Origin of the sequence: Pseudomaricurvus alkylphenolicus, from assembly GCF_011683955.1 — a bacterium.
GTDB classification, from domain to species: Bacteria; Pseudomonadota; Gammaproteobacteria; order Pseudomonadales; family Cellvibrionaceae; genus Pseudomaricurvus; species Pseudomaricurvus alkylphenolicus.
This window is the reverse complement of record NZ_JAAQPI010000001.1, coordinates 576,712-1,038,084: the sequence shown is the minus strand read 5'-3', so window position 1 is coordinate 1,038,084 and position 461,373 is coordinate 576,712. Positions and strand designations below refer to the sequence as shown.

Below are 461,373 nucleotides of genomic sequence, written 5' to 3'. Positions count from 1 at the left end.
TGATGCCCGTAACGCTCAGCTGACGGTGAGTTATGAGTTTTAGGAAACAGTAGCTCTTCAACAAATTCCGTAAAGAGCTCATTGGGAAACTCCAATGGTAGAGCGGCCCGGAGATTCTTGACCCGGGTCGCTCTGCTCTTTTTGTATGAAGAATTTTTTGAAATACGACGACTTTCTTGTACGTGATGACCATGTCTTATCCCATACACCGAAAAATAAACACTATTCCCAGCGATCTTGTTTCCCTGGACGACTATGAAAGACTGGCCATCGATTTTATGCCTTCGCCGGTTTATGAATACATCCGCAGCGGCGGCGGCGATGAAACCACACTGAAACAAAACCGTTCTGCTTTCTCCAAAATCAGCCTATATGGTCGTATTTTGGTTGATTTTGAGCAGGCTACGACCAAGACCGAACTCTTGGGTCAGAAATTCAGACACCCGGTTCTGTTGGCGCCAGTTGCCCATCAAGGATTGGTTCACTGCGAAGGCGAAATCGCTACCTCAGAAGCCGCTCACGCAATGGAGACCGGCTTGATAACCAGCACGCTGGCATCAAAGGAGCTGGAACACATAGCCGAAAAAACTGACTCACCAAAATGGTTTCAGCTATATTTTCAGTCCAATCGTGCTGAAACGCTCGCTCTGGTAAGACGTGCCGAAACGGCTGGCTATAGTGCTTTGATAGTGACCCTAGACGTCCCGATTAATGGCCTGCGCAATCACATACAGCGCTCTGGCTTTCAATTACCAGCCAACCTGCAATCAATCCAGCCCAGCAGTCGAAACCTGCCGCCTAAAGAGTTAACTCCCGAACAGAGTATTATCTTTCAAGGTATTATGAGCGAAGCCCCAGGCTGGCAGGATATTCACTGGCTGCAGGAGCAAACTCAACTGCCACTGGTGATTAAAGGTATCACCCATCCCCAGGATGCACGTATGGCCATCGATGCGGGGGTTAAAGGCATCGTTGTCTCCAATCATGGTGGCCGCGGCCTGGACTCATTACCAGCAACCATTGAGCTGCTGCCGATCATACGCAAAGCAGTTGGCGATGATTTTACGCTGCTGCTCGACGGTGGTATTCGCCGCGGTACCGATGTGTTTAAAGCACTGGCACTGGGGGCAGATGCCGTTCTTGTTGGTCGACCACAGGTTTATGCGCTCGCCATAGCGGGAGCCCTGGGTGTGGCCCATATGCTTAAAGTTCTGCGGCATGAACTGGAAGTAACTATGGCGCTTTGTGGCTGTCCCACCCTCGCAGACATTAATAGCGACTGCCTGTTTTCCGGAGTATAGATAAGAAGATGCTTATAGTTATTGAAAAGGTGTTTACTCAAGAAGAGGTGAACTTATTTCGACAGCACCTGGATGTCGGCCAGTGGCAAGACGGGAAGCTAACGGCTGGTTCTCAAGCCATTCAGGCCAAAACCAACTTGCAACTGGATGATCACTGTCAATCCGTTCAAGCATTGGGTCACGAAATACTCAAGCGCCTGGGGCAAAATTCAAAGTTTATTACAGCTGCGCTGGCTGACAAAATCTATCCACCCAAATTCAACAAATACCAGAATGGAGGCCAATACGGTACTCATGTAGACAGTGCCGTAATGACGATACCCGGCTCCAATGAATTGATCCGAACAGACTTATCCGCCACACTGTTCTTTTCAAGGCCAGAAGAATACGAAGGAGGGGTTCTTACCATTGAAACCGATTTTGGTGCGCAGGAAGTCAAGCTTAATGCTGGAGATCTGGTGCTCTATCCTTCCAGCAGTCTGCATCAGGTGACACCTGTAACCAGTGGACAACGTGTATCCGCTTTTTTCTGGATACAGAGTATGATTCGCGATCACAACCTGCGAGCCATGCTGTATGACCTGGATCAAACCATCCAATCACTCACCGCTAAACTTGGCGCAGACGCGCCGGAAGTGCTGAAGCTTTCATCGGTGTATCACAATCTGCTACGGAATAAGGCCCTTTGACTAACGCGAAAGCGCTGTTCGGCATCAGTTACCGATTTATCAAAGGGCTTCAGGGCTCCATCTGCACGTCCAATTAACAACACTTCTTACCTGCTCAACGCCGAGACCTTTCTCAGGCAATCCCTGCCGGAATCGAAACAAGGGTATCACTCCAAACTTTATTTGAACGACGAGATTGCCAAGTGCGGTTTTTCTGAGGATGAGAGCCAGGTTAGCATTTTGGATGGAACTGGCGAACAGTTAAAATACCCCATTTGAATTGCGGATATTGCCACCACTGAGCAGTGAGTAGAATCGCATAAAGCCATCAAGGGCTTGAATAGAGTCCCAATGCTCGACAATCCTTCCATTTTCAAGGCGCCAAGTATCGACAATGTTCATGCCTTTTTGGTCATTTCCTCTGTCTTCTTTATTCAAAGTAGCATGGGAATGGAAGATAACATGATCCCCGTCAACGTAGAATCCGGAAAAGCGGGTATTTGAAAACAATGACGAATGTCCCATTCGGGATGTTGTGGCACAGATCGGTGACAAATGGTCGGTGCTTATTAGCTGTGCAGAAAGCCCATATTCGGATCCGTAATTTATGGAATCCTAGATGCGCATTGCGGGGAAGGATGCAGCAGTGAGATGCCTCACTGATCGGAATCCACAGTATTTTTGCGAAGCTGCTTTGGCGTCTCGCCATACCTGGACACACAGGTGCGGGTAAAGTTGGAGGCATCCTGATAACCCATAATCGAAACGCGTTTTTTGCAACTCTACAGCGCAGATTCCCAAATGTCCTCCACATAAAACTTAGACACCGCGTCGCAAAATTCGGCAGGAATAAGGATACTTTAATGGTTTTGATGGTCGTGAATGTCGCCGGGAACTGTTGCTGAATGCGCTCACTGTAGCTTGGCTCGCCGCCGCGATAAAGCAGCGATACTCGGGGTTGTGATTAAGGCCCAACCCCGCTTCGCTGACGGCATAGCCATTGCGATTGCTTAAGATAACCTCCGTCATATCGCAGCAGTGGGCTTAACCCACCATACTATAACCGCCACTGACGCTGACCACCTGACCGGTCACCCAGCTGGTGGCATCAGAGGTAAGAAACACCACGGTTGGTGCCACATCCTGCGGAAAGCCCATGCGACGCAGTGGATACTGGCGCTCGATCTTGGCGCGGTTTTGCTCCAGCCACTCCTTATCGCTGTGAGAGGTTTCCAACATGCCAAAGGCCACCACATTGGCGCGGACGTTAAAACGCCCCAGCTCTTTGGCCAGCGACTTGGTAAAAGCCATGGCAGAGCCGCCGGTGGCAGCCTTAACGGACAGGTAAGCCTCGCCGACTCTGGCGGAGTCACCGACGATATTCACAATGCGACCGTCTTTCTGCGCCTGCATCACCTGGGAGGCGGCGTGGCAGGCGTTGATGATGCCGTAATGGCAGACGTCCGTCTGTTTCTTCCATTGATCCGGATCACTTTCGGTAAAGCGTTTTTGGATCACCAAACCGGCGTTATTGACCAGAATGTTCAGCGCACCGTGATCGGCAACCACCTGGTCCACCATGGCCTTGACCTGCTCGTAGTCAGTCACGTCTGCCTGATAAGCAAACGCTTTGCCGCCTTTGTTGGTGATTTCATCCACCAGCGCATTGGCTTCGTCCGCGCTGCCTCGATAGTTGATGGCTACCGTGGCGCCCTCGGCCGCCAGCGTACGGGAAATTTCTCCGCCCACATCGCGGGCACCACCGGTGACCAGAGCCACCTTACCTTCCAGACCTAATTGCATAGTTGTCTCCAAAAGTATCTGTACAAATGTTTTAGGGATTTTATTGGTTGGCTTTTGCCGCCTGTACCAGTTCAAAGATTCGCTGTGGGGTTACCGGCAGAGTAGTGACCTGTTGGCCCAGGGGCGCCAGTGCATCGGCGACCGCATTGGCAATGGCTGCGGGGGCTCCGATAGTACCGCCCTCACCCATGCCGCGAACACCACCCAGCGTCTTGGGCTTTTCCAGATCCAGATGGACAACGTCCATTCGCGGAATTTCCGTGGCCGATGGCACCACATAGTCCACCAGACTGGCGGTCAGGTTCTGGCCCTGCTCGTCGTAGATCATTTCTTCGTACAGCGCCGCACCAATGCCCTGGGCAACACCGCCGTGTACCTGTCCGTCCACAATCATGGGGTTCAGCATCTGCCCGCAGTCCTCGGCGACCACGTATTTATCCACCTTGACCTTGAAGGTGTCCGGGTCGATTTCCACCAACGCTATGTGAGTCGCCGACGAGGTGGTCCCCCATTCCGGGTCGTACATTTGGGTGGCGGACAGCTCGCCAATCTCGTTGCGGATAGGTGCGGGGATAAGACCCATTTGGGAGTAGTAGGCCTTCGCCAGGTCCTTGAACGTGAGTTTCTCGTCCGAACCCGGTCCTGAGAAAACCCCGTCGCGGATCAAGATATCCTCGGCACTGGAGCTGAGCAAAATGGCCGCTACCGCCTTCAACTTCTGGTCCAATGCCCGACAGGCCAGTATGGCCGCGCCGGCTCCCAACACAGCACCCCGGCTGGCGTAGGAGCCCGTGCTGTGACTGACCGCGGCACTGTCGCCCTGCAGAATACGTATCTGGCTGATTTCAACGTTAAGTTCATCCGCGACTACCTGTGCCAGCGAAGTTTCCAGGCCCTGGCCGTAGGAGGTCACACCAAAGCGGGCTGTAATGCCACCGGTTGAGTCAACGCTGATGCTGGCGGTTTCTGTACCGGTATTGATAGGCATGCCGGGGGAGGCGGACAGCCGCGAGCCAATGCCCGTTAACTCCGCAAAACTGGCGATACCTATACCTACCATGCGCCCCTGGGCTCTGGCCTGCGCCTGCGTTCGTCGCAGCCCATCGTAGCCAATCGCCTCACAGGCACCGTTCAAGCCCTGAGTGAAACCGGATTGGTCCCAGACAATGCCGGAGGCCGCTTTATAGGGAAACTCATGAGGCTGCACCAGGTTGCGTTGTCTTATCTCGCGGGGGTCCATCTGCAATTCCCGCGCCGCCATATCCACCAGGCGCTCCATCACAAAGGTAGACACCGGTCGGCCCACACCACGATAAGGACCCGTGGGTGGTTTGGAGGTTGCCACACCCCGCACCCGGCCATGGTAATTTTCAATCTTGTAGGGACCGGGTAAAAAGCTCACTACCTGTACCGGCTCGATGCCGGCCGTCCAGGGGTAAATGGAATAGGCGCCGACATCACCGATGACGTCGGCCCGCAACCCCAGTATCCGACCCTCACGGTCGACAGCAATCTCGGCATCAATGATTTCGTCGAAACCCTGGCTGGTGGAAATCAGGTCTTCAATACGGTCCCCCGTCCACTTAACCGGGCGTTCGAGTTTTTTCGCCAGAATCGGCGCCAACACCTCTTCCGGATAGAGAGAGGTTTTGCCGCCAAATCCACCGCCAACGTCCGGTGCAACCACTCGCAGGTGACTGCCGGGAATGTCGAGCGCATCAACCAGGATGTCTCGAATAATGCCGGGCACCTGGCTGGTGGTATGTAGCGTTAACGCCTGCTCCGCGCTGTTGTACTCCGCCAGATAGGTGCGATTTTCCATCGCCAGCGACGTTTTGCGGGTGAAGCGAAAGCGTTCTTTGATATAAACACTAGCACCGTAAAACGCTTCGTCGACATCACCGCGATTAAACTCCCGCTGTAGAAGCACGTTGGAATCCATCTGCTCGTGCAGCTTTGCCGAGCTGTTTATCAGAGCTTGCTCAGGGTCGGTCACCAACGGCAATTCGTCGTACTCGATCTCCACCAGTGCGGCGGCGTCTTCGGCCAGATAGCGGCTCTCCGCCACCACCGCCACCACCGCTTCGCCCACAAACCGAACCTTGTCAGCGGCCAGAATCTGCATAATGGTGGGTTGATAGTCGCGCATGCGCGATTGGGCCAGTACCGGATTAAATTCGCCTTCGATGTCTTTGGCGGTAAACACCTCTACCACACCGGGACTCGCTTTCGCCGCGCTGGTATCGATGCTGAGGATACGAGCGTGGGAATAGTCGCTGCGCCGAAAGGCGATGTGCAGCATGCCGGCGACCTTGATGTCGTCCACATAACGGCCGCGGCCGGTGAGCAAGCGGGGATCTTCTCGCCGCTTGACTCTGGAACCCACGTATTGGGAAGAATTCGATTCAGGCATTCTTTCGCCCCCCAATTCAGTCGTAAAACTCGACGCCTTTTTTCAGCGCCAGCCACTGCTGCGGGTCATGCCCACAAATCACGGTGGCGCCAGAGCGCTCCACACGTTTGATTTCCAAAAGCGAATCCATCAGTACATCAGGGTTCCAAGTGGTTTTGGGAATGATTTCCCGATCCAGATTTTCCCGCACGCTGACAGCGTCAGAGGCCAACAGGAATGAGCCACTTTTGTCCAGATTGGCAATGGCGCCGGTCATGCCCGGCGTATGTCCCGGCAAAGGCAGGAGCAGGATGCGGTCATCCCCGAAGATATCGGTCTGACTGTCGATCGTGTTTAACGGCATGGGGTGCTGCCAATCGGCCGGAATATAGCCCTGCTGAACAGAGTCTGCCTCGCTGACCTTGGCGAACTCCGCTGCGTGGACAAAAAATGTGGCTTTTTTAAAATACTCGTTACAGCCGCAGTGATCCGAGTGGTAGTGGGAGTTAATCACCACATCAATATCGTCGGGCGCCAACTGCAAACGATCCAATTCCGCCATCAGATGATCACTGGTATCCATAATCGGTGTCATGGCGCGGGCCATTTTGCCCCAGCGGCCCTCGGCGTCATCCACCACGCTGGGGTGACAACCGGTATCAAAGAGCACATTGCCCTGAGCGTGTCGAAACAAAACGCAGTTGACGGGCAAATCAATCTTTTCGCCTTTTTGCGCATCCGGATAATAAACGCCGCGATTCATGCGCAGTTTGCCGCCGGATAAGATGTGCATTTTCATTGAGAGCGTACCTCGTCTCTTGCCGCTGCCACGGCGTCCACTATGTTTTGATAACCGGTGCAACGGCAGATATTGCCGGACAAACCTTCGCGAATGTCTTCTTCCGTTACCAAGGGGTACTTGTTTAACAGGTCTTCGGCGGTTGCCAACATGCCGGGTGTGCAAAAACCGCATTGAAGACCGTGGCATTGCTGAAATTTTTCCTGCACTACGCTCATTGAATCCGGTTTGCCATGGGCCTCTACTGTGGTCACCTCGGCGCCGTCCACCTGTATCGCCAGGGTGAGGCACGAACGCACGCTGTCACCGTTGACCAGCAAGGTGCAGGCACCACAAATACCGTGTTCGCAGCCGATATGAGTACCGGTCAGATTCAACTCGTTGCGCAGAAAGTCTGCCAACAGCAGTCGCGGTTCAACTTGGCGCACCACTTTCTCGCCATTCACGGTGAGAGAGATGGTTTTAAGGTTGCTCATTGCTCAGTCCTCATCGGTCTGCCCCTGTAATCGTTGCCAGGCGGTCTTTAGTGTTTGCTGACTCATGGTATAAGCCAGATGACGGCGATAGTCGGCCGAGGCATGCAGGTCGCCGTTGGGCTGGATCGTATCTCGAATAACGCTTGCCACCTGCTCCAACAAGGGGTCGTCGATATGTTTGGCACCGCTGAGGAGTTGCTCGGCGACTTCAATGCGTACCGGTGTTTCATCCACCCCCATCAGCGCTATGCGGACATCCCCAATTTTTTTTCCTCCGGTAAGGAAGTTACCACTCCAGCTCAGGATTACGGCGACGGAACACAGGGCGAAGTCGCCACTGCGCTGGGCAAATTCATCAAAGGCGTAAGCGCTGCGTTTGGGTAAACCGGGAAACTCCACCTGGACCAGAATTTCGTTTTCTTCAAGATCTGTTGTTAGTGCCCCGAGAAAAAAATCTCTGGCGGCAACCTGGCGTAAACCATTGGGGCCGGCGACGTGTAAGTGAGCATCCAGTAACACCGCCATCATCGGCAGCTCTGCCGCCGGGTCTGCGTGAGACAAACTGCCCCCGATGGTGCCACGGTTACGAATGGCGAGGTGGGCCACATACTGCATGGCTTCGTGAATGACCGGAAAACGCTCCTCCACCAGCTTGGAGGTTTCCATCTCGTGATGTCGGGTTAAGGCGCCGACACTCAGGCCGCGCCCCTTGGTTTCGCGGATACCACGCAGCTCGTCTATGCGGCTGATATCCACCAGCAGCTCCGGTGCCAGCAGGCGAAAGTTCAGCATCGGCATAAGACTTTGGCCACCGGCGATAATTTTAGCGTTATCACTGCTGGCCAATAGCTTCAGCGCATCGTCCAGGGTTTGGGGTCTCTCGTAGTCGAAAGCGGCGGGTTTCATAATTACTTCTCTGTCGCTAGCGGCCAATAAAACGAGGGGTGCGCTTTTCGGCAAAAGCCTGGCGGCCTTCATGGTAGTCCTGGCTTTCGCCGGCGGCTTTAATCAGTGCTTCGGCGGCCTCGACCACCTGCTCATTGGCGGTAATTTCGAGGCTATTGAGGATGGCTTTGCTACCGGCGATCGTGAGAGGCGCAGACTCTGTCAAACGCACCGCGAGCACCTGTAGCGCAGACTCGAATCCGTTTTCTTCTGTGAGTTCGTCTATTAACCCGACTTGATAAGCAAGGTTGGCATTGAGACGCTCGCCGGTGTAGAGAATACGCTTGGCCCAGGTCAGTCCCACCAGGGCCAGAAGATTCTGCGTCTCGCGCAACCCATAAACAATGGACATGCGCGCGGCAGGAATAAAAAGGCAGGCGCCGGGAGCGGCGACCCGAAAGTCGCACGCCATGGCCAGCCCCAGGCCGCCACCGACACAATAGCCCTCCACAGCGGCGATTACCGGTTTGGGGCACTCCATAATGGCGTCACTGGCGGCGTCCACCGCCTGCTCATAGTGGTGTACCTGTTGCTCGGTACTGCGAACCTCACCAAATTCGGATATATCCGCGCCGGAACAGAAATTACCGCCGGCACCGGCCAATGTAACAACTCTGACCGTGTCGTCGCTTCCCAGCTCTTCCATCACGGATTTGATTTGCCGCCACATAGAGAGCGTGACACAGTTTTTTTGTTGCGGTCGATTGAGCGTTACCCGGGCAATACCCTCAGCTACGGAAATCAGAATCTCATTCATATCAATCAGCTACCTTGGTTTGGATACCCAGCAGGCGTTTGATCAAGATCAACAGGCGCTCCCAGAGGCCCGGGCCTGATGGTGCCGCCTCCGTCTGGGGCAGAACACCGCCGTTACTGATAACCTCGGTAAACTGATGGAAGAATCGTTCAGCCCATTTGCGAGCGGTTGATTCCACCAGGCGTGTGCCCAGTTGTGCGAGTTTGCCGCCCAGATTGGCCTCGACCCGATAATCCAAGCGAGTGGCGTCGCCCTGCTCTGTGAGCTTGACCTTGATAACCGCGCTGGCAAACCCGGCCACACCTCCCTTGCCACTGGCAGTGAGAGTGTAACTCTCTGGTGCGACGCTTTCCGAAATGACCGCATCGCCCTTGAATACGGCTTTGATGGGCCCCACCTTGGCCGCTACCGTGGCTTCCAGTTCGGTCGGGGATTTGGCTTCCAGGGACTGACAGTCCGGCACCGCCTGGCCCAGAATCGCGGGGTCGTTCAAATGCTCCCAGACTTTCTCTCGGGAGAATGGCAACAGCGTATCACCAGTGATTTCCATAGTTTGCCCTCGCTTGTTTCTACAACTCAATATTCTTGCGAACTTGAACTTATATTGAGCCATTTAGTTCGGCTTTGCAAGATATTTTTCGGAGCATCAGTCTGTTTTGATGATGTGTGACCCCTGTCCGGAGTACAGTGCCTCTACCGTGGTATTACGGTTTTGCAGTATCGAGCGCTGGTTCAGATAGCCCTTATCGGTAATCTCACCCTGTTCAAAGGAGGGAATATCCGGCAATAGCGCAGCGCGCCGAATACGGGTAGAGCTCGCGGGGTGCTGTAGGTTGTACTGCTGAAGCCGCTCTTGGATGATGTCTTGCAATGCCTCGTTGTCTGCCAGCATTGAGAGATCCAGGTGATGTTCTGATGTGATAGCGGCCTGGCAGGCTTCCTGATTAAGAAAGATCAACACACCGATATAATCCCGGTCATGGCCCGTCACCACCACATCCTGTGCCAGTGGAGACAGTACGGATAGTACATTCACTCGCAAAGCCCCGGTGGCCACCCAGGTGCCCGAAGTGAGTTTGAATTCCTCCGCCAGGCGTCCGTCAAAAACGATTCCCTTATCCAGTGCGTTATCGTCGTATAGCCGACAGGCGTCACCCATGATCCAGAATTGTTCGCTGTCGAGACTGGCGTCGGTTTTCTCGGAATGGTTAAGGTAACCGGGTGTGACGTTGGGGCCCCTTACACGGATTTCAAATCGGTCGCCCCTGGGAATAAATTTGAGTTCGACACCCGGCAAGGGAACGCCAATCATCCGCGGCGTATCAATGGGGTAATGTACGATGGACGCCATCGGTGAGGTTTCCGTCGATCCCCAGCCACCAATCACCGGGATTTCCCGGTCTCCTGTGTCTTGCAGTGTCGATTTAAATCGTTTCCACATCGCCTCGGGCATAGCGGCTCCAGCTGAAAATACCAGCTTCAGACGGTGGCAAAACGCCGCCTTGAGTTCGTCGTCTGCCTCTAAACGTGGTATCAGTTCGCCAAAGCCCTTGGGCACTCCCATATAGATTGTGGGTGAAATATCCTTGATGTTTCGTGTCGTGTATTCCAGTTCGGAAGGCAGAGGCTTTCCTTCGTCAATGTAAAAACTGCCGCCATTGAACAACGCCATATTAAAATTGAGGCTGCCGCCGAAGGTATGGCTCCAGGGTAACCAATCCAGCAGTACCGGTGCCTCTTCTGTTAGAAACGGCCAGACCTGCCCAATGGCTTGCTGATTGGACAGCATCATGTTCTGTGTGGTGATCACGCCCTTTGGGTCACCGGTGGATCCAGAGGTGAACATGATTTTTGCCACGCTATCGTGGCCCACACGCTCGTAGCTACTCTGAACCAGAGAACCCGGGGGCGTATCCTGCATGGCATCGATTGATACCGCCTCAATGTCGGCGGTTCCCGTGCTGGAGGAAACCACGGTAACCCCGGACAAATCCAGCGCCCTCAATGCTCTTTGATATCTTTCAAGGTCGCCTGCGTAAACCAGTCCCGGTCGAACCTGGGCATAAACGCTTTTTAGTTTCAGAAAGTCCTTGGACATCAGGGAATAGGCCGATGAAATCGGCGCGACCGGAATACCCACATACATGGCTGCCAAAGACAAGAGCGCATTGTCGATTGAATTTTCTGAAAGAATCATGACGGGTTTGTGCTGAGACAGACCGATATTCAAGTAGTACTGCGCTATGGATTCCACCTTTGTCAGGACTTGGCTGTAGTTGAGCGTTCGCCATCGCTCAGCATCGCTTCGTTCCCCCAGAAAGATATGATGTGGTTTGTCTGTCGCCCACCGGCGCAGATAGGCGCCCAGGCTTTTTTCATAGGTGCCCAGTTGAAGTGATTGCGTCAGGGTAAAAGAACCATCATTGTTATCCGTTCTACGCACCTCTACCGGTGCAAATACACTGCTTTTGAGTTTTGTTGTCATCGTTACCATGCCCTAAGGAGCTGATCGCTCACAAATACAAATTTTCAGTCATGCGCCGTCCCTGGCGTTTATGTGTCAGAACAGGTATTCCATTGACAAGCTCCACTCGCGTCCTCTGGCGTAGGTCGATTCGGAATAGGACGAGGCAGACGCTATGGCTGAGTTTCCAGACACTCGATAAAGCTCATCGGTCAAATTGGATATAGCCAGTGAAACGTTGATGTTCTCATCCGGAGAGTTCCAGATCACAGCGGCATTAACGATACTGTAGCCTTCCTGCGCGGTATCTTCAGAGTTGAGGGCATCGAAGTAGACATCATCACGATAAGCCCAATCCACTCTCGGTGTGAAGACGCCCCAATCGCCGAGATTCAAGCTGTAAGCCACCCCGAGGCTGGCAGAAAGCTTGGGCGTGTGCGGCAGATCGTTGTCCAGCAAAACGCCACTGGCAATAAGATCATCGCTAAGCTGCTCATACTGGGCATCGATATAACCCAAACCACCGACGATTTGAATTTCGGGAGTGGGCACCCAAGTCCATTCCAGCTCCATACCTTCGATCTTGGCCTCACCCGCGTTGAAGGTCAGCGGTGCAAAATCTTCCCGGATCACAAACTGCAAGTCGGTGTAGTCGGTGGAGAAAAAGGCGCCGTTGAGGCGCAGAGACTCATCAAATAAAGTTGCCTTGAATCCCAGTTCGATGGTTTCTGCTTTCTCAGGACCAAAGGGGCGGCTGGCATTGCCGGGCTTAATCACACGGGCACTGTAACCTCCGCTTTTAAAACCCTCCGAAAAAGTCAGATAAGTCATAACTTCAGGGGTCCAGCGATAGGCGATGTTAAGCATTGGCGTGGTGTCAGAGAAGGTTTGATCCTGCCAGACTTCGGGGTAGAACTGGGTACCTGCGGGAACAATGGCAACTGTACCCCCACCTCCCAACGTTGGGTAAACCCGGTCATTGAAAGGATGGACATAACCACCGGCGCCGTCGCCCTCGTCCGCAGTGATCGGGAAAAGGTAAGCGTCAGAGATAGTAAATTGCAGCGGTTTGAACGCCTTGGTTTCCTCGGTCCATCTTAGACCGGCCGTCAGGCTAAGTTGATCGGTCAGGTCATAGGTGATTTGCCCGAATACCGCCTGGGAGTCGTTTTCCACATCACCACCGGTATTAAAATCCCCCACCGCTGTGGCAACAAAGTAGTCATCGGTTGCGGTTTCTTCAAAGTAATACAAACCAAACAACCAGGTCATTTGATCCTCAAATGCGGTCCCGGAAAATTGCAATTCCTGACTGAATTGATCCTGAGTATCATCGTTGACGGAGTGCAGTATCTTCAGAGGTGTATTGTCTGCATCGCGCGAGCCCGTCCATTCCATTTCCCGAAAGGCGGTAATGGACTTCACGGAAAACGCCCCCAGGTCCCAGCTGACAGTGACATTTGAGCCCACACTCTCGAACGTGGATAACGCAGGAAAGGTCCCGTAGTTGGCATAGGGGCCGGCACTCCAATCCCCGCTGGTACAGCGTTCGCTCAGGGACGAATCGATGGTTGGACAAACCCGACCGATCTCCAGCGCCGCGAACAGGCCACTGGTGTTGAGCCCGTTAAAAACAATGGGACTGCCGCTCTCCGCCTCCTTGGTATAATCGAGACTCCAGAACACCTCAATATCGCCGGACGCTGACCATTCAACGGCGATGCGCCCGCCCAGGCTCTCATCGTCCCCCAACTGCTCGCCCGTTAACACACGGTCCACATAGCCGTCGCGTTTGCGGGAACCCATAGCGATATTGGTCAGCAAGGTGTCACTGATGGGTACGTCGACACTGATTTGTGCGTCGCGGCGAGAGTCTGTACCCACTTTCACCGATGCGCTGCCACCAAACTCCTGCGATGGTCTGCGCGTGGTAATATTGATGGCGCCACCAATGGTATTGCGACCAAACAGTGTTCCCTGAGGCCCCCTCAGTACCTCGATGCGATCCAGATCGACAAAGTCCAATGTTGCCCCCACCGACCTTGCGTAGTAAACATCATCAATATAAAGACCCACCGCCGGATCATTGGTAGGCAAATATTCGGTTTGGCCAATGCCCCGAATAAAGATTTGCGAAGAGGCGTTACTGCCTCCGCCGGGTGCCTGGGAAGAAAAAGAGAGATTTGGCGTAATCTGAGTCAGCTGATCCGAAGAGTCGATTTGCCGGGTTTTCATGTCACTGGCGGTAAAGGCGGCCACTGAAATGGGCGTATCCTGCAGACTCTCCTCCCGTTTTCGTGCGGTAACGACCACCTCCTCAATTTGAAAGCCTGCCGATTGTGACATTACCTGAGGGGAAGCCATCGCCAAGGCCCCGGTCATCATCAATAGGTGCAGAAGCTTCTCTTTATTAAAAAAGGGTTCTTTATTTATCATTTATCTAACTCCTCTATCTTTTATCTTTGAAGAACATCCAAAGTTAATATTCTTTCATACCTGAACTAATGGAGAGTGGATATTAGTTCATATTTGAAAGAAAAAGAAGCGTCATTTGCAGTGATGGAATAATTAATTCGAATAAAATGAAGAAGTGGAAAGACACAGCTGTTATAAAACTCGGAGGCACGCCATTTTCTTGCATAGGTGAACTTATTGGATTATATTAAGTTCATCTCTGCAAGATTTAATAATAATAGCCTCAACTTGGGAGTCGTGTTGATGCAAGTAGATTTACAGCGGTCAATCCAACAATCGCCGATGTCACCTTTTCAGGTTCGGGCCATTGTTATATGCCTGATGATTAATATGCTGGATGGTTTTGACGTTCTCGTGATGGCGTTTACGGCCGCCTCTGTCTCTAAGGAGTGGGGCCTGCAGGACAGCCACTTGGGCATACTGCTCAGTGCCGGTCTTGTTGGCATGGCCATTGGTTCTCTGGTGCTGGCACCCCTGGCGGACAAGTATGGCCGCCGACCATTGATTATCGTGTGCCTTCTGATTATCAGCGTCGGCATGTTTCTCTCCGCTTTGGCGCAAAACAGCTACCAGATGGCCATACTGCGCCTTATCACCGGTCTCGGCATTGGTGGCATGTTGGCAAGCTTGACGGTTATTGTCTCCGAATATTCATCTGACAGATGGCGCAGCATGGCCATCTCCTGCTTGCAGGCCGGCTACCCGATCGGTGCCGTTGTCGGTGGCATCATTGCCACTTTCCTGATCAGTGAATACGGATGGCGATCCGTGTTTATGTTTGGTGCTATTGCCTCTTTTTCGATGATCGCTCTGGTTATACCAGGAGTTCCTGAATCTCTCGACTTCCTTATTTCCAAGCGCACTAAGAATGGAAAAGACAAAATCAATGATCTACTTGGAAAACTCGGTAGAGCCCCAATAGATACGTTTCCAGAATTACCTTCTGGTGATTCCAGACCCGCAGCCAGTATCAGCAACCTGTTCAGCCAGCCCCTTAAACGCACTACGCTTATGTCCTGGACGTCGTTTTTTATGGTGATGTTCAGTTTCTATTTCGTACTCAGCTGGACACCAAAGTTGTTGGTGGCTGGAGGATTATCGCCAGAAGGCGGAATTACCGCAGGGGTATTAATCAATGTGGGGGGCGTGGTCGGTGGTTTGCTGCTTGGCTATATCTCATCTCGGGTGCAACTCAATAAGCTGATCGGTACTTATATGGTGCTGACCGCCGCGATTATGGTGCTATTCGGAGTGTTTTCTTCCAATACCATTATTGCGCTTGGGCTTGGCGTCGTAATCGGATTTTTCCTGTTCGGCTCCATGATTGGTTTATATGCGCTGGTTCCGGTTCTCTACCCCACCGAGATCAGAACGACAGGGATGGGATGGGCGATCGGTGTAGGCCGGGTGGGCGCGATTCTATCGCCCTTGATCGCCGGCGCACTGCTGGAGTTGCAGTGGAACAACACGCTGCTGTTTATCGTTTTTTCGCTACCGTTGGTGCTTTCGGTAATCACCGTAAGGACGATTAAAACCTCCGTGATTCCTTCGTAAGGACATTGCACGGACAAAACCAATCGCCTTCGGTGCGGGCTGCTACAGAGAATAGTGCCGAAATGGCTTGAGTAAGTGTCATTGACTACAGAATCTGATTTAAAGGAGCCTCCAATGAATGATTAACCCACCCCCAGCTGTTGGTACGAATTTCATAAACATAAAAATCAAGATTAGAGAGAAGGTCGATATGAAAACAGCATTTAAACAATCCGTGATAACACTGGCCGTCACACTGGCTTCCGCTTCTGTGGTAGGCGATGTCAGCTCGCTGCTGGAAGAGGTTATGGTGACAGCTCAGAAAAAGTCCACCACTGAAGCTGCCCAGGATGTTCCTATCTCAATATCCGCATACTCGGGCGACAAAGTGGAGGCAATGTTTGCCGTTAATTTGACCGATGTCGGTCTGACCGCACCCAATGTGAATTTAACGCCCTTGGCCACCTCACCCGGCGTGGCCAACTTCACCATCCGTGGTATGGGAACCGTAAGCCAAAGCATCCCGTCCTCAGACCCCGCTGTTGGGGTTGTTATGGATGGCATTTCCTACGGCACCATTTTCGGCGTCAACACCGATTTGTTTGATCTGGAATCTCTGGAGGTACTGCGAGGTCCACAAGGTACCCTTTTCGGTCGTAACGTTACCGGCGGCGCCATTGTGATGCGATCCACACGGCCCGGCGAGGAATTTGAGGGCAAGATCAAGGCAACCGTTGGTTCTCACTCCCGTAAGGATATTATGGCGCTGGTGAGTGGTCCATTGAATGACAACTGGGGAGCCAAACTGGCCGTACTTTCGAAAGACCGCGACGGGCTCTGGGATTACGATGATTCACTCAATCGGAGCGGCCGGCAGGGTGACGCCGAGTCGCTGCTTATTCGGCCGGCTATTCGCTATTCGAATGACTCCATGGAAGCCATTTTGATTGCAGAATACGGTGATATGGAAGGCGAAGGCGCCGGAACCCGGAATTGGGAAATCGATGGTGTACAGATTCGGGATCCCTATGAGGCCAGCGAATCGACTCAGGGCAATATTGCCGAAAGTAATCTGGAATGGTTTAACCTGATGCTGGAGACCAATTGGGAGCTCAGGGACGGCCAACTGACGACAGTACTCGGATACCGCGATCTGGAGCAACAGGCAAGTTCCGACATTGACGGTGTCTTCGATCAGTCCCGATTTGAATTTGGCCGGGGCACCGGCCTGGACCAGGAGCAAACCAGCCTGGAAGTCCGCTGGGCAGGCGACGTCACCGACAAGATCAGTCTGACCACCGGTATCTACTTGTTCAGCCAGGAATACACCTACAGCGAACGGCGCTTCATTGTTAACGCTTTTGACAGACGAGGCGTTTCCACCATTGAACATGCCACAGCAGGTATCTTCGCACAGGCGGATTACCGGTTGTCGAATTCACTGGCACTGACGGTGGGCGCGCGCTACTCTCAGGAAAGCAAGGATGCGGAAATCGGCGTAATCGGTGATCCCAACGCCATCGGTAACTGCGCTTCCCAGAGCGGCCCTCCCTTTGATCAGTCTGAAGTGTCACTGAGCGATTGCGTTCCGGCCCTGGTTGATGATGAGAGCTGGAGCAACTTCAGTCCGAAGATCGGCCTGACCTGGGATGTCAATGAAGATGTGATGGCATTTGCCAGCTACTCTCGCGGTTTCCGAAGTGGTGGATACAATGTTCGTTTTACCGATTTGTCGTTTGTAACGCCTAATCCTTCATCAACTCCTGGGCCTTACAACGAGGAAGTGGTGGACGCCTTTGAGTTGGGCATTAAGTCCACACTGTTGGATGGCAGGCTGCGGGCAAATCTGTCTTTGTTCCATAACCAGTATGATGATCTTCAGCGTACAGCACTGAACGCCAACTTTACCCAGGAAATTCTTAACGCTGCAACAGCGACTATCCGAGGTATCGAGTTTGATGCAACCTATGCGGTGACCGACAACCTGGTTCTCGAAGCCAGCTGGGGTTATCTCGATCCGAGCTATGACGAAGCGGACTTTCTCACTCAAACGACAGGCAAGTCAGCCTCTTCTTTCGACTTCACCATGGTGCCTGAGAATACGCGCAGTGCTGCGGCAACTTACGACCTGGCACTTTCTGACATAGGCACCTTAACCTGGCGGCTGTCGTACTCTTTTGTTGACGAGATGGCGACGGACGACTTCAATCGCCAAAGAGTCAGTCAGTACGAGCTCTACGACGCCAGTGTCAAGTTCACCAATAGCGACGAGAACCTCACAGTATCGCTCTTCGGTCGCAACCTGAAAGATGAGGTCTATTTTGATTTCGCCTTTAATCTTGTGGGCTTGAGATCGGCGTTCCTGACTCCCCCTAGAACCTACGGTGTGGAACTGACCTACGAGTTCTGACCGCAGCGACGGCTGTCTCTGCAGGACAGCCGTCTCTTTCCTTGTCCTTTGCTAAAAAATACTGAATAAGACCATTCGCCTTTAGACCATTTTCCTATAAATTCAAACCGTTAATGAAAAACTTGTCATCGTCTAAAGTAGATACATAAGGCTCAAGAGTGATGAGGGTCTGAGTCATTAACCTTGGAGTGAAATCGAGTGAGCAGTCAAACACCAAGTTTCTTTTGCGGTACGTCGGATATACCCGTGATCTACAAAACAATAGGGAATGTCATTGATGAAACTATCGAACGTTTCCCGGATAATCCCGCCTTGGTGGTCAGTCACCAGAACGTCCGCTGGACTTACCGGGAATATCTGGAGCGGGTAGATCAATTGGCCACTGGACTGATTGCGCTGGGCGTCAAAGTCGGTGACCGAGTGGGGATGTGGGGGCCCAACAGTGCAGAATGGGCGCTGGTGCAGCTGGCGACGGCCAGAATCGGTGCCATTCTTGTCTGCATCAATCCGGCGTACCGTGTCAATGAACTGGAGTATGCCCTCAATAAAGTCGGTTGCCGGGTCGTCGTCACTGCAGAATTTTTTAAAACCAGCCAGTATCTGGACATGCTGCAGACACTGGCACCGGAGCTGGATCATTGTGTGCCCGGACGTTTGCGGGCTGAAAAGCTGCCGCTTCTTGAAATCATTATCCGATTGGGTAGTGGGAAGACCCCCGGCATGCTGAATTTCTCAGAGGTTTGCCGGTTGGGTAATCGACCCGAGTACGATCAGCTAGATGCCCTTCAATCAACCTTATCTCCTGATGACCCTGTAAGCATTCTATTCACCAGTGGAACCACAGGGCATCCCAAAGGGGCCACCTTGACCCATTACAATGCCCTCAACAACGGACTGATTCATGCCAGCGCGATGGGACTCTGTTCGGATGACCGGGTATGCATTCCGGTCCCTTTATACCATTGCATGGGGATGATCCTGGGGAACCTGGGATGCCTCACGACAGGCTCCGCAGCTGTTTACCCCAATGACGCCTTTGATCCCGGTATTACTTTGAAGACTCTTCAGGAGGAACAGTGTACCGCCGTACACGGTGTTCCCACCATGTTTGTGACCATGCTAGATCATCCTGCGTTTTCGGAATACGACCTATCCAAGCTGAGGACCGGTGTCATGGCCGGCGCTCCTTGCCCTATTGAGATTATGCGACATGTTATCGACGATATGAATATGAAGGACGTGTTGATCGGTTATGGGTTGACAGAATCGACCTGTAGCAATCACATCACGCATATGCAAGACCCTTTGGAAAAAAGGGTGGAAACCGTTGGTCGGGCCATGCCCTGGACTCAGGCAAAGATTATTGATGAGGAAGGGCAAGTCGTCCCCTGCGGCGTACCCGGTGAAATCTGCGTACGCGGTTATGGGGTGATGCAAAGCTATTGGGATGACCCCACCAAAACGGCAGAAACCGTTGATGCGGCTGGCTGGCTTCACAGCGGCGATACGGGCTCTATGGACCGCGACGGTTATGTGCGGATTGTGGGTCGACTCAAGGATATGATCATTCGGGGCGGCGAGAATATTTATCCAAGAGAGATTGAAGAATTTCTTTATACTCATCCGAAAATTTCAGAAGTGCAGGTGTTCGGTGTTGCGAATAAGAAATTGGGAGAAGAAGTCTGTGCCTGGATTCAACTGCATGACGGAGAAGCACTGACTGAGCAGGATGTCATCGATTTCTGCAGAGACAAGATTACCTATTTCAAAATTCCGAAATACATTCGCTTTGTCACCGAATACCCCATGACAGTTACCGGCAAAATCCAGAAAAACAAGATGAGAGAATTAATGGCGAACGAATTGTGTACAGAGGATCTTGGATAGCCTATGAAGACACGCAGTTTGCTCAGAGAAATGCTCTTGCGCACCAACAGCGCTCCCGTCATTGTGGAAATTGCCAAGCGGTATATGGAAGAGAACGAGTGGGGAAATGCGTTGCTGACTTTGGAAGCGGCGCTGGAAAGCTGTGACCGCGTCGACAAAGTACAGGTTTACCGTCTTCTCAGCACCGCCTATCGAAAAATCAATATGACTTATCGTTCAGAGGTCTATAAGGCACTGAATCTGGAATTGATCACGGAAGGTACTACCGCGAATGCCTGCCAATAACCCGGTTGCACCGTCCCCTTTTACCCCGTTGGTTGAGAATTGTTCGGTTGATCGCACACTGCAGGTTCTCTCAGATCCATGGACATCCCTGGTATTAAGGGAACTTTGGTTTGGCCTGCATCGATTTGGTGAATTTCAGGCGGTGCTGCAGATTCCGAAGGCAACTCTGACAAACCGATTGAAATCACTGTTGGATGCCGGACTGCTAAAACAGGTTCCTGGCCGGCAGGGAGGACTTCGTAAAGAATACCGTTTTACTGAAATGGGCGCGGAGCTTTACCCGATCATGTTAACTCTATTGAGCTGGGGGGATACCTGGTTGAGTCAGGAGCAGGGCCCCCCGATCAAACTGTTTCACAGACGCAACGGTGATCGTCTACGCGTTGATGTTATCTGCTCAAGCTGCAAGACCAGTGTTAACTCCACCAACGTGGCCTTTGAAAAAGGGCCAGGGGCGGGGGTTTCTCCATTGATCAACCACAGAAGTACTAATCGGTCGTCCAAGCCCGAGAATTTTACGACACCAAGAGCCTGCTCTGTCGCTCGAACCTTGCGAGTGCTGGGTGATCGCTGGTCATTTCTGCTCATTCGAGAGCTGTTTTTTGGTCGCCACCGATTTGACCCAATTCAGAGGCAGCTCAATATGTCCACCAGCGTATTGAGCAACAGAATCAAACAACTTGTTGATCACAAGATTATCGAAAAAAGTCGGTACGGGAAAAGCACCAGTCGATATGAGTACTACCTGACTGAGTCCGGGCTGGACTTGTACCCAAGCCTTCTCGCGATGATTCTCTGGGGAGATAAATGGCTACCCGCGAAAGGCGGCTCTCCCATACTGCTGCGGCATAAAACCTGTGGGCAGCTGTTCGAACCTGTTGTCGTTGACCAAAGCAAAGGGCTCCCCCTAAGTGCAAAGGAGGTTCGCTACGCCCCTGGCCCGGGCTGGAGCGTCAACTATGGCGAAGATCTATTGTTAAACCGGCTTCATATTTTGCAGTAGCAGGTCTTCACCGTAGACAACATCCCAACCGGGGCCGGGTTTGTACCCCATGTCCCGCGCAACAATGGGCTGTTTGCATGCCTTACAGACAACTTTGGGTTCAAATGCCTGTCCGCACTTTTTATGAATCAGCGTCAGAGGCGCTCCTTTGGAACCTGCCAGCCAGCGATCACCCCACTGAATCATCGCTAGAAAACTGGCATACAGATCCAGTCCTGATTTGGTCAGGTGGTACTCAAACCAAGTTGTCCCCTTTCCATAAGTGGAAGCTTCGATAATGTCATGGTCGATCAGCAGCTTGATGCGATTGCTGAGGATATTGGTAGCCATGCCGATTTGCTTCTGGATCAGATCGTATCGGTGCCGACCGAAAAACAGCTCGCGGATTAACAGGAATGACCAACGATCCCCAATTGCCTGTAACGACCTTGCCACCGAACAAGCCCTCGGTGCCGTAAAGTTATTGGGTTTTGAGGAGCGATTGGTCTTGGCCCAGGCCGCCAGAGGCTCCAGTCCCACTCCCGGTCCATCCTGATATTCCACATCTTTAGGGTTCACCTTGGTGCCACAGCAGGAGGTAATTACCTCTGCGTGACAACGTTTCCGGCAACTGCGATGGGTCAGTATCAGTGGCGCCCCTTCATCGGTTTTCGTCCATGTGTCTCCCCAACGCAACAGGGTCAACATGGTGGGGTAGAGATCCGCACCCATCTCCGTGAATCGATATTCCTTGCGACGCCCTCCCTCCCGACTGGGCTCTTGTTTCAGCAAACCCGCCGCCAACAGAGATTTGAGCCGGTTGGACAGCGTCGCACGGGGAATATTCAGCGTGGTCTGGAAGTCATCAAAGCGTCGCAGACCAAACCACAGTTCCCGCAGAATCAGAAAGGACCAGGGGTCCGACAGAATCTGCATGGTGCGGTGGACAGAGCAGGCTTCGAACAGGGGTTTAGCGGGGGTCGACAACGGGGCAGGGTCCATTGGATAAGTGTAAGAAAGTTGGTTCGAGCATAGCACAGCCCGTTTACAGCCGGAAGGCCTTGGTCATAATTGCTTTCTAATCTGAATTTTTGATCTTGTGAAGGTGAACTATTGATTCCGGGCCTCCAGGGTAGTCCCGTGGCTTGATCTTGAGGCAAAATGTCAATGAATTGGTCGCTTTAAGCCCTGGCTCTTGATCATCCCTTATGCTGTACTCTGGGGGAGCACAGGTAAAATCAATAAGCATCCGGGGGATTGGCAATGGGGATTCAAACAGCAATACCTGTAAGCGGAGAGCCGACGGCGGCCAGTCTGACCACGACGTCCACCATTGACTGCTGTCACCCGGCGATAGCGGTTTACGCTGAGGACAAGGTTCGAAATCTCGAGACCGACCTTGAACGTGCGGTAAAACTCTACTATTGCGTGCGCGATGAGATTCGCTACGATCCTTACAGCTTTGATTTTGCCCTCGAGTCCTTTGCTGCCAGCAGTACTTTGTCAGCGGGTATGGGCTGGTGCGTCCCCAAAGCCATTCTGTTAGCCGCCTGCTGCCGCTCGCAGGGAATTCCCGCGAGACTCGGTTTTGCTGACGTCAAGAACCATTTGTCGACGGAACGCTTGCGCGAAACCATGAAAACCGATGTGTTTCATTGGCATGGCTATACCTCCATCCATCTGAATGGAAAATGGGTGAAAGCCACGCCTGCGTTCAATATTGAGTTATGTGATAAGTTTGGCCTAAAACCACTAGAGTTTAATGGTCTTGAAGACTCGATTTATCATGAGTTTGATCGAGCCGGAAATCGCCATATGGAATACATACTGGAACGCGGTGAATACGATGACCTGCCGCTGCAGGAGATGCTGCACTTGTTTCGCGAAGTTTATGGAGGATTCTTTGATCACTCCAATCTGGGATCTCATTCATTCGATGATGACGTTGAGCGAGAGACTGCCCGCTGACTGGATCAAAAAGCAGATTGCTCACTGTTCTCCAACCTGACATTTTTTAGTCGTTCAATCCCCAGCTCAAAGCCCCCCCTGAATTTGTTTTTTCGGTGCGCGATTTTGAGCACAATCATACCTGCATATTAGGAGTCGAACTCCTGATTCACCGGGCTATTGGCTGATACCCTTCTTCAGCCTCATCCCCACACGGCTATTAAAGCCTGTATATAAATCAACGGCTTAGCGATTGCCCGTCCACTGGGAACGCTCTCGTTGACCCTTTTCCCGCCAGACGTTCAACGTGCCAAACCACAGTTTCAGAAATTCTTAAAGTTCATAGTCAATACCAAATTATCTCTTTACTTTTAAACCTGAACTATTTATCTTGCAAAGATGAACTTCTTATAAGGGGGATATCACCTAATGACCACTGACCCGACCCAAGGCCAGGGCATGCACTATGGCGACGCCTGGCTGATCGATGGTTGCCGCACAGGCTTTGGCGAAATTAACGGCACCCTGGCTAACATCTCCGCCACCGATCTCGGCATCGCTGTAGCCAAGGGGGTGCTGGAGCGCGGAAAGATCTGTGCCGGTGATATTGATACGCTGTTCACGGCCAACCTTTCCCCCTCCGACTTTGATGCCTACTTCCTGCCCCGCCATATCGGCCTTTACGCCGGTCTCGACCAGCGGGTACCCGCCATGCAATTGCAACGTTTGTGTGGGTCCGGATTTGAGCTGGTGACACAGGCGGCCGACATGTTGAAGTTGGGCAAATCCCAGGTGGTGATGACGGTGGGCACCGAGGTAATGTCTCGCAACCCTATCTCCTGTTTTAGCAACCGCGGTGGCTTTAAGCTCGGCCAGGTGGATTTTCGCGATTATCTGCTGGAGTCGTTTTTCGATACCGGAGCCGGTATTCCCATGGGTATGACCGCTGAAAATCTGGCGGATCAATACGGCATTGACCGAGCCGCTGTGGACGAGTTTGCCCAGCGCAGCTTTGAAAAAGCCCGACAGGCCCAGCAAAGCGGTTATCTGGACGACGAGATTATCCCTCTGAGTAACCAGGTGTTCGAAGCAGAGGGGCTCAAAGCCCGTCACCTCAGGCTGCCGAGGGGTGTAGAAGGCTTTGCCCAAGACGAACACGTGCGTGACACCAGTCTTGAATCCCTGGCCAAACTGCGGCCTTCCTTTAAGCGCGATGGTGTTCAGACTGCTGGCAACAGTTCCGGCATTGTCGATGGCGCTGCGACACTGGTGATTGTCAATGGAGACTATGTGAAACGCAGTGGCAATCGACCACTGGCGCGCGTTGTCGCCGCGAGTGCCGTGGGTGTTGATCCACACATTATGGGTATCGGGCCCGCGCCAGCCATTCGCAAGGTATTGGAATTGTCGGGGCTGGAGCTGGACCAGATTGACCGTTTTGAAATCAATGAAGCTTTTGGTGCCCAGTGCCTGGCTGTCGAAAAAGAGCTGGGACTGGATCCGGACAAGACCAACGTCAACGGCGGCGCAACTGCCTATGGCCACCCGCTGGCTGCCACCGGTGTGCGTTGCACTCTGACCCTTGCCCGCGAACTCAAGCGCAACGGTCTGCGCTACGGCATTGCCTCCGCTTGTGTGGGCGGCGGTCAGGGTTCCGCCGTTCTGATTGAAAATACCAACACCTGATTGACTGGAGACTGCACCGATATGTACTACGGCAACCAACTCAGTGTTATCCGTCTGGATAACGGACTGCTGGAATTGAGATTTGACGCCAAAGCGGCGTCGGTTAATGTTTTTGATAACGCAACGGTGGTGGAATTGGATCGGGCTCTTTCGTTGATAGAACAGAGCGAAGAGGCCTCCGGGCTGTTGATTACCAGCGGCAAACCGGTATTTATTGTCGGTGCCGACATCACCGAGTTCGAGGGTGAGTTTCTTAAGTCAGCCGAAGAAATGAAAGCTTACTTTGGTGTGAACAACCGCAACTTTAACCGACTCGAAGACCTGAAAATTCCCTCCGTAGTCGCAATCAACGGTTTTGCCCTGGGCGGTGGGCTGGAGTTTTGCCTGGCCTGTGATTATCGGGTGATGGCCAACAATACCAAGATCGGGCTGCCGGAAACCGGACTGGGTATTATCCCCGGCTGGGGTGGCACTGTGCGGGCCCCACGTTTGATGGGGCTGGTGAATGCCATGACCTGGGTGGGCGAAGCGGGCCAACACAAAGCAGAAGCTGCCCTCGAAGCGGGCGCCGTGGATGCAATAGCCGATGTTGATGTTCTACGAGACAAAGCTCTGGGACTGCTAAGGGGGGCCATCGAAAATAAGGCTGCCTTGGAGCAGCGTCGTGCACGCAAGACAAGTCCTGTCGATATTACACCGGAAGCTGCGGCAACGCTGGCGACAGAAGCAAAGACAAGAGTACTTAAACGCTCTCCTCGGTTGATTGCACCTATCGCTGCCATTGACTTATTACAGAGGTCTGCGAAAAGTGACCGTACGACGGCTCTGGAACAGGAGAGCGAGCTCTTTATCCAACTCACCAAGAACGAACAGTCCCGGGCGTTGATCGGCATTTTTATGAACGAGCAGTTGATCGGCAAGATCGCCAAAGGGCACGCAAAAAAATCCTCGCTACAGGTTGAGAAAGCTGCCGTCATTGGTGCTGGAATTATGGGCGGCGGTGTCGCCTATCAGAACGCGCTTAAGAAAATGCCTGTAGTAATGAAGGACATTAATCAGGCGGCGCTGGATCTGGGAGTCAGTGAAGCTGAAAAACTGCTCTCCAAGAAAGTCCGCCAGGAACGCATAAGCGATGAGCAAAAACTGAAGACCCTAGGTTTGATCAAACCGAGTCTTGATGATGCTGATTTGCAAGGCGGCAACGTTATTGTGGAAGCCGTGGTCGAAAACCTGAAAGTCAAAGAAAAGGTTCTTGCAGAACTGGAAAATCGACTGGCCAACAACGGCGTACTGGTCAGCAACACTTCAACTATCTCAATCTCTCGATTGGCCAAGGCGTTAAAGAAACCGGATAAATTCGCTGGCATGCACTTCTTTAATCCGGTTCATGCCATGCCATTGGTAGAGATCATTCGAGGTAAAAAAACCTCAGACGAAACCATTGCCGATGTGGTGGCCTACTCATTAGCACTGGGTAAGAAGCCCATTGTCGTCAACGACTGTCCAGCGTTTCTGGTCAACCGGGTATTGTTCCCCTACTTTCGCGCCTTCGAGTTGCTGATTCGTGACGGTGCTGACCTCAAACGCGTCGACGCCGTTATGGAAACCTGGGGCTGGCCAATGGGACCGGCCTATTTGTCAGATGTTTGCGGAATTGACACTATTCGCCATTGCCAGGATGAACTGGCTCAGGACCTGCCGGATCGCATGGATTTGGTTTCACCCTCCGTTATGGACAGCCTCTTCCAGCAGCAGCGTTTTGGACAAAAAAATGGTCTGGGATTCTACCAATACCAGGCCGATGCCCAAGGCCGGCCTCTGCGTAGCGATGATGAAGCCACGCTGACTTTGATTCGTGATTGCCAACAAACCCAGACAGACTTCAGCGATGAAGATATCGTCATTCGCTGTATGCTGGCCATGGCCATCGAGATGGCGCGCTGTATGGAAGAAGGCATTGTCGGAACCGCTGCCGAGGCCGATATGGCCTTGATTTACGGACTTGGTTTCCCCCGCTTCCGAGGTGGCATTCTGCGCTGGATGGATGAAGTAGGTACGCGCACTTTGTGCCAGTGGAGCGAACGGTTTGCTCCTTTGGGAGAAGCCTACCGGGTAACCGAACATATGCAGGAAATGGCCGAAGCCAACCAGAGCTTTTATCAGGTTTATCGAGGATGAAACACTCCTAAAGATCATCTCTCCTGTCGTCGGCTCATACATTGGTTCGAAATGCTGTCGCCTTCGTTGTATTTACGAGTTCGACTTATTACTCTGCAACACTATAGGAACAGAGAATAAAGAACCTTAGCATTGAGGAGTCAGGGATGACGTACATCAACGCGCTGATCAGCCTTCTGCTGATCAGTCAATTTGCCAGTGTTGCAACTATTTACAAATGGAAAGACGAGCACGGAACGACACACTACGGCGATCATGTGCCGGGAAATCAAGAAGCCACTGCCGTCAAGCCAAACGATCTGCCTCATATTCATGGCAGTGAGGCACCCAAAAGCATAGAGTTTTGGAAAAGGCCCAAAAATGAGTCAAACAAGCGGTACACCGCGAGAACACAGCGATCCAGGCGAAGTAATAAATGCGGTCAATACGAACAGAAAATAGAAGCCATCAATAGTGCTTTGAGAAGCGGCTATAAAGAACCCAAGGGCAACAAACTGCGGGCAAAGAGAAGGAAATACAAGGACCTGTTATATGAGCAATGTCGCTGATTGGGGTAGACCCGGCGGCAGGCCTACCCGAAACCCTCTACTTTTGACGGTTAGATCATCAACACATCGCGATCCAGGCGGCCCACGATCTTCTCGACGGTGTTGCCTCTGAGCCTGCCCTGCAGCCCCTGACGCCGTTGATTGGCAATAAGAACCACATCCACATTCAGAGTCTGCGCCAACTCGCAGATCACGTCTTCCGGATCACCCACCTGAATATGCACATGTTCGTTTTCCACTTGCGCACGCTGTGCAATGCGGGCGCGGTCAGGAAAGTCCATAGAGTCTGTATACGCATTGGCCACGTGCAGCTCCATGCCAAAGTTGCTGGCGATACGATGGGCTACCGCCAAAACATGAGCGTTGCGTTCGGAATAGTCGCTGTCCTGATCCTTGATCGTAGCCAGCAAGCGGCCCCGTTCAGCACGTTTGGTGGTGGTCACGATAATAACGGGCTGCTCTGACTGGCGCAGTAGCTTCCAGCGTTCGTCAGTCCAGATGTGATCCCTCTGGCTGCCGTAGTCGGGAATCAGACTTAGACTGACATCGTGCTGACGGGCAACATCCAAAATGGATTGAGCCCAGTTGGTGGTCCAGGACACCATGATCTGGTGCTCCACTTCAGTATTGGCCATTTCCTGCAACAAACGGGTTACCCAGAGGCCGTCGCGAGTAACATGGTCGCCGCCGTTATTTTGATCAAAGGATTCCGGATTGGCCGCCAACAGAAAAATTAGCTCAACCTTGGTGTCCTCGCGGCGCCCATGAGCCAGGGAAATAGCACGCTCGACGGTAGGGTGCTGATCGCGAGCGGGATCAACAACCACAAGAATTTTTTCGGTACTGGACATTTGGCTTTCCTCCTTTGCTTTGGGGAAAGCTTAGGGATTTACCCCCAATGGGATATTGATCTGGATCATATGTGTCGTGTAGGCGATGTAAATTTATGTTTACGACAAGGTTATTGGTCCGAAGAAACGTTTAAGTAGAGGCCCCAAAGGGCCACTGCGATGAGCGCCGACGCGATGGCCACCAGCCCCTCGGCCATGGTAATCCCCAAGAGGAGCTCCGGAGTGTAACTGCAGAGATTGCGCACTTCGAAGATAAACGGGAACCATTTGTCCAGGGCAAACCAGCCCGGAAACCCGAGGTAGAACTCACAGCTGCCGTCGCCAATGCCGTTTTCCAGCTTGTACAGATACCAGGAGCGCTCCCACATCCCGGCTGCGGAAAACACCAATAGCAACTGCCCCATAAACTGGGAGAAGGGCCTTCTCGGCAGAATACACATAACAAGACTGAGCAGCGTAAACGCGGCTACCCAAATGCGGACATGGATGCAGACCTGACAGGGTTCATCGCCAACAGAGTACTGATAGAACAGGGCCACGGCCAGCATGGAGAACCCTAATAGTGCCGAGCCCAGCCAGTACCATTTTGTGGTGAATATTGTCCGTATTGCCTGCATTTTGATCAGAATCCCTCGTTACATCCCAGATATGAATAATCGTTTGGGATGATAACAAGACCTCAATCCTGTTGCATCGCCACATCAAACAATGGAGATGATAATTGCCGGACGTAGCGATACATGGTGACGCAATAACAAATACCGCCTGGGCTTTTCCCTATACACTTCGACGGTAAGTCGCTTTTGGTCCGTCATTTTGTTTCTTATACCTTCACACATTTGGCACTGGCGGCTGTACTTTAACATCTCGTTGTGAAATCCCCAGTGACCTCCGTATAGGCTTCACGACAGACCTGGCATTGACCTTTGGTCCAATTCACCGCAATGGACATAAAACCTAAAATACGTGATATGGAGCCAAACTTGGTCTGACGTAGTGCAGCTAATAGCGATGTGAAATAAGAACACTTGCCAGCAGCACCAGATCGAATATCACAAATGAGAATGTGCATGCTATATACTGGGGTAAATCAAAAGGCCGCTGACGAAAAAGAACCTCAGGTGATACTCAACTACGAGAATTTGGGTCTGGAAGAAACCCACAAACTGATAGAAGCCCTGTTAGGGTTCATTTTTGTGCTCGGCGCAGATGGAAAAATCTTCAGTATTACGCCTAAATACCAACGCCGGTTTGGCTACAGCGACGATGAAATTAACAAAGAAGTCTCTGCAATGGATCTTCTCGACTCCAAGGAGATGGGACGAAGAACCATTGAAGAGACGATTCAAAATGGCTACGGAGAGTTCGAAGCGGATATCGTCACGAAAGATGGTGCAAAAATACCCCACGTTTTAAGGTCAGTGGCCGTTAACATCGCCGGACAGCAATGTATTGTCGGCACTGCATTTGATATTTCGGATCGTGTTGAAGCCCTGAAGAAAGTCCAGGAGCAGCACAACGAGATGGTTCACATTTCAAGGGTTGCCGCCATGGGCGAGTTGGCGTCTGCATTCGCCCATGAAATTAACCAGCCCTTGGCCGCCATCGCTAACAATGCACGAGCCGCAGAAAGACTGTTCCAATCTGGCAATCTCAATGAAGAATTAATGTCACAGATCTTGGGGGATATCTCCAGCGACGCCCGGCGCGCAGGTGACATAACAAAGAACCTGCGTTCTCTTCTGAAAAAAGAAGATGACATCTTCACTACCGTAGATCTTAACGCCAGCATCCAGAAAATAGTGGAAATTCTTCGCTCCAGCGTGTACAAGACCGACCCGGTAATTATCACAGAATTTTGTTCCAGCACGCCACTCGTTAAGGGTGTTGAGATCCAGATACAACAGGTTGCCATGAACCTGGTCACCAATGCCGCTGACGCCATCCGTAGCTGTGATGATCGCCCACATGAAGTTATCGTCAGCACCTCATGCAGTGATGACGGCCACGCGGTGTTTTCTGTGTTTGACAACGGTCAACATCTGTCCGACGACATTATCGAGCGTGTTTTCGATCCCTTCTTTACCACAAAATCCCAGGGTTTGGGGATGGGCCTCTCCATCAGCAGATCAATTATCGAGAAGCACCATGGCAGCATATCCGTTGAAAACTGCTCGACTGGCGGAGTTAGATTTGCAGTTCGCATTCCGTTAACCGATGAACTAGCCCAGGAATAGTAGGATTTTATGTCCCAAGATATTGCGACGGTCTATGTAGTCGATGATGATGAATCCGTTGGCGTATCCCTTTGCCGCCTGCTTATGTCCGCAGGCCTGGAAGCTGTTTATTACCAGGACGCAGAACAGTTTCTGGAAGAGATTGGTAACACATCTCTTGGCTGCTTGTTGCTTGACATCAGAATGCCGAAAATCAGCGGGCTTGAAATTCAAAAGATTATGAACGATCAAGGTACCACCCTGCCCATCGTATTTATCACCGGTCACGGGGATATTCCTATGAGTGTAAGAGCGATAAAGGATGGCGCCGTCAATTTCCTGACCAAACCCTTTGACGATGTAGAGGTCATTGATGCTGTCAATTCCGCCATCGAGCTGCATCGGAAAATTCTTGAAAAAGAGCACTCGTTGAATGAAATCGAAAATCACTATAAGCAGTTAACCGCTCGAGAAAAAGAAGTGTTTGAACTCGTCATTACTGGACTGCTCAATAAACAGATCGCCTTTCAACTTGGCATTGTTGAAAAAACCATCAAGGTACACCGCAGCCGAATCATGGATAAGATGAAGGCCAACAACTTTGCTGACCTCGTAAAGATGGGTGTTGCTCTCCAAATCGGCGAACAAGACAACCACACTAACGCCTAGTCCTACTTACCAATTTAGACCTTCCTTTATTTCGACGACCCCTGATTCATCGGCGTACTGCATCCAGTCTTGAACCAGTGACTCAACCAACGCAGGGTGCCGCTCCGCCAGATCCTCTGCTTCCGACGGATCCTTTGCTAAGTCAAACAGCTCCCAGCGACCTTTGCCATAAGGAGGGACCTCCCACAGAATCTTCCAGTTTGCTTTTCTCAGGCTGCGACGACCATAGAGCTCCGCAGCGACTACACCTTCATCACCATGAATAGTTGCGTTAGGGTCGGTCAGCAGAGGTAACAAACTCTTACCCGACATTGGGGCTATCAGTTTGCCTGAATAGTAATCTCCCTCGGCGTCGATTGCGGCCAGATCCACAACCGTTCTGGCAATGTCTCTAACCGTCACCGGTGCGCTGACGATGGCCCCTTTGCTGTGAAGACCTTTTCGCCAGATAAATGCTGGAACCTTTACCCCGCCTTCTGCCAGGTGCCCCTTAAACAAACGGCTCGGTGCACTGCTTGCATGAGCCCAACCCGGACCGTACATAACGTAGGAGTGTTCTCTGCCCAAATTAGGGAAGCTGTTATCAAAGTTATCAGACAGGAAAGCTTCCATCATGGAGTTCGTTTCCAATTCAACACCTTCTGCGCCGTTGTCCGACATGAAAATAACAACTGTATTGTCCAACAACGCATTCTGCTCCAGAAAACCTTTGAGTCTGCTGATATTGCGATCAACGCCATCGACCATAGCTGCGAAGATCTCCATCTCTCTGCTCGCCGATCGTTTTTCAATGTCGGACAGCGAATCCCAACTGCGATAACCTGGAGGCGTTTTCGTCTGCCTGCCCGCTGAGATCATACCCTCTTTCTGCAAGCCGGCAACACGACGATTGCGCAGCTGGTCCCAGCCGGCATCGTAGCGACCGCGATAGGTATCAATGAGGTTGTCCGGTGCCTGCAGCGGCCAGTGGGGCGCCGTCAAGGACAGAAGCCCAAAAAAAGGCCGTCCTTCATTCTTCACGTGATTGATGTATTCAATCATTTTTTGTGTATAAACATCACTGGAGTACTGCCCGTGCGGCCACTCCACTGCCATGCCATTCTCCTGATAGTGAACTTTTTTCTGAAATGGAAACAAGCCGTCATTGCTAAAATGGCTGGCTCCTCCTTCCAGCAACGCATAGGAGTGCTCGAATCCGTGGGCATGGGGGCTGGTTTGCGGCTTTGTTCCCAAGTGCCATTTTCCCGCCATCAACGTGCGATAGCCTCCGTCGCGTAATCGGGTGGCTATCGTAATGGCCTTGTTGTTCAACTCGCCTTCGTAACCGGGTTTTCCCCGCTGTGCCGGCAATATCATTTCAGCCATTGCACCGAGTCCCACCAAATGATGATCCGCACCAGTCATCAGCATAGCCCGAGTGGGTGAACATGTTGCTGCGGCATAGGCGGAAGTAAAGCGGATGCCCTCGCGTGCGAATAGATCCAATGTCGGAGTCTCAATTTCACCACCGAAAGCGCCGAGATCAGAATAGCCGAGGTCGTCAACAACAATCAGGAGGATGTTGGGCCTGGCCACGTCGGCATCAGCTCGACTGGAGACCCAAGAGCAGGCTGACAACTGAAGTTGGAGCCATCCGATCAAAACCACTATAAGAAGTATCCGCATTCCACACCACTCATTGAATGAATTTCGTACTTTCGAAAACGGCACTCGTGGTGCCACATCTTCAATTTAGCAAACGAGACTTTGGACCGACTATTGGCCCAAAGACCAACATCTTTAGTTTTGAAAGACCCCTATAGTTCGGCGAGAGAACCTGTTCTTTGCTTCTCCACTATATCCTTCCAATTGACAACAGAATCGAGGTAAGAAATACATGCAGATTCCTCAAATTATTATTCCGCTCTCCATGTTTGGCTTGATGTTCGGTATGGGTTTGACACTGACGCCTGCGGATTTCAGAAGAATAATAACAGTGCCCAAAGCAATTGCAGTGGGCGTAGTACTTCAATTGTTGGTACTTCCTGCGATTGGGTTCTCCTTAGCGCATGCCTTCAGTCTTCCACCCATGTTGGCCCTGGGGTTGGTTGTCATTGCTGCCTGCCCGGGAGGAACGACTTCCAACATTGTGGTCCATATGGGAAAGGGTGATACCGCTTTATCCATCTCCCTGACAGCCACGGCCACGCTCATTTCGTTATTGACTCTGCCACTCTGGATCAACTTCTCCTTAACTTCGTTCGGACAAGCAGAAACCGTTGTCAAGATGCCAATTTTAAAAACCGCTGTTGAACTGGGTGTCTTTACCATTCTTCCTGTGATTGTCGGTATGATCGTTCGGAACTACCGAGCAGAACTGGTAAACCTGGAGCCCAGTATTTCCAAGATAAGTACGGCCGCGATGATTGCAGCACTGTTTGCCACCGTAATGACTGGTGAAGGTTCATCGCTGAGTGACTCAGCTATGATTCTCGTTCCCTCTGCAGCTTATGTCATTATCGCCCTCATTCTGGGCTACGGAATGCCTCGTCTCGCGGGGTTGAGTGAAAAAACAAGCTCAACGATTGCCGTCGAGACCACCGTTAAAAATCTGATGCTATCCATGTTTCTTGCATCAACCTCTCTGAATTCAATTGAAGTCGCTTACGCTAGCGTTTTGATTGGAGCATTAATGATGCCAATCGGAATAAGCATAATGCTAATGTATCATTTGAAGGCAAAGCGAATTGAGAAGGCCGGTGCTAGCGTCCTTTAAGCACGAAAAAAGCGCCTCATTCGAGGCGCTTTTTGTAGACAGTACTTTCACTCCTTCAATATCACCAGGAATACCGAGCCTGCAACCCGAACGTTCTGGGCGATTCAGGTGTTTTGACATAGGAACCCGGTGTGTTGGGCAAGTCGTCCGCCGTTGCAAAGGTCTTCTTATCCGTCAGGTTCGTGCCGATTAAGGCAATCACCCAAGAACCCGACTCCGACGACAGAGCAACTCGAGCATCGAACTTCTCATAGCCATTGTGCACCGCATTGGGATCCAGATCTTGCGCTGAGTAGTAACTGTCTGTGAAGTTCATGCCAAGGTTAAGATCGACGATGAAATTTTCAAATAGATTGGGCGAGTAGTTGAAACTCAGTCGACCACTGTACTCTGGGGAAAACAGCATCTCCCTGCCGCTGAGATCCTGGGTACAATTATTCCCAAGCCCGGAGATTATTTTCTGGTCTTCTGTACAAGTCGCTGTGTCGTATTTTTCAAACTCGGCGTCCAGATAGGCAACATTGAGATCCATACGCAAGCTCTCTGCTAATTGCCAGTTCACTTCAACTTCCAACCCTTGCGTTACCGATTCAGCGGCATTAGAGGTGACAAAACCCAGACCGACCAAATTTGAGACCTGCATATCGGAATATTCACTCCGGAACAGTGCGGCGTTCAAAACCATCGCTCCGTCTAGCAGCTTCGATTTGATACCCAACTCGTAGGAATCCACGGTTTCCGGTTCAAAAAAGGGCGTTGGAGCCTCTGGATTGAATTGATAAGCCGAATTATAGCCGCCGGCTTTGAACCCCTGAGCATAACGTCCGTAGAGCATAATGTCCGCAGTAACGTCCCATTCCAGAACAAAATCAACCGTGGTATCTGTATAGGTTCTGGTTTCATCAAGGCTGTCGGCAAAAATACCCCGACCATTCATAATCCCGGTTGCGATCGGATCCAGAGTCCTTACATCATCCAGTTCTGTTAAATTTAGAACTGCGTCAACCTCTTTTTCAATCTCGCTCCACCGAACACCAAGGGACCCGCGCAACGCTTGCGTGAGATGATACGTCAGTTTGCCAAATGCACCTTGAGTCGTGGTTTTCTGATTTACAAATCTGCTATCCACACCCTGGAGAATTGTATTGCCCAGCATGGGGTGCGGAAAACCAATGTTGTAACCCACCTGCGTTGAGAGGTCCAGATCAATTTCCTGATAGTAAAGACCCGCCGTGTATTCCAGGTTTTGCTCTTGAGGTGAGTCAATTCGAACCTCCTGGCTCCACTGGGTAAATTTTTCCCCTTGCCTGACTCCAACAATCGCATACGGTGACTGATCCGGATCAATCGATTCGGAAGATTCGCTGTCGATATAGCCACTTACCGACGTAATAGTATGACCAGCCACATCCCATTTGAGCTGCAGACTGTGCACATCAGCGCCGAGATCCTGATAAATATCGGTGTACCAGGATGGCAGGGGGTCTGAGGGTCCATTCCAAGCCCCAAACATATCTGAATTCCACGGGGCGGGCTGGCCATCCGCCTGCTTAACATAATCGATCTCGTTCGCCTCAATAGGCTCACCCTCAACGTCATACTGAGAATGGGTCAGTTTGTAGATCAACTGAAACTCATCGTTCGGCTCCCAAAGCACTGTCATTCTGGCGGCTTTGTTATCCTCTTGTACTTCATCTTCTCCTGTGACTTCGTTGGTCAGGAAACCATCAGCCTCGGCGGTGCTGCCGACCAGTCGAATCGCCAGCGAGTCATTAATTGGGATGGATATTCCCGCCTCCAGTTTCTTTTCGCCATATTTATCATCATAGAAACCGGACACAAAACCTTCGAGCTCCTGACTCGGATTGCGAGTGACAATATTCAGCGCTCCGGCAATCGCACTGTTGCCAAACAGAATTCCCTGGGGACCACGCAGCACTTCAATGCGCTCGATATCCAGGAATTGAGCCCGGGAGGCGCCACCGCGGCTGAAGTAGATACCGTCACTAAAGGTTGCAACGGACTGCTCAAACCCCGCATTCTGACCAGATCCTATGCCGCGAATATAAATACTCTGACTGGAGCCTGCTTCCGCAATGGTGACATTTGGTGTGGTCTGGCTAAGCGACTGCAACTCTGTCAGGTTTTGGTCCTCAATAAACTCACCGGAAACAACGTTAATTGACATGGAGACGTCCTGTAGGGACTGCTCCCGCTTTTGGGCAGTAACGACTATTTCCTCAATTTGGAGCGCGTGGGACTGAGTTGCCACCATAATGGATGCGGAGAGTACGGACAAAATCAGCGGATACTTCATATAGATCCCCTCTAGATATATCGTTTTATTATTGACCAGCAGCACTCCGATAAAGAAGTCCGGGCTATTTGGCTCGCCCTCCACTTCCCAGTGCTGCTGAATCGACTCAGAATCGCCGCATGCATCAACCAGAAATCCGCTTAAGACTCAAAAATTGGGACACTTAGCAATCCTCCAACTTTGGCTATCCCCTATTGGGGCTCGGCTTTTATCCCTTGATGTTGACCAGAATAATCAGCCTTGCCTCTATTGAAGCAAGGATCTCCCGGCTCAACTATTGGACCAAAGGGCAATGCTCAAAGACCACGAAACTTTTATGGATATATCCGCTGGGTGACTGCGTTTCTTCACTAAATCCTAGTCCAAACCCGGGCCAGTTTCACTGACTTCCGGATGTTGGACCAAAGGCCAATGGTTGCTATTGCCCAACGCGCCATAAACTGAATGGCCGCAGATATCGGAACACCATATGAACCTGTCCGCAAAACCCTTTTGGCAGATGAACCTGACCGAAGTCGCCAAGTGTATCGAAGCCGGTGATATTTCAGTGGTGGCACTGACCCGGATGATGCTGCAACGTATCTCTGCATTGGACCCGCACCTTCACAGCTACGCCACCGTCATGGCCGATCAGGCCATGACCGCCGCCCTGCGCGCCGAGAAGGAAATAGCGTCCGGCTATTATAAGGGGCCGCTACACGGCGTTCCCATTGCCGTAAAGGATCTTCTCTATACCCAGGGTGTCCGCACCATGGGTGGAACCGGTGCCCGGGCCGACTTTGTTCCCAAGTTTGATGCGACCGTAATTCGCAAGCTCAGTGAAGCCGGCGCCATCGTGCTGGGTAAATTAAATCTCAGCGAAGGCGCGATGCTCGGCTATCACCCTGACTTCGACGTACCCGTCAATCCCTGGAACAGCGACCTCTGGGCGGGTGCATCGTCCAGTGGTTCCGGAGTGGCCTGCGCCGCTGGACTTTGCTTTGCCGCCTTGGGGACAGATACCGGGGGTTCTATCCGGGCGCCGGCGATGGCCAATGGCATTGTCGGACTGAAACCCAGCTACGGTCGAGTCAGCCTGCACGGCGTTCTCAAGTTGGCCCCTACACTCGATCATGTCGGTCCCATGGCCCGCAGCGTTGAAGATGTCGCCATTGTATTTGAGGCTATGGCCGGCTTTGACAAAAACGATCCCACTTCTGCCGAAATCTCTGCGCCTAATATCGTTGAATCCATGAAGTCCGGTCCTGGCAGCCTTGAGGCTGTGCGGATTGGTTATGATCGGGAGTATGTAAGTTTTGGTATGGGACAGGAGCTGGTTGCAGCAATTGAGACATCACTGAATGTGCTCCAGGGGTTGGGGGCGGAGATCGTGGATATCGAGCTGCCGGAATTCTCACCTAAGCACTCTGAAACGCTGTTCCAGATATGCTCTTATGAAGCATTGCGAGCCCATAACGCCACCTACCCTTCTCAAAGCGCGGATTACGGCAAGTTTTTCGGTGACTTTCTGGCGCTGGGAGAAACCGTTTCGAATGACCAATATTCGTCAGCATTGGCTCTGCGCGATAACTATAAAGAGCTTCTTACCGGGGTACTTAGAGAAGTTGATGCCGTTGCTCTTCCCTCCGGCGGCCCCCTGTTCTCCATACCCACCGAATCGCACTATGAGGGTATGAAAGCGCTGACACAATTTATGCAGAATTCACCGATGCGTTTTACCATACCGGCAAACTTTGCTGGGGTACCGACGATATCCATGCCCTGCGGAGCGTCTTCCATCGGGGTTCCCCACAGCATTCAGTTAATGGGCTCCGCTATGACAGAGCCCATGCTGTGCCGTATCGCTTACGCATTGGAAAGAAATATCAAGTGGCAGGGGATAAACCCCAGATACATGCACGAATCCGAGCGACCGGAAATAACCAACTGACGCCGGTCTGAAACCAATCCGCATATTCCAAAAGGTGCGTATGTTTGATTTTATCATTGTGGGTGCCGGCTCCGCTGGCTGTGTACTGGCCAACCGGTTGACGGCCAGTGGTGAATACAGTGTCTGCCTGCTTGAGGCGGGTCCGCCCGACAAGAGCCCGCTGATATCCACTCCTCTTGGGGTTGCGCCGCTCATGAACAGCCACACCTTCAACTGGCAGTTTAACAGCGCCCCCGAGCCGACCATGAACAACCGCCGCATCTTCCAACCGCGCGGAAAAACCCTGGGTGGCAGCAGTTCAGTCAATGGCATGATGTATATTCGGGGTCATCATTCGGATTTTGATGAATGGGCAGAGCTGGGTAACCGCGGTTGGGGTTTTAACGATGTTCTCCCCTACTTCAAGCGCTCGCAGTTCCAGCAACGAGGTTCCAACGAGTACCATGGGACTGAAGGCTCCATGTACGTATCTGACCCCAGCTATATTCACCCTTACAGCAAACGCTTTTTGAGAGCTTGCGAACAGTTGGGCATTGCGTACACCGAGGATTTTAACGGCGAGACCCAAGAAGGCGCCGGTCTGTACCAGTTTACCACAAAGAACGGTAAACGCTGTGGAGCTGCCCAGGCGTTCTTGCATCCCATCAAAGCTCGCGCCAATCTCACGGTCATCTGTAAAGCCCACGCCTGCTCAATTGAATGGAAGGAGAAGCGGGCTGTGGGCGTAAGATATCTCGATGCCGAAGGCAATACCCACATACTGGGCGCCCGTAAAGAAGTACTGCTTTGCGGGGGGGCCTTCAATAGTCCTCAATTGCTTATGTTATCGGGCGTTGGCCCCAGCGAAGAATTGGAGCAACATGGAATTCCGCTGGTGCACGAGTTGCCTGGTGTGGGCCGGAATCTGCAGGAACATGTAGACGCGCTACTGGTGCGCAACACCAAGGGTCGGGGGCCGCTGGCATTGCACTGGAAGGAGATTCCGTTCCTGCTGAAACAGGTCTATGACTATGTGGTTCACAGTAGCGGTCTGCTGGCAACCACCATCAGTACCGGCGCCTTTGTCAAGACTTCCGAAAAAGAAAATAGGGCGGATCTGCAACTGCTCTTTATCGACATGAGAATGGATGACCATGGTCGTAATATGGCGTTCACCCGAAAGCACGGCTACAGCTGTCACGTCACCTTGTTGCGCCCCAAGAGCCGGGGCTTTGTATCATTGCACGATGCCAACCCCTTATCCGACCCTAAAATTCAACTGAATTTGCTCGATCATGCCGACGATGTATCGCGCCTTGTCGAAGGGGTAAAGCAGACCCGCGCGCTGATGTCTGCGCCCGCCTTTGCCGATCAAATGGCCGATGAAGTATTCCCCGGCGAAGCCGTACAAAGCGACGCTGAAATCGAGAGTTTTCTCCGACAAAAAGCCAATACGGTCTATCACCCCGTCGGTACTTGCAAAATGGGCCAGGATCACATGGCTGTTGTGGACGAGCGATTGAAAGTAAGAGGTGTGCAAGGATTGAGAGTGATTGATGCCTCGATCATGCCGACCATTGTCGGCGGTAACACCAATGCTGCCACTATTATGATTGGTGAAAAAGGCGCCGATATGATCCTGAGCGATCAAAGGACCGACACGGTTGAATCCGACCCGATTGAAGCCCAAGAGGCAGCTGCGCTTAGCCTCTAAAGACACTGCCTTGACCGCTACCCAATGCAGAATGCTCGTAAGCCTTTGGTCCAATTATCAGGCAACAATACCCCGGATAACATAGGGTTTCTGGTCCCGCTCTGGGAAGCCAATCGCTTAGACAGAATGAGCGTATTCCGGAAAATTCTTACTCGATTCAAGGACAACACAATATGACCATAGAACTCACAAATAAACCCGGTGATGCCATGATAGGCCACCATCATGTGACCATCGGTGTCGGTAATCCCCAAGAAGACTTTGATTTCCATACCAAGGTCTTGGGTCTTAAGTGCGTAAAAAGAACGTTGTTCTATGATGGCGCCACTCCTGTCTACCATTTTTATTATGGAAATGACATTGGAGAAGAGAGCACACTGCTTACAACCTTTCCTTTGGAGCATGTTGGTGTTAACGGCGTCGAAGGCGTTGGGCAATGCAGTAATGTCAGTTTGTCGATTCCGGTATCCGCCATGGGTTACTGGAACAAGCGTTTGCGCGACCATGGTTTCGATGTCACGGAAAATGAGTATTTCGGTGAGAAACATCTGGAGTTTCGCAGCCCTCACAATATTCGTCTGTCCATGGTGGGTATCGAGGACGATGACAGAAAACCTCGTACCGGCGGCCCTGTACCCCCTGAACTCATGATCAGAGGCACCCATACCGCTGGCGTTTCAACCCGGGAAATGGACTTTATGGGTGAATTTATGGAAGTGGGGTGGGGATCCCGTAAAGTGGCCCAGGACGGTAACGTGGTACGTTATGAGATGGGCGAAGGGGGGACCGGAACCTACACAGATTTCTTTATTGAGCCAACCAGACGCAGTGGTAGCTGGTATGTTGGTAATGGTGCCATTCACCACCACGCTTATAACGTTCCCACCCGCGAGCAACAGGATCAGATCAAGTTCTTTATCGAAGGGCTGGGTTATACCGACTGCTCTGAACCAAAAGATCGCGGCTACTTTGACTCCATCTACGTGCGCACCCCTTCCGGCGCACTGTTTGAAGCCTGCTGTTCGCATGAAGAGGCGTTCCTTTGTAACGAACCCTATGAATCACTGGGTACCAAACTAATGATTTCTCCGCAGGTCGAACAAAATATGGAGGAAACCCTGGCGATTATCGGAAAAGTGGAAGGCTGATATGGGCGGCAGCGTGAGCCACTGTGTGGGAGTTTCCTCAGACTTGCAGGAAAAAGGGCCGGGCATCCTGTTTCGAGTGATTAAGGAAGGAACCATCTATCACGCCCTGATGATTCGCATCAATCAACAAGCCAAGGCGTATCTCAATGTCTGTGCTCATGCTGCCTTGCGACTGAATGGCGACAGGAACACCTTTTTCAGCCGCGATGGAAATTATCTTTACTGCCACGCGCACGGTGCGACTTATGAGCCCGAAACGGGACTCTGTATCCGGGGGCCCTGCGAAGGGCTTTCTTTAATCCCACTAACATCCAGCGAGCGTGATGGCAGGCTTTATCTGGAGGATGAAACCTACCAATACTATGAATAACTTTGACTATAAAGCTCTGCCCTGGAATATTGTTTTCGGTGTAGATGCCTTGCAACGACTGCCGGAAGAGCTGGGTAAGCTGCAGTTTTGTCGAGTTCTGGTACTGACAACTTACGGCCAACGTCACCGCGGCAAAATCATTACCAAACTGCTTGGTTCAAAATCCGTAGGATTGTTCGACAGGGCCGTGATGCACGTACCTATCGAAACCGTCCGGGAGGCCATGGAGACCGTGGAAAGTCTTAGGGCAGACTGCACCGTTTCACTCGGCGGAGGTTCAACCACAGGTCTGGGCAAAGCTCTGGCGCTAAAGCTCGGAATTCCCAACATTGCCATCCCGACCACCTACGCGGGCTCGGAAATGACCAATATATGGGGAATCACGGAGAATGGCCACAAAGTTACCGGTCGAGACGACATAGTGGTACCGACCCTCACATTGTATGACCCAAAACTAACTCTTGACCTCCCGGCAAGAGTTGCCGGTCCCAGCGGCCTGAACGCAATGGCACAGGCGGTGGTTAACCTCACCTCTGGTGCACTCAACCCGATTGTCTCCAATATGGCACTTGCCGCAGTGCACACATTAACACACAGCCTTCCAGTAGTGGTCGCTGAACCCGACAATATCGAAGCGCGAGCCGACGCACTTTTAGGCGCAAGTTTGGCTGGAGGTTCACTGGGCACTGGAGTCACCAGCTTGCACCATCGCCTGTGCCATACGTTTGGTGGCAGCTTTAACACACCTCATGCAGAAACTCACACCGTGTTATTGCCACACTGCGTCGCCTACAACGCGGCGAAAACAACAGGCGGCATTGCGCGACTGGCTCAAGCGATGGATGTCAGTGAACCCGCAAGGGGCTTGCAGCAGTTGGCCCGAACTCTGGGAGCCCCGACATCACTCAGGGAAATAGGCATTGTAGAACGCGATCTGGATAAGGCCGCCGATATTGCCACACAAACCCCGGTAAATAATCCCGAGTCAGTATCCAGAGATCGAGTTAGAAAACTTCTCGACAACGCCTTTTTTGGTCGAGAGCCAGTCGCCGTCTAGCGCGCCGGCAACATTAATTCAGCCTCTATCCTCAATGAGTCCGCTGGACTCGCCAAGGTTCAAAATACTTATGAATACAGTGCCACAGATTACCGCTGAAGAAGCAGCAAAAAAAATTCAAACGGGAGATGTGATTATTGCCGGGGGCTTCGGCATGACTGGAAACCCAGTGCATCTACTCCACGCACTCGCTGAAACAGAAACGAACAACCTCACCTACGTGGGCAACAACGTCGGAGAACCGGGGTTGGGTGGTGGCCGCCTGTTGCGAAACGGGCAATTGGCAAAGGCCGTGGGATCCTACTTTACCAGTAATCCCGATGCCGTGGCCGCGGCACAGTCAGGAGAACTGGAAGTGGAACTTTTGCCCCAGGGCACACTGGGAGAAGCCATTCGCGCCGGCGGTGCAGGGATTGGGGGATTCTTTACCCCCACCGCTGCCGGAACTCCACTGGCAGAAGGGCGAGAAACACGGGTAATTAACGGCAAGGAAATGGTTTTTGTCAAACCCATCCGGGGCGATGTTGCCCTTGTCCGCGCCTGGAAGGCAGATACCGCCGGGAACCTTCAATATCGAATGACCGAAAACAATTTTAACCAGGCTGCCGCCACGGCGGCGGATCTGGTCATCGCCGAAGTCGAAGAAATTGTCGCGGTCGGGGAACTGGACCCCAACCAAATACACACACCAGGATGTTTCGTTGATTATATTGTTCAAGAAAAAATCTCGATTGACGACCTGGGTTCATCAGCTTCAATAGCCAATAGTCTGAAAAAAGTCGACGAAAGCCGCATGAATATGGCGAAAGCCGCGTTGGCGGAAATAGGCAAAGGCGATGTGGTTAACCTCGGTATCGGTATACCCACGTTGGTTGCCGACCTTATCGGCGATGGCGACGAAATCACTCTGCACACCGAGAACGGAATGTTGGGCGTTGGCCCGGAACCGAAAACCGGAGGCGCCATGGAATTCCCCGTCAATGCGGGAAAGATTCCGGTCACCGCGCAGCCGGGTGCCAGTTACTTTGACAGCAGCACCTCCTTCGGTATGATCCGCGGCGGCCATATCAATACCGCCATCATGGGCGGCCTGCAGGTCGATGCCAGGGGTAACCTCGCCAATTGGGCCGTACCCGGAAAACCCTTACTGGGTGTTGGTGGCGCCATGGATCTGGCCAGTGGGGCGGACAAACTCATCATTACCATGACCCACTGCAGCCGCGACGGAACCAGTAAGGTGGTTCCACTGTGTGATCTTCCCCTGACAGCAGCCGGGGTAGTCGATACCTTGATTACCGATCTTGCCGTGTTCCGATTCATTGATCGAGGCATGACTCTGGTGAAGTTGATGCCAGGCGTTACCTTGGATCAAGTGGCCATGAACACCACAGCCGAATATCAAATAGACCTTGAAGAGCAGGGTTTAACTTTGGAAGGCGAAGCGTTCTGATTGCCGTCGATATTGTGTTCCCGGGGGTCGGACTCAAATCCGACCCTTTTTTTGTTAGGCCGAAATCAACATCAGAATCTTGACCGGGGAGTCTTGTTGGTGTTCATGCTCGCTCATTCTGATCTCTCATGTGTTGTTAACAAAAAGTCGGTAATCCATCTCTGAATTACCGACTCTTCATCTAATCGCGGTTTAAGGTGTTGTCAGTCTCAAATGTCCCCTACTTGTGGAGGGCCATATGACTCCCATCACACAGTGGCGATTTGTTGCTTTTTTTGCAGCCACAAAAGAAAACCTTGCTGTCACTCTCTGCTTTATATTGCACCGGGGTAAATTCGGTACCCCGGTGCGAACCATCACAGAACGGCTGGTTTGCACTGAGTCCGCAGGAACACCAGTGATACGATTTTCCGGCTTCCACTTCTATGGCTATTGGGGTTATCTGCGCAACCTTTGGCAGACTGTCGCTCATGATCTTTCTCCTTTACTGTCGGTGGGTATTGTTTACAGTTCTCGCACTTTGTACTGCCTGTTGATATCGCGCCAGTTCTCCATGTCAACGATACCGCTGCGGCCTGCGATCTGACTGTGATCCACATCCACGTCTACGCCAACAGGGTCTTCCCCGTTTTCGACTCGTTTTATGGATTCAAACAGAACCCTGCGGTAGCGGACAATCGGCAAGTCCGCCGGCACCAGATTCTCATGGGTGCGATCCCAGAGAGGCCCGGAAGAAACTGCCAGTAGAGCATCTTCAGCGGCCAGACTGTCAATTCCGGAGTGGGAGGTGCCATTTCTCATGCTCTCCCGATCCTGGTTCCAACGGTTGTGGGGACCGGCCGTATCCGGATCCAGATTGGCGTAGGGAATCAGGCCATAGCGATGCATTCTCTCGCGATCTGCACCCAAGAATTTGACAATATGCTCAAGAGCCGGACCGGAGTCGTGTACGCGTTTCTCCTTGGGATCATAAACCACGGCAAACCACATGGTGTTGTAGTCGTCCACCGGCACCGACATGAAGCAGGCGCCGCCAGGAGCGATAAAAGCGGAAAACGGCGCCACAAAACTGGATGTTCGGCAGTGATATTTGCCTTCTTCCTCCGAGGCTGGACGAAGGGCGCCATAATGATGGCCAAAGTCGGTGTATTCGATACGCAGCTCTGGTTGCAGGGCACTGAGCATGACGCTCCCGTCTCCGGTATTTCCATCAGCATCTTTCAATTCGGCCACATTGTCGTTGTGCAGAATCGCCGCGTGGGTTGGATCAAAAAGCCCTTCCAGAGGCCCCTGCCAGTTAGTGCTGATCGGGAAACTGGTGTTGAACCGATATTCAGGGGCAATATTGCTCCATTCGTATTCAGGCAGCTTGGGCTGTTTATCTTCTGGACCCATGTAGATCCAGATAATGCCGCCCTTTTCTATCGTCGGGTATGCTTTGGCCTTGGTCTTGATTTGTTCCAGTTTGGCATTCTGGGAGTCAACAACGTTACCCTCAACATCAAACTTCCAACCGTGGTATATACATCTTAAGCCACACTGTTCATTGCGTCCCAGGGAAAGCGATACCCCACGATGAGGGCAGCGCTCGTCGAGAACCCCAACTCGTCCCTCGGTATCGCGAAACGCCACCAGGTTTTCACTCAGACGACGTAAACGAAACGGATCGCAATCCGGCTCGGCGATGTCCGAGGAAAGGCACGCAGGTATCCAATAGCGCCTTAACATCTCGCCGCCCGGTGTACCTGGACCGACACGGCACAGTCTTTCGTTTTGTTCAGCTAGCATAGTTGTTCTCCTGTCACTTTTTAATCATGGACATCACAGATTTAAGAGTTTTTTGGGTATAAGGTGGTCGCATCATGTTGAGCACGGAATCGATTCTGGTCTGCTGATAGATCGATCGCTGGTAAGACAGACGATGAAATCCCGCTTCCCCATAACAGGACCCATCGCCACTATTGCCCACACCACCAAAGGGCAGGGCACATTGGGAAGAATGAAACAACACATCATTGATAGTCACATCACCCGCCATAGTGGTCGACAACAGTTTGTTCCTGAATTCGTTTTCTTCACCAAAGAAGTACAGTGCCAGGGGGTGCGGCCTGGCGTTGATAAAGTTGATCACCTGGTCTTTGTCGCTATAACTTAGAACTGTCAGAATGGGGCCAAAAGCTTCCTCCTGTGAAACGCTTGCGTCTTCCGGGGGATTAACCACAAAATGCAAGGGTAGCTTGAGCGCGCCTTCCATTTCCTGGCTGACCTCTTCAACGGCCACAATCCGCACTTGTCTGTCTCGAGCGTCATCCAGATAAGATGTCAGGCGTTGAAAGTGCTTCTTGTTGATGATGCTACCGTAGTCGTCGTTGTCGACAATGGTTGGAAACTGTTCTTTGGCCACATGAAGACCTACACAGAGGAATTCTTCCAGTTTCTGTTCCGGAACAAACACATAATCCGGGGAGACACAGATCTGACCCGCATTCAAGCATTTGCCCGATACGATACGCAAAGCCGCCCGTTTGATATCCGCCGAAGCGTCAATCACAACAGGTGACTTCCCCCCCAGCTCCAGGGTGACCGGTGTCAGGTTGTTTGCCGCGGCCTGAAGGACATTTTTGGCAATGCTCGAGCCACCGGTAAATACCAAGTGGTCGAAGGGTAACTGGGTGAATTCTATGCCGGCGTCCGCCCCACCAGTAATGACAGCAAGCTCGTGTTCTCCGAAGTATTTCTTTACCAGGGTTTTGAGCAATTCAGCGAACGTCGGAACATGTTCAGAGGGTTTGATCATGGCGCTGTTGCCTGCCGCAAACACGGCGGCCAGGGGGCCAAAACTCAGCATGCTCGGAGCATTCCAGGGGCTTACGATACCGACCGCACCTAGTGGGCGACTCTCGATTTTCGCTTTGGCCCCAAGAATGCCGAAAGGAAAGTCCGGAGAAACCCTCCGTGGTTTGCACCACTTATGGAGATTCTTTCTTGCGTACTTCAGGCGGGCGATCGCCCCCCCCACCTCTGCCAACATATTCATAAACCTTGGCCGGCTCCAGTCTTCCTGAAGGGCCTCATCTATGCGGTCGGCATTGTCAACCAGAAGTTCGATCGCCCGATCTAGCCGATCGACTCTGATTTCTTTTTCGGTCACTGGAGAATGTCGGAATTCAGCCTTTTGCCTGCGCAAAATTCGCTTCATTTCTGATTCTGTGCTGTTATTGAGCTCTTCTTTCAGGAGCCTGTGCTCCAGTTCCGTATCCAACATATCTCCGGGTTCTCAGCTTCGCGATTGGGGTCATACATGAAAGACTCGGCACTCAGCTTATCGAACAGAGCAAACATCAAGCTATTGCCCTTTGGTCCAACACCCTCTCAATCGGTCACAACTGCTATTGCCCTTTGGTCCAATTACCCGTGTCAGCAGTTTTCATTAACATCGAGGTTCTGTTGATAAACGCCCCAAAATATCGGAGTACTCAGATATGCCGAAAGTGTATTACATAGAACCCGACGGTAACGTCAAAGAAACTGATGTGAAAACCGGAACGACCCTGATGCAGGGAGCAATAGACAACGGCATTGACGGAATCGTCGCCGAATGCGGTGGCGCTTGTGTTTGCGCCACCTGTCATTGCTATATCGAAGAGGATTGGGGCGGCAAGATTCCGGCGGCGAATGACATGGAAATGATGATGGTAGAGGGAGCAGTGAGCCCAAAACCCAACAGCCGCCTGAGCTGCCAACTGGTTATCACCGATGATATGGATGGATTGCGAGTGGCCATACCGGAATCGCAATACTAAATGTAGAATCTAAACCGAGTTCTCTGCCTGGGGCTTAACTAAGCCCCTTTTTTATGCCCGTACAATACATGGTCTAATTCAGTCTCTGAGCATTCACCAGACTATTGAACAGCCTTAGGGACTATTGAGTTTGCAGGCTTGTTCTGTCGATTCTCATGCCATCTTTTCAAGAAACCTTTCCCTGCAGTATCTATACTGAAGATTGACGTCTATGCGGCCAATATAGACCATTCAACTTTCGATCACCCAACATGGGAAGCTATCGGTATGAACAAACCCACACGCATCGGCATTATGGGCTTCGGCCACATAGGCCGGCATCTCTATCGGCTGGCGATAGAGGACGACGATCTTGAAGTCGTTGCCATCAGCGATATCGCCAAACCCGCCATTTTGCATTACCTGCTCACCAACGACCGCCACAATCGCTGTGACGTCAGCCTGGAAGGCAATTACCTGATCAATGATAAATTCCGCAGCCGTATGATGGGTGGCGACGGCCCGGACTCCGTCCCTTGGGACGTGTTTGAAGTGGACTTTGTGGTGGACTGCACAGGTCGCTCAACTACCCGTAACAGCCTGCAAGCCCACATTGAAAGCGGCGCCCATCGGGTGTTGACTTCGGTACTACCCACAGAAAGCCTGGACCGATTGATATTGCCTGGCATCAACGATGGTGACATCAACTCAGCAGACCAGCTGATCTCCGCCGGCTCTTCGACCACCAATGCACTGGCGCTGGTGTTAAAGGTGCTCGACGACGAACTGGGCGTGGATGCCGCCAGTATGGTGACCATGCATGCCTATACCAGCGACCAGTCGCTACAGGATTATGCCGGCAAGGATTTTCGTCGCAGCCGCTCCGGTGCAGAGAATATCATCCCCAATACCAACGCCTCGGCCGAATGGGTCGCCAAGGTGATGCCGAACTTCGATGGCAACTTGAAAAGCAGCGCCCTTAACGTACCGATTCAGAAAGGTTCTCTGCTGGATCTGACAGTTTCTCTCAAGGATCCGGCCCACGACGTCGCTGCCGTCAACGAAGCCATGATTAGAGGCGCGGAACAGTATCCCAACCTGCTGGGGGTTGCCCACGATCCCATTGTCTCATCCGATATTATCGGCAATCGCCACTCCGCCGTGTACGACCTCAAGGCCACCATCAAGGCCGGCAGCCGCATGGTCAAGACACTAAGCTGGTACGACAACGGCCTCAGCCATGCCTGCCGCATGATCGATGCCCTTAAGCTCTACGGAGGTGTCCAATGAGAGTCGCCATTAATGGACTGGGCCGCATTGGCCGTTCCGTCTTTCGCATTTTACACGAGTCAGAAGATATTACCCTGGTCGCCATCAATGATCTGTTTGACAATGATACCCTGCGCTACCTGCTCAACTACGACACAGTGATGGGCGGCTTTAGCGGCAAGCTGGAGATTGAAGACAATGAGCTGGTGACCGACCGCGACCGGGTGCGCATGATTAAAGAGCGCGACCCCGCGAATCTGCCGTGGGCTGAACTGGATGTGGACGTAGTGGTGGAGTCCACGGGTGTGTTTCGAGATCGAGCCAGTTTAACCAAACACCTGGATGCCGGCGCCAAGCGGGTTGTACTCACTGTGCCTTCCAAAGACGAGATTGATTACACCGTCGTGCTGGGCGTTAATGAAGATGGACTGACCCCAGACCACAAAATCATCTCCAACGCCAGCTGCACCACCAACTGCCTGGCACCCATGGCCAAGGTGCTGCACGATAACTTCGGTATCAAGGAGGGTGTGATTAACACCGTGCATGCCTACACCAATGACCAGCGCCTGGCAGATGTGCCTCACTCCGACTGGCGTCGCAGTCGTGCGGCGGCGGAGAATATTATTCCCACCTCCACCGGCGCCGCCAAAGCTGTGGGCGTGGTATTACCGGAGCTCAATGGAAAACTGGACGGCATCGCCTGCCGTGTACCTGTGCCAGACGGTTCCGTGGTGGATCTGTTTGTGGAATTGGAAAAATCGGTTACGATTGAAAACGTGCACGAAGCGGTTGAAGCTGCGAGCGGCAGCGATCGTTTAAAGAACATTCTGCAATATTGTGTCAGCCCATTGGTGTCGTCCGATATTATCGGCAATCCTTATTCATCCATTTACGATGCGGAGTTTACGGACGTCAGCAACGGTCGGTTTTTGCGTACATTAAACTGGTATGACAACGAGTGGGGGTACTCCAATCGGGTGTGTGATCTGATTGATCTGATTCGTCACTTCTAGTGCTTGGTTTTCCGGGGGAGTTGAGACTCCCCCGAATTTCGACGACTTAAGCTACGTTGTGTTGGATGCGCCTCGGTTAGCAGTGGCAATTGTTGATTGATGTTCAAACCTGCGACGAAACCCCAGAATGCGATCATAGCTTCGAGGGAAGAGGCGCGTCACGAGGTCCATCAACTTCGCATCCCAACCTATAACCACACGAGGTTCGTCGCGTTCGACGCCCTTTAGAATCCGAAGAGCCGCCTGCTCGGGAGTGGTTTTGACTTTGGTATTAAAGTTGCGAATCATCTCTTCCTTGGACTGACTGCTGCCAAGGCGATCAATCTTGATTCTGGAGCTCGTCATAATGCCGGTTTTTACTCCGCCAGGTAGCACGCAAGTCACCTTCAATGATGTACCCAGGTTTTCGTGCCGGAGCGCTTCCGTATAACCTCTGACGGCAAACTTGGATGAGTTGTAAGCACTTTGTCCCGGCACAGCCAGCATACCAAATATGCTGGAGACATTAATAATGTGTGCTTCAGGAGCCTGTCGCATATAAGGCAGGAAGGCCTGGGTACAATGGACCACTCCCCAATAGTTAATGCCCATCAACCATTGCATATCTTCTATGCTTTGATTCTCAATAGTGTCCACGAGCGTGACACCAGCGTTATTGAATAACAAATGAACTTCGCCATATCGCTTGTTCACGTCATTGGCAAATTGCGTAACTGCATCACGGTCGGAAACGTCCAGAGCGTGAACGCTGCATCGCCCGTCATTGTCGTAAACCAATTCCTGAGTGAGTTTTAAGGCATCCAGGTTTTTGTCGGCAAGGGCTACCGCACAGCCCCGTTTCGCCAATTCAACGGCAAGCGCCTGCCCAATACCGGAACCTGCCCCGGTGACTGCCGCCACGCGGCCTGAGAATGTTTTCATGATGTGAGTTCCACTGCCAAGTCTATTTGCCAGGAACGGACTCTAGGCCATAAAAACAAAAATGAGTGTTACCAGGGGAACATCTCAAGGTTTTCCACTGTAATTTAGCTGTAATGTTGTGTGGATTCCTGCCTCAGCGCATCAAAGTCCTTTACCAGATAACGTTTGGAATCCGAAACCAGAATGCCTCGATCGGCCCATTCCTTAAGGATGCGGTTGACGCGAGGCCGGGACCCGAATGACAGAAGGGCCAGATCATTTTGGCTCAGGCTGTGAGCGATGCAGGTTCCCCCTTCGACCACTTGACCGTGTTTTTCCGCTAGGTCCAGTATTCGCTCTGCCAATCTCGACCGCAGAGGTGCGAAGGCCAGTACCTCTGCGACCATAAGCAAGTCGCGGGATATGACGGTTTGAGCGTGATAGAGATTTCGATAGACCTCGAGATGCCGGTCTGCCATCGCTACCACCAGGCTGCCCGGGATAGCGAGTAACTCCGATGGCTCAACGGCCCTGATGTCCAGATGCAACGGTCGATCATTGGCAATGGCATCTCCGATCCACTCGCCCGCCACCAGATCCACCAGCGACAGTTCCTGGCCTTCGCTGCTGGTGATGGAACGTCTCACACGTCCCCCAAGCACATGATAAACAAGTGTCTTTTTCTCCCCTGGACGGTAAATAAAGTCACCGGTCTGATAGGTTTTGGTGGTCGCGTGTTGAGACAAGACGCTCAGCTCCGACTCATCCACACCTTTGAACCATGGGCAGCCAACGAGGGCTGTTAAGTGCCTGTTCGGACCAATCTGTTTTGACATAACCGTTCTCACCTAAGCCTGGATGATTATTTCGACAATCATTTGTGCTTGTCAACTTGGTTCGGGCAGAGATGTTCCTCCAGTAACACATTGATGAGCCTCACCTTTGCTAGATTGGATCGTTACGTTATCCGATGAGGTATTCCGATGGTTGATACACACAATACAGCAACCGCAGACACAGCAGCTCTGAACCCACCTGCGGAGAAGACCAACCGACGCGCCTGGTGTATGCTCGCCATGCTAACCCTTGCGTACGTGTTTAACTTCGTTGATCGGCAAATACTGATTGTTCTGCAGGAGCCCATCAAAGCGGAAATGGGACTGAGTGATGTACAGCTTGGGTTGCTGAGCGGTTTCTCGTTTGCCCTGGTGTATGTCACTGCGGGCATCCCCATCGCCTACCTGGCTGACCGAACCAACCGCCGAAATATCATCACTGTCTCAATGACCATATGGAGTGCGATGACCGCGCTCTGTGGAATAGCAGGCAATTATTCTCAGCTGCTGTTGGCCCGCATCGGTGTGGGCATCGGTGAAGCCGGCGGCACCCCACCCGCGCATTCCATGATCAGCGATTGCTTTCCGCCGGAGACCCGGGCTACCGCCCTATCAATTTACTCATCCGGACTGCAATTGGGAGTTGTGCTCGGATTCGTGCTTGGCGGCACCATCAGCCAGCTGTACGGATGGCGTGTGGCCTTTATGTTGATCGGGCTTCCTGGCGTGTTGTTTGCCCTGGTCTTTTTACTCACGGTCCGGGAACCACGGCGCAATCCGCCGGGTAACAGCAGCAAAGACACGAATGCAGCGAGTTTTCGAGAGACCATCGGTTCATTGCTTGCCTGCCGAACCTTTATGCGCTGTGCTCTGGCCGCAGGCCTGACCGCGTTTGCCAGCTATGGCGCGGGCAATTTTGCTCCTTCGTTCCTTATGCGCAATCACGGTCTGTCCATTAGCGAAGTCGGCCTGCTGCTGGCGCTGTTTGGTGGCGGCAGCGGACTGCTCGGAACCTTCCTGGGCGGCTTTTTCGCCGACCGATTGGGTCGCCGGGACCGGCGCTGGTACCTGTGGTTGCCCGCCGGTTCACTGCTGCTCTCGTTACCCTTGTCATTGCCATACCTGATGGCCGAAAACCTGACCGTGGTCATTACCTTTATGGCCTTAACCACACTGATGGTGAACATGTACATCGGCCCAGTTTTCGCGGTCTCTCACTCGTTGGTGCCCCCCAATACGCGAGCCACCGCCTCGGCGGTACTCATGTTTATCGTCAACATGATCGGGATGGGGCTGGGGCCGGTCGCGGTAGGATTATGCAGTGACCTTTTGCAACCGATTGTCGGGCAAGACAGCCTGCGCTACGCCATGCTGGCTGTGATGGTTCTCGCTTCTCCGGCCGTACTGCTCTATCTGTTGAGCAGCCGGAGCTATGGTGATGACTATCGTTCTGGATAGATGTTCCCCAGGGAACAGTGACGGAGAGAGGAAAGGATTATATTGACTTCACCCTCACAGATTGTTGAACAGCCAAATAAATAAAAGCGATAAAGAGAGAGTGGTGTATGAAAGCATCGAATAAAACCCGAAACCATCGAATTAACCGCAATCCTCTGGTGCTGGCCATGGCCACAAGCAGTGTCTTAACCGGTACGCTTGCAATCGCCGATTCAGGAGCGGCCTCCGTCAGTGGCTTTATGCTGGAAGAAATTGTAGTGACTGCACAAAAGCGGTCCCAATCCCTGCAGGACGTGCCTATCTCAATCAACGCCGTGGGTGGCGAAAAACTGGACCAGGCCGGCATCGAAAATTTGGACGATCTGGCCAACTACGTTCCCAATTTTACCAAGTTTGAATCCGGCGTCGGCGCCATTATGAAAATCCGCGGAATCGGTTCCGGTGCCAATCCCGGTATTGAACGCTCCGTCGTATTGTATATGGACGACGTTTCCTATAGCCGGGCAACCCTCGCTAATATTCCCCTGCTGGACCTGGAACGCGTCGAAGTCCTTCGTGGCCCCCAGAATGTTCTCTTCGGAAAAAACAGTATTGCCGGAGCTCTGTCGCTGACATCCGCACGGCCTACGGAAGAGTTCGAGGCGAGCCTGACAGGTTCTTATGATGCTCGCTACGATGATAAAGAAATCACCGGCGTGGTCTCTGGAGCGATTGTTGATGGATTGCGTGCCCGCCTGGTAGTGCGAGGCCAGGAATCGAACGGCTATTTTGACAATCGTTACACCGGTAACGATGAACAGCGCCGTAACAGCCACACTGGACGTGTGACCCTGGCATGGGACGCCGGTCAACATACGGAGGTTCTCCTGAAGGTTGAACAAACTCGCGTTGATAATCGCGGCGAAGCGCGTGAACTTTCCCTGGGTTACCTGAACAATGGCTCCAATCCCAACGCGCCCTTTACGGGAATGGACTACTCACAGATCGCCCCGCTGTTCGAAACTCTCGCAGGCTACTCTCCAGGGGCACTGGGCCATGAGGATATTGACATGGATCGCACGCGCTATTCAAACCTCGATGAGAACCAGGTCATCGATTTACAAAACATCCAACTGACGATTAATACTAACTTCGAACATTTTGATCTGGCCGCCATTACCGGCTACGTCTCCTACGACGAACAACGCGCCGGCGACACGGACGGAAACGGGTTCTCTCTGTTTTACCAGAACATGCAAGAAGACTATCGCCAACTGAGTCAGGAAATTCGATTTAGCTCGAACAGTAGCGACAACTTTGAATGGATAGCAGGCGCCTATCTCCAGACCTCCGAACTCGAGTCTTACGACCAGGTCATTACGCCGGAGTTTAACCTGGCAAGAGCCGTTTTTGACACGGCAGGCCCTGGGCTCGGTGCGCCTCTGTCCAATAAAATCTTCAACACGGACTTTTCCACCCAGAGTGATATGGCTGCGATATTCGCCCAAGGCACCTGGGCACTTGATGATAATTTTCGCCTGACCATCGGCGCTCGCTATACCTATGAACAGAAGAAAGGCTCACGCCGCGTTGATACCCTGAATGCATTAACCGGCGCCGTGAATAACAGCGCAGTGGATTACTTGACGTCGATTACCGGCCCTTTTCCGGATCTAAGCAATGATATCGTCGCCAATATTGCCTACAGTCAGTTTGCCGGAGTGGATCTGGAGTCATTGGGCAGTTTCGCCACTGCCAATCCAGAGTTGGCGCCATCCATGGTGGCAGTTGCGACGGGCCTCAGCACCATTTACGGCGGCTCAGTGCCCACCTCTTTTGCTACCCACGATATTAACCCTGAGCGCAGAGAAAGAGCTTTTACACCCACGATTATCCTGGAATACGACCTGGACGCAGACCATATGATGTATGCATCGGTTTCCAGGGGTTTTAAAGCAGGTGGATTTGACGCTGAGGCATCGCGCGCCAGCAGCGAAGAGTTTGAAGACGAATCCGTCGATGCCTTTGAGCTGGGCCTAAAGAGTGTTTGGTTGAATGGTCGTGCGGAGAGCAATCTGGCGGTGTTTTATTCCCAGTATTCCGACCTGCAAAGCAGCGCGTTTAATGGCCGGAACTTTGTTGTTACCAACGTTGGAGAAGCAGTTACCCAGGGTCTGGAACTGGACGGTCGTTGGAGGCTGTTGGAATCCCTGACGCTGACCGGTTCTCTGGCATACACCGATTGGGAATTTACCCAATTCGAAAATGCCACTTGTAGCGCCTCGGTTAAGCTATCCGGCGCCGACACCTCGGCTGGTTGTGATCGCACCGGTGACCGGGATCGCTCTCTGTCAGCCGGCATTTCTCTTGAATATACCCATGAATTGGCAGAGGGACTGGAGCTCAGAGCAGCGCTGGACGCGAACTATCAAGACCAATATCTGAGCGATACCGCTGCCAGGGATAAACTGTCCGAGCAGGACGCCTATACCCTTTATAACCTGCGTATGGGACTGCAAGGTGAACGTTGGTCGATTGCACTGCTTGGTAAAAATCTGTTGGATGAGGAGATAATCACCTTTAGTGCCGAAGTCCCGTTTTCCTATGGGTTGACAGGTGCTCCGGCCTATAGCTCCTACTTGGCACCACCGCGTACTGTTGCTGTGCAGTTTAGCTATCGGATGTGATTCGGTTTCTGCCTTCGGTTGCTCCTTACTCGCAGGACATGATACTAACCCGTAGGGACGACTGAACTGGCTCACATTTGTCGGCTTTCTTAAGATAAATCGCCTTTTCTTCCTGAAAGAACTGAATACCGGCGCTGCCGGCTTCGGGTAATCCAAAGCCGGAATCCTTGTATCCACCGAAACACAGCTGCGGCTCTTTGTAGGCCGAGTGTATGTTGACGTGGGTCAGCCCGACTTCCGAGTGCTCAGTAAAATGCAGGGCCTTATCAATGTCCCTGGTAAAGATGGAGGAGGACAATCCGTAGGGAACATCGTTAGCCAACTGTAGTGCAGCTTCGTAGTCTTCGACTCTCATAATGGCCAGTATAGGGCCAAATATCTCTTCTTTGGCGATATCCATTGAAACGTCAACACAGTCAAAAACGGTGGGTTCCACAAAACATCCTTCTGACAGCTCCCCTTCCATCACCTGAGAGCCTCCCAGTCGCAGCTTCGCGCCCTGGTGTTTTGCCGTATGGATGTGTTGCAGAATCTGACGTTGTTGCTGTTTTCCACAGACAGGCCCCATAGAACTCTCTGTGTCGTTTCCATTACCCAACACCAACTCCTTGGCCCGGGCAATGACTTTGTCGACGAGGATATCGGCAACGCTGTTCTCTACGATCAGTCGACTGGTGGCTGTGCACCATTGCCCCGCACAGGAGAAGGCACCGATCACCGCCGCCTCTGCCGCTGCGTCCACGTCAGCGTCCGCCAGAACAACGAGTGGGTTTTTCCCACCCATTTCCAACTGTGTACGCGTAAACGTATCTGCCGCAGTCACCGCAATCTGGCGACCCACCTCGGTTGACCCCGTAAAGGTGACGGCTTTGATTTTTGGATGCGCCACAAGCCCGGAAGACAGTTCTGCACCTGATCCCGTGACGAATTGCAAAACACCCGATGGTAACCCCGCCTCCTGAAACAGGCGTGTAACGATTTCTCCAACAGCCGGAGTTTGGCCGGCGGGTTTTAGAATCGCCGTGTTTCCGGCCATCAATGCAGGCACCAGTTTTCTCAGCGGAACGTTGAAGGGAAAGTTCCAGGGAATAATGGCAGAGACAACGCCTAAAGGTTCCTTGCGGCTGTGGCCCAGTATTCCGCCTTTGAAGCTCTCTCCCGCCGTGCCAAATTGCCGTTGCCCTTCTCCAACCTGATATTCCAGTTCCAGTAGGGCGCTATCGATTTCAACCAGGGATTCGCTGATTAGTTTGCCGTTTTCCCGCGTGATGGTAACAGCAATCTGATCACGGTGCTCACGGATCAATTCACACATCCGACGCATGATGGTGGACTTCTCTGACAAAGCAACTGACTTCCAACTTGCAAAAGCGTTGGAAGCGCTCTCCACGGCCCTGGCTGTGTCTTTGTCGGTAGACTTTGGATACCGGTGCAGAACCTCGCTCCACACAGCCGGGTTTCTGACTTCAAAGGTACGGGAGCTTTCGGAGCTGCACCATTGGCCGTCAATAAAGTTTTTGCAATAAAAATCAAAAGAAGACATATAACCACTCTATGCTAAGCAAGCCGGATATGGGTATGAAAAGGCTCGACCTCTACGCCGAGCCCTTGTTCGGGAGATTAGATCAGACCTTCGAAGTTGCCGGAGCGCAATGCATTCCACATCTCGATGCCCGGAGGCCATACATTGGAATCGGGATCAATAACACAGTGAATGACGGACACCCTGTTTACGGCGATAGAACGCTCCAACGCCGGACGAATCTCTGCCGCCGTGGTTACGAATTCGCCGTGACCACCCATGGCTTCGCAGACCTTGTCATAGCGTATTTCCGGTGCATTGAAGACGCCAAACCAAGGCGCCTCTCGACCCCAGGTACGCTTTTGAGCAGTTTTCTCCATCCCCCAGGCGCCGTCGACCATCACCAGAATGACTACCGGCAGGTCTTCACGTACGGCCGTCTCCAGCTCCTGGATGTTAAAACCAAAGGCGCTGTCCCCAGTAACGCAATAAACAGGACGCTCCGGAGCTGCCAATTTGGCACCCATGGCGTGAGGCAGACCTGCACCCAGATGGCCATAGTTTGGCGTGCCCATAGCGATGGCACCTTCCTTAACCTGGTGACAGGAAACAGACCACCAGGACGTATTGCCGCCGTCCACTACGGCAATGGCATCGTTGCCATAGAAGCGATTACATTCAGCGTAAACTGTACCGACGCACAGGGGATCCTGATACTGGGCGATATGCGCATCAAGATTGTCGCGGGCTTGTGCCTGATACCCCTTAAACTCATCCATTCGGGGATGTTTCTCGCGCTTCGCAGTCAAACCCTTAACCGCTTCTATCAACTGCGCCAGTACCGCTTTTGCGTCACCCACAAGACCAATGTCGGCCGGCCTGTTGAGGCCAATATTGGCGGGTTCACTGTCAATCTGAATCATTTTGGTTTTAGCGGAGTCACTCCAGGCAGGCTCGCGACCGAACGCACTCAACTCGCCGAGACGGCTACCAATAACCAGGACAACATCGGACTCCAGACGACATACCATGCCACCCAGATTGCCTGCATTCAGAGCAAGCTCATGGCCACAGGGGAAAGCGGACATTCCGTGGCCGGTTTTCAATACCGGCATGCTCAGATACTCAACCAACTCGCTCAATTCAGCCTGGGCAAAGGCTCTTACGCAGCCATTGCCCGCGTAGGCCATTGCCAGGTTGGCATCAACCAACATTTTTGCCGCCTGTTGAATGGCTTCGTCATTGGCTTTCTGCTTGAGTTGGGCACTAAAGCGATAAGCCTGCGGTGCTTGGATTTCAACTGCATCAGGGTCGCCCAGTCCGTCTAACACATCCTGCGGAATCAATAGGTGGGCAACACCCGGGCAACCGGTGGTCGCCATACGAAATGCGTGACGAACCATATCCGGGATTCGATGCCAATGATCGACTTTGCCGCTCCACTTCACCGCGGCTTTGAACGTTCCGTGTTGATCACCCACCTGCATGGCGGCCTGCTGCGGATAGGAATCCCCGATCTCACTGCGACGGGTCGTGGTAATGGCGACCAGCGGACTGCCCTCTGCCTGAGTACACAGGAGCCCGGAAATCAGATTGGCCGCACCGGGACCGGCACAAGCCATTACAACGGCGGGCTCACCGGACACACGGGCATAGCCATCGCACAGATGAGCGGCGGCGGCTTCGTGTCGAGGCACGAGCAGACGAATACCCAGTTCTTCCTGCAGGCGCTCCAGCGGCTCTAACATGGACATGTAGGTACCGTCGGTAATGGCGTGAATGTGTTTTACTTTTTCCTGTTGCAGACAACGTAACAGTAGCTCGCCGCCTTTAATCTTATCGCTCACTGTATATTCCTCGGTTATTTTAGATTGGCACGCGCACGTGAGATCTCGTAGATGGCACTCCAGTCTTTGTCCTGCATGCCTTTTTGCAATGCTTCTTCCATTTTGTTTTTGATGATTTCACCAATATCGAAGCTGGTTCCAAGGGATTTTGCGGCATTAAGCATCAGGCTTATGTCCTTCAAACCACCTGTCATCCGGAACCCGCCGTCGTCGAAGTCTCTGTCTTTGACTTTGTTGGCGTACATCTGCAGCACTGGGAACCCGAACATGATCTGGTAGAATCCAGCCACCTTGTTGATGTCCAGGCCGGCTTTGTCTGCGCAGGTATAGACTTCACTCATTAATTCAATGCAGGAGATAACGCTGTAGTTCAAGCAGAGTTTTAGTGTGGAGGCATGGCTGGGAATATCGCCCATCACATCGACCATGCTGGTAAAGGCTTCGACAACCGGCTTGGCGATGTCGATACCTTCTGAGTCGCCCGCCATCAACGCAATAAGGGAACCCTCTGCTGCTGCATCCGGCCGTCCGAGTACCGGACACACCACAAAGCGCGAACCATGCTCTTGGTGAATCACCAGTAATTCATCCGCAAATGTAGGTGAAATCGTGGTTACGCAGACATGGATCGCTCCCCGCTTCAGGCCCGCCAATATGCCTTCATCGGCCAGTAGGTTATCCAACAGGGATTTATCGTCCATCAAACTGGTTACCACCACATCGGCACCATCCACTGCCTGCATGGGTGTCTGAGCGGTGGCAGCGCCTTTATCCGCCAATGGCTGCATTTTTGAAGCGGTCCGGTTCCAAACCGTGAGATCAAAATCGCCCTCAAGAATATTGGTCGCCATGCCTGCGCCCATATTGCCTAGTCCAATAAATGCTACTTTCATATCTTTGTCCTCAAGTTGGTAGGGAAACGATACCTGTTGCCCTGCCCGCTGTGATTTCCTGTAACCGACAATGTATTGCCGGAACGTGCATCCGCGCTGTTGTACACGGCGGTCAATCCTGTCCCTTTTGGTAAACCGGCCGTCCTCCAACAACGGTCATTTCAACACCGATATTCGGGATTTCGTCGATATCAACGGATAGATAGTCCCGATCCAGCACCACAAAATCCGCCTGAAAACCGGGCCTGATCTGGCCCAGTGAGTTGGCTCTGTTTACCAGCAACGCGTTTGATCGGGTGTGTGCAATAAGCGCCTCTTCCCGTGACAGACGTTGATCTTCACGGAGAATCTGTCTGCCATTAATGGCCCGGCCGGATACGGCCCAGTAAAGAGTACGCATCGGCTCAATCTGCGACGCTTTGGTGCCGTCCGTACCCAATCCCCAGGCTACGCCACTGTCTTGAATATCACGCAATGGCGGTACTATCGATACCTCATTTTCTGCAGCGGCCATCATCGACATACTTCGTATCTGTAAGCTGATACCCAACGACTGAATACGACTGAGTAACTTCCGGTTCACACCCTCAGCGTGGGTAAACGTGATCTGATTTGGGTAGATCGTGTAGTGCTTTGAGAGCTTCTCTAGGATGTCCAGATAGGCACCAAGCGTGCTTTCATGGACGGCGTGAATCTGTGCCGCCAGGCCGCGCTGCAACAGCGCCTGAAGCAGTTTTGTGACTTCCTCGCGGTGATGAGACGAGATGCTTTTATGCAAATCCTGTGAATCCGCAGAGTCATGCATTGGCACATAGAGCACTTCACCGATAGCAACATTGTCGTAAAAGTCGCTGCCAGTTAGCAGAGGGGGAAGAGTCTCCACAATATCGATTGACGCGGAAGTGCTTTCCACGTCATTGAAAAGTCCGATAATGAATTTACTTAACCAGTCCGGCAGCGACCGCAGCTGAAGTACCCGACTGATGGCCGCGGAATCCAACGTACTCAAAGCAACGGTTCGGAAAACTCGAACTGTGAGATCGTCTCTGCTATGGAGTTCTTCGACAACATCAATAGCCTGCTGCGTGGCCAAGGCGCCGGCAGGGTCGTAAATCGCGGTCAGCCCCAGGGAGTTATAGTGACGCTGCGCAGACCGCACCCCCGCCAGCGCTGCGTCCTCGGACACGGCAGGCAGAATCGTACTGACCTGCAGAACCATACCCATTTTTCCGTTTATTCTGGATGTGGCCGTGCCATTTTCGTCCCTCTCCACTAGCTGTGACAGTGGTGGTCCAAACAAAGCGTCCACGGTTGCATTTGAGGGTACCCGCTCATCTTCGTGAGTTGCTTGAACTCTTACGCCGACACGCTTGAGAAAGGCGGAGTTTACAAAAGCATGCGAGTACTGAGCTTGAATAAACGCTGGACGGTCTGCGGCAATCCCGTCCAGTTCCTCGCGGGTGAAACCTCTCGGGTCATCCGCAAATTGGGTTTCATTCCAACCACCCAGCACCAGCAGCCATTCTCCGTTGCTCAGGCGGTTTGCGTGCCGCCGCAAGCGCCTTAGGGCCTCCTTTCTGGTATCAACGCCGTCCAGCCGTAATGCATTTCCCCAGTGACTGGCGCCGCGAATGAAGTGATTGTGATTGTCAATCAGACCCGGGATAACCGTTTTGCCTTTTAGGTCCACAATCGTCGATTTGTCATCAGCCAGAGCCGTTATCCGTTCTGAATCGCCTACGGCAACAAAACGATCTCCCTCAATCGCGAAACCCGTTACCATTGAAAACTGGTCGTCAACAGTGATGACGTTGCCGTTTGTATAAATGACTTCAGGCCCCGCCAGTACAACCGATATGCTTAAACGCAGACAGCCGATTATCGCGAGAGAAATGCCAAGTCGTTTTGTAATAATCATAAGCTTTTCAGAACCCCTTACTGTTATATCGATTTAATAAAGTTCCCTAAGCGTCTTAATTTCAGACCGCTATAAAAGGTATCCTATACTTGGAATATTTGACGCAACAACCGGATATCCAACAGATGTCGTCTGCTGCCAAGCATATGTCAGCCGATGCGAACTCTTGGGCACCTGGATTGGCTTAGAGTAGATCGTGCAGTAGTTCTTGATTGAGAAACCTGACAACGACAATAAGCCACTCTTTAGGAGAGCACAGGAATGATAAATACGTCTCGAAAGCCACTTTTCGCCGCTCTGTCGGCGTGTGTAGCCTTCAGCCCTGCGGTTTGCGCTCAAACCGGAGCAGAAGCCATCGATGAATTTCAACTTGAGGAAATAGTGGTGACTGCAGAACGGCGTTCTCAGTCATTGCAGGAGATTCCCTTGGCGGTCTCCGCTATTTCAGGGGATACGGTTGAAAAATCATTGGTGACGCGAACGGAGGACCTGTCTGCGGCCGCTCCCGGGCTGCAAATCAGCAGAGGCAGACTCGGCGAGCAAAAGCTGGTGATTCGCGGAGTCGGCGGCTCTGTGCGTGACAACATCGCCGCCAGTCCCAAAGTGGCTTTCTTTGTGGACGATGTCTACATCGCTCGCGGTGCGGCGATGGACATGGCCTTCTTCGATCTCGACCGGGTAGAAGTGCTGCGTGGACCACAGGGTACCTTGTACGGAAAGAATGCGATCGCAGGAGCGGTCAATGTTCACAGTAAGGCGCCAGGCGACACATTTGAGTCAAAGATATCGGTCAACATAGGCAATTACAATCAGCGTCAGACCCGTTTTATGGTAGGCGGACCCGTCTCTGACAAATTCTATGCAAAGGTTTTAGCAGGCAGCAACGAGCGAGATGGCTTCACTGATAACCTCACCACCGACGAAGAGCTGAGTCTGGAAGAAAGCTACTTTGGCCGCGCCACCCTGGTATATGAAGGAGACGCATGGGATCTTCGCGCGACCTTCGACTATGAAAACAACCCATCCAATCCGGGTACGGCCATGCACATCGTCGGCTCCAGCGGTTACGACATTTTGAACTTGGGTGGTGCCCTGGGAACAATTACCTATTCCCCTGATGATCGCTATGACGTCACTTTGGATGAAGACGGTGAAGGCTCACAGACCTCGCAGGGATTTTCCTTCAAGGCAACACATAGCGGCGAAAACATCGTCTTTGACAGCATCACCGGTTATCGAGACGTCAAGAACTCCTTCGCCCGTGACATTGACAATTCACCCAGCGCCAAGGAATTTGATATTCGCCCTATAGTGGATCCTACTTGGCATCCCGGTCTGCTTGGTCCTGACTACACACCTTTTCCATCGACGGTGTCAGTGATCAACATGGCGGCGGATGACTCCTGGTCGGTGAGCCAGGAATTTCGGATCTCTTCGGTCGACGATGGCGGCTTTTCCTTGGGAGGCAGTCTTTTCTGGACGGCCGGCCTCTATCTTTTCCACGATGAAGGGGAACGTATTGAGGACTTTCACATTGATATGCCGGGCGTTGGCGTAGCCGTCAGACAGAAACAGACCATGGAGCTCGAAGGGGACACTCTCGCCCTATACGGGCAAGGCACTTACACCGTTACCGACGACTTCGACATTGTCGTTGGGCTGCGTTATAGCTATGAAAAAAAAGAAGCGGTACACGGCGCCTCTGATGTCTTTCCTACGCTGGTTCAAGAACCCTTCAGTGATGCTGAGATCGAAGAGAGCTGGACTCAGATCACCCCCAAGATCACGGCAACCTATCAGATCTCTCAAGATACGATGCTCTACGCGACCTACTCGAAAGGCTCTCTGGGAGGTGGGTTCAACTTTGGCCCTGAGTCCGCACTGATTGCCGCCACCGAGAGCTTTGACCAGGAAGAAGCCCATAACTTTGAAATCGGCATCAAGGGTTCGGCGTTTAACAGCCGTTTTCAATATTCGGCTACCGCGTTCTATATTGATTATCAGGATTTGCAGGTACAGGGAATTAGTTCAACAGGTGCAACAACGACAGAGAATGCCGCCACCGCCACCAGTCAGGGCATTGAATTTGAAGCCACGGCATTGGTTGCTGATGGTCTGACACTGTCGGCCAACTATGCCTATGTCGATGCAGAATTTAACGAGTACTGTGAAGGTGCTGTAGACGAAACCCTCAAAGGGACCGCCTGTACCGATGCCGGTGGCATGGATCACTCGGGTAATCGGCTGGAATATTCTTCCCAGGACGTGTTTAACTTTTCAGCAGAGTATGTGATGCCGGTCAGCGATAAAGGAGAACTCGTCTTCAGTACCAGCTATACCTATAACAGTGAGCAGTTTTTTGATCCGTTGAATAATGCCGGGCAAGGCAGCTTCGATATAATCAATGCGCATGTCGCCTATGAATCGGCCGATGGGCACTGGTTTCTGTCTCTGTGGGGAAAGAATTTGAATGGCCAAGAATATAACAGAGATTTTATCGGTTTCGGGCAAACCTCCGATGGTGCAGCCTATGTTCAGGGGGCTCCTCGCACCTATGGCGCCACCGTGACCTGGACCTATTGATATCGCCACGTCATGTCATCTGCGCCGCTTTATGCCCCCCATAAAGCGGCGTTTTTCTTTAATCTCCCTTTAGGAACTCTTCCCGATAGTTAATCGGGGTTTTTCCCGTCCACCGTTTAAAAGCCCGATAAAATGAGCTCAAGTCTCTGTAGCCGAGTTGATAGGCAATTTCAGCGATAGCAAGATCTGTGTTTTCTATTTCCGAAATGGTGTATTCCTTGCGAGCCTCGTCAGCTAGTTTTTTAAAGGTGGTTCCCTCATCCGCCAAATGACGCTGCACGGTTCTCGGTGTGAGGTTCAACGATTCGGAAATATCCTTTAGCTCGACGTTTTCCGCCGGAAGTGACTCGAAAATCAACCTTTTGACTTTATTCAGTATGCCCTTCTCAGTGAGTTCGTGTAGTTGTTTGGTGGCTTGTTGTTCGTGGATTTTATGTATAGAGGGGTCGGCGCTTATTAATTGGTAGTCAAGATAGACTCTTGGGAAAAGGAAGTAGTTTTCCGGCTGACCAAACTTCAGTTCACAATGAAAATACTCCGTATAAGCTGAGGTATCTTGTGGTTTGTCATGGCGAAACCCAACCTCGATCAAAGGCATCTCGCCGCCAATATTGGCATTGATCATACGATAGAAGAAAGCCTGCCAGAAATCGGAATGTTGCCTGTTAGAATTCTTGCCACCAGAAAAATCAATGGTGACATTGGCAAGATTGTCGCTTTCTTTGATTCGAAGATGCCCTACATCCGACAGGATTTTCATGTATCGTTTAAGGCTCTCCAGCATCTCACGCAGATTCCTGCTGGACATCGCCAGGTATCCGGCCGTATTCAGTGGCAAAACGTTTGGAACATCCCTTGCCAGATGCAGTGAAAAGTTCGGGTCTCCGCTCAACTCTGCTGCTATCTCCCACATTCTCATGAGTTTGTCGTGGGGGATTCGGTATAAGGGATCATCAAACTGTTGGATATCAATCTCAGAGCGCTTGAATATCAGATCGGTATCCAAACCAGAGCCTTCATAGAGGCGATACAAGAACCGCGTTACGGTAGCGGTCGATCTGGGTGTGATCTCTGATTCCTTGCTACTCCATACCATTACTGACCACCGGGGTGAAATTGATCTGATATCATGAATCCTAGCATCGAATCCATGATGTTTTAACAATAGGAAGGGTGACTAATCGGAATATGCCTAAACACCGCAGCAGGCTAAGGTCTGTTTTCTTATAGTTGATCAGCCTTAAAACGAACATTCTAATAACTGGGCTCTTCACTCCCCTTGTGAAAGGTCGTCAGCTGTTGGCGTAGAATGACCTGCCTCGCCTCGTCCAGGGGGAAATTCCACATGATTCTGACAATAACGAGGTAGAGAAAGCCAGGCAAGAGTACAATCAACCAACGCATGGCATCTAGAACCTCCACTGGATTATTCGCCTCGGGCGAGGCATCAAAGCCAATCATGCTCAGCATTGGATAACTTAAACCAACGGATAGTGCGGCGGCCACTTTGCTGCTGGTCTGTAATAGCGACATGTAGAGTCCGGTCCGCTGTTTACCGCTTTTAACGGCGTCATAATCGGTAACATCCGCCATAATTGCCGCCGGAATGTAAGTGCCCACCGCTTGATTGGCGCCGAGGAATAACAGAGCGATACTGGCGATGACAACATTGTTTTGAGGTAGCAACAAGAACGACAGACTGGCGATCAGGTAATACAGGAGCGCTACGCACAATGTTCTGTGTTTGCCGATCTTATGGCTGAGTTTCATAAACACAGGAAGAAAGATTAGTGCGGAACAATACCAGGGAAGCAAAGCAAAGGAGGACCAGGCTCCTAACAGTAGAACATCGCTGACAAAAAACAAGAACATCCCCGCAATGCTCCCGGTTGCGATTCCCAGCAGCAGATTCGCTACGAGCAACCTTCGCAGAGGCGCATTGCTGAAAATAACCTGAAAGGGTTTACCGCTGACCGGCGACTTGACGCTCCTTTGAATAGCGGGTTCTGGAGCTGCCCACAGCGCCAGCACGACCGTTAGCGGTAAAAAGACAATGAGAGCCTTGGCAATCAGCGCCAGACGGTCAGATTCTGTAAATCCGGCTGAATGATCCGCAATGGCGACCGTCACCATCAGCCCTATGCCGCCCACTAACCCGGCTCCTTGCTTGAATGCGGATATTCTGGAGCGCTCGTGATAGTCACTTGACAACTCGGCCGCCCAGGAGATGTGGGATACTGAAGCCATTGTCCAGCCGATATAAAGCACAATCATCCAAAGGGCAAAGTAGGCCCCCGACACGGGCAGGTCCGGCACGAATACGTAATAGGTGCATAGAATCATCAAAGGCACAGATGCCACGAGCCAGGGCCTGCGACGCCCCCAGCGAGTTTGCCAGCGGTCCGACAGAAGACCAAACGCAGGGTCCGTCACCACATCCCACAGCTTAGTCAATCCGAAGATAAGCCCGACAACACTGAGCCCCAGTCCCATCGTACCCGCATAAAACGGAGGGATAAACACCACAACAACCATAAGAAAAGCGGCCAGAGGAGCCTCAGGTGATACGAAGGCCGCAAGTCTGGAGTTGCTGAGATGTAAGTTACTATTTATCATTTTCACTTCTACATTGATTGTGGTACGCGGTGTCATCGGTTGGAGAGCCAGCCTCAGGGTTGATAGAGTACTACAGCCTCTTGAAAGGCCTTTCTTGTAGATGCACGATCAAACCAGGAGGCCAGATTTGGGCATTGATCAAAAGCGTAGGCCATTGAGTTCATTCGGTAAATATTGACGACCCAGGAGATGTCTGCAAGCCCGTATTCATCTCCAGATAACCAGTGACTTTGCGTCAATACCTTGTCGAGGCGAGTCAATACAGCGTCAACTTCCGTAACAGCCGCGCTTACCCTCAGCGACCAGGCTTCGCTGTTTTCGTGAAAATCCTGCATAAACTGAACGACTTCCTGATTGTTGCGATACCTCTCGAAGAAGCGAACATCCTCCTCACTGGAGGTGATTATTTTTCGGAAAAATCTGTCGAAAGTAATGACCTTGATAGACGTTTGAGCTGTTCCCGAGAAGTGTATGATGGCCTCCATCGCTGTGCGTTTGGCGTCATCATCGGGTATCAGCGACGGCTGTGGAAATTTCTCTTCGAGGTAATACAGAATATCGTTCGATTCGACAACCACCTCTCCATCATAGACCAGGGTTGGCACCACTCCCTTTGGATTGATGGCTTGATATTCGGTCGTGATATGTTCATTTTTGGATAGGTCCAAATGATGGCTGGCCCAGCTCAGACCTTTTTCTGCCAGTGCCAACCGCACGCGCTGAGAACAGTTGGAGAAGGTGTAATGGAAAAGGTGCAGGCCTTTCAAACTTTTGGCCATTGTACTCTTACTGTTAAAAATTGGCATATCAACTCACTTTGTGGCGAGGGTAATCTGAAATTTATTATAGGGTGAGGACTCGCTCTGAATGTATGCCCCGACCCGCCAAAGATATGACTTCAGGTGCAAAAGCAGGTTGTCGTCTACGGCCAATCATATGGCAGTCAACGCGAAGCTGAGCCACGCCATTTCGAGATAGGATATAGACCATGCCAGGATTTGGAGAAGCAGGAGATATCCTCATGTCATTACAGAATTTTGTTCCCACACCTCAGTTCTCGGATTACCAAGAGATCTTTAAAGAAAACTATAAACTAAGTCGAAGTGACGACGGTGTTATTTTGGCAGAGGCTCACACGCTCGATGGCCCCATTCAACTGAGTGTTGAAAACCATCGATCCGTCGGTCAGCTCTTTAAGACGATAGGCGCTGATCCAGATAACGAGGTTATGATCTTTACCGGGACAGGACCGCACTTTATGCTGAGCATCGACCCGGACGGCTTTGCCCTGGAAGCCGAAGACCTCGAATATTGGGCCTATGAATACGCCTACAAGGATGGACGAATCAATGTGGCGTCACTCATCAATGACTTGGAAATCCCGACCATCGGCGCCATGAATGGCCCCGGCTTTCACTCCGAGCTTTGCCTGATGTGCGACATCACGATTTGCACCGAAGATACGGTTATTTTCGACCCACACTTTGCCGGTCTCGGTTCCGTTCCCGGAGACGGTATTCACAGTTGCTTACAAGAGCTGTTGGGCGTAAAACGCGCGGCCTATGCGCTACTGACGGGGCATACGATTGATGCACAAAAAGCCCTGGAGCTGGGACTGGTCAATGAAGTGGTGCCCCGAGACCAACTGATCCCTCGGGCGAAGGAGCTGGCTGACGATATGATGTTGCAGAGTAGAACAACCCGCCGTTTAACGACACAGATTGTACGCCGCCCGTGGAAAAAACGCATCGTGGATGATCTTGATGGGGGCTTCGGTATTCAGATGTTCTCCCATCTGACCAAACGCGACACCATGCATGTAGATGTTGAGGAATCGGCCAAGAACAAGAAATACTTTGAAAGGTTGTTTGAAATTCGGGACAAAGCCGGCGATTGACGACACGTTCTGTTTGGACGGTAGAAGTTGGATACGTAGGCTCCTCAGGAACCTACGTATTGCCCCTTTGGGTTACAGACTATAACGAACAGAAACACCCCAGGTTCTGGGGTCATTGACCCAGCGGCGATAACTGTTGGAAGACAAGCCTCCGTCCGCAGTTGCAAACAGGTTGGCGATCAGGTTACTGGTGTGCCCAGTTGCATAGTAATCGTCAGTGATGTTTTTGCCCCAAAAGCTCACATCCCAGTTTTCATTGCGCCAGCCAATGCGAGCGTTCAGCAGTTCGTAGCGGGTATCCTTCGATGCCGCCGCGCGGGTTGGGTCTGAAAGGTGCTCGGTTTTAAATGCTAGATTGGCATGGGCGTAAACTTCACCACTGTTGAGCGGATAAACATAGTCTGCCGCCACCGAACCACTCCAGTTAGGCGCGTATTCCATACGCTCACCATCCAGAACACATTCGCCATTGGCGTTGACAGACTCTCCGGAATTGGCTGCACAGTTAGCGCCGCTAAAGTCTTTATAACGGGCATCCAGATACTCCACTTTTAGACTCAACGTCAGGTTTTCCGTCGCCAGATAGGTCGCGTCGATATCAACGCCCTGTGTAATCTGCTTACCTGCGTTAATCACGCCGAAGACAACCGTGGTTGGATTGAAGGTGGTGGCCTGGAACTCTTTATACTGCGTATAAAAGTAAGCGAGGTTCAAACGTGCGCGACCTTCGAGCAAGTCCATCTTGGCGCCGACCTCGTAGTTAACCGTCTCCTCGCTGTCGTATTCCCGCTGATCAAGGGATTCGGCACCAAAGGAACCGTTAAAACCCCCGGATTTGGAGCCACTGGCCACGGTCGCATACAGCATCTGCTCACCGATAAAGTGATTGATGCTGATCATCCCGGTGACATCGCTGTCACTGCGATCATCTTCCAGATCCAAGGCCCTATTCAAGGCTACCTGGCCACTGATTAGCGGGATAAATGTGCCGCCGGTGTAGCTGCCATTAAAGACGTTGCCGTATCGAAACGCAGTACCGTCGGCGTCAAAGCTGTCCGTGAAAACGCTGAACTCTTTCTCTTCCTGTCCGAAGCGAATACCACCCGTTATCGAGGTTTTCTCGCTAAGATTCCAAGTGATCTGTCCAAACGCCGCCAGGGATTCCGAACGAAAAGCCTGGTGCCAAAGAAAGCCGTCACCACCGGAAAGTAATGGCAGCACAGAAAGCGGGCCTAGTGTCACGGGGCTGGGCACGCCGGGCAAACCAATGCTGGTGGTTGAGAACAGATTATCTCGAGAACCACCTTCCAGATCGCTTTTGAAATAGAACATCCCGGCAAGCCAATCGATGGTTTCACCGCCGGGCGAGGCAATGCGCAACTCCTGGCTGATGCTCTCTTCGTTGAAAGACGGACGCGATGTTGAGGTGTCCAGCGGTGTACCGTCGTTGTCCGTAAGCGTACTGTCCTGCTCCCATTCCTGATAGGCGCTGATGGCTGTCAGGGTGTAGCCACTGTCAAACTCATACTCCGCCTGAAAGGACGCCCCCTGAACTTCTACCCGGCCGCCCGCCGCTTGAGAGTGGGCCACTTTGCGATCGGTCTCGTCACCTTGCGGCGCGGCTAAACCCAGGCTGCCGATAACATTGCCAACATAGCCCGCAAATACGCTGTTGGGCTGAATAAAGTCTTCTGCCTGGGATTGATTGGCATCATTGAGAGAATAATAGGCAATACTACGTGTGGTCAGTTGTTCACTGGGGTCCCAGAACAATTGAGCCCGATAAGACTGCTTGTCGACCTGGTTGTATTCTTGCCCGGTTAATTCGTCTTCCATCAGGCCATCGCGACGATTACTGCGCGCAGAAAAGCGGTAACCAATATCCTCACCAATAACACCCCCAAGGGAGACCTGGCTATCCTGTAAACCTTCGCTGCCGAAGCTATGCTCCATCGCCAGTTCAAATTCGTCAGGACGACCTTTCGTGTGCACAGAAATTACGCCGGAGTTTGTGTTTTTTCCGTAGAGAGTTCCCTGTGGGCCCAGCAACACTTCAATGCGATCAATATCAACCAGATCTGACAATCCAAAAACGCTGCGAGGCATAAACACACCATCTACAAATACCCCAACGGACGGTTCCAGGGTTGGATCGGCCGCACCGGTACCGGCACCACGAATGGAGATGCTGGACTGTGCCGGAGAATTGCTGGAAAAAATATTCAGCGCGGGCACCGCATGTTTCACGTCTTCGACGCTATTGATGCCGGCATTTCTCAAGGCATCTTCCGACAACGCGGAAACACTCATCGGTATATCCTGAACCGATTGGGCTCTTTTTTGTGCGGTAACTACAATTTCTTCCAGTTGAAAGGATTCCGCTGAGGCCAGCTGGGAAGCTGCCAATACAGCAAGGCTGATCAGTTTCATATTTTTGGGCATAACAAAACTCCTCTGTTATCGCTAAACGATAACCGACTCTCTCTTTTTATATGTTTTTACTGTAGCCGCTTTTTAACAGACGCGGCGTCGTGTGAATGACGGTGACTGTCAGTCAGGGGTTACAATCACTGAACTCATTGGGTCTCTCCGAAAGTTGTTATTTTTTAGGGGTTTATCAGGGAACACCCTTATACTCTAATAACTGGAGCCCTTCGTGTTGACAAATTGCGCAACGGCGCAAAATTTGGCCGGAATCACCGCCAATCACTGGGGGGACGTTGAGTTTTGGCCTTAATAAACCTGGAAAACACAGAAGTTTCCGCAAAGTGCAGGCGCTCAGCGATGGCGGTGACAGACAGGCTGGAGTGTTCCAGATACAAGGTGGCCAGCTCAAGGCGGATAGCGTCGAGCAGTTTTTGGTAGCTGGAGCCCTCTTTCTTCAGCTGGTGCTGAAGGGTTCGAACCGGAGTATCAAAATAGGCCGCAACGTCTTCGATCTGACAACGGCCTTGGCTGATCAAGTGACGAATGGCGCGATCAACGCGAACAGCGACGGGAATTTCGGCTTTGTATTCCTGCTGTGCATTTTTGAGGCACTTCTGACGTAGCGGCCAGTCCTCCGGAATCGGCGTATTGCATTCTTCATGGGTCAGAAATATCGCGTTGCGATCCTGATTAAAATAGACACTGGAGCCGAACACCTTTTCCAGCGGCGCGGTATCGGGCGGCGCTTTATGCATAAACTGGGCATACCTGGGGCGCCAGTCCTGTCCCAGCAAATCACGGATCTCTTTACAGGTGACCGCCAGACCGTATTCCAAAAGAAACACATCCTCAAAGGTGGGAGAAAAGTCCTCTACCAGGCTCCAGCGGATGTCGTAACAGTGATAGAAGCCCCCCTCTTCTTCCACATTGAACGCTGAGATAACTTGTGTGTGACACTCGAGGTAGTCCTGAATCACAGCGAAGGCTTCGAACAGTGTGCGAGCCTCGGCCATTCGCTGCCAGTGTAACTGCAGTACGTCCCAACCCTGTTGCTCTGCCAACAGCAAGGAAAAGAACCGGTTACCCGTACGAACTGTCGCTTCGTGAAAAAGTTTGATGTAGGTAAGGCTGTCGACGTATAACGTCTCGTTGTAAAGCGCCTCCATAGGCAGCCCGGCATCCGCAGCCACTATGCGAGGATCGAGGCCATGGTTTTCCAGCAATCGCTTTATGCCTCTCAAAGAGCTGCTGGGGATGTAAACCAACATACCAATTCTCTACCGCCGCGCCGGCCCATGGGGTGTGATAATATACGCCTCCTTGGATTTATTGTGCCACCACTTTTGAGAACTGTATGAGCAAGAAACTGGAGATAACAGCGTTACCGGACTTTCCGATGGTTGAACCTGGAGACGATCTCCCGGTGATGATCCAGGCCTCCCTGGATGCCGCCGGATTAACGCTGGAGACCGGCGACTGCCTTGTTATCGCCCAAAAGGTGATCTCCAAATCAGAAGATCGATACGCCTACTTTAAGGACATTGTCCCCTCGGAAGAGGCCAAAGCACTGGCGGAAAAAGCCCACAAGGATCCTCGGTTGGCGCAATTGATTCTCGATGAATCCAAAGAGGTGATCAAGCATCGTCCCGGTGCAGTGATTGTCGAACACCGCCTCGGCTATGTTCACGCCAACGCCGGTATCGATCAATCCAATATCGCCAATGATCCCAACAACCACCGCGTACTGTTACTCCCCATCGACCCGGACGCCAGCGCTGAAGCACTGCGACAGGCACTGCAAACGGCCACCAACACTGACCACTTGAATATCGTGATCAGTGACAGCGCCGGCCGCGCCTGGCGCAACGGTATCATTGGCTTTGCCATCGGCACGGCCGGTTTTACGCCGGTAGTTGATGAAGTCGGCAAAAAGGACTTGTTTGGCCGTTCACTGGAAGTCACACAGATCGCTGTGGCTGACGAATTGGCCGCAGCGGCATCGCTGCTGATGGGGCAAGCTGACAACGGCGCCCCGGTGGTGCTGATCAAAGGCGCGACGCTGCAAGCAGATCAGACGGGTTCCAAATCCCTGATTCGCGCCAAAGAACAGGACCTGTTCCGCTAGACCGATGGTAAGCCGAGAGAGAACACCAGAATGAACACCAAAAAACACAAGGTCCTGGCCATCAGCGGCGGGGTCGGTGGCGCCAAACTGGCATTGGGCCTGTACAAGCTGCTGCCACCTCAACAGCTGACCATTGTCACCAATACCGCCGATGATTTTGAGCATCTGGGGCTGTCGATTTCACCCGATCTCGACACATTGATGTACACCCTCGCCGGTCGCAATAACCAGGCGCAGGGGTGGGGTCTGGCCGGTGAAAGCTGGCAGACCATGGCTATGCTTAAGGACTATGGCGCAGAAGATTGGTTCCAGTTGGGCGACAAGGACATCGCTACTCACTTGGTTCGCAGTCAACTGCTGCGGCAGGGGAAAAGCCTTGCGGAGGTAACAACACACCTCTGCCGGAAGCTGGGCATCGAGACCACCGTGTTACCCATGACGGATGATCCGGTCAGAACCCGCATACAAACCGCCGACGGCGAGCTGGCGTTTCAACACTACTTTGTTCGCGAGCAGTGTCGGCCGGCCGTAACCGGGTATCGGTTTGACGGCATTGACTCCGCCAAAGCCCATCCCGATATACTGCAACAACTGGCCGACGAGGCGCTGTCGGCAATCATCATCTGCCCTTCCAATCCATTTGTTAGCGTGAGTCCGTTCCTGCAGCTTGAGGGGGTTAGAGACGCGCTCAAAGCCAGTAGAGCGCCGGTAATCGCCGTATCTCCCATCGTTGCAGGCATGGCCATCAAGGGGCCGGCGGCCAAGATGATGCAGGAACTGAATATGCCGAATAGCGCCCAGGCGGTGGCACAGTTCTACGGAGATCTGCTGGATGGATTTGTTATTGATGAATCCGACGCGGACCAGGCCGACGCCATTCGCGCACTGGGTACAGCGGTCGACGTCGCTCCGACAGTGATGCGCAGCCTGGAGGATCGGATCGGTCTTGCGGAGATCGTTTTGCAGTTCAGCAATCTGTTAGAATCTTGAACCTTCAGGTAAAAACGGCTGCAGAATACCGAAGGTTGCCCGCCACTGCCAAACCCGAATAGTCTGCTGGTCCATCCCCTGCTCCATCAGGTCCTGGCGCACGGAATCCAGACCATAAAGGTAGGCACCAATTTCCATCCGCTCTTTGTCACTGGCATTGAGCCCGGCGCGCTCAAGAATGCGACTTAACAAGGTCGCAATCTGCTCGCCGTGTTTTCGGTCTTCCTCCCGTAGTTCGGGGTAGAGACTCATTGCCTTTCTGAGTTCCATCTCCAGTTGCTTGTCGTCACCAGGCATCAGGGATTCACCGTAAATTCGTTCTGCCAGCGCCTGCATCACCTCGATGATGGGTTGCGCACCGGTGATCTCTTCCAGAAAGCGTTCCATCCGCTCCCGTACCTGGCCCAGCCAGCGCAAATAGATCTCATAAATGATCGCCTGTTTGTTGGGAAAGTACCGATATAGAGACCCCACCGCCATACCCGATGCCTTGGCGATGTGATTGGTGGTGAGCTTTTCCAGCCCATTGGTGGCCATCAGCTCACAGGTCACTTCCAATATCTGGTCCACCCGCGCCTTGGAGCGCTCCTGATTCGGCGCCTTGCGGGCGCTGATTTTCCGTTTTGGGATCGTGGTTTCCACCATGGTGCTCTCGATGCTGTTCCCGGCGTTGTGCAGAAACCGAATAGTACCCCAGAAACAAACCTCTTGCCATGAGCAATTACTCACGTTATTGTTTAAGTGAGCAATTGCTCATCATTATAACCAAGACTACCTGCCCCAACGGCGGGGCCTGAGTATTTGATATAGGAAGAGAGTTTATGAAAAAGCCCCACCAACACCTGCTAACCCCCTTGTCGCTGGCCATTGCCCTCTCTTTGCCCTCTGGCGTTCAGGCCTACGGCGACAGCGGATTCGCTCTGGAAGAAATTGTGGTGACCGCACAGAAACGGGAGCAGAGTCTGCAGGACGTGCCCATTGCCGTAACCGCCATCGACGGGGATCTGCTGCAACAGACCGGCTCCATTACCCTCTCCGATGTGGCCAGCCTCACGCCCGGACTGAATATCTCCAACACCCAGTCGGAGTCGGTGGGCATCAGCATGCGCGGCATTGGCTCCAACGATTTTGGCTACGGTACTGACCAAAGCATCCCGGTTTATCTCGACGGGGTATACATGGGCAATGGTGCCGCTATTGTGGGGGATCTGACTGATGTCGCTCGGATTGAAGTCTTAAAAGGCCCTCAGGGGACACTGTTTGGTCGCAATGCCGTGGGTGGGGCGGTGAGTGTCACCACCCAGCGCCCTGGCGACCAGCCGGAGGGCCTGTTGACCTTGGGCGCTGGCAGCCACGAGTTGCGAACGCTTAAGGGCACCGTGAATATACCCATCCTGGAAGACCAATTGTTCCTGCGCGTGAATGGCTCGATACGTAGCCGGGATGGCTGGCAGAAGAATATTGCCACGGATCGCGAAGACGGCTATGAGCAGGACCGCTGGAACGGCCGCGCAAAACTGCTGTGGACACCCAGCGATACTTTGGAACTGGAGTTCACCAGCGACTGGCAAAATGAGCAGGACCACGCCGGCTATTACAACGTTATCGACAGTCCATTTGCACCGCTGCTGTCGTCAACCACCTTGGCGGTTGACGACACAAACGCCAGTAGTGGTCACGCCTTTCTGGGCCTTGATCCGAAAACCGGCTTGCCTCTTCTGGAGGGCCCCGAAGCCCGTGGCGTCGATCATCGATTAAATCGCAAGGTGAGAGGCAACGCGATTAAGATTACCTGGGATATCAACGACAATCTGTCCCTCACCGCCATCACCTCCTATCGGGAGCTCAAGTCCGCCATCTCAGAAGACAACGATGGCAGCGAGTTTGCAGTACTCAATGTTCGCAGTTTTATGGACAACGAAGAATACAGCCAGGAGTTTCGAATTAATGGACAGGCCGATAATCTGGATTGGTTTATCGGCCTCAGTGCCTATCGTTCGGATGGAGACGGCAGTGTAGAAGATACTTTTGGTGCTCTGGTGACTGGATTTCCGTTTGACGAAATCGCCAAGGTCAACACCAAAACCGAGAGCTACGCGTTGTTTGGTGATGCCATCTGGGCGATAAGCGAAGAGACCAATCTCACTTTCGGCCTGCGCGCTTCCTATGATGCCAAAAGCCAGAACATCAACAACCCTCAACCTTTCGGACTGCTGTTTGCCAGCCCTAACCAGATGCTGGACGACGACGGCAATATCGCCCCCGGCCGCGCCGACAGCCACGAAAACTGGAACGATATCTCTCCGCGTTTGGTGATTGATTATCAGGTAACAGACTCTGTGATGGTGTTTGCCGGAGTCAGTCAAGGCTACAAATCCGGCGGTTTTAACAGTTTCCCAACCGTTATTTTCGACGTTGAATCGCCGCTGTTCGGATTGGTTCCTGCGGCGGCCACGGAGCCATTCGACGAAGAGAAAATTGTGAACATTGAAGCCGGTATAAAGAGCAGCTTGCTAGACAATCGCCTGCGCTTAAACGGCTCAGTGTTCCACTACGAGTTTACCGATCTGCAGTTTCTGGTATCCGATGGTGTCGTGGTACGCGCTGAAAACGCCGGTAAAGCACAAGGGCAAGGGCTGGATCTGGAAGCGACATACCTCGTTACTGAAAACCTTACACTGAGCGCCAACCTCGGTTGGCTAAACGCCGAATATGGCGAAGACGTTGTCGACAATAACGGCACGGTTATCGTCAGAGAAGGACAGGATCTTGCCTACGCGCCGCACTTTACGGGTAATGTCGCCCTCGATTACGTCCTGCCGCTGGGTGACAGGGGACAATTGCGCACTCACATCAACTATACCCACACGGGCGCGAGAACCCACAATGGCAGTGACACTGCCGATATATATCGCGAGGATGACTTTGGTCTGCTCAGTGCCCGCGTTACCTTTATCTCCGCTGATGAACACTGGCAGCTGGCGGCCTGGGGCACCAACCTGACGAACGAACACTTTATCGAATCCTACGGCGGCGTCACGGACAGTTTCGGTATGACCTCCGTACGGCGCGGTGAACCACGCATGGGCGGTGTCGAGCTGACCTATCGCTATTGATATTGCTTAATCACACAGGACGTTATTCAATGAAGAAATCAGCCACCATACTGGGGCTGGCTATCCTGGCGGGTTGCTCTGATTCTCAGATCAGCCCCACCTCACCACCGGATAACCAGACCGTGCTATATCATCAGGGCAAAATCTACACGGAAAATATCGAACAGCCCTGGGCGGATGCCATGATCACCAGAGCCGATCGCATTATTTTTGTCGGCTCGCTGGATGAAGCATTGGGACACGAATCCGCGCCTGCTACCAAGGTCGACCTGCAGGGTAAATTTGTAATGCCGGGTATGATCGATACACACACGCACCCCGGTTTGATTGGGATGTTTCAGCGCGACGATAAAGCAACCCGGGAAGACTCACAGATCCCCTATCCCGCCAGTAAAGAGGAAATGCTGCAATGGCTTAGAGGCTATGGGGACAGAAACTTTTGGTCGCCGATGATCTTTGCCGGTTCCTGGGATGTGAATACCTTTTTGCCGGATGGTCCCAACCGTAAGGATCTGGACGAAATCTTTCCCTACAAGCCCGTGGTGCTGATGGACAACTCCGGTCACAGCCTGTGGCTCAACTCGTCGGCATTGACTTTGTTGGGCGTCGATAAAAACGAACCGGCACTGAGTCCCGGTATTTCCTATTTTGTCAGAGATGAGCAAGGGGAACTGACGGGCTGGGCAAAGGAGTTCGCGCTGTTTCCCCACCTCGGAGATTTGCTGGTTCCCTCCAAGAAGGAACTCAAGTCGGGTATCCGCGAGTTTTTGCAAAGCCTTTCTAAACAGGGTATCACCACCTTGTGGGATGCCGGCAACTTTGCCTGGCACGATCACATTTACGAGGCCGTTGCCGAGTTGGACAAAGAGGGTAAACTGCCCCTGCGTTACGAAGGTTCGTTCCATATCTGGGCCCCCGAACATCTGCATCAGGCTGTTGCTGAAATCAAACGGCTCAGACGTGAATACAGCGGAGAACGCCTGAACTTTAACACCGTTAAGATTCACTACGACGGTGTGGCGGATATCAAGACCGCCGGTATGCTCGAACCCTATGCCAACGATCCGGATAACCGTGGTGCAGTGCTATTCGACGCAGAGCGGTTGCAAGCGTTTATCCTGCAACTTAACTCCGAGGGTATCCATCTGCACCTGCACACCGTCGGCGACCGAGCCACCCGCGAAGCCCTTAACGCCGTAGAAATGGCTCGGCAACAAGGGCCAATTGATATCGAGATTGCACTCTCGCACTTGGAGACCGTCGCCCCGGAAGACATTCTCCGCTTTAAGCCGCTGGAGGTGCACGCCAACTTCACTCCGCACTGGTTTGGCGGCACGGTATTTGGCGAAGCCGCAGCCACCAACCTGGGGCACGAGCGCGCACAACGCTCGCAGGTGGCCAATCAGTTTGTACAAGCCGGGGCAAACGTTACCCTGTCCAGTGACGTGGTGACCGAAGAAGAAGCCTACCGAGCCAATCCGTTTATCGGCTTGCAAATGAGCGTAACGCGAGAGGAGTACGCTGGAGGCCAGCAAGAAATTCTTCCGCCGGAATCGGCACGCCTGGATTTGGCCAGCGCACTGAGTGCCTATACCCTCAACGGTGCTAGACAGCTGGGGCTCTCGTCAGATCTGGGATCTTTGGAGATCGGTAAAAAAGCGGACTTTGTGGTGCTCAGTCAAAACCCGTTTGAGGTGGATATACGCCAGCTTCATCAATTAGTGCCCGATGCGGTTTATCTGGACGGCGTGGTTTTAGACACCGATTAATTTCTCTTAATCAATCTTCTCTATGTGGGTTTGGGGGCGCTCTGTGTCCGATCAGCTGTCGCCCCGTTTTTTCCCCCAATGATGCCATTCTTAAAACAACGCAAACTGATCACCCGCTTTGGGTGGCGGCTGAAATTGACTAAAGTCCAGCTCCACCGACTCACGCTCATTCAAACCCAGCTTTTTACACGCCAAGTGAAACCGCTTGGACAATAACTGAGCGTATACCCCGGTGCCCTTTTGGCGCACGCCAAACTCAGTTTGATAATCCTTACCACCACGGCTTTGCTGTATCAGGCTGATGACATGCTTGGCGCGCAACGGATAGTGCTGTTCCAGCCACTGATAAAAAAGATCCCTGACTTCCAACGGCAACCGAAGCAGGACATAACCCGCGCGATCGGCCCCGGCGTCCCGACATTGCTCCAGCAGCGTCTCCATTTCGGCATCGTTGATCATGGGAATCACCGGCGCCATCAGCACCCCCACCGGTACACCGGCTTCACGTAGCCTTGCGACCATTCGTAACCGTGCGGCGGGAGAAGCCGCCCGAGGTTCGAGAGTACGTTTAAGATCATTATCCAGCGTCGTTACACTGATCATCACAGAACACAACTGTCTCCGAGCCAGATCCCCCAGCAGATCCAGATCCCGTTCGATCAATGCACCCTTGGTCACGATAGCCACCGGATGATTAAAATCAGACAGTACCTGCAGAATATCCCTCATCACGCCATACTGTTTCTCGATCGGTTGATAGGGATCGGTATTGGTGCCAATAGCGAGAGTCTTGCAGCGGTAACCGGGTTTTCTCAACTCATTGGCCAACGTCTCCGCCGCACCCGCTTTGTAGAACAGCCGTGTTTCGAAATCCAAACCCGGCGACAGATCAAGGTAAGTATGAGTGGGACGGGCAAAGCAGTAGATGCAGCCATGCTCGCAGCCTCGATAGGGGTTGATAGATTGCTCGAAGGGGACATCCGGTGACTGGTTTCGAGTGATCACGGTTTTGGCCGCGTCCGGGAGCACCTCGGTAACCGGGGAGGCCGACTCTTCCTCTGCTGCCCAGTCTTGTGCCACCTCGACCGAGTGGACGGGAATATAGCGGTTGCTGGGGTTGCTCAGGGCACCCCGGCCTTTATGGTGCTTGGGGTGGGAGGTATTGGCTGACATATTGGCCACCGCTCAAATACTGTAAATATATACAGTTATATTGGATCTGTCCAGATCGATAGCGGCCAATGGATAGGTCAGCCTCAAGCGAGCATTCGCAAATCTCGGAGAGCTGCATCGTCGTTAGGTTTGCGCCATAATTAGACCCCCAACCAGCAATAAAGAGGGACTATGGAAACTGACAGCAAGCGGAGAATGCAGCAGTACGTCAGTGCCCGGCGCGAACACGCAGCCTGGCAATTGCTGGCCTCTCGCACCGCGCCGAGCGTGATCAGTGCACTGCAGGGTCTGTTTGAGATGCGGCAGCAGGACGGGGTTGAGCTGGAGGAGGCCGTTGCCACCCTGGCCGAGGTACTCCAGTCCCAAAGTACCAGTGCCGGGCTTGAAGTCGCCGACAACGATTTTGCCACAGAGGCGCTGCGTGAGCTGCGCCAGTGGATTCGCCGAGGCTTGGTTGTGGAACGCCGCGGCAAAATCCTCGCCACGGATGCCCTGCAAAAAGCCTTCAATTTTGTCGACAGTCTGGACAATCCGCTGATGACATCCACCGCCTCTCGGTTGTCAACCGTACAACGGGAAATTGAGTACCTCGAAGCCAGTTTGAATCCCAATCCCGAAGGGCGCATACGCCGAATTGAGCGCAAGATTAAAGATCTGGAGGCCGAACGCGACGCTGTAAAGACCGGGCAGTTTAGCGTGCTGGATGGGGAAGACGCCGTAGAACGCATTCGTGAGGTTTACCACTTGGCCGCCAGTTTACGGGCCGACTTTCGTCGAGTGGAAGACTCCTACCGCGATGCCGACAAACAATTGCGGGAGTCCATTATCCAGGACGATAATCACCGCGGCGACATTGTGCAAAAGCTGCTGGACAACCACGATGCTCTACTCGAAACCGCGGAGGGGCGTGTGTTCCACAACTTTCATCAGCAATTGGGGCGATCAGTGGATCTGGATGAAATGAGCCAGCGCTTGAAGACCATTCTGCGTCATAAGCAAACCGATGCGGCTCTGTCGCTGCAACAGCAGGTGGAAATGCGGTGGCTGAATCACAAGCCGTGATTAAAGCACGCGCTCACAGCGAACGCGACGTGCGCGGTTACATTAAAACGGGATTGGCTGCCGAGAACCACCGCGTTGGTCAACTGTTGCAAACGCTGTTACAAGTGGCGGTGGATGTGAATTGGACAAACCAGGCCACCCGCCGCAGCGACAGTCCTATTACTCCCGTGGCGGTGGCCTGCACATCGGTACCCACTATTGAACGGCTACGGGTAAAAGAAGTGCAAACCGAGGAAGACACACCGTTGGACTTGAGCGAAAACTACGCTCATTTGGATGATTTGGGCGGTGAATTTTGGTCCTCCTTTGACAGCCTGGACCGGGGAGCACTGCTGCAAGACACACGGGACTATCTGAACAATGCAGAGCAGGCGGTTCCTGTTTCTGCATTGGCCAATCACTTCAAACCCCAACACGATCTGGAGACCATTACTTTGTGGCTGAGTTTAGCCCGCGAGGCTGAACTGCCCCTCGGTACTGAAACTGAGGAATTTAATTTGACCACCCAGACGGGTGAACGCCTCAAATACACCGTACCCAGAGTCGACCTTGGCGGTGATGCACTGAAGGCTGTAGATTGGGAGAGCTTTGACGGATGAGTATTTTTGACAAGCTCACCCGGCAGAACGGGGAAGAGCCTCAGCCAAACAATGGAGAGCCTCAACCAAACAATAGAGAGCCTCAGCCCAATGTTGAAGAGCCACTGTCCCAGGATCAAAACCAGGCGCTTCCACCGTTGGAATCTGATTCAGAAGCTGCAAACTACACTCCCCGTGCCATTAAAGACGCCTGCCAGGAATTGATGCGCCAGGGCCTGATTGAAGCCGCTCACAAACCCAATCTGTATAACACCGCCGTTACCCACACCGCCGCCGTCAACCAAGTGCTGGAACCCTTGGACTTACGACTCAACATTGATGATATCCGTGGTCTGGCCTTCCTGGTGGTCGCTCAGACGATAAGCGACCCGGGACAGGACGAGTGGTCTCACCCGTTGATTCGCAAACAGAGACTGACGCTGGAGCAATCCCTGCTGCTGGCGATATTAAGACAATTCTATCTCGCGCACGAAATGGAATACGGTACCGGTAGCGAAAATGCCCTCGTTGCCCTCGCCGACCTCTTGCCTCAGATTCGCCTTTACCTTGGGGAGCTGGGCAGCGAGATGGCCGAAGACAAACGGCTGCGCAATATTCTGGAAAAGCTTAAAGCCCACGGCGTGGTCACCGATGTGGACAAATACGACGAAGTCACCGTTCGCCCGATTATCACTCATCTTACCAACCCGGAAAACCTGACGGCGTTACTACAGGCGCTGGAACAAAAAGTCCTTGATCAACAAACGCATGAGGGAAAAAGACAAGAGGAAGGCGAGCAAAACCAACAGGAGGAGCCTGAAGGATGAGCGAGCCCACCGACGTCACTTTGTCCGATCTGTTGCCGCCGACCTATTCACTGTGCGCCCTGCGCGTGCACAACTGGGGTCCGTTTCAGGGGTTTCACAGTGCCGAGATCGATCCGGGTGGAACCGCGATTATCGGCCCCACCGGCAGCGGCAAAACCAGCCTGGAGGACGCGTTAATGACCTTGATATGCGCGCAACCCTGGTACAACCTGGCCTCCACCGGCGGGCACGAAGGTGACCGCAATTTGATGTCTTATGTGCGCGGTGTCTCCGGGGCTGGCAACGATGCGGGCGGCACCACGCATATCGCACGGCCGCAAAAAACCCTTACCGCGCTCGAAGCCTGTTTCGATAACGGCGAAACCCCGGTCACTCTGGCCGCTGTTCTGTGGATCGACAGCAGCAGCCAATCGGTCAGTGACCTGAAGCGCGCGTGGATTTTCTCTGAAAACACTCCCTACGGCATGCCGGAACTGCTCGAAACACAACAGGCAAGCGGTTTGAGAGGCTTGAAGCAACTGGGCCGGGAAGTGGCCGGGCTGGTGGTGTCCGAAAGCAAGAAAACCTACCTGGCTCAACTGCGGCGTTTTTTTGATGTGGGAGAAAACGCCTTTACCTTACTCAACCGCGCAGCCGGCCTCAAACAGATTAACAGTATCGATGAATTGTTCCGCGAGTTGGTATTGGATGACCACTCGGCGTTCGTGCGCGCCGCGGAAGTGGCTGCAGAGTTTGACGACCTGGCCAGCATTCACTCGGAACTGGAGACCGCCAAACTGCAGCAAAAGAGCCTGGTGCCCATCGCCCAGGAACACGAAGTTCTTCAAACCCACGAAGCCACCCAGGACAAACAACGACGTCTGGAGCGGGTGTTGCCGGTTTGGTTCGCCATGCACGGCCACCAGCTATGGACAGAGCGCATTGTCGAGCTGGAAGCCACGCAAGTGCAAAACAACGCTCGTGTCGCCGAGCTGCATGGCCAGATCAACGCGGCAGACGAGCGCGCCCTGCTGCTGCGCGATCAATATATGGAAGCCGGTGGCGCCTCAGTGGAAAGCTTGCAGGCACAGATTGACACGCATCAGGCGCAGCTCACCCGTTGCCAAAAGGTTGCCCATCAGTACACCAGCATCACCCAGGCGCTTGGACTGGATACGGCATGCACCCGAGAGGCGCTGCAACACAATCAGACACAAGCACAGGCTTTACAGCAACAGAGTGTTGAGACGCTCGAAAGCCGCCAGGAACAGTCATACAAACACGGCGCCCAAAAACAAAATCACAGCGATCGGGTCAAGGATCTGAATCAGGAGTTGAGCAAAATTGCCAAAAACCACTCCAACATTCCCAGCCGCTACGTGGATTTTCAGGCCGACCTGGCGCAGGCGCTGGAAATGGACATCAGCCGGCTGCCCTTTATCGCCGAACTGGTGGAGGTTAAGCCCGAGCACCGGGCGTGGCGAGGAGCCATCGAGCGGGCCATTGGCGGGCAGCGGCTGCGATTGCTGGTGCCACCCGAAAAGATGAAACAGGCCATCACCTGGATAAACCACCGGCGTAACCGCCTGCATGTAAGGCTGCTGCGCGTGGAGCAACCGACCTCACCCAGTCGTTTTTTGGACGACGGCTTTACCCGCAAGCTGAACTTTAAATCCCACCCTTATCGCGACGCCATGAAACAGTTGTTGGCGGGCATCGACCGTCATTGCGTGGAACGGGCTGAAAAGCTGGACGACATTCCCTGGGCACTGACCGTCGAAGGGTCTATGTCCGGCAAGTCCGGCCATTTTGAAAAACAAGACCAACGGGATCTGGATCAGGATTGGTGCACTGGCTTTGACAACCGTGACCGTATAAACAGCCTGGAGCAGCAGCTGGAAGAAGCAAAGGCGGAGCTAATGGCTAGTGAAACTTTGCTTGAACAGGACAAACAGGCCTGCAGCCAACTGGCCCGTGAAATTTCGTTGCTGGAAAAACTCTGTGCCTTTCAGATCGAAGACATCGACGCCACTGCCATCGAATCAACTCTGGCGTTACTGAATGAAAAACTGCGTGCTGTCTTGGACCCACAATCCGATACCGCTCAACTAAAGCAGCAGTGGGATGCCGCTACGGAGCAACTGCAAGCATTACGGATCCAACATGACCAGGCCGTGCGCCAGGGAGCAGTGGCGCTCGATAATCTTGAGAAGGCTCAACGACAACAGAAGACCTGCTTTGCGCGAACAAAAGCGGGCCTCTCCGACGAAGAGCACGAACTCGGCAATCAACACTTTAGCGTGAGCACAATAGAGCAACTGCACGAAGATGAACGGCAGGCCACCAACCAGCTGGTCGCCGATATGAAAACCAGCGCCGACGCCATTTCGACCAGTAAAGTAAAACTGACCCGCTTGATGGGACACGCCAAAAAGATAGACACCGGAGCCCTGGCGGACGTAGGCCTGGACGCCCAAGACGCACCGAACTACATCGAACGCCTGCGTGTACTGAATGAAGAAGCTCTGCCGGAAAAACTGCATCGTTTTCTGGAGTATCTGAACCAGAGTTCGGACCAGGGTGTTACCCAATTGCTGATGGCCATCAGCAGCGAAGTGGAAAAAATCGAACACCGTATCGAAGAGTTGAACCACACCATGCGCCGGGTGGACTACCAACCGGGCCGCTATTTAAGGCTTAATCCGCAGGCCGTCGTACACGAAAGTCTCACCACACTGACCAAAGCCCAACGCCACTTACGCTATGCGGCGACCCTGAATGACGAAGGAGACAGCCACTACAAAGCGCTCAAAGTCGTGGTGGATCTGCTGCGCGATGCCAGCGAACGCAAGCGCACCAAGGGCGCCCAAGCCCTGCTCGACCCACGCTACCGATTACAGTTTTCAGTATCCGTCATTGATCGCAGCAGTAGCGACGTGATAGAAACCCGGCGCGGATCGCAAGGTGGCAGCGGCGGCGAAAAAGAAATTATCGCCAGCTACATTCTCACTGCCTCACTCAGCTATGCATTGTGTCCGGAGGGCTCACCCGCTCCGCTGTTCGGTACCGTAGTGCTGGATGAAGCCTTTTCCCGCAGCTCTCAAGCAGTAGCCGGTCGCATTATTGCGGCACTGCGAGAGTTTGGCCTGCATCCGCTATTTATTACACCCAACAAAGAAATCAAACTGCTGCGTGCCCATACCCGCTCAGCCATACTGATTCACAACAAAAACGGTCGCTCCTCCACACTCAGCCTGAGCTGGGAAGAACTGGAAGCCGAAGCCGCCAAGCAACAACAAAAGCAGCATGAAATCTCCCGCTGACCTGAAACAGCGATTGGCGCAACAGTGGCAAAATAACGATCTTCGCGAGCGTCGTTTGCTTTCGCCCGATCAGTGGCCACTGGAACTGGCCATTGCAGCCCCATCAGCAAAGGTGGTGTTGAACGAGCCGTCGGCATTGCGTGAGCACCTGCAACTATGGCGCAATGTCGAGGTCGGCGAGGTGGAGTGGGACACCAGATCCTATCGGGGCACCAGCACACCGCTGTCCATTCCGGTTGCCTGGCGTCTGCACCAACCCAGCGAATGGATTGCCGCCACTGAGCGGGCAGACATCACCCGGGAATATCAACATCTGGCTCGCATAGTGGAAGCCATCGATTCGCCGTATCACTCTGTTGTACTGCGTCAGCGTGCACAAGTGCTGGCACGCAAGGTATCAGAGGTTGTGCTGGCCGCTCAGGTCGCCTCAGAACTGAGCCCGGGCTGCGCCGCAGGACGCCCGCTACGGGCACTCTCCTTGGCGGGGTGTGACAGCAAGTTTTACGAACGCAACCGCCATTTACTGACGCTGATGCTGTGTGCACGCTTTGGTGACACTGTTCTCGATCAAGGGTTGGAGCATTTTCTCGACGCCACTGACGAGAACGACCACTGGCTGTTGGTGGCGCCACTGCAACCCGGACTACTGCCTTTTGCCCAACAGCGGGTTCGAGCACGGGAATTGATGACCCGGGCACTTGGCGCGGAACGAATCGTGATCGTTGAAAACGAACAATGTCTGCACCAACTGCCGGAGCTGTCCGACGCCATCGCCATTTTGGGCGCGGGGTTACATCTGAACTGGATGCAAACCCCCTGGTTAACCTGCAAACAAATAGCCTACTGGGGCGACATTGACACCTGGGGTCTGAGCATGTTGGCCGCCGCCCGGAGCCATTGCCCCCACCTCACCGCCCTCTTGATGACACAAGAGATATTTGATGCTTACGGGCCGGAATCGGCGGTGGTTGAACAAGAGCTGGCAGGCAGCAGTCCGCCTGAGGGCCTTATTGACGAGGAGCGAGGGTTATATCTGCACCTGGTAGGCCAATCAAAAGGGCGTTTGGAGCAGGAGTTTTTGCCGAAAGACAGAGTGGCAGAGGCGATGATTGAGAGATTTGGCTGCGTATAACGAAGCCGTGATCAGTCTCAGCCCAAAACAGACTTGAAAACGTTTCAAGAAGAACAAAACGCCTTTGGCAACACACCGAATTGCTTTTTAAACACCTTGGTAAAACTGCTGGGGTCGTTGTACCCCACTCGCTCGGCAACCAACTTAATGGGTATAGACTGTCGCAACAGTGACTTGGCGTGCAGCATCCTCTGGGTTTGGATGTAATCCCGAATGGTGGAGCCAAACAGTATCTTAAACCCCTCTGTCAGCTTACGACGATTGATGCCACTGCGTTGGCATAAGGCTTCTATGGAGGGAGGATCCATATACTGCTGTTCGAGCAGTTCTTTCACACTCTCCATTTGCTTCACATCCCAGGGACGCAACTTAATGCCACCACTGTTGAGCTTTTCCGCCTTGGATTCCAGGGCCGTTAACGCCATGCAGATCAGCTCCAGCCCTTTCACTTCGGCCCAGAAATGAAAGAACAACCCGGTTCGAGGTCGGTCTATCAGCTCTCTTACCATGACCTCCATTTCAGAGGTGAGCTCGATTTCCACCAGATTGGCGCTGGGGTCTTGGCCTTGCGTGAGCTCGGACAATAATACCGTCAAAACATCGCTTACCCGCTCTTCGATCAGGGAGGGCTGAAACACCAGGGAAACGGTTTGGATTTTTTGGCTGGGGTCCAGCACAAGATGATGCTCAACACCGGGCGAGCAATACAACAGGGATGCGTGGGGTCCAGAAAAGTCGTAGCATTGATCGCCCAGTCGTTCCTTGATATGACCGGACAAACGCAACCGCAGTACACACCAGTCTTCATCGCTCACAAGCGTGGTCGTGCCACATTGGTGGGAAAATTGCCCGGAGTTGATGGACATGGAAAAACCGGATGGAAAAGACAGCTGTTCCAGCACGCCCTCACCACCGCTTTCTCTCAACCGAATGAGTTCCTTGGCTCCGCTCTCATCCTCCGGAAGCTGCCCCACTTGACGTAAGGCATCCCCATCCAGGCGGCTTTCGTCTGTCGATATGTCGTATTTGCGGACTTTGGTCATTTTCCCCATTGCCCTGCCCTCCAGTAGGTCACACCACTAATGAGTAAGTCATCCAGCTTATATCGATAAACCCTATCGGGCAAACCTCTTTACAGTGTCATTTTAGCCCAATTGACCGCAAAAAAGTGCCGTTTGCCCTGGGCGACGCCTCAGCCCTCCTCACAATCACTGTATGCGTTTGAAAATGTTACTGGCCATTTATTCTCGATACCCGTCGGTGGAAGCAGCTGGAAGAGGCAGGCTCGATATCAGAGCCCTCATAAATCAGACTTTCTTCTTATGGTGCACGCCTTGGTCGCTGATATAGACTCCAACCCATGGAGCCATCGATCAAGGAGTGATTCCCATGCTGCGTTTGTTTCTATCTCCACTGCTGTTGTTCAACCTATTCCTTGCTCAGCTGGGACCCACGGCCCAAGCAGAAAGCCCACCCCCAAAACTGATGCTGGCAAAAGTCTATCACGACGGTATAAATCTGACGGACTACTGGGTCAGTGAAAAGCTGGACGGCGTCAGAGCTTACTGGGATGGCCAACAGTTGCTGAGCAGAAGAGGAAACCGATTTCATGCACCACAGTGGTTTGTAAGAGACTTCCCACCAGTACCTTTAGACGGAGAATTGTGGATGGGGCGTGGAACCTTCGATGAGTTATCTGGCACGGTCAGGCAAAAAGTACCGGATGATCAACGCTGGCGGCGAGTTCAATTTATGGTGTTTGATTTGCCCGCCACTCCAGGCGATTTCGATCAGCGCCTGAAGCTTTTGAAAGAGTTGATTACCTCCTTAGACTCCCCATATATCGCCATGGTCAAGCAGTACAAACTGGCCGACCAGGCATCCCTGTTCAAGCGACTGAATCAGGTGGTCGAACAGGGTGGCGAGGGGTTGATGCTACATCGGGGAGCCGCCAGATACACCGCCTCCCGCACTGACGATTTACTCAAGCTGAAACAATACCAGGATGCTGAGGCGCTGGTCGTCGCTCATATTCCGGGCCAAGGCAAATATGAAGGGCAAATGGGCTCCCTGCAGGTACAAACGCCCAATGGCCTGATTTTTCGCATAGGTACCGGCTTTTCAGACCACCAACGACGCTTTCCTCCCGCCGTGGGCAGTCTGGTCACTTACCGGCATCTCGGTAAAACCGCCCGAGGTATTCCGCGTTTTGCCGCTTTTGTGCGGGAGCGAGAGGTGTTTTGAATCCATTAGAACCCTACAGCGCGACCACCCATGCTGATATCAAAGGCTCTTGGGCTGCCGCCGTTCAATATTCCGGTTTCAGGGTCCAGCTGAATGCCAATCCAATAACCCCGTGTACTGTTGTTTTCAACGATATCCATGCCCATCGCTTTTACCGCTTCGATCATATCGGTCGAGAGGTCCCCCTCACCGAACTCCTGAGCAGCCACATCACCGGTTGGTGTAAAAGACACATGCCCCCAAGCCGGCGCATTGATCGCCTGCTGTGGCGTCATGCCGAAGTCCAACACACTGATCAGACTGGATACCGTGCGCTGATGCAAGCCCGCGCCGATGGAGGCAAAACCGAGAAACGGCTTACCGTCTTTCATCACCAAGCCCGGGTTGGTGGGGTCGGGCAGGCGCTCACCCGGTTCCGTCGCCGCGACGGCGGAGACTTGGATAGCGGCGGAATCCGGAATCGAGATACCGTCGATATTCAAACCGGTCGTCCCCCAGCTCACCGTATTGATGGAATGCACCATCGCGGCAATATTGCCCCACTGATCCACCACAACCACACCGTCAGAATGTGCTGGCACCCGATGCTTGGGCAGTTTTACGCCGGGAAAATAACCGACCCGCATCACCTGCCAAAGCTTCTCACTGGTGGACGCCTTTAAGCGGCTGCTATAGGACAAGTCGGTATTAATGGCCTTGCCGATTTGGTCAGCACCGTAGGTCAAGGGCAGCCCCACGCGGGTAATGTTACTGAGCCAATAGAGCGCCTCCGGAGATTCGCTGTAGTGCCCTTTGTCGGACAGATTGGCCAACTCCGCCAGCTTCAGCGCCTCCAGCGTATTCACCCCTCCTGCTGCAGGCAGGCCGTGCACGTAGACGTCGTACCCATGGTAGTTGGCACTGACCGGCTCGCTCCAGATCACATCGTAGCCAGCCATATCCTCCATGCTGAGCTTGCCACCCAACTGCTGGACTTTGCGGACGAGTTTTTCGGCCCAGGGCCCCTTGTATATGTAATCCGCCCCCTGTGCGCCGAATGCTCGCAAGGTTTTTGCCAAAGCGGGTTGCTTAAATTGATCCCCCGCCCGATACCCGCTGCCATCGGTTTTGGTAAAAACCGCACGGGTTTCCGGGTCGCGGGTCAATACATCTCGGCGAAACTGAAATTGCTGCACTGAGCCGGGCTTCCAGGCAAAGCCCTCCTCCGCGCAGCGCACACTTGGCGCCGTCACCTCCTGCAGGGATTTGTTTCCAAAACGCTCCACCAGCGCCTCTGCCCCCTTCATAAATCCGGGTACCAGCACCGTACGACCATCGGGCTCCATCACAACCCCATCGAGCCCCTTGCTAAAGTCTGGCTGCGGAATCGTGACCGGATTCCGCTCTCCTTTGACCGTATCGTATGAGGCGTTCATATTGTGAATCTTGCCGGTGGCCGCGTCATAGTAGACCACGTTCATAATGCCTGCGTAGCTCACCCAGGAGCCTGCTGCCAGGCAGATCTGATTCATCGCCGTCGCCACCACGGCATCCGCCGCATTGCCACCGGCCTTGAGGATGTCCAACCCCGCCTGCTGTGCTTCGGCACCGGTAGTGCCTGTCACCATGCCCTGATTGGCCACACTTTCCCCAACTTTTTGTTGTTTAAACAGCGCAGAGGTCTCTCGTTTAGCCGACTGCTCCGTAGCGGTATTGCAGGCGGTGAGGCTCATGGCTGAGATCAGTATCGCGGCTATCAGCCCGGAGCGTCGTCGTGTATTTCCCATACTTCTGTACTCATTCGCTATGGTTGATCAATGATTTCCCAAACAATAGTAGGCTCTCAAAACCAGTGAGAATGGGGGGAGCAGGACAAATAATCGGGCAATTGGCACCTTTACAAAGGTAAAGACACCCAAATTGAAGCGCTCGGATTAAAAGGTGGTGTTTGCCCCGAACTTTGTGCCAATAGCCCCATTGCCGGGAGCACAGAAGTGCTAATTTGAAAGCCGTCACCGATACGCAGATCCATTATAATAATCCTACGAGGAGAAGATGATGTTAATCCCCCCCAATGCACTGTGCTCCCGAGCCGCGCTGCTGGCCTCAATAACGGCCGGAGCCCTGCTTGGCTCAATCAATGCCTCCGCCGATGAAGGCTTCCAGCTGGAAGAAATTGTGGTTACCGCACAGAAGCGTGAACAGAGCCTATTGGACGTACCCGCTTCGCTGTCCGCTTTTTCGGCCGAGAAGCTGGACGCCTCCGGCATCGAGAACGTGCTGGATCTGGCCAACTTTACCCCCGGTCTCTCGGTAGAACCCAGCCGCGGTGGCGGTGGTTCTCTTTATATCCGTGGGATTGGCTCCAACCTGCTGGGAGCGGGCATCGACCCGAGTGTGGCGGTATACCACAACGGCGCCTATGTGGCGCGGCATGTGGTGGCCTTTCAGGACTTCATCGACGTGGAACGCGTCGAAGTACTGCGTGGTCCACAGGGCACTTTGTACGGTCGTAACGCCACCGGTGGTGCCATCAATGTCATCCACAAACAACCCTCCGATGAGTTTGAGTTCTCCGGCCGCCTCGATGGTGGTAACTACGATAAGCAAGGCATCGCATTGGCAGTATCCGGTGAGTTGATCGAGGACAAACTCTATGCCCGCGCCAGCTACTCCGTACAGCAACGTGAAAGCTATTTCGAGAATGTCTATCTTGACAAAGTACTTGATGGTGAAGATTCTGAAAGCGTCGCATTGACCTTCGTGTATCGACCCACGGATAACTTTGAAGCGATTCTTCGCTACAACGACTACGAAAACGACGCCGTGGGCAATCAGGCCTATAAGAATATTCTGCGTGGCCCCAATACCCTCGCCGCACTGGAAGAGCCGTCCGACCCGTTCCAGGTCAACAACGACTACGCCCCGGGCGATAATACGGCCGCTACCGATGCCGTTTCACTGGAGTTGAACTGGGCACTTGGCGAGATCGCTCTGAAGTCACTCACTTCTGTGCGGGACATCGACGCCTCCAGCACCTTTGACACCGACGGCACCAATCTCAATACCGGCTTTAACATCTTTATCGAAGACTCCGAAATGGTGTCGCAGGAGTTTCAGCTGTCCACGCCTATTGGCGACAAACTGCAGCTGATTTCCGGCCTTTACTATTACCACGAAGATAATGACTCGACCCTGGACTTCCAATACAGCCAGCCGGACGCGGCCTGTCTTGGTACCGGTCAGCCAGCGCCCTGTGTCGGCCTGACCAGTTTCGTTTCCACCAATGAAACCGAGGCCTTCGCTGCGTTTGGCGAACTCACCTATAACGCCTCAGAGGAATGGCGTGTCACACTTGGAGCCCGCTACAGCGAAGAAGAAAAAACTTTTGATACCTTCGGCGGACTGCTCAATAACCTGTTTGATGCCTCCAGTTTTGCCGGTCTGCCGCCCGGCTCTTTCTGGCTCGATGCCAGCGGCAGCGGCACCGCCAGAGACAGCGACCGATGGTCGGACGTCACCGGTCGCCTGATGGTGGAATACGATATGACCCGCGATCTGATGGTCTACGCATCAGTTTCCGAAGGTTTCAAGAGTGGCGGATTTAACTCCTCCGACCCTGGCGTTATCGTAAGCCCGTTTTTCACCGGTGCAGGTGCGCAGGGCTCGTTTGATCCGGAGACCCTCACCAGCTATGAAATAGGTATCAAGGGTTCAATGCTGGGTGATCGCATGCGCGGTTCGCTGTCGACCTTCCTTTACGACTACAACGATCTGCAGGTTCGTTTTGTCGATTCGGTTAACGGCACCCTGCCTATTCGCAACGCCGGTGGAGCCGAAGTTTTCGGTATCGAGTTTGAAGGCGAAGCGGCAATCTCCGAACACTTTCGAATGGACTGGACACTCACCTATCTCGACAGCGAGTACGAAGACTTCGGCAACGCGCAGGATCTGGTCACTGGTCAGCCGGTGGATCTCTCGGGACAATCCCTGATTCGCACGCCGGACCTGAAACTCTCACTAGGTGCGCAATACACCTTCGCGCTGGGGGATCTCGGAAGCCTGACCCTGCGTGGCGAATACCTGTATCAGGATGAGCAAAAATTCGGGCAATCCAAAGATCCGTTCCTGGTGGGTGGTGAGTATGAATACATCAATGCCCGCGCCACCTGGAGTGCGGCCAGTGGCAAATGGTATGTGGCGGCCTGGGGGCAAAACCTTACCGATCACTTGTACGAAAGTTCACGGACCTACAACAACCTGAATGGCGGCGCGGCTATTTATGGCGCGCCGCGTACTTATGGGGTGACAGTCGGTTATCACTATTAATCCGTCGCTCTGCGGCATAGAGTGAACTGTCATGACGGCAAAAGCTGGCATGACGGTCACGGCGTATTGGCCATAAAGTAATACTCATCCCCCTGCGTCTGCACCGCCAGCAATTGTTTCACCTCATCAGCGATTTCCTCACTTTGAGGTTCAAACAGACCACACATCTTCAGTGCCGCTCGCACGTTCACGTTTTTACCCAGCACTTCGTAAACCACACGCACACAAACCGGCGTGCGATGAAACTGCGCGGCCACGCCCAGCTTTAAACCTGTCAAATAGGTCATACGGCTTTTGTAGCTGGGGTAGAGGATCGTTTGCGTAATTTCGTTCTTGGTCAAGGATTCGCAATCCACCATAAACAGTCGGTCAACCAGATGAAAAACCACGCCTTGGTAGTGGCAGTTAAAGCCCGTATCCGCTCGCGATTGATGGCGTTCTTTAAGACGCTCATAGCGATCGAAGTAAGTGTTGCCGTCGCGCTGGTCGATATGAATCAACGAGCGCAGGATCTGCCCCGGAAATGACATGGAATAGTAGTACTCGAAGTAAAAACCGGTGTATTTGTCGAGGCTGCCCAGACTCTGTTCCTGAAGTTGTTCCAGTACTTTTACGTGCTCGGGCAACTCCTGTGGTTGCACGTCGTGTCTGGGCCGCACTTGTACGATGTTGGCAAACTGATGGGCAGGCAAATAGATTTCGTGAGGTTCCACCCCGAAAAAATTGCAAAGCTTGTGCAGGGTGTTTCGAGACGGCTGACTGCTGCCATTAAGGTATTTGTTGAATTGGGAGCGGTTGATACCCAGCCGACGGCAGACCTCGGAGGTGGATTTATAGTAACTGCAGAGCAGCTCCAGGTTTTCTGCCAGGGGCGGCTTGTCGGCTGAGGGCGCTTTATTGGCTGAAGGCTCTTTATGAGCTGAGGGCGCTTTATTGGTTGAAGGCTGTTTTTTGGCTGAGGGCCCTCTGCCGGTAAAAGGCTTTTTCATATCCACCGAACACTCGATTTTGCGCTACTTGATGCTAGTTTAGCACTATAAAACGCAAATGAGCAGCAGATCGCGAAATTCCGGATTCCGCCCATGGCTGATCTAATGAGCCCTCTTCACAGCCGGATGCGATCACCATGAGCTCATTGACCACCCCCACCTTCAAGTCCCCCTACCTGATTTTTATCGGCGACGCCGACAACACCATAGACGCCAAGACCGGCCTGGGTATCGCCCAATGGTGCCCGGAGCGGGTTGCCGGGCAGCTGCGTTTTGCCGGCAACCCATTGAGCCTGGGCGTACCGGATATGACGCTGCAACAGGCCGTCGATGCCGGTGTTAAGAGCCTGGTGATTGGCGTTGCGCCTGTCGGCGGCGTTATCGGCCCCCATTGGGTTGCGGTGCTGGAAGAAGCGGCAGCCGCCGGGATGGACATCGTCAGCGGCTTGCATGTGCGACTGGAAAGCCTGCCCGGTGTCGAAACCGCCGCCAGGCAGTCCGGCGCATCACTGATCAATGTTAGAACCCCTGCAGAAAGTCTGCCCATCGGCACCGGCATTAAACGCTCCGGTAAGCGTTTGTTGATGGTGGGTATCGACTGTTCCGTGGGCAAAAAGTACTCCGCCCTGTCGCTGGCGAAGGCGATGCAGGCGCGAGGAATGGATGCCACCTTCAGAGCCACTGGCCAGACCGGCATCATGATCGCCGGTACTGGCGTGCCCATCGATACGGTGGTTGCCGACTTTGTCGCAGGCGCAGCCGAAGTGGTATCGCCGGCGAATCACCCGGACCATTGGGACGTGATCGAGGGCCAAGGCTCTCTATTTAACCCCTCCTACGCTGGTGTCAGCCTGGGTTTGCTGCACGGCTCGCAGCCGGACGCCATTGTGGTGTGCCACGAGGTCGGCCGCGAATTTATCGCCTCTGCACCACAGCTGCCCACTCCCACGCTGCAAGCGTGTATTGATTTGAACCTGCGTTGCGCACAACTCACCAATCCGGCCGTACGCTGCATCGGCGTCAGTGTAAACACCACCAAACTCACCGAAGCGGACCGTGGCGATTATCTGGCTACCCTGGAAGCCGAACTGAATCTGCCCTGCGTCGACCCCATTGCCGATGGTTGCGATCGAATCATCGACCGTCTTTTCACAGAATTCCAATAGGAGCCCCAAATGCGAACCTTTACATTTGAAGTGCAATCCTGGCCACTGAAAGAGCCCTTCTCCATCACCGGCCATACCTGGACCAATACCAATATCCTGTTTGTCACTATTTCCGAAAACGGCGTCGTGGGTCGCGGCGAAGCCACCGGGGTTTACTATCTGGGCGAAAACGGCGACTCCATGTTGAGAGATGCAGAGTCCGTGCGCTCCGCCTTGGAGTCCGGCGCAAACCGCGAGCAACTGTTAACGCTCTTGCCCCATGGCGGCGCCCGCAATGCGATTGACAGCGCGCTCTGGGATCTGGAAGCCAAACGGGCGGGTACATCCATCTTCGAACTGAGTAATGTAACGCAAAAAGAAATCCACACCGTCAACACCATCGGCATTGATACGCCGGAAGTTATGGCGGCAAAAGCCCGCGCCATGACGGTAAAAAACATCAAAGTCAAACTCAACGGCGAACGGGCAATGGAGCGTATCTCCGCCGTTTGCGAAGCCCGCCCGGACGCCAGTATCGTTGTCGATGTGAATCAGGGCTGGACTTTCGAGCAACTGGTGGAGTTAGCGCCCAGATTCAAGGCGCTGGGTATCAAAATGATCGAACAACCACTACCTCGTGGAGAAGACGCTGATCTGGAGGACTACGACTCCCCTATCACCCTTTGCGCGGATGAGTCCTGTCTCGATACCAGCGAACTGGAGCAAGCTTCCCGCCGTTACCAGATGATCAATATCAAGCTCGACAAAACCGGTGGCCTTACAGAGGCCCTGAAGCTGGCCCGTCAAGCCACTGACAAAGGGCTAAAGCTGATGGTGGGCAATATGATGGGCACCTCACTGGGAATGGCGCCCGCCTTTGTGATTGCCCAGCTGTGCGAATACGTCGACCTGGACGGGGCGCTCTTTTTGAGCGAAGACCGTGAGCACCCCATGAGTTATGAAGACGGATTGGTGACCGGATTGACGCCGGCACTGTGGGGCTAAGGCGCAGCAGAAAAATAGCACGACATTAAGCCTAACCACTGTAGCAGCCCGTGGGCGACCGGCCGTGGTCGCCCGCTGCTACTGAGCACTGACGTCTCGTGAACCGCCGCGATTCTGCCAAACCAATCCCGCTACTATCAGCCCCAAACCCACCAACGTCGACGGGTGTATGGACTCACCAATAATTGTGGCCAACAGAATCAACGAAATGAAGGGTGATCCGAAAATCAGATTGCTGATGCGCGCGGTGTGTTGCGCTTTCTTCATTGCCAGCAGCCAGAAAACAAACGTAATGCCCATTTCAAACAAACCGATATAGATCACGCCCAGTGCCGACGCGATGTTGAGACTGGGCCAACCGTCCAGCCACCAACAGGCTGCGGCAGAAAAAGGCAGCGACAGCAAGAACGCTAGACTCAACCCCGCGACGGGGTCGCCGGCATTGCGTGTATTCAGAATCCAGTAACTTGCCCATAGCAGCGTACTCAGCAGTGCCAAGCCTACGCCCAGTGGGTTATCAAACTGCAGCTGCAACAAATCGCCTTGGGTCGCAATCACCACCACCCCGGAATACCCCAAGCCACAGGCAATCCAATCCTTGCTGCGAATTTTTTGCCCCAAAAAAATCGCAGACATCACCGTCAGGGTAATCGCCCAACTGTAATTCAATGGCTGCGCCTGTGAGGCCGGCAACAGCTGATAGGCCTTAAAAAGAACCAGATAATAGATAAAGGGATTGATGAGCCCGAGGCAGAGGTAAAACAGTGGCCGCTGGCGAAGATACTCCGGAAGCCGTTTAAGATTACCCTGCCAGGCGACCACCGCAAACAACGCCACTGCAGAGACCACACTGGCCAATAACACCATTTGTACCGGCGTAAGGTAGTTGAGGGTGATCTTGAACGCCGTGGCAACCGTAGACCATAAAAGTACCGCAATAATCGCCAGCCAGTACGCCTGTTTTTGGTTTTTCTCCACTCACCCTCCCAATCATTTGCGCCTACCGTTGCAACAGATGCTCCCGCCCCAGCTCCGCGATCGAGTTCACCCCCAACAACGCCATGGATCGCTCCACCTCGGTTTTCAGTAACTCCAGCGCCCGCTCAACACCACGTTGACCACCCGAGGCCAGACCGTAGAGGTAGGGGCGACCGATCGAACAGGCGTCGGCACCTTGAGCCAGTGCTTTAATAACATGAGTGCCCCGGCGAACGCCACCATCCATGATCAATTCCAACTGATTCCCAACGGCATCGCGGATCGGCGCAATACAATCTATGGGAGCGGGCGCCCCTTCCAACTGGCGGCCACCGTGATTGGAGATCATCAACGCGGAGGCACCGATATCCAGAGCGCGCCTGGCATCCGCTGGGGACTGAACCCCCTTGATCACAAACGGCCCGTCCCATTGCTCGGCCAGCCAGGCAGCATCCTCCCAGGTAACCGTGCGATCGAACTGGCCATTCACATAGTCAATCAAGGCGAGAGCGCCTTTACCCAGGGCATCCACCCGGTGGGCAACATTGGCGAGTTTAAAGTCGGGATTGAGCGCCAGATTGATCAACCACTCGAAGCTAAAACCGTAACTGAAAAAGTTGCGGGCATTGATCTTGGGCGGCATGGTCATACCGTTATAGAGATCACGCTCCCGATTGCCGGCCAGCGGAGTGTCGACGGTAAGGCACAGCGCCTGGTAACCACTGTCTTTGCAGCGCTGCACAAATTCTCTGGTCAGCTCCCGGTCTTTCAAAATATAGATCTGGAACATTTTTGGTCCCGGCGTGGCTGCACCCACCTCTTCCAGACTGGTGGTGGCCAGGGTAGACAAACTGTACATGGTGCCGAACTTGTGAGCAGCGCGGCAGGCCCCGAGCTCTTTTTCGTGGTGGAAGAGTCGCGACATACCCGTCGGCGACAAAAAGAACGGCAGATCCAACTCCGTGCCCAACACTTTAGTCTTGAGGTCGATACTCTCAATATCTTTCAGATAACTGGGCATTAGCTCGTAGTCGTCAAAGGCCTCGGTATTGCGCCTGAGTGTCCACTCATCGTCGGAGCCACCATCAATGTAATGAAACATCGGCGCCGGCAACTTGCGTTTGGCGCGCTTGCGCAAATCGGAAATATTATGGCAATTGTGCAGGGCGGGCATGGAGGCATCCTCAGTTCGGTAAAAGGCCAAATGTCAGTGATGTTAAGCTTTCAGGTTTTTCAGGCTTGCGGCCACGGCATCGATATGCGCCGTAGCCGCACGGCGGGCACCGGCAGGGTCCCGCTGTTCAATAGCGCGATAAATGCGGCGATGCTGGGTACGCAACTGCCCTTTGTTATAGCGCCCGGTGTAGAGCTTGTCGGAGGTATCAAAGAAAAAGCTCATCATTAAATCGCGAATACCGTTCAACGCCAACAGCAAGATGGGGTTGTGGGCGGCGGCGTAAACGGCTCGATGAAAGCGGATATCCCGCTCGGCGTGAGCCTCGGGGTTATCCTGCCTGGGTTCCTCCTCAACCAGGGCTTCGTAAACGGTTTTCAACTCCGCCAGATCCGCCACTGAAGCACGCTGCGCCGCCCGATAAGCCGCCTCGCCCTCCAGCAGGCGCCGCACTTCCAGCAGCCCCTCCAAAGTCTCGGGGTGATTCTGCAGCAACTTCTGCAAAGGCGTACTGGGTTCAAACTGCTGGCTCTGGGGCTGCAGCTCATCAAAGCTGCAAACGTAGTTACCGCTGCCCCGGCGGGTTTCGATCACGCCGCGCGTGCGCAGCGCCTTGAGCGCCTCTCTCAGGGTATTGCGCGATACCTTGAGGCTGTCTCCCAGACTGCGTTCGGAGGGCAGTCGCTCACCGGCGCGCAGTCGACCATCGAGAATCATGGCTTCGATCTGGCGGGCCACCATTTCGGGCATAGAGGGTGAGACGGGCATGGAGGGGACTCGTTCGACTGTTTGCGTTAAGCTCAATCTTGCGATTCCTTTCAGGTTTGGGCAAGTATTTGATATCCGCCGAACCTCCTATGAACTCATAACCAATTGTTTTATATAAAGAAATTACCTGATTTCATCAACTCACATTAGAACAACTTTGGTCCAACCAATTTAATCCGGTTCGATCCGGCCATCTTGGTATCATCAACCCCTCGCCGCAACACGGACCATCTTCTGAACCTTCAATGATTACTATGGGCATTGGTAACTTATGGTAATTGGCTGAGGCATCATCCTGTTGACACACAGCGATCTAACAACATTAAGCCTAACCTATTGATTTTTATATAGATATTGGATCTGGCTATAAACAACACCAAATTACCATCAATTACCATAGTGAGTGGTAATTACCAAAGTGGATGGTAATATTGGGTAATTGACGATTTCTCCAGGAATCTTATCTTGATTGAGTGGCATTATCCCCGAACTGAATTGGCGCAACAGTATATGAACGCCTTCGACACCGGTATTACTGGTGCTTTGGCGCTTTTTGCTCCCAGACGCATGGGCAAGACCGAATTCATATTGTTGGATTTGGCCGTGGAGGCAGAATCAAGAGGGTATCAGGTAGCGTATTGCTCATTTTGGAATCTTCAAGACAATCCGGCAAAGGCGTTAAGATTGGCACTTGATGGTATTAAGAAGAGCGGATATTGGAGAGAGAAGTGGCATGCCTACACAGAATCGATAAGCAGTGAGATTTCCGCTGAAATTGGCGGGGCGAACGTCAAGCTCAAGAGTCGGCCTAGTACACCCGCTGGTGAAGACGAACTTCTGGAGATTATTAACCTGCTCGGTAAGCTCAGCCGTGAGAGACGACCCACACTACTGTTACTTGACGAGGTTCAGCACTTATCAAACGAGAGATTCGCGTCTTTAGTTGCTACCCTGCGAACGCAGTTCGATGAGCATCGAAAGAAGCTGCATGTTGTCTATACCGGAAGCAGCCGTGATGGTCTTCAGCGAATGTTTCGCGACAGAAAAGCACCAATGTTTCATGCTGCGCAACAAGTCGATTTTCCTGATCTTGACTCAAAGTTTGTTGCTTTCATGCTACAGGCTTTTGAAAAGGCAAGTCAGCGTAAGCTGTCCCTGGCCAGAGCGACGCAGATATTTAACACTATGAATCGCAATCCGGCGCTGTTTCATCATCTGTTGCGTCATATGGTGATCAAAGGCATCTGGGATATAAAAAAGGGGTACGAAAATTTTCAGGCACTTGTGGATGTCGAAGCAGATCACCAATTGCTGTGGGACGACTGCAAACCGATCGATAAAGCAGTTCTAAAACTCCTTGTTCAATCACCTCAATTCGGTCTTTACACAGAAGAGGCCCGCAGCTTTATTGGCAATGAAATCGGCACTGAGGGCGTTTCAATTAAGGAAGTACAGAATGCGGTTAAGAGGTTGCGAGAAAGTCAGGTGTTATATAGCCCCTCTAGAGGTGAATGGCTTCTGGAAGATCCGCAGTTTAGAAACTGGATTCTCTCACATATAGGCAGTTAATCAACTTTTAAGGATCCACCGAAAACGCCACCATTACCGGTACTCGCGAGGCTTTGAGTGCCGGGAAGAATCCTCCCACCAAGCCGATAATCATGGCCAGGGTGATGCCCTGCACAAAGGCGTCGGAGGAGAGCTCAAACGAGAATACGATTTGGGTAAAACTGCCGCCCAGTGTTGAGGCGCTGATGCCGTCAAACAGGAGGAAGGCTGCAAGGGTGCCCAGTAGACCGCCGATAAAGGCCAACACTAATGATTCCACCAGCGTGCCCAAGAAGGCGGAAACGCCTCGAAACCCGATGGCTCTCAGGGTGGCAATCTCTACCGCGCGCTGGGCGACGGAGTTGTACATGGTATTGAGCGCGCCGGCGAGTGCGCCCAGTGCCATGGCGATGGCAAGAGGCCAGCCCAGGAAGAAGATCATGTCTGACATGGCTTTGGCCTGTTCCTGGTAGTACTCCGCCTCGGTTTTGACGTCCATGTTGAGGCGGGGCTCCTTATCGATGTATTCGGTAATCGCGCCGATGTCGCCTGGCTGTTGCAGCGCTACGCGAATCACCTGGGCGCTGCTGCCTCGGTTAAACTGGCTTTGCAAGGTGCGGACGTCTGTCCAGAGTTCGCTGGCAAAGACCGAGGCTCCGGCTTCAAACACGCCCACAACTGTCCAGGTGGTTTTGCCAAAACGCAGGGAATTGCCCAGCTCGAATCCGCTGAACTCCCGCAGTACACTGCTGCCGACAACGATTTCATTTTTGCCCGGCTCAAACATGCGGCCTTCGATAATCGTGAATCCCTCCCGCAATGAAATGCCACTTTCGCTGATCCCCCTTAACGGCAGGTTGACTTCGGTTTGGGAGGAACGCTTGATGCCATCCACGGTGACATAGAGCTCGGCGGAGACCTTCGGACCCTTGTCGCCCCTCACAATACCCGGCGCTTCGGACAGCAGGTTGACTTGGTCTCGGGTGATCACGCTGTTGAGTTCGGCCTGTGAGCCCGCGCGCAGAATCACTGCCAGGCTTTCAGAGCCGGTATTTTTGACTGTTTGCTGAAAACCATTGGCCATGGAGAGAAACGCCAGCAATACAGCCACCACAATCGCCACGGCAAACAAGGTCGCAAGAGACATCCAAATGCGCTGCGGCAGGCTGCGCAGGTTCATGGCCACCACGGCTTGAATCTGTGAGATCAGGCTTCCCATGGTTTACCCCCGGTTCAAAGCGTCGATGGTGTTTAGGCGCATGGCGCGCAGTGCGGGGAAAATCCCGGTGATCAGCCCCAAGGCCAGCATATATCCCAGGGCCTGAATCAGGATGCTTGGTGGCACAATGAGGTTTGGCAGCATACTTTGCAGTTGCGGGTTTGAACTGGCGCCGTTGATCAACATCACCGCCACCCCCAGCCCCAACAGTCCGCCGATCAGTGCCAGGCTGATAGATTCCGCCAGCACCATGCCAAAGATACGGGGTGCGGCAAAGCCGATGGTTTTCAGCACGGCGATCTCCCGCGTGCGCTCGCGAATGGACAGAGCCATGGAGTTACCGACGATGAGCAGTATGGTAAAGAAGGCTGCAAAAATGACCGAGGTGATGATTAAGCCGATGCTGCCCACTTGCTCCAGGAAGGAGCGGTTGAAGGCTTTTTCGGTGCTGGTATCTGTCTCGGTACTGGAGTTGGCGAAGTTGGTATCAATCGCTTTGGCGACGCGCTCATTGAGCGACGAATCTTCGGTGGTGAGGATCATCCAGCCCACCCAGTCTTTGCCGAAGGTTTGGGTCTCGATAAAGTACTTATAATGAAACAACAGAAAGTTGGTGTCAGCGCTGGGTTCTTTGTCGCGGAAGATATCGGATATCACCATGTCCCACACGGTTGAGCCGTCGGCTTGAGAGAAGATGTTGGAAGAAATCGGAATGCGGTCGCCTACCTTCCAACCGTGCATGTGCGCCATTCGTTCGCCGACTATCACGCCCTGGCGCTCTTTCAGCCAGGCTTCTCGCCCGCCATCGGAAAGTAGTATGTTGTCGTAGATATCCAGATAACTGTCACCATCCACCGCCAGGCCCACCATCGGCCGCCGTGCGTCCTGGTAGTAAGCACCAAACCAGTTGGCGTGGGTGACCTTGGAGATACCATCGATGGCACGTACCTTATTGACGTAAGCGATTGGCAGGGGCTGGGTGAAGTTGATCTTGTTAACCACAATAAGCCGGTTATCGGCGGAAAGTTCTATGCCCGCCGTAAACGCATGTTGCAATGAGCCCAGCGCGCCAAATAATAGGAAGGCGATAAGGATGGCGAAGCAATTGAGGACCAGTCGCAATTTATTGCGGGTGAGATTTTTTAAGACCAGGTAGGTGTCTGTCACGCCGCGAGGTCCTTTTCAATAAACTCGCCTTTGTCCAGGTGCAGACAACGGGAGGCATACTCGGCTGCGGCCGGGTCGTGAGTCACCATGACGATGGTTTTTCCGAACTCGCGATTGAGCAGCTGCAGAATTTCCAGAATCTCCACGGCGGTGGCGCGATCCAGATCGCCAGTGGGTTCATCACAGAGCAGAAAGGTGGGGTCGGAGACAATGGCCCGCGCTATGGCCACCCGCTGTTGCTGGCCACCGGATAACTCACTCGGCTGATGACCGGCGCGCGCTTCCAATCCGACCAGCTTAAGAGCGGTGTCGACGCTGTTGCGCCGCTGGCTGCGGGAGAGCTTTTTGAGTAGCAGTGGCAGCTCCACATTGCGCGCCGCGTTGAGCATGGGCATCAGGTTATAGAACTGAAAGATAAAACCGATGTGTTCCGCCCGCCATTTGGACAACTGCCCCTCGGAGAGGTTATTGATGGGGCTGCCGCGAAAGAGGATGTCGCCGGCCGTTGGGCGGTCAACTCCCCCCAGGAGGTTCAGCAGTGTGGTTTTGCCCGAACCCGATGGCCCCATAATGGCGAGAAATTCGCCCTCTTTGATGCTCATGTTCAGGCCATTGAAGATGGTGATTTCTTCTTTTCCCTTGGTAAAGCTCTTGTTGACGTTATTGAGTTCAAACAACTGCTTTTGTGACATGCTGACCATCCTGTTTGGTAATCTGTGCTGAAATTTGGAGCCTGACTTATTCAGATAGGAAAGCGACCTTTACCCCCATATCCGGCAGTATCTTCTTATCCATTTGTTCGATTTTGATGCGTACCCTGACGGTGGCCTTGGCTCGGTCCGCCGTGGGGATGATGGCGATAACGCTCGCCGGGATGTCCCAGTCCGGATAGGCATCTAGGTTGGCTTTGACCTGTTGGCCGGCAAACACACGACCGATATAGGCCTCGTTTACGTCCACCTCGATCTCCAGTGAGGCCATGTCGACAATTGTGCAGATGCCGGTGCGGGTAAAGCCGCCACCGGCGGAGCTGGGCGAGACGATCTCGCCGGGTTGGGCGTTTTTGACTGTCACCACACCACCAAAGGGAGCGCGGACGGTGTGGTCGTCCAGCAGCTCGCTCTGGCGATCTACCTCCAGCTTGGCGACGGTGATTTCGCTGTCTGCACTTGCCAGGACGGCCTGAAACTTGTCGACATCGGCGCTGGCGCGGGTGCGCTGGGATTCGCTCGAGTAGTTGTCGTCACCCAGCGTGGATACCCGTTTTAGCACCCGGCGTGCCTCGGCTAAGTCAGCGACGATGGATTGACGCTGGGCCTGCAGGACCTTTACCCGCCCTTGCGCCAGACTCAGGCTGACTTCGGCGACAGAGGCATCCAGTTGAGCAAGTACTTGGCCTTGCTTCACTTTCATGCCCTCTTCCACCAGCACGGTTTGCAATTGGCCCATGATTTGAGCCGATACAGTGGCGATGCGTCGGGCGGTGATATAGCCGGAGGCGTTGAGGACCGTATTATCGGTGGCGACAGACCGGGCGGGCGCGGCCATGGTCTCAGGCTGTGGTGTTGAGGCCGCCCGTTGCGCCTCAGCCTGAGGCGGTGTTGCGACGGACGCAACCATGGGTGATGATGGCGGGGTTTGCGGCATCAGCAAATAGCTGACCCCTGCGGTTGCCAACACCGCAACCGCCAGCAATCCGAGCACCTGCCCCTTGCCAAAGCCGGCCGGCTGCTGGGGCGGTGCCTCTCGGTCAATTTTGAGCTGACTGAGTAATTTTGCTTTGTCTTCCATGGAGCCCATATAGAGTCACTCTCAGCGACGCGGGGTTGGCGTTGCCAACCGGCACAGACACCAAATCATATCAGCCTTTTGGGGACAACAGAAATGACGCCAAGTTCTGCTTTTGACTTGGTGGGAAAATCCTGCAATAAGTGGATAAGAATCTTATGTCAGCTGGCTATAACCGCAGCGCGTGTTTCTTTGTCGACCTTCTCCAGCGCGTACCTCAGGGTGGGTTTTTCCATCCGTGAAAGGTTTTCTCGAACATAATCCAACACCGCTGCCTGGTGGTGCTGCGATGTCACCTTCAATAGCCAGCCTATGCTTTTTTGCACAAATTCGTCTTCGTCCCGTAACAATCGGTCGCAGTTTTCGAACACCCGTGTCGGGTCCAGCCTATAGACTTTGCTGCCAATGGGCCGATGAATAAACTTAACCCAGGCAACGTTGCTTGCTCGCCGGCACCAGCAGACTTTTGAATGAGACCAGGGTTGGATGGTTTCGATCAAATGCGTGCGTGACAAGAAGAATTGGTAGATGGTTTTGATGCAGAGATCGTCCACGTGGGCCCAGTTGCTGGCGTAGTGTTCCAGCCAGTATTCAAACCTCTGGAGCAAGTCGTCATCAAAGTTTCTTTTCACCAGCTTGTTGAGAATACCGAAGGCCACCAGTACTTCCTCACTGTATTCGGCTTTTTTGAGAACTGCTTCTGAAACCTGTAGGACCTGCTCCGGAGTGAGATCTTGGTTGTTTGATCGAAAGCTATTAATAACCACAGTGACGTCGGCGGCCATAGCGCCGGTGGTCGTGATGCCGGCGGGGAAGTAGCGTTTAACCTTTTCAGCTTTTGTGGGGGTACCCGCTGCGAGCAGTTGTTGTCTGATCCATTCTGCATGCTGGTTTTGATTTGTTTGGGGCATGTTTGTTCCGCGTTACACAGGGATAAAAGATTAGAAACTAACAGAATTTTGGATTGGTGAGTTAGAAATGTGAGATCTGCTACACTCATTTCATCAGGGAACCCGCTTCCGTCAATATCATCAGGAGGATGAAATGAATGCCAACCGTTTAACATCGCTAAGACTCACTGCCACCCTGGCAGCTGCACTTGTCGCCGAGGCTGCCCTCGCTTGTACCTGCCCAAGCGGACTTCTGCAAGATCAATACGACAGTGCTGAAAGGATATACATCGCTCAGGCCTCGGAGTGTGTGGATGGTGAAGTCACTGAACAAGGTCACTGCTCCACCAGCCAATGGCGGCTCGCGGTGATTGAAGGGCTGAAAGGCGACACGGCGATACCGGTGATTACCAAGGAAGTTCCGGTCTGCGGTTTTCAGTTGCAGGCCAGTAAGAGCTACCTGCTGTTTCTGACCGAAGACAACTCCTATTCAATGTGTAACGGCAGCGCACCGCTGGAGGGGTATCAGCAATCCTATTTGAATCGCCGCATTCAGCAGTTGCGAGAGTATCGGGACGGAACGCTCAGCACCCTTCGCCCCCAATGGCATTTTTCCGGTGCGCACTCTGTGTGCACACTCGCGCATCTTAACCAGCCGGCAAGTTTGAGGTTTCGATACAGTAAGCGGACATCCAGCGAGCAGATCCAGGACCCGCAGGGAATGGTTGAAGAGGTTACGGTGAAACCGGCACCGAGTGATAATGCCGGTGACGGAACCCCCAAGGTGAGCCTGAATATCACTTTAGCCAACCAGCAGAATATTGTCGCCGGGTCCGTTTTTCTTGAGGCCGGGGGGCAGAGTTGGGCATTTGAGCGCCGGGAGATTCAGTTTAAACTCAAGAATATGCCGGTACCTGTGTCCACACATCAGGATGTACTCAATGGCAATGCCGCGTTGGATGCCTTGACCACCTTGGCAGAGCAGAAGCAATACTCGGTGCGGGCGCAACGTAAACCAGCCCAGGCGACAACGGTGGTGCACGGTGGCGTGATGCATTCATCCTCTGCCAGTGCCGGAGATATTCAGGCGATTGGGGCACTGTCTGCAACGCCACCAGCCAATATTGCGGCTGCGGTTCCCCTGGGTACAGGCCCCATGGTGACACAATCAGGAGTTCCGGTGGCTCCCGCGACTTCCGTGGCAATTTCACAGCCTGAAGGCGTTAATCAGGTGACGGTTGTTTCAGACCCGGCAACGGTTCTGGTGCCTCCGACGGGTGTGCCTACTGGGGCCACTGCCCTATATGGCTTTTCTCCTGCGCCACCGGTACAGCATCGAAACGAGCCACAAGCTATTGAAGTGAAGGCCTATACGGATGGGCTGGCAGAAGCGGCAGCGCAGTTTTTGGATTGCATGGAAGGGAATGACGGTTAGTAAAAAAGAAAATTTTTGTAGATTGGGGTGTCCAAAGCTTCCAGACTCAACCGTTATAGCCCCGTCGGCAAAGAAAATCGACGCCCAAACGCAACATCAAACTCAAGGATGCCAACATGTCTAAAAAGAACTACCTCTGCATAATGCGCCGCCCGACGGATGGCAATGACACCAGCAGTTGCCCTCCCCCTTCGCCCGACCAGATGGAGCAGATGTTCGCTCGCTTTAACGCCTGGAAGGAAAAGTTTAAGGACAATATTGTCGATATGGGCGGTAAATTGGGGGAAGGTGCCGTGGTTACCACTGAAGGCGCTACCGATGGACCGTTTATCGAGGCCAAGGAAGTTGTGGGTGGCTTTATGATTATCGCTGCCGAAACAATGGTACAAGCCATTGAAGTAGCCCGCGAAAGCCCTGGTGTGCATCCGGGCTCAAGCGTGGAAGTCAGGGAGATCAGCACCTCTTGACGGCACAACCGCTGATCGAACATTTTTTTCGGCACCAATACGCCCGCCTGGTAGCGCTGCTGACGCGCCGGGTGGGTGTGCATGAGATTGTGGCGGTGGAGGACGCCGCCCAGTTTGCGTTAATGCGTGCCTTGGAAATCTGGACAAACAATGGTGTGCCTGAAAATCCGTCGGCCTGGGTATACCAGGTCGCCCGTAATAAGTTGCTGGATGAGCTGCGCCAGCGCTCTGGCCGCGAGCGACTTTTGAACGAGCATGCTCCGGAGTTGGTGCCGACGCCGGATCTTGCTCTTGATCGCTCCCTGGGCGGAGAGCTGTCGGATGAATTGTTACGTATGTTATTTGTATGCAGCGATGATTCGATCCCACGGGAATCCCAGCTGGTACTGGCCCTGAAGACCCTTTGCGGTTTTGATGTTCGTGAAATCGCCATCCGCTTGTTTACCAGTGAGGCAAATGTGTACAAGCGACTGGGCCGGGCTAGAAAGCGATTGCAGCTAGGCGGCACCGACATTACGGATCTGTCCCCAATTCACTACCCCTTAAGGTTGCCGGCCGTTTGCCAGATGCTGTATCTGTTGTTCACGGAAGGCTATCTCTCCTCCCAGGGTGAGATTTCGACCCGACTGGAGCTGTGTGAGGAAGCCATCCGATTGACGACGCTGTTGGCGGAACACCCCGCGGGCCAAGACTCATCCGTTGCAGCATTATTGGCGCTGATGCATCTGCAGATGGCGAGAATGCGCGGCCGAACAGACGGTAGTGGGGGCTTATTGTTGCTGGAAGAGCAAGACCGAAAACAATGGGATTTTCATCAGATTCAGTTGGGTTTGGCATGGCTGGAAAAATCTGCAGTGGGCGAGCTTTTTTCCCGTTACCACGCTGAGGCGAGTATCGCAGCGGAGCATTGTCTGGCTCCCAGGTTTGTGGACACCCGCTGGGACCGCATTGTGGATTCTTATGCACTGCTGGAGAAAACCAATGACTCGCCTATCCATCGTTTAAACCGCGCGGTGGCGACTGCCGAGCTGGAGGGACCCGAGGCAGGGTTGGCGGTTTTAGCGGAGTCCGAACCGCCAAGTTGGTTGATGGGATCGTACCTGTGGAGTGCCGTTAAAGCGGATTTGTTGTTGCGCAGCGGGAAATTGGAAGAAGCAAAACGTTATCGGGAATGCGCGTTGAGCGATGTACCGTCCCAGGCCATTCGTGATTTGTTGCGCAGGCGCCTGGATCCCAGCCGATCTTAGCAGACCGAACTTCGGATTCACGATACTAGTATCCTACGGAAGTGACTCGTTGCGGAGAACTGTCGAAACCCTGGTTTGACTTCAGAGAACGATTTGATAAGGTCCTATAACGCTAGTGACTTATATCTTGAATTAAGTTGTTCCCAAAACATGAAATAACAAAATAAAGAAAGGAGGCTCCCGCAGTGACCGATAATTCACGAGCCATTAAGGTTATTGTTGTTTGCATCACACTGGCAGCACTCCTCGCCTGGGCTGGCAGTGAAGGCAGCGTACCGTGGCTGGGCGTACCACTGTTTGCGGTTTGTGTATTCATTGCCTTTGTGATGCAGTGGATTGGTTTTGTGCCCTCGTATCTAAATCAGACCGAGCATTTCTACGATCTGACGGGTAGCCTGACCTATCTTTCCATCATTATCTTTGTGTTGTTGGTCCGCGACGGTCTGGATGCACGCAGCCAACTTCTGGCGGCCATGGTGATGATCTGGGCCGCCCGGCTGGGCAGCTTTTTGTTTATGCGGATTACCAAGGACGGTTCGGACCATCGCTTCGACGAGATCAAGCCTGATCCGGTGCGATTTTTCGCGGTGTGGACTTTGCAGGGGCTGTGGGTGTCCATCACCGCAGCGGCTGCGCTTGCTGCCATGCTTGCCACTGACAGCCAGCCTCTTGGCTGGTTCGCCATGGTGGGTATTGCACTGTGGTTACTGGGTTTTTCCCTGGAAGTGATCGCTGACCGCCAGAAGCGGGTGTTCCGGGCAACACGGGCACAAACAGGGCACCAATTTATTCATACCGGCTTGTGGGCATACTCCCGCCATCCCAATTACTTTGGTGAAATCGTGTTGTGGATCGGCGTCAGCCTTATTGCCTGGCCGGTGTTGAGTGGCTGGGGTTATGCCACCTTGATTTCGCCGCTGTTTGTAACCTTGTTGTTGACGCGCGTGAGCGGCATTCCAACTCTGGAGCAGAGTGCTGATAGAAAGTTTGAGGGTAATCATCTCTATGACGCCTACAAGGCACAAACCCCAGTACTTGTGCCACGCCTGACGAAGCCGGCAGTACTACAGGAGAGCCAGGTTACAGGGCAGGAGCCAGCCTGATGGTGGCGGTCAGGGATGACTGTGCTCTCCTGCATAATCATTACAGTGAATTATGGTCAATCACAAAAATAAATACGAGTGAGCACAGGGAGTTTGATAGGCTGGGTTTGTCAGAAACCTGCACACTGCCGGTTTCACAGCGCCGGTCGATAGGAGGTAGCGATGCTCGAGGGTCTGTTTTCCCTGCAAGGTAAGGTATGTGTGATTACCGGAGGCTCCCGAGGCCTCGGGGCTTATATGGCCCAGGGCTTTTTGGAGGCCGGAGCCCAGCGTGTTTATATTACTGCCCGCAAGGCTGAAGCTTGTTTGGCTGCCGCCGAGACGTTGAGCCAATACGGTGACTGCGTCGCTATCCCCGCCGATATGGCCTCCGCCGGGGGAATCGAACTGCTGGTGCGGGAGCTCAATGAGCGGGAAGAGCACATAGACGTGCTGGTCAATAACGCCGGTACCGGCTGGGGTGGTCAGTTTGGTCAATTCCCGGAAAAAGGCTGGGACAAGGTGATGGACATCAATGTCAAAACGCCTTTCTTTTTGACCCAGGCATTGACACCTCTGCTTACCAAAAACGCCAGCGCTGAGAACTGGTCCAGCATTATTAATATCGGCTCTATTGCCGGTATTGTAGGTAACGGTCTGGACAACTTCAGCTACGCCACCTCCAAATCCGCCGTGCATCAGCTGACCCGTGTGCTTGCCACTGAGCTGGCTTCCAGCCACGTGCGAGTAAACGCCATTGCCCCCGGCCGTTTTTATTCCAAGATGACCGAGTTTCTGAGTAGCGATCAGGAAGCGTTTGAGGAGGAAGTCAGCCAGATACCCATGCACCGTTGGGGTGAACCGTCTGATATTGCCGGTGTGGCGGTGATGTTGGCGTCCAAGGCCAGCGCGTTTATAACCGGTCAGATTATTCCGATCGACGGTGGGACAACGCTGGTCGCTTGATTCTACACGCCGATGGACTGGCCAAACTTGGCTTATTCGTCAAAACAGGGATAGTTTTTGTGCATATAGGCCAAACCGAAACGGATGATCTCTTCCAAGACCGCCAGATCCACATCACTTAATTTATTGATATACAAACAGGATTTACCTGTTTTGTGTTTGCCCAGGCGGGCCAGCATTACCGATAAATCCTGGTAGCCGGGCATAATGTAGATGGTCAATGCGGTTTTGCGTGGGCTGAACCCGGTCTGGAAGTGTTCCCCTTCACGGCCACTTTGGTAGCGGTATTGGTAGCGGCCGTAACCGATAATACTGCTGCCCCACATTTTTGGTTTCAAGCCCGTCACACGGGAGAACAAGGCCAGTAGTGTTTCTCCGTCAGCTCGACGCTGGGGATGTTCGACCGTGGCAATAAACGCCTCCGGGGATTGACGGGTTGGCTGGGTTTTGTTGTTGGCTTTCATAACGGGTCAGGCGAGTCCTTCTGCAGAAGAAAGAAACAGGGCTTACCTGCTCGGAGGCAACCCCTACCGATTCCAAATTACCTTGGAACTTACAGCAACACCAGACCTTGTATTTTTCTTTCTCTGCCGAGGTAACCGGATCATTAACGCTTACCAGTGCCAATTAAGAACAATGTTCTGCAGTCGCCGGTAAAACAAGTGGGACATCCCTGTTACCCCATAGTTGAGCTAGGTATCATGTCCGGCGTATTGAAATTTGAAGTCTTTAGAGGATGCTGTTTATGTCTGCTCACTATCAGGAAGTCCGCCTCGCCGATTAACGCCCTCCCAGTCACCTGGTTCCCTATATCAAACTGGAATTCAACACCATTGATGAAAGCAATGTGCCCGCGGTGCGGGATCGGATGCTTGAGCAGCTGCGACGTATTAAAGAAACCCTGGGTGAAGACATGTCTGAAAACCTGTACGAGGTGGTGAATAAAACGCTACAGTGTTCCTGATACGACCATCGCTGTTCAACGCGCGAATAAATCGACTCTGACCCTACGACACATCTGGGTTTTATAGGGTCTCCTGGTTATAGTCCGGCCTGCACAAGGCTCGAACCAACCTCACCTGGAGAACCCTATGAGTGAACCACAACACACATTTGTATCACCCGGCCCTGCTGGCCTGGCGGCATTGGCCGTCGCTTGTTTTGGCTTTGGTGCGGTCTTTACCGGTCAAGTGGGGCTTGGTGGCTTGCCACTGCTGGCAGCCTGGTTAATCGGCGGCGGCATTGTGCAATACACCGTGGCAGTGATCGAACTGAAAGATCACAATATGACAGGCGGTAATGTGTTTTTGTTTTTCTCGGCGTTCTTTATGTTTGGCGCTGCCCTGAGTGTTCTGGTTAAATTCTTGATGTTATCGGGCATGTTGGGCAGCGCAGCACCGCAATCGGTGGTCGAGGGCTACTGCTGGATGGCCGGGGCGGCCTTTCTCACCAGCATTACACCCTCTTACCTGAAGGCGCCAAAGCCCTTGTTTGCAGTGGTGATCCTGGTGGATATCGTTTTGTGGATGATCGTCGGATTAGACCTGGGTCTGTTGGATGCCGCATTCAAACCGTTGGTGGGATACCTGCTGTTCAGCGCCGGGTGGATTGCGCTCTATCTCGCTGCTGCCATTGTGAATAATCATATTCATGGCAAAGAGTTGCTGCCCACATTTGGCAGTTTTGTTGAATAAGCTGTCTAAAACCGCGTTGCACAAGTCCACCTGTTCACGAATCACCTGCCCCTGAGAACCGGAATACATCCCCGTCAAAACCAGACGGGGTTCCAACGCGAACTTACCCTGTACCTGCAGTCGGCCCAGGTAAGCATCCTCAATGCTGATCCCCATGCCCGATTCACGCTGAGACAAACCCGCTCTTGATCCTACCAGATATGTAGTCTTTGGAAGCTAATGTAGTCTATTAAATAGATTGCTGTTTCAGTGGCCCTCAATATAAACCGTAAAAGCCGGTAAAGGAGAAGGGTTCAATGGGGGGCAAAAAAACGTTGCTAAGGATTGCTTAGCCGGCGAATGCTGCTAAGATATACTGAGCAACCAATGGAAGGTGGAGGAAGGGATGCAGACCGAAGAACGCGGCTCGGATGTCGAATATTTTGAGAAACGCTGGGATGAATTGGATCGCCTGGTCGACCAGCTTCGAGCACTGACGATTTTGCTTCAGTCGGCGCCCACATCCTGGATTCAGTTTCCGAGGCTAATCCCTTACCTGCAGGTTACGGACGATATGCTGGAGCAGATGGACAAAATCCACCAGGAAATCCGCCGGGGCAGGGTATCCCAAGAAGAGCTGCCCCCGCCTACCCATTCATTGGGGTGACCTTTCAAGGGCTTCGGGTTCCCATCCCGGGCCTCAAGGCAGATACCCGCGCGCCACATTTGTAACCACCGTGGCATTTCAGGTGCAACGATTTAGCAGCGGCTGCCACTTTACTTGGTCCAGGTAAGCCAACATACTGCGCAGTTAACCTAAACACAGCCCCGCCCCATTTTCCTTGGACACTCAATGACCATTAAAAAGCCGAACCAGCAAAAAGGACTCAAGTTGGAAACCGATCCTCAAATGGAGCTGTTTTACTGGACCGGCGCAAGTGATGAAACCAGCGGTTCCATCGCCATTTACGACACAATCAATAAGTATGTCTACGGACGCAAAGGGGAGCGTTTTGCAAAAGATATCGGCGAGCGTATTGAACGAACTTACCGCCTGGCCAATGACAGCTTTCAGGTTGTTATCACTCCAGCCCGCCTGCGCCATAAGGTAAAAGGGGTGGAAACGGTATCGCTGGTGTACCCCAGTGAGCGCGAAGAAATTGTGGAAGAGGCGCTGCGAAAGCTCTGTTCCTCCGGTGGTGGTACCTGGATTGATGAAGAAGCCGGTTTGTTTTTCACGCTCGGGCAGGTGCAGTCGGAGCTGGAGCGGCATGGCCATGGCTACAACAAGCGGGAGATTCGCGAAGCACTGGAGATTCTGGCCGACTCCAAATTGGAAATTTACAGCACAGATGGCGAAATGAAGTGGATATCCGCTTACTTTCCAGGCCTACGCCTCACCACCCGGGACGACTATTTAAAAGCGGGCAAGAATGCACTTTGCTTTGTAAAGTTCCACTCGCTGGTGACCCGATCCATTCGCAAAATAAACTATCGTCAGTACAACTACGATCGATTTATGCGCCTGCCCAACGCTATTGCCCGCAGTATCTACAAGCGGTTGGTACATGCCTTTACCTACGCGGCCACAGGCCAGAGCTATCATTTTAAGATGTTGGATATGCTCAATAACGCGGGTCACACGCCCAGTGCTCGTATTCGCCAAGACCGGGCCAAGTTGGATTCCGCGCTGGAGAGTCTGATGGAAGAGCAGGTATTGCTGCATTTTGATTCCAGCCCGATCAAAGATGGCCGTACTGTGGTGGATTTTAAATACGTGGTGGAGGCATGCCCTGAGTTTATTTCTGAGCAGATTCGCGCCAATAAGCTGATAAAAGATAACCGCCTGAGCGTAGATGCTGCCTTTTGAGAGAAGATTTTAAGTAGATGGAAACTGACGCGGTTAGTAGTGGGAAACTGGCGCAGGTAGAGGGAAAGTGGCGCGCCTTTGGAGCCCAGGTAGTGGGAAAACGACGCGCTTTCAGAGTTAATATAGTGGGAAACCGACGCGATTTTAGATTAAAGCAGTGGGAAACCGACGCGCTTTCGGTAAAACCTGTGGACAAAGCAGCCGGCCGCTGTGGGTATTTTTCAGTGAACTCGTAAATAGTGGTGGGAAACCGGCGCAGAAACCGGTGGGAAACTGACGCGGGTACATCTGAAAAAATCTATATATAACAATAGCTTAGCGCTATTTTTCTGCCCTAACCTTTTCTTTAACCTATCTAACCCTCTTTTATATATTCTCTATTAATAATAATAGGATACCGTCTGGCAGAGCTTGCCGATGTTAATATCGGTTCAAAGTGGTAGAAAACAACGCGCTTTAGGCGATTAAGAATCTCAAAAACTCTCAGTTCAGAGAAGCCAAACAAATTTCTTCAATGTCACACTTTTTTTAGCGAAATCAGCTAGAATGTGAAAATATTCTTGTTACTACAAGATTACTGTTTTTCAAACAAAAACCTGTTTAGACATCGAATAGTCAGCCTTGGGGGGAATTCATGACGTCCATCGAAATGATAGATGATTGGCTGGATCGCGGGACAGCGATCCTAAAGAATCGAGACACCATATCCAAAGATATTGAAACTCTGCCACCCAGAGTTTTTAAAGGTCAAGAGCTTGCCAAGTTGCTTGGACTGAGTTCGGTTAATACTGTCTACAAAGCGGAAGAGCGTGGGCTGCTAAACAAGCCGGATCGCCAGAGCCGCAGCCAGGGATACGTGCTGGAAGAAGTGCTTGAACGTATGGACCATTTCAACGCGCTTCCCTGGCGGGAACCGGAAGAACCCCCCATTTATCTTTCGGTCACGAACTTTAAGGGCGGTTGTTGGAAAACCGCAATTGCCTGGAATCTCGCTACCTATTTGGCAAATCAGGGGTATCGGGTATTGCTGAATGATCTGGATCCTCAGGCAACGATCAGTGACTTTATGGGATTTATGCCTGACTACGATGTGGGGTACGAAGATGGCATTGGTCCTTATTTGTTGAACGATCCAGATTTTCCGATAGAACGCTTTTCTGAGACTGCAATTCACAAGACGCGTATTCCCACCCTGGACATTATTCCCGGCTGTTTGGACCTGGCTTCGGTCGAAAGCACACTCACCAGCGAATTGGTGAGATACCTCCACGCAGGGGAGTCGGAGCAAGTTATGGCGATGTACCAGCGAGTAGGGCAGGTGTTGAGCCATGTAGACCGTAACTACGATTTTGTGATTTCGGATGGTACGCCGTCTTTGGGAGTTCTGCCCATGAATCTCATCCTGAGCAGTGATATTGCTCTCGTACCGATTCCCTGTGAAGTTCCGGACTTTTCTTCTTCGTTGCGTTTTCTGGAAATGTTGAAGGACTACATCGTGTCCTTTACGGATAATCTCGACATTACCCCCTACCTGCCACAGCTGGCCTTTTTGCCCACCAAGTTCAATCCCGGCAAACACACCAAGGGTTCAGAGGTTGTTCTCAATGATATTCGGCATACGTTTACCGACACCGGACTTAAGACAGTCATTAAGCGCCATGATTCGGTAACTCACACGTTGAATTATGTCAAAAGAACGGTTTTTGAAGTCAATCCGAAAGATGTTGATGTTCCCAGGGATGCCCTGAAAAAAGCGGTTATGAATTACTCCGCTGCTTTTGAGGAAATCCTCGAAACCCTGATCTACCCTCGCTGGCCCTCCAAGAAGGCCATTCTCGAAGATATGGGAGTCTATTAATCATGGTCAAAAAAAGAATGAGTATCCGGGAGCTGGGGGATCGTGCCCGCGGAGAAGAGTCCACAACAGAAACCCCTGTCAAAGAGCGTGCTCCCCGGGCGGGAGCTCAAGTTGTGCATTCCAACACCCGGGCATCCCAGTTTCATACGCCTCAATCCATGATGCTGCCATTGCCGGTATCCAAGCGCGAGATAAAAATGGATCTCATCGAGCTGGACCCGACGCAATCCTTTGCCTCACCAATCAACCCACGTAACCAAACATTGCTGTCTCTGGATGACCCGGAGGTGCAAAACCTGGAGCGGTCCATTCGTACTGATCAGCAGCGTGACCCAGTGCTGGCCCGTCGTATAAAAATCGACGGTGAAGTTCGTTATGAAGTGATTGCAGGCACTACCAGGCGATTTGTGTGCGAGCATTTAAACCAAATCGTTGAAGGGGGATTTAAACTCCGGGCTTGGGTTGGCGATATTCCCGATGGGGATCGACGTGCAATCGCCATCAGCGAAAACCGCGACCGCCGTGATTTATCCGCCTGGGAAGAAGCGATCGATGCCGCTCGGTATTGCGCGATGGATGACAACCATTACAAAACCCAAGATGTGCTGGCCTCTGAACTGGGAATGACCCGGCCGAAACTCAATAAACTGCTTCAGATCGCCAAGATCCCACAATACGTGATAGAAAGCCTGACTTCCCCACAGCTGCTGACTCAAAATGCAGGTGCGGCATTGGCGTCGAAAGTAGGGCAGCTGACCAGCAAGCAATCCGAAGCTTTGAAAACGTTTGTGGCAGCATCGAAGTACGATAATCTCTTAAATCTTCAAAAGGCCATTCAAACAGAAATCGAGAAACCCAAAAAGAAGGCGCCTGTTTTTGCCAGCAAACCTTACGTAGTTCGCGATGAACAAGGTGTACGCGCCAAGATTACACGCCACCGTACCCAGAAGGATCAGTTTAAAGTGGATTTGTTCGGGTTGAGCGAGCAGGATGAATCCTGGTTGGTCGGAATTCTGGAAGAACGGTTCTCAGGCGAAAGTTCACGGTGAACATTTTGACCTGAAAACTGGGTGATCTTTTACTAACCTAATGATTTATAAGAACTTTTCCATTAATTTTTGAATCCGAAGACGCATGTAAAGTTGCAATTTTGCAGGCGTCTTCTACTTCTCCGGGTTAAGTGTCGCTAATTAAGAGTTTTTTGCCGTCTTCGGTATTCGTTTCATACTTACTCGCATATTTCCTTCCACTCTGCGGCCCATATCTGAATAAAGCCAATCGGCTTACCTCCAATGTTTCTTTGGTTGAAGGCCCAAGCCAGTTAATCGAACTAAGCTGCGGGCAAGTGTTCACAGTGAACATTTTCGAACCTTTTGCTCCGAAAAAATGACAGCACCCCACGGGGCGGGGCATTAGAGAGAGACAGGCGTCTTGATCTCAACAGGTTGGATTGCAAAAATGCAATGTTGTCGGAGATTGATTTGCCAATTAAATGCAATCAATGAGTTTGGGCAGACTGCCTCTCAAGGCGTGTTGTTCGCGTTTCTGCAGAATCTACTACGGCTGCGAGTCGGCCTTTTGTTTGGTGATAATCCAGACGCAAGTGGCGCTTGGCCAATTCATCAGATATGACACTGCTTATAAAGCGCGTCAGTTTCCCACTACACGCTTCTTGAGCTGTTCTCGCTCCATAACCCGCATGAGTATTACCAGTTACACCGCGATAATCTCCTCAGCCTCTTTTAAAGCGCGTCAGTTTCCCACCGGTTGCTAAAGGATTACCCTCCTGTGGATAAGTGGGTACAAAACAACAAGGGTGAAGTGTTTAACGTGAAACATTTCATTCACGTGACGAACCTTCCGGTAACCGCTGACTTCGAGCAATAGGGGCGATGGCAGAACGAAATCGTAGCTGATCAACAAAGAGTGCAGCCGAGAGGCCCCTAATGGGGTATAACCTGGGGCTGCCGAAGAAGGATTCAAACAAGCAGGAGGCAATATGACGATCAGCGAACTGTGGCCCTATTCGGGGCTGGCCGCTTCGATCTGGCTTGTGATTGGTGTGGCAGTAGCCGGAGCCAAGTACGAGGGTTACTCCCATACTCGACAATTCTGCAGCGAGCTGGGAGCGGCTGGCAGCCCGACAGAGCGTTTCTCTCCTATCATCAATAATTACCCGCTGGGGCTGTTGTTCGTTCTGTTTGGTGTCTATCTGGCAAGCGAGGCAGATGCTCTGCTGATGTCATCGATCGGCTGGTTGATTGTGACTCACGGCGTTGGAACCTGGGTGGCGGGGTATTTTCCTATGGACGCCGATCCTTATACCCCGTCACCCACTAGAGCCTGTAAAATTCATGGATTAGCGGGTGTGGTGATGCTGCTTTCACTGATAGTGGCTCCTGTGCTGAGTCTATTCAGCAGCGAATTCTCAGTGGCATTTAAAGGGTTTTCCGTGGTCTGCCTGGCTGCCACGCTGATATTCACGGCGACCTTGGCTGGCGCCTTTAAAAAGCAGAGCAATCCCGGTCTGCATCAGCGTTTGAGCTATGGTGCACAGCTGCTGTGGCTCGCCGGTCTGTCCCTGGTGGTGGCATGATTCGGGCAAGTTGTCACCATCATCCAAAACGTTAAGGAGTAGTCGTGATAAGCGATATACCTGGGGGATTTGGCCCCATTTTTCGAAGCAGCCCCTATTTGGAACTCATCGGCCCCATCTACAACCAACAGCGAGAGTCCGGTCTGGTGATTGGCCTGAGGGCGGAGGAAAAACACTGCAATGCGAGAAATCTGGTTCACGGCGGTGTGTTCAGCAGTCTGGCCGATGTTGCTCTGGGCTACAACGCAGCTTTTTCCGGTGCAGAGCCGGTGCCTATGGTGACTGCCAGCCTGACGGTGGACTATGCAGGCGCGGCCAAGCTCGGCGACTGGATTGAGATTCACACCGATGTGCAGAAAGTGGGAAAGCGTATGGCGTTTGCCAATTGCTATTTTTTTGTCGAGGGTAAGCGGATTGCCCACGCCAGTGGGGTGTTTAATGTAATGGAGACTCCTCCTGGTGAATGACTTTGTCAGCGAATGAGAAGGGGCTCTTGACCAAGAGAAATAGGGGCTGCCCAGCTTAAGAAATGCCGGTGACAGCATCAGAGCCAGTTTGGAAAGACACTTAAGCCTGATGGATCTGGCGAAGGGTACTTGGAGTTGACTTCACAACTGAAGAACCATTTATTATAACTGTCGACGAGTTGGCAGTTTTCACTTTTATTTGGTGGCAAATATTCACTTTGAAGGAATTCATGATGAAGGAAGAACATCGCATTCACACCGTTAAACAACTTCGGGAGGTTATCTCTGAACCCAACCCGATGATCTCCAACAAGCTCCAGACGACGCTTGACGATAACTGCATCGACTTTGTGAGCAAATCACCGCTGATTTTTTTGGGAACCTCCGATGCCAAGGGCCGTCAGGACGTCTCGCCAAAGGGCGATGCTCCCGGGTTTGTGAAGGTGCTCGATGAAACAACGCTGGTGATTCCTGAAAGGCCCGGTAACCATCTTGCGCTTGGATTTCTGAACATGCTCGAAAATGACCACGTTGGCGTCATCTTTGTGGTTCCCGGCACCAAGGAAACTTTTCGCGTAAACGGAAAGGCGAGGCTTTCAAAAGACCCGGAGCTGCTTGAGCAATTGTCCGCAAATGGCAAACCGGCGTTGTTATGCACGATTGTAGACGTGGAAGAAGTTTTCTTTCACTGCGGCAAAGCACTGATTCGCTCCAAACTGTGGCAACCGGAATTCTGGGGAGAAGATGCAGCAGCGCTGATGGTCAAACAGCTTGCCAATGCTCTTGCCGTCGAAGATTCAGTGATCGAATCTTCTTTAAGTGAAAGCTATAAAGATAGGCTGTATTAAGCCGGAAAATCGAAAAAGCACACTCTATGCTTTTCAATAGCCTGGATAAGAATCAAGCACTCATGAATCATCTGGTCAGAGCGACAAGTGCGTTGATAACCATCTATTTTTATTCGAAATAGTGCGAAATCACTCTCTGTGATGGCGATAAGACATATCTGCCATCTCCTGAGAGAGAACAGCCAGTCATAGGGTTTCTACCTATTTTCTCTATGCCGCCGAGGGGCAAATTCGCTACAGTGCTTCGTCAAACGATAAGAAGTACTGGATGGAAAGGGTTTAGAAAATGAGCGAATTTGCAGGAAAAACGGCCGTCATTTCAGGTGGCGCTGAAGGCATCGGTTTGAGTATTGCCCAATCTCTGGGTAAGCAGGGCATGAGACTGGTATTGGGCGATATCGACGCGCAACAGCTTGAGACTGCTCAACAAACGCTTAGCGCACAGGGATTTGATGTTATTACCGTGACTATGGACGTTAGCCGCCCAGCGGATTGGCAGGTGCTGGCCGATAGAGCGATTGAGGCGTTTGGCAAGGTTCACTTGCTGGTCAATAACGCCGGCGTGGGCGGAACGCCAGGTGCGATTGAACAGACCGATGCCAAAGACTGGCAGTGGGTATTGGATGTGAATCTGATGGGGGTTATCTACGGCGCACAAACGCTGGTGCCGCTGATGAAACAACACGGTGAGGGCGGCTGGCTGATTAACGTTGCCTCCATGGCAGGTATGATGGGGGTTCCGTTTGCTGGTGCTTACACTGCAACTAAGGTGGCGGTGGTGGGAATGTCTGAAAGTTGGTCTGTGGAGTTAAAGCCTCACAACATTCATGTGTCGGTTTTGTGCCCGGCGTTTGTTAAAACCCGTATCAATCACTCCTATCGTAACAAGCAGGATGAATATAAAAATGGTGAGGCTGATCCAAATGCATCAGCAGAGCTGTCGGCAATGGCAGATCATATGCAGCAGGTGATTAACAACGGGCTGGATGTGGAGATTGTCGGTGAGCGAGTGGTGGAAGCACTTCAGCAAAAAGAGTTGTATATTTTCACTCACCCGAATTATCGCTCGGTGGTAGAAAATCGCTTTAAGGCGATTGATGCCGCGTTCGAACGTGCACAGCAAAGCCCGTTGCTTGCACATGTATTGGATGAAGAGCCGGTTAGTTTTTCCTAAATACATCCAAGTAAATAGAAACCGCTATCCGAAGATAGCGGCACCACTCAATTCGCACCTGAGAGAGTTTTCGAGAGCTACTGGAACTTGTGGGTAAAGCCCAGCTTGATCATGCGGCCAAAGGCATTGTGGGTTTGAGCGTCGTAGCGCAAGTCCGCGCGCACGTAGGGAGCATCTTCGTCGGCAATATTGATAACCGATGCTGAGAGGCTGGAGCCACCTTCGTTCAGTGACAGTGTGTAGTAGAGATCATAGGTAACGTGAGAATCCACTTTTCTGTCGTAGATGGTGTCGGCGAAGGAGGTTCCGTTCAGTACGTCGGTAGCGTTATCGATATAGTCATCAATATAAGCGGCCACCAGCCGAACATTGTGTTGATCGCGACGATAATTGACGGAGAAATTGGCCTTCCACTCCTGCATTGGGCGCACAAAGGTTGCTGCGTTTAACGAGCCCACTGCGTCGAATTCATCCTTGCCCTGAAATTCACCCACCTGATACTCGCGCACATAGGTGGCATCCAGGCCGAGATCCCACTGCCCGCCCAAAGCGTCGAAGCCGTACTGCGCACTCAGGTCGATACCATTGGTGGTGATGTCCGGGCCGTTCACATATTCAGTGACAATTCGCGCGATGGTAACGCCGCCAGCATCGCAAGTAATCTTGTCGCTGACGCCACAGATGGCTCCACCGTTTTGATTTGCGACATCGTTAACCAGCGCGTTCGGGCTTTCTCTGACGATAGGATCGGAGAAGTCGAAGTGCCAGTAATCCAGAGAGATGCTGCTGCGATCGGTGGGGCGATAGATAACACCCAGGTTAAAGGTATCGGCGGTTTCTGCGTCCAAATCCGGATTGCCAATACGGTCCACAGCTTTAAACAACAACTCCTTACCGATAAATTCCAACGCGGTACTGTGCCCGGTGGTCTGGTTTAATGACGGCGCCCGGAACGTGGTGCTGGCAGAACCGCGCAGTGTGACCTGATCGCTGAGATCCCAGCGAATGGCGACCTTGGGATCCAGGGTCTCGCCAATGTTGCCGCTGTAGTCCTCATATCGAAGGGCGAGTTGCAGATCCACATTGGACGCTACCGGAATGGCCAGTTCACCGAATACCGCATAAACATCCTGGTCGACAGTGGTATTGTTGCCGCCACGCAGGAAGGTAAAGGCACCGGTCGGGTTTCCGATCACATCGACGCCACCGGGATTGAGATCGATGTTGGCAATATCGTTATACTCGTTCGCGATCTCTTCGTCGCGGTACTGAAAGCCCACCGCGTAGGTGACAGCGCCGGCCTCCATGTCAAACAGCTCATTGCTGACCACGGCTTCAAACACAGTGAGCGTGCTGGTGGTTTCCAGCTCCAAGGCCGTTTTCATCCAATTGAGCAGTTCGGGGTCATTGGCCAGGGCCGGGTCGTAAAACTCTGTGCCGGGTATGGCGGAACTGAAGGGGTTGTAGTACTGGCAGCCGTTGGCTCCGGCGGTGACGCCATCACAGTTGGGGCCGCCGAAACCGCGCAGAGCGGCGGAATAGCGTTCGGTGAGATTGTCCACCGTGGCACCTTCAAAAACGTTCTCGGCGTGGGTCAAAGAGGTAGTGTAGCTGGCGCCGTTGCTGAGTTCGCCCTCAAGTCCCGCCAGAAAGCGGTAGGTGGTGTGTTCCCGGCTGCCGACTTCTGCCGGGCCGGTGACGGCTACAGGTCGGCCGACGAAAATGGCGCCACCGCTAAAATCCGCCGGTTGTGCAAAAGCGCCGTTGGCGGGGATGCCTCCGGTGGTGATTCCCGGGTAGTTGGCGACAAAGTCCAGCAAGGCGGGATGGTCTGCCGGCAGGTAGCGGTTGGGGTCCGCTTCCAGCAGAGGTGGGTAGGAGGGAGAGGTCTTCCAGTTGGGTACTTCAGAGTTGGCGTAGAGCACTTCGGCAAACAAACGAGTGTTTTCATCAAACTCGTAGCTGCCCTCGGCGAAGAACTGAATGTGCTCCTCATCCTCAATGGAGTTACTGAAGTTGATAAAGTCGTAACCGCAGCGGTTGGAGGTCTGCAGGACACCGCCGGCGGCTTCACACTCCGGATCTCTGACAAAGCCGGCACGTAAACCACCGGGCAAACCCGCGGCACGCAGGAGATCGGCGTTTTGCGCGCTGACGCCACCGCCGGCTTCCATAAGCGCCAAAGGCACCGGAATAAAGGCAGCGGGGTTACCGGTACTGGACTGGCCGAACAGGGTCAGTCCATTGGGAGCGCCGATGGTGGCGGTCAATTGGGAGGGCAGGGTATCCACCCGCGGGCGCACATCATCCAAACGCTCGCTGTTCGGCAACTCGGTGCGTTCGCGGTAGCCGAGGGAGGTAACCAGGTTCCAGTTGTCGCCCGCGACACCCCAAATGGCGCCGAAGTCGTAGTCGCCATCGCTGCCGTCGATGTCCTGGTAGGAGCCGGAGACCTCAAACCCTTCAAAATCGCCCCGGGTGGTGAAGTTGGCCACACCCGCCACCGCGTCCGACCCCAAAATCGCGGCAGCGCCATCTTTCAGCACCTCGATACGCTCAATGGCCAGCGCGGGAATGGTGTTGATGTCCACAAAAGCCGACCCGTCGTTGGCCTGGGCAGCAGCGGTCACCATACGGCGTCCGTTCATGAGCACCAGGGTTCGACTCAAGCCAAGGCCACGCAGGTTGATATTGGCGGTACCGGCGGTATTGCCCGAGGCAAACTGGTTGGTCTGGTTTTCGGTCCCGCTGGAGAAGGTCATGCTCTGGACGATGTCGACCGTGGACGGAGCCCCCTGTTGCATCAGATCATCGCGATTGATGATGGATACGGGTGAGGGTGCATCGGTGACGGCGCCCTTGATATAGGAGCCGGTCACTATTATTTCTTCTAGTTCCTGCAGTTTTTCATCGGCGACGGAGAACTGGCCCATGGTGGTACAGGTGGCCGCAATGGCCAGGGGCAGCAGGCGATTACGAAATGGTAGTGTGTGCATCTTATTCTTATCCTCTCTGGTTTTTTGACATCGCCGCAAAAAAGGGAGACAAATGTAACCTGCCCCGGCTTCTTTGGCTGGAGTCAAAGGAATCGTTTTGGAACCGAAAACCTTGATAAGACCGTGCGTGTGCTGGGGCACGATCATTGAGCCATTTGTTATGGTTATGAGACTCAACGCTACTGAGTCTACTCACAGTCGGTAGTCGCTGGACAATTTATTTGCGCTATATTTCGTCATAAGTGCTCGAAATAGTTTGTACGTAAAACGGCATCACTTTCGCTGATAGAGATATTAAATCTGGTGATTAATTGCGTGGTTCGCGGTGTGAACCGTCATAGACTAAAACAAGTACACTTTTGCCAGTTATACAGACAACTCATCCCATTCAAGGAGACCGCATGAAATTTCTGCAATCCCCCCAATCATTGTTGTTGGCCGCGAGTCTGATTCTGCCTTCTCCGGTTTTTGCGGCAGAACCCCAAAAGTTGCTTAAGGGGGTGTCGCCTAAAGTCATTGAGTGGCGTCGTCATATTCATCAGAATCCGGAGCTGGGTAACCGCGAGTTCGAAACGGCGGCCTTGGTGGCACAGCATCTGCGGTCACTGGGGATTGAGGTGAAGACGGATATTGCTCATACGGGGGTGGTTGGGTTGCTTAAGGGAAAACGCCCGGGCCAGACGGTTGCGCTCAGGGCGGATATGGATGCTTTACCGGTGGAGGAGAAGCTGGATTTGCCGTTTGCCTCGAAGAAGCGGACGAACTATCGGGGGGTGGAAACGGGCATTATGCACGCCTGCGGTCATGATGCTCATGTGGCGATGTTGATGGGAGCGGCCGAGGTGTTGGCGGGTATGCGCGATACTCTGCAGGGTGATGTGATGTTTATCTTCCAGCCGGCTGAAGAGGGTGCGCCGAAGGGTGAAGAGGGCGGTGCGGAGTTGATGCTTAAGGAGGGCATCTTCAAACGCAATAAGCCGGATGCGGTGTTTGGTTTGCATGTGACCTCGAATTTGGCGGAGGGCAAGATCGGCTACCGAAAGGGACCGTTAATGGCGAGTTCTGATCGTTTTGAGATTACCGTGAAGGGACGGCAAACGCACGGTTCGAGACCTTGGGGTGGGGTGGACCCCATCGTGACGGCTGCGCAGATGGTGATGGGTATTCAGACGATTGTGAGTCGACAGGTGGATATTACCAAGGAGCCTGCAATCGTGTCGTTTGGCAAGATTGCCGGGGGTGTGCGCAACAATATTATTCCCGATGAGGTGCAATTGGTTGGCACGATCCGCAATTTTGATATGGATACGCGGCAGCAGATTTTCGAGAGTATTCGGACGATTGCTGCCAATACGGCGGAGGGTATGGGGGCTTCTGCTGAAGTTGAGATTTTTGAAGGTTATCCGGTGACTAAGAATGACAAGGCGCTGACGACGGAGATGTTGCCGACGTTGGAGGCGGTTGCTGGTGCCGACCATGTGATGGAGATTGATAAGATTACTGGGGCGGAGGATTTTTCGTTTTATGCCAATGAGGTTCCCGGGTTGTTTTTCTTTTTGGGTGTGACACCTGAGGGCACTGATCCGCTGACGGCTCCCAGTAACCATTCGCCTTTGTTTTATATTGAGGAGAGTGCGTTGGAGGTTGGGACTGAGGCTTTGGTTCGGTTGACGTTGGATTATTTCGAAAAACAATAGAGATTTCGCGCTTCGGAAAAATGGTGGTTGATGCCCCCAGCCGTCTACAGTGTAGTGTGCTAAGTGCGTAGGTTGGATTAGAAGCGCGTAGCGCTTCGTAATCCAACAATTATACGCTGAGATCTTTATTCAAAAGTCAAATACAAATAGGCCAGCGCGAACGCGCTGGTAATTCCAATTCCCATCCAGCTCCAGATGACTAAACCCTTAGAAGGCCTTAGTTTTTGGGGTACTTCTTTAGACCGCATTGCCATGTGATTCATCCAGGCGATCAAGGGAGCCAGCAAAAAAGCGACACTGGTGGCGAAGTCGATAAACGCTTTAAACGAATTCAAAAAGAACAACAGAATAATCATTGCTCCAACGCACTGCAAAATAACCAATGGTGGGTAGTAGCGCTTTTCGCCTTCCGCAATCAGTCGTTCTAACGCACGTGGGCAGGCGTCTACCAATGTTAGCAGTGTGGAAAACATAACAGCGACTGCGGCGGCGGCAATAACGGGGTACGCCCAGTCACCGATGGATTGGGTGAAGAGGCTGATCAGTTGTTCGGCAAATCCATTGGCAGAGGTGGCGGTGGCGATGCCGGGTTGGAACATGAGCACGGTGCCCAGTACCAGAAAGGCCAGCGCCAGGAGCACGGTCATGCCGTAACCGAGGTTGAAATCGAATTGGGTTTCGCGTATTTCCATCGGGCGGCCCAGGTCTTTTGACTTCGCACAGACCCAGATGGACTGAAATATGGATGCGCCCATGGCGGCGGGCATCCAACCGGCGACGGCAATCATAAACAGCAGGGTATTGCGGTCAGGGGTGAAAGGTTGTGTTGTGAAGGCAGCTGAAATATCGAGCTCCGGCAAGGCGAGGGCGACGGCGGTAAGGATCAGGACCAGAAACAGTAGTACAAAGGCTTTGGTGACTTTTTCGAACAGGTGAAATTTTCCACCGATGAGTATAGCTGCCGTAAGCCCAAGCAGTAGTGTGGAAGTAAACACAATGTTGATGTTCAGTGACAGTACGTTTTTCATCAGTCCCGCAGTGACAAGGACAATGGCGGCTGTGGCGATAAACATGGTGGCGAGTATTTCCAGCACACAGACGGCGACGGCCCACCGGCCTTGGTGGCTGTAGCTGTTAAGCAGGGTGTTGCCTGTCGCTGCGGCGTAGTCGGCGCCAAATCGAAACGCGGGATATTTGATGGCGCAGGCCAGAAGGATGAGCGCCCCCATGGCCAGGCCGTAGTTGGCGCCGGCGCGGGTGGATTGCACCAGGTGTGAGGTGCCGATACAGGTCGCGGCAAAGAGGATGCCGGGGCCGACGGCAGCCAATAGGGAGCGTTTGGGCAGGGGCTGTTCCAGGGTAGCGGTGGATTCATTCATTTGATACTCGGTCCACAGTGAAATGAATTCGTAGAAGGGTGGATTAGCAGAGCGTAATCCACCTCGTGGTCAATATGACGCGTAGTGTCTCAGAATTTATATTTTGCAGAGAGGTAGTATTCCCGTCCTCTGGCGTAAGCGGCTTCTGCATAACCCAGGCGTTGGTTGACGTTGACGGAGTTAAAGTATTCTTCGTCGGTGGCGTTGCTGACGCCTAGCGTCAGCAGCCAGTTTTCGCCCTCCGGCTGGTAGGCGGCGCTGATGTTGAGCAGGGAGTAGGCGTCTTCGTGAGCCTGGGGATCGTTTTCGGCCGTACCCTCTGTCTCGGAGCGATAGGTCAGGTCAAGGCGGGGAGTGATGGTGCCCCCCTGGCTGAGAACATATCGGTAGGAGAGGCCAAGGTTGCCGGTAAACTCGGGGACGCGAGCCAGTTCATTGTCGGGGGAAAAGGAGACGTCCTCCGACAGCTCATCATATTCAGCGTTCAGGTAGCCAAACCCGCCCTCAATCAAGAGTGCATCGCTGGGCACATAGGTGAATTCCATTTCCAGCCCGGTGATCTGTGCTTTGGCGGCGTTTTGCGTGATGGTGGCGCCGCCGGTGAAGTCGGGGTTGGTACTGATCTGGATATCGTCGTAGTCATTGATGAAGGCCGCGGCGTTAATGCGCAGAGTATTATCCGGGCTGGTGTACTTCACGCCAAATTCCAGCATGTCGACGTATTCCGGGTCGAAGGCGACGGCCCTCAGATCGGGTGCGGGTGCCAGGTAACGGGGGTTAAAGCCACCGCTTTTGAAACCGTCGGCGTAGGTTCCATAGAGCATCAAGTCTTCGTTGGGGTGGTAAGCCAGGGTCATGCGGGTGGTGGTTTCGGTGTAGTCCACTTCGGCACCGGGTTCGTCGACCAGGGTCACGACAAAGTCATTCGGGTTGACGTCGACCTTGTAGCTGGCATTGGATTCGACGTTTGGATCAGACAGCAGTCCCAATACGACGAAGCCCTGGTCGGATACATATTCTTTGGTTTCGTCGGTGCCGCGCAGACCAACGGTTAGACTCCAGGCGTCGCTGAAATCGTAGGTCAGTTCGCCGTAAAGTGCGGTGCTCTTGTTTTCCACATGGTTGTCAAAGACGCCGTTCAACACCACGGGGCCGCCGAAGGCGGGTAGGTAAATCTGGGTCAGTTCGTCAGCTTCTTCTTCAAAGTAGTAGAGGCCGGCAACCCAGCGCAGGTTTTCGGATTCGCCAGTGATCTGAAACTCCTGACTGAACTGGTCGTGCTCCTGGACGTTGGCGGTGGCAAAAATGGGGTAGGGGGAATGGTCGGAGTCGCGGCCGAACTCGGATTCCAGGCTGCGAACGGCGGTGATGGACTTAAAGGTAGCCCAGTCCATATCGTAGGTCAGGGTCAGCGCACCGCCTAAAATGTCGTTGTCGGTTTTGGTGAGTGGAAAGGTGCTTTCTGTACGTGTCGTGCTGCCGGTTTCCCATTGTGGGCCAAAGCATCCTCGGTCGGTTGTCAATGTGTCCTCGGTACAGGAGGTACTGGGAATCGCAAACAGGTTGTTATAGCGGGTGGGCATGCCGTCGGCCCCGCTGCGGGTGTTGGGAACACTGCCGGGGAACAATTCTGTCGCAACATTCGCCGTGCCGTTCTCTCTGTCCCGAGTGGCATCAAGGGCCAGAGCGATGGTCAGATTGTCGGTGGACCGCAGTTCAAATTGCGCTCTAGCGCTCAGGGAGTCGTCATCGCCGAGCTCCACTCCGCGACCATCGGTCACGTAGCCGTCGCGCTGGCGGGAGAGCACGGAAAACTTGCTCAGCAGGTTGTCGGTGAGCGGCACATCCATGGACAATTGAAAGTCGGTACGGCTGTCACTGCCCAGTGTCATGCTGGCGAAGCCGCCAAACTCTTCAGAGGGCTGTTTGGAAAACAGTTGTACGGCACCGCCGATGGTGTTGCGCCCGAACAGGGTTCCCTGCGGGCCGCGCAGAATTTCCAGCCGTTCCACATCAATCAGGTCCACCACACTGCCTACTGAGCGGGACATATAGACCCCATCCACATAAACTCCCACGCCGGGATCCACATTGACGGTAAAGTCGAGCTGTCCCACACCGCGCAGGAATACGGCCGCACCGGCGGAGTTCCCGGAGATGGGAGGCGAGGTGTCGAACACCAGGTTCGGTGTGGATTGGGCGACGGCAGAGATGTCGGCAAAGCCCCGTTGCTCAAGGCCCTCGCCGGTAAACGCGGAGACGGCCAGTGGGGCATCCTGAAGGTTTTCTTCCACTTTACGAGCAGTGACCACAACCTCTTCAAGCTGGAAGCCGCTGGCGGCATTGACGTGGCCGGTGCTGATCAGGGTGGTCAGGCCGATGCTCATTACCGCTTTGGCCAGGGGGGAAATACTATACTGAGTCAGGGTGTTGCGGTGATTTCTCATGAGGCTCGTCTCTCTTTCGTTATTGATATGACACCCCTAGGTAAACGCCGGGTTTTCGGGTTCCCGCCAAAGTTTCTTTGAAAATCTGACATTTTGGATGTTTTTAACGTCTTTCGAAAAATATTGGCGGGAATTCAAAAGTGGGACGTTTTTATAGAGTACGGAGAGGTGAATTGCCCGATATAACGATCGGCTATATACAATAACGACGCTAATAGAACGACATAAGCATGGCGAACAAATGTACATCCCTGCCGCAAAACACCCTGACTCGTGAGAGTCAGCAGTTTTATGAGGAAATCTACCGGCAGTACAACAGTGTGATCACTGGTTTCTTCCGGAGGCATGGTTATACCCAGGATGAGGCGCTGGATGAATTGCAAAACGTCTATTTTCGGGTGATTCGGCAGAATCAGCCGGAAAAGCTGGTGGATACACCAAAGGCCTATTTGCTGTCGGTTGCCACCAATCTGGTGCGTGATCGCTACCGGCGGGAGCACCGGCAGAATCAGCAGGCCCGTGAAGACGTCGATTTGGATAACTTGCCCACGCTGGAAGCATCGCCGGAAAACACGCTGCAGCTGGCACAGCAGATGCTGCTGATGAAGCAGGCACTGATGGAGCTGCCTGAGAAAAAGCGCAAGGTGTTCCTGATGAAACGGCTGGAGGGCATGACCTGCAAAGCCATTTCGGACAAATTGAACATACCGCTGCGTACTGTAGAACGTTATTTGAGTGAAGCATTTGTTTATTGCCAAGTGAGGGCAATTAAAGAAACCGGAGTAAAGAATTGAGCAAGCCGTTGAAATCCAGGACCACCCTCGACGACGAAGCCGTGCAATGGTACTTGGTTATCAGTGACGGGGAATCCGCCACCGAGGAGCAGTATGATGCCTTTCTGGAGTGGATTCAGGACCCCATGGCCGAAGCTGCCTACGCCAGGTGCGAACAAGCCTGGGAGGTGGTGGGTCAATTGGGCAAGGACCCGGATATTGCGAATACACTGGTGCCTCCTGGCGAATCAGCGGGTATCACACGATTATCCGAGTGGGGCTCGCGGAGGGTCTTGTTGCAGGCGGCGTGTGTCGCGGTACTGGGCATACTGGTGGTACTTGCCGGCCCCATGGGCCTGGGTTATTTTGGGTTAGAGAGCCACGTCTATCGGACGGCCACCGGGGAGCGGCAGTCTGTGTTGCTGTCTGACGGGTCTGAAATCACGTTAAATACCCAAAGCGAAGTGCAGGTGAGTTATTCCCGAAGTGGCAGAAAACTGGTGATGACCCGGGGTGAGATATTGTTTGAGGTTGCTCACGATAAAGAGCGGCCATTCACCGTTGATGTTGATGGCGGTGAGGTGGTTGCGCTGGGAACCCGGTTTACGATCCGCAAAGAGGAGAAGCATGAGAGGGTTCTGGTTGCCCTGCTGGAGGGCAAGGTACAAGTCAACGCCACCGCAGATAGTCGTGTTTTGGCGCCCAATCAAAGCCTGCTTTTTTCCCAAAAAGACATCTCCGAGCCCCGGGTGATTGAGGACGTCGACAAAGTGACTCAGTGGCAACACGGTCGACTCAGCTTTACGGATACTTCCCTGGCGGAGCTGGTGGAGGAGGTCAATCGCTATTCGGTTAAGAAGTTGATCATCCAGGATGAATCACTTAAATCGATCAAGATTGATGCTTACTTCGATATCGGAGATCTGGAATCCCTACTCTATGGCCTTCGGCAGACGGCGGGGGTAAAGTGGCGTCATCGCGATGGCAATGTGTTTATCTTTCGAGATCGCGCCTTACAAGAATAATACATTTTGGGTCCGACACTGTTGAAAAACCGCATCGCAACTCTGGACCCCGGTCATTCGAAGACCATTCGTCGGGCTTCGCATGCTTTTGTTTTGTTACTTTTCACCATCGTATGGGCAACACCGGCACTGGCGGCGGAATTTAACATTCCGTCCCAGGACATGCGCCACGCGCTCAAGGCGTTTTCCAAACAGTCCAAGCAAGCATTATTTGTTGCGCATCAACTGGTGCGTGGCAGAAAAAGCCGCACGTTGATTGGAGAGTTTACCAACGAGGACGCACTGACGATTTTGCTGCAGGGCTCCGGGCTGACGTTTGAGCGGGGACACAAAGGTGCTATCGTAATCCTTCTCCTGCAGGAAGATTCAACCGGAGAATCAGAAACCGAGGTCGCCACCTTTGAAATCGAAGAGGTAACGATTACCTCCCGCCGCCGGGCCGAAGACTTGCAAAATGCGCCTCTGTCAGTGAAGGCCATTACCGACGACGAATTGACGTTGAGAAAACTGGAAAACGCTTCGCAACTGTCGCGGGCGGTGGCCAATCTGGATATCGACACGGTTTCTCCGATCTCCGGTAATTCCGATGCGATGGCGCTGTTTCTGAGGGGCATTGGCCAACTGGATTTTACCATCAACGTGAATCCCGGCGTTGGCATCTATGTGGATGGCGTATACATTGCGCGCACAATCGGCGCCACAAAAGCATTGTTCGATATGGAACGAGTGGAAGTCTTGCGAGGGCCTCAAGGCACACTCTATGGTCGCAATACCATTGGTGGTGCCGTCCAGTTTATTTCAAAGTCGCCAGCGAAAGACTTGGACGCGGCGCTGTCTATCACTCTAGGGGAAAATCAACGCCGCGACGTCCACGGCATGTTAAATCTGCCCCTAAGCGAAACCCTGTTTAGTCGTTACAATGTTTCCATCAGAAAGCGTGACGGCTACGTCACCGATGGTAATGGTGCGGCATTGGGTGATGATGATGCCCTGGCTGTTCGATCCCGAATCCTGTGGAATATTAGCGAACTATTGACGCTGTCGCTCGATTCCGATTTCAACCGCAATCAGGAAAATGGCGCAGCCAACGTACCGCTCAATCTATTTGCAGACGCCGAGATCGCGTTGAGAACCAATTTCGCCCCTATGGGAGAGGCCGCAGAGCAAGGCTGTAGCTCAGCAATTCAAAATTCCAGCCGGCTGTGCTTTGGACCCGCATGGCTGAATTCATCAAAGCATCGAACCGCCAGCACCTTTCCAAGTAAAAGTAACAACGAATTTTACGGTGGCTCTCTGCGGTTGGATTATGAAAGTGAATGGGGATTGTTGAGTTCTCTCACCGCGTATCGTGAATTGAGGGCATCATTTCAGAGGGACTCCGATCACACGCCCTTCAATGTTTTTTCTACCTCCAATGCTCTACGTCAGGATCAGTTAAGTCAGGAGTTCCAGTTGACGGGGGATACCAGTGACAGTCGATTTCACTGGGTGTCGGGGTTATATTACTTCGAAGAGTCCGCCAGTGATCTGACCCGGATTGTTCTGCCCGAACTCGATGGACGATTGCAGGACGGAAATCTGTTTAGCAAAGTGGAGAATCGGAGCTGGGCGATTTATGGCGAAATCACCTACGATATCGTCGACGATCTTCATCTTACACTGGGCAGTCGGCATACCCGCGAACGCAACGGGTATGGCACGCTGCAGCGATTGATTGGGGCAGAGGCGATAGACGTCCTGGTCGATGACCCAAGCGCATCTGCGCATTACCGCGAAACCACCCATCGAGCCATAATTTCCTACGACTGGAGCCAGCATCTAATGACTTACGCGGGCTATTCAGAGGGATTCAAAAGCGGTGGTTTTAATTCCCGTTACCTGCAACCTACACCGGGCCTGGAAGCCATTGGCTACGCCCCCGAATATGTGGACCTCTATGAGTTGGGGGTCAAATACACTGACAAAGATGCGGGCCTGCGCATCAGTGGCGCATTGTTTTATAACGACTACTCAGATATTCAGATCAGTACCAATTCCGACGTGACCGGTGGGGCGACGATCACTCAAAATGCCGCGCAGGCTGAGATTTCCGGCGTTGAACTGGAGTTTTCCTTCGTTCCCATACAATCATTGCTTATTTCGGGTGAGGTAGGTTACCTCAATGCGCGTTACCGAAAATTCTCGCCGGAAGTCCGCTTTCCCCGCTCCAACGAATTTGCACGAATTCCCGAGTGGTCTGGCAGTTTGTCGGTGTCCTACGCGTTTGATCTCGGTGGTGGATGGACACTTACGCCTCACCTGGATGTTGCCTACAAGTCGAGAACGGAGGGGACCGCGGAAAATGAATCAGATGTGGTGCAAGAAGCCTATACCGTGACCAATGCTCACTTGAGCTTGGCCAGTGAAACGGGCAAGTGGGAGCTGATCAGCGGTGTCACCAATCTGACCGATGAAGCCTATTTGGTCTCCGCCAACGAAAATCTGCAAATCGGCTACGCCGAAGGCGTATTCGCACGCGGACGAGAATGGTACCTAAGTCTCCAGTCCAGTTTTTTCTAAGGAATAGTGTGTTCTTTCTACCGGGTTTGGCCACTTAATCTTTATCAAGATAGTAAAACCATTTCTCTAAAGAGGGGGTGACATTTCTATCTGAGATGGACTTTTTGCGGCCACGCCCCTGGATTTTCTTCTCTCCGGTGATTTCCGGGGGTAGCTTAATCTCAGGGTCGCCACTGCCCGATGGAAAGAAAACAGGGTTACGGCCATAGTCTGCGTATCTGACCAATTCATTGGTCTGATCATGACCCGTTGCCCGAAATTTTAGCGCGGTTACCGGTTGTCGAGGGCAGTAGGCTACGGGCAAATCATTGGGTAAGTGCTCGATAGAGGCTAACTCCTGATTCAACAATTCAAAACGTGCGTCGCCTACGGTCTCCATCCAGGCAGCCAGCGTAGCCTTGGCGTCGGCCATTGTTTTTCGACTTGAGGCGGCGGTGGTGTTGTAGTGCCATACAATGCGTGACAATGGGTACTCGGATTGGGGAATCTGGCGATCAACGGCAGCCAGGTTCAGAAGTTCTTCGTCGATGGCTTTCAAAATGATGCGCCGAAAGACATCTGTGGCATCTCGGCTGACTTTGCCGGGCTGGTCCAAAATACCTTTTCGCACCCGGTGGTGAAACTGCCTAAAGGCTTGTTTTTTCTCATTAACAGCCCGGATTTGTTCCAGGGTTTTTTGGCAGCAGGCCATCGCGGCGAATATATCCGGCCTATCCAGGGGAGTGTCCAGTATCTCGAGCCCCGACCATCGGAAGTTTCGCAAATGCTCAACAATGGCTTGCCTTGCGGCAGGGCCCTGGACAGGAACTGTCGTGCCTTCTTGGAAAAAACTGAAAGTCTCCTCACAAAGAATCCTCTCCGAAAGCGCATCCAGAGATCTGGTAAACGCGGTAAACCGGGCTCGGCATTCGGTGACTTCTTTATGCATGTCCATACAGACTCTCCTTTGTCCGACCAAATATATAACATACGTACATAAAATGGTATCTACTTCTCTCCCCTTTGAGTGCCAGGCCCAAGGTAATCAGGTATCGAGACAAGCCCCAGGTTCTATAATTCATCAGCCAAACTGGAATTTGTCAGTCAAGTTGGCAGGATGCCTCAAGTTTCAGCCGGTTGACGAGTTCGAAGAACTCGAAGTATTTCTTCTGAATGCAGTAGTTGACGGCAAGCGCTTCAGCGGTTTTTGTGTAGTCTTCACTGTCATCACCTACCAAGTCTGCCGTCATCGTCAATAGTCGTTCAAGCGCTGCTTGTTCTTCCGGCCATTGCTCAAGCAAACCGTGAAGCGCATACAATTGTGTCACCCGCTCCAGAATTTCAAATTGATCATTTGCGCCAGCCGTTTCCGCATCAATCATCTCCTTGACCAGCGGCAGGGCTTTTTTATAGTTCTCAATAAAGAGAAGGTACTTGTAGTAATAATCCCGGGCCATTTGAGTGGTGATATGACGACTGCCCAGCTCGGTCACCGCCAGCTCGTAGGCCGTTTTAATCTGTTTGGCATCGGGATTAAAGCGCCGTGTCTTCTCGTAGCCCAAATTAATATTGCGCAGCATGGTAATGCAGCGCTGATGACGTTCGCTGTGGATCTCGACGCAATGGGGCAGGACCTTCTGAGCCCTGTCTATCACTTTTTGCCAGCGTTTCTTGTTGAGGTCACGGTCGATACGCAAAACTTCTTTGGCGAGTTTCTTCTCCGACCAGGAAAACCACCCGGCATATAAGGGCCAGCTCTGGGAGGCAATGGAGAGAAATAGGATCAGGGAAATGAAGGCTTTCAACGATCGGCCGTCCAGGTTATTGGGCGATATTTTCCACAGACACTATCTAATTCGACTTCGATCCACAAAGTCCGACAATAGAGTCTTAAGCATGTGGGCATCTTCAGTGCTGTAATCAATGAACAAATCGTTATAACAGGCGTCAACACCGGCGCTCAATCGCTCGTGCAGCTTCTTGCCTCTGGCGGAAAGATACACCAACACCTTGCGGCGATCTTTTGGGTCTGGGCGACGATACACCAGGGCATTCTTTACCATCTTATCGATAAGCTTGGTCAGCGTGGAGTCGTTGATGTGCAGGTTGTCGCACAGCTCCTTCATCGACTTGCCTTGATCATTGCTCAATGTATCCATTGCGAGCCAGCTTTCGATCGTGATTTTCCGATCCTGTGATTTCAAAAAAGCGTCTAACTGCTTGTTGACGTAATGCTCGGCCTCAAAAATCAATTTGGCCAGGCTGGATGTTCCGGGCTGTGACATGTTGCTACGCTTTCTTTCGGGAGATGGAAATTTTTAAGTAAGAAACTATTCTACATGTGGAATAACTAGACTTCAATTATCGAAAGCGATAATGTCTGCTAGCTGGGCTGGATTGTCCAGAATGCGTGTGGATGGAGATATGCTAGACTTGTTATCCAGCCTGATGACATTTGGATACACGCTTGTCAGCTGTAAGTTTCCATAAAAGACCTGTCTGGTTAAAACCAGAGGTAATAAACACAAGAACAGAATCGCAGATGAACAGACTAGCAGACCGTACACACAACAAGATTAACGTCGGTCTATTTATACCCTATGGTGGCCCCATGGGCCTTTGGGCGCCGTCAAGCGAGCGGTGTGCCCAGCTGGCTGCGGCAGAGCTGAATGACTATCAGGGGATTCTCGGCAAAGAGGTTCATTTACATTTGGTGGACTCCAGCGGTTCCCCGCTGGAAGTTGCCCGCAAGGCCAGTGACCTGCTGGTGAACAATAGGCTGGACGCCATCGTTGGCATGCACGCCAGTGATGTTCGCCAGGCGCTGGTGCAAGTGGTCGCAGGGCGTATTCCCTATATTTATACGCCCATGTATGAAGGCAAAGAGTCGCACGCCTGTGTATACACCACTGGCGATACACCAGAGTATCAGGTCAAGCCGATAATAGGTTGGCTGGAGGAAAATTTTGATGCCCACCGCTGGTATTTTATCGGTAACGACTATGTTTGGCCGAGAGTATCCAATAGTTTTGCCAAAGATTGTTTGCACCGCAATCCTGCCAACCAAATCGTTGGAGAAGAATACGTTTCCTTGTCGACAGAAGACTATGCTGAACATCTGGATAATATAGAGAATCTTCAGCCGGATGTTGTCGTGGTGAATTTGCTCGGAGATTGCAGTATTCAATTTAACCGGCAGTTTGGAGAAAGAGGGCTCGATCGAGATATCATTCGCTATTGTGGTGCCATCGAGGAGAACATGCTTTACGCCATTGGTGCTGAATATACCAAGAATATGTACTCCGCGATGAGCTATTACGCCGATCTCGAGACTCAAGCTGCTCGAGGCTTTTGCAAATACTACTACGCTTCGTTCGGTCAGGAAGCTCCCGCTTTGAACCAATTCGCCGTGTCCTGCTACGAGGGTATCATGTTGCTCTCGGAGCTGAGTAAAGGTGTTCGCTCTATGGATGCCGGCAAAATGGAAGCGAAGTCCGACGGTTATACGCCATTTAGTGGGCCTCGGGGAGAACTTTATTCGAGTCGGCATCACACCACTTCAGCAATGCATATTGTGAAGGCAAACGGACTCTTTTTTGAACATGTGGAATCCTTTGCCTTCTGATTTGACTGCTCTGCTAGCTGGCCGAACACCGCTCTATTTCGAGTTCGCGCATTTTAAACTTCTGGGCTTTACCCGTAATGGTCATGGGAAATGATTCCACAAAGCGAATCAAGGCGGGTATCTTGAAGTGTGTGATCTGATCTCTGCAATATAACTTAATGTCTTGTTCGGAGACGTCGGCTCCAGTCTGTAGTTGAATCCAGGCGCAAACGCGCTCACCAAACCTTTGATCCGGTATGCCGAATACCTGAACGTCCAGTACTTGTGGATGACCGTGCAGAAATTCTTCTATTTCCCGAGGATAGATATTCTCTCCACCTCTTATAATCAGATCCTTGCTGCGCCCAACGATGCTTACATAGCCTTCATCGTCCATGATGCCAATGTCACCAGAGTGCAACCATCCCTGTGCGTCAATGGTTTCAAGGGTGGCTTGTTCATCCCCCCAGTAACCTTGCATAACGGAATAACCACGAGTACAAACCTCTCCGCGCTCGCCTCTGGGTACGATGTTGCCGCTATCGTCGATCAACTTCACCTCCAGGCCGGGAACGGCCTGACCGACCGTTTCGACACGTTTTTCGATGGGGTCTTGAGGTCTTGTCATGTGGTTGATCGGGCTCAGCTCGGTCTGGCCGTAGCCAATCAAGATGTGCTTCATATGCATCTCCTCGATGACCCGATTCATAACTTCGATCGGACAAGGTGCGCCGGCCATAATACCGGTCCTCAAGCTGCTGAGGTCATACTCCCGAAAACTCTCCAGCTCGAGCTCTGCGATAAACATGGTCGGTACCCCATGCAGTGCGGTACAGGACTCTTCTTCGACCGTTTGCAGAACACTCACCGGTTCAAAGGCGTCGTTCGGGTATACGGCAGCGGCGCCGTGTACCATGCAGGTGAGGCTGCTCAATACCAGCCCAAAACAGTGATAGAGCGGCACAGGTACACACAGCCTGTCCTGCTCACTAAAGCCCAGGTATTGCCCGGTAAACCAGGCATTATTGAGGATGTTTTTATGGGTCAAGGTGGCCCCTTTGGGCTTGCCGGTGGTGCCGCTGGTAAACTGAATATTGATGGGGTCGTCGGCGCTAAGCTCATCGGCAATCAGTCTCAGGCCGGTATCAATGTGTTGAGGGAGTTCATGTGCCCACTGCCCGGGTTTTGAGGAGTCTGTCTCACCCGCATGACAAATCGACCAGAAATTCAACATCCCCGGTTCCGGTTGGTTCCCCATTTTAATAACCAATTCCAGTGATGGCAGGCGATCAGCTTTCAATTGGCCCCCTGAACAGTGACCCAGTTCGGGGGCCAGTGACTTCAACATGCCGGTATAGTCACTGTTCTTAAAAGCATCTGCACAGACAATGGCTTTGCACTGGACTTTATTCAGCGCAAACTCCAACTCGTGCAAACGATAGGCGGGGTTAATACAGACTAATATGGCGCCTATCTTGGCGGTCGCCATTTGTGTCAGGCACCATTCGTAGGAATTGGGTCCCCAGATGCCCACTCTGTCTCCCTTTTTGATGCCAAGCGATAGCAGACCGAACGCCAGTCGGTGGATGTCCCGCTGATATTGCCGGTAGGTACGACGAATATTCTGATGTCGAACAACAATGGCTTCACGGTCGGGAAATCTATCGACGACCTGATCGAAGTATTCGCCAATAGTGACATCCAGGAACTCCGACAATTCGTCGCCTCGCTGATAACTGGGATGTTGCATGATGTACTCCTTATTCTGAATAGGAATTAGCAGATCGGCGGCAAGACTCGACTGCAATCAATGTAAATATTCTATTAGTAGAATATCCAATATTCAATAATTAATATTGACAGGTAAATCCAAGGAGTGATTAGATAAATAGGAAATCAATTCCAGCTTGTTTCTGGAAAAACACTGGCTAATCCGGAGTGAAATCAATGCCTGTATCCGTTCCGACACTGCAAGAGCTTAAAACTGTGGCCGAACGCCTGAATATGTCCTTCTCCCCTGAGGATCTGGAGTCATTTCGAGAGCTGATTAAGCCCAACATAGAAGCCTATGAGCTGCTGGACTCGTTGGAGGACAATCTTCCGGCACCAGCGTCAGAAGCCCCCGATTTTTGTCCCGCCGGCGAATCGGAGAATACTCTCAATGCCTGGTTTCAAAAGACGGCGCTGAAGACTCAGAACCACGGAATTCTCGAAGGCAAGCGGATTGTCCTTAAAGACAATATCAGCCTGGCTGGCGTACCCATGATGAATGGTGCCTCCACGCTAGCAGATCACGTGCCGAATATCGACGCTACGGTGGTTACCCGCATTCTGAATGCCGGGGGTGAAATCGCAGGTAAGGCTCACTGTGAATACTTCTGTTTGTCGGGGGGCAGCCACACCACCGCGTTGGGCCCGGTTCATAACCCTCACGACCATAATCGCTCAAGCGGGGGTTCGTCCGCTGGCTGTGGTGCTTTGGTCGGCAGTGGCGAATTGGAGTTTGCGATTGGTGGCGATCAGGGAGGCTCCATTCGGATCCCATCTGCCTGGTGTGGATGTGTTGGCATGAAACCCACCTGGGGGCTCGTTCCCTATACGGGCATCATGCCCATCGAGGCGACCATCGACAACGCGGGCCCAATTACCAACAACGTTTATAACAATGCTCTGCTGTTGGAGGCCATTGCAGGAGCGGACGGTCTGGACCCAAGACAATACGACGTAAAAACACAGCCCTACAGTCAACAGCTGAGAGGCGGTGTCGAAGGTATGCGTATTGGTTTGGTGAAAGAGGGGTTCGATCGCCCGGAATCAGAAGCGGACGTTGATCAAAAAGTCAGGAAGGCGGCCAATGCTCTAAGAGACCTGGGGGCGATAGTTACCGAAGTGTCGATACCCTGGCATAACATCGGTCAATCCGTCTGGCTGGCCATTGCCCTGGAGGGACTGACGGAGCAGATGATGCTGCGCAACGGTACAGGCCTCAATTGGAAGGGACTCTATGACACACAATTGTTGCAGGCTCACGCAAACTGGCGCGAGCGCGCTGATGAGCTGTCGGACTCTCTCAAGTCCTGCATGCTTACCGGTCTGTATATGTTGGAGAAGTATCACGGTTACTACTACGCGAAGGCGCAAAACCTTAATCGCCGGCTTCGTACCGAATACGATAGCTACCTGCAGGACTACGACCTGCTGATGATGCCGACCGTACCGATGAAAGCCACCCCTTTGCCGGCGCCGGACGCCTCTCGAGAGGAGTATATTCAACGCGCCTTCGAAATGATCGGCAACACCTGCGCCATGGACGCCACCGGACACCCGGCATTGTCTGTTCCCTGTGGGCTCAGCGAGGGATTACCGGTAGGCATGATGTTTGTCGGCAGGCACTACGACGAAAGCACTTTGTATCGCGCGGCCTATGCGTTTGAAAGTCATTATGACTGGCACCAGTTCTAACAATATTGATAACAACACGACACATAAAGTGAGGAGAGATCGAATGAAACTGACCGCACAACCCAAATGCCTGGTTATGGCCATGTTGGGTGTAACCGCTTTGACCCAGCAGATCAATGCGCAAGAGTCCGCATTTTCCATCGAAGAGGTTATCGTTACGGCACAAAAAAGAGCTCAATCCGTTCAGGATGTGGGTATTACTATGTCGGCTTTTGGTGGCGACGAGTTAAAAGAGATGAATGTCAGTGACGTCGTCAATGTCGCCGCCAATGTGCCCAATGTTCAGGTTAACTATGGCTTGGGCAACAACTTTTTTAATATCCGCGGGCTGGGACTCAACGAATTCACGGCCAATCTTGATGCGCCGGTCGCGGTTCATGTGGATGAGGTTTATCAAAGTAAGGGCTTCTTAACGGGTATGACTCTATTCGACATAGAGAGGGTAGAAGTTCTAAAAGGCCCGCAGGGCGATCTGTTCGGACGCAACACCACCGGTGGCGCGGTCAATTTTTTCACACGGCGACCGGAGGACACTTTTTCTGGCAACGTTACTCTCGGCTACGGCAACTACCAGACCCAGAACTTCGAAGGCTATGTAACAGGTCCAATTGCCGATAATCTCAGTGGCCGCCTTTCCGGCTATATGACCAGGCAGGAAGAGGGCTTCTACAAAAATACCACTCGAGGTACCACCGAAGGCAAGGTAGACGAAATTGGGCTGCGGGGGCAACTGCTTTGGAATCTCGAAGACACAGAGATATTGTTGTCGTTACACTACGGCAAGGACCGATCGGAACTGTTGCCTTACGAGGGGCTGGGCAATACTCAGCTGGAAGGCGGGTTCTGTCCCGAGTATCTGGACGGGAGCGTTAAAGGCAATACCCCCAATTGTCTGCGGGGATTGGATCTGTTGTTTAACCCGGGAGCACCGATCAGTCAGTACCAACCCGGGGAGGATGACCCCTATACCACCCAGAACAATCTCAGCTTTACCGTGGACAACGAAGCCTTTGGAGGACTGGTCAAGGTCGAGCATAAATTTGATAATGCCATACTCACGTCCATTACGGGCTACGAGAACTTTGACCAAAACCAGCGGGAGGATTCAGACAATAGCTCTATTCAGTCCATTGAGGTGTATTGGTATACGGAGTTCGAACAATTCACACAGGAATTTCGTCTGACTTCAGATCTGGACCATGACCGTTATAACTACATTATTGGGCTCTTCTACGAGCACGATGACTATTATAATGGGGATTACCTTACCGCATACGCCAATGTTTTTGACGGGCTCAACAACTACTCCCGCTATAATCAAACGGTAGACGCCTTTGCTGCGTTCGCTCACCTTGAATTTCAGTTGACGGAGAGCTTTCGTATTATTAATGGCGTCCGTTTTACCTGGGAAGAGACTGAGCTCAATGGCGGCACCTTTGGGGGTTCGGGTATAACGGACTTCGGTGGAGAAGAGAAACCGGAAACCATCGGCGCTGCTATCGCCAGTTCGGATTTGATCGAAGGGGGTAATGTTCGTCGTGATGAGGACGTTTCCTTCAAGGTCAGTGCCGAGTGGACGCCTAACAATGATTCTATGGTGTACGCCTCGGTATCCACCGGATTTCGCAGTGGTGGTTTCAGCGTTGCTTTCGCGAACTCACAGGATGAGTTAACGGCATTGGCACCAGAGGAAATGACGGCGTATGAAGTTGGATTTAAGTCGAGTTGGATGGAAGACACCTTTCGATTAAACGGCGCTATGTTCCGCTACGACTTCCGAGACGGGCACATCGATGTGGATGCCCCTGGCTCGCCAGTACCTATTACCATCAACGCTGCAGAAATCGAAACCATAGGTGCAGAATTGGATCTGCACTGGCGTCCACTGGAAGGTCTGGATCTCAAAGCCGGTATGGGGTGGGTGGATAACGAAGTGAAATCCGACTTGACCCTGGCCACTGGCATCGGACCGGTCAGCCTGAAAGGAAATCGCCCGGCGTTCAGCCCCGAATGGACATTTAACGGCCAGGTTCGCTACGAAGCGCCCATCGGAGATTCAATGACGGCGATCTTCTCAACGGATTTCAGCTGGAGGGATGATCACTATCTGGAAGTCAACAACCAGCCTAGTAACTTGTTGGAAGCTTACTGGTTGGTTAATGCCAGGATCTCCATCGGGTCTGCGGATGATCAATGGCGGGCATCCATCTGGGGCAAAAACATTACGGAAGAGGAATATACTCCCTATCTGAACGATCTGCCCGCATTCGGTTGGCTGTTAAAAGGATACGCGCCGCCAGCCACCTACGGTATTTCTTTGGACTACAATTTCTGACCGCTCTCCGCTGTTTCCGCGCTGCTGGTCTCGCAGTCCAGTAACGCTCTCCCTTATGGCCCCGGCTTTGTTCGGGGCGTTTTTTATATCGACAGTTGCCAATCGAAGGCGCCCTGCGGCTTGTCGGCTATGCCGATGACGACCAAGCGCAAATGTGTATCCAGACGCCAAACGGTCAAACAGACACGCCCCCAGGCCTGATCACTCCACTATGTGGCTCTGATTTTTTACATTGGCGTTTTGCATAAATAGCGAAAGCCGTCATCAAAACGCAATATCTATACTATTCTCTTAAATTAAGCCGGAATAAAAACAGAGTCTTCACCAGAGGATGTGGATATGACGCTTGCGGAAACGTTTGCGAGGCGCCGGGAAGCCAGCCTGGACCTGATACAGGGGTTGGACGCCGAAGACATGGTGGTGCAGTCCATGGAGGATGCCAGCCCCGCCAAATGGCATCTGGCCCATACCACCTGGTTCTTTGAGCAGTTCGTCCTTAAGCGGTTCGATCCCGAATACACAGAGTTCGATCCTCATTTCAATTTCCTGTTTAACTCCTACTACAATAGCATCGGCGAGCGCCATCCCCGCCCTGAGCGTGGCATGCTGTCTCGCCCCAGCCTACAACGAGTGCTGGAATACCGCGAAGCGGTGAATGCCTCGGTGCTGGAGCGCCTGGACCGTGGTTTTGCCAGAGAGCATGGTGTGACAGGTACCATCACTGTCGGACTGCACCACGAGATGCAGCACCAGGAGCTGCTGTTGACGGATATCCTCCACGCGCTGTCTCTCAATCCCATGGTTCCGGCTATGGTTGAACAACCAAGTGCCATACCCACATTCTCGACAGGGGAACAGAGATTCTTACCCTTCGACGAAGGTCTGTTTTCGATCGGTGCCACAGACAAGGGTTTTGCCTTTGACTGTGAGGGGCCTCGCCACCAGGCCTTTTTGAGGGCCTTTTCCCTGGCTCGTCGTCCGGTCACCAATCAGGAATGGCTCGAATTTATTGAAGATGGTGGCTACACAGAGCCGACTCTGTGGCTCTCTGACGGATGGGCCCGGTGCCAGCAGGAGGGTTGGAGCGCGCCTCTGTACTGGCAACAAATCGACGGTGATTGGGTTCAGTTTTCCCATTACGGCTGCCAGCCCGTCGAGTCGGATCGGGCGGTTAGCCACATCAGCTATTTTGAGGCTGATGCCTTTGCCCGCTGGGCCGGCGCCCGCCTGCCTACCGAGCAGGAATGGGAGGTGGTCGCCAGGCAGCATGCCATAGAAGGCAATTTTATGGAGAACAAGCATTGGCTGCCTCAAGCCGCCCAGGCGTCGGGCATTCAGCAACTCTATGGCGATGTCTGGGAGTGGACGGCAAGCCCCTATATGGCCTACCCGGGTTTTCGCCCCGCGCCAGGGGCGGTGGGCGAATACAACGGCAAATTTATGTCGGGACAGTATGTCCTGCGGGGCGGTTCCTGTGTGACGCCTATCGAGCAGATGCGGCCCAGTTATCGCAATTTCTTTTACCCTCACCAGCGTTGGCAATTCACGGGCCTGCGGCTTGCAAAGGATAGTTAACATGCAACAAAACGTGGTATCGGACACCTCCCGCGCGCGCTCGGCATTCGAGCAGGATGTTGTCAGTGGTCTTAAGCAAAGCCAGAAATCGCTTCCGGCCAAGTATTTCTATGACACCTATGGCTCAGCGTTATTCGATCAGATTTGCGAGCTGGAGGAGTATTATCCCTACCGTACCGAGTTGGCGATGCTGCCCTCAGTTGCGCAGGACCTTTCTCACATCGTGCCAGAGCCTCTGGATGTGGTGGAATACGGAGCCGGCTCCCTAGTCAAGATCCGGCTCTTGTTGCGTCATATGTCGCAAATCGAGCGCTTTATTCCCATCGATATTGCGGGCGAGCACCTGGAAAACGCCGCCGATGACTTACGCCAGGAATTCCCAAAAGTCACGGTGGAACCCATGGCGGCTGATTTTACCGCTGAGCTGAATATGCCGGGCCTGAACGGCGCCAAACGCATGGCGTTTTTTCCGGGCTCCACCATCGGCAACTTCTCGCCGCAGTTTGCTCAGACCTTTCTGCAACGGGTGCGATCTTCACTCGGCCCGGGGGCGCTGCTATTGATTGGTGTCGACACCAAAAAATCCGCCAATATGCTTCACAAGGCCTATAACGACAGCGAAGGCGTGACGAGGAAGTTTAACCTGAATATTCTTACCCATATCAATCGTGAACTGGATGCCGATTTTGATACCGAGTATTTCGATCATTACGCTTTCTATAACCCAACCGAAGGGCGTATCGAAATGCACCTGATCAGCCAGAAGGCTCAGACCGTCTCTATTGGAGATCAACGTTTTTACTTTGACTCCGGTGAGAGTATTCATACCGAGAACTCCCACAAGTATACGCCGGAGCAGTTCCTTCAGCTGGCCCAGGGTGCAGGCTGGCGCAGCGTTAGAAAATGGGTGGCGGGCGAGCAGTTATTTACCGTTTTTCTTTTGCGGGCGAGTGAAGATTGACTTTGATACGCAGCCGAGCTACCTACAAGGTCTTTCACGATCAGAATTATTGCGGTAATCGGGTCGAAGTGCTGGAACTCGATTCATGGCCCACCGACGCTCAATGGCAGCAGTTGAGTGAGTATTCGAAGGGCAGCGACGTCCTGGGTAATCCCAGGACTCTCGCATATATTGGTTCTGTTGATGAGACCGGAGCTAAAACCCGTTGGTATCAAAATGGTCGCGAGGTGTCCTTTTGTGGATCCGGTTTGGTGGCGTCTGCCTGTGTTCTGCTCGAAGGCACTCTCAACCAACTGGCTCCGCCGTTGCTTGCTGAAAGCCTCACTGCTTCCATCTTTCGAAGACCCTACGGATTCGGCTTTTCAGTAGAGCGTCCAATAATGGAGGCTGCCAAAGTAGCATCCTGGGCGACTGACTGTTTTGCTGCGACCCCAATAGCGGCGGCTTACTCCGGCGGCGCCAATGGATACATGATCCTGGAGTTTGAGCAACCTGTACGTCAACTGCCAGTTAAATTGGAGGTGATCTGCAAACATACACAGCGGGCTATTATTGCCACGAATAGATCCAGCCAAGAGCGTTACGATTACGAGCTTCGATATTTCGCACCGCAATATGGAATGGATGAAGACATGGCCACCGGCTCAGCCAACGTGCTACTGGCTGAGTATTGGTATCACAAACTGAATAAACATAACTATATCGCTTTGCAGGCCTTGCCGATGGACGAACGTATTGGGGGCGTGATGTGGACGTCCGTGCGTGAGCGCGTCATCGAAGTTGGTGGTGCCTGCGAGCGCTGTCTCTCGCAGTAACCACCCAGTTCACATTCAGAAACTAATTAATCTCACTGCTCCACTGCATTCGCAGCGTAAACGCTTTATCCAAATCATCCGGATCCTGTGTGGTGTTGGCGTGGGTAGGCTTCAACTTAAAGCCCAAATTCACCTGCCTTACCCGGGCTTTCTCACCGGCTTTGGCGTCGAGCAAAATAACGGAGCGGTAGCCGTAATATACCTTGCCGGTTTGTTTGTGGGTGGCTTTGACAAAGTACCAACCCTTCTGTTCAGGGTCTTCATTCTTGTCACTCAGGCTCTCTTTGCCCCAATACTCAATCTCGCAATCGTTGACGAAGCAGGCAAAGAAATCACTGGTCCGCTTGGCTTTGTTAAAGGGGTTGCGACAGCTCCAGGAATATTGGTTCCACCAGCTGTATTCATTGCCTCCCACCCGCGCGGAATGTTTACCGCTGCCTTCACCGGCGGTACCGTCTTCGTAGTTGTTCCACCAGTCCAGCCAGCCGTAGGGTGATGCCAGATAAACATGGTGCCCGCTGGAACCCTTGCTGATGTACTTTTCATCGTGCTCGGTATAAAACTCGCCCAGGTGGTTAACGGTCGGTCGGGTGGTTGCCGCCACTAACATACCCATGGGAAAGTAGGTCAGCAGCACACCGCCACCGTATGGAACCCCTACACGCCACCATTGTTTGACAGCGGCTTTGCGTTCTTCAAGGGGAATGTCTTCAGGTAGGCGGGACCAACCAATCCAGGTAACAACAGCGCCGAACACCAGTAAGCCAATTGGAACCATCAGTGCGGCGGTGATCAGAAACCAAAAAAAGTCTGTAACAATACTCATCGTTCTATCCTTGATTCTCAGTACAATTACACCAATGCAGCATAGCAGATCCGAAACAGCTCTGCATACGACGTCGGCACAACTCATAAATTGGAATGAAACCGATCTGTAAATATTGCCAGCGTCCCGGAAAATCAATAACGTCTGCCTCTCGATATTATCAATAGACATCGGATGTCTGAACACGACCACTGTCAACAACATGGATGCTGACACTCATGCTACGCGCTGCTTTTCTTATCGCACTTTCAATAGTCCCTCTATTTACGCAGAGTTCCGAACTGCCATTGACCGTCGAAGACTTGCTGACGGCCAATGACCGTTATCGGGTCGATCTCGACGTGAACTACTTTAACGATTCAACTGACGAGCAGCTGTTAGCCCAAAAAAGCAACCTGGATCTGGTGACCGTGAATATGGGCTTGAGGTATGGGTTGACGCTGGGTACAGAGCTTTCATTACAGAGTTCCTGGCAGCATATGCAGGCCAGATATCAGCAGGGTACACATCTGTCCCAGATGAGCGACAGTCATATGAGCAAATGGACATTAGGAGCGACCCATCGTTTCGCCGCGGATAATGGCAAGCACCCGGCACTGCTGGCGTTCGCTGACGCCCACTACCACCAACGTGAAGATAGCGGCGACAACTCCTGGAGCTGGGTATACGGAATTACCGCTTACCGTTCGCTGGATCCTATCCTCCTGTCGGCATCGCTTTCGATTGGCAGCCATCAGCCCTACCGTGTAGCGAATCTCCGCGTCACTCCTGGCGACAGCGTCACCTTGGTGCCGACCGTGTCTTTTGCGGTGAACCCCTGGATTACTCTCTCCGGCGGTCTGCGCTGGAGCTGGATCGAGGGGCACCAGCTGGACGGTGAAGAGGCTTCCATTAATGCCACCAAGTCCGAGTTGATTCTGGGGCTGGGGTACCACTGGTCACAGGACCTCTCCATACGAGTGAGCACAGACTTCGCCCTCTCAGAGGATAGTGGCTCTACACTGCGGTTAAATCTGACGTATAAATTTGATGAATCCTTATAACCAGCTTCCTTGGCGCAAGTTCGCGAGGAAAATTCCCTGGCCGGAGGGACTTCGGCCAGTTCTATCTCTCTACGATTAAGGAAAATAAACGATGAAACACCTGAAAAATGTTTGCTATGCTTTACCCGTTCTGCCTCTGTTCATATCGTCCCTGGCGACGGCGGGTTTGAGTCAGCCGCTGGAGGATGATTTTCTTTATAATGCGTTCAGTGATCAAGTCAGTGGCGTGGGTATATTAAGCCAGGAGCAGATGGATTCGACGCAGGGGAACGTTTTTCCTTTGGTGGCATTGCCGGCCTGGGCGGTCGGGGCGCTAAAGGCGTCGGCAATTGGAGCGGTTTCTGGCGGGATTATCAATACTGCAACGACCGCCTCAGTCACAGCAAAGGACAACGAGGAATTCACTACAGGAGACGCACTGACAGCATTTGGAACTGGCGCCGCGATCGGAGCAATTTCTGGGGGATACGGCGTACCTAATATACAAGTACAGATCTTGACCTTGGGCCTGCAGATGAGTGCGGGAGTATCGAAAGCAGTTGGAGAGCCTGCAGTGGAAGTCGAGGAATTAGACTATTCATCTCAGGATAGTGGTGGTGGTGGCAGTTCGGTGCCAACAAGTGTCTATTCCGGTCCAGTGGTATCACCTCAGGTGATGAATTCTATTGGATCGTTGAATATTACCTCGAGCCTACCTGATTACAATATTACGATTACTGGGCTTGGAAATCTGAGTGACGTTGTCAGTTATCAAACCAGCGGACGAAGAACTGCACCGTATTGATAATTGGATCCTCGCTAACTGGTACCTATTCAAATACTTGGAGTTCGTTGGCGGATAAAACCTCTAACGAACTCGAATGTCTTAGGGATTGTGGGGAGTACTCACTCATGAAGAGACGGGAAATCTGAAATGGAAATCAACAGTGATAATTCAATTCTTTTTGTCATCGCTTCTTGGCCCTATGTCTATTGGACTATGAGAAGGAAAGAGTGGAAAGAAGTGGCCGCAGCATTCGTGTGTTCAATCCTATTCATTCTGAACTTTGATGACAGCTCTTGTTCACTGGTTTCTCGGTTTACCTGTTTCTCATTAACAATTTCACCAGTCATCTTAATGTACGCCATGTTCTATGTTATCAGTAAATACATCGACCTCAGCATCAAAGAAAAAAAATGAAAATCAAATTCCCCCCAAGCTTGATCTCTCTGATCTTGGCACAATCCGTCCTTGCGACGCCGCCAGGCCTTCCTGACCGCAATGACTGGAAATCCCAGCGAGACTATCAGATCGAAAAACAACAAAAAGACTACTCTTGCGGAGCGGCCAGCCTGGCTTCATTGCTAAAATACCACTACGGCCTGGACGTGAATGAAAGCACGGTCCTGAATCTCATACCGGATCTCAACAATGACCTTGCCGCTTCCTTTACCGAACTGTCAATCGCCATCCAACACTTCGGTTTTCGTTCGGTTGGCGTGCAAACTGACTTTGTACAACTCAGCAAACTCAAGATGCCAGCCATTGTTCATATGGAGCACCAAGGGCAAGGTCACTTCTCCGTCATACGGGGCATAGACCAAAACGCCAATCGGGTGTGGTTATCGGACCCTTCCTGGGGAAACATTGTATTGACCCGGCACCGATTTCAGTCCATGTGGGTTTCAAACGATTCCAAGGGAAAACTGCTGTTGGTCCTGCCGGACCAAGACCATCGGCCAGAAAACCCGGTATTCCTCTCACCACCCCCGGATACACTGGGTATGGCGAGAGAATTTGTTCGTGCTAATTTCAGGTAATATCCTCAATCAGCTGACAATGCTGAGTGTATCCCAGCGCCCGCTTAATGGTAGGAAACACCACCGCAGAGGCCACACTGATCCCGATCTCCAACAATGCGCCTTTATCATACCGACTCTCGATCCGTTTCATCAGTGCACTATCAATAACTTCATTTGAGGCCGTAGCGGCGGCGAACTCATAGAGGTCCTTCGAGCAGGCCTCCAAGCGGCTTCCACCATTCGCCGCCGCGGCGATTAGCTCCTTTGAAACGCCGGCCTCCCTGGCCATCCTCACGTTCAGAGCCAGACAGGCCCCACAGTCCGCCACCCTCATGGCGGCCAGTTTGGTTACCCAAAAGTCTTCTGCGTTCAGTTTCTCGTTATGGTGAGCCATCGGCAAGAAAGCATCGAACTTCTGGTAGCCCCCCGGTGAAGTCTCCAGCAGCTCTCGCATAAAGGTGGTGTCATAACCGTAGTGGCTCTCGAAATCATCGATTTCCTGTCGAATATTGCGTTCAGTCATCAAGTCGTCTCCAAAGGATTCAGATAAAGCCCCAGATCTTGTAGGGCTCCACGTTAAGACGACCGAGAACGGCGGGGTGTGACACACATGACCAACCGATGCTGCCGGGAACACGGAAGTTTAGGTGTACTGAGTCTCCAACTGCCTGATAAACGCCCCCAGTTGATCAGAGGGCAGGTCGTTGATGCCCGCTGCCGCTGCGCGACCACCACCGGTGGCAAACTGCCGGCACAGATCAACGGCGCCGGTCTTGTTGCTCAGGGGGGCTCTGACGCTGACCAGGTAGTTGCCATTGGCTTTTTCAGTCAGCACAGCGTGTGCCCGGTCAGGGTGGCGGTTCGCCAGGTCATTGCTGAATACACCACTGACCCGTCGCGCCCATTTTTCGTTGGGTAAGATATAGACGGCGCTGTTGTCTGTACTCGCCTCAGGTTTACTCTGTTCTGCTGCCGCCATATCCGCCTGATAGCCATTTTCCAGTTGACTGAAATGCTCATTGCCATCGCGGATAAAGTCCATTGGATTGGCATAGGGTCGTAATTTGTTGAATAGATCATCCGGTCTAAAGTGCAGATCCTCCAGGTCTGAACCGTAGCCGTTGTAGTTGATGTAGATACCCAGATTCTCAAGCAGAGACACCTCAGTTTCTTCAAGAGAAATGCTGTCTGCCAGTGCCCGCGCGCTTTTGTTCAGATTATCGCCAAAGGCACCCACAATGGCCCATTGAACAAACTGACCTTTAAGGTGTTTATTCACCAGAATACTGGTACAGGTATCGGGAGCCTCGTTGATCACGCTGTCAAGAAACTCACTGTCCGGGATATCTCCGGGAAAGTGATGATCCACATAAAAGACGGAGGCCCCCTTATCCAGCAGCTTGACCAGCTCCGATGTGTTCTTATCCATGGAGATATCGAGCACCGTGATCCGGTCTCCGCTGCCAGCGTCAACTCGCTTAAGCAGCGATATATCCCGTTTTACCCCGGTAATCAACTGAGCGGATCTGGGCTCGCTATTGCGTAACTGGAGTAAAGCACAGATACCGTCTGCGTCGCCGTTGAATACATCGTAATCGGCCATGGTTAATTCCCTTATATCAAATTGCTCTGCTGACCGTCATCCTACAGGAATTTGCCCGTTTTGGTGGGCTGCAATTGCTATTTTCACTTGGCGCAACAATTCTCGTTGCAGGCACTATACTTTCATTCACTGCCAACCAATCGTGCTCACCCCCGGGCAGGACAGGGGGACGGATCAACAGGGACGACGCTCATGACCACCGATACCCAGCAACCCCGCCAGCAATCCTGGATCTCCCGCGGATTTGAATGTCTGCTTAACCAAGGCGACGCGATTGAATATGACGTAGTTATCGTCGGCAGCGGCTACGGCGGCGCCATTGCCGCCAGTCAGCTGGCAGGTCTGGCGGGCCCGGATGGTGGTTCTCTCAAAATCTGCGTACTTGAGCGCGGCAATGAATACCTTCAGGGCATGTTTCCCTCCCGAATGTCGGAGCTGCCGCAGCACGTTCGCTTCAATACCTCCAACAACCCATCGCCGGCAGGTAACCGCGACGGTCTGTTTGATCTGCGTTTGGGGCCTCATCTCAATTCCGTCCTTGGCAATGGCCTGGGTGGAGGCTCGCTGATTAACGCCGGGGTCATGATCGAAGCCAGCCCCAGTGTGTTTGATCATCGCTGGCCGCAATCTCTTCGCGCTCCAGACCAACCCGATTCCTCGCAGACGCCCCTGAGCGGATACTATAAGCGTGCGCTTACTCTGCTTGGGGCCGCCGATGACAAAGGTTTAAATACAATCGCACGTCACACCGAGCACAAAAACAAAGCACTGCAGAAATTCCAGCATATGCAGCTGCTGGCCAGCGACAAAAGACGTTTTGATCCCGCATCCATTACTGTCGCCATGGAAGACGGTGCCAACCAGGACGGCGTCTACCTTAATGCCTGTAAGCTCTGTGGCGATTGCGCCACTGGCTGTAACCACAATGCCAAAAACTCGCTCGACACCAATCTATTGGTACGTGCGTACCAACAAGGGGTTGAGCTGTACACCGGAGCGACGGTATTGCGGGTATCCAAAGCGGAGAATGACCGCTGGTCGCTATCAGTCGTCCACACCCGCCATAAACTGCGTCAACGCCAGGGCAATCCACTGGCGCTCAAAGCAAAGAAAGTCATTCTCGCCGCCGGCAGTTACGGTTCCACTGAAATCCTGCTGCGCTCACGCAGCGACGACCTACAGTTCTCTCGTCAGTTGGGCCAACGTTTTTCGTCTAATGGCGACATGCTGGCCACCGGATTTGGTCACAATCACAAAGTCCGTGCGATCGCCGATGAAAGCAAGTCCACAACCGAACGCCATATCGGCCCAACCATTACCTCCGTGCTTGACCTGCGAGAAAATTCTGAGTTCAAACGGCCACTGCTGATGGAAGAAATGGCAGTACCCGGCGCACTGCGCCGTTTCTACGAAGAATTGGCCACCACTGCAGACAGCCTCGCGCAGCTATTGGAGCGAGACCGCAGTCGCCACGAGGCGGGTCAGCCCCAAGAAGATCCCTTTAGCGTTAACGACGATGCCATCGACAAAACCGCCATCTATGCCCTGATGGGCGACGACGGCGCAGCGGGCGCCTTCGAACTGATTGGCGACCCACAGGATCTGGACGTCGGCGATGGCGCCATCCGTGTGCACTGGCCGGACCTGCCCTACAATTCCCTGTTTACCGATCAGGTCAAAACACTGGAAACGCTGCTCAAAGACACGGGTGGCCGAGCCATGGGCAACCCGCTCTGGCAGCCGCTGCCAGAATCGATGGCCTCCCTGGTGGGTAATGCCAAAGGCCCTCAATTAACGGTACACCCCTTGGGTGGGTGCGCTATGGGTGACGATATAGAGAGCGGGGTGGTGGACGATCTGGGCCAGGTGTTCGACGCTGCGGATAACAGTAAGTCAACATCGTTGCACGATGGGCTGGTGGTGCTGGACGGCGCCATGATCCCTTCGGCGCTGGGCGCCAATCCGGCACTGACGATTGCGGCCTGCGCCCTGAGAGCCGTGGAGCAACTCAAACAAGACTGGCACTTTAAACCCGCTGAGGATAATACGACAAGGTTAGCAACGCCCATTCGACGCCCCAGCTACAGCGACGCACCGGCACCCGTCTCAGCCCAACCCACAGAAGTGGAAATCACCGAGCGTATCGCCGGCAAGGTAAACCTCCGCGATGCAACCGGGGAATCCCTGCAATGCGTTATGGACATTACCCTGCGCTTCCAGCCAAAAGAATTGCTCAAACTGGTACGCACCACTGAGCGGACACTCACCGTCAATACTCGCCATGACGCCAACGAGCCCATCAGCCAACTGAGAATATTTCGGCTCGATACTTGGGAGCAACTCAACCACGCCGGGGTCAGCGACGACGAATTTACTGAGCAGGCACTGTTGGTGGCACCCGTCACCGGTGAGCTGGAAATTATGGGGCGTGGACCCTCCGGACCTTGGCAACGAGTCAGGCGCAGCCTTTGGCCCTGGCTGCGCAATCGCGGTGTGCGAGACACCTGGCAGGCCGCGGAGGAAAGCCTCAGAAATTTGCTGCTGACCCGCAGCGGTCCGAGTGGGGGTGCCGGCGGATTGTGGCGCCTGATCAAAGACAAGGTCCGCGACACCCTGGCGTTGGCCTCGCACGCCGGTGAACTGCGACTGTTTGATTATCGACTGCAGCTGCAGCGCCCGGAATCCGGCTGGCCTAAGGAGCTGGGTGGTTTTGCCGGCAATCCAGCAAGCGTCGATGTTGCGGGCAATAAACACATTCGTTACACCCGCGCGGGCAATCCGTTGCGGCAATTTGAAGATATGGTGCTGAAGCAATTTCCGGCACTGCAACCGGACGACCAACAACCCAACGGCGAGCCCGCTTTTCTGCGATTTGATTCTCGATTCCTCACTCACTACAACAAACCGCTCCTGCGCATTGTCAGCCAACAGGACCAGGTCACGGCATTAGCCGATATGGGGGCGTTCGGTGCCTATTTCTTCCGGGTTCTGGCCCACATCCATTTGTGGAGCTTCCGCAAACCCGATGACCAAAAAATCCGCGCCCCGCATCGGCTTCCCGGTGCGATCAAGGGTTTGCCCAAGCCCCGAATCGAAGAGCTCTGTGTGGGTGAATTTGATCTCGGTATGGCCCAGGCACTGCCGGTCAATGTCCGCCTGACCCGCTACCCCCGCGAGCATAGTGACCATCCTCCAGTAGTACTGATTCACGGCTACAGTGCCAGTGGCAACACCTACACTCACCCATCGCTGAAGCCTTCAATGGCCGCGCATCTTTGGCGCCAAGGCCGCGATGTGTGGGTATTGGATCTGCGCACCAGCAGCGGTATGCCTACGGCCATGCTGCCCTGGCACTTCGAGGATGTGGCGTTTGCGGATATTCCGGCTGCCATCGAGCATATCTGCCGGGAGACGGGCGCAAGCCAAGTCGATTTGATTGCCCATTGCATGGGCGCCGCCATGTTCAGCATGGCAGTGCTGGCACCACCTGAGAGCGGAGCCCGATATTATCGGGAGCGCCAGGCGTTGCCGCAGAGAATCCGCCGGGCCGTCCTTTCTCAGGTGGGCCCCCGTGTGGTATTCAGCCCGGAAAATATCTTTCGGGCCTACGGCCTAAAACAGCTGCAACAGATGTTGCCTTACGTCTACTATGCCTTCCGCCGCTCCGATGCGCCCAACCCGATGGAGACGGTGCTGGATCGTCTGCTCAATGCGTTGCCATACCCTGACGGTGAATTTGATCTGGAAAACCCGGGCGCTCCCTGGAAGAAGACCGCCTACACGGGCACCCGCCACCGTATGGACGGTCTCTACGGTAGAACCTTCACGCTCGCCAATATGCACCCCGATAGCCTCGCCGCCATCGACGATCTGTTTGGCCCCCTGAATATGGATACACTGGGGCAGGTTATCGACTTTGCGATTAACGAACGCGTCACCAATCGCAAAGGCCAAAACGAATACGTCACTCACGAGCGGCTGCAACGCTACTGGGGCTTCGCAACCCTGAGCGTGCATGGCGATGACAATGGTCTGGCGGATATCGCTACCCTCGGCCGTATGCAGGAAACTATGGAGGCTGCCGGACGGGACTACCAGACCCTTGTATTCAAAGGCTTTGGTCACCAGGACTCGTTGATTGGTCGCGGATCCGAAGAGAACTTTCGCAAGATTTCGGACTTTTTGGATGCAGAAACCACCCGCGGCCTTCGACAGACCTCCGGTCTGCATCTGCAACTGCCTTGCTCCGGGCCGGTCATCGGGCCACTAAGCTCCGGCGCTGATGGCGCCTTGTTACCCGTAAGCCTGGGTTTGGACAGCCAAATGTTGCGCCCGGAATTAGCGGTATTTGTACCCGTAACGACCGGCTCCCAAGGATTGCAGCCTGCACTCATCGAAGGTCAGGCACTAAAGGACGTTGTTGTGGTGCAACCCATTCGAAACCAGCGCGATAACTGGTGGCGAACACTATTGCCGATGCGCCCGACGCTGCAACAAGGTGACGGCATTTTGGTGGTAATCGTCGACAATCTTTCTCAAATCGACAGCGAACTGGTGTTGCCGGAAACCCGACCGGGCAACTTGCTGGATATATTGGAGCTACCGGATCTCGCCACCGACCCTGACCTTAAAAACCTGGCGGACTACATCAACAATACGTTATTAAGCACCGACTTTGACGACGAATTAGGCCGTCTTCTCAATCGTCCCGCTCACGAACTGCGGGCCGCTGTCATCGAACCTGCGCAACACACGGAGGATTTGGCCCAACTGACGATAATCGCCGCCGCCTGCCAATATCCTGCGGGCCTGCTGGATCGCAAACCCGCCTATCGTTCCTACCAGCAGCTGGCAGACTATATCGATCGCAGCGACGCCTCTCCAGATTTACTGTTGCTTATGGGCGACCAGGTTTACACCGATGCCAGCGCCGGACTATTTGATGCCAGCGACCGCTACCAGCGATTCAGCAAGTCATACCACACATGGTTGTCGCAACCGGAGGTGCGTGCGGTATTGCGTCGCGTACCCACGGTAATGATGCCCGACGACCACGAATTTATAAACGATTGGGATCTCGCTGAACTGTCGTCGGAGCTCCGCAATACCAGTAAAACGTACAAAGAACGACGAGAGCTGTTCAAACACGGTAAAGAAGCCTACCAACTGTTCCAGCGACACCAATGCGCGCAGGACCAAATCCCCCTGCTTGATGAGCCCCTGTGGAGGAGTTTTCAACACCAGGGTTTCGACTTCTTCCTGCTGGATACTCGCACAGAGCGAGAGGGCCGTCGTGTAGCTGCGGGCGAACCACTACCGGCTACCTTGATCTCAGAAACACAAATGCAGGCTTTCGAAAATTGGCTTGCGCAACCGACAATCGATGATCGCCCCCGGTTTGTGGTGTCCGCCTCCATGCTGTTGCCGAGAAGGTTACGCAGTGCCGACGAACCTCTCTCTGCCATTCATAGTGATGCCTGGGACGGCTACCCCAAAACGCTGCAGCGATTACTGAGCCGCTTGCTGGAGACCGATGGCGGCGCCTTGGTGTTTCTCTCCGGTGATGAGCATATGTCCAGCCTGGTACAAATCGACCTTCAAGATCCCGACAGTGGTCGTCGCAAACGCGTCCACTCGATACACAGCTCCGGCCTCTATGCGCCTTTCGAATTTGTGAATTCCAGCGCCGAGCTGTTCGCTGCCAATGAAACTTTCGAGTTTGCAGACGGTTGTCAATGTCAGGTAGTCAGCCAGTTCTTCCCGGGGGATGGATTTGCGCGGCTGCAGGTCAAGCGTCATCAGAACCATTGGGTGTTGAGTGGCGGTTTCCATCGTCATGGACAGACGGTCGAAGAGAAAATGATCAGTCTGCAACCGTTGGAGCAATCATCGGCAACCGAAGTAGACGCTTTCAGCGCAGCGATGGGAACAGGCTCTGAGTAGCGGAAGGATGAAGCTCCAAATGGAGGGAGAGTCCGCCTGATGCATACTCCGTCAACTGCCGTTTATCACCTGCTTTAACCTCGCCCTGCCACTGGACGATACCATCACAACGGCAGTACCGCCCTCGCGCAACTTTCGCTCTAGCGAGAGAGCTTTATCTTTCGGGGCGAAAAAGGCTTCAATGCCGAATTTGATACGGAAGTAACTGGCGTTGTCTTCGTAGTACCGGTTCTGAATACGGCCCCGAAGGAAGACTCCTGAGTCTGGTTTTTCCAGTGACACATCAGAGAAGTCATGATAACTGTCTTTTCCGGGCTTCAGTGCCACATACACGATTTCGCCATTACGAAGGTCTTTGGAATCTGGCAACAGATCGGCATCCATCTCGGATATCTCATAACGCAGCAGCGCGTAATTCCCCCGAAACATCGAACGGGGATCTACGGGAATCGTTCTTATATGGATCTCAGTACCGGTCCAAAAAGGGATAGCGGCAACAACATACATGCCACTCAAAATAAGAACCTGGCAGAGTGCAGCGATAATCAGACCGAGTGTTATCTTGCTCTTCATGCTACAGTCTCCCTGGATTGAATACGTTTCCAATATTTGGCGGCTCCCAGTAGCAGGGCTGCGAATACCAAAAACAGCATGGCACCGCCTATGTAGTCACCGATAAGATCAACGTAGCGCATAAAGGCCGTTAACAGAATGGTAACAATTCCAAGAAAAAAATAATGCGATATACCGCGTTGAATGCCCTTAAGAATCAACCCGACCCCGCTCGTGATCAACACCAAATTGTAGACGATCTGGAAATAGTGGGCGTGATCCGTGTTGCCAGACAGCAACACTGCCACCAGGGATAACAGATAGAAAAGTAAAATAAATATCGTCGAAGTGGATTGCCCGGCACGTCGAGCCAGCAGAAATGAACCCGTGCTGAGGGCAGTAACCAGGATTAGCATGGACAGCTGCTGGTTCCAGTCAGCTTTTAGCAAACCACGCCAAGGGTGATCAAAGCTCATGATCAACATAAAGATCAGGCCAAAGCGAAGACTCCAGATCGATAGCACGGCGGCATAATCCTTGGCTCGGGCTGACGGCTTTAATGCCAGCCAGTGGCTGAAGCAGTAGGCAAGAATAAAGAGCCCAACACTTACCGCCACATGTTCAGCCTGAAAATCAAAATGGCGCCCGTCGCGCCAGAATTGCGCCAGTGTATATTCAAACCACAAACCGACACTTCCACATACCGTCAGAAACAGCAAAATGCTCTGTTTACCCCGTAGAAGCACAATACAAGCGCCGAAAATAAACAAGGGGAACAGAGCGGGGTAAAAACCCATCGACACTTCCAGAAGGAACCAAAGCAATGCCAGCAGAGCGGCTTGTAAGGTGACCAAAGGGCTATTGATCAATATGCCGATGGGCAGGATACCCAGTGCCCACCAGAACACACCGTCGGGCATGTGTTCGCCCAAATGATAGATCTGGGCTATCAGAATAATGGAGGCGCCGTAAAACAGATTACCCAACAAAAAAATAACGTTGGCCGCAGCAAGATCGCCTGAAGCGTGTTTTCGAATGGCCAGGCCCTGCGTCAACGCGGTCAGGCCGATCAATCCCCACATGCGTACCGCGCGGGGGATGTCGTCCCAGTTATGGCCGATCAGAGTAATCAGTGCCAAACCGACGAAAAGATAGCCCAAGCCGATAAGAACATTATACCCGAGAGAATAACTCTGAGCTTGGTGGTAATCCACGTCGTAGCGTTCACAAATCCGTTCAGCCTGAGACTCGGTAATCAGATCGTCCTGAACCCACTCCCCGGCTTCTTTGGCAATATCGTTTTTCAAGAGACGAATCAGTCGCATGGTTTTTTCTGTCCTTTACTTCCTGTCCGTCTATTCATGGTTTCTTGCTGAAGACTGGACTCTGGGTCAGTGCATAAATCTCTCTCATGTGGCGAACCTGGTCAATAGTTGATCCGGAAGTCGCATATATTGCAACTTGAAGGTGGATATTGTAGTACTTGCCGTTAGATGGAAAGAAAAAGGCCGTTAACAGTAAACTATACTGACTTTTACATCGACAGGGTTCCAGCAGACACGAGTGACAGATGATGAGTAAACTTCCAGGCTTGATTTCACTGTTAATCATAAGTTTCTTCACGAATATCCCAGCGACTGCGCAGACTACAAATGGAGCAGTACATTCCCTGACTTCAATGGGCCACACCTTCAACGTGGAAACCCTCCATATCGCTGATAATGTCCTATGGGCACTGGAACACCTGCCAGACGGTTCCCTGCTCGTCACACAACGAGATGGCGAACTACTGAGAATCTCCAAAAACGGCGAACCACTCTCAAAGGTGCAGAATCTGCCGAACATTTGGCAGCACGGGCAGGGCGGTCTGCTGGATATAACCCTGCATCCGAACTTTAAGAAGAACGGCTGGGTTTATCTTGCCTACGCATCCTCCCGCAATGGCTCCAAAGGCCACCTCAGGATTTCACGAGGCAAGATTAAAAACAACCGCTGGGTAGATGACCAGATCCTCTTCGAAGCACCCCGCGAAGCCCATTCCAGATCCACTCGCCATTTCGGCTCCCGCATCGTGTTTCGAGAGGGTTATATGTACTTCTCCGTCGGTGACCGAGGCGATAGGCCCAGCGCACAAGATCTGAGCCTTCCAAATGGCAAGGTGTTCCGGTTGCATGACGATGGCCGTATACCGGACGACAACCCCTTTGTTGATACCGAAGATGCGCTTGCGGGCATCTGGTCCTATGGGCTAAGAAATCCGCAAAGCCTGGTTGTGGAGCCAGGGGTTGGCAGAATCTGGGAGGCAGAACACGGACCCCGTGGGGGTGATGAAGTTAACCTGATTGAAAGGGGCGTTAACTACGGCTGGCCGGTTATTACCTACGGCAAAAACTACAGTGGCACCACCATTACAGACCTCACCGCAAAACCGGGCATGGCCCAGCCGAAGCATTATTGGGTGCCCTCCATTGCGCCGGCGGGTATGGCCTATTATGGGGGAGAGATGTTTGCACAGTGGAAGGGTAAACTCCTGGTCGGAGGCCTGGCCATCCAAGAGCTTCAATTGCTCACCATAGAGCAGGATCAGGTAACCAAACAGGATACCATTCTGTCAAATCATGGGCGGATTCGAGACATAAGTGTTGCGCCTGACGGCAGCATTCTGTTGATTGTCACCAGTGACGGCAAGGGTCATATCATGAAACTCACGGCCCTCGATAAAGAGTGACCAAAATTCCCAGACCCGTGGTGCTGGTGGTTCTGCAAATGCCAGATTTGTTGCATTGTCCAAAACTATCTTGCTCTAAAGTAGGGTGTTAACCCTATTAAATCAGGATAATGCAATGTTTTTTGAGCAAAAGTTGTATTTTGAGAATCTTCAGGAAGGCAAGAAGTTTGAACTGGGTTCGGTAACTGTGAGCAAAGAAGATATCTTCGAATTTGCCGAACGCTATGACCCGCAGGCATTCCACCTGGATGAAGCCACATCCGTCGCTGTGTTTGGTGGTCTGGCTGCCAGCGGGTGGCAAACCGCCTGTTTGTTCCAGCGACTGATGGCCAGGCAGTTTCTCAATAACGTGGTTTGTCTCGGTGGTGCCGGCGTCGAAAACCTGCAATTTGCCAAACCTGTGTTTGCAGACGACAAGCTGTCAGGTCGGGTGACCATTGCAGAGCGGCGCTTATCGAAGAGTAGACCAGACCGTGGCTTGGTGAAATTACTGTGTGAAATGGTTAACACACAGGGAGATCTGGTATTAAGCATGATTGGTATTGTGGTGATCGCAACCAACCGCACAGAGGCGCGGATGAATAAAGAAGATCAATGTTGTAGCAATTGAGTATATGCATCCGCTTTTAACTTGGGATAAGGTATCCATGCCGGAATGCCGTGACGGAGTAGCAAAGTGCACAAAGTCCATAATATGCATAATTGGATCTCGGAGCTGCCGGAGGAGATCGGGCGCGAGGTTATTGCACGCTGCAGTTCTCGGCGCCTGAGCGATGGCGAATGCTTGTATCGCCTCGGGGACGCGGCGGAGGAATGTTATCAGGTCATAGCAGGTCGGCTGAAGGTGTGTACCTATAACCATGCCGGTCAGGAGATGGTGCAGGTTTACTTGATGGCCGGCGATTGCATCGGCGACTGGCCGTTGTTGATTGATGAAGAACGCATGAATTTCGTGTATGCCTGCGGTGATGCGGAAGTGAATGTGTTGAAGAAGTTCCATTTCCAGCAGTTATACGAAAAATACCAGGAGATCCCCAAGGCACTGAACCGGGTGATGGCTCGACGCCTGCGGCACACGTTTATGCTGGCGGAAGATGCGTGCTTGTTGCCTTTGCGCCAACGCTTGGCCCGCGTCATTCTGCGAATGGGGCACAGTATTGGCAAGACGGATGCAGAGGGAGGCGCCATCATCGAAGATATTTCCCACGATGAGCTGAGCAAGCTGGTGGGGGCCACTCGCCAGAGCGTTGGCAGGGAGTTGAAAAAGCTGGAGCAGGAAGGGGATATCGAGATCAAGTACGGAAAGCTGATCATCAAGGATATTGCCGCCTTCGGTAAGGAGTATGACTTTCTGCTTTCGCTGGAACCGGTTGTGCCGGAATACCACAGTGATAAAAGCAGCGGCGATGCCGGCGACTAGGCCGGCACTTCGTAGTCCTCCGTCGTAGCCACATAGTTCAGGAAGTAATCAATCGCCTTCGGGTTCTTCATGGAGTCGCGACTCGCCGCCTTTTCCAGCGGCCAACCCATTAGCAATTTGCGCAGCGGCACTTCAAGCTTTTTGCCCGTGAGGGTATAGGGCACTTCGGGAACAGCGTAGAACTTGTCTGGAATATGCCGTGGAGAGCAGTGTTCGCGCAGTTGCTTTTTGATGGTAGCTGTCAGTTCTTCGGTAAGCGTCTGGTCCTCCGCCAAGTCCAAAAACATCGGCATAAAGAATTTGCCTCCCGGGAGTTCAAGGCACAGTACAATACTGTCGTTAACGCCAGACAGTTGTTCAACGGTTCGGTAGAGCTCCGAGGTACCGATTCGAACCCCATAGCGATTCAGAGTAGAGTCGGAACGGCCATAAATATAGACACCGCCACGATGGTTGATTTTGACAAAATCGCCATGTCGCCAAATGCCCGGGTAATCTTCAAAATACGATGACCGGTAACGTTGGTTGTCTTTATCACCCAAAAAGTAGATAGGCATTGATGGGAAAGGCTTCTTGCAGACGAGTTCACCGACATCATCCCTTACCGGGTTACCGCTATCATCCCAGGCATCCACATCCATGCCCAGCATACGGGTTTGTATTTCACCAGCATACACCGGTAGCGTTGGGGAGGCACCGACAAAACCACTGACGATTTCAGTCCCCCCGCTCTGGGATGTTAACCACAGATCCTGTTTTACATTTTGGTAAAACCAGTTAAAGGTCTCCGGCGTCGCGGTGGAACCTGCGCAGAGAATCCCGGTTAACGCGCTCAGGTCATGGTTGCGGCCCGGTTTGACGCCTTGTTGTTCCATCAGCTGAACATAGGTCGGGCTGGCGCCAAAAAATGTTGTTTTGGTTTCGGCGGCCATTTTCCATAACACGTCTGTTTGAGGGTAGGCCGGGTGACCATCGTAGAAAACGCCTCGCGTGCCCGTCAGCATCATGGCCACTTGTACGTTAAACATCACCCAACCCGTTGTGGTGTAGAAGAAACTGATGTCTTTTTCCGTCAGGTTCATGTGGAAGACCATCATTTTCATCATCTCCATCAATGCACCGATATGGCTGTGCACAATGGCTTTGGGCAGTCCGGTAGTACCTGAGGAGAATAGAATCCACAGCGGATGGTCATGTGCCACTCGTTCAAATTGGAACTGTGCCCGGCCGGGATCATCTCCTTGCAGCAGGTCGTACCACAGGGTAGATCCAATGGGCGCGTGTTCCTTGGATGGTGTCAGATAGGGCAGATAGATTACCTGCTCAAGGGAGTCGGACAAAGCAGCAACAATTTCCTTGATTTCCTCGCTGCGATCAAAGGACTTGCCGCCAAACTGGTAGCCGTCCGCGACAAACAGCCATTTTGGTTTGATCTGGGTAAAGCGGTCCAAAATCGTCTGGTTGCCAAACTCCGGAGCGGCATTGGACCAAACGGCACCGATGCTGATCGACGCTAACATGGCGATCACGGTCTCTGGGATGTTGGGCATCAGACAACAAACCGCATCACCGGGCCTAACGTTCATCGCTCGCATTTTGGTTGCCAAAATGCGGACGCTGCCGGCCAACTCCTGCCAACTCATTTCGCCCATGCCACGGATCTCTGATTGGTAAAAGAGAGCGGTCACTCCTTCCCGCTCGTTGCGCAAGATATGCTCGGCAAAGTTAACCCTGGAACCAACAAACCAGTGATTACCCGGTTTCATTTCCAGACTGTCGGTCACACATTCATAAGGTGTGTCGGAGATGATGTTAAAGTAATCCCACAACGACCCCCAAAATGCTTCGATGTTGTCGACTGACCACTGCCATAGTTCGCTATAGTCTGAACAATCAGCCAGGTTTCTCTCTTGTAGCCAATCTATGTACTGGGTGACATTGGCGGCATTGGCAAATTCAGCGCTTGGCTCCCACAGCAACTGGCCTTCTGAAACGGACATGGCGCGACTCCTGTTTGATGACGGCTCTAATAGATCGATTAGCTGTTTAAACGGCGCAGGCGACTGCGCGTGTAAGCCCATCTTCTTCCAATTGGAAGCGCAGCGAGTCAATGCGATCCTGGCCAAAGAACGGCTCCTGATGATAGCCAAAGGTAGGAACGCCCCAGTGGGGTAAGGCTGCCAGTCTCTTGTGGTTGTCCTCGACTTCCGCATCGTAATTCGCCGGATCTTTGGCGATGGTTTTCTCCATGTCGTCCAGATTCAAGCCGGCACGTTCTGCGGCTTTGGTCAGGTGATCACCTTTGTCCCAGTCGGGGGTGCCGCTCCAAATCAGGTGTCCTACTTCGTGGATGAATTCAAGCCCGCGACCGCGACGTTGTGCTTCCACACCTAAGCGCATTAACCGGAAGATGTAAATTTGTTCTTCATTGGGAGCAATTTTCAGTGTGTCCATATCCTGAACAATGGGATCGGGGTTGGGCCAACCGTGTGGCAATCCCAGCAATTTGGCTCGTCGCTTCCAGTCCATCAGGATGTAACGAATGCGCGGTTCACTGTCTGGGCTAAAGAAATCCGGTGTCCGCAGTGCCTTGGGCATCACAATGCGTACATCGATCTCCACGTCAAAGTCTTTTGGCAGCTCCAGCGCTTGTGGCGTACACATAAACGAATAGGGACTGCGAAAAGACCAGAATAAATCAATACGAACTGACATAGGGTTACCCTCTAGAATATCTGTATCTGTTGAATGTCGAAAATCAGTGATGAACCTTGACGGTACCATCGCAAGAAACGTCTATCCGGTTTCCGGTCTTTACCGTTTCCAGGAATTCATCACCTAAGTTATCTACCGCAATAATGGGCGTTTTATCTGCCCAGTAATAAGCCATGATCAAGCCGCAGGCGGCAATCGAGTCCATGGGGCCGGCAAACAGCATTGCTTTTGGCGCAATGCCGGCTTGTACGGCTGCCATATAGGTGCAGGCCGCCGCACTGGAGCCTATGGTTTGGGGAATACACAAAACGGTGCCGGCCAGATCCTTTTCATACAGATCGGGATTATCATGGTCCTTGCACACCCCGGATTTTGATCCGCCAAACAGCACCTCCATATAAGTTGCTGTCGCGTTGAATCCGAGCTTGGTGACGGCTGCCGGGCCGGAAGCGTCACCTTTTAATGCGGGGCGGCCGCTGAACGTTTTTATATTGGGCATTGGCTTTTATCTCGCTTTGTTTATGGGTGGGCCTTGGGAGCTTGGTCTGGTAACTGCCCTGTCACTATGATGTGCACCAGATCGTCGTCCATATAGAATCGCGATTTGCTGTACACGCGTGTTTTGTTTGAGTTGGTGCACACGATCTCGTCGGATTGTTTTGGGGTTGTCATGTACATCACAGGGCAGTTGTTGGTGACGCTTATTCCGTATTTTGCCATTCTTGCCTTCAGCTCAGGATGGTTTTCCTTGAACTCGGACGCGACATTGTCGTGGGCGAATAAATAAGGTGGGCAGGAGACAGCGTCCTTTCCAGCCGCTTCCAAAGCGCTGACAATGCGCTCACCCCACCACCTGAGCTGGGCCAGGGTATTGTGGGGGCAACCGATAAAGACACGTTCCGGTTTGGCATTTTCATCGGGCCACAAAACCGGGTAGCTGTTGAATACTCGCTGCAGTTCGGCATCGCTGATGACGTAAAGCTGATGGTCGGACTTAAGCAGGCTTCTGCCTTGGTCTCGGGCTTCCGGAGTGACGCCTTCCATATGAAAGAGGCCGACGGCACCATTGCTGGCCGTTGCCGCGCCAAGGTCCTTGCAGTAACCCACAACGTCATCCAAGGCGTTGACCCTATCGTCCATACCAATGATGTAGGGGATATCTTCCATGACCTTCAAGCCGATCACGGCACCGAGCAGTTCCGGATGGGGCAGTTTGGTCAGCGCGGAGCAGTCGATCAGCCAATCGGCCTTGCGGCCTTCATCCGTCAGTAGATCGAAATAGGGAGCCTTACCCAGTATTGCGGTCATCATATCGATGCCCACAGAGTTGCGATTGGTACGTGCGCCTAAATAAGAGTTGGCGAAGTTGATCGCCGACGATTCCGACCAGGAAATAAAATCACCCTGTTGAGGTGTATTGCCAATCTGCGGCACAAAGCAGGCGCAACTCCAGGCGTTTTCCTTCATGCCCAGGTTGCTATAGAGCTCGCCCAGAGTGTGGTGATGCTTGTGAAGCTCTTGGACAACAACGCGTTTCTCTTCGCCCGGGTCTAGATTGTTGTGATCCATGGGTTTTGGATTACTGGTAAAAGGCGCGTAGGTCTTCAGACCCGCTGCAACCAATTTTTCATAGATTTCGATAAAGGGCAGTACCGCATCGCTGCTCCAGCTCATAGCCAGGTGTGGGGCTGCCTGAAGATCGACGAGTTTGGTTGCGCCGAATAGCTCGCCAAAGGTCACGACAGTTTGCATCACCTTTTGCAGCGTTTCTCCTTGTTCACCTTTCATGATGGCCTGCTCTTCAGGTGTTAATTCGAGGGTGAGTGCCATATGCATTTTCTCCATAAGCGGATGCCTTTTAATAATCGGATTCGACCGCCGGTTCTGATTGATGGGGTAAAAGTTACCAAACGCATAGGAGGCCAACAGCAACAAATGTGGCATTTCCCCGTAGACAGCTTTGATAAAGTCAATCCAGTGCCTGGTTGAGAGTCCAGGCCCAATTCCTCAGTAGAAATCAATAAAACAAAACATGAGAAAAAATACGGGAGATAAGATGAAGAGCATGAATGCATTAAGTGTTGCCATTGCATCAGTTGTGTCTGTTGGGTTGTCTGCCCAGGTTTTTGCAGAGTCCTTTGCTCTAGAGGAGGTAATAGTCACTGCCCAAAAACGAGCGGAAAGCCTGCAAGACGTGCCCATTTCCGTTAACGCGTTGGACGGGGACAAACTCAACGAATCCGGCATCGATCGAATTGAAGACATGACGGCGTATATTCCTAACTTGTCGATGAATCAGACCGGTATCAGCACTCAGCTGTATGTTCGTGGTATTGGCAACGGCAACAACCAGGGTTTTGAGCAAGCCGTTACGCAGTATATTGACGGCGTGTCCTATGCCAGGCAGCAACTAACGCGAGCCCCCTTCTTTGATATGGCACGCGCTGAGGTGTTGCGTGGTCCCCAGAGTATTTTATTTGGTAAAAGCTCCATTGCCGGCGCCATGAACCTGACGACCGCCAAGCCCACCGACGAACTGGAAGGGCGTGTCAGTTTGTCCTATGGCAGTTGGGCCACCACCGAGGTGGAAGGGGTTGTCTCGGGGCCCATCACGGAGTCAGTGCGTGGTCGCATCGCGGTTCGCAGCGCTGAAAGCGATGGCTATATGAAGAATGTTATTCGCGATGAAGACCAAATGGGTCGGGATGATTTGGCGGTGCGCTTGCAGTTGGAAATGGACGTCAGTGACGAGCTTACCGCGCTGTTGAAGGTGGAAAGAGATTACTTTAATACCAACGGCCGTGCGGTTGAGATTGGTCATGATAGCGCCAGGGCCAATGCAACCACGGGCACAGGCACCATCGGAGGAGCGGTACCCAATCTGCTTGCGGCGGCGGGAGTATTGCCGCGCGGGTCTGCAGCCAGCTATCGGGATATTAACGATGCGCTCTACTCGGTAAAAGGGGGTGCGGGTTTTGTCACCAGCGACAATCAAGTGAACTACAAGCGTTACGCCAACGCCGATGAATTCAGCGATAATGAAGTATCCAATATTACCCTCAATGTGACATACCAACTGGGGGAATACGAGCTGACCTCGGTCACTTCGCAGGTTGATTATTCACTCAAGGAACTGTGTGACTGTGACTACACGGCGTTGGATGGCGTCAATGTTCATCTGGATGAAGACTACGACCAATTCAGTCAGGAATTTCGAATCGCTTCACCGGTTGATCAAACGGTTTCCTGGCAGGCGGGTGTATTTTACCAGGACTGGGATATGGAGTTGGAAGAGGACCTGGAGTTTCCGCTAAACGGCCTGTTTGAACAAATCGGGACTGCCGTTAATCCTGTGGCCTTGCCTGCGTTGGCCCCCCTGGGAGCGGCTGCAAACCTTGCGGCGGTAGCAAATCTGGATGGTACCTCGATTCATCGTAATTACAGTACCGGGTCTGAAATGTGGGCCGCCTTTGCTCAGGTGACCTGGAATATAACCGACCAATTGCGTCTTACTGTCGGTGGCCGCTATACCGAGGAAAAAAAAGAAGGGGCGCGTCGATTGAGTGTTATTGATTTTCAGACCGGAATGCTTGGAGCCAGCCTGAACGCGAATCCCGCCAACCCCTGGGAGAGCCCGGCCGACACCTATAACTTTTTCTGGGATATCGACACAGAACAGGTAAGTGCCGATGGCAATGGCCATCACCTCAGTGGCACCCGCGATGAAGAGTCTTTTACGCCGATGATTAATGTGCAGTGGGATATGGGCGAAGACACTATGGTGTACTTCTCCTACACCGAAGGTTACAAGGCCGGTGGCTATGACGCTCGCGCCAACAACAACCAGAATTTCGAGTTTGAACCGGAAGAGGCTGACGCTTTTGAGCTGGGCGTCAAAACCGGTTATATGGATGGACGCGGTGAGCTGAACTTGGCGGTTTACTACACTGACTACGCAGATCTGCAAGTCAGTCAGTTTGATGGTTCGCTCGGTTTTAACGTCGGCAATATAAAAAAGACCATTGTGCAGGGCGTGGAGTTAGATGGTCGCTTCGCCGCGACGGAAAACCTGACTATCAGCTATGCCTTGTCGTATCTGGATCACGCGTATAAGGATTTTAAAAACGGCAACTGCTACTTCGGGCAGATCGAATCGGTAGCGGCTGACAGTAACGGCGACGGCAGAGATGATGACGGTATCTGCGACTGGTCAGGTCAGCGTGGGCAGTACACACCAAAGTATCGTGCCAATCTGTCTTTTGACTACCTTGTGCCGGAATTTGTCAGTGGTATGGATTTACGCACGGTATTGAATGTTAACTGGAAGGACAAAGAAAATGTGGACCAGAATATGGACCCTGACTTTGTTCAGGAGCCGATTACACTGGTTGACCTGCGTCTCTCACTGGCTAACGAAAACTGGGAGTTCGCCCTTGCCAGCAAGAATCTGCTCAATGAAGAGTATCTCTCCTACAACGGTAATGCACCGATCACCAATGGCGGTTTCTATGGCAAGCAAGTGAACTATCAGTTTGTTGCTCCGCCACGCAGCGTATCCGCTTCTGTCGCTTACCGGTTCTAACATCTGCTGTTATTGTGCAGGGGAGAGATAAATGATGACTGTTAAACGTCAACAGGGCGCCGTCCAGCCGGGCTGGCGATGGGGACCTTTTACCGCCAGACTCCCGATTTATCATGCGCGCATGGAGTGGGTTGATTTGCTCCAGGGGCTGGTAGTGACTGCGGCGACCTCCATGGCACTCGTGCCCCTGCTGCAAGGTGCTTTTGGCCTCAATTTTGAAGAGGCCATTGCATGCTCGATGATCCACTTGATACTGATCTCGGCGGCGCCGCTGTTGTTCGGCGATCCCTTTGCCCCCGGATGGATCACACCGGTGTTTCCCATTGTGATCGCTTTTGTGTTGGGCAATTACACCGACCCAACCGAACGCTTCAGTGTCATGACCGCCTTATCGCTGGATTTTGCCGCACTGATGTTGTTTTTCGGTATCACCGGTTTGGGGCAACGGTTTGTCAACTGGCTGCCGAAGGCACTCAAAGGCGGCATTATATTGGGGGCCAGCATTGCGGCCTTTAAGCGGGTGTTCTTTGACGATATCGATACCTTTATGGCTCAACCGGTCTCGACCACGCTTGCCATTGCCGTCTGTCTGATATTTGGCTTTTCCAAACCCTTGATCCGCTACCGACAGCGACACCGGTGGCTGGCCATCTTGAGTAATCTTGGGCTGTTGCCGGGGTTTCTGATTGCTGCCGTGGTCGGTGTCGCAATCGGTGAAGTCGAGTTCAATATACGCTGGGGTGTACTGATTCCGCCATTGGGGGATTTATGGGCGAAGGCTTCACCTTTTGTTATCGGTTGGCCCACTCTGGATATGCTGTTGTCTTGCCTGCCGTTGGCACTGATTGCCTACACCATAGCGTTTGGCGACTTTATCACTGGCAGGGAGGTGATCCGTGAGGCGAGCGCAGAGCGACCTGACGAAACCATCGACGTCGATGTCGACCGTGCACACTTCTCGGTCGGTATTCGCAATATTCTGATGGCGGTGCTCGCCCCGTTTTTCCCCACCCAAGGGGTGCTCTGGACCGGTGTGCACGTTATCGTTGTGCAGCGCTGGCGCCAGGGAAGAGCCAGTATGGACTCGCTCTTCAGTGGCATTGGTTCGTTTTATCTATTTGGCCTGCCGGTGTTTTTCTTCCTGCTACCGGTGATAACCGCTCTGCAACCGATGATGAGTATCGCCCTGTCGATTTCACTGGTGATGACCGGCTTTGCCTGCGCCTATGTGGCAATGGTGATTCCAGAAACCCCGGAGGAGCGTGGTGTGGCGATGTTGACCGGGTTGTCACTGGCATTAATGGAGCCTTGGGTAGGGTTGTTTGTGGGTGTGTTGGCGACCATTATGATTGTGGGTGATATTAGGGCCAAAGCGGACACCTGCAGGCGCGATGGGGCTGCTATTTAAGCCTGCAGGCAGCGATAGCTCAGTTTTCATCAGTCCGCTATTTTGAAGTCTTGCCGCTGTGCAAGTCGGCGATTTCAAAGAATTTGTCTAAGACAAATTCTTTGAGGTCTCCCGGCCAATCCTCGACCGCTTTTGTAAAGCTGATGCTGCTGTTGCGGTAAAGACTGCGGGTGGCCTCTTCAAAACCCGGCGCATCGCCCAATACCCGCATCATAAATGAGTCGAGCTCTTGTTGTTTCATAACGATGAGATCCTCCACCGGGGTATTTTCTCGCGCTTTATCGACCAGTCTTCGCAATGCCATGGATGCGCCGCCCCGTTGAGAAGCGAGCCATTCCCAGTGCTCTGGCAGCAGAGTCACTTCTTTAGCGACTACCCCCAATTTGGGACGCCCACGCTTTGTCGCAGGTTTTGGGGCAATATTGTGTTCTGGGGGGAGGTTGCTCAACACGGCTTCCGCATCTCCACGCCAACCAATGACTAACTCCCTACAGTTTTCTTCTTTGACGACAGTAGGCTCTACATCAGGGTCTATCGCCTTTACCTTGTGCACAACTTCTTCAAGTGTGCCTTTGGCCAGAATCTTCCGTTCGTGGATGGCCAGATATCGAGTCGACATGGTTTTATGTCCTTATCAAATTACCACGGTTAAATATTATTACCCGGGTAATAATTGGTGTCAAATCAATATCTGAGTTAACGGCAGCTGGTGATTCTGCGACTCACGGCTAATCTTGATTGCGAATATGCGTTGATAGCTTTCGATAGGTCCTTGTGGGGTGTGCTGGAAGTGGACTTCCAGTGGTGTCCATTAATTCTTTTCAACCTCCCCCTCACAACTCCTGGCGGCAACAAAAAACAAAGGCGCCGCCAGCGTTCCGACCATAGCGGCACCAAACAACCCCCAAGTCATTGGCCGCTCCATTCCCTGCGCAATCAGAAAGTCGATCAGCGCCCCCACCATAACGTTACCCACCAGTGCACCACCCAGTGACATGGCTACCACGCAAAACGCCACCACGGTGGATTTGGCCCCCGGCGGAGCCAGTTGCGCCACGCTGGCGAGTAACGGGCCATAGGGCATCATTACGGTCATGGCCCCCAGAAAAACAATAAATAAAAACAGCCCGCTCGAGCTTGGAAAAAATCGAAACAGGGCTTCCAGGGGTACCACCATAAGCATGGCGACGGCCAAAAACCAAAGTCGTCCGCCCGGGTGGCGGCGATACAGAAAGTCACTCAACAAGCCCCCCAGCAACGAGCCGCAAACCCCGGCGATCAAAATGATAATGCCAAACGTCAACTGCCCTTCAACCACGCTGAACCCGCGCTCGCGCACCAGCCAAGCCTGATCGATGTTATGAGTACTCTGTCCGGCGGTGATCAGCATGGCGCCAAGAATGGTATAACGCAGCGCAGGAGTGGATCGGATCGCGTTCCAGCTGCTACGCAAGACGTGGGAGGCGCTGGGGCTGCCAGAGGGCGGATGTTTATGACCCGGGTCCGGAATCAACCAGACCAGCAGTGCCAGAACACCGCCACCCAAACCCAAAATCATAAAACACTGGCGCCAGCCTACTACTGCCCCCAGAGTACCCGCGACCAACAGACTGCCACCGACGCCCAGTGACACCCCGGTGTAGTAGATGGCACTGGCACTTGCCTGCCGGTGCGGGGGTGTCAGGTCGCTGATCAGAGATACCGCGGCAGGCGGCAACGCCGACAAGGCGACTGCCAGCAGACACAGGGGTACCGCGAGACTCCAGAAGGAGTCGCCCATGCCGATCCCGATCATCGACAGACTCCAGACAAAAAACGCCGCCGAGATGAGTCGCAGGCGGTTACAGCGGTCGGCGAGGCTGCCCATAAATAGCACCGCCACCATAACAGAGACGTCAAGAACCGGGCCGATAAGAATACTGAACTGCAGGAAGGATAAGTCCAACTCCCTGCGCACATCCACCACGAAACTCTGCAACAGGTTTCGATCGACAAAGCTGATAACGTTCAGCAGCGTCAACAGCGCCAACAGAAGGTGCGGGTGAGGATATCCGTATTCGCGAGCGGGCGCTTCGGGGGCGGGCAGGTTAACGGATGATGACATAAAACGACTCTGAGCCGGGGCCTGACATAAAGTTAAGATGCGCAGCCAAAACTAAGACGACAAACGCCGCTCTTTTCGATAGGCTCCGGCAGTGACACCACACAGGTTTTTAAACTGCCGATAAAAAGAGCGGGTCTCGGCAAATCCCAGCTTTTCGGCGATGACCTCCATACTCAAGTCGGTTTTAGACAGATAGTGGCAGGCCATCTCCAGGCGCAATTCATCCAGCAGCGCCTGGTAGCTGCTGCCTTCCTCTGCGAGTTTACGCTGCAGGGTGCGACTGTTCATGTGTAACTGTTCGGCGATGGCCTCCCGCCTGGGGATTTCCTTAGTGATCATCAGCCGCAGCAGGTTCTTCACCTGTTCGGTAAAACTGCGATTTTTGTCCAGCTCTCTAAGCAGTTGCGTGGCGTGATCCAGCAGCGAGGCCAAGAGGTGGGGATTGGCCTGGGCAATGGGCAGATCCAACAGCTCATTATCGATACTGATGGCGTTGTAGGGCTGATCAAACAGCACTTCACAGCCGAACGCGTCTTGATATTCCGTCAGCAGCTCTGGGGTCTCGGGCGGGTTGTGTACAAAGCACACCTGAATCGGCCCCTTATCCGATTGATCCGGCAGCAGGTACTCCCGTACATAACGATGCCAGGAGGCCAGTATGGTTTCGGTGATATGGCGTCGGACCAGCGGGTCTGTGTAGTTGCAATGCCAGCGCAGGCTGGAAACCTGCTCGCCATAGACCGGGGTGGAGACCCCCATATCCCCGACGATTTTCTCGTAAATGGGCGTTTGCCCCCAGACCTCTCTCAGGGAACTGCAGTTCATGTTGATATAGCCCTGCACATTGTACATATCCATGGAGATAAAGCGGGCGGTGTGGAGGCCAAAGCAGGGGTCGTTGCTGGCCGGGATCAGGATCGAGAGGAGCTTCTCCAGCGCCGTCGCCGGTATCCAGTGATTATTATCGTTGAGGTCTTGTGCGCAGATGCCAGCCTGGTCCAGCAGCGGTTGACAGTCGATGCCCAAGGCTTCAGCGTGGCGCAGATACTGTTTGACTGCCGGGATGGATGCGAGCCCCTGGCTGACAAGACTGTCCGCATTTGTGATCCCGTTGTCTGCATTGGACATTCGAATACTCCTGAGCTTACCTATTATTGAGGTATCTAGCGCAAATTCGACAGCAATTATGTCCTTGAACTCATCTTTTGGCTACAAAGAAGGCATTCGGTTGGTTCTGGCCACGATAGCGCTGGGGCTGGCGTTGCTGGGACCCGGTATCAAAACAGGCGTTGATGACGTATTGGTTTGGGTGAATCGGCAGCCGATTACTCAAGAGGATCTGGAACAGACGCAATCGCTCCTGCGCGCAGGCAGCGCTCAACCGCTGAACGACAGTGCTCGCCAACGCTTATTGCAGCTGATGGTGGATGAAGCCCTGATGGTTCAGAGGGCGGAGCGTTTGCGATTGTTCCACCATGACCCGGGGCTGCGCAAACTGCTGGTGCAGGCCGCTATTGACGATATCCTGGCGGCATTCCTGGAACGTCCGATGACCGAGAAGGAGCTGCGCTCCTATTTCGATCAACACCCTTCAGTGTTTGAGAAAAGCGGTACTCTGAGGTTGTCGGCCTACGCTTTTGACTCCTACCCCGAAGTGGCAGCCGCGCGTGAACGGTTGGCCACTGGCGAGAGCCTGCACATTAACGCCGCCCGCTTTTTACTGATCCCGCAAGGTCCCTTACCCATCAGTCGCCTGCATCACCTGATCGGCCCGACACTGGCGCAGCAGGCAAAAACCATGAACCCGGGAGAAATATCTCCACCGATTGTTCACGGCGAGCAGTATGTCTTGCTGTCACTTCATCAGAAAACGCCGGTGGTTCTCCCGGCCTTCGACAGTATTCAGGCTCAAGTAAGGTCAGAGTACCAGCGCCGGGGTCGGGATCAGGCGTTGGCCAGCAAGCTCGATGCCCTGTGGGCCTCCGCACATATCAACATAAACCATTTTGAATCCGGGAAGTAAGCACCTATGACAAGCAAAAAAACGGGTGGCTATCCGTGGTGGAAGATCGGTGGTTGGATTGGCCTTGTGTTGATTGTGCTCCTGGTCGCGGTTTATTTCTCCTGGGTACGCATACCGGATCCGCAAGGCTACTATCAACAGGATCCACTGGACGCCGGTGAACCCGTTGCGGTAGTTACGCCTGTTGAGGAAATTACCGATCGACGGCAGCGACAGATGGACGCCGACACCCTGCACGCCGAAACGGGCAAGCAGATTCTGTTCGGCGACACTCACGTGCACACCACCTGGTCGCTGGACGCTTTTATGTTCTCCTTGCCCATCATGAACGGCAGCAAAGGCGCTTATCCGCCCGCGGCGGCCTGCGACTACGCCCGCTATGTGTCGCAGCTGGATTTCTTCTTTCTTACTGACCACGCGGAGAGCTATACGCCGCAACGCTGGCGCGATGCCCAGGAAGCTGTGCGCCTGTGCAATACCCTGTCTGGCGATCCGGCCAACCCGGATCTGGTGGCGTTTATCGGCTTTGAGTGGTCGCAGATCGGCAATAATCCGGATGAACACTTTGGCCATCACAATATTCTGTATCGCGATGTTGATGCTTCGAGGCTGCCGACACGCCCGATTGGAGCGGCCGGCTTGGGGACTCGTGGTCTGAGATCATCCGCCGGCGCCAAAGGCATGGTGGGGGCACTGAAGTGGCTCGACGGTGGCAACCAAACCTATTACCAAGGCCTGAGCCGTTATCTGCAGGAACTGAAAGACATTCCCGACTGCGCGCTGGATGTTCCCAGCCCTCGGCTGCCTGATTTATGCTACGAGACCGCCGCGACGACAGGCGAACTTTATCAAAAGCTCGACCAATGGGGGTTTGATACTCTGGTGGTACCTCACGGTTCCAGCTGGGGTATCTATACGCCGCCGGGTGCAAGTTGGGAGCATCAGTTAACCGCAGAACACTACGACGCCGATAAGGGGCGATTGATCGAAGTGTACTCCGGCCACGGCAGCTCCGAAGTTTACCGGGATTATCGGGCGCGGGATTGGGATCAACAGGGCAACCTCTTTTGCCCACCGCCCCAGGAAAACTATCTGCCCAGCTGTTGGCAGGCCGGCGAAATCATTAAAAACCGCTGTCTGCTCGCCGGTGAATCGGACGCGCAATGCCAGACCCGGGCCGAACTGGCCAGAGAACATTATCTGGAAGTGGAGAATACCTCCGGATGGCTGAGTGTACCGGGCACCAGTGTTGAGGAATGGCTCGATGCCGGCCAGGCACGGGATGTGTTCTTGCCGGCTTTTAACTACGTTGCCAAAAAATCCGCCCAGTATGGTCTGGCGTTGACCAATTTTGATGACCCCGAAAACCCCTTGCGCTTTACCTGGGGATTTATCGGGTCCAGCGATACCCACTTTGCGCGACCGGGTAATGGGTTTAAGCAGTTTCCGCGCATCGGCACCAGCGATGCGGGCATGCGCGGCGGTAAAACACCCTTTTGGCAGTGGTTGATCTATGGCAGGGGCAAGGAGGCGCCGGAGCCTCATTCACGTTCATTGCTTAAGCTGGAAGGATACAGCGGCGACTCGGTGTCCGAGCAGGAGCGCAAAATGTCTTTTCTGACGGCCGGCGGCGTGGTAGCGGTACACGCGGAAGGTCGAGACCGCAGCGCTATCTGGGATGCGCTTAAACGCCGCGAAGTATACGGAACCAGTGGTCACCGATTGCTGCTCTGGTTCGATCTGGTTAACGCGGGTGATGACAGCCTGCCGATGGGTAGCCAGGTATCCATGGCCAAGAACCCCCGTTTTCGGGTGACGGCGGTGGGTTCTCTCAAACAACTGCCCGGTTGTCCTGACTATGTGTTGCAAAACCTCGAAGCCAAAAAACTGCAAAAGCTGGCTCAGGGGGAGTGTTATAACCCTGGTGATGAGCGCTATCGGGTCGATCGCATTGAGGTGATCCGTATTCGGCCACAGGCTTATGCTGGAGAAGCCGTGCAGAAACTGGTGGAGGATACCTGGAAGGTATTCCCCTGCGATTCGAACTCATCAACATGCAGTGTTGAATTCAGCGATGATGATTTTCTGAGTGCGGATCGAGATGCGGTCTATTACGTGCGCGCCATCGAAGAACCCAGCCCGACGGTCAATGGGGACAACCTGCGAGCGAGCCGCAACAGCCAAGGCCAGGTGGATAAAATCAATCCCTGTTTTGGTGATCACAGAACACCCCGAGACGACGACTGCACAACAATGAAAGGCCAGCGGGCCTGGTCATCGCCTATCTTCGTTAACATCAGCCGCAAAGGTCCTCCGTCATGACTACACAAGGTCGAGCCATGATGCTGATGGCCCTGGGGGCAGGCGTGGGTTCGCTACTGGGTCTGCTCAGCGCGCTGCAGTGGTTGAACTGGCAACCACTGCCCAAGTACCTGGTGGCGCAAGTCAACGACACTGATATTGAGCGCGCAGAGTTCGAACGGGCTCTAAATATGTTGGCGAGCGAAAAGCGCGATGCCATCACCGATGCCGATAAAGAACTGGTGCTGAGACGGTTGATCGAGGAAGAGCTGCTGGTCCAATACGGTTTGTCCTCGGGGTTACTGAATAAAAACCGAGAACTGCGCGCCCAGATTGTGAAATCCCAGATGGACGGCGTTGCACTGGGGGGACGGGATGAGGCGTTGCGTGACTATATCGAGCAGCTCCGGAGCGAAGCCAGCATCGAATGGGTGAACAGATGAACAATCCTCTACGCTCGCCCGGGGCTTCCCTGCTGGCATTTATCGCCCTGCTTGGTTTTGCCATGGGTGCTCAGGCGCATAACCGCAGCCAGTCTTTTTCCCACTGGCAATGGGATGCTCAACAGTTGGAGATGGTGTTTACGGTGAAGGCGAGAGAGGTCACCCGCCTGCCACCAGTTGAGAATAATCTGACATCTTTGAACGAATTACTGGCGACTCACTTGCAACGCACCCTGTTGGTTGCTGCGGGTGAACAGCCCTGTGAGGCCGCCGGCAAACCTGAAGTTCAAACCGGAGAGCCCGGCTATCTGACTGCGAAATGGTCCTTTTCCTGTCCGACCGAACAGGGCCTGAGGCTGGAAATCCACAGCTTTTTTCCCGTAGCGGCATCCCACGTTCACTACGCCAATGTTGCGAAACAACCGGGAAACAGCCAGCAATACCTCTTCACGGAAAGTCGTCGAAGTCACGCTATTGGCGTTAGCGATAACCCCGTTGACTCCTTGTATCGGGCCTTTGCTCAGTACATTACGCTGGGTATGGAGCATATCTTTTTGGGGGTGGATCACATTGTCTTTCTGCTGGCGTTAATGTTGTTACTTCGCAGCCTGAAAGAACTGATCTGGATGGTCACTGGTTTTACTGTCGGGCACAGCATTACCCTGGGCCTGGCAACTTTAGGCATCGTCAATCCAGAAGCATCGGTGGTGGAAGCCCTGATTGGTTTTACCATCGCCCTGGTCGCGCTGGAAAATATTGTCGCGGGTCACCGGTCGAGCCAAGTCACCAGCTATTGGCTCGCCGCGGGATTAGTTCTGTTGGGTGTCGTTTCCCTTGGCTGGGGCAGGGGACTGCCTCTGTTGACGACCCTGGGCCTGACAATGTTTGTTCTGGCCCACCTTCCGCTCTGTGAAAACAAGCACACGGCGATCAAGCTGCGTCCGGCGCTGACCCTCGGCTTTGGTTTGATCCATGGGTTTGGCTTCGCCGGCGTGCTCAGCGAGGTAGGGCTGCCACAACAGCATCTGGTTCCAGCGTTGGCCGGCTTTAACATCGGTGTGGAAATCGGGCAGTTATTGATTGTGTCGGCTCTGTGGGGCCTGCGGTACTGGCTGAAGCAGGTGGCGTCTCTCAGTGTCACAGAGATGGCCCCACAAATGCTGTCGGCAATACTGGTGGGTACCGGCTGCTACTGGTTCGTTGCTCGCAGCTTCTCTCTGGTTTAACGATGGTATTCTTATGACAAAAACTCGCGGCGCAGTTGTACTGGCAATGTTATTGTTGCTCGTCATGGCAGTCTGGTTATTTTCCGGAAAAGCGCCGGACAGTTTCTATCGGGTGCTGCCTGCCTACTCTCCCGACCCGGAACAGTGGTGGCGTGAGACGCCGTTGACGCCTCAACAGGTGACGCAACAGCGTCTGCCGGCAGCAGTGATCAATGCCCGCGATGAATCCCGTTTTAAGGAAACGACGGCAGAAAACACGGCCGGTAACCAACTGACCGAAGACTCCGCCAAGCAAATTCTCTTTGGTGACACTCACGTCCACACCACCAATTCCGCCGACGCCTTTATGTACAGCCTGCCGGTCATTCACGGCGCCGTGGGAGCGTTTCCGCCCGCCTACGCCTGCGACTACGCACGCTTTGTCTCTCAATTGGACTTTTACTTTCTGACCGATCACGCAGAGAGTTTTACACCTCAGCAGTGGCGGGAATCCATCGAATCCGTACAGCAGTGCAATCGCCAGGCCGGAGATTCCCCGGACCTGATGGCGTTTATCGGTTGGGAGTGGACGCAGGTCGGAGCCACCGCGGACAAACACTACGGCCACCACAATGTGCTGTTCCAAAGCGATGCTTTCGATCAGTTGCCGAAAAGACCCATCGCTGCCGGTGGGGCCGGTGTGTCAACCATCGCCACCCGATCGGAGGAATCCAAGCAACCCGGCATTCTGAAACTGTTGGACCCTCGTCGCCAAGGTTACTATGCCGCTTACAACAAATGGGTTGAGCTAATGGCCGCGACCCCACCCTGTGACCCGGGTGCGCCCACCACCGAGCTGCCTCTGGACTGTTTCGAATCTGTCAGCACACCCGATGAACTTATCGGTCGATTGAGACAATGGGGCTTTGACCACCTGTTGATACCCCATGGCACCAGTTGGGGCTTTTACACCCCGCCCGGTGCCACCTGGCGTCATCAACTGCATAAGAGCAAACTCTCAGCGCAAGCGACCCAACTGATCGAGGTTTACTCCGGTCATGGCAACTCCGAGGTGTTCCGGGATTTTGCATCGCGCAAACGCGATGAGCAGGGACAGTGGACCTGCCCTGAGCCACAGGAAAATTACTTGCCGTCGTGTTGGCAGGCGGGCAATATCATTCAGCAGCGCTGTCTGGCTGAAGGGCAGACTGCAGAAGAATGCCAACAGCGCGCGGTACGGGCCCGCCACAACTTTGTTCAGGTTGATACCATCCATGGATTTATGACCGTGCCTGACAGTCAGCCGGAAGAGTGGCTGGACGCCGGCCAGGCGCGTGATGTTTTCCTGCCGGCCTTTAATTATCGACCCCGCAAGTCAGCGCAATATGGTCTGGCGCTGCAGGACTTTACCGAGCCGCAAAGCCCGCGCAGATTCCGCTGGGGTTTTGTCGCCTCCACTGACACTCACTCAGCGAGGGCGGGGCACGGTTTTAAGCAGAGCCAGCGTTTGACCACCACCGACTCCAACGGCGTTGCAGATCCCTTTTGGGCCAGCGTGAACAGAGCCACCGCCGATCTGCCGGCCGCGGGTGCTCATTCACTGTCTCCCGAAGAAATCGAGCCACTGAAGGCTGGCATTTTTGCGTCGGAATTTGAACGTACGACATCGTTTATGAGCTCCGGCGGTATTGCCGCAGTGCACGCAGAAGGCCGCAGCCGCAGTGCGGTTTGGGACGCACTAAAACGCCGCGAGGTGTACGGAACCAGCGGCCACCGCATCCTGCTATGGTTCGATCTCTTGAACGCTCCCGAACAAGGTACGCTACCCATGGGTAGTGAGACAAGCCTTGCACAAAACCCTCGTTTCCGGGTAAGCGCCAAAGGCTCATTTAAACAGCTCCCCGGGTGCCCGGATTATGTGGTAACTGCGTTGAGCAAACGCCGCTTGAAGAGAATGGCGGATGGAGAGTGTTATAATCCCTCCGACCAACGGTACCGAATCGATCGCATTGAGGTGGTCAGAATTCGGCCGCAGATGAGCGCAGAAGAATCGGTACCACCGCTGATCGAGGATCAATGGCAGGTGTTCGAGTGCGAACCCGATCAAAGCGGTTGCACGGTGGAATTCACCGACGAGAGCTTCACAGACTCGCAGAGATCCGCCTTGTACTATGTGCGGGCGATCGAAGAACCGGTGGGCACGGTTAACGGCGGCAATCTCAGGGCCAGTTTTGACCAACAGGGCCAGGCGGTTTCCACCGAACCCTGCTATGGGGATTATCGTACCTCCGCCAATGACGACTGTCTCTCACCGTTGGGGCAGCGGGCATGGTCCTCACCCATCTATGTGGATTACCGGCGCTAGACAGGACACGGTCTCGTGCCTGCAAATTGACCTGGATCAAGACATCAGGGCTCTCTTCTCCGGTGATCGAAGCTCTCGCTTATACTGGGCAAAGTCGCGGTCAAGCTGGACTGCGTCTACCTAATAAGGGGTGGGTCTGTACCCCTTCAGTGTAGGGGATTGCCCAATGCAAGCGCTATTCACACCAGCTATTCATCTGTCCAACCGGTTGAGTTTCAAACAGAAATTTGCATTGGTGTTTCTGTTATCAGCAGTGGCTCTGGCTTACTTTTTTATGGTTCTTGCCGCCGACAGATCACAGGTGATTGAACGCACCGACTATGAAATCAGCGCTTCGCGTTATATCGTCCCCTTGAGAAATCTGGTTGAGCATGTTGCCCAGACGCGCGGAATGACCAACGCCTACCTGAACGGTGCCAGTCAATTCGAGGCTAAAATTCAGTCTCGCCGCCAGATGGTCAACGAAGACTTTGACAGTCTGCTTCAAGTGGATCGGGAGTTGGGCGACGCTCTCAACACACAGGGTCTGCCCCTGGAACTTCAGGATCGTTGGGGTTCTATTACCGCCACAGCATTCAACCGTCCAGCCGCTGATGTTTTTGCCCGCTACACCCATCTGATTGCTGACATTATCGATCTGATGGACACCATCGGTCGTACGGGACGCATGAGGCAAGACCCCGACCCGGTAAACAGCTACATGATCAACAGCTTGCTCAGTACCCTGCCCAATCAGGTCGAAGCACTGGGAGTACTGAGGGGCAAGGGCTCAGGGGTACTGGCAGCCGATGAATTGACCACAGACAACAAGCTCAAAATCGCCAGCCTGGCAGATCAGCGTACCGCACTTAAGCTGAAGAAGGATATGCGCTACCTGTTTGCGGCTTCACCCCAATTGGAGGCAAGGCTGCGTGAACCTTACGAGTATGCAGAACGTCAACTCGATGGTTTCCTCAAACTCGCCAACACTGAAATCGTGCAGGCGAGCAGTGCCAATATGGATTCTACTCGTTTCTTTTCTACCGGTAGTGACGCCATCGGTTCGCTGTTGATATTGTTCGACAGCATTCAGCCCGCACTGGAACAGCGCATGGCCGATCAGGCACAGAAGGCTCGTGACAACATCAATTTCTATTTTGCCATGTTGTTCATAGTTGCCCTGGTTCTGATTTATATCTTTGTTGGCATTTACCTGGCCATCAAAAAGAATCTGATTCAGGTACAGTCATCGGCGGACGACATCTGTGATGGCAAGCTTGATACCCACATCGCCCTGAACACCCGCGACGAACTCAAGACCATTGCAGAGAGTTTTAACGAGATTTCCGACAGCATTCGCCGCTCCATCATGTCCATTAAAGACTCCAGTCTGGAGATCTCCCGGGTAGCGGAAGAAATCGCCAGCGAGAGTACAAACTCCGCCGCTGGAATGTCGGTGCAGGCCCAGGAGCTTTCTCAGGCTTCGAGTGCGGTTACCGAAATGACCGAATCGGTCAGAGAGGTGGCCAGAAACACCGAAGTGGCGTCGGTATCGGCGCAGCAAGCGACCAGTGAGGCCGACAACGGAAGCCAAGTGGTTCAGCAAACCATTACCGCGATCAATACACTGGCAAACAATGTCAACGAAGTGGTTGCCGTGGTTGAAACGCTGAAAGAAAACAGCGGCAATATTACCGGCATACTGGATGTGATTCGGGGTATTGCCGAGCAGACCAATTTACTCGCTTTGAATGCGGCCATTGAGGCCGCGCGGGCAGGCGAGCAAGGGCGCGGTTTTGCGGTTGTCGCCGATGAGGTTCGCACATTGGCCTCACGCACCCAAGACTCCACCCTGGAAATACAAAACATGATCGAGCTGATACAGGGTGGTATCAATGAAGTTTCCGCCGCCATGGGCGCCAGTAGTGATCACACGGCACAAGCGGTGGAGAATTCCCAGGCCGCCGGCCAGGCTTTGTCTACCATTGCCCAGTCGGTTTCCGAAATCAGCAACATGAGCTTGCAGATTGCTTCCGGTGCCGAGGAACAGTCCTATGCTTCGGAAGAGATTGCTCGCAGTGTTGTTACCATTGCCGGCGCATCGGATGACGCCTCACGCAGTTCACAGGTATTGGCGGAAAGCGGTTCCAGATTGTCGGCGATGGCCAAGGAGATGCGCCTGATTATTTCTGACTACCATGTCGACCGAGATCTGTTTAACAAAGAGGAAAGGGTCCTGCATCTGCTGCAATGGAACAGCAACTACGAACTGGGCATTGACGAATCCGATCGGCAACATAAAACCATGGTGGATATGATGAACAAGGTACACATCATGTCGGCTAAAGGGCGAGACAGCGCCGCCATTGCCAAATCGCTGGATAGCTTAATTCGATATACAGAAATTCACTTTGGTTGGGAAGAAAACCTGTTTGATTCCTACGACTACCCTAACTCCGATGAGCACAAATCCGAACACCGCAAACTGATTACCGAATTACGTGAACATCAAAAACGAATCGAGGTGGGAAGCAAGAGAGAAATCGACAAAGAACTGAAACAACTCAATGACTGGCTTATCAACCATATACACCACAGCGACAGCGGTTATGCCCGGCACCTGAAGGCGACAGGAAAGTTCTAGTCACTCAGTTGTTCCTGCATATGTGGCAGCCGTTTCTTGTTCCTGTACTCCATCGGGCTGCACCCCGTATGCTGGTTAAAACAACGGGAAAAATACAACGCATCGTTATACCCCACCATATCGGCGATACGACTGACGGGTTGATCGGTTTGCGTTAACAGCTGAGACGCCCGTGTCATGCGGTGTTCGTCGCGCCAGCGGACGATGGTGGTGCCGGTATGTTTCTTAAACAGTGAAGACAGGCGGGCGACAGAGAGCCCTACCTCACTGGCCAGCGAGTTAACGGAAAACGATTTATTAAAGTTGCGGGTAATATAATCCTTCGCCTGGAGAATACGTTTATCCACATTCGCGGGCCCACTGCGAGGGGCGAACTGCTGGCATCGGATCAGCATCTGCTCAAACAGATTGCTGCAAAGTCGTTCCGATAAATCCACATCTTCATATCTGGCCGTGAGAATATCGTCGAACAGAACTTTCAGCTTTTCATAGTCTGCCCCGGAACAACTGGCCCGATAAATGTTGGGTCCAACCTCTGGCCACTGCACCAAATCCAGCCAACTGTCCTCCAGCACAAAGTACACCCATTGGTGCTCCCAGGTTTCGCAGCTGTCGTCGCGGTGATAGTCATAGAGTGCATCCGGGGATAACAAGATCAGATCCCCCGGCCGGCTAACCACCTGCGAGCGGATACAGTTGTAGTGGCCACTGCCTTCGGTGGTCAGTTGCAGCGTCCAGCCCAATTTGACGTTGGGACGGCGGGTCACGTAATCGCTGACCGTGCCACGGGTACAACGGGTGATGCCCGGGGCAACCCGCCGCTTGAGTTGTGGCTCGACATCCTCCAGCCCTTCATAGAGTTCGGTGACAAAGTGAATGGCCTGCTCATCAGAAATGTTTCCGGGTCGGGTGAAGTGTTCCTCCCAGCGAGCGGTCACAGGGCTGAGCTTGGGTTGTTGCCCAATGGGTGAAATGATGGTGTCGGGCAGATCAGCGGTCAAGGAGTAAAAGGGGCTACCCTTATGATCTCCCCATACCAGTCGGATGCAGAAAATAAACTCGTCCCTGGAGACCGCTTGTTCATTGATCAGGCGCCAGTATATGTTGGCGGCTGTTTGCAGGTCTGTCATGTCCACAACGATTCCCAAGCTATTGTGTCGTTTTAGGTCTCTTTCTAGTCTAGTGCCAGAGCGTCCATACTTTCATACCGCTTTTATAATAACAAGGCCTCTGGTTATGCGTTGCTGACATATGCAACGTAATAAATTTCTCCATGTACTCGTGATTTTCCTGCATTCATTAAATCCCCCCGGATTGTGACAATAACCTCAATGATTGGCGAACTATAGATGCCCACTTGAATCAGGCTATTGAGGAACACAAGACATGACCGGCTACCGACCACGGACCAAAGCAATCGCGATGGGAGTTCTTATGGCAGTAACTCAAATGACCCATGCGGAGGTCTCTGAAGAGAAAATTGAGCGGCTGCTGTCGGCCATGACACTGGAAGAAAAAGCGTCACTCACCTCCGGCGCCTCCATGTGGACGACCAAACCGATTGAACGTCTGCAGGTTCCCTCCATCACCATGACCGACGGCCCGCACGGGGTGCGCAAGTCCAGAAGTGGCCAGTTTGGCGATGCCGAACCCGCCACCTGCTACCCCCCGGCGGTAACCCTGGCATCCACCTGGAACACCGAACTGGCCCACGAGGTTGGAGTGGCCCTGGGTAAAGAATCTCAGGCCCAGGACGTGCAGATCCTGTTGGGCCCCGGCACCAACATCAAGCGCTCCCCCTTGGGTGGCCGTAACTTCGAGTATTTTTCAGAGGATCCCATCCTCTCCGGTAAATTCTCAAGCGCCTATATTCAAGGGGTTCAGTCCCAGGGCGTGGGGGTGTCGCTCAAGCACTATGCGGTCAACGACCAGGAACACGAGCGCATGACCATCAGCGCCGAAGTAAGCCCCAGGGCCCTGCACGAAATCTACCTGCGCCCCTTTGAAATGGCCGTGCGCGAAGCCCAGCCGACCACACTGATGAGCGCCTACAACCGCATCAATGGTACCTATGCCTCCAACAGTGAGTACCTGCTTAACGATGTCCTGCGCGAGCAGTGGGGCTTTGAGGGTATGGTCATCACCGACTGGGGCGCGGTGGATGACCGTATACAGGGGATTCGGGCTCGCCTGCATCTGCAGATGCCGGCGGACGGGGGTATCAACGACCGCAAGATCGTCGAGGCAGTAAATCGCGGTGAACTGCCCGAGTCCGAACTGAACGATGTGGTTCGGGACCTGCTCAAAATCACTCTGGACCTGGAGGAGGCCAGCGGTCGCTACCAGGGCTACGATCAGGACGAGCACCATGAACTGGCCTATCGTGTTGCCTCAGAAGGTACGGTTTTGCTCAAAAACAACAATGCCATCCTGCCGCTGACCAAGCGCGATAAGGTGGCCGTGGTGGGTAACTTTGCCAAAGTGCCCCGATACCAAGGGGCCGGCAGCTCTCTGGTGACACCAACGCGGGTAGATAATCTTATTGACCATCTGGATGCCAGTTTTGCTCCGGGCTATGACCTGATGGGCCGAACCACCCCGGAGCTGATTGAGCAGGCCCGTCAGCAGGCGAAGTCAGCCGACAAGGTTGTGGTGGTGCTGGGCCTGACCTTCCTGGAGGAATCAGAGGGCTTTGATCGCCGCACCTATGGCATAGCGCCGGGTCATCGAGCGCTGCTGGAAGAAATGATTGCGGTCAATCCCAATATTGTGGTGGTACTGCAAAACGGCTCTCCGGTGTCCATGCCCTGGCTGGATCGCGTCGATGGCGTGGTAGAAGCCTACCTGGGTGGACAGGCCGGTGGCAGGGCACTGGCCGACATCCTGACCGGCAAAGTAAATCCGTCCGGCAAGTTGGCAGAAACCTTTCCCAAGCGCATCGAAGATAACCCCACCTACATTGCCTGGGCCGGGGAAGAGGGCAAGACCTACTATAATGAGGGAGTATTCGTAGGCTATCGCTACTACGACAAAAAGCGCATAGAGCCTCAATTTCCGTTTGGTTACGGGCTGTCCTACAGCACCTTCACCTTTGAAGATCTGATCCTCAGCCAGGAACAGATTACCGAGGAAGAACAGGTCACTGTGGGGGTTACGGTCAAGAATACCGGTAAGGTCGCAGGGCACGAAGTGGTGCAGCTGTATGTCAGCGACGAAGCCTCATCGGTGGGTCGCCCGGAAAAGGAGCTGAAGCACTTTAAGAAAGTTTTCCTGCAGCCCGGGGAGGAAAAGCAAGTGACGTTTGAACTCTCGAATCGAGACTTTGCGTTCTACAGCGCTCGCCATAAAGAGTGGGTGACGGAATCGGGTAAGTTTTCCATCCGCGTGGGTAACTCTTCGCGTCATCTGCCGCTGGAGGATCATTTGTCACTGAATGTGATCGATCCGCCCAAGGCAAGATTTACCCGCTATTCCCTGGTCAAGGAAGTACAGACCCATCCAATCGGCATGAAGATCATTGATGACATGATTCGAAATCTCGCGGGTGACTTTGTGAAAAAATCGCCAAGTAACAGTGAAAAAACCGAGCTCTCAGGCGTGCAGGAGGTCCAGAACATGAAGGTAGGGCTAACCATGAAAGCACTGATCCTGGATATGCCCATCAAGAACATCGTTCAATTCTCGAAAGGGCAGGTTAGCGAGGACGACCTCAACCAAATCCTGGCGGTACTCAACCAATGAGAAAAACGGTTTCGTTTTTAACCATGCTCAGCCTGTTGTGCTGGGCATGGGCTAGCACGTCGGCTGAGGGTGAACTGACGCCGAAACCCAAACGTTTGCCCAATATCGTCTTTATCCTGGCGGATGACCACCGCTGGGATTTCCTCGGCGCCATGGGGCACCCGTTTGTGGAAACCCCCAATATCGATCGTATTGCCAAAGAAGGGGTGTTGTTCGAAAACGCCTTTGTCACCTCATCGCTTTGCAGCCCTTCGCGAGCCAGTTTTCTTACCGGGCAATACCCCGAACAGCACGGGGTGAAGAACAACTTTACCCCCTGGGACAACGCCAATATCACCTATTTCGAATACCTCAAACAGGCCGGTTACCACACGGCCTTTATTGGCAAATGGCATATGCCGGGAGCGATACCCAGGCTCAGGGGCATGGATTTATTCGTGACCTTTGATCATATGGGCGGGCAGGGTGCCTACTACAACACGCCTTATATTGTGAACGGCAAGGCGCTCAAGGCTGGAGAGACTCCCGTGCCTGGCGCAAAAGTCAATGGCTATATCACCGACGACCTGACCAACTTTGCCATGCAATATGTAGAGGACAATCAAGACAAACCGTTTGCGCTCTATCTCTCCCACAAGGCCGTGCACTTATCGATGCAGCCGGACGAAGAGGCCGCGGGGCGCTACGATGACCAAGAGATCAGATTACCCTCTGAGGCTGATTCCTGGTTAGCGCTGGCCGATGGCAATTTCAAGCATTTTCTATGGAGTTCACTGGAAGAGAAAATCAAAGACTACGCCGAGACGGCGACGGCTATGGACCAGCAAATTGGCCGCTTGATGGACAAGCTCGACGAGCTGGGTCTGGCCGAGAATACCCTGCTGATCTACGCCGCTGATAATGGTTACATGTGGGGCGAACACCGTTTGATAGATAAACGCTGGGCCTACGAGGAATCCATGCGGGTGCCCTTTGTGGTGCGATACCCCGGAGCCGGTTATCGGCCGGGTCAACGTTCCAGTGAAATGATCCTGAATCTGGATCTGGCGCCTACCTTGCTGGACGTCGCGGGTCTCAAGATTCCCGGTCATATGCAGGGTAAGAGTGTGTTGCCATTATTACAGTCCAGAGAATCAGGAGACCAAAAGCTACCGGGTGAATTCCGTGACGCCTGGATGTACCGTTACTTCGAAGACTTTCCCTACCCGGTACCCGCGCAGACTGCCCTAAGAACCCAGCGCTATAAACTGATTGACTATGAGAGGGGTAAACGCGATGAGCTATTCGATCTGCAAAGCGATCCCAGGGAGCAGCACAACTTGATCGACGATCCCGCGCACGCCGCGGTGCAAGCCAGGCTACGACAGCAGCTCCAGCTTCAGCAGCAGCAAGCGGCGCAAACTCATACTCGCCAGGCACCTGCTGCCGTGGCTTCAGTGGAGTAAAGACCAGACATGCACATGCTTAACACGTTGATTCAACCGCAATGGCGCACGGCCATGGTCTTGCTGGTGACGGCCATTGTAATGACGCTGGTTTACGACTTTGGCCTGGCCCTGCCTGTCATCTTGAGAAATACCGCTGGTGTGATTCTGTTCGGCTGCATTATTCTCGGTGCAGGTGTTTCCTATATCGGCGCCAGAATGAAGGGCAGTTCTCCCCTGCAAGCGACCAAAATTGGTCTGCTCTTGCCAGTGCTCTGGCATCTGAAGGAGATCTGGATGGCGGGTCAGATTTTCGGTTTGGCTGCGGGTATATATGCCGGTTTGCAAGGGTTTTATCTGTTTTATTATGCACTTATGTTTTTAGTCATGGGCGCGGCGCATCTGTGCTGTGAATTGTATTATCTTCTAGGTAACAAAGAGCAATCCTGCTCCTGGGGAGTCAGTGGTTATTTCCTGTTGCCGATGCTATTACTCTGCGCTCTGGAGTGGCTAGGCTGGATGCTCACCGGCCTCGATATCTTTATGTTTCAGGGTTTTTTGCAGGGTTACCGTTTTTTATTTACGTAGGATCGGAGGGTTTAATAATCTCCATATCCTCAATTTTTTTCTCCATTCGAAGTGTCGGGCCAAGCTGATAGTGTAGAACACTAGAAGTTATCAATAATCAAGCCCAAAGAGAGAGTTCCATGAACATAATCAAAAAGTCTCAACTTGCGATTTCAGTGGCGGCGGCGACAGCCATTTCCGGTTTGTGCCTGGTTGCGAATACTCATGCCGCTGACGATTTCGCCCTGGAAGAAATAGTGGTTACCGCACAGAAACGTGCTGAGAGCGTCCAGGATATCGCAGCATCCATTTCCGCCATCAGCGGTGATCAACTGGATGAAAGAGGCATCACTGACACAGAATCTCTGATGGCCTCAATCCCCGGCATGCATTTCTCACAGTCCGGCGCTAACTCGCGTATTACCGTGCGGGGTATAGGTACCGAGCAAACCACCGTGACAGGTGACCCGGGTGTGGCTTTTCATATTGATGGCGTCTACCAGGCTCGTGCCAGTGCGGGCTCTCAATTGTTCTACGACCTGGAGCGAGTGGAGGTCTTAAGAGGTCCCCAGGGAACACTGTATGGTCGTAACGCCACTGGCGGTTCTGTCAACCTGATTTCAAAGCGCCCGGAAGATGCCCTGGGTGGTAAAGTGGAGCTTCAGATCGGCGACTACAACCAGCGTCGCGTCAGAGGCGTGTTGAATACGCCGTTGATTGAAGACCAACTGTTACTGCGCATCAGTGGTCAACGGGAAACCCGCGACGGTTACTATGAAAACCTGACTCCGGGAGCCGACGATCTGGAAGATCGCGACGGCCTCAATATTCGCACGCAGTTGTTGTATCTGCCAACCGAAGACCTCGAAATCCTGTTAAGTGTAAACTATTCCACCGAGAAGGGCGCCGGTGAGGGCAACAAGGCATTGGGTGACTATCCGATGCCGACGGGCTTCAACAAGTTTATGAACCTGTACTATCCGACAGCGACCCCAAATCCTGAAGATCCCTGGGAAGTGCGTACCAATGGCATTGCTGACCGAGACAATGAACGCAAAGGCACCTCCCTGACCTTGGACTGGAACCTGGGTGCCGTGGCGCTCAAGTCGATCACCGCCTGGCAGGAGAACACCATTGATTCAATCGCCGATGGAGACTTCTCGGACGCCGATATCCTCAACGAAAACCGCTATCAAAGCAGCAAGCAATATTCACAGGAATTGCAACTGAGTTCGACCGACGCAGGAGATTGGGAGTGGGTTGCGGGTCTCTATTGGCTGAGCGAAGAATCCGACGTGGACTATTGGCTGAACGACCAAGGTGCGGGGTTGAGCTCTCTTCGACATCCGGTGTTTCCTGTGCATATTTTTCCATCCATCGATGTGGGGCTGTCACAGCCCACCTACTTTGGTAACGCCAGTCGCATAGAAAGCGATTCCATCGGCGTTTTCGGTCAGGCTTCTTACCACCTGACCGAGGATCTGAAGCTCACAGGCGGCCTCCGTTACAGTAAAGATGAAAAGTATGCTGAAATTTCCCGCAAGGAATTTGCCAGCCCTGTACTGGAGACCTTTGAGAAAGAAGACAGCTGGAGCAGCGTGACCTGGAAGCTGGGTGTCGACTGGCAGGTGGCCGAGGACAATATGGTCTATGCATCGGTCTCCACCGGTTTTAAGTCCGGGGGCTTTCTGCAAATCAACAACGGCGAATCCTACGACGAAGAAGAGATTCTGGCGTGGGAAGTCGGTTCCAAAAACCGCTTCTTTGACAATAAACTGCAGGCCAACGTCAGTGCCTATTACTATGAATACACAGACATGCAGCTGCGCACCATTCGCGATCTGGCCAGTATTGTGACCAATGCCGGTGAGGCAGAAATCAAAGGCGTCGAGCTGGAACTTCTTGCACGGCCCACTCAAAACCTGGAACTGAATGCCGCTCTGGCCTGGACCAGCGCCAAGTTCGACGAGTACTTCGACGATGATCCCCTGGACAATATTCCCCGCAGCACGCCGCTGGATCTCGCCGGTAATGATCTGGCGCGCTCGCCGGACTTTACCGCCAACCTGGGGGCAGCTTACACCTGGATGATTCCCTGGGGCACACTAACCACCAGCGTTAACTACTACTGGTCAGATGAAGTCTTCTTCAGTGCCTATAACCGGGAAGATCGGGATTTTCAGGACAGTTACCACAAAACCGACGTCAGTCTGACCTTTAACAGCGCCGATGAACTCTGGTACGCCACCCTGGCCTTCCAGAATCTGGAAAATGCAGAAGTGGCCAGCAATATTAACGTGGCCGATGCCAGCCTGGGAGGAGTTGATCGTGTCCAGTGGCAGGCACCGTCAACCTACCGCTTGAGCGTGGGTTATCACTTTCAATAGAACCAGTTTGGAGTGAAGGCACGGCACTTGATAAAGGGATATTCGACTATCCTGATAACAGGAGCCGTGCGCTGGTACATCCGAATGGTTCACATCCAAAAACGGGTGTTTTTGGACAGACCTATGGTCTACTTTGGTATGCCAGGAAATTCTCAGCGTAGCGTAGGCGTAGGGTGGATTAGCCGCAGGCGTAATCCACCGTTGAATGGCACCTTGGCGTGACAAAGTAGAACTGATTACCTGATACAACCGGAGTTGCGACGTTTTATGGTATTGCGTGAATTGGTTTTGCAGCTACAGAAGACAACAGGCTTTTTACTGATCGCGTTGTTTACTACTATTGTTCACAGCGCGGGAATGACTGCGTCTTCGCAGACTCACCTGGCCTCCAGCCGCCCCAACATCATCGTCATTTTCGCCGATGACCTGGGTTACGGCGATATCGGCAGTTACGGTTCCAAAACCATCAAGACTCCCAATATTGATCGCATGGCGGCCCAGGGCGCCAAGTTCGATCAGTTTTATTCGGCCTCTCCGGTTTGTACCCCTTCCCGTGCGGCACTACTGACCGGGCGCTATCCCATCCGCCAGGGCATTCACGAAGTTTTTTACCCGGAAAGCTTTCAGGGCATGGACCCCGAAGAGGTGACCATTGCCGAAATGTTGAAAGACGTGGGTTATGTAACCGGGTTAGTGGGTAAATGGCACCTTGGCCACCACGACCAATACATGCCCTGGAACCAGGGCTTTGATGAGTTCTTCGGCGTTCCCTACAGCAATGATATGGGTGGGCTTTATTATTTTCGTGATCGCAAAGTCACCTATAAGGATATTGACCAGCGTTATATGACGCGAACCTACACCGAAGAGGCGCTGAAATTTATCGACAAACATCGCCAACAACCTTTCTTTTTGTACCTCGCTCACAATATGCCCCATGTGCCGCTGTACGCGTCTCCGGAGTTTGAAGGAAAATCAAAAGGCGGTCTCTACGGCGACGTTGTTGAAGAGTTGGATTGGAGTGTGGGCGAAGTACTGTCCAAACTGGAGTCCTTGGGGCTGGCGCAAAACACACTGGTGATCTTTACCAGCGACAACGGCCCTTGGTTATTGATGGGTGATCACGGTGGTTCCGCCGGTGAGCTGCGCATGGGCAAACAATACACTTTTGAGGGGGGCATGCGCGTACCCACTGTTGCCTATTGGCCGGGCACCATCGCCGGCCAAACCCGGCCGGCGGGCATGGCCACCATGATGGACTGGCTCCCAACCTTTGCCAGACTCAGCGGAGCCAGTGTGCCCAGTGATCGAGTGATCGACGGCAAGGACATCACCGGATTACTGACCGGCAATGGCGAACGGGAAGCACAGGAGCTGTTCTACTATATGAAAGGTGAACTGCGAGCTTATCGCAGCGGCGAATGGAAACTGAAATTGCCCTTTAAGGGCATGGTTGGCTGGTTGTCGGTGTTTAATTCAGGCTTGTCCCGCGGTCACGATATGCTGTTGTTTAACCTGAAGAAGGACCCGCAGGAACGCAATAATCTCGCCGAGGATAACCCGCAACGGGTTGAACAAATGCTGGCCGAAATTAGAGAGTTTAAAGCCTCTTTGGGCGTGCTGCCGGAGGCCAAAGTCACCGGCAAAAATATGGACCGAGGCCCCTACATTCAGTTGTTGATTTCCATAGTTATTAAATCAGTCTTTACCTTTCTTGTGTTGATCCTGATGTTGTGGGGAGTGCTACGATGGAGAAAGTCCATCCGACGCCCCGAGAAACATCAATCAAGACAAAGCCATGGAGAGACAAACTCTATGTTGAGAGGCGAAGTATGAAGTACTGGTTGATGGTCGCAATGATCGCGCTGCCTTTAGTAGCAGCGGCAGATGAACGGCCCAACTTTCTCCTGTTGATGGCTGAAGACCTCGGCCCAAGAATCGGCGCCTTCGGCGATAACGTGGCGGTGACGCCCAATATCGACCGCCTGGCGCAGCAAGGCGTGCGCTACCTAAACACCTATACCGCTGCGGGTGTTTGTGCTCCCAGTCGTGCGGCGATTATTTCCGGTATGCACCAGGAAAGTATCGGCGCCCAGCACATGCGCTCCTATTCAGAAGGCCCGGCAAAGTACTACGCCGTGCCACCACCACAGGTTAAGGCGTTTCCAGAGTTGTTAAGAGCACGGGGTTACTACACCTTCAATCGCCGCAAACTCGATTATCAGTTCAGTCATGTGCGTTCCGGCAGTGGTCCGTTTTCTCTGTGGGATTCCGATTCCGGAGGTAACGTGCAATTTGAAAAACTCCCTTCTGACCAGCCCTTTTTTGGATACGTGAACTTTCTCGGTACACACGAGAGCGGCATATTCGCGAAGGACGCCTTCCCTAAGAGTATTGCTCAGCTCTATACACAACTAAAACAGATTTCCATCCACTGGGACACTGAAGACCAGGTGTTACCTCAGCAGGTGGACGTACCCCCTTACTACCCCGACACGCCTAAAGTGCGCAAGGACATTGCCCGACAGTACAACAACCTGATCACAGTGGATCGGCAGGTGGGCGAGGTCCTCGCACAACTGGAAAAAAGCGGCCTGGCCGACAATACCATCGTGATCTGGACCACGGATCACGGTGACGGATTACCCAGAGCCAAGAGAGAGCTTTACGACTCTGGCATCAAGGTACCCATGGTGATTCGTTGGCCGGAGAAATACCGCCCTCAGGGTGTTGCACCGGGAGGCGTTGACGAACGCATGATCAGCCTGGTGGACCTGGCGCCCACATTACTGACATTAGCGGGAGTGTCTGTTCCCGACTATGTTCACGGTCAACCCTTTGCCGGAGCCTCCTCGGTTGAGCCGCGCGAATATATTTTCGCGGCGCGGGATCGAATCGGTGGCTTTGCCGACCGTCAACGAGCCGTGAGGGACCAGCGCTTTAAATACATCCGCAGCTATAACTTGCAGCCTGGTGGTTTCCATCTGGCCTATCGCGACAACATAGGCACCATGCAGGAACTCTGGCGCCTGCTGGAAGCGGGGCAACTCAACGAGGTTCAGCGGCAGTGGTTTCAGCCACGGTCTGAGGAGATGTTGTTTGATACCCGGGAAGACCCCCACGAGATCAACAACCTGGCGAACGACCCCAAATACACCGCCGAGCTGGAAAGATTGCGTTCAGCTTATGAAAAGCATCGTGCCCGTGTACCCGACCTCAGCGACGATGACGAGACCCAGCTGGCACAGCGCTCCTGGCCGGATGAAATTCAACCGGTGACCCAGGCACCTGAGTTTCGTGTGTTGGGTGAGCGTGTGAGCCTCATCAGTGCGACAGAAGGTGCTTCTATTGGTTATCGGACAAACGGTGGCGATTGGCAGCTTTATACCGGGCCGCTGCGGTTGAAAGACGATGAAAAGTTGGAGGGCAAAGCGGTGCGCTACGGTTGGAAAGAAAGCGAGGTGGCGGAGCTGCAGGTTCGATAACCTGCCCTGCTGTATCGGGTACCGTGACTGGGTTGGCAACGTCTCTGTTGTGCCATGCGCTTCCTATCTGTATTAGGTGGATGGTAAGCCGGATGCACAAAGCTTTGAGAACTATCTGGCATCCAATAACAACGTCATTGAGTAAGCCTTTCAAATTCAATTAGTTCTTCATTCTTAGAAGTAGCATCTTTGCCAGTCCAACCAGTGCCAATAAAAAACCAAGGTGATATATCATCTCTTTAACTGGAGTGGTATAAGCCTTAATCGCGAGTAAGTCTGCCGTATCTGTTAAGGCCAGTACCTGAATAACCCCCTCGGAAAGATCAATTGGGATTGCAAAGAGCGGAATAACAGCAAGGTACAAGGCGTACTTTCCGAAGGCATTTAAGGTCGCGCTGGCGAAGAGTCCGGCAGCAGCGCAAGGAAGTATTACATCCAGTGTTGCTGTAAACCAAATATGGCCTTGGTTCTGCTCCGGGCTTAGTTTTCCTAGTAGGGTTCGGGCGGCATTGGGATCACTGATGCCGTCAAGAAGCTCTAACCCCCAATATGATACCGCCCACTTAGAAATAGCGATCAGTGGAACTGTAACAAAAATCAGAAGTTTCAAGAAGCGAGGTTGTTTCAGCTGTTCTAGCAATACTGTCATAATTTCGAATGGCGTCCGTCGGATAATATTTTGTAAGCGGAAAGTCGGTTAAAGCATTGAGAACATTCTTAATCAATGTGAGATAAGTTCATGAATTTTCCCACTTTAAGCTCGCTTCAACGGTGAAAACTCAACTCTAGAACAACTATCTTATCGGAAAGAGCCTATCCCTGCTTTGCATATCGAGCCTGAAAATTGATAATATGTGTCACGCCGAGTTGACAGCCATCCAGTTGGTTTTCCGGGAGGAATTCACTTATGCGAAGTCGCCATAATCCGTTGCAAAAACCAAACATACGCCGTTTCCACTTGGCGCTGCAGCGCATGGCAGTCGATACCGATTCGCTGTATGCCGAGCTGGGGCTTGATCCACAACTGATGGATACAGATGGTGCCAGTATCAGCCTGCTTAAGCACTGTCAGATGATGGAGCGAGCCGCTGAGATCAGCAACAATCGCTTTTTAGGGTTAACTCTCGGGCTCGACAGTCGCAACAGCGAACTGGGAGTCTTGAGCTATATGTTAAGTAACGCCTCCAATATCGAGGGGGCTCTGGACCTACTGCAACGCTATGTGGCATTGATTGCTCCAGGATCGGCTATTTCTCTGCTGGAGGAAGAGGATACCTGTGTTGTTACCTTTAAGATTAAGGATGTTCCGCCATCGCTGTGTCCTCAGTCTGTTGAAATGACACTTGCTCAATATGTGCTTATGTTTCGCACCGTATTGAATGACAACGCCTGGCAGCCCACTCGGATCTACTTCGAGCATTCAGTCCCTGATGAAGATGATTTACAAAGCTTTCCTTTAAAAGGAGAGTTAATTTTCGGTCATTACTTTAGTGGCGTAGGCTTTCCCAAAGAGCTGAAGGAGTACGCCAACAACGATTTTGACCCCCAACTTTTAGCGCTTCTCGAATCTCAAGTCCTGCAATCCACAGAAACGCTGTTAAACAGTGATTCTCTGCTGGATCGTATTAGACTACTGATTTCTTCAAATTTGGGCAATGTGGAAGTGACTGCGGACACTGTGGCGACGGAGCTTGGTATGAGTCGGCGTACATTGCATCGGCGGCTGAGTGAAAGTGGTACTACGTTCAACGTTTTGCGTGAAGATATTGTTATCAACGTCGCCAAGAAAAGCCTCTCTAAAACATCGGTCAGCATTACTGAGTTGGCCGCAAAATTGGGTTACTCTGATACCAGTGCCTTTGATCGGGCGTTTAAGCGTTTGGTCGGCGAGACACCGCTAAAATACCGTAAGAAACATAGGCAAGTTTAAGAGCTGAGTGCGGAAAACCCCTGCTTCATTTTCAATCTGTATTTTCATTAATGCCGGCTCGAATCTACTCGGGATAGATGCTTGCGCAGCCAGATTGACACAAAATGCCAATTATCAGGCTCAATCTACAAATTAGTCATTATCCATCTGCGATAGTATTTCCTCTTAAGTTCAATACACGGCAAGGCTTTTTGGGCTGGCACCGAGCTCCAAGCGCGTAAACACTGGAGGTACTTAACCAACGGTGAGATGGGCGTCGACAAAAGCTATCAACGATTGAGGGAGATGCCTATGACTATATCACGTCGAAACTTTTTGATCGGTACCGGTACAGCAGCGCTGGTAGCCCCAGGAATTGCTGGTATGGCACGTGGCAGGGATATGGTCGAGTTCGGAAGTCAGCGAGAACCGAGCCTATGGTCTTCCGAGATTACTGCGTTGCCTTCACAGCCCCAATATCAGGGAAATCGCAGTGTTGACCTTGCCGTAGTCGGTGGTGGATTCACCGGGTTGGCTTGCGCTTACTATGCGAAGCGTTTACGTCCTGATTGGTCAGTGGTGGTATTGGATTCCCACAAGCTTGGATCGGGCGCGAGTTCTCGAAACTCCGGGGCGGTTGCACCGCGTTATGTAGGGATAGATGATCCCGATATGCCCCATCGAGGGCTGAAAAGACTCCAAAGTTTCATCGAAACCGAGCAGGTGGACTGTGAGTTCTTACCGGCTACTAACCTCCGTGTGTTGCCTACAAAGAGTGAAGGTGACCAAGCTCGCGTGTCACTTTTGCCTGGTGAGAGCTGGATTGCACCGGAAGAACTTCGAGATAGAGCCGGAACTTCCTATTATGCTGGCGGAGCTGTAGAGGATGCAAAGAACTATAAAGTTCATCCAGCAAAACTCGTTGAGGGGCACATTAAAGCCGCATTACGAATGGGGGTGGAACTTTATGAAGATTCACCGGTACTCGATATAAAAAGTGCAAAGCCAGCTCTACTCTCTACCCCGGGAGGGGAGATGGTGGCAAAAAATGTGTGTATTGCAACGAATGCATATACGCCTCGCCTCGGGTTCCTTAATTACAAAATGTTTCCGCTGCATCAATATACCTTTGCTACTCGTAAACTGCGCGCGACTGAAGTTCAGAAACTTGGGTTAGACCGTTGGGATATTCGCTTTGAGGACGTCATGTTGCCCGTAACTTTTCGGTTAATGCCAACCGGTCATTTCTTCGTTCGTATGGTACTCGGCTACGCCAGCCATAATTCGTGTGATTGGCAGGATGTAGAGGGCGCAAAGCGTCTTGCCATGCGCCTCTTCGAGCAACGCTACCCGGACATTGCGGATATAGGTCTGGTCCATGGTTGGCACGGTGTAACTGGGCACACACCATTATTGCAGCCTATTGCCGGTCCCATTGGCGATGGAAATATCCATGTGAGTGTGGCTTACAATGGATTGGGAATCATGCCAGGCCACAATAATGGCTATCTCACCGCTTGTAATATTGTCGGTCACGCCGATCAGGACCTTCGATATCTCACCGGTGACAAAGGGCTTATGCCCTTTCCTGGAGATTTCTACCGCAGCCTGATGTTGAAACCCTTTATGAGTCTTATGACTCCTGTGTGAGTTGGGGTGTAGGAAAAGAAGCAGTGAATAGGGTTTTGGTCGAGGCTAGGGAATAACACGAATGGCTGAGTTCTATATAAATCATGAATATTGGTTTGCCGTGTTTCAGCTGGTATCTGCAATGTTGGGGATGGGCGCCACTTTAAAACCGAGCGACTTTAAGGAGGTGGTGTTTGAACCTTTTTCGGTGTCAGTGGGTACCGTGATTCAACTGGTTCTGATGCCTGTATTGGCATTTTGCTTTATCGCCTTAATCGACCCGGCTGCGGGTGTGGCGGTAGGCATCGCAATTATTGCGGCCATACCTGGCGGCACAAGCTCCAATATTTTTACCCATTACGCGCAGGGCAATGTAGCACTTTCTATCAGCATTACCGCGATAACGACCTTAGCCTGCCTTATGTCTACACCGCTTATTCTGGGTTTATTGATAGCGTCCTACATGCCACCCGATTTTGTTATGCCCACGGCAAAGATAATGAAGGAGATTGCTTTTAACCTTTTGTTGCCGCTGACTATTGGGATGGTCGTCCTGCGCGTATCGCCTCTTTATGCTCGATACCTATCTACTTGGTGCATTCGTGGGTCAGTTCTCGGTCTGATATTGATTTTTATAGGATCATCATTGGCTGGTCGTCTTGATATCGACCAGTTTGGTTTGGGTAACATCGCCATAGTGTCCTTATTCATTGCCGCTATTGTACTACTCGGCTGCTCAGTGCCCCGGGTTCTCGGCCTGTCGCGTCCTGACTCAACTGCCATTGAAATGGAAGTAATCATACGCAGTGTCAACCTGGGTATTATGCTGAAGGTGTCATTGTTCCCGGTGGAATCCGGTCAGGACAATACACTGGGGGATATGGTGCTGTTTTCTTTATTACTATACGGTGCTATTCAGTTATTGCTGGGTCTTGTTTTAATTCCATTACGAAAGCCTGCTGTATCTGCCCTCAGAAAACAGAGCAATTAGCAACTTCCAGCCATCGCTCAGGATTAAAAGGTGGGAATCTGTCATATGACTTGTCTTGGCACAAAATGTCTTTTAATTGGCCCTGCTTGCCAAGATTGGCAGACCGCAACACGTTAACATAGAGACGCGCAGATAGGGCACAGAAAGCGATACCTGAGCCGATGTGTTCTTCATTTCCGGCGTAGCCCTGAGAAAATCAAAGTCGCTGAATATTAACAATGACTATCTGGAGAAGAGAGATGAATTCAACAAAATACGGTTCTAGCGCTCGGTATAAAACAATGCCTTTTCGCGGGTTAAAAACATCCCTTTCACTAATGACCGTTGCAGTTTGTATCGCCAGCGTCGGAACAAGTGCACAGGATGTCGATATCTTTCCATTAGAGGAAATAGTAGTTACCGCACAGAAGCGGGAGCAGAGTTTGCAGGATGTTCCCATCGCAGTATCAGCCTTTAGTGGCGAGCAGCTGGAAGAGGCAGTGATCAAAGATCTCTTTGATTTGAAAAACGGTGTTCCCGGTTTGGAGTCTATACAGGAGCAAAATGCAACATCCTCTAGCTTCCGAATTCGTGGTATTGGCACATCGGGCCAGAACTTTGGCCTCGAATCGGCTGTTGGTATGTACGTCGACGGCGTATACCGTGCACGCCAAAGTGCAATGATTGGCGAAATGATCGACATTGAAGCAGTGGAAGTTCTGCGTGGCCCACAAGGTACGCTATTTGGCAAAAACACATCGGCCGGTGCCATTCACTTCCGTACTCGCGAAGCCGGCCACGAGACTGATGGGTTCGTGTCAGTAACAGCAGGTAATTACGGTCAGTTAAACGCATCTGCGGCCGTTAACTTGTCCCTTTTGGAGGATGTATTAGCCGTACGCGGTACCGTATTTAGCAGTGATCGTGAAGGCCTGTTTGATGTTAAGGGTTTCGGCAGCGAAGTATTGAATGATCGTGCTCGAGAAGGTACACGTTTACAAGCGCTGTTTACGCCAAATGATGCGCTGAGCGTACGCGTAATTGCAGACTACTCCGTTATTGATGAGAAGTGCTGCGGTGTAGCCTCTTCAAATGATACCCTGGCTGTTGCCCCCGGTCAGGTCAGTACTGATACTATCATTCAAGATTTAGGAGGGACGGTCTTCACTGGCGATAACACCGGTTCATTTGAAACCGCTTTGAATTTTGTACCTGTGTCTAAATCTCGTGATCGTGGTGTATCTGCAGAAGTTGAATGGGATCCAGTTGACGGGTACACACTGACGTCCTTAACGTCTTACCGAAAGTTTAATTCCTTCACTAATGGCGATGTGGATTTTACTGACCTTGATTTGTTTACCAAGGTTGAAGACGCGGAGTCGACAACTTTTTCGCAAGAGCTTCGCATCGATTATGTTAGCGATAACATGAATGCTGTGGTGGGAGCCTACTATTTTCAGCAAAATTTGGATCTTGATAGTGCTACCTCAGCAGGTCAAAACTTCAATGACTTTTTGTTGACCCGTGAAGGTATCAACGAGGTCATACCGGGTTTTAATACTTTTTTGGGGGCGGAACAGGCGCTCAGACTGGGAAACGGCACTTTGGAGGGCGCGTCTCCCTTAATGGATGCCTACAATGGTCGCATGACAGCGTCGCATAGTGCGAAACAGGAGCACGAAAGCTGGGCTATCTTTGGTCAGTTCGACTACAGGCTGACTGATGATTTGACCATAACCGCAGGTATTCGTTATACCAACGAAGACAAAAGGATGAACACGGTATTTTCCGAGTCCTATGCGCCCACTCCGGTGTATAGTATGGATGAATTCGTTACTGTGGCTACCGCTGTCGGAACGGCAGGTTTTCTTAATTCTAACGTAGATCTCGCTACTGCTATTGGCTATCTTGATGCTGCGATTACTGCTAGTCCATCCGCGTTCACCGCTTTCTCTCACCCCGGTTGGGGACAGTATTTGGCGGCCACCTTTACTCCACGTAGTGACATTAATGCGAAGTTGTCCGACGAGCAGGTTACCGGCTCAATTAAGTTGAGCTGGTTGGTCGATGAAGACACAATGATTTATGTCTCCTATGGAACTGGATATAAGTCAGGTGGCACAAATACTGACCGAATTGCTCAGGGTTTCAATCCCGTATTTGAGGCCGAGACGGCAGAGGCCTTTGAGGTAGGAATAAAGAGTGAATTCACCGAGCAGGCACTGCGTATTAATGCAGCATTACACTACACCACTATTGAGGATTTTCAAACCAATACGTTTGTAGGGACAGGGTTCTTACTGCAAAATGCCGGAGAACTGGAAAGCTATGGTGGTGAACTGGAATTTTTCTGGGTGCCTGCACATAATACCGAGGTCAGCCTGGGCTATGCGTATACCCATGCAGAGTATGCTGAGCTGAAAGAGGGGGGCTGCTGGTCGGCGACGCCAGTCTTTACGGGTCAACCAGATCCCAGCGTCAATCCTGATGGTAAGTCGTGTGACCGTTCCGGAGATCAAATATCATTGACGCCCGAGCATGCCGCCAATCTGGGTATTAAAAAGAATTTCGGTTTGTCTGATGGTGTCGAAGCTTACGTTTACGGTGAGTACACTTTTATCTCGGGTATAATTCTGGGTAACGACAATGACCCACTGAAGGCAGAAAAGGACTACGGTACCGTGAACCTGCGTACTGGGATTGATTTTGTTGAAAGTGGTTTGACCGTAACTCTGTGGGGGCGCAACGTGCTGGATGAGGAGTACAGAGGCAGTACCTTTAATGCTCCTGAGCAAAATGGTAAGCTCTTGACCGCCGCCGGTGAACCACGGACCTATGGTTTGACTCTGAACAAACGCTTCTAATTCTGTCGTTACATTCCCTGCAAAAATGCCAGCGATGTGCCGGCGTCTCTGCAGGGAATTGCTTGGTGTATGCTGAGTGACGATATTCCCAAAGGATTTTAGATAGTGAAACTTGAGCTGGTATTTCACGCCTATTTTGGTGTTTTTCGGCTTTGTTGGTGGTTCACAAAGCCGCATCCCGCCAGTGTCCCCGCCAACACGCCCAAAAAGTGAGATTCAGTCACAACCCGCATATTCCCTACCATGTATTGATCACCCAGGTAAACGCTAAGCGTCTCTATGGTCACCTTCGCCCAAACCGCCACCAGGGCGAATCTAAACAGACGGTTTTTTTCACGCCAGAAGCGAACTCCATAGTATGCGACCAATGCGTGCAGTAAGCCGGAAAGACCGTTGTACCAATCGAGAATCGGGTACAGCAGTAACAGTAATCCGAGACTGAACGCCAGGGCCGTTGTTGCCCGATAAAATTCACTCGTAGTGCCAATCGGAGAGAGGCAGATATACAGCACCAGCGCCGCCAATAGATTAAGCCACATATGCGCATTATTGGTGTGCACGAAGTGACAGGTCAACAGTCTCCATAATTCTCCAGACAGTATCAGTTGGCGATCGAACTCCAGTAGCGGCTGATACGACTGTACGACGATCATTCCGACAGCAACGACAATGATCGGTACTAATTTTGTGCGTGAAGTGGTCGCCATATCAGCGCGATCTCGTCAGTCTCGCTAAGACCAGCCCCAATAACAGCAGGATCGATGGCCAACCCACTCCACCTCCACCGCCGTAGCCGGTTCTGCGGGTGACCCTTACACTGTCGTCGTTCTTGACGCTGTCCTTGAATCGGATGAGTTCCGCCTTCAGATTGTCGGACATGTCTGCCATTGCCAGTTCAAAGCCTTTTTCTCTCGTGGCACGATTGACTTCTCTGGCCTCAATCAGGGTGGAGGATTGAGAGGTCTCGCTAACGCCGGGCGCGCGGAACAGCATTTTCTTGGAATTGACGTCGAATACGGCGGTGTCAACGAAAGTCGTGGCTCGATTCTGATTTCCTTTGATTAGGTAAGCACCGGCGATGGTCCAATACAATAGAGCACTCTTCTTTTCTGAACTGGTTGCCACTTGATCGTAGGACACCAACGCCACAACATCCAGGCTATAGAGTCGGGCAATCTGGCCAACACCTTCAAAACCTTTGGATGAGCGCATGTAGGTTTCTGGAACAATCTTTATCTCTTTTACATAGTCAAGGTCAACAAACTCTTGTTTTACCGACTCCAATAAACGTATTTTTTGTGCTTCCGGTAATACGCTATATCTACTCTTGTGCGAGGGCACAAAGGCAAGACCTACCGTTAGAGGCAAGTGAAGATGCGGCGTAATATTCTGGTGATCGGGCGGGATTTCGCCATTGGGGTAAAGGTAATCAACCAAGCTGCTGGACACACCTCTGCGCCCCTCGGGTCCAAATAAGGAGGAACATGAGCTGATGAGTAATACCACAATAGCATATAGACAGATTCGGGGGGCTATGTTGTTCATTGCGGCTCCTTGATGAGTTCACTAAATGACATCAAAGACGGCAGTCTTAAGATGTACCATCGGCGATAGAGCATACGACAGGAACAGCAGGTGTCCATCGGGTCTGATAAAGTATTGCGAGGCGCACCTTTTGGGAGCAGAGGATGATGCTGAGCACATCAATCAATATTGAGATTCCAATCCCGAGCAATCGTTAAGAGTCAGCCACCTATAGATTTAATATCTGATATACCGTAACAAGAGCGGCCATTCAGAAACATCTTTTAGCCAGTTGATTTTCGAAACTTGAGAAGTTCTGACGTTCGCGGGAACCAACGCTTTCAGCCATGAGCCGACATAAAATTCATGCTTTTGCCTTAGTTTGGAGAATGGCAGCTGAGGTATACTTAGCTGTCTGAACAGCAAACGTTCTGAAATCGCGTAGGGTGGATTAGCGAAGCGTAATCCACCAAAAAACTCTATAGCAGCGACAAAAGGAATTGTTATATGCCAAACTACAAGAGATTCCGTGTCTCTGGTGGAAGCTATTTCTTCACGGTTAACCTAAAGAACAGAAATAAAAATCTGTTGGTAGAAAATATTGATGTCCTGAGAGAGGCCGTAAGAGAAATTCGCACCCGTTACCCCTTCAAAATTGACGCATGCGTTATCTTGCCGGATCACTTCCATTGTGTTTGGACGCTTCCTGAAGGTGATTCTGATTTTTCCTTGAGATTGCGCTTGCTAAAAACAGCGTTCTCAAAGACTGTACCTAAAACCCGGTCAAGCTCCTTTATTCGTAATGGTCGCAAAGAAGCAGGTATCTGGCAGCGGCGTTTTTGGGAGCACGGGATTCGGGATCAATCAGACTTCAATGCCCACATTGATTATGTGCATATCAATCCTGTAAAGCATGGATTGGTTTCTCGGGTAAAGGATTGGCCTTATTCAACATTTCATCGGTACGTAGAGGAAGGCGTCTTGCCAATTGATTGGGGTGGAGATGTAGAGATGGACATCGGAGCAGCCGGAGAGTGATTGGTGGATTACGCTTCGCTAATCCACCCTACACACTACTGCTCCTGGCTTCGCTGTGAACGACGGCTCTGCGGTATAAAACGGTGGGTCATTTTCTGAATGCGGGATGTAGTTTTCCGATGAATAGAGGTCGGAAAAGGGCAGTTCCCTGCCAGTCAATAAACAAAAACGTCAATCCAATGTAATCCCGTTCATCGATACAATTCGGGTATTAAGATAGTGGGGACCCAAATACCGAAGATATTCCACCCAGTGTTGAGATTAAGAAACCCGATCTACACCAATACAACAACACCCTAGTCCTAAGGTATGGTGGTGCAGGTCACTGACGGCTGTCATAGTCATCGCGCGATGAGAGCCTGATGTCAGATGACCCTCTCCGTTGTTCGCACTTAATAATAAAAACACGGAGAAACACGATGTTTCCAAACAAAACAAGAACAGCCACAACCACTCTGTTATTGATGTCTACACTAAGTGCCCCGATGATGGGGCACGCAGGTTGGCAGACCGAGCGCATTGTCGGTGGCAAACTCAATACCATTCTCTATGTGCCCGATTCGGCGCCGGCGCTAGCGGGCAAACGGGCGTTGATGGTCAGTATGCATGGTTGCGGCCAGACCAATGACGAGTTCCAGCAAGGTGCCAATTGGCCTGCGCAGGCGGAGGCAAAAGGCATGGTAATTGCGCTGCCACAGGCTTCCGGTGAAGGGACATACGGCGGACTGGGCTGCTGGAACTTCCATGTCGGCATGAACATGTCGCGCACCAGTAGCGACGCCAAATACTTACTGGATATGGTCAATGCGCTGGTTGCCGATACCAGTCTCAATATTGATCCCAATCAGGTCTATATCACCGGTTTATCGTCGGGGGGTGGTATGGCCGCCAGCATAGGTTGTCTCGCTCCCGAGGTGTTTGCGGGCGTGGGTGTCAACGCGGGCCCTGGCCCAGGGTCTGATGGTGACTCTATGGGCAATTCCAATCCGGATATATCCGTCACTGCGGGCGTGGCCAACTGCAAAACGCTCTCTAACAAAGACGGTGCCAACCAACAGGCCAATTTATACACTCAGGTGCACAACTCGGTCTGCGGTTCAAACGATTCCATGGTGAGCCCCGCCTGGTGTGATCGTCTGGCCGACATAATGGTGGCCACCTATCAGGAAGACACTTCCATTAACGACTGTAGTGGTGGCGACCATCCCACCAGTATCGCCGGGGACGGAACTGTGACTACCTGGTGCGACAGCGAGGGCGCGAGGGTTTCCAAAATCATCGTTAACGGCATGGGACATGCCTGGCCGGCGGGCCCCGGCAGCTCCGGCGGGGGTAACTATATCGATCACACCCATGTCAATTATCCAGAATATATCACGTCGTTTCTGTTTGATAACAATCGCCGGGTTATTACCAACGCCAATCCAGAGGTGAGCGAGTTAATGCTCTCGGAAAATGCCGGGGCCATCGTCGTCAGCGGTACGGCAACAGACACCGATGGTACAGTGGACACGGTTACTATCACTGTGGCCAGAACCTCCTCCGGCACCGTCGAAGACAGCTTTAGCCTGGGGGTTGATGGCGGTGGATACTTTACCGGCACCAGCGCGACTTTGGCCGACGACAACTACACGGTTACGGCAACCGCCCTGGATAATCAAGGGGCGCAGGGATCACTGTCCGACAGCGTGTGGGTGGGCCCGATTCCCCCTAATCGCGCGCCTGTGGTGAGCAACGTCACCGCTACAGCGTCCGGCGCCTGTGTGACGGTCACTGGGGATATCCAGGATGCGGATGGCAATCTGAACAGTGCCAGCGCCAACTACGATGATGGTGCTCTGGTACAGAACATCCCCGTAACCAGTAGCAATATGAGTTTTACGGTTGAAAACTGCGAACTGGCAGCGGGTGAACACAGCGTGGTGGTAAGTGCTGGGGACGGAGAGCTTAACGGTGCGGCAGAGGCGGTGGCCTTTATCACCGAGGAGCCGGGGAGCACCGGCAATATCGGCTTCCATCTCGACCAGGGCCATATTACCTATGGTGAGGGCTACTCCTGGTGCTATTCACAGTATGGGGCATCCACAGAATTTACCATGGTGGAGCAATCATCGGCTAGCCAGTGCCAGTGGGTGGACGAAGTGCACGCAAATTGTGCCGGGCCATTGCAAGCCTGCAGCGGCGATGGCGGAGGTGACGATGGCGAAGATTGCGTAGAGCACAGCAGCACCAACTATACGCATAAATTGCTCAATCGCGCTTATAGCAGCGGTAGCCTGATTGCTCCCGATTATTTTGCCAAAGGCAGCAATGAACCCATGGCCGGATCAACCTATGGCACTAACACACTGCACAGTACTGATGCTGGCAGTGTTTGGCGCCTGGGGAATTGTCCCTAATGATGCCGCCCCTGCGCCGCAAAGCGCGACAGCGCCGCCCGCAGCGCATGGGGCTTTATCGGCTTCTGTTGAAACAGAAAACCACGTTCCTTGCTGCGGGCTTTGACGGTGTCTGTCTGGTCCGCTGATATGATCACGCAAGGCACATCCCGCTGCCAGTCTGCGCGCAGTTGCTGAACCGCGTCGATGCCATTCTGTTGATCATCCAGGTGGTAGTCCGCCAGTATGGCATCGGGGCACTGCGTAAGTTGCTGGCGGGCCTGGGCCAAACCGGTACAACAAATGACCTGGTAACCCCAGTTCGATACCATGGCTTCCATGCCCTTTAGAATCGCCCTGTCGTTGTCGATACACAACACCGAAAGCGTTTCTGTCTGCGCCGATTCTTGCGGTTGGGATATTTGCGGCGTGGCGGCTGACTGCACGCACAACGTCGAAGCTCGCGGTACCGTGACCCTGAAGACGGAACCGGACCCCGGTTTGGATTCAACCTCGATGGGCAGTTCCAGCAGCAGACACAAACGGTGTACTGTCGCCAAGCCCAGGCCCATTCCCTCATCCTGCCCGGGCCGGCTAAAACGTTTGAACTCGGTGAAAATATCCTTGATGTCGTCTTTAGGAATACCGACACCGGTATCCCAGACTTCAATTCTGACAGCGTCCTTGAGTCGGCGACAGCCGATCACCACGCGTCCGCTCGGGGTGTAGCGAAGGGCATTGGATAACAGGTTTTGGAGGATGCGTCGCAGCAGTTTTCTATCCGTGTGAACCGTCAGGCCACAACTATGGCTGCGAAATCCAATCTCTCGTTCGTGAGCCAGAACGGCGAAATCTTTACTCAGCGAATCCAGTACCTGGTCCAAGGGAAAGTTGGATGTGTACTTTTTGACAATGCCGGCGTCAATCTTGGCAATATCAAATAAGTCCCTGATCAGGCTCTCGGCATTGTGCAGAGAATCGGCCAGATGCTCCACCAGATCCTTGGGGTCATCGGGCAAGTTTTGTTGTTGCAACGCGGTGACAAACAGTTTGGCCGCGTTCAGGGGTTGCGCCAGATCATGGCTGGCAGCTGCCAGAAAACGAGTCTTGCTCTGGTTTGCCGCCTCTGCCTGGGTCTTGGCCTGGGCCAGTTGTTGATTGCTCTGGGTGAGCTGCTCTGTGCGTTGTTCGACCCGCTGTTCCAAGGTTTCGTTGGACTCTTTCAGTGCGTCGACCATGCGTTGATAATCGGTGATATCTGTATAGGTAATCACGTAGCCTTTATCGGGAATGGGTTCACCCCGAACTTCAATATGGCGTCCATTGGAGAGTTCCCGGTGGTGGACAAAGGCTTTGGCGAGTGAGAATCGCGTTAACTGGTCCTTAATGTTGCGCTCCACCGCACCTTCGTCAGCGGTCTCGCGGCGGGTACTCTGTCTGACCAGATCTTCCATCGGGCTGCCGACATAGAACAATGTTTCCGGCAGATCGAACATTTGCACAAATTGTTGATTCCAGACCACCAGTTGCTGGTTTGTGTCGATGACCGCGATGCCCTGGTTCATATTGTCAATACTGGCCTGCAGCAGTTCGCGGCTGAACTTTAACACCTGAGAGGCTTCCTCAAGCAGCGTTTCCGTGGCTGCAGGGGCATCCGTCTGCTGGGATTGGGTGAGTTGAACGATCTGTTTGGCCGACGAAGGGCCGATGATGCCGGCCAACAGCGATTCGGTAAATGCCACCGTCTCCGAGTCGGCCAGATCTAATGGTGCATAGCCCGTGTCCCGGCGATTGTAGTGCCGCTGCAAAGCCAACTTGGCTTGGTTTTCGCCCAGAAACCGGGTGGCCAGATCGAGCAGTGAGGCGTTGGTTAGTCTGTGGTTTCCGCTGTCTTCCAGGGCCGGGTCCCGTTTACTGCAGCAAACCGACACCAGTACAAACACGGCCGTATTCAACCCAAGACTCCATAACACCGCGTTCGTGAGCGGGTCCAGCTGGTCAAAGCCAAACAGGGTCTCCGGCCGCAGCCATTGGATACCCAGCGGCCCGTGATTGAGGATGTCGGAGGAGAGCCAACCGGCTTGAACGATGGCGGGAAGCAATAGGGTATAGCCCCACACCACCGAGCCAGTGGCGATGCCCGCAATAGCACCTTTGGGGTGCCGTCCCGGCCAGTAGAGAGCGCTGAGCAGTGTCGGGGAAAACTGAGCCATCAGCGACAGAGACAGCAACCCCATCACTCCGAGATTGGTGTAGGCGCCAATCAATCGGTAAAAGGCGTAGGCCAGAAGAAGAATAATGACAATTACCACCCGGCGAATATTCAGCAAGGTGCTGCCCACTCCACTGGTCTGCAGGTAAAACGATTTTTGGCGCAGCAGCAGTGGTACGACCATATCATTGCAAATCATGGTCGACAGGGTAATGGTGGAGACAATGATCATGCTGGTGGCGGCGGATAACCCTCCAATAAACGCCAGCAGTGACAGTCCGGCGCGACCTTCTGCCATGGGAATACTCAGGAAGTACATCTCCGAGTCGTTTGCTGGTCCCTGCAAGAGGACAACGCCGGCAATAATGATCAGCAGCAGAAAAAAAGCGAGTATGGTGGCGTAGAGCGGGAACACCCACTGTGCGGTATTGGCATCCTCCGGGCTGTTACTCTCCACCACCAATATATGGAAAAAGCGCGGCAAACTGAGAAAGACCACCATGCCGAGTACTACACCGGCGCCATAGCCCTCAACCTTTTGCGCAGTCAGAATCTGCTGGATTTTGGGGTCGGCCAATGCACTCTGGAACAGGTCTATGGAACCGCCGAACAGTTGATACCCAACAAAATAACCCACCGCGCAAAGAGATATCAGTTTTACCAGACATTCGAAGGCGACGGCGAGCATCAGGCCATTGTGATGTTCGGTCAGATCAACATGCCGGGTGCCAAAAATAATGCTAAAGGCCGCCATTAGCAAAGCCACGGCCAAAGGTGTATCCGCCCAAATTGAAGTGTTGTCCTGGCTGACGGCGGCGCTCCCCACTCCCCCGGACAACACGTCAAAGCTCATCGCGATGGCCTTAAGCTGAATGGCCAGATAAGGCATCAGGCCGAGCAGGGTAACGGCGGTGATCAGCAGCGCCACCACTCGTGAATTGCCGTATTGGGAGGAGAGAAAGCCGGCAATGGAGGTGCTTCGTTGTTGTTTGCCCAGCCGGATCAGACGTTTTAGCAGTGGCACACCAAAGGCGATCATGCCGACGGTGCCGACAATCGTGGGCGGGATATACCAGCCCTGCTCCAGGGCTTGCGCCGAGGCGCCGTAAAAGGTCCAGGCGGTAAAGCTGGTGGCGAGGCAGAGTCCCACAATTACCGGTTTGGATCGTCGGGAGTAGGCGCCCATAAAGCGATCGCCGTAATAGGCGATCCCGAACAGAACCAGGAGATAGGCAATTGAAATGACGGTGAGTTCTAGGCGACTGAACATGTAACCAAAAAGAGCGGGATCCAAAAGACTGGTTGTTAAAGTGTGTATATAACTTCCGATTACGTCAATAAATGGAAGCCGTATCCCCTGGGGCACCATACCAAAGGACCAAATCCAAGACCGTATTGAAGTGATACATTTTACCCATACATTGCTCCACATTCGCCGCCAGGGTAGGAAATATCGCTTATGAACAAGAAGGCCGCCGCCATCATCGGTTGGGGACACACCCGATTTACCAAACACGCAGATGCTACCGTTGAGTCACTGATGGTCGAGGCTATTGACGAGGCGCTGACCCATGCCGGGGTTGAGCCCAGGGAGGTGGATCAGGCGTTTGTGGGGCATTTCAACGCCGGTTTTTCGGCTCAAGACTTTACCGCGTCCTTGGTGTTACAGGCATCAGACGATATGCGGTTTATACCGGTCACACGAGTGGAAAATGCCTGCGCCACGGGGTCGGCGGCGTTGTACGCCGGGCTGGATGCAGTGGACTCCGGCCGCTCCCGCACAGTGTTAGTGGTGGGTGTGGAGAAAATGTCCGATGTGTCGGGGGCAGAGGCAGGCGCTATTCTGGGGCGGGCGAGCTATGTGGCGCAAGAGGGCTCGATACCCAGTTTCGCGCATGTCTTTGCCGAGATCGCTAACAGCTATGTGCGCAAGTTTGGGGATGTCAGTGAAGCCCTGGCACAGATTGCCGAGAAAAATCATCGCAATGGTCTTCTCAATCCACTGGCCCACCTGCACCGAAAGCTGACGTTGGAAGAGTGTCTGCAGGTGTCAGAAAGCAATCCGACGGTTGCCGGCCCGCTAAAACGCAGCGATTGCTCTCCTATATCAGATGGTGCCGCAGCCATTGTATTGCGTGCGGGCGATGATCTCGGTGGGGTCGCCCGTGCAATCTGCGTGCGTGCCCGCTCCCAGGTCAACGATTATTTGCCCATGAGCCGCCGTGACATGTGGCGGCTGCAGGGATGCGAGCGAGCCTGGAACAACGCCTTGGAGCAAGCCCGTCTGACTCTGCGTGATCTGCATCTGGTTGAAAGTCATGACTGCTTCACCATTGCTGAATTGATGCAGTACGAAGCTATGGGCCTGGTGCCACCGGGGCACGGGAAAAAAGCACTGGCCGAAGGTTGGACGCAGCGTGATGGGCTGTTGCCGGTCAATGTATCCGGCGGATTGAAGTCGAAGGGGCATCCCATTGGCGCGACCGGTGTATCCATGCATGTTATGGCCGCCAAACAGCTCGCGGGTGAAGCGGGCGAAGCACAGCTTGGCAACGCCAACCTGGCCGGAGTATTCAATATGGGCGGCACTGGCGTGGCCAACTACGCCAGTGTACTGGAACGTATTGTTTAAATCTGAATATGTAATAGAAAGAAGGGTAAAACATGATCGAAAATAAAGTGGCACTGGTTACCGGGTCCAGCAGCGGGATTGGTTTGGCAACTGCAGAGCGGTTGGCCGAGGCGGGCGCCGATATTGTTTTGCATGGACTTATGTCGCAAAAAGAAGGCATGGACCTGGTTAGTCATCTGGAAAACGAATACAACATTCGTTGCATGTTCAGTAATGCGGACCTGCGAGATCCCGAAGCCATAGCAGGGCTTATAGACCAGGCGCTAGAGGGGCTCGGAAGTATCGATATCCTGGTTAACAACGCCGGTATCCAGCATACCGAAGGTGCCGAAACCTTTCCCCTGCAAAAGTGGAACGATATCCTTGCCATTAACCTCAGTGCGGCGTTCCTGTGTATGCAGAAATGTCTGCCCGGCATGCGTGAACGCCAGTGGGGGCGAATTATAAACATCGCCTCGGTGCACGGGCTGGTGGGTTCTGTAAACAAGTCTGCCTATTGTGCCAGCAAACACGGGCTGGTGGGGCTGACTAAGGTCATTGCTCTGGAAAACGCGGAGTTTGGTATCAGCGCCAACTGTATTTGCCCGGGGTGGGTCGATACGCCGATACTGGCCGCTCAGATTGAACAGTTTGCTCAGGCGAATCAACTGAGTCTGGAAGAGGCCAAGCGCAAGATTGTTACCACCAAGCAGCCCGTACCTGAAATGATGGCCCCCTCCCAGATCGGAGACTTCATCGTGTTTTTGTGCAGTGATGCTGCGAAGACCATCAGTGGCGCCGCACTACCCATTGATGGCGCTTGGACTGCGCAGTAACTCCCTGCCGGGTGAGTCGGCTTATGTTGACAGCAAAACCAATTGATAGGGGTGTCAGGGCTATTCTCGCCAGCCTGGGTTGCATGCTGTTATCCACATGCCTGATGGCGGGAGAACGACCGGGCGTAAGCGACGCGAAGGTCCTGACCTTCGGATATATCGAGTTTGCTCCCTATTACTATACCGACCACCAGGGCGCGCCGAGAGGGCCACTGATTGATCTGGCACGAAAGCTGGCCCTGGAAACCGGTTACCAATTGCGGCCGGTTTCTCTGCCCGCCAAGCGGGCCGTGAAAATGGTAGCCTCTGGCGAGGTGGACCTGTGGTTTGGTTTATCCACAATCAGCCTTTATAACGATAATGTGTTGATTTCCAGCAAACCGGTAGACCAGTTGGAACTGCGAGTATACTCCCGCGATTGTCTTGAGCATTTCGATAACTTCCGGCAGCTAAGCGGGAAAAAAGTCGTCATCCTCCGTGGATACACCTATGGCGGTCTTATCGACTACATCAACACTGCTCAAAATCGTGTGGAGGCGCTGGAAGTCCGTGATCCGCACCAGGCGGTCAGAGTACTGGTCGGACGCAAGATGGATTATCTACTCAGCTATTCGCTGCCAATGGCCGCGGCAATGCAACGGATGTCTCACGTCGCGCTGAACAGCCGGGTACTCGACCACTTTAATGTGCATGTGACCGTGCACAAAGACCTTCCCGATGCCAAACAGATTATGGCCAGTTTCGAACAAATGATCAGCGCTTTATAGCGCTCTTGGTGAGATATCAATATGCCGATTAAAAACAAATACGCCGTTGAAGCCATCGTCTTTTCCAGTTATGTGCTTTTCGCCATGGCCTGGGTGGGGGCAACTGCCAATATGAACGCCATCATGGAGGCGATGCAGGTCACTACGCTGGCGGCGGCCAGTCTTCTTAGTGGTGCGGTAACCCTGGCCAAGATTCTGGGTACTTTTATCGCGGCGGCAGTAGCGATAAAACTCGGTGTCAAGCGCGCGTTTCTGGTCTCCGGCGCCATGGTGGCGGTGGGTGCCTTGAGTCCTTTTGCGCCTGACTATGACCTGCTGTTGGTCAGCCGATTTGTTGTGGGTCTGGGTGGAGCGCTGATGATTGTCTACTTTAATCCGATTGTGTTGCGCTGGTTCGAACCCCAACAACGCCCTCTGATCAACGGGCTCAACGCAGTGGCCTTTAACCTTGGGACCGCGCTGGTGTTATGGTTATCCGCGGATCTTAACGAATTACTGGGCGGCTGGCAGAAAACTCTGTTGACCCTGTCCCTGCTGAGTCTATTGCTGACGTTGCTTTGGGCACTGGTGGACTACCCGGCGGAATCCAGCGCCCAGGGTGGGGCTCAATCCCATGGCCACTACGGCTACCTTGCGGGTCTCAAAGATGGGTTCAATTGGCGTTACGCACTGACCTATTCGGGTGTCTTGTCTTTCTACATCTGCCTCTTTACGTTCTACCACCAAGCCGGCATCAATCAGGGTTCTCTGGTCATGTGGGCCGGTATTGCCGGCACCCTGGCAGGCATGATCTACAGCAAGAAGGTTCCCCAGCGTGTTCCGGTGATTCGGTGGAGTGGCCTGGTTATGGTAGCGACAGTGGCCGGGCTTTCGTTTTCCAGTGTGGAGCTGGTTCGTGATCTGTGCGCATTGGTGTTGGGGTTTGTTATTTTCTTCCCGGTGACGGCTTTGCTGACGCTGCCACATGAGCTGCCCAATATGAATGCTGCCAGAATCACTACGGTGTTCAGTCTGTTTTACTCCATCAGCTACCTGATTTCGACGGTAATTCTGTGGCTGTTCGGCTGGCTGGTGGACTTTTACGGCAGTTATCAGCCGGCTTTCATGATGATCACTGTGTTCAGTGCCAGCTCTTTTCTCGGCAGCTTCTTTCTGCCGGAAACTGCTCTCCCCAGTAACGACAGCAGTGCAACTGAAATGAGTTTGACGGCAAAATCTTAAATCAACAAACCCTAAAAATGCCCTGCAACTTATGTTGCAGGGCATTCCTTTTTATCTAAAAAACAGCGAACGCTATGCGTCAATACCCGTCTCGCGCATAAACGCCCCAATGTGAGTCGCCATCTGCTCACATTCCTTAAGACATCCCATATGCCCCCAATCGGATTTCAACACTTCCAGCTTTGCCTGACCGGACTTCGCCTGGTTGAGTGTGTCGGTCAACTCCTGGCCCCAAAACACACTGAACTCGCGGTCGGTATCGATATTCATCACCAACACCGGACATTGAATGCGCTGCACCCCACTGGCAAAGTCAGGTTGTCCGACACCAAGATCGTGAGAGTTAACAGCATTCAGAATGGTTAGATAACTGTTGGGATCCCGGCCGACAATTTCGGTATCGGTGGTTGCCAACAGAAAGCGGTTAATGGCATCGCTACGTTCGCTCTGCGAAGAAGGGCCGTCATCGATGGTGTCCCAGCAGGTCTTTTTGAAGATGTTCTCGTGCATGTAGTAGAGCTTGGCCAGCTGTGCAATAGAGCGCATGGCCGCCAGGGGTTTGTCGCTGTGGTACCAACCCGCCTGAAACTCCGGGTCCATCAGGATAAGATTGCGCATCAGGTGATGCATGGTCATGCCGTCCGGTGTCATGCGCCCTGAGGTCGCCACTGCGACTGCGGCCCCAACGAAGTCCGGATACAGCGCAGCCATCTGTAAGGTCTGCAAGGAACCCATGGATGGGCCCGCCATCAGAGTCAACTTCGTGATGCCCAGCTGTTGCAGGAACTGTTTCTGAAAGTGCACCATATCAGTCAGGGTGATGTCAGGAAAGCGAGGGCCGTAGCGGCAACCGGTCAGGGGATCAATGCTGGTGGGACCGGTGGAGCCGTACATACTCCCCAACGAGTTGCTACAGATAATGCGAAAACGATTCGTGTCAAATACCTTGTCGGGCCCTATCAGACCGTCCCACCACCCGGGCAGTGGGTCATCTTCGCTATACTTGCCGGCCGCATGATGGCTGGAAAGGCCACCATGGGTAACAAAGATAACCGGACCTTGCTCAATACCATATTCTTCATAGGCAACGACGGCATGGGTCAGGCTTTCGCCGGCCTGGGTAACAAAGGGCTGATCGAGGGTGAGGGTTTTACTGGTGGTTATCATGGCAGAAGGTCCTGGCTCGTCAAAAAAATGTGAGGAAGCAAGGTATATCAGCTGCGTGAGGGCGCTGCCATCATCTCAAGGTATGGTGGGCGTTGGCACGGTAAATCAGAAATGGCATGTTCAATGGGCTTTGGCTAAGGTATAAAGGTTGGTAACCCATTGATCACAATAAGATTAAGAGTAAAGCCATGAGAATCATTGTGGCGGATGATCATCCGCTGTTTCGCCACGCGTTAACCCGGACCATCATGGATATGGTCTCAACCCCATCGCGAACCGTGACCGTGGAAGAAGCCGAAAGTGTGGACCAGGTATACAACCTCCTGGAGAACGACGATGATTGCGATCTGGTGTTGCTCGATGTCCACTTCCCCGGCGCTAATGGATTATCAGGGTTGGCCAATCTCCGCGGCTGCTTCCCACTGGTACCTATCGCTATGATCAGCGGTAGCTTCTCATCCAACACAGTGTTACTGGCTAAAGACCTGGGTGCCAGTGGCTTTCTTTCCAAGAGCGAACACCCGGACAACATTGCCAGTGCAGTTCGGTCACTGCTTGAAGGGGAGCAGTGTTTTCCCGAAATGGATCTGGCTCCTCGCGATGTAATTGACCGTGAAGTGGGCGAGGTCGCAGAAAAAGTGGCGGAGCTGACGCCTCACCAGTTTCGCGTCTTTACCCTGGTCTGTGAGGGGCTGCTCAATAAGCAAATTGCCTATGAGTTGGATATTTCCGAAAACACGGTCAAGTCACACCTGGCCAATATTTTCCGAAAATTCAACGTGAGAAAGCGTACAAACCTGATTGTACTGGGTAATTTACTGAGTATTGACGCTGATGACGATGTGGATGTAGAGGTTTCCAAGTCCTGAGTGAGCTGACCACCCCTGGGCATCATACTAACGGGTGGCGGCAAGGCGGGCGGGAATTGTTTAGTATGAATTTCATCGGTTGATGAATACTAAAACGATCCCGTAGAGGAGAGATCAATATGTTCCATAAGAATAAGGTCGCATCGGTAGTAGCACTGGCAGTAATGAGCATGAGTGGAGCGCTGTCCGCCTCGGCTAATGACAACAGCGATGAAATTTCATTCGCGCTGGAAGAGGTGGTGGTAACCGCCCAAAAGCGTGAAGAAAGCCTGCAAGACGTCCCTGTAGCCGTCACAGCGTTCAGTGGCCTGCAGCTGGAGGAGGCGGGTATTCAGACCATTGCGGATCTGGAACGCGTTACCCCCAACACCACCCTGCGCCCCAGCCGTGCCACCAATACCACCCTTACTGCCTATGTTCGTGGCATTGGCCAGAACGACCCCCTATGGGGCTTTGAGCCGGGCGTGGGACTCTACATCGATGATATCTATTTCGCCCGCCCCCAGGGTGCCATGCTGGATGTGTATGACATTGAGCGCATTGAGGTCCTGCGTGGCCCCCAAGGCAGCCTCTACGGCAAAAATACCATCGGCGGTGCCATCAAGTACGTTACCAAACGCATGACCGGTGAGGCCGAACTGGATCTGGGGCTGGCGGTTGGCAGCTACAACCAGAATGACATTTCCGTAGCCGGCCAACTGCCCCTGATCGAAGACAAGTTGTACGTTGGTGCCACGGTTGCCTCATTCCAGCGAGATGGATTTGGCAAAAACAAATTTACCGGTGCCGACAACTACGACAAAGACATCAGCGCCGCCCGCCTGAGTATGGAATTCTCACCCAGCGACAATCTGTTTGTGCGTCTGGCGGGAGATGTTACCCGTGATGAGAGTAACAACCGTCATGGCTCTCGTTTGACCGAGAGCTTGCAGACTGGCGAGGCACCTCACGATCCCTATGACAGCAACGCCGGCGCGGGTGATGATCAAGTGGTTGAGAACTCCGGTGGCAATCTGACCATTGAATGGGACCTGAGCGATTCAGTCACCCTGAAGTCCGTGACCGCCTATCGTGAGGGCAGTACCGAAGGCTTTATCGACTTTGATGCCACTCCAGTCAACACCTTTGATGCTCCGGTAAAATACGCCGATCATCAATTCACTCAGGAAATTCAGTTCAACTATAACAGCGAGCGTCTGGCGTTGGTGGGCGGTCTTTATTACCTGGACGGTTACGCCTCGGGTGCTTTCGACGTCATTGCCGGCGCCGCCCTGGGAGCTCCTGCGGTACTGCCTCAGGATGCTTCCTACCCAACGTTTGTAGCGGCGACCCAAGGTACGGCGGAAACCACCAGCAAGGCTGTGTACCTGCACGCCAGCTACGAACTTACCGAGCAACTCACAATGACTGTGGGCGGTCGTTATACCAAGGATGAAAAGGAAGCCTCGGTCTACAAGGAAAAACTGTTCACGGATGGCACTGCCGGTGGCGCCTCCGCGGAATTCGGTGGTGTCAATGTAAACAGCCTCGTGGTGCAGTCCGACTTTACCGAGGGCGACGAGTGGAGTCAGTTTAGCCCGAAAGTGGGTTTCGACTACCGCATCGGTGACGACACCATGATCTACACCAGCTACGCCGAGGGTTTCAAGTCCGGTGGAGTCAATATGCGGGCTGACGTAACCGCATCCCCAGAGGGATTCTCCCACGTATTTGATCCGGAAACCGCCAAGAGTTATGAGCTGGGCATTAAGACAGAGTTGTTCGACAACCGGGTGAGAATCAACGCTGCGGTATTCCACACTAATTACGACAGTGTGCAGATCACCCAGACAGTACTTATTGGAACCGACTTTGTACCTTCAGTGGCGACCAATAATGAACAAGTTATTGATGGGCTTGAGTTTGAAATGGTCGCTCAGCTGACCGAGTCGCTGACGGCCAATTTTAATCTGGGCTACCTGGACACCGAGTGGGACAAGTTCACCAACGGCGTCGGCGAGGACGTGGGTAGCGATATGACGGTTTCCAATCAGCCCAAGTTGTCCAGCTTTGTCGGATTCAACTACGAAAAAGATTTGGGTGAAAACGGTACCTTGGTCATCGGCGCCAACGTCTCTTATACCGACGAAATCGCCATGGAAGTCGCCCTGGGTGAGCAGCCCATTGATGAGGATGCCTACACGCTGCTGAATCTTGATGCGACCTGGTACTCTGCCGATGAGCACTGGAAGGTAGCACTGCACGCGAAGAACATCACCGATGAGCAGTACCGCGTAGCGGGTTATAACTTCCCGGCGTTTCTCGGCGACGACGAGATTCTCGGCTTTTACGGTGATCCCCGTACCGTAACGCTCGACATCGGCTACAGCTTCTGAAGTCGGCCATCTAAGCTTTTCTCCTCTCGCAATACTTGCGTTCTCTCTCTGATTGGCGTCACCTCCGGGTGACGCTCTTTTTCAACAGTTTTAAAGAGGCATTCCAATGTCGGGCTTTAACAAAGTGGTCTCAACGTACGAGCAGGCAATGGCCGGGTTGCAGGACGACATGACAATCATTGCCGGTGGTTTTGGTATCTGCGGTGTGCAACAAGGGTTGATCGAGCAAATCAAAAAATCCGGAGTAAAGGGGCTGACTATCGCTTCCAACAACTGTGGTCTGGAAGGCTACGGGCTTGGCATTCTTCTGGAGAATCAACAAATCAAAAAAATGATCTCCTCCTATGTGGGTGAGAATGCCCTATTTGAAAAACAACTTATGGATGGTGTGTTAGAAGTAGAGCTGACGCCGCAAGGCACTCTGGCGGAAAAAATGCGTGCAGGTGGCGCTGGTATTCCGGCGTTCTACACCGCTACCGGTTACGGCACCGTGATTGCTGAGGGTAAGGAAACCCGGGAATTCGACGGTCGACACTACGTACTGGAAGAAGCCCTCCAAGGGGACTTCGCGTTGGTCAGAGCCTGGAAGGCCGACACATTTGGTAATTTGATGTATCACCGTACCCAGAGAAACTTCAATCCCATGGCGGCAACTGCAGGTAAAATCACTGTCGTAGAAGTGGACGAAATTGTTGCACCTGGCGATTTGGACCCTGACGAAATTCACACACCGGGGGTCTATGTGGACAGGGTAATTCAAACAACCCATGAAAAGCGCATTGAGTTCCGAACTGTTCGCGAGAGCCAGGCGTAAGCAATAAATACAACCATTTCTGGAGTATCAACATGGCACTAACAAGGCAGCAGATTGCGAAACGTGTTTCTCAGGAGCTCAAAGACGGCTACTACGTTAATCTGGGAATTGGCATTCCGACACTGGTAGTCGATTACGTACCCGACGATATGGCGGTGATGTTCCAGTCGGAAAATGGATTGATGGGTATGGGGCCCTTTCCAACAGAGGCAGAGCTCGACCCGGATCTGATTAATGCCGGCAAGCAGACGGTTACCTGTGTCACCGGCGCATCCATATTTTCCTCGGCGGAGAGTTTTGCCATGATTCGCGGCGGTCATATCGATCTGACCGTTCTGGGAGCTTTTGAAGTGGATGTGATGGGTAACATTGCTTCGTGGATGATCCCCGGCAAGCTGATCAAGGGCATGGGCGGGGCTATGGATCTGGTAGCCGGCGCTCGTAATATTATTGTGACCCTGACCCACGCCGATAAGCACGGAAATTCCAAATTATTGCAGAGCTGTTCTCTGCCTCTGACAGGAGTCGGATGCGTTAAAAAGGTGGTCACAGACCTGGCTTATCTGGAAATCGCAGATGGTCGATTTTATTTGCGTGAGCGAGCTCCTGGAGTATCGGTGGAGGAGATCTTAGAGAAAACTGCAGGGGAAGTGGTGGTAGCAGGGGATGTACCTGAAATGGATCTGTAGAGGGAATTTGTGCCGCTTAAGAAAACAGTGCTCCAAGCGCCAGCCGCGTCAGAGAACCACGTTCTACGGTGAAGTTTCCAGGAGTCCGATTCACAACGTTGGATTGATTGGTTCTTGATCCATCCGTTGTGATTTCATAATAGGCATAATCCGGGAATAATCATAAACCAATGACCTCATTGATGAGGGCCATGAATTTGCATTGAATTCCTGTGATACTGCTTTTTTCATATTCTTGTCCTTTGGTGAAAAAACGATGAGGGGGGTCGAAGGAGTGATTTCTTTACCCGTTCAGGCAGATTTACGATAATGTAATATCCTTAACCGCCAATTCTTAGCAAATATTATCAATCACCCCTGCCCTATGATACTCACCAGGAGGTACGGCAAATGAAGACGACAACACTGGAACAGTATCATCATCGCATCATGAAGGTGGTTGATTACATATGGCAGCATATCGGCGAGGATATTGATGTGAATACCCTCGCCGAGGTTGCTCACTTTTCACCCTACCACTTTCATCGCATCTATCGTGAGCTGATGCATGAAACGGTCGCGAAGACGGTGCGGCGTCTTCGTTTGCACTACGCCACCTACGAGCTTCTGCAGTCGGACAAGTCGATCGAAGACATTGCCCGAACGATTAACTACGGTAGCGCAGCGGCGTTTATTCGGGCTTTTGTAAAAAGCTACGCGGTGACGCCGGCGGCCTACCGTAGCAACAGGCAGAATGCTCACCAACTCAATCAACGACATTGGAACAACAGCGGGAACGTGATTCCCGAACTCAAGGAGTATTCCGCAATGTACAAGGTAGAAATTCAAGAAGTAGAGCCAATGCAACTCGTCGGCGTGGCGCACCAAGGTGATTATCTAAATATTGGCCAGGCCTTTGAAAAACTGATGGCAACCGCGATGGCCACGGGCCTGTTCTCGCCACAAGCCAAATCAGTCGGCATTTACTATGATGATCCCATGAGCGAGGATGTCGAAAGTTTGCGCTCTCACGCCTGCATCAGTACCGAGGGTGCCGCAGACATACCCGAGCCACTGGAAGCGCTCACCATCACTGGCGGCCCTCACGCGGTTTTGACGTTCAAAGGGCCCTACGCTGAGCTGGAAAGAGCCTATCAATGGTATTACGGCAGCTGGTTGCCTAACAGTAACTATGAGCTTGCAGACAGGCCACCCTTTGAGGTGTATCTGAACGACCCCAGAGAGACGGCACCCAGTGAGCTGCTGACGGCGATTCATCTGCCGCTGGCTCAGTAGATATTTGTCGCCCTGCTTTTTAAACCCGGTACCTGAGGTGTACGCTGAATCAGGTGCCGGGTGAGAGTTTCCACTTTCTAATACAACTGCAAGGGAACCCACCCCTGCAGCTGCATGTCAGCGGACTGGTCAGAGTTCGTAGCGCAACCGCAGGTAATACATTCCGCCATTGATCCCCATCGGAGAAAACTCAGGGTACTTCGAGCCGAGGATACCCCCATAGGGGTTTTCATCCGGGTATTGATCGAAGGCGTTGTTGGCCCCTGCAACAACAGTCAATTGATCGCTGAAGCTATACGCCAATTCCAAATCCACCGTTGTTTCCGCACCTGGCTCAAAAGAAAGGCTGCCAGCCGAGGCGTGAGCGATGTAATAGTCTCCGTAATAGTTGACTCTGACCAAGCCGCGCCAAGGGCCTTGAACATGACTCAATGAGAGGTTTCCTCTTATCTCTGGTAACCCTTCTTCCAATGTACGTATCCGTGTGGCGTTCAACAGACCTTCGGTGTAGCCCGTCACTTCTGTTTCTGTCCAGTTCATGGCTAAGCTTAAGTCTGTGTCTCCATCAAAAAGATTGATGGGATAAGTAGCAACTACGTCGACGCCTTTGGAATTGGTATCAAAGTCGTTGGTGTAATAACGGAAGTTGGCGAATTCAGAGGCACCGGCAATACCCTGGGATTCCAACAGAGCCGCTTCAGAGGGGCTGATACTGTTAAAGCTGGAAAGGGTAATTCGGTCTTCCACATCAATATCGAAATAGTCAATAGTGACGTCCAAAGCACCTATATTAAACACCACGCCAAAAGAAAAACTCTCGGACTCTTCCGGGTCAAGAGCCTTGCCACCGAACTCCATCGCCAAGGGTGTTGTGGGTGGAATAATGCCACTGTTCACCAATACACCGTTATCAAAAACACTGCTGACATTGGTTACATTGGCTTGCCCCGGCGTCGGCGCCCGAAAGCCGGTGGCGATTGTGCTGCGTAAAGACAGATTCTCACTGATGTCCCAGCGGGCAGACAGTTTGCTGTTGCTCGTAGAACCAAAGTCATCGAAGTCTTCCAATCGCGTAGCTAAACCAATCAGTATATCGTCAGTTACCTCTGCTTCCAGGTCCACATAAAATGCGATGTTCGAACGGTCCGCCTCGCCTGCACTGTCTTCACTGAGGCCAACATACCCCTGAGAGCCGGAACTGAAGCCCTGGGACAAGAGAGGGCCGCTGTTGTAGGATTCCGGGTCGCCGATCTTGGCCTCAAATTTCTCTTCTCGCCATTCAAATCCTGCAGCAAAGTTCAAGTCTGATGCGAAGGCGTCAACTGGGATAGGGTAGGTGACATCGATATTGAAGTTTTTTTCCAATTGGGAATAACTGCCTGCATCCATTGTCAGCGGCGTGTTGGGGCCATATGAAGCGTTTATAGAGCGTACTGTAAACTCGACTTCGCTGTAGCCGGCACCGACACTGACGTCATAGTTCCAACCAGAATCCAGCGATCCGCGAACGCCGACTACACCCGCCAAGTCAGTGACTTCACCTTCCATGGTAGGGGTGAATCCACCCGGGTATAGTTCATTAAACACAAAGCAGTTTGCACCCAGTGATGTGTTATTGTCCATAACCTGCGCCAGGCTGGCGCCGCTACAGTCAATGCCCTGGTTGACCCCGTCCAGGTCGCCAATCAATGGAGCGCCACCGCGAGTATAGACTCCCTCGCGGCTGCTGGGGTTACGGTAGTAAAGACCGCCCTCTGAGCTCTTGTTGGCGTAGTTTCCGAAGGCATAGAAAGTCTTGTCAGCGTCCAGGTCCAATCCCAGATTCGCGACGATTTTCAGATCTTCTTTGAGCTCGGGTGAGCCCCAGATCTGTGCAGGATCAGCCACATCAGAATTGCCTGCTGCGATGAGCGCTGCTGCATCATCCCGCTGTACCGAACGGTCGGTGGGATCGGCCTCGTTATATTCGATGCTCAGGTTAGCAAAACCGTTACTGGTAAGGGGCAGACCAATGTTCCCAGCCAATTGCAGACTGTCACCGTCTCCCTCATAGAAAGTGCCGGCCTTTATTTCCAGAGAGCCACCCTCGGAGTCGTCTTTCAATTTGAAGTTCATGACTCCGGCAATGGCATCAGATCCGTATTGCGCGGCAGCCCCGTCACGAAGTACTTCTACTTGCTCCAGGGCAATAGAAGGAAGCACTGAAATGTCCGGCCCCTGAGCACCGTCGGAAAGGCCAGCGCCATAAAACGCAATGACGGCAGAACGATGACGGCGCTTACCGTTCATCAATACCAGCGTATGATCCGGAGCAAGTCCGCGCAGATTGGCAGGGCGGACAAAGGTTGCAGCATCACTGATAGGCTGGGCGTTAACATTGTAAGAAGGCACAATTGTGCGCAGCAGATCGCCCAGATCGTTAGCACCCTGGTTGGTAAAATCATCTCCTGATAGAACATCGACAGGTGCAGCAGAGTCGAGTGCTGAACGTCCCTGAATTCGAGTGCCCGTGGTAATAACCTCTTCGATGATATCGCTACCATCGGCATACTCTCCGTTTCCACTTTGAGCAAGAACTTGTGCTGTCCCAAGGCTGCCGGTCAATGCCATGATTGACAGGGATGTTAGGGTGTAAATGCTCCTCATTATCTTCACCTTTATAGCTGATATGTCTTTATTTGTGTGTTTGTCTGTTGCCCTGTTTGCCGTTGCAGAGATTCGAATGAAAAGTTTCAGTACGAAGTACGGCGGGTAAAGTTATTGTAGGCAGCTGCCTCAAGGTATTACAAGATATGATGTTTTCGCATAAATGCATGACTTATAGTCATGATTTGAGGTGGCGGAAGCCGGACCTCTATCGCGTGTTCTCTGTCAGTTACGGTGTAAGATGGTCGCGAATCATCTGAGTCAGTTTGTTGTCACTCCAGTGCTTCTGGTACACCAGCCCAAAGGCATAGTGAATTGTCGGGGCAAAGGGTTTTAGCAGCACATTTTTGGGAGCGAGATCGTTGGCCGTGATCGAGTTGATGACGCTGATACCAACCCCTTGTTCGACCAGCGCACAAATACTGGCAATATTGGATTCGGTTTTGCCTGCAATCTGAATGCGATTATCTCTGATCAAGCGCAGTAGTTGATCGGCAGCAACATTAGGCTGATTGGGTATGACTAAGTGCTGATGCCGGAAATCTTCCAGATGGATTTCTTTCTTGTTGGCGAGCGGGTGTGATTTCGGCAGTAAACAGACCGCTTCCGTTTTTATCAATTCTTCCACAATCAGCTGTTGACTGGTTGTCGGCAGGGTTATGACCCCCAAATCGAAAATTCCGGATTCCACTGATCGCACTACGTCGCTACTGGCCATAATGTCAAAATAGATATTCAGCTTGGGCACTTCTTGCTGCAGTCGAGCAATGACTTTAGGAAGATAGCCAAATGCCAGTCCTGGAATACTCGCTATACGAACCCGGGAGGCTCCGAATTCTCGAAGTGCCGCAACATTGTGCTTGAGTTCATCCAGGTTGATCATCAGGGCGAGCACATTGCTGTAAAGTTCCTGTGCCTCGGGGGTAGCAATCAAGCGATTCTTTTCACGAATAAACAACTGAATACCGAGGTTCTCCTCCAACTGGCCCAAAGAGCGGCTCACTCCAGACTGGGTAATACCCAGGACAGCAGCGGTTTTGGTTGCGGAGCTGTTTTCATAGAGGGTTTTAAAAATAGTCAGCGCTTTCAAGGAGTTAAGGCTTATGTTTTCCATAAGATTGTTCCGCGGTCGGATTAGCATGACAAAAAGTCATTATATTACAAGAATTGATCATGCATTGTCATGGTTGTTCTGGTGAATCTATAATTCATAACCATGTTCATACAGAACCAGGATGTTCGGGTAGTGACCAACGGAATCAATGCGCCGTCTTTCCAGACACGATACAGGAGCAGCAATGACTTACACAGCCAGCGATAAGCGCGTGGGCTTTTGGAGTTCACTGAGTGTTATGTTATTTCTCGTGGTTGCCATCTCCACACAGGTGTTTGTGCTCAAAAGTACAGGCACTACCCAAATCACTTTAATCATGGTAACGGCGGTTGCCGCATTGGTTGCGTTATTGCACGGTTTCAGCTGGGAAGAAGTTCAGGAGGGAATTCTCTATGGCTGCAACCTGGCGATGCTGCCAATGCTGATATTGATGTTGGTCGGAGTATTGATCGCCAGTTGGATAGCGGCAGGCACCATTCCGGCGTTGATCTATTACGGCATGATGGCATTGACGCCGGAGTACTTCCTGTTCACAGCCTGCCTGATCTGTTGCTTGGGTTCTGTCTGTACAGGCAGCTCCTGGACGACGGCTGCAACGTTTGGCGTCGGTTTTATGGGCGTTGGTCTGGGGCTGGGGATACCGCCGGCGCTCACAGCAGGGGCGGTAATTTCAGGTTCGATCTTTGGTGACAAAATGTCTCCACTCTCCGACTCTACCAATCTCGCTTCAGGGGTGGCAGAAGCGGATCTGTTCGATCATATTCGTAGCATGGCCTATTCCACGGGGCCTGCAATCCTCCTGACTTTGGCGATATTTTTCTTGTTTGGAGTTAGCTCCGAATCCGGCGGTTCCAACAACAATGATCGTATGGATTCCCTTATCGAGGGGATCAGGAACAACTACGTGTTGAACCCGCTTACATTGCTACCGCCGGTATTGGTGGTGCTGCTTGCGGTTAAGAAAGTAGGAGGTCTCGCCGTAATGGTCATTGCAACGCTGCTGGGGTTCGTACTGGCAGTCGTTGTTCAAGGACACTCCGTGTCGGATATGTTGCACTACATGAACTATGGTTTTGTTTCCGAAATCGGCATACCCGAGGTGGACAAATTACTATCAGGTGGTGGATTGCAAAACATGATGTGGACCATCTCTCTGGCATTTGCTGCCCTTGCAATGGGGGGAGTCATGGAAAAAACCAAAATGCTGACGGTTATTCTGGAGCAGGTTCAGAAAATGGTGAATTCGGTATCGGGTCTGGTGACCACTCATGTCGTATCGTCTGTGGTAATCAATGTCTTCACCGCCAGCCAGTATATGGCGATCATTATTCCAACCCGCATGCTGATACCTTTGTACAAAAAGAAGCGCTTGTTGCCACAGGTGTGCTCTCGAGTAAGTGAAGACTCTGCAACGGTCACATCCCCGCTAATTCCATGGGGACTTGGCGGGGTTTACTACGCCTCGGTGCTGGGAGTGGCAACACTCGATTATCTGCCCTATACCTTTTTCGCCTGGTTGGCACCAATAATCACTCTGTTACTAGCCTATACCAACAAATACATGTTCCGTGAGGGTGATATCAGCTCGCGTCAAGTCTATCGAGATGCGGAGAATATTCGTGTCTAACCTGTTCCTTATTATGGATCAATAGAATTTCAGTGAGAGGAGTTGTCGAGCTGATGAATAAACTGCAAAGCTTAGAGAATGCAATCGCAACCATTCCGGATGGCGCGATCATTATGGTGGGTGGATTTGGATGTCCTGGTACACCATTTACCTTGATTGATGAATTAGTCAACCAAGGTCAGTCCCGGCTTACTCTGATTAAAAATGATGCTAACGAATCCGGTCTGGGTATTAGCAAACTCATTGAGAACGGACAGGTGAAAAAGCTCATCACCACCCATATCGGGTTGAACAAAAGCGTAGTGGCCATGATGAATGACGGAGTCATTGAGGTCTCTTTTCACCCTCAGGGAATTTTGGCGGAGAAGATTCGCACTGCAGGGGCCGGCAGTTATGGATTCTTATCCGATATCGGGGTTGATTCAGAAATTACTGATCCTCGCCAGCTAATCACATGGCAGGGTAATACTTACAAGCTTGAGGAAGCGTTGCCTGCCCAATTCGCATTGTTGCATGCTGCGACTGCGGATTACTTTGGTAATCTTGTATACCGAGCAAGTGCCATGAATTTTAACCCCCTTATGGCTATGGCAGCGGACCAGGTTATCGTTGAATCCCCGAGAATTCAGGAACCCGGAAGCTTGGCCCCCGCCTCCGTACATACGCCCAGTGCATTTGTATCTTCGGTAGTGCCGCTTGATCAACTTGGCGATGCCTACGGATTGATGCCTGGTCGAGTAACAGATGAGGTCTCCTAGGAGTTGATGTGAATACAGATAGAATGCTAAATCGTGCGGCTGCAGAGATTGCTTCAGGACAGATCGTCAATCTCGGTATAGGTCTCCCAACTCAACTGATCAATTACCTACCGGAAAGCGTAGATGTACTGATTCAGTCCGAGAACGGTGTACTTGGTGCCTGGAAACAAGCCTCCAAGGAGACGGCAGATGCTGCACTGATAGATGCCGGCGGCGTCTACACAACCACTCGAGAAGGCAGCTGTTTCTTCGACAGCGCGGTCTCCTTTGCCATGATCCGACGGGGAAAAGTAGATATGTCCGTCATGGGAGCATTTGAAGTCGATGAGCTGGGAAACCTGGCTAACTGGAAGATTCCCGGGCGCTTTTCGCCGGGTATCGGTGGAGCGATGGAGTTAGCGCAAAAGACACCGCGTATTGTTATTTTGTGCAGCCATAACGATAAACGTGGGAATCCCAAGATCTTAAAACGTTGTACCCTCCCTTTGACCGCTAAACGGTGTGTATCGAGAATCATAACGGATAAGGCCGTCATGGACGTGACGAAAGAGGGATTATTGCTGCGCGAAATCGCAGAGAACATACAACTTGACGACTTGTTGGCTCAGACGGGTGCTGAACTAAAAGTTTCCGATCAGCTGGAGAGATTCTAATGACAGCCTTCGTAGATGAGCGTAACGATAGTGAGCGTGGGGTTATAGAAGGTAAAATTCTCTCAATATGTGATCAGATATTTCCCGAGGTCATCAACTTCACAAAAGAAATGGTGAAACAGTACGGTATCCTGAATCAAGAACAGGGCGTACTGGATGTGGTTGAACGGCATCTTAGGGATCTGTCGTTGCCTGCCGATCGCGTCCCGTTGAATAAAAAGAGTCTTTCAGAGCATCCATTATATGCGCCCGTGGAGTGGGAGCATGACAAAAAATATAACCTGGTTTCAACACTCAACCCTCAGGCGAAGGGAAAGAGTCTGGTATTCAACGGGCACTTGGATGTGGTTGATGCTACACCTTTTGATATGTGGAGCCGCCCCCCTAATGAACCATGGGAAAAAGATGGGTGGCTGTATGGCCGTGGAGCGGGGGATATGCAGTCAGGCGTTGCGGCCATGATCTACGCTGTACACGCCATTCACAAAGCCGGTTTTATCATCGACTCACCGCTGACCATTCAAGCCGTGGTGGAGGAAGAGTGCTCGGGCAATGGCACCCTGGCTTGTCTGGATCAGGGTTATGGCGGAGACTTCGTGTTGATTCCTGAGCCCTTCGGGCCACAGATTCATACCGGCCAGGTGGGAGTTCTGTGGTTCAAAGTGATCTGCAGAGGTACGCCTGCCCATGTTCTGGATACCTCCGCCGGGGTAAACGCAATAGAGCGGTTACAGATGTTGATTCCTGCGCTGAAGGATTTGGAGGCTGAGCTCAATGACCAATATCGTTCCCCACCATACGACCAATTCGATCACCCATTCAATCTGAGCATAGGGCGCTTTGATGGTGGCAATTGGGCCTCAAGCGTGCCCGCCCACGCCCAAATGGAAGTAAGAGTCGGTTTTCCTCCCGGCATGACCGCAAACCAGATTATGCAGATGGTCAGTGATCGCATAGAGCGAGCTACTCAAAGGCTGCCGGAGTTTAAAAGTAATCCGCCGCTACTGCGTTTCCATGGTTTTCGTTCCGAAGGTCTGTTAATCGATTTGCAGGATCCAGGAATCGAGTTGTTGTCTCAATGCCATCGCAGCCTGACCGGCAGTGACGTGGAACATCGCCTATTAACCTGTACGACAGACCTCAGAGCATTTCACTTTTACAGCAAAACAGCAGGTACTTGCTACGGACCCATTGCTCGTAATATCCATGGTATTGATGAGTGTGTGAATCTGGAATCCATTAGACATACATTAATGACCTACGCGCTGTTTATCAGTCGATGGTGTGAGATAAGAGCGAGATGAAAAAACCAACAGAAGTAGTATCTTAGCCAAATGAGTAAACGAAACAAGCGAGGTTGAGGAATCAATCAATGACAGACAAGGCAACTGGTTTCACCCAGTCGGGTGTATCAACCGATGACAAAGGTGGTGCCCAGGATATTTTTTACGCTGGGAATGGTGACAATTGGCGGCCGACGTTGGTTCGAGGAGAAGGTATTTACCTTTGGGATGATCAGGGAAATTGTTATATCGATGCATCTTCCGGCCCAGTGACCTGTAACTTAGGGCATGGTCACAAGGGAATCATAGAGGCGATGAGCAAGCAGGCACAGACACTGGAATTCTCGTTCCCCTCGACCGCGCGAAATCTTCCGAACATTCAGCTGGCTAATACGTTAACACAACTTGCCGGTGATGGATTCGAACGAGCCTTCTTTGTGTCAGGTGGATCAGAGGCTGTAGACATGGCGATCAAATTCTGTCGTCAATATCGGTATGCCCGCGGAGAAAAGCAGCGTTTTAAACTAATCAGTTGCCAGCCGTCTTATCATGGTATGACCTTAGGAACGCTCGCGGTAAGCGGAGACCCGGTTTTTGGCGAAGTGTTTGGAGATATGCTAACAATGGCGAGGCACGTTCCTGCTGCTTTGAGTCACCGTCGTCCACAGGGAATGACACAAGATGCCTATGAGCTACAGTGCGCCGGGCAATTGGAAGAAACGATAATTGCTCTGGGTCAGGACGAAGTTCTGGCCTTTATCGTAGAGCCTGTTGGCGGATCATCCTCGGGAGCAAACGCTCCTTCAGAGACCTACTTCAATGCAGTACGCCAAATTTGCGATAAGTACGGAGTGTTTCTGATTTACGACGAAGTCATGTCTGGTGTGGGGCGAACGGGCACATTTTTAACCAGTCATCGATGGCCAAAAGCACGCCCCGATATCTCTGTGGTTGCAAAAGGACTGGGAGCGGGCTATTACCCCTTAGGAGCCATGCTGACATCAGCGGCTTTGGTTGATGAGCTGTCCGCGTTGACCGGATTTAATTATGCTCATACATATAATGCCAGTCCGGTCGCTTGTGCAGTCGGGATTGCTGTGCTCAGTGAAATTGCCGAAAATGATCTGCTCAAAAATACCTGCGATATGGGTGAATACCTAGTTGGAAAGCTAAGAGAGCTGCAAGACCAAACAACAGTCATCGGTGACATTCGCGGGCGGGGCTTGCTGTTGGGTGTGGAGTTAGTGGCTGATAAAGCATCCAAAACTCCATTTCCCTTGGAGATCAATGCTACTGATCGAGTGAGGCTGATAGCACAAGAGCTTGGCCTCTTTGTTTATGGCCGTCGAAGCAACGGGGGGCGTTTTGGTGATGTGATATTGTTGGCGCCGCCATTGAATGTTACCTGCGATGACATCGATAAGATTATGAAAAAATTTACAGACACTATCTGTGCGTTCGAGGCCGAACGCGGTATATCTCACCGCTGAATCCGCAGGCACTTGGCGCTGTGTTCTTACTGTTTGGCACCTGAGGTAAACGTCAGATCGGGTGCCGGGTGCGATTCTTCCCAGTTCACTTGCACTAACTCGACCCACCGCTGGTGGCGCTGGAATCGAATGGAACAAACTGCTTCATTTTTTCAGATACGGTCGTCTGCATCGCTCCGAACTTCTCCCGATCATCGTCCGTAGAAGATTCCCGGCATTCTCCGCGAACTCGCGATTGACGACGGGAAAACTCACTGTCCAGCTCCATATAGCCCTCGCGACAGTAACCGGTTTCCTCAAGCTTGGCTTGCAGCTTCTGATAGAACTCACGTTTGATGTGCTCCTGCATTTCCTCAGAACCTCCGCGACCACCGCGTCTACCGCCTTCTCCATTTTTCCCGCCTGGACCACGTCTACCCGCACCGTCACCACGACCTTTTCTATCGCCATCAGGACGCTGAGCAACGAGCGAATAGTCAAACATTTTACTGCCATTCTCAGTGATCTACGTGGCGAAGTGCTCCTTAAGCCTCGGAGCCTTAGGTTTGGGGTTGGGGCCAGAACAGGCAACAACGCCGAATATCAGGCTTGAAATCAGTACTGGTTTTATAAAGCCCATAAGTAACCTTCCCATAATGTACATGCTGCAATTTTCAAACAGCGTATTCCATCACGAAAATGTAGAGGAACTATGGCAGCAGCCGGAAGATTTGTCTCCAAAAGTAATGGTGAGGTTACATCTTGATACAATTTCGCCGGTTGACTCCATATTTCTTGCACATTTGGTTGCTAGCCTGTTTCTGACACTCGTTAGATCTTAACTCCACCGCAACCTTTTTTAGGTTACCGTCGTTTAAAAAGGTATGAACAATATCGTTTCCTTTTTTCGAGCATTTAGCCACAGCAAACCGGAACGGTTTGAAGAGCGTCTGGCCCAACATCTGGAGAGTCTGTACCAACAGGCCTACCAGTACACGGGCAACACTCACGATGCCGAGGATCTTTTGCAGGATCTGTTGCTGGAGCTGTATGGCAAGCAGGAAAGTGTGATGGCGGTCAAGAATTTACCCGCCTGGCTGAGCCGCTGCCTGTACAATCGTTTTGTGGATCGCTACCGCAAGTACCGACGTCAGCCTGAACAGCAAGACGTTCACAACGAGGCACTGCAAGGGGAGTTGGCTCATCCTGGCATGCAGGAGCGGGATTACTTCCACCGCCAGTTACTTCGCCACCTGGAACGATTGAGTCTGGAGCAGCGTTCGGTGATCAGCCTGCACGATCTTAGCGGTTACAGCCTGGCCGAAATCTCCCTGATCATGGACGCACCTGTGGGTACCCTCAAGTCGCACCTGCATCGGGGACGAAAGAAGCTTAAAGAAGCACTGAATCTGCAACCGGATGCTCACTTTCAACGTCTATAAAAGCGGAGGAGTGGACATGAACTGCGAAGATTTTCAAATTCTTATCGACGAGTTTGAGGACGGTGAGCTGAAAGCTCATGAGGCGGACGTATTCGATAATCATTTGCGCATTTGCGGCCGCTGCCGGGGATTTCACCAGGAGCATCTGAAGTATCTGCGGTTGCTGGACGGATTTCGTGCTCCGATACCCAGGGCCGGCGTCTTGGGTCGCATGATGCGGGTCGCGCGCCAAAATTCGGAGCAGCAACAATTGCATCGTCACCAACGCGTGAGCTTTTTGAAGGGATTCGCAGCGGCTTCAATATTGGCACTGACCCTGTTTGTTGGGCTGCAATGGTCGCAATTACTTTCAGACAAGAGCGCGACCACAGATCCATTAAATCGCGAGATTTTGGTGGTGATTCATGTGCCGGCGGATATGCCGGACGCCAACCTGGCGCTGACGCTGCCTGATGTTCTCAGCCTGGAGGGTTTTCGGGATCTGCACCGTCTGCAGTGGGATGTGGATCTCATCAAAGGGGCCAACACCCTGTCGTTGCCGGTGCGGGTGAGACCCGGCTTTGAGAATCATCCGGCGCTGACGATATCGGCGACGGTCACTTATAACAATCAACATAAGGGCTTTGAACTGCCCGTTAAGTTTTTGGCACGCCAAGCTGAAGACGCGGAGGCGGCACTGAGGTTGCCCCGCGAATCAAAAACCGCTTAATGATTAGGAGATTTACCATGACATTATCCAAGCTGATTGTGGCTTCTGCGCTGGCGCCGCTGATGATCACTCACGCCATTAACCTGGCCGCTGAGGAGGTGAACCTGGACGATGTAACCATGAACGTCGTGTCTGAACGGGTACGCGATTCCAGGTCTATCGCTCTGCCGGCCAGAGAAATCATTCTCGACTATATGCTTGAAAACGGCGATCTGACCCAAGAGGAACTGGATGCACAAATTGCGGAAAGGCAGGCGCTCAGAGAGGAGTTGAAGGCCCTAAAGGAGTCAGGCGACGAGGAGGCGCTGACCGCAAAAAAAGATGAGCTGAAGGCTTTGCGTCAACAACATCGGGAGGAGATCCAGGGCTATCTGGAAGAGAACGAAGAACTGAGGGAGCAGGTGGAAGCCGTGCGCGCAGAACACCAAGAGGCCAGGGAAGGGTTTCATGAGCGAATGAGAGAACGTCATCACCAGCTGCGTGAACACCAGCAGGGAGGCGGTGAGTAAACCCTCCAACCGATTTCTTCGCCCGGTTGGTGTGCCTGCGCAGTCCCCCATTTGAGGGGGCTGCGACTTTTTAATGGTCAGGATGCAGAACTCATCCGAATACGATTACTTGGGAGAAAAACTGTGAAGTTGAATCATCATCTGCTAACACTCGTGGTTCTGGTGTCGATATCCGCTGGCGTTCAAGAGGCTTCAGCGTTCTCCCGGGCGGAGCAGCTGTTTCAACAGGGGGATTATGCGAGGGCGCTGGATCTCTACCTGCAGGAAGAGCAGGTCGATAGGTATGATGCCAGTCTGCTATACAATATTGCGGTCTGTTATTACCGATTGAAGCGCTGGGATGAGGCCAACGCCCGCTTTTTACAACTGGTGCAAAAGCAGCCTGATAATGACCTTATTCGCTATAACCTGGCAGTGACGGAAAAAAAGCTGGGCAATCGGGAGCGTGCGAAGGCGCTGTTTTTTCATATCGCTCAACTCTCTGAACAAAAGGAGCTGTCACTGCTGGCGCAACGGCAGTACGACCGCTTGAATCCAGGTTCTGGGACCCCGCGCCGAAAGAACTCTGCGGCGTCTTCCGATGATGATTGGTTGTTAGCCGCCAGCGTGACCTACGGCAGTGATGACAATGTGGTGGACCCGACCAATACCGAACGCACCGACGAAGAGGATCGATTCAGTGAGGCACTGCTGGCGGCCAGTTGGTACAGTAATAGCGATGACCGCAATGACAGCTGGGTGCTCGAAGGAACGGGCTATTTTTCCCGCTATGATGAGGTGGACGACTACGATGTGAATCTGCTGCAAGCGGGTGTCACGCGTCACCTGCCCACCGACTACGGCAGCTGGTATTTGGGTACACGAGGTGAGACCTCCCAGCTTGGTGGCGACGATTACCTGCGCACCTTGAGCTTGCACGGCGGTACCGGTTCCCGTCTTTCCAGTGGTCGTCACTGGGCACTGCGTTATCGATTACAGTCCATCAGCAGTCTGGCTTCCGACTACGATTATCTGCAAGGCAGTACCCAGCGGCTGGAGGTAACCTATGGTGGTGCCTTTCATAATGCCGGGCGTTGGAAGCTGCGTTATCGCTTCGACAATGACAACCGGGATGACTTGCAAGCGGAGGATTTATTCTACAGTTACTCCGCTTCGCGCCATTCATTCAAGGCTCAATGGTCCATGAACTGGGACTGGGTGGATCTGAGTACCGGCATTGAATATCGTTTCAGTGATTATCACGATGATCACGTCATTAATGGGCTCAGCCAGCACCGCGAGGATAATCGTCTGCGCCTGAACGTAAGGGCGGAATGGCTGCTATCGCCCCAGTGGTCGTTGACAACGGATTACAGTTTTACCGACAACGATTCATCTATTGAACAATATGACTATAACCGCAATATTCTGATGTTTGGGGCGGGTTTTAGTTTTTAGTGTGCCAATTATACTGAATCCCTGGCGTCATCCTGTTTTACCTTGCGATGCTCACCCTCGGACAGCCCTCTTTTCCAATAGCTGGATATATACATTTCGCGCTTACCGACGGACCTTTCCTGCCGAAAATATCGACGCAGGGCACGCATGGATTCAAATTCACAAGCAGCCCAGACATAAACCTCTCCGCTGAGCCAGGAGAGCCCGGCTATCGTCTCTCGGAACGATTTTGAGGAGTCATCATCCGGATTAATAACCCAATGTATTTCTATCCCCTTCGGGGCTGAGAGCATCTGTTTGTCATCCGGGGCGGTAACCTCAATAACGGCGTAACCAGTGGCATCGGCAGGCAGCTGTTCCAAATTGACGCTCAATGCCGGCAGTGCGGTCATATCACCGGCCAGAAAATACCAATCCGAACCGGTCTCAGGGATCTTGGCCGGACCGGGAGCGCTGATACGAAGGGTCTCTCCGGGCTGCGCGTGCATCGCCCAAGCTGAGGCGAGGCCGTTATCACCATGCAAGGCGAAGTCAATATCCAGCTCCATGGCTTCATGCCGTTGGTGCCGGATCGTGTAGGTACGCATCAACGGTGAATCATCGTCGGTTGCGAAACACAATTTGACGTAGCAGCCCTCAGAGTCTGAAGGGAAGTCCCCATAATGCTCGCCACCGAGTGTGACCCTGCGCATATTGGGGGTGATATCCCTAACGCGAACAACGGTCATGTCGTATTGGCGGTGTTTTGGCATTGTCAGTTTCTCAGGTTTGGGGCTGGACTCGCTGAGTGTACATCAAAACAAGCGTAATTAACATGTTAATTAATGGCGGTTTAACTGGATTTGTGCAAGTCGGGGGACTGGGGCTAACACTATGGCGCATTGGTAGCCTCTAATCCCCAATCCCCAGCTTGTCTGAATCGGTGACTCCACTGACCTCATCCGACAGTGTTCTACCCTCCAGCGTTGATACCATAAACCCTGTTAATAACAGACGTAACTTTACTGACAGAGGTGATTGGCTATGCGACGTTGGAACAGTTGGGGTGAAGAAAATAAGGATATGGATGCAAAAATAGGCCCCGCGGCCATGTCTATGCTCCAGGAGCTGCTGGGAGAGTCCACACCCCTTAAGGACGCTACCTTGGAAGAAGTGATCGCCAAGGTACCAGCTTCGCGTTTGCCGGAGCATCCGCTGGTGAGCCGGGATCCGGAGATCCGCGTGCGCCACGCCCGCGGCCAGAGTTTGCCGGACTACCTCGCGCTTCGCAGCGGCGAAGTGGGCGTGTTTCCGGATGGTGTGGCACAGCCCGAAAGCCCGGAAGATATTCAAGCTCTGCTGAGCTTTGCCAAGGCACAGAATATCGATGTGATTCCCTACGGTGGAGGTACCTCGGTTGTGGGCCATATCAACCCGCTGGAAGGTGACCGCCCGGTTCTGACGATCTCCATGGCGCGTATGAACAAACTGCTCTCGCTGGACAAGGAGAGCCAGATCGCCACCTTCGGCGCCGGTACCCCGGGTCCGTTGGTGGAATCCCAACTCAAGGCCCAAGGTTACACCCTGGGTCATTACCCCCAGTCCTGGGAATTTGCCACCCTGGGCGGTTGGATTGCCAGCCGCTCCAGCGGTCAGCAGTCCCTACGCTATGGTCGTATCGAGCAAATGTTTGCCGGTGGTCGCATGGAGACCTTTGGCGGCACCTTGGAGATACCCACGTTCCCCGCTTCCTCGGCTGGCCCGGACATTCGCGAGATGATTCTGGGCTCAGAAGGCCGCATGGGCATTCTCTCTGAGGTCAAGGTACGGGTTTCACCTCTGCCGGATCAGGAGAGTTTTCATGTCATGTTTTTCCCCAACTGGGAGGCCGGTGTTAATGCCGTACGCCATCTGTCCCAACAGCGGGTTCAGCTCTCCATGATGCGCCTGAGCAATACTGTCGAGACCACCTCCCATTTGCGTATGGCGGACAATCGCGAAGAGGTCGCCGCCCTGGAAGAATATCTGACCTCCAAGGGCGCCGGTGACAACCGTTGCATGCTGACCTTTGGTGTTACCGGTAGCGAATCACAGTGCACAGCCGCATTGGAGGTCGCGCTGGGCATCGCGGAGCAATACGGCGGCGTCGATACCGGTACTCTGCTGGGGGATCTCTGGGCACACGGTCGCTTTAAGGGGCCATACCTGCGTGAGCCATTGTGGCAGGCAGGTTATGCGGTTGACACAATGGAGACCGCCGTTGACTGGTGCAGTGTTCCCGCAACCGTTGAAGCGATAGAGGGCGCTATTCGTAATGCCCTGGCGGACGAAGACGAGCGAGTTCACGTATACACCCATTTGTCACACGTCTATGGACAAGGGTGCAGTATTTACACCACTTATCTGTTCCGCCATGGCGGTTCTTTCGAATCTGCCTACCAGCATTGGAAAAAACTGAAGAGTGCCGGAGCCGAACAGATCGTGGAGCAAGGCGGCACCATCAGCCACCAGCACGGCGTAGGCTTTGACCATAAACACTACCTCCCCAGCGAAAAGGGCACATTGGGCATGGCGGCGATTCAATCCCTGTGCGACCTGTTTGATCCGGAAGGCAAGATGAATCCCGGCAAGTTGCTTTAAGCGAGCTTCCTATGTTTGAGAAAGCGGCATTCACAGTCTGGCAGGAGAAGTAACGGTGAACCTTGATCGCGAAACCTTATGGCAGGAACTGTCCGGCCCCGATAAACGCCACTGGGACATCATTATTGTTGGCGGTGGCATTACCGGAGCGGGTGTTCTGCGCGAGGCGGCACGCCGGGGGCTGAAAGCATTGCTGGTAGAGCAGCGGGATTTCGGTTGGGGTACTTCCAGCCGATCTTCCAAAATGGTCCACGGCGGATTGCGCTATCTGGCACAGGGTGATTTGAAATTGACTCGTCACTCGTTGCAGGAACGCGAGCGGCTTTTGCAGGAAGCGCCGGGTCTGGTTGAACGCATGGGCTACTATATGATGCTGCGCAAAGGCCAGTTCCCTGGGCGTTGGGCAATGTCACTGGTGCTTAAAATCTACGACTTTATCGCCGGTATCAAGGACAACCGCTATTACGACAAAGAGACGGTCAGTGGTTTGTTTCCCGGTATCAATCAGAACGGACTTCGCGGTGCCTGCTACTACACCGACGCGGTCACCGATGACGCCAGACTGGTCGTAAGGGTTTTACAAGAGGCCTTGAACGCAGGCAGTCAGGCCGGTGTTCGCGCCCTGAACTATGTAAAAGCAAAATCTTTGCTGCGTAGCGACGGTAAAATTTCGGGGCTGGTTCTGGAGGATACAGACTCCGGTGAGTCGGTTGAGCTGCAAGCCTCTGTCGTTATCAATGCGACAGGAACCTGGGCCGATCGTCTGCGCAACGAGGTTAACCCCGAGCAGCGGGTTCGCCCATTGCGAGGCAGTCACTTGGTCATTCCCCATCACCGCCTGCCGGTGAATGCGGTTGCCACTGTGATGCACCCCCGTGACAAACGCCCGGTGTTTATCTTCCCCTGGGAGGGAGCGACGGTGGTGGGTACAACGGATCTTGATCACGGTCAGGATCTCGATGTGGAATCCAGCATCACCCGCGAAGAAGTAGACTATCTGCTGCAGCTGGTGGACAGCCAGTTTCCCGACCATGCCATTATCGAAACGGATGTGATTGCCACCTACTCCGGAGTACGGCCGGTGATTGCATCGGACAAGGCTTCCTCCTCTGCATCCAAAATGCCTTCAAAAGAGCGACGGGATCACGCCGTTTGGGCCGATTCGGGTCTGGTTACCGTGAGCGGCGGCAAGCTGACAACTTTCAGGTTGATTGCGGAGGACGCGCTGAAAGCGGCAGAGCCCTGGTTGCGAATCAGCAACGTCGATGTTGAAGACAACGCCGTGTTTCGAACGGCGCAGACCCATCCGGCACAGGTTTTTGCCGATGATATTCCCAGAGCCAAACGTCTGCTCGGGCGACTGGGTGACGACTGTGTGCGCTTCTTCTCCGAAGCCAACCCCTGTGAACATCAGCGCATCGCCTCCACGGATTATTGCCTGGCGGAATGCCGCTGGTCGGTCAGAAACGAATCGGTTCAGCACCTCGATGATTTGTTGTTGCGACGCACCCGCCTGGGCCTGCTACTTAAAAACGGCGGTGTGGAGTTGTTCGATAAGCTGCGCGAGATGTTCAGGGATGAATTGGGTTGGAACACTCAGAAATGGCAAAGTGAACAGGAACGATATCAGCAAATCTGGTGCAGCTACTACTCTCTGCCTCAATAACCCATTACCGGTGTTGCCAGCTTTGTCACCAATTATTCTCGCGTTGCGTAGGGTGGATTAGCCATAGGCGTAATCCACCAAGAATGTGGCAACTGGCAAGCAATCGTGATCAATGACCATCCAGACAGGATACGACGATGATGCCTTCGAAACAAAAATACGTTCTCGCTCTGGACAATGGCACCCAGAGCATCCGCGCCATCGTCTTCGATCTGGAGGGCCAGATAGTTGCCAAAAGCCAAGTCACCATAGAACCCTACGTCTCGCCACAACCCGGCTGGGCGGAGCAGGATGCCGATTACTATTGGCAATCCCTGTGTCGCGCCTGCCAGGAACTCTGGCCGCAACTGCCCATCTCACGTTCCGAGCTGGCCGCCGTCAGTCTCAGTTGCCAGCGGGGCACGGTGGTAAATGTTGATCGGGATGGCAAGCCCCTGCGTCCGGCCATTGTCTGGCTGGACCAACGTCAGGAAGATCAGCTTCCCAATATGGGCGCCTGGGATCTGTTGTTTTCCGCCGTTGGTCAGCGCGGTGCCGTTCGCCATTTTCAATCACAGGCGGAGGCCATCTGGATTCGTCAGCAACAGCCGGAAGTGTGGCGCAACACCCATAAATTTCTGATGCTGTCCGGCTATCACTGCTACCGCCTGACAGGATCTTACGTTGACTCTGTTGCCAGCCAGGTGGGTTATATTCCCTTTAACTACAAGACCCAGCAATGGGCCGGCAAACGCGACTGGCGCTGGAAGGCGTTACCAATCACGCCCACCATGTTGCCGGGTTTGTGTGCACCGGGTGAGGTGATGGGCAGTATCTCTGCCGAGGCGGCGGCGCAAACCGGTATACCCGAAGGGCTGCCGCTGGTGGCGGCGGGTTCCGACAAAGCCTGCGAAGTGCTCGGCTCCGGCTGCGTAAGACCGGACATGGCCAGTCTCAGTTACGGCACCACGGCAACCTATAACGTTACCTGTGATCGTTATTTCGAGGCTGCACCACCGATTCCTCCTTACCCCGCAGCTGTTCCCGATGCCTATAACGCCGAGATTATGATTCAGAGAGGCTACTGGATGGTCAGCTGGTTTAAGCGGGAGTTCGGGCTGCGCGAAAAGCGCCTGGCCGAACAACAGGGAATTGCACCGGAAGTTCTGTTTGACGAACTGTTGAAAGAAGTGCCGCCGGGCTCCATGGGGCTTACGTTGCAGCCCTATTGGTCGCCGGGCCTGCGGGAACCCGGGCCTGAAGCCAAGGGCGCGATCATCGGTTTTGGTGATGTACACACCCGCGCCCATATCTACCGGGCCATTATCGAAGGGCTGGCTTATGCCTTGCGTGCAGGTAAAGAGCGGGTGGAAAAACGCACCGGCACAGCAATTCAAACCCTTAGAGTTTCCGGCGGCGGTTCCCAGAGCGATCAGGCGATGCAAATCACGGCCGATGTCTTTGGCCTGGCGGCTGAACGTTTGCACACCTGCGAAACTTCGGGGCTTGGCGCAGCCATCAACGCCGCGGTCGGAGTGGGGCTCCACAGTGACTACACCAGTGCTGTGAGTGCCATGGTTCACAAAGGCGAGGTCTTCACCCCGTTGGCTGACAATCGTGCGATTTATAATCAGCTGTTTAACGATGTCTATCAAAAAATGTACGCCCGGCTGAACCCAATATATCGCTCCATTCGCGACATTACCGGCTATCCCCGGTTGCCCCAGGACGCTTGATTCTGAACAAACACCAGATAAGCAATTTCTCCATATATCGTCGAATATGCTCCATTCTGACCGGGCCTATAACCCACTAAGCTGGTAGACCTCGGCTTTCGACTGGTTACTCCACAGGTTAACTTTATGGCTCAGACCCCCGTCACTCTTTCCGTCGACGCATCCATGTCGGCCGCGGTACCTGCAAAGGACTCGCGCTTCGCGCTCACGGCACTGACATCGCTGTTTTTTCTTTGGGGCTTTATCACCTGTCTAAATGACATTCTGATTCCCCATCTAAAAGCCGTTTTCGACCTGAGCTACACCCAGGCCATGTTGATTCAGTTCTGCTTTTTCGGAGCTTACTTTCTGGTATCGTTGCCGGCTGGCAAATTGGTCAAACGCCTGGGCTTTCAAAAGGGTATCGTTATCGGCCTGTTCACTGCCAGCGTGGGTTGCGCCGCCTTTTACCCGGCGGGTGCCCTGCAAAGCTATCCCTTGTTCCTGGGAGCGCTACTTATCCTGGCGGCCGGTATCACGGTTTTACAGGTCTCCGCCAACCCCATGGTCACCCGCCTGGGACCCAGCCACAGTGCGCCCAGTCGTTTAACCTTGACCCAAGCTTTTAATTCGCTGGGCACAACCGTTGCCCCGTTCTTTGGCGGCTGGCTGATCCTCGCGGCGGCGACCAATGGCCACGACGCCATGCAGAGCAGCGCCGAGGACGTGCAACTTCCCTATCTACTGTTAGCGGCGACCTTGGCCGTGTTGGCTGTGGTTTTTGCCTGGTTAAGGTTGCCCTCAGTGGAAGCCGGAGAAAATGAAGGTGATAACGCCGCTGCTTCCGGCAGTGCCTGGCAATTTCCGCACCTGACGTTAGGGGCTTTATCCATTTTTGCCTATGTCGGGGCGGAGGTTGCCATTGGTAGCTTTCTGGTCAGTTTTCTGAGCTTGGAACATATCGCAGGCATGCAGGAAGATCAGGCAGCCTACTACATTGCCTACTACTGGGGCGGCGCTATGATCGGGCGATTTGTGGGCGCGGCTTTGATGCGCAAAATCAATCCCGGTCATTATTTGGGGCTTAACGCCATTGTTGCCGCGTTACTGGTGCTGCTGGCCACCATCACGGAGGGCCCGCTGGCTATGTGGTCGCTGCTGCTGGTGGGGTTGTGCAACGCCATTATGTTCCCGACGATTTTCAGCTTATCGCTGGCGAAACTGGGTGCGCATACCAGTCAGGGCTCGGGCATCCTGTGCCTGGCCATTGTCGGCGGAGCGGTAGTGCCGCTGTTGCAGGGTATGTTGGCAGATTGGGTGGGGGTGCAGTTGGCGCTGGTGATCCCTATCGTCTGCTACGTGTATATCGCCTATTTCGGCTATGTGGGGCACCGCCCCGATGTTTGATTACGATTACCTGATTGTGGGCTCCGGGTTTGGCGGTTCGGTATCCGCCTTGAGGCTTGCGGAGAAAGGCTGGCGAGTCGCCGTGGCGGAGCAGGGCAGGCGCGTGGGGCCGGAAGAAATCAGGGCGGGTAAACGCAAACTCTCCAAGTTAATGTGGGCACCAAAGCTGGGTTGGAAGGGCTATTTTTCCCAACATGTTTTTAAGGAAGTTGCGGTAGTCGGCGGGGTAGGCGTCGGCGGTGGCAGCATCGTTTGGGGAGCCGTGATGTTGCCCCCCAAGCCGACGTTTTATCACGACCCTGTTTTCAAACACTTGGGGCTGGATTTCAAGGAGGAGCTGGCGCCTCATCTTAAGACCGCGACGGAGATGCTGGGGGTTACTCGCAATCCCCGTCGCAGCGAACAGGACCAATGGTTAGAGCAAACCGCGCAACGACTCGGCAAAGGCGATACTTTCTCTTCGGTGCCCAACGCGATCCATTTCGGTGAACCCGGTGTTCCAGAACCGGACCCGTATTTCGGTGGCCGCGGACCGGAACGCACCGGCTGTCACTTTTGCGCCGGTTGCACCACAGGCTGTGAGACAAACGCCAAAAACGCGCTCTATCTCAACTACCTCTATCTGGCTGAACAGCAGGGAGCCAGAGTCTTGCCTGAGCACAAAGCCGATAAGATTAAGCCGCTGGCTGGTGGCGGTTATATCGTGAACTTTTTCGACCCGGTCACCCAAAAATTTCTGACAAAAGTCCGCGCCAAAAACGTCGTCTTGGCCGCTGGCGTACTCGGGACTCTGGAGTTGCTGTTTAAAAACCGGGAAGACTACAAAACCCTTAAACAGGTTTCGCCGAGTCTGGGAAAAGTCGTGCGCACCAATTCAGAGGCGATAACGGCGGTACTGCACCCCAAGGGCACCGACATAAGCAACGGTACGACTATATCAACAGATTTTTATCCAGACGAGTCAACCCATATTACTCAGAATCGCTTTGATCAGGGCAGCCGTTTTATGCGCCATGCGTTCGGTCCGTTGATAGACGATGCCGAGCCAGGCCGAAGAGCATTGAAGACGCTGATCGCCCTTGTGACGTCCCCAATACAATCCATACGGAGCTGGTTCGCTGGCGGCTGGGAAAAACGGGCAACCCTATTCACCGTCATGCAGGACTTGAACAACCATCTTTCATTCAGGTATTCCCGCCCCTGGTGGTCCCGTCGCAAACGATTGATTACTCAAAACAGCGGTGAGCGAGGCGTACCCAGTTACCTGCCGATTGCCAACAAAATTACCCGTATCTATGCGCAATTATCCGGAGGCAAACCCATGAACCTGCTGACGGAGACAATAACCGCACGCTCAATGACGGCGCATATTCTCAGTGGTTGTCCCATGGGGGCTACAGCCAATGAAGGCGTGATTGACAGCAATCACCAAGTTCACGGACATAAGGGCTTGTTTGTGGTGGACGGCTCCAGCATTCCCGCCAATATCGGCGTCAATCCAAGCCTGACCATCACCGCCATGGCGGAACGTTTCGCAGCCCGGCAACCTGGCCGACATGGTTCTCAAAAAAATATCTCTATAGGAACAGCACCCGATGTCGAATTATCCTGTTAACAACGACAAGCAACTCTATCAACTCTACGCAACGCTTCCACCCGCCACGGAACTGGACGGCGTTTACGAAGCCGAACTGACCGGGCCCAATATTCTCAAGCCCTTTAAACGATGGTTCTTGCGATTAACCGGCTTGCCCGGATGGCGAGGCAAACACTTTTTTGGCGACTATGCGTTGAATATGATCGACAAAGGGCGGGGCATTGTAAGCGGTCCCAAAATGTTAATCGCATCGGACACCCAAAGAATCGATGCGCAAGAGGGATTGGTGGCGACCTATGCCGCCAATGCGCCCTGGATGTGGCGCCGCTGCCGGGACGAATTCCGGCAGCTTGGCGATCGCAGTGTGTTGGGGGTGAGCTATTTTGATATCCCCGGATTTCGTAATACGCCAATTATGTTTTTGCTGCATCGATCTGAGGGGCATCCTGGGGTGGGTGCATCGTCGTTCTAATTCAAAACGGTGTCTAACCAAGACAAAATCTCGTCGTCTTCAAAACGCCATTGACCATGACCTATTTTTACCACCAATGCTAAATTCAGTCCTGACTGGTCAGCCGTGATTCCCAGACCTCCGGTTCCCACTCCCCAGGCACCGCCATATCAAAACAGCACCCGGGGTTCATCAGAAAATACAGTTCGGCTTCTCCCACGGTTTCGTAGTTTACGTATGTACCCTTCGGAAGCCACAACACATCACCGGCATAGGCGTCAAAGACTTGCACGTCTGTGGGGTGATCCTTGAAGCGTTGTTGGCTGACCAGCGCTTTGAAATGACCTTGCTTGACAAAAATCACCTCGTTGTAGGGAATTTCCATCCAGCCGTGCAGAGCCCCCTCGGGAAACAACGCAAAGGCAGCAGCGGGGCCCGTCATATCCTGAGTGTGTTCCACATCGATACCACGGCCGACATAGAAATTGGTTTTCTGCACACGGGTGCTGCCATCGGAAAACGTTCGCAGCTGCGCGGGAACATTTATGTATTGTCTTTGACTGTTTTTAACCAGTCTGGGTTTGCTGACAGGTGCGACCGCATCGCCGGTTTGCCATTCCCAATCACTACCGGATTTGGGCTGAAGGCTGTTGGGATGGGGGATGGTGTAAAATACTTGGGCCAAACCGCCAACTGCGCGATACTCGACAACGGTTCCTTTGGGAATCCAAAGAATATCGCCCGGTAAGCAGTCGTAAGTCTCGTTGCCGACACGAACCTGCAGGTGGCCTTTCACCCCCTGAATGATCTCGTCATAGGGCAGGGGCCAGGCATCGTATTGGCTGCTACCGTCAAGCTCACGAAATCCGACCGCAATCGGCGGAGCGCCTGCCTCGGCGGACATCTCGCCGGATATCTCGGCCAGGGGTTGTTCCCGATATCTGAACTTCCAGGTTTGCTTGTCGCCCTCCAGAGTTGTGCCGCTAACGCTATAGGACTTCTGCTGAAAGTCGCGATCAGATCCTGAAAACAGCTGTGTCCTGTCTGCCGTATTTTGTTGTACGGCTCCAGTCAATTCGTTTCCGGCCATGGTCACGCAACCCGATAACCCGGCGACAAGTCCGAAAACAGCAGCGGCCTGATACAGGCCCATTCGGTTAAAAATCTTCACTTCCACGCTCCTTACTATGGGTAATGGTCTAATAACAGAGGTGCTCTGTTTGAAATGCTTTAGGGCATGATATATAACCAGAGGGAGATAGAACTATTTAAAGTCTATAGATAATATTTATAGGTCTTTGGAGAACAAGAACCATGGCAATGACAATCGACAACCTGGAGGCCTTTGTTAAGGCCGCCGAATACGGCTCTTTCAGCGCCACGGCCAGAGCTCTCAAAAAAACCCAGCCCGCCGTCAGTACCGCGATTGCTAACTTGGAGATCGATCTGGGGGTGGAATTGTTTGATCGCAGCGCCCACAAGCCCGTGTTAACGCAACAGGGAAGCGAACTGCTGACAGACGCGCGCAATATCGTCTCTCAGCTACAGGTCTTTCAGTCAAAGGCACAGAGCCTGGAGGTTGGGGTGGAGGCGAGTATCACTCTGGCCGTGGCAGAGTTTGTGCCTCAAGCGCCGCTGATTGGTTTTCTTAAAGAGTTTGAACACCAATTCCCCTTTACTACCCTGAATTTGTTGTCGGTTTCGCTGCGCGAAGTGATCAGGTTGATAGCCGCGGGCGAAGCCGATATCGCAGTGATTCCCGAGGACCCAACGGATATTCGCTCGGTTTATCACGCTACCTACCTTTTTGACTTACCCACGATATTAGTGACGAGTCCAGAACATCCGCTGGCTGAGTTGGAGGACAAATTGGAGGCCGGGCAGCTGTCGAGCTATCGTCAGATTTCAGTTGGTGATCCGGATCAAAGCGTCGATGCTATTGGGGTAGTGCAACAAAGCAGCAGTATCTGGCGTATCAACAATACCGAGACCCTGTTAGCAGCGGTGAAAGAGGGTTTGGGTTGGGCTTATCTTCCGCAGCATCTGGTTGTTGACGATCTGGAACAAGGCACTTTGGTTAAATTGCCATTGCAGGCCTTCGAAAAGGACTATACGTTTAAGATTGAAGCCCTATGGCGAGAAGACGAAAAGAGGGGGCCGGTTGCCAGGTGGGCTTGTCAACGTCTGGCTCGACTCTGGTGTGGCAACTGATGCGCGGGTTTTGAAATTCGCAAACGAAAGACGGGGGCAACCATGAAAACCAAGCCTTGGAAACTGCTCTTACCATTGCTCCTTGTCGTTCTCGGCAATGTCTCCCTGGCCGATGAGCGGGTACTTGTACAGGCCGTGGTTGAAAAAGATGCCCCCTGGGTTCACAAGGATGGCAAAAGCAGCGCCGGCATCGAAGTGGATATCATGCGCGCCATTGCCGAAATCATGGGCTACCGATTGCAAGTGCGACACTTCCCGCTTAAGCGCATGTCACTGCCGGTGGTCTCAGGAAAGGCGGACATTCTGCTTCTGGCCTACCCGGTTTCGGCAATAAAGACCTATAACATCAAAGGTCTGTACGTTGATACCACACCCCTGGTTCAAATCCGTGTAGGAGCATTTGCTCTTAAGCGACGGGCAATAAAGGTTAATGGGATCAAGGCGTTGCATGGCTATGAAGTTGGTCATTTGACGGCTATGGACGATATTGAGAACCTGGTCCTGCCCGGGCTGGAAAACCGAATGCGAGTGATCACACAGAAGCAGCTGGTGAAAACGCTCTATGGTGGGCGCATCGATGTTGCCGTTTCGGGTGTTCCCGGTTTTATGCACTATGCTGAGGCGCTGAACATTGGCAATGCAGTGGAACCTCTTATCGATCTGCCGGCGTTTGGTCTGTATCCCGCGTGGTCAGTGAAAGCCTCAACGGGTGAATCCTGGGTCGCCGCATTTCCACAGGCCGTGAAAGCGCTCAAAAGCCAGGGCGTGCTGGAGGGTATTATCAACCGCTATAGCAATACGGACTATTTTGTCATGGATGAAGTCAGCGTATCTCAGCGCCAAGCACCGGAATAATCCCGTCGCAGGCCGCTAAAAACCGCATCTTACCCTCATCGTCACATTACTTTCCAAATCAGTCAAGTATCTGTGATTAAATGAATATTTAATAAAGTAGATCTCGGTGCTAATTTAATACTCATCGAACAGCATTCAGCCAGCATCTTTCATAAACTAAAGGAGGATGCTCGAACGCTATCCAGTTGGCAGAATTAGCAAGCGAGTATTGTATGTCGATTGCAGTGCTTCCGGATGAGTCCTGGCGATGGTCTCAGCAAGTCAGTTTTCTTATTGACAAGGTCCATCAAAGCGACTTTATAGCCGCCCTGTGCAGTACCTTGGAATCATTCCTACATTTCGATTCCCTCGGCCTGGTTGTATTTTCCGACTACTGTCCGCCGGAATTGAAGTTCACCAGTGCCCATTCGGACCAGGATTACTTCAGCCAAACCTATCGCCCCAAAACCTGTCTGGCGGATCCCCTTTACCAACAGTCCACTATGAATATTAAGCCGGGCTTGTTCCGCCGTGAAGAGCTGCTGGGGGGCGCTTACTGGAATAGTGATTTTTGCCGACAATTCTATAGGGATCAGAACCTAAAGGACGAGGCTTCCATTCTGGTGCCAGTGGAAGATGGCAAGGTTGCGCTGCTGATATTGGCCCGCCGAGGGGGCAGCGCGGAGTTTCAGCCTTCAGACTGGGATCAGTTGACGATGCTCAGTCCCATTGTTGTCTCCTCGCTTAGACAGCATATGCGCTATCGCCGCTCAGAGAGTGAACCGCAAGCTGAAGATTATCAGAGAGCGATGGCGGGGTTCGGACAGGGAAAATTAACGGCGCGGGAAAGGCAAATAACGAAACTTCTGTTACAGGGGTACTGTGCCAAGGAAATCGCGAGGGAATTGGGCATTACCTACGGAACCGTAAAAATCCATCGTAAAAATCTGTACACCAAACTGGAAATCAGCTCTCAATCGCAGCTGTTTAACCTGTTTATGCACAGCTCCAGGCAGGAGCTGAAATCGTGTGCCTGACGTCGGGCAACTATCATTATGAAAGAAAACAACAATAGTCGGGAGAGGACTCAATCAATGTTAAACAAAAAATTCTGCCCCAACCGGGCACTGGCTCTGACTGCATCGCTGGTCTTTACAAACGTTTCTCTGACCCTCACAAACGATGCTCTGGCCGACTCGTTTGCTATTGAGGAAATAATTGTTACCGCACAAAAAAAGGCAGAAAGTTCTCAAGATGTGCCTATCTCCATGGCTGTGATTGGCAGCAATGAGCTGGAACAACTCAAGCTCCGTAACACCATGGAAATCGCCGCACAAATCCCGAATATGATGATCATCTCGAACTTCGGTGATTCATTGCCTGCCATGTCGATCCGAGGTGTGACTCAGGCGGATTACAATCTTAACCAGAACAGCCCTATCGGTATGTACGTGGATGAGGTGTACCGGGGGCCAATGGCGTTAAACGGCATGCAGATGTTCGACCTGGATCGCCTGGAAGTGCTGCGTGGACCGCAGGGAACATTGTACGGAAAAAATACCACCGGGGGCGCCGTCAATTTCCACACAAAAACGCCCGATTTTGTATCCGATGGCTATTTAAGCGTGGGCTTGGGGAACTACAGTAAACGAGAAGTACACGGTGCCTACGAAACCCCTCTGATTGCGGACAAGCTGGCAGTCCGCGCTGCCTTCGTCTACAACCAGGGTGACGGTTATGTTGAGCACCAGATTCCCGGTATTGAAGATCCCTATGAGGTGGATGAATGGGCAGGGCGTGTTACGGTCAAAGCCGTGCTCAGCGACTCCACCGACGTGGTTGTGCGCCTGCGCAAATCCAAGTCCAACCCCACCAACTTTGTTTGGTCCAGCGAGGAAGTGGTGCCTGGGCTGGGTATCGGCTTCACCGGACTCAACAATGAACACCTCGACTTTCATGAAACCGAGGCCAACTTCGTTGAAGAACGAACCATGGAAAACGAAGGGATCAGTCTGACGGTCAACTGGGAGATTAACGACAGCTATTCGTTGACCTCAATCACAGCTTACGACGAAGGCATTTTTAACAATCCGGAGGATGCGGACGGCACCTCAATCGGTATTCTTGAACTGATAGGTACTTCGGAGGTTCGCCAGTACACCCAGGAACTGCGCATCAGCTCATCCTATGAAGGCCCCTTCAATTGGATCGGTGGTGTATTCTATGGTCGTGAGGAGAACGACATAGTAACCCAAAGCCGTGTCTATCTGGACTTTCCTTTTGATCCGATACTTCAAACCGGAACCTTTTACCGCAACAACTTCACTCAAAACCGTGACAGCTATGCCGTATTTGCGCAGGCGGACTACCTGCTCACGCAAAACATGAACCTGGTGGTCGGCTTGCGCTACTCTGAGGATGACAGTGAAATGGTAGGCCTGCAGTCGGTATTCGGGTTCGCTGATCTGGTTGATCAGGCATTTCTGATTCCTCCACAGCCCAAAAGTGATTTCTCTGACTCCAAAGTCACAGGTCGCATCGCACTGAATTATCACTGGAGCGACTCGGGCATGGCCTACATCAGCTACAACCAGGGTTACCGCAATGGGGTTTTCAACGCGACGGCCTTCTTCAGTGTTGACGAGATCACCCAGGCGGATCCGGAAGAAATAGACGCCTACGAAATCGGCTTCAAGTCCCAGTTTGCCAGTGATCGTATACAACTCAATGGCGCGGTGTTCTTTTATGACTATACCGATCAGCAGTTTATTGATATTGACTCCGCCACCCTGGTGCAAACGGTACGCAATGCCGGAGAATCGGAAGTGCTTGGGTTGGAGTTGGAGTTGGTGGCTCTAGCGACTGAGGACCTAACATTGCAGGCGGGTCTGGGCTATCTGGATACAGAGTACAAGTCACTGATCTTGGAGGGCAGCGATTTGTCGGGCAATAAATTGATCAACGCACCGGATTGGAATTTTAATCTGTCTCTGGATTACGTGGTTGCCGAGACGGACAGCGGTACAATCCTGGCGCATCTTGATACCTCTTATACCGATGAGCACTACTCTCAGCCGGAAAATGTTAAGCGCAATGTGATTGAATCCCGCTGGCTCACGAATCTGCGGCTCAGCTGGGAGGACAAAGCGCTTCCCTATACCTTAAGTTTGTGGGTGAAGAACCTTACCGACGAAGAGTACAAAAACGTCGATATGGACTTTGCCGATGGGTTCAATATGGATATCTCGCAGAAAGGAGCGCCCAGAACCTTTGGCGCGGAATTTATCTACCGCTGGGAATAAACGCCCCACCCGTATAACAACCGTCATTCAATTTTGCTGCGCGCCCCGGGGCGCGGCAGCGAATTTACGTGAGCACTCTTTTCCCTCCAGTTACCCAGCCAGTGAAGTACGAGGCAGAAATAAAATGATTCAGTTCGATGCGAACTACGCAATGACAATTAACGGTGATTTCGTCACCACCACCGAGACCCATGAGGTTTACAACCCGGCAACCAAACAGGTGATTGCAACGGTGCCGGACGCCACGCCGGATCACCTGAACGACGCGGTAGAGGGTGCCAGGGAGGCGTTTGCGCACTGGAGCCGTTTGCCCATCGAGGAGCGCCAGGCAGCCGTGGCCGCGTTGGGTCAGGCCCTGGAGGATCACCAGCAAGAATTTATGCGCCTGTTGACCCGCGAACAGGGCAAGCCCAGAGCCGGGGCTGAGTGGGAAGTCATGGGATCGGTAGCGTGGTTAAAAGCGATCGCCACGCAATCATTGCCGGAGGAAATTCTTGAAGATACCGCAGAGCGAAAAGTGCTTACCCGGTATACACCGCTTGGCGTCGTTGGGGCGATCGTACCCTGGAACTTTCCGTTGTTACTGGCGGTGTGGAAAATTGCCCCGGCACTGGTCGCCGGCTGTACCGTGGTAGTCAAACCTTCACCCTACACGCCATTGTGCGACTTGAAGCTGGGAGAGCTGGCGCGGGATATTCTACCACCCGGTGTGTTAAACGTTGTCAATGGCGGTGACGAGTTGGGTAAGTGGATGACGGCACATCCCGGCATTGACAAGATAGCCTTTACCGGCTCCACCGAAACCGGGCGTCATGTGATGAGCGCATCGGCCAAAACCATCAAACGGCTGACCCTTGAATTGGGGGGTAATGATCCGGCGATTGTGTTACCGGATGTCGATGCCAAGTCTATCGCGCCAGAGCTGTTCTGGGCTGCCTTTCAAAACAACGCGCAGTTCTGCAATGCGACCAAACGTCTCTACATTCATGAGTCTGTTTACGATGAGATAAAACAGGCACTGGTGGAGTTTATCAACACACAGGTGATTGTTGGCGATGGCGCCGATTCCGACACAGTTCTGGGACCCATTCAAAACCAACCGCAGTTCGAAAAGGTAAAAACCTATTTTCAAGACTGTCGGGATCAGGGTTACTCATTCGCTACAGGAGGGGCCATTGAGGACAATGCGGCGGGCTGGTTTGTTTCTCCCACTCTGGTGGATAATCCGCCGGAGGATTCTCGCATTGTCCGGGAGGAACCCTTCGGGCCGATACTGCCACTGTTGAAGTGGTCTGATGAATCGGACGTTATCGCAAGAGCCAATGATACCGTCTATGGATTGGGGGCCAGCGTCTGGGGCAAGGATCTGGAAGCCGCCCAGCGCATTGGCGCTCAGCTTGAGGCTGGCACGGTATGGATCAACGAGGTGCACCAATATTCACCCTTTCAGGCGTTTGGAGGCCACAAACAATCCGGGTTGGGATGCGAAAATTCACTTCATGGATTAATGGAATATACTAATTGGCAGACCATTACCCTCAAAAAGCGTTAACACAAGGAGACTGGATCGTGAGAAGCTACTTTTGTGGATCAGCCACGGAACCTCTATTGTATGAAACGATTGGCAGCCAATTTGATCAGACCGTAAACGCCTTTCCCGACCGGGTAGCACTGGTCGTTCGCCACCAGGGTATTCGCTGGAGTTATCGCGAGTACCAACGGGAAATTGACCGACTGGCAGCAGGGCTACTGGCTCTGGGAGTCAAGCCTGGCGATAGGGTGGGAATCTGGTCACCCAACCGCGTCGAATGGTGTCTGACGCAGTTTGCCACTGCCAAAATCGGTGCAGTCATGGTGTGTATCAACCCCGCCTACAGACTGTATGAACTGGAGTATGCCTTAAACAAGGTACAGTGCCGGGTGGTAATTACAGCGGAATGTTTTAAAACCAGCGACTACCTCTCAATGCTAACCGAACTCGCTCCGGAGCTGGCCAGTTGTAAGCCGGGCCAACTTAAATCAGCCAAGCTCCCCCATCTTGAGATGGTCATTCGTATGGGAGAGGAGCCGACCGCCGGCATGCTAAACTTTTCTGACGTCTGTAGGGCAGGACAAAGTGGCGACTATGACCGGCTCCGGTCACTTCAAGATGAGCTCAGTCCCGACGACCCCATCAATATCCAATTTACCAGCGGAACCACGGGCAACCCCAAAGGCGCGACCCTGACGCACTCCAATATCCTCAATAACGGCAAAGTTGTTGGCGATGGCATGCTGCTGACCGAACGCGACAAACTCTGCATTCCCGTACCTCTGTATCACTGTTTTGGCATGGTCATGGGCAACCTGGCGTGCATTACCCACGGCACTGCCGCTGTATTTCCCGACGAGGCTTTTGACCCTCTTACCACCCTGCAAGCGATTGCCGAGGAACAGTGCACGGCTCTGCATGGGGTGCCGACCATGTTCATCGCTGAGCTGGACCACCCGCAGTTTGAAGAATTCGAACTCACCTCGCTGCGGACCGGTATTATGGCGGGTGCTCCCTGCCCCGAAGAAGTGATGAATCAGGTTATCGAGCAGATGCACTTGACTGATATTCTGATCGCCTATGGCCAGACTGAGCTGAGTCCTGTCAACCACATGACCAAGGCGGATGATCCGCTGGACAAAAGGGTCGGCACCGTCGGTAAACCCGGTCCTCATTTGGAAGTAAAAATTGCCGATGAGCAGGGCCGCGCAGTACCCATTGGGGAACGGGGTGAGATTTGCACACGGGGATATTCCGTTATGCGTGGCTACTGGGACGACGATGAGCGGACGGCAGAAACCATTGATGTCGGTGGTTGGTTGCACTCGGGGGATATCGGCATTATGGACGATCAGGGTTATGTACAGATCGTTGGCCGTATCAAGGACATGATTATTCGGGGAGGCGAGAATATTTATCCCCGAGAGGTGGAGGAGTTTCTCTACACCCATCCGGATATTCAGGAGGTGCAAGTCTTTGGTGTCAGTGACAAAAAATACGGAGAGCAGGTGTGTGCCTGGATAAAACTGCAGGAAGGCAAATCGCTGACGGTCGACGAAGTAAAAGCCTACTGCAAGGATCGCATTACCCATTTCAAGGTACCGCATTATATCCGCTTTGTGGATATCTACCCGATGACCGTTACCGGAAAGATCCAGAAGTTCCGGATGCGTGAGCAGGAAGAGGCGGAACTGAGATCTACAACAGTGATTTGAGTGGTTATGATCGCGTTAAGACATCGAATAAATCTGATTGAGCGGGTGGAAAGCATTGTGCTTTCCGCTGGCAATGGTATTCCCAGCCTGAAGGCGGTGGCGCAGCACCTGAACATGGGGCACCGCACATTGCAGCGACGGTTGGAGAGCCAGGGCACCACCTATCGTCATCTCGTTAACAGGATTCGCCACCGCAAGGCGCAAGAGTTCTTGGGAAATCAGGAATTATCCATTAAGGAAGTGTCCTACCTGTTGCACTACACCGAGCCGGCTAACTTTACCATTGCCTTTAAGGCAATGGAGGGTTGCTCGCCACAGCAATACAGAAGTCAGCTTTAGAATAACCGTAGGGTGGATTAGCGATAGCGTAATCCACCGATATTGCTGGCACGTGCCATAATCCTGGTGGATTACGCTACCGCTAATCCACCCTACACTCCACGTAATGAATCTAGAAACCTACTTTACTGACCACAAAATCTCTCTTTCCCGTCATTACTTTGACATAACCGCTGAGCTCCGCATTAAGCTGCTGATCGCCGGTGTCCACTAACAAAGGGCGTCCCGACAAAGAAGCCAACTTTTCCTTGGTAGCAAAGACAATCAGGTTTTCCTTGCCGACCTTTCTGATCAACCCTGGGCTCAATTGGTGATTACCGCGACCCAAAATATGCCCCTGACCACCAATGGCCGTAACGACAATCTTCGCACGACCGCCGCCAACGATCTCAAGCAACTGATTTTCACTGACATCGTTGGCAATGAGTTCAAAGTTTCTGACCACATCGACACCGAGTAAGGTGTTATCGAGATCCAGACCTTCCATAATGGCACGGGTAGTGGTTCCGGGACCAATAATATAGTAACAATCCTTTTCCATATCTTGGATCAAGGCTTCCACCATACCCTTTAGCGTTGCCTGTTCCGATCGGATGCCTCCGGTTTTGACGCTTTGAAGATACCGCCTCGTGTCCGGCACCGACAGGTATCCATACAATCGGGCATTAACTTCACCCTTTCGAAATGCGTCCTCGTCGATATCCATGACTTCGACTTCGCGGGTCTTGACGGAATCACGCTGTAAAAACTCCGTTGCCGCCTCTCCGGCTCGTCTGGGGCTGAGCGCATAGACTGCAGAATGAATTTTGACGCCGGCGGGAATGCCGATGACAGGAACTTGCAAACCAACCACGTCCAACAGCACCCTGGCGGTGCCATCGCCGCCGGCAAACAAAATAAGGTCAACGCCGGCCGCAGCCATGTCGTTGGCGGCGCGGCGGGTGTCTTCCGCCGTGGTTTCACCACTGCAAATCGAACCAATGACGGTCACTGACAAGCCCGCAGCCCTGCAGGCATCAGCCCCCATTTCGCCAGGGTAGGTCAGGACTTCCACCTGACCCTCCTGCTCAGCAACAACCTTCAAGGCCTCAATTGAACGCGTGGCCGCCTCGGGTTTTGCACCCAACTTGCGTGCCCTTTGCAGTATTTCTGCTCCGTCACTACCCTTAAGCCCGACTCGGCCACCCATGCCGGCAACCGGGTTAATGATAACGCCAATTTTCTTTTTAACCATTTACAAGCCTCTGACTACGGAACATCATCATTGATTGCGTACCTCAATGTTCTCGTACAGCCCAAATGAATACCAGTACCGACTGCTGCAGCGGGCTCCGAGAGCCTGCCCCGCCTTATCGGGTACCGCGACCGATACGAAGTGCCAAAACCAGTCGCCCTCGGAGCGGGCTGCTACAGAGTCTACCCAGCCTTATCGGGTACCGCGATGGATTATCAATCCAGATTCTTCGCCTTCTTGTACAAACGCCATGTGCCCGCCTGGGTCACAATGTCTTCCATAAATGGAATCGGCACATTGTGAATCGATGAATTGTGCGGCGCCGTTTTTACCAGCTCCGGAGTTTCATAAGCCTCCTTGGAGATCTGGGCCATGACGGCTGCATACTCATCAATATCATCCTTTGAAAAGGATTCACAAGGCTCAGGGGTCATGGCTTCTGAAACAATCTGATCAGCCAGCGGTTCTTCTTCGTGGCGTCCGACATGGTGGCTGGCGAAGAAAGATTGCACTCCATAGTCCACCATGCGAGCCCGGATGTGATCGGAGCCGACACCGGTTTCGGCGAACAGTGGGTCCCAGGAATAGCGGATCTGTTCAAGCCGGCGCCTGCCCTCGGCAAAATAAACCGTCAGACCCGGAATATCCTTGAGCTTTTCGTAGAGATAATTGTTGTTGATCACCGACACTTCCGCTACTTCGCGCAGTCCGTCGGCGCCGTGGTTCATGATCCAGGTGTAAGCCATGCAAACCAGAGATGCATTGCCGATAAAAGAACGAATTTTACCAATGCTGTGCGGACAATCGTATTTGAGCGAGTAGCGTTCACCGTCGAAACAGACAATGGGTTTCGGCAAAAACGGCTCTAACTCTTTGGTGACGCACTGTGCGCCCAAAGCCGGCCCCATACTGCCGTGGGGTGTCGAAAAGGTTTTGTGAGCATTGTAGTGACACAGGTCAAACCCCGCCTCTCTCGCACGTGTAATACCCAAGAGTCCGTTGGCGTTAGCCATATCGTAAACACAAAGAGCACCGACGTCGTGGGCGGCCTGAACCAGTTTATCGATATCGCCGTTAAACACGCCGGTATCTTCGGGATTGGTGATAAAGACCGCGGCCGTTCTTTCTGACAGTGCGGCTTTCAGAGCGTCCATGTCGGGTATGCCGCTTTCGGTGGGCATCAGCGTAACCACCTTGTAACCCGCGGTGGCTGGTGCCGCCGCATTCGCCGGGTGCGACAGCAATGTGGTAATAACTTCGTCACGTTGATGATCGCCGCGAGACTCATGATAGGCCCGCACCACACTGGCATTAGCGTAAATGGCCTGACCACCGCCGCAGGACTGCAGCGACACGGCGTCCATACCCGAGGTTTCCTTTAACATTTCCTGCAGCTTGTAATACATCTCCAGTATGCCCTGCAGGGTACTTTCATCCTGCAGCGGATGCAGTTCCGTCATGCCGGGATGTCTGGTAGCGACATGCAGTTGAGACACCGGGTTGTACTTCATGGTGCAGGTGCCCTGACCAATATCGTTGCCGACGTTGGAGCCCATGGTTTCCTGGGACAGGCGCGTGTAATGCTTGTTGACCCTGGGTTGGCTGACTTCCGGCAGAGCGGGAGGGGTGCGTCTCAGCAATTGAGTAGGAACCAGTGAGGAAGCGTCTCCTACTCGACTGGTAATTTCTGATTCGGCAACCGGAACCTTTACGCCTCTCTCCCCGGGCTCGCCCAGGTCCATAATCATTTCTTCGTCCCAGCGAGCCGCGTGGTAATCGCGAAGCAAGGTTTGTGGATTTCTAGCCATTATCTGTCTCCTATGCGGACTACTATATCGTTTGCGCAATGCCCTTATTGGGTCACAGCCTTAAGCGCGTCAATCAGAACGTCAATGTCTTGCTGAGTTTTGGTTTCTGTCACGCAATAGAGTGCACTCTGCCCAAGTTCGGGTAACTCTGCAGAGAGATCTTTCCCGCCAAATATGTTTTGTCCCAGCAGAGCTTGGTTGATGTCTTCCACGGATTTTCCCGTTCCGTCAAAGTTCACCACGAATTCCTTAAAGAAAGGTGAATTGAAAGTCACGGTCACACCTTCGAGCTCTGAAATTCGGTCGGCGGCGTAACGGGCTTTCTGAACAATGCTCTGCCCGACTTCCTCCATGCCTTTGGGACCCATCAATGCCAGATAGACTCCTGCGGTAATACACCACAGTGCGGTCCCGGACCCTGTATATTCATCACAATCTTCTCTGGCGAAATAGGAAGTATTAAAAACCCCTGCCATGGCAAAACCGTATTCCCCTTGCTTTTGAGTGTCGGCAATGCCGATCATGACATCCTTGAGTTGTGCGGCGCGTTCGGCATCACCGCCGGCGATAAATCCGGCTTGAGCTCCGCCACAAGTCATGTGCATGCCAAGTGCCTGCAGGTCGCCACAGGCTATGGTGGCACCATAGTGAGAAGGCGGGGCGACGATGCCCAAAGAAATAGGATCGCAATACACAACGTATTCCGCGCCCTTATCTTTGGCAATATTGCCAATTTCTTCTGCCTTGGGTTCAAAGGTTCCCAGATAACCGGGGTTTTCAATATAAATGGCCGCCGTATTATCCGAGACTTTTGATTTCAGATCTTCCATGTCCAATGTGCCGGACTCGCCGTCGATGTTAACCAAAACCACGTTGATGGGGTCGGTGACCGAATGGACATAGTTCTTTATCAGTGACAGGGTTTCGGGATTGATCGAACGGGGCAGCAGCACTTCTCGACGACCGGTTAATCTTGCCGCCATCCGCAATGCGCTGGCGGCCGCGGCGGGACCATCGTACTGTGGCAGCGCCAGAAAATCCATGTCCAGCAGTTCGGTCATCAGCGAATTGAACTCGAACATCGCCTGAAACTTGCCGTGATCGGAGTAGGTCTGACCGGCGTAAGCGGTCAGAAACTCCGCTCGACCGTTGATCTCATCACAGACGGCGGGAACAGCATGCTCGTAACAGCCGGCGCCAAGAAAATTCAGATTCTCTGACGTATTGCTGTTCTTGCTCAACAGGTTTTTCACATGACGCATGAGGCTGTATTCATCATGAATCGGTTCCGGAAGATCCATCTTGCCTTTGATGCGTAAATGTTGGGGAATGTCTTCGAATAACGCCTCTACGCTGCTGACTCCGATGGTCTCCAACATTTCCTTTTTTACTGCAGGTACCGAATTGGGTATATAGGGGTAAACAATATTCTGTTCATTCATATTTGGATTTCCGATGTGATCGTTGTTCAGGTTTACGGTGTTGCGGAAGCGATGAGTTGATAATAACAATTGAAAAACTCCTGAAAAAGACACCGCCTGTCGCATATCTTCAGATTTCTGCATTTTGACGCGAAACCATAAAAGCTTGACGCATCGTAATAAGTCCGGGGTTTGATCGGGGCAATATAATTTACAAAAGGAAAACCAAGTCACGATAAAACCGGAGTATAAAGTGAATAGCGAATCTTTTTTAGATAGAGCAAAAAGGGTTATACCTGGCGGTATTCAGAGTAATTATCGAAAAGGTGCTCTGGCACCCGTGTATTTTAAAAGTGCTAACGGAGTGAGGTTGAGAACCGTTGAAGGCCAGGAATTTATTGACTATAACCTGGGTTCGGGGCCGGCAATACTTGGTTATGAAAACCGGCATTTAACCCACGCCATTGAAAGCCAAAATCGCGAACTTTTTAATGCCATGACCAGCGAAGTTCAGGTCTTGGCAGCCGAGAAGATTGTTGAACATGTTCCCTGTGCTGACCAAGTGAGATTTTGCGTAACGGGCACCGAAGCCAATGCGAATGCCCTTCGTATTGCCAGGGCCTATACGGGACGAGATAAGTTTGTTCACTTCTTGGGGCATTATCACGGCTCGACTGATGAGTTCGTGGGAGGCATTGTTAAAGACCCATCAAATCCCATTGCCTGCGCCGGTCAAATCGAAGGCGATGTAGATTCCATGTTTACCAATACAGAGGGTCGAAAAACCCACGCATTGGAAGGGAAATACCGTGTCCAATGGAATGATCTCCCGGCACTGGAGGAACTACTGGCAGGTTATGGTGATGAAATCGCCGCGATAATGATGGAACCCTCCATGACCAATTGGTTCGGCTGTCTGCCCGAACAGGGTTACTTGGAGGGCGTGCGAAAACTGTGTGACAAATACGGTATCGTTCTGATCTTCGATGAAATCGTTACCGGATTCCGTATGGACATTGGCGGGGCACAACAGCGCTTTGGCGTTATTCCCGATATGTGCACCCTCGCGAAAGGTGTTGCAGGTGGAATTCCCGTGGCGGTGGTTTGTGGCAAGCAGAATATCATGCAAAAGCTGGTGGACAACGACGTACTGATTGCAGGCACCTATAACGGATACGCGCAGGGTATGGCGGCAGTTATCGCCACTATTGAAGAACTGGAAAGAGACAACGGTGCGATTTATCAATCCATTGAAAAGCACGGCAACCTGCTTCGCGAGGGAGTGCTTGATATCGCTCAGGAGTTGGGAATGGATGACCTGAGGATTCAGGGTTTTCCTGCCTGCTGGAATTACTTCTTTCACCCCAAAGAAAAAACCATCAACTACGCCGACAGTCTGGATGGTTGGGGAAACGGTATGACGAAAGCCGCTCGCTTCGTTGAGCTGATGTTGGAAAATGGCGTATTTACCTGGACAAGATTCTACACCTCTGCCGGCCATACCGAAAAAGAGGTTAACGATGCACTTGATCGTATCCGTGACTCGCTGAAACAACTCAAATCCGAAAACCTCTGATACTCTTACAACCTAGGAGATAACCATGCCCCGTATTAGAATCGCCGTTACCGAAAATCATCCTGAATTGGATGTGGATACTCCGGCCTGGCAGGCACTGGCCCAGTCGGTGCAAAGGCTGCAGCCGGAACTGTTGGTGCTGGGTGAATTGCCTTTCGGTCCCTGGCTTGCCGCTTCCGATGATTTCAGCCAGAAGGCCTGGGATGAATCGGTCAAAGCTCACCGGCGCTGTATCGAAGCGCTGGCCGAATTGGGTGCCCCCGCCGTAGTGGGTTCCCGCGCTGTCAATGAAAACGGCAAACGCGTCAATGAAGCTTTTGTCTGGACCCGTGAGGGTGGAGTGGTCTCTTGCCCACACACCAAGCAGCACATTCCGCAGAGCGATGGCTTCTATGAACAGACCTGGACCGAGCAAGGTCAAAAACATTTTGAAGTTACCGAAGTGGCGGGACTTAGAATCGGTTTTATGATCTGCACTGACATTATGTTCCCGGAACACGCCAGGGAATACGGACGTCAGGGTGCCAACCTGATTGTTTGCCCCCGCGCAACCCCGCCCCAGGCTGTGGAGTTGTTCCGTTCCGGTATGCATATGGCGGCCAATGTGTCCGGTTGTTATGTTGCCACTTCCAACCGGGGCATTTCGATGGAGCAGTTGGTGGACCCAAAAGGTGGCGCCCAGTTTGAAGGCCGCGCCAGTATCATCAATCCAACGGCGGCGTTGGTGGCTCAAACCAATCCCCTGGACCCCATTGTGGTCGCAGAAGTTGATACGGATATGGCCGCGTGGAAACAGCAGTTTTTCCCTTGTGACTTGTGGTAATAGTTCTGTAAATTACCAGAACCAAAAAGGGCTTCTGTTATCAGAAGCCCTTTTTTGAAGATTTTTGGAATCTCCCTTACTTATTCCAGTGAGTTTTGTTTCTGGTACCCCGGCGTTTAACCTGAGACTCCGCCAATAATGTCAACAACTCAAATGCGATCGCCGACGCATTGACCACAGAGGTCCCCTGCGGATCAAGACTCGGATTGAGCTCTGCAATGTCCGCTCCCACGATATTCAAACCACGCAAACCGCGCAGGAAGCGAGAGATTTCCCGAAAGGTAATGCCCCCGGCTTCGGGGAAGGCAACACCGGGCATATCCGCCGGGTCAATACCATCCAGGTCGACAGTGACATAGACCGGACGGTTACCGACAACCCGCCGCGCTTCGGCCAGAACCTTGTCCACGCCCATCTCTTCGAACTCCACCATATTGATCACGCGCATGCCGGTGTTGTGGGAGAACTCCCAGGCGAATTCGTAGGCGCCGCGAATGCCGATCTGAATGGTATTTTCCGGATCGATGGCCCCATCGAGCACGGCGCGTCGGAAAACCACGGTGTCATTGTATTCCTCGGCCTGCATGGTGCCTTCCAACTCCGGATTGGAACCAGCGGTATCGCCGTGGGCGTCAATATGAATAACAGCCAGGGGCTCATGTTGTCCCAATGCTTTCAGAATCGGGTAGGTAATGGTGTGCTCGCCACCAAAAGAAAGGGTGGCAATGCCCGCATCGGCAAACTTTCGGTAAGCTTCTTCAATGCCCACCATCCAGGACTTGGCGGATACTTCCGGCAAGCCATAACCGATATCACCAAAGTCGACGATATTGCACATTTCGAATGGAATCTGGTTGGTAGGGCTATGAATGGGGCCGACGCGAAACGAACGGTCCCGTATGGCATTGGGCCCCTCATTGGAGCCGAGTTTGTTTGGCAGTGTCATATCCATGGGAATACCCACGCAGGCAATATCGACACCGCTCAGGTCTTTGGTATGGGGCGCGCCAAAAAAACTGTTCGTCGGTCGGTAGGTGGGGAGTGCAAAGTCCATCCCTTCCATATAGGCGCGAGCCATAAACTCAGCCACCTCAGGGGAGCCGCCCAGGCTACCGAGTGAATCTTCCTTGTCGAGTGCAAGGTACCTGTTTAATCTTTCTTGAGGGATTTTTCCCGCCATAGTCGACTCCTTTGTCGGTCGGATGAATGTGATCGTCAAATGACTGTTGGTGTGGGGCTGAAAGCCTGTTCGTTTGTGCCATGCTATCGCTTGGCTTTCGGGTCAGCTTGCCCCAAAACCGTTTGCCCCATTGCAGAAAATCCTTCCCCAACAGGGGGACGGCGAGCCACCAGCAGGCTTCCGCAACAATGGTCAGCCCTGTTGCCAGTGCAATGCTTGACGACGTGCCCAGCGATAAAAACGGAATCGCCGGCAGCAAGATCAGTGCAAGAAAGGAGATGACCAGGAGTGTATATCCGATAAGTTTCCGAAAATTCATTGTCTCGTTTTCGAGAGATGCCAAACCTCACAATATAGGGCCTGAATTTTTCTGTATATCTCCCTGCAGGGATATGTTTTTTAATACAGAGTTACGGCCTAATGGAGCGGAATATTTCTAGTATTTCTCAGCTCCAACGACAGGTTATCTGTAATGCATCCCTACCTTCATGCTCAGGCTTTCCCTGATAAACCGGCGTACATCATGGCGTCCAGCCGTGAGGCACTCACTTACGCTGAATTGGACCAACAATCAAACCAGGCGGCACATCTGTTGCGCTCGCTGGGCATAGAGAGCGGAGATCACCTGGCACTGTTTGTGGAAAACAGCCTGCAATTTATGGTCATTGTCTGGGCCTGTCAGCGGGCCGGCGTCATATTCACGACCATCAGTACTCACCTTAAGCGGGAGGAGGTGGCCTATATAGCCGACAATTGCCAGGCCCGGATTTTTATCGGATCGCAAAAATTGCGCGAGGTGAGCACGTCCGTAAAACCGATGCTGCCGTCAGTCGAACATTTCTATATGGTCGGCAGTGAAGGGGATGGCTTCGTCTCTTGGGAACAGTCTCGGCAGGGATTTCCAACAGCGCCTATCGCCGATGAGGCACGGGGGCTCCCCATGCTGTATTCGTCCGGTACCACCGGCAGACCCAAGGGCATACTGCCGCAATTCGAGGCCGGCGTGCCCATTACCGAAATGAACCCGCTCTGGTCGGCCATGACGGCCGCGTTTCAATACAACCAGCAAACCGTCTACCTTTCTCCGGCTCCTCTGTACCACGCGTCTCCTCTTGCCAACAATATGATGGTCGTGGCTGCCGGCGGTACCAGTATTATTATGGAGAAGTTCGACGCCGAACAATGCCTGGCGCTCATCGATCAGCACAAAGTGACTCATGGTCAGTGGGTGCCGATCATGTTCGTCAGAATGCTCAAGCTGGACTCCGCCGTTAAAGACAAATACCGCATGGATACCCTGCGCATGGCGATACACTCGGCGGCCCCTTGCCCGGTTGATATCAAACAGCAGATGATCGATTGGTGGGGTGAAGTCATCGTGGAGTTCTATTCCTCCACCGAGGCGATCGGCGCGACTATGCTCAATACCCAACAGTGGCTGGCCCACAGAGGATCGGTGGGTTTTCCCGTGGGCTGTATGCTTCACATATTGGACGAAACAGACAATGAGCTTCCCACCGGCGAAATCGGTCGGGTTTATTTCTCCAGCGACAACCCCCCGTTCGAATACTTTAACTGCGATGAAAAGTCGACGGTTGCTTATAGCGCGCAAGGGTACGCGACAGTTGGCGATATGGGGTACGTGGACGAAGAGGGCTATCTCTACCTGACCGACCGGGCGGATTTTATGATTATCTCCGGGGGTGTCAATATCTACCCGCAGGAAATTGAGAACCTATTGATCACCCACGAGCGCGTCGCCGACGTTGCGGTTTTCGGTTTGCCGGACACCGAATTCGGCGAAAGCGTCAAAGCGGTTGTGCAACGCTATCACTCTGATGACGCTTTGACGGAAGAGACCCTGGCCGAAGAGTTGGCCGGATTCTGCCGACAGCATTTGTCCAACGTGAAATGTCCTCGAAGTTTCGATTTTGTTGAAGAGCTTCCCCGGTTTGATAACGGCAAACTCTACAAGAAGGGTTTGAGGGAAGCTTATTTAAGAGGGTAATGACACTTACCCATGCCAATTCGAAACCATTCTCTGTAGCAGCCCGCTCTGAGGGCGACCGGTCGCAGTACCCGATAATTCAGCCCAGACCAGACGCCCTCGGAGCGGGCTGCTACGGTGAGTTAAAGCACTGAGCTTATGCTTAAGTAAGAATCCTCCGTCTGAGAGAGATATCAGTGTAAATAACTGACATCATAGAGAGAGCGAACAAAACAACATGCAAAAATTTCAATACCAGAAGGATGCCGATGGCATAGTCACACTCACGATGGACATGGAAGGTCCTGTGAATGCAATGAATTCCGAATTCCGACAGGCCTTGTCACACGCAGTTGCTTGCCTGGAAAGCGAAACCGGACTGAGAGGTGTGGTGCTGACCTCGGCCAAAAAAGTGTTTCTGGCCGGCGCGGATCTCAATGAGGTATTGGCGGCTTGCGGTGGTGACTCGAAAGCGTTTCTAGCAAACGTGAAGCAAATCAAAACCGACTTTCGACGATTGGAGCGTCTGCCCGTACCGGTTGTCGCCGCGATTAACGGAACCGCTTTGGGCGGCGGTTATGAGCTGTGCCTGAGTTGCAATCACCGCATAGCGGTAGACAGCGACACCTATCGGATTGGGTTGCCGGAAGTCGCGTTGGGGCTGTTGCCTGCGGGTGGTGGTGTTGTCCGTTTGGTGCGGCTGCTGGGGCTCCAAGCAGCGATTCCCTATCTGCTGGGCGGACGTAAGGTAAAGCCGACGCAGGCCAGGGCGCAGGGTTTGATTGATGAACTTGTCCCGACTAAGGACGCGTTGATTCCCCAGGCCAAACAACACATTTTGAAAAGAAGTGGTGCGGAGTTCGATATCCGTCAGCCCTGGGATAGCCCCGGGATTCACAACGACGGGATTCAGGACCAGACCGCCGCGCTCGGGGATTCGTCGATCAGACACCTCATAGCGGCCTGCAGAGTGGAATGGATCGATCCGAATCCAGCGACCTCCACAGCAGCCGAACAAATCCTGAATTGTGCAATCAGCGCGGTATCGACAGATTTTGAAGAAGCGTTGCATATTGAGACTCGGGGACTGGAATTGTTGTTGAAAACAGAGCAAGCGGCTGAGCTGATCAACGCGTTTTTTTCAAACACAAAAGTAGATGCATAATCGAGAGGAATCGCACTGTGAGTAATGTATACATAGCCGGCGTTGACATGGTTAAGTTTGTGAAACCCGGACAGCAGCAACCCTACCGAACCATGGCGGCAACCGCCATCAGAGGCGCACTGGCAGATGCCGGTGTCGAGTACACGCAGGTACAGCAGGCCTACGGCAGTTACATATACGGTGACTCTACCTGTTCGCAACACGCGCTTTATGATGTCGGCATGTCAGGTATTCCGGTGATAAACGTGCACAACAACTGCTCATCGGGTTCTACGGCTATCTTTATGGCACGCCAGGCGGTTGCCAGCGGTTCGGTTGATTGTGTTCTGGCGTTTGGATTCGAAGAGATGCAACCAGGTGCTCTGGATTCGCTGTGGGACGACCGGGAATCTCCTTTCGGCAATTTTTTGGGTGTACTGGACAAGTTGGATTATCCACCGGCTCCCGTAGCGCTGCGCTGTTTTGGCGCGGCGGGTGACTACTACATGAAGAAATACGATGTAAAGCCGGATCTCTTTGCCAAGGTATCGGTAAAGACCCGTAATCATGCACTGGTTAACCCGAAATCTCTGTTTCACACCCCATTAACGGAAGAGGAGGTGCTCTCCTCACCGGCCGTGTATATGGATTTCCTGACTCGTCTTATGTGTTGCCCGCCGACCTGCGGTGCCGGCGCGGCCATCGTATGCAGCGAGGCGTTTGCGAAACGCCACAATATCTCCCACGCGGTGGAAATTGTCGGCCAGGCAATGACCACCGATACCCCCGAGACCTGGGACAATCCCATTAACCTGGTAGGTAGTGACATGACCCGTCAGGCAGCTACCCAGGTTTATGAACAGTCGGGTATCGGTGTCGAGGATGTCGACGTTATCGAACTGCACGATTGCTTCAGTGTTAATGAGGTGATTACCTATGAGGGCTTGGGGCTTTGTGAATCCGGCGGTGCTGAGCGGCTGATAACCGATGGCGACAATACCCATGGTGGCAAATTCGTGGTCAATCCCTCGGGTGGGCTGATGTCGAAGGGACATCCTATCGGTGCCACCGGGTTGGCCCAATGCTACGAATTGGTGACTCAGTTACGTGGCAACGCCAGGCAAAGGCAGGTGCAGGGGGCCCACGTCGGTTTGCAGCACAATCTGGGTCTGGGTGGTGCAGCGGTTGTCACCATGTATCGCAAATAGTTTGTCCGTCCGCAGACGTTTTGACCCGCCGTAGCGGGTCGTTTTTTATATTGAGGTCACGTCAGATGTCGCAATCCAACCAAGAAGAGCTCGATCTTTTTCGAGACAACGTTAAACGCTTTATCGAAACAGAAATCAAACCCAACATAGAACAATGGGAACGTGAAGAAATCACTCCTCGCTCCCTATGGCACAAGCTGGGACAACAGGGGTTGCTGGGCATCTGTTTGCCGGAGGAATACGGAGGGGCAGGAGCGGACTTTCGATTTTCCGCCGCCGTATTGGAGGAGTTTCACCGAGCCAATTGCGCGACGGTGGGCGGCAATATCGCCGTGCATTCGGAAATTGTGATGCACTACATTCTCAATCACGGCTCCGAAAAACAAAAACGCGACTACCTGCCGCGGATGATCAGCGGGGAATGCATCGGGGCGATAGCCATGACGGAACCCGGAGCGGGCAGCGACCTGCAGGGGATTCGCATGCGGGCTCAGGCGGAGGATGACCACTATCGGTTGAACGGTTCAAAGACGTTTATCACCAATGGTCAGCACTGTGATCTGGTGATTGTTGTGGCGCGCACTCGCAACGGTGAGCCGGGGTCTAGGAGTACGACGCTGTTTCTGGTCGATACCGACACGCCGGGGTTCGAGCGCGGGCGTAATCTGGAGAAAATTGGCCAGCACAGCAGCGATACTTCAGAGCTGTTCTTTCACGACGTTTGTGTTTCTGCCAATGCCATTCTGGGTGAACTGGACCGGGGGTTTTCCGTGTTAATGGGAGAGTTGCAACGGGAACGTTTGATTATCGGTGTGAACACCGTTGCTTCAGCCGAAGGGATACTCGATCAAACGGCCACCTACGTCAAGGAGCGCGAGGTGTTTGGAAAAACATTGGCCGAGCTGCAGAACACCAAGTTCAAGATGGCGGAGATGGCTACCGAGGTTCGTATTCATCGTGCCTTCGTTGAGGAGTGCAAGACTCTGTTGCTGGCAGGCCAACTGGATGTGGCCACCGCCAGTATGGCCAAGCTTTCGGGGTCAGAAATGCTCGGGCGGGTTGCCGACGGTTGCCTGCAATTGCACGGCGGTTATGGCTATATGCGGGAATACGATGTGGCTCGCGCGTTTGTGGATGCCCGCGTTCAGCGCATATACGGTGGTACGTCTGAAATCATGAAAGAACTGATCAGTCGCGCAGTGCTTCAATAATCTTTGGTTCCACCGAAGAATTCGTGGGTATAATTTGCCCCGAAAGATGGCCAACTTATTGATAGTCGAGCCACTCATATCGAAGATCGAGCTTTTCTATTTGAGCATTATTTACGAATAAGTGTTAGGTGGGATTGGATAGACAGAAAAGTGTCATAAGCTGCCGTTGGTTTTGGGTGTTCTGAGCGGCATTTTCTGTGTATTAAAGGGCGAAACGGGCTGGTGATTCTGTGCCACAACGGGCGGCTGGGTGTCCGTTTGAGGAGCGCGCGGCCGGCCCTCCAGCCTCCCTTCAGTCCCCAGGGAGCCAAGCAAAAAACGCTTGTCTCCCTGACTCCTTCAGCGTCCGCTTAAATGCTCCTCAAACGAACACCCAGCCACCCTTTAGACCGAGGTACCCCAACTTCATCGCACTGATTGTTAATGTTTCTATATGAAATCGAACTCTTATCAAAAACCATTTTTTAAGGGGGAAAAGGCAACAAAGCTTGAAACTAAGGGTCGTTTCGAAGGGAGCACAGAGGTCTAATTAAGAAACCAATTGTCGATAAAAAGGGCCGCTTCGGGGTATAGCCATATGGGACCGTCTTCGCCATGGATGGCGAAGCAGAGCTACAGGGATGTATTTATGCGTGTCCCAGATGGCTATACCCCGAAGCGGACCGCTCCCGAACTATAAAAGAAAACGGCTCCCTTCGAAGCGGCCCGCCACGATCCATCTAACGCACGAACAGAACACCAACCAATGGCCGGTTATGGCACTTTGCCGCCAAAGCCTGTACCAAAACAGCCCATAAATTCTCCTGAAAACCCTAATCTTTCAATCACCGATAGCTGCTGTGGTTTGCCCAAAGTTCGTCGATAAAGACGTTGGCGATATTGGGCATTTCCTTACCACGCAGTGTCGCCAACTGAAACACAGCTACCTGCTGGGTAACCTCCGGTAACAGGGGTCTAACCAACCCTTTTTCGACCAACGGCAAGGCAATATGATGAGGAAGGTAGGCGACATAGTTGCCCGACAGAACAAACAGCAGATGCGCATCTACATCTTCAGTGATATTGGTCTGATTCAGAGTGATACCCATATCTTTTACGTCACCCTGTAGAGCATGCAGCCCCACAAAATCGGCAGTGGCCAACATGGTTCTGATCTCCGACTCATCATCCACATTGAACAGCGGATGTCTGTGTCCGCAGTATAGTGATCCGACTTCGTCAAACAGCGGTTGATATTCGATGCTGGGCAAACGGTGATAAAAGTAACCGATTGCCAGATGGATACTGCCTTCTATCAGCCAGCTTTCCAGATCAATGTTCGAACCTGAGCGAATATCCAGCCGCACTTCGTTGGCGCGAGACTTTAATGCGGCAATGGTCTCCGGCAGGTGATTGTTGGGATTTGATGCGCTGTTATCGTTGATTCCTATGCGAATCTCCCCCACCAGTTGACCGGCCTGGGCGGAAACCTCTGTGCGAAAGTCCTCCATGGAGTCGAACAGCTTCTTGGCGGCGGTGTAGACGATTTTGCCATTGTCGGTGAGAGAAAACCCGCGGCGACCGCGGTTGCACAATCTCATGCCCAACCGGGTCTCCAGGTGAGAGATTTGCTTACTGATCATCGACTGGCTGATGTTGAGCTTAACCTGTGCTGCGCCAAAGCCACCGCTCTCGACGATGACGCAGAACACGTGCAGCACTTTGATATCGATATCCGCCAGAGGAGTCATTACCCGTGTCGCCTCGCCCCTTTTCAGTGAGGTTAAAGCCAATAAAATATTAACTATTGTAAGCGATCAAACGGCTTTCTCCACCTCTTTCTCAGGTTGTGTGACGGGGCCCGGCCTCGGACCAACGGGAGGCCAGGCGGGCTCTTTGCCTTCGGCATACAAAGCAGCTGTGTACATGCGGCGATACGCCATACCCATGGCATCGGCTTTGACGAACAGGGCTTTGGGATGACCACCTGGATATTGATCAGATAACGCTGAGCTGATCATGTCCTCATCTTCGTGAAATACAAAGTGTTTAAAGACGGAAGACATAAGAAGTTTGGAAAGCCAGCGGTTGATCAAGCCCCGGTTTGGGTCGCTGTCCGCCAGGCCGACAAAGAATCGATTATGGAATTCATCCACTGGTGTCGTGTAGGCGAAGACATAGTAGCGATACCCACCCTCCTTTGGGTACTCATGCACGGTGAGACCGGATATGTCCACCCAGTAGCGTTTGTCACTGGCATTGCCGTCCCGTTCACTGCCCACCAACAGCTTGCCGAGCCATCGCTTGAAAGGCGTCGCTGCAGTCTTGGAGCCTTCAGGCCAAATCAATTCTCCCGTAACAGTGCGACCGTCATCGCTCTTGGTGATATTGGTGATCGGCGGGAGTTGGGCACATTCTATATCCCTGCCAATACTCGCACTGTGAGCAAAGGCCACATGGCTGTCTTCGAGAGCGGTTTCCAGGGTGTGAACGAAAATCCCCTTCTGATGTCGACTGCCAAATCGAACTTGATAGGGGGCATCAAGAAAGGGGCGCGGCTCGGGTCGCCAGTCGGGTTTCACCTCGGCATTCATCCAGACATAGATAAACCCCTGTTGCTCGTGAACAGGATAGCTCGGGACTTTAGCCATACGGGGCACTCTGCCTTCGTTGCCCATTGACGGTATGTGTGTGCAGTGCCCACTTTTGTCATAGCGCCACCCATGCCAGGGGCATTCCAGGGTGCTGTTAACACATTTGCCCTTGGACAAATCACCGCCCCGGTGGGCACACCTGGCTCCCAGGGCGTGGGCCTTTCCTTCCTCATCACGAAATAGCGCGATGTCTTCATTGATGATCTTGCGGCTCAGTGGCTTATCGCCCAGTTCCGAGCTGACGGCGGCACAATACCAGTTTTGGGTCACAAACATGGCCTAAGACTCTCCTTTGCTGTTGCCTGGTTTAACAGGATCAAGAAATCATACAAGCGCGGGGTTTAAGAGGTACAATGAGCTGCTTTGAGTTTTTCTCATAAGTTATTAGTCGAGATTCAAGATAAACTGTAAGGGGGGTGGGTTGCTGCAATGAGCATCTCTTTTGAACAACTGGAGGCCTTTGTCCATTCCGCTGAGTGTGGCTCGTTTTCAGCGGCGGCGAAGCAAATGAAAAAGTCACCTTCGGCCATTAGCCTGGCCATATCTAACCTGGAGATCGATCTGGGGATTTCTCTGTTTGATCGTTCCTCCAGCAAGCCGGTATTGACTCAACATGGGCAGGCTTTATTAATCGATGCCAAGGCTGTGATGTTCCGATCACTTGAGCTGCAGTCGAAAGCTCGAAGTCTGGAGGCCAGTATTGAGCCCGAAGTGACACTGTTATTGGACACCACGGTACCCTTGCAGCCGCTGACGGAATTCCTGGTGGCATTTGAGCGAAACTTCCCCCATACCACACTGAATCTATCGATCTGCAGTTCCGCTGAGCTGAAGCAGAGGGTAGCTGCGGAAGCCAAAGCCATAGGCTTTGGTCTGGAGGTGTTTTCCCGTCAACCCGAGGCTTGGTTCGTCAAAAATATTCTTCGGGTCCCAGTCAGCGCGGTCGTTAGGCAAGATCATCCTCTTGCCACCATCGATCATTTGATCACACTGAGTGAACTTGGCGATTACCGCCAGCTATTGCTTTCCCCTGCCGATGGAGATGCGCACGACTTTGACGATCCCGCCAAGGTCAGTTCCAGGGTATGGCATATTGGCGATATGAATGCCCTGCTCATTGCGATTCGCGCCGGTCTCGGTTGGGGCATACTGCCTGAACACGTCACAGAGGAAGAACTGAAGCGTGGGGATCTGAAGAAACTGGAACTGGAGTCGGAATCCAGTGATTATCAACTCACCCTGGGTGTGTTTTGTCATGAGGAAATCTCAGGGGGACCTGTGGTGCGTTGGGTCATCGATTCATTGGACGAATTCTGGTTACGAAAATCATAGGGAATCACCGGAACTTCATGGCAATCTGTGCTGCCATTAGCTCCGAGTTGAGCTACAATTGGTCAGAAAGCGCCGCCGCTTGTTCGTAAAACCCGCTCAATCGGGATCAAATCAATGAATGAACTGGAGTGCATAAGGGCCTTCGTTAAAGTCGTCGAGGTGGGCAGTTTTGCGGAAGCCGCAAGGCAAACCGGCACCGTCAAATCTGTTATTACCAAACGGGTCAACCAGCTGGAAGAACACCTTGAACTCCAATTGCTGCAGCGATCCACACGGCGTCTGACCATCACAGATGGTGGTGCCGATTTTTACGAACGATGTGTACACGTTCTGTCGGAGCTCGACCAGGCGAAGGCGGCCGTAAGTTCGGTGGAATGGGGGCTTACCGGCACCTTCCGCGTGAGTTGTATCTCCTCTGTGACCTCGGCATTCCTGGCTGAGGATCTATGTGAATTCCAATTGGAACATCCCGATTTACGGGTAGAATTACAGCAGCATGATCGCTTTTGTGATCCCGTCCAGGAAGGATTTGATGTTTGCCTTCAGCCCTCCAGAGAAGCCGGCGGTATTCTGGAAAAGGTGGACATACTGCCGCTGCAGAGGCTGTTGGTGGCAACCCCGGATTACGTCAAGGCGCATGGAGAACCGACTACCGCGGAAGCACTCAAAACGCACCGTATTGCACACAACAATCATGTTCAGCCGAATTGCGCTGTGGACTTTATTTCCGACAGTGACATTCGTTCAGTCACCATGGACCCACATATTTTAACCAATACCATATGGCTGTTGCGTGCTGCTGTTATGAGCCACCAATACGTGGCGATTATGCCGGTGTTTTTTATTGAAAAAGAGTTGGCGTCGGGTCAATTGATCCCCTTATCACCTAACCTGAGAGCACGGACCACCCAGTTTTCCGCGTTCTATCGACGTTCATCTTTTGTATCGATGAAAGTGAGGATCTTCGTGAATTTTCTGCGCAGGAAATACGGTGAGCATCCACCCTGGGAACTCCGCATTCTGCAGCAGTTCCCCGAGCTGGAAAGAGTGATGGGAAGCGGTATGCGCAAATGACGACAGCGGTTCTGTTGAAAAACCGTCTACTCGACGGGTTTCTCGCCGGGCGGTCGAATCTTAAAGGGGCCCTCGGGTACAATAACGTTGTTGTTGGCTACGTATTCTTGCCAGCTGCGCTGCATTGCCGCAAATACATCCGGCATCTGCTTAATGAGGTTGTGGCGCTCCGCCGGGTCATTTCGCAAGTTGTATAACTCCCAGTCGGTTTTACCGTGAGGATGATTGGGAGAGCTGACCAGCTTGTAGGATTCCCTCAAAATACCGCGTCGACCCCAAACCTCTAACCCAACTGATTCGTCGGGTTTCCGTACACGCTCGGCAGAACCCGTCAATAGCGGAGCCAGATTCTTTCCGGTTGTTTGATGACTTGCGGCACTCCCCAAAACCGAAAATGTTGCATACCAATCGGTAATAAATGTTAACGCCGGGCTGATTTTTCCCTGTGGCGTTTTACCCGGCCAGTACACAATAGCCGGCGAGCGAATCCCCCCTTCATAGGTCGTGCCCTTATATCGGGTATAAGGAGTATTACTCACATGTGCCCACTCGGCCCCGTAAAAGGCGAATGAACCTTCGTTGCCAATGTTGTCAGGCGAGTTGTTAAAGCGGGCAGCGAACTGTCCGACCGGTGGTGGCGCCGTACTGTAATTCCAGTGCTCCGCACCGTTGTCGGAGATAAACACCACCAGGGTATTATCCAGACGGCCCTGCTCACTCAGATAATGGATTATGCGACCAATACTGCTGTCCATGTAGTCAACCATCGCTGCATAAACTTCCATATTGCGAGCATGAAAGCGTTGCTCGTCTGCTGAGAGATCCTGCCATGGTTTGACCTGCTCTGGCCGGAAGGGAGCGGACGTTGTGGCATCGAAGAGGCCAAGCTTTTTCTGGTTTTCAAACCGGGCTTCACGAGTAGCGTCGTAGCCCTGATCGTAGCGTCCACGGTATTTGTTGATGACCTCTCTGGGGGCCTGTAAAGGCCAGTGGGGAGCGGTATATGCCAAATAGGCAAAGAAGGGTTTACCATCGTCCACGTTGCTGTCGATTTGGCTGATTAACTTGTCTGTGTAAAAGGTGGTGGAATAAAAGTCTTCGGGCAACTGGTGTACTAATCGACCATTGTTGCGATAGAGCAGGGGGTTCCGGTGTGCATCTCCGCCCGCCATATCCGCAAAGTGACTGCCGCCGCCATAGAGCAGGGCAAAGGACTGATCGAAACCACGGTGCTTTGGCGATTGTTCCGGCTGCATGCCCAAATGCCACTTACCAGCCATGTAAGTGTGATAACCAGCTGATTTGAGCACTTCCGCAATGGTATCCACCTGGTTATTGAGATAGCCTTCATAGCCGACTTTGCCCAGTTGATTATCCGCTACAGTTTCGGCCATATTGCCGAGCCCGGCAATGTGGTTGTCTCGGCCGCTCATGAGCATCGAGCGACTGACAGAACACGTCGGGCCGGTGTGAAAGTTGCTCAATACCATACCCTTCGCGGCCAGCTGATCCAGATTAGGGGTCGAAATTTCACCGCCAAACACGCCAATGTCCGAAAAGCCGAGATCATCGGCAACAATCAGGAGAATGTTCGGTGAGGGTGTTTTTTCTTCAATAAATATGCAGGACGTCAGCCCCAGCGCCAAAAAAAGTACTCGCCACATAATGGATTGCCGCCTTAAGGTTCCTGACTCAGACTAATCTTCTGGCTCTTTTTTCGAAGCTGAATCGCACTGCTGATGTAGTAGTTTCTGGCGGTTGCAGTCAGGATCTTGTCGGCAAGTGCGGTTAAAGCGTCGGCCTTGTACAGCATGGCCTGTTGATGGTTTGGAGTGATCGCCAGAATATGGTCACACAGTTGGGCGGCCCATTGGTAATCTTCCGTTCTCATGGCGTTGTCGACTTGCTTTACCGTGGCTTCCATTCCTCCGGCCAAGGCGACTATTCGCTCGGCTTCCTGTTTGTCGCTGAGGGGGAACAGACTGGTGGCGTTGCCGTCGAACCATCCCAGGTAGCCACCAAAGATGGCGCGAATGGCCCACTGTGGGTTGCCGTAATAGGGGCGCAGATAATCCAGATCCCGGTACTTTTTGGGCAGCTGCACATACTCGACCAGTTGATTGGGTGTCAGTCCTTTATTGATGCCTTCGACTGTCTTGTCAAAGAGAAATTGGATCGCGTCTCTGAAATTGGTCAGTGTTTCTTTCACCCTCTTTTTACCTAGGATAGGGCGCGTATGTCCACCCACTACGGCGTTGGGCTGTTCTTGCAACACGCTGTCAATCGCGTTGGCCCAGGATCGAATATCCCGATAGGGTGTTCCGCGAATGGCGTAGAGGTTTGGCCATGATTTGTAAAAATTGTCTCCCGCAAATGCCACACGGTCCGAGGGGAGCCACACGTAGAGCTGATCGTGGGTTTCTCCGGTGGCGGCAACCAGTTCCAGGTCAATACCGGCGATGGTGATTGTTTGTCGATCTGTATCGAATATGTGGCTTGGGGCGATGCTTTTATCCACCGCGAAAACGCCGCCTTTACGCTTGGGCCAATAGGCCTTTGCGATACCGTTATTGATGCGTTGCTCGGCCGACAGGAGAAACCCCGCTTGCATGGCACCCCGGCGTTTTTGAATGGATATGCCTGCTTCTGCCAGGGAATGTTGCTCATGGCCAAAATCCGTGCGAGCCCAGACTTGAACATCCGGTGTATCCATAAAGGCCGCGCCACCCTTGATATGATCCGGGTGACCATGAGTAAACACAATCGCCTTTACGGGTTTATCGACGATCTTGCGGAAGTCCGCACGAATCGCTTTCGCGCTTTCAACGCTGATACCCGTGTCGACAATAATAAGTCCTTTGGCGCCCACAATCATGCTTACCGGGGACACACCATAGCCTACTGCCGTATAGACTCGGTCGGATACCCTGATAATCTCTTTGTTGAACTCCGCATTGCGTTGCTTGAGCAAACGGGTTTGCTCAGACTCAGCGTTGCAGGCACTACTAAAGACGAAACCCAATGACATCAAGACGGGTAATACCAACGAACGAATTTTAACAACCATATTCATGTCGGAAACTTTCCTTCACTGTTCAAAAAAGCAGGCCCCGTGTCTCCCGGAATTCCGGGCGGGACCCGAGCGAGGCTATTGCGAGTACTGACCGCTCAAAACTCAATACCAAAAGAAATACCGTAGGTTCGCGTAGATGCGTTGGTCACTCGGCAAAGGGCATTCATATGCATATGTGTCCTTGTGTTGGTGCTATCGCCCAATATGGCGTTACCGTCGTTGATCAACACAGCACCGCAAAAGTGCTCGTTGGTCAGGTTGTTACCATACACCGACAGGTTGTATTGCTGCTCGTCACCAAACCGATAGCTGAGGTTTGCGTTCAATAAGGTGTAGGCATCAACACTAAGCTGGTCGACGACCTGATTGTTTCCCGTTGTCGCGGTGACCTTGACCTGTTCACCAGTATGGGACGCGTTGGCAGTAAAAGTCAGCAGACCGCCGCTTTCCAGTTCGTACTCCTGAGAGGCCAGCAGGTTAAAGGATATTTCAGGTGAGCTGGCAAGCTCTGCGCCTTCAATAAAGGTGCTGTCGCCTGATTCAGTCACTTCGGTATCCAGCAGGGAAACTCCCGCCTGTAGGTAAAAACCGTTATCACTGCCGTACTTGATGTTGGCGTCGAAGCCCTTGATTTCAGACTCGGGTGCGTTGTCGAGAATAGGCACGCCCCTGGCGGTTACGAACTGCTGTAGATCCTCATAGATGTAGTAAAACGCGGCGGCATCAAATTGAATCCGGTTATCCCAGAAGTCGCCCTTAAAACCGATTTCCCAGACATCCAGTGACTCCGGATCCAGCCGCGTTTCTTCCAATGAAGACACCACATTGGCAATGGGCACGAGCGCGTATACCGGGCGGATATCCAGGGCAGAGCCCTTGAAGCCGCGGGAGTTACTGATATAGACCAACGAGTTGTCGGTGATCTTCCAGTCCAACTTAATGGTATATCCTATATCTTCGTTGGACAGTTCCTGCGTGATTTGCCGCGCAATTTCGTAACCGTTGGAGTCAAACCCCGCAGTGCCCGGGTTCTGAGCAGCCACTAAAGCCTGTACTTCATCTTTGAAGTACAGGTTTGACGTTGGCTCACCGGCTACGCTGGGTGAAGAGGGCAAGTAATCCCCCTCGATTTCCTCATCGGACCAGCGCACACCGGCCGTCAGAGTGATTACATCGGAGATGTCGTATTCGCCTTGAAAATAAATACCCAGGTTTTCCTTGGTGTGGTCCAGCTGGATGTTGGGAATTTGCGAGCCGTTACGAAACGCACCGCGTGCTCCCCGCAGTCCTGTGAAAGACTCTGCATCGTCTTTAAGGTAATACACACCGGCAATCCAGCGGAAGTTGCCGTCCCCTTCAGAGATCAAACGGAACTCCTGCTGGAACGTATCCCGGTCATCCTCCTGATAGGACTGTAAGCCCAGTGTGTCGCCCCCATCATTGTCGTTGGCATTGCGAAATTGAAGGTTATCCCAAGAGGTAATAGAGTTAAATGTGGCCCAGGGCAGGTCGTAGTCAATCTTTAAGTAAGCACCTTTGGTATCCAGATCCTCGAAGCCAATATCTTGCGCGCTTTTTTCCCAATCGCCGGTAGAGGGGTCTGACGCGGGTTCACCGGTGCCACCGCCGTCTCGACTCAGACAATTGGTGTTATCTTCAAAATCAATGATGCCCGTTGGCGCATCTGCGCAGAGTCCGCCGGAACCATCCGGCGAGCGACTGCCCATTGCGCGAATAGAAGTACTGTTATTGTCTGATTTCAACCCATGCACATTAAAAGTGACTGTCGTATCGACGGCGGGTTGCCAGAGAAGGGTGACGCGGCCGGTTTTGGTGTCATCATCGCCATAGCGTTCGCCATTACTAACGGACTTAAAGGCACCGTCGTCGTCAATCGATTGGAACGCGACCCTGGCAGCCAGCGTATCCGTTATGTCGAAACCGACCGCAAGATCGGCCTCAATATGATTGTTGTTACCCAATTTCAGGTTGACACTGCCGTTGGTACCTTCGCCAATCTGTGGTTTGTTGCTGATGTAATTGACTGCTCCCCCGGTGGTATTAAGACCAAAGAGCGTATTCTGAGGCCCTTTGAGAATTTCTACCCGTTCCATATCGAACAGAGCCGCTTTTGCATGAAAACCGCTGGTCAGAGTGATGCCATCAAAATACTGACCGACTGCGGAGGCCGCCGTCAAATGAACGTCACTGGTTCCGACGCCTCGGAGAAAGTAATTCTTGTTGGAACCCGCTTGAGCGCCGGATGAAAAACCCGGGGTGATATTCACCAAATCCGTAGCATTTGAAACGCCCAGCGTTTTCATGGTGTCGCCGGTAAATGCACTCACTGCAACGGGCACATCCTGCAGTGATTCAGCCCGCTTTTGTGCAGTGACTATTACCTCTTCCAGCACAGCATGTGCGGGCGCATTGGGGATAAGCGTCAAACCGGTCAAGGCTATTAACGCAGTGGGTTTCGAGAATTTGTTTTCGAACTTCACGGAACTTTCCTCTTGCTTTTATAAGTAACCCTATTTACCTCGTCATCCCATTGCTGAGATTCGTTATGTCAGAAGGCCGTTTCCAAATGATGTTCTTAGCGTTCGCAAAATGAGTTCAATGTTTCGTCTTACGCTTGGTAACGACTCTATTCCGAGTTCTAATAATGGTATAGTATCGATACATACAGGGTTATCCTTAATCCGAAGCCGCTTATCCAAAAACCGACATTAATTATGGAACAGTTTATCGAGAGTCACTATTCACCTCGTGTAGATCCGGCAGAGATGGGGCTGGAATTCGATAACCGCCTGTGTCAGTTACTCAGCCTGGACACCGATCATCTGCCGATGAGGAAGTACTGTATTTACAGTGGGTCAAATTTTGAGTTGGGTTCGTCGCTTGTTTCCAGGATGGCGGGCAATCGCACGATGCAGCCCCTTGAAAAAAGTCCAGACAATCACCTTGAAATATACCGGGCGAAACTGAGCTTTTCTCAGTTAGCCGTAGTTTTTAACAATGTTCCAACTCGACTTAAACTGGTTAATCCAGTGTCGTACTTTACTGTAGCTATTCCGATTTGCGGACACCTTTCCATGAAGACGCCTTCTGGCGAGATATCCACGGCTCCGTCCCAGGGGTTGCTCGTTAAGATCAGAGATACGCCGGACATTATTCGCAGCAAAAACAGTGTTGTACTGGTAGCAACCTTATCCGAGGAACACTATCAGCAGTTATTTGGATATTGCACGGACATGTTATTGAATGCAGCCGCGGGCAAGTTGCCCGTGTTGCTGGACCTACTCGATCCCAAGTATCGGATATTTCTATCAATACTGGGCACACTGTACCGATCTCTGGACGAAGAACAGAATGCTCATCTTCGTCAGGACGTTGTGATTCGTTGTTTGGAGAAAGCACTCTGGAATCAGTTTGATGATCTGGTACCCAATTTTGAAGTAGAGACACCGGTAGACCAAGACTATACATTGCTGCCTAAGCACCTGCGTAAAGCTGTGGACTTTATCCATGAACATGCAGACCAAGAACTCAATATGTCTTGTCTGGAGAAAGTATCCGGGGTCTCGTCTCGTAGCCTACAGGCCGGTTTCAAGGATTGGCTGGGAATTCGTCCCATGCACTATGTCAAGAAAATACGACTCTCCAAGGTGCGTGCGGATCTGCTCAATGCCACACCACAGTCTGCTGTGATTGGCGATATCGCTGCTCGCTGGGGATTCTTTCATCTCAGTAACTTTTCCAAGGATTTTCGCAATGAATTTGGAGAGCTTCCGTCGGAAACCCTCCATCGATCAAGATTGGAAAGAGCGATGTAACAAAGTCTGCGAAGAACGCTTTTTCTCAGGCTTGAATCGTGACCCACTTCAATTCAGTAAATGCCTCAAGATCCGCCTCTGTGCCTTCTCTGCCGAAGCCACTGTCGCCAACACCGCCAAAAGGAACATGGGCTTCGTCCGTAATGGATGGGCTGTTAATGTGTACCATTCCAGCTTCGATTCCCTTGGCATACTTCATGGCGAGTTCAATATCACTGGTGTAGATAGCGGCACTTAATCCGTAGCTGGTGTCATTTGCTTCTCGCATGACGTCATCAAAGTCATCGAACGGGTAAACACTCACAACCGGACCGAAGGTTTCTTCTCGAAAGGCGGCCATATCTGAGGTAACGTCCAGCAGCACAGTTGCTGCACATCGGTTTCCCTCCCAATTGCCTCCAGCAGCGATTGTTGCTCCTTTGTCCCTGGCGTCCTCGATATGACGTTTAACACGCTGCCGTTGTCTGTCGCTAATGATAGGACCAATAATCGTCTCGGGATCGTCGAGGTCGCCCATACCCAGTCCGCTGACCACTTTCGCGTAGATTTCAACGAATTTTGGGTAGATATCTCTATGGACATAGACGCGACTTGAACTGACACAAGCTTGCCCCTGATGCATAAAGATACCGCGAACTGCCCCTTCGACGGCTTTCTGCAGATTGGCATCATTCATGATTACCAGTGGATTTTTGCCGCCCAACTCCAAAGTCACGTGCTTGTTATGTTCCGCACACAGTTTTTGGATGTGTTTTCCCACTACCGTTGAACCGGTAAATGACACTGCCTTAACCAGTGGGTGTGCGGTTAAACTGTCACCGATGTTGTAGCCGTTACCGGTTACCACGTTTATTGTACCTGCGGGAAATCCTGCATCCTTTAAGAGTTCTGCGAATTTCAGTGATATTACCGGATGCTCTTCTGACGGTAGCAGTACCACGGTGCAACCGGTCGCCAGTGCATTTGCGCACAGACGGCTGGCTTTGATCAGAGGCACGTTAAAGGGAGTAATGACCGCTACCACCCCCCTGGGGCTGCGCCAGGTCATGCTGATTCGGCCCGGGTAATCAGAAGGTAATGTCTTACCACTGACATGCCGTACCATGCCGACTGCCGCCCGAATAAAGGAAATGGACTTATTGGTTTCGAACGTGGCTTTCTTTCGTGTCGAGCCACCTTCTTCCATCAGTAACCGAATAAATTCTTCCCTGCGCTGCTCCAACAGTTCCGCTGCTTTGCAAAGCCAGGCTTCTCGTTCGTTGGTGCTGCTGTCTTTGTAGGAGCCAAACGCCTCGTGGGCCGCCTGTACGGCCTTATCAATATCCTCCGGAGTACCTTCGGCGACCTTTGCGAATACGCTGTCATCCAGCGGATTCAGGGACTCCATTACACCACCGTCGCTGGCGGGGGCATAAGAGTGGTTAACCCAGTGCCCCATTACCGATGTGCTATCTCCCATTTTTAATTACCTCTCTTAGCAGAACAGTGTTTGCGGTTATGTGCCAATGATCTCTTTGACGTCCGGCCAGCTTTGGCTGCCAAAGGTCATCAGATCATTAGTCAGCCCCTCAGGGCACCAATCCAGAATGGCAGATTGAAAGGTGGGGATATCCTGAATGCGAGCCCACCAGTCTTCCAAATAGGGCAGACGGTCTTCCCACCAGCCGTTCATCCCCATCATGGCGACGCGATTGACGTAAGGGGTCAGCGATACATCTGCCAGACCGAATTCCTCGCTGGCCAGCCACTTGCTGTTTTTCAAGTCCTCGTTCATCTGCTGCAGATACTTGTCATACAGGCGGACTTTGTCAGCTACGCCCGGTGCTTCGAATCCATACTTCACGATCTGTTTCTTGTAATCTGCCCAGTCTACGGTCACCGAGTGCTCCGGGGTGCCAGCCAGGAATTCAGCCAGTTCTTCTTCACTGAGGTTCTTTTTTACAATATGGCGATGAGAGCTGGCGAAGGTCAGTGTGCCGCACGCGGGGTGTAAGAGTTCGTCCAGTGCTTTGGTCCAATAACGGGTTTTTACGTATTCCAGTGGGTTTTCTGGCGTGAGCTGCTTTTCGGGAAAAGCCAGGTCAAGGTATTCCATAATTACAGTGGATTCGTTAATGATATTGCCGTCATGAATCAGACTGGGGACCACTGCCTTGGGATTGATTTTTTTGTATTCCGGATCGAACTGTTCACCCTTGAGAATATCAATATAGTGGGCTTCGAATTCCAGGTCTTTCAGAACCATTGCCCAGCGCACCTTGGCGGCACAAACAGAAGAACCGTGATGATAAAGTTCCAGCATTCTCTTATTCCTTAATAGGTCTTACAGAAATTTGATAATCATGATAAATGGCACCTTCACCTTCACCGGCATCGGCACCGGCATCGGCATCGGCACCCGCCCCGTAGCAGCGGGCTCTGACCGCGACAGTGTCCCACGGACTGTCGCCCTCGGAGCGGGCTGCTACAGGGAATAGTGCAATAGTGCCGTTCATTATTAGAATTTCGGGCACCATTCGAGTACGCCTTTTTTAAAGCACTCTCTTTCGCGGATGCGATCAGCCCATGCCTGCACGGCTGGATAACGGTTAAAATCATAGCCCGCGCCAGCCAGTGTAAAGTGCAATGGCACCCAGGTGATATCTGCCAGGGTAAACCTATCGCCTACCAGCCATTGGTGGTTTTCCAAAATCGAATCGGCTTCTACAAAGAATCGGTCAAGTGTTTTTTCTGCAGCGATCGCCTCTTCCTCTGTAAAACCTTCGCTGCTGTGTTGGTGAAACTTGATTAGCTCCTGATTGGTTTGCAGCTTTTCATAGGCTTGCTTCTGTTCCTCAGTCTGCCGCATCTTTCCCTGCATCTTGTGGTAATAGATAAACGTCTTGACACCCTTCACGTGAATCTCAACGGCAGAGTGCATCCACCAGTACATTTTCTCCAGATCTTCCGGGTGCTCCGGGCGCAAAGGTGGTTCAGGAAAGGATTGATCGATGTGATCAATAATGTCGTCCGACTCGATAATCACAACACCGTCATGGACCAGTGTCGGCACGACTCCGTTGGGGTTTATGCCGAAGTACTCCGGAGTAATATGTTCCTTTTTGGTGATGTCGAGGTGATGGTTTTCCCAGGGAAGCTTCTTTTCCTCCAGAACCATGCGCACTCTCATTGAGCAATTGGACAGCGCTGCATGGTAGAGGTGTAATCCCCTAAAGGCGGTTACTTCTTTGTTGGTTGGGGTTACTATGCCCATAGTGTTATCGTCCTTTCAATTGAATGAGCCTATTGATTTCATTAAGGGAGTCAGGCCTGTGCTTCGGTTTCGCCGGTTACTTCGGTTGGTTTGCGTACGATAGGCCAAAACCCGAAAAAACCCGATACCACAAAGATAATGGGGAAGGTAACACCCAACATGGCAGAGGCGATCCAGAGCTCTTGAGCAAATCCGTTCGAGGGGCCGGCTCCCAACTCAGATCCGGTGTGCAGTGTCGATGCCCAACGATAGAGCTCATAGGTGATAACGGCGACTACCGCCGCAGAGAGGATAAGAAGCAGACCTCTCACCGGTTGTTTTGCGCTGGGGAATAGCGAGAACTGCATCATGTTGTTGACCAGGAAGGTGCCGAAGATCATACACACAGGCACACGTATCATATAATCCACGGGTTGCATGCCCAGGCCATCGATAAAGAGTGTGCGGATGATGGTGGCAACAACCAGCACATACAGTGTCGCGATGATGCCGCGAAGCGGCTGGACCGCATTGCCCGCGAGTTTATTGACAGGCCAGAATTCCAGCAACATATGAACAATAATCACACTCACGCAGGTGACAAAAAAGATGATAGCCGTCCACAGGTCAATCAGGCCCTTCGGATCGATATCCTCGTAGTAGTGAGGGTGGCCCATGCTGCCAAGCACGCTGTAGTCAAAGAATACACGCCAGAGAACATAGGCCAGCAGGTAAGAGAAGATAAAGGTGAGGCACCCGATAACTACCGGGTTGTTGCTCAACAAGTTCAAGGGCCAGCATTGCCACACTGGAATCATCCACACCACAACGACAATGGTCATAATGAAATATTGAATCACCATAGGCGTTGGTCCATGTCCTCCGCCGACCAGGAACATTACCAATCCCAGAACCAGGGCTCCGATGCCTATGCTGATTGCTGTCAGGGCGATGCCCTTATAGGGCTGGCTGAGCTTTCCGATAAAGTCCGGTTTGTTGTTGTGCCACAACAGCCCCAATATCACCTGGGCGGGCGTAGCCGCCATAAAAGCGGTCGCCACCCAATCGACAAATACGTGATGCCCAAACGGAGCGATGCAGGCGGCGGAGATTGCCAGCACTAACGCTATACCAAAGACGCCGGTATTGAGCACATTACCCAGTGATTGTTCAGTACCTACAGATTTGCTCATCTTCACTCCTTATGTCGCAGTGAATTTCTATACAGAAGTTTCTTATACCAAGTTTCTTTATGCAGAGCCCCGCGGCGGCCTTCCCTTCTTTTCCGAGATAAAGTCAACGTAAGCGAGTATGTCCCTGGGTGCCGTCCTTGCAAAGGCGTTCGAGGCGATCCAAGCTGCAAATACTCTGGAGTCAGCGTCGATCAAGAAGGAGCCGGGTTCACAAAAGAGCGGCATCTCTTCATCCTTGACCTGGCTTGAAATAAACAACCCCAGATCTCGTGCTCGGTCGATGGGTATCTCGTAACCCATGGTCAACCTGTCCAAACCCAACTCAGTAATCGTTGACTCCGCTCTGACCCGAGTGTCCGCGCTGACCGCTAAGGTGGCGACTCCTCGTTCGGCAAAGTCTCCATTCAGTTGGTCAAGTTCGGTAAGTTGATTCTTGCAATGTGGGCACCATTTACCACGATATACCGTCAGGAGCGTAAAGCTCCCTGGCACGATATCGCGGCTGTTCCAGTGGCCACCATTAACAAGCTCGAATCCAAATTCCGGTACGAGTTCACCTGTTTTTCGAATAGTCATATTTGTATTTTCTCGATTGTGACTGGCAGATTACTGTAGCAGCGGGCTCTGAGAGCCTGCCCCGCTTTACCGGGTACCGCGATCGTGTGCCACCGTTGGTCGCCCTCGGAGCGGGCTGCTACAAGGTTGGTGCCATTAGTAATTAAGCGCACCGCCATCCACATTGACACACTGGCCGGTGATAAAATCACTGTCCTCACTGGCGAGAAAATACATGGTGCCGAGCAGGTCCTCCGGCACCATGGCGCGTTTAAGCACTCGGTTTGCCAATGTGGGCGCTTTGATGGCGGCCAGCTGCTTGTGCTCCTTTACCCCCTCGCTTTCCGTCAAGCCCACCAAAATGCAATTGACATGAATATTGTCAGCACCCACCTCGGCAGCCAATGCACGGGTCTGGCCGACAATGGCACCCTTCGAAGAAACATAGTGGCAGAACATAGGGGCTCCCCTCAGGAAAGTGCCCGAGGCAATGTTAATGATCTTGCCGCGACCGTTCCTGCGCATACTGGGCACCAGCGTTTTGGCACACTGAAAAGGCCCGCGGACATTCACCCGCATCACAGCATCCCACTCCTCCTCATCGATCTCAGTAAACGGCTTGAGGGTCAGGCTGGCGAAAATGGCAGCGTTATTAATCAGGATTTCGACAGGGCCGAAGGCGGACTCGGTGACTTCCAGCATGGCGGCCAAAGACTGATTGTCGGTGACATCTGTTTGGCAGCCAATGGCGCTGCCACCGGCCTCATTGATCGCGTTGACAACCGCAGAGGTGTCTGCCAAATCGGCAACCACCACCTTTGCGCCTTCAGAAGCCAAACCCTCTGCGTAAGCCGCTCCGATGCCTTGCGCAGCACCGGTTACCACGGCGACTTTTCCATTCAATCTGTTCATTCGTATTACAACCCTATTGTTATCGATTTCAATAGCTTTCTGTCGGGCCTTCAGGCCCTTAGAAACGCATGGCCAATTTCAAAATCAGCTCGCGGGGGGCACTCATGGCGGCCAGAATATTCGGACCGGATGGCACGCCCCAGGCCATGATTTCCTCCTCCGTCAGATTTTTACCGATGAGTGAGACTGTGTAGTTTTCATCAGGCGATATTAAACGAACACTGGCATTAACCGTCTCATAGGCTTCCTGCATAACGGTGTCGAAGTAAGAGATATCCGTGTACTGATCGTCTGTAAACGAGATATCGCCTCTTGCGCTGAAACTCCAGCCGTTCAAAACCGAATCCGCCGAGTATTCCAGAAACAGTGAGCCTTTGTTCTCCGGTGCATACTGCAATGGCAACCCGCCCAGGTCGCAAACGCCCTCGGCATTTTCATATTTTCCCGGGCAATCGCCGGCGCCGACAAATTCATCATAGGTGGCGTCGGTGTAGGAGTAGTTACCACCCACCAACCAGTTGTCATTAAGAGCCCAATTCAGTTCGAACTCCAGGCCGGTACTGGTGGTATCAGCCGCGTTGTCCACCTTAAAGTTTGCCACCGTGCCCTCGATTTGAGTGGACAGCTGCAGGCCTTCAATCTCCATGTAGTAGTAGGTGAGATTCATCGAGAGGGCACCATCGAGCCAATAGGTCTTGGCGCCCAGTTCAAATGAGTCGACCACTTCGGCATCAAATTCGATATCCGTTTCCTGCTCGTCTACGCGGTCACTGAAACCGCCGGTTTTGTGACCTCGCGACAGGTTTGCAAACAGGTTGATGTCCTCATTCACATCCCATTGCAAAGTAAAGGAAGGGGTGAATTTCTTCTCGGTTCGGTCTTCATTCTTGCCAACGACCTCACTGAACAAAAAATTGTTGGTTTGATATTCGTTATACCAGCGGTCAAACGTGAACTCCTTGTCCTCAGTTGCCCAACGTCCGCCAACGATAGCAGTCCAGGAGTCGGCAAAGCTCCAGCGAAACTGACCGAACACCGCGAGGGTTTCCGTATCTTGCTCCCAGGGTTCTTCTTCGGTCATGAAAGGACCACCGGGCAGGTTCAAGTGTGAGGTTTGATCCCGTTCGATGTTACTGTCTTCGTAGTAAAGGCCAACAATATAGTCGAAGTTGTCGTTTGGCTCGGAGGTAAAGCGAATTTCCTGGCTAAAGCCCGAGAACTCTTCCGCCCGAATGGCTCGAAACATATTGACCGCACCCATGTCGGCGCCGTGAAAACCATGGGTATAGTCATAGGTCTGATAGGCGGAAATAAGCTTAATGGTCCCTCCCTCGATGTCATGCTCGATATCCAGCGTAATATTGTCGGATTCCTGATCTCGGAAAGGGCAGAAGGCGCCAATACTCTGGCCAGCCTGGGGGCCGGGTGCAGCGTTCGCATCACTACAGTCAACGTGAATCACCCAATCCAGATTTGCGCTGACCAGTTCGGGGTTGGCGGCACCGGCGTTGGCAGCTAAACCTTGCCATCCTGCATCGCCGCCGGCAAAGGCGTTCGTTTCTGCGGTATCGGAGCCGTCTTCGTCATATTCCATATGCTCCAGTTTCAGGCCAACGGTGGTACTGTCCGACACCGCCCAGTCAAATTTGACCCGAATGCCTTTATCTTCCCGATCCGCGCCGTCAGGCCCTTCCATCGTGTTTTCGTAGAATCCGTCCTTGTCTTTCCACATAAATGCCAGGCGGGCATTTACACTCTCCGAGAGGGGACCGGAGACAAACCCGGATACCTCTTTGTTGCCTCCGGTTGTGCTGTAATCGCCGACGGAGAGATCGATGCCCGCTTCAAACTCATCGGTGGGATCCCCTGTGCGCATAACCATGGCGCCGGCCAATGTATTTTTCCCAAACAGGGTTCCCTGTGGGCCTCGCAATACCTCCACGCCAGCGACATCCATAAACGGATGAAAGTTGATGGCTGCCCGGCTGATATAGACATCGTCGACAAAGCGCCCCACGGATTGTTCAATGGAGTGAGCCAAGCCGCCGCCCAAACCTCGGATATACAAATTGGGCATAATGGCGGCGCTGTTAATCTCGAAGTTGGGGATCACGATGGACAAGTCTTCCATATCGCTGATGCCCATCTTATCCATACGCTCTGCCGATACCGCCGCCACCGAAACCGGTACATCCTGGATACTCTCCGCGCGTTTGGTTGCGGTTACCACAACCTCTTCCAGTACTGCCGCATCGGTGGTAGCAGTACACAGCGCTATCGCGCAACATAAGGTGCTTTTCTGTAACAGGGTTTTATTCATCGCTCGCATGTTTCAGCCTCTTATTATCCGTCTTCTCTATTAGTTGTAGTCGATTCTCTCGTCTCAACCATCTGCCCAGTGCTTGTTTTGGGTTCAGTTTTTGATGGTGTCACTTACTATAATTGGCGGGCGATGGAGCTACAATTACCAGGAAAGGAGTCGCATTGTTTCCAATTTGCGGACAACAGAGTTGAGAAAGAGTGGAGGAATGCACGGGTCCCATAATCTCTCAGGGCAGTTAAAGAAATGCACTTATCTCCGATTTTAATGCACTCCTGAGGCGCTTTTGTCCCTCGTTCTGTGGCGCGCCTCTATAGTTCAGGCCCTCCGGCATTATTAATTTCACTCATAATGCTAATGCACCCTCTTCACTACAATTAATGTTTGTTCTCTACTAACTTGAATGAACACAAACCGTTGAGATACCCAACAATAATAAATCGACTCTATTGAGGAGAAAGCAATGCTGAGAGATAGCCTGAGTTTGTCCATTCGTAGGACTACATTGGCCGCGATTCCTGCCTGTTTCCTGTTACATGGTGCCGGGGTCAGTGCAGAACTGGCTCTTGAGGAGGTAGTGGTAACCGCACAAAAACGTGCCGAAAACATGCAGGAGATACCCATTGCCGTAAGTGCCCTGGATGAATCGGCGCTGGAGACCAGCGGCTTCGATGGTGTTAACGACCTTAGCTATATGGTGCCCTCGTTGCAGTTCGGAAATTTTGGTCCGGTGGCTTTCGTGGCCATTCGTGGCATCGGGATGGAAAATACTACAGCCGGTGGTGATCCTGGCGTCGCCATGCATCTCGACGGCGTCTATATAGGCCGCCCGGTAGGCTCCTTGTTCACTGCATTTGATACTGAGCGGGTGGAAGTGTTGCGCGGTCCTCAGGGTACGCTCTACGGGCGTAATGCAACGGGAGGCTCGATTAATCTGATTACCCGCAAACCCGGGGACGAGTTTGAAGGGGAAATAGAGGCGACGCTGGGCGACTACAACTTGCGTCAGATCAGGGGCGCGGTTAACTTACCAATCAGCGAAAGCGTGAGTGCACGAGTGGTTGCCTTTAACGAAGAGCGCGACGGCTATACGGAAAATTCCGTGCCAGGCGGAACCGATGCCAACGACGCCGACAACTACGGACTCCGGAGCCACGTGTCGTTCGATATCAATGATTCGGCGAGTTTTCTGCTGTCTGCCAGTTACGTCAAAAACGGCGGCGTCGGCACTCAGGCCGAGGTGCGAGAGGCCTATCCTCAAACCCTGGCAGGCCCTCCCATTCCCGGCACCGTGGATTTTGTACTGGATGGCGAGACCTTGGTTAATGACCAGCGCCCCTTCAAAGAAGCAAAAGGTCTAAGAGAGTCTCAGGACAATGAGTTTGTTCTGGTTTCAGGCACCCTGGATTGGGATTTCGATAATTTCTCCATTAAATCCATCACTGCCTACGGCGAATCGGAGTTTGAATCTCATCAGGATACCGACAGTTCTGAAAAGGCGCTGGGCGAGCTGGTACTGACGGAAAATGCGGAACAGTTTTCCCAGGAAATCCAGTTGATTTCCGATACCGGAGGGGATCTGCGCTGGATCGGCGGTCTCTACTACTTTAAGGAAAAGGGAACCCGCTACTCAACTTTCTACGAAAGCCGATTTGACATCATTGCCGGTTTGAATGGCACCGAAGCGGGTGTCAAACTGGGCGGCGATGTCGAAACGACTTCCTGGGCCGTGTTCGCACAGGGGACTTACGATATCAACGATAAGGTCGCTGTGACCTTGGGGTTACGTTATACCGATGATGAAAAGGAAGGCACGAACAAAAATATTCTGTTTGGACCGGAGTTCGTCGACGAAGTCGCTGTGGACTCGCAGGAAGTCACCGGAAAGCTGTCCTTCGACTGGAAATTCTCGGAAGACTCCATGCTATACGCCTCCCTCGCTCGCGGTTATAAGAGTGGTGGCATCAATCAGGTCGCCATCGTGTCTGCTGGTCGCGACGCCGTATACGACCCCGAATTTGTCGATACATTGGAAGTGGGACTCAAATCGAGACTCTTGGATGACCGTTTACAGCTGAATGTCTCGGCATATACCAATGATTATTCCGACCTGCAATTCCAGGTATTCCAGAACAGTGGCCCCGCGGCGGGTAATGCCGGTGAGGCCACCGTCAACGGTTTAGAGGTAGAGCTGCAGGCGTTGCTTAGCGAGATTTGGGCCATCGATGCCAGCGCCGGCTTTATGGACAGCGAGTACGAAACGCTGGTGTTCGATGTCAATGGTGACGGCATTGACGAAGACTATTCGGGCAATGAACTCACGCGATCCCCAGAGCTGACTTACAGTCTCGGCGTTACGGGTAACTGGGATTTCAACAGCGGAAGCCTGCGTCTGCGACTGGAAGGCTCCTACACCGACGAGATTTACTATGCATTCCTGAATCGCGAAGGGGATCGTGCGGACGACTATACCAACGTTAATCTACGCTTGCATTGGACAAGCCAGGAAGAGAAGTTCACTGCCGAGTTGTTTGCAACCAACCTGACGGACGAAGTTCAGGAAGGCAATGTTCTTCGGGGTATTGGCTTTATGGATTGTGCCGGTTGTGGTGGCCAGGAATTCGTTACTTATAATGCCCCCCGCCAGGTGGGCGTGACGCTGGGGTACAAATTCTGAGGCGGTCTGCACGTAAAGTGGTTTCCGTGGGCTGGTGTTCCAGCTCGCGGTCTTTTATGTACAGGATGTACGGTATGCCGCGGGAGGCATGGATGCCGGAAGCGGTGATGTACAGGACTTACAAACCCGACGCCAGTTGTTCTCGTAACCACTGGTGGACCTGATCATTCTGGCTGCGTTCATGCCAGATGGCTTTGATCACCACGTTGGGCAATTCGAAAGGGCAGGGCAGAATAGAGTGCCCAAACTGCCTGTGGCCGATCTCGGCTATGGACCTGGGCAGTGTGGCGATTAGCTCAGAGTCCTTGAGTACGACTGCTTGGGCCAGCATGTCGTCGGTATAAAAGCCTATGGTACGCGCCGGCAGTTTATGTTCCCGCAAACCAACAGCGATGGGATCTTCCTTGTCGTCCAGCAGCGTGTTCTTCACGTGCGGGTAGTTAAGAAAAATGTCCGGCCCCCAGTGGCTTTGCGCCGGATGCTTCTCGTCCACCAGACATACGCGATCTTCCTCTACGATGCGCCGCTGCATATAGCGCGATGGTGCCTGCAGCCCGGCGGCCACAATCAGATCAACATTGCCTTTGTCCAGCTGCTGGTAACTGTATTCTGAAAAACCGCTGGTTTCGAAAATAAGATTGGGAGCCAGCAGATGCATTTTATGGAAAAACGGTGCCAGGTAACTGGCTAGAATAAAACTGTGTGTGTGCAGGCGAAAACGGGTTTTGATATTAGCCGGGTCGAAGCTCTCCGGCGTCAGCATGGAGCTGATATCGTCGAGTATCGTAGTCAGCTTGGGGGCCAGCGCCAAAGCACGCGATGTCGGTTCCAGACCGGTGGCGGTGCGTACGAACAGTGGATCGTCGAAGGTGTCACGCAATCTGGCCAGGGTATGACTCATGGCTGACTGGCTGACATGCAGGCTTTTTGCCGCTCGGCCGACGTGCCGTTCCGAGAGCAATGCACGCAGGGATTTCAGCAGATTGAGATCGACTTTTGCTATATCGAGGTTGCTCATGGTTCAGATTTTGGCTCGATCGATATCATTCATAATGCGTATTCTACCTATTCACTTCCAGTAATAATGGTGGATTGCTAATCTGATTGCAACATGGCACTTCACCTCAATAGCTGCCTATTGAAATAGAATCTAACAACAAGGTGTTCTTATGACAGATGTGACACATACTCAGCTTTTTATCGGCGGACAGTGGCAGGATTCTCTGTCGGGGGAGGAGTTCAGCATCTGCAACCCGGCACGACCGGACGAAGTGGTTGGCTTTGCTGCCAATGGTAACGTTGCAGATATTGATGCAGCCTGTGAATCAGCTGCCGCTGCGTTTCCCCAGTGGTCGTCGTTGTCTTATCAGGAACGAGCGGCTTATCTGCATCGTGTTGCCGAGCATCTTGTAGCTGATGCAGTGGAGTTGGAAAAGCGTATCAGCCTGTTCACCCGCGAGCACGGTAAAATTCTGCAGGAAGCCAGCATTGAAATGCGCCGCTTTGGTGACCGCTTTCTACTGTGTGCAGACTATGCCGAGCGGCTTGAACAAGACGAGCAATTACAGGGCCCCCCGTTTGATACGGTGATTACGAGGCAGGCACGTGGGGTGGCGGCCCTGGTGGTTCCCTGGAACTGGCCAATATCGATCCTGGGGGCCAAGTTGCCCCAGGCCTTGATGGCCGGCAATACGGTAGTGATAAAACCGTCGAAGGAATCGGCTTTGGCACCTGCGTTGACCATCGGCCGGGTAGCTGAGGTGCTACCGGCTGGGGTGGTTAATTTGGTCACCGGTTCGTCGTCACGTATCGGAGATCCGTTACTGACTCATCCATTGGTCAGAACCATTAACTTTACCGGCAGTGTGCCTGTGGGTCGCCATGTAATGAAGATGGCGGCCGACAATCTGGTTCCGGTCACCCTGGAGCTTGGGGGTAATGATGCCGGATTGATACTGGAAGATGCTGAGCTCGACGCAGATGCCTTTCGCCGTATGTACCTGGCATCATTTATGTCTTCAGGCCAGATCTGCATGGCCTTGAAACGTATTTATGTTCACCGCAGCCGCTATGACGAATTGGTAGACGGCCTGAGTGCCGTGTGTTCCCAACAGGTGGTGGGTGATGGACTCTTGCCTGAGACAACCATGGGTCCCGTCAACAATCGTGGGCAGTACGACATTGTGATTGGGATGATTGAGCAAGCCAAAAGGGCCGGAGCCGAAGTTCGGGAGTTGGGACAGGTTCCAGATCAGGATCTCTACGACAGAGGCTATTTTCAAAAACCCACTTTGGTGCTTAATCCTGATGCGGCATTGGATATTGTAAAAGAGGAGCAATTCGGGCCGGCGGTACCGATCATACCCTTCGATACGGAAGAGGAGGCCATTGGCTTTGCCAACGATTCCGAGTTTGGTCTTTGCTCCTCGGTCTGGACACCCGACAGAGAGCGTGCCATGAATATCGCTCGCAAGTTGGAAGCCGGGTACACCTACCTCAATGGACACGGACCTCTGGCACAGGATGGTCGCGCGCCCTTTGGAGGTTTCAAGAGCAGTGGTATTGGACGTAACCTTGGTTTTGAGGGGATACAAGCGTTTCAGGAGCCACACGCAATTTCGGCGCCGGCGGGCTGGTTACTATGAAGCTGTTTTCTTATCGCAACCGACCGGTTCACCTGGGGCCCTATCCTCTGGAAAAATTGGGTCGTACGGAAACCAAGCCGGATCTGGCACGATTGCCTTCGCTGCAGCCTTTCAATATGATCCCGGACAATGATTCGCAGTCGATTGCCAGGGCCATGGATGATTACATGTCGTTAATGGATTCCCTGCGTGACGGCCATGTGCAACTCAAGCCCGCCGCTATTCCTGGCAGCCATCGCGAGCGCAGCCAGCACCTGAAGGCGGCAGGCTACTTCCTCGATAGTGCGGTGGTCGGTGCCTGCGAACTGACACCGGACATGTATTTGCAGCAGCACTTTCTTCATCCGAATATCGATCAGTGGCTGAAGAAAGGTGAATCCAACAAGGTGCATCTGCGATTGAATCTGGCGATGATCTACCAGAACATGGAGGCCGCGATTAAGGCCAGTAAGCAGCCGCTGGATCAATTCAAGCACGCACTGGTGTATTTGGTGGAATACCCAAGAGATCCGCGACCCGATGAGCCGGGCACACAATGGATCGCGGGTATGCAACAACAAAGAGCGGCTCTGCGCGCCGCCGAAACAGCCACAGTCATGGCGCTGTATCTTCGTACCTTGGGTTTTAAAGCGCGGGCACATACGGCGACCAGTTCGGATATTGATATCAACAAAGTTGCTCTCGCCGCAGGTGTCGTTGAACTCGATAGTGAGGGCAACCTCAGTCATCCTTATATCGGTCGAAATTTCGGCCTGTCGGTGGTGACAACATCGCTGGAACTGGAGCCTGATTTGCCTCTGGCACTTCAGAGCCTGGCAGACCGGATTCGCAGCAAGGGCCCCGCCTGGTGGGTGGGTTATGGCTCCCGCAAAAGCGCATGGGACCACAAACCGTTTGCACGTCGGCAATTCAAAGACAGTCTCTATCCGATGGAAAAAGTGAAACGGGTGGATGAGACTACCTCTTATATCGACGCTGAACGAATCCCGCGAGTTCCGAAGCGCACGGAATTCTTTGTCCGCATTGCCCTAGGCGATTTGGGCGAAGTGCCACAGCAAGCCTCCGTGGATGGTTTTTCGGTGATGAAAAACCCCATGGGTAAAACGTTGGCTTCCAGTCTTAACAGTTACGCGATATTGCAACGAGCTGAAGAAAACAAAGAGCGGGCAACGGGTTACGACGACCCGATCACTAACGCCGATACCATCAAAGCCACCTTACACTTTTTGGGTGCCGACATGATCGGTATTTCTGAGGCGCCGGACTGGGTCTGGTACTCTCACTCACCCGATGGAAAACCTCTCAAGCCCGCCCACAAATACGCTATTACCACTTTAGTGGATCAAGGTCATGAGACCATGGAAGGGGCCAGCGGAGACGATTGGATTTCGGCGGCACAGAGTATGCGCTCCTATATGCGCGCTTCTTTGGTTGGCGGTGTGGTGGCTCAGCATTTGCGCAATCTGGGATTCCCGGCGACCAATCATACCGCGGCGGATGGTGATGTTTTGCAGCCACCGTTGATGCTGCTATCAGGACTGGGCGAGATCAGTCGCATTGGCGATCTGATTCTCAATCCACATCTGGGGCCCCGACTGAAATGCGGTGTCGTGACCACCGATTTCCCCATGCAGGTGGATAAACCCATTGACTTTGGTCTGCAGGAGTTTTGCAGTAACTGCAGTAAGTGCGCCCGAGAATGTCCCTCAGGTGCGATTACCGCCGGTGAAAAACGTATGTTCAACGGCTACGAAATCTGGAAGCCGGACGCCGAGAAGTGCGCCCGTTACCGCATGACCAATGACTCCGGTTCCATGTGCGGGCGCTGTATGAAAACCTGCCCCTGGAATCTTGAGGGCATTTTTAAAGAAGCGCCCTATCGATGGCTGGCAACGCGTTTTCCAACAACGGCGCCCTGGATCACGAAAATAGACGGCTGGCTCGGCAACGGCGGCATTAATCCGGTTAAAAAGTGGTGGTGGGATCTGCGTACCGACAAAACCGGTGCAACCCTGATAGCAACCGACACCAACCAACGGGATCTCAATACCGACATTGAAGTAAAGGCTGAGGAGCAGACCCTGGCGTGTTACCCGGCGGATTTGGCACCACCTCCCTATCCGGTGCCGTCCCCCATTGACCGGGAAGCAGGCATTCTGGCCTACGACGCCATGCTCACGCCAAAAGCCCATAAAGAACGGGTAATGAAAGGAGAGACGGAGGACTTGGTACCCCAATACAGAGTGCCGAAAGGACTGCCGCCGGTGATGATGGTGAAACTACAAACGCGTACAGAAACCTCTACGGACGGCAAAGTGGTGAAATTCGAGTTTGTTTCGATGGACGGATCACCTCTACCGCCGTTCGAAGCAGGTGCTCACATCGACGTAATGCCGGTGCCGCAGTTTATTCGCCAATACAGTCTGTGTGGCGATCCAGCGGATCCCTCCCGCTATGTGATTGGTGTGCTGCGCGAGGATGATGGCCGCGGCGGGTCAAAGCGTATTCATGGCATGCTGCGCGAAGGTAAGCCGGTATTGATTTCCCGGCCCAGAAATCACTTTCCGTTAATCGCGGGCGCCAAGCGTTCGCTGCTGATGGCAGGTGGTATCGGCGTGACACCGATGATCGCCATGGCCCATGAGCTGCATGCACAGGACAAAGAGTTTATCTTTTATTACAAAGCTTCAACCCGCGCTGGTGCCGGTTTCGTTGATGAGCTGCAACAGGTTCCCTGGGCGCACAAGGTGCATTTTTTCTTCAGCGACGAAAACCGCTTGAATGTAGCGGACGTGCTTGGTGATTATCAACCGGGTGATCACCTCTATACCTGCGGGCCGGCGGCGTTTATGGATGCGGTGTTCGATTCCGCTCTGGCACAGGGATGGGAAGAGGATAACCTGCACCGAGAATACTTCTCTGCACCGACGGGCGAAGAGTACGAAAATCACGCGTTTAAATTGATATTGAAGCAATCGGGCATCGAGATTGAAGTACCGAAGGACAAAAAAGCCACAGAGGCACTCGCAGACGCGGGTTATGCCGTGGATACAAAGTGTTCGGACGGCATATGCGGTGTTTGTGCAACCGACTATGTTGATGGCGATATCGAGCACCGGGATTTCGTTCTGAGCAAAGCCCAGCGCCAGCAGAAGATGGTACTGTGCTGTTCACGGGCGGCTGAGCCGCAAGGGGAGATAGTTCTCAATATCTAAAGGGGGAGCGGTCGGAGCCCACTGCTACCTATGCTAGACTCAATTGCCAGGAACCCGTAGCAGCGGGCTCCGACCGCGACAGGTTGTGGCAACATTAAACAACGTACTTCTCCCGAAACTGGCTGGCAGCCTCACCAGTCTGCTTGGCAAAGTAGCGGGAGAAATACGCTGGGTCTTTAAATCCCAACTCATAGGCGATGGTGCTCACGGGCATGGAAGTATAAACCAATATGCGTTTAGCCTCCATCACCAGACGCTTGTGGATGATCTGAGAGGGTGACAAATCCACCACCTTGCGGCATAGGCTATTCAAACGGCTCTCGGTCATGCCCAATTGCTGGGCGTACTGTTGCACTGACCAATGCTCTTTAAAATGGTGCTCCACCAACTTGCGAAAGTTCTCGAAAGTGCGTACCTGGGGAGAGGCATCGCTCGATCTGTCGGTTTGATGCAGTTCCAATCGGCCGATATTGATGATCAGCGCTTTTAAGTAGGCGCTGATCATGGCAACCCGACCGGCCTTGGGCCAACGAAATTCCTGTTCAATCGAGCGCACCAATCTCGACAGCTCAGTACTGAGATGGTCTTCCGTGTCCAACTGCTGAGCCAGGGGGGTATGCATAAGCTGGGGAAACTCCTCCCGCTCCGCCGTCGACAATACCTGCAGCAAAAAACTCTCCGCCAGAGTGAGCACATGGCCTTGAGTGCCAGGCTTGGGGCGAAAGCCATGTACAATCGTCGGAGGAACCCAGACAATCGCAGGGCCGTAGCAGTGATGCTGTTCAGTGTCCAGAGTTGCTTCGATATAGCCTTCGCGGACAAACAGCAACTGGCCCAGGCTATCGTGCCGGTGGGCCTCTATCTCCCAATGGTGTTCGTGATTGCGTTCGGCAATGGTTTCTATGTGGAGAAACTCCAGCTCGTTGACGGGATCGTCTTCGCCATAGAGGTAGTAGTGCGGGATGGATGATTTCATGATTTTTGCCGTACTTTTGGCCTAAAGTACAAGAATACTGTGTTTTTGCGCCGCTGTCATGGGAGTGCCCAAGTGTCCGAAATGTACAAGTCTTTGCCAGGAACTGTGCATGTCGGAGGGTTGACCCTCTCGCTATACTGAAGCGCTTAGTTCACAAAGATAACAGGAGCATTCAATGGTGAGCAGATCTAGAGCGTGGCGCGACTATGACGATATTCCGGGAACTTATGTGTTTGATGGAGAGCACTCGCGCAAGGGGTATCACTTGAATATGTTCTGTATGAGCCTGAACAAGGCCGAGAACCGCGACGAGTTCTGCAAGGATGAAGCCGCCTATCTGCAGCAGTTCCCAATGACAGAGGCGCAGCGCACTGCCGTGTTGGAGCGGGACTGGCTGGGAATGCTTCGCCTGGGCGGAAATATCTACTACACCTTCAAAATCGCTATTTTTGACGGTCTTAACATGCAGCAGGCAGGAGCGGCCATGTCCGGCAACGGTACGACTTTCGAAGAGTTCCAGCAGATGATGCTGGACGGGGGGCGTTCCATCAAAGGTAACCGCAGCAAAGCAGACCAGAGCAAGTAAGAGGAGAGATCTGAACAATGGCAAAAATTATTGCAGGAATTGGAACGGCCCACGTACCGGCTATTGGTGCCGCTGTGGATCACGGCAAGCAGAACGAACCTTACTGGCAGCCTTTCTTTGCCGGTATTGAGCCCGCCAGGGAGTACATCGAAGCCACCAAACCGGATGTCTGCATTATTGTGTACAACGATCACGCCTCCGCGTTTTCCCTGGAGAATATTTCTACCTTCTCCATCGGTGTTGCACCGGAGTTTCAGCCCGCCGATGAAGGCTATGGTCCTCGAAAGGTACCCGTCGTCAAAGGCAATTCGGAATTCGCCTGGCACATCGCAGAGTCATTGATTCTCGACGAATTCGATATGACGATTTGCAATGAAATGCCCGTTGATCACGGTCTGACGGTGCCATTGTCGATTGCCTACGATCAGCCGCAAGAGTGGCCGTGTGAAGTGATTCCATTTTGTGTCAACGTTATTCAATATCCTCAGCCCACGGCTAACCGCTGTTACCAATTGGGTAAGGCGCTGCGTAAAGCGATCGATTCCTACGATCGGGATATCACCGTAGCGGTATTTGGTACCGGCGGTATGTCTCACCAATTACAGGGAGAACGTGCGGGTCTGGTCAACAAGGAATTTGACATCGATTTTCTGAACAAGTTGGTGGATGACCCCGAGGCATTGACCACTATTGACCATACTGAATACCTGCGAGAATCCGGCTCCGAAGGTATTGAGTTGATTATGTGGCTGATCATGAGGGGCGCCATGGATAAGGAAGTCGACGAAAAATACCGCTTTTACCATATCCCGGTTTCCAATACGGCTTATGGACTGACGATTCTCGAAAACAAGGAATAACAGTTCAAATACCGGGTCCATTGTTTCCGCTGAATTAGAGACAATGGGCCATTCACCATCAATCTTAAATGTACCATTGAAGCTGGCAAATGTGCATTCAGCGCCCTCTGCGACTCCTCTAAGATAACTGTAAAACAACGTTGAAGAGGAAGCGTACATGTTCGAATTTAACCCCTACTCCCGAGAGGTGGACGTCGATCCATTTCCTTTCTACAAAACTCTGCGGGATGACTACCCTTGTTATTGGAGTGAGAACGGCCAGTGCTGGGTGCTAACCCGCTATGAGGATGTCTACGCCGCCGCTCAGAACTGGGAAGCTTTCTCTTCGGCTAAAGGGAATATGTTGGACGATTTTCCCGAACGAACCGGCAGGACTCTGGGTACCACAGATGCACCACGACATGACCACCTGCGCTCTCTGGCTCAAGCGGCCTTTTCCCGCAAAAATGTCAATTATTTGATTGAGCCGATTCGGGCAATCGCCAACGAAGAAATAGACAAAATTATCGATAAGCGTGAGTTTGAGTTTATCGGTGACTTTTCCAGTCCCGTTACTGTTGCCACCTTATCCCACCTGTTGGGGATACCCAAGGAAGCGCACAGAGAGATTCGGAAAAATGTAGTGCTGGCCTTACAGGCGGACCCGGAAACCAACCAGAAGGGGCCGGAGAATATTGCTGCCTTCCAATGGTTAAAAGACTACGCTGCCAATATGCTGGAAGAGCGCCGGAAAAATCCTCAGGACGATCTGTTGACTCACTTGATGCAGGCGGAAATTGAGGGAGACAAGCTCTCAGATGAAGAAGTATTGATGACCACCACAACATTGATTATGGCGGGTGTCGAGTCAGCGTCCAGTTTTATGACCAATTTGATGATGAACCTGGTGGATCACCCGCAAGTCATGGAGCGTCTGGTGGAAGACCCCAATCGGCTAACGGACGCCATTGAAGAATCTCTACGCTTTAATACTTCCGCCCAGAGATTCAGACGTACACTGACCTGTGATAAAGAGCTGCACGGTCAGACGCTGAAAGCGGGTGACAAGGTTCTGCTATGTTGGGGCGCTGCCAATCGGGACGAGCGTAAGTTTCCCAACCCAGAAGTATACGATCTCGATCGTAAACCCCGCGGTCATCTAGGAATGGGTACCGGTAAGCACATGTGTCTTGGTGCTCCGATTGCCCGCCTATTGGTAAAAACCTCCATGGAAGAGCTGCTGAAGCGAATTCCTGATCTTCGTAAGGCAGATCAAACACTGGAGTGGATTTCTTCGACCACGTTCCGGGCGCCATTGGCTCTCAAATTGCAACACGGATAGGAAAGGTCTTCAATTCGCCAACAGCATTCAATGTGATGTGCTGACAGCCGTTGCCACATTGGATAATCGGCAAACTTCCCGCGTAGGTTGGATTAGAAGCGCTTTGCGCTTCGTAATCCAACATTACGTCTCAATATCAATACTGCGATTCTGGCAAGCGAATAACGAGTCCATCCATGTCCGCCGTCACCTGAATCTGACAGCTCAAGCGGCTGTTGGGACGCTGATCCATCACGGCATCCAGCATCTCTTCTTCCATTTCATCGGCGCCGGCAATTTTTTGCTGCCAGGCTTCATCCACATAACAATGGCAAGTGGCACAGGAGCAGGCTCCGCCACACTCGGCAAGTATGCCCTCGACCATATTATCCACGGCTCCCTGCATCACGCTATCGCCCTCGGCAATATCAATGTCGTATTCTCGGCCATCCGCCTCAACAAATTTCACTAGCGGCATAGTTGTCCTCCTGTTTGTGAGTTTCAGTATATTCGTTATATTCGTTGCTCAGTTTACTGACTGGGACGACTAAAAGGGATGGCACTTTTCCCACGAATAGTTGTCATCTTCAGTGCTTACACAGAATCTCCTTCACTGACCAACTCATATCGACGACTCTTGAAGTTATTTCTTCGGAAATGAAGCGTTGATTGTTTGGACCATGCAAAATCACTGGACCTGGCCCGATAGAACAAAGTTATTTTATCGGGCTCCCACATCATTCAGAAAACAGTTCCATTTGCGGCGAAGTTGAGCCGCTAAGTTTGAGGATTCATCCAAGATTCCCCGCCACATGCCGGAGGCTCTGCAAAAACAACCGCGCCGCAGGCGAGGGCTCTGTCTGCGCGCGCAGCGTCACCCCGATAGGCCGATAGGTATCTGCCAGCTGCAGGGGTAAAGCAGTCAACAAGCCATAGCGCTTGTCATAATAGATCTGATGCTCAGACAACAACGCAAGCCGGTCACTCTCAAGCAGCAGCCCACGAACGGTGGAGAGCGAACTGGTCTCCACCACATGCTCCGGAGTTGTGAGTTCTTGATTTTGCAGCACTCGATCAAACAGCGCCCGTGAAGGGGTATTGCGCCCCGGCAGAACCCAAGAATAGCCCATAAGGTCCTCTAACCTGAGTGTCTTTCGGGACTCCAGCGGATGCCCTTTGCGAACAATCACCGACAACTGGTCTTCAAACAGGGTCTCGGTAATCAAGCGTGAGTGTTCATCTACGGGGCGGATAGCACCAACAATACAATCCAGTTCACCGCAGCGCAGCGCCCGTTCCAGTTGTTCGTAGGTGCCTTCCTGGGTGGAGACATCCAGTTGTGGCTGGTGCTCCAAGAGGTGGTTGATGGCGCGTGGGGTCAGAATAGTGCGGGTATAGGGTAGGGTGCCAATGCGGACCCGCCCGCCCGTGTATCCGTCAAGGCTGGCCAAATCATCAAGGGCGTGCCGAATCTGGGCGAAGGCCAATTTAAAGTGACGGGCCAGAACTGTACCAAAGCTGGTGCTGGTGTAACCACCGGGGTCACGCTCGAACAGGGGCAGATCCAGCAGATCTTCCAATTGTCGTACGGAGTTGTAGATGGCCGCTCGGGTGATGCCCAATCGCTCTGCGGCGGCGTTGACATCGCGGGTATCGAATAAGGCAATAAAGGAGGCCAGCCGTTTGTAGCTGATCTCCATAGAAAACACCGGGATGCTCTGATAGCTACTGCGATCCTTTTTGAAGGTCAGGTATATCTCTCCGGCGCTGTGAAATTCTGCTTCGGCCTCTTCGACCCGCTTGGCGAGGGCATCACCATATACCGTGGGTAACATACCGGTTGTGGTGCGGTCGAACAGAGCGACACCAAGATCGTTTTCCAGCTCGTTGATGGCCTTGGTAATAGCGGTTTGCGAGCGATTAAGCTGCTGCGCCGCCTTGGTCAGATTGCGGCTGCGGTGCACCTGCAACATCGCCTTCATATGTCGCAAACTGAGTTCGGGAATGTCCACGCCTGTTTTCAAAGCTGCTGATCTCAAGGGGGCTCTGATCCAAAGTTATAACTCTAAGGCTTATCTTTTGTCATGGCAACCATTGTAATTACAGGGAGTATGGGGCGATGAAGGATAGATGCTGTTACTTTTTTGCATGGCTGGACAAGCATTACCCATTGGCGCTGACAACCCTCGAAAGCCATACTGAACCACAGTTGGCCCTTAACCCTAGATTTCGAAGTTAATAATACACCCCTATAGATCCAGCTGGAGCAGCTTCCCTATGCCTCAAACGTCCGTACCCTATATGCAACTTCGCGGCGGCAGTTCCAAGGGGCTCTATTTTTTGGCATCAGATCTCCCCAGCGACGAACAAGCGCGGGATCAGGTACTGCTGGCCGCCGTGGGGCGGGATGATCGCCAGATCGATGGCCTCGGCGGGGCCGATCCGCTGACCAGTAAAGTGGCGGTGGTGGGCCCCTCCAGTCGGGCCGATGCGGACGTCGATTACCTGTTTGTGCAAGTGGTGGTCGGTGAGAATCGGGTCGATACCACACCCAATTGCGGCAATATTCTGGCCGGAGTTGGGGCCTTTGCCGTCGAGCGGGGCCTGATAGAAGCGGGCGACCCCGAAACCCGGGTCAACGTACATATGGTCAATAGTGGCAAGGTCTGCGAGCTGGTGTTACAGACCCCCGCCGGTGAGGTCTGCTACGAAGGCAATGCCAGCATCGACGGGGTGCCCGGCACCTCTGCGCCGGTTATCTGCAACTATATGGATCTGGCTGGGTCGGCCTGCGGAGCCCTGTTGCCCACCGGCAATCTCGTCGATGTGGTCGATGGCGTAGAGGTCACCTGTATCGATAACGGTATGCCGGTTGTGGTGTTGCGAGCCCGGGATCTGGGCATCAGTGGTGTGGAAACACCCTCTGAGCTCAACGCCAACGAACAACTCAAAGCCCGCCTGCAATCCATCAGGCTGCAACTGGGGCCGAAAATGAACCTGGGGGATGTGGACGGCGCCGCCGTACCGAAGATGTGTTTGATCTCGGAACCACAAGAGGATGGCGTGGTAAACACACGCACGTTTATACCTTACAAGTGCCACAGTGCGATTGGCGTGTTGGGAGCTGTGTCGGTGTCCACTGCCTGTATCCTGCCGGGCTCAGTCGCTGAGGGCATTGCCCGGTTACCGAGCCTGGATGCCTGGCTTCAGTTAAAAGTGGAACATCCATCAGGAGAATTTGCGGTCAGCTTCGAGCTGGATCCAGCCTCCATCGATCAAGGTAACACAGGAGCGATGGCCGCTCCGACAGTGCTCAAGGCGGGGCTCTTGCGCACTGCACGCTTATTGAGTCGGGGTGAAGTGTTTGTGCCCCTCAATTACTGAATCCAACAAAGTTAAAGAGAAGAGCTGATACCATGTCGTTTCTGCCCGTACATCCAAACCCCAAAAAGCCGGATTTTATTTTGCCGGCCAAAGCCTGCGACGCCCACTGCCATGTGTTCGGTCCGGCGGATCAATTCCCCTACGCGCCTGAGAGAAAGTACACCCCGGTAGATGCTCCCAAGGAGCAGTTGTTTGCCTTGCACAAGCATCTGGGCTTTGAGCGCAGCGTGCTGGTCCAGGCCAGCTGCCACGGCACCGACAACAGTGCCATGATTGATATGCTGGAGCACGGCGAGGGTCGCTATCGCGGTGTTGCCGTTGTGGGTGAAGAGCTGACCCGCGAAGAAGTGCAGCGTATGCACGAGGCTGGGGTGCGGGGGATTCGCTTTAACTTCGTTAAACGCCTAGTAGACGTTAAGCCGGCCGCCTTCTATCACAAGATGGCCGAACTGATTGCTCCTTTCGGATGGCACATTATTGTCTACTTCGAGTCCCAGGAGCTGCCGGATATTGCCAGTCTGCTGATGGACCTGCCAACGCCCATTGCCATCGATCATATGGGCCGCCCCGATGTCGACAAAGGCATGGAACATCCGGATTTTGAACGCATCTGTGAGTTGGTTGCTCAGCGGCCGGATACTTGGGTCAAGGTGGGGTGCCTTGAGCGTATAACGCGGCAGGAGCCGCCTTATCTCGATGTGATTCCCTTCGCGCGGCATTTTGTTGAGACCTTTCCGGATCAGGTGCTTTGGGGTACTGACTGGCCGCACCCCAATATGAAATCCCATATGCCCGACGATGGCGCCCTGGTGGACAGCATCCCCCTGATTGCGCCCACGGCAGAGTTACAACAGAAACTGCTGGTGGATAATCCCGCACGCCTTTACGAATTTGAAGACTGAGGTATCAACAATGAAAACCGTTGCCGTACGCAATATTGAACGAGCCAATACCGAAGTTGCTACTGAATTGGGCAAATTGGGCGTGGCCACTGTGCACGAAGCCCAGGGTCGAATTGGTTTGCTAAAGCCTTACATGCGTCCCATCTATCCCGGTGCCCGTATCGGCGGTACCGCCGTGACCATCCTTGCCCAACCCGGTGATAACTGGATGATTCATGTGGCCATCGAGTTATGTCAGCCGGGCGATGTGCTGGTGGTTGCCTGCACCACAGACAATACCGACGGTATGTTTGGTGACTTGCTCGCCACGTCTGCCAAAGCTCGTGGTGTTAAGGGGCTGATTATTGATGCCGGTTGTCGCGATCTGCGCGATCTGCAAGAGATGGACTTTCCCGTTTGGTCCCGAGCCGTTTCCGCCAAGGGTACCGTCAAGAACACCTTGGGTGCGGTCAATGTGCCGGTGGTGTGTGCCGGTCAGGTGATCAACCCCGGTGACGTAGTGGTTGCCGACGATGACGGTGTCACTGTGGTGGAGCGCAAGATCACGGCAACTGTATTGGAGGCGGGTCGCGCCCGCGAAGCGCTGGAAGAGGAAAAGCGCCAGAAGCTGGCCTCGGGGGTGCTGGGTATAGACCTCTACAATATGCGCCCGCGCCTGCAGGAGCATGGTTTTGAATATGTTGATTCTCTGGCGGATTTGGAGGCATAGGTTAATATGATTATCGATTGTCACGGACACTACACCACCACACCACCTGAGGTGGGCGAATACCGCGAGGCGCAAAAGCAGGCCGTTGCCGCCGATCCCTTGTTTGTTGGGGAAAAGGGCGTTATCAATGTCAGCGATGACCAAATTCGAGAAAGTCTCGAAAGTAATCAGTTGCGGTTGCAGCGCGAACGAGGTACCGATCTCACCATCTTTTCGCCCCGTGCCAGCTGGATGGGACACCATGTGGGTAACGAAAATACCAGCCGATTCTGGACAGAGCACCAGAATGATCTGATTCGCCGCGTGTGTGATTTGTATCCGAAAAATTTCGCGCCGGTCGCACAGTTGCCCCAGTCTCCTGGTGTCGACCCCAGTAAATCCATTGCCGAACTGGTTCGCTGTGTAGAGGAAATGGGTTTTATTGGTTGTAATCTCAATCCGGATACGACGGGCGGTTACTGGAAAGACGCCTCTCTGGCGGACAAATCCTGGTATCCGTTCTACGAAAAAATGGTGGAGTTGGACGTGCCGGCAATGATTCACGTCAGTGCCGCCTGTAACAGTTGCTTTACCACCACTGGCTCACATTATCTGGGTGCCGATACCACGGCCTTTGATCAGCTGATGTTCTCGGATGTGTTTAAGGATTTTCCCACATTGAAGTTGATCATTCCCCACGGTGGTGGGGCAGTGCCTTACCACTGGGGGCGCTTCCGTGGTATCGCCCAGGATAAAGGCCTGGGCAATTTGCACGAGCGCATGCTCAATAATGTGTTTTTTGATACCTGCGTCTATCATCAGCGTGGCATTGATCTGTTGCTGGATATTATTCCCGTGGACAATATTCTGTTTGCATCGGAAATGATTGGAGCGGTGCGTGGTGTTGATCCGGAGAGTGGTCATTTCTTTGATGATACCAAGCGTTATATCGATGGTAATCAGACGTTGAGTGATGAGGATCGTCGGAAAATCTTTGAGGGTAATGCCCGCAAGGTATTTAGCCGACTCAACAAGATTGTCTGATCCGAGAGTTCTGCATTGGAAATGGAGTAATTGCATGATTCAGTCTATTGCCGTTTTGAATACCGACAAAGCCAGTATTTATCTGAAAAAGTTTTGTCGTCACTTTGCTCACAAGTTGACAGTGGAATTTGATGATCACAATGGCTCCGTGGAATTCCCGTTTGGTGATTGCACAGTTGTTGCACAGGGAGAAGAATTGACTCTCTCCCTGAGCGCCAGTTCGGTCGAGAATATCGACCGAGCGGAACAAGTTGCCGGCAGCCATATGGAACGTTTTGCCGCCAAGGATGAGCTCAAGGTCGTTTGGCAGCGGCGATAGCGCAGTAGTAATAGTCAGCAAGGTGCCATAACCGGAAATTAATAATCCTGGTTCAGGGCACCATGGGCCTTCGATGATGTCCGCAACGGCCGCACGACGTAGGGTGGATTAGAAGCGCCTTGCGCTTCGTAATCCACCGATCCGCCGAAGGTTTAAATTGGCGGCGGCCGTGTATAAATCACCTGTTGCAGGCACATTCAAGGGTGTTAAAAACCGGGCCGAAGCCAACGAACATCTCCGGCAGAACCGGCAGAACCGGCGGATTACGGCGCAAGCGCCTAATCCGCCCTACGCATAAACAACGCCGTCAGAGTACCAATCCTGCGAATTTCTAAGACCGGTTATGGCACCAATGAGACATTTCCACTGCGAGCCTGAGTCAAAGCAGGTCAGAAATACCCTTAAGGCTCCTTTTCAATAACGTTATCAATAACATAGCCCCCAGTGCACTCTCAATCCAGAGATTAGACCCTCCCAGACCAGCCCTCTCTCTGTTCAAAAACTACCATGGTTCCTGTATCGACGCAGCGTGACCGAAAATCGCTCGCACGGTGCAAAGCACAGCAATGTGACCGCCAAAAAGAGAGAATAAGCAATCATGAATACGATAAAAAAACCAATGATAAACATCATGGCTGTTGCCCTGGCCGCCATACACACTGGTATCGCCCAGGCACAGATCGAGGAGATTGTGGTTACCGCACAAAAACGCCAGGAGTCCCTGCAGGAGGTGCCTATCTCCATGCAGGCCTTTACCGGTGATCAAATGAAGGATTTTGGTATCGAAAAGGCCTCTGACGTTACCAAGATGGCCCCCAACTTGAATATTGCTACCCAGAACGCCATGAGCCAGCAGATTGTTATCCGTGGTGTGGGCACCAATGACTTCTTTGGCAATGCTCCAGGCTCAGTCGGGTTGTATATGGACGAAGTGACCATGAGCGCGCCCTTTTTGGGCGGCCTGGGCCTTTACGATATGGAGCGCGTTGAAGTGCTGCGTGGGCCACAAAACAGTCTGTTTGGCCGCAACACCACCGGCGGCGCCATTAACTATATCTCCAGGCAGCCGGAGGTGGGTGGCGAGATAGAGGGCTATATCAACGGCACCTATGGCAGTCATAACCGCTTGGAGGTGGAGGGCGCCGTGTCTCTGCCACTGGGGGAAACCGCCGCATTGCGCGTGGCGGGCAACAGCTACGATCGAGACGGTATCTGGAACAATATCGATACCGACAACGACGAATACGGCGATATGTCCAGAGGATCACTGCGTGCGACTCTGGTGTGGGAACCCACAGACACCACCAAAATCACACTGAACTTCCACGATGCCAACCAAACTGCGGAGTCGCTGCCAACCCGTGCTGTGGGTGCACTGGCCAACAATGCCCCGCTGCGGGCCACCGATATCACGTTGACTGACAGGATGGTGGACTTTGAGCGGCATTACGACACCGTCAATACCTCCGGTGTGAACCCTTCGACGGACGATTGGCACGATATCCGTAAAACTGGCGCCAATAAATCCAATATCGATGTTCGCGGTGGCTACCTTAAAATCCAGCATGACTTTGACGAGCTGACGTTTACCAGTATCACCTCCTATGACGATGTACACACGCTCTACACCGAAGACGATGGTCTGACCGGCAACGTGCGAGCCCGGGCCATGAGTCAGGCTGCGGGCAATGGCGATACTTTCGATACCCTGATTATCGATATGGATCAGGAATATCGTCAGATCAGTCAGGAGTTGCGCTTGGCTTCAAGCCCGGATGAAAGCTTCCGCTGGATTGCCGGTCTCTATTACTTCAAGGAAGATTCCACTCTGAGCCAAAACATTCGCTTTGGTGCCGGCGGTGTGTTGGCGTTCCATCCGGCCTTAAACCCGGTTACCGGCGTACCCATTTCAGCGATTGATAGTATTCCCAACCCCTATGGCAACACCGTGTCTTTTAGTGTGGCGCAATTGGAGAATGAGGTGATTTCACCCTATATCCACACTGAGTTTGATTTATCCGACGACCTTACGCTCACTTTCGGATTGCGTTATACCGACGACACCAAGAAAAACCCATCTTACTTTGGTGGCGCTTACGACAAGAGTGGCATGGACCCCGCGGTTTTCTATTCACGCGATGTTGTGATGGCTTTGGCCGGTACCTTGTCTGAGTGCCCAGAGATCGGGCCGACTCAAGCGCCGTTTTCCATGTGTGCGTCGGATGTGACCACCCGTGAGAATCTGGAGTTTCAGGAATTTGGCGGCAAGCTGGGACTGGATTACCAGCTTAATGACACCACGTTGCTGTTTGCCAGTTACTCCCGTGGCTTTAAGTCGGGCAAGTACGATATCGAGTTTCTGCACACCCGCTCCACGCCGTTTCCCGATGATCCCGTTGACGTAGAAACCCTGGACGCGTTTGAGCTGGGCTTTAAGAGCGATCTCCTCGATGACACGCTGCAGTTAAACGGCGCCGTATTCTATTCCGTTTGGCAGGATCAGCAGGTCTTTAATGTAGGCTCCCAGGGACCCGAGTTCTTGAACCTGCCCGAATCTCAGATCATGGGATTGGAGATGGAGGTCAAATGGGCACCTAATGCAGACTGGCTCTTGCAGGGTGGTCTGGGTTTGATCGACAGTGAAATCAAGGATGCCACCGGCATCGCGGTGGCCGCAGAAGGTCATGAGTTACCTCTGACCCCCGAGGTTACTGCCAATCTCCTGATCTCCCGGGATGTGGAACTTAATGTGGGTGCTTTGACACTGCAAACGGACTTCCGCTATCAGGGCGAGTCCAAGGTCAAGATGGAAGATAATCCGCCAGTAGACGAATACGATTCGCGCTTTGAGGTCAGTGCACGAGCCATCTATACGTTCGGCGACGAAGAGCAGTATCGGATTGGCCTGTATGTCGACAATATCACTGAAGAACAGTATTGCATGCAGAAGGAAAATCTCGATGCCATCACCGGTACCTACTACTGCATGCCCAACGAAGGCGAACGCACCTACCGGGTTCAGGCCGGGATGGAATTCTAATTGACGACGGATGAGGGCTAAACCGTGAGTGTAGAAAACAAAACTGTCATTGTAACTGGCGCGGCGTCCGGGATTGGTCGTGAAACGGCGAGAATTCTTATGGAGCGTGGCGCCAGGGTGATCGGCTTTGACCGCAACCGTCCCGAGGACAATCTTGACGGGTTTATCGAGGTGGATTTGATGGACCCGGTATCCATCGACAAAGCCGTAGACAACTTTAGCGGCCAGGCCGATGCACTTTGCAACGTCGCCGGCCTGCCGCCAACAGCACCCATCAACAAAGTGATGGCGGTCAACTTTGTAGGACTTCGGCGTTTTACCGAGAGAATGCTGGACAAGTTATCGCCGGGTGCGTCCATCGTGAATGTCGCCTCCCTGGCGGGTATTGGCTGGTCGGGTGCCATTGACGGCATCAAACGTTTCATTGCGGAGGCGGATTTCGATAACGTCGATGCGCTCAGCACGGAACTCGGTATTGATCAGGAGCGTTGCTACTTTTTCTCCAAGGAAGTCCTGCGTGTCTGGACGATGCAGAATTGGAACACTTGGCGCGACCGAGGCATTCGCATCAACAGTATTAGCCCGGGTCCGGTCGAAACCCCGATTCTTCAGGATTTTCTCGATACCTTGGGTGAGCGGGCTGAAGAGGATATGCGTGTGATGGGACGGGCCGGCGAGTCCAGCGAAATTGCGGCGGCGGTTGTCTTTCTCTGTAGCTCCGACAGTAGCTGGATTAATGGAACCAATATCGCCACGGACGGCGGTATGGAAGCGCATGTGATGGGGCAGATTTATGGATTCTAAGGTGTTCTTGTCCATACCCTAGACAAAACCAGTCGCCCTCGGAGCGGGCTGCTACAGATTTAACCGGGCCCCGTAGCAGCGCGCTCTGAGCGCGACCAGGGTTAAACCAATATTGCCACAGCCTGTCGCCCTTGCTGCAGACTGCTACAAAGAATCAGCTTCAACACTAAAACGAATCAGAGAAAGAAAAGATGAGCGAATATCAACTTCATATTGGCGGGCGCTACCAAGCCGCCGAGTCCGGTCTTAGGGCTCCCTCCCTCAATCCGGCCAACGGCGAAGTATTGGCAACTGTTCAACAGGCCGGTGAAAGTGATGTATTGCGGGCACTGGAAGCGGCGCAATGCGCGTTCAACGGTTGGAAACAAGTACTGCCTTCACAGCGGGAAGCCGTCTTCCTGAAGGCGGCGGATGTCGTCGACGAAAGAGCACAAGAGCTGCGCGACTTGTTGATTGACGAGTCCGGCTCCACCTTGATCAAAGCTGGCTACGAAGTTCATCATGCGGCAGCGTTCCTGCGGGGCATGGCTGGCGAATGTCGGCGTGTCACCGGTGAAACCTACAGCTCCGACTATGCGGGCGTAAAATCCTATTCCATTCGCCGACCATTGGGGGTGGTGGTGGCCATATCTCCGTTTAATTTTCCACTGCTGCTGGGACTGCGAAAAATCGGTTGGGCGATGGCGGCGGGTAATAGCGTTGTGTTGAAGCCGTCTGAGGAAACCCCCGTTGTGGGTTTAAAGATAGCGGAAATTTTCCAGCAAGCGGGCTTGCCCGATGGGGTTCTGAACGTGATTCCCGGCCGGGCGTCGGATATGGGCGACGCCTTGCTCGCTGATCCCAGGGTCAAAAAGATCACCTTCACCGGCTCCAGCGAAGTGGGCAAGATGATCGCTGCCAAAGCGGCTGCTAACCTGAAGAAGTTCACCTTGGAGTTGGGGGGCAAAAACCCGCTGGTTATTCTTGAAGACGCAGATCTCGACTATGCCGTTAATACCGCGACCTTCAGCAATTTTATGCACCAGGGCCAAATCTGCATGACGGGCTCTCGGGTTATCGTTGAAGCCGGACTCTATGACGAATTTTGCCGACGGGTCGCCGCCAAAGTGGCTGCTCTGAAAACCGGCTCACCCAGGGAACCCGGCGTTGTTATCGGTCCACTGATACGCCCGACGCAACCGGCATTTATTCAGGAGCAGGTAGAATCCGCAGTCGACGACGGAGCCAGGTTGTTAACCGGAGGCAAATACGAAGGCAGCTACTACTTGCCGACGGTTCTTGCCGACGTAACCGAGAATATGAGCATCTTCCGCACAGAGTGTTTCGGACCGGTTATGTCGATCATCAAAGCTGACGACTACCTGCACGCTCTGACGTTGGCCAATGACAGTGATTACGGCCTGTCTTCAGCGGTGCTCACCAACGACCTGCAAAAGGCACTCCACTGCTCAGAGAGCCTGGAGACGGGCATGGTTCACATCAACGGCCCGACGGTGAGGGATGAGGCCGTGGTGCCGTTTGGTGGAGTAAAAGACAGTGGCTTTGGCCGGGAAGGAGGGCGATTTGCCATGGAGGAGTTTACGGAGCTCAAGTGGGTGACCATACAGACTGGTCAACAACAATACCCCTTCTAGCCCCAGGTACGCTTATGTCCTCGCTTGACCTGAACCCTGAGCAAGGCAATAATCCCTCAAGGAATTTGAGGGAAGATGCTGACTTCGGTCGACAATTTCCGAGAGATTCCTTCTATCATCGAAGTTCTGATAGAACGGCTAAGAATAAAAACTCGAAGGTTTCGATCTCGGAAGACATTATGTTGGACTTGGTATATGACACCAGCAAAATTGACCAGGCCTCCCAGCTGGAGTACTGGGCGGACTATGTTTGCAGGACATTGACCAAGCTTCAGATCAATAAAATCGACCATGCTGAGAAGGGGTTTCGGGGGAGATTGTCCCAGGCCTCCTTTGGTCAGATCTCAATTACCTCCGCTCTGGCTCAGGAGAGTGAAGTGCAGCTCACCCGTGAAGGCATTGCCAGTGCTGATGAAGAGTTTCTGCTGATGCATCTGCAATACCGCGGAAAGTCCAATATCTGGCACAACGGCCGCGAGCTTGACCTTAAAAAAGGCGATATCGAGATCTGCGACTGCACTCAACCCTATCGACTGCGTATTTCGGGGGATAATTCTCCGCTGCATGAAATGTTGGTGCTCCGGATTCCTCACGCTGCTTTGGCGCAAAGAGTGTCCAATGTACACGAGCTGGCGGGTAGTTTTATCGATAACAGCAGCGATATGGGCCAACTTGTCTCACAGTTTGTTATTAACGTCTGGGAGAGACGTGGGGGCATAAACGAAGAACTCGCACCACAACTGGGTAATCAGGTACTGGATCTGTTGTCCCTGGCGCTCAACAGTACCGGAGCTATGTCCGGTAACGCGGAGTCCGCTGCCCGAACGGGGCACCTGGTGCGCATGAAGCGCTTTATTGACGACAACCTGAGTGATGGCGCCCTGACTCCTGCCGAGGTTGCAGCAGCAGCATGCATTTCTCTGCGCTACGCCCACAAGTTGTTTAAAGACGATGGGCAGTCGATAGCCGGTTATATCATGCAGCGGCGCCTGCAGCAGTGCTGCACCATGTTGTCCTCGGGTAAGCATCAGGGGCTCACTATTACCGAAATTGCTCATATGTGGGGTTTTAAGGACGCCTCCCATTTCGGCCATGCTTTTAAGCGCGAGTTCGCCATGAGTCCTCGGGCCTATCGGATGGAACGCGGCTCCAATCGGTAATCGACACCCCTTTCCCTATTGCACTTTGAAACCACCAATTGAACACCCTCAAACCAGCCTCCTGAATAACGCCGGTATATAGTGCCAATTCGTTGGTAGTCGTTACCAACTCGAATTCCTATAGCCAAACAGGGGCGCCAATCATGAGCGACGTTCAATCCAGCCCGCAGGCTTTGCCTGGTTTTATTCAAACCGGCGTGCTCGCGACCATCCTTGTACTAATGATCGCCGGTTTACTCATTGCGACTTTCATCCGGTTGGGAGGGCTTGCATTCTTTATCGATTGGGCAGGTACCTTTTTTATGTGCGCCACTCCCTTTCAAATTATGATGGCGGTGGTCTGGGAAAACCGGTTCCCTGATCGTCTGGGTCGATTGGAGCAGCCCTGTAGAGGATTGGTTTTAACCGCAATGTTTGTGCTTGCCGGTGCGATCATCATGCCTGTTCTCTTGTTTACAGTGGGTCAAGGTGTTCTGACTCCCATTTTTGTTCACTACGTGATTCAATCTGTGGGCATAAGTCTGTTGGTGATCATTGTGTTTGGTTGTTGGCCAGTGAGCAAGATGACAGACAATAAACTGCTGTTGGGGTTGGGAACGCTATGTTACTGCTACCTGCTGAATTTCGTTATCTTTAAGGCTTTTTACAACTACGATTTTTTTTCAGGTGCGCCTTTCTACAGCCCCGGCCTTGATCCCAATGGGTTATTTAATGGGATTACCGCCTTGACCTTTGCCGTAACGGCAGTTGCATTGGTAATGGTACTGGCAATGTTCGAAATGTGGCCCGTGCCCTTGTTCGTCAAGAATGGTTCACAGCCACTGTTTGGTCTGGTGGGCACCCTATTGGTATTGCTGGTGACGGCGTTATTCTACGGTACCAGTGTATTCGCGCTGGGTATGGAGCCCATGGACTTTATGGTCAGGGGGCCGGTATGTGTAATCTTTGGCGCTTTTCTGGTCGACAACCTGATGCAGTTCCAGCTGTTTGCCCGCCTTAAACAACCACTTAAAGGATTTGCAAAGACCGGTGTCTGCCTGATTGGCGCCGTGGTCATGTACCATCTCTACGCATTGGCATTGCCGCTCTTTGTGGGGCACCCGCTCGGGGCTGGGCCCGAGGCAAACTACGCACAGGAGATTTGGATTGCAACCGCCATGCTGGGAATTACCTTCCCTGTGATCAATATAGTTGCCGGTGCTTTTGATTTTTGGCCTATCAAGCGTTCGCAAACTATCGAGGCTCAGGTCGCCATCGTTGAAAACGGCTAAGAGATTTTTAGGGCATCTGATGCTTTTGCAATTTGTCGATATTTATTGGTACTGCTGCTCAGGCAATTCGCTTCTGCGTTTCCGACGGCAATTCACCAAACTCCTGGCGGTAGTACTTGGCAAAATTGCCCAGATGGAAAAAGCCCCAGTCAGCCGCGATATCGGCAACGTAGCGATCACGGTTTTCCGGCGCCAGGAGCGCATGGCGAACCTGTCCGAGTTTCACTTTTTTTACGTAGGCCATCGGGCTCATGGAAAAACAATCCCTGAATCCCGTTTGCAGGGAGCGCGAAGAGGTGTTTGCTACCTGTAGCAATTCCTTCAGGTGAATTTCCCGGTGCGCCTGTTCGCGGATAAAATCCACAGCGCGTTTAACATGTGCCGGCATGCCCAGGGCGGGTGCCAATGTATCATTGCGGTCTGTATGTTCTTCAAAGGCGTCGAAAATACTGAGCCAAAGCGCCTCTTCCAACCGGGAAATTACCATGTCCTGGCGAAAGTTATTGGTGCGTGAGAACTCCAACTCGTGGCACAAAAGCCCCAGAATTCCCGTAACCGTTCTAAAGCGTTCATCGGCGATATTCACCTTGCGCACAAAGGGTTTGTAAGAGCCGTCTTCCTGCAGTATCTCCTCCCCCAAAAAGTGTTCCCAGCCCGCTACCGAGATTGATGCGATCAGAAATGCGTGAATCGGGCTGCGTCGAAAATCAAACTGTTGGTACGGAGAACAGAGCATGGCCTCACCGCACTCTGCGGTCGTGACTCCCTTCGGAGAGTGAAACTCAGCCGATCCCAGCAGCGGGATAACGAGGTTGAATTGCTTGGCGTCGTTTACGGTAAACAGCCGCGAAGCAATATTGCAGAAGGAGACACCGATCTGAGAATAGCTAAAGTGCGCACGATGGATTTGAATATGCGCCTTGGAGGCCTCTTTCTCATCCAGGGCTTCAAAGACCCTGGCCTCGGTAAGCTTGCCGGTGCTCTTGCCGGCTTCTTCAAAGCGGTTGCCCTGATAGAGGCAATAGCTCGAAACGGGGAGTTGATCGCTGCGCAGCCCCAGTAGTTCCGTTATATCTGAATCTAGTTTTAGTGCAAATCGTGCTAAGGGGTTGGGGGGAGGTGAATTCTTGGTATGCATGATTTCTCTGTGATCATGTGTAACCCCTCATTTATAGCATACGGCGATAGAAAACACAGCCAGCCCCCCGCAATCGCAGCAAAAATAATGCTGCGCTTAGCGGATAGAGCCGCGCTTATCTGATAACTGTTGAGCCGCCCCATCGCATAACCTGTGCACCTGATTATCTGAACGACAAAACCTTGTTGAAAAAGGGGCATTGCATCATGAGCAAAGAGACGGGTCACTCTGATCACATTCCAGGAACCTTTGTCTTTACAGGGCAAAGATCCCGAAAGGGGCTTAATCTCAATCGGTTTGCCTATTCTCTGCACGAGGCCAATAACCGGGAGGCCTATTTGAAAGATCCTGAGGGCTATATGGACAGCTGTGGCCTTTCCCAATGGGAGAAAACCAGGATTCTGGAGGGGGATTGGAAAAGCCTGATTGAAGAGGGGGGTGGCAGCGTCTACATGCTGTTGAAAATGTGCGCGGTCACCAGTGCGGGACTGACTGATCTCGGCGCGCAAATGCGCGGGGAAACACAGGAGGAGTTCCTGAAAACCCGCAACGTGGTATTGCGGGAAAACGCTTAATTCAAACGACATCAATTGAGGATTAGATAATGGGAAAAATTGTAGCAGGCGTTGGAACCTCTCACGTACCTTCCTATGGCGTTGCTTACGACACGAATCAACAGGACAACCCCAAGTGGGCTCCGGTATTTGAAGGCTATGCCCCCGCCAAGGCTTGGTTGAAGGAGATCGGCGTGACTCACGCCATTGTGATTTACAATGATCACGGTACCGATTTCTTTTACGACAAGTATCCGACCTTTGCCATGGGCGCCGCCGATGAATATCCGATTGGCGACGAGGGCTGGGGTCCCCGCAACCTTCCCTCTGTAAAGGGCGACAGCGATTTCTCCTGGCACCTGGCAAACTCCCTGGTCAAGGAGAGCGAGTTTGATCTGACCATCTGCCAGCAGCTGGAGGTGGATCACGGTCTCCTGTCTCCTCACCCCTTCTTGTTTGATCATGATCCGGACTGGGACGTAAAAACCGTGCCTCTCAATGTTAATGTTCTACAGCATCCCCTGCCGACCGCACGACGATTATGGAAACTGGGGCAGGGCCTGAGAAAAGCGGTTGAATCCTATCCGCAAGACGCACGTGTTGCAGTAATAGGCACCGGGGGGCTGTCCCATCAGCTGCACGGAAATCGTTTTGGGCATATGAACGAGGCCTGGGATCACGAATTCCTCGATCTTATCGAGGATAATCCGGAAGCCTTAATCGACCTCCCTCATGACACCTGGATGGAGAGAGGTGGTGCCGAGTCTGTGGAGATGACCATGTGGCTGGCCATGCGCGGGGCTATGACCCCCAAGGTCAAGAAAATCCACCGTTTCTACTACCTGCCCATGCTCACGGGTATGGCCCTGACCGTACTGGAGGATGACACCACGGAAGCCGCTTAGTGATCAACAATACCAATGAGGGTTCTCTAATGAACGAATTCCGAGAGGGTTACGGGCCCTTGCTTGCTGCAACTATAGGCACTATGTGCGGTTTGCTGACAATAACGAACTACTCGCAGGGATTCTTCGTTGGCCCGGTAACGGCGGATCTTGGCTGGACGCCGCCGCAGTTCTTCCTGGGTTTTACGGTGATGATGTGTGTGGGCCTGATCTCCGGGCCACTGGTGGGATCTCTGGCCGGTAAGTACGGCATTCGGCTGTTGGGTATAGCTGGGTTGGTTGGCCACGCCCTTGCCTATTGGATGATTTCCTTGAACAACGGGTCATTGTTCCTATGGTACGCCAGTTTTTCACTCCTGGCTGTTCTCGGCGCCGGATCACTGCCGATTATCTGGACCAGTGTGCTTAACGGCTACTTCGTCAAACACCGGGGAAAGGCCATAGGTATTATCATGGCCGGCACCGGAATGGGGGCTTTCATTCTGCCGCCAATCGTTGAGTTCTTTATCGAAAACTATGGCTGGCGGGTAGCCTACCGGGCCATTGGGACGGGCGCCTTATGCGTGTCTTTGCCTATTGTTCTGGCTCTTTTTCGCGAGAAAACGGCACTTGAGGCTCAAACCTCCCACGGGAGTGATGTGGGCGCCCGGGGAATGACGCGGGCGCAAGCACTTCGCACGCTCCGGTTCTGGATGTTGGGCGCTGTTCTGTTTGTGACGGTTTTCGTGATTGTCGGTTTGCTTTCAAACTTCGAGCGAATCATGAGTGCTAAAGGCTTCGAGCGAAATACGATAGCCGTGATTGCTGCTGCCATGGGCCTGGCGGTGATCGTGGGGAGGCTTTTGGTCGGCGTGCTGATTGACAAATTCTGGGCGCCGGGCATTGCAGCCTTGTTTTTCTTAATGCCCGTTTTTGGTGTTTTATTGATTCAGTTTGGTGACGTGTCTTTCTCGGCAGGATTGGCAGTCGGTATTGCCGTTGGACTTGCTGCTGGGGCAGAGCTGGATCTGCTCGCCTATCTTACCGGAAAGTACTTTGGCTCGGCTCACTATCCCGAGATATTCGGAACCATCTTCGCGTTCTTTACCGTCGGTGCGGGGCTTGCGCCCTCATTCTACGGAGCGGGCGCCCAGATGTGGCAAGGTTACGGTATGGTTCTCGATATATCCATAGCCTTGCTTATGCTGTCAATACTCCTGTTCCTGGCGCTGGGTCGATACCCGCAGTCAGATCTGAATCCCGAGCCGGCGCTAAGTTCTTAAGGCCTGCAATGTATCCCATAAGCAGGTAAATTCGGTTGCGCTTTTTGGATCATGTCTCGCTTTGGTGATAACCGATCCGAGTAAGGTGACTTACCATGAACTACTCCTACACTATAATCAAATAGCCTGAGAGGCAGAGCAACATGACAATAACCACAAGTTCTAAAAAGCTGTTTTCTTCATTTCAACGTACCGCACTTTTTTCCGCTTGTCTGATGCCGTTGGCAATGCCGCTGCAAGCCTATGAGCTTGAAGAGGTAGTAGTGACCGCTACCAAGCGTGCGGAGAGTATACAGGATGTTCCCGTTTCCGTAGCGGCGATAGACTCTGAAACCATGAAAGCCATGGGCATAACCGATATGGCCCAGATTTCCGCCCAGATTCCAAATTTCGAGGTGTCTGACGCAAGTATCCTGCCGAACCTTTATGTGCGGGGTATTGGTTCGGGAACCACTCATTCCATCGAACAGTCGGTGGGTCGTTTTATTGATGACGTATATATAGGGCGTGCTGCAATCAACCTGCACGGTTTTATGGATATCGCCAGCGTTGAAGTCCTGCGCGGCCCGCAGGGAACGCTGTTTGGCAAAAATACTCTGGGCGGAGCCATGATTGTTCATACGGCGGAGCCAACGGACGAGCTGTCGGTAGGCTTGGATCTGAGTGCCAGCAATTTCAGCACCACAGGTGGTTCAAAACACATTGAAGGCTTTATTTCCGGTGCCTTGACGGATAACCTGCGTGCGCGCTTTGCCTATCAGTGGAAAGAAAAAGACGGCTACATAGAGAACCTTCTGCCTGGACCTGATGGCGGAACTCGGGACGACTCTGGTGCGCGTTTAAAGTTTGAATGGGACGCGGGGAGAAATACTACCGTCGGGCTAAAACTTGAATACATGGAATATGAGGAAGAAGGGCAAACACCCGCTCAAATCGTCGGCGGTAACTTTCCTGGCGGTCCTTTTGCAGGTCAATCGATTCCGGAAAGTTTCTGGCAGCAGTTCGCTCCACAGCTCACCTACAAAAAGGATTGGACCTCGCACATCAACTGTGCCTATGAGCAAAATGGTGAGACCTTCTGTCCCAGCAGGGATCAGTACTCTCAAAATGTTACATTAAACGTTGATCATGAAATCGAAGGCTTGGGCACGATTACATCCGTCTCGGCGTTTCAACAGTACGAATATAACCATCAATTCGTCGCCGTTGATATGGGAGTCGTTGGTGGGTCCCTGCGGGCGACTCGCGATGAGGAGTTCGAGGGCTTCAGCCAGGAAGTCCGGCTGACCTCTGAAGAGTTTGAAAAATACGACTATATCGCTGGTTTCTACTTCGAAGACAGCTCGCTGGAGCGGTTGCAACCTTCTGACTTTAATATCCCGGAGTTTGTTGGCGGAGGACCCTTGTTCAGTGAACGGGAAGACTGGATTCAGGATACCAAAACCCTGGCGCTTTTCGGTCAGTTACGCTACCACATTAATGACCAGTGGTCTGCTATTGCAGGTGGTCGCTGGTCACAAGAGGACAAGGATTTTGTCTTTGAAATTGCTCACGTGGAGTTTCAGGAGGACCCGTTAACCGAAGTGGATCACAGATACGATGAGTCCCGTTCGGAAAAGAAATTCACGCCGTCCTTCACCTTGCGCTACGAACCGAATGAAGAGCTAATGTTTTTCGCCAGCTACGCACAGGGCCATAAAACCGGTGGTTATAGCGACCGTATTCAGGACGATATCGAGTTTGATGCCGAAACCAATACCACCCTGGAATTTGGTATGAAAGGTATCTGGCTTGACGGTAATCTGGAAACCAACCTTGCGATATTCCACATGGCTATCGAAGATCTTCAGGTGGCGAGGACGCTGCCGGGTGAAACAACCCAGTTTGAGGTGAAGAATGCCGCAGAAGCCACCAGTCAAGGGGTCGAATTTGATGCCCGCTGGGCTTTGAATGAAAACTGGATCCTGGGTGGTAATTTCGCCTATACGGATGCGACCTACGACGATTTTCCCGGAGCGGCGGAGTCTTGTCCCGAGGTAGGAGGCAACCTGGAAGCCGGGCTCTGTAACTACGAGGGAGTGCCACTTATTTACGCTCCTGAGTACAAAGCTGCTGTCTATGTTCAATACGATGCAGAGGATATTGTCGGTGAATGGGATTTGAGTTCTCGTGTCGATGCCAATTATTCTGATGACTATTATGTCGAGATTAACTACGACGAGCGTTTACATCAGGACTCCTACACCACCTGGGGTGCCAGCGTTCGATTGACTTCGCCCGACGAGAAATTCGCCATTGGACTGGTTGGCAAAAACCTCACCGAAGAGTATGTGATGGCTTGGGGATTAACGGGTGGATTTACCCAATATATTGCGCCCAATGCACCGCGCGAAGTAATGCTGCAATTTAGCTACAACTACTGAGCCAGGATTGGGGCATTGAACCGGATGACACTTACATAACGATAACTCAAAGCTTGAACTCACTGTAGCAGCCCGCTCCGAGGGCGACCGGTCGCGGTACCCGATAAAGCGAGGCAGGCTCTCAGAGCCTGCTGCTACGGTGAGCATTTAGCCTTGATAATTACTATACATGCGGGCTGCTACGGAGAATTACTGCGATGAACAATATACCCGAGTCTGATTGGGACAAACCGATTGAAACTCAACTCTATATTGATGGTGACATACGACTGGCTTCGACCAACGAAGTTTACGCCGTCCATAATCCGGCAAGACCCGAAGAATTGGTAGGGCATGCGGCCAGTGCAACGATCGATGACGTCGATCTGGCAGTTGCGGCGGCTCACAAAGCCTTTCCGGATTGGGCGGCACTTAGCTACGCTGAACGGGCTGACTATTTAAACAGAATTGCTGACCATCTGGTGTCCGATGAGGACGACGTCAAATATCGTTCCCGACTCTTTTGTCGTGAGCATGGAAAAATCCTTAAGGAAACCTTGCTCGAAATGGAGAGGCTGGGGGACCGATTCCGGCTGTCGGCTTCCTACGCGGAACGATTGGCCGCTGATGAAATTATACCCGGTCCTCCTTTTGATACTATCGTAACTCGACAGCCTCGTGGTGTGGCTGCCTTGATCGTTCCCTGGAACTGGCCGCTATCGATTCTAGGGGCAAAGCTGCCACAGGCCCTGATGGCGGGAAACACGGTTGTGGTCAAGCCTGCGGAAAATTCCACACTCGCTCCTACTTTGACTCTACTAAAGATAGCCAGCCTGTTGCCGCCAGGGGTGGTAAACGTAATTACCGGGTCATCAGAAAAAATCGGGGACTCACTGACCACGCACCCGTTGGTTCGATTTATCAACTTCACCGGCTCGGTGAGGGTGGGTAAACATGTTATGAGTATGGCATCGAAGAACCTGACCCCGGTGACGTTGGAGCTCGGTGGTAACGACGCCGCACTGGTTTTGGAAGATGCCGAACTGGACGAAGCGGCTTTTATGCGAATGTACAAGGGCACGTTTATGTCATCCGGCCAAATCTGCATGGCGCTTAAACGTCTCTATGTCCATCGTTCCCGCTACGACGAGGTGATCGAACAACTGACCGCCTTGTGTGAGAGCATGGTGGTCGGGGACGGCTTACTTGGTGCGACTGATATGGGGCCGGTAAACAACAGCAGACAGCTGCAAGTGGTTACCGATATGATTGCCGAGGCGCGGGCTGCGGGAGCGGAAGTAAAAGAGTGTGGACAGGTTCCCGATCAAGCGCTTTATGCCGGCGGATACTTTCAGAAGCCCACGCTGGTCTATAATCCGGATAAAAGGTTGCGAGTCGTGTGTGAAGAGCAGTTTGGGCCGCTGCTTCCCATTATGCCGTTTGATACCGAAGGAGAAGCCGTAGCCTACGCCAACGATTCCAATTTCGGGCTTTGTTCATCGGTGTGGACGCAAGACCGTGAACGTGCGGTGAAACTCGCGCGCCAGATCGAAGCTGGCTACACCTATATTAATGCCCACGGACCCACGGCACAGGACAGCCGTGCACCCTTCGGCGGATTCAGGGATTCAGGCATCGGTCGAAACCTGGGCTATGATGGAATTATACAGTTTCAGGAGCAGCACTCGATTTCGGCCCCTGCGCACTGGTTATTGTGAAGAGGTAACGCATGAGTTTAGAGGGTAAGAATATCATCGTCACAGGAGCGGCATCTGGAATTGGTGCTGAGACAGCCCGGCAGCTTAAACGCCTGGGGGCCAAGGTCATTGGTATGGACCGAAATGAGGTATCCGAGAACGTTGATCAATTTGTCGCGGTGGATCTATCCGATCCGTTAAGTATTGGCGATGCGGTTGCCGCACTGCCCGAAGGTATCGACGCACTGTGCAACATTGCCGGTGTGCCGCCCACGGCGGGTGTGGTGCCCGTTATGAAAGTGAATGTACTTGGACTGCAAGCGCTTACCGGGGCAGTACTGGATAAAATGAATAATGGTGGATCCATTGTCAATGTAACTTCCTTGGCTGGGGCGGGCTGGCCGGCCGCCACCGAGCAAATATTGAAGTTCCAGGAAGCCGCTGATTTTGACAACGTAGAATCCATTTGTGATCAACTGGGTGTAGACGACCAGCGAAGCTACTTTTTCTCCAAAGAAGTCGTTATCGCCTGGACCATGCAAAACTGTTGGACTTGGCGAGACCGCGGAATCCGCATGAACTGCGTCAGCCCGGGGGCGGTGGAGACACCCATACACGCCGATTTTCTCAAGTCCCTGGGCGAAAAGGCAGAGAAGAACCGGAGATTGATGGACAGAAACGCGACGCCAAAGGACATTGCCCCTGTCATTGCATTCCTTTGCTCTGATTCCAGTGGATGGATACGCGGCACCAACATCCCCTGCGATGGTGGCATGCTCTCGCACGTGCAATGCGAGATGCATGGTCTGATCTAGTTACGACACCAGGCCACACTTTAATCCGTGAGAATCGTCATTCCATAGTTGGTGTTGGAGGCGGCACAGTGGGTGAAGCGGTAAACCTCGTCCACCTTGTCGCCAAGCGCACCGCGCATAACCAGCCACATAACCGCCTCAATGCCTTCTGAGCCGCTTTCACGCAGCCACTCCGTGTGGGTAATCTCGGCCACCGCCTGGGGGTCGGTGGCAAGATCATTGAGGAACTTCTCGTCGTACTCGGCGTTGATCAATCCGGCCCTGGGGCCCTGCAACTGATGACTTAAACCGCCGGTACCGAAGATCGCCACTTTTAAATCCTGATCATAGGCCTCGACGGCCTTGCGCAAAGCTTTTCCCAGTGCCAGGCAGCGTGTGCCCTTCGGCTGTGGATACTGCACGACATTCACCGCCAGTGGAATGACTTTGCAGGGCCAGGCCTCCGGTTGGTCGTACATAATGGAGAGCGGCACCGTGAGCCCGTGGTCCACCGTCATATCGTTAACAATGGTGATATCAAACTCATCCATAATCAATGATTCGCATAAATGCCAGGCCAAACGCGGATCACCGACAACATCGGGGATAGGGCGAGGGCCGTAACCTTCGTCAGACGACTTGAACGACTCACAAGTGCCGATAGAGAAAGTAGAGATTGAACTCAGATCAAACGCATGGGCGTGATCGTTGTAAACGATGATACAGACATCCGGTTTTACTTCGTCGATCCAGGCTCTCGCGGGCTCGAACTTTTGAAACAACGGCGCCCAATAGTCGTTACCGGTCTTGCCATTGTCCACGGCAGCACCAATGGCCGGTACATGGGAAGTGCCCACACCTGCAATGATCTTCGCCATAATCGTTTCTCCTGTTATCGATTCTTGTCTGATTTACTGCGATTGCCTTTCATGGGACGTCCGCCGGCCAGCATCATGTCCCGGAACTCCTGCTCGGTCATGCCCTCATCGGACATGGCAGCTCCTGCTGCCTGCATGGAGACCCTGTCAAATGCGGCTATTTTCCAGGTGTAGTAGATGTTGCCGCCAAGCTCTAGCAGGCGGTTGAACCGGCGTTGCAATACCGCCTCGCGCTGTTCCCCCGTCATAGGGAAGCGATTCAAATAGGCAGCCGGACTCTGGCGGAACACCTCCCTATTCTCTTTTATATCCAATGACTTACAGAACATATTCAGATGATAGCCCTGGTGATTGCGCTGCCCGTCAAATACGAATGTGCCCGGGATATCATCAAATTCACGGGGCTCTCTTATGGTGCTCATGGCGTTTGCTCCTGTCAGCTTGTATTGAAAATTTTAGAGCTAGAGGCCTTAGTGCAGAATGGACAGGTCTCGTCGATAAATTGTACTATTCAGACACTGAGGAGGCCGCCATGAAGCACATTCCACACTATCAGCTCTACGGGGACGAGGGCGACGGCAGTGAGTTGAACTTTGTACACTGTGAGCCGATGTTCAACCGGATTGAACAGCAGAACTGGGAAATCAGTCCTCACCGGCACGACAATCTGCATCAGGTATTTTGGCTTCGTGCAGGACAAGTGGAGGCGCAACTCGAGACAGAGAATATCCTGTTGTGCTCACCCAGTGTTACGCTGGTACCGGCCGGCAAGGTTCACGGCTTTGCTTATGAACCCTCGGCAGCCGGCTCGATCGTTACGGTTTCCGCGGCTATGATGCAGCGGGTGATTTCGTTAAGCCCTCGTTGGCCCACCAAGCTGCTTGATCAAGTGCACTATCTGGAGTTAAAGGAAGAATCCGCCGACATCGTTCAATATCTTCAACGTGTTGAAGAGGAGTCACGTAACAAACGCGTTGGCCGTGTTGCTGCAGTGACAGCGTGGATTTGCCTGTTCTTTGTGGAGCTGGGGCGACTTCGTCAACTTCGACCCGAACAAGTACCGGAGGGGAAGGAGTATCTGCATCTGTTTGAACAGTTTCGGCTGCGTGTTAATGAAAGCCTGACACAACACCTTCCGGTGAGCGAATACTGCAGTCGGTTGGGGGTAGGAGAACGCCGCCTGTACCGTGCCTGTCGTACCATTGCAGACGTAAGCCCCTCGCGCTATATACAAGATGCGCTTATACAGGAAGCGAAGCGGTTACTGATTTATACCATGATGCCCGCGACGATGGTTTGTTATGAGCTGGGTTTTACCGATCCGGCATATTTTTCCCGATTCTTTAAAAAACATACCGGGCTGTCACCGGGGGAATTTGCGAAGCGTCACAGAGAGGGCAACACCCCTGTCAAAGATTAATTGTCAAATAAACCAATAGCGCTTACTTAAGCCACATTGGCACTATTCCCTGTAGCAGCCTCGCTCCGAGGGCGACTGGTTTTGGCACCTCGCACCGGTCGCGCTCAGAGCGCGCTGCTACAGTGAGCGTGGAGCTATTGAAAATTACCATAGAATCTCTGAGGGCGACCGGTCACTATGAACTTCACTTGGGTATTCATGAGTTTTTCTCCACAAGCATTGCCACACCGGCATCGCGGTTTAAGATGATGGTTTCCATGTAAGAAGTTATTACATAGCGAGGCAATATGCTCCCCCGAATTTCAATCTCCCTTAGCACTGCAGACGGTCGATCAATCAATGCCTACCTGGTGGAACCAAAAACAAAGCCCAAAGGCGGCGTGGTTATTCTGCAGGAAATATTCGGGGTAACGGATCATATGAAGTCACTGGCTGGGCACTTTGCCGAGCAGGGTTATCGCGCGGTCGTTCCGGCATTATTCGATCAGGTTTCTCCGAATGCTGTCGTATCCTACCAGGACGCAGAGCAAGGTCGGGCCCTGGCCGAAAAGTGTGATCCGGAAAAAGTGCTTATGGACATACAGGCGGCTGCGGATCGGGCCAAAGTGGGCGACCGGGTTTCTGTAGTGGGATACTGTTGGGGAGGCACCTACGCTTATCTGAGTGCCTGCGAACTGGATATTACTTCCGCTGTGGCGTACTACGGCACTCGCATTGTTGAGCAACTGGATAAAAACGCCAGCAGCCCGGTCTTATTTCACTTTGGCGGCAAGGATCCCATCATCAAACCTGAACATGTGGCGGAGATTCAGGCTGCCAACCCCGATCAGCAGGTTCTTGTCTACCCGGAGGCGGGCCACGCATTCTCCAATGCCGACCGACCTAACTATCATCCGGAGTCAGCCGAATTGGCCTGGCAAAGAACTCTGGAGTTTTTGGCTCAGTAAAACACCTCAAATCGTCAACTTTCCTGTTGGTCGGGCCTTATTGAGTCTGCATCTTCTATCTGGCGTGTCAGCCATTGATCGATATCAGCTTGTTGTGGGATCTCCGCTGGGGGGATGACCAACAGCCGGGTCGTCAATATTCGGCGATCCCCATCCTCCACGCCCAGCAGTTCCTCCCTGGCTTCGGCAGAGGGACAAATCACCGCCACCACCTCGTAGTTTCTGCACAGTGCCCGCCACTCCACCGGATATCGAAGCTGGGCGCCATCAATTTCATTGCGATGATTCCAGGGTTCATCGTCAATAAAGAACGCGGTGAAGTAGCGCTGGCTATGTTGCTTGATGGCATTGTGGATCTGGTAACTGTCATACTCCACGCCGACGATGATTACGGCTTGCTTGGGCGGAGCGAAGCGTCTCCTAATGCGCTGGAACAGTGTCATTTTGGCATTGATCAAATGATAAAGGGATTTCTGTTGGATCTATACAACTAACCATTAGATCACGGCTGGGGCCACAGCAACATCTTGGCTGATGAAAGCTCATGCCTATTCAACAAAATCTCAAAGGAATTTAGCCATCTATGGACTACGGCGGTCATGCGAATTCAGTCTAATCCAGCCAAAGTGGGGTGGGCCGGGACTGACTATACTTGAGGCCCCGGGCTCTACATACAGCCCCGTGAGGTGTTGGCCACTCGGCAACACGGGCGACCAGCAGTCCTGTGAACTCTCTGGAGGTGTGATATGAATATTGAACAAACCCGCCGTGAAATCGAACAGAAATTGGGACAGGTGCCAGGCTGGATGGCGCAAATGCCGGATGGCGCTTTGGAAGGATTCTGGGCCAATGCACGCGATTTCTGGCTTGCTGACACTCAAATACCCGGTAAATACAAAGAACTCATCGGAATTGCTCTGGCCGGCGCCACCCGCTGTCGCTACTGTGCCCTGTTCCACACGGAAATTGCCAGGGTTTACGGCGCCACGGACGCCGAAATCGCCGAAGCCAGTGCCATGGCGGCCACTACTATGGCCGGCAGCACCTTTATTAATGCCCAGCAGATCGACTACGACGAATTCCGTCGCGAAACCATGGAGATCGTCCAATACGTCAAGAATCAGTCAATGGCGCAAACCCAGACCGACTCTACCCGCCCTGCGGCGCACTGATGCATTCGCCGCAACCGGACCCGTCACACCCTGCGGCAGAGTTGCTGCAGCAGGCGGGCCTGTTTTCGCTCAAAGATGGGCAGCCCACCCGTCGCTGGCACGGTGCACTGGCCCGTGCCGCCGGCGAGTTGGTGTCCCGGGGTGAGTCCGGAACGGATTTACGCTTGCCTATCGTTATGGCGTTGCACGAGGTGCTGGGTGATAGCGTGACTGAGAATCAGTTGGTCGACCTGGTCGAGTTTATGCTGCCGGTGGTGGAAGCGGGTACTGATCGCAGCGATACTGACCCTCATCACTGATAGTTTTTCAGGTTTGCACACTCTGGGGTAATGTCATCACCGGCGTTGTCAATCTGGGAACAAGACAGGCTGCCAATCGAGCGCATGCAAGCAACCGATGCCTCGAACAGCGAGTTCTTAACCAGTCCGGCGCTGAAACGATCTTTCATCTGCAGGCAGGTTTTATCCATCATCTGGGTAACCATAGTTTTGGCCTCTGGTGGTAGATCCTGTTGCTGTATTTTCAGCAGCGCGCAAGACTTCATTTTTTCACAGGCAATCTGGTACGCCTGTTGGAACTCCGCGTTCTTATCGGCCCAAGTGTACGAAACCGCTGTCATCAAAAGCCCTAGCACCAGCACCTTTTTCATTCTCGTTCTCCTTTCTAGCGTATGACCCGTCCCTTTTTGTGTAGGAGTCCAGGGATGGAATTCGAATCAGTATAAACCGCCAATGCAATATCAGAAACCCCTTTCAGCCTGGCACTACGGTGCATGTTTCTCTGCGATCAACGACTGACGGATTTCGTTTTTACCCAAACTAAGGTCTCTAGGCGAGGCGCGGCTGATAGTCGAAAGTCTCAGAGAGATAATAACCTGAGTTATCCCATACTCATCGACAAAGATCGATCTGCACATTATTGATGAAATAGCTTGTTGAACCTTTATTCCAGAACTTCTGTATTCCTGGTTTGGGTTTCAGGTTGTACTGGATGCAGTCAGCCTGTTCAATTCCGGCCTCCGGTACCATCACCCTTTTCTGCTAAATCTCGGCTTCTCGCAACTCCCCGTTTCACGCGGGTTTCAGCGTAATTTTGTCGTTTCAGAAAACACAGACAACCCCAAAATTCCCTATAATATCCGCGACTGGCGCGACAAATTCGCGACAAAAAAGCGACATTAGAGGGATTTTGAATTATGGCGACTGTACGGAAGCGGGGCGACAAGTGGCAGGTGCAAATCACTTTGAATGGCCACCGCAAAAGCAAGACTTTTCAGACTAAATCACAGGCCAGCGCCTGGGCCAGAGAGACCGAGCAGGACTTGTCATTACTCGGCGATAATGTGGACCTGCGGGCTACGTTCAATCAGCTACTCAATCGATATGCCAAAGAAATTTCGCCGACTAAAGGTGGGGCTGATTGGGAACAGGGTCGAATCGACAAGTTCCGGGAATTACCGATCGCTGAAAAACGATTGGTCGACCTCAAGCGAGAGGATTTCGAAGACTATATTGAGGACAGGCTCAAAACGGTTCAGTCCTCAACGGTGAATCGCGAACTGAATTTATTGCGCCACACGATGACGCAAGCTCGTCGTTGGAATCTAATGGAGCACAATCCGTTTCGAGATCTGAAGTGCCCCTCGAACCCACCGCATCGTGAGCGCTTGTTCGAACCAGAGGAAATCGAGGCATTGCTGATTCCGCTTAGCTATAGCGAGGATTGGGCGGTGACCATGCAGTGCCAACGTGTCGCGGTAGCGCTGTTGTTTGCGTTTGAAACGGCAATGCGTGCAGGGGAAATCTGCGCTATTCGAGCGGCAGATATCGATTTCAAGAAGCGGACCGTATTCCTGCCGAAAACCAAAAACGGCCATCCGCGAACCGTTCCATTGTCGACAGAGGCTGTTCGGTTGTTGAAGCGGTTGGAGCCATTCCCAACGGATGATCCGGTGTTCCGACTTTCTTCGGGTACACTCAGTACGCTCTTTCGTAAAGCCAGGGAACAGGCGGGCCTCGATGATCTGACGTTTCATGACTCACGCCATGAGGGGACGACTCGTTTGGCCCAGAAGTTGGAGGTAATGGATCTGGCTCGTGTTACAGGGCACAAAGACATTCGCCAGCTGATGACCTACTACAACAAGAAAGCGCATCACATTGCAGAATTGTTGGATTGAAGCAGTGAGTGGCGGGTTTCATTGATGGTGATGGAACCCGCCAGAACTATCGTTTCTTGACCCAGGCTATCACTTCGGATTTTAACCATTTGCAACCGCAGTTCAGTGGCATAGGAAAGCCAGGTTTCTTCGATATTCGATCGATGAACTGCCTGCGTTTCACCCTGAGGTACTCGGCGCAGTCATCAGCATTCCATATCACGTCTTTATCAAGCGGAGTTTTTCGAAGTTTCTGGAAGATCAGATCAGCCAGCTGATCGTAGTCAATTGGTCCCAGTTCCTTTCGCTTGCTTGAAGATGCTTCCAAATCGTTTAGTTGGTTCATTGTTAATTCCTCTCAGATTTTTTCACAATCGCTCGCGTATTAGCGGCTCGAAGAAGTGTAAGAAAACACTCGAAAATCGAAAGCGAAAATGTTGCCGATTAAGGTTCGGATATTTTTATCGAGAACGGTGGGAAAGGCAGTTTCTGTGTTTACAGTGAACCCTTTATATTGACGGACCCGAAAGGAGATCTGTCTACGTATAGCGATGAGGAAACTAATCACTCGGTTCGGGGGTAGTCTTCTAATTTAGTCAGTAGGGAAAGGATTGCGGTGAGGTAGGCACCCCACCGCAGGTTGTACATTGTCGGCTAGCTGTTGGCCTCGTTTTCTGAAGAGTCATCTGGATTCCGGGGGGCCTCTCCATGGGTAGATGATTGCAAGGTCTGGATTTCCTCCTGGGCCCAGGCTTCGTCCAGCATCTGCAAAAAACGCTCAGCTCTCATCAGGCGATCACCTCGTGTCGGGACGACCTGAAGGTTTACGACTCCTTCACCGATCGATATGGGAGTAATGGTGAAGTATTCGCCCAGGTGAACCGGTTGATATAAGCGGCATGGAAATATCGGCATCAGTAATTGCTCCTTGATTTGACTGTCGCATGAATGTCAATGGTCCGAGTTTTCTCGGCCAGGACTCATAGCGGCAGACATATTCCTTAGTAAGAAAACTCCTTGCATTGGCTGAGTGAAAATTGAGCAGGAAGGCGGGGGTGCACGACTGAAGTAAAGGAAAACGCCGATCAACGTGGTACGCCATGCCGCACTCCGGCGCCTGTGGCGGGAGTGGTTAGAAATACTCATCTTCAACAGTAACATTATTGAAGACAATAGGGGCCCTGACGTATGATGCATGCAGCCTCGTCGATAGATAGGATATCGGGGGGGTTAGCCATCTCTCGGTGTTGGTAGCACCGGGGGGTGGCGATTACATCAAGTTCACGTAGTCATGGTGTAGTCCTTTCCTTTCTGTAATTTCCGCGAGAGTTCCTGGAGCAGGGGACTCGCGGAAAGAATCACGGTTTCTACCGTGAATACATTTCACTTAGGGCAGGCTGTTTGGCGGCGTACCAACTATCGGAAGGTCCTTGCCACATTCGGCTTGTTACTACTGGCCTACCTGCCCCTGTCTGCTTTGCTGCGTACACCAGCGATTGATTTCGGCGCAATCAAAGCATCCTCTACCGTAATCGCTTTCTGTGTGAATTTCAATCGAAGTGAGGTATTTAGCGACGCCAATTGAAACGGGGCTCCAAGCCCAACACCAAAATAGCAATCAGTGTAGAAAAATTGGCCAAAGGATCCAGAAAAATGGACTGCAGCCCCTGGAGTAATTAATGCAAAGTGGATTGCTCGGCGAAGGATGCTTTTGCGGTGACAGTGTATCCACTGGCTCGGATCATGCCCGAACAAGGGTTTATGCTCTTACTTTGTACATTGGCTACCGGCTCAACCATCATCCGCCCCCGTCACTACAACCACAATGTGGTGTAGTGACGGGGGCGGCCAGCTCAGGAATTACGCGGCTTCCAGAACAGATTTCAAAGTGGAATTGGAGTTCTGTCTAACTATACTGGGCTCCATCACTAGGTAAACGACTCCAAACGCGGCCACAGCGATAATGTGGATGAGGGGTTTCGCCCTTGCCATCGTAACTGGCAAAAACGGAAAACCGCGCAGCTTGACCCGTAGATTAAATAGCGCAAGCAACTTTCGGGTTGTGGGTCATTTCAAAAAACTCGGCGGCCAATAGCGACTCGGAGTCCGTGTCATTCGATTCCAAGCAACGGGGTGGCCTGCCATCTAAGTTCACGCGGACACCACGTCGCGTATTCCAAAGACGCTAAGCGAACTCTCGCTTGGTCAACCGTGGTCTCATGACTGCGTCTTTCGATGATGCCGGTAATCCGGTGTCGTTCACTCAATCCAATCGTCGTTCGATGGTTCCATAATTCAGGCGCGAATCCCCGTGGTGAAGCGTTAAGGAGGTTCATAACCACTTGATTCGGATTTCCTCGAATCATGGACAGAACAGTGTCCAAAACTCACCGACACTGATCGTTCAGTGTCATGTCAATCAACTCGATAACCGTGCGGTTATCCCTAAAACGCAATACGGACGAATGGTGCCGTATTCTGGAGGTATCCATTCCACCATTACCGTTCGGGAGGTTTTCCGGACAACAGACGGTAACTCGTTTGAAATTCGCGGCTTGGAACTTCCCGTGTCGTATACATCCACTCAGTCGTCTTCGGATGGCTATAAAACTCAATGCGGACTGACTGTGTCAGACCAACGGTTCCGCATGTTTGAAGGAGGTGAACTTTTCACCCGTTGGTGGGGCTCTACGAGCCTTGAGAAACTGTCGCAGTGGGTTCCTCAACTGGGGAGAAGCTGCGTGCCTGCGGCTAGGCGTGTCAGATCGAGGGGCGTGGTGTCCCCAGGCATTTCCGCTTCAGCGGTACCATTTCGGAGCAGATCCGGGAGGTAGCCATAAACACTAACCGAAGAGACTACACTATGCGCGATCTGGAATACCAACTCAAACAACTGTGCCTTCATAATCGCGATGGTGGTCATGGCACCCAAGCCAACCGGGCTAAGATCCTAAGACTGGTGGTAATTGGGTATCGGCTTATTGGCATACGAACATGGAATACGAAATATCCAGAGGTCTTGATAAAGTGCTGGTTGTCGGACGAACTGTCTTCGGGAACCATGATGAATTGTATGAACCACCTGCGATGGTATGACTGACAAGGTAAATCGAGTGCACCATCAAACGACTACTACGGTATTCCTGACCGGCGATTGGTGAGCTGGAATTCGAAGACTCTTAAGCAGGCTGGCGTGTTCTCACAAAATAATCGCCGATCCCTATTTGAGAATTAGCCTCGAGCTACAATAGACCTTTGGTCTGCAATCGGGAGGGGAACATCAAATTTGGTCCTACTACCTTGATCAAGGTCACCATATCGGTCTAAAACCAACCCGGATTAAGGGGATGAAGAAAGATGGATGTCTTTCTTTCACAAATCGCTACTGGAGGCCAGAAAATGGGAGAATATTTGGGCTAATCCCTGGCATTAAGGTCTGAACAAATCATTTATGCAAATCACACTACTTGCTACTTAAGGAACGCCTAGTATAAACCTCACGCAAAAATGAATTTGAATAGCTTCAGCTCTATTACTATCCTCTAGGTTGCCCCCCCATTCGGGGGGTGGCAGCCCCCCCGTTGCACTTTTTAATGAATGCTATAGTCTCGGGCAGCGTTAAAGGAGCACAGGTAACGATGAGTAAGGCCTCCAAGGAGCCGATTTTGCGGCGATCTTCCTTTATTCTGAAGTCCAAAATAACCCCGCCTGTTGAGCAACAGGGTATGGAGCTGCGCTCCAGGCTGTTGCCGGATCCCGCTGAAATTCCAGAATTGGCCCTTATGTTGATTCAGGCGCCAGCCGGCTACGGCAAAACCACGCTCTTAAAGCAATTGACACGACACTTTCAGCATGCCGGTTTGCAGGCAGCCTGGCTGACACTCTGCCACACTGAAAACGATCCCATCAGGGCCATCGAACATATTTCAGCGGCATTTGGTATTCTGGATCCGGCAATTGATCAGGAAATGGCGGTCTATTTTTCGGCGACACCGCCTTACCCTGTCGAGGACATAATTTCAGCCTTGATACACAGTTTGGAACGGTTTGAGTCGGGCGCAACTCTTATTCTGGACGACTATCACGAAATCAGCAGTCCGGATGTACACAATGCCGTATTTTTCCTGTTGAGTAATCTTCCAAAGAGCATATGCAGCATTGTTGCCTCCAGAACTCGACCACCGTTTGCATTTAATCGTCTGGAAGAAAAGGGCAAAGTGGTAACTCTTGATCGAAATGCTCTGCGTTTTACTGCTGAAGAAACAGCACAATATTTGAAAAACGCGGGAAATCTGGAGCTGGCCTCTGAAAATTTGACCGAATTCTCAGCGCACACCGAAGGATGGATCACGGCCATCAAGTTGGCGGTGATGTCCCTTGACGTGGGTGGCTCGGAGCATCAGGTGCAGAAGTTGATCACCGGCAGTCACTATGCTCTGGTTGACTACCTGACGGAGGCGGTACTTAATAAACACGGCGCTGAAACCAGGCGTTTCCTGTTGCAAACCGCACCCTTGGGACGCCTTACGGTAGATCTGTGTAATGCCGTCACCCAACAGGATAATGCCTCTGAACAGATTGGCAAGCTGGCAAGGGAAAACCTGTTTCTCAACCCTCTGGATGCAGAGGGCAAATGGTATCGATACCATTCCCTGTTTTCAGAATTTCTAGGGGGGTTGCTGTCTCAGGAGGCGTCTCTGGATCGTGCGGAGATCCACAAGCGCGCCAGCAGATGGTACCTGGATAATGGCATGCTGGAGGAAGCAGTGGATCATGGCATTGCCAGTGGTGATATCCAGTATGTGACCACGGTCATTAACGCTTCGGTAGTGGAAGTGATACGCGCTGGCCAGGTCAGTCGTCTGCTGGGATGGTTGACGTTATTGCCCGAGAAAATCATATCCCGTTCTCCGCAGCTTCTGACGCATCTGATCTGGTGCCAGCTACTGACACATCAAATACAGGCTGCCAAGAAATCGACAAAGATTGCCGAACGGCTCTATCGTGAACAATTCGACCTTCTGGAAGAGGAAGACCGACGGCGGATCCCCGAATACTTGGCTGAGCTGGGTGTCATCGATCAGTTCACCAAACGTATTTCCAATGACCAGTGGGATGACCCTAAGCCGCTACTGGCACTGAAGGATTCCCTGGACCCAGACTGGGTATTTATTCGCGCCGTGACCGAGGTCGAATTGGGTTATATTTATCTTCACCAGGACAAGTTGGACAACGCTTACGCCGCTTTTCAGGATGGGCACGCCTATGGTCGGGCTGTGCCCAATGCTTTTGTGGTCAGTATGGCCACCCAAGTCATGGCATTTGTGCGCAGATTGCAGGGCCGTTTGACAGATGGCCAAAATCTATGCCGCCAGGGCATGAAGGATGCCATTGATGAATCACAGCAACCGCTTCCTGCGGCTGGGCGTTTCGACTTAACGCTCGCGCAACTCAGCTATGAAGCCAATGATCTGGATACGTGCCGGGACAGCCTGAGGAAATCGATAGAGCTGTATCCGCTCAGCAGTGATCCAGTTCTGTTGGCGGAAACAGAAATACTCAGTGCAAAATTAGTTGGTCTGGAACGTGGTCCCAAAGACGTTGTCGACAGGTTGTACGAAGCAGAGAGAAAGGTATCGAGCCGGGGCACACCAAGGTTATTGAACCAGATTCGAGCATACCAGGCCTGGTATTTGATAGAGGGCGAGGATCTTTCTTCGGCGGAAGCCATTTTGCGCCAATGTGAGATGCCTCTTGACAAGCCCCGTCCCGCCCCTGGATTTCATGCCAGCCCGGAGGCAGAGATTTTCTATCTGGCAATGTGTCGTTATTGGATAGCTGTTGGCAGCTACAAGCAGGCCGGCGCCTGGTTGCGTCATCTGCTCAGAAATGCGGAAAGCAGCAGTCGCCTGCCTTCCGTAGTCATGATCAGTGGGCTATTGGCTGTCATGCTGGCCAATCAGGAGCAGCCTGAAGCAGCGATTAGATTGATCAGGGATATTATGGTGATGGCGACTGAGGTCGGGCTGGCGCGCAGCGTTCTCGATCTGGGTAACGAATTTGTCAGACTGCTGGAAGGGTATTACCGCTTGCGTACGTCAAAGGACAGGGAGGAGCTTCAGGATCCGGTTATCAGCCACATTCATCACCTTCTTGCAATCTCGGAAGGGGAGATGAGCGCGATCAGTACCTCCCAGGCGCCGGTAACTGGTGGCTCTCCAGCATCTGCCGGGCAGCAAGAAACAGATTCCTTGACGCCAAGAGAAATCCAGGTTTTAGAACAAGTGGCCAAAGGATTGAAAAATCGCGAAGTGGCCGAGGAGCTATTGATCGCCGAGTCCAGCGTGCGCTGGCATATCAAAAATATCTATACCAAACTTGACGTTCACAACAGAACTGAAGCCAGTATTAAGGCTCGCGAGATGAAAATCCTGCGTTAGTGTCCAGATCGTAAATCTCGTAAACCTAACTTCGGTTTTAGGATCTCAGTCGGAAGTAAAATACCTTTCTTGAATGCGCTCGAACTCGTTTCGTGCATGCAGGCTTCTCATCACGCGTTTCAGATGCCCTGCAGTTTTCTGGTCGATGGTAGATTTGGATAATAATAGACCGCCGGACAGTTCCTGGTCGATATATAATGGGTTGTCGAATGTGTCTTTCGGCAAATTCAGAGCCTGGATCTTTGTGAACAGGCCTCTGATCAGACCGACCCCGGCGTCACAGCGCTTACGATAAACCAGCTTGATGATCTGGGTATAAGAGCCAATGTATAACCGACTTATGCGCTTCTCCGAGTCATAGGCCTCGCCATAAATACTGCCCAGATTTTGACAAACCACTTTACCGTACAAGTCTTCCATAGAACCAATGGGATTTCCTCTAAGGGTGATAAAGCCTGACCGTTGAGCCGGAGTGCTACCGGCAAGAACGGACACTTTCATAAACCGGTCATCAGCAAAGTGTATGGTTGCGTCTGCCCTTCCGGTGGACATGTCTGCCAGAATCCGCGATAGCGGAGCGAGTGTTATTTCTATAGGCAGTTCCGCATAGCTCATGATTGCTTTGCCCCAATCCACGATGATGCCTTTATCCTCCCCGTCAGCCCTGTAACCCCAGGGGTAGGAATCGACAGCGTAGAAACGTATAACCTTATTATCGGCCAAGGCGTACTCGTAGCAGCTAATCATGGTGACAAGATATAAGAAGAGGGGTCTCGCTAGGTTCACGGGGGGCATCCTGATCAAAGTCGTTCTGATTCTAGGGAGATCAATGGGCAACGCACCCCCAATTCTGGTAGGTCCAGGGGTGAGATCTCGGATACTGGGCGGTAACTCCATTTCCCCCTCAAATGGGGGGGGGAATAGAAGGCTGGACCACCGCTACAGTTGACCATAACAGTGACAACAACCAATGCGGATAAAGGAGACAACCTTTGACCAGCGCCACGAATTCTCAGCCACCGATTGATCCGGGCTCGGAGTGCAATCCCTCAACTTTACCTCTATCGGAGTCCCAATATTCCCTCAGGAAGATACTTGGCATCTGGGCGGTCGTATCGCTGCCGATGCCAATATTGGCGTTTGTTGTTGCCCCGGTGATATCTCCGGACACCAATCTGAATCCCGCTATCGTATTCTGGTTGCTTATGATTGCAGGAATGGCTTGGCAGTTCGTCGTTGCGCTATGGGTTATGTACGATGAATTGGGAACACTGAGTTGGTCTTCTATCAAAAAGCGCACCTGGCTGAATATGCCCCGTGATCCTCTTACAGGTGACGCAAATGCAAAACTGTTTTGGTGGTTGGTTCCTGCCATTGCGTTTAATGGCCTGGTTATGCTTACCCTCAGCGGCCCGTTGATATCACTGGTTGACAACCTGTTTCCCTTTATCCCGGAACCGACCAGTATCGAAGAATTGAAATCGACAGAATTTGTCGGGGCCTGGTGGTTGATACCCTTAGTGCTGGTCTCACACGCGTTCAACTATTTCTTGGGTGAAGAATTTTTGTTCCGGGGAGTGTTGTTACCGAAACTACAAGGCGTTTTTGGAAAGTGGGACTGGGTTGCCGGTGCCGTATTGTTTGCTTCTTACCACCTCCACAAGCCTTTGAGTATACTGTTAAATACAGTGGTCAGTCTCGCAGGTTTCTGGACTTCCCGCCGCTTTCGTTGCAGTTGGTTCGGTATTATCGTGCACGCCATAGAGGGACTAATGGTGCTTGCGCTCGTCTTTGCGGTCGTAACTGGTGCGGCCTTTTGAAGATTTTATTGAGCAGTCTTAGCCCAGCCGGATGCCACCATTTTTTGGAGTAGATGCTATGCAGCGTAGTTTTTTGAGGGGTGCCCACATGTCCATTTTTTCCGATACGACCCTGCTTGTTTCTATGTTGCTGGCAGTCGTTCTGATCAGCGGTTGCTCCAGTATAGGAAGCAACGAGAACAAAATCAGTTTTCCTTCAGAAACATCCTTGCTTTTACAAAAGCAATTGGACACTGCGTCCGTTGATCAGTCTGCCATATACCCCGGTTCAATTCTTCGAATACAAACGTTGGCAGGCATATGGGAGGGGACCACTGGCGTGGCCAACGTGGTCAACAGAGATGCGGTAGTCCCCGCCGCCAAGTTTCGTGCGGGTAGCATACTAAAGCCGTTTATCGCAACGGTTGTCTTGCAGTTAATGGAAGAAAAGAAGCTGTCCCTGGATGATCGACTGACAGATTTTCTGCCCCATAGCACCACACGTAAGTTCAACGACAGCGCCAGTATTACCCTCAAAATGTTGCTTAACCATACCAGCGGCATTGGCGACTGGACGGGGAGTAACAGTGAAGAAGAGAAGGAACTCTATGAAGCCATTTTCCGGGACAACCAGCAGATCAGACCCTGGCCGGTAGAAGAGTTACTTGAGATGGCCGCTTCTCAGGGACAGTATTTTGATGCGGGAAGTCAATGGCAGTACAATAATACGGGGTATAATCTTCTGGGTTTAGTTATTGAAAAGGTGACGGGACAATCCTGGCGAGATAACATTCGTCAGCGTGTTCTGGCACCTCTGGATCTGAAGAATACCTTTCTACCAGAGTCTGGCCATCTGACCATGAGTCAACCATTTATCAGTGGTTACAGTGACTTCAGTGGTGAATTTACCGATACCACTGAGGTGGATCCTTCGCTGGCCGGCGCAGCGGGAGGACATGCACTCGTAACCAATACCGAAGATCTGTCAATTTTTATCAGGGCGCTTCTGGACGGAGTCTTATTCAGAAATCAGGAGACCCTGTCAAAGATGCTGAGTTTCGTCGATATGGGAGAAGCGGGATCAGCCTACGGCCTGGGTATACAGACCTTTCCTCTGCCCAATGGCGGTTATGCCATTGGGCATGGGGGTATGACTGCGGGTTATAGATCCGTCGTCTTTCATCTGCCAAAAGAAGACATCACTGTGGCCTCCGTTCTTTCGGCGCATCAGGGGGCGGGATTTGACTTCTTGTTACCCACACTGAAAATCGTCAAAGAGCACCTCAAGACAGTTTCAAAAAAATATGATTGATCCCTGAGTCAATAGGGTGTTCGTCTGGGAATCAGGATAAAAGTTATGAAAAACCACTTGAGAATAGTTGTGCTACCGTTGATGATCCTCGCAATCTATGGGTGCAAGTTCAACACGGACATAGCGGTTCAGAGTGCACCGAAAGCCGATGCCGATCGCCTCAAAGCTCATGTAGAATTTCTTGCCGATGACGTCCTGGAAGGCCGTGGCACAGGCAGTAAAGGTTACAAGATCGCTGCCAACTACGTGGCCGCAGAGTTTGCTAAACTCAAAGTCAAGCCTGCCGGGGATGGTGGCAGTTACTTTCAAAGTGTTCCAATGCGCCGGGCGTTGGTGGACCGGTCTTCGGTGAGGCTGACTATTGCAGATGGCCACAACGAAACGGAGTTGAAGTTTCCTGGGGAATTTGTTCCCATTGCCAGCGCCAGTCACAAGAATATCGATATTTCCGCCCCTCTGGTGTTTGCGGGTTACGGTATTGAGTCGGACCTATTGAATCATCATGATTATAGAGACCTGGATGCCAAGGGAAAAATAGTGGTGATTTTGTCGGGGCAACCGCGGTGGTTTCCGAGTGAGGAGGGGGCACATTTTGGGAACCATCGAGAGCGCTATCTCAATGCTGTCAAGGCGGGGGCGGTGGGCCTGGTTACCGTACAAACGCCGGATATGGAGAAACGTTCTCCTTATAGTAAGGCGTCAAATCAATATTTGAACATCCCCAGGTTTCGTTGGGTCAAAGATGACAACAGTCTCGCTGATGGCTGGCCCGAAATAATGGCTCAGGCACATATCGATACAGTCCCAGCCTCAAAACTGTTTGTGGGTGCAAAGATGTCTCTGGAAGATGTTTTTTCCAGTATTGAACAAGGCAAACAGGTTGCCGGTTTTGATCTCGCTGTGAGCATGTCTCTGAAAAGCAGCAATACAATCAGTTCAATATCCAGTTCAAATGTTCTGGGGGTTATTGAAGGCAGTGATCCTGAGCTTAAGAATGAGTATGTGGTCTATAATGCTCATCTGGATCATCTCGGGCAGACTGAAGTGAGTGGCGCTGGTGAGATATACAATGGCGCATTGGATAACGCCTCAGGGGTAGCGGTAATGTTGGAGGTGGCCAGAATATTCTCTGAAAGCCGTATTCCGCCCAAGCGCTCCATTCTATTCGCGGCGGTAACTGGGGAAGAGGCTGGGCTTCTGGGGGCGGACTATTTCGTAAACAATCCAACGGTGCCATCGGGATCGATGGTAGCCACCATCAACCTGGACATGCCATTTCTGTTTTATCCCTTAAAGAGTGTTATCGCTTTTGGCAGTGAGCATTCCTCATTGGGGGGAATCGCCGAACAGGTTCTGGCGAAACTGAACATGCAGCTGGAGCCGGATCCCTGGCCAGAAAGAGCCCTCTTTGTACGCAGTGACCATTACGAGTATGTGCGCAAGGGGATCCCTTCGGTGTTCTTGACAACAGGGACTCAATCCAGCGATCCAGACGTCAACGCCATGGATCTGATTCTTGATTTTGCCATGAACCACTACCATCGACCCACCGATAATCTGGAACTGTCCTTTGACTGGCAAGCGGCAAGAACGTTTTCGGAGCTGAGTCTACTGATCGGCGAAGAAGTCGCAAACCGGCCGCAGAGGCCTTACTGGCATGAAGGCAGTTTCTTCGGTGATAATTTTTCTGGTGGTCATTCAAACCAAAATTGGAATTGACTGACGAATGGAAGGCATTTACTGAATTGGTGACGTGCATACTCCCCGTTTAGGGGGGGAGCTCGGATGCAGCAGAGTTTAGAGTATTTCCATAGCCCCGAAACCAATGGCGAGCCCAAATGTGCAAGTGTCTGGGGGGCTATTCACTTCAAAAAGTTGTTGTGGTGCCCGGTATTGGTAATCATTGGGCCCGGCGGCTATGTCCGATAGTTACTGAGTATCTGGAGCTTGTATTATGTCAGCTAGTCCTTTGATCCAAACCCCGATCAGCGAAATGTTCGATTTGAGGTATCCCATTATTTGTGGCGCTATGATGTGGCTGGGTACCCCAAGGCTGTGTGAAGTTGTCGCTGATGCCGGTGGTATGGGTACGCTTACTGCAGCGATCTATAAAACGGAAGAAGAGTTCAGAGACGCAGTCGTTGAGACCAAAAAGCGCCTCAATGGCCGATCCTTTATGGTTGGCGTGACCATCCTGCCATCAATTGCCGTATCTGATGAACATCACAAAATGTATCTCCGAGTCTGTGCGGAGGAGAAAGTGCCGGGTATTGAAGTCTCAGGCGCACCTATTGATCGTGCCTGTGGTATGGATTACCTGGATGCCTTGAAAGAGGCCGGGGTTCGACTGTTCCATAAAGTTGGCTCTTTGCGCCATGCAAAACATGCCCAAAAAGTAGGCTACGACGGCGTTTATTGTGCCGGTATCGAAGAGGGGGGGCATCCGCTGAACGATGATGTCTCAACCATGGTGTTGACGCCGAAGTTCGCCGACGAACTCTCTATTCCGGTTGTGACTACTGGCGGCATCGCCGACGGCCGCAGCATGGCGGCGGCACTGGCGCTGGGTGCCTCCGGCGTGATGATGGCCACACGTTTTATGGCAACCACCGATTGCTGTGAAATTCACGACAATATTCGTAACGAATTGGTCAAGCGTCAGGAGTACGAAACTGAATTGATCGCCAAGAACCTTGGGTTGCAATGCCGTGCCTTGAGTAACGGCGTTGTGAAGGAAATCAATAAGGTGGAAGCCGCGAACGGAGGCCTTGATGAGATGATGCCTCTAATGACCGGTCAACGTGCTAAAAAGGGCTGGATCGTTGGCGATGTGGACCTCGGTGTGTACACTGTCGGACAGACTATCGGGCGGATCAACGATATTCCGACTACCGCAGAGCTGTTGGAGCGGATGGCGAAGGAAGCACTGGACGCCAGTATGGCAGTACAAGGGCTCTATTCTTAAGTTTGTACCCCCACCGGGTGGCCATCCCTGGCCACCTTCAAGTCCCTTCAGAAGAACTTCCTGAATGAGCACTATTACTCTTGAAAACTATGACAGCAGTATGGCCGATCAGCACGCGGTTTCCAGATATCTCATCGCGTCCTTCAGGCCGGTATTGCCACCCGTCAGAAGACACACTACATTTGAGCCGTCAGCAATGGGCAGTTTATCGTTGAGCAATGCCGCCAAAGTCACCGCGCCCGACGGTTCAGACAGCAGCTTGGTATGGCTCCAGACCAGGCGCATGGCCTCCATTACCTGATCATCGGTCACTGAGACAACGTCGTCTACATAGTGGAGTACGTGATCAAGAATCAGTTGGGTGACCACGGGGCTGCGCAGACCGTCGCATATGGTAGAGGGTATACTTGCCAGAGCCCCTGCTCTTTTATCCCGGTAGGCATTATAAAGGCAGGCGCTGTTCTCAGCGCCAACAACATATACCTTAACAGAGGGTTTGATGGACTTGCACGCCGTTGCCAGGCCGGCGGCTAGTACACCGGAACCACCAGGAATCACAATCACGTCTGCGTCGGGGAGGTCCTCCAGGATCTGTGCCCCCAGAGTTCCGTGGCCGGCAATAAAGTTCTCGTTTTCAAACAGGTTGGGGAAGTAGTAGTTCTTTTCCTTGGCGAGATCCGTGCAGGTCTTTAGAGCCTCATCAAAGGATCGAAACTTCATTTCCACGACCTCGCCGCCGTAGCTGCGTATCAGCTCCTGCTTTTCGGCCGAGGCACCCGGGGGGACAGAAATCAGTGACTGCTTTCCCATCAGGCCCGCGATATAGGCGATACAAAGCCCCTGGTTGCCCGAAGAAACACCGAGAATTCCCTGGCAATGATCATCAACTTCATTTGCCAGGGTATTGAGAATACCAGGAACCTTAAACGAACCCGTTACCTGCAGGCACTCTGCCTTAAAGATTAGTTTCTTGTTGATCATCCTGCTTAATCTGTCAGCAGGGATCAGGGGGGTATGTCGAATACCGGCCTTTAACTTTCGATTCAGCGTCTCGACAGTTAAACGAGCCTTGTTGATATCGTCCAGGGTAACCATTGCGCTCACTCAATTAAATTAGTAACAGAATTGGAAAATTCGATGCCATTCTTACCTGGCATGGCTGATTTACATCATGAGATCGCCACCATTGATATCAACGGTGGCGCCGGTGATGTAGGAAGATTCCTCAGAGCAAAGGAATGCCACCAGATTGGCATGATCTTCGGGCTTGCCAAAGCGGCGCATGGGTATTTTCTTGGCCTCGGCTTCCAGTGCTTCCGGTGGGGCCCCGGCTACCAGCTCAAGCCCTCCTTCAGTGGCAAAGCTGCCAGGTGCGACGGCATTGACATTGACATTATAGGGGGCGGCTTCATTGGCGATGTGCCGGGTCAGCCCCAGTACCGCCGCCTTACAGGCGGTGTAGTGAGCGCCATTAAATGTGCTCATGCTGCGTCCTGCCGAGGATGAGACATTGACGATCTTGCCACTGCGTCTCTCTTTGAATATCGGCAGTACCGCTTTCATGCATTGGAATACTCCGGTAACGTTGACGTCAAACATCCCGCTCCACTCTTCCGCCGGGATGCTTTCTGCGGGGCTGGTGGTGCGCATAATCCCGGCATTGTTAACCAGAATGTCAACGGTACCGAAATAGTCGACCGTCGAGGCGACCAGGTCCTCAACATCATTGGCGTTGGAGATGTCGGCAGCATAGCTTAACGCTCGGCCGCCTTTGTCGATAATCTCGTCCACGGCGTTATCCGCGAGTTCACGACGAACATCACAGATAACAACAGCTGCCCCCTGTTGCGCCAGTAACAGGGCGGTGGCTTTACCGAGTCCACGCGCACCACCGGTGACAATGGCGACTTTGTCGGTGAATCGATAGTTGTTCATCATATTGACCTCATTGTTCCCTATTCCTGATAACGCCAAGTTCGAGCCCTATTTTCTCGAAGACAGAGAGCGCGAAGTCCAGATCTTCGCGACTGTGTGCGGCTGTGTTGATCAAGCGGATACGGGCCTTTCCTTTAGGAACGAGAGGGAAGGTCTGCGCGGCAGCGAAGATGCCCTCTTCAAGCATGCGTTTGGCAAATTGTCTGGCAAGATCCACCTCACCCAACAAGATTGGGGTGATAGGTGTCTGGGTGTTGCCCAACGAGAACCCCAAGTCTTGCATGCCGGTTCTGAAGTAGTCGGTATTGGCCCATAGCTTGTCCACCAATTCGGTCGAGCGCTCCAGGATGTCTAGCGCCGCCAGACATGCAGCCGTATCCGCGGGCGTGGTTCCGGTGGAGAAAGAATGGGCGCGGCCATGAGCATTGATGTAGTCGACAACCAGGCGTTTTCCGGCGATGACACCACCGATAACACCAAAGGCTTTTGAGAGGGTACCCACTTCAATGTCGATTTTTCCATGAAGCCCAAAATGATGGACAATTCCGCGTCCCTGCCCCAAAACTCCATCGCCGTGTGAGTCATCCACCATGGTCAACAGGTTGTATTGCTCAGCAATTTCGCAGATCTGGTCCAGTGGTGCAATGTCGCCGTCCATACTGAAAACGCCATCGGTGACGATCAGTCCGCGTTGGTAATGGGGGAGGTGGTCGGTAATTTTCGCTTGCAGATCATCCATGTCGCAGTGCTCGTATACCACCACTTTTGCTTTCGAAAGAATGGCCGCATCAATAATGCTGGCGTGGTTCAATCGGTCGGAGAAAATGACATCTTCATCACTCATTAACCCGGCGATAGCGGTCAGGTTTGCGACAACACCGGTCTGCACATACATGGCCGCTTCGGTCTCTTTAAACCGAGCCAGTCGTTGCTCCAATTCGATGTGCAGATCCAGAGTACCGGCGATATACCGGACTGCGCCGGCTCCGACACCCCATTGGTCCACCGCCTCTTTAGCGGCTGTTTTCAGTTCCGGGTGATTGACCAGGCCCAGGTAATTATTGGAAGCAAAGTTCAGCATGGATTTGCCTTCGACCGTAATTTGGGCTTCCGCACCCGAGTTCATTACCGGTATATCAAAATCGAGACCTATATCTTTCAATGTCTCGAGACTTTCTTTCATAAAGTCGAGTTTGTTACTCATGTTGTGACCTCTGTTATCTATTGATTCGACAGGAGCTTTCAGCCTTTCAAAGGGTCAGTGATCTCTCGAAGGACGCCGTCGGAAGAATCCCCAATACTTTCTTCAATGTGATCGTTGACACCATGGCTCATGTTTATTTCACGGGAATTCAGAAGATGCTTTCGGATTCCGTAGTAGGCGCATCCCGCCAAAAGAATGATGATCAGCATCTGGGCGGAAGAAGGACTACCCCGTACGCCTATAAGGACAAATATCGCGGATGAGAGGATCAGCCCGGTGCTGAAAAATGCTCTCCAGAAAGGCGATAATCGAAATTCGGATTTCTTCAATTGCTCCGGCATAACCCTCGGTAAGCGCAGCGTAGATACCCCGAGTAGAATCTGGGCCAGCATCAATGCCAATACAATCACAGTTGCGTATTGCGAGATCTTCGCACCGATCAAAACCGCGATAACGGACAACGCCGTCAACAGAACCACGCTGTTATAGGGGGTTCCGTGTTTTCTCGAGGTCCGGGATAATATGCTGGGGAATATTCGAACTCTTGAGAGCACATAAATGTCTCGCGAGTAGCCCAGCAAAAGACTGTTCATGGAAGTGGCTGCGGCGGCAAGAATAGTAAAAGTAACGACGGTTTGTGCCCAGGCCGGGAAGATAATTTCGGCAACGGTGGCCACCGGCGCGCTGTTGCCGGCAAGTTGCTGCCAGGGTACGTGACCAACGATTGCCAGGGATACCGCGGTGTAGCAGAGCCAGACAATTAAAAAACTGATCAATAGCGCCAGTGGAATGGTACGGTGGGGTTTTCTGATTTCACCGCCAATCTCAACCACCACCAGAAATCCGGCGTAGGAAAAAAAGGCTGGAACGGCAACCGAGAACACAGAGCCCATGCCGTTGGGGACAAATGGGGTAAGCAGGGTAGCGTCAATGGTAGCCACACCCGTTACGGAGAAGACAACTAAAATGGTCATAAACAGAATGACCATTATCGCCTGCGCACGTACGGTGGCTTGAGCCCCAAACAGGTTAATCAGGCCAAACAGGATAACCACAGTTACCGCGACCAGTGTTTTATTCACTTCAGGTATAATAAGACTGAGATATTCTGCAAATCCGTGCCCCAGAAGTGCCATCGCAGTGGACACACCTGCGATAATGAGCCATGTCATCAAAAATCCAAAAAAGGGCGACGTCATCTTGGTGGCGAAGACAAAGCTGGCCCCACTGATGGGCAGAACCGATCCAATTTGGGCAGCGATGACACAGGAAAAGGCTGCAACCACCGAAGCGATGGCATAGGCGATAACGACACCGGGACCGGCAATGGCAGCCAGTTCACCGGGGAGAAGGAAAACGGCGGCACCTATAACGAAGCCAACCAGTGTGACAATGGTTCCCCATAAGCCAATCGTGCGATCCATATAACCCTCAATCAGTAATGTTCACGGAATATAATCCCCGGGAGTCAGGTGGGTTCCCGATGTCCCTGTTCGACTCTGGCAATAGTAAGGTGCTCATAAAGACGATCGCCCCCACCAATGTGGGGGGGGCGAGTGATCTGGCGGTGTTATTGTTATGTATAACGCCCTGTCATCAGTTGCGATCTTAATCGCAGGAGTAATGCGGAAATGTTATTTGCTAAAGTAAGACGTGCAGCCGTCGCTGCGATTTGTGTACTCTTGGGGCATCTGGCTCAGGCCAACATTCAAGAGCACGCGGGCGCAGAACTTGACTCGAAAATCAAGCGGTTGATGGGTCAGTACAGCGTGCCGGGCTCTTCCGTCGCCCTGGTGCGCAAGGGTGAAGTGGTTTGGTCCAAGAGTTATGGCATGGCAGACACAGAAGGTGATGTGCCAGTCAACGGTGAGTCAGTATTCCAGGTCGCTTCCGTCTCCAAGTCGGTGACCGCCTGGGGAGTTATGAAACTGGTGGAACAGGGCAAGCTGGAACTGGACGTACCCGTCGAGAGCTATTTGACGCGCTGGCAGCTTCCCCCGTCGCCGTTTGACAACTCACAAGTTACGGTGCGGCGCTTGCTGAGTCACACGGCGGGCACCTCTGTGGGAGGCTACCTGGGAAAAGATCCCGCCCAGCCCCTACCGACATTGGAACAGAACCTGTCCGGTAAGGGTGTTCTCATGGGCGATGTGCGTGTCGTGCAGGAGCCGGGTAGCAGCTGGAGCTACTCCGGAGGTGGCTATACATTGCTGCAACTGTTGATCGAGGAGGTAACACGCCAATCGTTTTCGGACTTTATGCAGCGGGAAGTTCTAACCCCTCTCGGAATGAGAAAAAGCAGTTTTGCGCGGCCACCGATGCTACTGGAGAACCTGGCTACCGGCCATGATTGGTGGGGCAAACCTGTGCCCAATTACAAGTTCAGAGCCGAGGCAGCGGCGTCCATGCTTTCGACGACTGAAGACATGGCGCGATTTGTGGCCGCCAGCATGCCCGGACCCAACGGGGAGCCGATCGGACGTGGCGTACTGGCCAGAGAAACCGTTGAGCTGATGCTGAAAGCCGCACCCGCCACCGACACGGCCTTTGGAGGTCTTTTGCGCAACGGACTGGGTTATATGCTGGTGCCGGGGGAGACCACGATTGGTTTCCACGGGGGCGATAACCAAGGTTGGGAAGCCATCGTCTTGACTCTGCCAGATATGCAAGAAGGCATTGTGATATTGTCCAACAGCGATCGCGCGTCAACGTTCGGCTACCAGCTGGATTTACTAAGTGCCTGGAGTAGACAGATTGCCGGGGACCCCCTTCGCAGCCTTTACCAAAGTGGCGCAGGCATGCGCGATCTGCAATATAAGGTGGCGCTGGCTCTGGTGCTGGTTCTGATCATTTATATGGCCTGGGTGGCCGCTGGTTTGAGGGCCGGGCGCCGCCGCCTGGCTTTGGAGTTCACTCGACGTAGGGTGGTGCGCATAACCTTGTTGGCCTCGGCAATAGGGCTGTGGTGGATTTTTTGGTACTCGGGGCTCGGTAAGGTCATTGTTGAGCCTGACTTGCCGGAGCACTTTAGACCCGTGGTCGCTCTTTGGGTACCATGGCCGACGGCATTTATTTGGATTTCGTGGGCGCTGACGTTCTGGGGCTTCGGGTTGATCGCCAGTGGGTTTGCGCCGGCAGCCAAGCGCTCGTTTACCTCTCAAACAGAGGGTGAAACGGAATGATGCGAATCAGACTTGGTTGCTCGAATTTGATATTGCAGATGAATAAGGCCGCGTTACTCTCGTTACCTCTGATCGTACTGCAACTTGGTGCTTGCTCGGGAGTTAGTGTTAAAGCTGATGCTGAGGTACCGGGTCTCGATCCCTCATTAACTGCTCAATTACAGCGGATTTTGGATGCTGCAAGAACAGACGAGTCCTCCAGATATCCAGGAGTTATCTTCCGGCTTCAATCGCCCACCGGTAGCTGGAACGGGGTTTCGGGTGTGGCCAATATCGTTACCAACAGCGTGATTGACCCGGGGGCTAAATTTCGTTGTGGCAGTGTAATCAAACCCTTTATTGCCACTGTCATTCTACAGCTGGTTGAAGAGAATCTACTGTCCCTGAAGGATCGATTATCGGAGCTATTGGAGCCAGAGATAACGGCCTTTTTCGAGCACAGAGACAGTATTACTGTCAGAATGCTGCTTAACCACACCAGTGGTATCGGTGAGTGGACCGAGGAAATCGATGAAGAGATGCTGCGCGGTATCTTCAGCGGCAAGATATTCTCGGACAAAGAGCTGTTTGCCAAGGCGGCCAAAGCTGGCACTCGCTTCAAACCCGGGGAAAGCTATCGGTACAACAACACCGAATTCAATCTGCTGGGTTTGATTATTGAAAGCAAAACGGGAATCTCCTGGCGAGACAATATTCGCCAGCGAATTCTGAACCGGTTAGCGCTGCGGAATACTCTGCTGCCTGAACCGGGCAACAGGAAAATGCCGAACAATTTTATCAGTGGGTACATGTCTTTTAATGGACAGTTGCTGGATACCTCCGAGTTTGACCCATCGATGGCCGGCGCCGCTGGGGGACATGCGTTGGTATCGAATGCTGAGGACCTGTCGGTGTTTATTGAAGCGCTACTCGACGGTCTTTTTTTTAAACAGCCGACAACATTGGATACCATGTTGACATTTGTAGATACCGTCGAACCAGAAATACTTGGGCGAAATGCCTATGGTCTGGGAATTGGCCGTTACCTACTTCCCAATGGCAGCTACGCCTATGGCCATACAGGCGGCACTGCTGGCTATCAAAGTTTCGTGGTGCACTTTCCTAAGGAGGATATAACCGCAGCTTCCGTTATAAGCATTGAGCAGGGAACCGACAGTCTCTTTGCCTATCTGGTTCCCTCCTTCGACCTTTTGATGGAGAATCAGCAGATCCCGTGGAAAGCTGATTGACAGGTGAGTTGGAGTCGAAACCCTCCGACATCGCTCTCACCGCAGCATTTTAGAATATACTTAATTCAGTCATGATCGATACGGGCTTACCCCCCTTCGGGGGGGGGGCGTACATGGATCAAACCGCAATACTTTAGGGGCAGTTTAGGTTAAGTGGATGGTTATATGACCATCGATCTTTTGTGTACAAAACAATAACCGACTCTCTAGAGTGAGCAACTAACGATGAAAAACCCGAATACCTCCTATTCCAAACTTCATCAGCGCAGTGGGATCCTGGCTAAATCATTATTGGCCACCGCCATTGCTTTAACGGTAAACAGCGGTATCACCATTGCCGATGAAGAGGCTGATCTTTTCCTGGAAGAAATCGTAGTCACGGCCAGAAAGCGCACCGAATCGATGCAGGATGTACCTGTTGCGGTCACAGCGATTCCACAGAGTATCGTATCTGATGGCAACTTGGATGCGATGGAAGAATTCCTGGAAATGGTACCCAACGTAGCTCTGCCCCAGGATGGCTGGACCAGCTCGGATATTTCCATACGTGGCAGTGGCCGTTTGAGTGGCGATGAAGATCCCGGTGTTGGTATCAACCGCGATGGTGTTTATATTGGCGGCCTGTTGACCTCATTTTCCAATTTTTACGACGTCGAAAGCTTTGAAGTACTGCGTGGCCCGCAGGCAGGATTGTATGGGCGTAATGCGGTGGGTGGTGCGATAAACATCAGCTCGGCGCGCCCCAGTTTTGATGAGCATAACGGATATATTGAAGCACAACTGGGCAGCAAGGAGCGTCAGGAATATCGGGTTGCGTCCAACGTCACTCTGATTGACGATGTGCTAGCGGTACGCCTGAGTGGCCTGTATCTCGATCAGAATGAGGGCTTCGGGTACGTTGAAAATCAGGATCAATATCTGGACGCCGGCACCAATGAGTCGGCTCGTCTGAAAATTCTTTATACTCCGACGGATAATCTGGAATTCCTTACCACCATTGAAACCTTTTCTACAGAAGGTGGGCTCAGCGTAGCTGCACATGCGCCGCGTGCGGCCATGGGAAACCTCAACGGCGTGGGCCCTGTCGCTGGAACCGATGTCGATGATACTGACAATTTGCAGCGTAACTTCAGGCAGATCAATACTTCCGATCAGCTGCAGTTTATTCAGGAGATTAACTGGGATGTGGTTGGCGGTACTTTGACAGCAATTTTCTCCTATCGGGATACGGAAGCCGAAACCCTGGTGGATAATGATCGTACCAGTATCGATTTGCGTCGCCATCATATGGACTCCAACCAGGAAAGTACCTTTGCAGAGATTCGTTGGGCCGGGGATATCGGTGATGTTAATCTGATGATCGGTGCAACGGCTTTGGAAGAAAATCTGTCGCTGGGCATCAACAGCTTGTTGGGCGGGGAGTTTGGTATCGATTTTGAGAGCTGGTATTCCTCCGGTCTTATCGGTCCGGAGGCAGTTTTCCTTGGAATTCCGAACTTCCTGGTAGGCACCAGTTTGGCCAACCTGGGGCTGACATCCACGCTCGGTGATGGTGGTGGCTGGGGCGGGCCGCTGGGTGATCAATTCCCGGCGGAGTGGAAAAACGATCAGCAACTGTCCTCTCTGGCCCTGTTCCTGGAAGCCAGTTATCAGGTCACCGATAAACTCGATGTCTGGTTCAATGTGCGCTATACCGAAGATACCAAGGAGATTGATTTCAGTCAGGGTTTCCAGGCATCTTGTCCTATTGCCTGTGAGGAAGTGTTTAATGCTCTTGGTATGAGCGCCACCGTTGCTCTGCAGGCTGAGGAAAGCTGGGACAATGTGTCTCCGTCGGTGGGTGTGAATTACGCTATTAACGAAGACGTGATGGTTTACGCCAAGTACGTAACGGGCTTCAAGGCCGGTGGGTTCAATCGTATTGCCAGCACGGTGGAACGGGTTCCGTTTGACTCGGAGACCACCGATGCCGTTGAGTTGGGCTTGAAGAGCCAGTGGTGGGACAACCGTGTGCAAGTGAATGCAGCTACCTTCTACCAAGTGCGGGAGGATGCGCTGGTGTTGATGCAGGACCCAGGTATGGCGATCAACGACCTGGGTGTCAACGCGGGTGAGATTACGGTTAAGGGCTTGGAGCTTGAGCTTCAGGCGTTACCGCTTGAGGGACTGAATGTCAGCCTGTCGCTGGGATACCTTGATACAGAATTCGAGGAGTTTGAGATCTTTGGCCAGGACCTCAGTGGCAACACCACACCGGTAAACTTCAAATACTCTCTTACCAGTGTGGTCAGTTACAATTATCCGCTGAATGACACCATGGATCTGTTCACCTTTATGTCTTATTACACGGCGCGAGACGGTTACCTGGCTGCAGAGAACGTGAATAAGATGGATGAACCTGAGACCCTGGATCTCCGTTTTGGCATCAAAACCGATGACTGGAAGATCTCTGCGTATGTGGACAACGCCCTGGACCAGCGTTACATCGCTTCAGAACAGGATCCGGCAACGTCCGTTACTCACTGGGGGATATTCGCACCAGGGCGTACCTTTGGTATTCAGGGTGCCTACAATTTTTAATTTATAGCGGTCGTTTGCACTGGAAAAAGGCGCTACCTGAGTAGCGCCTTTTTTCTGCCGCAGCAACGGGCGGGAACTGGCGCGGAGTAATTACCCCCCAAAGGGAGGGGGCGCCCCATTAACGAGGTGTTATGTTAGTGGGTAACACCTAGTCAACAGCCGGATAAACGCAGGAAGTCAACGATGCAGAATACTTTTACCAGGACTCTCATGGCCGGGCTTGGAAGCCTGCTAATGACGATATCAGCCACGGGCGTGGCGCAAGAGAAAGACTATGGCAGTGTCGTACCAGCAGGTGCCAGGGCCGGCGATCTCACGCTGGCTCCCTGTAACGTTCATCTCGAGGGTGACAACCGCCAATACGCGGGTGATTGCGGCACTTTGGTGGTGCCGGAAAATCGTAATGATCCCGGCTCCCGACTGATTGCCCTGCCCGTCACGCGCGTCAACGCCACGGGCAAACAGCCGTTGGAGCCATTGTTCTGGTTTCAGGGGGGGCCGGGTTCTCCCAACAAAATGGGGTATCCCACCGACGGTCTGCTTGAACGCCACGATCTGGTGATGGTGGGGTATCGGGCGCTTGACGGGCAGGTGCATATTCAATGCCCGGAAATCAGCGATGCGCTAAGAAACGTCGACAAGGATTATCTCGGCCGAGATTCCCTCAACCGGTATGCCGAGGGGGCAAAGGCTTGTGTCAATCGACTGGCTGTTGAAGGCATAGATCTCGATGGTTACTCGATCAATCAAACCATTGAGGACAATGAAGCAGCGCGCAAGGCCCTGGGTTATGAGCGGATTAATCTGTTTGGTAACAGCTATGGCACTCGCGTGCAAATGCTCTACCAATGGCGTCATCCAGATAGCATTCACCGCAATGTTATGGTGGCAGTGAACCCGCCAGGGCATTTTATCTTTGACCCCCAGTCACTCGAAAGAATTCTGCAGAAATATTCCCGGTTTTGTCAACAAGATGCCTATTGCAGCAGCCGTACCCCCGATCTGTACGCCACTATGCAGCAGGTTGAGCGTAATATGCCCCGCAGTTGGATGGGGATCGATATTGATCCGGACCTGGTCAAATTTATTACCAATATTGGCTGGCATGAATCATTGGGGACGTCCGCAATGCCACTGCATGCGCCTGCGGCCATAGACATGTGGCTGGATGCCGCCGAAGGCGATGCCAGTGGCATGGCCCTGGTGTCGCTGCTGGCACCACTGATATTGCCGGAGGCATTTGATTGGGGGCACTTCTTCAGTATGGGCGGCAGCGTACCGGACTTCAATGACCCGGATCGTGATTATCTTGCTGAGCTGGCCACCGATACCGGCGACACGGTTATTGGGTCACCACTGTCTTTATTTCACGCAGGTATCATGCCGGGTTGGACGGTAAGCACGGACCAGAGCGTTGGAGAGGTACAGGCCTCCGACATCGAAACCTTGATGATTGGGGGTACACTCGACGGCAGCACACCGTTTGAGTATGCCCGCGATGAGTTGTTGCCACATTTGAGCAACGGCCACCAGGTGGTGATCAAAGGCCAGGGACACACCGAGACCTTTTGGTACAGTCAGGACGAGGCCCGCGCCCGGTTGCTTAACACTTACTTCGAGAGCGGCAAGGTGGATGACTCGCTGTTTGTGGATCAGCCTCCGTTGTTTGATGTTGATACCAGTTGGGGGGGTATCGCCAAGGCCCTGCTGGCTGTGGTGATTGTCGTGCTGTCTGCGATTGCACTGGTAACAGGTCTGGTCATTCGCAAGTTGCTCAGAAACTCCAGCTATCGCAAAACCGTTGAAGCTTGAAAAGGGAGTGATGGACCGATGTTAAAAGCAGTTCTCGCGGGAACGCTGGCCGCGTTATTGTGCGCTTCTTGCGCTCAGGTGGCGGTCAGGGATAACTTTGATGTGGTCATTCTCGATGGCCGGGTGATGGATCCTGAGACTGGCCATGACGCCGTCAAAAATGTGGGAATCAAGAATGGCAAGATTGTTGCCATCAGTTCCGAGCCGATGCAAGGCGAGCAGGTAATTGAAGCCAGCGGACTGGTTGTGGCCCCAGGATTTATTGATCTGCACCATCACGCGCAGGACCTGCTGGGCTACCAGCTTTCCGCCCAGGACGGCGTTACCACGGCTCTGGAACTGGAAAACGGTGCGTTTCCGGTAGGGGCCTGGTATCAAATGCGGGAAGGCAAGGCTCCCATCAATTTCGGTGCATCTGTCAGCCACTCAATTGTCAGGGCGGTTGCCCTGACTGATCTCAATCGTGAGTTACTGACGGGAAACACTGAGGCCGATATCAGCCTGCTGCAGGGACAGACTGATTGGATGACACGGCCATCCTCACCAGCTGAACGCAACCGGATGCAGGGGCTCTTGCGTGAGGGATTGCAAGAAGGGGGGCTGGGTCTTGGTTATCACCTGGCCACCACGCCGGGTGCCGATGAATCGGAGATGTTGGATTTCTACAAGATGTCGGTAGAGGAAGACGTGGCCAATTTCGTTCATATTCGTTCATTTGGTCAGGTGACACCAACCGAGTCGGGGCGGGAGGTCATTGCTGCGGCGAAAGCCACCGGTGCCTCGATTCACGTTGTGCATATTGCCAGCAGTGGTGTCTGGGAAACCCCTGAGCTGCTTGATGTTTTGTATCAGGGCCAGCAAAAAGGCCTGGATATCAGCACGGAAATCTATCCCTACACAGGGGCTCAATCGTCGCTGGATGACCCGCGAGTCTCAAAGGAAAGTATGGAGACCCTGGGTGTTGATTTCGGCATTCTGGAATTGGTAACCACCGGAGAACGCCTGACCGCGGAATCGTTCGAGTACCACAAAAAGCATGCCGAGCAGCGAGATCTGGTGGCTCACATCATGGACCAGGGCCATGTTGATGCCGCTGTGGCGCACCCCATGGTGATGATTGGCAGCGACGCCAGTGGCCCGGTACACCCCCGGGGGGCTGGCAGTTTTTCGAAAATTTTGGGGCACTACGTTCGGGATCAACAGTCGCTCACCTTGATGGAGGCCTTGCGGAAGATGACGCTGATGCCGGCGCAGCGGCTGGAAAGCAGCGTACCGCAAATGAAGACTCGAGGTCGTCTGCAGGTAGGCATGGCGGCGGATATTACCGTGTTCGACCCGCTGACGATTAGTGACCGTGCAACCTATGCCGATTCGGCTGTACCCTCGATTGGTGTTGCTCACCTGTTGGTTGGTGGCGAGCCAGTGATCAGACACCACAGGTTGCTGGAGGATGCCTTTCCCGGTCAGGCGATCAAGCGCTCAGCTGAATCAGCGCCTTTACCGATTGAGGTCAGTTCGCGTCTACAGCATATTTTGGACACGGCAGCAGAGGACAAGGCATCAAAGTATCCGGGCGCCATTTTCCGCATTGAAACACCCAAAGGTACCTGGAATGGCACCTCCGGTGTGTCCAATCTTGAGACCCAAAGCCCGATCGATCCCAAGGCCAAATTTCGTGCCGGCAGCATCATCAAACCGTTTATCACCACGGTGGTACTGCAGTTGGTGGAGGAAGGCAAGTTAGACCTCGACGATAAACTCACCGACCTGTTGCAGCCGGAGGTGACGGAGTACTTCCAGCACAGTGATCGAATCACCTTGAAAATGCTAATGAACCATACCAGTGGTATTGGTGAGTGGACCGAGGTTCTGGACAAAAAATTGGGGAATGAATACGCCTTCGAGGGGTTTCAGAAGAGAATCTGGACAGAAAGCGACCTCTTTGAAATGGCGGTTGAACAAGGAACAAACTTTGAACCGGGGGAAGCCTACCGCTATAACAACACGGAATACAATCTACTGGGACTGATCATCGAGAGCGCGACCGGCCTGTCCTGGCGTGACAATATTCGACAACGAATTCTGGCCCGGCTGGAATTGCAGGATACCCTGGTGCCAGAACCCGGCGATATCAGCATGCCAGGCAGCTATGTGAGTGGCTACGAGGCATTTAACGATGTGATTACCGACGTTGCCGAATTGGACCCATCAATGGCGGGTGCTGCCGGTGGCCATGCGTTGGTGACTAACGCTAAAGACCTGTCGATCTTTATCCAGGCTTTGCTTAAAGGTACATTCTTCGATAATGAAGATACCCTGAATGCCATGCTTGCCGGAGTTGATACAGGAACCGAAGGGCGTTCGTACGGCTTGGGGCTTGGACGCTATACACTTCCCGGAGGACGTTACGCCTATGGTCATACAGGCAGTACCGCAGGGTATGCAAGTTTTGTGTTTCACTTCCCAGAGCAAGATATCACCATTTCCTCGGTCGTGACCGCCGATCAGGGCGAGGCATTCAGCCAGTTCCTGATACCCTCCATGGCAGTCATATCAGAGCATCTGCAAGGTCAAGAGTAATGCGGACCTTCGCCCTTTCCGTTGTGACAAAACTGAGTGCTCTGGCCCTGGTGCTGATCGGTCAAGTCTCTGCCGCACAGGCACCGCAGCTGCCCGATCAGGCCCGGCCCGGGCAGTTCAGCGGTTTCACTCCCTGTGCGCAACAGCAGGTCTATGGTGCGAAGACTCGGCCTGCCGAGTGCGGAACCCTGGTGGTGGCTGAAAACCGGGAAAAGCCCAATGGCCGTCTAATCGCCTTGCCGGTTGTGCGACTGCCAGCCGCCAGTCCGGATGGTCGTGATCCCATTATCCGTCTGAGTGGAGGGCCTGGAGGTACCAACCTTCACCACCCGATACAATCCATGGACTTGCTGAGTCGTTACGATGTACTGATGCTTGGGTATCGTGGTGTCGATAATCAGCAATCGTTGAGCTGCCCGGAAATCAAGCGCGCTGCATTGCTACCCAATCCACTGTCACCACAAGCCAGAGCCGGTGTCGCAGAAGCAACCCGGGCATGTGCAGCGCGCCTGAACGGGCAGGGGATCGACCTGACCCGTTATCGAATGGTCGACGTGATTGAAGATTACGAAGTCTTGAGGCGGGCACTCGGACATCAACGATTCAATCTGTTCTCTTCCAGTTACGGGACGCGAGTGGCGCAGTATTATAGCCGTCTCTATCCAACCAGTGTAGCGCGCTCAGTCCAAGTGGCGGTAAATCCTCCTGGGCGCTTCCAGTGGTCTCCGAAAATCAACCACGACATTATGGTCGAATACGGCAAGCTGTGCGCACAGGATCGTTTTTGCAGTTCCCGTACGGACAATCTCACGGACGACGTACTGGCGGTGCTCAACAGGAATGATTTACGCTGGAATGGGAAGATGATCGACATGGACAGGGTACTTGTCGCTGCGTTTATCATGCTGATGAGTACGGACAGATCCGTCCAGTTTTTTGATGTCGTGCTGGATGCCCGGGATGGGGATACCGAGGGGCTGTACAAGCTTGCTGGAGTCTATGATCAAATGGTGAATCACACCGTTTGGGGTGATCTCTATTCCAAAGGCGGCGTTGACTTTGTTGATGTCAATATTGAGGAGTTTCAAAGAAACCGCAGAACCACCCGCCACCGCCTGGGTTCGCCACTGGGTCTGATCTATTCCAGTGGGATCACCAGCTGGCCACTGCAGCCAGCTCCGGAGGGGTTTGACCGGGCCGTTGTCGATAGTACCGAGACTTTGCTCATCAATGGCAATCTCGATATGTCGACTCCTCTGCAACCCATAGCTGCTGAATTGCTGGAATTCCTGCCCAATGGGCACCTGGTTGCCCTCAAACACTTTGGACACGGCGATATTCGTAGCCCGAGGCTTGCTGATCAGTTGGGCAGACAGATTACCGCATTCTATGACGATGGCTCCGTCCGCGACGATGCCATCAAATTCCGTGAGATCAATTTCAATACCGGCGCAGGCCGTTAATCTGCCTGTTGCAGGTATCTTACCCCCTAAACAGGGGAATGTGTTCTTGCATGGCTGGCAAGCGCTATTACCTAGGGTCTGATATTCTCTTTGGTTCTAACGCGGATCATCACCCCGGTTATGCTGACGTTTCCTGAGCGGTTTCTCGGGCTCGCCTGCAGTCTCAAAATTTCTATTCTACCCCCCTAGCGCTAGGGGGGAATGCTGTTAGTTCCCTTGCTAACGTGGTAATTGCCCTGAGAGAGTGCTTTTACAGGGCCCAGGCGGTTTGTATCGCCAAATCATCTATAATATTCCACGGTTTTAGCGGAGAAAAAACCATGAGAGCATCCATCGCATCCACATTGCGTAACGCCCGGTCCTACCCCTATTCAAAGACGTTACTGTCTTGTGCCATCGCCTTATCGATGACTGGCGGAAACACCTATGCCGTAGACGGTGAATCTGAGCAGTTCAGCCTTGAAGAAATAGTAGTTACTGCACGCAAGCGATCAGAGAATACCCAGGATATTCCCATTGCCATCACTGCCTTATCGAAAGAAATCGTCAATGATGGCAACTTTGACGAACTCAATGAATATATGGAACTTGTCCCCAACGCGACTTTCTCCACGGACACTGAGACCAGCAGCGAAATATCCATCCGTGGCAGTGCTCGTAACCAAGTTGATGAGGATCCTAGCGTAGGCGTCTATCGTGACGGTGTCTATATCGGTGGACTGTTGTTTTCTTCGGCCAATTTCTATGACGTAGAGCAGGTGGAAGTACTCAGGGGACCCCAAGCCGGACTCTATGGTCGAAATGCCGTAGGCGGAGCATTGAATGTCACCTCTGAGAAACCAGACTTCAACAGTGAAGGCTATGTTGATGTCCAATTGGGATCCAAGGATCGTCAGGAGTATCGATTTGCCACTAACCTTGAGGTTATTGAGGACGTCTGGGCGCTGCGCCTGGCGGGGCTGTATATTGATCAGGATCGAGGCTTCAACTACGACGAAAAAAACGACCAGTATCTTGATGCGCACAAGAACAAGTCTATTCGACTGAGGTCACTCTATACCCCCGACGACAGCCTGGAGTTCCTTACGACCTTGGATCATTTTTCAACTGACGGCAGCGTGCCCTCCGTAGTTCTCGGACCGAATGTCGCTATGACGGCTGTTGATTCCAATGGTTTCTTTCCCGTACCAGGTACCAGTCCCGATGATACCGACTCCCTGAAGAGAAGCTTCAAACAGAAAAGAAACCTGGAACAATTCCAGGCGATTCAGGAAATTAACTATGACCTGGATCAGGGTACGCTAACAGCGCTGGGCAGCTATCGGACAACGAACTTCGGCTCTTTGACTGACCGGGACTACGATGAACTGGATTTGAGAAAGACAAAATATGACGCCAGTCAAGATTCCACCTTTTTGGAAATTCGCTTCGCATCCAATGACAACGATGGCTTCCGCTATACCGTGGGGGCGACATTTATGGATGAAGAGACTGTCCTTAACTATGAGAATGTCATCGGTGGTCTATTCGGGCTCGATTTTGAGGAACTCTACGCCACAGGTGTGGTAACCCCGCAGATTGCCTCGGTGTTTGGATTGCCGGCCGGTATTCCGATTGATGCAATCGGCCTGACGCCCTTCGCAACGGGATGGGGAGGAGAACTGGGTGATTCCTTTCCGACTAATATGATCAATGAACAGACCCTGGAGTCATTTTCGACTTTTGTGGAGACTAACTACACCATTTCGGACACTCTCGAAGTTTGGGGTAACCTTCGTTACACCCAGGATGAAAAAACCATCGAGTTTGGACAGTACTTTGGCGGTGATCGGGAGTGCCCTATCGCATGCGCCGAAATTTTTGATGTTGTCCTGGGTGTCAACCCGGAAGCGGGAGCCAAATCTAGCGCCACTTTCGAGAATTTTTCACCGGGAATCGGCATCAATTATCAGATCAACAACGACATCTTGACCTATGCGAAACTGGTGACCGGATTTAAAGCCGGTGGTTTTAACAGCATATCCGGCTCCGTAGACAATCTCCCCTTCGACGAAGAAGAAACCGTCGCGTTTGAAGTCGGTGCCAAAACACTGTGGTTTGATGAGAGGCTTAAAATCAATGTCGCGGCATTTGCGCAAAAACGTAAGGACGCACTGGTTACTGTTATTGATCCGGTAATGGTGGTGAATGACATTGGTGTTAATGCCGGGGAAATCTACAATAAGGGTCTGGAAGTAGAGGTCAGTGCGAGACCAACCGCTGGATTAAGGATTCAAATGGCGGCTGGGTATCTCGACGCGGAGTTTGAAGAGTTCACCACCGGAGGAACCGACTTCGGTGGTAATCAGGTTCCAAAAACCTTTAAATACACTTTCTCTGGTGTTGTTTCTTACAACATGCCGGTTACGGATGAAATGGATCTTTTTACCTATCTCTCCTACAAAAACGCAAAGGATGGATTCACTGATAACGACAACTTTGAAAAAATGGACTCACCGGAATCCGTGGATCTGAGAGTGGGGCTCAAGAGCGATGCGTGGAAGCTGGTCGCTTTCGCTGACAATATCACCGATAACCGTTACACGTCATATGAATCAAACACGACAAACCTCGGCGGTCGTCACTGGGGATACTATACCGCTGGCAGGACCTATGGTCTTCAGCTGGCGTACTACTTTCAATAATGTTCCCCGCCAAACTTCGCCTGAAAACTTTTCCTGTAGTTGGAAATTTCATATTCCGGTAGCCAGTTTTCAATCCTGGCGGCGGATCTGTTCCTGACTTCGGCAATCAAGGGGTCGATACGGCGAATAACGGACTGGCCCCAGGAATTCCTGGGGCACCCGACAAACACTTCAACATAGTCAGGTGCACCAGTCAGCGGGATCAGCGTTACTTTATTGAGATCACCCTTTAAAACAAACTTTATAACCCAGCTGTGCTCCAATATGTAATCGACTCTGCCCGCCAACAGCATATGCAACAGGGCGCGGGTGCTATTAAATCCTGAATGCCGGTAAATACGGTTATGGCGACCAATGCCCTTGAGTTTGTCATCCAGCGTATTTCCGTACGATGAACCTGTATTCAATCCAAGTCTTAAGTTTGGGTGTTCTTCAATCATTTCCCGGAGGGAAATTTCGCCATTCTGCCAGCCCGTTTGGGCATGAAATTCGTCCAACCTGTCACTGGCAACGGCAAGTCGGGGCGAGGACAGCCATCCCACCGCGACACTGCTGAAGCGCATCATTGACTCTCGTTCCGGGGTCTTAAACATGACCGCACAGATTTTCTCTTTAGCCGAAATCATGGCAATGATTCTCAACAGCTTTGCCTGAACCTGATGATGTTGAAACTCGGGGAGATGTCGTTGCAGTTCGACATAAATGTTGTCGGCGATTCCGTTCCCTTTGTCGATACCTTCTATGATAAAAACAGGCGGTTGATCACTGTAGACACCCCAACCGATAGTGTCAGCCCGATTCTTGTCTCCAATATCGCAGTAAACAGACCTGGAAAGAATAAGCAGGGGAATGAGTATTGCCAAATGGAATTTCACGACTGTTCCCACCTCGGGGTAAATCAGCTAGTCGTTATATAGAGTAGTCAAAAAATTTCCAGTCAGGCACTTTCAGGCCCAATGTCTTAGACCAAATATGCCGTATTGCGGTGCCATAGTGAGGTGGGAGCGAAAAGAAATCTGCAGGGAGATATGAGGCCGAAGATGGCCTCTTATAGTATTCAGTTATTGGTTGGTGACTTTGCTGCGTTACTCTTGATATCCATGATTTTGCAAATAAGGCGATCTATGGATCTCTGGGCGGAAGCCGTTAATCCGCCATTGCTTTGCTGTTCTTTGATAGCATCCTCCAAGATGGCAAAGAGTACGTCAATGTGGTCTTCAGACAGATTGCTGTTTTTACAACGAATTCCGAAAACGTTTATCCAGCTGTCGCTTTGGTGGCCAAGTATCATGAGCTTGTAATACAGGGTCTTCTCAGGCGGTTGCGGATTGATGAAGTCAATCAAAGCGCAAAGAATGGACACCGGGCTTAAAACGCAGGCCCTGAGAGCATCAACACTCAGCTTAAACTGGAAGATCGCAGTGTCTTTCAGCAGCGACCAGCGGTTTATATTCTGTGGTTTCATGATTGAACCTGCGCGTAAGTCAAAGTCTAAGTTCGTGGCAACTGCTATGATGAGACAGTACCGGTAAAAGACTTACCTTTAGCCCCGTTAGCTTTAACGATTTTCCAAACGCCCAGGGTTAACAGAGGTATGACAAATATTGCAAAGTAGATCCAGGCAATCATTCCATAGCCCTGACCGATGATATTGGTGATGCCCCAGGTAGAAAGAAGTGCACTGACTGTGATTGCACCCACAGCGATCAATGCATGCAGATTTCGACTGGCGGCTCTTCCTCTTTTTTCCACCAAATAATTGTCTATCCTTTCGTTAATTCCCTGCAATATTCCCGCACCTGTTTCAATAAAGGTGCCGAACAACATTGCCGTATAGAAGATCAGCAAAACGCTCATGCCATATTTGTCAATCATCCAGTAAACGGGGAGTTCCTGATCAACGACTTCCGGGTAGACCGCATAGAACGCAATGTGAAATAGTGCACCAGGAATCAGTGCCAGTAGGGCTGCAATGATCCCCGAGCCCACGGCTTCTTTACGGTTTGAAAAGTGATGTGCAGTGTAGAGAATCAGCGGTGCGATGGTAAGGTTGTACATTGCATACTTGAAACCACTGACATCCCACCCGTCGAGGATTTCCGGACGTGCAAAAGAAGCGCTAATGTTTTCACCACCCTGACTAATAACAACAGCAAAGAAAGTAACAAACACGGCATAAAGGAAAAACGACCAGTAGGTAAGCACCTTGGAAACCACATCCCGTCCATAGAAGGTAAGCAGCGCGATAACACTCATCATTATCCCCAGCCCGGTCCAGTAGCTGATGCCGAGGTTCTCTTGGAGGATCTTGCCAGAGGCGGCAGCCAATACCGCAAGTACAAGAGGCAACATGGTAATGGTGATCAACTCGAACAGCAGCCAGGCTGGACCCAGCAGGGTTTTCATCAAGCTGCGATAGTCATAGCTGCGGTACAGGCGGGCTAACTCAAACAAGGTTGCCAGAACTGTCGCCATCACCAAAAAGGTCACCACCAGGCCCAACAGTCCGCCATAGAGACCAAACCGGGTGAAATATTCCACGACTTCTCGACCCGTGCCATATCCCCCACCCACCATAACGGATTGAAATACACAACCCGGTATGACATAGACCCTGAAAGCGTGACTGTTTAAGAAATTTCCCACGTCTTCTCTCCCGTAAGTATAAGATGACAGGTTACTCGACCATAATTCCGTTTTCCCCCCACGATAGGGGGGGGGATCGAATTGTCGGCTCTTATAGTATGGCGTTAAAGATAGATTGTCCGCAGCCACATTATAGTAGGTATAAAGAGCAACTCGATATGATAGATTTTTACTTCGACTTCTTATCTCCCTATGGTTACATTGGTGCCATTCAAATTGATGATCTGGCGAAAAAATACGGACAGGGCGTGGATTGGCACCCCATGTTACTGGGCGTATCCGTCATGAAGGTGATGGGCCTCAAACCCCTGCTGGAAACGCCGCTAAAGGGAGAATATGTGCTCAAGGACATTCCCCGCCTGGCGTCAATCTATGGGGTGCCACTGATAACTCCAAAAAATGGTTTACCCAAACCGGTACCACCGGCACGAGCCTTTTGCTGGGTCAAGGGCAAAGCCCCGGAGAAGGCTGCGGAGTATGGCCGCACAGTCTACCAGGCTCAATGGCGGGACGGACGAGATATATCCGAGCCTGAACTCCTGGCCGAGCTTGCCCAAGACATGGGTCTTGACGGAAAGGCTTTGCTTCACGCCCTGGATGGTGACGAGTTGCGTCAGGCTCTGCTGGTTGAGGTAAACGCTTCCCTCGAATTGGGGGTTTTTGGTTCGCCCACTTTTGTGGTCGACGGGGAGATGATCTGGGGTTGTGACAGACTCTGGATGCTCGAACATTGGCTGGCTCATGGTTGCTGGGATCAGAAAACGGCCTGACAAAAACGGAATCTGTGACATATCGCATTACAGCCAAACACCCATAATGGCAAATCCCAGCAGCGATACTGCACCTCCCAACAAAGCATAGGGTAACTGTGTACGAACGTGATCGATATGATCCGTTGCTGATGCCATTGAGGCGACGATGGTGGTATCACTTATCGGCGAGGTGTGGTCACCAAAGACCGCACCGGACAGAACTGCAGCCAGAAACGGAGCGGGGGGCATTTCAAGGGCAATGGCAATAGGTACGGCCATTGGGATCATTATTGCAAAGGTTCCCCAGCTGGTTCCGGTAGAGAATGCAATCAACGCGGAAGCCAAAAAAATGCCAGGAAGTAACAGGTACAAAGGCAGGGTATCGTGAATGAATCCGGCGATATACAAACCGGCATCCAGGCTCTTTGTAACGTCACCCAGTGCCATTGCAAACATTAATATGGCGGCCACCGGCACCAGCCCCCCCGCACCCTGCAGAGAGATACGTGTGAGTTCATCGGCAGAGTGTGTTCTTCGCACCAACGCCAAAATCCAAGCTGTGCCTAGCCCAATCAACACTGACCAGAGAACACTGGTGGAGCCTGAACCTCTGATCAAATTGCCGTTACCCGTGATCATCAGGCTCACCGGCATGGCAACGATCATGGCAATGATCGGCAAGGCCATGGCACTTGCCCTGGGGGTTGCCCTTTTGTCGGTCTCCTGGGCCAGCAGTGCCTGATCCATCATCGGTGTAGCTCCTGGCCACAACAGGTTTCCGGCTTCGGTACGAGCCTGAGCTTTGGCCATAGGACCAAACTCGGCAGGTATAAAAACCGATACCCCAGCCAGCAAAACAGCCGTGATTGGGTACAAATTCAGCGGAATCGAATGAACGAATACTTCCAATGCATTGTCGACACCTGTCGATGACAGTAAGCCGATATTAAAGGCACCCCAGGCGTTGAGAGGTATCAAAATACAGATTGGGGCGGATGTGGAGTCGATCAGGTAAGCCAGCTTTTCCCGTGAAATTCTGAATCGGTCGAAGAGAGGTCTGGAAACGGTTCCGGCTACCATAAGTGTTATATTAGACTCGATAAAAACCACGACACCCATCATCCATGCAAGGAGTTGAGCCCGCCGAGCATTGTTTACCCAGCGATGAGTTTCGAGCCATCGAACCAGACCCCTGACGCCACCACTGTGCTCAACGACCGCTATCAGACTGCCAATAACCAGTGTAAACAAGATGACTCGGGTATTCCCCGGATCAGCAAAAATATCGATAGTTCCGTCAATGCCTGCACCGAGACCGGCAAGAGGATCTCCCCCCATGAGAAGGCTGTAGCTGAGCCAAATTCCACCGGCCAATGAGAGAAAACTTGCTTGGTACTGATCGCGAGAACAATGGTAAGCAATGTAGGAAGGAGAGAATACCAGGTGAGATCGTTCATATCTGGAATAGTACCTTTTCCAGATCACGTACGTCGACGGGTTATCTCATTAAATTTATTCAGAGTCATGACGAATTTATGGCGTTGATCGCAGGGATGACCATTGATAAATTCAGAAGCTGACGTGCTGACCTGGATTATCTGGCTATGAAGTATTGCTCCCTATTGCTTGCATGTTGTTCACTCCTGTTTGTTAATTCGAATGCTCTCTCCGCGGAACCCAGGTTGGTGATCCATGGTGGTGCAGGTACCATTGCCAAGTCTGATTTAACGCCGAAGTTGGAGCAGGCCTACTTGGACCAGTTGAAACAGGCTCTGCATGTGGGTTATGGAGTTTTGGAAAACGGAGGCACAAGTCTCGATGCCGTGTCTGCCGCTGTGGTGGTGCTTGAGGACTCGCCGCTGTTTAACGCCGGCAAGGGTTCCTCCTTCTCTCATGAGGGGCGCAATGAGTTGGACGCCTCTATCATGGACGGACGAGATTTGTCCGCAGGCGCGGTGGCAGGAGTAAGGCTGGTGAAGAACCCGATTAAACTGGCCCGAACTGTCATGGAAAACTCGGTTCATGTAATGATGGCCGGCTCCGGGGCAGAGGCGTTTGCGCGGGAAAATGCATTGGAGATGGTCGAACCGGACTATTTTTACACAGAGCGACGCTGGCAGATGCTGCAAAGAGCGAAGTACCCCAAGGAGCAGACCCGTATTCAGCCCGTTGCGCCCCTTTGGGAAGAGCGAAAGATGGGGACGGTGGGAGCAGTAGCAATCGATTCTGAAGGCAATCTGGCAGCTGCCACCTCTACCGGAGGCATGACGAACAAGCGCTATCAACGAATTGGCGATTCGCCAATCATTGGTGCGGGCACCTACGCGGATAATGCCTCTTGTGCGGTTTCGGCCACAGGCCACGGTGAGTACTTTATCCGGGCAAATGTTGCCCATGATATCTGTGCTCGCTTGATGTACAAAAAAATACCGTTGCAACAGGCTGCCGACGAAGTAATACAGCAGAAGCTGGTGTCTATGGGGGCGAAGGGCGGCATCATCGCGATTGACAATAGCGGAGAGGTAGTGATGAATTTCAATACAACGGGGATGTATCGCGGAAAGATAGGGCCCGATGGCTTGGAAGTTGCAGTCTATGGAGAAAAGGCGGTGATTAGCGGTGAATAGCGATAAAAATTCTGTCTTGAAAAAGTCAGCGTCCGAGGAGCTATCATGTTGAGGTCTTTCATAATTTGGTTATTGCTGATGCCTCTGGGTGTTGCAACAGCTCAAGCCAAAGATTCAAAAAAAATCTATATTTCAGCAGACATGGAGGGGCTGGTTGGCGCGGTTACCGAACACCAGCTCGCCCCAGGCGGTTTCGAATATCACCAGTTTCGCCAGATCTACACAAATGAAGTGAATACTGCCATTGAGGCGGCATTCAAAGCGGGAGCAACAGAGATTCTGGTCAGTGACTCCCACGGTAACGGCCAGGGACTGCTGCCGGCCGAACTTAATCCGAATGTGCAACTTGTTCGATCCTGGCCCCGGCCGTTGTTTATGATGGAAGGGATCGACGATTCCTTCGATGGGGTGATTTTTATCGGCTACCACTCCGGCTCCGACAATCCCGACGGGGTGCGAGCACATACTATTTCCAGTACGAAGTTCACCTCGGTTAAGATTAACGGTACGCCCATGACCGAAGCCAGCTTTAATGCCGCCATCGCCGGTCACTTTGGTGTGCCGGTGATCATGGTTTCAGGTGATGATGCCATCGCAGAAGAAGCCGCTGCTTTGCTTGGCGATATCGAAACTGCCGTTGTGAAATGGTCTCTGGGTTTTCATTCGGCCAGAACACTATCACCTCCCGCCGCCTATTCAGTTATCGAAGAGAAAACCAAAAAGGCGCTGCAAAAAACAGGGAAGATCGAACCCTATCGTTTCAAAGGGCCAATCAATCTGGAGCTGAGTCTTAAAAGCCGCCGCACAGCGGAGCTTTTAAGCTATCTTCCTTCTGTTGAGAGGGTGGATTCTTACACCATTCGATACACGGGCAGGAACATGATAGATGTTTCAAAGTTTGTTGTATTCGTGCTGATGTACAGGCCGGTGTTCGACGCATAGTCGAAGATAACCGCGTCGTGTTTGGAAAGACTTCAGTGGCGCGCTTTTAATTTGCTATTCATTGGACTAGAAGGTCGGGTTAGAACATGCTCCTATCCAGATTTCCGCGCATTCAGCTAGCGCACAGAAAAACTCCACTTGAACGTCTACCCCGATTGAGTAAATACCTGGGTGGGCCAAACATATACATCAAACGGGACGACTGTACCGGTCTCGGCGCCGGTGGCAATAAAACTCGAAAACTTGAATTTCTGATGGCCGACGCGTTACTGAAAAATGCGGATACTGTCATTACGGCGGGTGCAATACAATCAGGGCACGCCAGACAAACAGCGGCGGCGGCGGCCAAGCTGGGCCTAAACTGTGAGTTGGTCATAGTCGATGACATGCTAAACCCGGATAGTGATTATAGGGAATCCGGGAACATGCTGCTCGATAGATTGTTTGGTGCTAAAATTAGGCATTGCTCCGGGGGGGCTGATGCGGCAACCACCATGGGGCAGGTCGCGGATGAGATAGCGGCATCAGGGGGCTGTCCTTATGTTATTCCTATCGGCGGATCAAATGCAGTTGGCTCGCTTGGATATATCGATTGTGCGATGGAATTGATTACCCAGGCCAATGAGCAGCAACTCCCTGTCGACCATGTGGTTCACGCAACGGGGAGCGGTGGTACTCAGGCCGGCCTGTTGATGGGCTTGAGTGCCTTGAATTGCCCCGTTCCAGTTCTCGGTATAGGGGTTAGCTCTCCCGAACAGGAGCAGATAGAAAAGGTACTTCGAGTCGTCTCAGAAGCCTCGCAGCTCCTGGGCGAGGGTAATGCACCAGGGCGTGACAATATTGCCGTCAACTGCAATTATATCGGGGAAGGCTATGGAATTCCCACAGAGTCAATGCAGGAAGCTGTGCAGATAGTGTCACGGTTGGAAGGGATATTACTTGATCCGGTCTATACCGGCAAAGCCATGGCCGGATTAATTGATCTGGTTCGCAAGGGCCATTTTAATGAAGACGACAACATCGTTTTCGTGCATACCGGCGGTTTACCGGGCCTGTTTGCCTATCGAAAACATATTTTCCAGCATGAGCCTTCAGCTATTTCTTCAGGGTAAGAGCCATTTCATGCCAACTCAGACCACCATGATCGGATTCTGATTGTTTGAGATATTTGAATCCGAATTTCTCATACATAGATATCAGATCTGTCTGACAAATAAGAAAGACATCCATCTTTTTCAGGGTTCTCATGCTTTCAATAAAGTGCTCCAGCAGCATTCCAGCATAGCCATTACCCTGAAATTCGGGATGGACAACGACAGACAAAATAACAATGTGGGGCCCCTTCGGATTATGTCCGACGAGTTCCTTAAACTCCTCGTCGGAGAGTTCCACATTGTCAGTGGCGCCGGAGTTGATAAAGCCGGCTATTGTACCCTCGACTTCCAAAACCATGAACCCTTCCGGGTAGCGTAGAATTCTATTCGAGATCTTTTCCTTGCTGGCAGCTTCGTCGCCACTGTAGGCAATCGATTCAATATGGAAGCATCTGTCGAGATCAGGTGGTGTCACATTTCGAATTGTTAATTCAGGCATATTCGACAACTTAGGGGTGGAGATTCATGGATTCATTATAACGGCCGCAATCGAGATTCAATAGAGAAAATGTCGTTGGTACTATGGAAAAATCGATAGCTTCATCAGTATTTTGCGCTTGTGTTGGGAGCCGGAATCAGAGAAGAATGGTCCGCCATTTCCATCAAATTGGGCACAAGTAGTTGCTTGTTCAAGACGAGGAGGCTTCGATTGAGAATACTTGTCTATATTCTGCTGCTTTTTTACCCTGCTATGTTGGCCAGCGCAGGTGAAGAGGGATCTGAGGATTCAGCGGGTGTTTCGTATCAAAAGCGGGAATATATGATCCCCATGCGCGATGGTACCAAGCTATTTACAGCCGTCTATTCCCCGAGGGATATATCGCAAGAGTACCCCATACTGCTCTATCGGACACCCTACTCGATCCGCTACTACGGAAATTCTCACATTCCCATGGATTCGATGGGGCCTTCAAAGGAATTCTCAAGAGAGGGATACATATTCGTTTACCAGGACATTCGCGGAACCTTCCGGTCTGAAGGTGAGTTTGTGCCCATCCGCGCGATAAGAACCGACAAGTCAGATTCCAAAGCAACGGACGAAAGTACAGACAACTTCGATACCATTGACTGGCTGATAAAGAATATCGATGGCCACAATGGACGAGTCGGCCAATGGGGTATTTCCTATATGGGATGGACGACTGCAATGGGTATGATCGATGCTCACCCGGCGCTAAAAGCGTCGTCTCCTCAGGCATCACCTGCAGATATGTTTATTGGCGACGATTGGCATCATAATGGTGCCTTCAGATTGATGTATTCTTTTGACTGGTTGAGTCGCAGAGGCAGAGAACGAAGTGGTGTTACGGAGCAGCAACCCCAACCCTTTGATTACGAAGGAACGCCCTGGGGGTATAAATTCTTTCTGCAAGCGGGGCCAACGAGTGAGCTTAACAAGAAGTACTTTGATGGACGTGTGCCGGCATGGCAAGATTTTGCCGAACACCCAAACTACGATGAGTTTTGGCAACAGCAGTCTGTTACACACCACCTGGAGCACATAAATCACTCGATCCTAAATGTAGCGGGCTGGTTTGACGCCGAAGACTTCTTCGGGCCATTGTCCATATACAACAAAGTTGAGAAGAGCAATCCAGGTATTGAAAATTCGCTGGTGATAGGGCCTTGGAGACATACACAATGGTTGCGTGACAATGGTCGATCTCTGGGCGACATTGACTTTGGGTCAAATACCACCGAATGGTATAAAAAACATATTGTTCTTCCCTTTTTTGAATATCACCTGAAAGGCAAGGGCGATTGGAAGCCGGTTGAAGCCACGGTGTTCGAAACCGGAAGCAATCGTTGGCGCAAATTCGATAAATGGCCGCCAAGGACTGCAAGTGTAAAGAAACTCTACTTGCGCGTAGGTGGTAAGCTGGCTTTCTCCCCGCCGCCGTTGGATTCCACTTCAATTAAAGACAGCTATGTAGACGATCCGAAAAAACCAGTTCCGTTCTCAACTGACATTCGCACTCGTCAAGGGCACTCATGGATGATTGAAGATCAGCGCCTGGTTTCGACGCGACCTGATGTTCTTGTTTATCAGACGGATATTCTGGAGGAGGATGTCACCATTGCCGGCCCCATTGGTGTCAACTTGTTCGCTTCGACTTCAGGTACGGATGCTGATTTCTTTGTGAAGCTTATAGACGTCTTTCCTGGTAACACTCCGGATCCGGAGTCCAACCCAAGAGGTGTCAAAATGGGTGATTATCAAATGCTGTTGGGAGCGGAGGTTATGCGTTCGAAGTACCGTGAAAGCTTTTCCCACCCTAAACCGATGCAACCTGCCAAAGTGTCCCCCATTCAATTCACAATATGGGACAAATTTCACACCTTCAAGAAGGGACACCGCATTATGGTTCATATTCATTCATCCTGGTTTCCGGCCTACGACCGAAATCCCAACAAATTTATGAATATATATAGAGCCAGAGAGGGAGATTATCAAAAGGCAACCCAGACGATATATCGTTCGAGTACAGCGGCTTCTCACTTAGAACTTCCAGTGGTCCCATCGCACTGATGCTGGTGGGCTGGTGCCTATGAAAAAATCAGATAGCGTTAATAGATAAATTGTCTTTGCGTGCTACGTTTAACCCCATAGACTGACATGGAACTGGTCTATAATTGAACTGCCGCGGTTTACAAGTATGGTGCTTCAGATTCCAGTGTTCCTGAATTTAATACCGAATAATCAAAAACTGCAGAAATCGCAAATACAGGTGAGAGGAAACATGCAGAGTAAATCTTCTTCAATCAAACCATTGGCGTTCCTAATTTCTACATTTTGTTTTCCGGGCGCAGCAATCGCAGCGGATGCGGGCAAAGAAGCTTATGCCGACTCCGAGTCACTTCTCGAAGAGATCGTTGTCTATGCTCAGAAAAGGCAAGAGCGACTCATGGATGTTCCGATTTCCATGACGGCGCTTTCTTCCGACGTGCTTGAGAAGACCTCCGCGCTGGCGCTTGAAGATGTCGTTACCATGGTCCCCAATGTCCAGTTCGTTAACCTCGATTCCAATGCCGCATCGCTGTTTACACTCCGCGGTTTTGGCAGTGACACCACAAACGGAGGGTTGGAGTCTGGTGTTGCCGTCTATCACGATGGTGTCTATTTGGGACGCTCAGGTGCGTTTAACGCTGCACTCCTAGATTTGGCCACTGTTGAGGTGCTCCGAGGTCCGCAGGGTACCTTATACGGGCGTAACAGCACATTGGGAGCCTTCAATATTATTTCCAAGAAGCCATCCAACGAAGTGGAAGGAGCCATTGATATTGGTGTAGGTAATTACGACCAGCGTACGATCAAGGGTCATCTCAACCTGCCTGTGAACGATCGTCTGGCGCTTCGCGGTGCGGTAATCTCGACAGAACGGGATGGCTATCTCGACAACGCCTTCACAGGTGAATCCATTAACGATAAGGATTCTCTGGGTGGTCGTTTACTGGCAAGCTACCAAGCATCCGATGATCTTCAGATCACCTTCTCAATCGACGCGCAGAGGGACCGAAGCAACGGCGGTACGAAAGATATTACCCCCAGCCCTGAGGACCAGAAATCTCTGACAGACAGGCAAGTTAACGAACAGGAAGGAGCTGATGACCGTGATATATGGGGCACTGCTATAACCCTGAGTTACAGTCTCGGCGATCATCAGTTGACTTCAATCACCTCCTATAGAGGCACTGATCTGACCTACATCGCAGATATAGATCAAACCCCCGATGAGTTGGTCGATGCGATGATTACCGAAGATCAATATCAAATCAGCCAAGAACTGAGAATCGATTCACCGGACAGTGATCGTCTGACCTGGTCTGCCGGCTTCTACTATTTTACACAGGACTTTGATCGCGAAACCCAAATTGAGGCGCCGGGATTTGGTGGGTTGAGCGCATTGTGGGCCAGCAGTGAAGTTGCCGAAGCCTATGCACTCTTCGGTAACGCCAGCTATGATTTGAGTGATGCACTGTCGGTATCCATGGGTCTCAGGTACACCTGGGAAGAAAAGACCATAGATTTTTACCAGAATGCCTCTTTCCCCGGGTTCATCAATGTTGCTCCGTTCACTGAGACTGCGAGCAGTGAAGCGCTATCACCGTCTCTTGTCGTGAACTATACATGGAGCGAAGAGCTTAACAGCTATGCCAAAGTGGTTCGCGGGTTCAAGAGCGGTGGTTTTAACGCTACATCAGGAACCAGTCCCGGGCAGGCTGAATTCGATCCGGAATACATCACCTCTTATGAGGTCGGTGTGAAATCGTCATTCCCTGACAGCAATCTGACCTTTAATGCGGCCGTGTATTATCTCGACTATACGGAGCAGCAGGTTAATATGCCAGGAGAATTGCCAGGACAAAGTACCGTGGTCAATACCGGAGAAGTTGCTGGCCGGGGCCTGGAGATGGATATGACCTATCGTCCTACAGAGAACCTGATGTTCGTTGCCTCTGCAGGCTACAGTAAAGTTCTGAAAGAAGATGGCCCGGAAAGAGCCAATTTACCCAGGTGGAACGGTAGTTTGGCCGCCCAGTACGACTACAAAATCGCCGGTGAATTCAGTGGGTTTATTCGCGCTGATCTGAACTATCGTTCAGAGTTTTATTCAACCCGAAACCACATATTTAACAATAGCGATGTCGTCTTGGTGAATGCTCGTGCAGGGATAAACCTGAACCAATGGCAAGTTTACCTGTGGGGTCGAAACCTGACCGACGAAGAAGTATTTTCGAATACAGCCTTTAATGGAGTCGCCGGCGGAATTAACTCCAATATGGAGCCCCCCAGGACTTTTGGCATTGGAGCCAAATTTACTTACTGATCGTGGTTTAGTCCTATTCGGGAGCGGAAAAGAAATTCCGCTCCCGAAGCAGTTCATTTCAGCTATCTTAACTCGACATCTCTTCTCACAACGCTCATATTTCGTGAAACGTCTTGCCTGGTAGTCTTCTCTTCTGGAACTCTTAAGACCGCTGCTTTGCAGGGCTACTATCCTGAATACACAGGCGCAGGGTTTCGGTGATAAATACATCTAATATCGGAGTTTAGACCATGGCAAGAGTTTTCAATATCAGTGCATTTCTGATATCAGTTTTCCTTGTGCACTATTCGGACTATTCTGTCGGAGAGGCCGAGGTGGTTGTATTAGCTACTGGCGGTACGATCGCGGGAAGTGGCGTAAATTCGACAGGGTCAAGCTATCAATCAGCGACATTACCAATAGACAGCCTGCTTGGCAGCGTACCAGAGATTCACGATCTGGCAAATATAACAGGCGAGCAAGTTTCACAAGTCGGCAGTCAGGCAATGACCATGGAAATCTGGTTGAAGCTGGCACGGAGAGTTGAGTATCACCTGAGCAGGGATTCTGTAAGCGGTGTTGTGGTTACACACGGTACCGATACCATGGAAGAGACGGCTTATTTCCTGGATCTGGTTATCGACAGTGAAAAACCGGTGGTTTTGGTTGGTTCTATGCGCCCTCCGACAAGCATAAGCCCAGATGGCGCCCGCAACTTGTATGATGCAATAGCCCTGGCTTCGAGTAAAAAGGCGAGGAACTATGGCACGATGATTGTGATGAATGGTCAGATTCTCGCTGCGAGAGACGCAACCAAATCAAATACCCTAAACGTCAATGCATTCGTAGCACCTGGGAAGGGGCCTTTGGGCACAATTGATCTGGGGTGTTCGACTCTTTTCCATCCTCCAAAGCGAAGGTCGTTCCACTTTGACGTCAGCGGGGTCGATTCACTGCCGTCTACCGAAATTGCTTATGGTTATGCAGGTGCTTCGCCCGCTGCTGTGAGTGCTTTTGCCGAGATTGGCGTAAAGGGAATCGTCTATGCCGGAGTTGGCAATGGGAATCTATTTCCCGCAGTAGAATCTGCATTGGCGAGAATGCGACAGCTAGGTGTCATTGTCGTAAGAAGCTCTCGAGTTGGATCAGGTCGAGTCATCAGGAATGCTGAGGTTGATGACGATCTTCTGGATTTCGTGGTCTCTGGAGACCTGTCTCCACAGAAGGCACGAGTCCTTTTGATGCTGATGCTGACAAAAACGGACTCTGCCAAAGAAATTCAACTTAGGTTCTACGATTCATAGAAGTATCAATATGGATCGGTCTGGCAGGTCGGTACCTCTGACAAGTAATCTTCCTGCCAGATTCGGGACATCATTTGATGGTCTATATTTCCTCCAGTCAGAATAACCAATACGGTCTGCCGTGTAGATTTGGGTCTTAACCATTGTCTGACGGCTTCCATTGACATGGCGCTTGTCGGCTCAACATGTAGCTTCAATAGATGGCTGATCCACTGGGTCCAATAGGCGATTGACTCTTCTCCTATCTCAAAAAAATCGTCCAGTTGCTTGAGATGATCAAAAGTAATGTCACCGACTGATAAGGGCATTGCTCCGTCAGCCAGAGTTACAGGCTGTTCCGGCAACCTCACGATTTCGCCCCGCCTTAGGGACTGCGCGGCGTCGTTGGCTTTGAGAGGCTCTGCGCCAATGACGCTGGTGCTGCGAGAAAGTCCACGTGTACTGATCAGGCTTCCTGAAAGAATACCACCACCGCCGCAAGGCGCGAATACGGCATTCACTTTCTTGTTCTCGCGGTGTAGATGCTCCAGAGCTTCGTAAGCTGCAGTTCCCTGGCCCGCGATCACTTGTTCATGGTTAAACGGTGGTATCCAGAAAGTTCCTGTTTGTACGGCCGCTTCCGATGCCCGTTGATCGGCTTCGGCGCGGGATTCACAAAAAACCACTTCAGCGCCGTAGGCCGCAGTTGCTTTGGCTTTCACTCTGGAGACGTTGCGGGGCATATATATGGTGGCGGGTATGTTGAATTGACGGGCACTCCAGGCGACTGCCTGTGCATGATTGCCTGAACTGTTGCTGACAACGTGTTTGGGTTTGGTGCCGGTTTCGATTAGCCAGGCCAGAGTATTACAGGCACCCCGCGCCTTAAATGCTCCCACTTTCTGTAAGCACTCGGCTTTAAAGTAGACGGAATGTCCAAGCCAATCGTTCAGACGTTTGCTGGTGACAACAGGAGTCTTATGGATGTAGGCAGCGATACGTCGTTGTGCCTGCTGGACATCATTTAAGCAAATCATTGAGGTATCCTATGCAAGTTTGGGCTGAAAATTTTTAGTCATTGAGGATTGCTCTCTCCATAAGCTGGGACTCTTGCCAGTCCAATTTTTGAAGGCGCGAGAAAAAGTACTAACATCTGAAAAACCGAGTAGTGTTGATGTCTTATCCAGCGTCATCCCGGGTCGTCTCAAGTAGCTACAGGCCATTTCTTCCCGAAGTTCGTTAAGCACTTCCTGATAGGTTGTGCACTCTTCTCGGAGTCGACGCAGCAACGTTCGATTGCTGATCCTGAAGGCCTGTGCGACCAAAGATTTGCTGGGTTCGCCTTCGTGCAGATGGGTGTTCAGAACAGTCCGGACTTGGTGCTTGAAGCTGACTCTGTCTAGCTGGTTAATCTGTTTTTCGGCAATGTCATCAAGCTGTGCAGCGAGATGCTCATTGCCGGTGGGAATGGGCTGTTGCAACTGACTGCGGTTCAGGTAAATGCAAGTTTGAGGCTGTTCATATTCGATCTTGCACTGAAACAGATCCTGATACTGTTCAATATTCTCGGGCTGCGCTCTTTCCAGGCAAATTTTGTATGGAGTAAAGGCGGTATCACCAGCAATTTCGCGCAATAGAACAACCAACGAGGCAATGCAAAAGTCATAACTCTGATAGGCAATTTCACCCCCTTGCGTGTCCAGGATCAAGCAAAACCTGTAAAGATTCCCCGATTGACTTAGATCCATGATACCTGCATCTGAAACCAGCCGCCGAAAGCGAATAAGTCGTTGTAATGCCCGTTCAAGCGTGCCGCTGCAGTGCATGGCGTATCCGACGATCTGCAAGTTCGCCAAGCGGACATGTCTCGCGGCTCTCAATCCGAGGCTTTCATCACCCGATCGCTTTTCGGCCAATTTCCATAGAGTCGTCATTTGCTCCTGGCTAACACGGCAATCACCAGCGCCCAATAAATTCGGGTCAATATCCAAATGCTGAAGTATTTCTCTACTGTCGAGTCCAACCTCATCAAGTGCCTTGACTATTGAAAGAACGATGCAGGAATTATCCGAATATTCGCATGATTTCATGGCTACACCTCTGATTATGTGAGCATTGCCTACAGGAAGCCCTTGCGCCCCTCTACACTGGGTGAACTGGTGTTGTCCGTGCCGTAAAAGTAGGTCACCAGTATTTCAGCTTTCTTTCCATTCAGTGCGGTAACCGAATGCCACATATCGCTATCGAAATAGATAGCGTCTCCTTGTTCGAGTACCTTGGGGCTATAGTATTCAAAGTGGACTTCCAATTTTCCTTTGATGACATAGACACTTTTTTCCCCTGAGTGTCTGATGAATTCGGTGTCTTCTATCGGTAGAGGGTCAACTTCAACCAGAACCACATCCATGTTTTTTTTCTTCAATTCGCTGAACAGGTAGCAGGCTCTGGTGTTATCTTCTGCGACGAACTCCCTGTCTCGCCTGTACGAGGTCACTTGCCTTGCAAGGGAATTGGAGGGAAGATCCGGTGCGGCGGTGGCTGGAGCTTTGGCGGGTACGATCTCGCTTATCTCTACGCCCAATGCCTCTGATATCTTTAGCATTTTCTCGTTGGTTAATGAAAGTAGAGTATTCTCTATTCTGGAAAGCGATGATGCCGAGAGTCCGGTCTGTTCGCTGAGCTTTGCCAACGTGATCTTTTTCTGCTTTCGAAGTTCCTTAATTCGCTCTCCTGCTTTCATGTTTTCACTATCCTCTGGTGCGTTATCGCACGACCCTAGCCAGCAACGGGTTTGTGAGTGCGAGTCATTACTTGACCGATATTACGTGAAATATTCTAGCAAGATATGCAATAAATACAAATTCTGCAAAAAATGTAGCAAATGAGTATCAAAACATATTTAAATGAAAATTAAAGAATGGTTATCCTATTTTAAGTTCTATTTGTGTGTCAACGTTGTTTTCCTTGTTCCCTAATTTGACAATATCTGCAAATTAAATTGCAAATATCTGGGTATGTTGCAATCATATCGGATGACTACTGAACCTCGAATTTGCAAGAGGTTTCGATACGATCTCGAGATCAAGGAGTACTCATTTGTACTATGTTTCCGAAAGCGTGGTTGAAGAACTGGTTACCCAAGAGGCAATCACCGACGCTGTCAAAGATTCTTTTTGTGCCCTGGCGAAGGAGGCTGCCGAATGCTTTCCCATAGTTCGAGAAAGCTTGAACTATGCCGATGCTGTGTTTGGTTTCAAGTCAGGTTTTGACCGAAGAGCTCCGGTGTTGGGGGTCAAGGCGGGCGGCTTGTGGCCGGGTAATGCGTCACGTGGGCTGGCGAATCATCAATCAACCGTTGTTTTGTTTGACGAAGACAGCGGCGAGCCTACGGCACTGGTACGAGCGACATACCTGACGGCGTTACGAACAGCCGCAGCCAGTGCCTTGTCGATTCGATATCTGGCCAGGGAGGATGCACGTGTTTTGGGAATCGTTGGTGCAGGTGGACAAGGCGCTTTTCAGTTAAGTGCTGCTTTGCGTGAGCGTGATTTTGACCTCGTCCTGATTTGTGACCCAAACCCTGACAAGATCATGACTCTTGCCACACAAGCCATTAACTGCGGCTGCGCTGCCAGACCTGCGACCCCCGAGGAACTCACCGCTGCGGACGTGATTATTACCGTCACTCCTTCTCGTCGCCCGATTTTGCAACAAGATTGGGTAACACCGGGAACGCACCTGGCCTGTATGGGGGCCGATACTGTCGGAAAGCAGGAAGTCGATGAATTGCTGGTGGCCAGAGCAAGTATTTTTGGAGATCTTGCAGAGCAAGCTGCGTTACTGGGTGAGTGCCAGCACGCGTTTAATGCCGGGTTGATACAGAAAGCGGACATCACAACCCTGGGAGCGGTCATTGAAGGTTTTCATGCCGGGCGTGTCAGCGATAACGAAATTACCTTGTTTGACAGCACCGGCATGGCGCTTCAGGATTTGGCCGCAGCACGAGTCGTGGTGGATGCAGCAAAAGCTGCTGAACGTATCATTGAGTTGGATTGAGGTCAGGTAATGAAAGAGAATTTTCCTTGTGATATCAGACAGCTGCCAACACCGTCACTCCTGCTCGAGCGTGAAGTCATGCGAGCAAACATACAGCGTATGGCTGAAAGAATGGGTGCTCTGAACTGTAATCTGCGACCGCACGTAAAGACACACAAATCACTGCAAGTTCTCGCAGATGTCGAAAAGGGAGGAAACACCGCTGGTATAACGGTTTCAACACTGCAGGAGGCGGAGTATTTCTTTGAGGGTGGTTACAGCAACATTCTGTATGGAGTCGGTTTGACCCCCAATAAAGTAGAGGCAGTGGCGAACTTGATAAGCCGAGGATGCTCGTTAACAGTGGTTACTGACAATATTGCAGCGATCAACCTGCTTGGTGAGCGTGCAAGAGTTCTCGGTATTGAACTCCCCGTTCTGATAGAGCTTGATGTTGACGGTCACAGGTCTGGTGTGCCACCAATGGGTGAAGAATTGATTGATGTTGCCAGAGCAATTCAGGAAACCAGTGGTTTGACTCTGCAAGGTGTAATGACTCACGCCGGTGGGTCCTATGACTGCGATTCCATTGACGACATCCGCCACTGTGCGCAACAGGAGCGAGACCTTGCGGTGAGCGCCGCGCAGGCAATTCGAGCAGAAGGGCTTTCGTGTCAGGTCGTTTCAATTGGATCCACGCCAACCGCCTTAATGTCAAACAACCTGGATGGCGTCACTGAGATACGTCCAGGTGTCTATACTTTTCTCGATCTTTTTCAGGTGGGACTGGGCGTAGCTCAATTGTCCGATATTGCGATAAGCGTACTTACTACGGTTATCGGTCACCAAGAAGAAAAGGGCTGGGTGATCGTCGATGCCGGGTGGATGGCAATGTCCAGAGATCGTGGAACGGAAAAACAGAGGCTGGATCAAGGATACGGAGTTGTGTGCGATCTGGAGGGAGAACCGCTGATGGATGTTATCATGGGGAAAGCCAATCAAGAGCACGGCATTATTATGGTAAGAAACGGTGCTGCACCCCTTAAGCCTTGCGACTTTCCGGTGGGAACCATGCTGCGAATCCTGCCCAACCATGCGTGCGCGACCTCAGGGCAATATGAGCATTATTGCGTACTGGAGGGTAGCAGCTGCACCAATTTCTGGCGCCGTACCCGCGGTTGGTAGCTTGATACAGGGATAATAGAACGGAGGCTCTCGGGCCTCCATTTTAAAAGGGCACTATACCTGACTGTCCAGAATCCAGCTGTTCACCTGCTCTTCCAATACATCCAAAGGCACCGAACCGTTCTTTAGCACAACGTCGTGGAACTGGCGAATATCAAATTTGTCACCCAGGATTCCTCTGGCTTTTGAGCGAAGCTGCAGAATTTTCAGCATACCAATTTTGTATGTCGTGGCCTGGGCTGGCATCACGATATAACGCTCAACCGCTTTGGTAATATCTCCCTTGGGATTAGGTGTATTTTCAGCCAGATAGTCAATCGCTTGCTGGCGGGACCATCGTTTATGATGCAGCCCGGTGTCGACCACCAGTCTGCAGGCGCGCCACAACTCCATCGAAAGACGACCAAAATCCGAGTAGGGGTCTCGATAGAATCCCATCTCTTTCGGGGCGTACTCGGCGTAGAGCCCCCAGCCCTCGTTGTAGGCACTGTAGCTTGCGTAGCGGCGGAACTTTGGTAGGTCCTTCCGTTCCTGTGCGATGGCGAGCTGCATGTGGTGACCAGGCAGCGCCTCATGGAAGGCCAGCGCTTCGGCCTGGTAACTTGGTTGGTTGCTCATCCTGTGCAGGTTGACATAGTAGATTCCAGGTCGTGAACCATTTGGGCCTGGCCGCTTATAGAAGGCTCGGCCGGCGGATTTTTCGCGAAATTCCTCAACCCGCTTTACCACCAGTTTGGCTTGCGGTCTTGTCAAGAACATCTCATCCAGACGCGCGTTAATTTCGTCGATATAGGCCTGGGTTTGGTCGAGGAACTCCTGCTTCCCTTGTTCACTTTCTTCCTTGTAGAACTTCGGGTCCGTGCGGACATGTTCAAAAAATTCTTGTAGTCTGCCTTTGAATGAGACCTTGCTCATGATTACCCGAATTTCATCGTGAATGCGGTCCACCTCCTGCAGACCGATGGCATGAATATCGCTTGCGCTGAAGTCCGTGGTGGTCATACGCGCAAGCATGTGCTCGTAGTAGGCTGCTCCGTCTGGCAGTTTCCAAACACCATCCCGATCATCAGAGCGCTGTTTGAGGCTCTCCAGTGTAGTGATCAGATTTTTGTAGGCGGGTCCCACTTGACTTGTCAGGGCTTCTTTTGCGGCTGACAGCAATCGCTGCTGTTCTTGCCCGTCAATGCCGAGCTTGCCGATTTTTGACTTGATATCCGCAAAAAGGGTGCTGTCCTCGCCGTTGTCAAAGGGCGCGCCACTGATAACATTCTGAGAGTCTCTAATCGTATGCGGGAATACAAAGCCTGGAGCAATGACGCCCAATTCGGCACGACGATTCAACCCTTCAATCAATTGCTCAAACAGTACGGGCAGTGCATTCAGTCTGGCGATATAGTCTTCAGCATCCTTTACGCTGGTAACCTTGTGCTGGTTTATCAGAAGTTCCGGCGCACGGCTGTGGACACCAAACATCTGATGCACAGGATAGTTATGATGACGCCACTTGAAATCTTCAATATCTTCTCTTAACTTTCTGGTGAACAGTGTATAGCTCAACCTTGCGTTATCGTCCAACTGTTGAAAGTCGATACTCGCTTCTACAAGTGCCAACTGTTGCTGCGCTAGCTGAAACTGCTTTTTCTGCCCTTCATCGCTCAAGTCATCCCATCTATCCTGACTGGTCTTGATGCCGAGAAAGGTCTGAAGTTGCGGTTTCATCATCACTTGTTCCATATACAGTTTATCGAACAACTGATTGGCTTGCACAGAGGGGGTAAGTGACTTTGAGTCCGCATTCAAAGACGTCGCTGCGCTATTATTGGGGTTTTCTATAGCCGAAGGCGTTAGGTCAGTATTGCACCCGCTAATCACTGACATCGCCAGAGCTGCTGAAAGTATGGTCCTGCTTGTTTTCATGGTTCTTAAGTCCGGTAAAATCGGTTGCTCGTTCGCCCGACATGATATCGCTATGGTTAAGAGGCAGTCGATGTATGGGATGTTGAAAAGATTCATTGCTCTAATCATTATTTTCCCGCTAACGTCACGATTTCCACTGCCCGGCCGGAATTTTTATGGCGCCATCCGCTATGCAGTGGCGCCTTTGGCCATGGAGTCTGGGGAGGGGGCGGAGTAGGATAGGCAATAGCCTTTCATGTATTGGCACTGGCCATTACTGGATCTAACCTTAGCGGGAGAGTGTTGGTTTGAACGCGATTAAGACAGCTGTGATGGCCATTCTATGGCTTGTATGTGCAGGCAATGCGATGGCGCAGGCTAAGTTGGATGCGCAGGGTGTTGAAGCCTGGGCCGATGAAGTCCTCGGCAAAGCTTTTGCGGACAGGCGTTTCTCGGGGGCTGTTGTTTCCATTGTTCAGGATGGTGAACTGCTGCTTGCCAAGGGTTATGGATACGCGGACTATGCAAAGGAGGCTCCAATCATTCCCTCAGAAACATTGTTTCGAATAGGTTCAATTTCAAAGACGTTTACCGGTACCGCTATTGTGCAATTACTTGAACGTGGGTTGATCAAGAGTCTTGACGAGCCGGCGAACAACTATTTGCAGCGGTTTCAGCTGCCGATGAATGCCGATAGACAGATCACAATATGGGATTTATTGACTCACAGGGCCGGTTTTGAAGATAGATTCACCGGGCTGGCAGTCATGAAAGACCAGCCATTGAAGGTCTCGGGTGAGTATATTGAAAGCGTGATGCCGGCTCTTGTTCGCGCAACGGGTGAATGGGTCGTTTACGATAATTTTGGTGTCGCGGTACTAGGCATCATGATAGAGGACCTTACAGGGCTGTTGTATCAAGAATATATTCAGCGCAATATTTTTTCTCCGCTGGCAATGTCCAATAGCGGAGTCAGTGTTAATACTCAACCAGCTTCACAGTTGGGTCGCCCTTATGCGACTTTCCCCAACGGCACTTTTGAACCCATGCCTTTTCTGGGAATGCATCCCATGTTTGCAGCAACCGGGGCCATTCAGTCAACAGCTACGGATATGGCCCGTTATATGAACGCCCACCTGGATGCAGGGCGTTCCGATAGCGACACCATCCTGACTTCAGGCAGTTTCGAGTTAATGCACTCAATTCATGCCCGGATGCACCCGCTGTTGGGGGGATGGGGTGTGATATTCCCCATCCGTCAGTGGGGAGCGGAGAAATTACTGGCCCATGAAGGTGCTTGGCCGGGTTCCAACAGTAAGATGACGCTGATGATGAACAGTGGTGCGGGTATCTTTATATCGATCATGGGTGGAAAAGGCAGCAATCCCGTAGACGATACTCCCAATCCGGACTTTGAGCGCATGCCGCCGGTTGACGTGGACGTGGTAACCAATGACTTTCTAACTCGGTTTGTTGGTCAATATCGGCCGGAGGAATCGGTGTTCGCAGAAGCCGCGCCCACTGAGGATCTGTCCCGGTATGTCGGTTCGTACATGACCAATAGACGTTCTTTTTCTACCTACGAAGTTATCGACGCCATGTTTCAAACTGTCTCCGTTGCTGAAGATGGTAATGGCGGGCTCACCATGCTGGGGCTGGATGGATTCAAGGCGATTGCTCCCAAGGTGTTCTGGCGTGAGGGGAAGGAGCCTGCGCTTGTCGCCTTTATTGAGGATGGAGAAGGAATGCACCTGGTGGTTGATGGAGTTTCGCGTCACTACACTCGGCAACAGGGGGTATTGAATCTGTCGTTCCTGCTGGCGATCTTGCCGATCTGCATTATTGTGATGTTCACGGGTTTTCTCGCTGCGTTCTGGCCGGCCCGGGGGTTCAGCGCCGGTGGTAGTCGCTACCTTCCCGTATTGGCTCCGTTGTGCCTGATTACCATGGTGGCGTTCCTGCAGTTTGGCTTTGAATCGGGAGATTCACTGGACTATGTGATTGCTACTGGCCGTATTGAGCGCTTTGTTGGTCTTATCAGCGTGGCAAATCTGATGGCGATTTTGGCCGTATTGATGTTGTGTGCTTGTGTTCTGGCTTGGCGTAGTCACTATTGGGGAACGGGCAAGCGTTCAGTATTCAGGCGCATACACTTTACCTTGCTCACTACCGCGTTGATTGCACTAGTGCCGCTGTTGGACTTTGCCAATCTTCTGGGCTGGAAGCTGCCTTGAATCGAAATTGAAAGTTGCACTGCGTTCGCTGTTAGAGGAGCCATATGTCAATATCGCTAAAAATAAATGGAAGAATTCAGCTGGTCGACGCGGATGCTGATACACCGCTGCTATGGGTTATTCGAGATACCTTAAAGTTGGTGGGCACGAAATTCGGGTGCGGAATGGCTCAATGCGGAGCCTGTACTGTGCATCTGGATGGGGCCGCCATTCGATCATGTATGATCCCGGTGGCTGCTGTCGCCGGAAAGGACATTACGACTATCGAAGGGCTATCCGAGAGAGAGGAAAATAGCCTGCAGCGGGCCTGGATTGAAGAAGATGTCGTTCAGTGCGGATATTGTCAATCAGGCCAAATCATGTCGGCCGCCGCATTGCTGGCGGAAAATCCCAATCCCTCTGATGAGGCCATTGACAATGCCATGTCGGGCAATATCTGCCGTTGTGGCACCTATCCCCGAATACGCAAAGCCATTCGGCGTGCTGCGGCATATGCGGAGGATGCCAGCTTATGAGCGCAGCAAGGGGCGTTTCACGGCGAAACTTTCTGAGAAACACAGCATCCGGGGGTGGGCTACTGCTACTTGGTTTTTGTTTTAATACAAAAGCCATGGCTCGCAACCGCAGGGCTGGCGAGCCTCACAGCTTTACACCGAATGCCTATATAAAAATACTGAGTGATAACAGTATTGAACTCATGATTGGCTGTTCTGACATGGGGCAGAATGTGGTGACCGGGTTAGCCATGATTGTGGCCGAAGAGCTGGATGCAGATTTGGACAGGATATCGGTAAAAGTCGGCCCGGTTGATCCAGAATACTTCAATCCCTATGCCCGATCGATGTTGACCGGGGGATCCACCAGTACCTATGCTAACTACGACCGCCTCCGGAACGCGGGAGCCACCGCCAGAATCATGTTGATCGCGGCTGCAGCACGGCATTGGGATATCGAACCGAGTCGAATTCGCACAGAGAAATCGATCATTATTGATGCTGTCTCAGGCAACAAGTTACGCTATGGGGATCTGTCGAAACTGGCGTCCAGTATTCCGCTCCCTGACACCGTCAAGTTAAAGCCCGAGTCACGGTTTCGCTTAGTTGGTAAGGAGGTGGGGCGGATAGACTCGGAAGAGAAAATCACTGGTCGTGCACGGTATGGTATCGATGTACAACTCCCAGGACTTTGTTATGCCTGCGTACTTCATCCTCCTGTTTTTGGGGCCTCGATCGTATCTATTGACGACGCTGTCGCGGCCAGGATGCCAGGAGTGCGCAAGGTAAAGCAGATTGACTCCGGCGTTGCCGTCATAGCGGACAGCTTTTGGCGTGCGAAGAAGGCTCGCGATGCACTCAAAGTTGTTTGGGATGAAGGCGCCTGGGCGGGGACCAGTTCTGCAACGCTGGATCAGCAATACCGTGAACTGCTCAAAGACAGTGCAGCACTTGTCAAGAGTAATGGCGACAGCAAGCAAGCCTTTATGCAGGCGAGTCAGGTTCTGGATGAGACATATGAACTGCCATTCCTGGCGCACGCGTGTATGGAGCCGCTTAACTGTACGGTTCATGACCATGGCGATTGCGCGGACATATTTGTCGGTACCCAGTCGCAGAGCGGTGACCAAAAGTATGCCGCTGAGGTTCTTGGATATGCGCCCGACAAGGTCAATATTCACACCCAAGTTCTTGGGGGAGGGTTTGGTCGCCGTGCGTCGAAGACGGCGGACTTCGTTACCGAGGCGGCCCTGATCGCCAGGGGCGAGCCCTGGCCTATAAAGATGGTCTGGACCAGAGAAGATGACATGACCAGCGGTTTTTATCGACCCAAATATACTCATAGAGTTCGCGTCGCTCTGAATAAGAAAGGGGAAATAGACGCCTGGGAACATCGTGTGGTTGGTCAGCGCGTCAGTATTGGAGGCTTTGTGGATAGTGGTAAGTCGGCCGCTTTCGACTCGGCCCAAGTAGAAGGACTGGTACCGTTTCCGTACGACGTTGCTGGCCTGCGGGTCGAGGCTCGACCGTTGGTAAGCCCGGTTCCTACGCTTTGGTGGCGGTCTGTTGGGCATTCCCACACGACCTTTGCCATGGAGTCGATGGTCGACGAGGCAGCTTACGCAGCCAATGCGGATCCGGTTAACTACAGACGTAAGCTCTATCGCAAGAACCCGAGAATGTTAAAACTGCTCAATACCGTTGCGGAGATGTCGGACTGGGGTGAGGAGTTGCCTGAAGGCCAAGGTCTTGGGGTGGCTGTGCACGATGCTTATTCCTTTAAGGCGGTCTGTGCTCATGTGGCCAAAGTCAGGGTGGAAAATGGACGGTTTCGAGTGGAGAAAGTCTGGTGTGCCATCGATTGCGGCTTCGCGGTTAACCCAAATGGTGTGCGGGCGCAGATGGAGGGTTGCGTAATATTCGGACTTAATGGTCTCACAGGACAAATTACCTTTGACAAAGGGAGGGTGGTTGAGACCAATTTTCACAACTATCAAGTCTGTCGTATGAGCGATGCACCGCAAATCGAAGTAGTCATCATAAACAGCGGTGCTGAAATGGGCGGTATCGGTGAGCCCGGACTCCCTCCGATAGTGCCCGCTGTTACCAATGCGATATACGCAGCTACGGGAAAAAGGATTCGAACATTACCCGCGAGGCTCTAGTCGCACAACATTTCGCCTGGAGCACCAATATTCTTACGGCGATCAGGAGCGGATATGAAGATAACCAAACGATTACTCAGCCTGTTGTGTTCAGCGGTCTTGTCTGGTTGTGGCGGCAATGGACTTCTCAACAAAATTGAATCAAGAGTGGTTGCGACAGAAAGTCCTTTTCAAGAGCTGCAAAATATATCCACCACAGTTTCGGTTGAGCAATTTGAGTTTCAGCCAACACGCATACAGGTTGGCACGGTTTACCACTTTACGATTTCAAACCGGGACAAGTCCTACATTAAGAATATTGCACTTTATGTGGCAGACGAAAACAAGCTCGAGAGCTTCAAGATGTATCCTGGCGCCGATCATACCGTTGTTGTTGAAGCGGAAATGGACTGGGAAAAATTTTCCATCAAAAGCGTTAATCAAATTGAGATCAGCAAAGAGCTTGTCAGAACGGAAACCTTACGTATGGCTCTGAAGGAGGAACCTTCTTACCTTTATGTTTACGGAGGCAGTCGCATTCCCAGAGGGGAATACATGCCGGGGTACTTTCCCGCAACCAATCACGGCTTCGATTTCTCGGATTTGAATTTTGCCTTTCGGCATTTGAGAGATCCAAGGTCCGATGTTGAAGTCGGTGTTGCGGCGCCTGTACCCCCCGGAAAGTTGGCATACACGGGCAATATGAAAATGTTGTATGTCGGGGAGGAGTCCTACAAGGGGCGCAGTTGCTATCGGTATTCCATAAGTGGACGGGGTGTTGGCGGAAGAACCGGTTACCTTCTGGTGAATCAGCGAGGCGGTCACTTCGAATATATGGAACTTGATGCGAACTATCATCCGAAATTTGACTACTTTCGATATGAACTTTCAAGTGTTAGCCAAATGACACGCGAGCAATGGGACTCGCACGTTGAATCGGAATCCAGGCGTCACTTTAACGATCATTCGTTTGACTAAACCTTCTTCAAATCCAGTATATCGATTTCCCCAATGGGGCATTACAGGTGAGGTCGCACCCATGGACTATTGGAACATCACTTCCAGGGCTCAACATCTTCATTCAGAATCATTGGTTTGGGATAATCAGGTTTGCTTGCCTTATTCCAAGGATAACCGCTGGATGAATGAGCTTGAGCGTCATCGCAGGGCAGGTGTGGATATGGTCATTCTGAGTATAGCGGGCAATGATGGCTGTGGAATAGAAACACTGACTCGGACGGCGGCCAACTTCAGGTACTGGATAGACAGACATTCAGATAAATACCGGTTGGCCCTTGCCCCTGAGGACATTGTCGCGGCAAAGCCAGCGAACAAGTTGGCCGTTGCCTTCAGTGTGGAAAACCCGGGTGATATGAAAGGGCAGATCAGCCTTGTGAGCCTCTATTACAGTTTGGGAGTACGCTGGATGACCATGGTCTACAATCGGACTAACTGTATCGGTGGGGGGTGTCATGAAGAGGATTCAGGGCTGACCGACTTTGGGCTGCAAGTGATTAAAGAAATGGACCGCGTCGGCATGGTAAAGTGCTGTTCCCACACAGGTTACCGAACGGCTATGGACGTATTTTCGAATACTGACAAACCGACCATCTTTTCTCACTCCAATCCACTGAGCCTCCAGGATCACCCCAGAAACATTCCGGACACGCTGATCGATGCTTGCGCCGCCTCGGGAGGCGTGGTCTCTCTGAATGGTATTGGGGTCTTTCTTGGCAATAACGATACACGTCCTGCCACACTCGTTCGCCATATTGACTACGTGGTGCAGAGGGCGGGTATAGAGCATGTTGGCATCGGCATCGACTATTGTTATGGCATAGGCGAGTTACACCAGACATTGGCGGAAACACAGGATGTCTGGCCCTCTCGTTTGGGCTATGGTCCGGATATGGCGATTATGGAACCGGAAAAAATTCCCCAAATTACTGAAGAACTGCTGAAGCTCAATTACAGCGATGACAGCATACGTAAGATATTGGGTGAGAATCTGTTGCGCGTAGCGAACGAGGTCTGGCAATAGCCAACTATATGACAATACACCGAATATGTTCCCTGGTGATGCCTTCAATACTATTGCCTTCAAAACAATAATTTTAAAAGTTATGCCAATAGGGTCAAATTCGGCCGTTCATTTTCAGAAAAATACTCTTTCAATGCCTCCACAAAATTGGCGGAGGGGGAATTCGTCTGCTCTGAATCTCGAGTGACAGCGTGCCAATCAAAATGCATGCCTTTGCGAGTTAGCCTGGAGGTGGTTATCCGATGTGGTTCCTGTATCGCACTCAGGGTCCAGTTTGGTAGAAATGCTATGCCTTGCTCCTGGGAAACAAAAGCCATGACTGCTTCAGTGACTCCAGCACGAATGATTCTGCATTGGGCAGAACCCTGCGCAAGAAAACTCTCGTGCTTATATCCAAATTCAGGTTTCTCATGATGAACAACACAGGTCTGATTTACCATGTCCTGCGGCTCCAGCCAGGACTTCCTGGCCAGTGGGTGTGTAGCCGGTATCACAGCCAAAAGCTCATCCTCAAACAGACTTGTGGCGCGGAACGAACCAGCCTGCTGATCACTGGACACGATGGCCACATCTATGACACCTGTGCGCAATGCCGCTATCGGATCTAGGGATACATCAGCAACGACCGTTGTCCCAACCGTCGGATTCTGTGCCTTGAAGCGCTGTAAAAAACCGGGTAACCATGAGTAGCTGCCAAGTTGTTCTATACCCAATCGCACAACTCTCTCTATTCCGTCTGACCGATACTTAATGTCAGACTCAGCATCTTCTATGGCCTGAAGTACCGTTCTGGCGGTGTCGAGTAAACGTTTTCCCGTGTCGGTCGGGACCAGTACATTGTTTTCCCGGAAAAAGAGGCTGGTATCTAGCAGTCTTTCCGCCTCACGTATCCGGTGGCTCAGCGCTGATTGGGTGAGCCCAATACGACGCGCTGCCTCCGAAATACTTCCCGCGTCGACGACGGCCGCGATCATCTGCAAGTGACGTGTGCTGACTCTAATACTCACTGGAATTCTCCTTCCGAAGCTTTCTTACAGTCAATGTAAACCATCGGTCGATTTTTGACGATAGCCAAAATGGCCAGGCCTTGGCACATAGGGCCAAGGGGTGACCAATTTCGCAATCGTCCGAAAAAAGACAGGCGTGTAATATCCAACCAGTCTTTACCAAACAAATCAGAAACAACTCGGGGGGCGCAAATGGTCCGAATTATCTGGATAATTCTTTTCACTTATTTCGCTGTAGTTGCTTCGCGCGCGGTTGATGCCACTGAGGCGCTGGTCTATGACATAGCGATCATCGGAGGCCGGGTCATGGATCCGGAAACCAAGTTCGATGCGGTAAGAAATGTCGGCATACTCGATGGGCGCATTGCCGCTATCACCTCAGATCCAATAGGAGCTCAAGAGGTAATAGATGCGGTGGGTATGGTGGTTGCTCCGGGATTTATCGATACGCAATTTCATGGACAGGATGTATTCGCCAGCAAAATGGCATTGCGTGATGGGGTAACCACTGGGTTAGACCTGGAAGGGGGGGCTATCAATGTTGGAAGCTGGTATAAGAAGAAAGAGGGACGCTGGCAGATAAACTTCGGTGTAGCCGCTTCCTATCCGTTTGCGCGTATGGCTGTGCACGATACCGAAGTTTCTTTTCAAGTGGCAGTTGATTTTGGCAGTGGTGGCTCCCATATTGCCAAAGCAGCCGCAGACGGATTATCAGGCTGGTCCGAAAGTAGAAGTAACACCCATCAGATTAACCAGATCAGTGCACTTATCGATGAAGATTTGCGCCAGGGTGCTATTGGTGTCGGAATACCGCTTGCCTATATGGCGCGCGCTGCTTCGAGCTATGAAGTCTTCGAAGTTCAGAGGACAGCAGCACGCTATGGACGTCCGGCGTCCGTACACACACGCTTTCACCTGGATTCAAAACCCCCAACCGAATCAGCGATAGGGTTTGATGAGGTCTTTACCAATGCCGCATTGCTTGGCGCCCCTCTTTTGATTGCTCACAACAACGACTACGGCTGGGAGGAAATCGAAGAGAAGTTGCAGTTGGCCAGACTCCGGGGCATGAATATGTGGTCCGAGTACTATCCGTACGACGCCGGTTCGACAGCTGTCTCAGCCGCCTTTCTGCAACCCGCCGTTTGGGAAGAAAAGTATGGTTACAAATATGAGGACACACTATACGATCCCAAGACGGATCGTCTCCTGGACAAAAGATCTTACCAAAGCCTGGTTGAAGAGGATCCATCCAGAACCGTGGTCGTGTTTCTTCCCCCACGCCGCCAGTGGCTCCCTTACTGGCTCACCATGCCGCATATGACGGTAGCCAGTGACGGCATGCCGGGCGTCGGCGGAAACGGAAAGTTGCTGCCCTGGAATGCTGAATACACAGATTACGTGGGGCACCCCCGCAGCGCAGGAACCAGAGCCAAGGTTCTGAGGATGGGGCGAGAATACGGTGTGCCTCTAATGCATACGCTGGCGCAACTGAGCTATTGGAGTGCCAAACATTTGGGTGATGCGGGTCTGTTGTCGATGAAGGATCGAGGACGAATGCAGGTGAATAAAGTCGCTGATATTGTCGTCTTTGATCCGGATAAAGTTACAGATCACGCGGGCTTTAAGGCGGGTACCACTGGATTGCCTTCGACCGGGATTCCCTGGGTGATTGTCAATGGCATGGTCGTTGTGAACAATTCGAGAGTGCTGAGCCATGTCACTCCGGGAACAGCGATTCGTTATCCAGTTGAAGAGCAAGGGCGCTTCACATCGCTAAGTGCTGAACAGTGGGTCAGAGAATTTACAATACTTCCAGGTCGATTTGACGAGAAAGTTGATTTCTCTCATCTGCCAGATTGATCGAAACAGTTAAAGTACAGGGAGTTTTCCCAATAGCGCCAGGATTTCAAAGAGTGCCAGGGCAACTCCAAAGAAAATCAAAAAATGGATAAGTATCGAGCCTCCTCGGACCCTGAATTCACCGTTATTGAACTTCTTGCGACATTCTTTGGCTGCCAGTGCGGGAATGATAATCGCCCATAAGGTTCCCGCCAGGCCTGCTAATCCGATGGCATGCAGGAAACCATTTGGAAATATTAAACAGGCAATAGCTGGAGGAATAAAGGTGATGGCCGCCGTTTTCAGGCGCCCCGATCTACTCCAATTGAAGTCGAAAAAATCAGAAATATAGTCGAACAATCCAAGCGTTACCCCAAGGAACGATGAGGTGACTGCCATCAGCGTGAACCAATGTAGAATGGTCTTATTGTATTCACCCAACGCTGTCACGAGAGAAGCAATATTTCCCCCTTTGCCTACAATAACCTGAAACTCTGGCCTGGAAATATTTGCCATGGTCGCAAAGAGCCAAAGTGCATATGTAGCCATAGCAATCAGGGATCCGAAGAGTAAGCTGTTTCTTATTTTGATATGATCTTTTTCATAGATCTTTATCAAGCTTGGAACGGTTCCATGAAAGCCGAAAGCGGCGACAAAAAATGGAATTGCTGAGAAAATATAGGGGTAGTAACTTTCGTTGTCTTCGGTAGAAAAGAGAAGCGAAAGATCAGCGCCAAGGGTCAAATCAAAGACCAGAGATAAGAGCGATACTCCCATCCCCACAATTAATATTGTCGCGAGATTTCCCACCCGGTTTGCGCACAGAGCTACAAATATAGCCATGGATAAAGTGAAGAGTACACCTGCATGTGAAGAAGAAATCGCAAATTGAAATCTGGACTGTGCGTATTGACTGATCAAAGATCCAGAACCGCTTATATAGGCATAGGTGAGGACGTAGAGAACGAAAGTCAGGGCGATGCCATTCAGAAGATTCCAGTACTTGCCCAATAGATCTCTGATGAAGGTGTCGAAGCTGGAGCCTTCAGGATAATGAAGGTTAACCTCGGCAATCAACAGGCTGGTGTGGTACATGCAGAACCAGGTTACTATCAGGCAGAGTATGGACCAGGAAAACCACATTCCTGATGAAATCGAGGGCATTGAGAACATACCGGCTCCAACCGCTGTGCCAGCGATCAGCATCGCGCCACCGAAAGAAGACTTTGTTTGCCGACGAATACGACTTTCTCTTCCTGCTATTCCAAAAGCCATGCAAAATCCTGAGTTCTTATTATTGATTTTTTATCTTTTAAGTTATTTCGGAAATGATTATTTGGCAATGGCTCAAGGAGACAGTTATTTGCCAAAAAGGTCAATTGGGTAATTCGCTGAATTCACTTGTTTTTGCATGTAGACGGAACTAACATTTACTGCCCTCTGGACAATGTTCAAGTTACCAAACCGAAACTCTTTATCCTTTTTGACTGAGTGAAGCTATGACTAATCAGAATGAAACGAATTCCAATTTCCGGGCCATTGATGAAGAAACTGGATTCGTCATAGGTGAGGATTTCGTTCGGTTTGAACAAAAAAATGATGCCTTCAGCCGTTCAACTTGGGATGAAGAACTAAAAAGCAAAAGGGCGGAAAATTTCTTTCAGGCCTATTTAATGCCGAATGCCAAACCTAGAAAAGGCGAAGGCTATCAGCACCTGGACTACGCATTAAGGAATGCAGCTTGGCATATGGCGACCTCCCTGCGTCAATTCTCACCCGGGAGAGGCGAGGGTTTCCAGGATATGTTCACAATCCATGAACAGGGTTGGAGTGAAAAGGTAGAGGTTGGCTCATCGGAGGAGGCTGCCAAAGTCGTCAAGAATGCCGCGATTATGTTAGGAGCGGACATCGTTGGAATTGCAGACTACGATGAACGCTGGGTCTACAAAACGACTTTTCGAAGACAGACTCTGAAACCCGGTCAGAGCAATACCATACCAACGCAGACCGAGCCCGAGATCCCGGAGCATATGACCAGCTGTATTGTACTTGCGAGCGAAATGCCGTTATCACTGAACCGAACCGTGCCTTCTGCCTTGTCCGGTGGTTCCAGTGGAATTGGATATTCCAGGGATGCTTCCACCTGCATTTCGCTGGCGCAATTTATTCGCAATCTTGGCTACGAAGCTTATGCATGTATGAATGATACCGGACCGTCGATTCCCTACGCGGTGCAGGCCGGTTTGGCAGAGTACAGCCGATCAGGATTGGCCATTACGCCTGAGTTTGGTTCCCGGGTCCGATTTACACGGGTTTTTACCAACCTGCCATTGAAGGCCGATAAGCCCATTCAATTTGGAGTGAAAGAGTTCTGTGAAGTCTGTCGTAAGTGTTCTGACAGTTGCCCACCACAGGCAATTGCCAAGGAGGCTCCGAGCGCGGAGCAGATCAATGTCTCCAATACCCAAGGCCTGACCAAATGGACTACTAACGCGGAAAAGTGTTTTAAGTTCTGGTGCAGTCAGAATACAGAATGCTCTATCTGCATCAGAGTATGCCCTTATAATCGAACGTTCAATAATCGGCTTGATCGGGCCTGGCGCTGGTTAGCCGGTACCAGGCTTCGCAGGCTGGCCCTATGGGTCGATGATAAATTCAATTCTCACACGGGCAAGAAGGCGGGTTGGTGGTGGAATGAAAGAAACGCTGGCGTGAAACGCTATTCCAGTCTTTCTATCAAAAAGTAGATCAATCAGGAGATACGTCCTGGCAGGAGATAATGATGGGTACTATCTATGTAACAGACCTCGAAGGCGAGGTGCATAAATTGGCGGTTCAGTCAGGGGGCAAGCTAATGGAGGCTATTCGTGATGCGGGCTTCCCTATTGAGGCGATATGCGGTGGTGAAGGCTCCTGCGCAACTTGTCACGTGCACGTCCCGCCGGAGTGGTATGATAAGTTGCCGAAGGCAGAACAGACAGAGTTGGATTTTGTGGAAGTGGCAATGACCTATGAGCCTGGTATGTCGAGACTCAGTTGTCAGATACAATTCAACGATTCCCTTGAGGGGCTGCATATCCAGCTTACCGAAGAGGATTAATGATGCATATTCAGATCAGGGTCGACAAAAAAATCGACCCTGAACTGTTTTACGCTAGATAATGGCCGCCAGACGAGTACCCTGATCAATAGCCCGCTTGGCATCCAGCTCTGCCGCCACATCGGCGCCGCCAATCAGGTGGTATTGCTTGGTCAGTCCCTCGGCGAGTTCGCGTAGAGGATCCTGTCCTGCACAGATAATGACGTTGTCCACTGGCAGCACCTGTGACTCTCCCATAATGCTCAGGTGAAGTCCTTCGTCATCAATTTTGTGATATTCGCAATTGGAGAACATTTTGACGCCTTTTTGCTTCAAGCCGGTACGGTGAATCCAGCCAGTGGTCTTGCCGAGCCCGGCGCCAACTTTACTGGACTTGCGTTGCAGCAAAAATAATTCGCGAGGAGAGTCCTGTCTAACAGGCTGGATGCCTTGCACCCCACCACGGGCCTTTAATTCCATATCCACACCCCATTCTGCCATAAACGCGGGGATGTCCTGGCTGGTGGAAGCGCCCTCATGGGTGAGGTATTCGGAGACATCAAAGCCGATGCCGCCGGCACCAATTACCGCCACTCTCTTACCGACAGGCTTCTTGTCCCTGAGAACCTCCAGATAGTTGTGAACTTTCTGGTGATCAATACCGTCAATGGCTGGCGTGCGAGGTGAGATTCCCGTAGCAAGAATTACCGCATCAAAATCACTGTTATTCAGCATTTCCGCACTGACGCGGGTATTCAACCTGAGTTCAACTTTCGCACGAGTAATTCGGTTTTCAAAGTAACGCAGGGTTTCGTAAAACTCTTCTTTGCCCGGAACCAGCTTGGCGACATTGAATTGTCCACCAATCTGGCTGGCGGCATCAAACAGAGTGACATGGTGCCCCCGTTCCGCTGCGGTGGTAGAAAATGCCAGGCCTGCGGGGCCGGCACCAATAACGGCAATTTTCTTAAAGATGGTAGTGGGTGGGAAGTCGAGTTCGGTTTCGTGACAGGCTCGGGGGTTAACCAGACAGCTGGTGATCTTGCCGCTGAAGATATGGTCAAGGCAGGCCTGGTTACATCCGATGCAGGTGTTGATTTCTTCGCTCTTTCCCTGGGAGGCCTTGATAATAAAGTCTGGATCCGCCAGAAAGGGGCGAGCCATGGAGATCATGTCCGCGTCACCGTTCGCTAGCACCTCTTCTGCTGTTTCAGGTGTATTGATGCGGTTTGACGTTACCACGGGGATATTAAAGTGGTCTTTGAATTTTCGGGTAACCCAGGTGAAGGCGGCTCGTGGCACCTTGGTGGCAATGGTGGGGATGCGGGCTTCGTGCCAGCCGATGCCGGTGTTGATGATGGTGGCGCCGGCTTGCTCAATGGCCTTACCCAGCGCAACGATCTCGTCATAGCTGCTGCCACCTTCAACCAAGTCCAACATGGAAAGGCGGTAAATGATAATAAAATTCTCTCCGGCGGCTTCTCGGGTGCGACGTACCACTTCGACGGGAAGGCGCATGCGGTTTTCGTAGCTGCCACCCCAGTCATCATCACGCTGGTTCGTACGGGTTGTCAGAAACTGGTTCAGGAAATAGCCCTCTGAACCCATAATTTCGACACCATCGTAGCCACCGTTCTGTGCCATAATGGCGGTATCAACGATGTCTTGTATCTGTTTTTCAATCCCCTCTTCAGTTAACTCATGGGGTACATAGGGAATAATAGGCGCCTGCACAGCCGATGGGGCTACCAATTGCTTATTGTTTGCGTAGCGGCCGGTATGAAGGATCTGCAGGCAGATTTTGCTCCCGGCTTCATGGACGGCGTCTGTAACGATCCTGTGGTCCTTGGCATCGTGTTCAACGGTCGGTATGTGCCCATCATAGCTCGATGCAGATTCAGTGTTGGGGTAAAACCCTCCGGTCACAATTAAACCCACCCCGCCGCGCGCTCGCTCGGCAAAGAAAGCCGCCATACGTTGGTACCCGTTCGGAGCATCTTCCAGGCCTGTATGCATGGATCCCATCAGCACACGGTTCTTTAGGGTGGTAAATCCAAGGTCCAAGGGTTCCAGCATCTTGGGGTAGGGATTGCTCATAATTAACTCCTCAAAGTCTGTAGATTGGCGAATACGAGCTCTGGCCGATACGAGCATTCGATAAACACTAATGAGTCTTTTACTATGGTATTTCCAGGCGAAGGTTACCCCCCCCGTTCGAAGGGGGGGCGGATAAGTTAATGCCGGCCAGATGCGCTTCACTTTCAGTTCCCCGCAGAATGGGGGGGGTAAGTCCAGAGGGGGGGCGGCATACTCTTTACATTGATGATTGAGGTACCTAGGTATGGCTTCAACGTTTGGTAAAGGCATATTGGTTTTCTTGTCCTTTTTGATTTCAGTTTGGGCCCTTTTTACTTATTCCAGTTATCCTATTGCGACAGCGGCACCGCCAGTTTTCGTAGAGAGCTTTAGTCAGCATCCTCCTGCGGTGTACATTCATATTTTTTCATCGGTTCTTGCGTTGGCAATAGGGCCACTTCAATTTTCAAAATCGTTTAGAGGCAGGTTTACTCGTTTACACCGCTGGTTGGGTCGGATTTACCTGGGAGCGGGGATCGCGATTGGTGGACTGTCTGGTCTTTTCCTGGCGCAATACGCGTCTCAGGGGGTGTTTGCACAGCTTGGTTTCTCTGCTTTATCCGTACTCTGGCTGTATACCGGTTTTCGAGCCTTCCGGGCGATAAAATTGGGGTCGGTTTCGGAGCACCGGGAGTGGATGTATCGCAACTTTGCGCTGACTTTCGCTGCAGTTACTTTGCGGGTGTATACAACGCTTTCCATTGGGACTGGCCTGGACTTCTCTGTCGCCTATCCAATTATTGCTTGGTTGTGTTGGGTTCCAAATTATTTGCTCGCGGAGTGGTTCATCTACGCTAAGACAGGTTCACGGCGCCCAGAAAGTCACAATTTACCTCCTATATCGTCCAGCGCGGATTACTGAAACGTGGAATCCGAAGCCAGCTTGAATTCAGCATGATAGGCCCCTTTTTTAGGGGGGGCATAATTGGCAAGGTGCGCTAGAATTCCACGATGCCAAACCATACATAAAAAATCTGGAGCGATTGTTAATGCAAGCATTTGTCGAGTTCACGGCGGGAATGATTTGGAGCCCAGCGCTGATAGCGCTGTGTCTGGGGGCCGGGCTTTTTTACTCTGTGATTACCCGCTTTGTTCAGATCAGGTTGTTTCGAGAAATGCTGCTTCTATTGGTGAAAGGAAAGAGCTCTCGTACGGGTATTTCTTCATTTCAGGCGCTGGCGGTGTCACTTTCCGGCCGTGTCGGTACCGGTAATATTGCGGGCGTGGCAGCGGCAATCGGATTTGGAGGTCCGGGTGCCGTATTCTGGATGTGGATTGTGGCTTTCCTGGGTGCTGCCACGGCATACGCGGAATCAACATTGGCCCAAATTTACAAGGAAACCGATGAGGGGCAATATCGCGGCGGGCCCGCCTACTATTTTGAAAAAGCCCTGGGTGCCAAGTGGTACTCCTGGATATTCGCGATTGCCACCATCATAGCCACAGGAGTGTTGATGCCGGGTGTTCAGTCAAATGGTATTGGTAATGCAGTGGTATTGGTTGCCGGCGAAGGCAGCTTGATAAGCCTGCCGGTGTTTGGTGACGTTGGTTCGACCAAGCTGGTTACCGCCTCGATTATCTGTGGACTGTTGGCTTTTATTGTGTTGGGTGGTGTCAAGCGCATTGCAAAATTCACCGAAGTAGTCGTACCAGTGATGGCGATGACTTATCTTATCACCGCATTTGTGGTTATCGCCCTGAATATAGACGAACTGCCACGAATTGTCGGCATGATCGTTGGCGATGCTTTTTCACCAATGGCCGGAGTTGGTGCTGCCATTGGCTGGGGCGTCAAGCGTGGCATCTACTCCAATGAGGCGGGGCAGGGGACGGGACCGCATGCTGCTGCCGCCGCTGAGGTGCAGCATCCTGCTCAGCAAGGCCTGGTTCAGGCATTCTCGATATACATTGACACCCTGGTGGTTTGCACCGCGACCGCATTCATGATTCTGATTACGGGAGCCTATAATGTTCACGGTCTGGGTGATGCTTATATTGTTCAGAATGAATTGGCAAATGGGCTGTTGGCAAACAGTCCGCAGTTTACGCAAATGGCAATTGAGAGTATTTTTCCCGGCGTAGGCAAACCATCGGTTGCCATTGCCTTGTTTTTTTTCTCGTTTACAACACTCCTGGCCTATTACTATATCGCGGAAACCAATGTCGCCTATATCCATAAAAGTATAAGGGTGCCTGGTTTGACTGCCGCACTGAAGGTGGGAATTCTGTTGGCGACCTTTTACGGCACAATCAAAACCGCGAATTTGGCCTGGGGGTTGGGAGATATTGCCGTAGGCGCGATGGCCTGGCTGAATATCATTGGTGTGATGACCATATTCTTTGTGGCCAAGCCAGCGATCAAGGCGCTGCGTGATTATGAGCGGCAGCGGCGCGAAGGAGTCGAAAACTATACATTTGACCCGCTGAAGCTGGGTATTGCAAATGCGGAATTCTGGGAGGGTAAGATTGAAGCAAGCGAAAGTCGATTGCAGGACTCGGAGGGTCTGGAACTCAAGGGAAGCCAGAAGACTGAACTTGAAATTCGTATTGAGACTTCAACCTAACACCGGCAGTTTGGGTATTGGGCGCTTTTAGAGCGTCATTCGCCAATATTCAGGTCGTCGTGAACAGGCAATAACTCAACACCAGGTGCCGAATAACGTTTCCGGAATGCGCCCGTACGGGCGCGAGGGATCAAAACTCCTGGCTTAAGACACCAAGTGTTTAACAGCCTTAATCGTAATATCGATATCCCGGCCACTGTTATAAATATGGGGAGCGAGACGAACCCAGGTTTGATCGCCGAGATCGGCTGCTGCGGCGGAGATTCCATATTCGTTGTAGAGCGTCTCAAGCGTCTCCCGGGCATTTCTGCCCTTGTAGAGAAAGATAACGAACCCGCCTCGTAATTCTGTGGCTTCGGGGGAAAGAAAATGAATCTTCCGGGAAACGGACTGCAACCCGGCCATCAACTTGGCGACATGGCTCCGGACTCTGGCCTCAATGAGGTCTCCTCCCAGGAAGTTGTATAGCTGTACCGCAGTGCCCAGTGCCTCCAGGCGACCGTCGTCTCTCTGTCCCAGATTGTCGAACTTGCGCGCGCCCTGCGTACTTGCCTTTTCCCAGTCGTGGGTGACCATCGGCGGCCACAGTCCGGATTGTGCCTCACTGCGCACATAGAGGACACCGGTTTCACGGGGGCCGCACAGCCACTTATGGGCACTTCCCGTGTAAAAGTCACAGCCCAGATCCTGCAGGTTTTGTACCTCCAAGCCGAAAGTCTGTGCGCCATCGCACAGGCTGAGTGCACCACGAGCACGGATGGATTCGCATAATTGCTTAGCAGGCAAGGCTACGCTGGAGACATTGGATACCTGGCTGAAGGAGACTATTCTCGTCGTCGGCGTCATCGCGTCCACAAACGGTTTCAGCAATTGCTCACGACTCTGAGGAGTATCAGGTGTACTGACCCGCTTTAGCGAGAAACCAAGGCGTTGACTCCAAACCTCCCAGGCGACATTGTTGGACTCATGGTTCTGGTCCCAGATTAGCACCTCATCGCCTGGTTTCAGATCTATCCCGCCGATTACCGCCCGGTTGCTTTCGCTGGTATTGCGAGTAATGGCGATTTCGTCGCTGGAAGCTCCCAGCATCTCTGCCAATAGCTGTCGAGTATATTCTTTGCGTTCTGCATACTTGGCGCGGTTTTCGTGTGAGGGATCTGCGTCGATATCGTTGGTACGATCAAACAGTGTTTGGGTTACCGGCGCCGAGGAGGGACACAGGTTGGCGGCGTTCATGGCAATAAGACCGGGTCGCAAGCGAAACAGCTCTCTTACTGCCGTCCAGTAGTGTTCGCTGTTTCTCTCGAGACCCTCAATGCGCATAGAGGTTGGCTCCTGTAAGCCTGAAACCTGGCTCGCGTGCATGGGTGCTGCTGCCACAGCAGCCCCCAATCCCGTTGCTGCCACAGCCATACCGGATAGCAATGATCTGCGGTTGCACTTGGGGGAATGGTCATTGATTTCTGTCGTCATACCGATTTCCTGTTCAGAGGGCCGGGTTATTTGATCATTCGCTTGATCAGAAAATCGAATGCCTTGCCGTAGGGCGGTTGAAGCAGGGCTCCGCCTGGATAGCGCCACTGTTTAAACACGGGGCGCATCTTGGACATCTCCCGAAATCCCTCCGGTCCGTGGTAGTGCCCCATGCCGCTGTTGCCAATACCGCCGAACGGCAAATCGTGCTGGGCCACATGCTGAATACAGTCATTGATAACCATTCCGCCGGATAGGGTGCCATAGAGGACTTTCTTTTGAACCTCTTTGCGGTTGCTAAAGACATACAGCGCCAGAGGTCGATCTCGGTCGTTAATATAGTTGAGGGCATCATCCAGGTTTCGGTAAGTCATGACCGGGAATAATGGGCCAAAGATCTCTTCCTGCATGATGGTCATGTCGTCGTGTACATTAAGAACCAAATGGGGTGAAATTTTTCTCAGTTCGGGGCTATGGGTATCTCCCGGCAGCAGGGGAACCAGGGTGGCACCCTTGGTGTTGGCATCCTCAAGGGTTATTGACAGACGTTCATAGGCCTTATTGTCAATGATGGATGTATAGCAGCCATCGGAGATACTTTGATAGCGTTTGGCAACGATCGATTTGGCCGCTGTCACAAAGTCATTGAGCCGATGCTCTGGCACAAAAAGATAATCCGGTGCGATACAGGTCTGACCGGCATTGAAGGACTTGGCAAACAAAACGCGCTCGGCCGCCAATTCAATGTCGAAGTCTTCGCCGATAATGGTCGGTGACTTTCCACCTAACTCGAGTGTGACAGGGGTAAGGTGGTCAGCAGCGGTACGCATCACAGTCTTGCCGGTATCAGCCGAGCCGGTGAAAACCAAGTGGTCAAAAGGAAGACTGGAAAACTCTCTGGCTTTTGCGCCTGGCATAAAGGCCAGGGTGTCCCGGGGGAACTCGCGACTGACCAGGTTGTTGAGAAGCAGGCACAGGTTTTGCGAGTTAGCCGCAAGCTTTACCATGCAACGATTGCCTGCGGCCAGCGCAGAAGCCAGAGGACTTATCGAGAGCAGTAACGGGTAGTTCCAGGGGGTTACCACACCAACAATGCCCTTGGGTTGCGCGATAACGCGGTTGCTGGCGCCGGCGAACCAGACAGAGACTGAACGCCGTTCGGGTTTCATCATCTTCTTCAGGTTCTTTCGGGCGTAGCGCAGGCTGTCCAGGGAAATAAACAGCTCGGCGAACTGTGTTTCCTGGCGACACCGAGTTCCATAGTCTCTGGCAATGGCGTCGATGATGGCCTGTTGGTTATCCAGCAGGATGGACTCCAGTTTGGCCAGATTGTTGTGTCGCTCTTTCAGATCCGGATAGGGATTCCTGCGACAGGCCTGCTTCTGCATATCAAAGACGCTTAACAGGTCTTCTGCGTTGGTATTGACGGCCGGTGCTGCCCCGGGAACAGTCATTATTGTCATGCTTTGGAGTCCTCTGGTGTGCTTTCTGTCTCTCAACAGACTATATGTCGTTATCTGCTGGAGCTCCCCCCATAAAGAGGGGGGATGGCAGTGTTCCAGGGTGTTAGATTAATGTCGAATACTGACACGTGTAACGACAGCAGGCGTACGATGGAGCTGGATAATCAAGACCTAGAAATTTTGAAGATACTGCAGGTGGATGTGCGCACAGCCATTGAACGAATCGCGGATCAAGTCGGGCTTTCTACCGCCAGTGTACAGCGTCGGCTGAAACGCCTCAGGGATAATCATGTTATTTCGTCTGATGTGGCGGTTGTGGAACCGAAAGCCGTGGGTCAGACCATGACCTTTTTGTTGCATGTTGAACTTGACAGGGACAATCTGGATTTTCTGGTCGTCTTCAAGAAGAAAATGAGGAACGAGCCCCGTGTGCAGCAGTGCTACTATGTGACTGGAGAGTCTGACTTTATCTTGATTGTCACTGCAAAGGACATGGAAGACTTCGATGCGCTTACCCAGGAGCTTTTCTTTGACGACAGCAATGTCCGTCGTTACAAAACCTCAGTGGTTATGGAGAGGACAAAAGTCAGCTTGGCCCTGCCGCTGGGTTAGGTAACTAACCCAGCGGCAGGGGAGTGGCGTTTAGTTCAGGCTGGCCAGGGCCTGTTCCAGGTCTGCAATCAGGTCTTCGACGTCTTCAATGCCCGTTGAATAGCGCACCAGACCCTCCGGGATGCCGGCAGCAGCGCGCTCTTCAGCGGTACATTCGACATGGCTGGTCACGACCGGAGGTCCGACAACGGTTTCAACGCAACCGAGATTGGCCGCCATGTGCGCGTACTGCAGTTGTGGCAGGAACCGCTTGATGGCATCGAGTCCACCCTTGACACTAAAGCTCAACATGCCGCCGAAACCGCGCATTTGTTTACTGGCGATGTCGTGGTGAACGTGTGTTTCGAGACCGGGATAGTTGACATGATCAACCATGGGGTGATCTTGCAACCACTTTGCGATAGTCATGGCACTCTGGTTCTGGCGTTCGACGCGCAGGCTAAGGGTCTTCATGCCGCGCAGAAGGCTGTAGGCGTCCATAGGTGCAAGTGTGGCACCATTGATTTCACGATAGTGATATAACTTTTTGACCAGCTCCTCGCTGCCGCAGGCCACACCGCCAAGCGCGTCGGCGTGACCGCCTAGAAACTTTGAGGCGCTATGAATCACAATATCAGCGCCCAGTGACAGGGGATTGGTATTGATCGGAGTGGCAAAGGTATTGTCTACCACGACCATTGCACCAACCGCCTTGGCGGCCTTGGACAGGCGCTCGATATCGACGATCTTGACGGTGGGGTTGGTCGGCGTTTCAAGGTAGAGCATTTTGCAACCCTTGGCAACTTCCGCTTCGATCTCTTCATGTTCGGTGGTATTGCAAAGGGTGACATCGATACCCATGGGTGGCAGAAATTCGGTAAACAGCTTGTTGGTGCCACCGTAGCTGTCCTTGATGGAGACTATACGATCACCGGGACGCAAAAACGTACCAAAGGTGTTGCTGATGGCGGCCATGCCACAGGAAAAACTGGTGGCGGCCGCGGCGCCTTCCAGTTCTTTTACCTTGTCTTCAAAGGCCCGAACCGTGGGGTTAGTGTTGCGCGAATAGATGTGCCCCTGTTCTTTCTCCAGGGCAACCGCGTGCCATGTGTCAATATCCTTGTAGCCGAATGAGACGCTGTGTACTACGGGTACCTGTGTGGAGCGCTCATAAAGTTCGTGTTCGGTTTCCCCGCCCCAGATACTGAGGGTTGCCTGGTTGGGAGTTTTTGTCGATGACATGTGTAATTACCTCAATGATTACTGTTTGGTTGAGCTGACTGATGTGTGAATGGCGAGGATATCCTCGATAACGGCATAACCTGTTTCTACCAGGCCGGCGCCGGGACCGACCAGGGTGATGTCGCCGAGAAGCTCTGTGCTATAGGTGATCGCATTGGTGGCACCTGAAATGGCGGCCAGGGGATGATCATCCGCCAGCATTTGCGGTTGCACTGAAGCGACGTAGCCATCGGTGGTTGTTTCGACAGTGCCGATCAGTTTCCAGCGGCGGTTGTTTGCCTTCGCAAGATCGATGTCATCTGCCGAGAGCTGGCTGATACCGGTGCAGGAGACATCTGACAGATTGATGGACAGTCCCATCAGGAGATTGCCAAGTATGACCACTTTGGCAGCAGCATCGTGGCCATCGACATCACCGCTTGGGTCTGCTTCCGCATAGCCCAGTTCCTGGGCGCGAGCCAGTGCCGCGCTATATCCTGCGCCGGCCTCCATTTCACCAAGAATATAGTTTGTGGTGCCGTTCAGTATGCCCTGAATTCGGGTGATGCCTGCGGCGAGCAGAATTTCAGTGCCAAGGTTCAGAGCGGGTGTGCCACTCATTACCGTGCCTTCGATACCGATCCGGACGCCGTTCTCTCGAGCAATCTTACGCAATTGCGGGAAGTGAAGCGCAACCGGTCCCTTGTTTGTCATTGAAACGTGCATTCCTTGCATGAGAGCCTGTTTCACATGACTCAGCGCCGGTTCGCCAGTTGTGAGATCGGTATAGGCCAGCTCAACCAATATATCCGCACCGCTGTTGGCGATTGTTTGTTCAGCGTTCCAGCCGCGATGGGGGGCATCGATCGATTTCAGGTCCCCGTCTGTTTGCAGGCCTTTTAGAAGAACTTTGGGATCGAGTCCATCAGGATTTGCGAGGCTGCCTTTGAGCAGATCACATACGGCGACTATGCGGATATCGGCATCGAAGCGCTGTTTAAGAAACCGTTGTTTTTCGGCCAGGATTTGTGCGAGTCCCTGACCCACGTTACCAAAGCCAATAATTGCCAGTTTGTATATTGCTGCCATTGTTAGATTCTTCCTGTTGTTCAGCGTAGATTGAAGCAGTAGGTTTTGGCCTCGGTCATTTCCAGGGCGGCATGGCGGACACCCTCACGACCCAGGCCGGAACCTTTAACACCACCAAAAGGCATGGCATCAATACGATAGTCGCTACTGTCATTAATCATCACGCCGCCACAATCCAGGTCATCGGCTAGCCTAAAGGCCGCATCCAGGTTAGAGGTAAAAATGCCCGCCTGTAATCCATAGTCCACACCGTTGGCTTTGGCGACCACCTCTTCGGTGCTGGAGAACGGGACGAGCAGGGTTACCGGGCCAAATACTTCCTCAGAAGCAATAACACAATCGTCTCCTACGTCCGCCAACACCGTGGGCTGGTAAAAACACCCCCGTCTTTCGCCACCACACAACAGCGTTGCCCCTTTTTGTAGAGCATCGGCAACCATGCTCTGGACCTTCTGCGCCGCTCTCTCGTTGATCATTGGCCCCATGTCTGTGTTTTCATCAAACTTATTGCCTACACGAATTGCTCGGGCGAGCTGGCAGAACTGTTTGCTGAATGCTTGATAGATGGACTGGTGGATGTATATGCGTTGTACATGCAGGCAGTTTTGTCCAGCAGCCCAGAAGGCGCCGCTAACAGTGGCGTTCAGTGCAAGATCCATGTCCGCATCCGGCATTACAATGGCAGGGCAGTTACTGCCCAGTTCCATCGCCAGCTTTTTCAGTCCCGCCTGTTGTATAATCTTTTCGCCCACTTCCCGGCCGCCGGTGAATGAGACCATCCGTACCCGAGGATCTGAGACCAGAATGTCGCCAATTACCGCCCCGCGCCCGGTTATCAGTTGCAAGATTCCAGCGGGGAGCTCCGTCTGTGCAAACAGATCAACCAGGCGCTTGGCAACCAGAGGCGTTTCGGAATGGGGCTTGAGTATAACGCTGTTTCCGGCTGCAATTGCGGGACCAATTTTGTGGGCCACCAGGTTCAGCGGGTCGTTAAAGGGGGTAATTGCGGCAATGACCCCAATGGGAACTCGGCGAAAATAGCCGAAACGGTTGTCGGAGCCGGGAGCTTGATCAAAAGCGATGGTCTCACCGTTGAGACGACGTGCTTCTTCTGCACTCAAACGCAGTGTATCGACGCAGCGGGTGACTTCCTTTCTTGCCTCGCGGATGGTTTTGATTCCCTCACGAGCAATCAGAGTGGCGAATTCCTCATGCTGTTGCTGTAGTGCATCAGCGACCTGATTCAGTACACTCATTCGAACATGCGCCGGCAGTGTTCGGGCTATCTCAAATGCTTCGCTCGCCCTTTCAATAGCCTCGCGAACGTCGGACTCTCTGGCACTGGGCACTTTTCCAACCAGTGAACCGTCCTGGGGATCGACAACTGAAATATGGTGTCTTTGCAGGCTTGATTGTTCTCTTGTCGACACAGAAATTACCTCAATGTTGCATGGTGTCATTACCAAAGAGATGCTGTCGGCCGGGAGCAGTGCAGCGTTCTCGGTATTCAAATCATGCAAATACTATAACAACATTGAGTAATGGGCCTGTTGCTGTTTTTCCCCTGCAATGATACTTATCGATCAATATCGATGGTGTTTTGATGTTAAGGAGTCACGCGGTGATCAGTTCTTTTTTTATGGATTTTGACAGCGCGGAGAAAAACAGCTCGGGTATATTGCCAGAAGCTCCGGCAAGATCGGTGGGACTGCAGTCTTCGCCAACAATGACAACTTCATCCCCTACGGTAACAGAAGATTCGCACGCGGAAATGTCAATAATGGAGTATTCCATAAACGACTTGCCGACATAGGGACAACGTACGCCATTAACTACGGCGTACCGTTCATACTAAATCCACTACTCATGTCAGGCTATACAAGAATGAGTATTGCGACAGACGCTTATCCACCGTCTGTTTAAGGGTGTTGATTTCAGCCTCGTTGCCGCGAAAGGCAATGGTAGCGAGAATATTGCCATTTTCATTGTCAGAGACAGTGATGTCCGGTTCGGTAGCCGCGCAGGTAATGTCTATCAATTCCTTTTCGATCAAGTGCTTTATGGCTTCACAACGCAGTTTAGGGCGATATATCTTGCCCACTGCAGTCAGTGGCAGCTGCGGAACAATATAAACTGCCACGGGTTTGGCCGGTTTTTCCGGCACATGACTGCAGATAAACTTGCGGATATCTTCCGGGTCAATATCGGTGTCTGTATTTGTGGTTACAAACACAACAGGTACTTCTCCGGCCCTGGTTTCGGGCTGGCCAACCGCGATGCTGGCACTGACTGCGGGATGTCTGTCGGCGACCTCTTCAATCGCAGACGGATCAATGTTGTGACCGCTACGAATAATGACATCCTTGGCGCGACCGGTAATGAAGATCCAGCCGTCGCTGTCTATATACCCGACGTCTCCGGTATTGAGCCAACCGTCGTCGAAGAACGTATTGCACTCGGCCGGGCTGTTGAGGTAGCCGGGAAACACATTCTTGCCCTTGACGGCAAGTACGCCGGTCTCGCCGGGTTGACAGTCAGTCGCTGGTTCACCGGCTGCTCCGAGCTTAACGGCTTTGACGTTTACACCCGGCGCTTGCATCCCCACTGAGCCCTCGACGGGCGTCCTGCCCCGTGGAGTGACTGCGATCACTCCGCTGGTTTCGGTCATGCCATAGATCTGATGAATGGGCAGCCCGGTATGTTCCTGAAACCTCTGTGCCAGTCCGCCGGAGAGGGATGCGCCACCACAAATGGCGAGTTCTGTAGCACTGATATCCGCATCGCGCAGGGGTACCCGAGCCAGGTCGGACAAGGATGTTGGTACACCTCCGGCAATGGTCACCCGGTACTTTTCCAGCAGCTGCCAGTGATTTTCCAGAATAAGGGGATCCCGCAGGCCGGCAGCCGAGGGTATCAGTACTTCCGCACCGGCGCTGAGCGGCGCCAGGGTCAGCAGAATCGGAGCCGCGACGTGGAACAAGGGCAGCCCGTTCAGCAGCACATCCCGCTCGCTCATCGCGTACATCTCGGCGGTGATCCTGGCAGCCGCCACTTCGTTGCCGTGGGTATGGGGTGCCAATTTAGGCGTTCCTGTTGTCCCGCCGGTGTGGAACAGGGAGGCAACATCACTCTCGGCGATATTGCGCTGGAACAACAGGCGGTCTTTTGGATAGTGATCTATGGTTTGCTGAAATGGGACGATGTCGTCACTGGTTTCCGGAAGACCACCGACAATCAACACTTTTTCGAGGGTTTGTATCTGATCTTTAATGGCCAAAACCTTTTGCCAGATGTCCAGGGTCGGGTGGGGGCCCAGTGCAACCAGTACCTTGGTTCCGGCGGCGTTACAAATTTCACAGATCTGGTCGGCGCCAAGCAGGAAGTTGATCGGGTTTGCAATGCCAGCCGTCTGTGAGCCCCACAGCGTATAGTGAGTTTCCAACAGGTTTGGCAGCAGAAAGGAAACCACATCCTTGGGGCCAACACCCAGTTCGTGGAACATATTGGCCGCCTGGTGAATATTGCCGAGCAGCTCTGATCGACTGAGCCTGATCGGCTCCACGTCCAGTGCGCCGGATGGCAAAAAGGTCATGGCCACGGCGGTGGGGTCTTCAGATGTCTTGTGACAGAACAAATCGTAGGTCGTTTTAATCTCGCCCGGACAATTGCCGTTATTTTCCTTTTCGATGGCCTCCACAGGTTCATCGGTCGCGTTTGTACTGTAACGTGAGAACTCACTCATCACTTTTCCTCTGAAAATCCACTGATGCGGAGGCTCCACAGACTGCGGGAGCCGGTATCTTGGCATCAGTATCGAAGCTTATGTGGCAGAGAAAACCCCCAAATATGAGGGGAGGAGAGCGGACCGAGGATGAACTGCTGTTGTGAGTAACGAATATTGAATCAGGCATCAGGCCTGAATACAAAAGAGGTAAAAGGAAGGTTGGCGGGGCTGTCAGGGCAGCCCCATAATGGGTGCCGCAAATATGCCAAAATGGCAAAAATAGTTGAATCCAGTTTACGTCTCAGCCGGCTGATGGTCCTTAGCCGGCTCCCAGTTGGGGGGCAAGCGCGTATACCCCCTAGATTATGGGGGGGGAGCTTCGCTTCACAACCATAGAATGAGGAATCGCTATACTGAAATATGAATTCAACCAGAGACTCTGCCTTGATGAACACAGAATCAGGATCGACATTGTCCCGGCGCCCCTCCGTTATCCTGCGGTCAAAGATTACACCACAGGTGGCGATGGCCGATACGGAGTTGAGGCCCAGGTTGGTGGATGTACTTAAAGACCTGGAGTCGACGGCGCTCTTGTTGATTCAGGCGCCGGCCGGCTATGGCAAGACCACGTTGCTGCAGCAGTTCCAGCAGCATCTTCATAAGGCAGACCAATCTGTTGCTTGGTTGACGCTCTACCATACCGAAAATGACCCCATGAGGGCGGTGGCTCATATAGCGGCGGCGTTTGCCGTGCTTGACGAGGAAATCGACCGGGAAATGGCCCCCTACTTTACGGCGACGCCCCCGTATCCGGTTGAAGATGTGATTGCCTCGTTGATTAATTGTCTTGAGCGTTTCAGTTCCGGGGTGACTTTGGTACTGGATGATTATCATGAAATAACCAGTTCCGCGGTTCACAGTGCCGTGTTTTTTCTGCTCAGTAATCTCCCCCCCAGTGCACATTGCATCATGGCTTCCCGCGCTCGTCCGCCATTCGAATTCAGTCGCCTGGAATTACGTGGCAAGGTTATCACCCTCGGCCGCAATGAGCTGCGTTTTACTCGTGATGAAATTGCTCACTACCTGAAAACTTCTGGCCGCCTGGCGTTGAGCTCAGAGAGCCTAGATATATTGTCGACGCAAACGGAAGGTTGGATAACCGCCATCAAGCTGGCCATGATGTCGATGGAAGGCGAAGCAGAAAGCCTGCAGATTCAACAGTTGATCACCGGCAGCCACTATGCACTGGTGGACTACCTGACCGAGGCGGTGCTGAATCGTCATGATGAAGAAACCCGACAGTTCTTAATGCAGACCGCTCCCCTGGGGCGCCTGACTCCCGACTTGTGCAATGCCGTCACTGGCAAAAATAATGCATCGGAACAGCTGGAAAAGTTGGCGCGAGAGAACCTGTTTATTAATACTCTTGATAATCAGGGCAAGTGGTATCGATACCACTCGCTGTTCACGGAGTTTTTGTGTGGTCTCTTGTCGAGAGATGTCTCCATGGCCAGAGCGGATATACACAAGCGCGCCAGCCAGTGGTACGAACACAACCGTATGCCGGAAGAGGCCGTTGAGCACGCCATTGCCAGCTGTGACCTGACCTATGCCGCCAGTATGATTGATGCATCGGTACAGGAACTGACCCGAGCAGGTCAAATTACCCGGCTCCTGGGTTGGCTGCGACAATTACCGGCATCGACACTGAACAAATCACCCAAGCTGCTTATCCATCTGGGTTGGTGTCAGTCATTGTCGCATCAGGAGAAGGAAGCCAATCACACCGTTGAACTGGCGAGACAACTTTGTCGGGAACAGGTGGATTCGATGCCGGACAGCGCGCAGTCGAGTGCCCAGGAGAATCTGGCCGAACTGGAGGTACTCAGCCAGTTCACCAAGCGGGTATCCGGCAACGATTGGGGCGATGTCAAACCGTTGTTGGTTCTGAAGGAATCTTTGAATCCGGCATGGACCTTTATTCGAGCGGCTACGGAACTGGAATTGGGTTACAGCTATCTCCATCAGGGCAAACTGGAAAGTGCCTACGCTGCCTTTCAAGACGCACATGCGTTCTCCCAGGCAGTCCCTAATGCGCTGACAGCCAATCTGTCCTTTCACATGCTGGCATCCATACGCAGCATCCAAGGGCGCTTTAAAGAGTGTGAAGAGCTCTGCAGCGAGGGTATAAAAACCGCGGTGGATGAGCAGCAGCGCAAGCCGCTGCCGGTTGCCGGCCGGTTTCATGCAACGCTTGCCAATATCCACTATGAGAACAACGCACTTGATGCCTGCAGGGATCACTTGGAAAAAGCCATTGCGCTGATCAGTCTCAGCAGTGACCCGGAACTGTTGACAGAAACGGAGATTCTGGCTGCCAGGCTGTTGGGGCTTGATCACGGTGCCAAAGCGGTGATTGAAAGACTCTACGAAGCAGAGCGACTGGTGTCCCGTCGAGGCTCCCACAGGCTGCTGAACCGGATTCGAGCCCAGCAGGTCTGGTATCTGATTGAATACCAGGACCTGCCAGCGGCCGAAGCGATTCTTCGCCAATGTGAAATGCCCATCGACAAGTCTCGACCTGCCCCCAACTTTGCCGCCAATCCCGCAAACGAGTTTTTCTATCTGGCGCTCTGCCGCTATTGGATTGCCAGCGAGAGTTATACCCAGGCGGGCTTCTGGCTGCGGCACCTGGTGAAAAGTGCCGAATGGGGGCAGCGGCTGACGTCAGCGGTTCTGTTTAACGGTTTGCTGGCCGTGATGTTGTCGAAACAGGGGCAATCTGATGCTGCAGCGCGAGTCATCAGGAATATTACCATCACCGCTGCGGAAAACAGCCTGGCTCGAAGCATTATCGGCCTCGGCAGCGACTTTGTTTTGCTTCTTGATAACTATTACCAGTTGCGGTGTTCCAAAGACAAGGTGGATGCACAGGACCCTGTACTGTCACATACACAAAGCCTGATTGATATCTTCAAAGGCAGCGGTCACGTTGTGAGTTCTTCGCAGCCGCCAGCTTTGAACAAGCCCGTCAAACAGGCCAAGACCAAAGAGGTGAATTCCCTCACGCCTCGCGAGCTGCAGGTACTGGAACAGGTGGCCAAAGGGCTGAAGAATCGCGAGGTGGCCGAAGAGCTGCTGATCGCCGAGTCCAGTGTCCAGTGGCACATCAAAAACCTCTACGCCAAACTGGATGTGCACAACCGGACCGAAGCCAGCGCCAAAGCTCGGGAGCTTAACTTGATACGCTAGGCGCCTCGCGCATCGATCGGCCAGATATCGACCAGTGTGTCGCCACGAAAACAGTGCACGACATTGTACAGGTTAACCGTGGGATCGCAGTGAGTGGCCATGCACTCGATACGGGCACCGAGAGGCAAGCTGCCGGTGGCATCCGGCAGCTCCAGGCGACCGTGTTCATCACCGAAGTAGTGGTATCGTGATCCGCTGGGTGCTCCCTTAAGGGGTATCGGTTCACCTCCGTCGACAGCAAATTGTTTAAGTCCCGCATCGGTGGTGACGAAACCGGGCTGATTGGCGCTGATCACGCTGGACTGCACGAATAGAGCCGGTTCGAATGGCGGCAGCTCTCCATAGTTGAGCCACACATCGTTGTACTGTGAGTCCATAAACACATAGGATCCCACCTGCAGTTCGGTCAGCACTTCGGCGGCGGCATCGATGTCAAAGGTTCCGGTACCGCCTCCGCTCAATATGGCTGATTCAATTCCCTCGGAGGCAAGGAGGTCGCGTACGGTCGCCACTTTTTTCAGGGCCTGCAGAGACTTCTCCATGCGCAATTCAAAATCGTCGATGTGCTGGGCATTGCCGGCGTAACATTGCAGGCCGCAGTACTTTAGATGGGGGGTGTTATTGACCGATTTGGCCAGCTCAACCGTTGCGCAGTGGTCGAGGACGCCGGTGCGATTCAGACCGGGATCGATATCCACCAGTATTCCGAGTTCCACATCGGTACTTTGCGCTGCCACCGACAGTGTCTGAACATTGTCGGGATTGTCGACAACGACCTTGACGTCGTGACCCCGACTGGCGAGAGCGCAGAGGCGCTTTATTTTGGCCTGGGTGACCAGGGGGCCGGTGATCAAGAGGTCAGAGATTCCGGCCGCCGCCATTACCTCAGCTTCACCAACGCTGGCGCAGCACAGACCTACAGCGCCTGCATTCAGTTGTCGCCTGGCGATAGCCACCGATTTGTGGCACTTGCCATGGGGGCGAAGTGCGATCTTCTCTTTGCAGGCAAAGAGCGCCATTTTCTGGATATTGCGATCCAGTGCATTCAGGTCCAGCAGCAGCGCCGGTGTGTTCAGGTTGTGCCTCGCATCTGAACATCCTATGAGGCTGGCATTGGGTCCTAATTCCTTGAATTTAATCGTTTTTTCCGCGAGTGTCATAGTTAAAGCGGCTCCGCTGTCAGAGGTAGTGCATTACATCAGAATACGCGTGTTACCCCATGATGCCCCCCCATGAAATGGGGGGGCATGATTGCACAGTTCGGAGCGCACCCCTTGAATCGGGGGGGGGACTGTAGCCGACCAGATGATACTTTGAGCCTCACCTGCAACGTGGAAATTAATGATTATGAAAAAGTTGTCCTATCTCTGTTGGCTGATCCTGTTTGCAATGAGCGCAATGGCGGGCTGCTCCTCTTGGGAATTTGACCAAACCACAGCCCATACGCCAGCCATTACCGATAGTCAGGGAAACACAGTGGCGGGCAGTATCGCCTCGCTTGAGACGCTGAACCTGGGAGGGGTAGAGCAGACGATCCTGATTCGTGGCGAAGATGCCAGCAAACCCGTATTGCTGTTTTTGCACGGTGGTCCCGGTGGGGCGCATATTCCTTTCTACCGGGAGTTTCAAACCCCCGAGCTGGAGCAAAATTTCGTGGTGGTGCAATGGGATCAGAGGGGCGCCGGCAAGTCCTATTCTGACCGACTCACCAGGGAGGATATGAGAGTGGATAAATATCTTTCAGACATCAGGGATTTGACCAATTATCTTCGTTCCCGCTTTAATCAGGAAAAGATCTTTATGCTGGGTCATTCCTGGGGCAGTGCAATGGGGTTCCTGACCATCGCCCAAACGCCGGAACTCTACCACGCCTATATTGGTGCCGGAGAGGCCGCGGACTGGAACAGAAGGCAGACTATATCCTATGAGTGGGCACTCGAGCAGGCGCGTGAGCGCAATCAGAAGGTGGCCATTACGGAGCTGGAACGTCTGGCGCCGTTTGATTACAGCGATATCGAAGCGGTGTCGGTAAAGGACAAATGGGTATCGGAATTTGGTGGTCACCATCACCAGAAAGCGGTGTACCAAAGGATCCGCAGCCAACTTGGCAAGGGCAGCGAATACACAGCTGCTGATGTAGAAAAATTTATGAAGGGGCTGGATTGGTCCTCGCGGACGGCGGATGTAGAAGCCGCAGCATCGAATTACTCCCTGTTCAAGCAACTGCCCGAAGTGTCCATCCCGGTCTATTTCTTTGCCGGACGTTACGACTATTCGACGCCCGCGACCCTGGCGGAGGAGTATTACTCTTTTCTGAAGGCACCGAAGAAGGCGTTTATTTGGTTTGAAAACTCCGCTCATACCATGATTTTTGAAGAGCCTGACAAGATGACAAGAGAGCTGATCAAGATTGCACAGGAGACTCTGAAGTGATTGACCACAATGACGGTGATGTGTTGCATTCACTGGCGTCGAACAGACCTTTTCTTTGGTTGAATCCCATCAGGGACAAGGGAGCGGGCACTGGCGCGGTATCAACGTTGTCATTGGCCGACGTAGAGGCGGCTGAGCAACGTTTGCAAAAATTCGCACCTCTGTTGCAGGTTTTATTTCCCGAACTTCGGCAAACGGGCGGGTTGATTGAGTCCGAGCTGCTGAAAATTCCTTCCATGCAGGCATTATTGGAACAGACGCACACCGATTTCGGGGGTGGTCACCTGTGGCTGAAGGCGGACCACAATCTGCCAGTGGCCGGTTCCGTCAAGGCGCGTGGTGGCATATACGAGGTTCTGTGTTTCGCCGAGGAGCTGGCGAAAAAAGAAGGGCTATTACAAGCCGACGGCGACTACCGTGTGCTGGCAACGCCCACCGCCCGTCAACTTTTTGAGCAATACACGGTTTCCGTGGGCAGTACTGGCAATTTGGGACTCAGTATCGGCGTAACGGCAGCCGCGCTGGGGTTCAAGGCCTGTGTGCATATGTCTGTGGAGGCGAAGCGGTGGAAAAAGGAGCGCCTGAGAAGGCGAGGAGTGGAGGTTATTGAGCATAGCGAAGACTATTCCAAAGCGGTTGCGGCGGGTCGTGAAGCCGCAAAACAGGATGCGTTCGCCTATTTTGTCGACGACGAGAACTCATTGACGCTCTTTATGGGATACAGTGTTGCCGCTTTGCGCCTGCAGCGACAGTTGCGCGAGGCCGCAATCACTGTCGATGCAGATCATCCCCTGTTTGTGTATATCCCCTGCGGCGTCGGTGGAGCACCGGGCGGGATCGCCTTTGGTTTGAAGCAGATCTTTGGTAATGCCGTTCATTGTTTTTTCGCCGAACCCACACAGGCCCCCTGTATGTTACTGGGTATGGCAGCGGGCTTCAAAGACAATCTCAGCGTTTACGACGTAGGACTTCAGGTGGATACCGAGGCAGACGGACTGGCGGTTTCCCAGGCGTCAGAGCTGGTAGCAAAGCTGATGGCTCCCGTCCTTTCAGGCATCTTTACGGTGAAAGACAATCAATTGTTTCGACACCTCTATCGTCTTGAGGTCAGCGAATCTGTGCGCATAGAACCATCGGCCGCGGCGGGATTTGACGGCCCCGGCTGTCTGCTTTCGTCCGAGCAAGGGAGAAACTACCTTCGGGCCAATGGTTTAGAGGAAAGCATGCACCAGGCAAATCACGTGGTATGGAGCACTGGCGGGCGATTTGTGCCCGCTACCGAATATCAGCAATTTCATCAGCGCGGAGAGGCACTCTGTGCACAAACTTCGCAACCGCATAAACACACGCTTTGATCTCCCAAAAGCACCCAGGTGGGTATCGGATCAACGTTAGCATTAACTAAATTGAAAAGGAGAGCTTTTCATGAGTAGTGACTCCAGAGAACCAAGACGATTGACTGACCGCATCAAGTCCTTGAAGCGTCCGAAAGCCAAATCAACAATCGCCTTCACCGCAATGACCCTACTCGTGGCGCTTGTCGTTGCAACCGCCACTACCTCGTCTCCCCAATCCTCGCAGGCGCCGTTAGCAGCTTCGAGCGACTACTCCTCGATGATTTCCGAACTCTCTCAGCAGGTACAGGGCGTTGTGGATACCACTGGCATCACCGGTCTCAGTATCGCTCTTGTCGATGATCAGGACGTTGTCTGGTCACAGGGGTTTGGGTTTGCCGACAAGGAAAACGGCATCAAAGCCACTGCGGAAACCGTTTACGGAGTCGCCTCTGTCTCAAAATTATTCACCGCAACGGCCATCATGCAATTAGCCGAAAAAGGAAAAATTGATATTGATCAACCTTTGCAAACCTATATACCGGAGTTTTCAATCAAGAGTCGTTTTGCGGACTCGGGTTTGATTACGGCACGCAACGTCATGACGCATCACTCAGGTCTGCCTTCAGACCTGCTTAATGGCGGCTTTGCTAACGGCGATGACAAGGTCGCGTTGACCGAAAGTGCATTCGATGGATTGTTGAAGGAGATTGATACGGCCTATGTTGGCAATCCAGCGAATACCACATTCTCCTATTCCAACCTCGGCTTCAGCTTGTTGGGACACGCGGTGAAACAAGCGTCCGGCAAGGGCTTTATCGACTATATGGATCAGATGCTCCTGCAGCCGCTGGGTATGAAGTCCTCGTCGTTTTCCCTTACCCCGGAGATTGAGCGCCTGAGGTCGAAGGAGTATCGAAATGGCGAGGAAGTAGAACCCATATGGGGTCGGGATCTTCCCGCCGGAGCGCTAAATACCAACGTTGAGGATCTGAGCCGATTTATGATGATGGTCTTCAGTGAAGGGGAGCGCAGCCTGAAAGCTGAAACGCTGATGGAGATGTTGACACCTCAGAACAGTAACGTGCCATTGGATCTGGATATTGAATGGGGCTTGGGTTGGTGGCTGCTTCCCGTTGGTCTTGAATACGCCGGCAGGAGCGCCTGGCACTCGGGAGGGGAGGGGATGTGGAACAGCATGCTGTACACTCTCCCGGACCATAAACTCGGTGTGGTGGTACTGAGCAATTCAGCGGAAGCGGCGGGTCCCGGATTCCAGATTGCTGTTGAGGTGTTGGCGCAGGCGCTGGCCGTCAAGGCGGGTCTGGAAAAACCGGAGACAAAGATCCCAGAGGTTATCTCACTGACAAGCGATCAAGCGGTCAGCTATAAGGGCAGATACACCACAGACGCAGGCCCAATGGATATTCGGGTTGACGGTGACCACCTTTACGTCGACTTACTCGGAACCTCGTTCAAATTGATTCCTCACTCCGATGGCCGATTTTCGGTCGAGGGACTCCCCTGGAGCGAGGCTCATATCACCATCAGGACGGTGGATGGCCGCACCGCGATAAAGATCATGGGTGGGGCCGTTGGTGGTCTGGTATACGGTGAACGTATTGAGCCGTCTCCTGTTTCTCAGGTATGGATGGATCGATTAGGCACCTACCAGATCAGCAATGGCAAGCCTGGTTTTACTGAGTTCTTTGCTCGTGCAGAGTTGAAGCATGAGGATGGCTTCCTTTTGCTGGACTTCGTATGTGCGATCGAATGCGAGCGCGTGGTATTCCCCATTGGTCCCACTTCAGATGTCGACGCCATTATTCTCGGTTTGGGGCAGCGAATTGCAGGTGAAACCGTCAGCTTCGTGGATGTAGAGGGCGAAGAACACCTCTTCTTTTCGGGCTACTTGATGAAGAAGCTATAACACAAGGCGATCAATCCCCCCAAAGCAGGGGGGGCAAGTAGCCCAGGTTTCTTCATAATTGTTTTCTCATGACATCTCTTTCTCTCTGTATCTGTCATGCATCTAGGCCGCCCCCTGTGGCGGCCACTTTTTTGCTCGAATTTCATCTCAATGGGCGCCTTTCAGTATTTCAAAAAAGGTACAAACATGACCGCATTTAACTCAAAGCTCACTCATTTTCCCAATCCGCAGGCGGACAGGGATCGAATTTATCCAAGAAGGCTTGAGGGTATCTTGAGTATTTCTACGGCTCAAGAGACTTACCGGGAGATTTCCAACTGGCCGGGTTATGCAGTCACCGAACTCCATGACCTCAAAGGTATCGCGAAAAATATTGGCGTCGCCAACCTCTGGTATAAGGATGAGGGGCAGCGTTTCGGGCTTGGCAGCTTCAAGGCTCTTGGGGGGGCTTACGCCGTTTTTGTACAGCTGAAAAAGGTCATCCAGGAAAAAACCGGAGAACAGGCTTCTATTGAGGACATTATCGGCAGTCGCTATGGGGATCTGCTTTCCGAGGTTGTCGTCAGCTGTGCGACGGATGGCAATCATGGCCGCTCCGTCGCTTGGGGAGCGCAGCTGTTTGGCTGCCAATGTGTTATCTATATACACCGCGATGTTTCCGCTGGTCGGGAGTCTGCCATAGCAGGCTATGGGGCAAAGGTGGTCAGAATTGAGGGTAATTATGACGATTCCGTACGGCAGGCCGATGTCGATGCCAAAGCGTTTGGCCGGATTATTGTCTCCGATACCAGCTACGAAGGTTACATGGAGATTCCAAAGTACGTCGCCCTGGGCTATACGGTGATGATGAAGGAAATAGTGGACCAGTTGAACGGCGAGATCCCCACACATGTTTTTCTTCAAGGGGGTGTTGGCGGCCTGGCATCAGCGGCTTGCGGGTATTTGTGGCAGTACTGGGAGGAGCGGCGTCCGCGTATGATTATTGTTGAACCAGAAGCGGCCAACTGCCTGCAGGAAAGCGCGCGTGCCGAACGACCGGTGACGGTGCTGGGAGATCTGGGAACCTGGATGGCAGGACTGGCCTGCGGCGAGGTGTCTCTGCTGGCCTGGGAGATCCTGTCGTTGGGGATTGATGACTTTATGACCTTGGACGAAGATTCGGTTGCTCCCTGCATGCGCTTGTTGGGCAGTGGAGAGTACGGGGATCCCAAAATCGTCGCCGGAGAGTCCGCGGTAGCAGGCTTTGGCGCTGCGCTGGCCGCGTCACAGTGCCAGAATATGGCGAAGGCGCTTGGGCTGGATGGCAATTCCAAAATCCTTGTCATCGGCACCGAAGGTGCTACAGATCCGGAACTCTACCAATCACTGATGGCCGCAGCGGATTGAATCCCGCAATGGCCTGGTGATTAACTCAATGCGCCGGAAAACCACCGCGACGGAGTGAAACCAGGGGTTTCGCTCTATCGCTGTCGGCGATACCAAACCACAATTTCAGTGGCGACACACGGCGCAACAGTTCGTAACCGCAGGCACAGATCAGGAGGGTTGCGGTCACCACCATCAGGGGCTCCAGAACGGGTCCTAACCCCAGTTGGCTGAGCGGATAACCCACCGCAATGATCACGCTCTGGTGCAGGATATAGTAGCAAAATACACCCTGGTTCAGGTATTTGATGGGCGTTGACGGACGCTTAAGATAGTGAATGGCGTAACCCAGCAGCGCCAGCATCCAAATCCAGCGATTAAGTTTCCAGATTGATAACGAAGCCAGGTCGGCGACAATGCTGTGTGAACCAAACAGTGCATGCCCATGATAGTTGGCAAGCACCGCTGCAAAACACCCTGCGGCCATAATCAGGCTCAGTCGCCGGTAGCGCTCTATTGCGGACCAGGCCGAGTGCCATTGCACCAGCAAATATCCCAGTGCAAAGACACTAAAGTAGTTGGCGTGTCTGTGCCAATCGTCGAACAGGGATCCTTGAAAACCTTCGTAGCCCCTGAAGACGACACCGAAGGCGGTGAAGACCACCACGGGTATCAGTATCAGCAGCAGGAAGTGGCCGGCGTGCCAGGATCTGGTTGAGGTTGGGCCGACTGCGCCGGAGTAGTAATGAAGTTGCCGGTATCCCCGTTGTAAGATTAGCAACAGAAGGGTATAGACCAGCAGGTAAGGCAAGTACCACAGGTGGTTCCACGTGTAGTGCATGTCACCGACAATTCGCTGATTCGCGAACCATTCATGAGTGGGTTGCAAATAGGCCTGCCACCAGCTTATATAGTCGGTTGTCGCCAGATCAGATTCAAACGCCATCTGGAAATAGAGTTGGGGGGGAACCAGTACCAGTACGCCTAATAACAGCGGCGCCCCCAGCTGCTTTATACGGCGTAACAGAAAACGCCAGCCCTGTATGTTTGGCAACACAAACGACAGCACCGCACCGCTGATAAAAAACAGCAATGACATGCGCCACTGTGAGCTGAACAACATAAGATTCTGCAGCCATTCCGAGGTGTAGCTGCTCTTGATATGCCAGTGCCAACCCTGATCGCTTGCGGCGACATACATCATGCCTATGTGATAAAAAATCAGCAGGCCAAAGGCCAGTACTCTTATCGCATCAAGTTCATGGCGTCTGCCAGACGTGTCGGCGTGCGTTGTCATTGCATTCATACCTCTCTATATCATGTTGAGTACTATCTGAGGGGCAAGTAGATCCTTCCCTCTTTCATCACGAATTGGGCACTTTCCATCGCCTGGATATCCTTCAGCGGGTTGCCTGTAACAGCGATGATGTCTGCCCTCAAGCCAGGGGCCAGTCGACCTCGGTCTTCGACACCCAGCAACTTTGCCGCGTTCAACGTAGCGGAGCGAATAGCGTTGATGGGGGACATGCCGTGGTTTACCAGAACGGCGAACTGTTTGCCATTGTCTCCATGGGGGATGACTCCGGTATCAGTACCGTAGGCGATGGGTACCTGCTCGCGTATGGCCAGCTCCAGGCCGGCATAGGCTTCCCGTCCAATAACGGCCGCTTTCTTGCGAATGTCGTCGGGCACGCTGGTCAGATCAAAAGTCTCAATCAGATAAACGGTAGGCACCAGGAAAGTGCCGTTCTTTTTCATAGCGCGGGCGATCTTGCGGGTCATGATCGTGCCATGCTCAATGGAGTCCACTCCGGCCTCTACAGCAGCCAGAATACCGTTGATGCCATGAGCATGGGCGGCTACTTTGACGCCCTGGCGACTTGCTTCGGCCACGATAGTGTGAAGCTCTTCATCGCTGTACTGCTGGTTGCCGACCGAGGCTCCCCTGGACATGACACCCGCTGTGGCACAGGTTTTGATCACCTTGGCACCATGTTTAATCTGGTAGCGAATCGCCCTGAGTATAGCTTCTTTGCCGTCCGCGACGCCTTGTTCCGGTCCCTTCTCCGCAACTTCGGGAACCAGACCCGTAACATCGCAATGGCCACCGGTAATACCAACGGCGTGAGCTGAGGGAAAAATGTCTGGCCCTTCGATAATACCGCTGTTGATGGCCCGCATGACAGCAACATCCGCAAAACCACCAGCCCCCAGGTCGCGAATGGTGGTAAAGCCGGCGTGCAGCGTTTTTTGAGCATTGCGGGCGCCGCGCAGGGCGGCGTCGGTAGGTGCCTGGGTAACCGGTGCATGGCCCCAATCGTCCATCATTTCCTGGGTAATATGGGTATGCATATCGATTAATCCCGGCAGCAGGGTGGCATCACCCAGTGCCACGATCTCGGCGGATTCCGGGAGTTGATCGGGATTAACGGCGACGATTTGCTTGTCCTTGACCACAACCACGCCGGGGCTGAGCAACTTGCCGGTTTCGACATCCAGCAGCCGGTCGGCCGTCAGTACCAGTGTGTTGTTGGCACTGCTAACAGCGGCGGACAGCGTCGCGGCGAGGATGAAACTTAACATTCGATGGAATGCCTTCATTGATTCTGCTCTCATGTTTGTCAAAAATTGGTACTGGTATCCATACTGCCCCGTTCGTTCAGCAGACGCCCCCCCCGATCGTGGGGGGCTAGATGCTATGTAGGGAGGAAGAGAAAGCCCCCCCTAGAACCGGGGGGGAAGCCATACGGCAGGTTGTTAAAGTAACGCACAACACGCAGGTTATGTTGACTTGCGGCTGGCCCCTGACGGGATGATGGTTAGAACCCTGGAGACTAATAAGTGTCGACTTTTATAACCGTTGCAAGAAAAGGCGCTAAATGGGGCGCCATATTGTTGATCGCTGTGATACTCATGATTGGAGGCTATCTGACTCCATTCTTTGTGCTGGGGCCCGAGCCGCTCGAGCCTCCCCAGAACGTAGACTCTATCGAGCAATTGGATCGCTACTTCGCAGCCATGGTGGAAGAACAGCAGCCACCGGCGATGGATGTAACGGTTCTGCAAGGTGGCAAGACGGTATTTGCCAAGGCGTATGGCCTGGCAGATGGCATCACTGGCGCTGCGGCGACCTCCGAGCATGTCTATCACTTCTGGTCCATGACCAAGAGTTTTACGGCAGTAGCCATCTTCCAACTGATTGAAGCGGGCAAGCTGTCACTGCACGACCCGATTACCACCTATTTGCCGGGTTTTGTGCCGATTGATCAATCCGGAAATCCGGTAGAGGTCACGGTCGACCACGTTCTTAGTCACAGCTCCGGACTGCCCGATTTCTTCTTCGATATGTATAAATGGCTGCATTATCCGGGTGAGCCCCGCGTGGGTGAAACCCGTATGGTCAATGAACGGCTGCAGGATTATCGCACCGTGGCCTGGGAACCGGGCAGCCAGAGTGAGTACACCAACATCAATTATGTGCTTCTGGGAGCGATTATTGAGGCGGTGACCGGCGGGACTTATGAGGACTATGTGCGGCAGGAAATTCTCGGACCACTGAAGATGGAAACTACCGACTTTGTTTATCGAGCGGACATGCTGGACAAGGCGGCCGTGGGAACCCAGACCCACTACAGTTTCTACACGGCAATGGTCGAACTCATGGGCCCTGCCGGTGGTCTCGACGGCATCACGCAAAAGCGAATCGACGACAGACACTGGTTGAAGTATATGTACACCGACTATGCGGCCTCAACCTCATTGATCGGTACCGGCGCGGACATGAGCCGGTTTGGTCAAATGCTGTTGAACCAGGGAGAGCTTGATGGCGTCCGCATCCTGTCCAAAGAAAACGCCAAAAATGTGATCTATGGAGGCCGATTGCCCGGCTACAAAGAGGAAGTCAGGGCGGGTAAAAGGGATCTCGCCCTGGGCTATGGCACCAAAACCTGGGTTGATCAAGGGGTGGAACTGGTGGGTCACGGAGGTGGTGGGCCGGGTTACGCACTGCAGTACTTTGTCGTCCCGGAAAAAGAGCTTGTGGTGGTGGTGTTGACCAACAGCTCCATGGCCAGGGCAGATAAGTTGTCCAAGCTGGTTGCGTCTGTGTTTTGAGATGACCCTCAAATTACCCCGGTTGCGATCAGCAACAGGTATTGATCAGTCAAGAATTACAGTCAGGAATTAGTACCTGGTTTCAATTCCTGCGGCGGAAAGTTACGAATGAGATACAAACGGTTAACAAAGACAGCCATTATCGGCATTGTTGGTACATTATTGTGCTCAGCTCTTGTAAGTGCACAAGCGCCTTCGGCGTTTGATCTTGTTATTCTCAACGGTCGTGTTATGGACCCGGAAACAGGGCATGATGCTGTTAAAAATGTGGCGGTGCGAGATGGAAAAATCGCTGCTATCACTTCCCGGGCTCTCAAAGGCAACCAGACCATTGACGCCCAAGGTTTGGTGGTCGCCCCCGGTTTTATCGATCTGCATAATCACAGCCAGAATGCCGATGGCTATCGACGATCTGTCCAGGACGGGGTGACCACTTCCCTGGAGTTGGAGGTTGGCGTGTTTCCGGTGGCTCGGTGGTATCAACAGCGAACTCACCAGGCGCCGATCAACTATGGGGCTTCCGTCAGCCATCCCCTGGTGAGGGCACTGGCGTTTGATGCCATAGACCCTGCAGCGTTGACGGGTGCCTCCGAGCATGATCTGCAGTCCGTACGAGACCAAAAACAATGGTCAGTCGCTAACGCGACACCGGAGCAGCATGCGAAGGTAAAGCAACTGCTTCACCAGGGACTGAAAGAAGGAGGCTTGGGAATCGGCTATCACCTGGTCTATACCCCGGGTTCGAATGTAGCGGAAATGCTGGATTTGTACGAATTTTCTGCCCGGCAGCAGGTGACCAATTTCGTTCATATTCGATCTCTGGGGCAGGTATCTCCGATCCAGTCAGGTCACGAGATCGTACACGCGGCAGCCACAACCGGCGCTTCGATTCATGTGGTGCATATCAACAGCAGTGGCCTGTGGGAGACCAGGGAGCTGCTGAACATTTTGTCCGAAGCCCAAAAGAATGGGGTCGATGTGTCCACCGAAGTCTATCCATACAATGCCGCACCCTCCAACCTTACAGATCCGCGGATTACCCGCGAAGGTGGCCTGGCGATATTCCGCATCGACTACAGCGATCTGGAGCTGCTTGAAAGCGGGGAACGACTAACGCAGGCGAGCTTTATGGAACTCAAGCGCAACAAACCGGAAACCGAGGTGATCGCCCATATCATGTCTCAGGATAATGTAGATATGGCGGTTGCTCACCCCATGGTCATGATTGCCAGTGACAGCGTGGATCTCAGCAATGGCAAGGGGCATCCGCGCGGCGCGGCGACCTACGCGCATATACTGGGGCACTACGTGCGGGAAAACGGGAGCCTGACCCTTATGCAGGCGCTGCGCAAAATGTCATTGCTACCAGCACAGCGTCTGCAAAAATCCGTTCCTCAAATGAGACTTCGTGGCCGGCTTCAGGAAGGAATGATTGCCGATATCACGATCTTTGATACCCAGCGGATAGCGGGCAAGGCGGACTATATAAAGGCAGACCTGCCTTCTGCAGGTATTTCTCATGTTATCGTCAATGGCACACCGGTTGTTGCTGACTATCAGCTGCTGGAAAAGGTATATCCCGGTTTACCCATTCGTCGTACGCAGCCAGTGGCGAACTGATATCGACGCGGCTACATCAGCAAGGTATTGAATGAGGTGAATGCCATAAAACCAGGGGGGCCGGCCTGCGCTTCTTGAACGGCCCATAGAAGCGCCCCAACCAGGGAAATGGCAACAATCGCTGCGGCTTGCTTAAATGTAGTCATCACGGATATCGCCTCTTGCGTCAGTAACGTCGCATTTCCGTGTAGCTTAGAGGAGTGATACTTTTTTGCCCCCTCAAAAATGGGGGGGGAGGGGGGAATGGTCATCTTTTTAACGAGATACATTGCCCTTCCCCTGCTATTAGGGGGGGATGTCTCGCAGGATGGCCGGTAAATTGACTGCATAAACCCTGCCCTCAGAGCGAGCAAATTGCAATGACCGACTACAAAGCGCCCCTTCGAGATATAGAGTTCGTCATGAACGATCTCCTGGATTTTGAACAACACTATCAGGCAATGGGTTACGAAGAGGCCACTGCGGAACTGGTAACCGCAATTCTGGAAGAGGGCGCCAAGTTCGCCGAACGGGTGCTGGCACCTCTCAACAGCGTGGGGGATCAACAGGGCTGTCAGTGGAGTGACGGAGAAGTCACCACCCCCGAGGGCTTCCGAGACGCTTATCAACAATACGTGGCTGCCGGGTGGCCGGCAATGGACCATGATCCGTCGCTGGGTGGTCAGGGGTTGCCACAATCTCTTCACTCCGTGCTCAATGAATTTATCGGTACCGCAAACTTCTCCTGGAGCATGTATGCCTCATTGTCGCACGGGGCCGCCCACACCATACAAGCCCACGCCAGTGAAGCCGTCAAGTCAATCTATCTGCCCAAGCTGGTTGAAGGAAGCTGGACAGGCACCATGTGCCTGACGGAGCCCCATTGCGGCACGGATCTGGGGCTGCTGCGCAGTCAGGCATCTCCCAATGGCGACGGCTCCTATAATATTCAGGGAACCAAAATATTCATTTCTGCCGGTGAGCACGATATGGCGAACAATATTGTTCACGTCGCTCTGGCTCGTCTGCCGGATGCACCGGAAGGCTCGAGGGGCATATCGTTGTTTGTGGTACCCAAGTTCCTGCCGGACGCTGACGGTAACCCGGGGCAGCGCAATCGCCTGAGTTGTGGTTCGCTGGAACACAAGATGGGGCTCAAAGGGAGTGCGACCTGCGTTATGAACTTTGACGGCGCCACAGGTTTCCTGATCGGTCAACCTCACAAGGGACTCAAATGCATGTTCACCTTTATGGGGATCATGCGATTGGGCACCGCCTTACAAGGGGTCATGCATGCTGAACTGGGCTATCAAAAGTCACTCGGCTATGCACGAGAGCGACTGCAGATGCGTTCATTGTCGGGAGTCAAGAGCCCCGATACAGCAGCGGACCCGATTATCGTTCACCCCGATGTACGCAGAATGTTGCTGACGCAAAAAGCATTTGCCGAAGGGGGCAGAATGCTGGTCGCTTTCTGTGCGCAGCAGGCTGATATTCTCAAGCGCAGCAACAACAAGGGCGATAGCCTCAATGCAGAAGCACTGTTGGCGTTGCTGACTCCCATAGGTAAAGGATTTCTGACGGAGGCAGGGTTTGAAGCGGCCAACTTGGCGCTGCAGTGTTTTGGTGGCCACGGCTATATTCAAGAGTGGGGCGTGGAGCAAAATGTCCGGGACAGCCGCATTGCAACAATTTACGAGGGCACTACCGGCATCCAGGCCCTGGATCTCTTGGGGCGTAAGGTGGTGGGCAGCGGGCTCGAGAATCTGATGCAGTTTACCCAGCTGGCAAAGCAGTTCTGTAATCGCCATGCGGACAATGAGAACCTCACTGAGTTTGTTGAACCGCTCGAATGTTCCATTCATGAGTGGGAGAGTGTATCAACCGCTATCTCGGAGAGATCCGCCGGAAACCCGGATGAGTTAGGGGCCGCCTCGGTTGACTACCTGATGTTCTCGGGCTATGTGGTGCTCGCCTATTTCTGGGCAAAGGCAGCGGCGGTAGCCAGCGAAAAGCTGGCGTCAGGAAACAGTGAGGCTGGATTTTACCGAGCCAAGTTGTTAACGGCGAAATTCTACTTCGAGCGGATCTTGCCAAGGACGTGTGCGCACCTCAAGATGATGCACTCTGGCTCGGCCAATCTGATGGCATTGGAAAGCGAAGAATTTGCCTACTAAAACAAAAGACAGCTTTATGCACTCTAGTCAGTTAACGTGACTGTTGGATGGTGGATGATCAAGCAAAGATGACTGCTCAAAAGCCTTTTTTGAGGCACCTTCTGCTCTGCTTTGCGCTTCTGTGTACAACCCCGGCTGGTGCACAGCAGCTGGCTCACAACATAGCACCATTTGGCGCAAGTATAGATAATGTCAAAAGCAAACTGTTCGGGAGATGCGACCACCTAAGAATTCAGACCAATCAAAACAGAATCGATGAAAGCGCCGCTACAGAGCGACAATTGGAATGCTCGGGCTTTCTGTACCTGGGGCAAAAGCGATCTGTCCAATTGATATTCAGTGATGATCGTTTGGATCTGGTTCACATTTTCAATATTCGCAAGCCATTTCCCGATTTGAAACACCGTCTTGAGACTGAATATGGAGGCTTGAACGCGTTGGGCAATGGCGACATCAGCACCGACACACTGGACTATTTTTCCAAAGCAGGTGTTGCCCTGCACCGGTTTCCGATGAAGATATCCTTTATTTCTCCCAGGATAAAAACTCGCTACCAAAAATATCTGAATTCACTCACACCTAACAGGGTAAGATCTGATCTAACCAAAGAGCAATGGTTGCAAGACCTGCGGCAATTGGATTCTTTCATTCGCAACGATCATGTCAATCCATTCTGGTCCAGGGGCGAGTCCGGCTATAGGTCACTTGTCGATGAGGTTGAAGACTACATCGAATCAACGGGGGCTGTTGACCCCCACGTCGTGAACAGCTACTTCAATGCACTGGTTGCTTATATTAACGACGGGCATTCCTACATAGTCAATAATCGAGAACGTTTTGGATTCTATTCTTTTGGCGTCGAGTGGTTTGAAAATGGCCTGTTTCTGACTCGCGTGGATGAACAGTATGAACACCTGTTGGGGGCGAAGATTACGGCGTTTGACGCAATGCCCGTGGCAGAAGCGGCTCGCCGAATGGCCAGGCAAATTCCAGCCGTCAATGAATCCGGCTACAGGAATCACTCCAGGTTCGTATACCACTACGCTGGATTGCTGAAGGCGGTTGGTATAGCGGAATCGGACAAACAAGTAACCCTGTCTCTAATTTTGTCGGACGGTGAACGTACAAGCCATCGTTTTCAAAAAGAACAGCGGTCAATCGGTGAAGTGAACTTTAAAACTCTCCAGGATCTGAAGGGACCCAAGCCACTCTATCTGCTAAATTCGGGGAAGTCCCGATGGTTTGAATACCTGGATAAGGACAAAACGCTCTATGTTTACTACGGGTCAGCTTTAGAGCGGACCAAGGGGGAAATCGCGACATTCAGTGGTCAGGTATTACAAGCGATAGATGAGTTTTACCCTCAAAAACTGATTGTCGATGTCCGTAATAACGGAGGTGGGAATTCCCATCTTAATGCCCTGTTGATCAACGGTATCGCTGAACGCAAGAGTATAAACCAGCGCGGGAAACTGTTTGTTATTACAGGTCGAAACACATTCTCCGCGGCAATCAATTTCTCGGGGAATATGGAGATCAAAACCCGGACGCTATTTGCGGGAGAGAAGGTGGGAGACAGAGCCTCTTTTGCTGGCGAGGCCGGTCCACAGGCGAAATACCTTTTACCCAATTCACGTACCATCGTTAGCTTATCGTTCTCTGAGTGGATCAGCACCTACGATAACGACGGGCGCGACGCCATTGCTTTGGATATTCCCGTCACCACTGCAATGCAAGATATCCTGGAGGGGAGGGATCCAGTTCTAGAAGCAGTGCTTGCTTATAAAACAACACCTCAATCTGGCATTACCCTGTCGGAAACTGCGGCACATGGCTGGATTGGTCGTTACGATTTCAGCCCGGACAAAGCCCTTAAGATTTATCTGGCCGATGGGCAGTTGCAGATGGAGGTTACCGAAACGGTGTTTTCATCGCTTTATCCTGTTGATGATAGAGAAGTGCTAACGGACATGTCTGGCGTTAAACTCCGGCTTCGTGAAGACAAGATGTTAGAGTGGCATCAATTGGGCAGTCCTATTCGGGTTCTTAAGCCACTCAGTGAGCAACAGCAGAAGCCACTGGAATTGTTGGTCAACGGGCACTTCGAACAGGCTAAAAATGCTTATCTGAATATCTATAAGCAACAACCCGATCTACTATCCATTCGCGGCAACAGTTTGGGACTTTTGGCGAGCCACCTGTCAGCCCGCTATGGTAATACCAAGTTCAGCTATCAGCTGCGTGAAATCGCTGAGGCCATGCACGGGCAATTTATCTATAGCTGGCTGCAAAGGTAGATGGTAATGTCTGTGGTGGTGAGACAGGTGAATTTCGATCTTGAGTGGCGTGTCAGTTCTTCGGTTGAAATAAGGTGCTTTGGGGAGATTTGAGGTTAGTTATTATGGAGTATGGTAAAAACGGCTGAATCGAGGAGACAAATTCTGCGCGACAAATCAACGACACAGACCCAAAATCGCTTATAAATCAACGGTCTTCAAGTCCGGCCTCCGGTACCAAACGCCCACACTTACCACTTCGAAGACTCGAAATACACTGTGAAATATGGGTTTTCTGGCAAAAATCGATCACATCCATAGCTTATGGAACTACTCCCTTTTTCTGCATATCCCCCGTGTGCAAGCGGTACCTGGTGCTACTGGTTGGGTTCATATGGAGCAAGTCTAAAGATTCCTCTGAAATTCAACAGGGATAATGTTTTCCGAATGGAAGGGAATTCTGTCATTGCGGAATATTAGGAAAAGCAAATTCCTGTTGACAGTGGAACCAACGCGGTCATAAATACAAGGCTTGTAATTAGCACGTGGGCTTCACAGTTCAGCGCCTTTCCGTTGCACAAAAAAGGGCTCGTAAGAGCCCCAAAGCTCACAGTTACAAGAAACTAACAGGCGGCAGCAGGGCTGGGGCCTGTCTGATCACTCGACTTCAGTGCCTTTAGCACATAGATCATCAGCAGTAAGGCGGCAAAGGCGAAACCGCCGGTCATCCAGCCCACGGCGGTGTATGACCCGTCAACTATGATCATGCCTGCCAGGAGAGGTCCAGCAGCAAAAGCCAGAGGGCCTACCACTCCTGACAAGGTGGTCCAAGAACCCTGTTCGTCCAGCGTTGAGAGAGTGCCAAGGAAATAAGGCGTCAAAAACAGAATAGCCATATTCAATGGCAGCAAGCTCACACTGTATACGGTAACGGTTTCTGCGTAGCTGAGGCCAATATTGGATGCCGCCAATAACAGTAGGACAATCGTCATGGGAAGAAGTCTCCCGAAGCGATCGCTGATTATCGCTGCTAGAAGAGCCCCTAACAGCCCCATTCCGGTAGACGCGCTGAGCAGTAGGCCGATGGTTTCCGATGACACACCGATGCTTACCCCGATCCTCTCAGTAAATACCCACATGGCGATGTCGGACGTGGACATAAGGGCAAAGGCCGTCAGTGCCATTATGCCAAGGTAAAAATTGGGAAATCGGATTTTCCTTGTCTCGGTACTGTTCGTTGGCCCTGTGCTTGGTTGGACTGGGAAATAGGAAACCGCCGGAAACCATAAAAGAATCACTGCTATTACGCTCAATATTCCCGCTTTATAGCCCCAAGCGTCTGTTAGATAGGGTAACGAGGCAACCAGCAGCATGGTAAAAACGCTCACTGCAATTTGCGCCACTGCAAATATCCGGTCGGGTTTCTGTGCATGCGCCGCCAGTGCATTACCCGCAGCGAGCGTAGCCCCTTCTCCAACCCCGGCGAGTGTGCGGGCGAATATGAATAGCCAAAGTGAATCGGTGGCGATGGAAAGCCCATGTCCCAGCACCGCTGTGACACAACCCAGCAGTGCAATATGCCGTAGGTTGAGCACACCGACTTTACCGGAAAGTAGAATGGAGGAAGCGGCTATGCCGACCAGCTCCATACTGATAATAAGTCCTATCTCGGTTTCTGAAACGTTCAAGCCTGCCATGATGGAGCCAACAAGCATTGGCATGGTAAATGCTGAAATATAGCCTAATACGTAGCTAGCAGATACCGGGGCATAGAGGCTGCGATCTTTCGATAATGCCATTTTAGGAGTCTACCTCATTGTTGAAATGCAGTACAAAGCGTTCGCGTAATTAAGATGTAATGCCCAAAGCGCCCAATTAATGACGGCATCAATAATCAGATGCTTTGGAATACCTCGGGTCTTACTCCATATTGCAATCTCAGCGTGACGGCTGCCGAATAACATTACAGCAAGGCGTTCACAAGAGAATGCTGTTTAAAGAGCCTTTAGCCCTGGCATCACTTCTTTGGCAAAAAACCGCAGCCCCTTCATTGTGTTCTCATAACTATTCTCGCTGATAGTATCGGGACACATGACGATTTCATCAATCCCCATATCCAGCGTGCGCTTTTTGAGGGCCTCGACACAACCGCTGGCCGGACCGACATAGGACAGAACCAAGTCCTTGTGTTCATCAAGCATATCCTCGGTTTTCTTTCCAATCTGGCGGGCGCGCTCTTCCAGAACCCTGTCCAGCTGATCTGGTCCGACTTCTTCGTCCGTAAACATAATGGCACACAACCTACCTTTTTTGATCTGATTATAGTCGCGGCCAAGGTCCTCACAGTGACTCTTCAGCGCATCGAGCGCGCCCTGTGCAATTGAGTCGTCCCCGCCGATCAAGTTGACGCGATCGGCAAACTCTGCAGACAAGCGGGTGAGGAACTTTTTACTCTTGAAGGCAATTTGGATTTCTGGCCTGGGTTTGCTGACGGGTTTCGGGTAGTTCACCATCTTGTTGACGGTGTAGTACTGGCCTTCTAGGCTGCTTCGCTCATTTTTCCAGAGGGAGTCCAGGATGCGAACCTCCTCCTCCAACCTTGCCGCCCGCCCCATGCCGGATAAATTGGGCTCTCCTAACGCCGCTCTCTGGTCAGGTGAATTCCCGGCACCCATACTGACGGTCAGGCGGCCCTTGGATATGGTGTCAACGATGCTGGTCATTTTGGCGAACAGCGCGGGGTGACGCCGGCCCGCCGGTGATACCAGGGAGCCGATGCGCATTCGGCTGGTTGAATCCGCCATGATGGGTAGAATCGTCCAGGGGTCGTAAACCTCAACCTGGCTCTGCGCGTTTTCAACATCGTCGTCAAAATAGTGAGGGAAGAGGTCGTCCCCCATATAGCACGCATCGAATCCCAACTCCTCAATTTCCTTCCAGCCCGCTTTCAGCTGCTCAAAGCTCCAGCCCCAACCGACCATTAAAGTAGATACTTCCATTAAGGCATCCTCATAAACAATTTGGTGATATATGGATTGTTTCCTGACAGTCGCTAGTCTTTTAACTTGGGCAATATGTCGGAGGCAAACCTTTGCACGTCTTCCATGGTATTCAAGCCGTGAATGATGACCTGTTCATAGGTGTTGCCGGCAATCTCTTTCAGTTCGTCGACAATCTCATCGGGCGTGCCAATCACATGGCGTTCAGTTACTCTTGAATAGATGCTGTGTTTGTCATCACTGGCTTTGACTCGTTGATGCTGCATGTCCAGCGTGGCTGCCCTTTCCTGTGCGAGCTCTTCAGGGCTGCCTATAACGTGAGGGAATGATCCGTCCGCTTGCGTGGGTAATGAAGATGGATTGAACGTTCCATCGGTCATGATGACATTGACGCTGCGCGACTTGGGTATAGCGTGGTAATCTCTTCCAATTTCCGCGCAGTGTTCCTCGACCAGCGCCAAGAGTTCGGCAGAAGCCCGATCACTGGCGTTGTACACGTTGATCGCATCTGCTTGTTCAGCGGCCAATTTTGGCATGACTTTTCTGCCCATCACCAGACCGACCCATACAGGGATATGGGGATTCTGGTGCGGTTTGGGATCAGCCGTGGCTTCGGCAAGTGTATAGTACTCACCCTCGAAATTGACAGCCTTTTCAGTCCACATCCGCTTGAGGATCTCGATTTCCTCACTCAGGTATTTTACGCGCTCAGACGCTTTGGGGTAGGTCTGTCCCCAGGGAACAAAGTAGATGGGATCGTCGCCAGACCCTATAGCAAGATCAAGTCGCCCCTTGCTGATCTGATCAATACAGGCGGTCATTTTAGCCAACAATCCGGGATTTCTGCGTCGGCAGGGGGTGACCATCGGGCCCATTCTGATGTTGTCGGTGATTTCGGCCAAAATGGATAGTACCGTCCAGGTTTCCCACACATCAAGCATATTGCCATCCATATCGGGATAGACGCCGTTGTCCATCATCCATCCGGCATCAAAACCGAGTTTATCCACGGTTAGCCAATATTCTTTTACCTTCTCCCAGCTCCAGTTAATACCGTGTTGGTAGACGCCTACTTTCATGTCTGTTTCCTCTGATATCCGTTGTTAAAAGAGTTGATTGATGAATCTCTGTCTTTGTGGAAACGATATTGGCACTAATAATGTATTCCTTCAACTGAAAAAGTTAACTAAATGACTTGAAGAAACTAATATAGCGTTATAAGGTGAGTCTCACGATTGAAAATAGTTTCTGGATTCGTTGGCCGTTGTGGCGCTTGGAGGGATTTAATGACTCAAGATAAGAGTATTACTGGAGGGTGCCTGTGTGGTGGCGTCCGTTATGAGGTCAGCGAACCTCTTTTTGATGCAGGGAACTGTCATTGTTCCATGTGTCGTAAGTTTTCAGGCTCTGCTTTTTCTACTTCTGCAAGGGTAAATTCCGATAGTTTTCAGTGGCTTAGCGGTGAGGGTCTGTTGTCTCGTTATCACTCTTCGCCCGAAGCCTACCGCCTTTTTTGTCGTCAGTGTGGCTCAAGCCTGGCGGTTATGGAGGGTGAAAAGGTCAGTTTTGTCTTCCTGGGAAGCGTTTCCCAAGACCCCGGTGTACGCCCGGCTGAGCATATTTTCGTGGGTAGCCAGGCGCCGTGGTATGACATAGCGGACAACCTGCTTCAATACAAGGGGTGGCCGGCGGAAGATTGATTTCGGTGCTGATTCAGTCAACGGATCAGCGGTAGTGCAAATGCACTTTTCTTATAAGTGAGTAATAAATTTATGACAAATTTAAATAAAGATGCCTTGGAAATTGTCAAAAGTATGTTCAGTGCGGAAACACTGGAGCAAGGCTTTGAGATTGTCGCGGATGATGTCGTTGTCTATGACTGGACCATGCGTGCCGAGGTCCATGGGAAAGAGGAGCTTATGGAAAAGATTTTGAGACCTTCAGACATAGCTTTTGCCGATGGTGAGTTTGATATCAAAGCTATGTTCGCGGGTGATAATGGCATGGTGGTCTTGGACGCGATATTCAAGGCCAGATTTGTAGCAGATTACAAAGGCATTGCTGCCCACGGTAAGAATGTCGCCTGGAAAATGCGAGACATGTTCGCCGTCGAAAATGGGAAAGTCACACATATGTGGTATGCCAGCGACACGCTGGAGATGGCCAAGTCATTGGGCGCTGTTGACGATGCGCTATTAACCTAGGTCGCCGGTTTATCGACATAATCTTCAGTTGGCAAAATTAGCAGGTATCTAAGCATGAATAAGAGCGTTATTTCGGTGTTGGGTGGAACGGGGGATCTCGGTGGCGGGCTGGTATACCGTTGGGCTAAAGCCGGTTACAAGATTATTATTGGCTCGAGGATAGAGGATAGAGCCATTGAAGCGGCAAACGCCGTGAGGCAGCGTTTACCCGAAGCCGAAGTAAAGGGCTGCGATAATCTGGCCGCTGCTGCTGAGGGTGACGTAGTGGTCGTCTCTGTGCCTTTCTCACACCAGGCTGCCTTGCTGGCAGAGGTTAGGGCGGCGGTGCAAGGCAAGATTGTGATTGATACGACTGTGTGCCTTGCACCGCCCAAAGTGGGCACTGTCAGTATTCCAGAAGCAGGTAGTGCGGGAATGATTGCGCAAGATACACTGGGTGAAAATGTAAAAGTGGTTTCAGCGTTTCAAAATATTGCTGCGGCACATTTGAATAGTGATCACAAAATTCAGTGTGATGTCTTGGTGTGTGGTAACGATAAAGAAGCGCGCTCGTTGGTGATAGAGCTCGCCCGGGACGCGGGAATGAATGCCTGGCACGCTGGCAATATCAACAACAGCATTGCGGTAGAAGGTATGACGTCGATTCTTATAACACTAAATAAGGCATACAAGATTCCCGGTGCAGGTATTGTTGTAACTACGGGAAAATAGGGCGGCAACAGAGTTAAGTCTATCCAGATGTTGCTTGCGAGAATATTTGTGTGAAGAAAAAGTGGTTGAGGTTATATAAATGTGGGCAATAGTACCGGTTAAATCCTTCGGTAGCTACAAAACGCGGTTGTCAAGCGTGTTGTCTGAAGATCAGAGAAGGGAGTTTATGCAGGCCATGTGTAAGGATGTGGTCGATGAGCTGAACGCTCTTGAATTTGTTGATCGAGTGAAAGTGGTCTGCTCCAATAGCGACTTCTTTCAACTACCTTTACCGGAGGGGTGCGAGTTGCTCGCCTTGCCGCAGGATAGGGACCTCAATAGCGCAATCTCTGCCGCTCTCGAAGATGCCGCGTCTGCTGGAGTTGAGCGCGCAATGGTTGTTCATGCTGATTTGCCATTGATTGATTCCCGAGAGCTATCTGCCATTGTTCACGAGGCTGAAGGAGCCGAGTTGGTGTTAGTACCCTGTGCCGACAATGAAGGGACCAATGCGATACTGGTTGATACTGGTTGTGGATTTAGTCCGTCTTATGGCAGGAACAGTTTTCAATGTCATTTGGAGGCGGCCACTGCGGTTGGTCTCAGAGTCAAGGTGATACGCTCAAAAGCTCTGGGTGTCGACATTGATACGCCTGAGCAATTGGAGAAATTGATTAAGGTGTTGGTTAATGATAGCCAATACCATAATCGATCGACCTATCAGTTATTAGAAAAGTATAGCCTGGCAGCAGAGGTTAAGGACGTTATCCTTGCCGCTGAAGCTGGTGACGTGATCAGCGACGAGCAGTCGCTGTCGTTGGCAACAGCCATTGATACGCAGTCCTTGATGGCTGTCGCGGGTCGATTGCGGGACCAGGGCTTTGGCAATTATGTGACCTACTCGAAAAAAGTCTTTATTCCGTTGACCCATCTATGTCGCGATGTCTGCCACTATTGTACCTTTGCCAAAGTACCTAACCAGAGCAGCTACCTCTACATGAGTGAGGAACAGGTTCTGGAAGTGGCTCGCCAGGGGGCGGACCTGGGGTGTAAGGAGGCGCTCTTGACCTTGGGCGAAAAGCCGGAGTTGCGCTATAGCGCGGCTCGCAAGGCGTTAGCGGAAATGGGCTTTAAGACCACCTTGGAATATGTGGCCCATATGGCGAAACGGATTCATCAGGAAACCGGCTTACTACCACACATCAATGCAGGCTGCATGGATGAGGAAGAGGTTGATATGCTCAGGCGGGTCTCCGCATCGATGGGCATTATGCTCGAGTCCGCATCGGAGCGGCTGTGCGAAAAAGGCATGCCTCATTACGGATCGCCGGACAAAGAACCCTCAGTTCGCCTGCAGTCGATTGAGCGTGCGGGAAAGAAGAGGGTGCCTTTTACGACAGGTATCCTGATAGGTATTGGCGAAACCCGCTATGAACGAATCGAATCGCTACTGAGTATTCGTCAACTGCATCAGCAGTACGGTCATATTCAAGAGGTCATTGTTCAAAATTTCCGTGCCAAGCCCGGCACCAAAATGGCCATAAGTGTAGAGCCTGATGATAACGAGTTGTTATGGACTATAGCAGTAGCTCGACTTATTTTTGGCGCTGGAATGAGTATTCAGGTGCCTCCCAATCTGAACCGCGATTCACTGGCCAGCCTTATCAATGCAGGCATAAACGATTGGGGGGGGCTCTCCCCCTTGACCCCGGATTTTGTGAATCCCGAGGCGCCCTGGCCTCAGCTTTCTTCTTTGGCAAACAAAACGGCCGCTGCGGGCAAGTGGCTTCACGAGCGATTGACTGTTTATCCGGACTATGTTCGGGTAATGGATCAGTGGTGCGACAACAACATGCGTCCAGGTATTCTGCGCTATGCTGATGGTGAAGGTTACGCTTCCGAGTACGACTGGTTGAGTGGAGTAAGCGATATAGTTCCCACAGAGCTTTATCGGTTGCTCGATGGTGCCGCGGAACTGGGAAATCTAGCCGTTACCGTTGAAGTTCAGCGGGTTCTTGAGAAAGTCGAAAAGCAGGGGGATACGCTGACGCAAGCTGAGATTGTGACACTCTTCTCGGCCCGCGGTAAGGACTTTCAGGCTGTCTGTTCGGCCGCTGATAAGTTGCGTAGAACCACAAATGGCGAACAGGTTACCTACGTCGTTAACCGAAATATTAACTATACCAATATTTGTGGTTATCACTGTACATTTTGCGCATTTTCCAAGGGTAAAGTGCAAGAAGAACTCAGGGAAAAGCCCTATAACCTGAGTTTGGAGGAAATCCAGACCAGAGCATTAGACGCAAAGTCGCAGGGCGCAACGGAGGTCTGCTTGCAGGGGGGGATTCACCCTTCCTACGATGGACACACCTACATCAATATTTGTAACGCCATTCACCAGGTTGCACCCGATCTGCATATCCACGCATTTTCGCCTTTGGAAGTAATGCATGGGGCGCAATCCCTGGGGTTGGATCTGAACACCTTCCTGTCGGAATTAAAAAGCAAGGGGCTGAAGTCTCTTCCTGGCACTGCCGCAGAGATATTGTGTGATGATGTACGTGAAATTCTCTGTCCCGACAAAATCAATACTCAGCAGTGGCTAACGGTGATGCGCGAAGCCCATGCACTAGGTATACCCACTACCGCCACCATTATGTTCGGTCACGTGGATAATTATTCCCATTGGGCCCGGCATTTGTTGGCTATTCTGGACCTTCAGAAGGAGACAATGGGGTTTACCGAGTTTGTGCCTCTGCCGTTTGTGGCCCATGAGGCGCCCATTTATAAGCGTGGTCTGTCCCGTAGAGGGCCGAGTTTACGGGAGTCACTTCTAATGCACGCTGTCTCACGTTTGGTTCTCAATCCCTACATTACCAACATACAGGCATCCTGGGTGAAACTGGGGCCACAAGGGGCGAGATTAGCGCTGTCGGCTGGTGTCAATGATATGGGAGGGGTGCTGATGAATGAGAGTATTACTCGAGCTGCTGGAGCCAGCCACGGTCAGCAAATGACGGCATCTGTGCTCGCTAACCTTATTCGAGCTGCAGGCAGACTGCCGGCCCAAAGAACTACCTTGTATGAGGTGTTAGAAGCAAGTGCTCAAAGCTGTGACGAGAGCGTTATCTCTGCGGTATTGCTGTAGCTATTCTTCGGTATTGCTGTGGCTATCAAGCTGGCCCTGAGTTCAGCTCGGGCCAGCGCCATAGGCGATCTTATAATTCTCCATGATAATGTTGGTGGATATTTCCGTGATCTCCTTGATTGGCTTAATTTCCTCAATAATAATTCTTGAAAGTTCTTTATTGTCGGCGGCGAGAACATCGACGATAATGTCGAATTTTCCGGCGGTAATATTGACATACTCGGTTTCGGGTATGTCGGCCAATTTTCGGGCTACCTTCCTTAGGTCGCCTTGAGCATTGATGCCAATGGTCGCGCTGCTATTGATGCCAAATGCTTCCTGATTGACTACGACGGAAATCGTAAAGATGTTGTTCTCCCGCAGGCGGTTAACTCGCTGTCTGACAGCTGCTTCAGAAAGACCAACATTTTGTCCAAGAATACGATAGGACATTCGTCCATCGCCCCGAAGCTGTCGAATGATCTCCTTGTCAATATCGTCGATAGAATATTGATCACGAGGTTGGCTGGCTTTTTTTGACATTCTGTTGGACATCCTTTTTTTGATTTTCCAAGGACGTATTTTAAATGAAAACCCACTCAAAATGCTAGTTGTCGGTTTGTGAGAATGGTTCGATAACTGGTCAGAACGGAGGCATCAGTAAGCACCGGCTAACAGGATTCAACCGGTGCTTATGGATGATCAGGGATTGTGGATGATCAGCTATTTTTCAAGGTCGTCAACAATCATGTTGGTGAAGCGATAATGCATTTCGTCCCAGAAAGGCGCATAGAACTTCTGGTTGTAGACTGGGGATTTTCTGGCTTTTTGTACAGATTCACAGATCCTTCCGTCTTCTTTGAACGCGCCCGCAAACATCTTCATTGCAATCTGCCTGTCAGCAAGTGTCTCTTTGCTGGTGGCGAGCTCTTTTTGAAAGCGATAGGTAGAATGCTGGCGAACTTTTGACGCACCATTTGGAAGTGTAAACGCCACCTCAAGGTATTGGGAGGAGCTGCAGAAATAGAAGTTGGGGTAGAGTGTTCCAAAAGTCTCGTTTTCGGGCTCCTGTTGGGCATGTTTTCCCAGGTGGGGAGCCTCTACCGGAGGATAGGTTTGCTGAAAGTCAAGGCGGTTATAGCCGAGGGCCATAAATTTTCCGTCAATAATGTTCTTAAAACTGGCGACACCATCCTCCTTGATGCGCGGAACTTCAGGTGAAGCGTTATAAAGCTCGTGTACGAAGTTCTCATGAAGTACGTTGAGACACGCATTCTCATAAAAGGTCTTCCAGTTGCTCTTTACGTCTGCTGTTAACACTGTAGGATTTCCATTTTCGTCCAACCCTACTTCGCTGCCCTCCAGGTCATATTCTTCTGCACAGCGAAGAATCGGGGCAATATATTTTTCGAAGGGCTCGGGATTGTCTGACAGATTAACGAAGACTGTATCCAGGAATACCTCACAGTGAACAGGAACCAGATCGACCTGCTTGTCGGCCAGCACATCCAGGTTACCTTCTCGAGAGCCGTCCCAATAAGGGGTCTTAATCAGTTTGCCTTCCAGGTCGTAAGTCCAGCCGTGATAGGGCGTTACAATTTCCTGGCAGTTCTTTGCAGGGTCAATTGCCGCCTGGCAGCCATCGTAGGGGCAGATGTTGTGGAACACCCGAAGAGTGTTATCCAGCCCTCTAACCGCCAGCAGTGGGATTTCGCAAATTTCAAAGGGCTTGATATCGCCGGGGCTGTTTACATCAAACTGAAAAAGAGCTGCCACCCAGTGTCGCATATAGATTTTGTCAATTTCCAGCTGATAGAAGTCTTCATTAACAAATGCCTCCGCGGGAAGGGTCAATGCACTCTCTATCGGGCGACGAACGCTGTTGATTTGCTCGCTATTCAGTAAGTCATTTATCGATTTAGCCATGAAATATTTCCTTTTGAGACATAAAATTCATAAGAATACGAATTATGCTGTTTGATGTATGCCCTTTGTATATGTGGCACTGGAAAGTGTAATCAGGAGGCTCTTTCGGACTAAATAGCATTATTGTTACCTATAGTTAAGCTTAGTCTGAAGTAATGGAAAGAAGGTATCGTTCGGGGTTGGAATAATCCAACAAAAACAGTAAGTTATTCGCCGTTGCCTGCTAACAGGTCCGGTATCGGAGAACGTGGCTATAATCTAAGTATTTGATTTGGGTCAAGTTGGTGCCTAGTCAGATATTGGCTCAATATATGAGTTGAGGCAAGTGCATCGACTTGGAAAATACTCAGATCAGTTTCTAACTATCGTGAGTTTCACATTTATCGTTGAGGTGAGGAATGCAAGACGCTTTCCATAATATTGACATCAAGCTTCTGAGAATATTCCGTACCGTTGCAAAAAGACAAAGCTTTTCGTTGGCTGCGGATGAACTGAATACCAGTCCTTCCAATATCAGCATGAATATGGCGCAGTTGGAATCGCGATTACAGATGCGCCTCTGTGAAAGAGGTGTAAAGGGATTTCGCTTGACCAAGCAGGGGCAGCAGGTTCTCGATGCAAGCGACGAATTCTACGGTGCGATGCGGAAGTTTCAGGATCAACTGCAGCTGGTCGCAGAAGGTGAGCACGAGGTCGTTCGCATCGGCGTATTATCGGAAACCATCGTTGATGTGAATATGCGAATTTCGGACATTCTGAGAGATCTTGAAACCTTGTTCCCTGGCATATGTTTTCACCTGGAGTTTGAGCCGGCGGTAAGGTTGAAAGATCGAGTGGCCGAGGGAGACCTGCACTGCGCATTTGGCTATTTCGAAAACCTGTCGTCCTCCTTTCGGTCACGTTATCTCTATTCTGAGCGACACCTGTGCTATTGCAGTCGCGAACATGAATTGTTCCAGAAGCCCGACAGCGAGATCAGTAGTTTGACCCTGAAATCCTACCGGGTAGCCGGCTATGATGACTTGGGCGAAGAGGAGGTTCGAGAGATGATGCCGGTGCTTGGGAAGCTGGATTCCTATTCCAGAACCAGTGAAGGTGTTCTGGCACTTATATTAACGGGCAATTATATAGGGTTGTTGCCAGAGGGCTTTGCGCAATATTGGTGTGAAAGAGACATGATTCGCGTTATTGACCGGCAAGAGGTCGAGCTGTCGGTCGATATTGAAGTCATTTACAAATCCAGTCGCAGTAAAGAGTCGATGATTCAGGCGCTTCTGGAGAGTATTAACAGGTTTTACCCTGTGTCGAGAAAAAATTCGAATGAAGACGGGGCATAATCCCTTCTGCCGGCAGGAGGCTCAAACCAGCAGCCCATTTTTATAAATTTCCATAGATATCAAGAGGTTAAATCTCATAAGGTTTCTCTTAGGTGCTCATCAGGTTTCCGATATTTACCTTTGACCTGTTTCCTAGGAGCATAAGCTCAGGGTTTGATAGTCAGAAAACGTTAGCAGCAAGAGGTCTTATGAGCTTAGTTATCGCGGATCGATGGTTTTCCAGGAAGCGTATAGATGACGATATTACGCTGCTTTGGGAGCCCCATGTCGTACCGCTCCTGAGGTGTAATATCTGGCATATTAAAGGACGGGACCGCGATCTTCTGATCGATACCGGACTGGGTGTCTGTAGCCTGCGGGAGGCCGCCAAGGACTTGTTTGCCAAGGATATTCTAGCGATTGCCACCCATACACATTATGACCATATCGGAGGGTTTCACGAGTTTGAATCCTGTGCGGTGCATCGGTGTGAAGCACACTCCCTGGTACGCCCGGAAGACGCCACTTTGCTCAGCAGTGGCTTTTCTACCGATGAGCTGGAGAGTATGGTCGAAGCGGGTTATGTCTTTGATCGCGATGAGCTGATCTTGGCACTTCCTCATCAGAAGTTTGATATCGCCAGTTTCCAAATCAAAGGGGCAAAACCAAAGTGGTTGTTGGAAGATGGTGACATCATTGACACTGGCGACCGCCATTTTCAGGTAATGCATCTACCTGGACATTCCCCCGGCAGTATTGGCTTATGGGAGGAAAGCTCCGGAACCCTGTTTTCGGGAGATGCTATCTACGATGGACCTTTACTGGACAATATTCCCGGCTCCAATATTGAAGATTATTTGAATACGATGGAGGCGTTGCGAAAGCTGAAGGTTAGTGTGGTGCATGGAGGCCATGGGCAGAGTTTTGGTCGTGAGCGTTTTCTGACATTGATTGACAGTTTTATGACCAGGCACGGTCAGTACGCCTAGACGAGTTGAAGATACAACCGAGTTATTTCTACTGGAATTTGGAAAACCTATCCATGCACGAAAAATTTCGAATAGTACCCTACCGCGAACATCCGCAGTACGTCTCCCAAGCACTCAGCTTTGAGGCTGAAAGCTTTCCCAAGTATATTGAAGAGGACGCTGTTTGGGCTGATATATCCCCTCACTTCTATGATGAATTCGCAGATTTCCAGTTTTTTGTGGTTGATGAGACCAATCATCAGCTGGTAGGAGTTTGCAACTGCGTGCCCTTTAATTGGAGCGGCGATCCGGATCAGCTGCCCAGCTATCATCAGATGCTCACGGATGCACTCAAAGACTGGCGCGCCGGAAGGCAAGCTAACACACTTTCTCCCGTGCAGGCTATTATCAACCCAGTCTACCGAGGGCAGGGTGTATCACAACTTATATTTGCCGAGGCCGCGCGCTTGTCGAGAGCACAAAGAATGACTTCGGTGATGGTAGCAGTAAGGCCAACTCTGAAAGATCAATACCCTCTGGTACCAATTGAGGAGTATGCCCGTTGGCGACGATCGGATGGACAGCTATTTGATCCCTGGCTTCGGGCTCAAGAGAGGATTGGTAGTGAAATGATCAAACCCGTGGCAGCATCTACGGTCATCGAAGGGGCGATTGCCGATTGGGAGCGGTGGACCGGAATGAAGTTTCCCGCAAGCGGTGAATACTGGTTGCCGGGAGGACTTTCAACCCTGACGATTGACCTGGAGAATAATATTGGACGTCACTGCGAACCCCACGTCTGGTATAGACTTTCCGGCGACGATGCATAAGCCGCAACTCGAGGCGGTATCCGAGAAGCGTTCCGGTACCGAAGAAGCCCCGTGTCGATCTTCGACCAAAATCGCTTGTTAATTAAGTATTTTCATCTTTGCTTCTCATGTGTGAAGCCATAGTGCACACATGGGTAAGGAGTGCTACGTGTCTCTCGATCGAAATCAAGTTAAACTGATGCTGGGGGCCCTGGTGGGAATCAGCCTCAGCAATTTTGCGATATTCAGTGCACCACTGTATATCGGCGGTCTGATGGATGGATTTGGTTTTAGCGAGCGGCAGGCGGGTTCGATCAGTACCGTTGAAATTGGATCTATAGCAGGGGTATGCCTGTTATTGTCCGGAACTCTTAGCCGCATACCTCTGCGTTATCTGGCAATGACTGGCGCTGTGCTGATCCTGGCGGCTAATTTGGTGACATTGCTCCTTGATAGCTATCTTTCAATACTGATCATCCGAATCATAGCCGGTGTTGGCGCGGGTGCATGCCTGGCGGCTACCAGTGCACTGCTAAGCCGAATGGCAGACCCGGATCGGGTAATGGGTATGATGCTGATGATCAATACGGTATTGATGGTCATCGCCCTGACACTGATGGGCTACGCCAAGGCGCATTGGATGTTTGGTGGATTTATCCTTCTGTTCACTGTGGTGGTGTTACTGTCTCTGCCGCTAATATTCTTTCTGCCAAAACAGTCTATTACTCTATCCCCGATTGGCGATCAAGTGAGTGCTGGTTTGCACAGTAATCGAATGTTGGGTGTCTTGGGTGTTAGCTTATTGTTTGTGTTCTGTTTGATAGAGGGAAGCATTTGGTCATTCAGTGAACGCAGTGGCACCAATCTTGGCATAAGTGATGGCGAAAATGGCCTGCTTCTCGCCCTGGCACAGGCATCGGGTTTGTTGGGGGCGGCTGCGGCAGCTTTTTATGGGGATCGTATTTCTCGCCGTTATCCCGTTGTTGTTGGTATCCTGTTAATTGGCAGTGCTGGTATGACCATTTACCAGACCACGTTTCAGCTCGTATATGCCGCCAGCCTGTGCATTTTCAGTTTCGGTTTTTTCCTTTCTTTCCCTTATCTTGTCGGTGCTTGTGCCAGATTGGACAAACACGGTCGTTGGGCAGCCAGGGCGAATGGCATCAATATGCTCGGGGCAGCCACCGCACCATTGGTCGCGGCGAATATTGTCAGTTCATATAATTACCATTCATTAGGAACATTTTGTTTAGTCCTTGCTGCAATTTGCCTGGGTATGTCTATGGTCTTTGACCTTCTAAATGGACGCAAGACATTAAGGGCCGTGGTTGAGATAGGCTGATCACGGAATTGGCTGGCATGATTGATTAGCTTTATCATAATTGTCAGCAGAGGATGATAAGTAGTTAACAATGATGAATGTAGTAGTTCAAACTTTGAATATGTAACTATCGATAACCCTGTGAGAATCTAATGTTGGTTATCAAGCAGGGACAATTTCGTCATAATCGTAATTGTTTCCGGTGGATGTGATTAGAGAGATGAGTTTCGCTGAAACTATGAGGAGATAGAGCATGAAAATAATAGAAAGAAATAGTGTTTCAAAAGGTGGTATGACGCTGTTGCCTTCCATCATTAATCCGTTAGTGGTTGGAATTCTGGCGGCGTCCCCGGCGGGATTTTCCCAAGCAGAATCTTTCCAGCTGGAGGAGGTAATTGTTACTGCGACGCGTCGCGCTCAATCGGCCCAGGAGATTCCTTATAATATTGCCGCTATCGGTGGTGAAGATCTGGAGAACACCGGTATTACCAACGGCAGCGATCTGTTGCAACAGGTACCAGGTATTTTTGTAAGCGATGTTGGTGGTCGAAGCAGTATAAACAGCAATATCTCCATACGCGGTATTAATGCTAATAATCCGGGTAATAACAGTATCGTTCAAAACCTGACGGAATCATCAGTCTCAACTTATGTAAACGATACACCGATGTTTATCAACATCAGCTTGTCAGATGTTGAGCGAGTTGAAATGCTGCGTGGCCCACAGGGAACACTCTACGGTTCGGGTTCTGTTGGCGGTGCAGTTCGCTACATCTTTAACAAACCGGACGTTGAAGCGTTCTCTTCCAGCATTTCCGGGCGTGTATCTACGAGTGAAGAGTCCGATGATGTGAGCTATGAAACGAACTTTATACTGAATGCACCGCTGGCTGATGGCGTTGCGTTGCGTCTTGTAGGTGGGTACGAGGAACTGGGTGGATTTATCGATGCACGTCACCTCTATGCTCGCGAGAGTGACGGCTCACCGACGCCATCCGGTGATTACTTGACATCGGGTCCTGTTATAGGGCCGAAAAAGGAGGACACCGATGGTTCTGACAGCTGGAACGTTCGTGCTGCGCTGCATGTCGACTTGAGTGACAGCTCTTCAGCGCTGCTGACTGTCGCACATCAGGAGGACACCTTTGACGGGGACTCCATTCGCAGGATTACTGATCTTGAGAGCAATAATGGGCCGGAGTATGTCCATGATATCGACAGCCTCTCCTTTGGCGAAGCGGAGTCTGATCTTGTCAGTCTCGAACTCTCTTTCGATCTGGGTTTCGCCACCCTGACCTCCTCAACAGCACATACCGAGATTGAAGTAGACAACAGCATCAACAGCACAGAAATCTATGTTGGTATTGAGCAGGATACCGGTTTTTACTCTGGCTATCCGCGTATCTCCACGATTTCCACAGTCATTGCTACCGATGAGGTGTTCACCCAGGAGTTCCGCCTGGTCTCCCAGGGGGAATCAAACATCGACTGGGTTGTGGGCGCCTTTCATAAGGATCAGGAGCGCGGTTCCCTGTTTGCTGATGAGATGGTGGGATTTAATGATTGGCTGATCGCGGGTGGAGCGGCAGCGGATCCCTTCGGCTACGCCCCCGTTTCCAATCCTTCCTATGTGGATATCCCCATTGAAATTGCCCGTTCGGTAAGCTTTAAGGACATGGCTCTCTTTGGTGAGCTGACTTACCACATCACCGATCAATGGCAGTTGACCGGAGGTGCCCGCTTCTTCAAGCAGGATTTCGAGCAGGACGTTCGAGTGCGCTTGCCCTACTGTAGTGTTTGGTGTGCTGACGATGGTGAAGACCTATTGGGTACTTCAACATCTTCTTCACAAAAGGACTTTCAGGACTCCATTTTCAAGATAAACACCTCGTATCAGATGACTGAAGATCACATGGCTTACTTCACATGGAGTCAGGGCTTCCGTCATGGCGGTGCCAACGCGATTCCATTCAACGAGGATGCCTCTCTGAATGCTTATGATGCAGACACGCTGGACAACTATGAAGTCGGACTGAAAGGTTATCTGGCGGACAATAGCGTGTCCTATACACTGTCTTTATTCCGCTCAAACTGGGACGATATTCAGCTCGATGCGTTTGTCGGGCCTCTGTTGACGCCGGCCGCGCTCAATGGTGAGGGTGCCCGCAGCCAGGGTTTGGAGTTGGATGTAAAAGCCAATCTGTCTGAGAACCTGGTGGTCAGTGTCGGTTATACATATACCGATGCTGAACTTACCGATGACGCCGTACTGGCCGGCGTCACCGCAGAGAAAGGGGATGGTATTCCCGGCGTATCAAAGCAGGGTATATCCCTCTTTGCTGACTATACTCTGCCGCTGAGCGACAGTGAGATCATCTTCCACGCAGATGCCAGTTACCGCAGTGATTTTGAAACCAGTTTTAACTCGTCGTTTGGTAATTATGCCAAGCTCGACGGTTATGAAGTGGTCAATGTAGCGGTTAACTGGATTACGGAGAAGTTTACTGTTGGCGGTTACATCAACAACCTGACTAACGAGGAAGGTGTGACGGCAACGAGTACTGAGCTTGCTGGTGCATTGGCAGAGTCTGGTTTTGCCTACGTAATGCGACCCCGTACCCTTGGTATTTCAGCGACCTACCGATTTGAGTAAAGTCTTGAAAAAGCAGTGCCGGCCTGTGCCAGCACAGGCGAATGCCAGGCCGGTTAATCGGTTTGGCATTCGCCAATATTGCTTTCTGCAACGTTTCTTGTAGCTAAATCGTCTATATAGATTGACTTCTCATATCGCACTATAAACGGCCGCGAATTATGCCCGAATTTCACAATAATGTCTGTAGATTATTGGGCTTCGAACCCTTCAGCTGTAGTCTGCCTGGTCTGCCACTTTCAATGGGTTTTGTTTCTTCTCCAATCGTTCTAAACCGCTAATATGGCTGGCCCGGAAAGCAGATTGCTGGAAATCTGTTTTCAGATGGCGTTTGAGAATGCCGAAAATCTCAAGAATCGCGTTATAGAGGGGGCTTTCATTGCGCAATTGGCTGTATCTTGGTGATTCTGCTTGACCCCTTTTCTGTGAGCGCCACTTTGGCCAGAAATGTCAGCGCATTGGCCAGGGTGGTTAATGTAGTGCAGCGGGGGGCAGTAGTCTATTTGATAAGGTGAGGTGGGCCGATTCCAGTGACGTCGGTCCCCACCTCCCTTATAAGCACTCTGTACAAAATAAGACTAAATCTGTCCCTTTAGGGAGGAGAGAGCGATGTATTCCAAGAAACAACTTGCCCGTGAAATAGCCGCTGTGTCCGCAGCTGTGTTATTGGCCCCTTCTGTCCTGGCGGTAGATAGCTTTGCCATTGAAGAAATTGTGGTCACCGCCCAAAAACGTGCAGAAAGTGCCCAGGATGTGCCGGTGGCCATTTCGGCCTTCAGCGAGGATATGGTTGTCAATACCGGTGTTGATACCCTCACCGATATTATTCCCATGATCCCAGGCCTGACTGGCTCTACCTACGGCATTGCCACCAACACGTGGGCTATTCGCGGTATCAGTACCAATGACTGGAGCACTGGCTCCGAGCCCAGCGTTGGCGTGTTTTTCGACGACGCCTATATCGGCCGCAATGGCCTGGCCACCGGTGCCTTCTTCGATGTTAACCGCATCGAAGTGGTAAAGGGGCCTCAGGGTACACTGTTTGGTCGCAACGCCTCTGTGGGGGCGATCAGCATTGTCTCCAATAAACCGGAAGATGAAACCAGCTTCAGTGTCGGTGTGGGGCTCGGTAATGAAGGTCAGCGCGAGTACAATGCCGTGGCCAACCTGGCGGTCAGTGACCAGCTCGCTCTGCGTGCCGCCTATTACGGCTCCCGGATGGAGGGGGTGTGGAAGAATGTCGCCTCCGGTGAAGAGGGCTTTAGTGATAACGACAGTGTTCGTCTGATGGCCCTCTGGGCGCCCAGTGACACACTGGAAGCGCTGCTGACGTTGAGCTATAGCGAAGCCGATACCAATATGCACGGTGTCTACAACCCTGGTCTTTCTACTGTTGAGCCCGGGGAGGAGTTTCCGGACAAGATATCCGTGACCCCCAAAGAGCGGGAAACCAACCAGACCGATGGCGCCAATCTGCGCATCACCTGGGACCTGAATGACGACCTGACCTTGACGTCCATTACCGATGCGCGCAGTTATACCAATACTTACGATCAGGATATCGAGGGCTCAACCAATGATGCAATTATCGATGATGGTGATTTCTATGGTGGTGCCACAATCCAGCTCGATATTGGGCCCACGGAGCAGAGCAGTATCTCCCAGGAGTTTCGCTTAAACGGCAGTACGGACAGCGTCGACTGGTTTGTTGGTGCCAGCTATTTTAATGAAGATATTAGTAATGAAACCTTTATCTATATAAAGGATACAATGGGCCTTCATATGGCGTGGGCCTTCACTCTTGCCAGATCTGCCAGTAGTTTGGGATAATGTCCGTCGCCTTGGGTTACGATCAAGTTCCTCAGCAGTCTCGTAAGGCGCATATATGAGCAGCATCCCCGATGGAATTTGCTTTACCTCTCCCTCCATGTTGAACTCTGCAATCTGGATTTGAATACCTATATCATGAAGAAATCGAGATGAATACCGATTTTCAGCGCCATGATGACCCGTGGGACAACCGTAAAATGAGCCTTCTAATCGAATCAACATTGCTTCGCTCTCCCCTGCCCGCGCTCTATTTTGACGCATCTAAAGATGATAACTGGCTGACCGTTGACGATCTCCAGCGCCTGTCTCCGAATACTCTGTTGAGCGTTTTATCGAGATGTACCACTGTTTTGATTATCTGAGGGGACTTCTGATATTCAGTGCATGGATGTTGCTCAAAAATTGACCAAGAAGGCTGGCCAATACTGATGATCGAAGTCTAGATTTAGTTGTGATTCAAAAGGGACGGTTGTGCTTGCTTGGAAGAATTTGCGACGATGAATGGTGTAGTGGTTAAATTGAGGAAGCGAACCCTCGCGCGACAAATCAACGACACAGCCCGAAAAACCCTTATAAATCAACGGCCTTCAAATCCGGCCTCCGGTAAACGAAACACACACTTTCCCCTCCGGGTCTTCGAATAACGTCGAAAAATAACAGTTCCGCTAAAGCTGGTAACATTCTAATTCATAGAAACATACCCCTGTTTGTACATTCTAATGGTTAGGATAAAGGAGACTGCTAGATTGGAATTCACATGGGGGTAGTTTAGTGATTATTCTGAGATCCAACAGAGAAAACTCCCTCCGACAGCGGAGTAGTTTTACAATAGACGAGCGGCGGGAGAGTAGATTCCTGTTGACAGTGGAACCAATGAGGAAATACTGGCAAATCCCGTAATTGGCGTTGTTCTATTCTTCACTCCACCAGGCGATATTCAAGTCAAGAAATATGACTTAGGATGCCAGTCTGTCCATCGGAAGGAAACAGGGCTAAAGGAGCGGTCAGTTAATAACAGCACTTTGCGGGATTCAGTTCTTTTTTGAAGTCAATCTAACCTTGGGTCAAAATACAAGCTTAAGTCGGGGAAACCTAAAGGGATGCGAGCAACCAAAACTATTCCAGATTAGACTCCTGAAACTGAAGATTCCAGGTCGCCAACATAATATTGGAAACTGTTAGGTGAGTGAGCACCAAAGCATCTCCCTGAACACACGCAACCATTGCAGTTGTTTACCAGTGGTTTCCAAAGAATAGCGAAAGTAGCGATCGATCTTGCGCAGAGCATAGCTGATGCAGTAACCGGAACAATCGTTGTGAGAGCCACTATGAGTGAATCTTCGGGTTGTTGTGCGTACTCGCAAAGTATCGTGCTAATTATAGAAGCAGGTATTGACAAGGCGCCCATATGGCAGCATACTACACGACTGTGTAATAGGAGTAAAAGAACCGCCGGAGCAAGCTTGAGTGGATACCAGGGAACACATGATTGTTACCGGCCTGAAACTGGTGGCAGAAAAGGGCTTTGCCAGCGTTTCGGTGCGTGATGTCACCGACGCAGCCGGCGTTTCTTCCGGCCTGATGCGCCATTACTTTGGCTCCAAGGATAACTTCTTTCAGGCCATTGACGATTACATTGTCGAACAAACTCAGGATTGGGTTGAGTGGGTTCTCGATGGTAAAGACTCCCGTGAGATCTGGAGCCGCACAGCTGAACGACCTGAGAATGTACCGTTATTTCGAAAGTACGATAAGTGGGTGACCGTTGAGCGGCCTGAAGCTGCGGCCATTAATTTGGAGCGTACCTGGACCGCTATCGAAAAAATGGTCGAAAATATGGAGGAGGCTGGGGAGATTGCCGAGGACGTAGACCGTTTCTGGTTAAAAGTCCTGTTGCTGCTTATTGCCTCTGCGAGCCATCTATTTGATGATTTTATTGAAAGGAAGCTGGGAAAATCCCCTTACGACCTGGATACGCGAAATGCCTCGTTTGCAGCGACTATGCGTATTCTGGAACACGGCTTTAAAGACAGCTAATCTGTCTTGCATTTAATGTTGCTCGGCACTTCAGTACGCAGCAAACATGCTCTGATACCTTTCCTGGGCTGCTAGTCAGCAGCCAGTATGCCATTCGTTTCCCCTACCTCTAAACACTACGATAAGACATCGTCCGCGTATCGTTAGCCGTGATTACAGGCTTGTTCTCTTGTTGAGATATTTCGGAAAGAAATAAGAAGCACCCTGGCAGAAATAAAAAAGTAAGTTCCTCACCCTTGTCGGCTACACGATCGTGTAGTAATCTATTTAACAGATAATCCCATCGGATTATAAAAATGGCGACGATTTGAAAATGCGTGATTTGAAGAACACGCTCTTCCAATATCGATACATCGCCAGGTTGCTACGCATCATGCCTGCGTATTCAGCGTATTACCTTGGCTTACATACAATACTACTGCAGCTGGCCAAACATTTGAGGAGAAAGAGTGTGTCTATCACTGTAAAGAGAAGAGACAATAAAATACTGACAACAGCTATCGCATTGATCGCTGTTACCGGTAATGGCGTGCAAGCAAACGAAGTCAGTGAACCAACCAAAGACAATAATTTCGAAATAGAGGAAATAGTCGTTACAGCTACTAAGAAGGGGGCTATGGCACTCTCCGACGTTCCGCTTGCTATTTCTGCTATCAGTGGTGACAGTCTGAAAGATTCTGGAATGCTTGATTTGGCTGAAGCTGTTCAGCTGGTGCCAGGGGTATCTGAGGGATTGAGTTCAGGCTCTCGCGCTCAAAAAATCATTAATATTCGCAGTATCGCACAAAACGTTAATATCTCGGAAGGCACAACAGGATACTATCTCGGGGATGCTGCCTTTTTCAGCGCGCCTCAAGCGCCGACTTCCCGTTTGTATGATATGGAGCGGGTAGAGGTGCTTCGCGGGCCGCAGTCGACACTCTATGGTAATGGTGCCATGGGGGGCGTTGTACGGTTTATTCCCAATGCTCCCAATCTATCGGAGTTTGAAGTCAGTGGCTTTGGTGGATGGTCTGAGACCGAGGGAGGGGCTAATAACCACCACGCATATGGCGCGATAAATGTACCCCTGATTAACGAAAGTCTGGCCTTGCGCGTGGCCGGCGGCTATGAGGAAGTTGGCGGTTTTGGTGATACCGGTGCACCAGGTGCGGTTACGGGTAAAAACCAGGATGGCGGCAAGATCAAAAGTGTGCGAGCCGTTCTCGGCTATGAATCGGCCTCCGATCTATCGGCGAGTCTATTGGCCCAATACAACAAGTCTGAATTTGGTACGGTTGGCAGCTTTACCTTGGCCAATAACGGTTTCGTCAATGGTGGGCCGGATGATGTCAGAGAAGACGAGTATCTGATGCTAGCGGGTACCATAAATTATGACCTCGGATTTGCTGAGTTGACCACAGTCACGACCTCCATCGAGTGGGAGGAAAGGGGCTTACTGGATGTCGAAATTGCCGGTTTCGCGGCACTTAATCAGCAGACGCTGGAGGAGCGTTCCTATATTGGTAATGAGACCAGGCTGGCATCGGCTGGTGAGGGTCCGTTGGGCTGGGTTTTCGGGCTGTTCTACTCAGATGACACGCTGGATATCAAGGAAGCCTCGGTGGCGGAAAACCTGCTGCCATTTGGCGCCGATGCTGACGGCAATACGGTGATCGCTGATGTCAGCTCATTGGCCGCGACAGAAAGGCAAACCATTGCTGTATTCGGAGAAATATCTTATGAACTGATGGAGGGCAAGTTGGTTCCTCTGTTTGGCCTGCGTTACTACGAGGAAGACTTCCGCTCAACGACCGACTCAATCACCAATATTTCGGTGTCGAGCATGGGGAATGGCGCAATACTGCATGACCCGGCGCTGCCTTTGGGCAGTATCCCGAATTCGGAAGACTCTGGTGAATTACGCTTTAACAGCACCAATCCACGTTTCAATCTTGCCTATTATCCGACGGATGGCTCGACCTACTATGTCAATATTGCCAAAGGCTTTCGTGGGGGTAACGCCAATACCAGTGCGCTATGTCCAATTACCACTGGCTGTCCCGCCTCAGTGCCCTCAGACAAGTTATGGAGCTATGAAGTGGGCACCAAGCAATCCTGGTTGTCCGGCCAAGTCACTTGGGATGCCGCACTTTATTACATGGACTGGCAGGGCGTTCGTGAATTTGTCAACTTTGTTACGGTCAATGCACAGATCGGTGCCGGCGATGCAGAGATCTATGGGGTTGACTTCTCCCTGACAGCCAGGCCTCAAGCAATTCCTGGCCTGACGCTGAACATGGTGGGCAACTGGAACAGCTCCGAGTTGAAAAATCTGGAGCAAATCGCTATCGACAATGGTGCAGCCGAAGGCGACAAGGTGTCTTTCGTTCCTGACTGGACGTTTACGCTGGGGGTTGATTACCAGAGAGAGATCGCCGATAACTTAACGCTGCACGTCAATACGTCCTTTAGTCATATCGAGGAGCAGCGCAGCGGTTTCGGCGACTTGGCCTTTGTGGCCGGCAGTAAAGGCTTTGGCGATAAACGTGATCTGCTACGTGCCAGGATCGGTGTCAAGACCGAAAAACTCGGAGTCTACTTGGTGGGCGCTAATCTGCTGAACGAGGACGGGCCCATCAATGATGGCTCTGGTATCGTCACCCTGGATTACCCAAGAACCCTGGGTTTGGAGATTTCCGCTGACTATTGAACTGACACTGAACGGGTAACAACACGCGTGGCGGGATGGCCACGCGTCATTACAGGAGACTGATATGCGGATCGTTAGTGATCGGCAGGTGAGCATACGGGAGTTGGTCACCTTTTTCACTGTCACCCTGATACTCTCTGCGGCCTATGTTTTACTGTCCGGGCCCATGGTAAGTCCAGGTGTTGGTTACGACAAGGCGCTGTCATGGTATCGGGAAAAGGCAAAAGTGATCATCTGGGCGCCCATGTTGTTCGCTTTACTGACGGTGATTTTGCTTCGGGGAATGGCGGCGACTTTGGAGATTTTAAAGCGCCTGGCAATCTGGAACGTCGGTCTGAAATGGTGGCTGGTGGTGTTATTGCTGCCTCCGGCGACTATTCTCGTTCCCGCAATGATTGAAGATAACATCGCTCAGAAGGATATCGCTGATCTGTTTGTGATTTGGTTAAACAGTTTTCTATTTCTGTTCGCTATCATTATCGGCGAAGAGTTGGGTTGGCGTGGTTACGCTCTGCCGGGCTTGCAGGCCCATATGACACCGTTTATGGCCTCATTGATCCTGGGTGTTCTATGGGGGGTATGGCACTACCCGGTCTGGTTTGGCCTGGAATATGGCATCAGTGGAGACGCTGGCGAGGCTTTTTTGTCCGCTGTGTCCCGTACTACCATCACGGTTACGATTGGTTTTTTATTAACCTGGGTGGCTAACTATACCTGTGCAAGCATTGTTATCGCGATGGTCTATCATGCCGCCAACAACGCCACAATGCGCTTGTTGGATTCGACAGAACTTTCTGTGCTGTATTGTGTCTTGCTTGCCGTAATCGCCGTCGTGGTTGTATTCTTCAACCGCAAGATGTTCTTCGCCAGGCCAGATGAGGACCAAAATCGAGACAAGAAAAATCTGGTCTATCGCAACAATCTGCGAGGCTACCGATGAAGACCTCGAGTCGGCTTCTGTTGTTAATGGTTGTGGTCCTGTCGGCCTGCTTTGATCGGGGAACTGATTCTGAAGCTGCGAAAGCCGCTGTTGATCTGAATAAGAGGCGAGTCCAACAGGTCAACGCACCTCCCATAACGGGAATTGCGGAACAGAAAGATCCAGCTGCCGAATTGCGTGCGTTAACCGACCATTATATGGATCAACTGCTGAAGAGCTCGCCGTATCTGCAGATGATGGCTGGGGATAAACTAACGGGCCTCAATGACAATAGCTTTGCCGGGGCAAAAAAGCGAGCGCACAAAGCTCAGATACTGCTGCAAAAGCTAACGGCCATTGATCCGTCTCAGTTGACCCATGATGATCAATTGACCTACGCCATGTTCAAGGGGCAGCTTGAACTTACCCGTGAACAAGAGAAGTACTTCTGGCACAGCTTTAATGTTACCCCCTATGCGGTCAATAATGGTGTAAGCATTCTGTTGCCCGGCGTACTGGCGGGGACGATGTTCAACGCTGATGCCGATATCGATAACTACCTGAGCTTTTTGCAAGATCTCGGGCGTTACCTTGAGGATGACCTCAATCGGCTCAAAGCGCAGGAGTCGCGTGGTATTCTACTGCCGATGGCCGCCGTGCTAGGTGCGCGCGCCGCTATTGATGGTATTCGACAGACCGTCGTCAGGCTGACGACACTTGATCAGGAACGGGTATCGGCATTGAGCCCGGCCGAGCGCAGTCGACTTGCCTGGGGTATTGAAGACGCCGTGCAGGGACGTCTCACATCAGCGGTCAATTCGTTGCTGGCGTTTCTGGGTGATGCCTATATTGCCAGGGCACCAAGATCTGTAGGGCTGCGACAATATCCAGGTGGCGAAGAAGCCTATCGTTTTGCTATACGCCAGCAAACAACCATGGATCTGGATCCGGCGGATATTCATCACCGCGGCTTACGCTATATGGAAGACATACAACAGAAAATGGCCGATATTCGCCGGCAGCTGGGCTTTAAGGGAACGGCTGCGGAATTTCATCAGCAGATGCGAGATGACCCGCGCTTCTATGCCAAGACACCGGAAGAGGTCGCCGAACGTTATCAAGACTATATTCGTCGCATCGAACCGCATATTAAAAACTACTTTGCTCTGCTGCCCGCGGCTCCCTTCGGAGTTAAGCGACTGGACCCAGCCGCAGAGCCCGGCATGACATTTGGTTATTACCAGGCACCGAGTGCCGTCAATCCTGTCGGAAACTACCGCTTTAACGGCTCCAAACTGGAGAGCCGACCCATGGTGTGGAGCGGCGCTCTGGTTTATCACGAGCTGGTCCCGGGGCATCATTTCCACATCGCCCTGGCGAGAGAGAATGAGCAGGCTTCGGACTTTCGTAGATCCGTCCCTTTGCTGTACGCGGCCTTTACCGAAGGCTGGGCCAACTACGGAGCCAGCCTTGCGTATGAAATGGGCATTATGAATGACCCTTGGGACCGCTACGGCTGGTTGTTGTTCGATGCCTTCATTACCAACCGTCTGGTGGTGGATACAGGTATGAACTATCTTGGCTGGTCTTTGGAGAAAGCGCGTGTGTACATGATGGCCAATACCTTCTCCAGCAGAGAGGAAGCTGATACGGAAACACTGCGCTACTCAACCGATATGCCCGCCCAATCCTTAGCATACAAACTGGGTTACGAAAAAATTCGAGAAATTCGAACGTTTCAGGAACAAAAGTGGGGCGATCAGTTTGACATCAGAAAGTTTCACGCAGCGACAGTTGGGAGCGGAGGCATGCCACTGCCGATGCTGGGGCATCATGTGGATTGGTACATGAAAAATGGCGACCAGGAAAATGTCAATAACACGAGGAGCAAGCAATGAAGGCAACCAGATTGAAAATGACTCGATTGGCGGTTGGGCTGTATGCAGCCCTAATAGCATCACCCTCTGTTTGGGCCTCCTCTGAGAATCCTTTACGCGAGAAGTCCGATCAATATCAAATCATTCATTGCGGAAAGCTGCTTGATGTGGAAGAAAAGAAAACGCTGGTCGATCAGCATATTCTGGTGAAAAACGGCGTTATCACGGATATGGATTCCAGTGTCAAAGCCCCTGAAAATGCAGAAAAGATCGACTTGGCTGATCATGTCTGCATGCCGGGGCTCATGGACATGCACGTGCACCTGTTCACGCAGAGTACCAAGGGAACGGTAGATGTGCTGGGAACCACTCAGTCCAGCGCCTTTAATGCGCTACAGGGGCTGCGTTTGAGCCAGAAACTCCTCAAAATGGGTTTTACCACCGTCCGCATTCCCGGTGATATGGACTATCAGTACGCGAATATTGAAATCCGCAATGCCATCAATCGAGGTGAATTTGTGGGGCCACGGATGTTGGTGGCACCACATTATCTATCGGCCCTGGGTGGCCACGCGGATTTTAATTCCTTTGCGCCAGACGGCCCCAAGGTACAGGGCCCCATGATCGTTGATGGCGTAGATGAGATTCGAAAAGCCATTCGCAAGGAGTTTAAATATGGTGGCGACTGGA

The 461,373-nt window shown here is 52.2% G+C and carries 351 protein-coding genes and 2 pseudogenes (2 of these 353 cut by a window edge); 217 read left to right on the top strand and 136 right to left on the bottom strand.

The annotated features are described in order from the left end of the window. The 3 genes from HBA55_RS04055 to HBA55_RS04045 all read left to right on the top strand — a co-directional run. Positions 1-43 carry the 3' end of a TonB-dependent receptor gene (locus HBA55_RS04055; RefSeq protein WP_166987415.1) on the top strand. 2,285 nt of this gene lie to the left of the window's left edge, so 43 of the gene's 2,328 nt are visible here — the last part of the coding sequence; its start codon lies off the left edge, out of view; the stop codon is at positions 41-43. A 148-nt stretch (positions 44-191) separates the two neighbouring features. Continuing rightward, a complete protein-coding gene (locus HBA55_RS04050) occupies positions 192-1,301 on the top strand; it encodes an alpha-hydroxy acid oxidase (protein WP_166987412.1) in 1,110 nt (369 codons plus the stop codon). Between the two features lie 8 nt (positions 1,302-1,309). After that, positions 1,310-1,990 carry a Fe2+-dependent dioxygenase gene (locus tag HBA55_RS04045; RefSeq protein WP_166987409.1) on the top strand — a complete coding sequence of 227 codons (681 nt, stop codon included), beginning with the start codon at positions 1,310-1,312 and terminating at the stop codon, positions 1,988-1,990. Positions 1,991-2,230: 240 nt separating this feature from the next. On the opposite strand, the gene HBA55_RS04040 is transcribed toward HBA55_RS04045, so the two are convergent. The 10 genes from HBA55_RS04040 to HBA55_RS03995 form a co-directional block, all read right to left on the bottom strand. Next, on the bottom strand, positions 2,231-2,479 hold the full coding sequence (locus HBA55_RS04040) for a nuclear transport factor 2 family protein (RefSeq protein ID WP_206019505.1): 249 nt from the start codon (positions 2,477-2,479) through the stop codon (positions 2,231-2,233). Between the two features lie 534 nt (positions 2,480-3,013). Beyond that, positions 3,014-3,772, bottom strand: coding sequence for an SDR family NAD(P)-dependent oxidoreductase (locus HBA55_RS04035; RefSeq protein WP_166987406.1), 759 nt, complete (start codon positions 3,770-3,772; stop codon positions 3,014-3,016). A 40-nt stretch (positions 3,773-3,812) separates the two neighbouring features. After that, complete coding sequence (locus HBA55_RS04030; RefSeq protein ID WP_166987403.1) at positions 3,813-6,185, bottom strand: xanthine dehydrogenase family protein molybdopterin-binding subunit; 2,373 nt, start codon at positions 6,183-6,185, stop codon at positions 3,813-3,815. Between the two features lie 16 nt (positions 6,186-6,201). Then, positions 6,202-6,963, bottom strand: coding sequence for an N-acyl homoserine lactonase family protein (locus HBA55_RS04025; protein ID WP_166987400.1), 762 nt, complete (start codon positions 6,961-6,963; stop codon positions 6,202-6,204). Beyond that, positions 6,960-7,439, bottom strand: a complete 480-nt coding sequence (locus HBA55_RS04020; RefSeq protein ID WP_166987397.1) for a (2Fe-2S)-binding protein — start codon at positions 7,437-7,439, stop codon at positions 6,960-6,962. Before HBA55_RS04020 ends, HBA55_RS04025 begins: the two co-directional genes overlap by 4 nt. Positions 7,440-7,442: 3 nt before the next feature. Further along, positions 7,443-8,345, bottom strand: coding sequence for an FAD binding domain-containing protein (locus HBA55_RS04015; protein WP_166987394.1), 903 nt, complete (start codon positions 8,343-8,345; stop codon positions 7,443-7,445). Positions 8,346-8,361: 16 nt separating this feature from the next. Then, complete coding sequence (locus HBA55_RS04010; RefSeq protein WP_166987391.1) at positions 8,362-9,141, bottom strand: enoyl-CoA hydratase-related protein; 780 nt, start codon at positions 9,139-9,141, stop codon at positions 8,362-8,364. Between the two features lies 1 nt (position 9,142). Beyond that, entirely contained in the window at positions 9,143-9,691 is a 549-nt protein-coding gene (locus tag HBA55_RS04005; protein WP_166987388.1) for an SRPBCC family protein, read from the bottom strand. Positions 9,692-9,787: 96 nt separating this feature from the next. Next, positions 9,788-11,626, bottom strand: a complete 1,839-nt coding sequence (locus HBA55_RS04000) for a feruloyl-CoA synthase (RefSeq protein WP_166987385.1) — start codon at positions 11,624-11,626, stop codon at positions 9,788-9,790. Positions 11,627-11,701: 75 nt separating this feature from the next. After that, a complete protein-coding gene (locus HBA55_RS03995) occupies positions 11,702-14,041 on the bottom strand; it encodes a TonB-dependent receptor (RefSeq protein WP_166987382.1) in 2,340 nt (779 codons plus the stop codon). Between the two features lie 207 nt (positions 14,042-14,248). Here HBA55_RS03995 and HBA55_RS03990 point away from each other — a divergent pair, with 207 nt between their 5' ends. The 5 genes from HBA55_RS03990 to HBA55_RS03970 all read left to right on the top strand — a co-directional run bounded on the left by HBA55_RS03990 (position 14,249) and on the right by HBA55_RS03970 (position 21,198). Beyond that, positions 14,249-15,634 (top strand): MFS transporter, encoded by a 1,386-nt coding sequence (locus HBA55_RS03990; protein WP_206019504.1) that lies wholly within the window; start codon positions 14,249-14,251, stop codon positions 15,632-15,634. A gap of 190 nt (positions 15,635-15,824) precedes the next feature. After that, the gene (locus tag HBA55_RS03985; RefSeq protein ID WP_166987378.1) at positions 15,825-18,023 is read left to right on the top strand and encodes a TonB-dependent receptor; all 2,199 of its coding nucleotides are present in this window, start codon (positions 15,825-15,827) and stop codon (positions 18,021-18,023) included. Positions 18,024-18,269: 246 nt separating this feature from the next. Then, positions 18,270-19,910, top strand: a complete 1,641-nt coding sequence (locus HBA55_RS03980) for an AMP-binding protein (protein ID WP_338109352.1) — start codon at positions 18,270-18,272, stop codon at positions 19,908-19,910. Positions 19,911-19,913: 3 nt separating this feature from the next. Beyond that, a complete protein-coding gene (locus tag HBA55_RS03975) occupies positions 19,914-20,195 on the top strand; it encodes a hypothetical protein (protein ID WP_166987372.1) in 282 nt (93 codons plus the stop codon). Further along, positions 20,182-21,198 (top strand): winged helix-turn-helix transcriptional regulator, encoded by a 1,017-nt coding sequence (locus HBA55_RS03970; RefSeq protein ID WP_166987369.1) that lies wholly within the window; start codon positions 20,182-20,184, stop codon positions 21,196-21,198. The genes HBA55_RS03975 and HBA55_RS03970 overlap by 14 nt, the downstream gene beginning before the upstream one ends. Here the strand turns inward: HBA55_RS03970 and HBA55_RS03965 are convergent. Next, positions 21,172-22,164, bottom strand: coding sequence for a winged helix-turn-helix transcriptional regulator (locus HBA55_RS03965; RefSeq protein WP_166987366.1), 993 nt, complete (start codon positions 22,162-22,164; stop codon positions 21,172-21,174). The genes HBA55_RS03970 and HBA55_RS03965 overlap by 27 nt on opposite strands. 276 nt (positions 22,165-22,440) lie before the next feature. On the opposite strand from HBA55_RS03965, the gene HBA55_RS03960 reads away from it, so the two are divergent. The 4 genes from HBA55_RS03960 (at position 22,441) to HBA55_RS03945 (ending at position 27,536) form a co-directional block, all read left to right on the top strand. Continuing rightward, positions 22,441-23,145 (top strand): transglutaminase-like domain-containing protein, encoded by a 705-nt coding sequence (locus tag HBA55_RS03960; RefSeq protein ID WP_166987363.1) that lies wholly within the window; start codon positions 22,441-22,443, stop codon positions 23,143-23,145. 408 nt (positions 23,146-23,553) lie between these two features. Then, positions 23,554-24,810, top strand: coding sequence for a thiolase family protein (locus HBA55_RS03955; RefSeq protein WP_166987360.1), 1,257 nt, complete (start codon positions 23,554-23,556; stop codon positions 24,808-24,810). 21 nt (positions 24,811-24,831) lie between these two features. Beyond that, entirely contained in the window at positions 24,832-26,988 is a 2,157-nt protein-coding gene (fadB, locus tag HBA55_RS03950; protein ID WP_166987357.1) for a fatty acid oxidation complex subunit alpha FadB, read from the top strand. A 146-nt stretch (positions 26,989-27,134) separates the two neighbouring features. Beyond that, positions 27,135-27,536, top strand: a complete 402-nt coding sequence (locus HBA55_RS03945) for a DUF4124 domain-containing protein (protein ID WP_166987354.1) — start codon at positions 27,135-27,137, stop codon at positions 27,534-27,536. A 50-nt stretch (positions 27,537-27,586) separates the two neighbouring features. Here the strand turns inward: HBA55_RS03945 and HBA55_RS03940 are convergent, their stop codons facing one another. Continuing rightward, positions 27,587-28,387: a universal stress protein gene (locus HBA55_RS03940; protein WP_166987351.1), complete on the bottom strand. Its 801-nt coding sequence runs from the start codon at positions 28,385-28,387 to the stop codon at positions 27,587-27,589. A 110-nt stretch (positions 28,388-28,497) separates the two neighbouring features. Further along, positions 28,498-28,935 carry a disulfide bond formation protein B gene (locus HBA55_RS03935; RefSeq protein WP_166987348.1) on the bottom strand — a complete coding sequence of 146 codons (438 nt, stop codon included), beginning with the start codon at positions 28,933-28,935 and terminating at the stop codon, positions 28,498-28,500. A gap of 522 nt (positions 28,936-29,457) precedes the next feature. Here HBA55_RS03935 and HBA55_RS03930 point away from each other — a divergent pair. After that, positions 29,458-30,624, top strand: a complete 1,167-nt coding sequence (locus HBA55_RS03930; protein WP_166987345.1) for a PAS domain-containing sensor histidine kinase — start codon at positions 29,458-29,460, stop codon at positions 30,622-30,624. Positions 30,625-30,633: 9 nt separating this feature from the next. Further along, positions 30,634-31,272 carry a response regulator transcription factor gene (locus HBA55_RS03925; protein ID WP_166987342.1) on the top strand — a complete coding sequence of 213 codons (639 nt, stop codon included), beginning with the start codon at positions 30,634-30,636 and terminating at the stop codon, positions 31,270-31,272. Between the two features lie 6 nt (positions 31,273-31,278). Here the strand turns inward: HBA55_RS03925 and HBA55_RS03920 are convergent, their stop codons facing one another. Beyond that, positions 31,279-32,937 (bottom strand): arylsulfatase, encoded by a 1,659-nt coding sequence (locus HBA55_RS03920; protein WP_166987339.1) that lies wholly within the window; start codon positions 32,935-32,937, stop codon positions 31,279-31,281. Positions 32,938-33,148: 211 nt separating this feature from the next. Between HBA55_RS03920 and HBA55_RS03915 the strand changes: the two genes are divergently transcribed. Then, positions 33,149-34,027, top strand: coding sequence for a bile acid:sodium symporter family protein (locus HBA55_RS03915; protein WP_166987337.1), 879 nt, complete (start codon positions 33,149-33,151; stop codon positions 34,025-34,027). 61 nt (positions 34,028-34,088) lie between these two features. On the opposite strand, the gene HBA55_RS03910 is transcribed toward HBA55_RS03915, so the two are convergent. After that, positions 34,089-36,344, bottom strand: coding sequence for a TonB-dependent receptor (locus HBA55_RS03910; protein ID WP_166987334.1), 2,256 nt, complete (start codon positions 36,342-36,344; stop codon positions 34,089-34,091). A 469-nt stretch (positions 36,345-36,813) separates the two neighbouring features. Between HBA55_RS03910 and HBA55_RS03905 the strand changes: the two genes are divergently transcribed. The 6 genes from HBA55_RS03905 to HBA55_RS03880 all read left to right on the top strand — a co-directional run bounded on the left by HBA55_RS03905 (position 36,814) and on the right by HBA55_RS03880 (position 43,992). After that, positions 36,814-38,274 (top strand): amidase, encoded by a 1,461-nt coding sequence (locus HBA55_RS03905; RefSeq protein WP_206019503.1) that lies wholly within the window; start codon positions 36,814-36,816, stop codon positions 38,272-38,274. Between the two features lie 40 nt (positions 38,275-38,314). Further along, positions 38,315-39,967 (top strand): GMC family oxidoreductase, encoded by a 1,653-nt coding sequence (locus HBA55_RS03900; RefSeq protein ID WP_166987331.1) that lies wholly within the window; start codon positions 38,315-38,317, stop codon positions 39,965-39,967. 173 nt (positions 39,968-40,140) lie between these two features. Next, positions 40,141-41,115, top strand: a complete 975-nt coding sequence (locus HBA55_RS03895; RefSeq protein ID WP_166987328.1) for a VOC family protein — start codon at positions 40,141-40,143, stop codon at positions 41,113-41,115. A 1-nt stretch (position 41,116) separates the two neighbouring features. Beyond that, on the top strand, positions 41,117-41,485 hold the full coding sequence (locus HBA55_RS03890; protein ID WP_166987325.1) for a Rieske (2Fe-2S) protein: 369 nt from the start codon (positions 41,117-41,119) through the stop codon (positions 41,483-41,485). Continuing rightward, the gene (locus HBA55_RS03885) at positions 41,478-42,542 is read left to right on the top strand and encodes a maleylacetate reductase (protein WP_166987323.1); all 1,065 of its coding nucleotides are present in this window, start codon (positions 41,478-41,480) and stop codon (positions 42,540-42,542) included. The genes HBA55_RS03890 and HBA55_RS03885 overlap by 8 nt, the downstream gene beginning before the upstream one ends. Positions 42,543-42,612: 70 nt before the next feature. Beyond that, positions 42,613-43,992 carry a 3-oxoacid CoA-transferase gene (locus tag HBA55_RS03880; protein ID WP_166987320.1) on the top strand — a complete coding sequence of 460 codons (1,380 nt, stop codon included), beginning with the start codon at positions 42,613-42,615 and terminating at the stop codon, positions 43,990-43,992. Positions 43,993-44,212: 220 nt separating this feature from the next. On the opposite strand, the gene HBA55_RS03875 is transcribed toward HBA55_RS03880, so the two are convergent. From HBA55_RS03875 to HBA55_RS03865, 3 genes are read right to left on the bottom strand one after another with little or no spacing between them, the layout of a single operon-like run. After that, on the bottom strand, positions 44,213-44,464 hold the full coding sequence (locus tag HBA55_RS03875; RefSeq protein ID WP_166987316.1) for a CDGSH iron-sulfur domain-containing protein: 252 nt from the start codon (positions 44,462-44,464) through the stop codon (positions 44,213-44,215). A gap of 32 nt (positions 44,465-44,496) precedes the next feature. After that, the gene (locus HBA55_RS03870; RefSeq protein ID WP_166987313.1) at positions 44,497-45,780 is read right to left on the bottom strand and encodes a Rieske 2Fe-2S domain-containing protein; all 1,284 of its coding nucleotides are present in this window, start codon (positions 45,778-45,780) and stop codon (positions 44,497-44,499) included. Positions 45,781-45,793: 13 nt separating this feature from the next. Further along, complete coding sequence (locus HBA55_RS03865; protein WP_166987310.1) at positions 45,794-47,257, bottom strand: aldehyde dehydrogenase family protein; 1,464 nt, start codon at positions 47,255-47,257, stop codon at positions 45,794-45,796. 217 nt (positions 47,258-47,474) lie between these two features. Between HBA55_RS03865 and HBA55_RS03860 the strand changes: the two genes are divergently transcribed. The 3 genes from HBA55_RS03860 to gap all read left to right on the top strand — a co-directional run bounded on the left by HBA55_RS03860 (position 47,475) and on the right by gap (position 50,059). Then, positions 47,475-47,795 carry a 2Fe-2S iron-sulfur cluster-binding protein gene (locus tag HBA55_RS03860; protein WP_166987307.1) on the top strand — a complete coding sequence of 107 codons (321 nt, stop codon included), beginning with the start codon at positions 47,475-47,477 and terminating at the stop codon, positions 47,793-47,795. A gap of 267 nt (positions 47,796-48,062) precedes the next feature. Continuing rightward, on the top strand, positions 48,063-49,064 hold the full coding sequence (locus tag HBA55_RS03855) for a type I glyceraldehyde-3-phosphate dehydrogenase (RefSeq protein WP_166987304.1): 1,002 nt from the start codon (positions 48,063-48,065) through the stop codon (positions 49,062-49,064). Further along, a complete protein-coding gene (gap, locus tag HBA55_RS03850) occupies positions 49,061-50,059 on the top strand; it encodes a type I glyceraldehyde-3-phosphate dehydrogenase (protein ID WP_166987301.1) in 999 nt (332 codons plus the stop codon). Before HBA55_RS03855 ends, gap begins: the two co-directional genes overlap by 4 nt. A gap of 51 nt (positions 50,060-50,110) precedes the next feature. Here the strand turns inward: gap and HBA55_RS03845 are convergent, their stop codons facing one another. Then, complete coding sequence (locus HBA55_RS03845) at positions 50,111-50,980, bottom strand: SDR family NAD(P)-dependent oxidoreductase (protein WP_166987298.1); 870 nt, start codon at positions 50,978-50,980, stop codon at positions 50,111-50,113. A gap of 104 nt (positions 50,981-51,084) precedes the next feature. Next, positions 51,085-51,795: a Crp/Fnr family transcriptional regulator gene (locus HBA55_RS03840; protein ID WP_166987295.1), complete on the bottom strand. Its 711-nt coding sequence runs from the start codon at positions 51,793-51,795 to the stop codon at positions 51,085-51,087. A gap of 147 nt (positions 51,796-51,942) precedes the next feature. Here HBA55_RS03840 and HBA55_RS03835 point away from each other — a divergent pair, with 147 nt between their 5' ends. Together HBA55_RS03835 and HBA55_RS03830 are read left to right on the top strand one after the other, a co-directional pair. Further along, positions 51,943-53,253, top strand: a complete 1,311-nt coding sequence (locus HBA55_RS03835; protein ID WP_240945862.1) for a spinster family MFS transporter — start codon at positions 51,943-51,945, stop codon at positions 53,251-53,253. Between the two features lie 107 nt (positions 53,254-53,360). Then, entirely contained in the window at positions 53,361-55,919 is a 2,559-nt protein-coding gene (locus HBA55_RS03830) for a TonB-dependent receptor (RefSeq protein ID WP_166987292.1), read from the top strand. A 25-nt stretch (positions 55,920-55,944) separates the two neighbouring features. Here the strand turns inward: HBA55_RS03830 and HBA55_RS03825 are convergent, their stop codons facing one another. From HBA55_RS03825 to HBA55_RS03810, 4 genes are all read right to left on the bottom strand, one after another. Then, positions 55,945-57,462, bottom strand: coding sequence for an aldehyde dehydrogenase family protein (locus HBA55_RS03825; RefSeq protein WP_166987289.1), 1,518 nt, complete (start codon positions 57,460-57,462; stop codon positions 55,945-55,947). Between the two features lie 77 nt (positions 57,463-57,539). Next, on the bottom strand, positions 57,540-59,288 hold the full coding sequence (locus HBA55_RS03820; RefSeq protein WP_166987286.1) for a thiamine pyrophosphate-dependent enzyme: 1,749 nt from the start codon (positions 59,286-59,288) through the stop codon (positions 57,540-57,542). Positions 59,289-59,302: 14 nt separating this feature from the next. Further along, positions 59,303-60,181 (bottom strand): NAD(P)-dependent oxidoreductase, encoded by an 879-nt coding sequence (locus HBA55_RS03815; RefSeq protein WP_166987283.1) that lies wholly within the window; start codon positions 60,179-60,181, stop codon positions 59,303-59,305. Positions 60,182-60,293: 112 nt separating this feature from the next. Next, positions 60,294-62,099 carry an amidohydrolase gene (locus HBA55_RS03810; RefSeq protein ID WP_166987280.1) on the bottom strand — a complete coding sequence of 602 codons (1,806 nt, stop codon included), beginning with the start codon at positions 62,097-62,099 and terminating at the stop codon, positions 60,294-60,296. Positions 62,100-62,360: 261 nt separating this feature from the next. On the opposite strand from HBA55_RS03810, the gene HBA55_RS03805 reads away from it, so the two are divergent. Next, positions 62,361-64,682, top strand: coding sequence for a TonB-dependent receptor (locus HBA55_RS03805; protein ID WP_166987277.1), 2,322 nt, complete (start codon positions 62,361-62,363; stop codon positions 64,680-64,682). A gap of 58 nt (positions 64,683-64,740) precedes the next feature. Here HBA55_RS03805 and HBA55_RS03800 read toward each other — a convergent pair whose 3' ends face one another. The 3 genes from HBA55_RS03800 to HBA55_RS03790 form a co-directional block, all read right to left on the bottom strand. Further along, a complete protein-coding gene (locus HBA55_RS03800) occupies positions 64,741-65,688 on the bottom strand; it encodes an AraC family transcriptional regulator (protein WP_166987274.1) in 948 nt (315 codons plus the stop codon). Positions 65,689-65,936: 248 nt separating this feature from the next. Next, positions 65,937-67,334, bottom strand: coding sequence for an MFS transporter (locus tag HBA55_RS03795; RefSeq protein ID WP_166987271.1), 1,398 nt, complete (start codon positions 67,332-67,334; stop codon positions 65,937-65,939). Positions 67,335-67,351: 17 nt separating this feature from the next. Beyond that, positions 67,352-68,077 carry a glutathione S-transferase family protein gene (locus HBA55_RS03790; RefSeq protein WP_166987268.1) on the bottom strand — a complete coding sequence of 242 codons (726 nt, stop codon included), beginning with the start codon at positions 68,075-68,077 and terminating at the stop codon, positions 67,352-67,354. A 242-nt stretch (positions 68,078-68,319) separates the two neighbouring features. Here HBA55_RS03790 and HBA55_RS03785 point away from each other — a divergent pair, with 242 nt between their 5' ends. Next, a complete protein-coding gene (locus tag HBA55_RS03785; RefSeq protein WP_166987265.1) occupies positions 68,320-69,195 on the top strand; it encodes an enoyl-CoA hydratase/isomerase family protein in 876 nt (291 codons plus the stop codon). A gap of 72 nt (positions 69,196-69,267) precedes the next feature. Here HBA55_RS03785 and HBA55_RS03780 read toward each other — a convergent pair whose 3' ends face one another. Both HBA55_RS03780 and HBA55_RS03775 read right to left on the bottom strand, forming a co-directional pair. Further along, positions 69,268-71,637 (bottom strand): TonB-dependent receptor, encoded by a 2,370-nt coding sequence (locus HBA55_RS03780; protein WP_166987262.1) that lies wholly within the window; start codon positions 71,635-71,637, stop codon positions 69,268-69,270. A 254-nt stretch (positions 71,638-71,891) separates the two neighbouring features. Continuing rightward, a complete protein-coding gene (locus HBA55_RS03775; protein WP_166987259.1) occupies positions 71,892-72,890 on the bottom strand; it encodes an AraC family transcriptional regulator in 999 nt (332 codons plus the stop codon). Between the two features lie 86 nt (positions 72,891-72,976). On the opposite strand from HBA55_RS03775, the gene cofE reads away from it, so the two are divergent. Together cofE and cofD are read left to right on the top strand one after the other, a co-directional pair. Beyond that, the gene (gene cofE / locus HBA55_RS03770; protein WP_166987256.1) at positions 72,977-73,747 is read left to right on the top strand and encodes a coenzyme F420-0:L-glutamate ligase; all 771 of its coding nucleotides are present in this window, start codon (positions 72,977-72,979) and stop codon (positions 73,745-73,747) included. Between the two features lie 30 nt (positions 73,748-73,777). Continuing rightward, a complete protein-coding gene (cofD, locus tag HBA55_RS03765) occupies positions 73,778-74,737 on the top strand; it encodes a 2-phospho-L-lactate transferase (protein WP_166987253.1) in 960 nt (319 codons plus the stop codon). On the opposite strand, the gene HBA55_RS03760 is transcribed toward cofD, so the two are convergent. Continuing rightward, entirely contained in the window at positions 74,726-75,382 is a 657-nt protein-coding gene (locus tag HBA55_RS03760; protein ID WP_166987250.1) for a TetR/AcrR family transcriptional regulator, read from the bottom strand. The two genes, cofD and HBA55_RS03760, sit on opposite strands and share 12 nt — an antisense overlap. A 176-nt stretch (positions 75,383-75,558) precedes the next feature. Here HBA55_RS03760 and HBA55_RS03755 point away from each other — a divergent pair, with 176 nt between their 5' ends. Continuing rightward, positions 75,559-77,853, top strand: coding sequence for a TonB-dependent receptor (locus tag HBA55_RS03755; protein ID WP_166987247.1), 2,295 nt, complete (start codon positions 75,559-75,561; stop codon positions 77,851-77,853). 29 nt (positions 77,854-77,882) lie between these two features. Then, positions 77,883-79,622 carry an amidohydrolase gene (locus tag HBA55_RS03750; protein ID WP_166987244.1) on the top strand — a complete coding sequence of 580 codons (1,740 nt, stop codon included), beginning with the start codon at positions 77,883-77,885 and terminating at the stop codon, positions 79,620-79,622. A 90-nt stretch (positions 79,623-79,712) separates the two neighbouring features. Here HBA55_RS03750 and HBA55_RS03745 read toward each other — a convergent pair whose 3' ends face one another. Beyond that, positions 79,713-80,795, bottom strand: a complete 1,083-nt coding sequence (locus HBA55_RS03745) for a PA0069 family radical SAM protein (RefSeq protein WP_166987242.1) — start codon at positions 80,793-80,795, stop codon at positions 79,713-79,715. A gap of 171 nt (positions 80,796-80,966) precedes the next feature. On the opposite strand from HBA55_RS03745, the pseudogene HBA55_RS38160 reads away from it, so the two are divergent. The 4 genes and pseudogenes from HBA55_RS38160 to HBA55_RS03725 all read left to right on the top strand — a co-directional run bounded on the left by HBA55_RS38160 (position 80,967) and on the right by HBA55_RS03725 (position 87,696). Beyond that, positions 80,967-82,456: pseudogene (locus tag HBA55_RS38160) on the top strand (DUF3375 family protein). Then, positions 82,453-83,262 carry a DUF4194 domain-containing protein gene (locus HBA55_RS03735; protein ID WP_166987239.1) on the top strand — a complete coding sequence of 270 codons (810 nt, stop codon included), beginning with the start codon at positions 82,453-82,455 and terminating at the stop codon, positions 83,260-83,262. Before HBA55_RS38160 ends, HBA55_RS03735 begins: the two are co-directional and overlap by 4 nt. Beyond that, positions 83,259-86,564: an ATP-binding protein gene (locus tag HBA55_RS03730; RefSeq protein ID WP_166987236.1), complete on the top strand. Its 3,306-nt coding sequence runs from the start codon at positions 83,259-83,261 to the stop codon at positions 86,562-86,564. Before HBA55_RS03735 ends, HBA55_RS03730 begins: the two co-directional genes overlap by 4 nt. Next, positions 86,548-87,696, top strand: a complete 1,149-nt coding sequence (locus tag HBA55_RS03725) for a Wadjet anti-phage system protein JetD domain-containing protein (protein WP_166987232.1) — start codon at positions 86,548-86,550, stop codon at positions 87,694-87,696. The genes HBA55_RS03730 and HBA55_RS03725 overlap by 17 nt, the downstream gene beginning before the upstream one ends. A 44-nt stretch (positions 87,697-87,740) precedes the next feature. On the opposite strand, the gene HBA55_RS03720 is transcribed toward HBA55_RS03725, so the two are convergent. Beyond that, the gene (locus HBA55_RS03720; RefSeq protein ID WP_166987230.1) at positions 87,741-88,748 is read right to left on the bottom strand and encodes a helix-turn-helix domain-containing protein; all 1,008 of its coding nucleotides are present in this window, start codon (positions 88,746-88,748) and stop codon (positions 87,741-87,743) included. A 337-nt stretch (positions 88,749-89,085) separates the two neighbouring features. On the opposite strand from HBA55_RS03720, the gene HBA55_RS03715 reads away from it, so the two are divergent. Continuing rightward, entirely contained in the window at positions 89,086-89,940 is an 855-nt protein-coding gene (locus HBA55_RS03715; RefSeq protein WP_206019500.1) for a DNA ligase, read from the top strand. Between the two features lie 5 nt (positions 89,941-89,945). Here the strand turns inward: HBA55_RS03715 and HBA55_RS03710 are convergent, their stop codons facing one another. Continuing rightward, positions 89,946-91,706 carry a gamma-glutamyltransferase gene (locus HBA55_RS03710; RefSeq protein ID WP_166987227.1) on the bottom strand — a complete coding sequence of 587 codons (1,761 nt, stop codon included), beginning with the start codon at positions 91,704-91,706 and terminating at the stop codon, positions 89,946-89,948. A gap of 268 nt (positions 91,707-91,974) precedes the next feature. Here HBA55_RS03710 and HBA55_RS03705 point away from each other — a divergent pair, with 268 nt between their 5' ends. After that, positions 91,975-94,248, top strand: a complete 2,274-nt coding sequence (locus tag HBA55_RS03705) for a TonB-dependent receptor (protein ID WP_166987224.1) — start codon at positions 91,975-91,977, stop codon at positions 94,246-94,248. Between the two features lie 56 nt (positions 94,249-94,304). Here the strand turns inward: HBA55_RS03705 and HBA55_RS03700 are convergent, their stop codons facing one another. After that, entirely contained in the window at positions 94,305-95,237 is a 933-nt protein-coding gene (locus HBA55_RS03700) for a helix-turn-helix domain-containing protein (RefSeq protein WP_206019499.1), read from the bottom strand. A gap of 137 nt (positions 95,238-95,374) precedes the next feature. On the opposite strand from HBA55_RS03700, the gene HBA55_RS03695 reads away from it, so the two are divergent. Beyond that, a complete protein-coding gene (locus tag HBA55_RS03695) occupies positions 95,375-96,403 on the top strand; it encodes an N-acetyltransferase DgcN family protein (RefSeq protein WP_166987221.1) in 1,029 nt (342 codons plus the stop codon). Between the two features lie 9 nt (positions 96,404-96,412). Then, positions 96,413-97,387 carry an N-acetyl-D-Glu racemase DgcA gene (gene dgcA, locus HBA55_RS03690; RefSeq protein ID WP_166987218.1) on the top strand — a complete coding sequence of 325 codons (975 nt, stop codon included), beginning with the start codon at positions 96,413-96,415 and terminating at the stop codon, positions 97,385-97,387. A 78-nt stretch (positions 97,388-97,465) separates the two neighbouring features. On the opposite strand, the gene HBA55_RS03685 is transcribed toward dgcA, so the two are convergent. Genes HBA55_RS03685 through HBA55_RS03675 form a run of 3 tightly spaced genes read right to left on the bottom strand, consistent with a single transcriptional unit; the run spans position 97,466 to position 100,343 of the window. Next, a complete protein-coding gene (locus HBA55_RS03685) occupies positions 97,466-98,365 on the bottom strand; it encodes an EamA family transporter (RefSeq protein ID WP_166987215.1) in 900 nt (299 codons plus the stop codon). A gap of 22 nt (positions 98,366-98,387) precedes the next feature. After that, positions 98,388-99,539 carry an alpha-hydroxy acid oxidase gene (locus tag HBA55_RS03680; protein WP_166987212.1) on the bottom strand — a complete coding sequence of 384 codons (1,152 nt, stop codon included), beginning with the start codon at positions 99,537-99,539 and terminating at the stop codon, positions 98,388-98,390. Between the two features lie 42 nt (positions 99,540-99,581). Then, complete coding sequence (locus HBA55_RS03675) at positions 99,582-100,343, bottom strand: FadR/GntR family transcriptional regulator (protein WP_166987209.1); 762 nt, start codon at positions 100,341-100,343, stop codon at positions 99,582-99,584. A gap of 429 nt (positions 100,344-100,772) precedes the next feature. Here HBA55_RS03675 and HBA55_RS03670 point away from each other — a divergent pair, with 429 nt between their 5' ends. Continuing rightward, the gene (locus HBA55_RS03670; protein WP_166987206.1) at positions 100,773-101,876 is read left to right on the top strand and encodes an ATP-binding protein; all 1,104 of its coding nucleotides are present in this window, start codon (positions 100,773-100,775) and stop codon (positions 101,874-101,876) included. A gap of 7 nt (positions 101,877-101,883) precedes the next feature. On the opposite strand, the gene HBA55_RS03665 is transcribed toward HBA55_RS03670, so the two are convergent. The 5 genes from HBA55_RS03665 to HBA55_RS03645 form a co-directional block, all read right to left on the bottom strand. Further along, complete coding sequence (locus tag HBA55_RS03665; RefSeq protein WP_166987203.1) at positions 101,884-103,074, bottom strand: ABC transporter permease; 1,191 nt, start codon at positions 103,072-103,074, stop codon at positions 101,884-101,886. 3 nt (positions 103,075-103,077) lie between these two features. Further along, positions 103,078-104,241, bottom strand: coding sequence for an FtsX-like permease family protein (locus HBA55_RS03660; RefSeq protein ID WP_166987200.1), 1,164 nt, complete (start codon positions 104,239-104,241; stop codon positions 103,078-103,080). After that, positions 104,238-104,933, bottom strand: coding sequence for an ABC transporter ATP-binding protein (locus HBA55_RS03655; RefSeq protein ID WP_166987196.1), 696 nt, complete (start codon positions 104,931-104,933; stop codon positions 104,238-104,240). The genes HBA55_RS03660 and HBA55_RS03655 overlap by 4 nt, the downstream gene beginning before the upstream one ends. Before the next feature lie 46 nt (positions 104,934-104,979). Then, positions 104,980-106,041 (bottom strand): efflux RND transporter periplasmic adaptor subunit, encoded by a 1,062-nt coding sequence (locus tag HBA55_RS03650; protein WP_240945861.1) that lies wholly within the window; start codon positions 106,039-106,041, stop codon positions 104,980-104,982. 149 nt (positions 106,042-106,190) lie between these two features. Then, on the bottom strand, positions 106,191-106,940 hold the full coding sequence (locus tag HBA55_RS03645; RefSeq protein WP_166987193.1) for a DNA alkylation repair protein: 750 nt from the start codon (positions 106,938-106,940) through the stop codon (positions 106,191-106,193). 133 nt (positions 106,941-107,073) lie between these two features. Between HBA55_RS03645 and HBA55_RS03640 the strand changes: the two genes are divergently transcribed. The 5 genes from HBA55_RS03640 to HBA55_RS03620 all read left to right on the top strand — a co-directional run bounded on the left by HBA55_RS03640 (position 107,074) and on the right by HBA55_RS03620 (position 112,116). Next, positions 107,074-108,354, top strand: coding sequence for a hypothetical protein (locus HBA55_RS03640; protein WP_166987190.1), 1,281 nt, complete (start codon positions 107,074-107,076; stop codon positions 108,352-108,354). 116 nt (positions 108,355-108,470) lie between these two features. Then, positions 108,471-108,821 (top strand): YciI family protein, encoded by a 351-nt coding sequence (locus HBA55_RS03635; RefSeq protein WP_166987187.1) that lies wholly within the window; start codon positions 108,471-108,473, stop codon positions 108,819-108,821. Then, positions 108,818-110,068: an RNA polymerase sigma factor gene (locus tag HBA55_RS03630; RefSeq protein WP_166987184.1), complete on the top strand. Its 1,251-nt coding sequence runs from the start codon at positions 108,818-108,820 to the stop codon at positions 110,066-110,068. The genes HBA55_RS03635 and HBA55_RS03630 overlap by 4 nt, the downstream gene beginning before the upstream one ends. A 185-nt stretch (positions 110,069-110,253) precedes the next feature. Continuing rightward, positions 110,254-111,171 carry a DUF1295 domain-containing protein gene (locus HBA55_RS03625; RefSeq protein WP_166987181.1) on the top strand — a complete coding sequence of 306 codons (918 nt, stop codon included), beginning with the start codon at positions 110,254-110,256 and terminating at the stop codon, positions 111,169-111,171. 162 nt (positions 111,172-111,333) lie between these two features. Continuing rightward, positions 111,334-112,116, top strand: coding sequence for a RhlG family 3-oxoacyl-ACP reductase (locus HBA55_RS03620; protein ID WP_166987178.1), 783 nt, complete (start codon positions 111,334-111,336; stop codon positions 112,114-112,116). A 32-nt stretch (positions 112,117-112,148) separates the two neighbouring features. Here HBA55_RS03620 and HBA55_RS03615 read toward each other — a convergent pair whose 3' ends face one another. After that, positions 112,149-112,580 (bottom strand): DUF1801 domain-containing protein, encoded by a 432-nt coding sequence (locus HBA55_RS03615; RefSeq protein WP_166987175.1) that lies wholly within the window; start codon positions 112,578-112,580, stop codon positions 112,149-112,151. 627 nt (positions 112,581-113,207) lie between these two features. Between HBA55_RS03615 and HBA55_RS03610 the strand changes: the two genes are divergently transcribed. From HBA55_RS03610 to HBA55_RS03570, 9 genes are all read left to right on the top strand, one after another. After that, the gene (locus HBA55_RS03610) at positions 113,208-113,810 is read left to right on the top strand and encodes an acetate uptake transporter family protein (protein ID WP_166987172.1); all 603 of its coding nucleotides are present in this window, start codon (positions 113,208-113,210) and stop codon (positions 113,808-113,810) included. Positions 113,811-114,195: 385 nt separating this feature from the next. Beyond that, positions 114,196-114,456 (top strand): hypothetical protein, encoded by a 261-nt coding sequence (locus HBA55_RS03605; protein WP_166987169.1) that lies wholly within the window; start codon positions 114,196-114,198, stop codon positions 114,454-114,456. 186 nt (positions 114,457-114,642) lie between these two features. After that, positions 114,643-115,659 (top strand): RepB family plasmid replication initiator protein, encoded by a 1,017-nt coding sequence (locus tag HBA55_RS03600; protein WP_166987166.1) that lies wholly within the window; start codon positions 114,643-114,645, stop codon positions 115,657-115,659. 634 nt (positions 115,660-116,293) lie between these two features. Continuing rightward, the gene (locus HBA55_RS03595) at positions 116,294-117,517 is read left to right on the top strand and encodes an AAA family ATPase (RefSeq protein WP_166987162.1); all 1,224 of its coding nucleotides are present in this window, start codon (positions 116,294-116,296) and stop codon (positions 117,515-117,517) included. A 2-nt stretch (positions 117,518-117,519) separates the two neighbouring features. Beyond that, positions 117,520-118,566 (top strand): ParB/RepB/Spo0J family partition protein, encoded by a 1,047-nt coding sequence (locus HBA55_RS03590; RefSeq protein ID WP_166987159.1) that lies wholly within the window; start codon positions 117,520-117,522, stop codon positions 118,564-118,566. A 950-nt stretch (positions 118,567-119,516) separates the two neighbouring features. Then, complete coding sequence (locus HBA55_RS03585) at positions 119,517-120,113, top strand: DUF998 domain-containing protein (protein ID WP_166987156.1); 597 nt, start codon at positions 119,517-119,519, stop codon at positions 120,111-120,113. Positions 120,114-120,157: 44 nt separating this feature from the next. Beyond that, a complete protein-coding gene (locus HBA55_RS03580) occupies positions 120,158-120,580 on the top strand; it encodes a PaaI family thioesterase (protein WP_338109351.1) in 423 nt (140 codons plus the stop codon). 230 nt (positions 120,581-120,810) lie between these two features. Continuing rightward, positions 120,811-121,428: an MSMEG_1061 family FMN-dependent PPOX-type flavoprotein gene (locus HBA55_RS03575; protein WP_166987153.1), complete on the top strand. Its 618-nt coding sequence runs from the start codon at positions 120,811-120,813 to the stop codon at positions 121,426-121,428. 286 nt (positions 121,429-121,714) lie between these two features. Next, positions 121,715-122,602 (top strand): SDR family NAD(P)-dependent oxidoreductase, encoded by an 888-nt coding sequence (locus HBA55_RS03570; RefSeq protein ID WP_166987150.1) that lies wholly within the window; start codon positions 121,715-121,717, stop codon positions 122,600-122,602. Positions 122,603-122,679: 77 nt separating this feature from the next. Here the strand turns inward: HBA55_RS03570 and HBA55_RS03565 are convergent, their stop codons facing one another. Beyond that, positions 122,680-125,598 carry a TonB-dependent receptor plug domain-containing protein gene (locus HBA55_RS03565; protein ID WP_166987147.1) on the bottom strand — a complete coding sequence of 973 codons (2,919 nt, stop codon included), beginning with the start codon at positions 125,596-125,598 and terminating at the stop codon, positions 122,680-122,682. Positions 125,599-125,999: 401 nt separating this feature from the next. Between HBA55_RS03565 and HBA55_RS03560 the strand changes: the two genes are divergently transcribed. Beyond that, complete coding sequence (locus HBA55_RS03560; RefSeq protein ID WP_166987145.1) at positions 126,000-127,295, top strand: M20 family metallopeptidase; 1,296 nt, start codon at positions 126,000-126,002, stop codon at positions 127,293-127,295. A gap of 125 nt (positions 127,296-127,420) precedes the next feature. On the opposite strand, the gene HBA55_RS03555 is transcribed toward HBA55_RS03560, so the two are convergent. Together HBA55_RS03555 and HBA55_RS03550 are read right to left on the bottom strand one after the other, a co-directional pair. Next, complete coding sequence (locus HBA55_RS03555; RefSeq protein ID WP_166987142.1) at positions 127,421-128,674, bottom strand: NRAMP family divalent metal transporter; 1,254 nt, start codon at positions 128,672-128,674, stop codon at positions 127,421-127,423. Positions 128,675-128,763: 89 nt separating this feature from the next. After that, the gene (locus HBA55_RS03550; protein WP_166987139.1) at positions 128,764-131,121 is read right to left on the bottom strand and encodes a TonB-dependent receptor; all 2,358 of its coding nucleotides are present in this window, start codon (positions 131,119-131,121) and stop codon (positions 128,764-128,766) included. 230 nt (positions 131,122-131,351) lie between these two features. On the opposite strand from HBA55_RS03550, the gene HBA55_RS03545 reads away from it, so the two are divergent. From HBA55_RS03545 to HBA55_RS03535, 3 genes are read left to right on the top strand one after another with little or no spacing between them, the layout of a single operon-like run. Further along, positions 131,352-131,915: an RNA polymerase sigma factor gene (locus HBA55_RS03545; RefSeq protein ID WP_166987136.1), complete on the top strand. Its 564-nt coding sequence runs from the start codon at positions 131,352-131,354 to the stop codon at positions 131,913-131,915. Next, on the top strand, positions 131,912-132,919 hold the full coding sequence (locus tag HBA55_RS03540) for a FecR family protein (protein ID WP_166987133.1): 1,008 nt from the start codon (positions 131,912-131,914) through the stop codon (positions 132,917-132,919). The genes HBA55_RS03545 and HBA55_RS03540 overlap by 4 nt, the downstream gene beginning before the upstream one ends. 6 nt (positions 132,920-132,925) lie before the next feature. After that, the gene (locus HBA55_RS03535) at positions 132,926-135,478 is read left to right on the top strand and encodes a TonB-dependent receptor (protein WP_166987130.1); all 2,553 of its coding nucleotides are present in this window, start codon (positions 132,926-132,928) and stop codon (positions 135,476-135,478) included. Between the two features lie 34 nt (positions 135,479-135,512). Here the strand turns inward: HBA55_RS03535 and HBA55_RS03530 are convergent, their stop codons facing one another. The 3 genes from HBA55_RS03530 to HBA55_RS03520 all read right to left on the bottom strand — a co-directional run bounded on the left by HBA55_RS03530 (position 135,513) and on the right by HBA55_RS03520 (position 137,742). Beyond that, a complete protein-coding gene (locus tag HBA55_RS03530) occupies positions 135,513-136,412 on the bottom strand; it encodes a hypothetical protein (RefSeq protein ID WP_166987127.1) in 900 nt (299 codons plus the stop codon). A 145-nt stretch (positions 136,413-136,557) separates the two neighbouring features. Beyond that, on the bottom strand, positions 136,558-137,262 hold the full coding sequence (locus HBA55_RS03525) for a hypothetical protein (RefSeq protein ID WP_166987124.1): 705 nt from the start codon (positions 137,260-137,262) through the stop codon (positions 136,558-136,560). A 42-nt stretch (positions 137,263-137,304) separates the two neighbouring features. Further along, positions 137,305-137,742 carry a MarR family winged helix-turn-helix transcriptional regulator gene (locus HBA55_RS03520; protein ID WP_166987121.1) on the bottom strand — a complete coding sequence of 146 codons (438 nt, stop codon included), beginning with the start codon at positions 137,740-137,742 and terminating at the stop codon, positions 137,305-137,307. Positions 137,743-137,999: 257 nt separating this feature from the next. Here HBA55_RS03520 and HBA55_RS03515 point away from each other — a divergent pair, with 257 nt between their 5' ends. After that, entirely contained in the window at positions 138,000-139,082 is a 1,083-nt protein-coding gene (locus HBA55_RS03515) for a substrate-binding domain-containing protein (protein WP_166987118.1), read from the top strand. Between the two features lie 13 nt (positions 139,083-139,095). Here the strand turns inward: HBA55_RS03515 and HBA55_RS03510 are convergent, their stop codons facing one another. Next, on the bottom strand, positions 139,096-140,811 hold the full coding sequence (locus HBA55_RS03510; RefSeq protein ID WP_166987115.1) for an AMP-binding protein: 1,716 nt from the start codon (positions 140,809-140,811) through the stop codon (positions 139,096-139,098). A 197-nt stretch (positions 140,812-141,008) separates the two neighbouring features. Here HBA55_RS03510 and HBA55_RS03505 point away from each other — a divergent pair, with 197 nt between their 5' ends. From HBA55_RS03505 to HBA55_RS03485, 5 genes are all read left to right on the top strand, one after another. Then, positions 141,009-142,523, top strand: coding sequence for an amidase (locus HBA55_RS03505; protein WP_166987112.1), 1,515 nt, complete (start codon positions 141,009-141,011; stop codon positions 142,521-142,523). Between the two features lie 43 nt (positions 142,524-142,566). Beyond that, positions 142,567-144,858, top strand: a complete 2,292-nt coding sequence (locus tag HBA55_RS03500) for a TonB-dependent receptor (protein ID WP_166987109.1) — start codon at positions 142,567-142,569, stop codon at positions 144,856-144,858. Positions 144,859-145,197: 339 nt separating this feature from the next. After that, positions 145,198-146,433, top strand: a complete 1,236-nt coding sequence (gene egtB / locus HBA55_RS03495) for an ergothioneine biosynthesis protein EgtB (protein ID WP_166987107.1) — start codon at positions 145,198-145,200, stop codon at positions 146,431-146,433. Position 146,434: 1 nt separating this feature from the next. Beyond that, entirely contained in the window at positions 146,435-147,394 is a 960-nt protein-coding gene (egtD, locus tag HBA55_RS03490) for an L-histidine N(alpha)-methyltransferase (RefSeq protein ID WP_166987104.1), read from the top strand. Beyond that, positions 147,391-148,209, top strand: coding sequence for a PhzF family phenazine biosynthesis protein (locus HBA55_RS03485; RefSeq protein WP_166987101.1), 819 nt, complete (start codon positions 147,391-147,393; stop codon positions 148,207-148,209). The genes egtD and HBA55_RS03485 overlap by 4 nt, the downstream gene beginning before the upstream one ends. Positions 148,210-148,231: 22 nt before the next feature. Here HBA55_RS03485 and HBA55_RS03480 read toward each other — a convergent pair whose 3' ends face one another. Continuing rightward, positions 148,232-149,035 carry a DUF7338 family protein gene (locus HBA55_RS03480; protein WP_166987098.1) on the bottom strand — a complete coding sequence of 268 codons (804 nt, stop codon included), beginning with the start codon at positions 149,033-149,035 and terminating at the stop codon, positions 148,232-148,234. Between the two features lie 218 nt (positions 149,036-149,253). Between HBA55_RS03480 and HBA55_RS03475 the strand changes: the two genes are divergently transcribed. From HBA55_RS03475 to HBA55_RS03465, 3 genes are all read left to right on the top strand, one after another. Further along, positions 149,254-150,078, top strand: a complete 825-nt coding sequence (locus HBA55_RS03475) for a TonB-dependent receptor (protein WP_166987095.1) — start codon at positions 149,254-149,256, stop codon at positions 150,076-150,078. A 91-nt stretch (positions 150,079-150,169) separates the two neighbouring features. Further along, positions 150,170-150,862: a hypothetical protein gene (locus HBA55_RS03470; RefSeq protein WP_166987092.1), complete on the top strand. Its 693-nt coding sequence runs from the start codon at positions 150,170-150,172 to the stop codon at positions 150,860-150,862. A 392-nt stretch (positions 150,863-151,254) separates the two neighbouring features. Then, positions 151,255-151,878, top strand: a complete 624-nt coding sequence (locus tag HBA55_RS03465) for a C39 family peptidase (RefSeq protein WP_166987089.1) — start codon at positions 151,255-151,257, stop codon at positions 151,876-151,878. Here HBA55_RS03465 and HBA55_RS03460 read toward each other — a convergent pair. Further along, a complete protein-coding gene (locus HBA55_RS03460) occupies positions 151,871-152,383 on the bottom strand; it encodes a carboxymuconolactone decarboxylase family protein (RefSeq protein ID WP_166987086.1) in 513 nt (170 codons plus the stop codon). The genes HBA55_RS03465 and HBA55_RS03460 overlap by 8 nt on opposite strands. A gap of 120 nt (positions 152,384-152,503) precedes the next feature. Then, positions 152,504-153,463 (bottom strand): DHHA1 domain-containing protein, encoded by a 960-nt coding sequence (locus tag HBA55_RS03455; RefSeq protein ID WP_166987083.1) that lies wholly within the window; start codon positions 153,461-153,463, stop codon positions 152,504-152,506. A 192-nt stretch (positions 153,464-153,655) separates the two neighbouring features. Between HBA55_RS03455 and HBA55_RS03450 the strand changes: the two genes are divergently transcribed. Continuing rightward, a complete protein-coding gene (locus tag HBA55_RS03450; RefSeq protein ID WP_166987080.1) occupies positions 153,656-159,406 on the top strand; it encodes an alpha/beta fold hydrolase in 5,751 nt (1,916 codons plus the stop codon). A gap of 51 nt (positions 159,407-159,457) precedes the next feature. Here HBA55_RS03450 and HBA55_RS03445 read toward each other — a convergent pair whose 3' ends face one another. Both HBA55_RS03445 and HBA55_RS03440 read right to left on the bottom strand, forming a co-directional pair. Continuing rightward, positions 159,458-159,979 carry a GDYXXLXY domain-containing protein gene (locus HBA55_RS03445; protein WP_166987077.1) on the bottom strand — a complete coding sequence of 174 codons (522 nt, stop codon included), beginning with the start codon at positions 159,977-159,979 and terminating at the stop codon, positions 159,458-159,460. Next, complete coding sequence (locus HBA55_RS03440; protein WP_166987074.1) at positions 159,976-161,283, bottom strand: DUF2157 domain-containing protein; 1,308 nt, start codon at positions 161,281-161,283, stop codon at positions 159,976-159,978. Before HBA55_RS03440 ends, HBA55_RS03445 begins: the two co-directional genes overlap by 4 nt. Positions 161,284-161,636: 353 nt before the next feature. Here HBA55_RS03440 and HBA55_RS03435 point away from each other — a divergent pair, with 353 nt between their 5' ends. The 3 genes from HBA55_RS03435 (at position 161,637) to HBA55_RS03425 (ending at position 164,106) form a co-directional block, all read left to right on the top strand. Beyond that, positions 161,637-162,686, top strand: coding sequence for a PQQ-dependent sugar dehydrogenase (locus HBA55_RS03435; RefSeq protein ID WP_166987071.1), 1,050 nt, complete (start codon positions 161,637-161,639; stop codon positions 162,684-162,686). A gap of 115 nt (positions 162,687-162,801) precedes the next feature. Beyond that, positions 162,802-163,296 carry a MaoC family dehydratase gene (locus HBA55_RS03430; protein WP_166987068.1) on the top strand — a complete coding sequence of 165 codons (495 nt, stop codon included), beginning with the start codon at positions 162,802-162,804 and terminating at the stop codon, positions 163,294-163,296. Between the two features lie 84 nt (positions 163,297-163,380). Beyond that, on the top strand, positions 163,381-164,106 hold the full coding sequence (locus HBA55_RS03425; protein ID WP_166987065.1) for a Crp/Fnr family transcriptional regulator: 726 nt from the start codon (positions 163,381-163,383) through the stop codon (positions 164,104-164,106). Here the strand turns inward: HBA55_RS03425 and HBA55_RS03420 are convergent. The 4 genes from HBA55_RS03420 to HBA55_RS03405 are packed head-to-tail and all read right to left on the bottom strand — an operon-like array spanning position 164,103 to position 168,651. After that, positions 164,103-166,106: an acetoacetate--CoA ligase gene (locus tag HBA55_RS03420; protein WP_166987062.1), complete on the bottom strand. Its 2,004-nt coding sequence runs from the start codon at positions 166,104-166,106 to the stop codon at positions 164,103-164,105. The genes HBA55_RS03425 and HBA55_RS03420 overlap by 4 nt on opposite strands. 46 nt (positions 166,107-166,152) lie before the next feature. Then, positions 166,153-166,821, bottom strand: a complete 669-nt coding sequence (locus HBA55_RS03415) for a 2-hydroxychromene-2-carboxylate isomerase (protein WP_166987059.1) — start codon at positions 166,819-166,821, stop codon at positions 166,153-166,155. A 43-nt stretch (positions 166,822-166,864) separates the two neighbouring features. After that, the gene (locus tag HBA55_RS03410) at positions 166,865-167,320 is read right to left on the bottom strand and encodes an aconitase X swivel domain-containing protein (RefSeq protein WP_166987056.1); all 456 of its coding nucleotides are present in this window, start codon (positions 167,318-167,320) and stop codon (positions 166,865-166,867) included. 20 nt (positions 167,321-167,340) lie between these two features. Beyond that, a complete protein-coding gene (locus HBA55_RS03405) occupies positions 167,341-168,651 on the bottom strand; it encodes an aconitase X (protein ID WP_166987053.1) in 1,311 nt (436 codons plus the stop codon). 226 nt (positions 168,652-168,877) lie between these two features. On the opposite strand from HBA55_RS03405, the gene HBA55_RS03400 reads away from it, so the two are divergent. Both HBA55_RS03400 and HBA55_RS03395 read left to right on the top strand, forming a co-directional pair. Continuing rightward, complete coding sequence (locus tag HBA55_RS03400; protein ID WP_166987050.1) at positions 168,878-171,403, top strand: TonB-dependent receptor; 2,526 nt, start codon at positions 168,878-168,880, stop codon at positions 171,401-171,403. Positions 171,404-171,434: 31 nt separating this feature from the next. Then, positions 171,435-172,811 carry a hypothetical protein gene (locus tag HBA55_RS03395; protein WP_206019498.1) on the top strand — a complete coding sequence of 459 codons (1,377 nt, stop codon included), beginning with the start codon at positions 171,435-171,437 and terminating at the stop codon, positions 172,809-172,811. 37 nt (positions 172,812-172,848) lie between these two features. On the opposite strand, the gene HBA55_RS03390 is transcribed toward HBA55_RS03395, so the two are convergent. The 3 genes from HBA55_RS03390 to HBA55_RS03380 all read right to left on the bottom strand — a co-directional run bounded on the left by HBA55_RS03390 (position 172,849) and on the right by HBA55_RS03380 (position 176,043). After that, positions 172,849-173,430 (bottom strand): DUF2239 family protein, encoded by a 582-nt coding sequence (locus HBA55_RS03390; RefSeq protein ID WP_166987046.1) that lies wholly within the window; start codon positions 173,428-173,430, stop codon positions 172,849-172,851. Between the two features lie 192 nt (positions 173,431-173,622). Beyond that, positions 173,623-174,915 carry an MFS transporter gene (locus HBA55_RS03385; protein ID WP_166987042.1) on the bottom strand — a complete coding sequence of 431 codons (1,293 nt, stop codon included), beginning with the start codon at positions 174,913-174,915 and terminating at the stop codon, positions 173,623-173,625. 51 nt (positions 174,916-174,966) lie between these two features. Beyond that, the gene (locus HBA55_RS03380) at positions 174,967-176,043 is read right to left on the bottom strand and encodes an AraC family transcriptional regulator (RefSeq protein WP_166987039.1); all 1,077 of its coding nucleotides are present in this window, start codon (positions 176,041-176,043) and stop codon (positions 174,967-174,969) included. A gap of 58 nt (positions 176,044-176,101) precedes the next feature. On the opposite strand from HBA55_RS03380, the gene HBA55_RS03375 reads away from it, so the two are divergent. The 6 genes from HBA55_RS03375 (at position 176,102) to HBA55_RS03350 (ending at position 185,875) form a co-directional block, all read left to right on the top strand. Further along, on the top strand, positions 176,102-176,938 hold the full coding sequence (locus HBA55_RS03375) for a peptidylprolyl isomerase (protein ID WP_166987036.1): 837 nt from the start codon (positions 176,102-176,104) through the stop codon (positions 176,936-176,938). 6 nt (positions 176,939-176,944) lie between these two features. Next, on the top strand, positions 176,945-179,260 hold the full coding sequence (locus HBA55_RS03370; protein WP_166987033.1) for a DUF3604 domain-containing protein: 2,316 nt from the start codon (positions 176,945-176,947) through the stop codon (positions 179,258-179,260). Next, a complete protein-coding gene (locus HBA55_RS03365; protein WP_166987031.1) occupies positions 179,257-179,682 on the top strand; it encodes a SurA N-terminal domain-containing protein in 426 nt (141 codons plus the stop codon). Before HBA55_RS03370 ends, HBA55_RS03365 begins: the two co-directional genes overlap by 4 nt. Continuing rightward, positions 179,679-180,908: a HupE/UreJ family protein gene (locus tag HBA55_RS03360; protein ID WP_166987028.1), complete on the top strand. Its 1,230-nt coding sequence runs from the start codon at positions 179,679-179,681 to the stop codon at positions 180,906-180,908. Before HBA55_RS03365 ends, HBA55_RS03360 begins: the two co-directional genes overlap by 4 nt. Before the next feature lie 13 nt (positions 180,909-180,921). Next, positions 180,922-183,252 carry a DUF3604 domain-containing protein gene (locus tag HBA55_RS03355; RefSeq protein ID WP_166987025.1) on the top strand — a complete coding sequence of 777 codons (2,331 nt, stop codon included), beginning with the start codon at positions 180,922-180,924 and terminating at the stop codon, positions 183,250-183,252. 166 nt (positions 183,253-183,418) lie between these two features. Next, the gene (locus HBA55_RS03350; protein WP_166987022.1) at positions 183,419-185,875 is read left to right on the top strand and encodes a bacteriohemerythrin; all 2,457 of its coding nucleotides are present in this window, start codon (positions 183,419-183,421) and stop codon (positions 185,873-185,875) included. Here HBA55_RS03350 and araC read toward each other — a convergent pair. Next, complete coding sequence (gene araC / locus HBA55_RS03345; RefSeq protein WP_166987019.1) at positions 185,872-187,005, bottom strand: arabinose operon transcriptional regulator AraC; 1,134 nt, start codon at positions 187,003-187,005, stop codon at positions 185,872-185,874. The genes HBA55_RS03350 and araC overlap by 4 nt on opposite strands. 304 nt (positions 187,006-187,309) lie before the next feature. On the opposite strand from araC, the gene HBA55_RS03340 reads away from it, so the two are divergent. The 6 genes from HBA55_RS03340 (at position 187,310) to HBA55_RS03315 (ending at position 197,479) form a co-directional block, all read left to right on the top strand. Further along, positions 187,310-189,616: a glycoside hydrolase family 3 C-terminal domain-containing protein gene (locus tag HBA55_RS03340; protein WP_206019497.1), complete on the top strand. Its 2,307-nt coding sequence runs from the start codon at positions 187,310-187,312 to the stop codon at positions 189,614-189,616. Beyond that, positions 189,613-191,061, top strand: a complete 1,449-nt coding sequence (locus tag HBA55_RS03335) for a sulfatase family protein (RefSeq protein WP_166987016.1) — start codon at positions 189,613-189,615, stop codon at positions 191,059-191,061. The genes HBA55_RS03340 and HBA55_RS03335 overlap by 4 nt, the downstream gene beginning before the upstream one ends. A gap of 9 nt (positions 191,062-191,070) precedes the next feature. Continuing rightward, positions 191,071-191,628, top strand: a complete 558-nt coding sequence (locus HBA55_RS03330) for a hypothetical protein (protein WP_166987013.1) — start codon at positions 191,071-191,073, stop codon at positions 191,626-191,628. A 119-nt stretch (positions 191,629-191,747) separates the two neighbouring features. Next, positions 191,748-193,994, top strand: coding sequence for a TonB-dependent receptor (locus HBA55_RS37740; RefSeq protein ID WP_166987010.1), 2,247 nt, complete (start codon positions 191,748-191,750; stop codon positions 193,992-193,994). Positions 193,995-194,261: 267 nt separating this feature from the next. After that, the gene (locus HBA55_RS03320) at positions 194,262-195,830 is read left to right on the top strand and encodes a sulfatase family protein (protein ID WP_166987007.1); all 1,569 of its coding nucleotides are present in this window, start codon (positions 194,262-194,264) and stop codon (positions 195,828-195,830) included. Then, positions 195,827-197,479, top strand: a complete 1,653-nt coding sequence (locus tag HBA55_RS03315) for a sulfatase family protein (RefSeq protein WP_166987004.1) — start codon at positions 195,827-195,829, stop codon at positions 197,477-197,479. The genes HBA55_RS03320 and HBA55_RS03315 overlap by 4 nt, the downstream gene beginning before the upstream one ends. A gap of 160 nt (positions 197,480-197,639) precedes the next feature. Here HBA55_RS03315 and HBA55_RS03310 read toward each other — a convergent pair whose 3' ends face one another. Further along, positions 197,640-198,128 (bottom strand): hypothetical protein, encoded by a 489-nt coding sequence (locus tag HBA55_RS03310; protein WP_166987001.1) that lies wholly within the window; start codon positions 198,126-198,128, stop codon positions 197,640-197,642. Between the two features lie 258 nt (positions 198,129-198,386). On the opposite strand from HBA55_RS03310, the gene HBA55_RS03305 reads away from it, so the two are divergent. The 4 genes from HBA55_RS03305 to HBA55_RS03290 all read left to right on the top strand — a co-directional run bounded on the left by HBA55_RS03305 (position 198,387) and on the right by HBA55_RS03290 (position 204,851). After that, a complete protein-coding gene (locus HBA55_RS03305) occupies positions 198,387-199,409 on the top strand; it encodes an AraC family transcriptional regulator (RefSeq protein WP_166986998.1) in 1,023 nt (340 codons plus the stop codon). 291 nt (positions 199,410-199,700) lie between these two features. Continuing rightward, positions 199,701-201,038 carry an NAD(P)/FAD-dependent oxidoreductase gene (locus HBA55_RS03300; protein WP_166986995.1) on the top strand — a complete coding sequence of 446 codons (1,338 nt, stop codon included), beginning with the start codon at positions 199,701-199,703 and terminating at the stop codon, positions 201,036-201,038. A 61-nt stretch (positions 201,039-201,099) separates the two neighbouring features. Further along, positions 201,100-202,008 (top strand): bile acid:sodium symporter family protein, encoded by a 909-nt coding sequence (locus HBA55_RS03295; RefSeq protein WP_166986992.1) that lies wholly within the window; start codon positions 201,100-201,102, stop codon positions 202,006-202,008. A gap of 239 nt (positions 202,009-202,247) precedes the next feature. Further along, entirely contained in the window at positions 202,248-204,851 is a 2,604-nt protein-coding gene (locus tag HBA55_RS03290; RefSeq protein ID WP_206019496.1) for a TonB-dependent receptor, read from the top strand. Between the two features lie 131 nt (positions 204,852-204,982). Here HBA55_RS03290 and rrtA read toward each other — a convergent pair whose 3' ends face one another. Further along, the gene (rrtA, locus tag HBA55_RS03285) at positions 204,983-205,558 is read right to left on the bottom strand and encodes a rhombosortase (RefSeq protein ID WP_166986989.1); all 576 of its coding nucleotides are present in this window, start codon (positions 205,556-205,558) and stop codon (positions 204,983-204,985) included. Between the two features lies 1 nt (position 205,559). Then, the gene (rhlP, locus tag HBA55_RS03280; protein ID WP_166986986.1) at positions 205,560-206,396 is read right to left on the bottom strand and encodes a rhombotarget lipoprotein; all 837 of its coding nucleotides are present in this window, start codon (positions 206,394-206,396) and stop codon (positions 205,560-205,562) included. 486 nt (positions 206,397-206,882) lie between these two features. Here rhlP and HBA55_RS03275 point away from each other — a divergent pair, with 486 nt between their 5' ends. Further along, positions 206,883-207,413 (top strand): REP-associated tyrosine transposase, encoded by a 531-nt coding sequence (locus HBA55_RS03275; RefSeq protein WP_166986983.1) that lies wholly within the window; start codon positions 206,883-206,885, stop codon positions 207,411-207,413. Positions 207,414-207,832: 419 nt separating this feature from the next. Continuing rightward, positions 207,833-209,812: an extracellular catalytic domain type 1 short-chain-length polyhydroxyalkanoate depolymerase gene (locus HBA55_RS03270; protein WP_166986981.1), complete on the top strand. Its 1,980-nt coding sequence runs from the start codon at positions 207,833-207,835 to the stop codon at positions 209,810-209,812. Here the strand turns inward: HBA55_RS03270 and HBA55_RS03265 are convergent. Then, positions 209,809-213,273 carry a PAS domain-containing hybrid sensor histidine kinase/response regulator gene (locus tag HBA55_RS03265; protein WP_166986978.1) on the bottom strand — a complete coding sequence of 1,155 codons (3,465 nt, stop codon included), beginning with the start codon at positions 213,271-213,273 and terminating at the stop codon, positions 209,809-209,811. The genes HBA55_RS03270 and HBA55_RS03265 overlap by 4 nt on opposite strands. 189 nt (positions 213,274-213,462) lie before the next feature. Between HBA55_RS03265 and HBA55_RS03260 the strand changes: the two genes are divergently transcribed. From HBA55_RS03260 to HBA55_RS03245, 4 genes are read left to right on the top strand one after another with little or no spacing between them, the layout of a single operon-like run. Next, entirely contained in the window at positions 213,463-214,635 is a 1,173-nt protein-coding gene (locus HBA55_RS03260; RefSeq protein ID WP_166986975.1) for an acetyl-CoA acetyltransferase, read from the top strand. A gap of 32 nt (positions 214,636-214,667) precedes the next feature. Further along, positions 214,668-215,450: a 3-hydroxybutyrate dehydrogenase gene (locus HBA55_RS03255; RefSeq protein ID WP_166986972.1), complete on the top strand. Its 783-nt coding sequence runs from the start codon at positions 214,668-214,670 to the stop codon at positions 215,448-215,450. Positions 215,451-215,473: 23 nt separating this feature from the next. Next, positions 215,474-216,217: a substrate-binding periplasmic protein gene (locus HBA55_RS03250; protein ID WP_166986969.1), complete on the top strand. Its 744-nt coding sequence runs from the start codon at positions 215,474-215,476 to the stop codon at positions 216,215-216,217. 21 nt (positions 216,218-216,238) lie between these two features. Continuing rightward, entirely contained in the window at positions 216,239-217,438 is a 1,200-nt protein-coding gene (locus HBA55_RS03245; protein WP_166986966.1) for an MFS transporter, read from the top strand. 72 nt (positions 217,439-217,510) lie between these two features. Here HBA55_RS03245 and HBA55_RS03240 read toward each other — a convergent pair whose 3' ends face one another. Further along, entirely contained in the window at positions 217,511-218,605 is a 1,095-nt protein-coding gene (locus tag HBA55_RS03240; protein WP_166986963.1) for a homoserine O-acetyltransferase family protein, read from the bottom strand. 188 nt (positions 218,606-218,793) lie between these two features. Between HBA55_RS03240 and HBA55_RS03235 the strand changes: the two genes are divergently transcribed. The 5 genes from HBA55_RS03235 (at position 218,794) to HBA55_RS03215 (ending at position 224,627) form a co-directional block, all read left to right on the top strand. Then, positions 218,794-219,474, top strand: a complete 681-nt coding sequence (locus tag HBA55_RS03235) for a response regulator transcription factor (RefSeq protein WP_166986961.1) — start codon at positions 218,794-218,796, stop codon at positions 219,472-219,474. 119 nt (positions 219,475-219,593) lie between these two features. Beyond that, positions 219,594-221,849: a TonB-dependent receptor gene (locus tag HBA55_RS03230; protein WP_166986958.1), complete on the top strand. Its 2,256-nt coding sequence runs from the start codon at positions 219,594-219,596 to the stop codon at positions 221,847-221,849. Positions 221,850-221,955: 106 nt separating this feature from the next. Further along, entirely contained in the window at positions 221,956-222,663 is a 708-nt protein-coding gene (locus tag HBA55_RS03225; RefSeq protein ID WP_166986955.1) for a CoA transferase subunit A, read from the top strand. 32 nt (positions 222,664-222,695) lie between these two features. Further along, positions 222,696-223,352, top strand: a complete 657-nt coding sequence (locus HBA55_RS03220) for a CoA transferase subunit B (RefSeq protein ID WP_166986952.1) — start codon at positions 222,696-222,698, stop codon at positions 223,350-223,352. 390 nt (positions 223,353-223,742) lie between these two features. Further along, positions 223,743-224,627 (top strand): AraC family transcriptional regulator, encoded by an 885-nt coding sequence (locus HBA55_RS03215; RefSeq protein ID WP_166986950.1) that lies wholly within the window; start codon positions 223,743-223,745, stop codon positions 224,625-224,627. 129 nt (positions 224,628-224,756) lie between these two features. Here the strand turns inward: HBA55_RS03215 and HBA55_RS03210 are convergent, their stop codons facing one another. Both HBA55_RS03210 and HBA55_RS03205 read right to left on the bottom strand, forming a co-directional pair. Continuing rightward, positions 224,757-227,273 (bottom strand): TonB-dependent receptor plug domain-containing protein, encoded by a 2,517-nt coding sequence (locus tag HBA55_RS03210; RefSeq protein ID WP_166986947.1) that lies wholly within the window; start codon positions 227,271-227,273, stop codon positions 224,757-224,759. Positions 227,274-227,502: 229 nt separating this feature from the next. Then, the gene (locus tag HBA55_RS03205; RefSeq protein WP_166986944.1) at positions 227,503-228,387 is read right to left on the bottom strand and encodes a LysR family transcriptional regulator; all 885 of its coding nucleotides are present in this window, start codon (positions 228,385-228,387) and stop codon (positions 227,503-227,505) included. A gap of 184 nt (positions 228,388-228,571) precedes the next feature. Between HBA55_RS03205 and nhaC the strand changes: the two genes are divergently transcribed. The 5 genes from nhaC to HBA55_RS03180 all read left to right on the top strand — a co-directional run bounded on the left by nhaC (position 228,572) and on the right by HBA55_RS03180 (position 234,198). Then, positions 228,572-230,014 (top strand): Na+/H+ antiporter NhaC, encoded by a 1,443-nt coding sequence (gene nhaC / locus HBA55_RS03200; protein ID WP_166986941.1) that lies wholly within the window; start codon positions 228,572-228,574, stop codon positions 230,012-230,014. A gap of 53 nt (positions 230,015-230,067) precedes the next feature. Then, complete coding sequence (locus HBA55_RS03195) at positions 230,068-230,772, top strand: CoA transferase subunit A (protein WP_166986938.1); 705 nt, start codon at positions 230,068-230,070, stop codon at positions 230,770-230,772. Between the two features lie 8 nt (positions 230,773-230,780). Continuing rightward, positions 230,781-231,425, top strand: a complete 645-nt coding sequence (locus HBA55_RS03190; protein WP_206019495.1) for a 3-oxoacid CoA-transferase subunit B — start codon at positions 230,781-230,783, stop codon at positions 231,423-231,425. Beyond that, positions 231,425-232,729, top strand: coding sequence for an ArgE/DapE family deacylase (locus HBA55_RS03185; RefSeq protein WP_166986935.1), 1,305 nt, complete (start codon positions 231,425-231,427; stop codon positions 232,727-232,729). The genes HBA55_RS03190 and HBA55_RS03185 overlap by 1 nt, the downstream gene beginning before the upstream one ends. 68 nt (positions 232,730-232,797) lie before the next feature. Further along, positions 232,798-234,198, top strand: a complete 1,401-nt coding sequence (locus HBA55_RS03180; protein ID WP_166986932.1) for an aminotransferase family protein — start codon at positions 232,798-232,800, stop codon at positions 234,196-234,198. Positions 234,199-234,292: 94 nt separating this feature from the next. Here the strand turns inward: HBA55_RS03180 and HBA55_RS03175 are convergent, their stop codons facing one another. Further along, complete coding sequence (locus HBA55_RS03175) at positions 234,293-234,682, bottom strand: hypothetical protein (protein ID WP_166986929.1); 390 nt, start codon at positions 234,680-234,682, stop codon at positions 234,293-234,295. Positions 234,683-235,061: 379 nt separating this feature from the next. Between HBA55_RS03175 and HBA55_RS03170 the strand changes: the two genes are divergently transcribed. The 4 genes from HBA55_RS03170 (at position 235,062) to HBA55_RS03155 (ending at position 238,274) form a co-directional block, all read left to right on the top strand. Further along, complete coding sequence (locus HBA55_RS03170; RefSeq protein WP_166986926.1) at positions 235,062-235,619, top strand: RNA polymerase sigma factor; 558 nt, start codon at positions 235,062-235,064, stop codon at positions 235,617-235,619. 16 nt (positions 235,620-235,635) lie between these two features. After that, a complete protein-coding gene (locus HBA55_RS03165; RefSeq protein WP_166986923.1) occupies positions 235,636-236,328 on the top strand; it encodes a zf-HC2 domain-containing protein in 693 nt (230 codons plus the stop codon). Positions 236,329-236,345: 17 nt separating this feature from the next. Continuing rightward, complete coding sequence (locus tag HBA55_RS03160; protein WP_166986920.1) at positions 236,346-236,837, top strand: hypothetical protein; 492 nt, start codon at positions 236,346-236,348, stop codon at positions 236,835-236,837. Between the two features lie 123 nt (positions 236,838-236,960). Further along, positions 236,961-238,274 (top strand): tetratricopeptide repeat protein, encoded by a 1,314-nt coding sequence (locus HBA55_RS03155; RefSeq protein WP_166986917.1) that lies wholly within the window; start codon positions 236,961-236,963, stop codon positions 238,272-238,274. Positions 238,275-238,282: 8 nt separating this feature from the next. Here the strand turns inward: HBA55_RS03155 and HBA55_RS03150 are convergent, their stop codons facing one another. Continuing rightward, positions 238,283-239,026 (bottom strand): siderophore-interacting protein, encoded by a 744-nt coding sequence (locus HBA55_RS03150; RefSeq protein WP_166986914.1) that lies wholly within the window; start codon positions 239,024-239,026, stop codon positions 238,283-238,285. Positions 239,027-239,297: 271 nt separating this feature from the next. On the opposite strand from HBA55_RS03150, the gene HBA55_RS03145 reads away from it, so the two are divergent. From HBA55_RS03145 to HBA55_RS03120, 6 genes are all read left to right on the top strand, one after another. Then, a complete protein-coding gene (locus HBA55_RS03145) occupies positions 239,298-240,893 on the top strand; it encodes an FAD-binding oxidoreductase (protein ID WP_166986911.1) in 1,596 nt (531 codons plus the stop codon). A gap of 55 nt (positions 240,894-240,948) precedes the next feature. Further along, entirely contained in the window at positions 240,949-242,559 is a 1,611-nt protein-coding gene (locus HBA55_RS03140; RefSeq protein ID WP_338109350.1) for a glycerol-3-phosphate dehydrogenase/oxidase, read from the top strand. A 137-nt stretch (positions 242,560-242,696) separates the two neighbouring features. Next, positions 242,697-244,274, top strand: a complete 1,578-nt coding sequence (locus HBA55_RS03135; protein WP_206019494.1) for an FGGY-family carbohydrate kinase — start codon at positions 242,697-242,699, stop codon at positions 244,272-244,274. 126 nt (positions 244,275-244,400) lie between these two features. After that, positions 244,401-245,660: a sugar MFS transporter gene (locus HBA55_RS03130; RefSeq protein WP_166986908.1), complete on the top strand. Its 1,260-nt coding sequence runs from the start codon at positions 244,401-244,403 to the stop codon at positions 245,658-245,660. Continuing rightward, complete coding sequence (locus tag HBA55_RS03125; protein ID WP_166986905.1) at positions 245,653-247,275, top strand: GMC oxidoreductase; 1,623 nt, start codon at positions 245,653-245,655, stop codon at positions 247,273-247,275. The genes HBA55_RS03130 and HBA55_RS03125 overlap by 8 nt, the downstream gene beginning before the upstream one ends. Then, entirely contained in the window at positions 247,256-247,729 is a 474-nt protein-coding gene (locus HBA55_RS03120) for a hypothetical protein (RefSeq protein WP_166986902.1), read from the top strand. The genes HBA55_RS03125 and HBA55_RS03120 overlap by 20 nt, the downstream gene beginning before the upstream one ends. Before the next feature lie 85 nt (positions 247,730-247,814). Here HBA55_RS03120 and HBA55_RS03115 read toward each other — a convergent pair whose 3' ends face one another. Then, positions 247,815-248,879, bottom strand: a complete 1,065-nt coding sequence (locus tag HBA55_RS03115) for an AraC family ligand binding domain-containing protein (protein ID WP_166986900.1) — start codon at positions 248,877-248,879, stop codon at positions 247,815-247,817. Between the two features lie 143 nt (positions 248,880-249,022). On the opposite strand from HBA55_RS03115, the gene HBA55_RS03110 reads away from it, so the two are divergent. The 7 genes from HBA55_RS03110 (at position 249,023) to HBA55_RS03080 (ending at position 257,640) form a co-directional block, all read left to right on the top strand. Further along, the gene (locus HBA55_RS03110) at positions 249,023-249,919 is read left to right on the top strand and encodes a LysR family transcriptional regulator (RefSeq protein ID WP_166986897.1); all 897 of its coding nucleotides are present in this window, start codon (positions 249,023-249,025) and stop codon (positions 249,917-249,919) included. A gap of 42 nt (positions 249,920-249,961) precedes the next feature. Next, positions 249,962-250,774, top strand: a complete 813-nt coding sequence (locus HBA55_RS03105) for a type 2 periplasmic-binding domain-containing protein (protein ID WP_166986894.1) — start codon at positions 249,962-249,964, stop codon at positions 250,772-250,774. Positions 250,775-250,986: 212 nt separating this feature from the next. Then, positions 250,987-251,790, top strand: coding sequence for a helix-turn-helix transcriptional regulator (locus HBA55_RS03100; RefSeq protein ID WP_166986892.1), 804 nt, complete (start codon positions 250,987-250,989; stop codon positions 251,788-251,790). Between the two features lie 57 nt (positions 251,791-251,847). After that, a complete protein-coding gene (locus tag HBA55_RS03095; protein ID WP_166986889.1) occupies positions 251,848-254,055 on the top strand; it encodes a TonB-dependent receptor in 2,208 nt (735 codons plus the stop codon). A gap of 124 nt (positions 254,056-254,179) precedes the next feature. Continuing rightward, positions 254,180-255,607 carry an aldehyde dehydrogenase family protein gene (locus HBA55_RS03090; RefSeq protein WP_166986887.1) on the top strand — a complete coding sequence of 476 codons (1,428 nt, stop codon included), beginning with the start codon at positions 254,180-254,182 and terminating at the stop codon, positions 255,605-255,607. A 17-nt stretch (positions 255,608-255,624) separates the two neighbouring features. Beyond that, positions 255,625-257,301, top strand: coding sequence for an AMP-binding protein (locus HBA55_RS03085; protein ID WP_338109349.1), 1,677 nt, complete (start codon positions 255,625-255,627; stop codon positions 257,299-257,301). A gap of 6 nt (positions 257,302-257,307) precedes the next feature. Further along, positions 257,308-257,640, top strand: coding sequence for a helix-turn-helix transcriptional regulator (locus HBA55_RS03080; RefSeq protein ID WP_166986884.1), 333 nt, complete (start codon positions 257,308-257,310; stop codon positions 257,638-257,640). 112 nt (positions 257,641-257,752) lie between these two features. On the opposite strand, the gene HBA55_RS03075 is transcribed toward HBA55_RS03080, so the two are convergent. From HBA55_RS03075 to gcvPA, 3 genes are all read right to left on the bottom strand, one after another. Further along, a complete protein-coding gene (locus HBA55_RS03075; protein ID WP_166986881.1) occupies positions 257,753-258,874 on the bottom strand; it encodes an ATP-NAD kinase family protein in 1,122 nt (373 codons plus the stop codon). A 215-nt stretch (positions 258,875-259,089) separates the two neighbouring features. Continuing rightward, on the bottom strand, positions 259,090-260,682 hold the full coding sequence (gene gcvPB / locus HBA55_RS03070) for an aminomethyl-transferring glycine dehydrogenase subunit GcvPB (RefSeq protein WP_166986878.1): 1,593 nt from the start codon (positions 260,680-260,682) through the stop codon (positions 259,090-259,092). Positions 260,683-260,726: 44 nt separating this feature from the next. Continuing rightward, on the bottom strand, positions 260,727-262,124 hold the full coding sequence (gene gcvPA, locus HBA55_RS03065) for an aminomethyl-transferring glycine dehydrogenase subunit GcvPA (protein ID WP_166986875.1): 1,398 nt from the start codon (positions 262,122-262,124) through the stop codon (positions 260,727-260,729). 232 nt (positions 262,125-262,356) lie between these two features. Here gcvPA and HBA55_RS03060 point away from each other — a divergent pair, with 232 nt between their 5' ends. Both HBA55_RS03060 and HBA55_RS03055 read left to right on the top strand, forming a co-directional pair. After that, the gene (locus HBA55_RS03060; protein ID WP_338109348.1) at positions 262,357-263,679 is read left to right on the top strand and encodes an aspartate aminotransferase family protein; all 1,323 of its coding nucleotides are present in this window, start codon (positions 262,357-262,359) and stop codon (positions 263,677-263,679) included. 25 nt (positions 263,680-263,704) lie between these two features. Further along, a complete protein-coding gene (locus HBA55_RS03055) occupies positions 263,705-264,502 on the top strand; it encodes a carbon-nitrogen hydrolase family protein (RefSeq protein WP_166986871.1) in 798 nt (265 codons plus the stop codon). A 76-nt stretch (positions 264,503-264,578) separates the two neighbouring features. Here HBA55_RS03055 and HBA55_RS03050 read toward each other — a convergent pair whose 3' ends face one another. Both HBA55_RS03050 and HBA55_RS38155 read right to left on the bottom strand, forming a co-directional pair. Next, on the bottom strand, positions 264,579-265,682 hold the full coding sequence (locus HBA55_RS03050) for an arginase family protein (RefSeq protein ID WP_166986869.1): 1,104 nt from the start codon (positions 265,680-265,682) through the stop codon (positions 264,579-264,581). Further along, positions 265,612-266,001, bottom strand: a complete 390-nt coding sequence (locus HBA55_RS38155) for a transporter suffix domain-containing protein (RefSeq protein ID WP_166986867.1) — start codon at positions 265,999-266,001, stop codon at positions 265,612-265,614. The genes HBA55_RS03050 and HBA55_RS38155 overlap by 71 nt, the downstream gene beginning before the upstream one ends. 153 nt (positions 266,002-266,154) lie before the next feature. Between HBA55_RS38155 and HBA55_RS03040 the strand changes: the two genes are divergently transcribed. The 4 genes from HBA55_RS03040 to HBA55_RS03025 all read left to right on the top strand — a co-directional run bounded on the left by HBA55_RS03040 (position 266,155) and on the right by HBA55_RS03025 (position 271,232). Further along, entirely contained in the window at positions 266,155-267,690 is a 1,536-nt protein-coding gene (locus HBA55_RS03040) for an acyl-CoA synthetase (RefSeq protein ID WP_166986864.1), read from the top strand. Between the two features lie 217 nt (positions 267,691-267,907). Then, entirely contained in the window at positions 267,908-268,834 is a 927-nt protein-coding gene (locus HBA55_RS03035; RefSeq protein WP_166986862.1) for an enoyl-CoA hydratase/isomerase family protein, read from the top strand. Between the two features lie 17 nt (positions 268,835-268,851). After that, positions 268,852-270,021: a thiolase C-terminal domain-containing protein gene (locus HBA55_RS03030; protein WP_166986860.1), complete on the top strand. Its 1,170-nt coding sequence runs from the start codon at positions 268,852-268,854 to the stop codon at positions 270,019-270,021. A 65-nt stretch (positions 270,022-270,086) separates the two neighbouring features. Beyond that, a complete protein-coding gene (locus HBA55_RS03025; RefSeq protein ID WP_166986857.1) occupies positions 270,087-271,232 on the top strand; it encodes an acyl-CoA dehydrogenase family protein in 1,146 nt (381 codons plus the stop codon). A gap of 824 nt (positions 271,233-272,056) precedes the next feature. Here HBA55_RS03025 and HBA55_RS03020 read toward each other — a convergent pair. Both HBA55_RS03020 and HBA55_RS03015 read right to left on the bottom strand, forming a co-directional pair. Next, positions 272,057-272,962, bottom strand: coding sequence for a LysR family transcriptional regulator (locus HBA55_RS03020; protein ID WP_166986854.1), 906 nt, complete (start codon positions 272,960-272,962; stop codon positions 272,057-272,059). A gap of 66 nt (positions 272,963-273,028) precedes the next feature. Then, the gene (locus HBA55_RS03015) at positions 273,029-274,141 is read right to left on the bottom strand and encodes an aromatic ring-hydroxylating dioxygenase subunit alpha (protein ID WP_166986851.1); all 1,113 of its coding nucleotides are present in this window, start codon (positions 274,139-274,141) and stop codon (positions 273,029-273,031) included. 153 nt (positions 274,142-274,294) lie between these two features. Here HBA55_RS03015 and HBA55_RS03010 point away from each other — a divergent pair, with 153 nt between their 5' ends. Continuing rightward, positions 274,295-275,197, top strand: a complete 903-nt coding sequence (locus HBA55_RS03010) for a LysR family transcriptional regulator (protein WP_166986848.1) — start codon at positions 274,295-274,297, stop codon at positions 275,195-275,197. Between the two features lie 114 nt (positions 275,198-275,311). Beyond that, complete coding sequence (locus tag HBA55_RS03005; protein ID WP_166986845.1) at positions 275,312-276,271, top strand: LysR family transcriptional regulator; 960 nt, start codon at positions 275,312-275,314, stop codon at positions 276,269-276,271. A 26-nt stretch (positions 276,272-276,297) separates the two neighbouring features. On the opposite strand, the gene HBA55_RS03000 is transcribed toward HBA55_RS03005, so the two are convergent. The 3 genes from HBA55_RS03000 to HBA55_RS02990 form a co-directional block, all read right to left on the bottom strand. Further along, complete coding sequence (locus HBA55_RS03000; protein ID WP_166986842.1) at positions 276,298-277,935, bottom strand: arylsulfatase; 1,638 nt, start codon at positions 277,933-277,935, stop codon at positions 276,298-276,300. A 14-nt stretch (positions 277,936-277,949) separates the two neighbouring features. After that, positions 277,950-279,344 (bottom strand): alkyl/aryl-sulfatase, encoded by a 1,395-nt coding sequence (locus tag HBA55_RS02995; protein ID WP_206019492.1) that lies wholly within the window; start codon positions 279,342-279,344, stop codon positions 277,950-277,952. 95 nt (positions 279,345-279,439) lie between these two features. Then, positions 279,440-281,845, bottom strand: coding sequence for a TonB-dependent receptor domain-containing protein (locus tag HBA55_RS02990; RefSeq protein WP_206019491.1), 2,406 nt, complete (start codon positions 281,843-281,845; stop codon positions 279,440-279,442). A 594-nt stretch (positions 281,846-282,439) separates the two neighbouring features. Between HBA55_RS02990 and HBA55_RS02985 the strand changes: the two genes are divergently transcribed. After that, complete coding sequence (locus HBA55_RS02985; RefSeq protein ID WP_166986840.1) at positions 282,440-283,180, top strand: AraC family transcriptional regulator; 741 nt, start codon at positions 282,440-282,442, stop codon at positions 283,178-283,180. A 25-nt stretch (positions 283,181-283,205) separates the two neighbouring features. Here HBA55_RS02985 and HBA55_RS02980 read toward each other — a convergent pair whose 3' ends face one another. From HBA55_RS02980 to HBA55_RS02945, 8 genes are all read right to left on the bottom strand, one after another. After that, positions 283,206-284,639 (bottom strand): aldehyde dehydrogenase family protein, encoded by a 1,434-nt coding sequence (locus HBA55_RS02980; RefSeq protein WP_166986837.1) that lies wholly within the window; start codon positions 284,637-284,639, stop codon positions 283,206-283,208. Positions 284,640-284,675: 36 nt separating this feature from the next. Next, positions 284,676-285,482, bottom strand: a complete 807-nt coding sequence (locus HBA55_RS02975; RefSeq protein WP_166986834.1) for a glutathione S-transferase family protein — start codon at positions 285,480-285,482, stop codon at positions 284,676-284,678. Between the two features lie 4 nt (positions 285,483-285,486). Continuing rightward, a complete protein-coding gene (locus tag HBA55_RS02970) occupies positions 285,487-285,675 on the bottom strand; it encodes a hypothetical protein (RefSeq protein ID WP_166986831.1) in 189 nt (62 codons plus the stop codon). Positions 285,676-285,677: 2 nt separating this feature from the next. Then, positions 285,678-286,433: a glutathione S-transferase family protein gene (locus HBA55_RS02965; RefSeq protein ID WP_166986828.1), complete on the bottom strand. Its 756-nt coding sequence runs from the start codon at positions 286,431-286,433 to the stop codon at positions 285,678-285,680. A 50-nt stretch (positions 286,434-286,483) separates the two neighbouring features. Further along, complete coding sequence (locus HBA55_RS02960) at positions 286,484-287,605, bottom strand: hypothetical protein (RefSeq protein WP_166986825.1); 1,122 nt, start codon at positions 287,603-287,605, stop codon at positions 286,484-286,486. A 57-nt stretch (positions 287,606-287,662) separates the two neighbouring features. Beyond that, positions 287,663-288,181: a redoxin domain-containing protein gene (locus tag HBA55_RS02955; RefSeq protein ID WP_166986822.1), complete on the bottom strand. Its 519-nt coding sequence runs from the start codon at positions 288,179-288,181 to the stop codon at positions 287,663-287,665. A gap of 135 nt (positions 288,182-288,316) precedes the next feature. Then, positions 288,317-289,072 (bottom strand): SDR family NAD(P)-dependent oxidoreductase, encoded by a 756-nt coding sequence (locus tag HBA55_RS02950; protein ID WP_166986819.1) that lies wholly within the window; start codon positions 289,070-289,072, stop codon positions 288,317-288,319. Between the two features lie 58 nt (positions 289,073-289,130). Then, positions 289,131-291,401, bottom strand: a complete 2,271-nt coding sequence (locus HBA55_RS02945; protein WP_166986816.1) for a TonB-dependent receptor — start codon at positions 291,399-291,401, stop codon at positions 289,131-289,133. A 454-nt stretch (positions 291,402-291,855) separates the two neighbouring features. Here HBA55_RS02945 and HBA55_RS02940 point away from each other — a divergent pair, with 454 nt between their 5' ends. Continuing rightward, the gene (locus tag HBA55_RS02940) at positions 291,856-294,069 is read left to right on the top strand and encodes a TonB-dependent receptor (RefSeq protein ID WP_166986813.1); all 2,214 of its coding nucleotides are present in this window, start codon (positions 291,856-291,858) and stop codon (positions 294,067-294,069) included. A 118-nt stretch (positions 294,070-294,187) separates the two neighbouring features. Here HBA55_RS02940 and HBA55_RS02935 read toward each other — a convergent pair whose 3' ends face one another. After that, positions 294,188-295,087 (bottom strand): LysR family transcriptional regulator, encoded by a 900-nt coding sequence (locus HBA55_RS02935; protein ID WP_166986810.1) that lies wholly within the window; start codon positions 295,085-295,087, stop codon positions 294,188-294,190. Positions 295,088-295,238: 151 nt separating this feature from the next. On the opposite strand from HBA55_RS02935, the gene HBA55_RS02930 reads away from it, so the two are divergent. Beyond that, positions 295,239-296,714 (top strand): aldehyde dehydrogenase family protein, encoded by a 1,476-nt coding sequence (locus HBA55_RS02930; protein ID WP_166986807.1) that lies wholly within the window; start codon positions 295,239-295,241, stop codon positions 296,712-296,714. Beyond that, positions 296,711-299,929, top strand: coding sequence for a reductive dehalogenase (locus HBA55_RS02925; RefSeq protein WP_166986804.1), 3,219 nt, complete (start codon positions 296,711-296,713; stop codon positions 299,927-299,929). The genes HBA55_RS02930 and HBA55_RS02925 overlap by 4 nt, the downstream gene beginning before the upstream one ends. Before the next feature lie 94 nt (positions 299,930-300,023). Here the strand turns inward: HBA55_RS02925 and HBA55_RS02920 are convergent, their stop codons facing one another. Beyond that, complete coding sequence (locus HBA55_RS02920; RefSeq protein WP_166986801.1) at positions 300,024-300,905, bottom strand: helix-turn-helix domain-containing protein; 882 nt, start codon at positions 300,903-300,905, stop codon at positions 300,024-300,026. 175 nt (positions 300,906-301,080) lie between these two features. Between HBA55_RS02920 and ligA (HBA55_RS02915) the strand changes: the two genes are divergently transcribed. The 3 genes from ligA (HBA55_RS02915) (at position 301,081) to HBA55_RS02905 (ending at position 303,672) form a co-directional block, all read left to right on the top strand. After that, the gene (gene ligA / locus HBA55_RS02915) at positions 301,081-301,491 is read left to right on the top strand and encodes a protocatechuate 4,5-dioxygenase subunit alpha (RefSeq protein WP_166986798.1); all 411 of its coding nucleotides are present in this window, start codon (positions 301,081-301,083) and stop codon (positions 301,489-301,491) included. A 17-nt stretch (positions 301,492-301,508) separates the two neighbouring features. Next, a complete protein-coding gene (locus HBA55_RS02910) occupies positions 301,509-302,351 on the top strand; it encodes a class III extradiol dioxygenase subunit beta (RefSeq protein WP_166986795.1) in 843 nt (280 codons plus the stop codon). A gap of 157 nt (positions 302,352-302,508) precedes the next feature. Next, the gene (locus HBA55_RS02905) at positions 302,509-303,672 is read left to right on the top strand and encodes a cytochrome P450 (protein ID WP_166986792.1); all 1,164 of its coding nucleotides are present in this window, start codon (positions 302,509-302,511) and stop codon (positions 303,670-303,672) included. Between the two features lie 136 nt (positions 303,673-303,808). Here HBA55_RS02905 and HBA55_RS02900 read toward each other — a convergent pair whose 3' ends face one another. Both HBA55_RS02900 and HBA55_RS02895 read right to left on the bottom strand, forming a co-directional pair. Further along, the gene (locus HBA55_RS02900; RefSeq protein WP_166986789.1) at positions 303,809-304,129 is read right to left on the bottom strand and encodes a 2Fe-2S iron-sulfur cluster-binding protein; all 321 of its coding nucleotides are present in this window, start codon (positions 304,127-304,129) and stop codon (positions 303,809-303,811) included. A 313-nt stretch (positions 304,130-304,442) separates the two neighbouring features. Continuing rightward, positions 304,443-305,675 (bottom strand): LysR family transcriptional regulator, encoded by a 1,233-nt coding sequence (locus tag HBA55_RS02895; RefSeq protein WP_240945860.1) that lies wholly within the window; start codon positions 305,673-305,675, stop codon positions 304,443-304,445. A gap of 253 nt (positions 305,676-305,928) precedes the next feature. Between HBA55_RS02895 and HBA55_RS02890 the strand changes: the two genes are divergently transcribed. The 10 genes from HBA55_RS02890 to HBA55_RS02845 all read left to right on the top strand — a co-directional run bounded on the left by HBA55_RS02890 (position 305,929) and on the right by HBA55_RS02845 (position 317,897). Further along, the gene (locus HBA55_RS02890) at positions 305,929-307,035 is read left to right on the top strand and encodes a 4-oxalomesaconate tautomerase (protein WP_166986786.1); all 1,107 of its coding nucleotides are present in this window, start codon (positions 305,929-305,931) and stop codon (positions 307,033-307,035) included. A 32-nt stretch (positions 307,036-307,067) separates the two neighbouring features. Beyond that, on the top strand, positions 307,068-307,937 hold the full coding sequence (locus HBA55_RS02885; RefSeq protein ID WP_166986784.1) for an amidohydrolase family protein: 870 nt from the start codon (positions 307,068-307,070) through the stop codon (positions 307,935-307,937). 10 nt (positions 307,938-307,947) lie between these two features. Continuing rightward, positions 307,948-308,646 carry a 4-carboxy-4-hydroxy-2-oxoadipate aldolase/oxaloacetate decarboxylase gene (locus HBA55_RS02880; RefSeq protein ID WP_166986781.1) on the top strand — a complete coding sequence of 233 codons (699 nt, stop codon included), beginning with the start codon at positions 307,948-307,950 and terminating at the stop codon, positions 308,644-308,646. Between the two features lie 6 nt (positions 308,647-308,652). Then, the gene (locus HBA55_RS02875) at positions 308,653-309,669 is read left to right on the top strand and encodes an amidohydrolase family protein (RefSeq protein ID WP_166986778.1); all 1,017 of its coding nucleotides are present in this window, start codon (positions 308,653-308,655) and stop codon (positions 309,667-309,669) included. A 34-nt stretch (positions 309,670-309,703) separates the two neighbouring features. After that, on the top strand, positions 309,704-309,988 hold the full coding sequence (locus HBA55_RS02870) for a DUF2218 domain-containing protein (RefSeq protein WP_166986775.1): 285 nt from the start codon (positions 309,704-309,706) through the stop codon (positions 309,986-309,988). 598 nt (positions 309,989-310,586) lie between these two features. Beyond that, entirely contained in the window at positions 310,587-313,028 is a 2,442-nt protein-coding gene (locus tag HBA55_RS02865) for a TonB-dependent receptor (protein WP_166986772.1), read from the top strand. Positions 313,029-313,052: 24 nt separating this feature from the next. After that, on the top strand, positions 313,053-313,832 hold the full coding sequence (locus HBA55_RS02860) for a coniferyl-alcohol dehydrogenase (RefSeq protein WP_166986769.1): 780 nt from the start codon (positions 313,053-313,055) through the stop codon (positions 313,830-313,832). Positions 313,833-314,023: 191 nt separating this feature from the next. After that, positions 314,024-315,466: an aldehyde dehydrogenase family protein gene (locus tag HBA55_RS02855; protein WP_166986766.1), complete on the top strand. Its 1,443-nt coding sequence runs from the start codon at positions 314,024-314,026 to the stop codon at positions 315,464-315,466. 179 nt (positions 315,467-315,645) lie between these two features. Beyond that, positions 315,646-316,626 (top strand): AraC-like ligand-binding domain-containing protein, encoded by a 981-nt coding sequence (locus HBA55_RS02850; RefSeq protein WP_166986762.1) that lies wholly within the window; start codon positions 315,646-315,648, stop codon positions 316,624-316,626. A gap of 143 nt (positions 316,627-316,769) precedes the next feature. Beyond that, complete coding sequence (locus tag HBA55_RS02845; RefSeq protein WP_166986759.1) at positions 316,770-317,897, top strand: hypothetical protein; 1,128 nt, start codon at positions 316,770-316,772, stop codon at positions 317,895-317,897. A 58-nt stretch (positions 317,898-317,955) separates the two neighbouring features. On the opposite strand, the gene HBA55_RS02840 is transcribed toward HBA55_RS02845, so the two are convergent. Then, positions 317,956-319,035: an AraC family transcriptional regulator gene (locus HBA55_RS02840; RefSeq protein ID WP_166986755.1), complete on the bottom strand. Its 1,080-nt coding sequence runs from the start codon at positions 319,033-319,035 to the stop codon at positions 317,956-317,958. 206 nt (positions 319,036-319,241) lie between these two features. Here HBA55_RS02840 and HBA55_RS02835 point away from each other — a divergent pair, with 206 nt between their 5' ends. From HBA55_RS02835 to HBA55_RS02810, 6 genes are all read left to right on the top strand, one after another. Beyond that, positions 319,242-319,610 carry a protocatechuate 3,4-dioxygenase gene (locus tag HBA55_RS02835; protein WP_166986752.1) on the top strand — a complete coding sequence of 123 codons (369 nt, stop codon included), beginning with the start codon at positions 319,242-319,244 and terminating at the stop codon, positions 319,608-319,610. Between the two features lie 29 nt (positions 319,611-319,639). Beyond that, complete coding sequence (locus HBA55_RS02830) at positions 319,640-320,494, top strand: class III extradiol dioxygenase family protein (protein ID WP_166986749.1); 855 nt, start codon at positions 319,640-319,642, stop codon at positions 320,492-320,494. A gap of 29 nt (positions 320,495-320,523) precedes the next feature. Next, entirely contained in the window at positions 320,524-321,756 is a 1,233-nt protein-coding gene (locus HBA55_RS02825; RefSeq protein WP_166986746.1) for an MFS transporter, read from the top strand. 143 nt (positions 321,757-321,899) lie between these two features. Continuing rightward, complete coding sequence (locus HBA55_RS02820) at positions 321,900-324,179, top strand: TonB-dependent receptor (RefSeq protein WP_166986743.1); 2,280 nt, start codon at positions 321,900-321,902, stop codon at positions 324,177-324,179. A gap of 197 nt (positions 324,180-324,376) precedes the next feature. Then, positions 324,377-325,876 (top strand): aldehyde dehydrogenase family protein, encoded by a 1,500-nt coding sequence (locus HBA55_RS02815; RefSeq protein ID WP_166986741.1) that lies wholly within the window; start codon positions 324,377-324,379, stop codon positions 325,874-325,876. An 11-nt stretch (positions 325,877-325,887) separates the two neighbouring features. Beyond that, the gene (locus tag HBA55_RS02810) at positions 325,888-326,670 is read left to right on the top strand and encodes a coniferyl-alcohol dehydrogenase (protein ID WP_166986738.1); all 783 of its coding nucleotides are present in this window, start codon (positions 325,888-325,890) and stop codon (positions 326,668-326,670) included. A 20-nt stretch (positions 326,671-326,690) separates the two neighbouring features. On the opposite strand, the gene HBA55_RS02805 is transcribed toward HBA55_RS02810, so the two are convergent. Together HBA55_RS02805 and ligA (HBA55_RS02800) are read right to left on the bottom strand one after the other, a co-directional pair. After that, a complete protein-coding gene (locus HBA55_RS02805) occupies positions 326,691-327,527 on the bottom strand; it encodes a class III extradiol dioxygenase subunit beta (RefSeq protein ID WP_166986735.1) in 837 nt (278 codons plus the stop codon). 14 nt (positions 327,528-327,541) lie between these two features. Further along, entirely contained in the window at positions 327,542-327,949 is a 408-nt protein-coding gene (ligA, locus tag HBA55_RS02800) for a protocatechuate 4,5-dioxygenase subunit alpha (RefSeq protein ID WP_206019490.1), read from the bottom strand. A gap of 110 nt (positions 327,950-328,059) precedes the next feature. Between ligA (HBA55_RS02800) and HBA55_RS02795 the strand changes: the two genes are divergently transcribed. Continuing rightward, the gene (locus HBA55_RS02795; protein WP_166986733.1) at positions 328,060-328,947 is read left to right on the top strand and encodes a helix-turn-helix domain-containing protein; all 888 of its coding nucleotides are present in this window, start codon (positions 328,060-328,062) and stop codon (positions 328,945-328,947) included. 287 nt (positions 328,948-329,234) lie between these two features. Next, positions 329,235-329,894, top strand: a complete 660-nt coding sequence (locus HBA55_RS02790) for a dienelactone hydrolase family protein (RefSeq protein ID WP_166986731.1) — start codon at positions 329,235-329,237, stop codon at positions 329,892-329,894. A gap of 14 nt (positions 329,895-329,908) precedes the next feature. On the opposite strand, the gene HBA55_RS02785 is transcribed toward HBA55_RS02790, so the two are convergent. Beyond that, positions 329,909-330,352, bottom strand: a complete 444-nt coding sequence (locus HBA55_RS02785) for a hypothetical protein (RefSeq protein WP_166986728.1) — start codon at positions 330,350-330,352, stop codon at positions 329,909-329,911. Between the two features lie 288 nt (positions 330,353-330,640). On the opposite strand from HBA55_RS02785, the gene HBA55_RS02780 reads away from it, so the two are divergent. Further along, a complete protein-coding gene (locus HBA55_RS02780; RefSeq protein WP_166986725.1) occupies positions 330,641-331,066 on the top strand; it encodes a carboxymuconolactone decarboxylase family protein in 426 nt (141 codons plus the stop codon). Next, positions 331,066-331,365, top strand: a complete 300-nt coding sequence (locus HBA55_RS02775) for a hypothetical protein (RefSeq protein ID WP_166986723.1) — start codon at positions 331,066-331,068, stop codon at positions 331,363-331,365. The genes HBA55_RS02780 and HBA55_RS02775 overlap by 1 nt, the downstream gene beginning before the upstream one ends. Here the strand turns inward: HBA55_RS02775 and HBA55_RS02770 are convergent. Continuing rightward, positions 331,359-331,715: a hypothetical protein gene (locus HBA55_RS02770; protein WP_166986720.1), complete on the bottom strand. Its 357-nt coding sequence runs from the start codon at positions 331,713-331,715 to the stop codon at positions 331,359-331,361. The genes HBA55_RS02775 and HBA55_RS02770 overlap by 7 nt on opposite strands. Before the next feature lie 546 nt (positions 331,716-332,261). Here HBA55_RS02770 and HBA55_RS02765 point away from each other — a divergent pair. Continuing rightward, complete coding sequence (locus HBA55_RS02765; RefSeq protein WP_166986718.1) at positions 332,262-333,245, top strand: tyrosine-type recombinase/integrase; 984 nt, start codon at positions 332,262-332,264, stop codon at positions 333,243-333,245. A gap of 46 nt (positions 333,246-333,291) precedes the next feature. On the opposite strand, the gene HBA55_RS02760 is transcribed toward HBA55_RS02765, so the two are convergent. After that, entirely contained in the window at positions 333,292-333,570 is a 279-nt protein-coding gene (locus HBA55_RS02760) for a helix-turn-helix transcriptional regulator (protein WP_166986715.1), read from the bottom strand. 308 nt (positions 333,571-333,878) lie between these two features. After that, positions 333,879-334,139 carry a hypothetical protein gene (locus tag HBA55_RS02755; RefSeq protein WP_166986713.1) on the bottom strand — a complete coding sequence of 87 codons (261 nt, stop codon included), beginning with the start codon at positions 334,137-334,139 and terminating at the stop codon, positions 333,879-333,881. Positions 334,140-336,087: 1,948 nt separating this feature from the next. Here HBA55_RS02755 and HBA55_RS38150 point away from each other — a divergent pair. Both HBA55_RS38150 and HBA55_RS02745 read left to right on the top strand, forming a co-directional pair. Continuing rightward, complete coding sequence (locus tag HBA55_RS38150; protein ID WP_166986710.1) at positions 336,088-336,324, top strand: phage integrase N-terminal domain-containing protein; 237 nt, start codon at positions 336,088-336,090, stop codon at positions 336,322-336,324. A 538-nt stretch (positions 336,325-336,862) separates the two neighbouring features. Then, entirely contained in the window at positions 336,863-339,664 is a 2,802-nt protein-coding gene (locus HBA55_RS02745; RefSeq protein ID WP_166986707.1) for a winged helix-turn-helix domain-containing protein, read from the top strand. A 45-nt stretch (positions 339,665-339,709) separates the two neighbouring features. Here HBA55_RS02745 and HBA55_RS02740 read toward each other — a convergent pair whose 3' ends face one another. After that, complete coding sequence (locus HBA55_RS02740) at positions 339,710-340,387, bottom strand: substrate-binding periplasmic protein (protein WP_166986705.1); 678 nt, start codon at positions 340,385-340,387, stop codon at positions 339,710-339,712. Positions 340,388-340,656: 269 nt separating this feature from the next. On the opposite strand from HBA55_RS02740, the gene HBA55_RS02735 reads away from it, so the two are divergent. The 4 genes from HBA55_RS02735 to HBA55_RS02720 all read left to right on the top strand — a co-directional run bounded on the left by HBA55_RS02735 (position 340,657) and on the right by HBA55_RS02720 (position 345,740). Then, positions 340,657-341,484 (top strand): CPBP family intramembrane glutamic endopeptidase, encoded by an 828-nt coding sequence (locus HBA55_RS02735; protein ID WP_166986702.1) that lies wholly within the window; start codon positions 340,657-340,659, stop codon positions 341,482-341,484. 88 nt (positions 341,485-341,572) lie between these two features. After that, positions 341,573-342,775, top strand: a complete 1,203-nt coding sequence (locus HBA55_RS02730; protein ID WP_166986699.1) for a serine hydrolase domain-containing protein — start codon at positions 341,573-341,575, stop codon at positions 342,773-342,775. Positions 342,776-342,820: 45 nt separating this feature from the next. Beyond that, positions 342,821-344,494: a M28 family metallopeptidase gene (locus tag HBA55_RS02725; protein WP_166986696.1), complete on the top strand. Its 1,674-nt coding sequence runs from the start codon at positions 342,821-342,823 to the stop codon at positions 344,492-344,494. Between the two features lie 235 nt (positions 344,495-344,729). Then, a complete protein-coding gene (locus HBA55_RS02720) occupies positions 344,730-345,740 on the top strand; it encodes an NAD(P)H-dependent flavin oxidoreductase (protein WP_166986694.1) in 1,011 nt (336 codons plus the stop codon). A gap of 108 nt (positions 345,741-345,848) precedes the next feature. Here the strand turns inward: HBA55_RS02720 and HBA55_RS02715 are convergent, their stop codons facing one another. The 4 genes from HBA55_RS02715 to HBA55_RS02700 all read right to left on the bottom strand — a co-directional run bounded on the left by HBA55_RS02715 (position 345,849) and on the right by HBA55_RS02700 (position 350,303). After that, complete coding sequence (locus tag HBA55_RS02715) at positions 345,849-346,835, bottom strand: threonine ammonia-lyase (protein WP_166986691.1); 987 nt, start codon at positions 346,833-346,835, stop codon at positions 345,849-345,851. A gap of 69 nt (positions 346,836-346,904) precedes the next feature. After that, positions 346,905-347,678 (bottom strand): SDR family NAD(P)-dependent oxidoreductase, encoded by a 774-nt coding sequence (locus HBA55_RS02710; RefSeq protein ID WP_166986689.1) that lies wholly within the window; start codon positions 347,676-347,678, stop codon positions 346,905-346,907. A 7-nt stretch (positions 347,679-347,685) separates the two neighbouring features. Beyond that, on the bottom strand, positions 347,686-348,879 hold the full coding sequence (locus HBA55_RS02705) for a glycine C-acetyltransferase (protein ID WP_166986686.1): 1,194 nt from the start codon (positions 348,877-348,879) through the stop codon (positions 347,686-347,688). A gap of 38 nt (positions 348,880-348,917) precedes the next feature. Then, positions 348,918-350,303 (bottom strand): APC family permease, encoded by a 1,386-nt coding sequence (locus tag HBA55_RS02700; protein WP_166986683.1) that lies wholly within the window; start codon positions 350,301-350,303, stop codon positions 348,918-348,920. 207 nt (positions 350,304-350,510) lie between these two features. On the opposite strand from HBA55_RS02700, the gene HBA55_RS02695 reads away from it, so the two are divergent. The 7 genes from HBA55_RS02695 to HBA55_RS02665 all read left to right on the top strand — a co-directional run bounded on the left by HBA55_RS02695 (position 350,511) and on the right by HBA55_RS02665 (position 364,409). Next, a complete protein-coding gene (locus HBA55_RS02695) occupies positions 350,511-352,061 on the top strand; it encodes a serine hydrolase domain-containing protein (protein WP_166986680.1) in 1,551 nt (516 codons plus the stop codon). Next, the gene (locus HBA55_RS02690; RefSeq protein WP_166986677.1) at positions 352,058-353,290 is read left to right on the top strand and encodes a serine hydrolase domain-containing protein; all 1,233 of its coding nucleotides are present in this window, start codon (positions 352,058-352,060) and stop codon (positions 353,288-353,290) included. Before HBA55_RS02695 ends, HBA55_RS02690 begins: the two co-directional genes overlap by 4 nt. Positions 353,291-353,515: 225 nt before the next feature. Next, positions 353,516-355,870, top strand: a complete 2,355-nt coding sequence (locus HBA55_RS02685) for a TonB-dependent receptor (RefSeq protein WP_166986674.1) — start codon at positions 353,516-353,518, stop codon at positions 355,868-355,870. Between the two features lie 234 nt (positions 355,871-356,104). Continuing rightward, complete coding sequence (locus HBA55_RS02680; protein WP_166986671.1) at positions 356,105-357,682, top strand: alpha/beta hydrolase; 1,578 nt, start codon at positions 356,105-356,107, stop codon at positions 357,680-357,682. Between the two features lie 18 nt (positions 357,683-357,700). Next, positions 357,701-360,262, top strand: a complete 2,562-nt coding sequence (locus tag HBA55_RS02675) for an amidohydrolase family protein (protein WP_166986667.1) — start codon at positions 357,701-357,703, stop codon at positions 360,260-360,262. Further along, positions 360,262-361,725: an alpha/beta fold hydrolase gene (locus HBA55_RS02670; RefSeq protein WP_166986664.1), complete on the top strand. Its 1,464-nt coding sequence runs from the start codon at positions 360,262-360,264 to the stop codon at positions 361,723-361,725. Before HBA55_RS02675 ends, HBA55_RS02670 begins: the two co-directional genes overlap by 1 nt. A 320-nt stretch (positions 361,726-362,045) precedes the next feature. After that, the gene (locus HBA55_RS02665; RefSeq protein ID WP_166986661.1) at positions 362,046-364,409 is read left to right on the top strand and encodes a TonB-dependent receptor; all 2,364 of its coding nucleotides are present in this window, start codon (positions 362,046-362,048) and stop codon (positions 364,407-364,409) included. On the opposite strand, the gene HBA55_RS02660 is transcribed toward HBA55_RS02665, so the two are convergent. From HBA55_RS02660 to HBA55_RS02650, 3 genes are all read right to left on the bottom strand, one after another. Further along, positions 364,403-365,284 carry a TIGR02285 family protein gene (locus tag HBA55_RS02660; RefSeq protein ID WP_166986658.1) on the bottom strand — a complete coding sequence of 294 codons (882 nt, stop codon included), beginning with the start codon at positions 365,282-365,284 and terminating at the stop codon, positions 364,403-364,405. The two genes, HBA55_RS02665 and HBA55_RS02660, sit on opposite strands and share 7 nt — an antisense overlap. 182 nt (positions 365,285-365,466) lie before the next feature. Then, positions 365,467-365,874 carry a hypothetical protein gene (locus HBA55_RS02655; protein WP_166986655.1) on the bottom strand — a complete coding sequence of 136 codons (408 nt, stop codon included), beginning with the start codon at positions 365,872-365,874 and terminating at the stop codon, positions 365,467-365,469. Positions 365,875-365,918: 44 nt separating this feature from the next. Further along, the gene (locus HBA55_RS02650; RefSeq protein ID WP_166986652.1) at positions 365,919-367,055 is read right to left on the bottom strand and encodes a YkvI family membrane protein; all 1,137 of its coding nucleotides are present in this window, start codon (positions 367,053-367,055) and stop codon (positions 365,919-365,921) included. A 158-nt stretch (positions 367,056-367,213) separates the two neighbouring features. Here HBA55_RS02650 and HBA55_RS02645 point away from each other — a divergent pair, with 158 nt between their 5' ends. Further along, entirely contained in the window at positions 367,214-367,825 is a 612-nt protein-coding gene (locus HBA55_RS02645) for a 2-hydroxychromene-2-carboxylate isomerase (protein WP_166986649.1), read from the top strand. Positions 367,826-367,852: 27 nt separating this feature from the next. On the opposite strand, the gene HBA55_RS02640 is transcribed toward HBA55_RS02645, so the two are convergent. Continuing rightward, positions 367,853-369,145, bottom strand: a complete 1,293-nt coding sequence (locus tag HBA55_RS02640; protein ID WP_240945859.1) for a Na+/H+ antiporter NhaC family protein — start codon at positions 369,143-369,145, stop codon at positions 367,853-367,855. Between the two features lie 347 nt (positions 369,146-369,492). On the opposite strand from HBA55_RS02640, the gene HBA55_RS02635 reads away from it, so the two are divergent. From HBA55_RS02635 to cuyA, 3 genes are all read left to right on the top strand, one after another. Continuing rightward, positions 369,493-370,434, top strand: coding sequence for an isoaspartyl peptidase/L-asparaginase family protein (locus tag HBA55_RS02635; RefSeq protein WP_338109359.1), 942 nt, complete (start codon positions 369,493-369,495; stop codon positions 370,432-370,434). 45 nt (positions 370,435-370,479) lie between these two features. Then, the gene (locus HBA55_RS02630; protein WP_166986643.1) at positions 370,480-371,376 is read left to right on the top strand and encodes a M55 family metallopeptidase; all 897 of its coding nucleotides are present in this window, start codon (positions 370,480-370,482) and stop codon (positions 371,374-371,376) included. 86 nt (positions 371,377-371,462) lie between these two features. Continuing rightward, a complete protein-coding gene (cuyA, locus tag HBA55_RS02625) occupies positions 371,463-372,488 on the top strand; it encodes a D-cysteate sulfo-lyase (RefSeq protein ID WP_166986640.1) in 1,026 nt (341 codons plus the stop codon). On the opposite strand, the gene HBA55_RS02620 is transcribed toward cuyA, so the two are convergent. After that, positions 372,472-372,969 carry a GNAT family N-acetyltransferase gene (locus HBA55_RS02620; RefSeq protein WP_166986638.1) on the bottom strand — a complete coding sequence of 166 codons (498 nt, stop codon included), beginning with the start codon at positions 372,967-372,969 and terminating at the stop codon, positions 372,472-372,474. The genes cuyA and HBA55_RS02620 overlap by 17 nt on opposite strands. Before the next feature lie 210 nt (positions 372,970-373,179). Between HBA55_RS02620 and HBA55_RS02615 the strand changes: the two genes are divergently transcribed. The 3 genes from HBA55_RS02615 to HBA55_RS02605 all read left to right on the top strand — a co-directional run bounded on the left by HBA55_RS02615 (position 373,180) and on the right by HBA55_RS02605 (position 378,642). Beyond that, positions 373,180-375,060, top strand: coding sequence for a CocE/NonD family hydrolase (locus tag HBA55_RS02615; protein ID WP_166986635.1), 1,881 nt, complete (start codon positions 373,180-373,182; stop codon positions 375,058-375,060). A 211-nt stretch (positions 375,061-375,271) separates the two neighbouring features. Continuing rightward, positions 375,272-377,359, top strand: coding sequence for a TonB-dependent receptor (locus tag HBA55_RS02610; protein WP_166986633.1), 2,088 nt, complete (start codon positions 375,272-375,274; stop codon positions 377,357-377,359). A gap of 230 nt (positions 377,360-377,589) precedes the next feature. Beyond that, positions 377,590-378,642: an asparaginase gene (locus tag HBA55_RS02605; protein WP_166986631.1), complete on the top strand. Its 1,053-nt coding sequence runs from the start codon at positions 377,590-377,592 to the stop codon at positions 378,640-378,642. Between the two features lie 5 nt (positions 378,643-378,647). On the opposite strand, the gene HBA55_RS02600 is transcribed toward HBA55_RS02605, so the two are convergent. Genes HBA55_RS02600 through HBA55_RS02590 form a run of 3 tightly spaced genes read right to left on the bottom strand, consistent with a single transcriptional unit; the run spans position 378,648 to position 381,361 of the window. Further along, positions 378,648-379,658 carry a serine/threonine dehydratase gene (locus HBA55_RS02600; protein WP_166986629.1) on the bottom strand — a complete coding sequence of 337 codons (1,011 nt, stop codon included), beginning with the start codon at positions 379,656-379,658 and terminating at the stop codon, positions 378,648-378,650. A gap of 9 nt (positions 379,659-379,667) precedes the next feature. After that, positions 379,668-380,711 (bottom strand): AraC family transcriptional regulator, encoded by a 1,044-nt coding sequence (locus tag HBA55_RS02595; RefSeq protein WP_166986626.1) that lies wholly within the window; start codon positions 380,709-380,711, stop codon positions 379,668-379,670. Between the two features lie 29 nt (positions 380,712-380,740). Next, on the bottom strand, positions 380,741-381,361 hold the full coding sequence (locus HBA55_RS02590; protein ID WP_166986623.1) for a helix-turn-helix domain-containing protein: 621 nt from the start codon (positions 381,359-381,361) through the stop codon (positions 380,741-380,743). A 356-nt stretch (positions 381,362-381,717) separates the two neighbouring features. Here HBA55_RS02590 and HBA55_RS02585 point away from each other — a divergent pair, with 356 nt between their 5' ends. Next, entirely contained in the window at positions 381,718-382,677 is a 960-nt protein-coding gene (locus tag HBA55_RS02585) for an ornithine cyclodeaminase family protein (RefSeq protein WP_166986620.1), read from the top strand. A gap of 9 nt (positions 382,678-382,686) precedes the next feature. After that, complete coding sequence (locus HBA55_RS02580; RefSeq protein ID WP_166986617.1) at positions 382,687-383,841, top strand: alanine racemase; 1,155 nt, start codon at positions 382,687-382,689, stop codon at positions 383,839-383,841. 54 nt (positions 383,842-383,895) lie between these two features. On the opposite strand, the gene HBA55_RS02575 is transcribed toward HBA55_RS02580, so the two are convergent. After that, on the bottom strand, positions 383,896-385,758 hold the full coding sequence (locus tag HBA55_RS02575; RefSeq protein WP_166986614.1) for a DUF885 domain-containing protein: 1,863 nt from the start codon (positions 385,756-385,758) through the stop codon (positions 383,896-383,898). 287 nt (positions 385,759-386,045) lie between these two features. On the opposite strand from HBA55_RS02575, the gene HBA55_RS02570 reads away from it, so the two are divergent. From HBA55_RS02570 to HBA55_RS02550, 5 genes are all read left to right on the top strand, one after another. Beyond that, positions 386,046-387,971 carry a serine hydrolase domain-containing protein gene (locus HBA55_RS02570; RefSeq protein ID WP_166986611.1) on the top strand — a complete coding sequence of 642 codons (1,926 nt, stop codon included), beginning with the start codon at positions 386,046-386,048 and terminating at the stop codon, positions 387,969-387,971. A 44-nt stretch (positions 387,972-388,015) separates the two neighbouring features. Next, positions 388,016-388,486, top strand: coding sequence for a (2Fe-2S)-binding protein (locus tag HBA55_RS02565; RefSeq protein ID WP_166986608.1), 471 nt, complete (start codon positions 388,016-388,018; stop codon positions 388,484-388,486). Further along, complete coding sequence (locus HBA55_RS02560) at positions 388,483-390,630, top strand: xanthine dehydrogenase family protein molybdopterin-binding subunit (protein WP_166986605.1); 2,148 nt, start codon at positions 388,483-388,485, stop codon at positions 390,628-390,630. Before HBA55_RS02565 ends, HBA55_RS02560 begins: the two co-directional genes overlap by 4 nt. 54 nt (positions 390,631-390,684) lie before the next feature. Further along, a complete protein-coding gene (locus tag HBA55_RS02555; RefSeq protein WP_166986603.1) occupies positions 390,685-391,587 on the top strand; it encodes a hypothetical protein in 903 nt (300 codons plus the stop codon). Between the two features lie 61 nt (positions 391,588-391,648). Beyond that, the gene (locus tag HBA55_RS02550; protein WP_166986600.1) at positions 391,649-392,650 is read left to right on the top strand and encodes a dipeptidase; all 1,002 of its coding nucleotides are present in this window, start codon (positions 391,649-391,651) and stop codon (positions 392,648-392,650) included. A gap of 80 nt (positions 392,651-392,730) precedes the next feature. Here HBA55_RS02550 and HBA55_RS02545 read toward each other — a convergent pair whose 3' ends face one another. Beyond that, positions 392,731-393,657 (bottom strand): LysR substrate-binding domain-containing protein, encoded by a 927-nt coding sequence (locus tag HBA55_RS02545; RefSeq protein ID WP_166986597.1) that lies wholly within the window; start codon positions 393,655-393,657, stop codon positions 392,731-392,733. A 192-nt stretch (positions 393,658-393,849) separates the two neighbouring features. On the opposite strand from HBA55_RS02545, the gene HBA55_RS02540 reads away from it, so the two are divergent. Beyond that, positions 393,850-395,520, top strand: a complete 1,671-nt coding sequence (locus HBA55_RS02540; RefSeq protein WP_166986594.1) for an amidohydrolase family protein — start codon at positions 393,850-393,852, stop codon at positions 395,518-395,520. A 9-nt stretch (positions 395,521-395,529) separates the two neighbouring features. Here the strand turns inward: HBA55_RS02540 and HBA55_RS02535 are convergent, their stop codons facing one another. Beyond that, a complete protein-coding gene (locus tag HBA55_RS02535; protein ID WP_166986591.1) occupies positions 395,530-396,774 on the bottom strand; it encodes an aromatic amino acid transport family protein in 1,245 nt (414 codons plus the stop codon). A gap of 224 nt (positions 396,775-396,998) precedes the next feature. Between HBA55_RS02535 and HBA55_RS02530 the strand changes: the two genes are divergently transcribed. Both HBA55_RS02530 and HBA55_RS02525 read left to right on the top strand, forming a co-directional pair. Beyond that, on the top strand, positions 396,999-398,246 hold the full coding sequence (locus tag HBA55_RS02530; RefSeq protein ID WP_166986589.1) for a reductive dehalogenase: 1,248 nt from the start codon (positions 396,999-397,001) through the stop codon (positions 398,244-398,246). 35 nt (positions 398,247-398,281) lie between these two features. Further along, positions 398,282-398,599: a 2Fe-2S iron-sulfur cluster-binding protein gene (locus HBA55_RS02525; protein ID WP_166986586.1), complete on the top strand. Its 318-nt coding sequence runs from the start codon at positions 398,282-398,284 to the stop codon at positions 398,597-398,599. Positions 398,600-398,653: 54 nt separating this feature from the next. Here HBA55_RS02525 and HBA55_RS02520 read toward each other — a convergent pair whose 3' ends face one another. Further along, positions 398,654-400,675, bottom strand: a complete 2,022-nt coding sequence (locus tag HBA55_RS02520) for an NADPH-dependent 2,4-dienoyl-CoA reductase (protein WP_166986583.1) — start codon at positions 400,673-400,675, stop codon at positions 398,654-398,656. A 244-nt stretch (positions 400,676-400,919) separates the two neighbouring features. On the opposite strand from HBA55_RS02520, the gene HBA55_RS02515 reads away from it, so the two are divergent. Both HBA55_RS02515 and HBA55_RS02510 read left to right on the top strand, forming a co-directional pair. Beyond that, positions 400,920-401,576: a DUF2306 domain-containing protein gene (locus HBA55_RS02515; protein WP_206019489.1), complete on the top strand. Its 657-nt coding sequence runs from the start codon at positions 400,920-400,922 to the stop codon at positions 401,574-401,576. A gap of 127 nt (positions 401,577-401,703) precedes the next feature. Next, positions 401,704-403,278, top strand: coding sequence for an alanine/glycine:cation symporter family protein (locus HBA55_RS02510; RefSeq protein ID WP_166986580.1), 1,575 nt, complete (start codon positions 401,704-401,706; stop codon positions 403,276-403,278). A 144-nt stretch (positions 403,279-403,422) separates the two neighbouring features. Here the strand turns inward: HBA55_RS02510 and HBA55_RS02505 are convergent, their stop codons facing one another. Together HBA55_RS02505 and HBA55_RS02500 are read right to left on the bottom strand one after the other, a co-directional pair. After that, entirely contained in the window at positions 403,423-404,751 is a 1,329-nt protein-coding gene (locus tag HBA55_RS02505; protein ID WP_166986577.1) for an aminotransferase class V-fold PLP-dependent enzyme, read from the bottom strand. A gap of 26 nt (positions 404,752-404,777) precedes the next feature. Next, positions 404,778-406,214, bottom strand: a complete 1,437-nt coding sequence (locus tag HBA55_RS02500) for a coniferyl aldehyde dehydrogenase (RefSeq protein ID WP_240945857.1) — start codon at positions 406,212-406,214, stop codon at positions 404,778-404,780. A 111-nt stretch (positions 406,215-406,325) separates the two neighbouring features. Here HBA55_RS02500 and HBA55_RS02495 point away from each other — a divergent pair, with 111 nt between their 5' ends. After that, positions 406,326-406,826, top strand: coding sequence for an Lrp/AsnC family transcriptional regulator (locus tag HBA55_RS02495; protein ID WP_206019488.1), 501 nt, complete (start codon positions 406,326-406,328; stop codon positions 406,824-406,826). Positions 406,827-406,856: 30 nt separating this feature from the next. Here HBA55_RS02495 and HBA55_RS02490 read toward each other — a convergent pair whose 3' ends face one another. From HBA55_RS02490 to HBA55_RS02470, 5 genes and pseudogenes are all read right to left on the bottom strand, one after another. Further along, on the bottom strand, positions 406,857-408,047 hold the full coding sequence (locus HBA55_RS02490; protein ID WP_166986574.1) for a cystathionine gamma-synthase family protein: 1,191 nt from the start codon (positions 408,045-408,047) through the stop codon (positions 406,857-406,859). Between the two features lie 18 nt (positions 408,048-408,065). After that, on the bottom strand, positions 408,066-409,115 hold the full coding sequence (locus HBA55_RS02485) for a homoserine dehydrogenase (protein WP_166986571.1): 1,050 nt from the start codon (positions 409,113-409,115) through the stop codon (positions 408,066-408,068). Between the two features lie 20 nt (positions 409,116-409,135). Then, complete coding sequence (locus tag HBA55_RS02480; RefSeq protein WP_206019487.1) at positions 409,136-410,545, bottom strand: aldehyde dehydrogenase family protein; 1,410 nt, start codon at positions 410,543-410,545, stop codon at positions 409,136-409,138. A 184-nt stretch (positions 410,546-410,729) separates the two neighbouring features. After that, positions 410,730-410,945, bottom strand: a pseudogene (locus tag HBA55_RS02475) (alanine racemase C-terminal domain-containing protein); the annotation flags it as partial. 34 nt (positions 410,946-410,979) lie between these two features. After that, the gene (locus HBA55_RS02470) at positions 410,980-412,857 is read right to left on the bottom strand and encodes an AMP-binding protein (protein ID WP_166986565.1); all 1,878 of its coding nucleotides are present in this window, start codon (positions 412,855-412,857) and stop codon (positions 410,980-410,982) included. A 429-nt stretch (positions 412,858-413,286) separates the two neighbouring features. On the opposite strand from HBA55_RS02470, the gene HBA55_RS02465 reads away from it, so the two are divergent. Next, the gene (locus tag HBA55_RS02465) at positions 413,287-416,091 is read left to right on the top strand and encodes a winged helix-turn-helix domain-containing protein (protein ID WP_166986563.1); all 2,805 of its coding nucleotides are present in this window, start codon (positions 413,287-413,289) and stop codon (positions 416,089-416,091) included. Here HBA55_RS02465 and HBA55_RS02460 read toward each other — a convergent pair. Further along, positions 416,088-417,251 carry a DSD1 family PLP-dependent enzyme gene (locus HBA55_RS02460; RefSeq protein ID WP_166986561.1) on the bottom strand — a complete coding sequence of 388 codons (1,164 nt, stop codon included), beginning with the start codon at positions 417,249-417,251 and terminating at the stop codon, positions 416,088-416,090. The genes HBA55_RS02465 and HBA55_RS02460 overlap by 4 nt on opposite strands. 187 nt (positions 417,252-417,438) lie before the next feature. Here HBA55_RS02460 and HBA55_RS02455 point away from each other — a divergent pair, with 187 nt between their 5' ends. The 4 genes from HBA55_RS02455 to HBA55_RS02440 all read left to right on the top strand — a co-directional run bounded on the left by HBA55_RS02455 (position 417,439) and on the right by HBA55_RS02440 (position 423,174). Beyond that, the gene (locus HBA55_RS02455; protein ID WP_166986559.1) at positions 417,439-418,524 is read left to right on the top strand and encodes an alpha/beta fold hydrolase; all 1,086 of its coding nucleotides are present in this window, start codon (positions 417,439-417,441) and stop codon (positions 418,522-418,524) included. After that, the gene (locus tag HBA55_RS02450) at positions 418,521-419,879 is read left to right on the top strand and encodes a D-serine ammonia-lyase (protein ID WP_338109347.1); all 1,359 of its coding nucleotides are present in this window, start codon (positions 418,521-418,523) and stop codon (positions 419,877-419,879) included. The genes HBA55_RS02455 and HBA55_RS02450 overlap by 4 nt, the downstream gene beginning before the upstream one ends. 70 nt (positions 419,880-419,949) lie before the next feature. After that, on the top strand, positions 419,950-421,788 hold the full coding sequence (locus HBA55_RS02445; protein ID WP_166986557.1) for a serine hydrolase: 1,839 nt from the start codon (positions 419,950-419,952) through the stop codon (positions 421,786-421,788). A 186-nt stretch (positions 421,789-421,974) separates the two neighbouring features. Beyond that, on the top strand, positions 421,975-423,174 hold the full coding sequence (locus HBA55_RS02440; protein WP_166986555.1) for a diaminopropionate ammonia-lyase: 1,200 nt from the start codon (positions 421,975-421,977) through the stop codon (positions 423,172-423,174). A gap of 25 nt (positions 423,175-423,199) precedes the next feature. On the opposite strand, the gene HBA55_RS02435 is transcribed toward HBA55_RS02440, so the two are convergent. Both HBA55_RS02435 and HBA55_RS02430 read right to left on the bottom strand, forming a co-directional pair. Then, positions 423,200-424,450, bottom strand: coding sequence for an acyltransferase family protein (locus HBA55_RS02435; RefSeq protein WP_166986553.1), 1,251 nt, complete (start codon positions 424,448-424,450; stop codon positions 423,200-423,202). Positions 424,451-424,482: 32 nt separating this feature from the next. Then, positions 424,483-425,736, bottom strand: a complete 1,254-nt coding sequence (locus HBA55_RS02430) for a metal-dependent hydrolase family protein (RefSeq protein ID WP_166986550.1) — start codon at positions 425,734-425,736, stop codon at positions 424,483-424,485. A 258-nt stretch (positions 425,737-425,994) separates the two neighbouring features. On the opposite strand from HBA55_RS02430, the gene HBA55_RS02425 reads away from it, so the two are divergent. Further along, the gene (locus HBA55_RS02425; RefSeq protein ID WP_166986548.1) at positions 425,995-427,266 is read left to right on the top strand and encodes a serine hydrolase; all 1,272 of its coding nucleotides are present in this window, start codon (positions 425,995-425,997) and stop codon (positions 427,264-427,266) included. Positions 427,267-427,374: 108 nt separating this feature from the next. Then, positions 427,375-428,886 (top strand): amidohydrolase family protein, encoded by a 1,512-nt coding sequence (locus HBA55_RS02420; RefSeq protein ID WP_166986544.1) that lies wholly within the window; start codon positions 427,375-427,377, stop codon positions 428,884-428,886. Between the two features lie 11 nt (positions 428,887-428,897). Here the strand turns inward: HBA55_RS02420 and HBA55_RS02415 are convergent, their stop codons facing one another. Beyond that, positions 428,898-429,155 (bottom strand): hypothetical protein, encoded by a 258-nt coding sequence (locus tag HBA55_RS02415; protein ID WP_166986541.1) that lies wholly within the window; start codon positions 429,153-429,155, stop codon positions 428,898-428,900. 90 nt (positions 429,156-429,245) lie between these two features. Here HBA55_RS02415 and HBA55_RS02410 point away from each other — a divergent pair, with 90 nt between their 5' ends. Together HBA55_RS02410 and HBA55_RS02405 are read left to right on the top strand one after the other, a co-directional pair. Further along, positions 429,246-431,042, top strand: a complete 1,797-nt coding sequence (locus tag HBA55_RS02410) for an acyl-CoA dehydrogenase C-terminal domain-containing protein (RefSeq protein ID WP_166986538.1) — start codon at positions 429,246-429,248, stop codon at positions 431,040-431,042. Between the two features lie 350 nt (positions 431,043-431,392). After that, positions 431,393-433,339, top strand: coding sequence for a S41 family peptidase (locus HBA55_RS02405; RefSeq protein ID WP_166986535.1), 1,947 nt, complete (start codon positions 431,393-431,395; stop codon positions 433,337-433,339). 602 nt (positions 433,340-433,941) lie between these two features. Here HBA55_RS02405 and HBA55_RS02400 read toward each other — a convergent pair. The 3 genes from HBA55_RS02400 to HBA55_RS02390 form a co-directional block, all read right to left on the bottom strand. Then, the gene (locus tag HBA55_RS02400) at positions 433,942-435,117 is read right to left on the bottom strand and encodes an MFS transporter (RefSeq protein ID WP_166986532.1); all 1,176 of its coding nucleotides are present in this window, start codon (positions 435,115-435,117) and stop codon (positions 433,942-433,944) included. A 195-nt stretch (positions 435,118-435,312) separates the two neighbouring features. After that, positions 435,313-436,317: an LLM class flavin-dependent oxidoreductase gene (locus HBA55_RS02395; RefSeq protein ID WP_166986529.1), complete on the bottom strand. Its 1,005-nt coding sequence runs from the start codon at positions 436,315-436,317 to the stop codon at positions 435,313-435,315. Positions 436,318-436,370: 53 nt separating this feature from the next. Then, positions 436,371-437,396 carry an LLM class flavin-dependent oxidoreductase gene (locus HBA55_RS02390; RefSeq protein ID WP_166986527.1) on the bottom strand — a complete coding sequence of 342 codons (1,026 nt, stop codon included), beginning with the start codon at positions 437,394-437,396 and terminating at the stop codon, positions 436,371-436,373. 207 nt (positions 437,397-437,603) lie between these two features. On the opposite strand from HBA55_RS02390, the gene HBA55_RS02385 reads away from it, so the two are divergent. The 4 genes from HBA55_RS02385 to cofH all read left to right on the top strand — a co-directional run bounded on the left by HBA55_RS02385 (position 437,604) and on the right by cofH (position 442,359). Further along, the gene (locus HBA55_RS02385; protein ID WP_166986524.1) at positions 437,604-438,017 is read left to right on the top strand and encodes a GFA family protein; all 414 of its coding nucleotides are present in this window, start codon (positions 437,604-437,606) and stop codon (positions 438,015-438,017) included. A gap of 72 nt (positions 438,018-438,089) precedes the next feature. Beyond that, complete coding sequence (locus HBA55_RS02380) at positions 438,090-438,521, top strand: ester cyclase (protein ID WP_166986521.1); 432 nt, start codon at positions 438,090-438,092, stop codon at positions 438,519-438,521. A gap of 54 nt (positions 438,522-438,575) precedes the next feature. After that, positions 438,576-439,232: an NADPH-dependent F420 reductase gene (npdG, locus tag HBA55_RS02375; RefSeq protein ID WP_166986518.1), complete on the top strand. Its 657-nt coding sequence runs from the start codon at positions 438,576-438,578 to the stop codon at positions 439,230-439,232. 79 nt (positions 439,233-439,311) lie between these two features. Next, positions 439,312-442,359, top strand: a complete 3,048-nt coding sequence (gene cofH / locus HBA55_RS02370) for a 5-amino-6-(D-ribitylamino)uracil--L-tyrosine 4-hydroxyphenyl transferase CofH (protein WP_166986515.1) — start codon at positions 439,312-439,314, stop codon at positions 442,357-442,359. A 42-nt stretch (positions 442,360-442,401) separates the two neighbouring features. Here the strand turns inward: cofH and HBA55_RS02365 are convergent, their stop codons facing one another. Together HBA55_RS02365 and HBA55_RS02360 are read right to left on the bottom strand one after the other, a co-directional pair. After that, positions 442,402-442,881, bottom strand: coding sequence for an Lrp/AsnC family transcriptional regulator (locus tag HBA55_RS02365; protein WP_166986512.1), 480 nt, complete (start codon positions 442,879-442,881; stop codon positions 442,402-442,404). Between the two features lie 180 nt (positions 442,882-443,061). Continuing rightward, positions 443,062-444,264, bottom strand: coding sequence for an aromatic ring-hydroxylating oxygenase subunit alpha (locus tag HBA55_RS02360; RefSeq protein WP_166986509.1), 1,203 nt, complete (start codon positions 444,262-444,264; stop codon positions 443,062-443,064). A 398-nt stretch (positions 444,265-444,662) separates the two neighbouring features. On the opposite strand from HBA55_RS02360, the gene HBA55_RS02355 reads away from it, so the two are divergent. The 5 genes from HBA55_RS02355 (at position 444,663) to HBA55_RS02335 (ending at position 451,331) form a co-directional block, all read left to right on the top strand. Further along, positions 444,663-445,601 (top strand): LysR family transcriptional regulator, encoded by a 939-nt coding sequence (locus HBA55_RS02355; protein WP_166986506.1) that lies wholly within the window; start codon positions 444,663-444,665, stop codon positions 445,599-445,601. Positions 445,602-445,789: 188 nt separating this feature from the next. Further along, a complete protein-coding gene (locus HBA55_RS02350) occupies positions 445,790-446,569 on the top strand; it encodes an MBL fold metallo-hydrolase (RefSeq protein WP_166986503.1) in 780 nt (259 codons plus the stop codon). A 53-nt stretch (positions 446,570-446,622) separates the two neighbouring features. Next, a complete protein-coding gene (locus HBA55_RS02345) occupies positions 446,623-447,378 on the top strand; it encodes a hypothetical protein (protein WP_166986501.1) in 756 nt (251 codons plus the stop codon). A 193-nt stretch (positions 447,379-447,571) separates the two neighbouring features. Then, positions 447,572-448,699 (top strand): MFS transporter, encoded by a 1,128-nt coding sequence (locus tag HBA55_RS02340; protein ID WP_166986498.1) that lies wholly within the window; start codon positions 447,572-447,574, stop codon positions 448,697-448,699. Positions 448,700-448,931: 232 nt separating this feature from the next. Next, positions 448,932-451,331, top strand: a complete 2,400-nt coding sequence (locus HBA55_RS02335; protein WP_166986495.1) for a TonB-dependent receptor — start codon at positions 448,932-448,934, stop codon at positions 451,329-451,331. Positions 451,332-451,538: 207 nt separating this feature from the next. On the opposite strand, the gene HBA55_RS02330 is transcribed toward HBA55_RS02335, so the two are convergent. Further along, positions 451,539-451,715 carry a hypothetical protein gene (locus HBA55_RS02330; protein WP_166986492.1) on the bottom strand — a complete coding sequence of 59 codons (177 nt, stop codon included), beginning with the start codon at positions 451,713-451,715 and terminating at the stop codon, positions 451,539-451,541. A 222-nt stretch (positions 451,716-451,937) separates the two neighbouring features. Between HBA55_RS02330 and HBA55_RS02325 the strand changes: the two genes are divergently transcribed. From HBA55_RS02325 to HBA55_RS02295, 7 genes are all read left to right on the top strand, one after another. Further along, entirely contained in the window at positions 451,938-453,158 is a 1,221-nt protein-coding gene (locus HBA55_RS02325; RefSeq protein WP_166986490.1) for a TonB-dependent receptor, read from the top strand. A gap of 149 nt (positions 453,159-453,307) precedes the next feature. After that, positions 453,308-453,520 (top strand): DUF262 domain-containing protein, encoded by a 213-nt coding sequence (locus HBA55_RS02320; protein WP_166986487.1) that lies wholly within the window; start codon positions 453,308-453,310, stop codon positions 453,518-453,520. 1,105 nt (positions 453,521-454,625) lie between these two features. Next, a complete protein-coding gene (locus tag HBA55_RS02315; protein WP_166986484.1) occupies positions 454,626-455,195 on the top strand; it encodes a TetR family transcriptional regulator in 570 nt (189 codons plus the stop codon). Between the two features lie 451 nt (positions 455,196-455,646). Beyond that, complete coding sequence (locus tag HBA55_RS02310; RefSeq protein ID WP_166986481.1) at positions 455,647-457,887, top strand: TonB-dependent receptor domain-containing protein; 2,241 nt, start codon at positions 455,647-455,649, stop codon at positions 457,885-457,887. Between the two features lie 64 nt (positions 457,888-457,951). Next, entirely contained in the window at positions 457,952-458,827 is an 876-nt protein-coding gene (locus tag HBA55_RS02305) for a CPBP family intramembrane glutamic endopeptidase (protein ID WP_166986478.1), read from the top strand. Then, positions 458,824-460,704, top strand: a complete 1,881-nt coding sequence (locus HBA55_RS02300; protein WP_166986476.1) for a DUF885 domain-containing protein — start codon at positions 458,824-458,826, stop codon at positions 460,702-460,704. The genes HBA55_RS02305 and HBA55_RS02300 overlap by 4 nt, the downstream gene beginning before the upstream one ends. Then, positions 460,701-461,373: the 5' portion of a metal-dependent hydrolase family protein gene (locus HBA55_RS02295; RefSeq protein ID WP_166986473.1), read on the top strand. 668 nt of this gene lie beyond the right edge of the window; only the first 673 of its 1,341 coding nucleotides appear in the window; the start codon lies at positions 460,701-460,703; its stop codon lies beyond the right edge, outside the window. Before HBA55_RS02300 ends, HBA55_RS02295 begins: the two co-directional genes overlap by 4 nt.

What these genes read in the sequence shown, in the direction of transcription:
- HBA55_RS03235 (WP_166986961.1), top strand. Translation starts at nt 218,794, where the DNA reads ATGAGAATCATTGTGGCGGATGATCATCCGCTGTTTCGCCACGCGTTA.
- HBA55_RS02495 (WP_206019488.1), top strand. Translation starts at nt 406,326, where the DNA reads ATGTCGAATACTGACACGTGTAACGACAGCAGGCGTACGATGGAGCTG.
- HBA55_RS04010 (WP_166987391.1), bottom strand. Translation starts at nt 9,141, where the DNA reads ATGAATGAGATTCTGATTTCCGTAGCTGAGGGTATTGCCCGGGTAACG.
- HBA55_RS03895 (WP_166987328.1), top strand. Translation starts at nt 40,141, where the DNA reads ATGACCATAGAACTCACAAATAAACCCGGTGATGCCATGATAGGCCAC.
- cuyA (WP_166986640.1), top strand. Translation starts at nt 371,463, where the DNA reads ATGCTCCTATCCAGATTTCCGCGCATTCAGCTAGCGCACAGAAAAACT.
- HBA55_RS03400 (WP_166987050.1), top strand. Translation starts at nt 168,878, where the DNA reads ATGAAGAGCATGAATGCATTAAGTGTTGCCATTGCATCAGTTGTGTCT.
- HBA55_RS03995 (WP_166987382.1), bottom strand. Translation starts at nt 14,041, where the DNA reads ATGATAAATAAAGAACCCTTTTTTAATAAAGAGAAGCTTCTGCACCTA.
- HBA55_RS02385 (WP_166986524.1), top strand. Translation starts at nt 437,604, where the DNA reads ATGACTCAAGATAAGAGTATTACTGGAGGGTGCCTGTGTGGTGGCGTC.
- HBA55_RS03090 (WP_166986887.1), top strand. Translation starts at nt 254,180, where the DNA reads ATGATTCAGTTCGATGCGAACTACGCAATGACAATTAACGGTGATTTC.
- HBA55_RS02645 (WP_166986649.1), top strand. Translation starts at nt 367,214, where the DNA reads ATGATAGATTTTTACTTCGACTTCTTATCTCCCTATGGTTACATTGGT.
- HBA55_RS02610 (WP_166986633.1), top strand. Translation starts at nt 375,272, where the DNA reads ATGCAGAGTAAATCTTCTTCAATCAAACCATTGGCGTTCCTAATTTCT.
- HBA55_RS03255 (WP_166986972.1), top strand. Translation starts at nt 214,668, where the DNA reads ATGATCGAAAATAAAGTGGCACTGGTTACCGGGTCCAGCAGCGGGATT.
- HBA55_RS03845 (WP_166987298.1), bottom strand. Translation starts at nt 50,980, where the DNA reads ATGAAAACATTCTCAGGCCGCGTGGCGGCAGTCACCGGGGCAGGTTCC.
- gap (WP_166987301.1), top strand. Translation starts at nt 49,061, where the DNA reads ATGAGAGTCGCCATTAATGGACTGGGCCGCATTGGCCGTTCCGTCTTT.
- HBA55_RS02530 (WP_166986589.1), top strand. Translation starts at nt 396,999, where the DNA reads ATGACTAATCAGAATGAAACGAATTCCAATTTCCGGGCCATTGATGAA.
- HBA55_RS03080 (WP_166986884.1), top strand. Translation starts at nt 257,308, where the DNA reads ATGATCGCGTTAAGACATCGAATAAATCTGATTGAGCGGGTGGAAAGC.
- HBA55_RS03265 (WP_166986978.1), bottom strand. Translation starts at nt 213,273, where the DNA reads ATGTTCAGTCGCCTAGAACTCACCGTCATTTCAATTGCCTATCTCCTG.
- cofE (WP_166987256.1), top strand. Translation starts at nt 72,977, where the DNA reads ATGAGCAAGAAACTGGAGATAACAGCGTTACCGGACTTTCCGATGGTT.
- HBA55_RS03905 (WP_206019503.1), top strand. Translation starts at nt 36,814, where the DNA reads ATGAACCTGTCCGCAAAACCCTTTTGGCAGATGAACCTGACCGAAGTC.
- HBA55_RS03565 (WP_166987147.1), bottom strand. Translation starts at nt 125,598, where the DNA reads ATGCACACACTACCATTTCGTAATCGCCTGCTGCCCCTGGCCATTGCG.
- HBA55_RS02365 (WP_166986512.1), bottom strand. Translation starts at nt 442,881, where the DNA reads ATGTCAAAAAAAGCCAGCCAACCTCGTGATCAATATTCTATCGACGAT.
- HBA55_RS03445 (WP_166987077.1), bottom strand. Translation starts at nt 159,979, where the DNA reads ATGAAGAGCAAGATAACACTCGGTCTGATTATCGCTGCACTCTGCCAG.
- HBA55_RS02565 (WP_166986608.1), top strand. Translation starts at nt 388,016, where the DNA reads ATGTCAATATCGCTAAAAATAAATGGAAGAATTCAGCTGGTCGACGCG.
- HBA55_RS03840 (WP_166987295.1), bottom strand. Translation starts at nt 51,795, where the DNA reads ATGTCAAAACAGATTGGTCCGAACAGGCACTTAACAGCCCTCGTTGGC.
- HBA55_RS02810 (WP_166986738.1), top strand. Translation starts at nt 325,888, where the DNA reads ATGAGTTTAGAGGGTAAGAATATCATCGTCACAGGAGCGGCATCTGGA.
- HBA55_RS03695 (WP_166987221.1), top strand. Translation starts at nt 95,375, where the DNA reads ATGAGCTCATTGACCACCCCCACCTTCAAGTCCCCCTACCTGATTTTT.
- HBA55_RS03805 (WP_166987277.1), top strand. Translation starts at nt 62,361, where the DNA reads ATGATAAATACGTCTCGAAAGCCACTTTTCGCCGCTCTGTCGGCGTGT.
- HBA55_RS03380 (WP_166987039.1), bottom strand. Translation starts at nt 176,043, where the DNA reads ATGTCCAATGCAGACAACGGGATCACAAATGCGGACAGTCTTGTCAGC.
- ligA (WP_206019490.1), bottom strand. Translation starts at nt 327,949, where the DNA reads ATGAGCACCATAAGAGAGCCCCGTGAATTTGATGATATCCCGGGCACA.
- HBA55_RS03555 (WP_166987142.1), bottom strand. Translation starts at nt 128,674, where the DNA reads ATGAATGAATCCACCGCTACCCTGGAACAGCCCCTGCCCAAACGCTCC.
- HBA55_RS03920 (WP_166987339.1), bottom strand. Translation starts at nt 32,937, where the DNA reads ATGCGGATACTTCTTATAGTGGTTTTGATCGGATGGCTCCAACTTCAG.
- HBA55_RS03365 (WP_166987031.1), top strand. Translation starts at nt 179,257, where the DNA reads ATGACTACACAAGGTCGAGCCATGATGCTGATGGCCCTGGGGGCAGGC.
- HBA55_RS02395 (WP_166986529.1), bottom strand. Translation starts at nt 436,317, where the DNA reads ATGGAAGTATCTACTTTAATGGTCGGTTGGGGCTGGAGCTTTGAGCAG.
- HBA55_RS03440 (WP_166987074.1), bottom strand. Translation starts at nt 161,283, where the DNA reads ATGCGACTGATTCGTCTCTTGAAAAACGATATTGCCAAAGAAGCCGGG.
- HBA55_RS02655 (WP_166986655.1), bottom strand. Translation starts at nt 365,874, where the DNA reads ATGAAACCACAGAATATAAACCGCTGGTCGCTGCTGAAAGACACTGCG.
- HBA55_RS03705 (WP_166987224.1), top strand. Translation starts at nt 91,975, where the DNA reads ATGATGTTAATCCCCCCCAATGCACTGTGCTCCCGAGCCGCGCTGCTG.
- HBA55_RS03645 (WP_166987193.1), bottom strand. Translation starts at nt 106,940, where the DNA reads ATGCCCCAAACAAATCAAAACCAGCATGCAGAATGGATCAGACAACAA.
- HBA55_RS03040 (WP_166986864.1), top strand. Translation starts at nt 266,155, where the DNA reads ATGCATCCCTACCTTCATGCTCAGGCTTTCCCTGATAAACCGGCGTAC.
- HBA55_RS03430 (WP_166987068.1), top strand. Translation starts at nt 162,802, where the DNA reads ATGTTTTTTGAGCAAAAGTTGTATTTTGAGAATCTTCAGGAAGGCAAG.
- HBA55_RS02825 (WP_166986746.1), top strand. Translation starts at nt 320,524, where the DNA reads ATGAACGAATTCCGAGAGGGTTACGGGCCCTTGCTTGCTGCAACTATA.
- HBA55_RS03550 (WP_166987139.1), bottom strand. Translation starts at nt 131,121, where the DNA reads ATGAGAAATCACCGCAACACCCTGACTCAGTATAGTATTTCCCCCCTG.
- HBA55_RS02470 (WP_166986565.1), bottom strand. Translation starts at nt 412,857, where the DNA reads ATGAGTGAGTTCTCACGTTACAGTACAAACGCGACCGATGAACCTGTG.
- HBA55_RS03470 (WP_166987092.1), top strand. Translation starts at nt 150,170, where the DNA reads ATGAAACACCTGAAAAATGTTTGCTATGCTTTACCCGTTCTGCCTCTG.
- HBA55_RS02970 (WP_166986831.1), bottom strand. Translation starts at nt 285,675, where the DNA reads ATGAACGGCACTATTGCACTATTCCCTGTAGCAGCCCGCTCCGAGGGC.
- HBA55_RS03570 (WP_166987150.1), top strand. Translation starts at nt 121,715, where the DNA reads ATGAGCGAATTTGCAGGAAAAACGGCCGTCATTTCAGGTGGCGCTGAA.
- HBA55_RS03215 (WP_166986950.1), top strand. Translation starts at nt 223,743, where the DNA reads ATGAAGACGACAACACTGGAACAGTATCATCATCGCATCATGAAGGTG.
- HBA55_RS03930 (WP_166987345.1), top strand. Translation starts at nt 29,458, where the DNA reads ATGCTATATACTGGGGTAAATCAAAAGGCCGCTGACGAAAAAGAACCT.
- HBA55_RS03185 (WP_166986935.1), top strand. Translation starts at nt 231,425, where the DNA reads ATGACAGCCTTCGTAGATGAGCGTAACGATAGTGAGCGTGGGGTTATA.
- HBA55_RS03530 (WP_166987127.1), bottom strand. Translation starts at nt 136,412, where the DNA reads ATGGACATGCATAAAGAAGTCACCGAATGCCGAGCCCGGTTTACCGCG.
- HBA55_RS03780 (WP_166987262.1), bottom strand. Translation starts at nt 71,637, where the DNA reads ATGCCCAAAAATATGAAACTGATCAGCCTTGCTGTATTGGCAGCTTCC.
- HBA55_RS03360 (WP_166987028.1), top strand. Translation starts at nt 179,679, where the DNA reads ATGAACAATCCTCTACGCTCGCCCGGGGCTTCCCTGCTGGCATTTATC.
- HBA55_RS03610 (WP_166987172.1), top strand. Translation starts at nt 113,208, where the DNA reads ATGAGTGAACCACAACACACATTTGTATCACCCGGCCCTGCTGGCCTG.
- fadB (WP_166987357.1), top strand. Translation starts at nt 24,832, where the DNA reads ATGTACTACGGCAACCAACTCAGTGTTATCCGTCTGGATAACGGACTG.
- HBA55_RS03425 (WP_166987065.1), top strand. Translation starts at nt 163,381, where the DNA reads ATGCATAATTGGATCTCGGAGCTGCCGGAGGAGATCGGGCGCGAGGTT.
- HBA55_RS02485 (WP_166986571.1), bottom strand. Translation starts at nt 409,115, where the DNA reads ATGGCAGCAATATACAAACTGGCAATTATTGGCTTTGGTAACGTGGGT.
- HBA55_RS02680 (WP_166986671.1), top strand. Translation starts at nt 356,105, where the DNA reads ATGACGATATCAGCCACGGGCGTGGCGCAAGAGAAAGACTATGGCAGT.
- HBA55_RS03010 (WP_166986848.1), top strand. Translation starts at nt 274,295, where the DNA reads ATGAGCATCTCTTTTGAACAACTGGAGGCCTTTGTCCATTCCGCTGAG.
- HBA55_RS02620 (WP_166986638.1), bottom strand. Translation starts at nt 372,969, where the DNA reads ATGCCTGAATTAACAATTCGAAATGTGACACCACCTGATCTCGACAGA.
- HBA55_RS02490 (WP_166986574.1), bottom strand. Translation starts at nt 408,047, where the DNA reads ATGTCATCGACAAAAACTCCCAACCAGGCAACCCTCAGTATCTGGGGC.
- HBA55_RS03640 (WP_166987190.1), top strand. Translation starts at nt 107,074, where the DNA reads ATGAATGCCAACCGTTTAACATCGCTAAGACTCACTGCCACCCTGGCA.
- HBA55_RS02960 (WP_166986825.1), bottom strand. Translation starts at nt 287,605, where the DNA reads ATGAGCAAATCTGTAGGTACTGAACAATCACTGGGTAATGTGCTCAAT.
- HBA55_RS04030 (WP_166987403.1), bottom strand. Translation starts at nt 6,185, where the DNA reads ATGCCTGAATCGAATTCTTCCCAATACGTGGGTTCCAGAGTCAAGCGG.
- HBA55_RS03160 (WP_166986920.1), top strand. Translation starts at nt 236,346, where the DNA reads ATGACATTATCCAAGCTGATTGTGGCTTCTGCGCTGGCGCCGCTGATG.
- HBA55_RS03890 (WP_166987325.1), top strand. Translation starts at nt 41,117, where the DNA reads ATGGGCGGCAGCGTGAGCCACTGTGTGGGAGTTTCCTCAGACTTGCAG.
- HBA55_RS02460 (WP_166986561.1), bottom strand. Translation starts at nt 417,251, where the DNA reads ATGACACTCGCGGAAAAAACGATTAAATTCAAGGAATTAGGACCCAAT.
- HBA55_RS02640 (WP_240945859.1), bottom strand. Translation starts at nt 369,145, where the DNA reads ATGGGGGGAGATCCTCTTGCCGGTCTCGGTGCAGGCATTGACGGAACT.
- HBA55_RS02955 (WP_166986822.1), bottom strand. Translation starts at nt 288,181, where the DNA reads ATGACTATTCGAAAAACAGGTGAACTCGTACCGGAATTTGGATTCGAG.
- HBA55_RS02765 (WP_166986718.1), top strand. Translation starts at nt 332,262, where the DNA reads ATGGCGACTGTACGGAAGCGGGGCGACAAGTGGCAGGTGCAAATCACT.
- HBA55_RS02630 (WP_166986643.1), top strand. Translation starts at nt 370,480, where the DNA reads ATGTTGAGGTCTTTCATAATTTGGTTATTGCTGATGCCTCTGGGTGTT.
- HBA55_RS02855 (WP_166986766.1), top strand. Translation starts at nt 314,024, where the DNA reads ATGAGCGAATATCAACTTCATATTGGCGGGCGCTACCAAGCCGCCGAG.
- HBA55_RS03165 (WP_166986923.1), top strand. Translation starts at nt 235,636, where the DNA reads ATGAACTGCGAAGATTTTCAAATTCTTATCGACGAGTTTGAGGACGGT.
- HBA55_RS03830 (WP_166987292.1), top strand. Translation starts at nt 53,361, where the DNA reads ATGAAAGCATCGAATAAAACCCGAAACCATCGAATTAACCGCAATCCT.
- HBA55_RS03925 (WP_166987342.1), top strand. Translation starts at nt 30,634, where the DNA reads ATGTCCCAAGATATTGCGACGGTCTATGTAGTCGATGATGATGAATCC.
- HBA55_RS03955 (WP_166987360.1), top strand. Translation starts at nt 23,554, where the DNA reads ATGACCACTGACCCGACCCAAGGCCAGGGCATGCACTATGGCGACGCC.
- HBA55_RS04000 (WP_166987385.1), bottom strand. Translation starts at nt 11,626, where the DNA reads ATGACAACAAAACTCAAAAGCAGTGTATTTGCACCGGTAGAGGTGCGT.
- HBA55_RS03760 (WP_166987250.1), bottom strand. Translation starts at nt 75,382, where the DNA reads ATGGTGGAAACCACGATCCCAAAACGGAAAATCAGCGCCCGCAAGGCG.
- HBA55_RS02690 (WP_166986677.1), top strand. Translation starts at nt 352,058, where the DNA reads ATGATGCGAATCAGACTTGGTTGCTCGAATTTGATATTGCAGATGAAT.
- HBA55_RS03855 (WP_166987304.1), top strand. Translation starts at nt 48,063, where the DNA reads ATGAACAAACCCACACGCATCGGCATTATGGGCTTCGGCCACATAGGC.
- HBA55_RS02670 (WP_166986664.1), top strand. Translation starts at nt 360,262, where the DNA reads ATGCGGACCTTCGCCCTTTCCGTTGTGACAAAACTGAGTGCTCTGGCC.
- HBA55_RS03020 (WP_166986854.1), bottom strand. Translation starts at nt 272,962, where the DNA reads ATGACTCCTCTGGCGGATATCGATATCAAAGTGCTGCACGTGTTCTGC.
- HBA55_RS03600 (WP_166987166.1), top strand. Translation starts at nt 114,643, where the DNA reads ATGACCATTAAAAAGCCGAACCAGCAAAAAGGACTCAAGTTGGAAACC.
- rhlP (WP_166986986.1), bottom strand. Translation starts at nt 206,396, where the DNA reads ATGAACAACATAGCCCCCCGAATCTGTCTATATGCTATTGTGGTATTA.
- HBA55_RS02380 (WP_166986521.1), top strand. Translation starts at nt 438,090, where the DNA reads ATGACAAATTTAAATAAAGATGCCTTGGAAATTGTCAAAAGTATGTTC.
- HBA55_RS03385 (WP_166987042.1), bottom strand. Translation starts at nt 174,915, where the DNA reads ATGTCATCATCCGTTAACCTGCCCGCCCCCGAAGCGCCCGCTCGCGAA.
- HBA55_RS03935 (WP_166987348.1), bottom strand. Translation starts at nt 28,935, where the DNA reads ATGCTGGCCGTGGCCCTGTTCTATCAGTACTCTGTTGGCGATGAACCC.
- HBA55_RS02510 (WP_166986580.1), top strand. Translation starts at nt 401,704, where the DNA reads ATGCAAGCATTTGTCGAGTTCACGGCGGGAATGATTTGGAGCCCAGCG.
- HBA55_RS02760 (WP_166986715.1), bottom strand. Translation starts at nt 333,570, where the DNA reads ATGAACCAACTAAACGATTTGGAAGCATCTTCAAGCAAGCGAAAGGAA.
- HBA55_RS03680 (WP_166987212.1), bottom strand. Translation starts at nt 99,539, where the DNA reads ATGCCCGCCCTGCACAATTGCCATAATATTTCCGATTTGCGCAAGCGC.
- HBA55_RS02535 (WP_166986591.1), bottom strand. Translation starts at nt 396,774, where the DNA reads ATGGCTTTTGGAATAGCAGGAAGAGAAAGTCGTATTCGTCGGCAAACA.
- HBA55_RS03390 (WP_166987046.1), bottom strand. Translation starts at nt 173,430, where the DNA reads ATGTCGACTCGATATCTGGCCATCCACGAACGGAAGATTCTGGCCAAA.
- HBA55_RS03775 (WP_166987259.1), bottom strand. Translation starts at nt 72,890, where the DNA reads ATGTTGGTTTACATCCCCAGCAGCTCTTTGAGAGGCATAAAGCGATTG.
- HBA55_RS02780 (WP_166986725.1), top strand. Translation starts at nt 330,641, where the DNA reads ATGAATATTGAACAAACCCGCCGTGAAATCGAACAGAAATTGGGACAG.
- HBA55_RS03515 (WP_166987118.1), top strand. Translation starts at nt 138,000, where the DNA reads ATGAACAGACTAGCAGACCGTACACACAACAAGATTAACGTCGGTCTA.
- HBA55_RS02320 (WP_166986487.1), top strand. Translation starts at nt 453,308, where the DNA reads ATGAATACCGATTTTCAGCGCCATGATGACCCGTGGGACAACCGTAAA.
- HBA55_RS03230 (WP_166986958.1), top strand. Translation starts at nt 219,594, where the DNA reads ATGTTCCATAAGAATAAGGTCGCATCGGTAGTAGCACTGGCAGTAATG.
- HBA55_RS03870 (WP_166987313.1), bottom strand. Translation starts at nt 45,780, where the DNA reads ATGCTAGCTGAACAAAACGAAAGACTGTGCCGTGTCGGTCCAGGTACA.
- nhaC (WP_166986941.1), top strand. Translation starts at nt 228,572, where the DNA reads ATGACTTACACAGCCAGCGATAAGCGCGTGGGCTTTTGGAGTTCACTG.
- HBA55_RS02345 (WP_166986501.1), top strand. Translation starts at nt 446,623, where the DNA reads ATGCACGAAAAATTTCGAATAGTACCCTACCGCGAACATCCGCAGTAC.
- HBA55_RS02730 (WP_166986699.1), top strand. Translation starts at nt 341,573, where the DNA reads ATGTCCATTTTTTCCGATACGACCCTGCTTGTTTCTATGTTGCTGGCA.
- HBA55_RS03875 (WP_166987316.1), bottom strand. Translation starts at nt 44,464, where the DNA reads ATGAGCGACAGTCTGCCAAAGGTTGCGCAGATAACCCCAATAGCCATA.
- HBA55_RS02410 (WP_166986538.1), top strand. Translation starts at nt 429,246, where the DNA reads ATGACCGACTACAAAGCGCCCCTTCGAGATATAGAGTTCGTCATGAAC.
- HBA55_RS03180 (WP_166986932.1), top strand. Translation starts at nt 232,798, where the DNA reads ATGACAGACAAGGCAACTGGTTTCACCCAGTCGGGTGTATCAACCGAT.
- HBA55_RS03245 (WP_166986966.1), top strand. Translation starts at nt 216,239, where the DNA reads ATGCCGATTAAAAACAAATACGCCGTTGAAGCCATCGTCTTTTCCAGT.
- HBA55_RS03350 (WP_166987022.1), top strand. Translation starts at nt 183,419, where the DNA reads ATGCAAGCGCTATTCACACCAGCTATTCATCTGTCCAACCGGTTGAGT.
- HBA55_RS02710 (WP_166986689.1), bottom strand. Translation starts at nt 347,678, where the DNA reads ATGATGAACAACTATCGATTCACCGACAAAGTCGCCATTGTCACCGGT.
- HBA55_RS04045 (WP_166987409.1), top strand. Translation starts at nt 1,310, where the DNA reads ATGCTTATAGTTATTGAAAAGGTGTTTACTCAAGAAGAGGTGAACTTA.
- HBA55_RS03305 (WP_166986998.1), top strand. Translation starts at nt 198,387, where the DNA reads ATGCGAAGTCGCCATAATCCGTTGCAAAAACCAAACATACGCCGTTTC.
- HBA55_RS03520 (WP_166987121.1), bottom strand. Translation starts at nt 137,742, where the DNA reads ATGTCACAGCCCGGAACATCCAGCCTGGCCAAATTGATTTTTGAGGCC.
- HBA55_RS03335 (WP_166987016.1), top strand. Translation starts at nt 189,613, where the DNA reads ATGAGAAAAACGGTTTCGTTTTTAACCATGCTCAGCCTGTTGTGCTGG.
- HBA55_RS03150 (WP_166986914.1), bottom strand. Translation starts at nt 239,026, where the DNA reads ATGCCAAAACACCGCCAATACGACATGACCGTTGTTCGCGTTAGGGAT.
- HBA55_RS02820 (WP_166986743.1), top strand. Translation starts at nt 321,900, where the DNA reads ATGACAATAACCACAAGTTCTAAAAAGCTGTTTTCTTCATTTCAACGT.
- cofD (WP_166987253.1), top strand. Translation starts at nt 73,778, where the DNA reads ATGAACACCAAAAAACACAAGGTCCTGGCCATCAGCGGCGGGGTCGGT.
- HBA55_RS03340 (WP_206019497.1), top strand. Translation starts at nt 187,310, where the DNA reads ATGGCAGTAACTCAAATGACCCATGCGGAGGTCTCTGAAGAGAAAATT.
- HBA55_RS03370 (WP_166987033.1), top strand. Translation starts at nt 176,945, where the DNA reads ATGACAAGCAAAAAAACGGGTGGCTATCCGTGGTGGAAGATCGGTGGT.
- HBA55_RS03945 (WP_166987354.1), top strand. Translation starts at nt 27,135, where the DNA reads ATGACGTACATCAACGCGCTGATCAGCCTTCTGCTGATCAGTCAATTT.
- HBA55_RS02700 (WP_166986683.1), bottom strand. Translation starts at nt 350,303, where the DNA reads ATGGATCGCACGATTGGCTTATGGGGAACCATTGTCACACTGGTTGGC.
- egtD (WP_166987104.1), top strand. Translation starts at nt 146,435, where the DNA reads ATGCAACAAAACGTGGTATCGGACACCTCCCGCGCGCGCTCGGCATTC.
- HBA55_RS02950 (WP_166986819.1), bottom strand. Translation starts at nt 289,072, where the DNA reads ATGAACAGATTGAATGGAAAAGTCGCCGTGGTAACCGGTGCTGCGCAA.
- HBA55_RS02500 (WP_240945857.1), bottom strand. Translation starts at nt 406,214, where the DNA reads ATGACAATAATGACTGTTCCCGGGGCAGCACCGGCCGTCAATACCAAC.
- HBA55_RS03035 (WP_166986862.1), top strand. Translation starts at nt 267,908, where the DNA reads ATGCAAAAATTTCAATACCAGAAGGATGCCGATGGCATAGTCACACTC.
- HBA55_RS03310 (WP_166987001.1), bottom strand. Translation starts at nt 198,128, where the DNA reads ATGACAGTATTGCTAGAACAGCTGAAACAACCTCGCTTCTTGAAACTT.
- HBA55_RS03915 (WP_166987337.1), top strand. Translation starts at nt 33,149, where the DNA reads ATGCAGATTCCTCAAATTATTATTCCGCTCTCCATGTTTGGCTTGATG.
- HBA55_RS03120 (WP_166986902.1), top strand. Translation starts at nt 247,256, where the DNA reads ATGTCGAATTATCCTGTTAACAACGACAAGCAACTCTATCAACTCTAC.
- HBA55_RS02795 (WP_166986733.1), top strand. Translation starts at nt 328,060, where the DNA reads ATGAAGCACATTCCACACTATCAGCTCTACGGGGACGAGGGCGACGGC.
- HBA55_RS03795 (WP_166987271.1), bottom strand. Translation starts at nt 67,334, where the DNA reads ATGACACCGCGTACCACAATCAATGTAGAAGTGAAAATGATAAATAGT.
- HBA55_RS02870 (WP_166986775.1), top strand. Translation starts at nt 309,704, where the DNA reads ATGATTCAGTCTATTGCCGTTTTGAATACCGACAAAGCCAGTATTTAT.
- HBA55_RS03655 (WP_166987196.1), bottom strand. Translation starts at nt 104,933, where the DNA reads ATGTCACAAAAGCAGTTGTTTGAACTCAATAACGTCAACAAGAGCTTT.
- HBA55_RS03330 (WP_166987013.1), top strand. Translation starts at nt 191,071, where the DNA reads ATGCACATGCTTAACACGTTGATTCAACCGCAATGGCGCACGGCCATG.
- HBA55_RS03095 (WP_166986889.1), top strand. Translation starts at nt 251,848, where the DNA reads ATGTTAAACAAAAAATTCTGCCCCAACCGGGCACTGGCTCTGACTGCA.
- HBA55_RS03315 (WP_166987004.1), top strand. Translation starts at nt 195,827, where the DNA reads ATGAAGTACTGGTTGATGGTCGCAATGATCGCGCTGCCTTTAGTAGCA.
- HBA55_RS02605 (WP_166986631.1), top strand. Translation starts at nt 377,590, where the DNA reads ATGGCAAGAGTTTTCAATATCAGTGCATTTCTGATATCAGTTTTCCTT.
- HBA55_RS02515 (WP_206019489.1), top strand. Translation starts at nt 400,920, where the DNA reads ATGGCTTCAACGTTTGGTAAAGGCATATTGGTTTTCTTGTCCTTTTTG.
- HBA55_RS03460 (WP_166987086.1), bottom strand. Translation starts at nt 152,383, where the DNA reads ATGACTGAACGCAATATTCGACAGGAAATCGATGATTTCGAGAGCCAC.
- HBA55_RS02980 (WP_166986837.1), bottom strand. Translation starts at nt 284,639, where the DNA reads ATGGGAGATAGCACATCGGTAATGGGGCACTGGGTTAACCACTCTTAT.
- HBA55_RS02720 (WP_166986694.1), top strand. Translation starts at nt 344,730, where the DNA reads ATGTCAGCTAGTCCTTTGATCCAAACCCCGATCAGCGAAATGTTCGAT.
- HBA55_RS03300 (WP_166986995.1), top strand. Translation starts at nt 199,701, where the DNA reads ATGACTATATCACGTCGAAACTTTTTGATCGGTACCGGTACAGCAGCG.
- HBA55_RS03145 (WP_166986911.1), top strand. Translation starts at nt 239,298, where the DNA reads ATGCGACGTTGGAACAGTTGGGGTGAAGAAAATAAGGATATGGATGCA.
- HBA55_RS02440 (WP_166986555.1), top strand. Translation starts at nt 421,975, where the DNA reads ATGACCGCATTTAACTCAAAGCTCACTCATTTTCCCAATCCGCAGGCG.
- HBA55_RS02520 (WP_166986583.1), bottom strand. Translation starts at nt 400,675, where the DNA reads ATGAGCAATCCCTACCCCAAGATGCTGGAACCCTTGGACCTTGGATTT.
- HBA55_RS03290 (WP_206019496.1), top strand. Translation starts at nt 202,248, where the DNA reads ATGAATTCAACAAAATACGGTTCTAGCGCTCGGTATAAAACAATGCCT.
- HBA55_RS03405 (WP_166987053.1), bottom strand. Translation starts at nt 168,651, where the DNA reads ATGGCACTCACCCTCGAATTAACACCTGAAGAGCAGGCCATCATGAAA.
- HBA55_RS03835 (WP_240945862.1), top strand. Translation starts at nt 51,943, where the DNA reads ATGGTTGATACACACAATACAGCAACCGCAGACACAGCAGCTCTGAAC.
- HBA55_RS03700 (WP_206019499.1), bottom strand. Translation starts at nt 95,237, where the DNA reads ATGAAAAAGCCTTTTACCGGCAGAGGGCCCTCAGCCAAAAAACAGCCT.
- HBA55_RS03025 (WP_166986857.1), top strand. Translation starts at nt 270,087, where the DNA reads ATGTCGCAATCCAACCAAGAAGAGCTCGATCTTTTTCGAGACAACGTT.
- HBA55_RS04015 (WP_166987394.1), bottom strand. Translation starts at nt 8,345, where the DNA reads ATGAAACCCGCCGCTTTCGACTACGAGAGACCCCAAACCCTGGACGAT.
- HBA55_RS03240 (WP_166986963.1), bottom strand. Translation starts at nt 218,605, where the DNA reads ATGATAACCACCAGTAAAACCCTCACCCTCGATCAGCCCTTTGTTACC.
- HBA55_RS02455 (WP_166986559.1), top strand. Translation starts at nt 417,439, where the DNA reads ATGAAAAAGTTGTCCTATCTCTGTTGGCTGATCCTGTTTGCAATGAGC.
- HBA55_RS02755 (WP_166986713.1), bottom strand. Translation starts at nt 334,139, where the DNA reads ATGCCGATATTTCCATGCCGCTTATATCAACCGGTTCACCTGGGCGAA.
- HBA55_RS02675 (WP_166986667.1), top strand. Translation starts at nt 357,701, where the DNA reads ATGTTAAAAGCAGTTCTCGCGGGAACGCTGGCCGCGTTATTGTGCGCT.
- HBA55_RS02775 (WP_166986723.1), top strand. Translation starts at nt 331,066, where the DNA reads ATGCATTCGCCGCAACCGGACCCGTCACACCCTGCGGCAGAGTTGCTG.
- HBA55_RS02350 (WP_166986503.1), top strand. Translation starts at nt 445,790, where the DNA reads ATGAGCTTAGTTATCGCGGATCGATGGTTTTCCAGGAAGCGTATAGAT.
- gcvPA (WP_166986875.1), bottom strand. Translation starts at nt 262,124, where the DNA reads ATGAATGAACAGAATATTGTTTACCCCTATATACCCAATTCGGTACCT.
- HBA55_RS03730 (WP_166987236.1), top strand. Translation starts at nt 83,259, where the DNA reads ATGAGCGAGCCCACCGACGTCACTTTGTCCGATCTGTTGCCGCCGACC.
- HBA55_RS03975 (WP_166987372.1), top strand. Translation starts at nt 19,914, where the DNA reads ATGAAGACACGCAGTTTGCTCAGAGAAATGCTCTTGCGCACCAACAGC.
- HBA55_RS02695 (WP_166986680.1), top strand. Translation starts at nt 350,511, where the DNA reads ATGTTATTTGCTAAAGTAAGACGTGCAGCCGTCGCTGCGATTTGTGTA.
- HBA55_RS03055 (WP_166986871.1), top strand. Translation starts at nt 263,705, where the DNA reads ATGCCCCGTATTAGAATCGCCGTTACCGAAAATCATCCTGAATTGGAT.
- HBA55_RS02815 (WP_166986741.1), top strand. Translation starts at nt 324,377, where the DNA reads ATGAACAATATACCCGAGTCTGATTGGGACAAACCGATTGAAACTCAA.
- HBA55_RS03790 (WP_166987268.1), bottom strand. Translation starts at nt 68,077, where the DNA reads ATGGCCAAAAGTTTGAAAGGCCTGCACCTTTTCCATTACACCTTCTCC.
- HBA55_RS03410 (WP_166987056.1), bottom strand. Translation starts at nt 167,320, where the DNA reads ATGCCCAATATAAAAACGTTCAGCGGCCGCCCCGCATTAAAAGGTGAC.
- HBA55_RS03750 (WP_166987244.1), top strand. Translation starts at nt 77,883, where the DNA reads ATGAAGAAATCAGCCACCATACTGGGGCTGGCTATCCTGGCGGGTTGC.
- HBA55_RS02935 (WP_166986810.1), bottom strand. Translation starts at nt 295,087, where the DNA reads ATGAGCAACCTCGATATAGCAAAAGTCGATCTCAATCTGCTGAAATCC.
- HBA55_RS02865 (WP_166986772.1), top strand. Translation starts at nt 310,587, where the DNA reads ATGAATACGATAAAAAAACCAATGATAAACATCATGGCTGTTGCCCTG.
- HBA55_RS02875 (WP_166986778.1), top strand. Translation starts at nt 308,653, where the DNA reads ATGATTATCGATTGTCACGGACACTACACCACCACACCACCTGAGGTG.
- HBA55_RS02705 (WP_166986686.1), bottom strand. Translation starts at nt 348,879, where the DNA reads ATGAGTAACAAACTCGACTTTATGAAAGAAAGTCTCGAGACATTGAAA.
- HBA55_RS03450 (WP_166987080.1), top strand. Translation starts at nt 153,656, where the DNA reads ATGACCACCGATACCCAGCAACCCCGCCAGCAATCCTGGATCTCCCGC.
- HBA55_RS03960 (WP_166987363.1), top strand. Translation starts at nt 22,441, where the DNA reads ATGGGGATTCAAACAGCAATACCTGTAAGCGGAGAGCCGACGGCGGCC.
- HBA55_RS03715 (WP_206019500.1), top strand. Translation starts at nt 89,086, where the DNA reads ATGCTGCGTTTGTTTCTATCTCCACTGCTGTTGTTCAACCTATTCCTT.
- ligA (WP_166986798.1), top strand. Translation starts at nt 301,081, where the DNA reads ATGGTGAGCAGATCTAGAGCGTGGCGCGACTATGACGATATTCCGGGA.
- HBA55_RS04025 (WP_166987400.1), bottom strand. Translation starts at nt 6,963, where the DNA reads ATGAAAATGCACATCTTATCCGGCGGCAAACTGCGCATGAATCGCGGC.
- gcvPB (WP_166986878.1), bottom strand. Translation starts at nt 260,682, where the DNA reads ATGGCTAGAAATCCACAAACCTTGCTTCGCGATTACCACGCGGCTCGC.
- HBA55_RS02505 (WP_166986577.1), bottom strand. Translation starts at nt 404,751, where the DNA reads ATGACGACAGAAATCAATGACCATTCCCCCAAGTGCAACCGCAGATCA.
- HBA55_RS03620 (WP_166987178.1), top strand. Translation starts at nt 111,334, where the DNA reads ATGCTCGAGGGTCTGTTTTCCCTGCAAGGTAAGGTATGTGTGATTACC.
- HBA55_RS02805 (WP_166986735.1), bottom strand. Translation starts at nt 327,527, where the DNA reads ATGGCGAAGATCATTGCAGGTGTGGGCACTTCCCATGTACCGGCCATT.
- HBA55_RS04020 (WP_166987397.1), bottom strand. Translation starts at nt 7,439, where the DNA reads ATGAGCAACCTTAAAACCATCTCTCTCACCGTGAATGGCGAGAAAGTG.
- HBA55_RS03500 (WP_166987109.1), top strand. Translation starts at nt 142,567, where the DNA reads ATGAAACTGACCGCACAACCCAAATGCCTGGTTATGGCCATGTTGGGT.
- HBA55_RS02890 (WP_166986786.1), top strand. Translation starts at nt 305,929, where the DNA reads ATGCCTCAAACGTCCGTACCCTATATGCAACTTCGCGGCGGCAGTTCC.
- HBA55_RS03175 (WP_166986929.1), bottom strand. Translation starts at nt 234,682, where the DNA reads ATGTTTGACTATTCGCTCGTTGCTCAGCGTCCTGATGGCGATAGAAAA.
- HBA55_RS03745 (WP_166987242.1), bottom strand. Translation starts at nt 80,795, where the DNA reads ATGTCAGCCAATACCTCCCACCCCAAGCACCATAAAGGCCGGGGTGCC.
- HBA55_RS02445 (WP_166986557.1), top strand. Translation starts at nt 419,950, where the DNA reads ATGAGTAGTGACTCCAGAGAACCAAGACGATTGACTGACCGCATCAAG.
- HBA55_RS03785 (WP_166987265.1), top strand. Translation starts at nt 68,320, where the DNA reads ATGTCATTACAGAATTTTGTTCCCACACCTCAGTTCTCGGATTACCAA.
- egtB (WP_166987107.1), top strand. Translation starts at nt 145,198, where the DNA reads ATGACGCTTGCGGAAACGTTTGCGAGGCGCCGGGAAGCCAGCCTGGAC.
- HBA55_RS03635 (WP_166987187.1), top strand. Translation starts at nt 108,471, where the DNA reads ATGTCTAAAAAGAACTACCTCTGCATAATGCGCCGCCCGACGGATGGC.
- HBA55_RS02965 (WP_166986828.1), bottom strand. Translation starts at nt 286,433, where the DNA reads ATGGGCATAGTAACCCCAACCAACAAAGAAGTAACCGCCTTTAGGGGA.
- HBA55_RS04035 (WP_166987406.1), bottom strand. Translation starts at nt 3,772, where the DNA reads ATGCAATTAGGTCTGGAAGGTAAGGTGGCTCTGGTCACCGGTGGTGCC.
- HBA55_RS02920 (WP_166986801.1), bottom strand. Translation starts at nt 300,905, where the DNA reads ATGAAATCATCCATCCCGCACTACTACCTCTATGGCGAAGACGATCCC.
- HBA55_RS02940 (WP_166986813.1), top strand. Translation starts at nt 291,856, where the DNA reads ATGCTGAGAGATAGCCTGAGTTTGTCCATTCGTAGGACTACATTGGCC.
- HBA55_RS02975 (WP_166986834.1), bottom strand. Translation starts at nt 285,482, where the DNA reads ATGCTGGAACTTTATCATCACGGTTCTTCTGTTTGTGCCGCCAAGGTG.
- HBA55_RS03000 (WP_166986842.1), bottom strand. Translation starts at nt 277,935, where the DNA reads ATGTGGCGAGTACTTTTTTTGGCGCTGGGGCTGACGTCCTGCATATTT.
- HBA55_RS02355 (WP_166986506.1), top strand. Translation starts at nt 444,663, where the DNA reads ATGCAAGACGCTTTCCATAATATTGACATCAAGCTTCTGAGAATATTC.
- HBA55_RS02550 (WP_166986600.1), top strand. Translation starts at nt 391,649, where the DNA reads ATGGACTATTGGAACATCACTTCCAGGGCTCAACATCTTCATTCAGAA.
- HBA55_RS02555 (WP_166986603.1), top strand. Translation starts at nt 390,685, where the DNA reads ATGAAGATAACCAAACGATTACTCAGCCTGTTGTGTTCAGCGGTCTTG.
- HBA55_RS03560 (WP_166987145.1), top strand. Translation starts at nt 126,000, where the DNA reads ATGAAATTTCTGCAATCCCCCCAATCATTGTTGTTGGCCGCGAGTCTG.
- HBA55_RS03100 (WP_166986892.1), top strand. Translation starts at nt 250,987, where the DNA reads ATGTCGATTGCAGTGCTTCCGGATGAGTCCTGGCGATGGTCTCAGCAA.
- HBA55_RS38155 (WP_166986867.1), bottom strand. Translation starts at nt 266,001, where the DNA reads ATGAATTTTCGGAAACTTATCGGATATACACTCCTGGTCATCTCCTTT.
- HBA55_RS04005 (WP_166987388.1), bottom strand. Translation starts at nt 9,691, where the DNA reads ATGGAAATCACTGGTGATACGCTGTTGCCATTCTCCCGAGAGAAAGTC.
- HBA55_RS03375 (WP_166987036.1), top strand. Translation starts at nt 176,102, where the DNA reads ATGTCCTTGAACTCATCTTTTGGCTACAAAGAAGGCATTCGGTTGGTT.
- HBA55_RS02900 (WP_166986789.1), bottom strand. Translation starts at nt 304,129, where the DNA reads ATGCCGCTAGTGAAATTTGTTGAGGCGGATGGCCGAGAATACGACATT.
- HBA55_RS03505 (WP_166987112.1), top strand. Translation starts at nt 141,009, where the DNA reads ATGCCTGTATCCGTTCCGACACTGCAAGAGCTTAAAACTGTGGCCGAA.
- HBA55_RS03755 (WP_166987247.1), top strand. Translation starts at nt 75,559, where the DNA reads ATGAAAAAGCCCCACCAACACCTGCTAACCCCCTTGTCGCTGGCCATT.
- HBA55_RS03860 (WP_166987307.1), top strand. Translation starts at nt 47,475, where the DNA reads ATGCCGAAAGTGTATTACATAGAACCCGACGGTAACGTCAAAGAAACT.
- HBA55_RS03725 (WP_166987232.1), top strand. Translation starts at nt 86,548, where the DNA reads ATGAAATCTCCCGCTGACCTGAAACAGCGATTGGCGCAACAGTGGCAA.
- HBA55_RS02905 (WP_166986792.1), top strand. Translation starts at nt 302,509, where the DNA reads ATGTTCGAATTTAACCCCTACTCCCGAGAGGTGGACGTCGATCCATTT.
- HBA55_RS03510 (WP_166987115.1), bottom strand. Translation starts at nt 140,811, where the DNA reads ATGCAACATCCCAGTTATCAGCGAGGCGACGAATTGTCGGAGTTCCTG.
- HBA55_RS03810 (WP_166987280.1), bottom strand. Translation starts at nt 62,099, where the DNA reads ATGATTATTACAAAACGACTTGGCATTTCTCTCGCGATAATCGGCTGT.
- HBA55_RS03050 (WP_166986869.1), bottom strand. Translation starts at nt 265,682, where the DNA reads ATGGCGGGAAAAATCCCTCAAGAAAGATTAAACAGGTACCTTGCACTC.
- HBA55_RS02880 (WP_166986781.1), top strand. Translation starts at nt 307,948, where the DNA reads ATGAAAACCGTTGCCGTACGCAATATTGAACGAGCCAATACCGAAGTT.
- HBA55_RS03615 (WP_166987175.1), bottom strand. Translation starts at nt 112,580, where the DNA reads ATGAAAGCCAACAACAAAACCCAGCCAACCCGTCAATCCCCGGAGGCG.
- HBA55_RS02600 (WP_166986629.1), bottom strand. Translation starts at nt 379,658, where the DNA reads ATGATTTGCTTAAATGATGTCCAGCAGGCACAACGACGTATCGCTGCC.
- HBA55_RS03545 (WP_166987136.1), top strand. Translation starts at nt 131,352, where the DNA reads ATGGCGAACAAATGTACATCCCTGCCGCAAAACACCCTGACTCGTGAG.
- HBA55_RS03415 (WP_166987059.1), bottom strand. Translation starts at nt 166,821, where the DNA reads ATGTCAGTTCGTATTGATTTATTCTGGTCTTTTCGCAGTCCCTATTCG.
- HBA55_RS02575 (WP_166986614.1), bottom strand. Translation starts at nt 385,758, where the DNA reads ATGAAAACAAGCAGGACCATACTTTCAGCAGCTCTGGCGATGTCAGTG.
- HBA55_RS03465 (WP_166987089.1), top strand. Translation starts at nt 151,255, where the DNA reads ATGAAAATCAAATTCCCCCCAAGCTTGATCTCTCTGATCTTGGCACAA.
- HBA55_RS02925 (WP_166986804.1), top strand. Translation starts at nt 296,711, where the DNA reads ATGAAGCTGTTTTCTTATCGCAACCGACCGGTTCACCTGGGGCCCTAT.
- HBA55_RS03395 (WP_206019498.1), top strand. Translation starts at nt 171,435, where the DNA reads ATGATGACTGTTAAACGTCAACAGGGCGCCGTCCAGCCGGGCTGGCGA.
- HBA55_RS02430 (WP_166986550.1), bottom strand. Translation starts at nt 425,736, where the DNA reads ATGTTAAGTTTCATCCTCGCCGCGACGCTGTCCGCCGCTGTTAGCAGT.
- cofH (WP_166986515.1), top strand. Translation starts at nt 439,312, where the DNA reads ATGTGGGCAATAGTACCGGTTAAATCCTTCGGTAGCTACAAAACGCGG.
- HBA55_RS03295 (WP_166986992.1), top strand. Translation starts at nt 201,100, where the DNA reads ATGGCTGAGTTCTATATAAATCATGAATATTGGTTTGCCGTGTTTCAG.
- HBA55_RS03865 (WP_166987310.1), bottom strand. Translation starts at nt 47,257, where the DNA reads ATGTTGGATACGGAACTGGAGCACAGGCTCCTGAAAGAAGAGCTCAAT.
- HBA55_RS03720 (WP_166987230.1), bottom strand. Translation starts at nt 88,748, where the DNA reads ATGGGGAAAATGACCAAAGTCCGCAAATACGACATATCGACAGACGAA.
- HBA55_RS03940 (WP_166987351.1), bottom strand. Translation starts at nt 28,387, where the DNA reads ATGTCCAGTACCGAAAAAATTCTTGTGGTTGTTGATCCCGCTCGCGAT.
- HBA55_RS03910 (WP_166987334.1), bottom strand. Translation starts at nt 36,344, where the DNA reads ATGAAGTATCCGCTGATTTTGTCCGTACTCTCCGCATCCATTATGGTG.
- HBA55_RS03135 (WP_206019494.1), top strand. Translation starts at nt 242,697, where the DNA reads ATGATGCCTTCGAAACAAAAATACGTTCTCGCTCTGGACAATGGCACC.
- HBA55_RS02945 (WP_166986816.1), bottom strand. Translation starts at nt 291,401, where the DNA reads ATGCGAGCGATGAATAAAACCCTGTTACAGAAAAGCACCTTATGTTGC.
- HBA55_RS03455 (WP_166987083.1), bottom strand. Translation starts at nt 153,463, where the DNA reads ATGGCCGATTACGATGTATTCAACGGCGACGCAGACGGTATCTGTGCT.
- HBA55_RS02685 (WP_166986674.1), top strand. Translation starts at nt 353,516, where the DNA reads ATGAAAAACCCGAATACCTCCTATTCCAAACTTCATCAGCGCAGTGGG.
- npdG (WP_166986518.1), top strand. Translation starts at nt 438,576, where the DNA reads ATGAATAAGAGCGTTATTTCGGTGTTGGGTGGAACGGGGGATCTCGGT.
- HBA55_RS02725 (WP_166986696.1), top strand. Translation starts at nt 342,821, where the DNA reads ATGAAAAACCACTTGAGAATAGTTGTGCTACCGTTGATGATCCTCGCA.
- HBA55_RS03650 (WP_240945861.1), bottom strand. Translation starts at nt 106,041, where the DNA reads ATGGGCTCCATGGAAGACAAAGCAAAATTACTCAGTCAGCTCAAAATT.
- HBA55_RS02525 (WP_166986586.1), top strand. Translation starts at nt 398,282, where the DNA reads ATGGGTACTATCTATGTAACAGACCTCGAAGGCGAGGTGCATAAATTG.
- HBA55_RS02360 (WP_166986509.1), bottom strand. Translation starts at nt 444,264, where the DNA reads ATGGCTAAATCGATAAATGACTTACTGAATAGCGAGCAAATCAACAGC.
- HBA55_RS03195 (WP_166986938.1), top strand. Translation starts at nt 230,068, where the DNA reads ATGAATAAACTGCAAAGCTTAGAGAATGCAATCGCAACCATTCCGGAT.
- rrtA (WP_166986989.1), bottom strand. Translation starts at nt 205,558, where the DNA reads ATGGCGACCACTTCACGCACAAAATTAGTACCGATCATTGTCGTTGCT.
- HBA55_RS04050 (WP_166987412.1), top strand. Translation starts at nt 192, where the DNA reads ATGTCTTATCCCATACACCGAAAAATAAACACTATTCCCAGCGATCTT.
- HBA55_RS02580 (WP_166986617.1), top strand. Translation starts at nt 382,687, where the DNA reads ATGAAAGAGAATTTTCCTTGTGATATCAGACAGCTGCCAACACCGTCA.
- HBA55_RS03225 (WP_166986955.1), top strand. Translation starts at nt 221,956, where the DNA reads ATGTCGGGCTTTAACAAAGTGGTCTCAACGTACGAGCAGGCAATGGCC.
- HBA55_RS03590 (WP_166987159.1), top strand. Translation starts at nt 117,520, where the DNA reads ATGGTCAAAAAAAGAATGAGTATCCGGGAGCTGGGGGATCGTGCCCGC.
- HBA55_RS03015 (WP_166986851.1), bottom strand. Translation starts at nt 274,141, where the DNA reads ATGTTTGTGACCCAAAACTGGTATTGTGCCGCCGTCAGCTCGGAACTG.
- HBA55_RS03575 (WP_166987153.1), top strand. Translation starts at nt 120,811, where the DNA reads ATGATGAAGGAAGAACATCGCATTCACACCGTTAAACAACTTCGGGAG.
- HBA55_RS03435 (WP_166987071.1), top strand. Translation starts at nt 161,637, where the DNA reads ATGGGCCACACCTTCAACGTGGAAACCCTCCATATCGCTGATAATGTC.
- HBA55_RS02305 (WP_166986478.1), top strand. Translation starts at nt 457,952, where the DNA reads ATGCGGATCGTTAGTGATCGGCAGGTGAGCATACGGGAGTTGGTCACC.
- HBA55_RS02400 (WP_166986532.1), bottom strand. Translation starts at nt 435,117, where the DNA reads ATGGCATTATCGAAAGATCGCAGCCTCTATGCCCCGGTATCTGCTAGC.
- HBA55_RS03130 (WP_166986908.1), top strand. Translation starts at nt 244,401, where the DNA reads ATGGCTCAGACCCCCGTCACTCTTTCCGTCGACGCATCCATGTCGGCC.
- HBA55_RS03210 (WP_166986947.1), bottom strand. Translation starts at nt 227,273, where the DNA reads ATGAGGAGCATTTACACCCTAACATCCCTGTCAATCATGGCATTGACC.
- HBA55_RS03735 (WP_166987239.1), top strand. Translation starts at nt 82,453, where the DNA reads ATGAGTATTTTTGACAAGCTCACCCGGCAGAACGGGGAAGAGCCTCAG.
- HBA55_RS02715 (WP_166986691.1), bottom strand. Translation starts at nt 346,835, where the DNA reads ATGGTTACCCTGGACGATATCAACAAGGCTCGTTTAACTGTCGAGACG.
- HBA55_RS02595 (WP_166986626.1), bottom strand. Translation starts at nt 380,711, where the DNA reads ATGAAATCATGCGAATATTCGGATAATTCCTGCATCGTTCTTTCAATA.
- HBA55_RS03420 (WP_166987062.1), bottom strand. Translation starts at nt 166,106, where the DNA reads ATGTCCGTTTCAGAAGGCCAGTTGCTGTGGGAGCCAAGCGCTGAATTT.
- HBA55_RS02790 (WP_166986731.1), top strand. Translation starts at nt 329,235, where the DNA reads ATGCTCCCCCGAATTTCAATCTCCCTTAGCACTGCAGACGGTCGATCA.
- HBA55_RS03880 (WP_166987320.1), top strand. Translation starts at nt 42,613, where the DNA reads ATGAATACAGTGCCACAGATTACCGCTGAAGAAGCAGCAAAAAAAATT.
- HBA55_RS03250 (WP_166986969.1), top strand. Translation starts at nt 215,474, where the DNA reads ATGTTGACAGCAAAACCAATTGATAGGGGTGTCAGGGCTATTCTCGCC.
- HBA55_RS02390 (WP_166986527.1), bottom strand. Translation starts at nt 437,396, where the DNA reads ATGAAAGTAGGCGTCTACCAACACGGTATTAACTGGAGCTGGGAGAAG.
- HBA55_RS02885 (WP_166986784.1), top strand. Translation starts at nt 307,068, where the DNA reads ATGTCGTTTCTGCCCGTACATCCAAACCCCAAAAAGCCGGATTTTATT.
- HBA55_RS02590 (WP_166986623.1), bottom strand. Translation starts at nt 381,361, where the DNA reads ATGAAAGCAGGAGAGCGAATTAAGGAACTTCGAAAGCAGAAAAAGATC.
- HBA55_RS03710 (WP_166987227.1), bottom strand. Translation starts at nt 91,706, where the DNA reads ATGGGAAATACACGACGACGCTCCGGGCTGATAGCCGCGATACTGATC.
- HBA55_RS03220 (WP_166986952.1), top strand. Translation starts at nt 222,696, where the DNA reads ATGGCACTAACAAGGCAGCAGATTGCGAAACGTGTTTCTCAGGAGCTC.
- HBA55_RS03320 (WP_166987007.1), top strand. Translation starts at nt 194,262, where the DNA reads ATGGTATTGCGTGAATTGGTTTTGCAGCTACAGAAGACAACAGGCTTT.
- HBA55_RS03585 (WP_166987156.1), top strand. Translation starts at nt 119,517, where the DNA reads ATGACGATCAGCGAACTGTGGCCCTATTCGGGGCTGGCCGCTTCGATC.
- HBA55_RS03985 (WP_166987378.1), top strand. Translation starts at nt 15,825, where the DNA reads ATGAAAACAGCATTTAAACAATCCGTGATAACACTGGCCGTCACACTG.
- HBA55_RS02985 (WP_166986840.1), top strand. Translation starts at nt 282,440, where the DNA reads ATGAAGACGCCTTCTGGCGAGATATCCACGGCTCCGTCCCAGGGGTTG.
- HBA55_RS03005 (WP_166986845.1), top strand. Translation starts at nt 275,312, where the DNA reads ATGAATGAACTGGAGTGCATAAGGGCCTTCGTTAAAGTCGTCGAGGTG.
- HBA55_RS02930 (WP_166986807.1), top strand. Translation starts at nt 295,239, where the DNA reads ATGACAGATGTGACACATACTCAGCTTTTTATCGGCGGACAGTGGCAG.
- HBA55_RS02465 (WP_166986563.1), top strand. Translation starts at nt 413,287, where the DNA reads ATGAACACAGAATCAGGATCGACATTGTCCCGGCGCCCCTCCGTTATC.
- HBA55_RS02845 (WP_166986759.1), top strand. Translation starts at nt 316,770, where the DNA reads ATGAGCGACGTTCAATCCAGCCCGCAGGCTTTGCCTGGTTTTATTCAA.
- HBA55_RS02540 (WP_166986594.1), top strand. Translation starts at nt 393,850, where the DNA reads ATGGTCCGAATTATCTGGATAATTCTTTTCACTTATTTCGCTGTAGTT.
- HBA55_RS02335 (WP_166986495.1), top strand. Translation starts at nt 448,932, where the DNA reads ATGAAAATAATAGAAAGAAATAGTGTTTCAAAAGGTGGTATGACGCTG.
- HBA55_RS02770 (WP_166986720.1), bottom strand. Translation starts at nt 331,715, where the DNA reads ATGAAAAAGGTGCTGGTGCTAGGGCTTTTGATGACAGCGGTTTCGTAC.
- HBA55_RS03480 (WP_166987098.1), bottom strand. Translation starts at nt 149,035, where the DNA reads ATGAGTATTGTTACAGACTTTTTTTGGTTTCTGATCACCGCCGCACTG.
- HBA55_RS03595 (WP_166987162.1), top strand. Translation starts at nt 116,294, where the DNA reads ATGACGTCCATCGAAATGATAGATGATTGGCTGGATCGCGGGACAGCG.
- araC (WP_166987019.1), bottom strand. Translation starts at nt 187,005, where the DNA reads ATGACAGACCTGCAAACAGCCGCCAACATATACTGGCGCCTGATCAAT.
- HBA55_RS02830 (WP_166986749.1), top strand. Translation starts at nt 319,640, where the DNA reads ATGGGAAAAATTGTAGCAGGCGTTGGAACCTCTCACGTACCTTCCTAT.
- HBA55_RS02835 (WP_166986752.1), top strand. Translation starts at nt 319,242, where the DNA reads ATGAGCAAAGAGACGGGTCACTCTGATCACATTCCAGGAACCTTTGTC.
- HBA55_RS02435 (WP_166986553.1), bottom strand. Translation starts at nt 424,450, where the DNA reads ATGACAACGCACGCCGACACGTCTGGCAGACGCCATGAACTTGATGCG.
- dgcA (WP_166987218.1), top strand. Translation starts at nt 96,413, where the DNA reads ATGCGAACCTTTACATTTGAAGTGCAATCCTGGCCACTGAAAGAGCCC.
- HBA55_RS03260 (WP_166986975.1), top strand. Translation starts at nt 213,463, where the DNA reads ATGAACAAGAAGGCCGCCGCCATCATCGGTTGGGGACACACCCGATTT.
- HBA55_RS02560 (WP_166986605.1), top strand. Translation starts at nt 388,483, where the DNA reads ATGAGCGCAGCAAGGGGCGTTTCACGGCGAAACTTTCTGAGAAACACA.
- HBA55_RS02420 (WP_166986544.1), top strand. Translation starts at nt 427,375, where the DNA reads ATGAGATACAAACGGTTAACAAAGACAGCCATTATCGGCATTGTTGGT.
- HBA55_RS37740 (WP_166987010.1), top strand. Translation starts at nt 191,748, where the DNA reads ATGAACATAATCAAAAAGTCTCAACTTGCGATTTCAGTGGCGGCGGCG.
- HBA55_RS02840 (WP_166986755.1), bottom strand. Translation starts at nt 319,035, where the DNA reads ATGCATACCAAGAATTCACCTCCCCCCAACCCCTTAGCACGATTTGCA.
- HBA55_RS03815 (WP_166987283.1), bottom strand. Translation starts at nt 60,181, where the DNA reads ATGAAAGTAGCATTTATTGGACTAGGCAATATGGGCGCAGGCATGGCG.
- HBA55_RS03170 (WP_166986926.1), top strand. Translation starts at nt 235,062, where the DNA reads ATGAACAATATCGTTTCCTTTTTTCGAGCATTTAGCCACAGCAAACCG.
- HBA55_RS02415 (WP_166986541.1), bottom strand. Translation starts at nt 429,155, where the DNA reads ATGTATCTCGTTAAAAAGATGACCATTCCCCCCTCCCCCCCCATTTTT.
- HBA55_RS03605 (WP_166987169.1), top strand. Translation starts at nt 114,196, where the DNA reads ATGCAGACCGAAGAACGCGGCTCGGATGTCGAATATTTTGAGAAACGC.
- HBA55_RS02910 (WP_166986795.1), top strand. Translation starts at nt 301,509, where the DNA reads ATGGCAAAAATTATTGCAGGAATTGGAACGGCCCACGTACCGGCTATT.
- HBA55_RS03110 (WP_166986897.1), top strand. Translation starts at nt 249,023, where the DNA reads ATGGCAATGACAATCGACAACCTGGAGGCCTTTGTTAAGGCCGCCGAA.
- HBA55_RS02325 (WP_166986490.1), top strand. Translation starts at nt 451,938, where the DNA reads ATGTATTCCAAGAAACAACTTGCCCGTGAAATAGCCGCTGTGTCCGCA.
- HBA55_RS03270 (WP_166986981.1), top strand. Translation starts at nt 207,833, where the DNA reads ATGTTTCCAAACAAAACAAGAACAGCCACAACCACTCTGTTATTGATG.
- HBA55_RS03075 (WP_166986881.1), bottom strand. Translation starts at nt 258,874, where the DNA reads ATGGTTAAAAAGAAAATTGGCGTTATCATTAACCCGGTTGCCGGCATG.
- HBA55_RS02665 (WP_166986661.1), top strand. Translation starts at nt 362,046, where the DNA reads ATGAGAGCATCCATCGCATCCACATTGCGTAACGCCCGGTCCTACCCC.
- HBA55_RS03125 (WP_166986905.1), top strand. Translation starts at nt 245,653, where the DNA reads ATGTTTGATTACGATTACCTGATTGTGGGCTCCGGGTTTGGCGGTTCG.
- HBA55_RS03475 (WP_166987095.1), top strand. Translation starts at nt 149,254, where the DNA reads ATGCTACGCGCTGCTTTTCTTATCGCACTTTCAATAGTCCCTCTATTT.
- HBA55_RS03885 (WP_166987323.1), top strand. Translation starts at nt 41,478, where the DNA reads ATGAATAACTTTGACTATAAAGCTCTGCCCTGGAATATTGTTTTCGGT.
- HBA55_RS03665 (WP_166987203.1), bottom strand. Translation starts at nt 103,074, where the DNA reads ATGGGAAGCCTGATCTCACAGATTCAAGCCGTGGTGGCCATGAACCTG.
- HBA55_RS03970 (WP_166987369.1), top strand. Translation starts at nt 20,182, where the DNA reads ATGCCTGCCAATAACCCGGTTGCACCGTCCCCTTTTACCCCGTTGGTT.
- HBA55_RS02850 (WP_166986762.1), top strand. Translation starts at nt 315,646, where the DNA reads ATGTTGGACTTGGTATATGACACCAGCAAAATTGACCAGGCCTCCCAG.
- HBA55_RS03900 (WP_166987331.1), top strand. Translation starts at nt 38,315, where the DNA reads ATGTTTGATTTTATCATTGTGGGTGCCGGCTCCGCTGGCTGTGTACTG.
- HBA55_RS03355 (WP_166987025.1), top strand. Translation starts at nt 180,922, where the DNA reads ATGACAAAAACTCGCGGCGCAGTTGTACTGGCAATGTTATTGTTGCTC.
- HBA55_RS02745 (WP_166986707.1), top strand. Translation starts at nt 336,863, where the DNA reads ATGAGTAAGGCCTCCAAGGAGCCGATTTTGCGGCGATCTTCCTTTATT.
- HBA55_RS03105 (WP_166986894.1), top strand. Translation starts at nt 249,962, where the DNA reads ATGAAAACCAAGCCTTGGAAACTGCTCTTACCATTGCTCCTTGTCGTT.
- HBA55_RS38150 (WP_166986710.1), top strand. Translation starts at nt 336,088, where the DNA reads ATGCGCGATCTGGAATACCAACTCAAACAACTGTGCCTTCATAATCGC.
- HBA55_RS03275 (WP_166986983.1), top strand. Translation starts at nt 206,883, where the DNA reads ATGCCAAACTACAAGAGATTCCGTGTCTCTGGTGGAAGCTATTTCTTC.
- HBA55_RS03825 (WP_166987289.1), bottom strand. Translation starts at nt 57,462, where the DNA reads ATGTCTTCTTTTGATTTTTATTGCAAAAACTTTATTGACGGCCAATGG.
- HBA55_RS02995 (WP_206019492.1), bottom strand. Translation starts at nt 279,344, where the DNA reads ATGAATATGGTTGTTAAAATTCGTTCGTTGGTATTACCCGTCTTGATG.
- HBA55_RS03205 (WP_166986944.1), bottom strand. Translation starts at nt 228,387, where the DNA reads ATGGAAAACATAAGCCTTAACTCCTTGAAAGCGCTGACTATTTTTAAA.
- HBA55_RS02300 (WP_166986476.1), top strand. Translation starts at nt 458,824, where the DNA reads ATGAAGACCTCGAGTCGGCTTCTGTTGTTAATGGTTGTGGTCCTGTCG.